Here is a 461,373-nt window from a genome sequence, read left to right as displayed (position 1 = left end):
CGCGTACCAGGAGCAGAAGGATCTCGCGAAGGGGAAGGTGCTGGCCCGGTTCATGAAATGGGCGATGCAGGACGGCCAGAAGTTCACCAACGATCTCCACTATGCGCCGCTGCCCGCGGCCGTCGTCGAGAAGGTCGACGCGAAGCTCGCCGCGCTGGTGGGCCCCGACGGCAAGCCGCTGCTCGCCCCGTAGTAACCCCGAAGGAAGGCCCGCGCGCGGCGCGAGCGGCGGTTCCGCCGGGCGTCGCCGCCGCGGTGCGCGCAGGTAGGTCATGAGCACGGTAGAAGTCCCGATGCAACAAGCTGCCTCGCCGGCGACAGGAGGCGACGCGGCGGGCGGGGCGCGCGGCGCAGACCGAGCGTTCCGCGCGATCTTGACGGTGTTCGGCCTGACGGTGCTCGCGGTGCCCCTGCTGATGGTGCTGGAGCTCGTCCGGTCATCGCGGCTCTCGATCGACAAGTTCGGCTTCGGGTTCCTCACCGGGATGGTGTGGGACCCCGCGCGCGAGCAGTTCGGCGCGCTCCCGTTCATCTACGGCACGGTCGTCACGTCGCTGATCGCCATCGCGCTCGCGGTCCCCGTCTCGCTCGGCCTCGCGATCTTCCTCTCGGATCTGGCGCCCCACCGGATCCGCAAGCCGCTCGGCTTCCTGGTCGAGCTGCTCGCGGCGATCCCGAGCGTCGTCTACGGGTTCTGGGGCATCGCGGTGCTCCGACCCTGGCTCCGGGACACCGTCGAGCCGGTCCTCATCAAGTACTTCGGCTACCTGCCCCTCTTCGAGGGCCCGCCGCTCGGCTTCGGCATGTTCGCCGCGGGCGTCATCCTCGCGATCATGATCGTCCCCACGATCACGTCGGTGTCACGGGAGGTGATGCAGGCGGTCCCGCCGCTCCACCGCGAGGCGGCGGTCGGCCTGGGCGCGTCCGCCTGGGATACCATCCGCTACGCGGTCCTGCCGTCCGCGCGCTCGGGCATCATCGGGGCCATCATCCTCGGGCTGAACCGGGCGCTCGGCGAGACGATGGCGGTCACGATGCTGATCGGCAACGTCCCGAAGGTGAGCGCCTCGATCTTCCACCCCGGGTACTCGATGTCGAGCGTCATCGCGAACGAGTTCGTCGAGGCGACCAGCGACATGTACGTGTCGGCGCTCTCCGAGATCGCGCTGCTCCTCTTCGGGGTCGCCCTCCTCCTCAACCTCTTCGCCCGGTGGCTGGTGAGCTCGACGAAGAGCAAGCTGGAGCGACGCGCATGAGCCGCACGACCCCTCCCCCCGTCGCCAGGCCGTCCAGCGCCCCCCGGCGCACGCTGCTCGCGCCGGCTCCCGGCGAGCGCCTGCGCCGCGCCCGCGGCTACTTCTTCGAAGGGCTCTGCGCCGCGAGCGCCGTCGTCGTCCTGGCCCCGCTGCTCCTCATCTTCCTTTACGTCGTCAGCAAGGGCCTCGGCGGGCTGTCCCTCGACTTCTTCACCCAGCTCCCGAAGCCGGTCGGCGACGAGCGGAGCGGCATGGGCAACGCGGTCGTGGGCACGCTCCTCCTGATCGCCATCGGCTCCTGCATCGGGCTCCCGACAGGCATCCTCGCCGGCATCTACCTGGCCGAGATCGGCCGGGGTAAGCTCGCGAGCGCCATCCGGTTCATCGCGGACGTGCTCGGCGGCGTCCCGTCGATCACCATCGGCGTGTTCATCTACGCGCTTGTCGTGGTCACGATGAAGCGCTTCTCCGCGCTCGCCGGCGGCATCGCGCTCGCGATCGTGATGCTCCCGACGGTGACCCGCACGACGGAGGAGCTGCTCAGGCTCGTGCCCGCGCACCTCCGCGAGGCGTCGCTCGCCCTCGGCGTCCCGGAGTGGCGCACGAGCCTCCTCGTCGTGCTCCGCACGGCCTCTCCCGGCATCGGCACCGGCGTGATGCTCGCCGTGGCCCGCATCGCCGGCGAGACAGCGCCGGTGCTCCTCACCGCGCTCGGCTCCCAGTACTGGAGCTTCGCCGTCGATCGCCCCATCGCCTCGCTGCCCGTGCAGATCTGGCGCAACGCGACATCGCCCTACGCGAAGTGGCAGCAGGAGGCCTGGACTGGCGCGCTCGTGCTGATCGCCATCGTGTTCTTCCTGAATCTGCTCGCCCGCATCGTCACGTCCCGGAGCGTCAAAGCGCGTTAAAGGCACTCGATGAGCTCGTTCGACTCGCCGCACAATGCACAGATCGGTCAGCGCCGCAGACGGCTCGACGCCAACGGGATCGACGGCCATTCCGTCGAGCCCGAGCCCCAGGCGCCGCCAGCGAAGATCAGCGTCACGCGGCTGAACGCCTATTTCCACAGATTCCACGCGATCCACGACATCACGTTGGACATCCCGGATCGCCACGTCACGGCGGTGATCGGGCCGTCCGGTTGTGGCAAGTCGACGTTCCTGCGCTGCCTCAACCGGATGCACGAGCAGGTGCCCGGGGCCACGGCGAAGGGCTCCGTCATGATCGACGGCGTGAACATCTACGACAAGGCAGTCGACCCGGTGCGGCTGCGGCGCCGCGTCGGCATGGTGTTCCAGAAGCCCAACCCGTTTCCCACCATGTCGATCCGCGAGAACGTCCTCGCCGGCCACAAGCTGAACGGCAACTCCGTGAAGGACCCTACAGGCCTCGTCGAGAAGTGCCTGCGCCAGGTCGCGCTCTGGGACGAGGTGAAGGACAAGCTCGACCAGTCCGGCCTCTCGCTCTCCGGCGGCCAGCAGCAGCGACTCTGCATCGCGCGCGTGCTCGCCGTCGAGCCCGAGGTCATCCTGCTCGACGAGCCGTGCTCAGCGCTCGACCCGATCGCGACCGCGCGCGTGGAAGAGCTCATCGACGAGCTGAAGCAGCGGTATACTTGCGTGCTCGTCACACACAACATGCAGCAGGCCGCGCGGTGCTCTGACTACACGGCTTTCTTCTACATGGGGGATCTGGTGGAGTTCGACAGGACGCAGACCATCTTCACCAACCCCAAGGAAAGCAAGACCGAAGATTACGTCACCGGTAAGTTCGGCTGAGGGGAGCGGGGAGATTCATGCCGACGTCGCACACGAGCAAGGTCTACGAGCACGAGCTACGGACGCTGCGAGAGAAGCTGCTGCTGATGGGCAGCCTGGTCGAGGAGATGATCCAGAAGGGCTCGACCGCGCTCGCGACGCGCGACACGGGCCTCGCCAAGGCGACGATCCGGCTCGACCGCCGGATCAACAGCCTGGAGTGCGAGGTCGACGAGCTGTGCATGAGGATCCTCGCGACGCGCCAGCCCGTCGCCTCCGACCTGCGCTTCGTCACCACGGCGCTCAAGATCGTCACCGACCTGGAGCGCATCGGCGACCTCGTGGTGAACGTCTGCGAGCGGGTGCAAGAGCTCAACGAGGAGCCGCCGCTCGCGCCGGCGGCGGAGCTGCAAGGCCTCTCGGACGAGGCGATCGAGGTGGTGCACGAGGCGCTCGACGCGCTGGTCGCCCGCGACTGCGATCGCGCGAAGGAGCTCCTCACGCGTGACGACGTGATCGACGAGCACTACGCCCGCATCTTCCAGGAGGTGCTCCACACGATGAGCCGCGACCCGAGCACCGTGTACCGGGCCACGCGCATCCAGTCGATCGCGAAGTACCTGGAGCGCATCGCCGATCACGCGATGAACATCGCGGAGTCGGTGGTGTTCCTCGTGAAGGGGACGGACATCCGGCACAACAACCGCCTGAAGGAGAACGATCCGCTCTCCACGCGGCCGCCGCCGCCAGGCCTGCGGATGCGCTAGGCGCCCGCGTCGCCCGGCGGCGCCGCGCCGCCGCCGTGGCCGTGCGCGTGCCCGTGGTGCTCCTCGTGCTCGCCGCCGCAGCGGGCGTCCTCCCAGCCGACCCAGTAAGGCCCGTCCGGGCCGTGCTCGCGCTTCCAGATCGGCAGGCGCGCCTTGATGCGATCGATGAGCAGGCGGCACCCGCGGAAGGCCTCGCCCCGGTGCGGCGCGCTCGCGGCGCAGGCCACGGCGGCGTCGCCGATCTGGAGCGCGCCGATCCGGTGCGTCGCGGCGACGCGCAGGCCGGGGATCTCCGCGGCGATCTCCGTAAGGATCCGCTCGAGCTCGGCCTCGGCCATCGCGCCGTAGGCCTCGTACTCGAGCAGCGTGACGGAGCGGCCGTCGTTCACGTCGCGAACGACGCCGAGGAACGTGGCGATGCCGCCCGCGCCGGGGTGGGACACGGCGGCGATCAGCTCGTCGAGGCGGAGCGGCTCGGTGCGGATCCGGCTCACGGCGCGCTCCTCTGGAAATGACCGGAGCGGCCCCCGCTCTTCTCGAGGAGCTTGATCTCCGAGATCACCATCTCGCGGTCGATGCCCTTCAGCATGTCGTAGATCGTCAGGCAGGCGGCGCTCACCGCGACCATCGCCTCCATCTCGACGCCGGTGCGATCGAGCGCCTCCGCGGCGGCGGTCACGCGGATCGCGGCGGAGGGCTCGTCCACGTCGAGCTGGACCGCGACGTGCGTGAGCGCGATGCCGTGGCAGAGCGGGATGAGCTCCGGCGTGCGCTTCGCCGCCATGATCCCCGCGATCCTCGCCGCGGCCAGCACGTCGCCCTTGGGCGCGTCGTCGCGCGCGACCCTCGCGATGGTCTCGGGGCGCATGCGCACGGCGCCCGACGCGACCGCGCGGCGGTGCGTGACGGGCTTGCCTTCGACAGGCACCATGCGGGCCTCGCCGCTCGGGGAGAGGTGGGTCGAGAGCGCCTGGCCCTCGCCGGGGTGTTCGGGGGTTCGCGACATCGATCCGGAATCTGACACGGCCAGCCGCGGGACCGGAAGCCGAACCGTGGCCCCGGAGCCGCGCCGGTCAGCCGGCGCGCCAGCCGCCGACTCAGCCGCCGCCTCAGCCGCCAATAGCGCGGATCGACACCGAGGACGCCGTCTCCTCGGTGCACCCCTTCCAGACCGTGCCGTCCGGCTTGAGGCGCCACGCCTCGTCGAGGCGCTGGCGGATCGCCTCCCGATCGCCGGCCCTCGCCTCGCGCGAGGCGTCGACCCCGTCGTCCGTGGCGAGGCACGGCCGGAGCACGCCCGTCGACGAGACGCGCAGGCGGTCGCAGCTCTCGCAGAACGTGTCGCTCGTGCCCGAGATGAACCCCACGCGGAGCGACGGGTCGCGGCGGGCCCGGACGTACCGCGCCGGGCCGAGCCCCGGATCGGTGACCGCCTCCTCCGGCAGGAGGTGCTCGGCCAGCCGCGCCCGCATCTCGGCCGCCGTGACGAGGTGCTCGCCGACGAGCCTGGCCCCCTCGGCGATCGGCATCACCTCGAGGAAGCGCGGGATCATCCGCCGCTCCCAGGCCCACAGCGCGAGGCGCTCGATCTCGTCGTCGTTCACCCCGCGGAGGACGACCGTGTTCAGCTTGATGGAGGAGAAGCCCGCCGCGACCGCCGCGTCGAGGCCCCCGAGCACGCGGGCGAGGTCACCGCCGCGGGTCACCTCGCGGAAACGCTGCGGATCGAGGGTGTCGATCGAGACGTTCAGGCGGTGCAGCCCGGCGTCGCGCAGCGGCCCGGCGAGCCGCGCGAGCTGCGACGCGTTCGTCGTGAGGGCCAGATCGTCGAAGCCGAGCGAGGCGAGGCACGCGACGATGGAGACGATGTCGGGGTGGAGCAGCGGCTCGCCGCCGGTCAGGCGGACCCGCCGGACGCCGGCGTCGCGCAGGGCCTCGAACATCGTGCGCCAGGCGGGCGTCATGAGCCGGCCGTCGGCGTAGCCGTCATGGCGCGACGGGCGGCAGTAGGTGCAGGCGAAGTCGCACCGGTCCGTGACGGAGACGCGCACGCTCCGCGGCGGGGGCGCCGCGCGAGCGCCGGGCGCCTCGACGGCGCCGTCGCGGTACGGGATCGTGGCGGCGCGGCGCCCCGCCTCGCCCCCGGCGAGGAGCGGCAGCGAGCGCCGCCTCAGGGCCGATGCGTCCGCTGATGTGGGCGCCGGATCGAGGCCAGTCGAAGAAGGCATGTCGTCCCTCGCGGGTCTCCCTAGCCGCCCGCCACAGGTGGGATGAGCGCCACCTCATCGCCGAAACCTACAGGATCGCTCGGCGTCGCATACACGCCGTTCACCGCGACCCGGATCGAGCCTTTGTAGGGGATGAGCCCGGGATATCGGGCGCAGACGTGGTCGAGGAGCTCCGCCGCCGTGCAGGGGCCGGCGAGCGGCAGCGCGACCTCTCCGGCGCCGAGGACATCTCTCGCGCCTGCGAACGCGAGCACGCGAACGGCGGCATCCATGGCCGGAAGCTAGCATCGCTGCGCTGCCGCGACACGACGAACTGGGGCCGAGCGCCCCCGGGCCACCCCGGCGAGATGAGCCTACCGGGCACGGCCGGCACGGCTATCATCGGACCGCTCTCCGCCATGTCCGAAGAAGGCTTTTTACCGGGCACCATCCTGGCCGGTCGCTATCAGGTCCGTCGCGAGCTGGGTCGCGGCGGCATGGGCGTCGTCTATCTCTGCCGCGATCTCGTGATCGACGAGCGCGTCGCGGTGAAGCTGCTCGATCGGCCGGGCACGGCCGCGCGGCCCGAGGACGCCTGGTGGTTCCAGGAAGAGGCCCGCGCGCTCGCCGGGCTCTCGCACCCGGCGCTCGTGAAGGCCCGCGACTTCGGGGCGCTCACCAACGGGACGCCGTACCTCGTGATGGACGCCGTCCCGGGGCGATCGCTCCACGAGTGGCTCTACCTCGCGCGGCTCGAGAACCCCCTGCCCTGGCCGATCATCTGGAGCGTCATCGACCAGGTCCTCGGCGCGCTGGCGCACGCGCACGCGCGCGGCGTGATCCACGGCGACCTGAAGCCGTCGAACGTCCTCGTCGACCTGCAGCACGGCGGCGAGCCGCCGATCGTGCACGTGCTCGACCTCGGGCTCGCCTGGCTCATCCAGGACCGGGTCGATCACCGGCTCGACGGCTCCCGGGAGAGCGAACCGACGGTGCGCTGGGGCGCCGGCACCCCGGGCTGGATGGCGCCCGAGCAGATCCGCTTCGCGGCGCCCCACGTCGGGCCGCCGACGGATCTGTACGCGCTCGGCTGCATCCTCTACGCGCTGCTCGCCGGCGGCGAGGTCTACGACGGCACGAACGAGGAGCTCCTCCAGCAGCACCGGAGCGCGCCGATCCCGGATCTGCCGCTGCCGCCCGAGGTGCCCGGCGACGTCGCGAAGTTCGCGAAGCGGCTGCTCGCGAAGCGGCCGTGGCACCGGTTCGATTTCGCGGGCGACGCGCGGCGGGTCTGGAAGCGGTTCGAGCCGCGCAGCGACGTGAACGCGACCGCCACGCCGCTGCCGATCGCGCTCCTGACGAGCGGCCGGCTGCCCCCGAGCCGCAAGGAGCTGCTCACGCCCGAGCTGATCGAGCCTCCAGACGACGATCCGCCGCCGTCCGTGACCACCACGGGCCTGCTCGCCCTCCGGCCGAGCCCGTTCGTGGCGCGCACCGGCGAGCGGGCGCGCCTCATGGAGGTCGTGGCCGAGATGGTCGACGCGCCGAAGGCGATGCACCGGTTCGTGCTGCTCGCGGGCGAGGCCGGCGTCGGCAAGAGCCGGCTGGCCGAGTGGCTCTGCGAGGAGGTCCACGAGCGCGCGCTCATGGTGCCGCTGCGCGCGCGCTACCGGCGGATCGCGGCGCCGCTCGACGGCGTGCTCGGCGCGGTGACCCAGCACTACCGGCTGGAGCGGGCGGAGCGGGAGATCGTCGAGAAGGTGCTGATGAACCTCTGGGAGGTCCCGCCCGAGGACGAGGTCGGCAAGACGTGGGTCGCCGCGACCGCCGAGTGGATCAAGCCGTCGCCTCCCGGCAGCGAGGCGGTCGGCCCGACGGGGAAGCGCTTCCGCCTGGATCGCCCGGAGCTCCGCTGGCTGATCATCCGCAAGACGCTGGAGCGGATCGGCCGCGATCGGCCGGTGCTGCTGTGGCTCGACGACCTGCACTACGCCTCGTCGACGACGTTCGAGGGGCTCCTCACGCTCCACCGCGACGCGCCGAACCTCGGCCTGCTCGTCGTGGCCACCGTCCGGAGCGAGGCGGTCGAGTGCGATCCGGCGGCGGCGCGGCGGCTGGAGGGCGCGCTCGCGGCGTACGGCGGGGAGCGGCTCGACGTCGCCCCGCTGAACCCGACGCAGACGCACGCGCTGCTCCGCGAGACGCTGCCGCTCGACGACGCGGCGGCCGAGGCGGCGACGGCGCGGAGCAAGGGCAACCCGCTCTTCGCGCTGCAGCTCCTGCACGCGTGGGCGGGCGGCGGCCACCTCCAGCTCCGCGCGGGCAAGTACTTCGTGCCGCGCGGGTCGATGGCGGTGCACGCGTCGACAACCGCCGACCTCTGGGAGGAGCGGCTCGCGGCGCTGCCCGCCGAGCTCCGGTGCGGCGCGCGCGCCGCGGCGGCGCTCGGCGGCGACATCCGGCGCGAGATCCTGCGCGCGCTGCTCGAGGCGCTCGACGTGCCCGCGGATCGCGCGATCGCGGCGATGCAGCGCGCGCAGATCCTCCTCGCCGTGGGCGACCGGCTGCGCTGGCCGCACGCGCTGCTCCAGGAGCACCTCCTCTCGCAGCTCTTCCTCGAGCCGGACGCGGCGCGCGTCTTCCGCGCGGCGGCCGACGCGCTCGGGGCGCACCCGGCGGCGTCGAGCCGCCGCATCCTCCGCCACCGGGTGGTCAACCTGCTGCGCGCCGGCGACACCGACGAGGCGGCGGACCTCATGCACGCGCACGTGGCGGCGCACTGGCAGAGCTCGCGCGACATCTCGGCCACGCTGCGTGATCTCGCCGTGCTCGACGGCAAGCTGCCGGGCAGCGACTCGCGCCCGGGGCTCCGGGGCGGCGCGGAGACGCGGCCCATCCTGACCGGGACGCGGCTCGGGACGCAGCTCCGCTTCCGGTCGGAGGCGCTGCGGCTGGCGGGCCGGCTCGACGAGGCGCGGCGCGACGCGGAGGAGGCGCGGCGCATCTTCGAGCACGCGGGCGACCGGGAGAACCAGGCGCACTGCCTGCGCCTGCTCGGGCACATCGCGTCGGACGTCGGCGCGGAGGCGCAGGGGCGGCGGCTCGTGGCGCGCGCGCACGCGATCTTCGACGAGATCGGCCACCGCCACGGGCAGGCGCAGTGCGAGGTGCTGCTCGGGGAGATCGACTACCAGCTCGGCGAGCACACCCGCGCGCGGGCGGTGCTCGCGTCGGGCGAGGCGCGGTTCCTGGAGGTCGGCGATCGGCTCGGCCGGGCGCAGTGCCTGCTCCTCCAGAGCATGGTCGAGCAGGCCGGGGCGCTGTCCGAGGCGGCGCGGGCGCTGCTCACGACGGCGCGCGCCGACTTCGACGCGATCGGCTACCGGCTCGGGCTCGCGCAGTGCGACCTGACGCTCGCGCACGTGGATCACCGCCTCGGCCGCTTCGAGGCGGCGCGCGCGGGCGCGCTCGCGGCGCGGCAGAGCTTCCGCGATCTCGCGAACCCGCGCGGCGAGGCGGGGTGCGAGCGGCTCCTCTCGATGGTGGCGCTCGACGCGGGCGCGCCGGAGCTCGCCGAGGACCACGCGCTCGCGGCCGGCAGGATCTACGAGACGCTGGCGGACCCGTGGGGGCTCGTCGAGGCGCGGCTGCTCTTCGCGCAGATCGCGCTGCACCGCGGGGACGCGGAGCAGGCGCGGGACCACCTCGTGGCGTGCGAGGCGGTGGCGCTCGCCGAGGCCGAGCCGCGGCAGCACCGGCACCTGACGCTCGCGTGGCTCGCGTACCACGAGGGGCGGTTCCACGAGGCCGCGCGGGAGCTCGACGCGGCGCGGGCGTCCTTCAAGGACAGCCGGACGGGGGACCACACGCCGCAGCTGCTGGAGCGGTTCGCGCGGATGGGGTGGCCCAAGCCGGCGGGGGCGCGGATCAACGGGTGGATGAGGACGCTGGCGCTGGCCTGAACCGGCTGGCGTGGCGCGGATGAGCTGTGCGCGGGCGCGCCTCGGCCGAGGGGCGAGGTCTACAGCGGTAGCCAGAAGTCGGGGCCGAAGAGGCGGCGCGCGGCCTCGATCGTGCGGAGGGCGCGGGGGAGGTCGAGCTTCGCCTGGTGCTCGGCGAGCTGGACGACGTAGGGGATCCAGAGCGGGCGGCAGACGACGAGCGCGGCGAGGTGGAACTCGGCCTCGTCGGTCTGACCGAGGCCGGTCGCGACACGCGCGAGGATGGTGTGCACCGGGACCGGCGAGCCGAGCGGCGCGATCGCCGTCGCGCAACGACGCACGCCCTCCGCAGCCTGCTCGCTGGGGTGACGGCGGAACTCCTGGAACGCCTCCTCGAGCTCGTGCTCGTCGCTCACCTGCTCCGGCAAGTGCTGCGCGACGAGCTTCTTCCAGTGCTCGACGAAAGGCAGCTGCGCGAGGGCGCTCGACCGGTCGGCGTGCGCGACGAGCAGATCGGCCTCCTTCCAGTCGCCAGCCTCGCGCGCGAACTCGAGCCCGGAGACGACGCGCGCCTCCTCGTGGAGCCCAGGCTCCTTCGTCAGGAGCCACCGCTGCCAGTACAGCGCGCCCCGGAAGGCCACGCGCGCGAGCGGCTCCTTGCCGTCGGCGCGCATCTGCAACGCGACGTCGATGAGCGCGCTCTTGTGCCGCTGCACGTCCTCGACCACGAGGCTCGCCGGCCACGCACAGAGGCCGCACGCCTCGGAGATCATCGCGCGCCCCTCACGCCGCGCGCTGGCCCCCCGCCAGCAGGCCGTGCAGAAGGAAACCTCCCCGACACACACCCACGCTACCACGGCGCGCGGCGTGAGGGGCGCGCGGGAAGAGAGATAGGAAGACAGACGGAAGGCCGACGAAAGACGGATGGCAGGCAGCCAACAGGGCGCGACGAGGCGCGCGGGCGAGCTGCGCGGCGCATCGATCTCGATCTCCAACGGGGGTTCCTGCACAATGAGCTGTTGCGGCAGCGACCGAGCGGTGGGGACGGCGGCCGCTCGAGGTGCCGATTGGCGATCGAGGTCGACAGGACAACCCAGCAGCGTGGCGCTCCTGACAGCGGGCGGCGCCGACCATGAGCCACCGTGATCTCCACCGCGCCGCGTTCGAGGCGGCCGAGGACGCGCTCCTGCTCCTCGAGGACGGCCGCGTGATCGACGCCAACCCGAGCGCGACGCGGCTGTTCTCGGGGCCCGCGCAGGGCCTCCTCGGGCGCGAGCTCGCGGACCTGTCACCGCTCCTCCAGCCGGATGGCCAGGCCTCCGCAGAAGGGCTGAAGCAGAAGATCGAGGCGGCGAGCCGCGGCGAGCCGCAGCGGTTCCGCTGGCTCTACCGGCGCCCGGGCGGTGGCTTCGTCCAGGCCGATACGCAGCTCGCGCGGCTCGCCCTCGCCGACGGCGCCGGGCCGGTCCTGCGCGCCGTCGTTCGCGAGGAGGACAAGGAGCAGCGGCGGCTCTACGCGCTCGCCGTCGACATGCTCGGCACGGCCACGCTCGACGGGCGCTTCAAGGAGCTCAGCCCCTCGTGGGAGCGCACGCTCGGCTTCAGCCGCCAGGAGCTGATGGGCCGGCCGTACGTCGACTTCATCCACCCCGAGGACAGGGCGCGCACCCTGTCCGAGACCGATACGTTCTCGACGGGCGCGCAGACGCTGACCTACGAGAACCGCTTCCGCTGCAAGGACGGCTCGTACCGGTGGCTCGAGTGGAACGCGATGCTCGCGCTCGACGAGGGGCTCGTCTACTTCGTCGCCCGCGACGTGACGCGGCGCAAGAGCGCCGAGCTGGCGCTCCGCGAGTCCGAGGAGAAGCTGCGCGCGCTGTACGAGGGCATCCCGCACATCCTGATCGTGGCCGACAAGGACGCGAGGATCGTCTCCGTGAACCGGCTGTATCCGGCGGTCCGGAAGGCGGAGGTCCTCGGCAGGAGCCTCTACGATTTCACGGCGCCGGAGTACCACGACACGGTGAGGCAGGCGCTCCAGACCGCGCTCCAGACCGGCGAGCGGGCGCGCTACGAGGTGGTCGGGCTCGGGGCGAACGGCGAGCGGGCGTGGTACGCGAACCACGTCAGCACGATCCCGGGCGCCGGCGACGCCACGAACCTGCTCATCGTCGCGGAGAACATCACCGATCGCCGGCGCGCCGAGGAGCAGCGACGGGAGAGCGAGGCGCGGTTCCACGCGGCCGTCGAGGCCAGCATGGACGCCTTCCTCACGATGATCTGCCGGCGCGACGGGCGCGAGGAGGTCGCCGATCTCGTGATCACGGGGCTCAACGCGCGCGCCGCGGCGATGCTCTCGATGCCGCGCGAGGAGCTCCTCGGCCAGCGCCTGTCGGAGCTCGGTCACTCGCCCGAGGCCGGCGTCCTCCTCGACAGGTGCCTGCGCGTCGTCCGGAAGGGGGCGCCGATCGAGGAGGAGGTCCTCCTGCCCGCGCCCCCCGGCCAGCCGTCGCGCCCGGGCGCCTGGGTGCACCACCAGATCGTGCCGATCCAGGACGGCGTGGCCGTGACGATGCGGGACACGACCGATCGCAAGCGGCTCGAGGACCAGCTCCGCCAGTCGATCGAGCGCCTCGAGGCGTACGCGGAGGAGCTCGAGGGCAAGAACCGGATGCTCGCCGAGGAGAACGCCGAGCGCGAGCGGACCGCGAGCGTCCTGCGCCAGCAGCAGGAGGCGATCCGCGCGCTCTCGACGCCGATCATCCAGGCGTGGGAGGGCGTCCTCGTGCTGCCGATCATCGGCGCGCTCGACAGCGGCCGGGCCACGCAGATCATGGAGAAGCTGCTCGGGGAGATCGTCCGCACGCAGGCCCACTTCGCCGTGCTCGATCTGACCGGCGTGGAGGACGTGGACGCGCCGACGGTCGACCACCTGCTCCAGGTCGCCCGCGCCGCGAGCCTGCTCGGCAGCCGCTGCCTCATCTCGGGCATCTCCCCGAGGGTCGCGCAGGCGATCGTCGAGCTCGGCAGCGACGCGCGGACGTTCGAGACCTTCGCCGAGCTGGAGGACGCCCTGCGCCACGCGCTGCTCGTGTCCGGCGCCCGGCTGCCGAGGCTGCGGCACGGCAAGCGCTGACGCGCGGAGCGCAGGGGCGCGCGCGGAGCGCGGGGGCGCGCGCGGAGCGCCGAGCATCGACGCTGCCCGGCGCTACGCCTCGTCGGCCTCGAACTCCTCGCGCAGCTCGCGGGCCCGCGCCGCGTGGCGGGTCGCCTCGGCGCCCTCGCCGATCGCGGCGGCGTACGTCGCGGCGCGGGTGTACGCGGCCGCCGCGGCCCGCAGATCACCGCCCCGATCGTAATGGTGGGCGAGCAGCGCGGCGCCCTCGTCGCCCGGCGCGCGGAGCTCCAGCCAGTCGGCGACGAGCAGGTGGATGCGCCGGCGGATCTTGAGGCTCAGCATCTCGTAGGCGACCTCGCACGTCGCCTGCTCCGCGAAGACGTACTCGCGCTCGCCCGGGAACGTCGCGGGGGAGCGCAGCCGGATGAGCTGGCGCTCGCACAGGCGCGCGAGCAGCTCGCCGGTGGACGCGCCGCCGCCGTGGCGCACCGAGAACGGCGGATCGAGATCCTGGAGCTCCGCGAGGATGCGCTCGCTCGACATCGGCGAGCGCGCCTGCGGGGCGTCGTTCCGGAGCCGCTCGACCGCGCCCTCCCAGAAGGTCCGACCGACGACCGCGGCCTGCGCGAGGAGCCCGCGCGCGTCGGCGTCGAGCCGGTCGAGGCGCGCCTGGACGACGCCGTGCACCGTCGGCGGCAAGCTCAGCGTGCCCAGCGCGTCCTCGCGCACGCGCCACGCGCCCCCCTCGGCCTCGATGGCGCCCGCGTCCACGAGGTGCTGGAGCATCTCCTCGACGGTGCGCGGGTTGCCCTCGGCGCGCTCGGCGAGCGCGCGCACGAGCTCGGGGCTCAGCTCGGAGACGCCGCGGAGCCGGTCGCGGATCATCTCCTCGGTGTGCCGCCGCGCGAGCGGGAGCGCGTCGACGCGGACGTAGGCCTCCTTCGCGATGCCCCAGTCCGGGCGGCGCTCGTAGAGCTCGGGGCGCGCGGCGCACACCACGCAGAGCGGCAGCCCCTCGGCGTGCGCCACGAGCTCCTCGAGCAGATCGAGCGTCGCGTCGTCGGCCCACTGGAGATCGTCGCAGACGATCACCATCGCCGTCCGCTCGAGCGCGAACGTGACCAGGTGCGCGAGCGCGGACGCGATCCGGCGCTTCGCCAGGACGCTGCCGCGCGCCGCGGTGTCGAGGAGCCCGGCGGGCGCTGGCCGCGCGCCGAGGATGGCCGCCAGCCGGGCGAGGATGTCCTCGAGATCGCTCGATCCGAGCGGCCTCGCCAGCGATGGAGACGGATCGAGCTCGTCGTCGTCCTCGTACTGCACGGCGCCGGCGCCCCTGCGCCCGCTCACGGTCGAGCTGATCGGCCCGCGCAGGGGGACGGACGTCGCGCGGGTGACGACGGGCGACGCGCCTCCGAGCGCGGCCCGGGCCCCCGCGCCGGCGGCCTCGCGCTCGGCGCGGGCGCGGGAGCGCGCGGCGCGCAGCCGCAGCCAGCGCAGACCGCGGCGCAGCTTCCGCAGGATGACCTGGGCCGGATCGGCCTCGTGGATCCCGAACCACCGGCGCAGCAGCGTGCCGGCCAGCCCGTAGCTCGTCTCCTGCGCGAGCGCCGAGCACTGCGCGGGCAGGACGAACGGCTCCCCGGGCAGCGCGGAGGCGAGGCCGTGCTCGGGGCTGGAGCCGCCGCGCGCTGCCCCGCCGCGCGCTGCCCCGCCGCGCGCTGCCCCGCCGCGCTCCGCCCCGCCGCGCTCCGCCCCGCCGCGCGGTGCCCCGCCCCCGAGTTCCGCGACGAGCTCGGCGAGCATCCGCGTCCGGCCCACGCCGGGCGCGCCGACCAGCGTGATGAGCCGCGGCCGCCGCTCGTGGAAGGCGGTCTCGACGAGATCGCACAGGCGCTGCATCTCCGCGCCGCGCCCGACGAGGCGCGTCGCGAGCCCGTGAAAATCGGGCGGCGCGAAGGCGTGGTGGAGCGGGCCCTCGCCGAGCACGCGGTACATCGGCGGCGCCGCGCCGCGCGCGGGGGGCTCGGGCGCGGCGCGGCCCGCGACGGCGATCCCCTCGAAGGGCTCCATCCGGAAGCGCCCGAGGACGAGGCGGTGGGTGTCGCGGCCGATCACGATCGCGCCGCGGGGCGCGAGCTGCTGGAGGCGCGCGGCGCCGTCGACCGCGTCGCCGACGACGGCGAGGTCCTGGCGCGCCGAGCCCCCGCTGCCGACGAAGGCCCGCCCGGTCGTGATCCCGATCCGCACCGAGAGGCGGACCGAGCGCGCCGCGCGCGGCAGCGTGAGCTTCGGGATCGCGGCCTGCGCCCCGAGCGCCGCGACGATCGCGCGCTCGGCGTCGTTGTCGGTCGAGCGGGGGACGCCGAAGACGGCCATGACGCGCCCGCCGATGGGCCGCTCGACGACGCCGTGCATCTGCTCGACGTGCTCCGCGAGCACCTGGTAGCAGCGGTCGACGACGTCCTTGACGTCCTCGGGATCGAGCCGCGACGAGAGCGCGGTCACCTCCGACAGATCGGCGAACAGGACGGTGCAGATCCGGTGCTCTCCGCCCTCGAACGGCACGACGGCCCGCCCCCTCGGCGCGCTGCGATCGTGGCTCACGGTCCCCCTCACCCCGCTGCTCTCCGGCGCCCACCGCGGCGGCGACGGCGGCGGCATCGACGGCGGCCGCCGCGACGACGGCGGCAGCGACAGCGACGGCGGCGGGGGCAGCGGCGGGACGTGGACGGCGGCGAAGTCGAGCAGCCCGTCGGGATCGTCGTCGCTCGCGCCCGGGCTGAAGGCGGGCGCGCGCAGGGTGTCGCGCGCGACAACCACGACGCTCGCGCGGTGGGCGGCCTCCAGGGCGGACCACATCTCGCCGAGGTTATGGAACCGCTGCGACGGGTGGATCGCGAGCGCGCGGCCGAGGACCGCCTCGACGTCGACGCTCGCGTTCACCCCGCGGGCGCGGAGGCTCGGCCGGATCGCCTCATCGCTCGACGCGACGAAGAGCTGGATGACGTCGGCGCCGCAGAGCGCAGGCTGACCGCTGGCGACCTCGATCAGGATGAGCGCCATCGCGTAGACGTCGGTCCAGGGCCCGGTGGCGCCGAACCGCGGGCTGAACTGCTCCGGCGCGCCGTACTGCGGCGTGAAGGCGCGGAACGTTCGTCCCGTCTGGACGAGCGCCTCGGCGAACTTCGGTGTCTCGGAGAAGACCTTGGCGAGCCCGAAGTCGAGCACCTTCATGCGATCGCCGAGCAGGAACAGGTTGGCCGGCTTGACGTCGCGGTGCGAGACGTTCCCGTCGTGCGCGACGGCGAGCGCGGAGGCGACCGGCGCGAGGAGCTTGATCGTCTCGCCGAGGCTCCGCGGCGGGACGTTCTCGGCGCGGCGGCGCTTGAGGTCCTGCTCGAGCGTCTCGCCCTCGAGCCACTCCATGACGATGTACGGGGTCCAGGGCCCCCTCGGCGCGGCGGCGGCGCCGATGTCGAGCGCCTGGACGATGCCCATCGTCCGGCGCGAGAGCTGGTGGAGCAGGCGCGCCTCCTCGCGGAACTTGGCGAGGAACCCGTCCTGCTGGTCGGGGCTCAGGCCCGTGGGGATCTTGAGGCATTTGACGGCGACGGGCGCGTCGAAGCCGAGGTGCCGGGCCCGGTAGACGACGCCGAAGGCTCCCTCGCCCGCCAGCGCCTCGACGGCGAACTGGCCGTCGATGATCGACCCTACCCAGCCGAACGGGTCGCTGGCCTGCATCGTTGCCTAGGCTACCTGTTGCGATGAACCACGAGCAAGGTGGCAGCGGCGGCCGCTCCAGGAGGGAACGGGGGGCGGTCGGCGCGAGCCGCTGGGCGGGATACGGCGCGGGCGGGGCGGTGAGCCGAGGAACGCGGACGGTGGGAAGATGAAGGGCGCTGTGGGCCCAGGTCGCGCCGGGTCAGCGGACGACCGGGCTCAGTTGACGACCGGGGTGAAGCAACCGATGGACGTGTCGATGCGGAAGTTCGACTCGATCGTGCGGCGCTCGGCGAAGAAGAAGTCGAGCGCGTACTTGTTGCCCGGCGTGATGCCGAGCTCCTGCGCGCGCGCGTCCAGGTCGATCGTCGCGCTCTCCGGCTTGTGAATACCGCCCAGATCGATCGCGAGGTGGCCGTTGATGAAGGTGAAGAGGTCGTCGTCGCCCGAGAAGGTGAACACCTCGCCACCCTTGTATTCAAACGTGGTGTGGAGCTCGAGCGTGAAGTGATAGTTGTGGCTCCGGTCCTCGTTGCCAAACCCCATGTCGTCGATCGGGAAGAAGTCGGAATTGTCGTACGTGGACGTGCCGTTCCCGTTGTCCGTGAGCGAGATGGATATCTGGATGGCGGTGTTCACGTCGGGCACGTCGCGGAACCACTGATCGAAGGCCTCCTTGCCGCTCGTGGTCAACGTGCCCTCGGTGCCGCCCGCATAGACCGGCTTGCCGTCCGCGCCGAGCTGAGCGTCCACGATGCCCCGGTCCTCCCCGGGCCGGCCCTCGAAATCCGGGTGCGTATCCTTGAAGTCGCGCACGATCGCGATGAGATCGCTGCCGCAGGCGTCGCCGTCCGGGCTCGGGCCACCGCCCGAGCTCGCGCTGCCCCCGATGTCGCCGATGGGGTCCTGCCCGATGTCGCCGCCGCTCGCCGTCCCGTCGCCGCCGCTCGTCGTCCCGTCGCCGCCGCTCGCCGTCCCTGCGCCGTCCGAGGCAGCGTCGCCGGTCCCCCCTGCACACGCGGTCGCCGCCACGAGGGCGACGAGCGCCGATACCGCCATCATGGTCCGTCGATAAGCCATCATGTCTTGCCCCTTTTCCCGAGCGGTAGAAGCCATCGAGTCCGCATGGAACGACGTCGGAGACACCGCGCCGCCATCTTCCGCCCCTGTGCGCGGGGGTGGGTGGAGCGGGTCAATTTTTTTTCAACAAAATGGCCGGTGTTCCCGGCCGTAAAAATACCGCTGGCTCACCCATCCCCGGTGAGCTGCTCGTCGGAGGCTCCTGCGATCGCCGAGCGCCCTCGGCGCCAGCTCATCGCGCCGGAACGCCGAAGAAGTAGTACCCCTTACCCAGGAGCGGGAAGCGGTAGGTGCCGTACTCCCACGTGAACGCGTCGCCGAGCGGGGCGACCATGTCGCGCAGCTCGGCCTCGGAGTAGACGCGCAGCGTGCTCACCACGCCGTCCCACACGCTGGCCGCGGCGGCGATCGGCGTCGCCCACGTGAGCCACGCCTTGGCGGCCCGGGAGCGGCGCGTGAGCAGCGGGTTCGCGGCGAGCGCCGCGACGCCGACCGGGACCATCGGCAAGAACCCCAGCGGGGTCCGCTCGAACCCCTCGGACAGGAAGATGCCGGACGAGCCGCGCACCGCGTCGGCCAGGATCGCCCGCGCGAGATCGGGAGAGAAGTGGTGGAAGGCGTTGATCATCAGCCGCGCGCGGCCCTCCGCGAGCGCCGGCGGGATGCGCGTCGCGTCGACCGGCGAGGGCTCGAAGGCGACGAACGACGGGTGCCGCGCGGCGGCGGCCGCCCACGCCTCCGGCTGCGGCAGGAGATCCGTGAGCACGAACCGCGGCGGCGTCGCGCCCGCGCGCAGGAGCTCGCCGATGAGCACCTCCGACGGCCCGGCCGCGCCCGCGCCGAGCTCGATCACCTCGGCCGCCCCCGAGGCGGCGAGGAAGCGCCGGAACGGCTCGATCAGGCCGCGCAGCATGCCGCCCCACCGGATCGTCCGGCTCAGCGACTCGATGATGAGCTCGCGCAGCGGACCGGGAGACCACGGCGAGTCGTTCCACTCGAACAGCGACAGGCGGGGGAGGGAGCGCGGCATCGGTTGACCTCAGGTACCGTCAGTCAGCGGCAGCTTACCGTCGACCGCCCCGCGCGGCGGCGCCATCCTGAACCCATGAATTTCCTGCTTCATCGCCACCTCGCGGCGCGCGACCTCGGATCGGTCGCCGCCGGCGCGGGGGCGATGCTCCCGGATCTCTGGCGCATGGCCGACCGGCGCGTGAGGCCCTCGCGGGCAGCCGAGCGCCCCGCCGCCCTGCCGCCGCGCCTCGCCGAGGTGCTGGCCGGCATCGATCATCACGTCGCCCTCGACCGCTGGTTCCACGCCGCGCCCGTCTTCGTCGAGGGAGAGCGCCGCCTCGCCGACGCGCTGCGCGGCGCCTCGCTCGGCGCGCCGCGGCTCGCGCTGTTCGCCCATGTGCTCTGGGAGATGTGCCTCGACGGCGCCCTCCTGCGCCGCACCGGGCTCGCGCCCGTCCTCGACCCCCTCCGCGCCGGACTCGCCGCCATCGACGGCCCCCCCGGCGAGGCCGCCGCCTCCATCCACCACTTCCTTCGGCGCGCCCCCTCCCCAGCCGCCGCGCCCCCCGGCGCCCCGTCCGTCGCCGACGCCCCCTCCCCGCCCGCCGCGCTCACGGACCGCGCCGCCTTCGAAGCGCGTCTCCGTCGCATCTGCGACGAGCTCGCCCGCGGCCCCTGGATAGCCGGCTACCAGGACGGCGCCGGCCTCGCGCTGCGCCTGTCCGGCGTGCGCTCGCGCTTCGGCATGCCCCCCTTCACGCCGGAGCAGCACGACCGCCTCGCCGCGCTGCTCGACGCCCTCGCCGCCGCCGCAGACGACGCGCTCGACGACGTCCTCCGCACGGCTCCACCTCGCGCCTTCTGAAGCGCCCCCCCTCTCTCTCCTCCAGACGGCGATCGCGGCGGTCGCCCGCACAGGAGACGGGCCCAGATCGGCGTTTTCGGCGCACAGGCGTACTCCTGTACGCCGAGCACCGAAAACGTCGAGATGGGCCCGTATCCGAAGCGGGCGACCGCCTCTCATTCACTCGTGGATGATGATCGTGGTGCCTTCGCCCATCTCGTCGCCCGTGTTGATGGCGTGCCATCCCGGCGGGACGCGGGGCTCGGTCCACAGGAACACCCGGTGGGCGTCGATCGGCGACATGTTGATGCAGCCGTGGCTGCGCGGCGTGCCGAAGACGTCGTGCCAGTACGCGGCGTGGAGCGCGTAGCCGCTCGCGAAGTACTGGATGTACGGCACGTCCTTCAGGGCGTACGTCCCCTCGCCGCGGCGCCGCGTGACGCCGTACTCCCCGTCGCCCTTGCGGGGGGCCTGCGCGCCCGCCTCGGGCTTCGCCGCCGCGCTCGCGCCCGGCTTCTTCGCGGCACGCTCCTTCGAGGAGCCGCCCTTGTCCGGCTTCGCGCCGCGCGAGGCCGAGGGCGCGTCCGCCGTCGTCTCCGCGCGGCCGCCGACGCTCGACGACTCGTTCGAGTCCATGGTCGCCGTGATGTGCTTGTTGCGGATCCGGAAGATGCCCCGCACCGTCGCGGTCGTGGTCTTCGGGTCCGCCACCCCCGCCTGGCCGGTCGACACCAGCGTGGCGTAGACCGGGCGCTTGCCCTCCCAGAGGACCAGCGTCTGGTGCTGGATCGAGACCTCGATCCACTTCTCGCCCTTCTCCGCGACCTCGGGCCACGACGACGGGGCGACCGCCAGCCCCACGTCGAGCTGGCTCACGTACCGCTGGTCCTTCGTGCGGTAGTACTTCATCCCCTCGATCCGGCGCATCCTCCCGCTCAGCGGGACGACGTCGCGGAAGGGCAGCTCCTTGCCCGGCGTCGCCTTGTCGCCCTGGATCTGCGCGTCGCGCGCGCCCCGCGCCCGGACGAAGGCGAGCGGCAGCGTGAGCTGATCGTTCAGCTCGACGCCGTGCCAGGGAGAGCCCGTGTCGGGCTTGATCTTCGTCGCAGGCGCGAGCCGCAGATCCGTGGTGATCGCGAACCGCCGGTTCAGCGCCTCCGGCCCGGTCGGGAACGAGCCGATCAGCGACAGGCCGGTGAAGCGCCGCGCCCGGTCCGCGAACACCGCGTACTCCGGGACCTTGAAGTCGCTGATGTTGCGGATGCCCCGCTTCCCGCCCTCCAGCCAGAACGGGATCGGGTCGTTCTCCCCTCCCCCGCCGAGCAGGGCGCCCTCGCCGAGCTCGAGCGAGTTCTTCGCGAGGCCGAGCTCGCCGAGCTGCTTCCCGGGCAGCGGCGCGCCGCGCTCGTCGATCGGCACGTCGTTCGCGCCGAGGACGACCCGCTGCACGGTCGCCTTGTTCTCCTCGAACCACGCGAGGTGCTCGTCGAGCTTGAACTCCGACTTGCGCTGCTCCTCGGCCGTGGGGACGCGCAGGTAGAGGGGCAGCACGGCGCGGACGAACGCATACCGGTACGGGAGCGCGGTCCTCAGGTTCGGCCCCGGGCCCGCGGCCTTGAGGATGGGGTCGTCGAGATCGAGCGTCGCGTCCTCGCCAACGCAGAGGAAGCCGCGGGGCTCGATCTCGTACCAGCCGCCCGGGCAGCCGGCGGTGCCGGCGGGCTCCGCGGAGCGCGGCACCCTCGATCCGACGCGCAGGTAGCCGAGCTTCTTCGACGTGTCGCGCGGCTCCTTGTAGACGGTCGCCACGAAGGCGGTCACGCCGAGCAGCGGCTTGCCGCTCGGCGGCTCCGCCGCGGCGCCTGTCGGCGCCTCCGGCTGCGCCGCGCCGGTCGCGAGCGCCGCGACGGTCGCCGCCCCGCCTGCGTCGTCGGCGACCGCCCCGGCGTCCGCCGGCGCGTCCGCGGGCTTCTGGCACGCGAACGCCCCGGAGGCCGCCGCGGAGAGCGCCGCGAGACGCGCGAGACGAAGGACCATGCGCGCTGCGCGCACCGAGCGCAGCGCACGACGAGGCTTCCCGGAGGACAGCAGGCCGCCCATGCGGGCGTACTTGCCAAAATCGGCGCGCGACGAAAAGCCCAAAACACCCGCGGCCAGCGCCTCCTGCTGCGCCGCGCCCGCCGCTCAGGCCAGGAGGCCCGGCAGCAGCCCCGTGCAGTACGCGGGGTTGCCGAAGCTCGACACCTCCACGCCCATCGCGTTGCACAGCGTGACGAGCAGGTTGTTGTGGGGGTCGCCGGCGTAGCGCAGGTACCTCCCGGTCCGCAGGGCCCCGCCGGCGCCCCCCGCGATCACGTAGGGCATGTCGCGCCGCGAGTGGCTCTGCCCCTCCGAGATGTCGGTGCACCAGAGCACGATCGTGTTGTCGAGGAGCGTGCCCGCGCCCTCCGGGACGGCGTCGAGCTTCCCGAGCAGGTACGCGAGCTGCTCCGCCTGCCAGCGGCCGATGTCGACGAGCTGCCGCTGCTTGTCCGCGTCGGCCAGGTTCGAGTGCGAGAGCGCGTGGTGCGTCTCCGACTGCCCCAGCCAGGTGAACACCTTCCCCGCCTGCGTCGCGCTCCACTGGATCGACGCGACCCGCGTGAGATCGCAGGCGAGCGCCGTCGCGAGCAGATCGATCTGCAGCCGCCCGATCGCGGGGAAGTTGTCGTTCGCGTACACGTCGAGCGGCTCGCCCAGCGCCGGCAGCGCGCACGCGCCGCCGAGGAGCCCCGGCGCCTCGAGGCGCGCCTCGATCTCGTTCAGGGCGTCCAGGTGGTGCTCCAGCTTCTGCCGGTCCTCGCCCCCGAGCTTCTGCGCCAGGGCGCCGTAGTCCTCCATGACGTCGCCGAGCACCCGCCGGCGCAGCGCGCGCCGCCGCGCGAGGTCCGCCGGATCGGCGCTGAGATCGGTGAAGAGCCGGTCGAACGCCGCGCGCGGATCGTCCTCGGGCGGGACGGGCTGGCCCGGGCCGAGGTACGAGACGCGCGACGAGACGTTGGCGTACTGGACCTGGACGCCGAGCTCGAGCGACGAGAGCTTCGTGCGCTGCCCGAGCCGCGCGGCGAGGAGCTGGTCGACGGAGATGCCCCCGCCCCAGCCGACCAGCGCGGCGGGGTTGCAGGCGTAGGGGAAGAGCGTCCCCTCCTGGAGCTCCGTGCCGGTGAGCGCCTGGCCGATGCCCTGCTGGTGGGCGTCGCCCGGCCCGTTGTAGGCGGACTCCATGTCGACGCCCTCGACGACGAGCAGCTTGTCCCGGTAGGGCGCGAGCGGCGCGAGGATCTCGCCGAGCTCGAACGACGCCTCGGTGCCGGTGGGCTGCCAGGCCGTCTTGACCGTGCCGAGCCCCGTGAAGAAGACGACGAAGCGCTTCGGGAACTCGACGGCGCTCGCCGAGCCGGACATGGCGTCGAGGAACGGGAGCGCGACGGCGAGCCCGCCGACGCCGCGCAGGAACGTGCGCCGATCGAGCCGCCGCCTCGACGGCCGGTGCCGCGCGGCGCCGCTCACGGCGCGCCCCCGGCGCCCGGCGCCCGCCGGTAGCGGAACGCGTCGGTCTGGGTGAGCGCCACGAGCAGCGCCTTGATGTTGTACCCGCTGTCGGCGAACGCCCGCTGGATCTGGCTCATGCTGCACTCGTCCTCCGCCTGCTCGGCGCGGCCGTAGCCGAAGCGGAACCACTGCGTCGCGACGCACTGGCGCACCTCGTCGCTCTCCGCGAGCAGGTGCGCGAGCTCCACCGCCCCGTCGAAGCGCCCGTCGGTGCCGCGGCTCCCGGCGATCTCGCCGCTCGCGTCGACCGGCACCCCCTGGTCGGTCGCGCGGTAGAGGCCGATGCCGTCGTAGTGCTCGAACCCGAACCCGATCGGATCCATCAGCCGGTGGCAACCCGCGCAGCCCGGGTCCTGCGCGTGCTGCTCGAACCGCCGGCGGGTCGGGATGCCCGACCGCACCGCGGGCGGCTGGATGTCCACGTCGGCCGGCGGGGGCGGCAGGGTCTGGCAGAGCAGCCGCTCGCGGACGAACTTGCCGCGGTGGATGGGCGAGGACTGGTCCGGCTTCGCGAGCACCGACAGGAGGCTCGCGTGCGTGAGGAAGCCCGCGCGCTCGGCCGGATCGAGCGGCACGACCGCGAGGTCGCCGGGCGCCGCCGCGCCGTCCGCCGGGGCCTCCTCCAGCCCGTAGAACGCGCGGAGCTCGGCGTTCATCAGCGAGTAGGACGCCGTCAGCAGGGTCGCCACGTCGCCGGCCTCGTCCTCGAACACGACGTGATCGAGGAACGCCTCGGTCTCGGCCCGGAGGAGCGCCGGGAGCCCGTCGTGGAAGCGCGGGTAGGCCGCCGTGTCCTTGGCGATCGTGTCGATGTTCGTGAGCTGCAGCCACTGCGCGTGGAAGTTTGCGACCGCGGCGCGGGCGCGCGGGTCCTCGAGGAGGCGCCGCGCGTGCGCCGCGATCTGCTCCGCGGTGCGGAGCTCGCCCGCGTCCGCCGCGGCGAACAGCGCGTCGTCCGGCATGGAGCTCCAGAGCAGGTACGAGAGCCGCGAGGCGATCTCGTGGTCCGACAGCGGCACCACGGCGTCCCCGGCGGGGTCCGGCATGCCCAGCTCGACGCGGTAGAGGAAGTGCGGCGACTGGAGCATCGCCTGGATCACCACCTCGACGCCGGTCGAGAGGCCGTGCTCGTCGTTCCCCCAGGCGAAGAGCCGCTCGAAGCGCGCGATCTCCTGCGGCGTGAGCGGCCGGCGGAACGCGCGCTTGCCGAGCCGCTCGATGAGCTCCGCGGCGCACGCGTCGGGCCCCTGCACCGCCGGGTCGCACCCCGCGAGCAGCCGCGCGGGATCCCGCGCGGCCCGCGCCGCGATCGCCTCGGCGGCCTTCATGAGCTGCTCGGCGAGCAGCGGCGTGACGCCGAGCGCCGCCGCCTGGTTGTTGAACCCGAGCGCCTCCTCCTCGACGACGAAGGCGTCGGCCGGCGCGCTCTCGTCGCCGAGCAGATCCCGGATCGTGTTGTCGTACTCGAAGCGCGTCATCCGCCGGAGCGGCGAGGCGCCCGGCTGGATCTCCGCGCAGCGCGGCGGCTCGTGCGTCGCGCCGTCGCCGGGCCTGCCGGAGCAGGCGGCCGCCGTCGCGAGGACCGCCGCGAGCCCGAGAGCGCCGCCGGGTCCGCGCTCCCCCCGGCGGCGCCGTCCTCTTGACCGATCCATAGGCCCTCTCTCCAGGACGTCATCGCCACGATGCATCGCGTTGTGGCGCCGGGCATCAGGCGACCCCATTTTGTACTCCACGGAAGACAGTTACGGAAGGAGCCGCGGCGGCGAGACCCCGTGAATCCGGCTGTATCGTAGTCTCCTAGCGACACTGCGTGTCGCGCGAAAGATCGCCCAGCGTGTCGAAAATACGCTGGATTCCGTGGGTTGGTCGCCTGTAGGCTCGCGCGCGTGCAAGCTCCGGTCGACGTCATTGCCGCTAGCGAGAGGCCCGTGCGCAAACCCACCAGGACCACAACGCTGTTCCTTTCTATGAGCCTCTGCGGGCGGATCCTGCTCGGGCTCTCGGCCGCGACCGCCGTGACGTTCGCGCTCGCTCCCGTCACGCTCGCCGCTCCCAAGGCGTCGAAGTCGATCGCGGTTCACATCGAGGGTCCCAACGCGGAGGCCATCCGCGAGGACATCCTCGCCTTGTTGCCGGAGACGCTGGGGGTCGTCGAGCCGGCTGCGTTCTCGAAGGCGCTGAAGGGCGCCGGCCAGACCAAGGCGGTCGGAGACGCGCTGGTGTCCAAGGCCCTGCGGAAGAAGCCCCTCGACCGCATCCGCAAGGCAGGCAAGGCCGCGAAGGCGGAAGGGGTCATCTACGGCGTCTCGCGCACGAACAAGAAGAAGAAGAAAGAGGTCCACCTCGTCTACGTCGACGACAACGCCGGCGACCTCGCCGTGGACAGCGCGGTGCCGCTGACCGGCTCGCGCGACGACCGCAAGAAGGCGCTGGAAGAGTTGCTCGGCCCGACGCTGGCGCAGATCGCGCCGCCGCCGGCCGACGACGACAAGGCGAGCAAGGGCGGCGAGGACGGCGAGGGCGACGGCGGCGAGGGTGACGGCGAGGGCGACGGCGGCGAGGGCGACGGCGGCGAGGGTGACGGCGGCGAGGGCGACGGCGAGGGCGCGCGCGACAGCGGCGGCAAGCGCAAGCGCAACGACGTCAACTCGGCGCTCTTCTCGGTCGAGCTCGGCGTCGAGTTCGTCGGCCGCTGGTTCGACTACTCCGATCCGCGCACGAACAACCTCCGGCCCTACGGCGTCTTCGGGCAGCCCGCGCTGTCGGTCGCGGGCGAGGTGTACCCGCTCGCGTCGACGGACATCGCGGTGCTCAAGGGCCTCGGGATCACCGCGAGCTACGCGCGGGCGCTCGGCCTCAACTCGGCGGTGGGCGACGGCGACCCGATCAGCACCACCTACCAGCGCATCAACCTGGGCCTCCGCGAGCGGCTGTCGATCGGCGAGGCGTCCCAGCTCGGGATCTCCGCCGGGCTCCGGTTCCTGACCTTCGAGATCGAGGCGCCGGCGGATCTCGCCAGGACGGTGCCCAACGTCTCCTACACCCTGTTCCGGGCCGGCCTCGACGGCCGCTTCCCGGTCGGCCCGGTCGCGCTGGCGCTGGGCGCCGAGTACCTCCTGCCGCTCTCGTCGGGCGCCGTCTACGAGCGGTTCACCGGGGCGAGCGTGCAGGGCATCGGCGCGATGGCCGGGGTGATGGTCCCCGTGGCGACCGGCATCGAGGCCCGCGTGCTCGTCGAGTACGCCCGGTTCTTCTCGTCGTTCCAGCCCGAGCAGGGCGACCCTTACATCGCGGGTGGGGCCATCGACCAATACCTGGGACTGCGGCTCGCCGGAGCCTATGTCTACTGAGAGAGAGAGGTACCACGTGACGTTCCTGACTTCGCTTGACGGGCGCATCGCGCTCACCGCAGCCGCCCTGCTGACGGGCAGCGCGCTCCTCATCAGCTGCGCGGGGACCCTCGACGAGGACGAGTTCCCCCCGGGCGGCCAGCAAGGCGCCGGCGGCGACACCCAGGGGTCCGGCACCACCTCCCCCGCGGTGACCACCGGCGCCGACTCCGCCACGACCGCGGCCACCGGCGGCGACACCGCCGCCACGACCGCGGCCACCGGCGGCGACACCGCCGCCACGACCGCGGCCACCGGCGGCGACACCGGCACCACCACCTCGACGGCCACCGGCCCCGCGCCGACGGGGTGCGCCGAGGCGCCGGCGATGATCACGATGAAGTGCGGCAACGCGGGCTGCCACGACGCGAACTCGAAGCAGGCGGGCCTCTCGCTGGCGTCGGGGTGGGAGAACAGCATCCGGGGCCAGGCGTCCGCATGCGGCGGCATGGTGCTCGTGCCCGGCGATCCGGACGCCAGCTCGGTCTACACGAAGGTCACGCCCGACCCGCCGTGCAACAACCGGATGCCGCTCGGCGCCACGCCGCTCAGCGACGCCGAGATAACGTGTCTCCACGACTTCATCGCGGCGCTCACCCCCTGAGGAAGTGAAAGAGCGTCTGGCCGCCACGTGCGGCGCGGGCGGGGCGATCGTCCCCTGGATGAGACCGCCTCGTTGGCGCCCCCGCGGCCAGACGCTACCCTCGCCGCGATGCTGCGCCGGCGCTCGTTCTGGATCGCCGCGGCCGCCGTCGCCTACACGGCCTTCGCCGCGCTCCGCGCGTCCGGCGGCCACGGGCCCGCGTGGCTCGCCCTGCTCGGGCTGCCGGCGCTCCTCGCGCTCGGCTTCCGCTGGGTCGAGCGGCCGCCCCGGGGCGAGGACCGGATCGAGCCGGCCGCCCGCCGCGCGGCCGCCGTCTGCCTCACCGGCGCCGCGATGCTCGCCGCCGCGCGCAGCGGCCCCACCGGCCTCGCGCTGATCGCGCTCGGCAACCTCGGCGCGGCGGCCGCCGCGATGGCCGCGCTGGTCGGCCTCGCGCGCATCGCGGGCCTCGGCGGCCTGCTCGAGCCCCCGCCGAGCACGCGGCGCCTCGACGCCGCGGCGTTCGCCTCGCTCTTCTGGACGGTGGCGGTCGCGCTGCCCGCAATCTCGGCGGTGGCGCCCGCGCGCGCGGCGGACCTCGATCCGCTGCTCGTGCACTACGCGACGTCCGCCGCGTCGCTCGGCTCGCTCACGGTGACGCTCGTCGCGCTCGCGCGCGTCCGCATCGCGCGGCGCCTCGAGCTCGGCGTCGCCGACCGAGTGGAGGCGGCGCTGCTGCTCTCGGCGACGGCGCTCGCGGCCTCCGTCGCGGCGGCGTTCGTCGGCGTCGCGAGCCCGGAGGCGATCCTGCCCGTCACGAGCGCGATCGCGGCGGTGTGCGTCGCGCTCTGCATCGTGGCCGCGGACGCCGCGAAGGTCTCGCGCGCGCTGCGCCTCACGCTCGCCATCGCGGCGCTCGCGACCCCGCCGGCGCTCCTCGCGGTCTACGCGGTGCACGAGGCGCCGCGCGGCGATCTCGGGCTCCGCGGCGCGCCGCAGTCCTCGATCGGCGTCGCCGTGTTCGGCGCGTGCGCGATCTGCGCGCTCGCGGGGCTCGCGGCGCCGGCCCTCGCGCGCCGGTTCGCGCCCGAGGGGGCGCGCTGGCTCGGCGCCTTCGACGCCGCGACGCGCGCGGCCATGAACCCGGAGCCGGAGGCGGCGCTGGAGACGGCGCTCTCCGCGCTGCGCGAGGCGTCGGACGCGGGCACGGCCGGGCAGGCGCCGCCGGCGCTGTACCTGCTCTCGCCGCCCGAGCGGGTGACGGTCGATCGCGCGGGGTACGCGCACAGCGAGCCGGCGCAGGTGCCGGCGCGCCTCATCGAGCTCGCCCAGGTCGAGCCGGAGCGCGTGCTGCGCGTCGAGGCCGCGGAGGCGGTCGAGGTCCGGCGGCCGGAGGTGCGCCCGCTGCTCGCCTGGCTCGCCGAGCGCGACGTCGGCGTGGTGGCCCTGGTGAACGACGCGGAGGGCCCGATCGGGGCGCTCGCGATCCCGCGGGGCCGGCGCGCGTCGCCGATGACGCTGGAGGAGGTGAGCGGCCTGCGCGCCGTGGCCGACCGGCTCGGGGCGGTGATCTCGGTGTCGGCGATGCTGTCCGGGTCGCGCGGCCGGGAGGTCGCCGCCCGGCGCGAGGCCGAGGAGCGCGCGCGCGAGGTGAGCCGGCTGGAGCGCGCCGTGGCGCAGAGCGCGGGCCGGTTCCGGGCGATCGCGGGGCTGCTCGCGCGGCCGGCGCGGGCGGCGGCCTACAGCCCCGCGGCGCGCGCGGCGCTCGAGCAGCTCGAGCGGCTCGGCGCGGGCGGCGGCCCGGTCACGCTGCTCACGGCGCCCGGGATCGACGCTGTCGCGTGGGGCGCGGTCGTGCACCTGAGCTCCGCGCGGGTGGCGGGGCCGCTGGCGATCGTCGACGGCGCGGCGCCCGCGCCCGAGGCGTTCGCGCAGGCGTTCGCGCGGACCCGGGGCGGCTCGCCCGAGCGCGACGGCGCGGCGCCGGCCGCTGGATCCGAGGACACGCCGCGCGCGCTCGCGCTCTGGCGCGATCCGGACAGCTCGCCGATCGAGGCGGCGCGGGGGGGCACGCTGCTCATCCTCGACGCCCAGGCGCTGTCGCCCGAGGTGCAGAGCTACCTCGGCGCGGCGCTGCCGGACGACGTCGGGCTCGTCGTGGCGGTGCCCCAGACGGTCGACGCGCTGGTGGCGACGGGCCAGATGAGCGAGCGGCTCGCGGACCGTCTCGGCGATCGGGCGGTCGCGCTGCCGTCGCTCGCGTCGCGCGCCGAGGATCTCCGGGCGCTCGCGCTGGACCACCTCGCGCGCATCGGCGTCCGCCTGCGCGGCCGGCCGTTCGGCCTCGATCTGCGGGCGCTGCAGGCCGTGCTCGACCACCCGTGGCCGGGCAACGACGCGGAGATGGGCGCGGTCCTGCTGCGCGCCGCGCTCATGACCGAGGGCGACGTGGTCGGCGAGAAGGAGCTCGCGGCGATCGGCTTCGCCCCGCAGGCGGCGCCCTCCGATCGGCCCGAGGCCGCGGGGAGCGAGGCGCGCCGCGGCCGCCGGCGGCGCGCGGGCAAGGCGGGGTAGCACCGCGGGGCAGAAGTCCTGCCAGGGATCTGCCGCGCGAGAGGAGAGATTCAACGCCAAGGCGCAAAGACGCGAAGACGCAAAAAGACAATGATTTCATGCCTTTTTGCGTCTTTGCGCCTTGGCGTTGAGATCTCCATCCGGATCCACGGCCGGACTCCTGGAGGGCGGAACTAGCCGGCGGCGCCGCGCCCGGTGGGGGACCGCCGCCGGCGTGCAGCCCACCGTGGGGGGAGGACCGCCGCCGGCGTGCAGCCCACCGTGGGGGGACCGCCGCCGGCGTGCAGCCCACCGTGGAGGGACCGCCGCCGGCGTGCAGCCCACCGTGGGGGGACCGCCGCCGGCGTGCAGCCCACCGTGGGGGGACCGCCGCCGGCGTGCAGCCCACCGTGGGGGGACCGCCGCGGTCAGTAGAAGCGGTAGCCGAGGCTCGCCGGCGCGACGAGCACGAAGCCGTCGAGCCCCTTCATGAACGTCGGCGAGACGGTCAGGAGGAGCGCGCCCGACGTCCAGCTCGAGCTCGGCAGGTCCGCGAGCACGAGCGACACGTCGACGCTCCCGCCGAACGCGAACGTCTCGACCAGCGCGGTCTCGGGCAAGCTGCCCTCGCGCGCGGTCACCTCGACCTCGGTCCGGCCGTAGTTGAGGTCGACCATTTCCGAGGGGATCTCTCCCCTCACGCCGGTGACCTTCGCGTTCTGACCCACCGCGCCGGCGAGCCCCGAGAGGCCGAGCCAGAGGCGCCCGAAGCGCATCGAGAGGGAAGGTCCGCCGACGGCGAGATAGCCGCCGCCGAACCGGTAGCCGCCGAGCGCGCGGACGCCGAGGTGCAGCTCCTCGGAGAGCGCGAGCCCGACGAAGGCCTGACCGCCGGCGAACGGCCCGATCGCCGGGTCGAAGCCCGCGTGGCAGACGTCCTCGTTGCAGGGCGCGATGAGCTCGCCCTCGGGAACGTTGTAGCTGTACGAATACGAGCTCAGGTTGCCGAAGCTGCCCGCGTCGATCAGCCCGATCAGCGCGCCGCCGGCCGCGCCGGCCTCGATCACGAAGGTCCCGGAATGCCGCGGCGATGCACCTGGCGTCGGCGCCGGCTCCTCGGCCGCGGCGGCCTCGGCGGAGCCTGCGGCCCCCTCCGGCCCCGCTGCGGCCGTCTCCGGCCCCTCCGCGCCCTTCCCGGGCCCCGTTGCCGCCGCGCCCTTCCCGGCCCCGCCTGCGCCCTTCCCGGCCCCGCCTGCTTCCTTCCCCGCCGCCGTCGCGGCCCTGTCTGGCGCCGCGGCGACCGGCGCCGCCGGCTCCTTCGCGGGCGCCTCCGCGGCCGGCGCCGGCTCCGGAGCGGCCGAGGCGTCCCTGGCCAGCGCCGGGACCGTGACGGCCTTCCGGTCGCCCCGCTTGATCGCAACCGTCTGCTCCCAGCGCTTCCTGCCGGGAGCGCTCGCGCTCACCTTGTGCTGGCCAGGGTCGATCGGCCTGGCCTGGCCCCACGCCGCGCTGTCGACGGGCGTCCCGTCGAGCGTCACCTCGAGCCCCTCGACAGCGGCGGCCCGCGGCACGTTCAGCGTGAGCCGCGGCAGCCGCAGCTCGAGCTTCGCTCCCCTCGCCTTCGCGTCGGCCTCGAGGCGCTTGTTGCCCTCCTTGCGCGCGGCGGCGCCGAGGTCGATGTACTCGACCCAGGCGGTCGCGATCTTGCCCTGCTTCTCGTGGCAGGTGGCGAGCGCGAGGAGCGTGGCCGACCTCGGGCTCAGCCGGTAGCTCTCCTCGATCTTGGGGCAAGCCTCCGCGAGCTTGCCCTTCTTCATGAGCTGCTTGCCCTCGTCCAGCAGCGCCTCCGCCTGCGCGAACGCGACCCCGGGGCTCACCGCCAGCGCGAGCGCGAGCGCGAGGCCCGCGGCGCGCGCGCTCGCGCGCACAAAGCGCCGGGCCGCGTCCTGGGAGCGACCGCCGAGACGGAAGGATCGCAAGGGGAAAGAGGGCGTCTTCTCGGCGTGTTCAGCGTCTTGCCGGTTCAAACGGTTCGTCGCTCCAGAGCGATGCTCGTGACGTGAAGTCGAAGGTACGGCGGGCGAGACGGCGGTCTCGCTCGATGGGGACGGAGCGTATCACGCCCCGTTTGCGCCGATCAAAGTCGCGCGGCGCGCGGCGCGCGGCACACCGGCCACCGGCCCACCGGCCCACCACCGGCGCGCGCGCGCGCTCACGCGGCGCCGGAGCGCTCGTCGAGCAGCTTGATCCCCGCGGCGACCTCGCTGGCGAACGACTCGGCGATCACCCTCGCCTGACCGAACCGGGGCGGGACCTCCCGGGCGGCGCGCGCGAGCGCGGCGACGGCGAGGTCGTGGGGCTGGCGCACGAGGAGGCGGTACGCGAGGCTCCGGCCAGGGGGGGTGGCGACGACCGCGAGCGTCGAGGCCGACCACGCGAACGGCGGGCTCTTCCGCGTGGCGGTCGCGAGATCCGTGAGCGGCGTGCGCGTCAGCCAGAGGGAGAGCGCGTCGGCGAAGTCCGGCGGCGCGAGCCCCGGGATGCCGTGGCCCATGTCGGCCAGCCCGACGCGCCGGGTCTCGACCTCGACGTTGCGGAGCTGCCGCCAGCGGAGCAGCCGCGCGGGCGGGCGCTGGCCACGGAAGCTCGCGCGGCCCGTCCACCAGGCGACGTGCGCGTCCGTGCGGAAGCAGTCGAGCACGCGCGCGAACGTCGCGTGCCGCGAGAGCGCCGTCGCGACGTCCGCCGGCGCGGGCACGAGCTCGCAGAGATCGCGCACGCTCGCGAGCAGGCGGGGGTACCGGCTGCGCGTCAGGGCGCCGGCGAGCTCGTGGTTCGTGAGCTGGAGCAGGTCGTTCAGCGCGGCGAGGAGCGCCCAGTCGGCGGCGACGAGCTCCGGGAGCGCGTCGATCGGCGCGACGAGGCGCGCGACGCGGACGCGCGCGAGGTCGATGCGCGAGCCAAGATCGCGGTCGCTCGCGCTCACGCCGTGGCCGAGGAGGAGCGCGAGCCGGACCCCGAAGGGGCGCACCAGGTGGAGGGGGCCGCCGAGGACGAGCGGGGCGAGCACGCTCGCCTGGAGCTCGACGACGCGCTCGGCGATGGCGTCGGGGTGGGTCATGCCCTGCCGGCGCCCGGCGGGAGCGCCTTCGGCTCGGCGGGCGCGTCGGGCGGCGCGAGGTCGCGCAGCGGCCGGATGCCGACGCCGCCGAGGACGACCTCGGGCAGCTCGGTGGCCAGCGCGGCCGTGAGGCCCGTGGACAGCGCGGCCACCGGCGACCACTGCTGCGCCTCGAGGAGCGCCGCCTCCAGCGGGACGAACGCCTCCTCGGGCACGCCGACCGCGCCCCCGTCGCGCCCGATGAACAGCGCCTGGCCGGCGGGGGCGCCGAGCGCGCGGAACAGCACGGCGGGCGCGACCGCGGGGACGGCGTCGTAGCCGGCCGGGATGTAGAGGCCCGGGTGGACCTCGCGGAAGAACTCGCCGACCGGGATGCCCTCGATGCCGGTCGGGTGGCGGAGGAACGCGCCGGCGGCGGTGAAGGCGATGCGGGCGCGGCGCAGGGTGTCGGGGCCGAGCGCGTAGGCGACGTGCCGGAGGAGCTGCATCTCCTCCGGCCGGATCCACGAGGCCGTGACCGACCGCCACGGCTCGGAGCTCGGGACGAGGCGGAGCGACAGCACGACCGACGCGGGGCGCTGGGCGTCCGCCGTCGCCCGCGCCACCGCGGGCTCGCGGCTGAGCTCGACGCGCGCGAACGCGGAGACGTCCCCCATCGCCGGCAGCTTCCCGATCTCCAGCGCCTCGCGGCCCCTGCCGCGGAAGAGCACGAGGCCCGCCTCGCTGAACACAGGGCAGGCGCGGAGGTTGACCGGGTGCCGGAAGCCGACCTCCACCGCGGCGCCGGGCGCGACCGGGACGAAGTAGCCGAGGCCCGGCGTGCCCGTGAGGAGCGGGACCATCCGGCCGGGGATCGCCGGCACGCGGAAGAGGTACCGGAGGACCGGGGCGTCGTCGAAGCTCGACTCCGGCGGCCACTCGCAGAGGCCCACCTCGGCCTCGACGCTGCTCCGGGAGAAGTAGCGGATCAGCGCCGGGCCGAGCCCCGACTCGGCGAGGATCCAGCGCGGGCCGGGCTCGCGCCCGGCGGCCGGATCGAGGTGCGGCTCGAGCCGGAGCAGCAGCCCGCGCACGTCGAGGCGCCGCTCGACCTCGTACGTCTGCGAGAAGGCGTTGTGGTAGAGCGAGAGCGCGGCGTCGCTCGGCAGGATCTGCGCGACGTCGTACCCGAACGGCGCGGCGGCGTCGCGGTACTGGACGAAGTGCCGGCTCGTCCCCGTGAAGCAGTAGCCGCCCGCCAGACGGGCGATCTCCGCCACGCGGTCGAGCCGGTCGCTGCTCTCCGCCGCGAACAGGAGGGTGACCTCCCGGGCGCCCAGCTTCGATCGGACGATCTCGACGACGAGCGACCGGAGGATGTCCCCGAGCGAGCCCTGCCTGGTGTAGAGCGCGAGGAAGGCGACGAGCCGATCGATCGACGGCAGCAGGACGAGCCCCTTCGCCCCGAGCGCGACGCCCTTGGCATCGAGCCCGAGGCCGGGCGTGCGCAGCCGGGTCTGGTGAACGGCGACGCGATCGAGCATCGAAATGGCTCCCGGCGTTAGCGCAGAGCGCGACCGTAAGAGGAGCCGCCGGATCCGTCAAGGGAAGCCCGGCGAGCTCGATCGACCGGCGACGCAGGGCGCGTCGCGCCACCGCGCCGCCGACCGCGCCGCCGACCGCGGGCGCGGGCGCGGCAAGACCAGAGGCGGGGCGCGGGTGTGTATGTCGCGACCGCGACACTGGAACTGCCATGAACGACGGCGTAGTCTCCTCTCCGATGCGCCCTGTCGGAACACCGCAGGCCCACCCGGCCCGGCGCCCCGAGATCGCCTGTCCGCCGCGCCCGAGCGCCCTCGACGCCCCTCCCGTGGCCCCCCTCGGCTAGCGCATGGACACCGTGCGCATCGAGCCAGCAAGACCGCTCGTCGCGGGCCGATTCCACATCGAGCGCGAGGTCGGCCGGGGCGGCGTCGGCACCGTGCACCGCGCGTTCGACGTGCAGACCGAGCGGTACGTCGCCCTGAAGATCATCACGATGCTCGGCGTCGACGCCGAGGGTCAGGCCCGGCTCTCGCGCGAGGGGCAGATCCTCTCCGAGCTCGATCATCCGGGGATCGTGCGGGTCGTGGCGTTCGGGACGGTGGAGTCGAGCGCGTCGGACGCGGAGGGGCGCCGCATCGAGGAGGGCGCGACGTTCATCGCGATGGAGTGGCTCGACGGGGAGGACCTGGCCACGCGCCAGCGGCGCTCCCCGCTCTCGCTGCGCGAGGGGCTCGAGGTCGGCCGGCAGGTGGCGAGCGCGCTCGCGGCCGCGCACGACGCGGGCGTCGTCCACCGCGACATCAAGCCGTCGAACATCCTCCTGCTGCGCGGGCCGCCGGAGGGGCCGATCCGCATCAAGCTCGTCGACTTCGGGGTGGCGGCGTCGAAGGAGGTCGTGCTCACGACCGACGCGGGCGGCCTCGTCGGCACGCCGGCGTACATCTCGCCGGAGCAGGCGCGCGGCGACGCGACGGTGGACGCGCGCAGCGACCTCTACTCGCTGGGCGCGACGCTGTTCGAGCTCGTCGCCGGCCGGCCGCCGCACATGGGGCCGACCTCGATCGCGACCCTCGTGCGCCTGGCGACGACGCCCGCGCCGCGCCTCTCGGAGTTCCTGCTCGACGTCGTCCCCGCGCTCGACGACCTGATCCACGCCCTGCTGCTCGCCGACCGGGAGCTCCGGCCGAGCTCGGCGCGCGAGGTGGCGGAGAGGCTCGCGGCGCTCGTCGACGAGCCGCACCTGCCCACCCCGTCGCCGCTGCGCGTGAGCGACAACCCGCCGGGGGTGATGGGCACGCGGCTCGTGACCACGATCGTGGCGCTGCACGTGGCCACCGGCGAGGAGCGGCAGCGGGAGCTCGAGGCGCTGCGGCGCCGCGGGGCCGACGCGCTGCCGCTCGGCGCCGACTCGATCGCCGCCCACCTCGGCGTGCGCCAGGCCCACGGCGACGAGGCGTCGCGCGCCCTCGAGCTCGGCCTCGCGCTCGGCGAGCGCGGCGGCCGCGTCGGCGTCGCCTCCGGCCGCATGCGCGTCGACAGGACGCGCTCGGCCGGCGAGGTCGTCGACCGCGCGGTCGCCCTGGCGCGCGAGGCGGGCCTCGGGCGGGTCCTCGCGGACGCGACCACGGTGGAGCTGTCCCGCGGGCGCTACCTGTGCGAGCCCCAGGAGGGCGGCGCCGTGCGGGTGCTCTCGCGCGCGCCGAAGCGGCCCGACGCGCAGACGCCGTTCGTGGGGCGGGACGCCGAGCTCATCACGACCGTCGCCGCGTTCGACCGCTGCGTGGAGGAGCGGACGCCGGTCGTGGTGAGCATCTCGGGGCCGCCGGGGATCGGCAAGAGCCGGCTCGCGCGGGAGTTCGTCGCCCGCATCTCGGATCGCGCCGATCCGCCGCGGCTCGTGCAGCTCCGCTGCGAGTCGTTCGGGCGGGCGCAGGCGCTCGGCGTCGCGACCGACGGGCTGCGTGTCCTCATGGGCCTGCCGAAGGGCGCGTCGCTGGAGCAGGCCGACGACGCGGTGCGCGCGCGGCGGCTGCACCACGGCGACGGCGGGCTCCTCGCGCGCCTGCTCGCGAACCAGCCGTTCCCCGACGGCATCGACCTGCGCGGCGCGCGCGACGCGCTGTACCTGTCGATGACCGACATCGCGGTCGGCGCGGCGTCGATCGAGCCGTGCGCGCTGCTCGTCGAGGACGCGCAGTGGGCCGACCCGGAGAGCGTCGCGTGGCTCGATCACCTCCTCGGGCGCGCCTCGGGCAGGCCGCTCTTCATCATGCTCATGGTGCGCCCGGCGTTCTGGCGCGACCAGGGTCAGCGCTTCACCGGCCGCGACCACGTGCGCGTGGAGCTGCGCCCGATCGCGCGCCGGGCCACGCGCGAGATCGCGCGCGCCGTCTTCAGCGCCTCGGCCGCCGCGCGGCCGGTCGACGACGCGACGCTCGACCGCGTCGCGCAGCAGGCGGCCGGCTCGCCGCTGTTCGCCGAGGAGCTCGCGCGGGTCATCGCCTCCGGCAAGGACGCGGCCACGGCGCCGACCATCGAGGCGGCGATCCAGGTGAGCCTCGACGCGCTCGACGACGGCACCCGCGAGGCGGTCGTGCGCATGAGCGTCTTCGGCCTGTCCGTGTGGGACGTGGGCCTCGCCGAGGTCGGCGTGATCGAGCCCAGGACGGCGCTGAAGAAGCTCATCGCCGCGGAGCTGCTCGTCGAGCAGCCCGCGTCGCGGTTCCCGGCCGCGCGCGAGTACCTGTTCAAGCACGCGCTCGTCCGCGACGTCGCGTACGCCTCGGCCGGCGAGGAGCTCCGCAAGGGGCTGCACGCCGCGGCCGCGCGCTGGCTCGATCGGATGGGCGAGGACAGCGCGACGGTGGCGCAGCACTTCGACCTCGGCGGCGAGCACGAGGAGGCCGCGATCCGCTGGGAGGCCGCCGCGCGGCGCGCGCTCGCGACGAACTCGCTCCGCGACGCGGTCACCATGGCCGATCGCGCGCTCGTGTTCGCGCCCGACAAGCCGACGGCGTTCGCGCGCGCGGTGCTCCTCGAGGACGCGTACTCGCGGCTCGACGCGCGCTCGCCCGAGCGCGACTCGGCGATCCGCGCGATGTGGGAGAACGTCTACGACGAGCCGAGCGAGCTCCGCACGCTCACCGCGCGCGCCCGCTACGACCAGGCGTGCGGCTCCGGGATGGACCTGGAGGAGCGCCTGACGGCGCTGCGCGACCGCGCGCGGGCGATCGATCTCGTCGAGGAGGAGGCGCAGTGCTCGGCCACGCTGGCGCAGGTCCACGCGTTCGCCGGGCAGCTCGCGATGGCCGAGCAGGAGGCGGCACACCTGCTCGATCTCGCGGCCAGGCGGGGGCTCGTGTGGGCGGCGGTCGACGCCTGGCAGACGCGCGCGGTCGCCCACCAGACGCGCGGCGAGCCCGCGGCGGCGCTGGAGGCGCGGCGGAACGCGGCGCGGGCCGCGCGCCGCGCGGGGCTGCAGGAGCGCGAGGCGATGCTGACGATGAACGTCGGCTTCGCGCTCACGACCATCGGCGCGCGGGCGGAGGCGCTCCAGGAGATCGAGGGGGGCATCGCCCGGGCGCAGGCGATCGGCAGCTCCGGGGCGGTGCGGCACGGGCAGATGATCCTGCTCTGCTGGGCGGCGACGTTCGGCCCCGAGCCGCGGCTCGACGCCGAGCTCGCGGAGCCGCGCGCGAGCGCGGACGAGGCCGCGGGGAGCATGTGGGTCGTGCGCGACCGGGTGACGCTCGGCATCCTGTTCTACCGGGGCTGCGAGCTCCTGCGCTTCGAGTCGTCGGGGCTCGCGCGGGCGCGCTCGCTGCTGAAGAAGGCGACGGAGGCCTACCGGGTGACGGAGAACCGCGACGTGCTGCCCGTGGCGCTCGGGTTCTGCGCCGAGGCGGAGCGCCGCTTCGGCGACGCCGAGCAGGCGCGCGAGATCGCGCGGGAGGCGGCGGCCCTCGTCGAGGCGGGCGCGCCGAGCCTGCTCAACGAGGCGCCGATCTACCTGGCGCTCCACGACGCGTGCGTGGACATGGGCGATCTGGAGGGCGCGCGGGCGGCGATGGAGCGCGCGATGCCCCCGCTCCTGCGCCGGCTGAAGGGCCTCGAGGGGACGCTCTACGCGAGTTCGTTCCTGCTCAACCTGCCGCAGAACTCGGCGCTGCTCGCCGCCGCCGAGGCGTACGGCTGCGTGCCGCCGCAGCTCGAGGCGATGCTGAACAGCAGGCCGTAGCGGCGCGGGCGGCGCGCCTGCCGGCCCGCAGCGCGCGGCGCGCTGGGCCGCCGCGCCCGCCGCCAGCGGCGCGCCTGGGGCCCCGCGGCGCGCGTCCGCAGCGGCCACGAGGGCCCGCGGCCCTGCCTGTCACTTCCGGGGCGAAGAGCCGCCCGACCTGGGCGTCGGCGCCTGCGCCACGGGGCGCAGGTTGATGGTCAGCACCTCGTCGCGCGTGAACACCACGAAGCGCGCCTCCGGCGTGTACCCGTCGGCCGCGACCCGGATGCGGTGCCCGGTGCCATCGCGGCTGAACCGCGCGAAGAACGGGTTGCTGGGGAGCTCGACGTCGTCGAGGTAGATCTTCGCGTCCAGCGGCGTGGCGATGATCCGGAGCTCGATGAGGTTGGCGACGGGAGGAGGCGTCGGGCCGGGTCCGGGGCCCGTGCCCGTCGTCTCGACCGGAGGAACCTGCTCCGGAGGAGGTCCCGGCGGCGTCCACTTCATCGTCATCACCGCCCACCCGGCCCCGCCGATCAGCAGGACCGAGAGCACCGCGATCCCGGCAGTCCACAGCGCCTTGCGCCGGGTCGACTGCGTGTTGGCCACCATGATCGTCGGGATCGTCTGGCGGTTCGAGATGCTGTCCTCGCGCGCGCCGTCGTCGCCCAGCGTGTGGTCCGGCACCTGATGGGCGTACTGTTGCGACATCTGCGACATCTGCGACATCTGCGACATCTGCGCGGCCATCTGCGACATCGGCATTCGCTGGGACCACGGCGCGGCGCCGCGCTCCTCGAGCACCGGCAGGACCTCGAACTCCTCCGGACCGTCGGCCGTGTCCGCGTGGAGCCGACCGAGCTGATCGCTGATCGCGGACCGCACCTCCGCGCGGCGGTTCGCGAACGTCTCCCCGATCAGGCGGCCGATCTCCGCCGACGACGGGCGCCGCCCCATGGTCGCGAGGTAGGCCTCGACGTCCTCGCGCATCTGGGCCGCGGTCGCGTACCGGTCCTCAGGCGCCATCGCGAGCGCGCGCGAGCAGATGCGATCGAGCGCCTCGGGCGCCGCCGGCCAGCGCTCGCGCAGCTGCGGGATCTCGCCGAACGTGAGCCGCTGGAGGATCTGCACGTCGGAGAGATCCCCCCAGAAGCGCTCGCCCACGACGAGCTCCCAGAAGATCAGGCCCATCGAGAAGACGTCCGCGCGGCGATCCACCATCGTCGCGAGGGCCTGCTCCGGGGCCATGTACCGGATCTTCCCCTTGACGACGCCGGTGCTGGTGTCCGCGTCGCGCGTCGCCCACTTCGCGATGCCGAAGTCGACGACCTTCGCCTGCCCGTCGTAGGTGACGAAGATGTTGTGGGGGCTGATGTCGCGATGGACCACGTGGAGCGGCTGCCCGTTGAAGTCCATGAGGTCGTGCGCGTAGTGCAGCCCGGCGAGCGCGTCGGAGAGGATCGCCAGGTAGATCGCGCGGTGCCGTGAGGGGTCGAGCTTCCGGCAGATCCGGTCGAGCGAGTGCCCCTCCAGGTACTCCATGACGATGTAGTACTGGTCGTCGATCTGGCCGCACTCGTACGTCTGCACGACGTTCGGGTGGTTCAGCCGCGCGGCGAGCCTCGCCTCGTCGAGGAACATCGCGTTGACCTCGGGCTCGGTCGCGATGCCCGGCTTCAGCCGCTTGATCACGACCAGCTTCTCGAACCCGAGCGGGCCGCGATGCGCAGCGAGGAAGACCTCGGCCATCCCACCCTGCCCCAGCTTTGCGATCAGCCTGTATCTCCCGAAGCCTCTCGCGGACTGCACGGGGAGCCGGACGATCATCGATGACGAGGTCACAGCACCCGATCGTTCGTAAGGATTGCTGACTCGTCAAGCAGACTCATGGAGATGTGCATCCCGACCGACACCCGGGGCCGAGAGCGCACGGCTCCCGGCCCCGGGTGCTCCGATGGTTGAGGAAAATTCCGCTACCTTGGGCCGTTCTCCGCGCGCGCTCAGCCCTCGCCGATGGCGATGCCGAGCGCCTGACGCAGCGCGAAATACTGATCGCTCGTCGAGAAGGTGATGAGCTCCTTGAGCTTGTCCTGGGGCGGGAGATCCCCGGGCTGCTGCGGCTCGGCGGCGATGATCTTCTTGGCGATCTCGAGATCGCCAGAGAGGAGCAGGCCCGCGCGCGCCGCCGTGATGTCGACGCACTGGACCCAGCGCTTGATGTTCGCCTTCGCGCCCTCCGCGAGGAACTTCTTGACCACCATCCGGAGCCCCTCGAGCTGCATGGGCTGCATGAACCCGCGGAGCGTCTGCGCGGTGGCCGTGATCTGCTTCTCGATGTCCTGCGGCACCGGCGTGTCGGGCGCGACGAGCTTGATCCCCGCGAAGAGGAGCACCGTCAGCTCGGTGACCGTCGGGAACAGCGTCTTGATGTAGTGCTCGCCGCGGTACATCGCGAGGTGCTTGCCCACGATGAACGTGAGCTCCTGCGGCGAGAACCCGGTCAAGACGGTCTGCCCCGCGACGGACGCCGGCTGCTCGTTCGCCACCGCCACGAGCGCGCCGGGCACGTCGCTGCGCACGTAGAGCCGCGGCGCCGTGATGCCGAGGACGTTGGCCGCCCAGCCGAACGTCCGGGCGAACGTCACCGTCGAGGTCGCCGGATCCTGCAGGAACCGCTGGTCGAGGACCGGCAGCTCCCTGCGCTGCTTCAGCGTCTCGATCTTCGCCCTGAGCGCGGCGCCCGCGATCATCTCGAAGATCTTGCCGACGTAGAGGTTCTCCTCCTCGTGGAACAGGTTCCTGATCCACTGCTCGTTGTCGAGCCGGCTCTTCGCCTGGATGAGCCCCTGCGGGCGGTAGTCCTCGAAGTACTGCTGCTCGTCCGGATCGGCCTTGCGGAGGAACGCCAGCGCCGCCGCCACGCACCAGGCCTGGTCGTACTGCTTGCCGTCCACGTACAGGCGGTAGAGCCGCTTGTACGGGTCGATCTTCATCGGATCGAGCTTGACCATCGCCTGGAACTCGCCGGTGGCCAGATCGAACTGCTCCGCCTGCTCGTAGAGCTCCGCCAGGATCAGGTGCTCCGTCGCGTCATCGGGCTTGAGCCGCGACGCCATGCGGAACGTCTCGACCGCGGCCGTCCTGTCGCCGAGCCGGTCGCGGTAGATGAGCCCGAGCGCGTGCCAGAGGCTGTACTCGAGGTCCGTGTTCCCCTTGCCGGCGACCCGGTGCAGCATCTTGCGGTACGCCCGCTCGAGCTGCTTCCACTCCTTCTGCGCCGTGAGGATCTTGTTGATGCGCTCGAAGGCCTCGAGGGAGTGCGGGTTCAGGTCCAGCGTGTCGTTGAACAGCTCCACCGCGCGCGCCGGGTCCTCCAGCTTGTCGCGGTAGATCTGCGCCATCGTGTAGAGGTAGCGGCTCTTGCGATCCGGCTGCGACTCGAGCTCGGCGATCTGCTGGAGGCACTCCACCATCCGCTCCCACTGCCCCGTGCGCTGGTAGAGCTGGAGCAGCTTGTGGAGCAGCACGTGGTTCTGCGGCTCCAGCTCGAGCGCCTCCTCGAGGGCCTCCACGCCCTTCGGGATGTTGTTCTCCTTCTCGACCCAGATGTCGCCGATCTCGTTCAACATCCTGAACCGCTCGAGGCCGTCCATGACGTTGTCGAGGATCTGCCGCTTGTACTGGCAGACCAGCTTCCAGTCCTTGAGCCCCTCGTAGACGGAGACCATCGCCTCGAGCGTCGGCCGGTGCGAGGGCTCGGCCCCGAGCGCCTTCTCGAAGTTGTTGACCGCCTGCTTCGACTGCCCCTGCGCCTGCTTGATGCAGCCGAGCTTGTAGTAGACCGTGGCGCGCTCCTCGGTCTCGGCCTCGTCCAGGCTGGTCAGCACCTTCTGGTAGTTCGTCAGCGCGCTCGCCCAGTCGCTGAGCTTGAAGCTGACGTCCGCCAGGCCCCGGATCGTCTCCTGGTCGGTCAGGTCGAGGTTGTGCGCGGCCGTGTAGGCCTTGAGCGCCGCCTCGTCCTTCCCGAGCCGCTCGAGGACCCGCCCGAAGGTCCGCTGCAGCCGGTGCTGCTCTGACCGGTCGCGCTTGCCGCTCTTCCGGACGAGCATCTCCGCGAGCGGCTCGGCCTGGGCCCACCGCTCCGTGGAGACGTACTCGCTCAGGAGCGGCATCGCGGCGTCCTCGTTGTCGGGGTCGCTCTGGAGCGCCATCTCGTACGCCTGCACCGCGAGCGCGTGCTCGCCGAGCATGTCGTCGCGGAGCTTGCCGAGCTCGACGAGCAACCGCGCCTTGGCGCGGGGCGCGTCGGTGTTCATCTGCTCCTGCTCGAGGTAGCGCGCCGCGCGATCCCAGTCGGCCGCGTCGATCGCGATGACCCGCAGCGCCGCCAGCGTCGGCACGTGGGACGGGTCGAGATCGAGGGCCATCTCGAACCGCTCCTGCGCCAGCACCCGCTCGCCGAGCTTCTCGTCGAGCTGCCGGCCGATGCGGTAGTACATCTCGACGCGCTGCTTGCCGTCGGCCGTGAGGTCGGCGACGCGCGTCATGTACTCGATGGCCTTCGACGAGTTGTCCTGCTTCTCGTAGAGCTTGGCCAGCGCCTCCAGGGCCGGGATGTGCGTGTCCTGGATGTCGACGATGTTCAGGTAGGCGTCGATCGCGCGGTCGAGATCCTCGATCTCCTCCGCGTAGACCTTCGCCGTCTGGGACCAGAGCTCGATCTTCTTCTGGCGATCCTCCGCGGCGTTGATGTGGCGGTCGTACGTGTTGATGAGATCATGCCACTGGCGGAGCCTGCGGTAGCAGCGCTCGAGGGCCTCGAGCGCCGGCTCGTGCGACGGGTCGATCTCGACCACCTGCTCGAGCCGCGCGGCCGACAGATCGGGCTTCAGGAACTGCTCCTCCTGGAGGTTCGCGATCTTCATCAGCACGTCGATGCGCTCGCGCTCCGTGGTGACCACGTCGAGCTGCATCTCGAGGACGCGCACGAGATCCGGCCACTGGTGCGTGCTCGTGTACACGCGCTCGAGCCCCCGCATGGCGAGGAGGTTCGAGGCGTCGATGTCCAGCACCTCGCGGTAGACCGCGCCGGCCTTGTCGATCAGGCCGAGCTTGGTCTCGTAGAGGCCGGCGGTGCGCAGCTTCACGGACGCGACCACGTCGGGCTCGGTGACGGCGCGCGCCTTGCGGAGCAGGACGTCGACGAGATCGTTCGACTGATCACGGTCCGTGTAGATCCGCTCCAGCGCCTCGAGGGCCGGCAGGTGGAGCGGATCGACGTCAAGGGCGCGCCGGTAGAAGCTGAGCCCCTGCTCGACCTCGCCCATGTGCTTCTCGAGCACCTCGCCGAGCTCGGTCAGGATCTCCTTCCGGTCGACGTCGGTGACCGCGACGTTGAGGGCGCTGGTCAGCATCTGGCCCTGCTGCTGCCACTGGCCGGTCTTCTTGAGGTAGTTGGCCATCTGGCGCAGCACGGCCACGTTGTTCGGGTCGTACGCGAGGATCTGCTGGTAGTACGGCTGGGCGTACTCGGGGTGGCCGAGGTCCTCCGCGTACCACTTGGCGAGCCGCAGGCAGAGCGTGATCTTCTGGAGCGGCGCCGTCTGCTGCTGCAGCCAGCCGTTCACCGTCTGCACGAGCTCGGGCCAGCGGTTCGTCGCCTGCGCCATGCGCTCGAGGTAGCGGACCGTGTCCATGTCGGAGAAGTCCATCTCGAACGCCGTGAGCAGCGCGTCGAAGGCCTGGGGCTTGTCCTCGAGCTGCTCCTCGAAGACGCGGGCCACCTTGCGGAGGATCTCGGTCTTCTCGTGCACCTCCTCGCGCGAGTCGAGCCGCGCGAGGTAGAGCTCGATGAGCGGCTCGCTGCGCCGGGCCGCGTCGTGGAGCTGCTCGAGCGCCGCGAAGGCCTGGTCGTGCGTCGGCTCGAGCTCCAGGACCTTCTCGTACGCGAGCGTGCCCTTGTCCCTCTCCTCGACCTGGTGCTCCCAGATCTGCGCCACCTCGAGGTACTCGCGCACCTTGTCGGCCGGCGACTCGTAGGCCGCCGCCCGGCCCATCTTGACGTCGATGACCTCGACCCAGCGCCCCTCCGCCCGGAGCAGGTTCTCCAGGGCGGCCATCGCCTCGAAGTCCTTCGGGTCGACCTCGAGCAGCTTCCGCCAGGCGTCGATCGCGTCGTACGACTGCCCGAGGACGTGCTGGTAGGTCGTCCCGAGCTCGCGGTAGAGCGCGATCACGTTCTCGGCCGGCAGGACGTCCCGCGCGCGATCCACCGTCTGGTGGAGCGCGCCCACGATCTGCTCGGGCTCGTTGCGCAGCCGCCAGATCGCCGCGATGGCGTAGAGCGCCTCGAGGTTCGCGTAGTCGATGTCGAGCACGCGCTGGTAGTCGTCGAGCGAGGAGTCGTCGCGGCCGAGCTGCTCGTGGAACAGCTTGGCGCGGCGGAGCAGCACCGCGACGCGCGACTCGTCGTCGATCGCGATGTCGTAGTGCCGCTCGAGGACGTCGCAGAGCTCGGCCCACTGCCCGACCCGCTCGTACAGGTTCGACAGCGCCGCGAGCGCCTCCGGATCCTCACCGCGGAGGTCGAGGACGCGCTTCCACGTCTCGACCGCGCCCTGGACGTCGTTCAGCCGATCGGCGAGCAGGTGCGCCATCTTGGCGCGGATGTCCGCCTCCTGGCTGTCGCCCATCGCGTTCTCGAGCTCGCGCTCCAGCACGACCTTGAGCTGGGTCCAGGCCCCCTTGGTCGTGTAGATGCGCTCGAGGGCGCTGATCGCCTGCTCGTTCGTCGTCTCGAGCTCGTCGAAGATCCGCCGGAAGGCGCGGATGGAGTCGTCGAGCTGGCCGAGCCGCTCCTCGTACGTCTGGCCGAGCCGGAGGTAGAGGTCGACGAGCTCCGGGCGGTCCTCGGTCGCGCGCACCCGCTGCTCGAGCACGCTCGCGAGCTCGGGGTACTGCTCGAGCTGCGTGTAGATCCGGTCGAGGTTGGAGAGCGCCTCCGCCTCGAGCGGCTCGATGCCGAGCACGTACCGGTACGTCTCCTCCGCCTTCGCGACGTCGCTGAGGTCAGTCTCGAAGACGCGCGCCAGCCGCTTGCCGATGCTGGTCTGCACCTCCTTGTCGGCGTGGATGCCCAGCACGTCGGCGTACGCGTTCGCGAGCAGCTCCCAGCCGCCGTCGACCGAGCCGGCGAGCCGCTCGACCTCCTCGAGCGTCTTCTCGTCGCGCGGGTACTCCTTGAGCGCCCGGATGTAGACGCTGAGGGCCCCGTCCACCGAGATGAGCCGCTCCTCGTGGAGCTCGCCCAGCCGGTAGTACATCGCCAGCCGGTCGGACTCCTGGGTGAGGTGCGCGAGCTCCGCCTCGAGGACGCCGCCGAGCTTCTCCCACTCGGCCGCGGCCTGGTAGAGCGGCTCCAGGATCGCGCCGATCTCGATCTGCTTGATCCCGGCCGCGAAGAGCCCCTCGAGGGCCTCCAGCGTGGGCGTGTGCTCGGGGGCCGCGGTGAGCACCTCACGGTACGCCGCGATGGCCGCCGGCAGGTCATTGAGCCGGGTCTGGTGCACCACGCCGAGCCGGTACTTGAACTCGAGGATCTCGTCCGGCGACTGCGCGATCTCCGCCTCGCGCGAGAGGATCTCCACGAGGTCGCTCCACCGCTCGGTCGCGGTGAAGAGGCGGTCGAGCGACGCGATCGCGGCCTGGTTCTCCGGATCGACCTCGAGCACGCGCCGGTAGCGCGCGACGGCGCTGTCGATGTCGTCGAGCTGCGTCTCGAAGATCTGCGCGAGCCTGAGCCCGAGCTCGACGAAGCGCGACGGCTCCTCGCCGAGCCGGCCGAGCTCCGTGTCGTAGAGCGCGGCGACCTGCGGCCAGCGGTTCACCATGATGGCGAGCCGCTCGAGGTTGGAGAGCGACTCCTCGTTGCCGATGTCGCACGTCACCGCCCGCGCGTACGTCTCGAAGGCGGAGAGGTGATCGCTCAGCATCTCCTCCGAGAGGCGCGCGATGCGGTGGAGCAGATCGACCTTCTCGTACGGGTCCTCGGCGACCCGGACCCGGACCTCGAGCACGCTGATCAGCTTCTGCCACTCGCCGGACGCGTCGTAGATCGGCTCGAGCACCAGGGCGGCGCCGAGCGCGTCCCGGCTCCCGTCCTTGATCTGCTCGAGCGCGCGGAGCGTCGGCTCGTGATCCGGCATCTGCTGCAGGAGGTCGCGGTAGAGCTCGATCGCGCGGGACACGTCGTCGAGGTGCTTCTCGTAGAGCTCCGCGATCCGGTACTGGTAGCTGATGCCCTCGGCCGGGTCCGAGGTGATCTCGGCCTCGTGCTGGAGCACGCTGAGCAGCTCGAGCCAGTTCTGCGAGGTCTGGTAGAGGACGTCGAGCCGACCGAGCGCCTGGAGGTCGTCCGGATCGATCTCGAGCACCCGCTGGTAGGTGTCGATGGCGCTCGCCACGTTGCCGAGCTCGCGCTCGTACACCGCGCCGATCTGGTAGTAGATGCGCTTCTTCTCGCCCGAATCGAGGACGAGATCGGCCTTCTTCGCGTAGACCGAGAGCAGCTCCTGCCAGCGCGAGAGGCTGAGATAGAGCTTGGTCAGCGCGTCGATCGCCCGCAGGTCCTCGGCGTCGAGCTCGAGCACCTTGCCGTAGACCGCGATGGCCTGGTCGTGCCGCTCGAGCACCTCCTCCTCGATGCTCGCCGCCTGGAACAGCGCGAGCTTCTTCTCGTTCAGGTCGTCGAGGATGTCCGCCTTCTGCTGGAGGATCTGCGACAGCTCGTTGTAGCGCTCCGACGTCCGGAACAGCCGCTCGAGCGACTCGGCCGCGTGCAGGTTGCGCGGATCGATCTCGAGCACGCGCCGGTAGTGCCCGACGGCGCTGTCCATGTCGCCGAGGTCGCTCTCGTAGATGCGCGCGCTCATCGTGTAGAGCGTGCTCGCGAGCTCCGCGTCGGTCTGCTGCGCCGCCAGCGTCTCGAAGACGCGCGCCAGGTCGGCGAAGCGACCGGTCGCGCGCGCGAGCCGATCGAGCCCCTCCTGCGTCGACTCCGAGGCCGGATCCTGGCTCAGCGCCCGGGCGTAGGTGTCGAAGGCCGAGCTGAGGTCGCCGCCCGCGTCCTCGTAGAGCACGGCGATCTGGTGGAGCAGCTCGACGCGACGGGTCACGTCGTCGCTGCGGCGCACCTGCACCTCGTGCACCCCGATGAGCTTCGTGTAGTCGCCCGACTGGCGGTACAGGGGCTCGAGGATCTCCGCGATCGCGACCTCGTGCTCGGGGAGCTTGCCGAGGCGCTCGAGGGCCTCGAGCGCCTCGACGTTCGTCGGCTCGCGCTCGAGCACCTGCCGGTAGATGTCGATCGCCGAGTCGACGAGCCGCATGCGCGACTCCCGGAGCGCGGCGAGCCGGAGCATCAGCCGGATCTGCGCCTCCTCCTCGACGGCGATGCTGAGCTGCGCCTCGAGGTTGTCCGCGAGCTCCTCCCACATGCCCTGGCGGCTGAAGAGCCCGTCGAGGGCGGACAGCGCGACCAGGCTCGTGTCGTCGATGGAGAGGACCTCGCGGTAGGCGGCGATCGCCTCCTCCGGCTGCCCGAGCCGCTGCTCGTAGACCTCGGCCATCTGCGCGTAGAGGCCCTCGCGCTCGGAGGGCTCGTGCACGAGCTCGATGCGGCGCCGGTAGACGCCGATGAGATCGCCCCAGCGCTCGGTGCGCCGGTAGAGCGCGTCCATCGCCTCGAGCGCCTCCGAGTCGGCCGGATCGATCGAGAGCACGCGGAGGTAGCCGTTCGCCGCGTCCTCGACCTTGCCGAGCCGCTCGTGGATGCTCGCGAGCCGCATCCAGTACTCGCGGCTCAGCCGGGCGTCGCTCAGCGAGTCCGCGATCTCGCTGAAGATCACATCGAGCCGATCCCAGGCGCCCGCCTGCGCGGCGAGCGACTCGAGCTCCGCCCGGGTCTCGGCGTGCGACGGGTCGTCCTTGAGCGCCCGCGACTGCGCGTCGAACGCGCGGCCCAGGTCGTTCAGGCTCTCGGCCGCCGTGCGCGCCACCTTCCGGAGCAGCGAGACGCGCGTCGCCGTGTCGCCCTCGGCCGCCGCGAGGATCTCGAGCGCCTGGATCAGCTTCTCCCAGTCGCCGCGCCCCTCGTAGATCTCCTGCAGGATCGCCGCCGCCTCGGCCCGCAGCGACTCGTTCGAGAGCAGCGCCTCGAGCGCGAGGCGCGCCGCGTCGTTGCCCGGATCGAGGATCAGGATTTCCTTGTAGTTCTCGAGCGCTCCGGCCGCATCGTTCAGGTGCTTCTCGAGGGTGCTCCCGAGCCGGAACTTGAGGTCGATGAGCGCCTGTTCGTCGAGCGGGGAGTCGATGCGCTTGCGGAGCACGTCGACGTACGACTCCCAGTCCCCTTGCTCGCGGTAGAGCTTGTCGAGCGCCGCGAGCGCCTGCGGGTCGGTCGGCTCGTCGTCGAGCACCTGGCGGTACGTCGCGATCGCCCGCGCCGCGTCGCGCAGCTCCCCTTCGTAGAGCTCCGCGATGGCGTAGAGGATCTGCTTTCTCTCCTCGGGCTCGGTGATGATGTCGAGCTTCTTCTCGTAGATGCCGAGCAGATCGCCGAACCGGCCCGTCTCGCGGTAGAGCCGCTCGAGCGCGCTGATCGCGGCCTGGTTCTCGCCGTCCGCCTCGTACACGGCGCGGAACTGCGCGAGCGCCTCGTCGATGCGCTTCACCTCGTCGAGCAGCACGCGCCCGAGCCGGAGCCGCAGATCGACGCCGAGCGCGATGTCCCCCTCGCCCTCGGCGCGCGAGATCGCCGTCGAGTACGCGTCGATGAGCGCGTCCCACCCCTCGGTGGCGCGCGCCGCCCGCTCGACGTCGTCGATGCACTGCTCGTCCTGCGGGGCGATCTGGAACGCGGAGAGGTAGCGCTCGAACGCGCGCTGCGGCTCCTTGAGCCGCGTCTCGTACAGCGCGGCCACCTGCCGGTAGAGGTCGAGCCGGGAGACGTCGTCCTGGTCGTGCGAGAGCTTCACCTCGATCGCGCCGGCGAGCCCCTTCGGGTTGTTCGCCTGCGTGTAGATCGGGATCAGCGCCTCGGCCGCGGCGAGGTGCGAGCCGTCGATCGAGAGCACCTTCTCGTAGGCGCGCGCCGCGCGATCGGCCTTCTGCTTCTGGTTCATCCAGAGCTCGGCGATCTTGACCAGCAGGCTGATCTTGGCGGCGTCGTCGGTCTCCTTCGCCTCCTGCGACTCGAGGACGCGGATGAACTCGTCCCACTTGCCGCTCTCGGCGTAGAACACCTCGAGGTCGTCCCAGCGCTGGAGCTGGAGGTACGCCTTCTTGAGCGCCTCCTGGGCCTTGCGGTCCTGGGGGTTCAGCGCGATCACCTCTTGCCACGCGCGGACGGCGGCCTCGTCGTCCTTGAGGCGCTCGCCGTAGAGCTGCGCGAGCTTGCTGAGGAGCGCGAGCTTCTGCGTGCTGTCGAAGGTCGTGTCGACCTGCTTCTGCAGCACCCGCGCGAACGCCTGGTAGTCCTTGTTCTTCTCGTAGAGCCCGGCCAGCGCGTTCAGCGCCTCGGGGTTCTCCGGGTCGTTCGCGAGGACCTCGTCCCAGAGCTCGATGCAGAAGTCGACCTTCTTCACGCGCTCGGACGCGAGCTTCGCGATCTCGAGGTACTTCGCGGCGCGCTCGCCGCCCTCCGGGAGCGCCGCGGCCTCGCGGCGGAGCAGCCCGATGAGCTTCTCCCAGTCGCGCCGCTTCTCGTAGCTCTGGCGGAGGAAGTCGATCGCCTGCGCGTGCTCGCCGTCGATCGCGAGGATCGCCTCGTAGCACTTCACCGCCTCGGCCGCGTTCGAGAACTTGCCCGAGTAGAGCTCGGCCGCCTTCGAGTAGTTCTCGATCTTCTCGGCGGGATCCGACACCGCCTCGGCGATCTCGATCAGCGTCTTGACGTACTCGTTGTACCGCTTGGCCTGCTCCTGCTTCTGGGCCTTGGCCTTGAGCTCCTCGACCCGACCCGCGGCCTCCGCGGCGGGCGGCGGCGGCGCCGTCGGGCGCCGGCCGACCTCGGAGTCGGCGGGCCTGCTCTCGGCGGGCGCGCGCGCCGGCGGCGCCGGCTCTGCCGCGACCACCGAGATCCTGGCGCCGCCGTCCTCGTCCGACGAGGCGTCGGCCGGAACGTCCGCGGGCGTGCTCGCCCTGCCGCTCACGGGCGCAGGCGCGCTGACCGGCGCAGGCGCGCTGACCGGCGCAGGCGCGCTGACCGGCGCAGGCGCGCTGACCGGCGCAGGCGCGCTGACCGGCGCAGGCGCGCTCACGGGAGCGCGCACGCTGACCGGCGGCGGCGCGCTCACGGGGATGGGCGTGGCGTCCGCAGCGCGATCGACAGGCGCGGGCGCGGGCGCCGCAGCCACGGGCGCCGCAGGCGTGACGGCCACGGGCGCGGGCGTGGGCGCGGCGGCCGTGAGGCGCTCGCCGATCTGCGCCTCGAACGCGCTCACGCTCGGGTGCGTCGGGGCGACCGCCGCGAGCCGCTCGAACCAGCTCCTCGCGCGAATGAGGTTTCCGAGCTGCCGCCAGGCGACGCCGCCCGCCTGCGCGATCATGTACGGGGAGCTGCCGTTCTGGTTAGCGGCGCTCTCCGCCAGCGCCGCGACGCGCTCCCAGTTGCCTTCCTTCGTCCCCCAGAGCTCGCGCAGGTAGGCGAACGCCGCCTCGTTCGACGGGTCGTACCGGAGCGCTTCTTCCAGGAGCTTCGAGCCGATCTCGACGTTCTGGTGCCGCGTGGCCCAGCGGACGCCGAACTTGAACGCCGCCTCGCCGCGCGACACGCCGGAGCGCGCGTCGAGGATGCGGCGCTGCGTCTCCACGATGGCCTGCGGCCGCTCCTCCTCGGCGAGCAGCCCCTCGAACATCGCCGCGGCCTGCTTGTCGGAGGGCGACACCTCGTACGCCCGCCGGAGCAGGTCCTCGAGCTGACCGCGATCGAAGCGCTTCGCGAGCCGCGCCGCGCGGAGCAGCAGCCTCTTGCGCTCGCTCGTGGTCGCGGCCGCGTCGGCCGCGTCGACCAGCTCCGTCATGTGCGCCGCCCACGACGACTGATCGACCTGCATGTCGCCGAGGCAGGCGCGCGCCTCCTCGCTCGTGCCGCCGGAGACGCCGAGCGCACGCGCGTACGTCGCCGTCGCCCGCTCGAAATCGCCCGCGTCGCACAGGACGTCGCCGAGCTCCACGAGGAGCTCGGCGGCCGCGGTCCCCTCCGGGGCGTTCCTCAGCTCGAGCTCCAGGAGCTTCTGGACCATGTTGGTCTTGCCGAGGTCCCAGTAGATGGAACGAGCCGACTCCAGCGCCTCGAGCAGCGCTGGATTCAGCTTGTACGCGTCCTGGAAGTGCTTCAGCGCCTTGACGGCCTGAAGGAACTTCTCCTCGAGCAGCCGCCCGAGCTTCAGGTGATATGCCGCCTTCCGGGTCGCGTCCCCTTCGGCCGCAATCCCCTTCTCGAGCTCCTCGACGAGCCCTTGCCAGTCATGAACCGACTCGAGATGATTGAGACGCTGCGCAAGATCCATTGATTATCGACCCTCGGCCCCGACCTTCGAACGGATTGAAACGCTCACGTGTCCCGCGCGGCGCGCGGCATCACGGCTACTGGCCACCGAGCCGCGCGACGAGCGTGTTCGCCGTCTCGCACTCGGTCTTGAAGCTCGCCGCCCTCGCCCCCTTGCAGGCGCGCGTTGTGAACCCCTTGAGCATCTGGATGGCCTCCTGCTTGCGAGGCGGATCCAGGGTCGCGTACGTGCTCCCAAGACTCCAGAGGATCTGTACGGACTCGGGACCATCCGCCGGCGCGGCCGCCCGGGCGGCCTCTAGCGCAGCCACCATCTCCGCCGTGGCCCCGCGCTCCTGGTAGACCGTCGCGAGCAGGCTGTGGATGCCGAAGAGGTACTTGTCCCCAGGCTTCGCGAACGACTTCGCCTCGTTGAGCACCTGCTCGGCCTCCTTCGTGTAGCCGAGGCGGGTGTAGAGGTCGGCGAGCGCCGCGTAGTAGCGGATCTCGTTCGGGTTGTGCTCGATCGCCTTGGTGAGGTTCTCGAGCGCCTTCTGCTCGTCGTCCGTCCAGAGGTAAACGTTCCCGAGCTGCGAGTAGCAGTCAGCGAAGTTGGGGTCGTTCTCGATACACTTCTGGTAGGGCTCTTTGGCCTCTTCGTAGGAGATCGTCTTCTTCTTCGCCTGCTGCTCCAGCGCCCAGCCCCGCTCGAACCAGTAGTTGGCGAACTTCGGAGCGATCTGCGTGGCGCGCGCCAGCGTCGATGCGACCTTGTCCCACTCCTCCTTCTTCTTGTACGCCATGGCGAGCTTGAAGAAGATGCGGTGGTTTGTGGAGTCGAGCTTGGTCGCTTGCTCGTACTTGTTGGCCGCCCCCTCGGGATTGACGGCGACCTCCTTGTCGGCCTGATTCGCCAGGATGACGGCCTCCTGCCGATGCCGGGAGCAGCCCAGCCCCGCCGCGCTCGCCGCGACCAGCCCAACCATCAAGAATGCCCGAAGCTTCATCTCCTCACCTTTCGAATGAAACCGGCGCCGCCGGCTCCCAAGTGATCGTGGGCGTCGCGTCGCCCCTCTCCAGCATCCCGGGAGCGGTTGCGCCGCTCCGTGTCAGCAACCCGGAGTCGGCTGCGCCGCTCCGTCCCCGCATCCCGGAGCCGGCTGCGCCGCTCCGTGGTGTGGCACCGTCACAAGCGTCCTGAGGTGGCGCGCGTTCAACCTCGCGCGGCGTCGCGAGAATAGGCGGATGCAACCGCGGAAGTCCAGGGCTTCAGATCCCGCTCCCGCGACGGTGTGGACGGCGTTCGGGCGCCGCCCGCCCCCTCCCCTTGCGGCGCGACGCGCGACGACCTGGGCCGCCTCGCCGCCCACGGACGCGCGATGGCCACGGACGCCGAGCGCGCCCGCGGCGTCGGTCGCGTCCGGCGCTCAAATGGCGAACGCCCCGCACGGTCCGTGCAGGGCGTTCGCAGACGCCACGCTCTCAGGCGAGCTCAGCCGCCGGGGCTGAGCATGATCGGGTAGACGACGGTCACGATACCGCCCTCGGGCTGCGGGAACGACAGGCCGTAGAAGGCCCTCACCACGCAGGAGACCACGCCGTTGTCCGGCAGGTCCGAGCCGCCGTTACCCACGTTCGACACCGCGCCGTCGCGCCCGATGACGAAGCGCACCGCGACGCGGCCCTGCAGGTTCGGGTTGTTCCTGAGGCCGTTTTCATAGCAGAGCCGGAAGCGACCGAAGTTCTGGCGCACGATACGCTGGATGACCTCGGGGGGCAGACGACCGCTGACGCTCGTCGCACCCATACGCACCTGCGGCGGCTTGGTGCGATGCGACCCGCCGAGGCGGCCGTGGCCGGAGCCGAAGCCCTGACCCGTGCCGGTGCCGGCGCCGTGGCCGATGGTCCCGATCGAGCCGAGGCCGATACCCTCGCCGCGACCGCCGCCGCCCTCGCCGATGCCGGAGAGGCCGAGGCCGCCGGCGCCGAACGAGTCGCCGATCTGGTCGCCCCACATGTTGCCGCGGGCGCTCAGCGCGTCGTTGCCGAGCGAGTCGTCGCGACCCCACGGCGCGGTCGGGGCGTTCGGATCGCCGCCGGCGCCGGCGTTGAGGAGACCGATCATGCCGAACTCAGCGGCGTCGCGCAGCGCCGCCTGGCGGGCGATGTGCGGATCGGGGTTGTCGGCCGGGCCCTGGACGCCGTAGCGGTTGCCGGTGGCCTTGGTGTTCGGGTTACCCATCGAACCCTCTTCACCCTTGGCGCGGGTACCGGTGCCGCCCTCCTTGTTGTCCGCCGCGTTCTCGGCGACCTGCTCGGTCTCCTTCTCCTCCATCTCCTTCTCGGCGGCGGCCGCGAGGTACTGCTGGATGAGGAACTGCTGATCCGCGGAGATCCCGTCCTCGCCCGTGTCGCCGAGCGGCGGCATGAAGAAGGCCATCGCCGCGAGCAGCCCGAGGTGCACCGCCATCGAGAGGCCGGTGTACAGCAGGCCCTGCGTGTCGAGCTGGAAGTGTCCGGCCACGACGCGGCCCGCGTTCACGGCGGACACCTGGAAGATGATGCCGTCGAGCTCGACCTTCGCCTTCGCGCCGGACGGCAGCGCCATCTGGTAGGCGCCCGAGAGCTCGGAGCACGGCTGCGCGCGACCCTGGTCGATCGCCTGCTGCACCGTCATCTTCGGCTGCCCGGGGAGCTCGATCGTCCCCGTCGCGCGGGGCAGGAGCACCACCGAGACCGAGCCGGTGCGGTCCGCGAGGACGATGGGCGCGCGCGTCGTGCCGAGCTTCTCCGACGGGATGAAGTAGTCGCACTTGAAGTTCTTGCCCTCCTCCTCACCAACGTAGAAGGAGCGCGGCGGGGTGAGGTGCTCGACGTGGAGCACGGCGGCATCCCACAGGATCATGATCTCGACGGACGCCGCCGGGACCTCGACCTCCTCGCTCGGCACGTCCGGCCCGTTCTTCACGAGCGTGTACGTGTAGGAGCCCTCCGGCGCGTCCGGCGGCACCTCGTCGACGGCGGGCGCCGACTGCGCGAACGGGTTGTTGTAGGCAAACGGATCTGCCCCCGCGGTCGCGGCGAACGGGTTCGCCGGCGCGCTAGCCGCGAACGGGTTCGCCGGCGCGCCAGCCGCGAACGGGTTCGAGGGCGCCGCCGCGAACGGGTTCGCCGGCACCGGCTTCGCGGGGCCCGCCGCGGCGGCGACCGCCACCGGCTCGGCGCGCTCCAGCATGATCTTCGTGCCGCCGATCTGGAGCTGATCGCCTGGGCTGATCTTGCACTTGTTGACGCGCGCCCCGTTCACCATCGTTCCCGGCTCGTTGCCGAGATCGATGAGCGTGATGTCCTGCGGGGAGGCGACCTCGATGACCGCGTGCATGCGCGAGGCAAGCTCGTCATCGACACGCAGATGGCTCTTCGCGTCCTTGCCTACCTTGACGATATCCTGCGTGATCGTCTCCCGACGGACGAGCGCCTCGTTTTGGTAGAGCGCAAATGTGAGAGCGACCCTTTGCTTGCCTTCCATCTCCGCCAGCCTTCCCTATGCGCCCCGCGGCGCACGCCCCCAGCATCTGGGGATAAATCGACAGGGCAGGTTCCAGCCTGCCCGGCACATCAGAGGTTCTCGACCGACTTGAGCATCTCCGGGACGAACGAGGTGCGGGGCCGGATCAGCGTCGTCCGGACCGGACCGGGGCGCACGCGGATGGTGGCGTCGTTGGGGCCGAACCCGCCGGCGTTCAGCGGATCGTCGGAGAACTCGTACCCGTAGCCCTCGTCCTTCTTCCCACCGCCGCCGCCCTGAGCCTCCTGCGCGAACGCCGATGAGGCGACCACGCTCATAAGAACGGCAGCCACGACTCCCGCACCCAATCGGGTCAACCCTCTCATTTCAGCCTCCTCAGAATGTTTCGACGCAGTTACAGTGCCATTGTACCGCCTATCGCGGCGGCCGGTCAACCAGCTTCGCAAGCCATCGAGGCGGCAGAGAGCACGACCCACACTCGCCTCGACAACCGATTCAACCCAAGGTTCCCAGAGCGATGCCACGAAAGTGACCAGCCCCCCTCTCCATCCGTGACGGCGAGCATGCAGCGAGCATGCGGCGAGAGAGGGGGGCTGGTCGGGTTGCCTGACGCGCTGCGGTACGGCCCGACGCACCGGTAGAGCTCGCCCGGAATACTGCCGTATTCCTCGCTCGCTCTGCCGGGCTCGGGCCGCTCACGACGTGCGTCAGACAGGGTTCAGGACAACGCTCCTGCTGCCTACGGGGCCGGCGTGGCCCCTTCTCCGCCCTCGCCCTCGGCTCCGGCAGCGGCCTCCTGCTCGGCTTCCTTCGTCTTCATGTCAGCCTCGGCCGCCTTGCGCTCGGCCTCGGTCTGCTTGTTGAAGGCGATGATCTGGTCGATCTCTTCCATGCGCTCCTTCGACCGCTTCACCGCGTCAGCGAACTCGGCGTTGGAGCCCGCCTTCTGGATGAACTGGCCGAACAGCCCCTTCGCCGACTGGAGGGCGCCCTCGGCGGACTTGCCGCCCGACTTCGCCTTGTACTCCTGGGTGAGGATCGCCTCGTTGTAGTAGGTCTCGGCGCGCTCGGGGGCGAGCTTCTTCGCGGCGTCGAGCTCCGCGCTGGCGGCCGCCACCATGTTGTCGAAGTTCGAGTCGTCGATCTGACCGCGCAGGGCGAGCGCGAGGCCCAGGTGAGCGTCGTAGTCGTTCGGACGCATCTTCAGGGCCGCGCGGTACGCCTCGTCCGCCTGCTGGAACCCGCGGAAGCTCAGGTTCACCGCCGCGTAGTTCATCTGCGCCTCGTAGAAGGTCGGGTCGAGCTTCCTCGCCAGGTTGAACTCCTGAACGGCGCCGTTCAGGTTCGCGAGCTCGACCTGGATCATCCCCGCGGTGTTGTGGATCGGCGCGTAGTTCGGGTTCTTGCGGATGGCCTGGGAGCAGACCAGCGCGGCGAGCTCCAGCGCCTGCGTGTCGACCTTCTTCTGCTTGCTGACGTTGGTCGCGACCGCCTTGCCCGACTTCCGGCCGGCCTTCTGCTTCGCCGTCTCCAGGTAGTAGATGGCGAGCTGATTGAACGCCGGCATGAAGGCGTCGTCGACCGCCAGCGCGCTCTGGATGTACCGCTTCGCGCGCTGGAAATCGTTGGGTCCGTCGCTGTCGGCGACCTGGTTGCCGCGCTTCATGTACAGGAGCGCGAGGTGCACGAGCGCCTCGACGTTCTTGTACTGGGCGTCGACGACGGCGGCCTGCCGCATCTCGCTGATCGCCGCGTCGATGTTCCGCTCGCCCGACTCGGCCAGGTTGTAGAGCGCCACCTGGACCCGCGCGGGGTGGAACTTCGCGTTCTTCTGGAGCGCCTGCTGGAAGTACTTCTTCGCCTCCGAGTCGTTCTTGCAACGCTGGTACGCGAGCCCTGCGTTGTAGATCGCCTCGGCGAACGTCGCGTCCCCCTGCTCGTCCGCCGCGTCGAGGAAGAGCTGGGCCGTCGAGCTGCAAGTCGCCGCGCTCCAATCGCCAGCCTTGTCGTGCTGGACCATGGTGTCCATGGCGGTCTTGAACTTGTTGGCCGCCTCGACCGACACGGCGTTGCCCTTGCTGTCCGTGATCGCCTTGCCGGTCGTGGGATCCTTCGCCGCGTGCGCCGTGCCGCCGGTGCTACCGCCGCCACAACCCGCCGCGCCCAGAAGGAACACCGCGACCGCTGCCAATGAGGTGATGCTTCTCATGTTTCGCTCCATCACTTCCTGGGTCGGGTTGTGGCCCGATCGAGCGGCGAGCCTTCCTTGGAGGCACCGGACCGCGCCGGCGCTTCCTTCGTCTTCTCGTCGCCCTCTTCCTTGCTGGCAGCCGGCTTGTCGGTGACCGTCAGCGCTTCACGGTACGGGGTCCCGTCGAGGTTCAGCGGCGCGGGACGATCGCTCAGGCCGGAGTTGACCCGCGACGGGGCGCCGCGGAATTCGTCGATGAGGTGGTACTCGGCGCCGTAGTTCTTCGACAGCCACACCTCGCAAGTGCGCGAGTAGTCGTCGAAGTACTGGTACTTCACGGACAGGTCGAGGCAGGTCTTGAACGCGCCCTTCGCCATCTGCTTCTGCGGCTCGCTCGCCTCGTCCAGGCGCGAGTAGTACTCGCCCCTGATCTCGTCGTACGAGACGTCGGTTCCCGGCACCATTCCGCGACCCTTCCACTCCTTCGGGATCGGCGCGGCGCGGAACTCGGCGACGAACTTGCCCCACATCTGACCGACGCGCGCGCCGGCGGCGATGACCCACTTCGGCGGAGGCGTCGGCTCCAGCTTGAGGATCTTCTGGTACTCCGCGTCGGCCGCCTCGATCGCCGGGCGCTTCTTCTTCACCCAGTCGGCGACCTTGGTGTTGATGTGCTTGAGGACGTCCTCGCGGTTCCCGGCGCCCTTGTACTCGGGGAACTTGATCTTATCGACCTCCTTCCGCTTCTGCTCGGCGAAGTGGAAGTAGGCCTCACCCACCGCGGTCAGCACCTTGCCGAGCCGGCGCAGCTTCTCCGGCTCCTCGCCGCCGATCGCGTCGAGCTTCTTCAGCGCGGCCGCCGGGTCCTTCCAGTAGCCCCGGACCTTGTTGTACTCGCCGTTCGCCGGGGTCACGCTCTTCGTCTGCAGGAGGACGCGCGCGTACATCGCGTGCGCCTGCACCTGGACGTCGAACGTCGCATTGCGGTCGATCTGCGGCATCGCCGTCGACAGCCGCCGGCGCGCCTGATCCCAGTCCTCGCGGTCGATGTAGTGCGCGCCGATCGCGAACGCGATCTGCGCCGTCTGCGCCGGCTTCGCCTTGCCGTAGTTCTTGTTGAAGAGGTCGGCGTCCTTGATCGCCTGGTCCTCCTGGCCGAGGCCGAGCCGCAGCACGACCGAGTCCTGGAGCGCCTCCGCGGCCTTCTCCCCCTTCGGGTTCTCGCGGGCGTAACGCTCGTACCAGTTGGCCGCCTCGTCATAGACCGCGATCGCCTGGTAGTTGCCGCCGATCTCGTAGATCGACGTCTTCGCCAGCTCGGTGTTGTGGAGGTTGTACCGCGGGTCGAGCAGGATCTTGCGCGCCGCGATCGACTTGGCGATGAGGCGAGCGGCCTGGAACGCCTTCGCGGCGTTGTAGAGGACCTCCTCGCTCTTCTCGCAGGCGGGCTGCTTGGCCTCGCACGCGGCCTCGCCGTACTTCTTCCACATGTCCATGTAGGCGAGCGCGGCCTTCTCGTAGTTCTTGAGGGCCTCGACGCCGCCGGACGCGTCCGCCGCCTCGACGAGCTTCTGGGCGCGCAGGCGCTCGATGTCGCGCTGGATGCGGATCAGGATGCCGCACTGCTCGGCGTTCTCCTTCTCCTTGCCGCCCTTGCAGTAGAGGTCGATGAACTTGGGCACGTCCGCGGCCATGTCGTCGTAACAAGACGGACGCGGCGGGTCCATGTTCGCGCCGAGGACGTTGAGCGACTCGAGGTAGAGCTGCGAGGCGTAGATGCCGACTTCCTTGTCGGCGTGGTTCAGCGCCACGTCGCGGAACGCGAGCGCGGCCTCCTCCCAGTGCTGCGCCTCGAAGTACGTGCGGCCACGCGCGTACTTCACCTCGACGTACTGCTCCTGCGCCTCCTTGTCGTTCGCGGCGGGCTTGATGTAGCAGACGTAGCGGTTGAAGGCGGTGATCATGCCCTTCTGGCTGTCGTTGAACTCCTTGGGCTGGAACTTCGCCTTGTCCGCCTTCTTGTCCTTCTCGCCCTTCTTGCCCGTCCCCGGGTCGGGGAGGTTGCCCCCGCCCTTCTTGTCGGAGCCGTCCTTGTGGGTCTCGGTGTAGATGTTCTGGTAGCAGAGCACCGACGCGTACGCGGCCTCGGCCGCCTGCGGGCCGTTCGGGTCCTCGGCCACGACCGAGTCGAACGCAGGGCCGCACTTGGCCCAGTCCTTCTGGAAGTACAGAAGGTCGGCCATCGCGTACTTGATCTTGAAGATGTTCGGCCAGTCCTCCTTCAGGATGCGGGGGAACTCGAACCTGGCGAACTGCTCCTGCTTGAAGTTGTTGACGACCTTGTCGTAGAGCTGCGCGGCGAGCTGCATCGTCTTCTTGTCGCCGGTGCCGCGCACGCCGCCCGAGCCCACCGCCTCGAGGTGCCAGGCCATCGCCGTCTCGGTCAGCAGCCCGGCGGTGATGTTCGAGCACTTCAGCTTGGCGTCCGCCGGGTGCCCCTCGGTCTCGAACTTCTTGTGGACGTCGAGCTGGCGCCCGAGCACCTCCATGATCTGGTCCTTGTTGCCAGACTTCATGGCGAGCGTCGCCTCGGCGATGTGCCCCTGGTACACGCAGTACTTCGGGCCCCGGTCGCGGGTCATCAGGTCGGTGTAGAGCTCGATGCCCTCCTTGTAATGACCGGTGTCGAGGTAGTTCTGCCCGAGATCGTCCATCATCTTGAACGTCTTCTCGGAGCTGCCGCTCGCGTCGCCGCTGAGCGGCCGGAGGAAGTCATGGGACTTCCGCGGGTCGCCGGCGAGCGCGTAGACCGGGATGATGTCGCGGCGCGCGGAGACGGCGAGCTGGGCCGCGTTCGGCATCTGCTGGTACTGCTGGCCGTACTCGATCGTCTTCTTGAACTCGCTGATCGCGCGGGCGAAGTCGCCCTTGTTCCAGTAGACGTACCCGAGCTTGTAGTGGGCGTAGCCCCACACCTTGTTCTCGGGCGGCGGGTACTGCGTGACCTTGACGTACGACTGCTCGGCGAGGTCCCACTTGGACGGGTCGCCCTGCGCCTCGTTGAAGAAGAGCTCACCGAACGCGAGGTACGCGTTCGGGATGTACTTCGAGTTCGGCCAGTTCTTGATGAGCTCGAAGTAGACCTTGCGGGCGTCCTCGAGCTGCTGCGCCTGCTCGTACTCGTAGGCGAGGTAGTAGAGGACCTCGTCCGTGCAGCCCGTGCTCTTCGCGGGGTCGGCCGCGTTGGTGCTCTGGCAGTACTTCGGGTACTGCGTCTTGAGGTTCGTGTAGTACTTGATCGCGCTCTTCCGCGCGGCGACGAGGATCTTGTCGGCCTTGGCGATCTCCGCCCGCAGGCCGGCGACCGCCTTCGGGTTCTTCCGCTTGGCCTCGTCGGCCTTGATCTGCCCCTCGGTCTTGTCGCGGAAGGCCGCCGACTCGAGCTCGACGTAGCCCTCGGCGAGGCGCCGCATCAGCTTCGGCCGATCCGGCGCGTTCTTCGGCGTCGAGGCGTACAGGCCCTCGAGGCCCTGGATCTCCGTGATCAGCAGGCTCCGCACCTTCGGGGCGAGCCGATTCCGCCGCTCGTCGCGCTGCGCCGACGCCTGTGAGGCGGTCGGGTTGGCGGGCTTCGTGAGGTCGTCACGCTTCTTCAGGTTGATCCCGGTGGGGGCCGACTTGAAGCTGACCTGCGGCTTCTTTCCGGCCGACACCTGGAGCTTGCCGCCCGGACAGGCGGCGATCGCGTCCTTCGCGGGCTGCGTGATGCATGCGTCGGCCGCGGACGCGGGGCTCGCCGTGACCGCGCACGCCGCGACGGCCAACGTGCCTGCCGCCGCGCGGAGCGCATGCAGTACACTGAACTTCGACTGCTTCATCTCCATCTCCGTCCCTCCGCCACGGACCCCCGTGAGGAAGCGCTGCCTGCCCCGCGGACCAAGGCCGCGGGGCCAACCATGATGAATCGTCTCACTTGCTGCATTTCGACGTCACGACCTGCCGGTAGAAGCCCAGCTCATCGCGCCAGTACTCGCCGTCGAACGGCCAGAGCACGTGCTCGTCGTCGGGCTTGACGACGCCGTACGTGAGCGCGTCCTCCTTCGAGAGCTGCCCGCTGACGACCTGCTGATCGAGCTTGTTCCGCTCGGCCGCGGTGATGTCGATGAGGATCTTCGACGAGTCGCGGAGGTGCTCGTTGAGCTCGTCGAGGTTGCGCTGGTAGCGCTCCCGTCCGAGCGTGCCGGCGTTCCGGATCGCGAGGCTCCGCGCGAACTCGAGGGCGTCGGTCACCTCGCTGCCCACCGGGGAGTTGCGGAAGTTCGCGGGCGCTTGCTTGAACCGCGCCGCCTCCTCGTCGAGCACGCGCACGTACTCCATGTTGCGGCGGAGCTGGCGATCCGAGAGCGCATTCTCGACGATCGGGCGGACGGTCGGGGACAGGTTGGCCTTGCCGGCGCCCACGTCCTTCAGGAACTGGAAGAAGCGCTCCTCGTTCCCCTCGCCCTGGAACCGGTTCAGGATCGCCTCGAGCTCCTTCTTGATCGGCTCGTACTTCTTCTTCATCTTCGCGACGGTGATGGTCGCGTCGCCGTACTGGCAGATCGTGAACGAGACGACGGCCTTCAGGATGTCGGCCTCGGGGTAGAACGAGTTCGGGAAGTAGGGCGACTCGATCGTGTGGATGTTGCCGAGGGCCTGCGGGTACAGCCCGGCCATGAAGTACGCCCAGGACTGCTCGAAGAGGCTGTCCAGCCAGTACTCGCTCGCGACGTCGACGCGGTTCCAGTACTTGACCGCCGCCGAGAGCTTCGCGGCGTCGATCGTCGGGACGTTGTTGTCGTCGAGGCGGACTGAGGCGGAGTAGTAGGTCCGCGCCATCGAGAGGAACGCGAGGTCGCGCATGCGCGCCTCGTCCTCGACGCCCTCGACGCCGTCGTCGATGGCCTGGACGATCCGCTGGAACGACTTGACCGCCGGCACCGACTTGCGGAGCTGCACGTACGAGATGCCGCTGAAGAACTGGGCCTGGACGTAGTACTTGCTGTTGGGGTCGACCTTGGCGAAGAGGCTGATGGCCTCCTCGTAGTTCCGGTTCCGGTACTTGTAGCGGCCGAGCAGGTAGTTGAGCTGCCAGTAGAGGTCGCGCTGCTGGGGGTTGTTGAACCGCGCGATCTGCTCGGTCTTGTACTTGCCGACGCGCTCGATGATGTCCGCCGGCTCGGGGAGCTGCGTCGCGAGCTTGGACAGCCAGAGCAGCGTCTCGTTGAACTTCAGGTGGTTCGGCTTGTCGGCGATCTGCGAGAAGATCGCGTAGCTCGCCTGGTAGAACTGCAGCCGGTACAGCGCGATCGCGAGGTGGTACTGCGCGATCTGCCGGTTGCCCTCGTCGTCGCCCGTGTCGCCGTCGACGACCCGCTTGAGCTGCAGCGCGGCGTCGCTCCACCGCTCGCTGTCGAACAGCCGCTTGCCCTGGGCCGCCTGCTCGGTCATCTGGCCCGCGGTCACGGGGCCAGCATCCTCGTCGAGGTTGATCTCCTTGTTGGGCTTCGTGCCGCCCTTGGCGTCCGCCTTTTCAGCCGCGACGGGCTTACCCTTGCCCTGCGCATGCCCCATGGCGGGGGTGAGCAACAGGGCAGAAGCTACAAGGCAGATACTCGCCACCCGGTTCCGCATCGTCGTTCCTCGCTTTCGGCGACGTAAAGATCGTGGCCCCTTCGCCCCGTTCGCGGCTCCACACACCGGAAGCGCGCGCCGTAGACCCCCGAGGCGACTCGGTCGAGAACCAAAAAGTTCAATGAGAATCAACGGATACTTGCGTGTGGCCGGGGATGGTAGGATTGTGGCGCGCGGCTTGTCAAGCGATGCCAACGGTCGGCCTGCTCTACATTCCCGCCCTCAGACACCAGGCCCCGCGTCGAGCTTGGGGTGGCGCACTGCGTAGCAGTCGAGGGTGGAATTATAGAACCGATGCGCGCTCGCTTCCTTGAAGGGCTCGACGCGCCGGCGCGTCACGGCGGGCCGGTGACCGGCCGCTGCCAAGGGAGCGACGGGGGGCGGGGTCGAACGGTCCGCGCGGGCGACGGCCCCCACGTCGGCGGTGGCGCGCTCCATCCGGCTGTTGACGCTCCAGGCGCCCTTCGTCTAGGGTCCAACCGCTGACGTTGTGCCTTTGAGCACCTCGACTTGAGCGTTTTCTTGCCTCCCGTCCGCGCGCCTCTGCCGAGGCGATGGCGCGCACCGCCGCCGAAGGAGCACGTTCTGATGACCCGTTCCATTCTGTCCGGCCTGCTCGGCCTGCTCAGCGTCGTCGCTATGGCGAGCCTGCCCTCCGCGTGTGAAAGCGGCGGCGTGGGCGACCCGTGCCTGCCTGAAGACGAGTACGATCCGCAGTTCGCTGGCTTCAAGGTGACGGAAGAGAACATCGAATCGCGGTCCTTCCAGTGCCAGACGCGGATCTGCCTCGTGAACCACTTCCAGGGGCGCGTGAGCTGCCCGCTCGGCCAGGAGGCGCCGCCGACCTGTAACCCCCAGCAGCCCGGGACGTGCGAAGATTGCAGGCCCTCGGGGACCTACGCGCCCGACTGCGACCCGACGAGGGACGATCGCGGCGTCGGGCAGTGCCTCAGCGGCATGTGCGATCCGGGCGGCGCCTTCTGCCGGTGCTCCGGCCCCCAGGACTGCCCGAGCGCGGACTGGACCTGCGGCGAGAACGGCGTCTGCACGCTGCACATCTGCCACGACAACATCACCGGCTGCCAGGACCCGACCAAGTCCGCGGCGGAGAACGCGGGCAAGGCGTGCTGCGTGCCGGGGACCACGGATCCCGTCGCGTCGCCGGTCTGCGGTCAGTGCGCCGCCGACTCGGACCGGAACGCGGAGCAGGCGGTGTACTGCTCCTGCCGGTGCGGCGTGGCCGAAGGCGAGGATCCCGACCCGAACTTCAACTTCTGCACGTGCCCGCAGGGCTTCGAGTGCGCCGAGATCCGCCCGAACGTCGGGCTCGGGGACCCGAACATCACCGGCAAGTACTGCATCAAGGAGGGCTCCGTGTTCGAGAAGGAGCAGGACTGCGGCCAGGTGCAGGGCCGCTACAACTCGGAACAGTGCGAAGGCACGCCGTAGGCACCGGGTGACGGGCGGCCGCCCCCCGCGCAGCCCTCGACGAGCGCCGGCCGATCAGGCCGGCAGCACCCTCCCCTCAGACGACGAATCCGATTCACACGAAGGCCGGCGCCCGGGGCGCGCGGCGCGAGCAGGAGCGCCGCGGCCTCCCGAGCGCGACGACGCGCGGAGGGCGCTCGGGGCGCGCGCGGAGGACGCCGTCGTCGCCTACCTCGCGGCGCAGGGGATCGAGGTCGTCGCGCGCAACGCGCGGGTCGGTCGGCTGGAGATCGACGTGATCGCGCGCGACGGCCCCGTCATCGCGATCATCGAGGTGCGGACGCGCGGCGCCGGCTCGTACGTGCGCGCGCTCGACAGCATCGACGCCGGCAAGCGCGCCCGCGTGCGGCGCGCGGGCGAGCAGCTCTGGCGTGCCCGCTTCTCGCGTGTGCGCGGCGTGGAGCGGATGCGCTTCGACGCCGCGTCGGTGACGTTCCTCCCCAACGGCGAGACGAAGATCGAGCACATCAAAGCCGCCTTCTAGCGCGGCGCGGCGGCGCTGGGGCCCGGAGGAATGTACGCAGCCAGCGATCGCTGCGGTGTCGATTTTCGGGTTGATTTCGGGGCGATTTCGATGCTGCTGCGCGGGCGCGCGCCGCGCGCGATCGCGGTCAGGCGTCGAGCTGCTCTTGCATCTCGGTGCGGAGGCGCTTGAGCTGCGCGAGGCCCTCGGGGTCGATCTCGCGTGAGGCCTTCTGGGCGGGCGCGTCCGCCTCGAGCTTCTCGAGGACCGCATCCATCGTGGCGATCTTGGCCTGCTGGCGCGCCCGCAGATCCTCGACCATCTTCTCGAACGCCTCGAAGAAGTGCTGAAGCTCGTCGCCCTTCCGCAGCCGCTCGCGCACGACCAGCTTGCCCTCGCCGACCTGGCGGAGCAGGCGCTTCATCTTGAAGATCGGGCCGGCGATCTTGTGCGTGAAGACGATGCCCGCCACGCCGACGCCGAGGACGAGCAACGACAGCAGCGCGACGATGAGGCGGAGCAGCATCTGCTGGTTCTGCGCGACCTCGGCGGCCTGCTGCCCGAGCGCCTCGGCGCGCTGCTGCAGCATCGCCGCGTCGCGCTCGAGCCGCGCCTGCTCGTCCTTCAGCTTGCTCTCGTCGCGCTGCGCGGCCTCGCCGAAGGTCTTCGCGAGCTCGGGGTCGTCCTTGTACTCCTTCGCGATGTTCATCGCGACGACCTCGCTGACCCGGCGGCTCTGGACGAGCACCTCCTGGCCACGCTTGACGGTCTCCTGACCCTGACGGACGGTCTCTTGCCCCTGCTGCACCGCGCTGCGGCTCTGCTCGATGATCTTCGAGCTGGCGGTCCACAGGAGGACCCCGAGCGCGACGGAGAGCGCAAGGCTGATCCCCACGAGGAACCCCGTGTATTTGAGCTGGAATCTCTGATCGAGCAGGTAGTTCCGCGCGCTCCGCTGGTAGCGCGCTCTGACCTCCGGCGCGGAGGTCTGCGGGGCCGTGCTGGAAGCGTCGCTCATGGGATCCTCGAAGCTGGCTGGAGATGACAGGGGTCGTGACGCACTGAAAAAGCCAATGTCGAGCAGCGATGATGCGTCAGAGCGACGCGGCGACCTTCTGGAAGGTCTCGACCGCGTTCTCGACGCACATCTTCATCAGGACGTTCTCGCTCTGGACGTCCTTCTTTGGGGTGCCGCTCTGCGTGAGCTTGGGCGCGAACTCACCCTGGAGCGACTTGGACGGATAGGTCCACATGCTGACGCGGACCACCTGGGTGAGGTTGCCGCCCTGGTACACGGCCGGCTCGACCGTGGCGAGCAGGTAGAAGCCCTTCAGCTTCTTGCCGTTCAGAATCTTCTTGCCTTGAGCCACCGTCTCGCCCTTGGGCGCGACGGCGTAGCCGGGCTTCGCGAGGATCTTCGATTGCATCGCGGCCCGGAGGAGCGGCTCGATCTCGGACTCGGGGCGGCCGCTCTTGTTCGTGATCTCGATCGCCACGTAGTACTTCGTGTCCGCGCCCGGCGGAGGCGGCGCCACCGCGCCGCCCGCGCCGCCCGACGAGAGTGTCGCGATCGACTTCTGGATCTGCGACTTGACGGCCGGCGTCTGCTCGCGGCCCTCGGCCCGCTGCAGGCACGCGAGCCCCGCGGGCTTGCCGAGCCTGCCGAGCGCCGCGGCCGCCGCGACCTTGACCGACGCGTTGGCGTCCGAGAGCGCGTCGCAGAGCGGCTTCGTCGCCGCGTCGTCCCCCGACGCGCCGAGCGCCAGCGCCGCCTGCGTGCGCACGCGGTAGTCGTCGTTGGCCTTGAGCTGCTCGGCGAGGTAGCTCGTGCGCTGTTCCGCGTAGAGCCTCGTGGGGATCAGCGAGAGTACGAGCGCCACAACCAGCAACACGAGCACAGGAGAGGGGCGACGCATTCCACGTCCGACGATACACGAGCGCATCGCCGCCGTGGCGATCGGATGATCGTGCCTGCCCTCGAAATCTGGTGCGCACACGCTCGCACTTTTGCCTTGCATTCGCTCGCTCCTCGCTGCCGCCGAACTGAACGGTTTGACGCGCCCTGCGCGCGGGGCTTCAAGGCGATGAGCCATGGTGGAGCAGGGCGAACACGACATCACCATCCACTTATCTATCAACCGTACGCACCGTACGCGCCGTGCCGACGCGTCGACATCTTCGACGTGCACCGTCCGCTCACGTCCGCTTACGTCCGCGCTCGCGCGCGCCGCCAGGGCGACGGCCAGGCGGGCAGGCTCGAGCTCAGAACCGCGACGTGGCCGCTTCTCCTTGCCCGGGCGCTGCCGGCGTGACGAATAATGCGCGATCATGACGAGGAGCTCGCCGGAGGCTTTCGGGAGATGGGCCGCGTGAGACGGAGGTGGCCGGGGGTGCTCCTCGCGACGACCGCGCTCGCCGCGGCGCCCCTGGCGCACGCGCAGACGCAAGGTGCGCCGCTCCGCATCCATGTGCGGGGGAGCGCGCAGATCGACGCGGTCGCGTGGACCGAGCCCGGCGGGTTCGTCGTGCGCGGCAGCGTCGTCGACGACGCGCGGAGCGCGATCGCGGAGGCGCCGCTCTCCATCGAGGCGATCTCCAGCGGCGGCGCGCCGGTGGACCTGCCGCCGGCCGAGGGGTGCGCGGCCGACGGCGCGGCCCGCGCGCGCGAGCACCGCGCGTCGCAGGGCGGGTACGTCATCGCGACCGACGATCGGGGCGCGTTCTGCTTGCGGGGGCGCGCGCCGCTCGCCGACGCGACGCTGCGCGTCCGCTTCGCGGGAGGGAAGCTCCACGAGCCGGCCGAGGCGAAGATCCCGATCGAGGCGCACGCGGCCCCGCTCGCGCCGGTGATCCTCCGGTTCGATCCGCCGGTGGACGCCGTCGACCTCGATCGCCCCACCCTCAACGTCACCGTCGCGCTCCGGATCGAGCGCAGCGGCGCGCTCGCGGTCGGCGCGCCGTTCGAGCGCGAGCGGCTCGCCGTAGCGCTCGAGGACGAGCGCGGCGCGAAGCTCGCCGAGGCGCCGACCGGCGGCGACGGCAGGGCGCGGTTCGAGCTCGCGACGGAGAGCCTCGGCGGCGCCGGGCAGGGCGTGCTGCGCGCGCGCTTCGAGGGGACCGACGTGCTCGCGAAGGCGAGCGTCAGCCAGGGGATCGTCCGGTACGCGCAGGTCACGCTCGCGCTCTCCCGCCCCGTCGAGCCGGCGCGCGCGGAGGACGGAGTGCCGATCGAGGTCGACGTGCGCTCGTCGCGCGGCCCGGTCGAGGGCGGCGTGGTCGAGGCGCTGCGCGCCGGCGAGCCCGTCGGCGCGGCCGCCGTCACCTCCGGCAAGGCGCGGGTCATCGCCGCGTTCACCGCCGAGCGCGAGGGCACCGAGCCGATCTCGCTCCGCTACGTGCCCGCCGCCCCGTGGTGGATCCCCGGCGCAGAGCTCGCGATCGACGTGCCCGTCACGGGCCCCGGCGTGTGGCGGCAGGTCGCGCTCGCCGCCGCCGTGCTCGCGATCGCGGGCTGGGTGCTCGGCGGCTGGCGGCGCGCCCCGAAGCGCGCGGCGGAGCGCGCCAGCGAGGAGAAGCCCGCCGCGCCGCCCGGCCGCGCGGGGGTGCGGATCATGGGGCCGATCGACGACGCGACCGGCTGGCGCGGCGTCGTCTCCGACGCCCATGACGGCGCGCCGATCGCGCAGGCGGAGCTCACGATCGTGGTGCCCGCGTTCGACGGCAGCGGCGTCGTCGCGCGCGCGGTGACCGACGACGGCGGCGAGTTCTCGATCGAGGCGCCGCACCGGAGCGACGCGAAGCTCGTCGTCCGCGCGTCGACGCACAGCAGCTACGAGCAGGCGCTCCCGCCGCCGAGCAAGCTGGGTATCGCGCTGGTCACGCGGCGCCGCGCCGTGCTCGACCGCCTCGTCCGCTGGGCGCGGCGGCAGGGCGCCCCGTTCGAGGGTCCGCCGGAGCCGACGCCCGGGCACGTGCGCCGCGCGGCGAGCAGGGCCCAGCAGCACGAGGTGGAGCTGTGGGCGACCCGGGTCGAGCACGCCGCCTTCGGCCCCGATCCCGTGGACGAGCGGGTCGAGCAGGACCTCGGCGCGTCGGAGCCGAAGCCGGGCGTCTCGCAGCTCGCTCCTCCGTGAGCCTGGCGGCGCGCGGCGGCGGCCCCGCCGCCGCGCCGACCTGCAGTTTCGTTGGCCGGATCGGGCGCCCCCCGCGAGCGCACGTTGACGTATGGGGAGCGTCCCATATAGTCGGCTCCCTCGCCGGAGAACGCCAACGTGGAAATCGCCCTAATTATCGTCGGCCTCGTCGTGGTGGCGGCGATCGTCTACTTCATCACGAAGAAGGCGGCGCCACCCGAGATCGAAGCGCCCCCCGAACCGAAGAAGCTCCCGGAGAAGGCGAAGCAGCCCGCCGCCAAGCCGACCGACAAGCCGCGCCCCCCGAAGGCGGCGGCGGCGGAAGAGCCTCGGGCCAAGGCGAAGGAGCCCTCGCCGCGGGAGGAGCCGCCCGTCGCGGCGCCCCTCCCCATCGAGGTGCCCCTCGTGCCGCCCGCCGCCGAGAAGGCGGCGCCCGAGGCCGCGGCGCCCGTGGTGGACGAGGCTCCCCCCGTGGTCGAGGCGCCGGTCGTCAAGCCGGCCGCGCGGCCCGCGCGGGAGACGACGCCCCCCGGCGCGCGCAAGCGGGACATCGAGGGGCTCCGCAGGGGCCTCACCAAGGTGCGCGAGAGCGAGGGGTTCTTCGGCCGGCTCAAGGCCCTGTTCGCCGGCAAGAAGGAGATCGATCCCAACGTCGTCGAGCAGATCGAAGAGGTGCTGCTGACCTCGGACGTCGGCGTGAAGACGACAGAGCTGCTCCTCGACGAGATCCGCTCGGCGCTCAGCAGGAACGAGCTCGCCGACACGGACAAGGTCTGGGACGCGCTGCGCGAGCACGCGAAGCGGATCCTCCGCGTCGGCGCTGGCGGCGGGCTCTCGCTGAAGACGCAGCCCACCGTCGTCATGGTCGTCGGCGTCAACGGCGTGGGCAAGACGACCACGATCGGCAAGCTCGCGACGCAGCTCAAGGCCGAGGGCAAGACGGTGGTGCTCGCCGCGGGCGACACGTTCCGCGCGGCGGCGGTGCAGCAGCTCAACGTCTGGGGCAAGCGCGTCGGCTGCGAGGTCGTGCGCGGCAAGGACGGAGCGAACCCGGGCGCGGTGATCTTCGACGCGATCCAGAAGGCGAAGGACACGGGCGCCGACGTGGTGCTCGCCGACACCGCGGGCAGGCTGCACACGAAGACGAACCTCATGGAGGAGCTGGCCCGGGTCGCGCGCACGATGAACAAGGCGCTCGAGGGGGCTCCCCACGAGACGCTGCTGGTGCTCGACGCCACGAACGGACAGAACGCCATGCAGCAGGCCGCGCTCTTCAAGGAGGCGCTGCCCATCACGGGCATCGTGCTGACGAAGCTCGACGGCACCGCCAAGGGCGGCGTCATCCTCGGCATCTGCGCCGAGCACGGGCTGCCGGTCCGCTACGTCGGCATCGGCGAGCGCGCGGAGGACCTCCGCGAGTTCGAGCCCGACGAGTTCGTCGAGGCGATGCTCGGCCGCGCGAGCGGCGCCGAGGACGCCGCCGCCTGACGAGCTCGCGCCGCTCCGCGCGGCGCGAGCGATCTTTGCGTCACCTCCCAATCACTTTTCTCGACAGCGGTCCAAGAAACGGGCGATGGTCCCGGTGGCCTCGGGCCGCCGCGCCCGCGCCGCTGACCCGACAGGAGCCGCCATCGTCATGTACCCCGGTCGCACGCACATGGGCGGATCCGAGCCCGCGGTGATGTTGCAGTCCATCCGCTGGTCGGCCCGAGTCGACCAGGCGGTCCGTCAGGCGGCCCGCCACGGTCGTCCGTGGCAAAAGGATTTGGTTGTTGATCCTTTGATTTTCGGCGTGATATAGTCCGTCGGGCTTGGCGGTTGACCGAATTAATTAATAAATTCGAGTAGTTAGGAAGCTGTACTACCTGGGCGATCGATCGCTCGCATCGCACGGACTTCGGAAGGGATGGCGATGAACCAGGCTCGCGTGGGGCTTCTCGTTGCGGCTGCGCTGGTCGCGGTGCCGCTCACGGCGTCGGCTCAGCCAAAAGAGCAACCCAAGGAAATCAACCTCGACGAGCCAGAGACTCCTGCCGAGGGCACGGAGCCGGCGGAGGCCCCCGAGGCCCCGGCCGAGGGGGAAGGCGATGAGGCGGGGCTCGGGGACATCTGCAAGATCGACCCGTCGGCGTGTCCCACGATCGACTTGAACAAGGAAGCCGCGAAGGACCTCAACAATGAGACCTACGCGGTGCAGCAGATCTACGCGCTGCGCTATCACCGCTTCGAGGTGAACCCGTACTTCGGCCTGACGATGAACGACCAGTTCGTCGGTCACAACGGCCCCGGGCTCGCGATCAACTGGTACCTGACCAACGTCCTCGCGATCGGGGTCAACGGCAACTGGTACGGCGGCCTCAACACCCCGTCGGACTTCAACTTCCAGACGAGCAGGGCGGCCCGTATCGGTGAGCCGGTCACCGAGTATCAGTGGAACGCGAATGCGAACTTCACGTACGTCCCCGCGTACGGCAAGTTCGCAGGATTCAGCGACTTCATCTTCCACTACGACTTCTACGTACTGGGCGGTGTCGGCGCGATCTCGACGCGGCCCATCGCCGTCGTCGATCCGGACAACCGCACCTTCGACTGGAAGCCGAAGCTCGCGTTCCACGTCGGCGGCGGGATCCGCATCTTCTTCAACCGCTGGTTCGCGGCGATGGCCGAGGTCAGCGACTACATCTTCTTCGACGAACTCGAGAACCCCAGCGTCGCTCAGGGTCGCGCCCAGGACAGGAGCACGTGGCTCGCCGAGGGGAACAGCTTCACCAACAACGTGCAGGCACAGGTCGGGTTCTCGGTCTTCCTGCCGTTCTCCTGGGAATACCGGCTGCCAAAGTGAGGCCTTTGGACGTGGGGACGCGCGGACGCCGAGCGCGTGACATGAGGATGATTCAGCCAAAGACGGGGACAGGCATGATGCGTCGATTCGTCCAGAGCCTCTGCACCATGGTGGCAGGGCTTACCGGCTGTGCACTTCTGATGACGGCTGCGCCCGCGGAGGCGCAGGAGATTCAGCTCACGGGCCCTCTGGCCGGTGCGCCCGCCGTGCGGAAGCTCCGGCTCCACCGCGACGGGCGGTTCGAGGTCGCTCCAGGCGCGTCGTTCACGCTGCTGGACGAGTACCGGCGGACGATCATGCCGGGCATGCGCCTCACCTACCATCTCACGGACTGGTTCGGCATCGGCGCCTGGGGCGGCTACGGGTTCCAGTACAACACCGGGCTGACGGACGAGCTCCAGCGCGTGGCGATCGACGCGCGCGACTGCACCAACCGGTCGTTCACGAAGGAGTGCCAGCTGACCCGGGTCAACCTGACGCGGGGCGATCTCACGAAGGATCAGCTCGCTCAGATCCAGTGGGTCGCGGCCCCGCAGCTCACGTTCGTGCCCTTCCGCGGCAAGCTGGCGCTGTTCGCCGAGCTCTTCGTGGACACGGACGTGAACTTCTTCGCGGGCTACGCGGCCGTCGGGGTGAAGGAGCGCAAGCAGTGCAGCGAGAACTGCGCGACCACCTTCGGGCTCGAGAGCCGCCTCGCCTTCGCGCCGACGTTCGGCCTCGGCCTGAACTTCTACCCGTCGGACTTCATCGGCTTCGGCGCGGAGTGGCGCGCCCTACCGTTCGCGTGGAATACTTCGGGCTTCGACAACCACGGGCTCGGCACGGACGAGGCGTTCCCCGACAACAAGGTGGACGACAAGGATCGCGAATTCCACTTCACCAGCATGGTGACCGTGAGTTTGAGTATTCAATTCCCCACCGCCATCAAGACGACGGAGTAGACGGCTGCGCCGGCTCGGCGTGACCGGGCCGGCTCGTCCGGCGCAAGCCGGGCGAGGATCGCACCTGCCGGGGCCGTAAAATCGGCCCTCGGCGGTGGATGCCGACAGCTACGCCGGGTAGATTGGACCGCGGCGGCGGGACAGCCACCAGAGGTCAGCGTTGGGTATTTTCGATTTTCTCTCCAAGAAGAGCAATCCCCCCGCCGGAGGCGCCTCCTCCGACAAGAAGGTGGCCGGTCTGGCCAAGGTCGTCGCGGACAAGCGGGCCCAGACGTACGACCGCCTCGACGCCATCCAGTCGCTCGCCGGGATGAAGAGCGCCGACGCGGCGGCGGCGCTCCTCCGGCGCTTCACGTTCTCGATCGATCCCTCGATCACGGATCAGGAAGAGAAGGATCTGGCGTTCCGGGGGATCGTGGACGCCGGCAAGGACGCGGTGCCGGCCGTGGTCGAGTTCTGCCTCAAGGCCGAGGCGCTCACCTGGCCGCTCAAGGTCCTGCGGGAGGTGCTCGATGAGGCGGATTACCGCGCCGAGCTCGTCCGACTGCTCGATCGGTTCGACACCGAGTACGCGCGCAACGTCGAGCCGAAGCAGCAGCTCATCGTCGCGCTGGGCGACATCAAGGGCGACGACGTGCGGATCGCGGTGGAGCGGTTCCTCGAGGACGTCAACGAGACGGTCCGGTTCCACGCCGTGCAAACCATCTTCTCCCAGGACAACGAGGCGAGCGTGCCGGCGCTGGTGAAGATGCTGCCCGCCGAGGAGTCGGTGCGGGTGAAGAACAAGGTGGCCGAGGGCCTGATGGGCCGGGGCTGGACGGTCCCGGCCGAGCTGCGGGGCAGCGCGAACCAGGCGCTCCAGGATTCGAACGGCTTCAGCGTCGGCCCGGACGGCAAGCTCCGGAAGGGCGCCGGCTACGGCTGACAGCGCGCTTTTGTGACAGGGCTGCTCGTCCTGCGATCCGGTTGACAGCATCGCCGCGCGTGGACGAAACTCCGCCTCATGCTTGTTCAGCCCTCGGCGGCTGCTGAGAGCGGAGGCCGCACACGCCGGCCCGCACCACAGGAAAGCGAGCGCAGAGTCCGTGATTGAGCACCGCTCGTCGATGGCGGAGCTCCCGTCACGACGCCCTGAGCCGCGCCATCGCTCCGGCGGGGCGCGGCCAGCAACGCCCCCACGAAGCGCGCGGTGCGTCTCGCTGCCGCGCGCGCTGGCCGCTGCCTGCCTGTTGCCCTGCGCGCTCGCGCCGCGCGGCGCGGCCGCAGCCGACTTCGAGGTCGAGTCGACCACGGGCGTCCAGGCCTACGAGGTCGCGAGCCCCTGGGGGAACACGAACATCGAGCGGCGGCGCCTCCTGCAGACGCTGGGGCTCGCCGTCTACAACCTCCAGGGCGACTCTGCTCCAGGGGAGGCCGACTACTCGGCGACCCTGCGGCTCCGGCTCGACGCCGACTTCGGGGTGAACGGCCACCTCGAAGGCCCCTATCAGGGCGGCGAGACCGACTACAGCGTCGCGGGCGGCTCTCGCTTCGTCCCGGGGCTCCAGGAGGCGCCGCTCGACCTGATGTACGCGTACTTCGAGGGCCGGAAGGTCGCCAGCGGCTGGCTCGGCTTCCGGGTCGGCCGGCAGTACGTGAGCGACGTGCTCGGCTGGTGGTCGTTCGACGGCGCGCTCCTCCGGGTGACGACGCCCTACTACGTCCAGCTCGAGGCGTACGGCGGCCTCGAGCAGCGCGGCGGACTGCCGCTCTCGACGTCGCGCTACGAGCGCCAGGGGATGTGGCGCGGCAGCCATCGCGGCTTCGGCAGCGACAAGACCCAGCCCGGCAGCGCGGCCGACTACCCGTCGTACCACGAGGCCGGCCTGGCCCCCGCCTTCGGCGTCGCGCTGGAGAGCGCCGGTCCGAGCTTCGTCCACGGCCGGCTCACCTACCGGCGCGTCTACAACCTGGGGACCACGGTCAGCCGGCAGTTCCAGGACCAGAGCGGGGCGGTCCGCACGGTCGATGGCTCGCGTGTCTCGCAGGATCGGCTCGGGTACGCCGCCGACATCAACAAGCCGGATCTCGGCGGGATCAAGGGCGGGGTCACCTACGACTTCTACAACCAGCTCGTCGGCTCGTTCTACGGCGGCCTCGAGGTCTACGCGGGCAGCCGGGTCACGCTGGGCGCGGACGTCGACTACTTCGTTCCGACGTTCGACGCCGACTCGATCTGGAACTGGTTCACCCACGATCCCATCACCACGATCACGGGGCGGGCGGCGATCGACATCACCCGGGAGGTGGACCTCGCGGCCTGGGGCGGCACGCGGATGTGGATCGCCGAGGGGAACCCGGAGGAGTTCGGCGCCGATCAGTGCGAGCTCAAGGGGCTTCAGCGAGATTGCCTCGGGACGACGGTGCTCGATCCGTCGAGCGACAGCGATCTCGAGGACTACGCGCGCGACGAGAACAACCGCGCCGCCACGATCACGACCGACGTGCTCGCGAACCTCGCGGGCCGCTACCGCACGCGCACGACGTCGGTCGAGCTCCGCGGGATGCTGCAGACCGGGGAGCGCGGGCGGCGGACGGGGGCCGATCTCTCGGGAGAGAAGCGGCTGCACGGGCAGCGCTACGCGCTCGGAGCGCGGGTGTCGCTGTACAACTGGGAGGACCCGCTCAGGCCGGACCGGGGCGCGACGTCGTTCGGGTATGTCCTCGGGGCCGGGTACCGGCCGGGTGAGGCCGCTGACTTCAAGCTCGAGTGGGAGCACGACATGAATCGGCTGGTGGGCCAGCGCTTCCGGGTCGTCGGCCTCGTGAACCTGCGGGTGGCGCCGTGAGCGAGGATCGGATGGACGCAGGACAGGACGGCCAGCGCGTGGACGCAGGGCAGGACGGCCGGCGCGGCGCGCGGCGGAGCGAGGCGAGGTTCGTCCCCGGGTGGGTCGCGATCGTCGCGTGCCTGGGCGCGCTGGCGCTCGCGATCGTGGGCCCCGAGGCGGCCGCCCAGCCGAAGCCGTCGGCGGCGGCGGAGGACGAGGGCGAGGAGGCCGCCGAGGGCGCGGACGACGCCGAGGAGGGGACCCAGGGCGAGGCGGGCGCGAAGCCGCCGCCCGGCGGGTACACGTCGGGCCTGCACCCGATGCCCGGCGACGCGGAGGTGCCGCTGGCGTGGATGCCGCCCGGGACGAGCGCGACGCCGATCCCGAGCGACGAGATCTACCCCCCGCAGACGCTGACGATCCGCTTCAACCACAAGAAGCACGTCAAGGGGCTCCGGCAGACGTGCAAGTCGTGCCACGCGGCGGCCTACACGAGCAACGCGGTGTCGGACCGGCTGCTGCCGAGGCCGGGCCAGACCTGCGACAACTGCCACGACGTCGATCACTCCGACCTCACCCAGGTGAAGGCCGGCACGAACGAGAACGGGCAGTGCGCTTACTGCCACATCGGCGAGGACGCTGGTAACGGCGGCAAGGTGGCGCCGCTCGTGCTGCCGCACGCGAACCTCCGCTTCCCGCACCAGAAGCACGTGGACCGCAACATGAAGTGCAGCCAGTGCCACGGCCGGGTCGACCAGCTCGAGCTCGCCACCCGGGAGCAACTGCCCCGCATGGCTGGCTGCTTCAGCTGCCACAACATGAGCGGCGCGGCCCAGGGCGACGCGAAGAGCGACTGCGATGTCTGCCACCTGACGCGCCCCGACGGGCGGCTCGTGACCGCGTTCGCCACGGGCGATCTGCTTCCGCCCCGGTGGCTCCACAACGCGGGGCACACGCCCGACTGGCTCGAGCGGCACAAGCAGATCGCCGCGAACGACAGCGCCTTCTGCGGGACGTGCCACACGGACAACTACTGCACCGACTGCCACGACGGGAAGGTCCGTCCGCGCAACGTCCACCCGAACGACTTCCTCTCGATGCACGCGCAGGCGGCCCGACAGGACAATCCGCGCTGCGTGAGCTGCCATCAGCAGCAGACGTTCTGTGCAGATTGCCACCGCCGGACGGGCGTGGCGCGCGACGCGCCGAGCGCCACCCGGCCCGCGGGGCGCCGCTTCCATCCGCCGCCGGCGGAGTGGACCAACGCGCCGCGGAGCGCGAAGCACCACGCCTGGGAAGCCGAGCGAAACCTGAATGCGTGCGTTTCCTGCCACACCGAGCGGGACTGCGCGACATGCCACGCGACCCGCGGAGCGTCAGGCGGGCAGGGGCTGAACCCGCATCCGCTCGGGTTCGAGAGCAAGTGCAAGACGGCGTTCTCGCGGAACCCGCGCCCGTGCCTCGTGTGCCATCAGTCGAGCGACACGTTCCTCCAGCGTTGCCAATGAAAAGTCAAAATCGGTCAGTATATTCCTTGCCCTGGCCTTCCGGCGACGGGTATAGCGAGGTGCGCGCGGCTTCCCTAACGATCGCCGCGAACGCCAAGGAGAACGGGCGTGAAGGAGCTGATCAAGTACCTGATCGACAACCTCTATCTCGATTTCCAAGGGGAAATCACGCTGGAGACAGTGCGGGGCTTCCTCCGCGAGGACGACGGACGGGAGGCGCGCCAACTTTTGTCGAAGCTCATCGAGGAGAAGGGGGTGGACGACATGCTGATCACGCTGGCCGACTGTCTCAAGGAGCACATCCAGAGCGGGGTGAACGAGAAGGTGGTGCGCGAGCAGCTCTCGCTCTACGCCGAAAGCTGAGCAGGCCCGCCCGCGCGGCGCGCCTCGCTCCCCTCCCCTTCTGCCTGCTCGCAGCCCTCCCGACGGCGGGCTGCGACGTCGGCGAGGCCTCGTACCAGCCGGTCGACGCCCCCCCTGTGCAGTTGATCGAGGCGCGGGCCACGACCAGCCTCGACCAGAACTACCAGCCCGTCCGTACCGCGCTCGACCCGACCGGCGCGACCCAGGTGCTGTCGACCGCGAGCATCGTGCTCAAGTTCGATCGCTTCCTGCTGCCGCGCGCCGTGGGCGGCGCGGCGCTCGCGGACTTCGTGTGCCTCTCGGGCGACCTGGCCACGCAGGTCACGACGCAGGCGGACTGCCTCAACCCGATCCCGCTCGCGGCGACGTACAACCCCGTGCAGCGCGAGGTCATCCTCCGCCAGGTCGAGGGCGTGCAGGGCCTCGTTCCGGGGAGCCGGTACGCGCTCACGGTCCTCAAGCCCGTCGACGACGACGCGCCGTCCGGCGTCCGCGCGTTCGACGGCGCGCCGCTCCGCGACAACGTGCGCGTCGAGTTCACCGTCGCGGCGACGAACCCGCCCCAGGCGATGCCGGAGTTCAGGATGCCGGGCGGCGACTTCTACTGCCAGCGGGACCTGGAGTGCGTGGCGGCCATGTGCCCCGACGATCCGCTGTGCGGCACCTGCGTGAAGGGGGCGGCGTATCTCCTCGCCACGTGCATAGGCTGCCACATCGAGGGGAACGCCTCGGCGGGGCTGAACCTGAGCGTGGGGGCGCCGCTGTTCAACAACGCCGCGCCGCTCCTCGAGACGGCGATCGGGCACGCCGCGCACCAGACCCAGATCGGCGAGCACGCGTACGTGGCCGAGAAGACCCCGGAGCGCTTCGGCAGGGCCATGCCGCTCATCGATCCGAACAACCCGGGGAACAGCTACCTGCTCTACAAGATCATCGTCGGGGAGAGCGCGATCGACCCCTCGTTGACCGGCGAGGCGGCCGAGCAGCTCCGCGAGGAGACCGAGCGGCTGCGCGCCGCGTTCGTCATGGGCATGCCGATGCCGCCCCCGGAGACGGGCCCGGTGTTCAGGTTCTTCCCCGAGCAGCCGGGCGATCCGACCCTCACGCCGTACGTGGACGGGATGGACATCCTCTCGGCGTGGATCCTCGCCGGTGCCGTGCCGCGCGACTGCTCCACGCCGGCCCCCTGACGGCCCGACGGCGCCCGCGCGCCGTCACATCACGCGATTCCGTCCGCCCTTCTTCGCGTGGTAGAGCCGCTCGTCGGCGCGGCGGTAGAGCTCCATCGGTGAGACCGGCGCGTCCGGCGTCACGGCGGCGACGCCGAAGCTCGCCGTGACGGCGATCTCGCCCTCCTCGAAGCGGAACGGCGTGCGCTCCACGATGGCGCGCAGCTTCTCGGCGACGACGCGCGCGCTGTCGAGCGGGATCTCCGGGACCAGCAGCGCGAACTCCTCCCCGCCGACGCGCGCGAGGACGTCGTCGCGGCGGACGTTCGCGGCGGCGAGCGCGGCCATCTGGCGCAGCACCGCGTCGCCCGTGAGGTGGCCGCGCGTGTCGTTGATGCTCTTGAAGTGATCGATGTCGAACATGATGAGCGAGAGGTGACGGTGGTAACGGCACGCCCGCGACACCTCCCGCTCGAGCGCGACCTCGAAGGAGCGCTTGTTGTGGACCTGCGTCAGCCCGTCGAAGGTCATCAGACGGTAGATCTCTTCGTGGTACGAGAGCTCGACGTTCCCACCCTGGATGAACTTGAAGATCGTCCGGCCGATCTTGACCTGGTCACCGTCCTTGAGCGCGCGCTCGTCGACGGAGATGTCGTTCACGTACGTGCCGTTGGTCGAGCCGAGATCGCGGACAACGTAGCTCATCCCCGTCCACGAGATGCGCGCGTGGCGCCGGCTCACCGCCTCGTCGTCGAGCGGGATATCGGTCTGTATCGAGCGCCCGCACTCGATCGCTCCGGTGCCGAGCGCGATGCGGCGACCGAGCTCCGTGCCGTAGATCACGACCAGGCACGCGGTGCCGGGCTCCACCGGGATCGCGGGCGGCGCGATCGAGGTACAGGTGACGAGCGTCTGCCGATGATCGTTCTCTTGCTTCGCCACGCTGGAGGACCCAAGTACACCAGAGCCGGCCTCGCAGGGCAACGCGCGTCGCGCGTCGGACATGGTAGCCTGCGGCCATGAAACGCAGCGGTTTCGCGAGGATGTATGGCGCTGTCGCGGCGGCGGCCGCCGCGGTCGCCGCCCCGTTGTCCGGGTGCGGCGAGAGCGCGCCCCCGGTCGCCCACCACGAGAGCGACGCGTCGACGCCGCCCGAGCCCGTCACCCTGTTCCCGGACGCCCCGCCGCTCCCGGGAGAGACCGAGTGCAAGGTGGTGATCCAGACGGGCATCCCCGTCCCGTCGGCGCAACACCTGCCGGCGTGCACGCCCGTCCAGTACGCGACGAACCCGCCGAGCGGCGGGGATCACTGGGGCTCGTGGGCCGCGTACAAGCGGTACGAGGCGGAGGTCCCGCGCGAGCTCTACGTGCACAACCTCGAGCACGGCGCGATCGTCCTCGCCTACCGGTGCCCCGCGTCCGGCTGCGCGGAGGTGACGGCGATGCTCGACGAGGTGCGGACCGAGGCCGCGTCCGATCCGAGGTGCCTCACCCTGCCCGGAGGGCCGGAGGCGCGCCTCGTCATGACGCCCGACGGCGCGCTGGACACGCCGATCGCCGCCGCGGCCTGGGGCGCCACGTACACGGCGACGTGCCTCGACAAGGCGTCGCTGTCGCGCTTCGTGGCGGACAACTACGCCAAGGGCCCGGAAGACACGTGCGGTGACGCGGCGGCGGTCGACGTGGATCGGCCGGACGGCGGCGCGCCGCGCTGCGACGGCGCGCTGCCCGACGCGGGCGCGCCCGACGCGTCGCCCGAGGAGACCCCCGGCGACGCGGCCGGCGGCGGCGCGCCGGGACCGTAACCAGGGTTGACAGGTGGCCCGCGCGCCCGGAGCATCCGTGGGATGCTCGATCCGTCAACCCTGTCACCTCGGTTGGCAGAGCGCTTCCTTTTGCTGGAGCTCGCGGGGTCCGGCGGGTCGGCCGAGGTCTGGAGGGCCGTCGATCAGGAGCGCGGCGGCGCGGTGGCGCTCAAGATCGAGCGGCGCGACCGCGGCGCGCCCCGGGAGCAGCGCGCGGCCGCGCGGCAGGCCCTCGCCCGCGAGGCGATGTGCGCCGCGCTGGCGCTCTCGCCGCGGCTGCCGGAGCTCGTCGACGTCGGCTGGCTCGCGGCGCGGGCCGGCGGCGCGCGCATCGTGGGCGCCCCCGGCGAGGACGGGCGCGCGTTCGTGGCGATGCGCTGGATGGAGGGGCAGTCCGTGGCCGACGCGGCGCGCGGCCTGCCTGCGGGCGAGCGCGCGGCGTTCGCGCTGGCCGTCGCGCGCGACGCGGGCGAGGCGCTCGGCGACCTGCACGGGATCGGCCTCGCCCACGGAGACCTCAAGCCGGAGAACCTGATCCTGACGCCGGAGGGGCGGATCGGGATGATCGACCTGGGGCTCGCGTGCTCTCTCCACCAGACCGCCGTGGAGGGGGCGACGCTCAGGTACATCGCGCGGGACGACGCGGAGCTCGGGGACGCGCGGGCGAGGGATCTGCTCGCGCTGGGGACGCTGCTCGCGGAGGTCGCCTTCCCCGGCGTGGCGGCCGCGCCGGACGCCATCGGGGCGGCGCGCGCCGCGGTGGCCACGGAGAGCGCGGCGGGGGCGCCGCTCGACGCGATCTGCAGGGCCCTGCTGTCGCCGAGCCCCGCGGCGCGCCCGTCGGCCGCGTGGGTCACCGAGTCGGCGCGCGCAGCGCTCGCCGGCGCGCAGCAGGCGCGCGGCCCGTCCGCCGGGCGGCCCGCGGGGCGCGCCGGCCTCGCTCCCGGGGCGGCGTGCGACGAGCGCGACCGGCAGGACCGCGACGCGCGCCGCGTGCGCGCCGCGTACCTGCGCCTGCGCCGGCACGAGCTCGAGACGGCGCTCGGGGTGCGCGACGACGTGGCCGCCTGGCTCGCGGACGCGTTCGTGATGGTGCAGCGAGCGCGCGCGCTCGCCGGCGCCGAGGGCGACGGCGCGGCGCGCGCGGGCTCACCCGAGGGCGAGGCGCAGTGGCTCGGGCGGCTCGGCCCGGACCGCGTCGCGCGGTGGCTCACCGCGCTCGTGGGGACGAGCGCCGCGGCGTGGCCGATGGGGGCCGTCGCGTCCGTCCCGGAGCGCGCGCTCGCGGAGGCGCTCGTGGCCCTGTCCCGGCAGATCCCGCCGCGGGCATGGACGCTCGCGGACGTCGAGGCGGCCGCGCTCGGGAACGGGGCGCGGCGGCGACGGACCGCGGTGGCGACGGAGCGCGGCGGCGACGCGGCAGCGGCAGCGGAGCGCATCGGCGCCGCGGAGGCGGCGGAGCTCGCGCTGGCGATCGCGCGGGTGCCGCCGGACCCGCTCGCGATCGAGGCGATCGAGCAGCGCGACGACGCGCCCGCCAACCTGGTCGTCGCCGCGGCCAACGCGCTCCGGCTGCACGGCGACCTCGGGCGCGCGCGGAGCCTCGTGCTGCGCGCGTGCGTGCGGGACGCCAGGGACGCCGCGCCGCTCGCCGCGGAGGTGCTGCGGCGCGCCGGGGACCGCGCCCTCGCGGAGGAGCGCGCCCGCGCCGCCATCGACGCCGACGCGGACCCCGAGGGGCGCGCGCGCGCGGCGCTCGCGCGCGTCGCGATCGACGCGGGGGCGCTGGGTACGGCCGAGGCGCTCGCCGGAGGCGAGCTCACCGCGCCGCTCTGCGAGGCGCGGGCGCTGATCGCCGTGCTGCGCGGCGACGCCGCGCGGGCGCTCGCCGAGGTGGCGCGCGGCGAGGCGCTCGCCAGCTCCGTCGAGGAGCTCGCGCGGATGGCCGCCGTGCGCGGCTACGCGTGGCACGCGAGCGATCCGGAGCGCGCGCACGCGTCGTTCAGCGCCGCGGTGGACTACGCCGTGCGCGCCGGCGCCGTGGTCGAGGAGGCGACCTACCGGACCGGCGAGGCGGCGGCCGCGGTGGACCTCGGCGACCTCGGCGGCGCGATCGCGACCTCGACGCGCGCGGCGCTGCTCTGGGAGCACCTCGGCCGGCCGGCGCAGGCGGCGCGCGCGCTGCTCGCGTGCGCGGCGGCCTACGCCACCGCGGGCCTCGCCCACGAGACATGTCGGATCGCCGAGGACGCGATCGCGCGGGCCCGCGACGCCGGGGACACGAAGGCGGAGGCCTACGCGCTCTGGGCGATCGCGGACGTGGCCGCCGCGCGCGGCGACGGCGTCGCGGGCTCGGAGCTCGGGTCACGCCTCGGCGCGCGCGCGGCGGCGGCGCGGGCCGCGGCGCTGCTCGCCGGCGGCCCCGCGGACGACGCGCTCCGGGCGGCGGCGCGGCTCCTGCGCCACGGCGAGGGCGAGCTCGACGGCGCCCGCGTCGCGGAGCTCGACGAGCTCGCGAGCAGCCCGGAGCTCGCCGCGGCGTCGCGGCTCGACTGGTGGGGCGCGCGCGCGGCGCGCGCGCTCGCCGCGGAGGACGGCGCCGCAGCGTCCGCCGCGGACGACATCGGCGCGACGTCCGCGGCAGGCGATGCGCCGGGCGCCGCGCGATCGCCAGGAGAGGGCCGCCTCTCCGACCGCGCCCTCGCGGCGCTCGCCGCGCTCGCGGGCGCCCGCGCGCCGATCGCGTCGCGCGGCCCGGCGCTCGCCGCGGCGCACGCGCTCGCGGTCCGGACCGGGCAGACGGACGTCGCGCACCGCGTGCTCGCCGCGCTCGCCGAGGCCGCGCGCGAGCTCTGCAGGCGCAACGCCGACGCGGGCTCGGCGGCGGCCTCCGCCGCCTCGCTCGGCGCGCCCGAGATCGCCGCCGCGGTCCGGTCGCTGCCGTGGGTCGCCCGCGCGCGAGCGCTGCCGGAGAGCGGGCTCCGGCCCGAGCAGGCGCGCGATCTGGAGGCGCTCGTCGGCGCGCTCGGCGAGCGCGAGCGGCTCGCGCCGCTGCTCGAGCGGGTCGTCGACGCGCTCGTGCTCTGGACGGGCGTCGAGCGGGGGCTCCTGCTCCTGCGCGCCCCGAACGGGCGGCTCGTCCCGCGGGCCGCGCGCAACCTGGCGCGCTCCCGCCTCGGCGCCGAGCAGCTCGAGCTGTCGCAGACGCTCGCGCGCCGCGCCCTGGAGGCGCGCGAGCCGGTGATCGCCGTCGACGCGGCGGGGGAGCTCCCGAGCGTGCACCGCAGCGTGCACGCGCTGAAGCTCCGGAGCGTGCTGGCGGTGCCGCTCATCGCGCGCGGCGAGGCGCTCGGGGTCGTCTACCTCGACGACCGCGTGCGCCGCGGCGCTTTCGGGGCGCAGGAGCTGCGGTGGGCGCGCACCATCGCCTCGGTCGCGGCGCTCGCGATCGCGGACGCGCGCGCGCAGGTGGAGCTGCGCCGCGCCGCTCGCCGCGCGGAGCGCGCCTCGTCGCGGCTCGCCGAGGAGCTCGCGCGGCGCGAGGCGGAGCTCGACGCGGCGGCGCTGGAGCTGGCCAGAGCGCGCGGCGGCCGGGACACGCGCTACAGGTACGACGCGATCGTCGGCGAGAGCGAGCCCGTACGCGCGATGCTGCGCCTCGTCGATCGCGTGACCGCCTCGGACGTGCCGGTGCTCGTCTCCGGCGAGTCCGGCAGCGGCAAGGAGCTCGTGGCGCGCGCCATCCACCAGAACGGGCCGCGCGCGGCGCACCCGTTCGTGACGGAGAACTGCGGCGCGATCCCGGAGGGGCTGCTCGAGTCGGCGCTCTTCGGCCACGTGCGCGGCGCGTTCACGGGCGCGGAGCGGCCGCGCGCCGGGCTCTTCGAGGTGGCGGATCGGGGCACGCTGTTCCTCGACGAGATCGGGGAGATGAGCCTCGGCATGCAGACGAAGCTGCTGCGCGTCCTCGAGGACGGCCTCGTGCGACCCCTCGGCTCGGAGCGGGCGCGCAAGGTCGATGTGCGCGTCATCGCCGCGACGCACCGTGATCTGGAGGCGCTCGTCCGCGCGCGCGCCTTCCGCGAGGATCTGCTCTACAGGCTGAACATCATCACGATCCGGGTGCCGCCGCTGCGCGAACGCGCGACGGACGTGCCGCTCATCGTCCAGCGCCTCATCGCCAAGCACAGCCGCGGCCCGGTCCGGGTCACGCGCGCGGCGATGGATCGGCTCTCGGCCCACGGGTGGCCCGGCAACGTGCGCCAGCTGGAGAACGAGATCCGGCGGGCGCTCGTGCTCTGCGACGGGACGATCGACCGGGAGCACCTGTCGCCGGAGATCGCGCACGGCGGCGCGGCGCCGCGCGAGCTCGGCCTCAACGTGCGTGCGCGCATCGACGCGCTGGAGACGGAGCTCGTGCGCGACGCGCTCGAGCGCACGCGCGGGAACCAGACGCAGGCCGCCAAGCTGCTGGGGCTGTCGCGGTTCGGCCTGCAGAAGATGATCAAGCGGCTCGCGATCGCGGTGTGAGGCGATCCCGGTCGATCGGCGCTACTTCACGAGGGCGCCGGCGTCGCGCAGGATCGCGGGGATCCCCTCGTCATTCGCCTCGTAGTAGCCGCGGATCACGCCCTCCTGGTCGACCAGCACCAGGCGCTCGCCGTGGAAGATGCTGAAGATGCCGGGGCTCGACTCCTTCTTGCCCATCGCGATCTTGAAGCCCTTGAGGATCGTCGACTCTATCTGATCGAGAGGGCCTGTCAGCAGCGTCCACCGATCGAGCGGGAGCCCCTGCGACGCAGCGTATTGCGCGAGCACCTCCGGCGTGTCGTTCTCCGGGTCGACGGTGAAGGTGACGAGGTGCAGCGCGCCGCCGAGATCGCGGCTCCGTTGCTCGATCTCCTTCATGCGCTGCGTGAGCTTGGGGCAGACGGTCGGGCAGGTCGTGAAGATGAAGTCCGCGATCCACACGCGGCCCCGGAGCTGCTCCAGGCCGAACCGCTGGCCCCGCTGATCCGTCAGCTCGAAGGCCGGAAGCGGGATGCGGATCGCGGGCGGCTCCGCGGCGTGGCTCCGGACCGCGCGGCTGACGAAGAAGAGCGCGACGAGCCCGGCGAGCGAGGTGAGCGCGATCCAGAGGAGCGGCCTGCCGCCGAGCGCCCCGCGCCGGGGCCGCTGTGCGTGACCGCGCTCCGACGGAAGCGGCTGGCTGGCCGGTTGCCCGGGCTCCGCGAGAGGAGGAGCGCCGTTGGCCTGGCGCGTCGGCTCCATGGACGCCATCCGGCGACGCTTAGGAGCCGGTACCCGGCGCGTCAAGCCGGCGGGCTCCGCTCAGGCGCCGATCATCATCGCGGCGAAGAGGAGCACCAGATACACCATCGAGGAGACGAAGACCCCGCGGGCCCAGCGGTTGCCGGTGCCGGCGCGGAGGCCATAGGCGCCGACGCCGAAGAAGGCGCCGCCGAGGACGATCGCGGCGCCGAGATAGACAGGACCTCCGACGCCGAGCGGCACGAGGAGCACCGAGGCGACGACGAGCAACGCGAGATAGCCCACCATGTGGAGCCGCGTTGTCCGATCTCCCTTCTCGACCGGCAGCACCTTGAGCCCCGCGCGCCGGTACTCGTCGCGACGGAACGTCGCGATGGCCAGGAAATGCGGGATTTGCCAGAGGAACATGACGGCAAAGAGCAGGAAGCCGGGCACGTCGATACGCCCGGTGACGCTCGTCCACCCGAGCAGCGGAGGGATGGCGCCCGGGATCGCGCCGATCGGCAGCGCGAGCGTCGTCCGGCGCTTGAGCGGGGTGTAGACGAGCACGTAGCTGAGCAGCGCCAGCGCGGCGAGCGCGGCCGTGGTCGCGTTCACCCACACGAACAGCAGCGGAATCGACGCGGCGGACAGCGCGATCCCGAACCAGAGCGCCACCTCGGGCGCGAGCCGCCGCGCCGGCAGCGGGCGGTTCCGCGTCCGCTCCATCAGCACGTCGGTGTCGCGCTCGATGTACATGTTGAGCACGTTGGCGCCCGACACGACGAGGACCGTCCCGAGCAACGCCAGCAAGAGCTGTGTCGTCGGGACCGACGCGCGCTCGATCGCGGCCTCTCCGGCCAGCCCGGAGCGCAGATAGCGGCTCGCGACCCACATGCCGCCGAGCATCGTGGCCACGACCATCCGCGTGATTCGCGGCTTGGTGAGGCTCACCAGATCGGCCGCTACCTTGAGCAGCGGGCGCGCGCTCGTGCGGAGCGCGCCGTCGTCATCGCCCGCGGAAGGCTCCGCCTGCCGGACGTAAGGCACCGGGGCCCGCTCCGTGACCTGTTCGGCGCTCATGGTCACGCGGACACCTCGCTGTCGTGCCCGGCGCCCGCGCCCGGCGGCAGCGCGACACCTCCGAAGATCCCTGGCTGAGGGATGGCCAGGCCGGAAAACCACTTCATCGCCGGAGCGAGGGTGACGGGGAAGAACAGCATCTGGGCCGGGAGACTAGCGCGCGCAACGCGCCTCGGGGAGTCGAGATCGTCAGTTGATCGCGCTCGACTCCGATAGGGAACGAACCGGCGTCCGGCAACGGTCGCGGCGCGCCGCAGCGGCTCCGTCGCGCCCAACACCCGTCTGCAGTCCGGCAGTTCCAGGCAGGGCCGATCGTCAGCCCCGCTCGCGCCGCGCTCGGTCAGCCGGGCGACCTCGGGCGCCGTTCGCGCCCCTCGCGCCGGGAGGCTCACCAGAGGCCCTTGAGCTCGTCCTTGTTCTCCGCCGGCTCGGGCTCGGTGCCCGCGTACGTGAACGTGACCTGGGCGGGCTTGTCGTCGACAACGGAGACATCGGCCGTCTTGAGGCCGTAGCGGGGGTGCCACGCCTCGAGCTTGTACTTGCCGGCAGGGACCTTCTCGATCGCGAAGGCGCCGTCATCGCCGCTCACGGCGAAGAACGGGTGATCCGTCACCACGACGAAGCCGCGCATCCACGGGTGGATGTCGCAGGTGAGCTTGATGATGCCGTCCTTCCACGTCTTCGTGAGCGGATCGGCGCCCCTCGGCTGCGCCTGGTTGAACAGCGTCTCAGCGCCCTTGTAGGTGTGCACGTTGTGCAGCGTCCGGTCGCTGTTCTTGATGTCGACCTGCTGATCGGAGACCACGCCCTGGATGCGCGGCTCATACATGCAGTCCTTCTGGTCGACCACCGCGTGCGCGTCGGGCGCCTTCCAGCTCCCCGGCACGCCCCCGACCGCGATGCGGACGAAGGTGTCCTTGAGCTTGCCGTCGTTGACGACGACCGCGTTGTACACGACCTCCTTGTCCTGGCAGACCGGGGCGTCCTTGCGCGCGGTCGGGACCTTCATCTCGACCGGCTTGCCTGTGAATTTGACGACGCCCTTGATCGTCCCCTTGCCCTCGGGCGCCGCCGGCGCCGCCGCCTGTGCGGTGGCCTGCGGCGCCTGAGACGCCGCGGGCGCCGCGCTCGGCTTCGCGGCCGGCGCCGTCGGCGCCGCCGCCGTCGCGGTGGTCGCGGCCACCCCGCCAGCGGGCCTCGACGGCTCGTCGGGGCACCCGACGCCGAGCGTCAACGCGGCGAGCGAGAGAGCGGAGAGCGAGACGAGATCGCGACGGTGCATGAGACTCTCCCGGGCCCTGGCGCGCTACCGCGAGCCTGGGTCGCGCCCCTCCGGGTCCGCGCGAGGCGAGGCCGGTGGGACCGGACGGCTCCCACGTCATCCCGGTGGCGAGCAGCAGGTGGAACGCCGCGCGCTGATCCTCGGCGCAGCGAGGGCGTCCTTAACGAGTGTCGTCGCTCGCGTCAACCTGAGGCGCCGCCGGTAGGGTCCGGTTTCCCGGCGCCCGGCAGGGCGCCCGGGGCGCGCTCGCGCTCGGTCGCGAGCATGGCCGCCCAGAACCCGCGCTCGTCGCGCGAGGCGAGGGCGACGCAGAGCGCGGCGATCACCAGCGACAGCGCGCCGAGCGGCACCTCGGGGGCGCTGCGCGCGACGAGCAGCAGCGCGAGCGCGCCGCCCAGCGCCGGCAGCCGCGGCGGGGCGATCAGCGCGAGCGCGACGACCACCACCGAGAGCGCGGCGGCGAAGAGCTGCATCGAGAGCGGAACGACCGGCGCGGGGCGCGTGAGCAGCCGGTCGAGCGCGCGGCGGAAGAGCGTCTCGACGATCGACGCGTCCTCCGCGGCGCCCGCGAGCGCCGCGCGCGTGGCCAGCAGCGCGGAGGCGAGCGCAGCGAGCGAGAGCGGGCTCACGAGGCGCGGCCCCGGCCGGGGCTGCTCGGCGTCGCGCGACCGCGCGTCGCGGCGGGCGCCGAGCGCGACGGTCGCGGTGAGGACGGCCAGCGCGTCGAGCGCGAACGCGGCGGTCGCGACGGAGCTCGTCGCGCCGGCGAGCGCCTTCGAGCCGCGCTCGTTCGCCCAGACCGCCAGGAGCACGCCGGTGAGCCGCACGAGCGCGGAGGCGCCGACGAGCCCGAGCGCGGCCGCGACCGGCCGCATGAACGGGACGCGGAGCGCCTCCCAGGCGCTGCCGAGCGCGAGGATCGCCGCGCTCACGCCGATGAGCGCGGCCGAGAGATCGGGCACGCGCTGCACCGTCGCGTGCAGGACGACGAGGATCACGAAGCTGCCCGCGACGATCGCCGCGATCCGCAGCGCGTACGGGACGCGGCTCCGGACGACCGCGCTGATCAGCGCCATCGCCGTCACGATGGCGCCGATCGCGAAGAGCTGCGAGGCGCCGGCGCCGGCGAGCTCGACCGCGTGCGCGGTGCGCTCGATGCCCACCGCCAGGCCGACCATCGCGGGCGCGAGCATGCGGCCGAGGACCATCGCGAGCAGGGCGAGCACGGCGAGCGGCCGGATCAGCGCGAGCACGGGCATGCCGGCGAGCGGAGGCCGTGAGGCGGCGGAGGGCCGTGGTTCGGCGGGCTCGGCGAGCTCGGCATGCCGGGCGTCGCCGCCCTCCTCGCGGCGCGGTGAGGCGGCGGGATCCGGCGCGGCGGAGGGAGGGGGGGCTTCGGGGGGAAGATCGATGTTGAGGAGCATGAATGAAGGGGGGCGCCCGTCGCTCAGCCCTTGTCCCAGGCGCGGGGGGCGGCGTCGAGATCGGTGAAGACCGCGGCGGTCGCGGAGGCGTCGATCAGGTCCTGCATCCGCTGACCGCCGGCCTCCTCGACGATGCGGTCGTCGTACTCGTCCGCGAGCACCGACAGGTCCCGGAGGGCGACCAGGATCTCGTCGGCGTCGAGCGTCTCGCCGCCGAGGAGCGTGTGGACGATGACGACACACGAGCCCTGCGCGACGTAACCGAACGCGCCGAAGCGGATGCGCGCGTTCAGGCGGAGCAGCTTCATCGCGAGATCCGGCGTCATCTCGACGCCGCGGGCGAGCTGCGCGACGAGCCGGACGAGCGCGCGATCCGGCGCCCACGGCAGCACATGCAGGTAAACGTACGCGGTCCCCTGGCGAACCACGTAGAACTGCGGCTCGACCCGGGTGAACGCCGGAGAATCCGCGAGCGCCGCCTCGATGCGCGCGTTGGTCACTTGAACGGCCGCGTCGGAATCCTTCGGCATGACGCCGAGGATACATCGCCGCGGTCCCGATGCAGAGCCGGGACCTATCGCCGGAGCGGAAGCAGCGGCCCGGAGGACGGCATTCTCTTCTCGTCGCCCGGGACGGGCCGCGGCGGCCTGCGCACCGCCGGCGGCTCGACCGGGGTGCCCTCGGACGGCGCCTTCAGCAGGAAGGGGCGGGCGTTGCGCGTGGAGCACGCGTCGTACGGATCCCGGTGGAACTCCCAGTGCAGGTACACGTTGCCGTCGGGCGACACGATCGCGTCCGGCGCTTTGCCGAACGGCGACGCCCGGTGCACCGAGCTCAGCGCGACGATGTCGAACGCGGTCATCCCGCTCGGCCGCGTGACGCCGAGGCGCACGACGCTGCCGCTGTCCTTGTTCAGCACGATCTCCAGGTGCGTCACCCGGTTCTGGTTGAACGCGTGCCCGGAGGGCAGGCTCTCGAGCGACGCGAGGAACTCCTCCGCGAAGATCGGGTGGAGCCGGTTGTGGATCATGTTGATGTACGTCGCGAACGGCACCCGCGCGGCGTTCAGGGACGTCTGGTTGCCGGGCTTGACCGAGGGGTCGTAGTTCTCGATCGCGGCGCGCCACTTCTTCCACTTGTCCGTCGTCTCCCACGAGCCCCGGTGCGCGCTCTTGCGGGAGGCGCCGTCCGCGGCCCGCTCCGCCTTGAGCTTCTCGTTGCCCACGGCCGCCTGCACGCCGGCCATGTTCAGGTTGAGGTTGGGCCCGCCGGGGAGCCCGGGCGCGCCGAGGCCGATCGAGCCGACGCGAACCGGGCTCTGGTAGGGCTGCGGCGTCGCCTTCTTGCCGGCGACGCGGCTCTTGCCGTCGCCGCCCGGGTTCGCCGGGTTGAGGGAGTAGCCCTCGCGCGCGCTGTCGACGACCTCGGGCGACGCCGGCCCCGCGCCGCCCGCAGCGCCCTTGTCCGGCGGCGGCACGGCGGCGGGCGGGGCCTGCGCGACGCGACCGCCGCCGCTCGCCCCCGGCACGCTCGGCGGCGGCGCTACCCGGGCGGCCTGGGCGGCCTGCGCCGGGGACGCCGGGCTGTGGTGCTCCGCGCTCTCGCTCTCGGGGTTCCTCTCGCCGGGCGCGTGCTTCTCGTTGCCGGCCCGCTCCTCGCTGTGGCCGCTGTGATCGTGATCGCTGTCGCCGACCTTGTCCTTCGGCCCCATCGGGCCCGACGGCGTCCCGGGCGTCGGCGTGGGATCGTCCTGATCCTTCGAGCGGATCTGCGCCATGGTCTCCTCGGCGACCTTGTTGGCGTCGTCCGCGATCCGGCTCGCCTCGGGGTTGTCCTCCTGGTCCTTCTCGACGTGCTGGCGGACGGCGATCCGCCCATCCGCCGGCGGCATCGGCGGCGGGGGCACCGGCTTGGCCGGCACCACCTCGACCACCTCTTCCTTCGGCGGCTCCGGCGTGGGCGGCGGGGGCGGCGGCGCCTTCTCGCGCGGCGGCTCTGGCCTGGGCGGCGGGGTCTGCGCCACCTTGGCCGGATCGGGCTTCTGCTGCGGATCGGGGGGCGTGTCCTTGTCCGGCTCGCCCTCCGCCGGGGCGTCCGACGGCCGCTCCGGCGGCGCGAGCGGGACGGGAGGCGGCGTGGCGGCCAGGCCGTCGGTCAGCACCTCGAACGTCATGTCGCCCGGCCGGAGGCCCTGCCGGACCGCGTGGACCATCTGGCGGAGCTGGGCCCGGTCCTCGATGACCTGCGCCACCTCGACCGCGCCGCCGCCGCCCGCCAGGTGCGCCACGATCGCCGCGCAGATCCACAGGGCGAGCGGGATGTGGGCGTCGCGCGACATGGAGCTCAGCGCCTCCGCGCTGCAGAGACGGCGCCGCGCGGTGACGCGCAGCCGTGACAGCAGCGAAAGACGGTCACCGGTGGCACCTCCAGACTCCGCGTGAACGACCTGCTCGAACAGTACGCCGATGCGCCAATCGCACCCAGGAAGCGGTTCGAACCTAGCATCCGGGGATCAGCACAGCAACGGTCGGCGCGCGCTCGCGTCTGCCGCGCCCGCTGCCCGCGCGTCGCCGCGCGCTGCCCGCCGCGCGCCGTCCCGCTCGCGCCCCGGAGTCCGCGGCGACGGCAGCCCTGGGCGGGCGCGCTCGCCCCGCGCGCCGGCCGACACCTCGGCGGGCCTCCAGCGCCGGCATGGCCATCAGAGCTTGTTGATGGCGTCCCAGTGATCGGCGATCTCCTGCGCCGTCCAGATACCGCCCTCGTCCTTGAACTTCCCGGGGCTCTGGACGACCTTGTAAATGTACATCTGCGCCCCGGCGACCGCGAGCACGTTGCCGGTGCGGTCGGCGCACAGGTCGGACGCGAGGAACAGCGCCGCGGGCGCGACGTGCGCCGGCGTGAGCGTGTCGCCGGCCGACTGGAACATGGGCAGATCCTCCGTCATGCGCGTCTTGGCGATGGGCGCGACCGCGTTGACCGTGATCCGCTGCTTCTGCAGCTCGATCGCGGCGGTGCGGGTGAGCCCGTAGATGCCGGCCTTGGCAGCGGCGTAGTTGGCCTGTCCGAAGTTGCCGAGCATCCCCGACACGCTCGTGGTGTTGACGACGCGCCCTCCCCCGCCCTGCGCGATCATCTGCTTCGCGGCGGCCTGCGTGCACAGGAAGGTCCCCTTCAGGTGAACGGCGACGACGGCGTCCCACATCCCCTCATCCATCTTGAGGAGCGTCTTGTCGCGGAGGATTCCCGCGTTGTTGACGAGGATGTCGACCCTGCCGAACGCGTCGACGGCCGTCTTCACGATCCTCGCGGCCCCCTCGGGGGTCGTCACGCTGTCGAAGCTCGGGGCGGCCTCCCCGCCCGCGGCCCGGATCTCCTCCGCGACCAGGGACGCCATCGCGTCGCTCGAGCCCGATCCGTCGCGCGCGCCGCCGAGATCGTTGACGACGACCTTCGCGCCCTCCCTGGCGAAGAGCAGCGCCTCCTCGCGGCCGATCCCGCCGCCGGCGCCCGTGATGATCGCGACCTTTCCGTCGAGCAAGCCCATCGCAGATTCCTCCTGATCCGCGCGCCGGCGCGGTGCGCCGGGCCGTTTTCGCGCGGAGCTTCGCACACCGAGCCTCGACCCGGGCGCACATTCGTGCGCGCGCACGCGCCCGCCCGCCGCTTCTTTGCCCGATCGCGGGCGGCGATGGTAACGCCGCGTTCGATGCAACTGCCCAGCCGCCTCTCCACGTCGACCCTGGGAGACCTGCTCGGCGCGCTGTACCGTGAGAAGACGACCGGGCTCCTCGAGCTCTGCGAGCTCCGGACGCCGAGCGGCTCCACGGTGCCCGGCCGGCAGCACCGGATCCAGCTCTTCTCCGGCCTCGTGACGGCCGTCGAGACGCCGCTCCGGGTGCCCCGCCTCGGCGAGATCCTCGCGCAGGACGGCTCCGCGCCCGGGCCGTCGATCCAGCGGCTCGCCTCGCTCGTCGCGGCGCACCGGGGGCGCCGGACCGGCGAGGTGCTCGTGGCCGCGGGGCTCATCCCGGAGAGCGCGGTCGAGCGCGCGCTCCGGATCCAGCTCCGCGCGCGCCTCGAGGCGCTCTTCGCGATCGAGGAGGCGACCATCTGCTTCCACACCGCGCGGCCGCTCGCCGCGGCGCTCCGGCAGACCGGCCCGCTCGCCCCGAGCGATTTCCTCCACGGCCGCCCGCGCGCGCGGGACCGCCACCGCCGCGTCGCGAGCGCTGGCGCCGCGCGCAACGCCTCGTCGAGCGCGCCGCGCGGCGCCCCGTCGAGCGCGCCGCGCGCCGCCCGCGTGGACGAGCCGCGTCGCCGGGCGCTCGAGGCGCTCGGCCTGCGCGAGGGCGCGACCGAGGTCGAGATCCGCCGCGCGTTCCGCCGCTTGGCCGCGGTGCTACACCCCGATCTCGGCGCCTCGCAGCCCGCCGAGCACGCCCGGCGCACGGCGCGGTTCGCCGAGCTCTCGGCCGCCTACCACCTGCTCGTCGCCTGACCGCTACGCCCTGCCCACGAGGCGCTCGACCAGGAACGACGCCACCGTGATCGGCTTCGTCCCCGGGCCGAAGCCGGCGTCGAAGCCGAGCTCGACGGCGAGGTTGTGATCGATGCGCGGGCCGCCGAGCAGCAGGATCACGCTGTCCCGGAAGCCCTGGCGCGTCGCCATCTCGACGAGCGCCGCCGCGTTCTCCTTGTGGCAGTTCCGCTGCGTGATCACCTGCGAGACCAGGATGGCGTCGGCGCCGAGCGCCTTCGCCTTCTCGCAGAGCTCGGCGTTCTCGACCTGCGCGCCGAGGTTGTGGGCGTCGAAGCACTTGAAGCTCTCGAGACCCTTCTCCCCGGCGAAGCCCTTGTAGTTCAGGATCGCGTCGATGCCGACGGTGTGCGCGTCGCTGCCGGTGCAGGCGCCCACGACCACGATCTTGCGGCCGAGCTTCTTCGCCTGCGCCTCGATCTGGTCGCGCGTGAGCGGCTGGGCGGCGAGCTCCTGAACCTCGATGTCCGAGATGTCGACCCCGTGCTGGGAATGGCCGTAAACGACGAAATACGTGTGTTCCCGGCTGGCCTGCTCCATGGCCGTGACCAGCGGCTCGCGCAGCCCGTGCGCCTCGGCGAAGCGCTTCGCCGCCTCGCGCGCGCGGTCGCCCGGCAGGACGCGGAGCGTGAACGACATCTGGACCATCCCGTCGCCCTCGCGATCGCCATACGCACGCAGGATGTTTCGCTGTGTCATGCTCACCTCCGTCTGCTGGGGCGGACTGCGCCGCTCCCTTGTTGAGAGTAGCGCCAGGCGGCCTCGCGCGGCCAGGGCGATCGCGCGGCCAGGAGCGAGCAAAGCGGGCGCGCCAGGTCAGGAAGCATGTCTTTCGAAGACTCGAGTGACATGGCGCTCAAGTGCGGTTCCCACCCGGCGCCTGGCATGGGCGCCGCTCTGGCGCGGCGCCCGGACGAGGAGGGATTGAGCCGCCAGGACGACAGAGACGCCAGGAAGAGAGATCCTGGTTTTCCGGGTGTCCCGGGCCCCCTGGAGGTTTCTTTTCCGTTCCCCTCGATCGGCCCGTCAGCGCTGGAAGCGGAGGGGCTCATGGCAGCGCGGGCATCGGCCCGACCAGTACCGCCCGTGGTGGCTCGGCTCGCTGGGGTCCGGCCGTCGGATCCGGCGCCCGCAGCGGGCGCAGTGGACCCGATCGACGAGCTCCTCGATGGAGGCGTGCGACGGGTGGGCGTCGGCCAGCTTGCGCAGCTCGGCGAACACCTCGGAGGAGGGAAGTTGCTCCGCGCGGCGCACGAGATCCTCCGCCGCGCGGCGCACGTCGTCTCTCCTGGGCTGCTCCCCCTTCGCCGGGGGCGCCGGCGCCGGGAGGTGAGCGACCTGAGCGCGGACGCGCGCGAGCTCTTCCCTGAGCTCGTCAAGCGCGCGCTGCTGTCTGTCGAGCGCCTGTCGCTGCTCCTCGACCCGGTCCTCCAGGACCTCGAGCCGCACCGCATCGGTCGCGCCGCCCCGGTAAGGTGAACCGCCCCGTCGTGTACCCTCAGGTGCCTTCCCGCTCACGCGCCCATGTTCGCAGATCCCGGCCCGGTCAGGGCAGGGAGCGCTACGACCGCTCCAGGACCTCGAGGATCGGATTGAGGTACTCCGGGTGCCGCGCCACGACCCCCGCGTACCCCTTCCCGCCGGTGCGCGTGCGCTTGACGTCGCCGAAGGCGCCGCGCCCGATCGCGTCCCAGAGGGTGTCCCGCTCGACCTCGCGCAGCAGCGCGTGCGCCTTGTCGAGGACCTCGCGGGCGCGCGACTCGACGATGCCGCCCGGCTTCCACTGGATCTCGTCGCCGAGGTGCCGCGCCGCCGTGAAGATGTAGCGGGCGCTCTTCAGCGAGAGATACCGGTCCATGAGGAGCGGCGTGTGGACGGCCTCGCTGAACATCCCGAGCAGCTCGATCGACTGGCCCGTCGTGATCCCGACCAGGTTGAACATCGCGTCGTGGACGTGGCTGTGGAAGATGTCGCCTGTCTTGAACTTGGTGGGCGGCATCCACTTGATCGGGTGCCGGTCGAAGATCTGCCGGACAAGCTGGGCCTGCGCGAGCTCGAGGAGGAGGCTGTCCTCGTGCCAGGGGTTGATCTCGAAGGCGTGACCGAGGCCCATCTGCTCCTCGGGGAGGCCCGCGCGCAGGGCGAACGCCTCGTTGATGAACTGCGACGCGAGCACCGTGTGGGCCTTCTCGACCGCGTCCGCTGTCGTGAGGTAGTTGTCCTCTCCCGTGTTGATGACGATCCCGCTCCTCGCGATGATCCGGCGGGAGAAGTACTGATCGATGAACGTCCGCTGCATGTTGATGTCACGGAACAGGATCCCGTACATCGCGTCGTTGAGCAGCATGTCGAGCCGCTCGACCGCCGCCATCCAGGCGATCTCGCTCATGCACAGGCCGGACGAGTAGTTCGTCTGCGCGAGGTAGGTGCCGGTGTCGCGGGTCGCCTCGTCGGTGGCGCGGCGGATGATCCTGAAGTTCTCCTGCGTCGCGTACGTGCCGCCGTATCCCTCGGTGGTCGGCCCCTCCGGCACGTAGTCGAGGAGCGACTGCGCGGTCGCGCGGATCACGGCGACGATGTCGGCCCCGGCGAAGCCGGCGGCCTTGGCCTGGACGGCGTCGTCGTAGATGTTGCCGGTCGCGACGATGACGTACTTGAGCGGCGCGGCGCCGACGCGGTGAGCGGCCTTGTTGGCCTCGCGCTCGTCGCGCGCCCGGTCGATCCGGGCGATCGCCTCCCGCGTCGCCGCCTCGAGCGCGCCGCGCGCCTCTGCCGCCGACGGGCCCTGGCCGAAGTCGGCCGCCTCGCTGAACGCCAGCATCTCCGCCGCCTCCTGCACCGAGGCGGCGCCCTCGCAGAGCGCCCGGCCGAGGTGGTACGCGACGCCGCGGCCGGCCTGCCCCGCCTTGTGGATGCGGTCGACGAGCGCGTTCACGAGCGGCGTCCCCTCGGCGTCGGCGCCGACAACACCGTAGGCGCGGGCCACGGTGCGCTCGACGCCGACCGTCGTGTGGCGGTCGATGAAGCGCTGCACGTCGTCGGCGATGTCGGCCGCAAATGCTCGGCACGCCTCCACCTTTTCCTGCTCCACGGGGACAGTCGTCATGGATTTCTCCGGGGCAGGCGGTCTTAGCGCACTCTCACCGCGGCCGGTACTCCGGCGCGGGATCCGCGGCGGAGCGGCCGACCGCGAGAGGCCCGGCGGCGCGCGGCTCGCGCGGCTCGCCAACAAACGCGGCCCTGGGCGCGCGGTTCGCCTCGGCGAGCGGGCTTGCTCCACGCCGCGTGCGCCGCGTGCGCCGCGTGCGCCGCGTGGCGGACGGCGCTAGACGGGGGGTCATGGGCAAGCTCATCCTGCTCTTCACGGTGGTCCCGATCGTGGAGCTCTGGCTGCTTCTCTCGATCGGGGACGTCATCGGCTTCTGGCCCACCGTCGCGCTCGCGCTCGGAACGGCGGTCCTCGGCGCGGCGCTGGGCAAGCGCGAGGGGCTCAAGGTGCTCGCCGCCTGGCGGGGTTCGATGACCGAGGGCCGCATCCCCGACGAGGGGCTCACGGGAGGGCTGCTCGTGCTCCTCGGCGCGGCGCTGCTCGTCACGCCGGGCGTGCTGACCGACGTGGCGGGGATCCTGCTCCTGCTCCCGCCCACGCGCCGCCGGATCGCGGCGCTGGTCCGCGAGCGGCTCGAGCGGCGGGTGGCGGCGAGCGCCGCTGGTTTCGGGGGAGCCGGCCCGGGCGCCGGCGCGTTCTTCAGCATGAGGGTCATCGACTTCGGCGGCGACGGGCGCCCCGACGGGCCGCGACGGGAGCCGGCGCCCGGGCAGGTCATCGACGTCGAGGCGGAGGTGACCGACGACGACGCGCGCGGCGAGCCGGCACAGCAGAGCCCGCGACGACTGCCCCGCTGACACCCCGGTGACACCGGCGCCCTGGCGAGCCCATGCGTGCTCGCCGGACCCCGGGCATCAACGCTCCTCGCACACCTCCTTGCACACCGCGCCTGGACGCCCGCGTCCGGAGCTCGCGAAACACGCAAGCAACAGCGCCATCAACAACGTAAGTTGATGATTCACGCGCGAGCTGCATGAATGAAACGACAAAGAAACAATGCCTGTTGTAGGCTTCTCAACGTCGTCGGAGCGGTCCGACAACTCAGGAGAAGTAACATGAAGATCTGAGCCTGTTCCACTGACGCGACAACGCACAACGAACCCAGCGCAACACCCTATGCTAGATCCAACTCGAACCGAGATCCCATCGACCGAGCCGCGCCGCTCGGGGAGCGGCACGACCAACGGCTCTGGAACGACGTCCAGGACCGAGCAGCAGCGACGCGCTCGCCTGGACGCGCGTCCCGCGGCGACGAGCCGGCGGTCCCACCTCACGCCGTCGAGGAGGGTGACCCGATGAGGCTCTTCAAGTCCGTGACCGACTGGCTGCTCGGGCACGTCGATCCCAGGGAACCGATCGGCAGCTCGCTCATCAACGCCATCTCGCGGCTCCCCATCCACCTCGCCGCGGACGCCGTGTGCCTCCGGAAGAACGCCGACTCGGGCGCCCTGGAGGTGCTCCTGACCCAGCGCGGAGCGTCGGAGTCGGAGCCGGGCGCGTGGGGCTGCCCCGGGAGCGTCCTCTCGCCGGGCGAGCAGCCCGAGCACGTCCTCGATCGGGTCGGGGTGGCGATCTCCGATTTCACGTTCATCGGCGACTACTTCTCGGCCGCCGCGCGCGGCTGGATGCTGTCCCGGGTCCATCAGGCGAAGCTCGCCGAGGTCCCGGCCACGGGCACCTGGTGGCCCGTGGAGCAGCTCCCGAACAACATGGTACCCAAGCACCGGGAGCAGGTCATCCCGATGGCCGTCAGGGCGTTCCACGCCCAGCGGACGAAGTTCTCGCAGAAGGCCAGCCCCACCCCCGCGTGAGCAGCGCGCCGCGGCCCCGCCCGGCGACCGGGGGACTGTAGAGCCCGCACACACGAAGGAAGGAAGCGTGGGAGTCCCGCCCAGGCCGGCCGCCCGCGCCACGCAAGGTCGGCCGCTGTCGCCCAGCCCGGCCGCCTGCGGCGCGGGCGGCCGCTATCGATCCAGCGCTGCTTCGGTTACGCTGCGCGGTACGGCTGTGGATCCCCGCGGCGGCGCTCTCTCCGCAGGCGATTCTGCAGGGACATGGAGCTCATGACGGTCGACAAGACAGCCCTCATCGTGGGAGGAACAGGCCTCGTCGGCGGCCATTGCTTGCGCCTCCTCGTGCAGCAGCCCGCGTACGCGCGGGTCGTCGCCCTGCTGCGCCGCCCCGCCCCGATCGAGGATCCGCGGCTCTCCCAGCGCATCGTCGACTTCGATCGGCTGGACGGCGCCGAGTTCGCCGGCGTCACCGACGTGTTCTGCGCCCTCGGGACCACGATCGCCAAGGCCGGCTCCGAAGAGGCCTTCTATCAGATCGACTATCGTTACCCGATCTCCGTCGCCAGGCTCGCCGAGAAGGCTGGGGTGAAGCAGCTCGTCCTCGTCTCCTCCGTCGGCGCCGATCCGCGCTCGACGAGCTTCTACCTGCGCGTGAAGGGAGAGCTGGAGCAGGAGCTCTCCGCCGCGAGCTTCGCGTCGGTGCACGTCATGCGCCCGAGCCTGCTGCTCGGGGAGCGGGGCGAGGTCAGGAAGGGCGAGGCCATCGGCGTCGCGGCGGCGCAGACGCTCCGGTTCACGATGAAGGGAGGCCTGCGCAGGTACCGCCCGATCGACGCGAGGACCGTCGCCGGCGCCATGATCGCCGCCGCGCTCCAGGGGAAGCCCGGCCGCCACATCTATCACTTCGACGACATGGAAGCGCTGGCCAAGGGCATCGGCGTCGTCCAGGCCTGATCGCCGCTCCCCCACCGACCCTGCCCACGCTCGCGCGCGGGACGATCCCGGGGCCGCCATGGCGCCGCCACCCCTGCCGCGACGCAAGCGCGCGGAAATGCTAGGGCTCGCGGCGGGCACGGCGCTCGCTGGAGGCCGCGGCCATGGTCTTCGCAGAGCCCCCCTTGTCCATCCTGACCGAGCGCCTCGCCCCCTCCCTGCTGCGCCCTCCCGAGGGCCCGCCGCCGTCGATCGACGCCGTGCTCGCGGAGCGGTTCGGCATCGCCTCGTTCCGGCCGTGGCAGCGCGAGGCGATCGACGCCCTGCTCGGGGGCGCGGGCCGCGTCCTCGTTGTCGCGCCGACCGGCGGCGGCAAGTCGCTCTGCTACCAGCTCCCGGCCGTCGCCCTGCCCGGCACGACGCTCGTCCTGAGCCCGCTCATCTCCCTGATGGAAGATCAGGTGCGCGCGCTCGAGGCGCGGGGCATCCCCGCCACGTTCGTCGCGTCCAGCCTCTCGCGCGAGGAGAACGGCCGCCGCCTCGGCGCCCTCCGCCGGGGCGAGTACAAGCTCGTCTACGCGGCGCCCGAGCGCCTCGCGCTCGACGGCTTCCTCGAGGCGCTCACCGCGAGCCGGCTCTCGCTCGTCGCGATCGACGAGGCGCACTGCATCGTGCAGTGGGGGCACGACTTCCGGCCCGACTACCTGCGCATCGGCGCCGCGCTCGCGCGCCTCCGCCCGCCCCGGGTGCTCGCCTGCACCGCGACCGCGACCCCCGATGCGCGCGACGAGATCATCCGCCGGCTCGGCTGGCCGCTGCGCTCCTCCGACGAGGACGGCGAGGTGGAGGAGGGGCGCGGGTCGCGTGGGTCGCGCGGATCCGAAGAGCTGCCGCCCAAGGTGATCCTGCGCGGGTTCGCCCGGCCCAACCTCCACCTGCAGGTCTCCGCGGTCGACGGCCCGCGCGAGGCCGGGCGCCGCACGGCGCGGGCGCTGTCCGACGCCCTCGGTGACCCCGGGCGACCCCGCGGCGCGGGCATCGTCTACGCCGCGACCCGCAAGGGCGCGGAGCGGCTCGCCGAGGCGCTCCGCGACGCCGGCTGGAACGCGGAGGCGTACCACGCCGGCCTCGCCCCCGAGTCGCGCGCGCGCCTGTCGGCCGGCTTCGCCGACCGCACGCTCTCCGTGGTGGTGGCCACGAACGCCTTCGGGATGGGCATCGACCGCCCCGACGTCCGCCTGGTCGTGCACGCCCAGCCGCCGTCGTCGATCGAGGCCTATTACCAGGAGGTCGGGCGCGCCGGGCGCGACGGCGATCCGGCGCGCGGCCTCCTGCTCTTCGCGCCCGCGGACATCGCGCTGCGCCGGCGGCTGTGCCAGCTCGGCGAGGGGGGCGTGGAGGCGAACGCGGACGACGCCGCGCGGGCCTGGGGGCTCTTCCGCGAGCTGCTCCGCTACGTCGACGCCGCGACCTGCCGGCACGACTTCATCCTCCGCTACTTCGGCGACGAGGCCGAGTCGCTCGGCGGCTGCGGCCACTGCGACGTCTGCCTCGAGGTCGACGCCCTGGAGGCGAGCGACCCGGCCGCGCTCGCCCGCGACAACGACCTCGTGCGCCGCGCGCTCGCCGGCGTCGCGCGGGTGAAGGGCGGCGCCGGGATGCAGGCGATCGCGTCGATGCTCGTCGGCGAGTCGAACGAGCGCGTCCGCCGCATGGGGCTCGACCGGCTCTCCACGTTCGGCGTCCTCGAGGGGAAGAGCCACGACGAGGCGATGTCGATCCTGCGCGTCCTGCTCGCCAACGCCTGGATCGATCTCACCACCGGCGAGTTCCCGGTCCCGCTCGTCACGCCGGCGGGCTGGCGCGTGATGCGCGGCGAGGTGCCCGCCCGGGTGCGGCTCCCGCTCCCCGCGGCGCGCCGCAAGCCGCTGCGCCGCGCGGCGCCGGGCCCCTCGCCCGCCGCGCGGGCGCCGGCGGCGACGGCCGCGGCGTCCGCGCCGGCGCGCGCGCGGCCGGCCGCGCCCCCGTCATCGGCGGAGGCGGCCCACGCCGGCGCGGCGCCCCCCGAGGCGGCCGCTGCCCTCGCCGCCTCGCGCGCGGCGGGCGACGGGCCCGGCGTCGAGCTCGAGGAGCAGGATGTCCCGCTGTTCGAGGCGCTCCGCGCCCACAGGGCGGCGCTCGCGAAGGAGAAGGCGCTGCCCGCGTACGTCATCGCGCACGACCGGACGCTCCGCGAGATCGCCCGGATCCGGCCCGCGTCGCTCGACGACCTCGCGCTCGCGCGCGGGATGGGGCAGGCGAAGATCTCGAGCTACGGGGAGGGAATCCTGCGCGTGGTGCGGGAGTTCTCGGGACCGTGACCGCTGGAGGGGCGCCCGGGCGCGGCGAGCGGCGGGGGCGGCGCGACGACACGCACAGAGAAGCGTGAGGGCGGGGTAAACGCTCGGGTCGTTCGCCCCGTCTCCATGCCTCTCTGTTCGAAGCGGCGTCGCCTCCGTTCAGGCGTGACCTGCGACGCGGAGCTCGGCGATGAGCTGGCCGTCCAGGCTGACGAACGTCGTGAGCCGGCCCTCGACGTTGATGAACACGTCGAGCATCACGCCGGCGCCGAGATCGACGACATGAAGGTCGTCCTTGAGGACCACCGTCGGGGCCTCGATTCCCCTGGGCGCCCGTCTGGAGCCTCGCTCCATGGTCTTCTTCGAGTTCATGTCCCCCTCCGCCCGTTGGCCCCTCCGCGCCCCGCCCTCCCGGATGCGGCTCCGCGCGGCGCGCTGTCGACCGGGGCGAGACCCCGCGCGCGGGACACCCTGCTTCCCGGCGGACACGACAAGCGTGTTCCATGCCGTGCTCGCACGGCTGAAGTGATCCTTCCCTTCACGCAGCCCCCTTTCGCTCCGCTCGCCGACCCGCGGTCCTCCATTTCACCGGATAGGTTTCGCGGGAAGGCATGAAGTTCAGGGGATGCCCGGAATTTTCTTCCCGGCTTCCCAACCTCCGGCTCGAACCCGGCAACCACGGTCGCCAGCTCACCGCTCACGCAGCCTCGGTCGGTTCACCTCCACCCCAACCTAGGTCGGCTCACCTCAACCTCGGTCGGCTGCTCCCTCAACCTCGGTTCACCTCAACCTCGGTCGGCTCCCCCAACCTCGGTCGGCTCCCTCAACCTCGGTCGGCTCCCCCAACCTCGGTCGGTCAGCTCCCCTGCGCCCAGGACGCAAGCGACGCTGCCGCGCTCACGGAGACCCTGCCCGAGGCGAGCACCTGGCCGAGCGCCGGGTGCGCCAGGAGCAGCGCCTCGACCCGCAGCAGCGCCGGCAGGTAGACGACCTCCCGCGCCAGGCCGCCGCCCCGGTGGACGCGCGCCGCGATGCGCAGGGCGTCCGCGGTGGAGCGCGCCCCGCGCGCCTCGAGCAGCCGCGCGGTCTCGACGAACCCCGCCCCGCGCTCGACGCTGCGCGCAGCCAGGTGGCGCAGCCCGAGCTCGCTCCGCCGCGCGCCGACCAGGTAGCCCGCCGCGCGCTCGCGCGCGAGCGCCCAGCCCTCCTGATCGTCGCCGCCGTTCGCCGTCCCGATCGCGAAGATCCCGAGCGGGAGCGCCGCGGCGCGCACGCCGGGCGCCGCGTGCCCCTCGATCTCGTGGAGCACCGTGCGCTCCACGTCGTCGCGCGTGAGCATGCGCCCGCGCGCCACCTGGATCACCCCGTCGCCCGTCGCGGCGAGCGGCGCGATGTCCGCGATCACCACCCGCAGCGGCAACCGGCGCGCCCCGATCTCGCGCCGCATCCGCGACACGAGCGACCCCGGCGCGCGCGCGTCGTCGCTCCGCACCCGCGCCTCCTCGCGCGCCGCCGCCCCCGCCTCCTCCTCGGCCCAGGCCGCGGCGAGCGCGTCCGCCTGCTCGTCGAACGCGTCGCGCGCCGCGTAGCGCAGGCGCGCGGCCGCCCAGCACCCCGCCCCGCCCGCGGCCTCGCAGATCGCGGCCTCCGCGGCGAGCTCGCGGGCGCGGCCGGCGTACACGGCGCCGAGCTCCCCCTGCTCCGCGAGCCGCTCGGCGGCCGTCTCCATCGCCCTCCGGACGTCGCTGTGGTCCTGCGCCGGCGCGTACGTGAAGCGCGGGACCTCGGCGCCGCTCCGCCCCCACGCCGCGGCGAGCCGCGCGAGCTCCTCCACCAGGTTCACCGGCGTGCTCGCGCCGACGACGCGGATCCGCCGCGCCGCCGCGCCGAGGAGCCGGTCCGCGTCCGGCACCCAGGCCGGCGGCGCGTTGTGCTCCGCCGCCCTAGCCCGAGGACGCCGCGCCACGACCCTCCGCTCCTTTCACGCTCGCCACGCTCGCCACGCTCGCCACGCTCGCCACGCTCGCCACGCTCGCCCCGCCCCCGCTCGCCCCGCGATCGCGCCGCGCGCCCGGTGCTGCCTGCCTCAGAGCAGGTTCGCCGCGAGCTCCGCGAGCTCGCTGCGCTCGCCCTTGGCGAGCACCACGTGCCCCGCGATGCGCTCGCGCTTGAACCGCTCCGCCACCACGAGCAGCCCGTTCGACGCGTGGTCCACGTACGGGTTGTCGATCTGCTGCGGATCGCCGGTCAGCACGATCTTCGTCCCCTCGCCGCACCGCGTGATGATCGTCTTCACCTCGTGCGGGGTGAGGTTCTGGGCCTCGTCCACGATGAGGTACTGGTGCGGCAGGCTGCGCCCGCGGATGTACGTCAGCGGCTCGACCTGGATCTGCCCGCTCTCGAGCAGCTCCACGAAGCCGCGCGCGTCGCGCCCCGGCTTCGTGCCGCCGTTCGAGAACAGGAACTCGAGGTTGTCGAAGATCGGCTGCATCCACGGGTTCAGCTTCTCGTCCACGTCGCCCGGAAGGAAGCCCAGATCGCGCCCGAGCGGCATGATCGGCCGGCTCACGAGCAGCCGGCTGTAGGCGTTGTCCTCCGTCGTGCGCTTGAGCGCCGCCGCGAGCGCCAGCAGCGTCTTGCCCGTCCCCGCCTTGCCGACCAGCGTGAGCAGCCGGACGGAATCGTCGAGGAGCAGGTCGAGCGCGAACGCCTGCTCCTTGTTGCGCGGCCGCACCCCCATCACCCCTTCCCGGCCGACGCGCAGCGCCACGATCTGCCCGCGCGCCGCGTCGAAGCGGCCGAGCGCCGTGTGGCTCGGCGCCCCCGCGTCGCGGAGGAGCACCGCCGCATTCGGCAACAGATCCGCGAGGTTGGCGCCCGCGAGGAAGCCGTTCTGGAAGAACGCGTCGACCTCGGCGCCGGGCACCTCGAGCTCGACCACCGACTGCTCGATCGACGGATCGTGCACCCGCTGGTTCTCGTACGTCTCCGCCGGGATCCCGAGCGCGTCGGCGCGGATCCGGAGGTTCGTGTCCATCGTCACGAAGATGGTCGGCCGGTCCTTGTGCCGGTCGCGGATGTCGATCGCCGTCTGCAGGATGGCGTTGTCCTGCGAGCCCGACTCCAGCCCCACGAGCAGCTCCGGCCGCCGCTCCGGGATGGCGATCCGCAGCGTCCCGCCGTTCTCGAGGAGCACGCCGGTCGCGAGCGTCCCGGCGCCGCGGACCTCGTCGAGCAGCCGCGCGATGGTCCTCGCGTTGCGCCCGCGCTCGGACCCCTCCCGCTTGAACTGATCGATCTCCTCGATCGCGTAGATCGGGATGATGACGTCGTTGTCCTCGAACTTGAAGATCGCGTGGGGGTCGTGGAGCAGGACGTTCGCGTCGAGAACGTAATTCTTCTTCATGGGTCGGGCGCGACGACGTACCCCCCTGGAGGGACGGGCGCAAGGGAGCTGTTGTGTGGCCCGCCCGAGGATGTCGTCACCCGTCCATCGGCGGGAGCCCCTCCCGGACATCCGGGGAAATAACGCCCTTCGACTCGGCCGGATCGCCGTGTTCCGGACGTCCCGTGGTGGTCAGAGATCGATCCGGTAGTCCTTGATCTTGTAGAGCAGCGCCCGGTGGCTGATCTCGAGCACCTCGGCCGCCTTGGTCCGGTTGCCCTTGGTCTTCTGGAGCGCCCGCCGGATGAGGATCTCCTCGATCACGCGCGACGTCTTCTTGATCGACAGCTCCCCGCTCGTGAGCTGCATCTGGATGGGGTCGCGCGCCTCGCGGATCCGGTCGGGCAGGTCGGCCTCGCCGATGCGCTCGCCCTCGCAGAGCACCATCGCGCGCTCGACGGTGTTCTCCAGCTCCCGGACGTTCCCCGGCCACCGGTACTCCAGGAGCAGCCGGCGCGCCTCGGGCTCGAAGCCGCGGATGTTCATGCCGAACCGCGCGTTGTTCCGCGCGAGGAAGTGATCGAGCAGGATCGGGATGTCCTCGCGCCGCTCGCGCAGCGGCGGGATCGCGATCGGGAGCACGTTGACCCGGTAGAACAGGTCCTCGCGGAACCGGCCCGCCTGGGTCTCGGCCGCGAGATCGCGGTGCGTCGCCGCCAGGATGCGGACATCGACCTTGATGTCCCGGTTGTCCCCCAGGCGGCGGATCGTCTCCTCCTGGAGCACCCGGAGCAGCTTCACCTGCAGCGAGAGCGGCAGCTCGCCGATCTCGTCGAGCAGCAGCGTGCCGTGGTTCGCCTGCTCGAACAGCCCCGCCCTGTCGTTCATCGCGTCGGTGAACGCCCCCCGCTTGTACCCGAAGAGCTCGCTCTCCAGCAGGTTCTCCGGGATCGCCCCGCAGTTGACCGCCACGAACGGCCCGCCGCGCCGGCTCGACCGCCGGTGGATCGCCCGGGCCACGAGCTCCTTGCCCACGCCGCTCTCGCCCGTGATGAGCGCCGTGGTCTTGTACTCGGCCACCTTCGCGATCGTCTTGAAGATCGCCTGCATCGGCGGGCTCTTCGCGAGGATCTCCTCGAAGAAGTTCTCCCGCCGGATCTCCTGGCGAAGGGCGCGGTTCTCGCGGCGGAGCGCCTCCCGCTCCTCGGCCTTGCGGAGCGTGAGCAGCACCTCCTCGGCCTTGAACGGCTTCTGGATGTAATCGTAGGCGCCCGCCTTCATCGCCTCGATCGCGAGGTCGATGTTGCCATACGCGCTCATCACGATGACCGTGGCCTCGTTGCCCTTGGCCTTGAGCGTCGCCAGCAGATCGAGCCCGCCCATCCGGGGCATCCGGACGTCGGTGAGGATCACGTCGGGCCCGAACGTCTCGACCATCGCGAGGGCCTCCTCGCCGCTCGAGACCGCCTCGACCTCATAGCCGTCCCGCTTGAGGAACGTGCGCACCACGAGGCGCAGGTTTTCTTCGTCGTCGACAACCAGGACACGGCGCATAGACCCTGAAAACTTTTCCTACACCGGCGCCCACCACTCCGCAACGAGTTGCACCTCGGCCCATGCCGCGGTGCGCCTATCTCCGGGGAGTTGCGCTCGGGTGCGGGGTCCGCCGCGCGGCGAGGCGGGCGGCCTCTGCGAAGGCGGCGGCGCACCGCGCGAAGCCCGCTGCGCGACGCGGAATGCGCCTGCGCGGCGTCCGCGCCGCGGGCGCCGGGCGACGGCAGGGCGGCGCGGTGGTGCCCAGTTGACGCACGTCGCGCAGGCTGCTTTAGCGGCGACGCGCACCGGGATCGAGCAGGGCCGCGCGCGGCCCCACGCGACACGCCGGCGCGGCTTTTGCGGGAAGGACCGCGTCCCTTAATTCGATCGCGTGAGGAGCCAGGGCATGAGCATGAAGGATCGTCTGGTCGACCAAGCAAAGAAGCTCGCCTCGTCGGGCAGGGTCGTCCGAGTCGTCAGCAACGATCGCGTGATGCGGCTCGCCACCGGGGTCATGGATGCGAAGAACCGCCTGCGCGCCGCCGGGGAGCGCGCCGCGGAGGCGTGGGACATCCTGCTGAACGGCCACGCGCTCCCGAACATCGATCCGGCGCTCGACGACGAGGCCGGCGTCCACGGGGCGACCCCGTCCCGCGCCGCGTCCGCCCGGCCGGCGGCCGGCGGCGCGGGGCTGTCGACCGTGGAGGAGACGGTGAGCGCCAGGGCCCCGGCCGCCGCCCGCTCGCACGTGAACGGCGTGGGCGCGAACGGCGCCGCCAACGGCGCGGGCACCTACGTCGCGGCGGCGGCCGAGCAGCAGCTCGCGACCCAGATGGCGGCGCGGACGTCGCTGTCGCGGATCGGCGGGCGCGACGTGTTCGAGAAGGCCTACAAGTTCATGACCGCGGACAACGCCCGCGCCATGGGCGTCTACCCCTTCTTCCGGCCGCTCGATTTCAACAACGGCCCCGAGGCGCAGCTCGAGGGGCGGACCGTGACCATGCTCGGCTCGAACAACTACCTCGGGCTGACGACCCACCCCAAGGTGCGAGAGGCCGCGAAGAAGGCGATCGACAAGTACGGCACGAGCATGACCGGCTCGCGGCTCGTGAACGGGTCGATGCGCCTCCACAACGAGCTGGAGGAGAAGCTCGCCGCCTACCACGGCAAGGAGGCGGGGCTCGTGTTCACGACCGGCTATCAGGTCAACATCGCCACCATCTCCGCGCTCCTCGCCAACAAGCGGAGCGTCGCCATGATCGACAAGGACGATCACGCGTCGATCTACGACGGCGTGCGGCTCGCGCAGGCGTCCGGCGCCCGGATGGTGCGGTACAAGCACAGCGACCCGGCGGCGCTCGACAGCGCGCTCTCCGAGATCGCGGACACCGAGGGGGCGCTCGTGATCACCGACGGCGTCTTCAGCGCCCAGGGCGAGATCGCGAACCTGCCCGGGATCGTCGAGGTGGTGAAGAAGCACAAGGCGCGGCTCCTGGTCGACGACGCGCACGCCCTCGGCGTCATCGGCCCCGGCGGCCGCGGCACCGCGGCGCACTTCGGCCTCGGCAAGGACGTCGACCTCATCGGCGGCACCTTCTCGAAGTCGCTCGCCTCGATCGGCGGCTGGCTCGTGGGTGAGCGCAAGGTGCTCGATTACATTCAGCATTTCGCCTACAGCTTCCTCTTCGCGGCGAGCGCGGCGCCCCCCTGCGTCGCCGCCGCCATGGCCGCGCTCGAGGTCATGCAGGAGGAGCCCTGGCGCCAGGAGAAGCTCCGCGAGAACTTCACCTACATGCGCGTGGAGCTGCAGCGGCTCGGCTTCGAGCTCGGCAAGACCGAGACGGCCGTGATCCCCATCTACATCCGCGACGACCTCAAGACCGTGATGATGTGGAAGTCGCTCCTCGACGACTACGCGCTCTACGTGAACCCGTTCATCACCCCCGGGGTCCCGCCCAAGCAGCAGGTCCTCCGCACGAGCTACATGGCGACCCACGAGCGCAAGCACCTCGACCACGCGCTCGAGGCGTTCGAGAAGGTCGGGAAGAAGTTCGGCGTCATCTAGGCGGCGCCGGTACAGCGGCGCTCGCCCGTGGTATCGACGAGCGATGACGATCGTCCTCCATCGCTTTCCGATCAGCCACTTCTCCGAGAAGGCCCGGGCGGCGCTCGACTTCAAGGGGCTCGAGTACCGGATCGTGGAGCACCAGCCCGGTCCCGAGCAGATCGCCATCTACCGCCTCTCCGGCCAGCGCAAGCTCCCCGTGCTCGAGCACGACGGCACGGTCGTCGCGGACTCCACCGAGATCGCCCTCTACCTCGAGCGCACCTTCCCCGATCGGCGGCGCCTCTTGCCGGAGGACCCCAGCGCGCGGCTCGAGGTGCTCGCCCTGGAGGCGCAGCTCGACGACACGCTCGGCAGGAGCGGGCCGCTCGTCTGGGTGCGCCACGCCGTCCGCGACGAGCGGTACCTCGAGGCGCTGGGCGCCGCGACAACGCCGCTCGTCAGCGCCGGGCTCCGCGCCATGGCCGCCGTCGTCCCGATCGCCGAGGCGCGGCTCGGGGCCGTCCACCGGCGGTTCGACGAGGCGGAAGGCATCCTGCGCGCCACCCTCGCCGACCTCTGCGCCCGGCTCGAGACGTCGAGGTACCTCGTCGGCGACGAGCCGTCGCTCGCCGACATCGCCGCCGTGACCCTCGTGCACCCCTTGAAATTCCCGCCGTCGCGACACCTCTTCAGGCCGACGCTCGCGGGCGCGTCCGTGCACAGCATCGCCGAGCACCCCGATCTCGCCCCCTTCTTCGACTTCCGGGACCGCTTCTACCGCGACCACCTCCAGTGAGCGGCGGCGCGGGGGCCCTCAGCCCTGCGCGCCCGCCTCGGCGATCAGGCCCTCGTCCGGGCCGAGCTCCGCGATCGGCTCCAGCCGCTCCCCTGCCCGGTCGAGGCCCGTGGACAGCAGGATGCGCCCGCCCGCGGCGCCGCCCGGGAGCTCCAGCCGGCGCGGCTGCGACGAGAGGTTGAGCGCGACGACGAGCCGCCGGCCGGCGTGCGCTCGCTCGTAGGCGAGGAGATCGTCGCCCGCGGCGAGCGGGGCGTAGCTGCCGACGGCGAGCGCCGGCTCGGCCCGCCGGAGGGCGATGAGGGCGCGGTAGAGCGACAGGATCGAGCGCGGATCGGCGCGCAGCGCCTCGACGTTGGTGCGATCCGCGTCCGCCGCGAGCGGCAGCCACGGCGCGCCGGTCGTGAAGCCGCTGTTGGGGCTGCCGTCCCACTGCATGGGCGTGCGCTCGGGATCGCGCCCGGCGCCGAGGCCGGGCACGTTCTTCTCGAACGGATCCTGCACCTGCCCGGGCGCGATCGGGACGTCGCTCATCCCGATCTCGTCGCCGTAATAGAGCGTCGGGGTGCCCCGGAGCGTGAGGAGCAGCATCGCCGCGACGCGCGCCTGGGCGGCGCCGATACGGCTCCTGATGCGGGGCTTGTCGTGGTTGCCGAGCACCCAGTTCGGCCACGCGCCCGGCGGCAGCGCCGCCTCGTACTCCCGGACGATCTCCGCGATCGCCCGCGCGCTCCAGGGCGCGCCGATCAGGTGGAAATTGAAGGGCAGGTGCATGCCGGACAGGTCCTGTCCGTAGTAGGCCATCAGCCGATCGAACGGCAGGTACGCCTCGCCGATCAGCACCCGATCGTCGTACGCGTCGAGCACGCGGCGCATGGCGGCCACGGCCTCGTGCACCTCCGGGCGGTCGGTCGTGTACAGCCGGAGCAGCTTCCGGTGCGGCGGCATGCCGGACTTCCAGTGAGGGTTCGGCGGGTTGTCCCGGAGCTCGCTGTCCTTGATGAGATGGTGAATGGTGTCGACGCGGAAACCATCCACGCCGCGGTCCAGCCAGAAGCGCAGCACATCGAGCATCGCGTCGCGCACGTCGGGGTTGCGCCAGTCGAGGTCCGGCTGCTCCTTCAGGTACGCGTGGTAGTAATACTGGCCCGTCGCGGCGTCCCACGCCCACGCAGGGCCCCCGAACTCGCTGAGCCAGTTGCTGGGCGGGCCGCCGTCCGGCGCCGGATCGCGCCAGATGTACCAGCCCCGCTTCGCGCTGGCGCGCGAGGCGCGGGACTCGAGGAACCAGGGGTGCCTGTCGGAGGTGTGGTTCGGCACGTAGTCGAGGATGACCTTGAGACCGGCGGCGTGCGCGTCGCGCACCAGCGCGTCGAACTCCTCCAGCGTGCCGAAGCGGGGATCGACGCCGCGGTAGTCCGACACGTCGTAACCGAAGTCGGCCATCGGCGATGTGTAGATGGGGGAGATCCAGATCGCGTCGACGCCGAGCCACGCGAGATGGCCGAGGCGGGACCGGATGCCCCGGAGATCGCCGATGCCGTCGCCGTTCGAGTCCATGAACGAGCGAGGGTAGATCTGATAGACGATCCCCCGCTGCCACCAGCGTGCATCGAGCATGTCGCGCGCTCCCTCTGAACCTGTCGCGGCGCGACCTTAGCACGCGACGCCGGCGCCACGGGGCGCGCCGCGCTGCAGCGCCCGCGAACGGCGAGCTCGACAAGGGGGCGCCTTGGCGCGCGTCCGGCGGCGCCCTCATGGGGCCGTGGGCGGCGGACGTCGCGCCCGCGGGCAGGCGCGCCGCCTGGACCGGCGCGCCAGTGGGCACGCGCGCCGCGCCGCCTCGATCACGGCGCGGGCGCGGGCGCGGCGTTGATCTCTCGCGCCCATGCACATGGGCTTTGCGTAGTGGCTCATCACTACGTTACTGTCTGCCCGCTGCCGTTACGTTGCATGTTGCTTTCACGTTTCATGTTGCTTTCACGCCATGTTGCGCAGAGGAGGCAGTTCAATGATCGAGAACGGTAAGGGGAAATATTGCTCGGCGCTCGCTTGCGTCGTGGGGTTGCTCGCGTCCCCGGCCGCCTGGGCCCAGGATCCCGCGCCGCCCCCCGCTGACCCGGGCGCCGCGGCGCCCCCGGCGGAGACGACCGCGCCGGCGCCCCCGGTGGAGCCGACCGCGATCGCGCCCGCGCCGGCGCCTTCCGGCGACGCAGCGACGGCGGGCACCACGGCGCCCGTCCCGCCGGCGCCGGGCACCGCCGAGCCGGTCGCCGAGCCGAACCCCGAGGCGAGCCCGATCGCGAGCTGGTTCCGGTTCGACGCGGACAACTACGGCCTCCAGGTCTGGGCCGGCGCCTCGCACAAGGTCGGCCCGCTCGACCTCGCCAGCGACATCTACCTCGCGACGAGCGGGTACGCGGAGTTCGACATCGGCCCTGCCTTTACCCTGGGTCCGGTCATCGTCAATCCGATGGTGGGTATCGGCTTCGACTTCATCAACCACCTGACGGCCACGCTGGTCGCGCCTCAGCTCTATCTGTACGTCGACGTGAAGCCCGTCTATTTCGAGTCGTGGAACATGATGCAGTTCAACAGCGTCTTCAACGAGGGCACTCAGAACTACTATTATTCACGGCATTTCCTCCTCTTCTATCCGGTGGACGACTTCGGCCTCGGCCCGCACCTCGAGCTCAACGTCGACCTCAACGAGATCCCGGGCGCAGCGGGCACGCCGGCGGACGACACCGGCCTCTCCAGCCTGCAGATCGGCGGCGTCGTCGGCCTGAACTACGGCACGGGGAACAAGCTCCTGATGTATCTCGGCTACGAGACGCAGGAGGAGGGCCGCTACAGCACCGTCACCTTCCAGCCGGTCACGGGCAAGCTCGCTGGCCGGTTCACGTTCGTCCACAACTTCTGAGGCGCGCGGACGCGCCGGGCTGCCCGTGAAGGCGCGCCGGCCCCCAGCCGGCAACACGCGTGCTGCCCTGGACGATCGGGGTCGAGCGTGTGACGCCTCCCGGGCCCCGCCCGCTCGCATCCGGCAGCCGCAGGATGCTTCCCAGCGCCCCTGCGCGCTGGTACCGAAGTGGCATGGCCCAAAGGTTCCTGTTCGCCACCGCGCTGTGCAGCCTCCTCGGACTCGGGTGCCAGGCCCGGAGCCACGTCCCGCCGCCCGCGCCGGACACCGGCACCGCCGCGTGCCAGCCTGCCGACTGCGGCCCGCTCGCGAAGATCGCCCGCATCTGTGACGATGGCTCGACGGCCGCCCCGCAGTGCGCGCGCGCCGAGGGCGGCGCGTGCCGCTGGGAGCACGTCTGCCCGGGTGCCGCGCCGGCCGCCGGCGCGGCGGCGCCCGCGCCGGGCCAGCCCGCCGCGCCCAACCCGCAGCCGCAGGGCGCGCAGCAGCCGGCGCCGGGCGCCTTTGCCGACGCGAACGCGGCGTTCGCGCAGCGGCTCTACGGCAAGCTCGCCGCCACGACGGGCAAGCTCTTCTTCTCGCCGGCGAGCGTCTCGACCGCGCTGGCCATGACCTACGCGGGCGCCCGGGGCGAGACGGCGGCGCAGATGGCGAAGACGCTCGAGTTCACCCTGCCGCCCGAGGCGCTGCACCCCGCGTTCGGCGGGCTCGTGAAGGAGCTCACGCAGGCGACAGGCCCCAAGGCGCCCGAGCTGCGGATCGCCAACCGCCTCTGGGGCCAGGCCGGGCTGACGATCGAGCCCGCGTTCCAGAGCACCACCGAGCAGCACTACGGCGCAGGGATCGAGCTCGTCGACTTCAAGCGCGCGCACGAGCAGGCGCGCGCGCGCATCAATCAATGGGTCGAGCAGCAGACGAACGCGAAGATCAAGGACCTGATGCCGCCGAACAGCGTCACCGCGCTCACCCGGCTCGTCCTCACGAACGCCATCTATTTCAAGGGAAAGTGGGCGACGCCCTTCGACAAGAAGGCGACAAAGAACGAGCCGTTCACGGTCAAGCCCGGCGCCGCGCCGGCGGTGCCGATGATGCGCAAGACGCTCCAGGCGAAGCTCGGGAAGACCGCCGACGCCGCGGTGCTGGAGCTCGCGTACGAGGCGCAGAACCCCGAGCGCCCCCTCGCGATGGTCGTCATCCTGCCCACGCAGGTGGACGGGCTGCCGCAGGTCGAGCAGCGCCTGTCGGCCGGGCAGCTCAAGGGATATGTCGACGCGCTCGAGCCGGCGCGGGTCGACGTGGCGCTCCCGCGCTTCAAGATGACCGCGGAGTTCGAGCTCTCGAAGGCCCTGATCGAGCTCGGAATGCCGCTCGCGTTCGACGATGTGAAGGCCGATTTCTCCGGGATCACGCGGGCGGAGCCGCTCTTCATCTCCCAGGTGCGACACAAGGCGTTCGTGGAGGTCAACGAGGAGGGGACCGAGGCCGCCGCGGCCACCGGCGTCGCCATGGCCACGCGGGCGGCCCCGGCGCCGCCAGAGGTGTTCCGCGCGGATCACCCGTTCGCGTTCCTGATCCGCGACGTGGCGACCGGCGCCGTGCTGTTCATGGGCCGCGTGACCGATCCGCGGGGATGAGCCGGCTTGCCGGCCTCGACACGTCCCGATACTCCTCGGTGTCGAGGAGCGAACGACGATGACGAACGAACACGCAGCGAAGGTGCTGCAAGCCGCCCGTGACCTGGCCCCCACGATCTCCTCCCGGAGCGCGGAGATCGAGGAGGCGCGGCGCCTCCCGGCGGACCTGCTCGAGCAGCTCAAGGCCGCGGGCTGCTTCCGCATGTTCCTGCCGAGGAGCCATGGCGGCTTCGAGGTCGACCTGCGCACGGGGATGGACGTCCTGGAGACGCTCGCCCGGGCGGACGGGGCCACCGGCTGGACGGTGATGCTCGGCTCGGAGAGCCCGCCCCTGTTCGCGCTCCTGCCGCGCGAGCGCTTCGACGCCGTCTACTCCGGCGGGCCGGACGTGATCATCGGCGGCGGCTTCAACGCGCAGGGCGAGGCCCACGCGACCGAGGGCGGCTACCGCGTCACCGGGCGCTGGAGCTTCGCGAGCGGCTGCGAGCACGCCGACTGGCTGTTCGGGAACTGCGTGCTCATGGACGGCGGCCGCCCGCGGATGGGGGCGGCGGGCGATGTTCGCGAAACGCGCGAAACGCGCGAAACGCCAGAGATGCGGGGCATGCTGTTCCCCGCGCGCGAGGTGCGCATCCTCGACACCTGGTCCGTGCTCGGCCTCCGCGGCACGGGCAGCCACGACATCGCTGTCGAAGGAGCGTTCTGCCCGGCGGAGCACAGCTTCGATATCTTCCAGGGCCAGCCGTCGGTGGCCTGTCCGGGCTTCGTCGCGCCCGTCCTGCACTTCGTGCTTCACATGGGCGCCGTCGCCGTCGGCATCGCCCAGGGCGCGCTCGACGAGACCGTGACGCTCGCGCGCTCGGGCAAGAAGCGGCTGTACGCGCGCGCCGGGCTCGCGGACTCGCCCGTCTTCCAGGTGCACCTCGGCCGCGCCGAGACGAGCGTGCGCGCCGCCCGCGCCCTGCTCCGCGACACGGGGGACGAGCTCTGGGACGCGTGCGTCAACAACCCCGCTGCCGCCGCGGCCATGGCGCCGCGGACCTCGGCCGCCCTGGCCTGGGTGACCGAGATCGCGGCCCGCGCCGTCGACGCCTGCTACCAGGCCGGCGGCGGCGGCGTCGCCCGGAACGCGTCGCCCGTGCAGCGGCGGTTCCGGGATATCCACACGTTCTCTCAGCACGCCGCCGCCGCGGAGGGGTGGTTCGGCCAGGCCGGCGGCGCGCTGCTCGGACACCCCACCGGCTTCTGGACCTGACCCGGCGCGCGGCTCCACGGCGCGAGCGGCCCGGGCGCGCGGTGCGGTGACGCGCCCCGGTCGCGCGCCCGCGCGCCGCCGCGGTATACGTCGTCTCGCCTTGCGCTCCGCTCCGCCCGCCACGCTCGCCCTCGCCGCCCTGTCGTTCGTCGCTTGCGCCGGAGCCCCGCGCGGGATCGCCACGCCCGCGCCGCCGGCCCGAGCGGGCGCCTGCCCTGCCCGCCCCGCCTGCGACGCGCCGCCGCCGCTCGCCCTACCGCGCGGGTTCCGGCACACGCGCTCGCGCCTCGTCGCGAGCGGGTGGCCGCGCCACCGCGGGCGCGACCTCTTCGTGCGCGCCGACGGGCACCAGTGGGCCATCGCCAAGTTCGCTTACGGACCGCTCGACGACGATCTCGAGGACGAGGACGTCGAGGCCTATCTACTCCGTGGCTGCAGCGGCGACTGGGAGCGGCTCGGCGCCTTCCGGACGAGCGACGACGACCACCCGCACCCGACCATCGAGGGGATCCGGGACACCGGCGGGCGCGTCTACCTCGATCTCACCGCGGGGGGGCGCCTCGAGGTCGGCCGGCACCGCGTCCACCTCGTCGTGGCCGGCGACGGCACGAGCGCGGATCTGTTCGTCGAGGTCCTCCCGCCGGACGCGCGGGTGGCGGTCACGGACGTCGACGGGACGCTCACCTCGAGCGAGGTGGCGATGGTCGGCGAGCTCGTCGGCGGCGGCCCGCCGGCCGCGCACCCCGGCGCCCCCGAGGCAATGCACGCCCTCGCGGCCAGCGGGGTCTACCTCTTCTATGTGACAGCGCGCCCCGAGTGGCTCGTGGCCAGCACGCGCGTCTGGCTGAAGGAGCGGGGCTTCCCGCCGGGCATCCTCCACACGACCGTGGGCGTCACGGGCGCCGCCGGCCGCGCGGCGGCCGCTTACAAGACCGTCGAGCTCGGATGGCTCAAGGCGCGCACGGGCGTCGTGCCCGCCTTCGGGTTCGGCAACATGCCGAGCGACGTGGCGGCCTACACGGCCGCCGGCATCGCCCCCTCGCGGTCCTATTATTACAAGCTCGGCGGCGATCTCCGCGGCGGCGTCGGCCACGACGATTACCGGCGCCTCGTCCCGGCGCTCTTCACCCCGCCCGCCGCGTGCGCTCGTTGAGCCAGGCGCAGCGGCGGGCGCCTCGCCGGCGCGCCGGCGCGGCCCGGTCGAGGGCGCGCCGGCGGGTGAACGCCTCCGCTCAGAGCGGGACCTCGATCACGTCCTCGCAGGTGAAGTCGACGCCCAGCGACACCTCGAACTGGGCCTGCACCGCGGCGCACGTGTCGCTGCAGAGCACGATGGCGGTCGGGTTCAACGGCTCGTCGTAGCGCCACGCGCTCTCGGTCGCGCAGCTCTGGTCATAGTCGAGGGTCGTCGGGGTGCTGGTCGCGGCGCTCGTGTACGACACGACGACCTTCTGCTTGTCGAACGTCCTCCCGTCGGGGGCCGGCGGGATCGGGATCGTGCACGAGACCGCGGCGCCGCGGATCTCCTCGATCGCCTCCGTGAACGCGGCCGACGTCGCAGCGGCGTTGCCGGTGTCGAGCATGAACGCCTCCGCCGTGCCGCCCGCCGCCGCGATCTGGTGCAGGTTGGTGAGGCTCGGCGGCGAGCCCTCCCCCGGCGGGCTGTCGACCCCGATCACGAAGGTCGAGATGTCGCTGGCGAGCGCCTCGCCGACGCGCTCCACGACGAGGTCGATCGAGTCCGCGTCGACCCCGCACTGCTCCGGATAGCCGTCGGTCACGAGCACGATCACGTATTTCCCGGGGTTCTGCTGCCGCTCCGCCTGGATGAACTCGAGCATGCCTTCCATCGCGTAGACCGTCGGCGTGCCGATGCGCCAGCTACGGTCGTCCGGGGGCGTGACGGCGTCGATCGCCTCGCCGAAGGTCGGCGAGGGCAGCACCGTCATCGGGACAGCCGGGGTCGTGTACGCCTCGCTCGCGCACATCTGCCGGCGCCCGCCCGGGCCCGGGAAGAACGTGAGCGACGCCTTGAACCCCTCGGACGCGGAATCCACGAAGAACTGCTTCGTCGCGGCGACGACGGGATCCCACTTGAGCGCCTTGCTGCGCCATTCCACGTCGTTCGCGCCCATGCTGGCCGACACGTCGAAGGCGAAGGCGAGATACACCTGCTGGAATCCGGCCTCGGACGTCTTCGTCGCGCACGCGTCACCGGCGCCCGTCGAGCCGCCGGCGCCCGCGCCGCTTGCAGCGGGATTACCGCCCGGATTCAGATTACCCCCCTGACCAAAACCATTGTCGGAAGACCCGCTTCCGCTGCCACTACCACTTCCGCTGCCACTACCGCTTCCGCTGCCACTACCGCTTCCGACCCCGCTCCCAGTGCTGCTCTGAGAGGCGTCGGCGCCGTCCTCGGCGCCTGAGTTCACGCTGCACGCCGCGCCGATCGCGGCGACCAGCGACAGAGCGATGGCCATCGTGGGCAATCTCATGTCCTGACTCCTCTCCAAGCGCGTACCAGCGCCCTGCGCTGGGTTACGAAAGCAACGCGACGCGTGAGGCTCCCGGGGGCCGGCCCCAAGCCGGCGCGTGGCGCGGGGACCCTCATGACCAGACCAGGGCGGAGTATAGGCGAGAATGCAGCCCAATGCTCCACATTGTCGCCGCAGACAACACGTTATCTCAGGTGCTCACATCGCAACTCACCCGCATGGACGAAATACCCACTGTGCGCACATGTGACCCACACCCTTACATCGGACGGCGCTGGTGCTAGGCTCCGCCGCACATGATCCGCGCGGTCTGTTTCGATCTGATGGATACAGTCCTCTACGACCCCTATCGCGAGGCGCTCGCCGCGGCGATCCGGGCCGTCACGCCGGCCGAGATCGCCAGGCACCGCGACCCGACGTGCTGGCCCGCGTTCGAGATGGGCGACATCGACGAAGCCGAGTTCGTCCGCCGGTTCTTTCGTGAGGGCGCCGAGGGCGTCTCGTTCGACATCGAGGCGTTCAACCGGGTGCGTCGCGCGGGATACCGCTTCTTGCCCGGCGTGCGGGAGATCGTGGAGGCGCTCGACGGCCGCGCGCTGCGGTTCGTGGCGAGCAATTACCCGGTGTGGGTCGAGGAGCTTCGCGAGACGTTCGCGCTCGACGTCCTGTTCGAGGGTGTCTATTCGAGCCATCACCTGCGCGTGCGCAAGCCGGCGCGCGAGTTCTTCGACAGGCTCGTGGGCCGCATCGGCGTGGGCGCGGGCGAGTGCCTGTTCGTCGACGATCGCGCGGAGAACTGCGACGCGGCGGCCGCGGTGGGGATGCGCGCGCACCGCTTCGACGGCGCCGCGGCGCTGCGCGAGCGGCTCGTCAGCGAGGGGCTGCTCGACCGCTGAGGCGCCCGGTCGAGCCGCGCCCGGGCGCGCGGGCCGCCGTCGGCGCCCTGCGCGTCAGAGCGCCGCGCAGAGCGGGCACGAGGCGCGCGCGTGGGGCGCGTCGCCGCGGTGCAGATCGAGGATGGCCCGCGAGATCTGCGCGAGCTCGCGCCGCACCTCGCGGCGCATGCCCTTCACGCGCGGGATGCTCATCGTGTCGTACGCCGTGGTCTGGTGCCGCATCCAGGCGATCACGGCCGACTCGGCGCGCCGCGCGACCGGGATCCGCTCCGTGCGGGCCACGGTGCCGCTGCCCACGGGGGTCGCGTGCTGCGTCACCTTCACCGCGAGCGCCTGCGCGAGCGCCGCGTAGCGCGGCGAGAACCGGAGGAACGCGGCGACCTCGGCCTCGAACTCGCGCACGTACTCCGCCTGATCGCGCTCCCGGCGCCGGGCGTCCGCCTCCCGCTTCTTCGCGTAGGCGGGCGTGCTCCGCTCGGCGTCGAGCGCCGCGCGGGCGGCGTCGATCGTGGCGGCCGGCGCCCAGAGGCCGCGGGAGAACGTCTTGTTCCCGCGCTTTTCGACCACCATCCAGGAGGGGCCCGCTAGCTTCACCCGCCGCGTGAGCCCCGCGTCGCCCGGCGGCAGGCACGCCCACCCTTCGGGCGGCGAGAGCAAGGCGCCGTCGGGCGCGCGGAATCGGCGGGGATCCGGGGTGGGGGCCAGGGTCAGGCACTCGGGCATGGCAGGCGGCCGGCTTGGTAGGCCAGGTCGTTCTGCGTGTCCAGCGGACGGCGCCGGGCGCTCCGCTGCCGTGGCCGCCGCGCGGGGGCTACGCTCGGCGCGCGTCCTCTGCCATCTTGGCCCGCATCGCCGGGTGTCGGGTGAGGCGCCGCGCGCCGCCCGGGCGAGCAGGAGGCCAGTGTGTCGGACGACGATCGCATCAAGTGGGACGCTCGTTACCGCGAGGGGGGCGCCGATCCGGGCGCGCCCTCGGCGGTGCTCACGGCGCTCGACCCGCTGCTCCCCCGGCGCGGGCGCGCGCTCGATCTGGCCGGCGGCGCGGGGCGGCACGCCCTCTGGCTGGCGCGGCGCGGGCTCGACGTGACCCTGGCCGACATCTCCGAGGTCGGGCTCGGCGTCGCGCGGAGCGCCGCGGCCAGGGAGGGGCTCGCGCTGCGCGCGATCGCGCTCGACGTGGAGCGCGACCCGCTGCCGGCGGGGCCCTGGGACCTGATCGTGATCTTCTACTTCCTCGAGCGCCGGCTCGCGGCCTGCGCCGCGGAGCTCGCCCCGGGCGGACACCTCGTCGTTGTGCATCCGACGCGGTCGAACCTGCAGCGGCACCCTCACCCGAGCGCGCGCTGGTTGCTCGAGGACGGCGAGCTCCCCGGCCTGCTCGGCGAGGCGCTCGAGGTGGTCCGCTACGACGAGGGGTGGCTCGAGGAAGGCCGCCACGAGGCCCGCGTCGTCGCGCGACGGCCGCGGTGACGGCGCCCGCGGCCCTGACGTCGTCCGCGACGTGACGGCGTCCGCGGCGCGACCGACGTCGCCCGCGGCGCGGCGGCGCGCGCGGGGCCCAGGCTTGCCGCGACGCGGAGATCGCGCTTTGCTCGCGCCATGCGCTTCGCCCGTATCGTGCCCCCGGAACAGGATCGCCCGGCCTTCTTCGCCCGCCTCGAGGGCGCGGCCGCGCTCGTCTACGACGAGCCGCCCTGGCTCGGCGGCAAGACCACGGGAGAGGCCGTGGCGTGGACGGAGGTCGACCTCGTCTGCCCCGTGCTCCCCACGAAGATCGTCTGCGTCGGGCGCAACTACGCGGCGCACGCGCAGGAGCTCGGGAACGACGTCCCGGTCGAGCCGATGCTCTTCCTCAAGCCGCCCTCGGCGCTCATCGGCCCCGGCGAGTCGATCGTGCTCCCGCCGGAGAGCAACCGGGTCGAGCACGAGGCCGAGCTCGGCGTGATCATCGGCCGCCGCTGCAAGGCCGTTCGACCGGAGGAGGCGCTCGATCACGTGTTCGGTTACACGTGCCTCGGCGACATCACCGCGCGGGATCTGCAGCGGAAGGACGTGCAGTTCACGCGGGGCAAGGGGTTCGACACGTTCTGCCCGGTGGGGCCGTGGATCGAGACGGAGCTCGACCCGGCGGCGCTCCGCGTGCGGGCGCTCGTGAACACGCAGGTGCGGCAGGACGGGATGACGGCGCAGATGCTCTGGGGCGTGCCCGCGCTGGTCGCCTACATCAGCCGGGTGATGACCCTGGAGCCCGGCGACCTCATCGCGACGGGGACGCCCCAGGGCGTGGGGCCGCTCGTGGCCGGCGACGAGCTCGTCATCGACATCGGCGGCGCCACGGACGCGACGCCGGGCATCGGCGCGCTGCGCGTCTCCGTCGCGGCGCCCGCGCCGGCGTCGGCGCAGGGCAACGGCCGCAGCGCGCCCTGAGGCGCCGCGCGCGCCGGAACCGGCGTCCCCCGGTGAGGCCTGAGCGCCTCACCCGCCCGCCCGCGCCTGCGGCGTCCTGACATCACGCCGGCGACGTCCCCGCCGCCTTCCTCGGCCCGATCCGTCGCTCCAGCGAGCCGGCGCGCCCGCTGCGCGGCGTGGCAGGCCCTGTGCACTGCTCCGCGGGCGAACGCATTCGCATCCCCCACCCATCGTTGCGGCGCCGCGGCGACCCGTCGCGGGGCGCGGCGCGCGCCGCAGCAGAGTTCGAGGTCACGATGACGTCTTCCGTGAGCTACCGTCGATGGCACCCCATGGCCCTGCTCGCCTTCGGCGCGGGCGCCGGCGCGACGGGGCGCGGCGCCGCCGCGCGGGACGCGAGCTCAGAGCGACGGCCCGTCCCGGAGCACGATGGTCACGTGCGACAGCCCGGTCCCGGCGAGGAGCATCGCCTTGACGAGGAACTCGACCATGGTGTCGAGGCACTCGGCGGGTGAGAAGCCCGCCCTCCCCGCCCCGAGCAGGGGCAGCGCCATGCTGCGGAGCTTCATCGTGTCCGCGTGGTAGAAGCACCCTTCGAGGAGCCGCAGGATGAGATCGCGCGTCGGGCGGTAGGTCGCCACGTGGTCCCAGTCGAGCGTGATCGCGTGGAACACGAACCGCGCGCTCAGCCGGCCGGCGGACGTGACCACCACCCCGCCGTGCCGCACGGGCACGTATTTGCGCGTCTCCATGTGGCAGACGCCGCCGCTCCCGTGGTTCAGGGCCAGCGCCACGCCGGCCGACATGGTGAGCTGCCCGTCGTCCGCGCTCACGAGCGCGTCGGCCGACATGCCCGCGATGTTCGCGCGCACGATCGCCAGCGTCCGGTCTCCGTGGAACTGGAACGCGGTCACCGGCCCGGGAGGGCCGCCCGCGAGGAGGACGGGGCGGACGCGCTGGTACTGCTCCAGGTAGGTGTGCAGCGTCAGATCGTGCGGATCCCCCCAGCGCGTGCTCTGCGCGCCCACGAGCGCGGCCTCGATCTCCTCGAACGACTGGAACCGGTCCTTCGGGTCCTTGGCCAGGCAGCGCTCCAGCACCGCCTGCACGTCCTCATCGAGCTCGGGCCGCAGCGCCCGCGGCCGGGCCGGGATGTCCTGACGGTGCGCGAGCAGCAACGGGAGCAGCTCCTGCTCCTCGAACGGCCGCTGCCCGGTGGCCGCGTGGTAGAAAGAAGCGCCGTAGCTGTAAATGTCCGCCCGCGTGTCGCTCTCCTGCGGGCTCCAGGCCTGCTCGGGAGCCATGTAGTACGGCGTGCCGAGCACGGTCCCCATGGCCGTGAGGGGCTGCTCGCGGAGGGCCGAAGGGCCCGTCGTGGCCGTCAGGCGCGCGAGGCCGAAGTCCGCGACCTTCAGCTCCCCGGACGGCGCGAGCAGCATGTTGGACGGCTTGAGGTCGCGGTGCATCACCCCGAGCTCCGTCGCGGCGGCCATCCCGCGCGCCGCGTGGAGCATGTAGCGCCGCAGGTCGTCGAGCGGCAGCGGCCCGCTCTGGAGCCGCGCGGCGAGCGACGGGCCGCCCACGTACTCCATGACCATGAACGGCGACCGGCTCGAGAGGAAGCCGAAGTCGTAGCAGCTCACCACGTGCGGCGACTTGATGAGCGCCGAGATGCGCGCCTCGCGCAGCATCCGCTCCCCCGCGTTGGGGTCCGCGTGCCCGGTGAGCACCTTGATCGCCACGACCCGCGCGAGCGCGAGGTGGCGCGCGCGGAAGACGGCGCCCATCGAGCCCACGCCGAGCAGCCCCTCCACGCTGTACCGGCCAGCGAGCTCCCTGCCCAGCGTCGGCACGTCGATCATGAACGAACCTTCCTGTCCACCATCGAGGATGTTCGGAACCCCGCGCGCCGCGGTCAAGGGGCACGGCGCGCCGCGCCCGAGAAGGGCGCGGCCGTGGTGGTCCCCGGCGTCCTCGATCGCCGCCGATCGCGCCTCGTCCGTCGTCCGCTCATCCCCCGCCGCGCGTCCTCGCCCGGCACGCCCGGACGAAGCCAAGCTCGCTCTGCCCCGCCTCGATCCGGTCGATCCAGTAGGCGAGCCCCGGGTACCTCGTCCGGATGAGCTCCGCCTGCTCCGCGAAGCGCGCCGCGTCTCCCCGCGCGGCGTGGAGCTCGGCGCGGAGCGCGTGCGCCTCCGGCGCGTAGACGCCGCCAAGGACGTCGAGCAGGGCCGGATCCACGTCGCAGAGCGGGTCCGGTCCGTACATCAGGGTGCGCAAGATCCGGTTGAAGCGCAGCGGATCGCCCGCCTCGACGCGGTCCGCGACCGGCGCGCCGCCGTCCGGGGGGAGGCTCGTCCAGCGGCCCCAGGAGCCGAAGCGGGCGATCTCGGGCGCGAGCCGCTGCAGCTCCTTCTGCTCTTCGGGGCTCGGCGCCGCGAGCTCGATCGGCGCCGGCGGGCTCTCCACGCGATCCGGCGGCGCCGCGTAGACGATCGCCAGCGCGTAGCTCTCGGGCTCGATCCCCGCGGGCAGGTACGACGACACATCGATGAGCATGCGCCGGCACGCGCCCGGATCGAGGGAGAACACCGGCGTGCCGAGCTCGCGGATCACGACCGGCGAGGGCTCGATCCTGACGACCTCCTCGCCGGTGCCCGCCCGCGCGAGGCGGACGCCGATCGCGCCGGCGTTGCCCGCCCAGCTCGCGCGCGGCAGCCGCCGGATGCAGGCCCCGGCTCGATCGGCGCACACGGTGATGGCCACGTGCAGCGGAAAGCCGAGCACGTAGCGGCGATCGTGATCGATCGAGCGCAGCACCAGGCCGGGCGGGCCGGCCGGCGTCGTCTCGTCCCGCGCGTGGTCATCCGACATGACAGCCTTTCACCTCCACCGGAGTCCCCTGTTGTTCTCCAGGCGCACGCGTCGGGTCTCCTTCACGTGGCGCCCGCACAGGTCGTTGCCGACCCGATCGGCGGTCCACGGGATGAGCTGCTGATCGGCGTCGATCATCCAGTGGGTTCGATAGTTCATGCAGCACGTGGTCCGGCGCGGCGTCCGGTAATCGAAGTAGCCGCACTTGTGCGGCATCCCGAACGCGTGCGTGAGCTCGTGAACGATGGTGTGGAGCGTGCGCTGCTCGAAGCCGGGCCGGGGCTCCGCGAGCCCCGGATCCCACCACGCCCGGTGCTGGGTGAAGACGATGGTCCTGCCGGCGAAGTACCTCGCCGGCCCGACGTCGATCGTGGGGCTCATGCCGGCGGCGTAGGCGGCGCCCGGGCCCCGCACGTCGACCTGGACGCGCGCGGGGATGCCGTAGCCCGGGGGCTCCCACGCCGCGCCCCTGCGGCGGGCGCGAGGGAAGAAGAAGACGCGGTTCCTGTACGCGTGCGCCACGGACCCGTCGCCCGCGGTGAACTGGCTCTGGATGTCGTGCGGCTCGAGCCAGAGCCGGGTCCGCGGCGGGTCCGCGAGGACGGTCGCGATCGCGACCGAGAAGCTCATCTGCTCGCCGTCCCAGCGGAACGTGACGAAGCTCGCGTCCTGGTGCTCTCCCGGGATCTCCACGTACTCCCTGCGCCGCTCTCCCTCGCCGCCGGCCCGGATCGTGACCATCCCGGTGAACAGCAGCGCGCCCCGGGCCTGGGGCACGGGGTGCGGCTCGAGCGCGGCGATCAGGCAGAACCAGCCCGGCTCCCCGGCGTGGGAGAAGACCTCGCTCACGAACCGGGAGGCCGTCTCGCCGAGCGTGCCCGCGTCGAGCGCGAGGTGCTGTAGATCCTGGATCACCCGCTCTTCGGTGAAGTCGAGCTGCGTGAAGATCGGCTCGAAGTGCGCCGGCACCTGCTCCACGGCGAGCGGGGTCGCGCTCTCCATCCGGATGTACTCGACGTCGATCCTGCGCCAGAGCGTCATGATCCCCGTCTCGTCTCCGGCCGACCCGACGAGGCCCTCGGCCTCGAGCTCGGCGCGGACGATCAGGTTGTCTCCGGCGATGTCGGTCATGTGGCGCCGGATCGTGCTCCTCATTCCCTCGATCGCCGTGCTCGCGCTGGTCTCCGTCGCGTCGAGCAGCGCATAGCCCTCCACCTCTTCCCAGCCAGGGCTCCTGTCCGGCGTCCCCTCGTTGTCGTCTTTGGCCGGCCCCACGTAGTTTTCCGCGGCGTCATAGTCGTTCTCATCGATCGTGGGAGCCCAGTCCGGGTGCACCTCCGGACGTTCGTTGAACGGGTCGTCCGGATCGCGCGCGCTCCAGCGGATCCGCGCGCCTTCCGGGAGCTCGCCCTCGGGGCTCGTCACCTCGACGGTGATCTCGATGAGCTGCGTATTCCTTGCCCACTGCCCGTCGAGATCTCGGTTGATGTAAACGCGTCCCTGGTCGTCGAGGCTCGTGTAGCCGGGGTTGTATCCAGCGGCCCGGGTCGCCCCCGGCGGCGCCGAGCTGTCCGGAAAGCCCGGCTGATACAGGCCCTTGACGTCGATGATCCGGACGGCGCTCATCGGAGCGAAGCATTGCAAATGCCACGCTCAGCCCGGCCGTCTCCGGACGCGTCATCCGCCGCGGCGAGACCTGGAATGAGCAGCGGAGTGAGCCCTGGAAGCGCCGGAGTCGCGCGCCAGGGCGGCGATCCGGGCGTCGAGCGCTCGCGCGCGTGGCGGGCTGTCGTCTCGCGCTCGACGCCGCGCGGCGCGCGCGGACGCGTCGCCCATGCACCCTTGCCGCTTTCTCCCCGCGCCCGTTCGTGCATAGACTCCGCGCCCTCATGAGCTTTGAGCCAGTTGCAGGGTTTCGATTCGGCGCCGTCAGCGCGGGGATCCGGAAAGACGGGCGCATCGACGTCGCGCTCGCGGTCGCCGATCAGCCGGCCGTGGTGGCCGGCATGTTCACGAGGAACCTGGTGCGCGCCGCGCCCGTGGACATCGCCATGCAGCGCGTCCGGTCCGGGCGCGCCCGCGCCGTCGTCGCCAACAGCGGATGCGCCAACGCCTGCACGGGCGAGGCCGGCTGGAAGGCGGCGCTCGACACCACGCGCGCGATCGCCCAGGCCATCGGCGCCTCGGAAGACGAGGTCCTCCCCGCCTCGACCGGCGTGATCGGCGCCGTCCTGCCGACGCACCGGATCGTCGAGCGGGTCCCCGAGCTCTCGGCGCGCCTGTCGCCCGAGGGCTACCTCGATTTCGCCCAGGCGATCTGCACGACCGACCGCTGGCCCAAGCTCTCGCAGCGCAAGCTCGGCGCGGGCGCCACGCTGCTCGGCATCGGCAAGGGCGCGGGCATGATCCACCCCGACGTGGGGCCTCCGCACGCGACGATGCTCGTCTTCCTGTTCACCGACGCCGTGATCGATCCCGGCGAGGCGAGCCTGGCGCTGTCCGCCTCGTGCGATGTGACGTTCAACGCGTGCAGCGTCGACGGGGACACCAGCACCAACGACACGGTGCTCCTCCTGTCCTCCGGCGCGTCCCAGCGCCGCGCCTCTCGCGACGAGCTCTCGGCGGCCCTCACCGAGGTCTGCGGCGAGCTCGCGCGCTCGATGGTGGCCGACGGCGAGGGGAGCACGCACGTCGCCGAGATCCGCGTCCGCGGGCTCTCGACGCGCGAGGCGGCGCGCGACGTGGCGCGCACGGTGGCCACGTCGATGCTCGTGAAGACCGCGCTGTTCGGCAAGGACGCGAACTGGGGCAGGCTGCTCGCCGCCGCGGGGCGCGCCGGCGTCCCGTTCGACCCCTCCCAGGCCCAGATCCTCGTCGGCGGCATCCCGATCGTGCGGAACGGCGGGCCCATCGGGGCGGACGCAGAGCGCCAGGCGAACGAGGTGCTCGCGCGTGACACCTACGTCATCGAGCTCGTGCTCGGCACCGGCCCAGGCGACTTCTCCTATCTCACGAGCGATCTCGGGCACGGCTACGTCGACGTGAACGCCGGGTACCGCTCGTGATCTCCGCGCTGCGGCCGGCCGGGCCGCTCGCAGCGAGCGCACACACGCCTTCGCCCTGACCGGAAGCGCCTGCTGCGCCCGGCAGCCGTGCCGGGCGCCTGCCGGGGCGAAGCGCCGGCCGGCTCTCTCCTCACGCTGCGCTTCCCCACACCCCGCAGACCAGTGAACCTCGCGCGACGAGCGCAGGTGAACGCAGGTTCACAGCGCGAACGGCCGGTCCGGCTTCCCGGCCATCCTCTCCCGCCGGCCCGTGGCACGCTGCGTGTTAGCGGTCGGCATGGTAGTCGTGCGGGAGGGCCGCGCCGGTGCCGGCCGCCGCTGGAGGACTTCGATGCTTCTTCATTCCCCCCTTGCGAAGATCCTGGGTCGAGGCGCGCTGTTCCTGAGTATCGCCGCGACCGCGGCGGGCTGCGGCGGCTGCGGAGACGCCTCGCTCCAGTGCGACAGCGACGGTGAGAACTGCTTTCTGTGCGACGGCTACGGCTGTCGCCCTGCGGTGCCCGACGTCACCGGCGGCGCGGGCCAGGGCGGCGCGGGCCAGGCCCCCACCGGCCAGGGCGGCGCGGGCCAGGGCGGCGCGGGCGGCGACGAGGCCGCCTGCGACGCGGAGCTCACCACGTGCCCCTGCGACGGCGACGAGGCGTGCGACGACGGCACGCGCTGCGTCGACGGGCTCTGCATCGCGGCGTGCGAGTTCAGCTATCAGTGCGGCGCCGGTCGGGTGTGCGTGAACGGCGAGTGCGCGGAGGGCTGCTCCGACAGCGTCCCCTGCGCCGAGCCCGGCACGCGCTGCGACCGCGGGGTCTGCGTGCCCGACCCCGAGAACCCCGAGTGCGGCGACGCGGCGCCGTGCGAGGGCGGCGCGATCTGCGTGGACGGCGCCTGCACCACCGGCTGCGCGACGCACGCGGACTGCGCGGACGGCGAGGTCTGCAATGCGGTGACCGGCGCGTGCATGCCCGACCCCTCGCCGCAGCCCGGCTGCGGCGGCACGGCCTGCGCGGCCCAGGGCCAGGAGTGCATGGAGGACGGCTACTGTCATTACCCGTGCGCCAGCGAACAGGCATGCCGGCTCATCGACAGCCGCTTCATCCGCTGCGAGGACGGCGTCTGCAAGACGCGGGAGGAGGTCGCGCCGGAGTGCACGCTCGACGCGCCCTGCCCCGACGGCAAAGACTGCATCTCCGGCGAGTGCCTCTGATCCACGGCCGCTGACCGTCGCCGCTCGCGCTGCTCGCCCGCCGCGACGCTCGCCGCACGAGGTGAGAGGGGCCGTCCTCGACGCCCCCTCCTCACCACCTTCCGCTTCCGTGGTCCTTGTCCCGCACACCTTGACCGTCCGTCACGCGGCGGGTAATCGCCTCGGATGCTCGCCCGCTCCCCTGTGCATCGGCCCGCGCTGCTCCTCGCCCGCATCGCCCGCGCCGCCGTCGTGTCGCTCGCCCTCGCCGCGCCGGGCGTCGCCGCCGCCGAGACCCGGATCGCCGTGGTCGACGTGCAGCACGCCGTGATGCAGACCGAGGACGGCATCCGCGCGCAGGCCACCCTGAAGAAGCTCTTCGACCGGCGCCAGCAGGAGCTCGACGCGAAGCAGACGGAGCTCCAGCGGGCGCGCGAGGACATCGAGAAGCAGTCGCGCGTGCTCTCGCGCGAGTCGCTGCAGAAGCGGATGGAGGACTGGCAGCGCCAGATGGTCGAGCTCCAGACCGTGTTCGTCGACTACAACAAGGAGCTGCAGAAGAAGCAGGGCGAGCTCACCGGGCCCATCATCAAGAAGATGATGATCATCGTCGCCCGGATCGCGAAGAAGACGGGCTACGAGGTCATCCTCGACAAGCAGGCGGCCCCCTACGTCCGCGCCGACCTCGATCTCACCGAGCAGATCATCCAGCTCTACAACACCGGCGGGGGCGAGGAAGAAGCGGGCGGGGACAAGGCCGAGAACAAGGACGCCCCGAAGTAGCGCGCCGCGCGCGCTCGACGCCGTGAAAGGAGTCGGCCTTGCCTGACCGAACCCAAGAGCCCGTCACGCTCGACATCCATCAGATCCTGTCGATCTTGCCGCACCGTTACCCGCTCGTGATGGTCGACCGGGTGACGCAGGTCACCGCCAACAAGAGCATCCGCGGCTACAAGTGCGTCGCCTACAACGAGCCCTGGTTCCAGGGGCACTTCCCCCAGCGGCCGATCATGCCCGGAGTGCTGATCCTGGAGTCGCTCACGCAGCTCGGCGGCATCCTCGCCTATGCGTCCGACCCGTTCGACGCGACGTCGAACCTCATGTTCTTCCTCGGCATCGACAAGGCGAAGTTCCGCCACACCGTGACGCCCGGCGACCGGCTCGACCTCTACGTCGAGGTGCTGCACCACCGCTCGAACGTCTGGAAGCTGCGCGGGGAGGCGAGCGTCGACGGGACGCTCTGCGCCGAGGGGGAGATGCTCGCGTCCATCGTCGATCGCGAGCCCTGACAGAGAGGAAGATCTCGCCATGAGCCGGAGCCCGTCACCGCCGTTCGCCCGCACCGCCGCCGTCCTTTGCGCCGCGCTCGCCATCGCGCCAGCGGCCGGCTGCGGGGGCGCCCCGCCTGCCGCCCCGGCGCCGGTCGTCGGCGGCGGCATGATCGGCGCCGCGGCGCCCGAGCTCGCCGCCGAGATCGTGAGCGGCGAAGGGCCCGCCACGCTCGGCGAGGCGCGCGGCAAGGTGGTGATCGTCGATTTCTGGGCGACCTACTGCCACCCGTGCCGGAAGTCGTTCCCCGCGTACCAGAAGATCGTCGATCGCTTCGGCGCCGACGTCGCCGTGATCGCCGTCGCGCTCGACGCCCCCGAGGACGTCTCGAAGGAGCAGCTCGTGGCGTTCGCGAACGAGGCCGAGGTCAGGTTCAGGATCCTCTGGGACAAGGACCAGAGCGCGGTGAAAAAGTACAACCCGCCGAGAATGCCGACCGCTTACATCGTCGATCGGGGCGGCGTCGTACGGCACGTCCACGCGGGCTACGAGGACGGCGAGGAGGAGACGGTCTCCCGCGAGATCGAGGCGCTGCTCGGCCCGGCCTCTTCTCCTTGAAGCCCGTGCGAAGGCGGCGGTCGTCCTCATGTCCCCTACCCTGATCCGGCGCGTCTCGGTCGAGGCGCTCGACATCCCGCTGCACGAGCCGTTCGGCATCGCCGGCGGCGCGCAGGAGCGCGCGGAGAACCTCCTCGTCACCGTGGAGCTCGCCGACGGGACGCTCGGCTTCGGCGAGGCGGCGCCGCTGCCGGCCTTCAACGGCGAGACGCAGGAGGCGTCGCGCGCCGCCGCCCTCTCGCTGCGCGGCGCCGCGGTGGGCGCCGACGCGCGCGCGTGGCGCGCGATCGCGGGCGCGCTCCGGGCGGCGGCGGGCGGCGGCGCGGGCGCCGCGCGCTGCGCGATCGAGACGGCGGTCCTCGACGCGCTCGCGCGGCGCGCGGGCATGCCGCTCTGGGCCTTCTTCGGCGGCGCCGGGACGGCGCTCACGACCGACATCACGATCACCACGGGCTCGCCGGAGCGCGCGGAGGAGGCCGCCCGGCGCGCGTCGGCCATGGGCTTCAGCGTCCTCAAGGTGAAGGTCGGCGGCCGCCTCGCCGCGTCGGACCCGGCGCGCATCGAGGCGATCCACGGGGCGGCGCCGCGCGCGTCGCTGATCCTCGACGGCAACGGCGGGCTCACGGCGGGCGAGGCGGTCGCGCTCGTCGCGCACGCGCGCGGGCTCGGCGCGGACGTCGCGCTCCTGGAGCAGCCGGTGCCGCGAGACGACTGGGAGGGCATGAAGGAGGTCACGCGGCGCGCCGGCGTCGACGTGGCCGCCGACGAGAGCGCCACGTGCGCGGAGGACGTCCTCCGCATCGCGGCGGAGCGCGCGGCGACCGTCGTCAACATCAAGCTGATGAAGGGCGGCATCGCCGAGGCGCTCGACATCGCGGCGGTCGCCCGCGCGGCGGGGCTGCGGCTCATGATCGGCGGGATGGTCGAGTCGGTGCTCGCGATGACGACGTCGGCGTGCTTCGCCGCCGGCCTGGGCGGGTTCTCGTTCGTCGATCTCGACACGCCGATGTTCCTCGCCGAGAACCCCTTCGACGGCGGCTTCACCCAGGCGGGGCCGGCGCTCTCGCTCGACGCGATCGGCGCGGGGCACGGCGTCGCCCCGAAGCGGCGCGCGCCCGGGGCTGGGTAGCGCGCCGAACCCGGGGCGCCCTCAGGCCGCCGGCGCCGCGCCGATCCACGCCGGCACGCCGAGCTGGTCGAACGGGCCGCGCAGGTCGTCGGGCAGCGGCGCGGCGAGGCGCAGCGGGGCGCCCGTCTCGGGGTGGGCGACGGCGAGCTCGGCCGCGTGGAGCGCGAGGCGGTGCAGCGCATAGCGCTCGCGGAAGAGGCGGTTGTGCTCGCCCTTGCCGTAGTTCACATCGCCGATGATCGGGTGGCTGATGTGCTTGAGGTGCCTGCGCACCTGGTGCAGGCGGCCCGTGCGCGGCCGCGCCTCGACGACGGCGTAGCGCTCGAGCGCGTGGAGGCGCTCGAACTCGGTGACGGCCGGCACGCGCGGGCCGCCCTCGCGCCGCGGGATCGGGTGATCGATGCACCCGCGCTCCGGGGGCACGCCGCGGACGAGCGCGAGGTAGCGCTTCCGCGCGAGGCCCTGCTCGAACTGCGCGCCGAGCAGCGCGGCGGCGGCGGCGTCGAGCGCGACGAGCAGCACGCCGCTCGTCGCCCGGTCGAGGCGGTGCACCGGGAAGACCTTCCGGCCGAGCGCGCGCTCGGCGAGATCGACGAAGACGACCGGCGCGTCGCCCCAGCCGCGGTGCACGAGCAGCCCGGACGGCTTCGCGAAGGCCGCGACGCGGTCGTCGAGGTGGAGCAGGGGGAGCTGCATCGCGGGCCGCGCTCAGCCGGTCCCGAGCGCGAGGTAGCGCGCGAGCCGCTGGTACAGGGCGGCCGCGAGCTCGGCGTCGTGCTCGCAGACCTCGGCGAAGTCGTCCTTGCGGATCCGGATGAGCCGCGTCCGCCCCGCCGCGACGGGCAGCTCGCCCTTGCGCCGCGCGCCCACGAGCGACTCGGGGAAGAGCAGCCCGGACGAGCCGATCCGCCGGCCGTCGGGCAGGTCCACGGCCCCGTCGAGCACCAGGTAAGCGACCAGATCGCTCGCGACGTCGCGCGGGATCCGATCGCCCGCGCCGAGCTCCACCTCGACGCCCGCCGCGAGCGCGCCCAGCACCGCGGCGGGGCTCATGCCGGCGAGCAGCGGGCACGCGGAGAGCACCGAGAGCTCGCGCGACGACGGCCCGGCGTCGTCCGCGCGCTTGACGAAGCGCTCCTTGATGTCGATGACGATCGCGCTCGCGTTGTCGAGCCCTCCCCGCTCGCGCGCGTGCTTGAGGAGGCCGGCCGCGACGTCCTCGGGGCCGCCCTTCGCGCAGAAGCGCGAGAGCGAGGCCTCGCTGTCGATCGCGTTGTGGACGCCGTCGGTGCAGAGGAGGATGCGGTCGCCCCGGGAGAGATCCACGAACAGCGTGTCGACGGAGACGGTGCCCGCGAGCCCGATCGCGTTCACGAGCGGGTTCCGTTGCGGCTTCCTGGCCGGGGTCGCGTTGCCGGCCGCGCGGAGCGTATCGTAGAGGGCGTGGTCCTGGGTGAGCTGGACGGTGGTCGTCGGGCGAACCAGGTAGGCGCGGCTGTCGCCGGCGTGGGCGAAGAACGCCCGGCTGTGCGCGAGCACCACGAAGTCGAGCGTGGTGCCCATCCCCTGGTAGCTCGGCTCCTTGCGGCGCGCCTCGAGGATGGCGGCGTGCGCGGCCTCGGCGACGCGGCGGAGCAGCGCGAACACCTCGCGGCGCGCCTCGATGTTCGGGTCGGCCACGTAGGCGTCGAGGATCGCGGCCGCGGGCGGGCGGAGCACCTCGTCGCGCACCGTGTCGATCGCGATCTGGGCGGCGACCTCGCCGGCGGCGTGGCCCCCCATCCCGTCCGCGATGGCGAAGAGGGCGAGCTCCGGGCAGCAGAGGAGCCGGTCCTCGTTGCTCGGGCGGACGAGGCCGACATCGGTCGATGCGGCGAACTCGATGCGGTAGTCGAAGCGCGGAAGGATCCGGGACACCGCGACCAGGATAGACACCGCGCGGGCGGCGTCAAAATCGCTCGGCTGCGGACGACCGCGCGACCGCGCGACCCCGCCACGCCCGCTCGCCTCCGCGCTCGCCCGCCCGCGGCCGCCTCGCGCTCGCCCCCTCCGGCGTGCGCTCCCTGCCGCCCGGAGCGCGGCGGCGCGCGCCGCGCGACGTTGCCGGGCGCACGCCGGCGCGAGCCCGGCGCGCCCTGCCGCCGGGCGGGGGCGCGGCCGTGCCCCCGGCGGACACACCAGCGTCCAACGCGCACGGATCCACGGTTGGCCCGAGTCTCGCGTGTTCGGGGGGCATGCAACTCATCGAGGTGGACGCCGGGCGCTTTCGGCTCGAATTCGGCGGTGGGCTCGGGCTGGAGGTCATCCTCCTGTTCAGCCGCTCGGTCGCCTTCTGGCGCTGGGGCGGCGAGCTCGTTGCGGAGGTCAGCGTCGGCGTGAGCTGAGCCGGACAACCGTCGTCTCGACCCGCGCCCAGCGCCGCAGCAGATTCGAGGCGTCAGCGAAAGAGCCCAAGACAAAAAATTCCGGTAGGATTCGGCTCGACCGCATGAGGCCTTGCTGCTGTCTGCACTCCACCACGCCCCTCCCTGCCGCGGATTCACCGCAGGCTCGCACAGCGATTCCGCCGTTCACGCCCGAGCTCGGCGGGCGGACGCGGCCGGCGCGATCGGCGCAGCGAGCGCTCTCGGGCGCGACATCGCGCAGAACGTGGAGCGCGCGATGAGCGTGCAACCGCGCATCGACGTCGCGACGATGCGGCGCGCCCTGTCGACCGCCGAGGCGGTGATGGCGCTGAACCCTCCCGAGTCGCCGATGGTCGAGGGGTACCGCCTGTTCCGCGTCTCGGGCGGCGACGTCGCGTGGCTGGATCTGCCGGCGAACAGCGGCGCGTACGCCGTCTTCGGCTCGCACCCGCGCTGCGACGTGAAGTTCGCGTCGGGCGACGATGTGTGCGTGCGCCACCTGGTCGCCACCTGCTGCAACCTCGGCGACGGCGGCTTCGGGCTGCGGCTCATGGATCTGCAGACCTCGATCCCGTTCTTCGTCGACGACGACGTCCCGCGGCGATCGATCGTGGTCAGCGGCCCGCTGCTCGTGCGCATCGGCAAGCACGTGGTCGGCGGCATCCCGGTCGGGCCGCGGGCCTCGTCGCGGGTGCTGCAGGTGAGCTCGTGCGGGATGAGCGAGCCGCCGCGCGGCCTCGAGAGCGTCTCCGAGAAGCCCGCGGTCGAGGGCGCCGCGCCCCAGGCGCCGACCGAGGGCATCACGACCAGCCACCGCTTCGCGCGCGGCGAGATCTCGCACATCACGTCGGTGCGCCCCGTCTCGCACATCGAGGAGATGGTGGCCCCGCGGGCGAAGACCGGGTACGTGCGGCTCACTCTGCAGTCGAGCGACCGCAGCGCCGCGGTCGAGCTGCCCGAGCAGGCGCTCGACGACGGCGTGCTGCTCGGGCGCGCCGACAACTGCCTGGATCGCGGGCTGCGCGCCGTCCTGAGCACGCACATCTCGCGGACGCACCTGCTGCTCCTGCGGGACGGCACCGAGATCATGGCGCTCGATCTCTGCTCGACGAACGGGACGAGGTACGCGGGCCAGAAGGTCCGCCGCGTGATGATCCCCGCCGAGGGCCTGGCGCTCACGCTGGGCCCCGAGCTGACGCTGATCTGGCACCCCCAACCCTGAAGCCGGACGCGAGACCGCCGCCCGGCTGAGGCGCCGAGCGAGGAGGCCCCGCTCGGCGTCCCTGCGCGCCAGGGCGATCGGCGCCCTACGACAGGAGCTGGCGCGCGATGACGATGCGCTGGATCTGGCTGGTGCCTTCGTAGATCTGGAGGACCTTCGCGTCGCGCATCATCTTCTCGACGGGGTACTCCTTCACGTAGCCGTTGCCGCCGAACACCTGGACGGCGTCGACGGCGGTCTGCATCGCGCTGTCGGCGCCGTAGGCCTTCGCGAAGCTCGAGACGATCGGGTCGCGCACGCCGTGATCGAGGTTCCACGCGGCCTTCTGGTAGAGCAGGCGCGTCCCCTCGACGCGGATCGCCATCTCCGCGAGCATCCACTGAATGAGCTGGTGGTTGCCGATCGGCTGGCCGAACGTCTTGCGCTCCTTGGCGTAGGCGACGCACTCGTCGACGCAGCGCCGCATCAGGCCGGTCGCGGCCGCGCCGATGTCGGGGCGGGTCTGGTTGAACGTCTCCATCGCGAGCTTGAAGCCTTGCCCCTCCGGCGCGAGGAGGTTCTGCTTCGGCACCTTCACGTCATCGAGGAACACCTGGGCCGTGTCGCTCGCGCGCTGGCCGAGCTTGTCCTCCTTCTTGCCGACGCGGAGGCCGGGCGTGTCGCGATCGACGATGAACGCCGCGATGCCCTTGTGCCGGAGCTCCGGGTTCGAGGTGGCGAAGATCACGTAGAAGCGCGCGAAGCTCGCGTTCGTGATCCAGCACTTCTGCCCGTTCAGCACGTAGTCGTCCCCGTGCTTCGTGAAGCGGGTCTTGAGGCCGGCGACGTCGCTGCCGGCGTCCGGCTCGCTCGTGCAGTAGCTCGCCATGATCGGCTCGGCGGTGAGCATGCCGAGGTACTTCTTCTTCTGCTCCTCGCTGCCCGCGAGCTTGATGGGCGTGAGCGCGAGCCCGTTGGCGAGGAAGCTCGTCTGGATCCCGGTGCAGCCGTAGGAGAGCTCCTCGGCGAGCAGGGCGTTCTCGAGCTCGCCCATCCCCGGGCCGCCGTACTCGGCCGGGCACGTCGGGTTGACGAGGCCGATGTTCCAGCCCTCCAGGAAGACGTCCATCGGGAAGTACGATTTCTGGTCGCACTCGGCCGCGATCGGGGTGATGCGCTCCTTCGTGAAGCGGCGCGCCGTATCGATGAGAGCCTTGTGCTCCTCGCTCACAGAGAAATCGACCACCTGGGACCTCCGGCTAGTGGGGCAGGCGCGGCGCTCGCAGCGCCCGCCGGCAACGCGGGACGAGGGCTCGCGCCCCCGTCACTCCTTCATTCTGCGCCTACGTCGCTCGAGCTCGGCGCGCACGGCGCGGCTGCCCAAGATGTAGCCGATGATGAGCCCCAGCATCAGCACCACGGGGATGTAGAGCGCGTGCTGCGGGGTCATCTCCCCGAGGTTAGGCATCAGCTCGTCCCCTGGCCCGAGCTGGCCCGCGCCCGCTGCACGGCGGCCTCGAGCGCGTCGATGCGGCGATCGATCTGCTTCTGCCGGCGCCAGGAGAGGAAGACCATCGCAAAGACGATGAGCCAGATCGCGGCGTAGGCCTCGACGAGCAGCTTCTCCCCGCTCTGGAGCTCGTTCCCCCCCTGCACGGGGCGGAACGACTGCGCTCGGTCGTCCGTGGTGGTGCCCGTCGGTTGCTGAAGGGCCGCGTGAGCGAACAAGGAATGAAGGGAATTCACGTTCTCAGTCCTCTCCGATGCCGACTTCGAGGGCCTCTTGCTCGAGCTCCGCGAGCCGCGCGGACGCGAGATCGACGCGGAGGCGCGCCCACAGGAGCGCGAGGGAGAGCAGCGTGAACGCGAGGAAGCCGAAGCCGAGCGCCAACTTCATGTCAGGGTGCCCGAGGCCGCCGCCTTTGCCCGTGATGACGGTGGGATGGTTACCGCCCCACATCTTTACCGAATAATGGATGATCGGCAGGTTGGCCGCGCCGAGGACGCCGAGGGCCGCGGCGAACTTGCGTTCGGCGTGGCTGTCGCCGGTGAAGGCGCGGAGCACGACATAGGCGATGTAGATAAGGACGCTGAGGAGCGAGGTGGTCAGGCGTGGATCCCACGTCCAGTACACGCCCCACGCCTTGGCCGCCCACAGCGGGCCGGTGATGAGGACGATCAGGCCCATCGCCACGGCGACCTGCGCGCCGGATTTCGCCAGCGAGTCCCACCACTGGGTGCCGCGCGCGAGGTAGCCGGCGGAGCCGATGAAGCAGGCGGTCGCGCCGAGGTACATCGCGTACCCGGCGGGGGCGTGGAAGTAGAAGATCTTCTGCACGACCCCCATCGAGGCCTCCGTCGGCACGACGTAGGCGACGAAGTGGAGAGTGCCGATGATGGCCGCGGCCGCCGCGGCGAGCAGGACCGAGAACGCGATGCTGGAGCCGTTCGAGGCGCCGCGCGCGCCGCGGCGCGCCGCGTCCCCGCTCGCTGCCACGGCCATTCTGTGCGGCGCCCGCCTGTCGTCAGCTCCCATGCTGGGGCGCACGGTAGTGCCAAGGACGGCCGCGTTCAAGCCGCGGTGCGCGCGGACGCCGGCCCGAGGGAGCGGCGGCGGCTCCCTGGCTCAGCGCGTCCGGTCTCATGGCTCAGGTGCCGTCTGGCGCGATCGCGTCCCAGCCGGTCGCCTTCGCGAGGCGCGACATCGCCATGTCGAGATCCATCGTCGCGTTGAGCTGATTGAAGCGGTTCGTCGCGTACGCCTTGGCCGGATCGATGAGGTCCTTCTCGGCCATCGTCCCGACGTCGATCCCTTGTTGCACCATCACGAGCCACCGCTTGCCGTACCTCGCCGCCTTGGCGTAGGCGTCGAGGCGCCGCTGGGCCTCCACGACCTCGGCGTAGGCGGTCTCGACCTCGGTGGCGACGCCGCCCATGGCGAGCCGCTGCGTCGCGGCCATCTCCTCGAGCTGCGCCTCGGCGAAGCGGACGCGGGCCGACTGCGGGAGAAGGTCGAGCTTCCACTGCAACACGAGCGCGGCGCCGTAGTGGAAGTAGTTGCCGGGGTCGCTGGTGAACGGGTTGAGCTGATCGGCGACCTCGGGCGCGGCGCTCACGCCGACCTGGAGGCCGAGGCCGATGTCGGGGAAGAGCTGCGCGCGCGCGAGCCGCACCTGCGCGGTCCGCGCGTCGAGGCCCGCGCGCGCCTGCGCGAGCTCCGGCCGGTACAGGCGCGCCGCGGTGAGGTAACGGCTGACGTGACCGAGCCGGTGCTTCGGCGGGCGGATCGGGACGTCGGGGATGTCGAGCTCCGGGACGCCCGTGTAGAAGCGCAGCCCCGCCAGCGCGACCGCGATGTACTTGTCGACCTCCGCCCCGCGCGCCTCGAGCTCGGCCCCGAAGGTCTGCAGCTTGAGGAGCTCGATGGGATCGCCCTCCTCGCGCTCGACCTGCTCCTCCAGGCGCCGGAGCGCCTTGTCCATCTCGCGCCGCACGTCCGTGAGCAGGCTCCGCGAGTCGCGGGCGAGCTGGAGGCCGAAGTAGGCCTTGCGGACGTCGAGCCGGACCGCGTCCCGCTCCTTCTCCACGTTCGCCTGGTTCACGCGGACGTTCGCCTCGGCGGCGTCCCAGAGGCTCGTGATCTTGCCGAAGGTCCAGAGCGGCACGACGCCGTCGATGTTCGCGCGCCAGGCGACGCCGAGGCTCGAGGTGAGCGAGACGTCGGTGTTCGGGCTGAAGACGTTGTTGCCGCGGACGGTCGGCGCGAGCGCGACGCCCCCGGTCAGCTTGAACTGCGAGAACGGGGCGTAGTGGGCCTCGTCGAGCTGCGCGCGGACCTGGTTGAGCCGCGCGCGGGCGGCGGCGACGTTCGGGTGATTGCGGTCGGCGAGCGCGAGGACGCGGGGGAGATCGTGGACCATCGCCGCTTGCCGCCGGGGCGCCTCGCCGGCGTCCGCGGCGGCGGCAGAGGACGGGGCGAGCCGGACCGCGAGGGAGACGGCGGCGGCGACAAGGGCACCTCGTGCAGCGCGTCGGGCCATTTTCGGCGCAACGTAGCACGAGCCGGCCGCGCGCTTGCGCGGCGTGGGGCGCGGCGCCCGTGGAGCACGTCAGCCCGCGTCGTCCCCGTCCGGCCCCGCCTCCGCGTCCGCCGCCAGCGTTCCCGGCTGCCTGTCCGCGTGCGCGTCTCGCGCCTCCTGCGCTTCTTGCGCCTCCAGCGCTTCCTGGGTCGATTCCTCGTCTCCCCTCGCCGCGATCTTCTTCTTGAGCCTCCGGAAATTCGAGCGATCCATGCCCGCCTGCCGCGCCGCCTCGCTCAGGTTGTTGCCCGTGCGCTGCAGCAGGCGCCGGACGTAGATCTGATCGAACGCGTCGACGGCGCGCTCCTTGGCCTCCGCATACGGGAGTTCGCAGAGCTGCGCGGGCAGGACGAGCGCGTCCCGGGGGGGACGCCGCTCCGGCCCCACGCGCCCCGACACCGACGGCGGGAGGTCCGCGGGCAGGATCGCCTCGCCGCGCGCGGAGATCACGGCGTGCTCGATCGCGCTCTCGAGCTCGCGGGCGTTGCCCGGCCAGGCGTGCTCGCGCAGGAGCCGCGCCGCCTCGGGGCCGATCCGCCGGACGTCGCGGTCGTGGGCGCGCGCGTACCGGTTCAGGTAGTGGCTCGCGAGCAGCGCGATGTCCTCCCGGCGCCGCCGGAGCGGCGGCAGCTCGATGAGGATGACGCCGAGGCGGTAGAGGAGGTCCTCGCGGAACTGGCCGGCAGCGGCGCGCTCCCTCAGGTCCACGCACGTCGACGCGATGACCCGCACGTCGACGCGCCGCGGCTCGCCCCCTGCCCTCGCGATCTCGCCGTGCGTGAGGACCCGGAGCAGCCTGGCCTGGGCCGCGGGCGACAGCGCCGAGACCTCTTCGAGGAAGAGCGTGCCCTTGTCCGCCGCCTCGACCAGGCCCGCGCTGGCGTGCCCGTCCGGCGCGGCGTCGCGATCGCCCTCGAAGAGCTCCTCCTCGGCGCGCGGCCCGGGGAGCGCGCCGCAGTCGACCGCGACGAAGCGCGCCCCGGCGCGCGGCCCGCGCCGGTGGACGGCGCGCGCAACGAGCTCCCTGCCCGTCCCGCGCTCGCCGATCAGCAGGATGGGCGCCGTGAGGGCCGCGACGCCGAGCGCCTTCCGGTGCGCCTCCTGCATCGCGGCCGAGCTCGTGATCACCTCGCCGAGCTGCTCGTGCTCGCCGACCCGCTCCTCGAGCGCCCTGGCGCGAGCGACGAGCCGCCGGCGCTCGATCGCGCGCTCGACGGCGATGGAGGCGGCCGCCTCCGGGTCGACGGGCTTCATCACGAACGCGTACGCGCCGGCGCGCACGGCCGCGACCGCCGCCTCGACCTCGCTGTGGCCGGCCATCACCACGACCTCGACGTCGGGGAACCTCGCCTTGATGTGCTCGAGCACCTCGGCGCCGCCCATGCGCGGCATGGTGAGGTCGAGCAGCACGGCCTCGACGCGGGTGGTCGCGAGCAGCCCGAGCGCGGCGGGGCCGTCCTCCGCGGTGAGGACGTCGAAGTCGCGCACGAGCGCGCGCGCCAGGCCGCGGCGCTGGGCCGGCTCGTCGTCGACCAGGAGGATGCGGGCGCGAGCGGCGGCGTTCACGACGTGAAGCGGCGGACTAGAGCGGCTTGCGCGGGAGGGGCGGGAGGTCCGTGCCCCGGCGCGTCTGCGGCTCCCTCGCGTCGTCCTGGGCCGCGACGAAGGCGGGATCGCTCGATCGCCGGAGCTTGCCCGGGGGCGGCGGCGCCGGCTGCTCGGAGCCCCCGGTCGGCGTGTAGATCTGGCCGTGCTGCTGGAAGACGCAGATCCGGTTGCCGCCCTCGCGCTTCGCCTGGTGGAGCGCGCTCTCCGCGGCGCGGATCAGCGCGTCCTTGGAGCGGACGTCGCGCGAGGGGTAGAGCGAGACGCCGATCGACACGCTGCAGGGCCGCGTCGCGCCGCCGAACTCGACCGGGTTGCCGGAGGCCTCGCGCCAGATCCGCTCGGCCACGGTCAACGACCCGGCGAAGTGCGTGCTCGGCAGCACGATGAGGAACTCCTCGCCGCCGTAGCGCGCGACGACGTCCACCTCGCGGACCGAGCGGCGGATCCCGTCAGCCACGCGCCGGATCACGGCGTCACCGAGCGTGCGCCCCCCGATCTCGTTCATCGCCTTGAGCCGATCGATGTCGACGAGCACGCAGGCGAACGGCTCGTGGTAGCGCTCCGCGCGCTTGAACTCCTCGTTGAGCCGCGTGAAGAGGTAACGGTAGTTGTAGAGCCCCGTCATCTCGTCGTGGATGGAGAGCTGCTCCAGGTAGGCGCGCTGCGCCGCCACCTGGTCGTGCAGCCGCTTGATCCGCAGCATCGCCCCGACGCGGGCGAGGAGCTCCTCCTCCTCGAACGGCTTGCAGACGTAGTCGTCGGCGCCGATCTTGAGCCCCTCGACCCGGCTCGCCGTGTCGGTCTTCACCGTCACGAGCACCACGGGGAGGAAGCTCTCGGAGGTCATGCTCTTGAGGAGCCTGCACGCCTCGAGGCCCGTGAGCCGGGGCATCACGATGTCGAGGAGCGCGAGATCGACCCCCCCGCGGCCGATGAGCTCGATCGCCTCCTGGCCGTCGTCGACCGCCTCGACCTGGAAGCCGGCCTTGTGGAGGATGCTCACGAGCATCTGGCGCGCGAGGCGGTCGTCGTCCGCGACCACGATCCTGGGCGGACGGCTGCTCAGGAGCTCGGCCGGCGGAGAGGGCGGAGCGCCCCGGATGTCCTCGCTGATCGGCACGGGCACATCCTCCCTTCGGCCGGGTCCGGGCGCAACGAGATCGCACGACGGCGCGGGCCGGCCTCGCGGGCCGGCCTCGCGGGCTGCCGTCGCGCTGGTTTCGCGGTAAGGACCCCCTCATGACTCAGGCGCGGTTCTGGAAGCTCGCGGCGCTCGCGCTGGCCTTCACGCTCGGCGTGATCCTGTGGGGCGCGTTCGTGCGCGCGACCGGCTCGGGGGCCGGCTGCGGCAGCCACTGGCCGACGTGCAACGGCGACGTCATCCCACGTTCACCGAGCGCGGCGACCTTCATCGAGTTCACGCACCGCGCCACCTCGGGCATCGCGTTCCTGCTCGTCGCGCTGCAGCTCGTCTGGGCGTTCGTCGCCTATCCGGCGGGCCACCCGGTGCGGGGCGGCGCGTCCGCGTCGATGCTGTTCATGATCACCGAGGCGGCGGTCGGCGCCGGGATCGTCCTGCTCGAGTACGTCGCCCACGACGCGTCCGCGGCCCGCGCGCTCTGGATGGCCGTGCACCTCATCAACACGTTCCTGCTCGTCGGCGCCATGACCTGCACGCTCTACTGGGCGCGCGGGGGACGGCGCGTGCGCTGGCGCGGCCAGGGCGCGACGGGCGCGCTGCTCGCCGTCGCGCTCGCGGGGGTCCTCGCGGTCGGCGTGACCGGGGCCATCGCCGCGCTCGGCGACACGCTCTTCGCGGCGAGCTCGCTCCGCGAGGGCATCGCGCAGGATTTCTCGCCCACGGCCCACTTCCTGCTGCCGCTGCGCACGTTGCACCCGGCCGTTGCGGTGGTCGTGAGCGCCTACCTGCTCTTCGCCCGCGGCGCCATCGCGGCCCGGCGCCCGTCGCCGCTCGTCGAGCGGCTGTCGATGGCGACCGGGGGGCTCGTGCTGCTGCAGATCGGCGCGGGGCTCCTCAACCTCCTGCTGCTCGCGCCGGTGTGGATGCAGCTCGTGCACCTCCTGCTCGCCGATCTCCTGTGGATGGTCCTCGTCACGCTCGCCGCGGCCGCGCTGGGCGAGCCGGCCCCGGCGGCCGACCCGGGCTCGCGCGGGGAGGACGACAAGGCGCGCTCCGAGGCCGTCGCCGCCTGAAGGCGATCACGGCGCCGGCAGGTCCTCGGGCGGGGCGCCGCTAGAACTCGGGCGAGCCCTCGTCGCTGCTCCCGGGCTCCTGCGGGATCGTGCGGCGGACCGCGCGCTTCCGCGCTCCCTCGGGCTGCGGCGCGGCGCGCTGATCGGGGACCGACGGGGGAAAGTCGACCTGGAGCACGACCCCCTGCTCGGTCTCGATCACGCGGTAGGTCGCGTCGGTCTGCGCGCGCAGGTCGATCACCATGTCGAGATCGTTGCCCTGGTCGACGAGCTGCACCTGGCTGACCGGGGTCGCGAAGAAGGCGGTCACGAGCGGGAAGCGGTTCGTCTGGATCGCCCCCGCGCCCTTCATTCGGTAGACGAGGCGCCCGGCGGCCTTCGACTCGGCGACGTCGACCTTGCCGCCGTGGATCTGCACGAACACGCGCGAGCCCCCGGTCGGGAGCATGCGGAAGCCCGGGAACGTGGCGACCGGCCGCCCGTCGAGGGCCGCGGCCTTCTGCTTCGGCTTGCGCGCGCGAGCGGCGCGCTGCCGGGTCGCCTGCGGCGCGCCGGCGGCACCCGCGCGCGGGGCGTCGGCCGCCGGCTTCCCCGGCGGGGCGGCCTTCGCGGGCGCCGGGGCGGCGTTCGGGGCCGCCGGGGCGCTCTGCGCGAGGGCGAGCGACGGGGCGAGGCCGAACGCCAGCGAGAAGATCACGGAGAGGTACCGGGGAGGTCGCACAGTAGCAGTACAGCACGACCGCCCGGCCCGGAGAAGCCGGCAGCGCGATAAGCTCCGCGCGTGCCGCCGCGCGCCCCCCGCCTGTCGCACGTCGTCGGCGTCGACGACGCCCCGTTCGCCCGCGAGCACCGCGGCGACGTGCCGGTCGTCGGGACGGTCTTCGCGGGCCTGCGCCTCGAGGGCGTGCTGTCCACCCGCGTCCGGCGCGACGGGCGGAACGCCACGCCGGCGATCGCCGCGATGATCGCCGGCTCCCGCTTCTATCCCCAGGTGCAGGTGGTCCTGCTGCAGGGCATCGCCGTGGCGGGCTTCAACGTGGTCGACATCGCGGCGCTGCGCGACGCCCTCGCCCTGCCCGTCGTGGTGGTCGCGCGGCGCCTCCCGAACCTCGACGCGATCCGCGACGCGCTGCTCTCGCGCGTCCGGGGAGGGCGCCGCAAGTGGGCGCTCATCGAGCGCGCCGGCAAGATGGAGCCCGTCGGGGGCGTGTACGTGCAGCGGGCCGGGATCTCGCTCGAGGACACGAGCGCGCTGATCGCGCGGCTCTCGGTGCACGGCCACCTCCCCGAGCCCCTGCGCGCCGCGCACCTCATCGCCGGCGGGCTGACCACGGGCGAGAGCCGCGGGCGCGCGTGACCGCACGTGACCGTGCGTGATCGTGCGTGACCGAGCGCCCGCCTCCGGGTCGCGCTCGCTAGAGCTCGCGCCGGCCCGCAGCGCTCGCCGTGGCCGGCTTCTCGGGCTTCTCGCCGCGGCCGGTCACCTTCGAGTAGATGACGTCGAGGTTCGCGGTGATGTCGAGATAGAACTGCGCCTCGGGGCTGTAGAAGAAGTTCCTGCGGCGGCCGTCGGGCCCGATCTGGCGGTCGGTGTTGTTGTACCCGAGCGTGAGATCGACGACCTCGTAGACCGGGTAGCTCAGGCTGACGTTGAACGCGGTCTGGGGGACGTAGGTCGTCCCCCCGGAGCCGTCGTACGGGGCGCAGCCGCCGAGGATCTCGACGCATCCCCCTTCGAACTCGTGCTTGAAGTCGCTGAGCAACCCGAAGCTCGTCGCCATGGAGAGGTCCTTGTAGAGCGGCAGGTTGAGCTCGAGGCTCGTGGTCAACCGATCCATGGCGAAGGACCACCCGGTGAGCTGCTCGTCGAGCGACACCTCACCGCTCGGGGCCTGCCGCGGTCGCCGGAGGGCGTCGTTCACCGGCGTGTACGACTCCGCGAACAGGTGGGAGTAGGTCACGCCGAGCGTCGCCGTGACATGGTTGAGGCCGTCGGCCTTCGACCCGAGCAGCTTGACCTTCTGGACGAGCTGCGGGCCGAGCCCGACCGTGAAGTACTTGCCGGAGTTCCAGCTCGCCGGCGACGTCGGCAGGGTCACGCGCAGGCGCATGGCGGCGTCCGTCTTGTACTCGCCGCGGTTCGCGCCGCCGCTCTCCCAGAGCTCGCGGCTGTACCGGGCGTTGAGGGCCACGTCCTTGAGCTGCGGCTCCCGGTAATCGGTCGTGATGTCGCTGTTCGTGAGCTCGACGACCCAGCCGATGTCGGCGGACACCGAGACCTTGTCCTTGGGACGGTCGAGCACGAAGTAGTTTGGCCGCAGCGTGAAGTCCCAGCCGTAGACCTGGATGGCAGGGGTGTACTCGCCGCCGACGCCGAGGAGCGTCGTGCTCCCGCCCTGGTTCCAGGTGAACGTCGTCCCGCGCCAGCGCAGGGTGGTCTCCTCTTCCTCCTCCAGCAGGTCGTCGGCCGCGGTGGCCTGGCTCCAGCGCACCGCCGGTGTGGTGACCGGCCCCACGTCGGGGCCCGGGGACTTCGTGGGAGGCGGCGCGGCCTGGGGCGTCGGCTCCGGGGGCGGCGGCGCCGGCTCCGCGGGCTGGGCTCCAACGGTCCCCGTGGGAACGGCCGGGCCAGCGGCGGCGGCGGGAGCAGCGAGGGCGCCAGGAGCGGCAGCGGGGGCACCGGCGGCGGCCGGCGCCGGGTCGGCCGGGGGAGCTTGCTCGGCGGGCGGCGCGGGATCGGCCGGCGGAGCCTTCGGCGGCTCGGGCGGCGTCTGCGCGGACGCCACCGAGATGCTGCCCAGGACACCGGCAGCCACAAGCAACGATCGGAACGTCATCTCCACTCCCTCTCCTGGCCCCTTCGGCCCCTCACCGCTCCACCGCGCGCTCGGCCAGACGTCCGCCCGCCTCGCCCGCCACCCGGCGCGCCAACGCGCCGGCAGATCTGCTCGGCGCCTCCTTTGCAGAAATCGTACCCTGCCAAAAAATCGTTACAAGCGTCGGGATTCATTGATAAAAAGCAGCCGCTTCAGCGGGCGCGTTACAGCGCTGACGCGCGGCCCCGTTGCGAATGTGACGATGCCTGAAGTAATCCAACGGGCGATGGAGCCGACGTCCTTCCCGGGCGACAGAGACTCGCCCCTCTCGCCGCGATCCTCCGGAGGCCCTCGCGGCGACGACGCGGGCGGCCACCGGCCCACCGAGATCAACGCCCTCCTCGGCCGCGGGACGCACTTCGAAGGCAAGCTCTTCTTCGAGGGGCGGGTGCGCATCGACGGCAGCTTCCGCGGGGAGATCCGCGGCGAGGACGTGCTCGTGATCGGCGAGGGAGCGCTCGTGATCGGTGAGATCCACGTGGTGACGTGCATCGTCACGGGCGGCGAGGTGCAGGCGAGCATCCGCGCGCGCGACGCCATCGAGCTCTACGCGCCCTCCAAGGTGACCGGCGCCCTGCACGCGCCCGCGATCTTCATCGATCGCGGCGTGCAGTTCGACGGTTCATGCAAGATGGCTCCCCTGGAAGATGAGCCCGGCGAGCGGTCGGTACGGCCGCCCGCCGCGTCCGTCGAGCCGGACGCCGATACCGCCGGACAGGGCGCGAGGGCCGCCGAGGACAGCGGCGGCGCCGCGCAGCGCGGCGCAAAGCGCTCCGACGCCGAGCGCTGAATTCCAGCCGCCTCCGACGAAGGCGCACTTTCTGTAGTGCGCAGGGGTGCGGCTGCCCGTTCAGCGAGTTACATGTACTGGGAGGCTTCGCTCTCGCCGCCCGAGGCGCACGCCCGCGACGTGGTTGGCAACCACACGACGACGGACGCTGCTCGCACAGGAGAGTCCATGAAGAAGTGGTGGTCCCTGTCCCTGTTTGCCTTCTCCATCGCCGTCCTTGCCCTCTCGCTTTCCCCACGCGCGGCCCGCGCCGCCGACGCCGAATCGGAGAAGCTCGCGTCGATCGGGAGAGCGCTGCGGTACACGCTGAAGACCACCGGGCCGGCCTCCGCGATCGACACCGGGGGCGCGGCGATCCTCGTGAAAGCGCCGCTGCCGACCGTCCGGAAGCTCGTCACCTCCTACGGGAGCTACAAGACGTTCATCAGCTCCTTTGACCAGAGCCGCGTGCTCGCGAAGCGCAAAGGCACGAGCGAGGTGTACCTCCAGGTGCCGATCCTGAACGGCGCCGCGCACATCTGGACCGTCGCCGACATGTCGCCGCCCACGAAGGACGGCGCCGACGAGGTGATCTCGTCGCGCTTCAAGCGCGGCAACGTCGCCGACTTTCGCGCTCGCTGGCGGCTCCGCGCCGTCGATGAGCACCACACGATCCTGAAGCTCGAGATATTCGTCGCCCCGAAGCTCCCGTTCCCGCCCTCGGTGGTGACGACGCAGCTCGTCAGGGCGGCTGACAGGGCGGTGACCGCGGTGCGCGATCGCGCCGAGGGCAAGCCGCCCGTCAGCGCGCAGGCGACCACCGCGCCCGGCGCACCGTCGCAGGCAGCCGCGAGCACCTCCGCCACCGCACAGACCGGCTCTGCCCCGGCTGGACAGGCGGCCGAGCAGAACAGCGGCGCGGCAGCCCCTGCCCCGTCGCCCACGACCGTGTCCAACCTCCCGCCGGCCGATGACACCAGCGTGCACCGCGCCAAGGACGTGGCGCGCCGGTAATTTGCCGTCCTCCACTGGGCGCCTCCGGACATAGCGCCTGACCGCTCCCTTCCCCACATCTGCTGTAGAGCTCGGCCAGGACTCGTGTCGTGAGGCCTGGTCGCCGCCCGGCGGCCCTCCAGGACCGCTGCGCCTGTTGAGCACTCCGAAGCGCCCCAGACGTGCCCGGGCTCGCTCCGCTGCTCGAAGTTCCGCGGGCTTACGAAGGATCGCGGCCCCGGCCGCCCGTGGTTCGCTCGGGGGTCTTCAACATGCCTTCCGAACTTCCCACAGGAATTCCCACCTTCTGCGGGAGTTAATCAACACCCCTCGCGCCCGACGGAGGTTGCGAGGGGACGGATGCATGAAGTAAAGCCTGTGCGGTGAGGTTCCCCTTGCCGGATGAGCAGTCAGGCGCACCGGCCCCCTCGCAGCATCCTCCTGCAGTGTGGGGCGACCGCGCTTTCCAGGAGCGGCGCCCGGCCGTCTGGCAGCGGTGATCAGGACATCGCTCCTCCTCGTCCCGACCGAGCGGCACGTCGAGCGCGAGCTCGCCGCGCTTGATGGACGCGAGGCGCGCGCCGCGGGCCTGGAAGTGCGCTCACGGTGGAGCTTCGTCTCCGAGGCGCTCGCGCTGCTCGCGCCGGACGTCGCCATCGCGAGCCCGCAGGCGACCCGCCTGGCCACGCGGATCGCCCTCGACGCGCTGCCGCCGGAGCGGCTGCGGCAGCCGGCCGAGCCCGCCGCGCGCGTCGCGCTCGCGCACGCCCTGGACCGCGCCCTCGGGAGCTTCCGGCGCGCCGGCACCACCCCGGCGGACCTGCGGGCGCTCGGTACACCGTACGCGATGGCCATCGGCGAGGTGCTCGAGCGGGCGGACGCTGCCCTGCGGGCGGCGCGCCTCGTGGACCCGCGCAGCGCGGGCTCCCTGCTCGCGCGGGCGCTCCGCGCCGGGGGTACGTCCGGCGCGCTCCCGCTGCCGCGCAAGGTCACGATCCGCGGCGCCGTCTCCTGGGAGCCCGACGATCTCGCCTGGGTCGAGGCGCTCCACGCCGCCGTCCGCGCCCGCGACGGCGCAGGGGTCACCGTCGAGCTGCCGGCCCTCCACGGCGACGGCGCGGCGCCCGTCGCCGATGCCCTCGAGCGGCGCTGGGCATCGCTCGAGGAAGCGCCGGAGATCGCGTGGGTGCCCGACGCGGGCGCGGAGCCGCTCGCCGCGATCAGCGCGAAGACTGCGGAGGGCGAGGCGCGCGCCGCCGCCGCCGAGGTGGCCGCGGCGCTCGGCCGCGGGACCCCGCCCGAGCGGATCGCCGTCGTCGTGCCAACGCTCGACGACGCGGCGCTGGAGCCGCTCCGGGCCGCGCTGGCCGACGCGGGCGTCCGCTTCTGGGAGCCGCGCGGCCGCGCCGCCGCGAGCTGCCCCGACGGGCGCGTGGCGCTCGCGCTGCTCCGCCTCGCCGTGGGCCCGGTCCGGCGCGAGCAGGCGATCGAGATCCTCCGCGCGCCCGGGGTCCACGCGGGCGCCTGGATGGACCGCACGTCCGCCGCCGAGGCCGAGAGGCGCTCGGCCGACCTCGCCCACCGGCTGCGCGACGTGCCGGTCGAGGTGGATCGCACGGGCCGGCTGCTCATCGAGAGCCTCATCTCCGTCGTGGCGGCGCGCCGCGCGGACCGCCGCGGCGCGCCGACGCGGGCCGCCGGCCGCGCGGCGCGGCTCGAGGAGGCGGAGCTCGACCTGGGCGCGGAGGTGCTGCGCCGCGCGGGCGACGTGCACGGCGATGACGAGGAGGCGTGGATGCCCCACGCGCTCGAGCGGCTGCTCGCCAGCGCCCGCTGGGTCGGAGAGGCGACGACGCGGCCCGAGATCGTGCGGCGGTTCCTGTCGCTCCTCGACAAGCTGGGCTTCGGCGAGCCCGGGGTCGAGGAGCTCCGCGCCGCGCTGCGCGGGGAGCGGCGGGGCGGCGGGGGGATCGCGCTCGAGGCGATGGGCCAGGGCGCCCGGGCCGCGCGCGCGATCCGCGAGCAGGCGGAGGCGCTCGCGCGGGCCGCGCGCGACCTCGGCTGCGAGGAGCGGAGCGCCACCGCGGCCGAGGTCTACGCGGAACTCGAGCGGGCCGCGGCCGAGCAGGGCGCCGGGCCGCGCGGGGACGCGGGCCGCGCCGGCGCCGTGCGCGTCGATGTCGCCGCCGGGTTCACGGCGCTCGAGCACGACGTCGTGGTGGTGACCGGGCTCGACGCGCGCGCCTACGGCGGGAGCCCCGGCGCGGACGAGACCCTGCTCGGCGAGCCGCTCCGCGCCAGGCTGCCCGCGCCGAGCCGCCCCGCGTCGGGGCGCGAGCGCCAGGCGGCCCAGCGCGCGGAGCTCGGCTGGGCGCTCGCCGGCGCGAGGAGCATCGCCGTCTGCTTCACGCGCGGGGACGACAGCGAGCCGAACGAGCCGCACCCGCTCTTCGAGGCGGCCGCCGCGGGCGGCGCTCGCCGGCGGACGGAGCCCGCCTCGCGCGTCGCGCCGGACGCGGCGACGCTCGGGCCGCGCGACGCGGAGCTCGTCGCCCTCGCGGGCGGCGGGAGGCCGGCGGCGGACATCGCGGAGCGCGTCCGGATCGAGCGCGCGCGCGCGGACTTCTTCCTCGATCCGCGGGCGCCGATCGACCTCCACACGGGGCGCGTCCGCCTCGACGAGGATCCCGCGCTGGTCGCGCAGCTCAGGGCGGCGATCGGCGGGGCGCACCCGGACAGGCCGATCGCGGTCACCCACATCGAGCGCGCCGTGGGCTGCGCCTTCGCGGGGTTCGCCCGCCGCGTGCTGAACGTGCGCCGCGCCGAGGATCTCGCCGAGTCGGCCGACGCGCGCGAGCGTGGCACGCTGATCCACCGCGCCCTGCAGGCCTCGTTCGAGGCGCTGCGCGAGCTCGGCCCGGACCGCGATCCGGCCGAGCAGCTCGCGGCCGCGCGCGCGGCGGCCGAGGCGGCGCTCGGCGTCTCGGCGCCCATGGCCCCGCTCCGCCGCGAGGCGGTCGAGAAGGCGATCGCGGACGTGCTGGAGGTCGTGGTCCGCGCCATCGACGGGGAGGAGTCGTCGCCGGAGCTCCGCTTCTTCCTGGCCGAGCGGCGCTTCGGCGCGGGAGAGGCGCCCCCGTGGCAGCCGCTCGAGCTGCCCCCGTCGGACGACGACGAGGAGGGCGCGGCCGGCGCGCCGAGCCTGTGGGTCGACGGCCAGATCGACCGCATCGATCGCTCGACCGACCAGCGCGTCGTGCGGGTCGTCGACTACAAGACCGGCAAGCTCCCCGACGCGAAGGAGCGGCGGCGCGCGCTCCAGCTCCCGCTCTACAGCGCCATCGCGGCGCGCGCGCTGGGCGCGGAGGAGGTGCGCGCCGTCTACATCGGCGTGCGCCAGCGCGGGATGATCGAGCTGTGGCCGCGCACGGCCGAGGAGCAGCGCGCGCTCGCGGAGGGGTGGGGCGAGGCCGCGCGGACGGCGCGGGCGGCCGTCGTCGCGCTCTGGCACGGCAGGGCCGCGCCGCGGCCGGCGCTGCCGACGCTGTGCGCGCGCTGCGACGCGCGCGACGTGTGCCGGCGCCCCGCGGTCGTGCCGACCGACGAGGCCGCGGAGGAGGTCGCGTGAGCGCCGCGCCGCGCGGGGCGGCGCTCGCCGAGGGCGACGCGCTCATCTACGCCTTCCGCCGCAACGTCGTCGTCGCCGCGAGCGCCGGCACCGGCAAGACGCACCGCCTCACGGCGCTCTACGTGCTGCTCACGCTCGGCCTCACCTCGCTCGGCCGGCCCGACGCCGCGTCCGCCGCGCCGCCGGTGCCGCCGGACCGCATCGTCGCGACGACGTTCTCGCGCGCCGCGGCGCGCGAGATCGCCCACCGCATCGAGCGCTCGCTGCGGGAGATCGCGCGCTGGGACGGCGAGGCGAGCATCCCCTTCGCCGACATCCTCCGCGCGCGGCAGGCGGCCGTCGGCGCGGGCGGCGAGGCGCCGTCCGTGGGCGAGCTGCGGAAGCGCGCGGAGGAGGCGCTCGCCCGGCTCCCCGCCGCGCGCATCGACACGCTCCACGGCGTGGCCAAGCAGATCGTGGACCGGCACGCGATCGCGATGGGGCTCTCGCCCGCCGCGCGCATCCTCGACGAGGAGGAGGCGCAGGCGCTCAGCGATCTCGCGGTCGACGAGGCGCTGAGCCGCGCGCTCGCGGAGGGGGGCGAGCGCGCCGAGGCCGCGCGCGCGCTCGTCGCCGCGACGGGCAGCGTGGAGGCCGCGCGGAGCGAGGTGACGCGCCTGCTCGACCGGCTCGACGAGGACGGCCTCACGCCGCGGCGGCTCGCCCTGTCCGACCACGCCGCAGAGGCCGGCGCGCTCGCGCGGGAGCTGTACCGGCTCGCCGCCGAGAGCGCAGCGCTCGGCAGCGCGGCGTTCCGCGAGCCGGCGGCCGCGCTCGCCGCGGCGCTCGGCCGCGAGGGCGGCGGCGGGCCGTTCCCGGCGGGCGCGGCGAGCGCCGCGCTGGTCGAGCTGCTCACGCAGCGCAGGCCGCACAAGAGCAAGTGCACGCCGGCCGACGAGGCGCTCCTCGCCTTCCGCGAGGCGCTCCCGGGCGAGACCCACCGCGACAAGGCGCAGCAGCTCCTCGGCTTCCTCCGCGAGGCGCCCGCGCTGGCGCGCCGCGAGGCGCGGATCGTCGACCTGCTGGAGGAGATCCGCGAGCGGCTCGCCGCCATCCGCCGCACCGAGGGCGGCCTCGGCTTCGGGGATCTCCTGCGCGCGGCCCGGGACGGGCTGCGCGACGACCCGGCGATCGGCGCGGCGGTGCGCGGGTCGGTCGACGTGCTGCTCGTCGACGAGTTCCAGGACACGAGCGCGGTGCAGCGCGATCTCGTGTACCTCCTGCGCGAGCGCGATGACGCCGCCCTGGCGCGCCCGGCCGGCGTCGCCCCGACGGCGGGCGGCCTGTCGGCGCACGGGCTGTTCCTGGTCGGCGATCGGAAGCAGTCGATCTACGGGTTCCGCGGCGCCGACGTCGCGATCTTCTGCCGCGTCTGCGCGGAGCTCGCAGGCGCCGCCGCGGGCCGCGCGCTCGAGCTCTCGCCCTCGCTCTGGTCGCCCGAGCCGAGCGCTGATTTCGTCGCCCTCCGGGAGAGCCGCCGGTCGACGCCCGAGCTGCTCGCGTTCATCAACGCGTTCTCGGCGCGCGATTTCTCCCAGGACCGCGCGGGCGAGGGCGGCGCGGGCGCGCCGCGCGAGTTCGAGATCGCCTACAGCGCGGCGGAGCACCTCGTCGCGGCGCCGGGCGGGGCCTCGCAGGGCTCGACGGAGGTCGCGCTCGTCCACGACGACGGCAGCGCCCCGGACGGGGTCGACGCGCTCGTCCGGGACGCGCGGGGGCAGCTCCGCGAGGCGCTGATCGCGGCCGCGTACATCGCGCGGCGCGTCCGCGGCGCGAGGGAGGCCGCGGGCGGCGACGGCGCCGCGGGCGAGGCCGCGGGCGGCGATCTGCGCTTCCGCGACGTCGCCGTGCTCGCGCGGCGCCGGAGCACGATCCCGCTCGTCGAGCTCGCCCTCGCGCGCCTCGAGATCCCGTACGTCGTCGCGGGCCGCGCGCTCTTCGACGCGGCGGAGGTCCGCGACGTGGCCGCGATCCTCCGCCTGCTGCTCGATCCGCAGGATCGCCTTGCCCTCGCGACCGTCCTGCGCGGCCCGATGGTGGCGCTCTCGGACACGGCGCTCGCGATCCTCGCGCCGCCCGGCCGAGGCCTCACCGTCCCGCTGCACGGCCGCTGGCCGAGCGCCGCCGCGGCGCAGGGGGGCCGGGCGCCCTCGCAGGACGACGCCGAGCCCGGGGACGCGCGTCCCCTCCCCGCGCTCGCGCGGCTGTCCGCGGCGGATCGCGAGCGGCTCGAGGCGTTCCGCGCCCGCTTCTCCGGGCTGCGCCGCGCGGCGCTCCGCTCGACGCCCGGGGAGGCGATCCGCGCCGCGGTCTCCGCCTTCGATCTCGACCGCGTCCTCGCCGCGCTCCCCCGCGCGCAGGCGCGGATCGGCAACGTCGACCGCCTGATCTCCATCGCCCGCCGCCGGGGGGGCTCGCTCGCGAGCTTCGTCCGCTGGCTCGACCGCCGCATCCGCGACGAGGCGGACGAGCCGGAGGCCGCCGTCTTCTCGCCCGACGACGACGCCGTGCGGCTCACGACGATCCACGCCAGCAAGGGGCTCGATTTCCCGGCCGTGGTGCTCCTGGATCTGAACGCGGAGCCCCGCGCGGACCAGCCCGGCCTGAGCTACATCCCCGCTGCCGCGGACCGCCCCGCCGCGCTGCTCGTGCGCCATCACGCGCGGCGCATCGACAGGCCGTCGCGGGCCGGCTCGCTCCACGACGCCGAGGCGTCGGCGCACGGGCCGTCGTGGCCCATCAGCACGCCGGCGCTCCAGGCGGCGCGCGCCGAGGTGCGGGCGCGGGAGCGCGCCGAGCGGCAGCGGCTGACCTACGTTGCGATCACCCGCGCCCGCCGCGAGCTCGTCCTCGTCGGCGCCGCGGCCAGGCCGCGGAGCGGCTCGGCGTGGCTCACGTTGACGGCGAACGCCGAGCCCCGCCCCGCGTCGGCCGACGGCGGCGCCGAGCTCCGCCCCGCGTCGGCCCCCGCCGTGGATCCCCAGGTGCCCGCGCTGCTCGCCGGCACGATCAGCGCCACGCTCGAGGCCCGCGCGCTGCTCGCCGAGGCGAAGCCGCCCGCCCCTGGCACCGACGCGTACGCGCGCGCCGCGCCGGTCCCTCCCGCGCCGGCGGCCGCGGAGCCCGCGCGCGCGCAGACGGTGCGGATCGCGACGGCATCGCTCGCGACGTTCCAGGGGTGCCCTCGCCGCTTCCGGCTGAGGCACCTCCTCGGCATCGGCGAGCCCGCCGGCGAGGGCCAGCTCGGCCTGTTCGACGTCGAGGGCCCGCCCGAGCTGCCCGGCGAGGAGCGCGTCGAGCTCGAGGACGGCGCGGACCCTCGCCCACCCGGACGCGCCGCGCACCGGGTGCTCCAGCGCTGGCCGCGCGCGCGGTGGGGCGAGCCGACGGACGCCGCGGACGTCGTCGCGCGGCTCACCTTCGAGGGGCTCACGCCGCACGGCCCCGACGCGCTGCGCACCGCCGAGGGCCTCGCCCGCTTCCTGGGAGGGCCTTACGCGCGGCAGGTGCGGGACGAAGAGGCAGCGCTCCTCCGGGAGGAGGCGTTCGTGCTCGACGTGGAGCCCCAGAGCGCCGGCGAGCGGCGCGGCGTCAGGCTCGCGCTGGCGCTCGCGATCGATCTCGCCGTGCTGCATCCGAGCGGGCTCGTCGATGTCATCGAATACAAGCGCGCGCGCCCCCGGCCAGATCTCGCGCCGTACGAGCTTCGCCTGCGGGCGAGCGCGCTCGCGCTGAGGAAGCGCCATCCGGATCGACCGATCCGCGCCGGCGTGCTCTTCCTCGGCGCCGCGGCGGAGCCCGCGTGGCTCAGCGCCTCGGGGACGATGGGGACGATCGCGGACGACGAACATGCGCGGTTCGAGCGTGAGCTCGCCCGGCTCGCTGAGCGCTTCTCCGAGGCGAGGGGCGAGGGCCGCTTCGACGCGGTGCCTGTCGAGACGTGCCGCCGGCTGCGCTGCGGGTTCGTGCGGGCGTGCCACGGCTAGGCCGCTCGCACGCCGCTCCATGGCGCCTCACCAGCGCGCGGCGGCCGTCGCGCCGCGCCGGCGCGCGGCGACCTGCGTTGGTCACCAGCTCGCGGGGGCCTTGTCGCGGAACACGCCGCCCTGCGGGCCGCCGCTCGGCAGCAGCGCGAGCCACACCGGCGTCTCGGCCCCCTCCTCCACGGACCGCGGCGCGCGCGCGCCGCCCATGTCCGTGCGCACCCAGCCTGGGCAGGCCGCGTTGCAGAGGATCCCGCGCCCGTCCCCCGCGAGCTCCCTCGCGAGGACGCCCGTGAGCGCGTTGAGCCCGATCTTCGAGACCGCGTAGGCCGACGACGGCCACCCCTCCGCGACATGGCGCCCCGCGCTCACGTCGCCGACGAACTTGCGCATCAGCCCGATGAGCTCGTCGCGCGTCATGTCGACCTTCCCGAGCTGCGCCTGCAGCGACGCGGAGACGCTGCGCCGGTCGCCGAGCCCGCTCGTCACCATGACGACCCTCCCCTCACGCCGCATCCACGGGAGCAGCGCGTCCGTCAGCCGGAGCGCACCGAAGAAGTTGACGTCGATGGTGGCGCGCGCGACCTCGGCGTCGAAGCCCTTCATCGCGATGCCCGCGTTGTTGACGACGATGTCGACGCCGCCGTGCTCCGTCGCGAGCGCGCGCGCGAGCTCCTCGACGCTCGCCTCGTCGGACACGTCGAGGCGCCGGGGCTCGACCGAGAGGCCCTGCTCCGCGAGCGCGGCCGCGGCGGCGCGCCCGCGATCTTCGTCCCGGCTCCCCAGCACGACGTGGATCGCGCGGCGCGCGAGCTGGCGGCAGATCTCGAGCCCGATCCCCCGGTTGCCGCCCGAGACCACCGCCACCCGCGTCATCGCGCGAGGCCCCTCACGCCCCCGCTTGCTCCTCGACCTCGTCCGCGGACGCGCTCTGCGATGAGGAGCGGCGCGGGGGCTCGAGGACGATCGGCAGGATCTCCTCCATCGACGACACCATCGTGATCTTGACCTGATCCTTCACGTCCTGCGGCACATCCTCGAGATCGCGCCGGTTCTTCGCGGGGATGAGCACGTGCCGGATGCCGGCGCGGTGCGCCGCCAGGAGCTTCTCCTTCACGCCGCCGACCGGCATCACCCGCCCGCGCAGCGAGATCTCCCCCGTCATCGCGATGTCGCTCCGCACCGGCGCGCCGAGGAGCAGCGACGCCACCGCGGCGAACATCGTCACCCCGGCGCTCGGCCCGTCCTTCGGCGTGCCGTGCTGCGGGATGTGCACGTGCAGATCGATCTCCTTGAGCCACTCCGGATCGAGGTGCAGCCGGTCGGCCTTGCTGCGCACGAAGCTCACCGCCGTGCTCGCCGACTCCTGCATCACGTTCCGCATGTTGCCGGTGAGCACCACGTTGCCCTTGCCCGGCATCTTCGTCGCCTCGATGAAGAGGATCTCGCCGCCCGCCGGCGTCCACGCGAGGCCGGTCGCGACCCCGGGCTGGAGCGCCCGCTCGGCCACCTCCGGCCGGTGCTTGTGCGGCCCGAGCACCTGCTCGACGTGCTCGGGCGTCGCCACCTCGCGCACGTCGTGGCCCTCGGCGACCTTCACCGCCGTCGCGCGGCACACCGCCGCGATCTGCCGCTCGAGGCCGCGCACGCCCGCCTCGCGCGTGTAGTGGTCGACGATCGCCGCGACGCCCGGCTCCGTGAACTCCAGGCGCTCGTCCGTGAGCCCGTGCGCCGAGAGCTGCTTGGGCACCAGGAACTCCCGCGCGATCCCGAGCTTGTCGGTCCGCGTGTAGCCGGGGACCTCGATGACCTCCATGCGATCGACGAGCGGCCCCGGGATGCCGTCCCAGTTGTTCGCCGTGGCGAGGAACATCACCTGCGACAGGTCGAACGGCAGGTCGAGGTAGTGGTCCTGGAACGTCGAGTTCTGCTCGGGATCGAGCACCTCGAGCAGCGCCGCCGCCGGGTCGCCGCGCAGATCGACGCCCATCTTGTCGACCTCGTCGAGCACGAGCACCGGGTTCCGCGTCCCCGCCTTCTTGAGCGCCTGCAGGATGCGCCCGGGCAGCGCGCCCACGTACGTGCGCCGGTGACCGCGGATCTCCGCCTCGTCGCGCACGCCGCCGAGCGCGATGCGCTCGTAGCGCCGCCCCATGCTGCGCGCGATCGACTTGCCGAGCGACGTCTTGCCGACGCCAGGCGGCCCGATGAAGAGCAGGATCGGCCCCTTCTTGTCCGTGCGGAGCTGCCGGATCGCCGAGTACTCGACGATCCGCTTCTTCACCTTCTCGAGGCCGAGGTGATCCTCGTCGAGGCAGCGGCGCACGCTCTCGACGCTGAGCTTGTCCACGGTCGTCTTGGACCACGGCAGATCCGCGATCCACTCGAGGTAGGTCTTCGTGACGTTGAACTCGGCCGACTGCTGCGCCATCGAGCGCAGCCGGCTGAGCTGCTTGCGCACGACCTTGTCGACCTCCGCCGGCACCTTCGCGCGCCGGATGCGCTCGCGGAGCTCCTCGATCTCGTCGTCGTCGCCGCCCTCGCCGAGCTCCTCCTTGATCGACTTCATCTGCTGCCGGAGGATGTACTCGCGCTGCGACTTGCCCATCTCCTCCTGCACCATGGAGGAGATCTCCTTCTTGACCCGCAGCACCTCGAGCTGCCGGCCGACCATCGCGAGCACGAGGCGGACGCGGGCCTTCACGTCGAACGCCTCGAGGATCTCCTGCTTGTCGCCGACCGACGCCTGAGCCTGCGGGAAGTTCGAGGCGATGAGATCGGCGAGCGCGCCGGGCTCGCGCACGTTGTCGAGGATGCCCGCGGTGTCGCGCGGCAGGTTCGGCATGAGGCCGAGCACCTCGCGCGTCGCCTCGCGCAGGCCGGCGCCGAGCGCCTCGAGCTCCACGTCGCGGACGAGCGACTCCGGGATGCGCTCGATCCGCGCGCGCATGTACGGCTCCAGCGAGAACGCCGCCTTCACCCGGAAGCGGCCGAGCCCGTTCAGCACGACCGAGTAGTTGTTCGGCCCGAGCCGGATGACCTTCACGACGCGCGCGACGGTCCCGACGGAGTAGAGCTCCTTGAACGTCGGCTCGTCGACGTCCGGCGACCGCTGGCTGATCACCCCGACGAGCGCGCGCTCGCGGCCGAGGAGATCCTCGACGAGGCGGACGCTCCGTGGCCGTCCGACGTTGATCGGCACGACCGACATCGGAAACAGCACCGAGTTGCGGAGCGGGAGGATCGGGACGCTGTCGGCGTCGGGCGAGGGGGGCGTTCGCGAAGAAGGATCGCCTGTCGGCATACAGACAACCCTAGTACAGCGCTCTTCTCGAAGCCATGTCGCGGGCGCGCCGCTAGAAGTCCTTGATCTTCCAGACCCCGTGCTCGCGGGTGAAAGCGACCGTGCCGCCAGCGCCGTAGGCCATCGACGCGCTGTCCCCGGTCTCCTCGATGGTCGCGGTCGGCAGCGCCGCCTTGATCGCCTGGACGACCCGGTTGATCTGCTCCCGCTGAGGCCCCTCCCAGGCGGCCTTCAGCTTCTCGGGCGTGAGCTGCGCCGCCCCCGACACGGCCCTGGCCGTCCCGGTCCGACCGCCGGGCTTCTGCGACGCGTCAGCGCCCGCGCTGCCCGCCGCGCCCGCGGGCCCAGCAGGCTGCGCCGCGCCCTCTCCGACGGCAGCGCTCGCTTCACCCGCGGCGGCGCCCGCCTCGCCGGGCGCGCCGCCCGCCGGCTCGCCGAGCCCTTCCTTCTCGGCGTCTGGAACGTAGCGCATGATGACGTCGTAGCGCCTGCGCTCGAAGGCGCGCAGGAACCCCACCAGCGCCTGCCGTGGCGTCGCCTGGCCGTACAGGTCGACCGCCGCCGCGTCGAGCCGCCAGCGGCCCCCCTCGAAGACGAGCAGGAGCTCCTCGCCGTTCGGCAGGGTGACCGTCGCCGTCACCACGGGATCCGCCGCGGGACGCGCGATGGCGCGGGCGATCTCGAGCGCGTCGTCGGGGTTGTCCCGGACCGCGCGCCGGAAGGCCTCGAGCGACATCGACCGCTTGGCCTCGTCCGAGAGCAGCCGGTAGGCCGCGTCGACGCGCCCCTCCTGGAGCGCCTGCGCGTAGGCCCGGAGCGTGTCGCTCGGGCCCTGCTGGGCGTAGCTCGATCCGCACGCGGGGAGCGCCAGCAGGAACAGGAGAAGGGCCGTTCGCTTCACAGGTCCGGCCATAGCACACGCGGCGCCGAGCGCGCAGGCGGCGCGCGGCGGGGGGGCGCGCGCCGCGTCTCGATGGGCGCGCCCTGGCTGGCCGCCGCGCGCGTCACTTCGGGAGCTTCAGGATCGCCCCGTCCTTCGTCGGCGCGCCGTCGTCCTGATCCGGAGAGCCTTCGTTGATCCAGTAGACGGCCGCCTCATCGACCGCGACGTCGCCCGGCCGCCGCTGCTGCGAGGCCAGCACCTCGGGCGCGTCGCCGTCCTTCGGCATGCGCACGACCGCGCCCTCATCGCGCCGCGTCCAGTAGACGTACGCCTCGTCGAGCGCGAGCCCGTTGAGCTGGCCCTGGCCCGACACGACCTCGCTGGCCTGGCCGATCGCGTCCTCGCCCAGCGCCGCACGGAAGATGCTGCCGCCCTCGAAGCTCGCCCAGTACACCGCCGCCGCGTTGCCCTGGTCGTCCACGTCGAGCGCGATCTCCCGCGGGGTGAGCTGCTCGGAGGCGACCAGCAGCGTGGCCCCTCCCCTGCTGCACGCCACCGCGCCGTCGGTCCTGCCCAGCGTGCCCTGGTAGGTCCAGCACACGGTGTCACCCGCGCTGGCCACGCGGTAAGGCGACGCGACCACCGCGTCGGGCGGCGCGAGCTCCTCGGGCGCGCCGAGCTCGACGTCCGCGCCAGCGCCGCTCAGCGTCGCCCGGAAGACGCCGCCGCCCCAGAGCTCGGTCCAGGTGAGCGCGCCGTCGGAGAGCGAGAGGCCCTCGGGCTGCCTGAGATCCTCGAGCAGCGCGCGCGGCTCGCCGCCCCCGAGCGGGGCCGCCATCAGCGTCCCGGCCTCCGCGTTCGTCCAGAAGACGACCTGCCGCTCCTCGTCGATCGCGAGATCCCGCGGCGACGCCTGCGCGGCGCCGAGGATCAGCGGCTCGCCGCCGTCGCGCGGCGCGACCTTCACCTCGCCGTCTTGCCTGGCCATGCCGGCCTCGTCGAAGGTCGTGCCGGAGATCCAGGCCACGCCGCCCGCGGTCACGCGCAGCGACACCGGGTGGACCTGCGCGACCGCGACCGGAATGGGCGCCGACGCGTCGGGCCCGGTGTACTGGCCCCCGCCCGACGCCGACCAGGGGCCGCACGTCGGCAGGTCCGTGCCCTTCTGGCGGCACATGCCCTCGCCCGCGGGCGCGATCGCGATCCCGGCGAGCTTGCCCTGCTGCGCCCGCCTGCACACCTCGACAGGCAGCCGGAGGACGTTGCCCGCCTCGACCCGGAACCCCGCGTCGCTGTCGGCGTCGAGCGGCACGAAGCACGCGCTCTCGCCGCAGATGCCGCCGCCTTGCGTGAGGAGCGCGACGTTGACGTCGCCGCCCGGCGCGGCGGCCAGGCAGACGGTGTCGTCGGCGGCGAACGCCTCGAGATCGACCGGCGCCGACGCGGCGGCGGCGAAGCAGCGGAGGGTGTCGAAGCAGAGCCCGTCGTTGTCGCCGTCCCCGCCGCCGAACACGGCCTCGACCACGTACTCGGGCAGGGCGCGCGAGTCGACCTCGCGCGGCACGCACGAGCCCGCGACGCAGCTCTGGCCCTCGGGACAGCTGTTCTTCACGCGCACGTTGCCCTGCTCGTCGCGCAGCGCGTTCCCCTCGGCGTCGCGCTCGACCTCGGCCGAGCCGTCGCACAGGAACTGGATGGGCATGTGGAGCGTCGCGGTCCGGCCCTCCGGCACGGTGGTCACCACCTCGCGCAGCAGGCGCACCCCGTCCTTCCCGCCGCGGCTCGCGATGACGCGCACCCGGAGCGCCCGCGTCGGGTCGTCGGGGGTGAGGAAGCCGAGCGTGGCCGGCAGGCGGATCGAGTCCTCGCCCCCGAGCCGCTCGAACGTCTGGTCGTAGACGACCGAGCCGTCGAGCGTCGCCTCCACCCGGATCGTGTCGATGTCCTTCGGCAGCGACATGTCCGTCTGGAAGACGACCATGAGCTGCCCCTTCTCGCCGCCGCAGGCCGGAGCCCCCGCCGCCGCCGCGAGGCCGAGGAAGCTCACCGCCGCGATCGAACCCGCCCTCGTCCGCTTCATGCGCATCACCGTCTCCCTCCAAACCCGAGCGGGACCGTGCCGAGGCTGCCCTGCTCCGCCGGCGTCCCCGGCTCGAAGAGCAGGGCGCCCGCGACGAGCGCGCCGGCGAAGATCGCCGCGCCTCCGCCGATCCACAGCCACCCGCTCGCGCCGCCCCGCTCCGGAGCGCGCTCCAGCGAGACGTCGATGCGGCGGAGCTCCTCGTCGCGCACCAGGATCGAGACCTCGTGCGGCGTCATCCCGGGCGCGGTCACGCGCAGCGCGTGGGTCCCGCTCGGCACCGATCCCTCCCAGCGGCCCTTGCCCACCACCTTGCCGTCGAGCGCGATGAGGTCGTCGTTCCCCGCGGCGATCGCGAGCCGCCCCCGGTGCACCGCCCTGTCGAGCCGCGCCACGAGGGCGATGCTGCCGCCGCCCACCACCTTCTCCTGGCGGACGAAGTCGACGAAGCCCGGCTTCGAGACGCGGATGCGGCGCTCGCCGATGTCGATCGGCACCGGCGCGGCGAGCGGCGTGGTGCCGACCGGCTCGTCGTCCACGGACACCGTCGCCCCCGCCTCGCTCGCGGTGATCTCGAGGTGGGACACGTACGCTCCGGCAGCCTGGATCAGGTCGGCGATGTCCTGCTTGTCGCGCGCCGAGAGCGCGGCGCCCGCGTCGATCTCCATCCGGCGCAGCGTCGCGAGCATCTTCGCGTAGCGCCGCAGGTTCTTCTGGCAGAGCGCGACGTTCCAGAGCAGGCGGTGATCGCGCGACAGCTCGTAGGCGCGCTCGAAGCGCGCGAGCGCGCCCGCGTAGTCGCCGTCCTTGAACAGCGCGGTGCCTGCCCCGTGCTCGGCCCTGGCCATCCCGGTCAGCGACTCGGAGAGCGGCTTCTCGTCCGCCGCGGGCGCCGGCCGGGCCGGCGCAGCGGGCGCGGTCGGCGCTGGCCGCGCCGGCGCAGCGGGCGCCGGTTGGGCCGCGGCGACGCCCGTCGCGAGCCCCACGCTGAGCGCGGCCGCGACGGCGCGCCACCCCTGGCCCAGGTGCTTCCCTCGCATCGAACCTCCTTGCTCTCGCGGAGACTCGCCTCGCAGGCCGAGCTCCGGTCACCGCGATGCTACCCGATGCGCGCGCCACGCGAGCAACAACGGGAATGTCGTGGACAAATCGTCTTTGCTCCGCCTGCGCTGGCGAGGATACCATCCGGCGCCCATGAGAGGCCTCATCACGGCGGGCGCGGCGCTCGCGGGCGCGCTCCTCGGCATCGCCCTGGGCTCGTCGCCCGCGCGCGCAGAGGGGCCTGGCGCCGTCGCGCTGAGCCGGATCGAGCCGACCCCCGCGGGCGATCCGCTGTTCGCCGTGCCGTCGCCGTTCATCGGCGGGCACCTGGTCCCACGCGGGCTGGTCGTGCTCGATCACGCGGAGGACCCGCTCACGCTCTCCGATGGCGCCGCGACCGAGCGCGTGATCGTCGGCAGCCAGTCGCTCCTGCACGTCGGCGGCTCGCTCTCGCTCTGGGATCGGCTGCTCGTCTCGGCCTCGCTGCCGCTGGCGCTCGCGCAGAGCGGCGCCGGCCCCGCCGCCGCGGCCGGCGTGGGCGCGCCCGAGGCACCGTCGTCCCCCGCGCTCGGCGACCTGCGCCTCGGCGTGCGCGTCCGGCTGCTCGGCGGCGAGGGCGACGCGCTGCAGATCGGCACGAGCGCGGCCCTGCACCTGCCCACGGGCGCCTCGGACGCGTACGTCGGCGAGGGCGCGGTCCGCGTCACGCCGCAGCTCCTGCTCGGCGGCCGCGCCTCGCGCCTGGCGTGGAGCGTCGCGGGCGGCGCGGTGATGCGGAGCTCCGGGAACCCGTCGACGCTCGCCTACGGCGGCGGCGCGGCCGTGCTCCTCTGGGACGAGCGGCTGCAGATCGGCACGGAGCTGTACGCCGAGACGATGCTGCAGGGCGGCTCGCTGTCGCTCACCGGGAGCGAGCGCGTCGCCGTGGAGCGGACCACGAGCGCCGAGCTCCTGCTGAGCGCCCGGCTCCGCCCCCTCGCGGGCCTCGTGCTCGGGGCGGCCGCCGGTCCGGGGCTCGGGGAGGCGATCGGCACGCCGTCGCTCCGCGCGATGGCGATGGTGGCGTGGGCTCCTCCCGCGCAGCCGCAGGAGGCGGCGGACCCGGATCCGGACGCGGACGGCATCGCCGGCCCCGCAGACATGTGCCCGTATGCGCACGGGCCGGCCAGCGCGGAGGCGCGACGAAACGGCTGTCCGGTGGAGGACCGGGACGAGGACGGCGTCGCCGATCCGGACGATCGGTGCCCTGACGAGGCCGCCGGCGGCGGGGGCGGCGATCCGGCGCGGCGCGGCTGCCCCGCGGATCAGGACGGCGACGGCCTGCCCGACGCGCTCGACGCGTGCCCCGCGGAGAAGGGCGACGGAGCGGGCGGCGCGACGCGCCCCGGCTGCCCCGCCGCGGCGCCGAGCAAGCCCGCGGATCAGGACGGCGACGGCCTGCTCGACGACGCCGACGCGTGCCCCGCGGAGAGGGGCCCGGCGAACGACGACCCGGCCGCGCGCGGCTGCCCGACGCGCGTGCGGGTGCAGGGCGCGCAGGTCGCGCTGCTGGAGCCGGTCGTGTTCCGCGTGCTGAAGAACGATCCGGCGCCGATCGACCCGAAGAGCGAGGCGGTGCTCGCCGAGGTGCGCGACGTGATCGAGCAGCACCCGGAGTGGGTGAAGATCGAGGTGTCGGCGCACACGGACAGCGCGGGCAACGCCAGGTTCAACGAGACGCTCTCGACGGCGCGCGCGGAGGCGGTGCGCAGGTGGCTCGTCGACAGGGGGATCGCGGCCGAGCGGCTCGTCGCGAAGGGGTACGGGTCGAGCCGGCCGATCGCGGACGAAAAGAGCGCGGCCGGGCGGGAGAAGAACCGGCGGATCGAGATCGTGGTCCTGGAGAAGAAGTAGCCATGGATCCACGAGGCGCGGCGCCGTGACGGCGACGGGCGTGGTCGGGCCGTGCGGCGCGGTCCGGGAAGCAAGAGAGAGATGATGAAGCGAACCGTCATGGCCACAGCCTTCGGCGTCACGCTGGCGATCGCGGCGGCGCCGCGGAGCGCGGCGGCGCAGTGCTCCTCCGCGGGGCCCCTCCAGGAGCTCATCGATGGCCTCGGCTTCCGGTGGGACGTCGGGACCGATGGGGTGATCAGCGACGGGAGCGCCGACGCCTTCGACACCGGCATGCGGCTGCGGGTCGACGGCGTCAGCTTCCCTGCCTCGGTCCGGGCAGCGGAGATGGACGGGCGGCAGCTCGTCCACGGGCCGACGCTCCTCGGCAGCCTCGAGATCACCCGGAAGGTGTATGTGCCCCGGGACGCAGGGTGGGCGCGCTTCCTGGAGATCCTCCACAACCCCACCGACGGCGCGATCAACGCGGTCGTGCGGATCGAGACGAACGTCGGGGCCGACGACGGCACCACCATCACGCAGACGCACAGCGGAGACCTGGAGTTCACGCCGGCCGACCGATGGCTCGCCACGGACGACATCGACATGGCGGGAGATCCGAGCCTGCATTTCAACTTCCACGGGCCCTCCGCGGTGATCGCGCCGGAGAGCGTCGGGCTGGTCGCCTTCGACTGCGCGGGCATCCAGGGCCCCTTCGCCGAGTTCGTCCTGCCGCTCGCGCCCGGGGGGACGCGGGTGCTCATGCACTTCGTCGGGCAGCGCGCGAGCCGGGCCGACGCGCACGCGAGCGCGGCCTCCCTCGATGCCCTCCCCGAGGGGACGCTGCTCGGGATGGCAGCGGCAGAGCGCGCCGGCGTCGTCAACTGGGACCTGGGCCACGACAGCGACGGCGATGGGGCGGACGACGTCAAGGACAACTGCCCGTCCGCGCCGAACCCCGATCAGACCGATACGGACGAGGACGGCGCGGGCGACGCCTGCGATCCCGACGACGACGGCGACGGCGCGACCGACGACCGGGACAATTGCCCGCTCGTGCCCAACGCCGATCAAGCGGACCTGGAGGGCGACGGCGCGGGCGACGCCTGCGATCCCGACGACGACGGTGACGGCGTGCCCGACGCCGGCGACAACTGCCCGTCGGCGCCCAACGCGGGGCAGGAGAACAACCCCGAGGAGTCGCCGCCGGACGACAGCGGGGACGCGTGCGACAGCGACGACGACAACGACGCGCTCACGGATGAGGTCGACAACTGTCCCCTCGTCCCCAACCCCGATCAGGCCGACGAGGACGGGGACGACCGGGGCGACGCGTGCGATCTGAACGCCAGGGACATGGATGACGACGGCGTGGAGGACGGCGTCGACAACTGCGGCGCCGCCCCGAACCCCGACCAGGCCGACCTCGACGGCGACGGCGACGGCGACGTCTGCGACGACGACGACGACGGCGACGGGGCCCCGGACGGCACGGACAGCTGCCCGGTGACGGCGAACCCGAGCCAGAACGACGCCGACGGTGACGGAGCGGGTGACCGCTGCGACGACGATGACGACGGCGACGGCGCGCCCGACGGCGACGACAACTGCCCGCTCCTGGCGAACAGCGCGCAGGAGGACGCGAACGGCGACGGCGTGGGCGACGCGTGCGCCTGCGACGCGCCACGGAAGCCCGACGGCGCGCCGTGCGACGACGGCGATCCCTGCACGCTGACCGACGCCTGCGAGGGCGGCGCCTGCAAGGGCGGCGATCCGCTGCAGTGCGCGCCCTCCGGCGATGTCTGCACCGCCGCGCGGTGCCACCCGAGGTACGGCGAGTGCGCCCTGTTCCCGAACGAGGGCGCCCGCTGCCCCGGCGGCACCTGCGTGGCCGGCGGCTGCGTGCCCGACGACGCAGGCGCTGGAGGCGGCGGCACGGGCGGCGAGGGCGCGGGCGGCGACGGCGGCGCGGGGGGCGACGGGGGCACCGGCGCAGGCGGCGGCGGTGGCGCGGGCGGCGATGACGGCGGCGCGGGCGGCAGCGGTGGTGCCGGCGGCGGCGGTGGTGGCGCTTCGCCGCCCGGGGACGGCACGCCGCGGGCCCACGGCAACGGGTGCGGGCTCGCGGCGCGCGCGGAGGGGGCACCGGCGCCCTCCGCCCTGTGGCTGCTCGCTGCGATCGCGGCGATCCTCGCCGGCCGCCGCCGGTGGCGAGGGGGGGACGCGCCCGCGGCCGGCAGGTAGCCCTCCCGGTCAGGGCTCCTTCGACCCCGACGCCGACCACGGCCCGCACGTCGGCAGGCCCGCGGTCTTCTGGGCGCACGCTGCCGTCGTCGGCGCCGTCAGCACGGCCGCGATCCTGTCCGCCATCCGCCCGCACACCGCCGACGGCAGCGTGATCCGCCCGTCTTCCTCGACCCGGAAGCCGGCGTCGCTCCCGGCGTCGAGCGCCACCAGGCATCGCCTGTCGTCGTCCTCGCCGTCGTCGCAGATGCCGTCGCCGGCCGCCGTCTGCAGCGCCACGTTCAGCGTGGCCCCGCGCTCGCCCGCGATGGAGCACGTCTCCGCGTCGACCTCCGCCGGCGCCCCGCCCTCGAAGCACCTGGTCACATCGAAGCAGTCCCCGCTCCCGTCGCCGGCGCCGCCGCCGTAGATATCCTTGGGCGAGTACGCGGGCAGCGCGCTCGCGTCGATCTGGCTCGACACGCACGCGCCCGCGACGCACGTCTGCCCCTCCTCGCAGAAGGTGCTCACGACGTCGCCGGTCTCGTCGCTGCGCCCCGAATCGTCGCAGAGGAAGTCGAGCGGCAGCGTCAGCAGCGCGACGCGATCCTTCGGGATCCTCGTGACCGCCTCGCGCAGGATGCGCACCGGGCCGAGCGCGTCGCCGACGCGGGCGCTGACCTTGATCCGGATCGATTCACCCCCGCCGTTCGCGGAGTAGAAGCCGATCGTCGCCGGCAACCGCGCGGCAGGATCGGCCTCGCCGAGCCGCTCGTAAGCCTGCTCGAACTTGCGGTCGCCGCCCTCGAACACCTGCACCTGGAGGACGTCGAAGTCCTTCGGCAGCGCGAGATCCGTCGAGATGGCGACGACGATCTCGTCCTGCGCGGAGCAGGCCCCGCACGCGAGCGCCACGATCGCTGCGGGCCAGACGAGCCAGCACCGGCGCCCGCGCGTCATCGGCCACCCCCGAAGGGGATCGTGAACGAGGCGCCGGCGCGCGCGGACAGGGCGACCGAGCCGGGCGACGTGTTGCCGTTGATCGGCGGGTCCCCGCCCAGGACCCCGAAGCCGAGGAGGAGCGCGCCCGCGACCACGGCCACGCCGCCGCCGATCCAGATCCAGGTCTCGATGTTGCTCCCCTTGGGCTGCGGAAGGAGCGAGACCTCCACGCGACGCGTCTGGTTGTCGAGGATCATGACCTCGGACTGGTGCGACACCATGCCGGACGCCGTGACGCGGAGCGCATGCCCGCCGCTCGGCACCGGGCCCTCCCAGGTGCCGCGGCCGACCACGCGGCCATCGAGGGAGATGACCGCATCCGGCGGCGCCGCGACGATGAGCCGGCCCTGGTGGACCTCTTTCTCCAGCGTGGCCTTGACCGTGACCACGCCGCCGCCCGCCACCTGCTCGGTGACCTCGACGTCCTTGAAGCCCTTCTTGGTCACCCGGATCCTGCGGGTGCCGATGTCGAGCAGCACGGGCTCGCCCAGCGGGGTCTGGCCGACCTCCTCGCCGTCGACGAGGACGGTCGCGCCCGCCTCGCTCGCCTGGAGATCGAGGCGGCTCACATAGGCCTTCGTCGCCTCGATGAGCTCCGCGGCGTCCTTGCGGTCCTGCTCGGTGAGCTGCGGGCCAGCGTCGCGGAGGAGCTGCTCGATCGTCGCGAGCAGGCGCGTGTAGCGCTTCAGGTTCTTCTGGCAGAGCGCGATGTTCCAGAGCAGCCGCGGGTCGCGGGAGAGCTCGTAGGCGCGCTCGAACTTGATGATCGCGTTGCGGTGGTCGCCGTCGTTGAAGAGGATCCGCGCGGCCTCGTACTCGGCCTTGGCCTCGCCCGAGAGCGTCTCGGACAGGGGCCGCTGAGACGCAGGGGCGCTCGCGCCAGGCGCGGGCTGGGCCGCGGCTGGCGCGGGCTGGGCCGCGGCTGGCCCGGCGCCGGCGCGCGGAGGCTGCGCAGCGGAAGGCGCGGGTTGGGCCGCGGGAGGTGCGGGCTGGGCCGCAGCAGGCGCGGGGCCGATCAGCGCGACGCCGCCGAGCGCGAGCGCGGCGGAGATGTGGAAACGCCCGCGGCTCCACCGCGGCCGTCGTTCATTTTCAGGCAAGCTCACTTGGGTGCTCTCTCGTTGAGCCGATCGAAGACGCTGGGATTCGCGTTCCCTTGCGATGCGGCGGTCGTGGTCGACGGCGCCGCCGAGGGTGGAGCTGTCGCGAGCGGTCGGGCCGAACCCGACCCCGCAGGGCCCGTCCGCCGGGGCGCCGTGGGGGCCGGCGTCGCGGTCGCCGGAGGCGCCGCCGATGCGGTCGCCGACGAAGACGGCGTCGGCGCGGTCGCCGTCTCCGCCGGCGCCGCCACGGTCGCGGCGGTCACGACCGGTGCGACCGGCGGAGGCGCTGAGGCGGGCGTGGACGGCTCGACAGCGGTGATCGCCGCCGTGGCCGACGGGTCAGCCGCAGGGGCGGCCGGGTCGCCGCGGAACGTGACGAAGCGCAGGACCCCGCCGAGCACCACCGCCGCGACGCCGGCCCCGACGAGCGCGAGCACCAGGCCGCCCCGCTTGCGACCGGCAGACCCCGAGCCCGCGGCCGCCCAGCCAGGCGCCGTGGCCGCCGGCCCCGCCGTGTGGCCGGCCGTCGCGGCCGCCGCCATGCCGGCCGTGGAGCCTGCGGGCGGCGCGACGCTGCCGCTCCCCCGCGCCTGCGCCGTCGCCGCGGGGACGCTGCTCGCCCGCTCCTGCGCCGTCGGCCAGGGAGGGACGCTCATCCGCTCGCGCGCGGCGCTCGCCCGGTCGCGCCAGGCGACCGCGGGCACGAGCCCCAGCGTCCGCTCGATGCGCTCCAGCGAGGCCAGCGCGAGCGGAGGACCGAAATCGACGATGGCCCCCGCGAGCTCGGCGACGGACCTGAAGCGCTTCGCGACGTCCTTCTCGAGGCAGCGCAAGATCGCCGCCTCCAGGCCCGGCGGCAGGTCGCGCCGGAAGAGGCTCGGAGACGGCGGCGCCTCGGTGTTGATCATCAGGATGAGCTCGGACAGCGAGGTCGCGTCGAACGGGACGCGCGCCGTGAGCAGCTGGTACAGGATGGCGCCGAGCGACCAGATGTCCGCGCGCGTGTCGACCGTGCGCGCCGAGCGCATCTGCTCCGGCGCCATGTAGAGCGGCGACCCGAGCACCATCGCCGTCTTCGTCAGCCCGAGCTCCGGCTCCGCCCCGGCCGCCGACGGATCGGCCAGCGCCTTCGAGATGCCGAAGTCGAGCACCTTCACCATGCCGCTGCCGTCGGCCCCGCGCGTGAGGAACAGGTTCGCCGGCTTCAGATCGCGGTGGATGATGCCGGCCGCGTGCGCCTCGGCGATGGCCTCGCACGCCTCGAGCACGTAGCCCACGGCCTCCTCCAGCTCGAGCGGGCCGCGCTGCCGCAGGGTCTGCTGCAGATCGCTCCCCTCGAGGTACTCCATCACCATGAACGGCGCGCCGGTCTCGAGCGTGCCGACGTCGAGCACGCGCGCGACGTGCTCGCTCTTCAGGCGCACCGCCGCGCGCGCCTCGCGCACGAAGCGCTCCACCATCTCCGCGTTGGCGCCGGGATGGAGCATCTTGATGGCGACCCGCTGGTGGAGCTGCTCGTGCAAGGCGGCGACGACGACGCCCATGCCCCCCTGCCCGAGGATGCGTTCGACCCGGTATTTCCCCGACAGAATTTGACCTTCGGCTACCGGTGCGCTCACGGACGCTCCTGCGTTGGGGCTGCCTTCAGGCGCCACCATCGCCACGTTATCCAGGGGGCCACCTTATTCCATCCGGCGCTTGCGTCCAAGGCCCGCCAGCCGGGCGCCGGAAACCCGACGTGGCCAGACGTCGCGGCGGAAGCGGAGGTGGACGGGGAGCCGAAGCAGCGGACGGGCGGCTCATCCGTGGCGCTCCCCATCGCCGTCGGGGGCGACTACCCTACGCGCCATGCCCCGCATCGCCAACGTCGAGCGCAAGACGCGCGAGACCGACATCCGCATCGAGATCGATCTCGACGGCCAGGGCCGCTCGTCGATCAAGACACCGCTCCCCTTCCTCACGCACATGCTCGATCAGATCGCCCGCCACGGCCTGTTCGACCTCACCATCCACGCCGAGGGCGACGTGGAGATCGACGGCCACCACACGACCGAGGACTGCGGCATCACCCTGGGCACGGCCGTGCAGCAGGCGCTCGGCGACAAGGCGGGCATCGCGCGCTACGGCGAGGCGACGCTCCCCATGGACGAGGCGATGGCGCAGTGCGCGCTGGACCTCTCCGGGAGGCCGTACTTCGTCTGGCGCGTGCCGCTGCCCAAGGCGAAGCTCGGCACGTGGGACGTCGAGCTCGCGCCCGTGTTCTTCGAGGGCTTCGCGCGCGGCGTGGGCGCCAACCTCCACGTCCGCCTCATCGAGGGGGACAACCTGCACCACATCGTCGAGATCTGCTTCAAATCCTTCGCCAAGGCGCTGATGAAGGCGACCCGGATCGAGCCGCGCGTCGCCGGGATCCCGTCCACCAAGGGGAGCCTCTGACCATGCAAGCGATCGCCCTCGTCGACTTCGGGATGGGCAACCTGCGCTCCGTCGAGCGTGCGCTCCTCCAGGCCGCCGGAGAGGCCGGCGCGCCGTGCGCCGTGACGCGCACGGGCGATCCGGAGCTCATCGCGCGGGCGGACAAGGTGGTGGTGCCGGGCCAGGGCGCCTTCCGCGACTGCTCGGCCGCGCTGGCGACGGGCCTCGGCGACGCGCTGCGCGAGCAGATCCGCAAGGGCACGCCGTACCTCGGCATCTGCCTCGGCATGCAGGCGCTCCTCGACGCGAGCGAGGAAGCCGAAGGCGCGCGAGGGCTCGGCGTCTTCCCGGGCATCGTCAAGCGCCTCACCCCGGTGCTCGACGGCGCCGAGGCAGGAGCGCCGGCGGGCGAGCCCTGGGCCGGGATCAAGATCCCCCACATGGGGTGGAACCGCATCGCGATCACCCGCGAGGTCGAGGGCCCGCTCCGCGCGTTCGCGGGCGAGAACCCGTTCGTCTACTTCGTCCACAGCTACCACGCCGTCCCTGACGATCCGGCGCTGATCGCGGCGACGACGCAGCACGGCCCGCACCGGATCACCGCGGCGCTCGAGCGGGACAACGTGACCGCGACGCAGTTCCACCCCGAGAAGAGCCAGGAGACCGGCCTGCGCCTGCTCGCCCGGTTCCTCGGCGGGTGAGCCGCGCCGCGGCCGCGTCGCGGGCGCCGGGTTCGGGGCAGAGCCCCGAGGAACCCAGCGCGGGCGCCTAGTGCGAGCGCTGCAAGCGGTGGTGCGCGAGCTTGAGGTGCGCGGCGCGCGGCAGCTCGGGCGCGCGCGGGGCGAGGCCGCGCCGTGACGTGAGGCGCCCCCTGCGCGCCGGGAGCCCGCGCTCCCTTGGCCGCGGCGCGAGGGGGAGGTCGACGATGAACGCCGCGCCGCGGCCGAGCTCGCTCTCCACGCGGATCGCGCCGCCGTGCGCGCGCGCCGCGGCGTGCGCGATGTAGAGGCCGAGCCCCAGGCCGCCGAAGCGCTCCACCGGGACCGCGCGCTCGAAGGGCGCGAAGATGCGCTCCTGGTCCTCGCGCGCGATCCCCATGCCGTGGTCGCGCACGATGAGCCGCGCCCACAGCCGCGTCGCGCGCACCTCGACCGAGATCGGCTTGTCCTCGCCGAACAGGATCGCGTTCTTGATCAGGTGGAAGGCCATGCGCTCGATCTGGGATCGATCCCACCTGCCGATCACCGCGCCCTCGACGGCGACCACGATGGCGCCGCGCGCGGCCGGCCGGTGCGCGACCGCGGCCGCGACCGCCTCGCGGACGAGCGCGGCGAGGTCGATCCGCTCTCGGGCCGGGGCGCGCTGGGGCGGCTCGGCGCGCCGCGCCTCGAACATGTCGTCGCACAGCCTGGCGAGCCGACCGAGCTGACGGTCGAAGACGGCCAGCATCGCCGCCGCCCACGCCGGGGTCTTCTCGGGCTCGCGCTCGGTCATCCGCTTCGTGAGCTGGAGCTGGAGGAGCAGCGAGGTGAGCGGCGTCCTGATCTCGTGCGCGGCGAGCACGAGGAAATCCTCCCGGAGCCGGGCGGCGTCGTCCCGGAACGAGAGGGCGGGGACGCGATCGTCGAGGTTGTCGCAGAGCGCGGTCATGGCAGAGCCTGAGGGCGGGGTTGAGGTGTGCCCCGCAATGAGCAGGATGTGTGCCGCCCAGGTGCCTTTGCCGACTGGCACTTCCGGCATGGAGAGCGCCGTTTCGGCCGAGCGGGCGCGCGTCGCGGCGTCGCATCCTGCCATCGTCCCGCCCGCCAACTGCGCAAATCCCCGCTGTCGGCGGGCTCCTGTGCAGCGGCGCCTCAGGGGGCGCCGGAGCGCCGTTGGGCCCCGACGCACGCCGGTCCGGGCGCGCCCTTGCTTGCGGGTCGGGGCCCGCGGACAAGCTTTGTGGTCATGCAACACCAGAGTGGAGAGCAACACCAGAGTGGAGAGCCAGGCGCCAGGGCGCAGGCCCGCGGGTCGATGGGTGAGCTGCGCGCGCTGCTCAGGGAGTTCGACACCGCCATGCTCGTCACGACGACCCCGGAGGGGCTGCTGCGAGGGCGGCCGATGGAGATCCAGGAGCCGGCCGAGCTGATGGATTGCGATCTCTGGTTCGTGACGCAGGAGGAGACGCCGAAGACCGGCGAGATCGCCCGCGAGCAGCAGGTCGCGGTCTGCTGCTACAGGCCGCGGGATCGGGCCTACATCTCGATCTCGGCGCGCGCGACGATCGACAGGAATGAGGAGAGGATCCGGAGCCTGTGGAAGCCGTCATGGAAGGCGTGGTTGCCGGACGGGCCCGACCACCCTCACGCCGCCCTCCTGAAGCTGAGCGTCGAGCGCGCCGAGTACTGGGAGCCCGAGGGCGGACGGCTCCGGATCCTGTACGAGAAGGCCAAGGCGCTCGTTCAGGGAAAGTCGGCGGACGAGAAGCTCAATCCGCCGAAGCACATCTGAGCGCCGCGCCGACCTGGCGCCCCGGCGCGCGGCGCGGTGGCCCTCCAGCGGCGGCGGGCCCGAGGGTCAGTAGACGTTGTCAGCCTGATCCGGGATGGCCGCGCCGGCCTCGTCGAGGCATGGGCCGGCGGTGCCGTCCGCGTCCACGCAGGCGGCGGTCGAGCAGGCGTAACCGGAGGCGAGCTGGCCCTTCGGCTGGATGAACATCGGATTGATCAACCTGTACGTCAGCTCGCCGTTTTCGGTCGCCACCTGCCGGATGCCGATGCCCCGGTCCGCCTCGGCGTGAGAGGCCGCCCGATCTAGCGCGACCGAGTCGCGCCGAAGATGCGCCCGATCGCGTCGGTGAGCGAGTCGTCGTCGTTGCTGCCGACGACCAGCTCGGCCACCTGCTTGAGCGATTGCGGGCTGTGCCCCATCGCGATGGGATAACCGCACGCCTTCAGCAGGGGGATGTCGTTCTCGCCGTCGCCGACCGCGACCAACTCCCGCGCGGACAGCCCTCGGGAGGCGGCGATGAACGCGAGCGCGCGCCCCTTGTCGATCTTGCTGCGCGTGATCTCGATATAGTTCGGCTTCGAGCGCGCGACGGCGACGTCGTCGTCGAGCGCCTCGAGCTCCTCCGCGAGCCATGCCCCGCCGGTTGCTTCGTCCGTTATCATCAGGATCTTGTCGGTGACGGGGCGGCTCGCGAAGCCGACATCGACCGTGGGCGCGAAGCCGATGATGTGCTCTTCGACGCGGACGCGAACGTCGACGGCTTGAACGATCCAGTCGAAGCCCGCGTAGAGGTTAAGGCTGACGCGTTCGTCGCGCCCGTAGCGCGCCAGGAGGCGCTCGACGGTCGCCTCCGGCAGCGGGGAGCGGTCGAGGCTCTCTCGGTCGGAGCCGAAGACGATGGCCCCGTTCAGCGCCGACCATGGGCCTTCCAGCCCCAGGCCACGGGCGATCTCCTCCACCGAGCGAGCGGGGCGCGAGCTGATCAGCGTCAGCAGGATCCCCTGCCGGATCAACGCCGAGCACAGCGAGCGCATCTCCGCGGAGACCGAATGGTCGGATCGCAGCAGGGTCCCGTCCAGATCGAAGGCGACGCCGCGAAGTGTTCCCGAGATCATGCGCGCTCCCCTGTCTTACCGCCCGCCTCTAGCACGACCGAGCCAGGGCGCGCGAAGGTCCGAGCGACCAGCGAGGAGCGCGCCGCACCGCGACCGCGAGGTCGGCGGCGACGCGCTCCCCCGTCGCCGCGAGACGCGCGCAGGTCGGCCAGAGGAGCTGAAGAGACAGCTCGGCGGAGCCGGCGGGGTGAGCGTCAGATCTTCTTCTTCGGCTCGAACTCGGTGACCGTGTGGAGCGTCTGGGCGACCCTCTCACCCCTCGCCGGCGGCGTGAGCCCTTCGCCGTGCACCTCGGCGACGATGGCCGTGATGTTGTCCTCGCCGCCGCGACCGTTCGCGAGCGCGACGAGCCGCTCGCACGTGGCCTCGATCGAGGGACCTTGCTCGACGGCGGCGAGCATGTCCGCGGCCGAGAGCTTGTTGGAGAGCCCGTCCGAGCAGAGCAGGAGGCGATCGTCACGCCGCAGATCGAGCCGGGCGACGCTGGCCTTGACCTCGGGGTCCAGGCCCATCGCCTGGAGCAGCATGCTCCTCATCGGATGGCGCTCCGCCTCCTCGGGCTGGATCATGCCCGCGTCGATGAGCGCTTGCACGAAGCTCTGATCGTGCGTGATCTGGAGGATCTGCCCGTTGCGGATCAGGTAGGCGCGCGAGTCGCCCACCTCGGCGACGTGCGCCTCCGTCCCGTGCACGCAGATCGCGGTGAGCGTCGCTCCCATCCCTTTATGGCCGGGCTGCTGCGAGGCCTGCCACACCTCGCGGTTTGCTCGCTCCACGGCGAGGATCGTCGCCTCATCCCAGTTGCCGCGCGCGGAGGCCATCGCGCGCCGCAGCGCCTCGACGACAAGGGCGCTCGCGACCTCGCCGGCGGCCGCGCCGCCCATGCCATCGGAGACGGCGAGCAAGACGGGATAGGACGCCTCGAAGGCGACCGCCTGGGCAGGCGGCGCGGTCTTGGCGACCGACGCGAGGTGCGCGATGAGGAGCGTGTCCTCGTTGTTCTTACGAACACGGCCAACGTCGGTGATACCACAGGCCCTCACCGTGATGTCCTCAGCTCGCAGTGTCGTCGATGTCATGTATTCTCTCCTGTTTCCTTGCTTTCACCCATGAACCGGCGATCCCCCGGTCAGCACGCACGTAAGCGTCCATACATAATCACTGCTGAGAGCCTGCCCGTGGGTCCGTGAAATGAACTCGCGCGCCGCTCCAAGGGAGCGCCTGAGGGCGGCGAGCTCGTGGGTCGAGGCCTCCTGCGCTTCCTGATGTGCATAGGGAGGAAGCGCAGAAATTGTCGCTTGATTCACACACACGGGCTGAAACGTTCGATCCGCCGTGGGTACGTTGCACATCGCCGCCATCGGTACGTCGTCTGGTGCGGCGGCGAGCTACGTCAAGGAGGGCCTCCCGACGTGACTGGCGGCGGCGACCTGCCCCGCATCAAGGGCCGTCGCGACCTGACCGGCGGCGGCTGCTGGCGGTGACGGCTTGGGTCGGAGTGATGGATCCGGCGACCCGTGAGGCGGGTTCGGTGGCGGGCGCCGGGCAGGAGCCTGACCCGGGTCAGGGCGCAGGGGCGTCTGGTCGTCTTACGTCGTCCATGGTCGGCGACCTCCGTCAGGTCGATCTCGTGCCGGGGTGACGACGATCACGTGTTGTCTTGGTCAACTCAAGGGATCGCTGCGGACGAGAACGGCATCGGGAAGATCTGCCCCTCTCTCCATGCCTCGGCGTGATCCGCAAAGTGGCACGTGCGCGGATCCCCGCTCATGCCGGTGCTCATCACCCCCAGCGAGCCGTCGATCGGCGAGAGGTTCCAGACGAGGCGCGTCGCGCTGAGCGCGTCCTGGTCGAGGGCGCCGCGCACCCCGCCTTCGTCCTCGAAATCACCAGGCGGAAGATCCAGGTTGCCGACCTTCGCGAACCACCCGCCGATGTTCACCGTCTCCACATCGCCGGTCGCGGGGAAGGTGCCGATGTTGAAGCGCTCGTCCTCGCCCGCGAGCGGGTGGTTGTAGGTCAGCGTGTGAATCCCGCCCCATGTCCACGCGCTCACGTCCGGTCCCAGCGCGTCGCGGAGCATCGCGTCCGCCTGGCCGAGCGCTGTGCGGACGGCCTGGTCGCGCAGGGCCACCGGGTCGACGCCCGCGGTGATGCCGAAGTACGGCGCGCGCGGGTTCTCGAGCACGTCCATCAAGCCGCTGAGCTGGTTGGTGAGGAACACGCTGGGCGCGAAGAGCGCATACTCCTCGGGCCCGATCACGTCCCTCACCGTGTTGCGGAGCAGGATCAACGTGAGCATCTCGTAGACGGCCGCGCCCTGGCTGCTCGCCGCAGCGTTCCCGTCCCACTGCTCGAGAGCGGCCACCGCGGCGGCCGCGCTCGGATCGTCCGCTGGCAGGCCGACGCGCCCGAGCGCAGCCAGGTAGGTGTCGCGCAGCGGCAACCCGATCGTGGTCTGCGTGTCGAGCTGGATCGACGCCATGTCCTGCGGCGTGAGCGGCGCCGTCGCCGTCGTGAGCCGCGTCATGATCCGCTGCGCGCGCCACGGCATATCCCAGTAGTTGGCGAGGTGGACCGGGCGCCCCTTCGGCGCGTAGTTCCGCGGGACCATCCGGTGATTCGCCGTCACCAGGACATGCGAAGGCGGATCGTAGACCGAGGGCAGCTCGGCGTTGGTCGCGTACCCGGTCCACTCGTGTCCACCCGTCCCCGGCACCGGGTAGAGCGCGTTCAGCGGGCTCTGGCGCTGCGGCGCGAGCCCCGAGTTCTGGTAGCCGATGTGGCCGTGGGTCCCCGTGTAGTCCGCGAAGATGAAGTTCCACCCGATGCTCTGCTTCAGCGCCGCCGTCCTGAACTGCGTCCAGTTCGTCGCCTCCGGCATCTCGAAGTAGCCATCGACCTTCCACTCCGGCTGACCCGAAGTGGACTTCAGCGCGAGGGTGCCGAACGTCTCCAGCCCATCGAGACCGTCGTTGAGGACGGGCCCGTGGGGCGTCGCGCGGAACGTCCGCTGCACGTCAGGCTGCCCCTTCACGCGGATCGTCTCCACGCGCGTGGTGACCGGCCTCCACTGGCCGTTGATGAGCGCCTCCTCGCCCCCTCCGCTCGCTCCGCGGAGCGTCTCCACGTACAGATCGACGCTGTCGAAGAGCGAGTAGGTCGGCACCCAGGCGATGCGGTCGGTGTGGCCGCTGATGAACCCGGGGAACCCGGGCACCATCCAGCCCGCGACGTTGTACATCCCGTTCACCTTGAGCTGCGCCACGTAGACGGCCGAGGGGGTCGAGTGAGGGAAGTGCGGATCGGTCGCCAGGAGCGGCTTGCCGGTGGAGGTGAGGTGCCCGTCGACCGCCCACGCGTTGCTGGCGCGCCCGCTCGCAGGCGCCATGCGCCGGAGCTGCTCCGCGAGCTCGCGCGGGCCCTCCAGGCAAGACGGCGGTGGCGGGTTGACGATGGTGGCCGACGGCGCGCTCGGACCGGACGGCACGAGGAACTGCGACACCGGGTTCAGCTTGCCCTGCGCGTCAAACATCGACACGCTGTCCGGGGCCTCCTTGATCAGCGTCGTCGAGACCTCCGTCCCTGCGATGGTCGCCACCGACGCGCGCTCGAGCTTGGTGAACCACGTCAGCGTGTCGAACGTGACGCCCACGTAGATGTAGGCGAGGACGCTGTCCTCGGGCGTCCACGGGTCCGGCTGATAACCCAGGGTCTGGAACTCGAGAGGCAAGCCGCTGCTCGAGGCCTTCGCTCTGGAGATGTACTGGTTCACGCCCGCGGCGCAGCCCTGCAGGACGCGCTTGGTGCGCGTGGCCGCCGCTGCGTAGCGCGCCGCCGCGAACGCGGGCAGGTTCTGTGCTCGCGCGAGGAGGTCCTGATTGAGGACGGTGTCTGCCTCTCCGGGACCGTAGATCTCCGCGAGGCGCCCCTGAGCGCTGCGGCGCAGCACGTCCATCTGAAAGAGCCGGTCCTGCGCCATCGCGTAGCACAGGCCGGCGTAACCGGTCTTCTCGTCCGACGCGGTCACGTGGGACATCCCCTGGTTGTCCACACGGATGTACGCCACGCCCAGCTCATCGATCGCAACGGCGGTTTGCTCTTCCAGCACCTCGCCATCCTGGGCGACGCTGCACGCAGCAGCAGACAACAGGAATGCCACGCCGGTCATTCGCCTGATCATACCGCTCTCCTTCTGCTGGCCTTCTCGCGAGGGCCGCAATTTACAGTTCACCTGCGTTACGCTCGCCCCGCGCCGCCGAGCGCTCTCCAATGCGCATGCGCGGAGGGCGACCAGCAGCGCAGTATCCTGCCCCGCACGCACACGACCGCGGTCGAAGCGGCTCCTGAGAGGCAATGGACAAGACGAACGGGCGAGCCTCCTACGTCGCCTTCACACACCCGAGATAAGCGGATAGGAACTAACCAATACGATGATAAAGTCAAGCTGCTCTTGGTATCCAGTCCTGTTCCGCCCTGATCCTGCTTCTCAGCCTTCTCAGCGTGCCATTGATACAGCCGGGCTGTATGTCGCCGCTCATGGACACCACCTGAAGCGAACTAAGGTCCAGGTTGCGTATGTACTATTCGCAAAACCTGCAATCTAGCACTCGTCTGGCAGGCGCGCCATGCCGGAACTGAGCTCTTCCGGACAGACGCCCGCATCGATCGACGCGCTTGCACACGGCACGTCCCGTGCCCGAACACACGGCACGTCCCGTGCCTGGGACGCGCAGCAAGGTGGTTCCCGCCGCGGCCGGGTCGTCCGCGGCATCACCCGAAGCAAGGAAGCGTCGCCGAGCCGCGAGGTCAAGCCATCAGACGGCGTTTGCTCGTGGCGCCCTCTGGCACGCGCCGCTGGCACGCCTGGCACGGCGCTGAGAAGCTGCGTTCGCCCATCAGGGCTCTCGAGGTAATGGCGAGGACATCACGAGGCTCCAGAAGGAGTCTCATCGAGGACATCGCCGCGACACGCAGCTCCGGCGGGAGCGCAGGGAGCGACCGAGGTGGCCTGACCCGCCATCTGCTCAGTGCCAGCGCTGCAGAGCAAGGAAGTCCCGTGCCAGGATCGCGGGCCGGATGAAGACGTGCCTTGACGAGGGCTCTATCGATGCTCGCGCGCGGCACGCTCATCGATGGGCCGCGCCGCGTCGTCGAGCGCCGCGCAGACCTCGGTGAAGCTGTCGAACGGCGTGCACGGCACCCCGTCGCGGGCGCAGAGCGCGTCGAGAGCGCTGTCCCGCACCGCGAAGATGCGGTCGCAGCACCGCGCGGCGGGATAGTCGAGGCGACCGTCGCCGATGTAGACGGTGGCGCTCTCGCCGGTCGCCGCCTTCAGCCGATCGATCACGCGGACCTTGAAGTCGTCCCCGGGACCGAGCGGCACCGCCTCGGGCAGCGTGACCCGCCAGCGCCCGTCGAAGACGGCATCGAAGCAGGAGAACGCCGTGCCGGGCGGCAGAAACTCGCGGATGTAGAACGGCAGCCCGTGGCTGACGACGTGGAAGACCCACCCCCGGCGGGCGCAGAGCGCCAGCAAGTCCTCGAAGCCGGGGCGCAGCGCGGCGTGGGGGCGCAGCTCCTCCAGCAGCTCCGCTGCCGAGCGTTCGACATCGGCGTAGCCGCGCTGGAGGAGCCCCAGCGGCGTGAGCTGGCCGTCAGCGACAGGCGTGAGCAGCGCTTGCCGCCAGTCATAGCGGAGGTGAGCGTCCCAGATCCGGTTCGTCAGGTCCGCGCAGGTGATCGTTCCGTCGAAGTCACTGAGGATGAGCACGACGCTGATTCTGCACGTCCGGGCACCGGACGCCACCGCCCGGTCGCCCGTCCGTGTCGCTCCCACCGAGTCGAACCTGACCGAGGTTGGGCGGCCGCGGCGCACGCCGGCCGCGGTCGCGGCGGCAGCCTCGCGCCGTCAGGTCGTGACGTTCAAACCGCGATCGAGCGTGCCGACCGCGCCGCGACAGGTCCTGACGATCAGACCGCGACAGGGAACGGATTGCGCTCGGCGAACCCGGTCTGATGAAAGTAGGGATACGCCAGCCTCGTCTTGCTCGCGGCGTCCAGCTTCGCGACCTGCTCGGCCGTCAAGTTCCACCCGACCGCGCCGAGGTTCTGTCGGAGCTGCTCCTCGTTCCGGGCGCCGATGATGACGTTCGCGACGCTCGGCCGCTGCAAGAGCCAGTTGATCGCGACCTGCGGGACGGTCTTGCCCGTCTCCTTCGCCACCTCGTCGAGCGCGTCGACCACGCGATAGAGATACTCGTCATCCATCTGCGGACCGCCCTCGGCAGCCAGCTTGTTCCGGAGCCGGCTGACCTCCGGCAGCGGCTGCCCGCGCCGGATCTTCCCGGTCAGCCGCCCCCAGCCCAGCGGGCTCCAGACCACCGCGCCGACCTTCTGATCGAGCGCCAGCGGCATCAGCTCCCACTCGTAGTCGCGCCCGATCAACGAGTAGTACGCCTGATGGGCCACGTAGCGAGAAAGACCGTACTTCTCCGAGACCGCCAGCGACTTCATCAGGTGCCAGCCGGAGAAATTCGAGCAGCCGAGATAGCGAATCTTCCCCGCTCGCACGAGATCGTCCAGCGTGCCGAGCGTCTCCTCGACCGGCGTGAGCGCGTCGAAGCCGTGGAGCTGGAAGAGATCGATGTAATCCGTCTGGAGCCGGCGCAAGCACCCCTCGACCGACCTCACCAGATGATGTCGCGAAGAGCCGACGTCGTTCGGGCCCGCGCCCATCCGGAAGGTCGCCTTCGTGGAGATGATGACCTGATCCCGCCGGCCCTTGATCGCCTGGCCGAGGATCTCCTCCGCCAGCCCATCGGAGTAGATATCGGCCGAGTCGAACATGTTCATCCCGGCCTCGAGCGAGATGTCCACGAGCCGGGTCGCCTCGGCCACGTCGCTCGCGCCCCACCCCTTGAAGAACTCGTTGCCTCCGCCGAACGTCCCCGTCCCGAGGCTCAGCACGGGAACCTTGAACCCTGAACCGCCAAGCAACCTGAACTCCATGGATCTCCTCCGCTCAGACTGGGGGTAACCTCGGGACGCAGGGGAGAGGAATGCCGGACTTCAGACTCTTGCTCCCTTGCCGCGGTCGAGGACGGTAGGAACTCCAATGCGATACGGAAGTCAAGCACCTCATGGTGGCACACTCGGTTTTCGGCGGTGCCGGAACGCAGGAGGCGCTTCATGTGTCGTTCGTGTCGGTGAATGTGGGAGTTCGGCGATGATGTGATCGCTGTGATCGCGCGCCGCGTCGGGCCGCGCAGCAGGTCGTCATGGCGTCTTCCGGGCGGCGCTCCTCGGAAGGACGCGTGTTCGCCTCATCGGACCACCAGCTCGCGGGTCCATGCGTCGTGCGAGGCGCGCGCGTCGCCCTGGATGGGCACCGGCGGCCCCAGGAACCGCGGCGCTCTGCCGATCCAGGTATCCAGCAACGTGAGCGCCGTGGCGAGGAGCTCGCGCCGCGCGTCGAGGTCGGCGTTCGCGTAGACGCGCCGGTCAGCGGCGTAGCCCACCGCGGGGAAGCCCGCCGCGCGCGCCAGGTACAGGGCGCGCGGCAGGTGAAATTCCTGGGTGCACACCACGGCGTCGCGCACGCCGAAGACGCGCGCGGCGCGCTGCATGGTGTCCAGCGTGCGCAGGCCCGCATGATCCATGAACACATCCCCGGAAGGCACGCCCCGCCTCACGAGCCAGGCGCGCATCGCGTTGGGCTCGTCGTAGCCGACGCGGCCGTGGTCCCCCGAGACCAGGATGCGCCGCACCTTGCCGGCGCGGTACAGATCGAGCGCCGCGGCGAGGCGATCCTCGAGGGCCGGCGATGGCGTTCCGTCTGACCACACGAGCGCGCCCGGGACGATGGCCACCTCGCCGCGCGGAACCGCGTCGAGCGCGCGGTAGATGCTCGCCGACCGGCGGACCCAGAGGCGCGCGCCGCCCAGGGCCGCACCGACGACGAGCAGCGACATCAGGGTCACGATGGCAAGGTAGGCGAGACGCCGAGGGCTCGGCAGGCGGAGGCGACGTCGGGTGAGGCGAGGCTGCGGGGGCACGTTCCGGTCAACGCGCCGTCCAGCACACGTATTCTTGCGCCGGGAGGGCGCGCGCATCACAGGCCGATATCGCTTCGGAAAACGCGCAGGGCCTCCGCGCTCGCCGAGCAGCGGAGACGCTCGTCACGGGGCATCTGCCCCAGCGTCCGCATGTCCCCGGCGGGGACGAACATCGGCTCCCAGTCCGTGCCGCATTCGCCCCGCCGCTCGCAGGCGATCTCCCCAGGGACGGTGCCCGTGTAGACGCGGAGCGTCCGGCCGTCGCAATAACACACCTTCTGCACGACGCGCGCGGCGCGCGAGAGCCCCGGGGGGATGAGAGAACAGATCCTGTCTTGCAGCCGCTCCCAGAACGGCTTCACGAGCGGGCCGGGAAAGCCGTTGAGGTGCTCGATGAAGAGCCCGCCGTGCTCCACGAACAGCGGCACGAGCGCCACGCGGTAAGCAGCGATGGCCTTCTCCCGTACGACCGTGTCGAGGTCCGAGGAGAGGACCTCGGGCACATCGAGGAGCAGCAGACGCAGCGGCGTCGGGCCGCCCTGCCAGGCGTGGACCATGTCCTCGAGCTTCCTCTCGTTCGACGAGACGAAATAGACCATCGGCGTCGCCCTCATCCGTCCAGCGCGTCGAGCAGATCCACAACGCTCTTCGTTTTGTCGTTCGGATCGAGCTCGATCACGTCGATGTGCCAGTCCTCGAGCAGCGCCGGCTGGACGAGCCCGGCGCCGAAGGTCGCCCAGTAGCCACGGCGGTTCGGCGCTCGCCTCGCGCCAGGAGAGCTGCCCTCGATGCGCATCTGCTCCATGCGGTACCAGATGTACCGGATGTCCACGTCGCTGAAGCTGTAGCCGAGGAAGAGGAAGCTGTTGCTGAGCAGATCCGCCCGCAGGCGCTGGTCGGGCGCCGCCTCGAGCCGGAGGCGGCTGAAGTACTGGGACTCGGTCAGCACCACCGTCTCGGGCCAGTCGAGATCTCCATGAAACTTGATGACCTGGCACACGCCCTGGGCCGGGCACCGCGCGAAATCGTCGAACTTGGAGAGGGGGACGACCGGCTTGCCCGCGTCGCGCAGCGCCTCCTCGATGTGGTGCTCGAAGTTCGTCGTGTAGATGGTCGTGAAGTCGCGGCGCGCCAGCGCCTTGTGCTGGGGCGAGCTCCTGCGGCGCTCGTCGACCTCGCGCGCGTGAAAGCGCGCGCGCATCTCGGCGATGAAGCTGTCGAGGCCGCCCTGACACTCCCGCGCGAAGAAGCCGGCGAGCTGCGGGGCGAGGCCGTGCAGCTCGAAGAGCGCGGGCTCGAAGCCGAGCGCCTCGCCCATCCACCCCATCAGCTCCTTCCACATCGGCAGCTGGAGCGGAGCAGAGAAGCCTGCGCCAAGAAAAGGAATGAGGCGGCCGTCCCGGTACGCCTGCCGGAGCGGGCGCGCCGCTTGCTCGAGCGTCAGCACAGCCATCGTCGGCGAGCGATGGTATCCGCCCGTCGACGTCGCGCAACCGACGCCTGCCCGGCCGGGCGCCGCCCGACACGGCCGGGCACCGCCCGAAACGGCCGGGCCCGCTCTCGCCGCGCTCGATCCCGCTAGGCGCGGGAGAGATCTTCCCTGCCGAGGCTGGCCAGGCTGGCGATCACATCGATGAGCGTGGCGGGATCGACAGGCTTGGCGATGTGTACCTGGTAGCCCTCCGAGAGCGTCTGCTCGCGCGCGTCCTGGCCGGCATGGGCGGTCAGCGCGACCGCGGGCGTCTTGCCGCCACGCTCGGCGGGCAGCGCGCGGACACGGCGGATCAGCGCGTGACCGTCCTCGCCGGGCAGGCCGATGTCGCTCACGATGACGTCCGGCCGCCACGGCTCGACCAGCTCGAAGCCCTCCCGCGCGACCCCGGCCACGCGGACCTCGGCGCCCGCCCCTGCGAGGAGGCGCGTCATCAGCTCCCGCATGTCGGGCTCGTCGTCGATCACCACGACGCGCATGCCGGCCAGGGCCCGCGTGGAGGCCCCCTCGCCGCCCCCCCTCGCGCCGGCGGTGCCCGGCGCAGCGGGCTGCTCGACCGCCGGCATGAGCGGGAGCTCGACCGTGAACGTCGCGCCCTGCCCCGGCCCATCGCTCTCGCCGCGAACCGTGCCGCCGTGCAGCTCCACGAGGTGCCGCACGATGGAGAGGCCGAGCCCGAGCCCGCCGCGCTCGCGCTGGATCGAGCTGTCCGCCTGGCGAAACCGCTCGAACAGGTGCGGCAGAAACGTCGCGCGGATCCCCTCCCCGGTGTCGCTGACGCGGATCCGCGCCACGCCGTCGACCTCCTCGAGCGACGCGGTGACGCGCCCGCCGGAGGGCGTGAATTTGATGGCGTTGCTCAGCAGGTTCCAGGCGACCTGCTGCAAGCGACCGCCGTCGCCCCAGACCCTCCCGACCGTCGGACTCGATGACATCGAGACGCCGACGCCCTTGGCCTCGGCGGCCAGCTTCAGCGTGTCGAGCGCCGCGCGGAGGACGGAGGCGAGGCAGACCGGACGCGCCTTCAAGGTCATCTTGCCGGTGACGATCGCGGAGACGTCGAGCAGATCCTCGATGATCTGCAGCTCGGCCCAGCCATTGCGCTCGATGGACTCGCAGCCGCGCCGCAGGGTGGCCGCGTCCACGACGCCGTTGCGCAGGAGCTGCGCCCAGCCGACGATCGAGGTGAGCGGCGTGCGCAGCTCGTGGCTGAGCGTCGCGAGGAACTCGTCCTTCAGGCGATCTGCGGCCTCGGCCTTCTCGCGCGCGGCCTGCTCGCGGGCGAGGAGCGCCTCCCGCTCCTCCTCCGCGCGCTTGCGCTCGGTGATGTCGGTCGAGATCCCGCAGACGGCGTACGGGCGGCCGGCGGCGTCGTACAGCGGGCACTTGACCGAGATGTACGTGCGCAGGCCGTCATCCTGCATCACGTGCTCCTCGGCCTGTTGCGGCGTCCGGGCCTCCAGCACCCGCCGATCGAGGGAGCGGAACGCGTCGGCTTGCGCGCGGGGGAACACATCGTGATCGGTCCTGCCCAGGACCGACGCCTCGGTCACGTGAAAGAGCTTCTCGTAGTGGCGGTTGATCAGCAGATACCGCCCCTCCGCGTCCTTCACGTAGACGATGGCCGTCGAGTTGTCGATGACCGCCCGGAGGAGCTCCTGGCTCTCGCGCAAGGCCACGAGCGCCCGCTTGCGCTCGGCGACCTCCTCCTGGAGCGTGGCATTCGCGGCGGCGAGCTCGTTCGTGCGCTCCCCGACCCGCTGCTCCAGGGCGTCATGGGCGAGCCGCAGCGCGGCCTCGAACTGCTCGCGCATGGCGATCTCGCGCTGGAGTTGCGCGTTCTGCGCCTCGATCTTCCTGCGCATCGCGTGCATGGTGAGGTGCGTCTTGACGCGCGCGACGACCTCGTCGGGCTGGAACGGCTTGGTGACATAATCGACCCCGCCGGCCTCGAAGCCGGCGACCTTGTCGGCGGTCTCCGCCAGGGCGGTCATGAAGATCACGGGGGTCTCTCGGGTGCTCGCGCGCGCCTTCAGGCGCCGGCACGTCTCCAGGCCGTTCATCCCGGGCATCAGCATGACGTCGAGCAGGATCAGATCCGGCCGCAGGAGCTCGGCCCGCTCCAGGGCCTCCTCGCCGTCCTGCGCGATCGCGATGTCGAACCCCTGGTCTTCCAGGTGAGCGATGGCGACCGCGAGGTTGGCGGGCACGTCGTCGACGATCAGGATGGTGTCCGATCGCCCTGCATCGGGCTCAACTGCTCCGTCGTGACCCGCTTGCCTCACGCCCGCTCGCTGCTCCTGGCCACGTCGAAATCGAGCCCGGCCACGACTCTACCAGGACCCCTCGGCGCTGCGCCACGCCGTTCGCGACGTGCGCCCGTCCCCACGCGCCGCGCGCTCAGAAGAACCGCTGGAGGCTCCCGGAGCAAGGTCGGAGCCGCGGAGTCCGCCCGGTGGCGGCCGGTTCTCGCGGTCGCTCGCGACTGGCCACGTTCGATCGCGTGCGGCGCCGTTCCGGTGAGGCCGTGTCGAGCGACGCTCGCGGCCAGAGCCCGCCACGAGGAGCGTGGGAGTCGCGACGCTCGTCTCGAGACCGCATCTGCCGGTCGACACGCGCCGAGGTAACGCGTGGCAGAGGGCGCTGAACTCGTACGCAGAGGACTACCCGCTCGAGCGCGATGACCGCGCCGCCGTCCCCCCGGACGCGAACCCCATGCTCGGGGGCGAGCTGGCGCAGCGAGGAGGCGGCCTTGCTCACCTCCGCCTTCCAGGAGCGCTCCCCGACAGGCGAATACGCCGGCGCCAGGCCGCGTGCGCGAGAGCGCGGTGCTCGGGGGCCGGGGCGCGCCGGCAGGGACGGGCGCGGCACGCTGGCCTCCGCCGGTCCTGGATCCTTGACGCGACCGCCGGCGCGCGCGACCCTCCCGCCGTGTCGGCCACGCTCGCGGACGGAACGGTCTTTGCGCACCGCTATCGCGTCGTGCGCCTCCTCGCCCTCGGCGCGATGGGGTCCGTCTACGAGGCGGTGCACCTCGAGACGAACCGACGCCGGGCGCTCAAGGTGATGCACGCGTACCTCTTCCAGAGCGAGGAGATGCGCAGCCGCTTCAAGCGCGAGGCGCAGATCACGGCCGACATCGAGAGCGAGTACATCGTCGACGTCTTCGACGCCGGCATCGACGAGGCGACCGGGATGCCGTTCCTCGTCATGGAGCTGCTGCGCGGCGAGGAGCTCGGCAAGCGCCTGAAGCGCCTCGGCAGGCTGCCGCCCGGCGAGGTCGCGACGATCCTCCAGCAGACAGCGTCCGCCCTCGACCGGACCCACGCCGCATCCATCATCCACCGGGACCTGAAGCCCGAGAACCTGTTCGTGACCCAGCGGGACGACGGGACGCCCCGCATGAAGATCCTCGATTTCGGCGTGGCGAAGCTGCTCGCCGAGGGCGGGACCGCGGCCGGCGTGACGCGGAGCCTCGGGACGCCCATCTACATGGCGCCCGAGCAGTTCCGCGTCGACACGAAGCTCACCAGCGCGGTGGACATCTACGCGCTCGGGATGATCGCGTACACGCTCCTCGTCGGGACGCCGTACTGGAGCCCGGAGGCGCTCAGCGCGGGCGACGTGATCGCGTTCGCGCTCGTGGTCGTCCACGGGCCGCAGGAGTCCCCGGTGAAGCGGGCGATGACGAATCGCGTGGTGCTGCCGCCGAGCTTCGACGCGTGGTTCGCCCGGGCCACGGCCGTCGATCCTGCGGCGCGGTTCCGCACCGCGAGCGAGGCGGCGCAGGCGCTCTCCGACGTGCTCGGCGTCGCCACGGCGAGCAGCGGGCCGGCGCCGCGCACGAGCGCGCCGCCCTGGTCGCTGGGGAGCTCCCCCACGCCGGTGCTCGCGACGCCGATGCCGACGACGCCCGGGACGACGGCGCTCGCGATGGGGATGCACGGGACGGCGGCGCCCGCGATGATGATGCCCGCGAGCGCGGCGCAGGCGACGACGGCGCCCGCGATGACGGGCGTCGCGCCGATGGGCCCTCCGGATCACCCGTCTCGCTCGGCGGGTGTGCCCCTCGCGGCGACCATGATGGAGACCTCGGTGACCTCCGTCACGGGGGGGGCGCTCGTGCCGGTGAGGCCGAGCCGGACGCCGATCGTCGCCGCAGCGGTCGTCCTGGGCCTCGGGGTGCTCGGCATGGGGAGCTGGCTCCTGCTCCGCGCCGGGAGCGAGCCCGAGGCGGCCGTGGCGGCATCGCCGGACGACGCGGCGCCCGACGCCGGCGTGGCCAGCGCCACGATCACGCCGGCGCCGACCGCGCCGCGGCCGGCGGAGCCCTCGACGGCGGCCCCCGACGCGGCGCCGGCGCCCGTCGCAGAGCCCGACCGGCCCGCGCCCAGCGCGAGCGCCAGCGTGGGCCCGCCCGCGCGCGCGACAGCGACCGCGCCGCCGAGGGCCACGCCGAAGCCGCCCCCGGGCGAGCGACGGCCCCCGCCGCCTCGCCCCAAGGTTCCCTTGCTCGGGCGGGATTGAGGTTCGATGTACGCCGCGACGTCGGCTCGACGCTCGAGCACGCCGGTTGACCCTTCGCCCTGTGGATGCGCCAGAACATGACACGTTGCCTGCGCCGGATCGCTCCTCTCGCCCTCGTCCTCTGCCCCCTCGCCGTCGCGACGCCCGCCGCGGCGCAGGAGAGCGCGGCGGAGGCCCTCTTCGACCGAGGCCTCGCCGACATGGAGGCTGGCAAGTACGAGACCGGCTGCGCGTCCATCGCCGAGAGCCATCGGCTCGAGCCGAAGCCGGGGGCGCTCTTCACGCTGGCGATCTGCGAGTCGAGGTGGGGCCACGTCGCGAGCGCGTTCACGCGCTTCGGGGACTACCTGGCGCAGTACGAGCAGATGACGCCGGAGCAGAAGAGCCGGCAAGGCGAGCGCGCGAAGGTGGCCCAGAAGGAGCGCGAGCGGCTGGGCCCGCTCGTGCCGGAGCTCTCGCTGTCCCTCCCGCCGGGAGCGCCCGCAGGGACGGTGGTGAAGCGCGACGGCCGCGTGGTGGACAGCGCCCTGCTCAGCAAGGGCGTGCCGGTGGAGCCGGGCGAGCACGTCGTGTCGACGCAGGCGCCGGGAGGGCCCGTCTGGGAGACGCGGATCCAGCTCGCCGAGGGCGAGAAGAAGCGCGTGGAGCTGCAGGTGAACGGCGCCTCGACGGCGGCGCCGTCCGGCGGCGTCTCGGGGCGGCGAGCGGCCGCCTTCGTGGCGGGCGGCGTGGGCGTGGCGGGGCTCGTGCTCGGCGGGGTGACGGGCGCGCTCACGCTCGGCAAGAAGAGCGTCGTCGAGAAGCACTGCGGCAGCGCGATCGGCGTGAGCGACGAGACGGCGTGCGACCCGACGGGGATCGACGCGGCGGAGAGCGCGAGCACCACGGGGCTCGTGAGCACGATCGGCTTCGGCGTGGGGCTGGCCGGGCTCGGGGCGGCGGCGGTGCTCTTCCTGACCGAGCCGAAGCAGGGCGAGGAGGCCGCCGGCGCGGCGTCAAGGCGGATCCGCGCCGGGGTGCTCACGGCAGGGCCGGACGGCGTGGTGATCGGCGCGCGCGGGGCGTGGTGACGCCGCGGCGCGGCGGGCGGGCGACGGGGCGGCGCGGCGAGCGTCGCCCGCCCCCGCCGCCTCTACCCGCGGGCGCAGAGGCGCGCTAGACCCGCCGCGTGCAGCTCATCCCCGCCATCGATCTCCTCGGAGGCCAGGCCGTGCGCCTCCACCAGGGACGCTACGATCAGGTCACCGTCTACGACCAGGACCCCGCGGCGCTCGCCGCCCGCCTCCGCCGCGCCTGCGATCGGCTCCACGTGGTCGATCTCGAAGGAGCCCGGGCCGGCATGCCCGTGCAAGCCGACGCGGTCCGCGCGATCATCGCGGCGTTCGGCGTGGACGGCGGCAGCGTGCAGGTGGGCGGCGGCATCCGCTCCGCCGCCGCGGCCGAGAGCTACCTCTCGCTCGGCGCCGACCGCATCGTGCTCGGGACCGCCGCGGTGAACGATCCGGCGCTCGTGCGCGACCTCGCCGGCCGCTTCCCGGGGCGCGTCGTGGTCGCCGTCGACGCGAAGGACGGGCGCGTGGCCGTGCAGGGCTGGGAGCAGGTCTCCTCGGTCACGGCGCTCGACGTCGCCCGCGCGCTCGCCGGCTCGCCGATCGCGGCGCTCCTCTACACCGACGTCTCCCGCGACGGAACGCAGGTCGGGCCGAACCTGGAGGCCACGCGTGAGCTCGCCGGCTCAAGCGGCTTCCCCGTGCTCGCCTCCGGCGGCGTCGGCTCGCTCGCCCACCTCCGCGCGCTCGCGCAGATCCCCGGGGTCAGCGGCGTGATCGTGGGCCGCGCGCTCTACGAGGGGGCGTTCACGCTCGCCGAGGCGATCGAGGCGGCGAGCGCCTGACGGCGCGTGTGCGTTTTCGTGTACGATCCAGCCGACGATGCCCGAGCGCGACGACCCCCGGCCTTCCACCCGCGAAGTCGCAGCGGAGGAGTTCCTGTTCCACCTGCACCGGGGCAGCGAGCTCCTGCAGGACAACCGGGTCCACGCCGCGAAGGCGGAGCTCGAGCGCGCCCTCTCGCTCCAGCCGAGCGATCCCAAGGGGCAGGATCTCCTCGGCATCGTCTACTTCCGGCTCGGGCTCTACCCGCGCGCGATCGCGATCTATGAGCGGCTGATCCAGGCCCACCCGGAGGCGGTCGAGCCGCGCATCAACCTCGCGCTCTCGTACCTCAAGACCGGGCAGCCGGCGCAGGCGCGGTCCGAGCTGGAGAGGGCGCTCGAGCAGAACCCGAAGCACCAGCGCGCCTGGGGCTACCTGGGGCTCGCGTTCCAGCGCATGGGCGACTACGAGCGCGCGAGCCACGCCTTCGCGGCGGGCGGCCACGACGCGATGGCGCGCCGCCTCCTCGACATGACGGGCGGCGCCACGGGCAGGTACCCGATCGAGCCGCCCGACACCGAGGATCAGCCGCCGGTCGAGGCCAAGGCCGAGGCGCGCGCCGAGGTGCAGCGCGCCGCCGGCGAGGCGGTGCAGGCGCTCGATCGCGCCGGCGCGGGCTTCAGGCACGACTCGGATCTGCCGCGCATCCCGTCCGGGACCTGGTCGGCGATCGAGCCTGGCCGCGAGACGATGGCGACCATCCCGGCACCGCCGTCGGTCCGGAGCCTCGGGGCAGACGGCCGCACGGGAGCCGCGGCGGGCGCGGCGAGCGTGGCGAGCGTGAGCCGAGCGCCCGGCCCGAGGGGCGGCGCGGCGCCGACGGTCCCGTCGATGCCGGCGGTGCAGGCGCCGCCCGCGGGCAGCGCGCAGCCGTCCGTGCGCCGCGGCTCGATCGCGCCCGACGAGCCCTCTCCCACGGGCCGCTTCGCGGTCTCGGTCCCGGCGACGAGCGAGGCGTCGCTGGCGAGCAGGAAGGCCGCCGCGAGGTCGTCGTCGCTGCCGCCTCCCACGGCGGCGCCCGCGACGCCGCAGCCGGCCACGGCGCCGCTCGTGTCGCAGCCGCCGGAGACGTTGCTGGGGCTCGTGCGCGAGCGGCTGCTGACCTTCCCGCGCGACGTCGCGATCGCGCGGCACGCGACCGGCGTCGTCCTCGTGCAGGCGGCGAAGGGCTTCGTGGCCCGGCTCGACGGGCTGCGCACGATGAGCGTGCACTCCGGGACGGCGACGCACGTGCTGAAGCGGCAGGCGCGCGGCCGCATCTTCGACGAGCCGCTCGGCGGGCCGAGCACGCCCTTCGTGGAGATCGGCGGGCGCTGCGAGCTCGTGCTCGGCGCGCCGGAGGGGCGGCGGCTCCACGCCGTGACGCTCGGGGAAGAGCCGATCTACCTGCGCGAGGACGTGCTCATCGGCTTCGAGCTGCCGATCGGCTACGAGAACGGCCGCCTGCCGGCCGGCGACGGCGAGGCGGTCGCGATGGTGCAGCTCCGCGGACGCGGCCACGTGGTGCTCTCGGTGCCCGAGCGCGCGGCCGCGCTGGAGATCACGCCGTCGCGGCCGACGTCGACGCGCGCGACCGCGGTGCTCGGGTGGATGGGGCGGCTCCTGCCGCGCACGCTGCCCGCGACCGAGGCGCCCGGAGGGATGCAGGGCTTCGTGACGTTCGGTGGAGAGGGGATGGTTCTCGTCGATGGCCGCTAGCGCGGACACGTCCCTGCGGGGCATCAAGGCGCAGCGGCGGAGGACGCTCTGGGAGGACGCAAAGAACCTCCCGAACCTGCTGACGTTCGCGCGGATCGTCATGATCCCGGCCGTCCTCCTGCTCCTCTCGAGGGGCGCGCCGCGCGACTGCTTCTGGGCCGCGTGCGTCTACTCGCTCGCGGCGCTCACGGACATGCTCGACGGCTACCTGGCGCGGCGGCAGGGCCTCGTGAGCGTGCTCGGCAAGTTCCTCGATCCGCTCGCCGACAAGCTCATCGTCGCGAGCACGCTGGTGTGGCTGGTCCCGATGGGCCGGATCCCGGCGTGGGCGGTGGTGCTGCTCATCTCGCGCGAGATCACGATCACGGCGCTCCGCTCGATCGCGTCGACGGAGGGGCTCGTCATCGCGGCGGGCGACGGCGGGAAGATCAAGACGGCGCTGCAGATGATCGGCATCGTCTGCCTGATCCTCGGCTACCCGTACCGGATTCACCTCGGCGTCGACTTCGGCGAGGTCGACGTGGTGCACGTGGGGCGGCTGCTCATCTATCTGTCGCTCATCTTCTCGATCACGAGCGCAGCGCAGTACATGGGCCTGTTCATCGACGCGATCGACGCCAAGAACCGGGCCGCTCCTCCGACGTAGATGCGCAATAGGCAAGCCCGCCTGGTTCTGCTAGACCAGCGCGCGTGAAAGCCCTGAAGACGTCGCGCGACGCCCTGCGCCCCGCGCTCCTCCTGGCCGCGCTCGCCGCGGCCGTCCTCGCCTCCGCCGCGAGCTGCAGCGACCAGCGCGAGGGCGAGCCCTGCGACATCGCGAACGGCAGCGAGGACTGCACGGCCGGCCTCGAGTGCACGGCCATCGGCCAGCAACAGCAACAATATCGCTGCTGCCGACCCGGCGTGATCACGCAGGCCTGCGACCCCTCGCTGGAGCCGTCGTCCGGCAACACCAGCACGACCACGACGACGAGCACCGCCACGGGCACCGGCGGTGCGGGCGGCGCGGGTGGCGCGGGCGGCGGCAACGGCGGTGCGGGCGGTACGGATGGCGCCGGCGGCGGCAACGGCGGTGCGGGCGGCGGCAACGGCGGTGCGGGCGGCGGCAACGGCGGCAACGGCGGCAACGGCGGCGCTGGCGGCTCCGGTGGCGGCTCCGGTGGCGCGGGCGGCGGCGCCGGCGGGCGTTAGCGCAGCGGAGACGGACTCCGCAGCAGTCCAGCAGAAGCCAGGCGCACGAGCGCTCAGCGCCGTGCGCTTGCAATCTCAGCTCACCTCATCAGAGACGATCCAGCTCCGTCGGGCCGCCGCGCCCGGAGCGCGGCAGCGCCACGGGCCGAGGGGCTCACCCACTCTGGCCGAGCGCCCACGCCCGCGGTGGAGCGCCCGCGCTCGCGGTGGAGGGCGCGCGCCGCGAGGCGCGACGCGTGACGCGCGCCGCGTGACGCGCCGCTCAGCCGCGAGCCCGGCGCGCGCGGGCGCGCCGCCTGAGCACCGCCGCTCCGGCGAGCGCGATCCCCGAGAGCGCCGCCCACGGGGCGGCGGGCGCGCTCGGCGCGGCGGCGCGGCACGCGCACCCCGCCGCCGGCGGATCCGCGGGCGGATACTTGGTCGGCCCCGGCGTCGCGCCGCCCGACGAGCCGGTCTCCGGCTCGGCAGGGTCCACCGGGTCGATCGGATCCACCGGATCCGGCGGCGGCTCGACCCCGAGATCCTCGCTCTCCGCCGTCACGATGCTGGGCGGACAGTTCCCGTGACCGAGCACCATGTAATACGTCTCCGCAGGGTCGAACGGCGGATCGGAGGTCTCGTCGATGACGATCTCACCGTAGGTGTCCGTGATCTTCTCCACGCTGTAATCGAAGCGCGTGGCCGCCGGCAGGAAGCCGGTCGACGTGAACCCGACATGACGGCCGGTCCTCACGTAGATGTTCCACTCGAGGTCGTCGCCGCCGGCGGGCTGGAGCTGCACGGTGAAGCGGATGCCCTTCGCTGTCGGATCCGGCGTGCTCTTGAAGTGGAAGAGGCTCTGGAGGCTGATCTGCGCGCGGGCCTCCGCGCACGACGCCCCGGAGCCCAGGATCAGCGAGTCGATGCCGAACATCTGCGTCCGCCGCGAGTTGCCGCCGCTCAGGTCGAGCACCTCGTCGCAGTCGTCCAGGCCGCGGCTCTTGATGAGCGCGTCCACGGCGCTGGCGTCCGCCGCCGAGAGCTCACCGGCGCTCACCAGGTCGGCGGCCGCCGTCTGGATCGCCCGGGCGAAGTCGTCGAGCGAGGCGTTGCGGGTGAGCAGCGTCATCGCGCTCCAGACCAGCCTGTCGCCCACCACCTGACCGAACCTGTCGCGCAAGGACCACGCGACGCTGCCGACCATCTCGCCGTCCTCGTGCACCTCGCCGACGAGGTCGTCAGGGCACGTCTTGGCGTCGTCCGTGAGCTCGCGCTGCATCCCGAAGAGCTCGAGCGTCGCCTCGCCGAGCGTGGAGTCGCCGTTCACCGTGCACGCGAAGTAGTCCGCGAGGCCCTCGTCGATGCTGCCGCCCCACGGCGAGAGCCCGTACTCGTTCATCGCGAACTGGCCCTCATTGTAGCCGACCGCGTTGGCCGAGATGTAGTGGGTGAACTCGTGGAGGAACACGTCGGAGTCGTCCGAGAAGTCGAAATAGGAGCCCTGGCCGATGGCGACGAGGTTCGGCGCGTTGAAGGGCGCTCCCACGCCCTCCGGCGAGAAGAACGCGTTGTCCATCGGCCGGCCCGACTCCAGCATGTTGGCGACCGCGACGAGCTTCCAGCTGGGCGCCGTCATGTCGAGCTGATGAGTCGACCTGAAGTAATCGCGCATCCGGGTGAGGTGGTAATAGATGCCGACCTGCGCGAACTGGTCGTGCGCGTCGTCGGCGCTCGCAGGGGGATTGTAGAGGAAGTCCTCGCCCGAGTTCGGCTCCACGCTCTGCTCCAGGGTGAGCGGGACGCCGGACAGGAGGTCGCCGTCCACGTAGTTCACCACCTTGAGGTTGCCGCTCCAGCCGCTCAAGGTCTGGGGATCCGCCGCGTCGAGGTCGGTCAGCTCGCGGTCCTCGACCCGCGGCGTGACCGCGGCGCTGATCGGATAGACGCGCCCGCGCGCGTCGACGGCGAGCGGACGCCGGTGGACGATGCGCCCGGTGTGCGCGTCGACGAGGTAGCGGTCCCCGCCGCGCTCGGACCGGACGTCGACCACCCAGACGAGCTTGCCGGCCGTCTCCGCCTCGGGGAACACAGCGAGCGCCGCGCTCGGCCGCTCCGCCAGCGTCACCCCGTACGTCGCCTCCACCGCCTTCCGCGCGGCCTCCTCCCGGTACTTCGGCGCCGTCGGCACCGACAGGTCCCGCGCCACGTCGAGCACCACGGTCGTCACGCGGCCGTCGGGGGCGACGCGGACCGCCGCGGCGGCGCCGAGCACGGGCAGCCCCAGGTGGACCTGCTCGAACCGGACAGTGCGGTGCTCCCCGGCCAGGAGCTCCCTTTGATAGCGCAGCGAGACGCCGTGAAGCCGGAGCTCGGAAGCGGCGTGCTTCAGATACACCTCTGCCGCCTGGCGCGCGCCCGCCGCGATGCGAGCGGACACGGCCGCTGCGGGCGAGCCCGGCGGTACCGTGTGCCAGTCGGACGCGGCGGCAGACCCCGCAGAGACGAGGGTCGCGAGCGCGGTCAACGGAAGCAAGAGGAGCTGTCGTCTCATGGGTCTTCTCTCCGGCTGGGTTTCTGCAAGCAGCGCTCGCGTGAGGCGCGGCGAGGCCGGACCGACGAGCGCGACCAACGTATCGAGTTACGTTGGGTCTTCAAGGAGGAGCGAGGCGGCGCCCTCTCGGAAACGTGAGGATCTGTGACCGTCGTTGGCTTCTTGCCTGACGTCTCTGGTGGACATGCGTGGTATGTCTCCGGGACTTCCGGCGCAGGTCCCCGTGGGTCGCTCTGAAACAAACATCTTGACCGGGTTCCCGGAGACGCTCGCCCCGAGCGACGTCGCCTCCGCCGGCGCGCCGCTGCCCGGCCGGGTGCGCGTCGGCGGCCGCGTGCTCGAGGTCGCGGAGGGCGCCGTCGTCCTCGGCGACGCGTTCGGCGCGGTGCGCGTCGCGCTGGACGGCGCGGGCGCGGCGCCGATGGAGGTCGGCGACCTCGCGGTCGTCGAGGGGGCGCCGGCCGGCGGCGCGCTCGCCTCCGCGCGGCTCGTCGAGCGGATCGCGCCGCGGAGGCCGCCGCGGGGGCGCGCGGCCGCCGCGGCGCCGCCGTCGAGCGAGACCGAGCGCGCGATCCACCGCGGGCGCGGGGCGGCGCTCGCGCGGCGCGCCGCGGCGCTCGCGGCGATCCGGGCGCTGTTCGCCGAGCGCCGGTTCCTCGAGGTCGAGACGCCGAGCATGGTCCCCTCCCCCGGGCTCGATCTCCACCTCGACGCGTTCGAGGTGCAGGCGGCGCGCCCGACCTTCCTGATCACGAGCCCGGAGTACCAGATGAAGCGGCTGCTCACGGGCGGCGTCCCGCGCTCCTTCCAGCTCGCGCGCTGCTTCCGCCGCGGGGAGCTCGGGGACAGGCACAACCCGGAGTTCACGATGCTCGAATGGTATCGCGCGTTCGCGGGTGTGGACGAGGTGATGTCCGACACGGAGGCGATCGTACAGCGCGTGGCGGACGCGCTCGGCGCCGGGGGCACGATCTCGGCGGCCGGCAGGCAGGTGAGCCTGGAGCGGCCGTTTCCGCACATCTCTGTCGGCGAGGCGTTCGCGCGCTGGGCGGGCGTGCCCGCGGACGACGCGATCGCGCTCGCGTCGCGCGACGAGGAGCGGTTCTTCCGCCTGCTGGTGGATCAGGTGGAGCCGGCGCTCGCGGCGCTGCCCCGCCCGGTGTTCCTCGTCGATTTTCCCGCGCCGTTCGCGTCGCTCGCGCGGCTGAAGCCCGGTGATCCGCGGGTGTGCGAGCGGTTCGAGCTGTATGTCGGCGGCGTCGAGCTCTGCAATGGATTCGGCGAGCTCACCGACCCGGTCGAGCAGCGGGCGCGGCTGCTCGCCGATCAGGCGGCGCGGGCGGCCCAGGGCAAGCCGGTCTACCCGATCGACGAGCGCTTCCTCGAGGCGCTCGAGGAGGGGATGCCGCCCGCGGCGGGCAACGCGCTCGGGGTCGATCGGCTCGTCGCGCTGTGCCTCGGCGCCTCGTCGATCGGCGACGTGCTCGCGTTCCCCCACGGCTGGCTGTGACGTCCGCGGCGAGCCCCGACGGCGGCGAGAGGCTCTCTCCGGAGGCGCTGTCGCGGCTCGACCGCAAGTACCGCACGATCGCGGAGCTCCGGCGCGCGCGGTCGGCCGGCGAGCCGATCCCGGGCAGGGAGGTGTTCCGCGCGCTCGCGGGCGAGTTCCCCGGCGCGCTGAACGAGCTCGACAACCTGCCCTTCGACGAGATCGAGCGGCGACGCGAGGCGCTCGCGCGGGCGCTCGCCGGGGGCCCGGAGGAGCGCTGGATGGCGTGGATCCACGGCTACCACGCGCTGATGCGGGCGGCGCTCTACGTGAAGATCCGCGTGGCGCGGCGCGAGGAGCTCTCGGGGCCGGAGGCGGCGGCGCTCGCCGAGCGGGCGGCGAGCCACGCCGGCACGCCGGTCGACGCCGCGTTCGTGATCGCGGTCAAGGCGCCGCCGGATGGCCGGCTGAACCGCCTCGTCCTCGGCCGCCTCGCGGCGGCGTTCGGCGCGTCGCCCGCCGAGATCCGGGGGACGATCTTCCCGCGACGGTCGGCGCAGGGCGGCTGAGGCGCGGTCCACGGAGGGACGACGGGCGACCGGCGACCGGCGCGGGCTGTCGACCGCGTCACGTCACGGGGATGTAGGGCTCGCTTCCGATCAGCGCCTTGAACTCGGGCTCGTCGAAGAACACCTGCAGATCGTCCTCGCCGGGCGTGCGCTGCGGGTGCTCCGGGTGCCACAGGAGCGAGAGCCAGTAGCGGCCCATCTCCGGGCTCTGGCCCAGGACCTTGCGGGCCGCCTCGAGCGCGCATCGCTTCGCCTCCTCGTACACCCTGGGCTCGCGGGCCGCGCGCTGGCCTTGCGCGGCCGCGTAGCGCAGCCAGAAGAGGAAGTTGTCCGGCTCTCCTTCGCGCGCGATGTGCTCCTCGGCGATGCGGATCGTGTCCGCGTACCCCATGAGCTCGGGGGGGTCGTAGAGCCGGTCCAGCATCCGCTTCAGCGTGCCCTCGAGCTGCTCGGCGCGCTGCTTCGCCTGGAGCAGGACCTGCTCGGCCCTGACCTGCGCGCGCTCGAAGGTCTCCGTGGCGGAGCGCTCGACCACGGCGGCCTCGGCGATCGCCTTGGTCACGGAGCGCTCGGCGATCGCCAGCCGGACCATGGCCTTGCGGAGCTGCTCGTCGGCGCGCCGGAACATCGGGCTCAGGACCACGCGCGTCCAGATGTAGCCGTAGAGAAAGCCGAAGACGGACGCGTAGGCGATGGCGCCGAGCGCGAACTTCCCCGCCTCCGGGTGCTCCGGCATGCCCGAGCCGAGCCAGACCGAGAAGCGCACCAGCGCGGAGGGGATGTCGTTGAGCTGCGTGAGCCCGACGCCGACGAGGATCTTGGAGAGCCAGTCGGAGATCTGCTCGAGGTTCGTGTTGGGCGAGTAGACGGCCACCACGCCGTCCGGGCGCGCGGACGTGCCGGTCCTCGCGGACGACGAGCCGCCCTCGTCGACCAGCGTGCGCGGGATCCCGAACAGAAACCCGAGCAGGATGCCCACCAGCGCCGCCGCGCCCGTGACGAGGATGCCCGCCGCGAACGCCTCGGCGAACGTCCGCCACGAGCCGAAGTGCGCCGCGTAGAGGGCCAGGCCGAGGACGCCGAGCGCCACCGCGGCCCGCACCTTCGTGCGCAACCCCTGGAGATCGCTCCCGTCCCTCGCGAGGAGCTCGCGCTCCCGCGCGGCGAGCGACTCGCCCGGCGCCGTGAGCTCCCGGTCCGCGCCCTGCTTTTCCTCCGGCTCGCTCGCCATGCCCACGGGCCTCCGCGGGGGCTCACCTGCGCTCCTCCCCCGAGCACCTCTACGAGACCGCACGGCCCGGACGCCGTCAACCCCGGGGCCCGGGCCGGAGGCGCGGCGATCGACGCGTCGTGCCCGGTGACGCGCCGTGGCCATGGGCTAAGCTCCGCGCCCGATGGAACGCCTGTTCTTCCTCCTCTCGGGCGCCTACGGCTTCCTCGCGGTGGCGCTCGGCGCCTTCGGCTCCCACGGCCTCAAGGCGCGGCTGGACGCGCTGCCGGACGGCGCGCTGCGCGCGTCCTGGTGGCAGACCGGCGCCCAGTACCACCTCGTCCACGCGCTCGCGCTCGCGCTCGCCGCGCACCTCGCCGCGCGCACGGGCGGGACGGCGGCGACCGTCGCCGGCTTCTCCTTCGCGGGCGGCGTGCTCCTCTTCTCCGGCAGCCTCTACGTGATGACCCTGACGGGCATCCGCAGCCTCGGCGGGGTCACGCCGCTCGGCGGGCTGCTGCTGCTCGTGGGCTGGGCCTCGGTGGTCGTGGCCGCGCTCGGCATCGCGAAGGGCTGACGAGCCCCGGCCCAGCGCCCGCCCCGCCTACGTCGTCCGCCGCACGCGCGCGGCGAGCCGGCCGACCTGCGCGACCGCCCGGTCGCGGAGCGAGCCCACGCGGGCCCCGACGCGGCCCCAGCGCTCGCTGTGCGCGAGATCGTCGAGCAGCGAGTACGAGACCGGCGTGACGATCAGCGTGAGCAGCAAGCTGAGCGACTGGCCGCCGATGACCACGACCGCGATGGTGTGGCGCTCCTCGGCGCCAGGGCCCGTGCCCAGCCAGAGCGGCAGCATGCCCGCGACCAGGGCCAGCGTCGTCATCAGGATGGGCCGCAGCCGGTCGCGGTTCGCCTGGAGGATCGCCTGCGCGCGCGGCATGCCCTCGGCGCGGAGCTTGTTCATGTGGTCGACCTGGAGGATCGAGTTCTTCTTCACCACGCCGAACAGCACGAGGAAGCCGAGCGCCGAATAGAGGTTGAGCGTGTTCCCGGTGGCCCAGAGGCTCAGCAGCGCGAACGGCACCGACAGCGGGAGCGAGAGCAGGATCGTGACCGGGTGCACGAGGCTCTCGAACTGCGACGCGAGGATCATGTACATGAGCACGATCGACAGGAGGAACGCCCAGATGAACTCGCCGAACGTGCGCTCCAGCTCCGCGCCGCGGCCGCGCACGCTGGTCGTGTACGCCGAGGGCATGTCCATCTCGCGCGCGGCGCCGCGCAGCGCCTCGAGCCGGTCGGCCAGCGCGTAGCCGGGCGCCACGCCGGCCCGCAGGCTCGAGACCCGCTGGCGATCGAGCCGGTCGATGCGCGACGGGCTCTTCGCCTCCTCGATGCGCACCAGGTTGTCGAGGCGCACCAGGTCGCCACGGAGCAGCGGCGCCCCGGCCGTGGGCGCCGCCGCGACGCCGGCGCCCCCCGGCTGCGGCGCCGGCAAGGCGCGCGCCGTCCGCGGCACGTACAGGCGGCGGACGGCCGCCAGATCGTCGCGATCCTCCTCGATCAGCCGGAGCTGCACGTCGTAGTTCTCGTTGGCCTCCTCGTCGCGGAAGCGCGAGACCTCCTGATCTCCGCCCACCATCAGGCGCAGCGCGCCCGCGATGTCCTCGGTCCGGACCCCGAGCGCCGCGGCGCGCTCGCGATCGATGAGCACCCGCAGCTCGGGCCGGTCGATCTTCAGCGTCACGTCCGCGTCCACGATGCCGCCGAGCTGCGCGGCGCGGTCCCGGAGCTCGTTCGCGTAGCGCTCGAGCGCCTCGATGTCCGGCCCCTGGATCGCGAAGTCGATCTCGAAATTTCCGCCGCCGATGTTGAACGACGGCACGTTGCGGACCGAGATCCGGAGGTCGGTGTACTTGCGCAGCTTGCGCCGCACCTCCTGCATCACCTCGTTCTGCGCGTAGTTGTCCTTGAACGCGCGGAGCGGGTTGCCGGAGAGCGTCTCCCGGAACAGCCGCGTCAGCGAGAACGTGCGCTCGTCGTGCGGGGCGATCCGGACGAACGCCTCGCCGGAGCTGACGCCGCCCACGAAGCCGCCGCCCGCCGTGGCGAGCACGCTGCGCACCCCGCGCACGCTGCGCACGTCGTCGCCGATCCGCCGCATGACGTCGTCCATCGCGCCGATGCTCGCGCTGAGCGGGGCCGTGACGCGGATCTCGAACTCCGCGTCGTCCGCCCCGGAGGGGATGTACTCCTGCTTCACGAGCCCGTAGAGCGGCACCGACGACGCCATCACCACGAGCGCGGAGACGGCGACCAGCGCGCGGTGCCGCATCGCGAACTCGAGGGCGCCCGTGTACCGGGCCTCGAGCCGGCCGTAGAAGCCGCGGCGCGTCTTCACCTCGCCGCCCGCCTCCCCCGCCTCGTGCGCGCGGCTCGCCTCCTTGCGGAGCAGGCGCGCGCTCATCATCGGGGTCAGCGAGAAGCTGACGAGCAGGCTCACGAGGATCGCGACCGTGGCCGTGATCCCGAACTGGAACAGGAACCGCCCCGAGATCGACGACATGAACGACACGGGGACGAAGATGACGACGAGCGACAGCGTCGTCGCCAGCACGGCGAGCCCGATCTCCTGCGTGGCGGCCCTCGCCGCCTCGAAGGAGTCCATCTTCTTCTCCTCGACGAAGCGGAAGATGTTCTCGAGGACGACGATGGCGTCGTCGATGACGATGCCCACCATCAGGACGAGCGCGAGCATCGTCACGCTGTTCAGCGTGAAGTCGAGCGCCCACATCATGCCGAACGTCGCGACGACCGACGTCGGGATGGCGACGCCCGCGATGATCGTGGACCGCCACGACCTCATGAACAGGAGGACCACCGCGCACGCGAGGAAGCTGCCGAGGACGAGGTGCACGTTGATCTCGTGCAGCGCCGTGTAGATGTAGCCCGACTGATCGCGGATCACCTCGAGCTTCACGTCCGCCGGGAGCTGGTCGGAGAGCTTCGCCACGTTCGCCTTCACGGCCTCGATCACCGCGACCGTGTTGGCGCCCGACTGCCGCACGACGTCGAGGACGACGGTGGGCTTGCCGTCGAGGCGCGCGAGCGACCGCTGCTCGTACGTGCCGTCCTCGGCGCGGCCGATGTCGCGCACCCGGACGGGCCTGCCCTCGACGCTGCCGACGACCAGGTTGCCGAAGTCGCCCGCGCTCTCGAGGCGGCCCATCGTGCGCAGCGTCCGCTCTTCTTCCTTCCCCGTGACGTTGCCCGCGGGGATGTTCGCGTTCTGCTGGACGATGGCCTCGCGGACGGCGGTGACCGGGAGGCCGTAGGCGGCGAGCCGATCGGCGTCGAGCCAGATCTTGATCGCGCGCTGCTGCCCGCCGACGACGCGCACCTCGCCGACGCCCGACGAGCGCTCGAGCTGCACGCGCACGACCTTGTCGGCGATCTCGGTGAGCTCACGGATCGAGCGATCGGCGGAGAGCGCGATCGTCATCACCGGGGTCGAGTCGTTGTCCTGCTTCGCGATGATGGGCGGATCGGTGCCCACGGGCAGGCTGCGCAGCGCCGCCTGCACGCGGTCGCGCACGTCCTGCGCCGCCGAGTCGACGTCGCGGTCGAGGTTGAAGGTGGCGATGACGACGGAGGTGCCGCTCGACGAGATCGAGCGGAGCTCGGTGATGCCCTCGACCGTGTTGACCGCCTCCTCGATCTCCTCGGTGATCTCCGCCTCGACGTCCTCGGGCGCGCCGCCGGGGAGCGTGGTGCGGACCGAGACGGTCGGCAGGTCCACGGCGGGGAAGCGATCCACGCCCAGCCGGAAGTACGCCACGGCGCCGACGACGATGAGGGCGAGCCCCAGCATCGCGGCGAACACGGGCCGCTGGATGCAGATCCTGGCGAGCGTTTGCATCTAGCTCCCCTCCACCACGCGCACCGGCTGACCTTGCTGGAGCGAGCCGGGGCGGGCGACGACCGACTCCCCCACCGCGATCCCGGAGACGATCTCGACGCGATCCCCCGCGGCCTTGCCGGTGACGACCTGCTTCTCCTTCGCCTTGCCGTCCTCGACCGTGATCACCTTCGAGAGGCCCGCGAACCGGACGATGGCTGTCGCGGGCACGGACGGCGCCGGCTTCGAGGTCACGACGATCTGCGCGGTGACGAGGCTGCCTGGCCGCAGGTGGCCGGGGTTCTTGATGTCGCTCTCCACGAGCAGCGTCCGGCTCTGCGGGTCGATCGCGGGCGCGAGGCGCGCGACCGTCCCGGCGTGGACGGCGGTGTCCCCCGGGACGGTGACGCGCACCTGCTGCCCGGCGCGCACGCCGGCCGCCTCGGTCTCCGGGATGGCCACGCGCAGCCGCAGCGGGTCGATGCGGACGATGTCCGCGATCGGCGCCCCCGCGGCCAGGAACTGGCCCACGCTCGCCCGCCGCATCTGCACGACGCCGTCGATCGGCGACCGCACCACGGCGTCGGCGAGCTGCTGCCGCGCCATCCGCAGCTCGGAGCGCCGCTGGCGCACCGTCGCCTCGCGGATGCGCACCTCCTCGCGGGCGGACTGCACGGCCGTCTCCGCGCGGACCGCCGCCGCCTCCGCCGCGTCGCGGTCCATGCCCGACATCAGCCCTTCCTTGGCGAGGTTCCGCGCGCGAACCTGGTTGGCCTGCGCCTCCTTCAACGTCGCGAGGGCCTCTCTCACGACGGCCGTGCTCTCGACGTCGAGCTCTGCGTCTGGCCCGTCCTGAGGCAAACCGAGCTGGGCGCGGCTCTGCGCCAGCGCGGCCGCGGCCTGCTCGATCCGCAGCTCGTAGTCCCTCGTCTCGAGCTGAGCGATGACCTGATCTCGCTGGACCGCGCTCGCGAGATCGACCGAGATCGACGCGAGCCGACCTGGCACCTTGGCACCGACCGTCACCTGCTCATCGGCGTCCAGGGTCCCCGAGATGTCGATGGTTTGTTCAACAACGAGCTCCGTCACCGGAGCCAGCGTCACCTCCTTGGCATCGGGCGCAGCCTTCTCCGCCTTGCCCCCGGACTCGGCCTTCGCACCGCCGGGCTCAGCCGATGCGCCCTTGCCGCACCCGAGACACTGCAGCACGGCCAGGAGCGCGGCCCACACCGTCCAGGGCACCTTCACGTGGTCTGAAGTGCGGATCGGGGTGCGGCGCTGGGATGCGGGGGGATTTCGAAGCGCGGGGCGGGCAGTCCACATGCTGGTGGCCTCGGATGACCAGGAACGCCCCCCCGAGCGCGTTGTTGGACGACGATATTGACGCATCAGCCCTGGGGCGCAATGTACGCTCGACGCTCACGGGCCGAGCTTGACCAGATAACCATCGGCCTCGCCGCGCGTGGCCATGGGCCCGCCGCCGAAGTCGACGGTGCCGCGGAACGAGCCGACGGCGAACACCTCGCCTCCGGGGCCGACGGCCACGCCCCCGGCCTCCTGCATGTCGGGATCGCCGGCGCGGAGGCTCCAGAGGTGCTTGCCGTCGGGCCCGAGCTTCGCGATGAAGACATCGCCCCCGGCGAGGTGTCCGTTCGCGTCCGGGGCCGCGCCCTGGCTCGAGAGGACGGCGCCGTCGAGATCGATGTTCCCGCGGAAGGTCCCCGTGATGACCGCGTTCCCCGCCGGATCGACCGCGATCGACGCGGCGTCCTGCACGTCGGAGTCGCCGAAGCCCCGGCTGTAGAGGGGAACCCCCGAGACGTTGAACTTGGCGACGAAGAAGTTCGGGTTCGTGCCGAGCGCGACGAGCGGGTCGCCGCCGAAGTCGACGCTCCCCTGGAACGCGCCGGCCAGAAGCACGTTCCCCTCCCCGTCGAACGCCACCTGAGAGGCCGAATCGTCAAGGCTGCCTCCGAACGCCTGCTGCCATCGCAGCGTGCGGTCCGGGTTGAGCATTGCGAAGAAGATATCCCGCCCTCCCTTGGAGGCCAAAGGCATCTTGGCGGGGTCTTCGGGGACGACGGTGAAGCTCTGCTCGAACGTGCCCGCGATCACGACGTTGCCCCGCGCGCTCACGGCCAGCCCGCCGGCCGCGAGCGAGGCCCTGCCATCGTCGATGTACTTCGTGAAGAAGTGCGTCCCCTCTCCATCCCACTTGGTGAGGTAAAAACCGTTGCCGACGAGCGTGTCGCCGATCGGTCCGCCGCCGAAGTCGGCCGTGCCCCGCATCGAGCCGGAGACGAAGAGCGATGACGCGGTGTCCAGGGCAACGTAGCTGAGGTCCTTCTCGTACTCATCGCCGAACCCCAGGCTCCAGAGGTGTTTGCCGGACCCGGAGTCGAGCATCGCGATCGCGACCCCGCCGTCGAGCTCGGGCAGCGGCCTGCCGCCGAAATCGAGGTTCCCGGAGTAGCTCCCTCCCACGTAGAGCCCGTTGCGGCGGTTGTGCGCGATGTGCTGGCCCCCGGAGAGGTTCAGGGGAAACGCCTTGCTCCAGAGGTGTTTGCCGTCTCGATCGAACTTCGCGAGGTACGACGCGGAGCCCCCCTGCGCCACGAGGGGGCCGCCGCCGAGATCGATCGTGCCGGAGAACCGCCCGATGACGATCGGGTTGCCCTCCGGATCCACCCGCCGAGGGCGCGCGGCGCCCGCGCCGGCTGGCGGCGTGACACGGCCTCTGTGGCGCTCACGATCCGTGTCGTCATCACGCCAGGAGCCAGACGAAGACTCCGCAGCTCCGCGGAAGCCTGGCGCGGCGCGGGTCACATCGCCGCGCCGGAGACGGCGGCCACGGCGCGCGGCCGCTCGCCCGGCGCCGCGGCGAGCGGCAGGAGCGGCACACCGTCCCGGTAGATGACCACGTTGCCGAGCACGGCCGGAATGCGCGGCCCCGGCGTCACGATGCCGACGAGGTTCAGCGGATCGCACGCGCAGAGCTGGACGATCTCGCCCGACGGCGGCTCGCGCCGGACGGCGCGGAGCGCGTCGAGCGCCTCGGGCAGCGCGAAGTGCTCGCCGACGAAGCCCGCGATGAGGTGGCCGCCCCGCAGCTCCCCGGACATCTCGAGCCGCCGGTAGACCCGGAGGAGATCGCGCCACGCGGGCGGCCGCGGCTCGCGCGCGAGCAGCTCGCGGCAGACGACGCCATAGCGGCGGAGGTACTGGTGCGCGAGCGCCTCGACCACGTCGAGGCCGTCGTTCGCCTCGCCTCCGGCGCCGCCGGCGAGGGACGCGGACGCCTCCGGGCGCGCCCGGAGGAGCGACCACCGGCCCGACGCGACCGGGCCCGCCCGGCGCCCTCCGCCCCGCAGCCGCCCGGCGCCCAGGGCCACGGCTGCGCCCCCGCCGCCGCCTAGCAGCGAGCGCAGGGCCGCGAAGCCGTCGCCGGTCACGAGGCCGGCCGCGACGAGCTCCCAGAGCGCCTCCTCGACCTCGGCGCGCGAGCGGCCCGCGCCCGCGACGATGTCGTCGAAGAACGACGCGCCCGCGCGCGACAGGAACGACAGCACGCCCTGCGCCGGCTCGGAGAGCGACGCCGGCGGCGGGTCGCCCTCGGGCTCGCGCGGCGCGAGGAGCCACGGCAGATCGCGGCGCAGCGCCAGCGTGATCGGCGCCGCGCGCGTGGGCGCCGCCGCCTCGCGCGGGACAACGCGGCCCCACGCGACCTCGCCGGACAGGCAGAGCGCGTCGAGCAGCCCCTCGTCGTAGCCGGCGACGCGCGCGGGCAGCACCTCCCGCTCCCACGCCCCGGCGGCGAGCTCGAAGCCCTGGAGCTGCTCGATCACGCGCCCGAGGCCCCCGGGCCCGCGCGCCTGGGTGCCCGGCCGCACGCCCTGCCACGCAAGGAGGAAACGGATGAGCTCCGCCGCGGTCGCCGGCTCGATCGCCTTGCGCAGCCCCGTGACCGTGCGGCGGTGGATGCGGGCGAGGAGGCGGCGGTCGCACCACTCGATCGACAGATCGCCCAGCTCGCCCGATCCCCCCGGCGCGCCGCCCGCGTCCCGCGCGCCCGGCGCGTCCACCTCGCCCGCGCCGGCGCGCGCCGACGCCGCCGGCGCGGTGGACCTGAAGCGCCCGCGCAGCGCCCCGCCCGCGAGCTCGATCCGCGCGAGCGCGGACAGCGCCTCGTGCGCGGGCACGTCGAGCCGGCGGGCGAGCTCCCCGGTCGAGACCGGCCCCGCGGCGCTCAGGAAGCCGCGCACGAGGGCCGTGATCGCCGCGCCGCGATCGACCCCGTCGGCCGCGCGCAGCGCGGGCGGCACGACGACGTCGGGCGCGAACACGGCCTCCGGCCAGATCGCCTCGACCAGCGGCCGCCGCTCCGTCGCGACCCAGCGCGGCGCGCGCGGCGAGCCGCCGTCCGCGCCGGCCGCGCCGGCCGCGCCGCCGACGCCCAGCGACGCGCGCGCCTCCGCCGCCCTCCCGGCCGCGCAGAGCGCCTCGAAGAGCCGCGCGTGGCCGCTCCGGATCCCCTCGTCCGCGGGGAGCGCCACCCGGTCGAGCAGCAGCTCGTGCAGCTCGTCCGCGTCGCGCACGTCGGGCCGCGCCTCGGCGACCACCTCGGCGATGACCTCCGGATCGAGCCCGCCCAGCCGCTCGGCGACCTCCGCCGGGAGCCCGCGGCGCACCCGGACGGCGCGGGCGCGCCGCTCCTCCAGCGGGGCGTCGTCGAGGAACGCGTAGGGGTTCGCGTTCAGGATCTCGTGCGAGAAGACGCTCGGCTCCGGCGTGTCGAGCGCGACGACCCGGATCGCGCCGCTCCGCAGGCCGACGAGCAGCGCCCGCAGGCCCTCGACGTCCATCAGCTCGACGAGGCAGTCGCGCAGCGCCTCGCGGACGAGCGGGTGGTCCGGGGGGTCGATGTACGCGAAGATCCCGTGGTTGTCCTGGCAGCCCTGCTGCTCGGGGAAGATCGAGAGCAAGAGGTCGTCGGCGCGCATGCGCTGGAGCGCCGGCGGGACCCGCCGCCCGCCCCGGAAGCGCAGCAGCGCGAGCGCGCGCGACGCGGCCCAGCGGAAGCGCGTGCGGAACATCGGGCCCTGGAGCGCCGCCTGGACGAGCACCTCCTCGAGGCCCTCGGGGCGGACGAGATCGAGCACCTCCTCGATCGGCAGCCCGTGCTCCGCCGAGAGCGAGAGCAGCACGCCGTCGTCGGTCGCCGCCGCCTGGAGCTCGAAGTCGAACGAGCGGCAGAAGCGCTTGCGGAGCGCGAGCCCGAGCGCGCGGTTCACGCGGCCGCCGAGCGGCGTGTGCACGACGATCTGCTGCCCCCCGGCCTCGTCGAAGAAGCGCTCGACCACGACGGTCGCGCCGCCGGGGACCACGCCGAGCGCCGCGCGCCCCGCCTCGATGTAGTCGCGCACGAGCAGCGCGCCGCGCGCGTCGAGCGCGCACGCCTCCATGAGCCACCGGGCCGCGATCGATCGCGCCGCGCGCGCCTCCTCGCCGCCGCCCTGGCCCCGCTGCGCGCCCTCGGCCCGCTCCTCCTCGAGCCGCGCGGCGACCTCGGCGCGGAGCGCGGCGACCTCGGCCGAGAGCTCCGGCGTGCGCGCCGGCGCCTCCCCCAGCCAGAACGGCACGGTGGGCGCGGCGCCGTGGGCGTCCTCGACCCACATCTGCCCGCCCTCCAGGCGGAGCACGCGCCACGAGGTGTTGCCCAGCAGGAACACGTCGCCCGCGGACGACTCGATCGCGAAGTCCTCGTCGAGCGTGCCGACCTTGGTGCCGTCGGGCTGGAGCACCACGTCCACGGCCGCGATGTCCGGGATCGCCCCGCCCGAGGTGAGCGCCGCGAGCCGCGCGCCGCGCCGCCCGCGCAGGCGGCGGCCGATCGCGTCGCGGTAGACGAGCGAGCCGGCCCGCTGCCGCGCGCCCCGCGCGGCGGAGGCGCCCTCCTCGGCGGCGGACGCGGCGCCGCCGCACACCATCGCCACGACCGCGTCGAACTCGCGGCGCGACAGGTCCGCGTACGGCGCGGCCCGGCGGACGAGGTCGTAGAGCCCGTCCTCGTCCCGCTCCTCGCACGCGCACGCGGCGATGATCTGCTGCGCGAGCACGTCGAGCGGCCCCTCGCGCGACGCCATCCGATCGAGCTCGCCGCGCCGCGCCGCGCGCACGATCGCCGCGCACTCGACGAGCTGGTCGCGCGTCAGCGGGAAGAGCCGCCCGCGCGGCGTCGCGGCGAGCGCGTGGCCCGAGCGGCCGATGCGCTGGAGCGCGACGTTGATCGACCGCGGCGAGCCCACGAGGCAGGCGAGGTCGACGGCGCCCACGTCGATGCCGAGCTCGAGCGACGCGGTCGCGACGACGACGCGGAGCTCCCCCGCCTTGAGCCGCCGCTCGGCCGAGAGCCGCCGGGCCCGCGAGAGGCTGCCGTGGTGGGCCGCCACGACGTCCTCGCCGAGCCGCTCGGCGAGCGCGTGCGCGACCCGCTCGACGAGGCGGCGCGTGTTGACGAACACCAGGGTCGACCGCGCCCCCTGCGCGAGCGCCGCGATGCGGTCGTAGATCTCGGCCCACTGCTCGTTCGTGCAGACGGCGCCGAGCTCGTCGCGGGGCACCTCGACGGCGAGGTCGAGGTCCCGCCGCTGCCCGACGTCGACGATCTCGGGCAGCTCGCGCGCGCCGGCGACGAGGCGCGCGGCGATCTCGATCGGGCGGACGGTGGCGCTGAGGCCGACGCGCTGCGGCCGGGCGCCGCCGCGGCTGACCACGAGGTCCTCGAGCCGCTCGAGCGAGAGGGCGAGGTGGGCGCCGCGCTTGTCGCCGGCGACGGCGTGGACCTCGTCGAGGATCACGGTGCGCACGCCCGAGAGCGCGCGCCGCCCCGACTCGCTCGTGAGCAGGATGAACGCCGACTCCGGCGTGGTGACGAGCACGTGCGGCGGCCGGGCCGCCATGGCGCGCCGCTCCTGCGCGGGGCTGTCGCCCGTCCGCACGACGGCGCGGATGCCCGGCGCGGGGAGGCCCGCCTCGGTCATGGCCGCGGAGATCTCCGCGATCGGCTGCTCCAGGTTGCGGTGGACGTCGTGGGAGAGCGCCTTCAGCGGCGAGATGTAGAGGACGTCCGTGCGGTCCTCGAGGGCGCCCCGCGCCGCGTCGCGCACGAGCCGGTCGAGGCAGAAGAGGAACGCCGCGAGCGTCTTGCCGGCGCCGGTGGGCGCGCTGATCAGGGCGTCTCGGCCGGCCGCGATGACCGGCCAGGCGCGCTCCTGCGCGGGCGCGGGGGCGCCGAAGCGTCCGCGGAACCACCGGTCCACGACGGGGTGAAACATCCTGCCGAGGGTAGCCGGCGCGGCCGTGGGGAGGAAGCGGGAGGCCGCCGGCGCCGGGAGGCCGCGGGACGGACGCAGGCGGCGGGGCGGCGCGCACCGGGAAGCCGGGGCGGCGTGCTACGCTTGGACACCATCGTGGTGAGGCAAAGCGCAATCGCGATCAGGCACAGCACCGCCGGCGAGGCGCCGGCCAGGCCGAGGCTCACCCTGGCCGACTGGACCGGCCTGCCGGAGGACGAGCCGGGCGAGCTCGTGGACGGCCTGCTCGCGGAGGAAGAGGTGCCGGACGCGGTTCACGAGGTCGTCGTGACCTGGATCATCGGGGTGCTCCGGAGCTGGCTCATCGCGCGAGGGGGGCTGGTGCTGGGGTCCGAGGCGAAGTTCGCGGTGACCTCTTCCTCCGGCAGGAAGCCGGACGCCTCCGCGTACCTGCCCGGGAGCCGCAAGCCGCCGCGCCGCGGCGTGATCCACGCGCCTCCCGACATCATGGTCGAGGTGATCTCTCCCTCGCCGCGCGACGCGCGCCGCGATCGCGTGGACAAGCTGCACGAGTACGCGCTCTTCGGGGTGCGCTGGTACTGGCTCATCGACCCGCAGGGGACGACGTTCGATCTCCTCGAGCTCGGGGCGGACGGCCGCTACGTGCACGCGCGCGCCGCGGCGGTCGGCGTGGTCTCCGGGGTGCCAGGCCTCGAGGGGCTCACGCTCGACCTCGACGCCCTCTGGAGCGAGGTCGAGCGGCTCGGCCCTGAGTCCGGCGAGGCGCCGCTCGTCGAGCAGCGCTGATCCGGCGAGGCGCCGCGCATCGAGCAGCGCCCCGAGGGGCGGCGCCGCGGCGCTCGAGCTCTGCCGTACCCGCGCATGCTCGTTGACCGCGTGCGGCGGCGCCGCTTCCATGGGCGCGAGGACCCCATGAGCAGCGACACCGCTTCACGACGCGTGGGGACCACGATCCGCAACAAGTGGACGCTGGAGCGGCTGCTCGGCGCGGGCGGCATGGCCGCCGTCTACGTCGGCGTCCACCGGATCGGGCGCCGCGACGCGCTCAAGATCCTGCACCCGCAGGCGGCGAAGTCGAAGGAGATCTGCGACCGGTTCGAGCGCGAGGCGCAGGCCGCGAACCGCTTCCGCCACCCCGGCGCCGTCGAGATCCGCGACATCGACGTCGCCGAGGACGGCGCGCCGTTCCTGGTCATGGAGCTGCTCGAGGGCGAGTCGCTCGCCGAGCGCGAGCGCCGCCTCGGCGGCGTCCCGCTGGCCGAGGTGCTCCGCTTCGCCGCGCAGGTGCTCGACACCCTCGGCGCGGCGCACGCGCAGGGGATCATCCACCGCGACATCAAGCCGGCCAACCTGTTCGTCGTCCGCGAGGACCCGGAGAGCACGCCCCTGCCCGGCGTCGGCCCGCGCATCAAGGTGCTCGATTTCGGGCTCGCGCGGATCCGCCAGGACTCCAGCCTCCAGGGCGAGCTCACGCGGATGGGCATCGTGCTCGGCACGACGCCGTACATGCCGCCGGAGCAGGCGAAGGGCCGCGACATCGACGCGCGCGCCGACCTGTTCGCGATCGGCGCCACGATGTTCCGCCTGATCGCCGGCCGCCACGTGCACGAGGCGAGCACCGATTTCGATCTCCTGCTGAAGATGGGCAAGGAGCCGGCGCCGCCCCTCGCGCAGCGCGCGCCGAGCACGCCGCGCGACGTGTGCCTCGTCGTCGACCGCGCGCTCGCGTTCGACCGCGACCAGCGCTACCCCGACGCGCGCCACATGCTCGAGGACGTGCGCGCCCTGCTGCGCAGGGAGCCGCCCCCGTACGCGTCGCGGTTCGCGCGCGCGATCGATCCGGACGCGATCACGCTGCACGGGCAGGAGTCGCCCGCCGGCCCCGACGAGGAGAGCGGGCCCGCCACGATCCGCGCGAGCCCGGCGAGCAGCCCGACCGTCGTCGACGTCGTCGCCGTCGAGTGGAGCGAGGAGCCGCCCGTGAGCGTGGACGCTGTCACGACCGAGTGGACGGGCCCGGCGAACGCGAACGATGACTCGATCGCTGTCGAATGGAGCGAGGAGCCGCCGGACGCGGGCGCGCCCGGCTCTCGCCCCGCCCGGCGCTGAGCGCCGCCGCGGCCGCCGATCAGGCGACCCCGCGGCGCCGCCGCCGCGCGCTCATCAGGGCCATGGCGAGGAGCGCGGCCAGCGGCGCCGCGGTCGTCGGCGCCGTCGCCGGGCCGCCGGCGACCTCGCAGCCGCAGCCGTCGTCGTCGCCGGACGGCGCGGGGTTGTCGGTCGGCACGTCGGCGCCGCCGCTGCCGCCGGCCCCGCCCTCGCCGCCAGCGGCCCCGCCGTCGCCGCCGGTGCCCTCGCCGCCGTCGCCGCCCACGCCGCCGCCCTCGCCGCCGACGCCGCCGCCCTCGCCACCGGCGCCGCCCTCGCCCACCGGCGGCTCACCGCACCCGGGCGCGTCGGGGACGAGCGCGCCGAACGGCTCGTTGGTGATGCCGCGGACCTCGATGTCGTCGATCTCCCAGCCGAAATCGCCCGCGTACGCGTCGGTGCCGATGCGGAAGCGGACCTTCACGGTCTTCTCGGCGAACGCCGTGCCGAGGTCCAGCGTCACCTGCTCCGGCGCCGGCCAGCCCTCGTTGGCTCCGACGAAGCCCTCGCGGCCGGCGAGCGGGTTCACCGACGGCTCGTCGACCGTGTTGCCGATCGGCCCGCCGTACCCTGGATCGGCGTACGTCGCGACGTCCTTCCACGTCGCGCCGTCGTCGTCGGTGATCTCGATGAGCCCGCCGTCCCAGTGGATCGCCGCCGCGGCATCGGTCGCCGGCGTGATCTCGAACGAGTGGCGGTGGCTGAAGGTGATCACGAGCGGCTCGGTCGCCCCGACCGTGAGCGGCGGCGAGACGAGCTGCGTGTCGGACAGGCTCGGGAAATCGATGCCGCGCCACGCGTGGTTCGTCAGGTCGGTCTTCTCGCGCGACCAGACGGAGTCCGCCTCCTCGCCGTTCTTCACCCACACGGGCACCTCGCTCTCGACCGACTCGACGGCCGACGTGCCCGGCGCGTCGTCGACGTTGAGGCGCGCCCCGGCGACGCCGATGATCTCCGTCTCGCACGCCCGGGGGGCGGCGACCTCCACGCGGAGCTCCAGCGTCTCGATCGCGGCCACGGCCTCGTCCACGTCGACCTGGATCTCGACGGTCCGCGTCCCGTACGGGGGGATCTCGGGCAGCACGACCGCGGTCCCGTCCGGGAACGACACGTGCTCGTTCGTCGAGGAGAGGGTCGCCCCCGCGCCGCGGAGCGGCACCGGGCCTGCGTTCCGCACCTCGAGCGTCACCGTGCCGCGCTCGCCGGCGTCGAGGAAGCCGTCGTCGTCGCACGAGCGCACGCCGTCGTTCGGCTGCCCCAGCGAGACCGCGCCCCGCGGCGTCAGGTCGAAGCCCTCGACCACGCCGACGAGATCGTCCGAGCTGCGCGGCGCGGACTCGGCGCACGTCCCCGCCCCGCGTCGCGCGAAGCCGGTCGCGAGGGCGAGCATGTCGCCCTCGCTGCGCGCGTACGCCGCCGCGAGCAGGGCGTCGCGCTGCTCGGTGTACGTCGCGTCCGTCGGCGCGAGCTTCAGCCCCGCCACCACGATGTCCGACATGAGCCGCCGCGCCTCGTCGTGCGAGTAGAGGCGGCTGCCGTCCTCCTCGCGCGTGAGCAGCCCGACGTAGGCCTCGAACAGCATGAGCGCCCAGATCTCGCCGGCGTTGTGGACCTCGGAGTTCTTCGGCCCGCCGCCCTCGATCATCGGGTGCTCCGGGAGGGCCACGCCATCGGAGATGTGCTTGAACGTGAGCCCGTTCTTCGCGAAGTCGACCGTGTACGGCGCCCGGCGGCCGCCGAAGTAGCCGCTGTCGCCGCTCTCTTCTGACGCGTAGATCGAGGTCGCGAAGGTGCCGCCGAGGTCGTCGCCGTCGCGGAGCGCCATGTGCAGGGCGAGGAAGTCGCCCCAGCCCTCGCTCTGCGCGCTGCACTGCGTGGTGCCGCACTGGGTCAGGCGCCGGTGGATGAAGTGCCCCCACTCGTGGGCGGTGACGGTGTTGTCGATCGTGCCGTCGCGCACGAGCCCGAGGACGCGCTCCATCGAGGCCCTGACCGGCCCCTCGAGGACCGCCGCCTTGAGGCTGCTCCCCTCCTCGAACGAGGTGGAGAGCACCGGGATGTTCACCACGGCGTCCTCGGGCGCGCCGTTCCCCAGCGCCGGAGCGGGCGCGCCGGGCGCGTTGTTGGCGATGAGGAGGGCGACCGCGCCCGCCGCCTCGGCGTTCACGGCCTTCTGCTTGAAGGTGCAGCCGCCCCGGTCCACGAGCAGGATCTTGCCCGCGACGTTGTAGAGCGGCGCCTCGCACCCGTCGCGCGTTCCATCCACCGCGTCGTCCGGGTTCGGGTCCGTGCCGTCGTCGACCAGGGCGACGTCGGCGGTGAGGTCGAAGTTGCCGGGCCCGAACGACGCCGTGGCGGTGTTCAGGCTGGCGCCGCCGGGCGCGATCGTCAGCGAGCGCCGGACATCCTGGCTGTTCCAGAGGTACATCTGCATCCGCGGCGAGGCGCCGTCGGACATCGCGTTCATGTTCGCGTTGTTGCGCGGCGACTCCGTCGTGAGGGCGCCGTCCTGCGCCTCGGCGAGCAACGGGTCGCCGCCGAGGCCGCCGCGGCCCATGTTGTCCTGCTGGGCGTTGCCGGCGGCCTCGGTGAAGCCGGAGTCGTAGTACCAGTCGTGCAGCCAGTTGTTCACGTAGAAGAGCTGGGTCACTGCGGCCATCGTCTGCGCCTCGCTCGACAGCGGCTCGAGCGAGGGGTCGTAGACGTGGTCGAACGTCCTGTCCGCGGTCGTGACCGCCCGGATGTCGCCGTTCGAGTAGCCGTCGGGATCCTTGTGGTCCGCGTACGCGTCCACGTTGTTTCCGCGGGTCTGGACGGCGCTCGGCGGCAGCCACGGATCGACGCCGCCGTCCGGGCTCCTGTTGAACCCTTCCATCGAGACGAGCGGCGCCGGGACAAACGGCGGCTGCGACCCGTCCGGCGCGCCGGTCGGGTGCGGCACGAAGTCGGCCTGGGGGCCGTCGAGGGGCCGGCTGTTCCCGGTGGTCTCGGCCCAGACGCGGTAGTTGAACGCGTCGTTCTCGACCAGGTTGCGGCGGTAGAGGACGCGGCCGTCGTCGGCCGCGATCACGTAGTCGTAGGCGTCCGAGGAGACGGACTTGACCTTTCCCGAGATGAACTCGACGAAGTACGCCGGCACAAGCCGGTCCGGCATGGGGAACTGGACCTTCTTCACGCGGGCCGGCTCGACCAGGTGGAGGTTCGCGGCCCGGAGCGCGCTCGTCGGCGCGAGGTCGAGGGCGTGGTAGTCGCCGGCGCGGCGCTGGGTGTCGACGACGCCGCCCGGCCCGGGGTGGATCCCGTAGAGGTCCTCGAGCGCGGTGGCGAGCGCCTCTGCCGGCGCGAGGCGGAACGCGCGGCGGATCGAGCTCGCCTTCGCCGGCACGGCGGCCGGGTGGAGGTTGCCGGAGATGGCGACGAGCTCGAGGTTCTGGCGCATGAGCACCTTCACGTCGGTCTGGAACACGTCGGCGCCGTCGACGCGCTGGCGCAGCGTGACGATGACGGGCCCCTGGCCGAGGTCGTGGACGTGGACCACCCGCGCCGTCTCCAGCGCGGCCCTGGACAGGCCGTACGCCCCCGCGAACCGGCTCAGGTGGAGCCGGGCGGCGGCCTCCGGCCTGACGCCCGCGGCGACGGCGGGCGCGCCCCCCTGCGCGGCCCAGAGGAAGCTCGGGACGCCGCGCTGCTCGTCGATGGCCGTGACGATCCCGCCGGCGCGCGCGGCGGCCGCGGCGCGCGGATCTGCCGGGGCGATCGCCGCCTTCGGCGCGAGCAGGTACGCGTTGACGTCGGGCCGCTCGCCGGGCTGCGCGTGCGCGAGCGGGCCTGCGAAGAGCGCCAGCGAGAGCGTGAGACCGCGAATGGAACGCTTCATCCGATCTTCTCCGTGCGCGACTGAACAGCGGGGATGCCGCCGGATTGCTTCGTTCCCGGGGGAACGGCTCAATGAATGAGGAACTGTGATAAACGTTCTCGTCACACGAGGGAAGCCGCTCGGCGGCTCGCGCCGTGGCCTCGCCTCAGGGCCAAAGCGGTCGCGACGGGAACGCGCAGCGACGGCGGACGAGCTCTGCGCTACCCTGGTGAAGCGCCGACGAAACACCTCTGTGCTGCGCGCGTCCCGCCGCGATGCCGATTCGAAGGGCGCAGCTCCACGGGAACAGCCCTGGTCCGCGCGGCGCCGCCGCGGCGCGGCGGCCACGTGCCCGGCAGGATTTCTCGCGCGCGGCGCGAGCGCGCGGCACTAGGATGCGCCCCGCATGCTCGGCGAAGCGAAGCAGATCTACCTGGCCACGCGGAAGAAGCACGATCAGCTCTTCAACACGTACCTGATGCGCCCGCTCGCCGGCGGCGTCGTCGCGCTGCTCGCGCGGACGGCGATCACGCCGAACCAGGTCACGCTGCTCAACCTCGCCGTGTTCGTGGTGGCGGCCGCGCTGCTCGTCGCGCTGCCCACGGCGGCGGGGGGCCTTGTCGCGATCGCCGTGCTCGAGCTGAGCTACCTGCTCGACTGCGCCGACGGGATGCTCGCGCGCCACAAGCAGCTCGCGTCGAAGGAGGGCCACCTCTTCGACTTCTTCACGGACGAGCTCAAGGCGGTGCTCCTCTCGGGCGCCCTCTCGATCCGCCTCTTCCACGGCGGCGGGCTCGGTCTCGACGCGGCGCTCTGGCCCGCCGGCGACCCGCGGTTCCTGCTCGCCGGCGTCGTCGGCGTCGCGGTGATCGCCTCGGCGATCTCGCTGACGAACTTCGTCCGCCGCCCGGAGATCAGCGGCAAGGAGACGTCGGTCTCCGCGTACTACGAGACCGCCACCGAGGAGCGCCCCCGGTCGCCCGTCGCCCGGGCGGCGGCGCTCGTGACGACGTTCCTGCGCTTCCTGAACCACTACCCGAGCCACATCTGGGCGTTCGCGCTCGCGGACCGGCTCGACGTGTTCTTCTGGATCTACGTGCTGATCAACCTCCTCTACCTGGCGAGGGGCTGGCTCGGGCTGCTGCTCAGGTTCGGGCGGCCCTAGCGCGGCGGCGCGCGCGTCGTGACTGGAGCGGTGTTCGATCGACAGCGCGGCTCCAGCCACGACGCGCGCGTCGCAGGAGCGAGCCGATGAGAGCCCGGAGGGGGGCGGGACGGCGGCGATGCCGATACGGCTCCTGGGTCAATATGCCAACGCGGAGACTGGGCTCTTCTACAACCGGTACCGCTACTGAGACCTTCCAGGAGAAAGGGGGCCCGCGCGTCGACCCCTGCGACTCCTCGGGCCAGAGGATCGCGGACCTCGAGATCGGCCACGCGGTGGTGGGCGCCAAGGGCAAGCGCGGGCAGTACGGCAAGTACCGGAAACCCAAGGGCTATTGAGCGACCTGGCGGGCGGCGCGGAGCGGGAGGCGACGATGGTGGATGGCTTCTTCGGGCGCAGTCAACGCGAAGCCTTCGACGCGATCTGCGCCTGGCATGGCGGAGATCGCGCCGGCGCCTGCGTCGTGTACGGGCCGGCCGGCGCCGGCAAGGCCACGGTGATCGACCGCTTCTTCGGCTCGCTCGATGGGTCCGGCGCGCAGCGCGTCCTCGTCCGCGCGGGCCGGGGTTCCGGCGCGCCCTTCGAGCACGACGTGCTGGCGCGGCTCGCGGCCGGCCTGTGGCCCGACGACGCGCCGCACGCCGAGGATCGCCAGGGGCTCTGCGAGCTCCTCGTGAACGAGCTCGCGAGCCGGGACACCGAGGAGGGCGAGCCGGCGCTCCTCGTCGGTCTGGTCGGGCCGGACGCGTGCGCCGACTGGCCCGAGGATCGCGAGCGGTCGGTGCTCGGCGAGCTCGGCCCTTCCGCGCGCGTGCTGGTCTCGGTCACCGGTCCCAGGGAAGAGGCCGAGCGGTGGGCAGAGCGGCTCGCCCTCGGCGCCGATAGCGCTGCCTGGGTGCCCGTGAGCGGCTTCCGGCTGGACGAGATCGACGCCCCTCTGCGCGATCGGCTCGCCTGGGCGGCGATCGACGGCCCGGGGCCGCGCGCGGCCGTGGAGGCGACGGCGGGCGCGCTCCGCGAGCGCGGGGCGGCCCGGCTGGAGGCGCTGCTGTCGACCGTCGCGCGCGCGTTCGCGCCGCTCGATCTCGGCGACGCGGCGGCGCTCCTCGGCGCGGACGAGACCGAGCTCGCCGCCGCGCTCGACGCGCACCGCGCCGTGATCGATCCGGTCATCGCGTGGGGCGAGCGGTGGAGCGCGCTCCGGTTCCGGCACGAGGCCCTGCGCGCGGCCTGGGTGGCCGCGAGCGAGGACGGCGCCGCCCTCTGCGAGCGGCGGTTCGTCGAGGCCGCCCGAGCGCTGCCGGGCGCGCGCGCCCGGGCGAGCGGTCGTCCCCCGGAGGGCCGCGCCGCCGCCTGTCTCCGCCGGTACGCCGGCGATCACCTGCGCGCGTCGCCGCGCGTGCCCCGCGCGGATCTCCTCGCGCTCTGCGCTCCGCGCTGGGCGTGGCCGTCCTCGCTCGAGGACCTCGCCGCGCGCCGGGCCGAGCTGCGGCGCCTCCGGCGCTCGGTCGCCGCGCCGCTCGAGGTCTCCGGCGCGAGCGAGGCCCTGGTCGAGCCGGTGCCTCCCCTCGTCCGCGTCGCGCTCGCGCAAGGCGCGCTCGGGACGCTGCGCCGCGCGTGGGATCCCGGCGACGCCGGCCCGGGCGACGTGGCGCGCGGCGACGCCGAGCGGGCGCTCGCCGTCGCGCTCCTCGCGCTCTCGGCGCGCGCCTCGGAGCGGCCCGGCGAGGAGATCGCCGCGAGGGCGCGCGCGCTCGTGCGGCAGCGCGGAGCCGCATGGCGCAACGAGCCGTGGCGCGACGCGCAGGCGCTGCTCGCGGCGGCGCGCGCCAGCGCGGGCGACGACGCGGCGAGCTTCGCGCGCTGGGCGGTGTCGGCCGCGTCGCGCGACGAGCAAGGTCCCAGTCTGCCCGTGTGGCTCACAGCGGCCCGGTTCCTCCCGCCGTCCGAGGCCGAGGCGCTTGTCGCGCAGGCCATCGAGCGCGCGCGCACGGATCCGCGCCCGGGCCACGCGCTCGCGCAGCTCGCCGCGGCGCCCGGGCTGGACGCCGGCCAGGCGCGCTCCCTCTTTCGCGCGGCGATGACGCTCCCCCCCGGATCGCGCGCCAACGCGCTGGCGCCGCTCGTGCGAGCGCTGCCCGGCGAGGAGCAGGCCCGCGGCGTGTCCGCGCTCTTCGGCGCGTTCGTCGACGGCGCGAGCGCGGACGGCGAGCCGCTCGACTACCCGTCATGCACCGAGGCGCTGGCCCCCTTCCTCGGGTTGTCCGAGCTCTTGAAGCTGCTGGACGACCCGATGACCGGCATGGGCGCAGCGCTCGCCGTGCGGCTCGCGGAGCTCGGCGAGACCGCGCGCGCGCTCGATGTCGTCGGACAGCTCTGCGGCGGCGGGGTCCATGGCGCGAGCCCGCTGCTGCGCGCCGCCGCCACCGAGGGCGGGCGTCCGCTCGCCGACGCGGCGCGCGAGGCGGTGGCGTCTCTCCGGCCGGCGTGGGTCGCCGCCGCGCTGGTGGCCGACCATGCGGCCCCGGCGATCGAGGTGCTGGGGCTCGACGCCTCGGTCGAGATCGCCGGGCGCGGAGGCTCGGGGCACGCGGGCATCGCGGCCCTCGCGGCGCTCTGCTGCGCTGCCCCCGCGCCGTCGCGGCCGTCGCTCGCCGCCCGCGCTGTCGCGGCGTACCGCGACAGCGGGGACACGGACGGGCTGGAGAGCGTGATCCGCTGCGCTGCCTGGATGTCGCCTCATGACGCAGCGTGGCTGCTCGCAAGGAGCCTCGGCGACGCCGCCGGCTCGGTCACGCTGGCGTCGACCCTGAGCGGCTGGGGAGGCGTGGAGATGCTCGCGCCGCTCGTGGCACGGATCGGCGGCGACGGCGCGCTCGTCGCCGCGGCGGACGCCCTGCGCGAGGCGAACGCGTGGCTCGCGTGGATGGAGTCCACCGGCGGGAGCTCCTGACGCGTCGCGCCCCGCGCGGCAGGTCGCGACCTGTCCTCGCCCCTCGCGAAGGGCGCGCGGACGATCCAGTCCCCTGCCGGAGGGCCTCCGGAGCCTGCCCGCGGGGAGCGCCTCGGGTGCTCAGCCAGACGCCGCCAGGGCCCGCCGAAAACTGGCCAGCCTCCCCCTCCTGTGCACTACGGTCGCCCCGCCATGGACACGCCGCCCCGAACGCGCGCCGCAGCCACGCTCGCGGCGAGCCGCCGTGCCTTCGCGCTCCTCGCCCTCGCCGCGCTCCTCCCGGGGTGCGGCCAGTCCGGGAGCGCCCCCGATTCGCCGAGCGAGCTCCCGGGCCCCGGCGATGGCCAGAAGCCCGCGGCCGCCGCGCCCTCCGCCGCCGCCTCGGCGTCCCCTGCCTCCCCTGCGCCCGCCGAGGACGAGCCCCCGCCCGGCCAGCCCGTGGGCCCGCCGATCGTCTCGCTGAGCGGCGTCGCCACCCCGCCCACGCCGCCCCCGGAGGGCAGCCCGCGGCTCGCCAGCATCGCGATGCTCACCCGCGTCTACGCCCGGCCCAGCACCGACGCGAAGCGCGTCGGCTTCCTCCGCGCCGGCGCGATCGTGGAGATCGACCCCGAGCCCGCCGGCACCGCCGGCTGCCCCGGCGGCTTCCGCAAGATCAAGCCGTTCGGCTACGTGTGCCTCGGCCCCGACGCGACCCTCGACCTCGACCACGAGATCGTCCGCGCCGCGTCGCGGCGCCCCGACGTCACCCACAAGCTCCCGTACATGTACGGCGTCGTGACGCGCGGCGGCCCCGCCTACGCGCGCATCCCCACCGAGGACGACGTCGCGCGCCACGAGCCGAGCCTCAAGAAGCACCTCGACCGCTGGGCCAAGGACGAGCAGAGCGGCGCCACCTACGGCCTCGACGTGTGGCTCAAGTGGCGCAGCGAGCCCGCCCCGCCCGCGCTCGACGCGCTCGCGCAGCGCATCACCGATCGCGACATCCCCTGGTTCCTGCGCGACGGCCGGCGCGCGCCCAACCTCTCCGGCCTCATCAAGACCGACGACGCCGTGAAGATCGACGAGGTCTCGCGGCGCAACGGCATGGCCTTCATCGAGTCGTTCCTCCACGAGGGCCGGCGCTACAACGTCACCACCGACCTGCGCGTCGTCCCCGCCGACCGCTTCCGCCCCATCCGCGGCTCCGACTTCCACGGCGTCGAGATCGGCAAGGACATCGACTTCCCGTTCGCGCTCGTGCGCCGCGCCGGCGGCAAGCGCTGGCGCGTCGAGGGCAAGAAGCTCGTCGAGGGCGGAGAGCTCGAGTGGCGCTCGGCCGTGCCCCTGACCGGCAAGCAGCAGTTCTTCGGCGGCAAGCTGCACTACGAGACGAAGGACGGCGACTGGGTCGACGACCGCCACGCCGGCCGCATCGACCCCGCCAAGAAGATGCCCGCGTGGGGCAAGAACGGCGAGAAGTGGCTCGACGTCAACCTCACGAAGCAGGTGCTCGTCGCCTACGAGGGCACGAAGCCCGTCTACGCCACGCTCATCTCGAGCGGCGAGGCGGGGCTCGAGGACCACGAGTCCTCCACCGCGACCAAGCGCGGGATATTCCGTATCCACACGAAGTACATCTCCATCACCATGGACTCGGACGCCGTCGGCGAGGAGTTCGAGCTGCGCGACGTCCCCTACGTGCAGTACTTCGAGGAAGGGTATGCGCTGCACGGCGCCTACTGGCACGACAAGTTCGGCCGGCCCAAGAGCCACGGTTGCATCAACCTGTCTCCGGAGGACGCGCGCCGGCTCTTCTTCTGGACCGAGCCCGCCGTCCCGCCGGGCTGGCACGGCGCGGCGCGCTCGCTCACCGGAACGGTGGTGTTCGTACACCCCTGATCCACCCGCCGCCGCCGCAGGCGTCGCGCGCCCGCGGCCACGCGGCGAGCGCGGCCGCGCGAGGGCGCACGCTGCAGGAGCGGGACGGAGCGATCGCAGGTCACACTTCGCGCGACTGCCCGCTCGAACAGCAGCAGAGTCGTGGTAGCGTCCCGCCCATGCAGCTTGCCGTCGTGGGAACAGGGTATGTCGGCCTGGTGGCCGGCGCGGGGTTCGCGGATTTCGGGAACGACGTGGCTTGCGTCGACGTGTCCGCCGCGAAGATCGAGATGCTGAAGCGCGGAGAGGTGCCGATCTACGAGCCCGGCCTCGACGTGCTGATCGCGAAGAACGCGCGCGACGGCAGGCTCCGCTTCTCGACCGACGTCGCCGGCGCCATCCGCGACGCGGAGATCGTCTTCATCGCCGTCGGGACGCCCCAGGCCGACGACGGCTCCGCGGACCTCTCCGCCGTCGAGGCCGTCGGCGAGACGATCGGCAAGAATCTCAACAATTTCAAGGTGATCGCCACCAAGAGCACGGTCCCGGTCGGGACGGCCGACCGGCTCCGGCAGATCATCGGCGCGCACACGTCGCAGGCGTTCGCCGTCGCGTCGAACCCGGAGTTCCTCAAGGAGGGCGACGCGGTGAACGACTTCATGAAGCCCGACCGCGTGATCATCGGGTCGGACGACCCGAAGGCCCGCGAGATCCTGCGCCACCTGTACAACCCGTTCGTCCGGGCGAGCGATCGCATCCAGCTCATGGACGCGCGCTCGGCCGAGCTCACCAAGTACGCCGCCAACGCCCTGCTCGCGTCGCGCATCTCGTTCATGAACGACCTGGCCTTGCTCGCGGAGAAGGTCGGCGCGGACATCGAGCTCGTGCGCAAGGGCGTCGGCGCCGACCCGCGCATCGGCACGAAGTTCCTCTTCGCCGGCCCGGGGTTCGGCGGGTCGTGCTTCCCCAAGGATCTCTCGGCGATCCTGTACACGGCGGGGTCGGTGGGGCACGACCTCGAGATCGTCCGGGCGACCGAGCGGATCAACGCGCGCCAGAAGCGGGTCCTCGCGAGCAAGGTGAGCGCCCACTTCGGGGGCGCGCTGAAGGGCAAGACGATCGCGGTCTGGGGGCTCGCGTTCAAGCCGCAGACCGACGACATCCGCGAGGCGCCCGCGCTCACGCTCATCGACGAGCTGCTCGAGGCGGGCGCGACGGTCCAGGCGCACGACCCGCAGGCGATGCCGAACGTGCGCGCGATCTACGGCAACCGCATCCTGCTGAGCGACGGCATGTACGGCGCGGCCGAGGGCGCGGACGCCCTGGTCGTCGTCACCGAGTGGCACGAGTACCGGCGCCCCGACTTCCACCGGCTGAAGCGCATCCTGAGCTCCCCGGCGCTCTTCGACGGGCGCAACGTCTGGGAGCCCGACGAGCTCCGCGGGATGGGGTTCCTCTACACGGGCATCGGCAGGAAGTAGCGCGCAGCGCGGCGTTGCGGGCGTGCGGCCGCGACGGCGCGCAGCGCAGCCGCGGCCACGGCGCTCGCGGCCACAGCACCCGCGGCCACGGCGCGCCCGCAGCGAAAGCGCGGCCGCTCAGGTGTCGCCCGGGTCCGACGGCAGCGTGAAGCGGCGGCTGCTCGGCGGCTCCTCGCCCCCGAAGTACCGCGACGCGTTCGCCGGCGTCAGCCGCCGGCTGCTCGGCGGCTCCTCCCCGAGGTACCGCGGCGCGTTCGCCGGCGTCAGCCGCCGGCTGCTCGGCGGCTCCTCCCCGGTGTGCCGGTCCCAGCGCCGCTCGAGCATCTTCCGGTCGACGCCGATGAGCCGCGCCGCGGCCGCCTTGTTGCCGCCGCAGCTCTCGATGGCGTGGTGCAGCACCGCCCGCTCGATCACCCGCAGCTTCGACCCGAGCCGCTCGGGCAGCGCGAGCAGCGCGCGCGCCAGCCGATCGATCTCCGCGGTCGCGTCGACCACCGGCCGCTCGCGCGCCAGCTCCTCGAGCGTGGGGACGTCGATGAGATCGTCGTCCGCGAGCAGCGCCAGCCGCTCGACGACGTTCCGGAGCTCCCGCACGTTGCCGGGCCACGGCCGCCGGACGAGCCACGCGATCGCGTCGTCGGTGTAGCGGAGCTTGCGCGGGAGCTCCGCGTTGAACGCGAGCAGGAGCTCGATGAGATCCGCGTCGCGCTCGGCCAGCGACGGCACGTGCACCGTGACGACGTTGAGCCGGTAGAAGAGGTCCTCCCGGAAGCGCCCCTCGTGGATGCGCTTCTCGAGGTCGACGTGCGTCGCGGCGAGGACGCGGGCGCGGAGCGGGATCTCCGACTCGGCGCCGAGCGGGCGGAAGCGGCGGTCCTCGAGGACGCGGAGCAGCTTCGCCTGGAGCTCGCCGGGCATCTCGGCGATCTCGTCGAGCAGGATGGTGCCCGCGCCCGCGAGCTCGAGCTGGCCGCGCATGCGCTTCTCGGCGCCGGTGAAGGCGCCGCGCTCGTGGCCGAAGATGAGCGACTCGATCAGCGTCCCCGGCAGCGCAGAGCAGTTGACCGCCACGAACGGCTCGCCGCGGCGCGAGCTCATCTCGTGCAGCGCGCGGGCCACCATCTCCTTGCCGCTGCCGGTCTCGCCGCGGATGAGCACCGTCTTGCTCGACTCCGCGACGCGCTCGATGATCCGGCGCACCCGATCCATCGCCGCGGACGAGCCGAGCAGCGCCTTCGTGCCGAACGTGCGATCGACGCGCTCGCGCAGCCGCACCACCTCGCCCTTGAGCAGCAGCCGCTCGCGCTGCCCCTCGACGATCGGCAGCAGCATCTCCGGGCAGAGCTCGTCCTTCAGGACGTAGTCCTGGGCGCCGAGCCGCATGGCCTCGCGGATCTCGGAGAGCTCGCTCACCGAGGTGACCATCACCGCGGGCGTGCTGCGCCCCGAGGCCCGAACCCGCCGCAGGATCTCCAGGCCCCCGCGGTCGCGCGGGTCGTCCGAGAGGCGCACGTCGAGCAGCAGGAGGTCCGGCGCGCTCCGCTCCACCGCCGCGATGGCGTCGTCCAGGCCCACCGCCTCCAGCACCTCGACCTCGTCGAGCGCGGTCAGGATCTGCCGCAGCGTGCGGCGGCCGCTCCGCTGATCATCGACGACCAGGATCTTCACGCGACCTCTTCCTCCGCGCTCTGGGACACGTCCGCGGCCGGGATGGAGATCACGAACCGCGTCCTGCCGTCGCGCCGCTCCGCGTCGATGGTCCACCCGTGGGCGCGGACGATGCGGTGCGTGATGGCGAGCCCGAGCCCCGTCCCGCCGGGCTTCGTGGTGTACCAGGGCGCGAAGATCCGCGCGGCGTCGCCCGAGATCCCGGGCCCCGTGTCCCACACGACGAGCTCGGCGCCGCCCTCCGTGGTCGCCCAGGTGACGCCGATGGTCCCCTTCTCGCCCGCCGCGTCGAGGGCGTTCGAGAGCAGGTTCACGAGCACCTGCGTCGCCTGATCGAGGTCGCAGCGGAGCCTCGGGGTCGCGCTCACCCGCGCCTCGATCCGCCGCTTGCCGAGCTGATCGCGCAGCAGCATCTCCGCCCGGCTCACGAGCTCCTCGACGGACAGGCGGCGGCGCTCGAGCTTCCGGTGCGTGACCCGCCGCAGCCCCATCACGAGGCGCTCGAGGCGCTCGACCTCCTCGCAGCCGATCTCGACCTCCTCGGCGTCCAGGCGCTGGTCGCTCGACCCGCGCTGGAACACCGAGCGGAAGAAGTTGATCGGGTAGCGCACCTCGTGGGTGATCTCGGCCGCGAGCGTCTCGATGAGCGCCGCGCGCTCGTCGCGCCACGCGGCCGCCTGCTCGCGCCGCCGCCGCTCCAGCTCGGCGTAGCTGTGCGCGTGCGCCAGGGCGAGCGCGGCCTGGTTGCCGATGGTGCGGAGCAGGTCGAGGTCCTCGCTCGTGAACAGGGCGCCGCCGCGCTTCCGGCCCACCTCGAGGACGCCGAGCAGCCGGCCGCGAAACATCACCGTCAGCGACAGCTCGCTCGCGCTCACCTCGGGCGGGCCGAGCCCGATGATCCGCTCGCCGCTCTGCTCGGCGGACGGCGGCCGTGCCTCGCCGTCGAGGTGGCCGGCGTCGACCACGTCGGCCGCGAAGGGGCGGAAGGTGACCCGCTCGCACGGCAGCCAGCGCGCCACGGTGCGCTCGACCGCGTCGGCGACCTCCTCGGGATCGGTGACGAGCGTCAGCTCCTCGCTGAGCTGCTCGACGGTGGGCTTGTACTCCGCGCGCGCCGGGAAGAGCTTCCGGTCGCCGGCGCCGAGCGCGAACACGACGAGCACGGCGCTGACGACGGCGGCCGGCACGGCGACCTTGAGCGCGCCGAGCAGCGGCAGGCCGGCGTACCCCGCGCAGGCGGAGCAGACGATCACCGTGAGCGCGACCATCATGCCGGCGATGATGACCCGCGTGAGCGGCCGCGAGAGGAGCGCGCGGCTCCCCCAGAGGTCGTAGCGGATGAACGCGACGACGCTCGAGACAGGCGTGAGGGCGAGCGCCGGGATCGCGAACCAGGCGAGCCGAGACGCCGAGACGCCGAGCATGGCCAGCATGAAGCCGAGCGCCATCACGACGTGCGGCGGCGCCATCGCGAGGAGCAGCACGCGCAGCGTGCGGCGGCGATCCCCCTCGGCCACGGCGAAGCGGGCGATCAGGGCGGTCGCGAAGAAGAAGAACGACGCGACCATGAGCGTCGCGCAGACCCCCCGGAGCCCGACGGTGGTCCACCCCACGGCGTGCGAGGCGAGCAGGCCGGCGGCGAGCAGGCCGCCGAGCGCCTCCGCGATCCACCCGAGGGCGGGGTAGCGCGCGAGCAGCGGGATGTCATCCGGCAGCCGGAGCGCCAGGGTGAAGAAGCTCATCGGGACGAGCGCGTAGGCGACGTGGAAGAACGGAACGAGGTCGCGCGCGCCGTGATAGTCGAAGATCGTGAACTGGAAGAGCGCGGTGAACAGCGCCGCGCTCGCGAAGGCGCGGGCGAGCTTGCCGTGCGGGCTCGCGCTCAGCGCGACGAGCGCGGCGCCCACGTAGAGCGAGGCGACGACCATCAGCCCGCCGGCGTAGAACCACCAGGCGAGCGGATCGAAGGGGACGAGGGTGAGCTCGACGTCGCGCAGCCCTTCCGCCGTCTCGACGCGGGCGCGCACCGAGCGCTGCCCCTCGCGCGCCGCCTGCTCGACCGCGGCGTCCCACACGCTGGCGCGGTAACGCCCCGCGGTGCTCTCGAGGCGCCAGCCGTTCACCTCGACGACGCGATCGGGGAACCGGAGGCCCTTCTGGAAGCCCTCCCAGGAGGGCAGGCCCAGGCTCGAGACAACGCCGTCGGGGTCGACGAGGACGCCAGGAAACGGGCGCTCGTACCAGCGCAGCGCGTTCCTGATCCCCAGGCCGCCCAGAACGAGCGCCGCGAGGACGACCGCCGCAAGGAGCCAACGCCGATTCTCGATAGCTCGCATCGGGAGACTCGACAGCGCGTAGATTGCGCCCCGAGCCACCCACGATACGCTGGAACCCCGGGTGAACCAACGGGGCTCACGCCCCGGGCGAGGCGCGGGGCCCCCGCCCCCGCGATCCCGGTCGCCCGGCGGCGCGGTCGCGCGAGGTTCATTACGTTCCAGGGCGGAGATGAGGGCGGGATCACTCCACCGGAGGGGCGGCGGAGCGCGCCCGGGCGGCGCTCTCGGGCGCGCTGCGCTCCGCGGCGCCGACGAACACGGCGGCCGCCAGCTCCCCGAAGCGCGCCTCGACGGCCCCGACGGCGTCGGCGTCGCTCGCGGCTCGCTCGAGCCAGTCGAGCAGGGCGGCGAGCTCCTCCCGCACGCGCGGCGAGCGCGCCGGCGCCGGGCGGCTCACGGCGAGGCCGCGGACGAGGAGCGAGAGGTGCCGCAGCACGACGCCCGCGCCGTGGGCGCGCTGGCGCCGGGGGTCTCCCGCGGTGAGGCGGGCGTGGCGCGCGAGGGCGCAGACGCCGTGGCAGAGGCCCGGGTCGGCGAGCAGCGCGCGGACGGCCCAGCGCGCGAGGCGGCGCGAGTACAGGCCGCGGGCGAGCGGGCGCGCCGCGCGCGCGTCGTGCCAGGCGCGCGCGGCGTCGTCCTCGCCGAGGAGCACCAGCGAAAGCGCGATCGGATCGCCGGCGGCGAGGCAGGCCCGGCCCGCGTCCATGCGGCCGTAGCCGTGCTTCGCGTTGTGGCCGTCGCGGTCGCGCGCCTCGGGGAGGAGGTCCCACCTGTCGGCCACCGGCTCGGCCGACGCGGGCGCCTCGGGGGGCACCGGGTCGAGCGTGCGCCGGACGAGGGCGTCGAGCTCGGGCACGCGGAGCGCGGGGTTCTGCGCCAGGACGAGGAGCAGGGCGCCCGCGGCGAGGGCCGACGCCCCGCTCGACTCCGCGTGGCAGAGCCGCTCGGCCGCGGGCTCCACGCCCGACGCGGGCGGGAGCGGGCACGTGAGATCGTCGCCGGGCGCGAGCCACCGCACCGCCGGGCCGCGGTTGGCGAAGGGGCGGCTGCGCCGCCGGCGATCCCGCCAGAGGAACCAGCCCTCGCCGCGGGCGGCCGGGCCGACGCAGAACACGCGCGGGTCGCTCGCGGGCTCGCCGAACCCGAGCGAGAAGCTCGCGTGGAGCGAGTCGGGGGGGCTCGACGCCTCGCGGCCGGTCGGGAACACGACCGGGCAGCCCCGCCCGCCGCGCCCGAGGCGGGCGGCGAACTCGAGCGCGTCGTCGAGCATCGGCGTCGTCGAGCCCTCGATGTACGCGGCGCAGACAACGACGTCGGCGCCGTCGCTGACCGCCTGGACGATCGCGACCGGCAGGGCGAGGACGCACCCGCCCGGCTTCGGGATCAGGTAGAGCCGCGGCGAGGCGTCCGGCGCGACGCCGCGGAAGCCGCCGGGGCGGCGGACCCCGACGGCCCACGCGACCATCAGCGCGCCGTGCGCCTGGCTGCGCGGCGGCTGCTCGACAAGGACCAGCACCTCGCGGTCGAGCCCGAGCTCGTCGGCCGCCTGGCCGTCATCGTCGATCACGCCGAGGCGCATCCCGGCGCCGGTCCCGCAGCGGCGGCGATCGACGGCGATCCCGCCCTCCTCGGCGCGGAGGAACCAGCGGCCTGGCGTGACGGGCTCGTCCTCGTCCGAGGCGCCGCGCGGGGCCCAGCCCTCGCCGGGGCGCGCCGGGTCGGCCGGGGCGGCGTCGAAGCGCGGCGCGACCGCGGCGCTCGTGCGCTGGGCCGACGCGACGTAGCGCACCGGGAGCCCCGCGGCCGCGAGCGCCGCGGCGACCTCGGCGCGCCGCCCGCGATCGGGCGACCGGACGCGCAGCCAGAAGATGGGCGCCCGCTCGACGATCCGCTCGACCTCGACCCCGGACCACCGCGCCGAGAGCGCCGCGATCACGGCGTCGGGCGCCACGGCGCGGCGCGCGGCGACGACCACATCGAGGGGACCGCCGTCGTCGTCGCACGCGGCCGTCGGCACCGGGGCATAGCCGAAGTCCCACGGCGGGCGCGGCGGGCGCTCCCTGCGCGAGGCGGCGGACGCCGGGGGCGGGGCGCTCGAGCGGCTGCGCTCCGGGCGGGCGGGTCCTTCCTCCGGGAAGCCCTCCCCTCCTGGGACGGCCGCGCCGCCCTCCGGACAGCCCGCGCCTCCTGGGGTGGCCGCGCCGCCCTCGAGGGGGGCCGCCCCCCCTGGCGTGGCCGCGCCGCCCGCCGGAGGCCCCCCTCCCTTTCGCGTGGCCGCGCTGCGGCCCCGGCTCATGCCAGCACGGCCTTGGCCCACGACTTGAGCGCATGGGCGCGGTTGGCGAAGCCCGGGCTCTCGGCCTCGCACCGCGCGAGCTCCTGCGCCTGCACCTCCCTCCCCTCCGCCCAGGCGGCGACGCGGCGCGCGCCGAGGACGGCCGCGCGCCGCCGGGCGGCGCGGAAGCACCGGCGCTCCCCGTCGAGCATCGCCCCGAGGACGCCGGCCTCGAGGACCATGCGCCGTACGGGGATCAGGGACGAGGGCGCGCTGGAGGCCGGCGGCTCGCTCTGCGCCTTCGGGGTCGCGGCGATGCCCCACGGCGGCGTGCCGAGCGGCCCGTACGCGACCGCGCCGCGGCGGTGCGCGCCGCCGCGGGCGCGGCCCTGGCCGCGCGCGGCGTCGTCATCCCCGTCGTCGGCGTCGTCGACGTCTGGTTCCCCGTGCGCGCGCGACCGGAGCTCCGAGGCCAGGACGACGGCCCACGCGCCGCCGCGCTGGTAGTCGTCCTGCCAGTCCATGACGTCGTCGTGGAGCTGCAGGCCCAGCCACACCGACGAGAGCATCCGCGAGAGCACCTCGCGCTGCGCGGCCGTCCAGCCCGCGGCGTGCGCCAGGGCGATCGACGCCGGGAAGCCGACGCTCTGCTTGGCGAGCGAGAGCGCGTAATAGCGGCTGAAGCCGGCGGGCTCGCCGCTGGCGAGGAGGGCGCGCTCCGCCCCGATGGCGAGCAGCGTGGCGTCGTCCGCGCGGGCGAAGTCGATGGCCGGGTCGTCGACGCCGGGGGCGACGCGGCGGAGCGCCTCGTCGCGCGCCCGCCGCGCGTGGGCCAGGATCGCCTCGAGCTGCCAGGTCGGGCGGACCTGCGCGTCGTGGATGCGGTCGGTGCCGAACGCCTCGATGACGGCGAGCACGTGCGCGAGGAGCGCGTCCTGCACCGTGGCCCCCCGGACCCCCGGCATCGCCTCCGCGAGCAGCGCGGGCGCGGCCAGGGTGAACTCGTTGCGGAACACCGCGCTCCAGGGCACGTCGCGCGACGGCGCCAGGCCGAGGGTGTGGGCCAGCCCCTGCGCCTCGGCGTGCAGCATGCCGGGGAGCGTCCGCCAGAACGCCTTGTAGAGCTCATCCACCCAGAGCGCCTCATCCATGAGCGGGCACCTCCGTCGCCAGGCGCGCCGCCCCGCCGGACCTGCGCCGCGCGCTCCGGGCGCCGGTGGACGGCCGCGCACCCGGGGCGCCGGTAGATGGCACCGGGGCGGAGCCGCGCCGCTGAGATGTACGTCGATGGCGGTGCAACCCCGCCTGTCGCCTGCGCCGCAGCATCAATAAATGTTCGACTCCTTCCAGGGCGACAGGCACACGTTGATGCGCTCCTCGACCACGATGGCCCGCCACTGGAGCACCTGAGCGGCGCTCAGCCCGTCGAAGAAGCCGCCGATCCAGGAGCGGATGCGCCCGTTGAGCTCCGCGCGGACGCTGGCCGCATCCGCCGGCTCCTCGTCGGACTCGGGCGCGACGACGTAGAGGGCGAGGAGCTGCTTGAACTCGTCGAAGTGCTCCTGGTTCCGGAGCAGGGAGATGTAGAGCGCGCGCAGCTGTGCGTGCGGATCGACCGAATTCACGGTTTGCATGGTCCTCCGTCACCGGCCCGCGCCGGCTTCGGCGGCACATTGCACGTCACGGGCCGCCGCCGACCAGCGTGTAAACCGTTGAAATCACTCGGCCGCCACGGACGGCCGGCCGCGAACGGTACCCGAAACCGACCATCGTCTGCCCGAATCCGACCGCTCCGCTCGCCGCGCGATCACCCTCGCTGCGGGGGGTGGACACAGGCATGTCCAGCCCTCGGCACCCCGACTCGGCACCAGCCGGATCGCGTCAGTCGCCGCGTCGCGACGCCGTTCGATTCAAGCCCAGCCGAATCGAGCAGTGAAGCTGGATCACTTTCCGCCGCCGAAGCTCGGGCTGCTCCCGCCGGTCGGAACGAAGATGACGCCCCCGCCGCCCCCGCCGCAGTCGCTGAGCGCGCTGAGGAGGATGAGGACGATGATCACGACGACGATGATGACGAGGATCGTGCCGGCGCTCATCCCCGTCCCGCCGCCGAGCGCGGGGCGCGGCGGGGGCGACAGGTGGAAGGCGGCGGCGAGCTCCTTGCCTGGGAGCGGCGAGCAGAACGACACGCTGACCTCGGTCGGGGCCTGCTCGATGCTGATCTTGCCGTCCGAGCCCTGGTACTCCGTCGCCTGGACCGACTCGCCGATCTCGACCTTCCAGTAGAACTCGCCGATGACGTACTCCACCTCGGCCTGGACGCTCTGCTTGAGCGAGTACGTCTGTCCCTTGTAGGTCGCGACCGAGCCCATGGGCTGGACCTCGCCGGGCGAGAGCGGCGCCACGAGCTGCCACGCGCCGTCCTCTTCCATGAGCCACAGGTAGCCGACGCTCGGCCCGCCATAGAGCAGGTACTCCCGCCAGCGGTAGCGCTCGCCCTCCACCGTGCAGCCCCGGATGACGAAGCCGATGCAGAGCACGCGCATGCCGCGGAGCTGGCCCTCGGCGCCGAGCGGGACGTACGGCTCCATGGGCGGCCGGGGGACCTGGCCGAGCGCGGTGAGGGCGCCCTTCGAGAGGTCGCTCGCGGTGCCGCAGTACCGGCAGACGATGCGCTCCGCGGTGCCGGGGGCGGCGAGCGGCAGGTTGCCGCCGCAGTTGGGGCACGCCACGGCGGTCACCTGCGCCGAGGGCATCTCCACGGGCGCGCCGGTGTCGAGCCGCATCACGGCCGGGTCGAACTGCCGGCCCAGGTAGAGCTTCGGCGGGATGCTCCGGCCGTCGCCGTAGTCGAGGGTCCCGAACTCGCCCTGCGGCCCCGCGATGTCGACGAAGACGGTCACCACGCCCGGCGGGGCGACGTAAGGCATCTCGCCTTCGGCCGAGATGACGCGCCGGCGTCCCACCTCGACGACGGTGAACATCCCGTGCCCCTCGAGGTGGACGCGCGCGCCGGGCTGGAGGGCGGTCCACGGCGGGAGGCCGTTCAGCGGGAGCGGCGCCTCGCTGGTCGCGTACCAGCGCCCCTGGGCGAAGGCGACCCACGTCCAGCGGCCGCTGTTCGGGAACGCGATGAAGATCTCCTGCCAGGGCGCGCCCGGCGCGCCGGCGCGGTCGAGCTGCACGCGGCCGTCGACCACGAACGGCTCGTTGCCCCAGCGCCCGGTGACCCCGACCTGCAGGGGCGTGGGGATCTCGACGAGGTCGGCGACGCGGCCGATGGCGCGCAGGTCCCGGTCGGTGCGGGCGATGACGAACTTGCAGTGCTTGCACACCTGGGCCATCGCGCCCGCGAAGCGAAACGTGATCGGCGCGCCGCAGGAGGGGCACGCGGCTGCTCGGTCGAAGGGCGTGCTCACGCGAGCACCATACTAGAAGCGGAGGCCAGCTGTGATCCAGCACGAGCGGTGCTAGGACCGCGCCGATGCCGGTCACCGAGGAGAGCTCGACGGGCGCCGCGCTGGCCCCTGCTGGAGACGCCCTGGCGGCGCAGCCGCTGCCCCGGCTCGTGCACCCGGCGCTCCTCGCGAGCGTGTTCGTCATCGCCACGTCGGGGCTCATCTACGAGCTCATCACCGGCACGCTCGCGAGCTACGTCCTCGGCGACTCGGTGACGCAGTTCAGCTTCGTCATCGGCCTTTACCTGTTCGCGATGGGGATCGGCTCGTACCTCTCGCAGTACATCGAGAGCCGCCTCCTCGAGCGCTTCGTCGAGATCGAGCTCGGCCTCGCGCTCGTGGGCGGGCTCTCCGCGCCGATGCTGTTCCGGGTCTACACCGCGCTCGGGGCGTTCCGCGCGCTGCTCTACTCGCTGGTGCTGCTCATCGGCGTGCTCGTGGGGCTCGAGATCCCGCTGCTCATCCGGCTGCTCAACTTCTCGCTCGATCTCAAGCGCCTCGTCGCGCGGGTGCTCACGCTCGACTACATCGGCGCCCTCGCCGCGAGCCTGCTCTTCCCCGCGATCTTCCTGCCGCGCCTCGGGATCCACCAGACGAGCCTCTTCTTCGGCCTGCTCAACGCGGCGGTCGCGCTCACGAGCACGTTCCTCTTCCCGCTCGAGCGCGCCGTCATCATCAAGCTGCGGGCGCTCTGCCTCGTCGTCATCGCGGGGCTCGGGGTCGCGTTCGCGCTCGTCTCGCGGTTCGTCGAGCGCTCGGAGGCGCTCTACTTCGGGGCGCCCATCGTCTACGCGGCGCAGTCGCCGTACCAGCGCATCGTCGTCACGAGGGGCCCGCGCACCACGCGCCTGTTCCTGAACGGCAACCTCCAGTTCTCGTCCGACGACGAGCACCGGTACCACGAGGTGCTCGTGCACCCGGCCGTCGCGGCGCTCGGGCGCGATCCGCGGCGCGCGCTGGTCCTCGGCGGCGGGGACGGGCTCGCCGCGCGCGAGCTGCTCCGGTACCCGTCGATCGAGCAGATCCTGCTCGTCGACCTCGACGCCGCGGTCACGGGCGCCTTCCGCGACCTGCCGCTCGCCGCGGACCTGAACGGTGGCGCGCTCCGCGATCCGCGCGTCGTCATCCGCAACCAGGACGCGTTCAAGTACCTCGAGGAGTCGACCGAGTCGTTCGATCTCGCGATCGTCGACTTCCCCGATCCGGGCAACTACGCGGTCGGCAAGCTGTACACGGACGCCTTCTACCACCTGCTCCGGCAGCGGATCTCCGTGCGCGGCCTCGCCGTGGTCCAGGCGACGTCGCCGCACTACGCGCGCGAGTCGTTCTGGTGCGTCGTGACGACGCTCGAGGCGGCCGGCTGGAAGACCGCGCCGCTGCACGTCTATGTGCCGAGCTTCGGCGAGTGGGGGTTCATCCTGGCCGGCGGCGAGGGGCTCGCCGCGCCCGGCGCCCTCCGCGTCGATCCGTCGAAGCTCCGCTACCTCGACTCGAGCGGCCTGCCGGAGCTCTTCCGGTTCCCGCGCGATCTCGGCCGCGTCGAGGCGCCGGTGAACCGGCTGAACGACCAGAAGCTCGTCTCCGTCTACACGCGCGAGTGGGCCGAGTGGTCGCGGTGATCCGGTGAACCGCCGCGGCTTCCTGAGCTCCGTCGCCGCGGGCTGGCTCGTGCACGCGGCCTCGCCGGGGCGACCGCCGCTCGCCGGCGAGATCGTCGGCGCGGCCCACGGCGCGGGTCACCTGCTCCGCGGCGGCACCGCGCGCGCGTCGACCCTGACGGCGTCAGGCCCGCCGGAGCGCGCGGACGTCGTGATCGTCGGCGGCGGGGTGAGCGGGCTGTCGGCCGCGTGGCGCCTCGCCGACGCCGGGCTCGATCTGCGCGTGCTCGAGCTCGAGCCGCGGCCCGGCGGCACGAGCGCGTGGGGCGAGGACGGCGTGGTGCCGTACCCGTGGGGCGCGCACTACCTCGCCGCGCCGAACGTGGAGGCGCGCGCGACGCTGCGGCTGCTCGATCAGATGGGCGTCGTCACCGGGTGGGACGCGGCGGGGCGCCCCGTGTTCGATCCGCGCAGGCTCTGCCACGCGCCGGGCGAGCGGCTGTTCTACGACGGCGCGTGGCACGCCGGCCTCGCGCCGGTCGACGCGCTGCCGGACGACGCGCTGGAGGAGCTCGAGCGGTTCCACGCGCTCGAGGAGGACCTCACGGAGCTCACCGGCAGGGACGGGCGCGCGGCGTTCCAGATCCCGCTCGCGCGCTCGTCGCGGGATCCCGAGCTCCTCGAGCTCGACCGGATCAGCATGGCGGCGTGGCTCGATCGCGAGGGGTACCGCACGCCGTTCCTGCGCTGGTACGTGCGCTACGCGATGCTCGACGACTTCGGCGGCGAGCCGGAGGAGATCTCGGCCTGGGCGGGGCTGCACTACTTCGCGGGGCGCAAGGTGCGCACGCCGGCGCTCGCGGGGAGCCACTACCTGATCTGGCCCGAGGGCAACGGCCGGCTCGTGAAGGCGCTGCTCGAGCGCGCGGCGCCGCGCGTGTCGCTCGGCGCGCTCGTCACGTCGGTGCGCCCGCTGCCGGCGGGGAGCGTCGAGGTCGGCTACATCGACGTGCAGCGCGGCGAGGCGCGCCGGGTCGAGGCGCGCGCCGCGATCCTCGCGGCGCCGGCGTTCGTCGCGCGCCGGATCTTCGCGGGGGGCGCGGCGGGCGAGCTGCCCGAGCGGACCACGTCGGCGTGGCTCGTGGCGAACCTGCACGTCGAGCGGCCCCTCGACCCGAACCACGCGTGGGATTCCGTCCTCTACGGCGCGGACGGGCTCGGCTACGTCGACGCGCGCCACCAGCTCACCGATCTCGCGGCGGCGACGACGCAGCGGTCGCGCCTCGCGACGCCGATGCAGCGCACCGTGCTGACCTACTACCGCGCTTACGGCGGGCCCGACGTCGCCGCCGCGCGCGCGGCGCTGCTCGGCGCGCCGTGGGCGTCGATCGCGGACGGCGTGCTGCGCGATCTCGCGCCGGCGCACCCGCATCTGCGCGACGACGTCGCGCGCATGGACGTCATGATCTGGGGCCACGCGATGCCGCGCCCGCGCCCGGGCTTCCTCGGCGCGCGGCCGTTCGATCCGCCCTGCGCGCTCTCGGAGCGCGTCGCCTGGGCGCACGTCGATCAGGCCGGGATGGCGCTCTTCGAGGAGGCGCAGGCGTGCGGCGTGCGCGCCGCCGAGACGATCGCCGCCGCGCTCGGGATCGCGATCGGCGAGACCTGGCTCTGAGCGGGCGCCCGCGCCCGCGCCGGAAGCGCGCCGCGCGCGCTCGTGCGGGCGTACGCGGCATGCGCGGCGGGGAAATCCACGTCCCTCCTCATCTTTCAAGAGCAAAGTGCGCGCGGCGAGCGGGCGCCTCCGGGAGGGTCCGTCGCCCCCGCGACCGGCCGCTTCTTGCGGCCGCAGAGCGGCCCCTGTGGGAGATCCGGCCCAGGATTTCAGGTTTGCCCTCGCCTTGAACTTGCGCTGCCCCCCTGCTCCGCGTCTACTCTCTGCCCATGTTGCGGACCCGGTTTGCCGGGATGACGGATACCGGGCTCCTCCGGGACCACAATGAGGACAACCTCCTCGTCAGCGAGGAGTACCGTGTCGTGGCCGTGGCGGATGGCATGGGCGGACACCGCTCGGGCGACGTCGCGAGCCAGCTCGCCGTGAGCACCCTCTCGGACTTCCTGTCCGTGACGGTCGGGAGGGACGCGACGTGGCCGTTCCCTGCCGATCCGAACCTCACGGAGGAAGAGAACTACGTCGTCACCGGCCTCAGGCTGGCGAACCGGCGCATCTTCGATCGCTCGCTGAAGACGCTCGCCGACTTCGGCATGGGCACGACGATCGTGGCGGCGATGTTCTCCAAGGACGCCGAGCACGTGACGGTCGGCCACGTGGGCGACAGCCGCTGCTATCGCCTGCGCGACAGCCAGATCACGCAGCTCACGCGCGACCACTCGCTCGTCAGCGACGCCGCGCACATGGCGCCGTGGATGACCGAGGAGGAGGTCCGGCAGCTCCCGGCCAACGTCATCACGCGCGCGCTCGGCATCCGCGAGGACGTCCTCGTCGATCTCGTGACGGACGAGACGCGCCACGGCGACGTGTACCTCCTCTGCTCGGACGGCCTCTCCGGGCTCGTGAGCGACGATCAGATCCTCGAGCTCGTGATGTCCAGCGGCTCGCTGGACGCGGCGTGCAAGGCGCTCATCGACCGGGCGAACTACTTCGGCGGCACCGACAACATCACGGTCGTCCTTGCCCGCGTCGAGGAAGTCCCCGACGGCAAGCGCACCTTCAACGACGAGCCCACCCAGGAGAGCCGCTAGCGGCGCGTCGCCGCGCCCCCTCCGGCAGCGCCGGAGGAGCGAGGGTGCGGGCGAGCCCGGCGGGGTCCCCCCGCGGCGCGACGAGCAGGGTCTCCTCGGGCCGGGCAGCCCGGCCGCCTGCCGACCCGCGGGTTGGCTGGTTACAGGACGAAGTGGTCCATGAGCTGGAGGACCTCCAGGTTCAGCCCCTTCAGCGCGGCGCACTCCCGCTCCACCTCGGCCTGGAAGACCGGCTTGATGTGGTAGAGCATCGTCGGCAGGTCCTTCGGCGCGCGGTACTTCTGGAGCTCGACGGCGAGCGTCTGCGGCGTGTGGTGGCCGCTCACCGTGGCGAGGCGCTGCTCCCGGTCGGGGAAGCTGACCTCCATGAGCAGCGCGCGGAGGTCCTGCTGCTGGTTCAGCACCTCCCACAGCCGGTCGGTCGGCCCGGTGTCGCCGCTGTACGCGATGGCGCCGCCGCTCCCCTCGATCACGAACGCCGAGGCGTCGATCGTGTGCGTCACCTGGACCGCGCGCACGAGCCGCCCGGCCACCATCGTGGGGCGCTCCGGCTTGAGCTCGAGGTACTGGATGGTCGGCTGCGCGGGCGTCGGGATCACCGCGAAATCGGGCCACAGCACGTTGTTGAAGAAGTGCTTCTTCAGCGTCCGCAGCGTCTCGCGCGTGCCCGCGATCACGAGCGGCGGGCACCCGAGCTGGCAGCGGTTGTCCGCGATGGTGGCCAGGTCGCGGATGTGATCGAGGTGCGCGTGGCTCACGAGGCACGCCTCGATCCGCGCTTGCTCCTTGATCTCGAGCCCGCTCGTCAGCGAGCCCGCGTCGATCGCAAGGACGTCGTCCACGACGAACGCGCACGTGCGATGCCTGGGGGTCTCCCCGCCGTGGCAGCCGATGACGCGCAGCTCCACCGGCTCAGCTCTCTCCGCCGAGCTTCTGGGGCATCCTCGGGAGCTCGATGAAATCGCTCGATCGCCGCATGTCGGTCACCATGATCGCCGCCCCGGCGTGGGAATCGCCCCCGTGAAAGGGCACGTCGCCCGGCACGTACTCGCGGCCACGGGGGGCGAACGACGATTCCGACATTGCCCGAGAGTCTAGCGCCCTGCGCGACCGCGGGTCAAAAACCCAGGCAAGAGCGCTCGGCCTCACAAAGCGCGAGGGGCCCTCCAAGCATGCTTTGGAGGACCCCTCGGCCCGCTGCATCGGGAGCGGCGCGCTCGGCGGTCAGCGCCGGCGTGGAGGCCGGCGCCGGGACCGAGCGCGGCGCGGACAGGCGATCAACCCATGTCGAAGTCGCCCATGCCGCCCATGCCGCCCATGCCCCCCATGCCGCCCATGCCGCCCATACCCCCCATGCCGCCCATGCCGCCGGGGGCCCCGCCGCCCGCGGCCTTCTCCTTCTTGGGCTTCTCGGCGATGAGGGCCTCGGTCGTGAGCATCAGCGAGGAGACGCTGGCCGCGTTGGTGAGCGCGTGGCGCACGACCTTGGCCGGGTCGATGACCCCGCCAGCGAGCAGGTCCTCGTACGAGTCCGTCGCGGCGTTGTAGCCGAACGTGGGCGCGCCCGACCGGATCTTCTCCGCGACCACCGTCCCGTCGACACCAGCGTTCTGGGCGATCTGGCGGACCGGCGCCTCGAGGGCGCGGCGGACGAGCCGCACGCCGGCGTCGCGCCCGTCGTTGAACTTGAGCGCGTCGAGCGTGGCGGCCGCCCGGAGCAGGGCCACGCCGCCGCCGACCACGATGCCCTCCTCGACGGCGGCGCGGGTCGCGTGCAGCGCGTCCTCGACGCGCGCCTTCTTCTCCTTCATCTCCGTCTCGGTCGCCGCGCCGACCTTCACCACCGCGACGCCGCCGGCGAGCTTCGCGAGCCGCTCCTGGAGCTTCTCGCGATCGTAGTCGCTGGTCGTGTCCGCGATCTGCTTGCGGATCGCCTCGATGCGGCCCTTGATGGCCGTCTTGTCGCCCTGGCCGTCGACGATGACGGTGTTGTCCTTGTCGATCTCGACCCGCTTGGCGGTCCCGAGGTCGCGCACGGTGGCGCTCTCGAGCTTCTGCCCGAGGTCCTCCATGAACGGGGTCGCGCCGGTGAGGATGGCGATGTCCTTCAGCATCTCCTTGCGGCGATCGCCGAAGCCGGGCGCCTTCACGGCGGCCACCTTGATGGTGCCGCGCAGCTTGTTCACGACGAGCGTGGCGAGCGCCTCACCCTCGATGTCCTCGGAGAGGATGAGCAGCTCGCGCCCCTGCTTCACGACCTGCTCGAGCAGCGGCAGGAGGTCGGCCATCGCCGAGATCTTCTTCTCGTGGACGAGGATGAGCGGGTTCGTGAGCACCGCCGTCATCTTCTCGGCGTCGGTCACGAAGTAGGGCGAGAGGTAGCCGCGGTCGAACTGCATGCCGTCGACGGTCTCGAGCTCCGTCGTCATGCGCTTGTTCTCCTCGACCGTGATCACGCCCTCCTTGCCGACCTTCTCCATGGCGTCGGCGAGGATCTGGCCGATCTCCTTGTCGCCGTTGGCGCTGACCGTGGCGACCTGGGCGATCTGGTCCTTGTCCTTGGTGGGCTTGGCGGCCTGCTGCACCGCCTCGATGACCTTCGCGACCGCCGCGTCGATGCCGCGCTTCAGGTCCATCGGGTTGTGGCCGGCCTCGACGAGCTTGAGGCCCTCGCCGAAGAGCGCCTGCGCCAGCACCGTCGCCGTCGTCGTGCCGTCGCCCGCCTTGTCGCTCGTCTTCGAGGCGACCTCGCGCACCATCTGGGCGCCCATGTTCTCGAGCTTGCCGGCGAGCTCGACCTCCTTCGCCACCGTGACGCCGTCCTTCGTGACGACCGGCGCGCCCCAGCTCTTCTCGATGACGACGTTCCGGCCCTTGGGCCCGAGGGTCACCTTGACCGCATCGGCGAGCGTGTTCACGCCCTTCAGGATCGCGGCGCGGGCGCCGCGGCTATAAACGATCTGCTTCGCAGCCATCTCTCAATCCCCTCGCGGCCGCGCGGCCGCATCTGCAACGCTTGCGTTCGGTTGCCTGATCCGGATCACGTCGCGGCGGAGGCGGACTCCGTGACGGCGAGCACGTCGTCCTCGCGGAGGAGCACGTGCTCCTCGCCGTCGAGCTTCACCTCGGTGCCGCTGTACTTGCCGAACAGCACCTTGTCGCCGACCTTCACCTCGAGCGGGCGGACCTTGCCGTCCTTCAGGACCTTGCCGTTGCCCACGGCGACGACGCGCCCCTCGATCGGCTTCTCCTTCGCGGCGTCGGGGATGATGATGCCCCCCTTGGTCTTCGTCTCGCTCTCGACACGCTTGACGACAATCCGATCCTGCAGCGGCCTGATTCTCATGGTGGCTCCTCGTCCTCGGCTGGTTGACTGACCATCGGCCTCGCCGTAGGTCCCGCTCGCCCCCACCGCCGGGGCCTTCCGCCCACACGACGAGAGCTAAGTGCCCGGGATCACAGTTGCTTGGCACTCTCCTAGGCCGGTGGCTAAAACCGCGCCGAAAGTAAATCAGGCTCCCGGCGCGTCAAGGGCGCTCGGCAGACAGTCGCGACTTTTCGGCCGGCGCTGCGCCTCGAAAACAAAAACGGCAATTTCTGGAGGAACCGGGAAGCCGAAACTGAGGGCGCAACGTCGGTGGTGAAGCGGGCGGTGGCCAGGGGGGGCACCGTCGGGGTGGACGGACCCGGCGCCCGAGGGGCCGGCGCGCGCCAGGGTGGATCCGGCGGGGTGACGCTCGGCGGAAAAGGCGCGAAATGCAGCGGATTTTCGGCGCCGAGGAGCTTTCTTCGCCGGGCTCGATTTTCATCGCTTGACATACCGGGCAGCCCGAGTAGATTCCGCGGCCCGTGGCGCTGATGCAGAGCGCTCACCCCTTGGGGGATCGTCTAACGGCAGGACGCAAGATTCTGGCTCTTGCTATCAAGGTTCGAATCCTTGTCCCCCAGCCAGGCCGATCAGCTCTGCTGTAGGCCATCTCGACAGAACAAGGTCCCATCGTCTAGCGGTTAGGACATCGGCCTCTCACGCCGGTAACGCGGGTTCGATTCCCGCTGGGATCGCCACTCTGGCTTTTCTTTCCCTGCCAGCCCTCGCGCTGTCGCCGTTCGAACGTTCCGAACGACGCCGCCGGTCTGGCCTCCTCGGCACAGCAGCGCACCGTGTCGCCCCTTCGCGCCGGTAGCGACGCTGCCTGATCCGTTCGGGAGACTGCCGCCTGCGGCGCGATGAGCGCCCAGGGCGGCGCTGCGCGTCGCGCCTCTTCCTGATGAAGTACGGCTTCGTCGAGGAACACACGAGGCAGCCGGAACCACCGAACTCGTTGGGGTAGCAAGGGACGGCGCGCCGCTCGAGGTGCGGTACCCTCGACGCATGGCGGCGCAGGACGGGGACGAGCCCTTCGATGTCTTCGATCGCAGCGGCAAGCCGCTCGGCGTGCGCAAGGCGCGCAGGCTCGTCCACCGCGACGGCGACTGGCACCGGAGCGTCCACGTCTGGGTGCTCCTCGAGCGGGAGCCCGGCGCCTCCCGGGGCGACGCGGAGCCCTGGGTGCTGTTCCAGCAGCGCAGCCCGGAGAAGGACACGTGGCCCGGCGCCTTCGAGGTCGCCGTGTCCGGGCACTACCGCGCCGGCGAGGGCCTCGCGGAGGCGCTGCGCGAGGCGGAGGAGGAGATCGGCCTGCCGCTCGCGCCGGGCGACGTGATCCGGATCGGCACGCGCCGCAGCGTGGACGATCACGCGCCCGGCATCGTCGACCGCGAGCTGCAGGACGTGCTCGTCGCGACGACCCACCGCACGCTCGCGGCGTTCCGTCCGCATCCGGAGGAGGTCACCGCGCTGCTGTCGCTCCCGCTCAGCGCGGCGGTGCGCCTCGTCCGGGGTGAGGCGCAGAGCGTGACCGGCCTGCTGCGGGACGCGCCGGACGCCGCGGGCGCGGTGAAGATCGCGCCGCGCGACGTGCGGCTCGACGAGTTCGTGGCGGCGCGCGACGGCTACTACGAGCGCGCGCTCGACTCCATCCGCCGCCGCCTCGCGGGCGAGACGCCGGCGCTGTGGTCCATCGGCTAGCTGCGCCGATCGGCCACCGGCGACCTGCGCCGATCGGCCACCGGCGACCTGCGCCGATCGGCCACCGGTGACCTGCGCCGATCGGCCACCCGCGACGGGAGCTCCGGCGCGCGGAGCCAGGGCGTCGCGCCGCGATCGGCCGCCGATTTCTTGGGCATCCGCGGCGGTCGGAGCAGAGTCGCGGCCGGAGGCACCCCGATGAAGCAGCAGATGACGCCGAGCGATGTCCCTCAAGATGCCGTGGAGCGCTGCCTGGTGGAGGCGATGCAGGGGAGCGGCGCGCGCGCCGTGGCCCTCGCCGGCGAGGAAGGCCTGCTGCTCGCCGGGGCGCGCGGCGCTGGCGGCGCGGGGAGCGACGACGAGCTCGCGCTGCTCGCCGCGCTGGGCGCCGGCTGCGCCGACAAGGTCACCGGGTACGCCGAGCTCGACGAGTTCGTCGACGCGGTGGCCGGCGGCGACGACTTCTACGCGACGCGGCTCACGGTGTGCGACCGGACGCTCTACCTCGCGTCGATCGGCGCGCGCGTCCCGCAGCAGAAGAAGATCGCCGCGGAGCTCGGCAAGATCCTCGCGCCCGTGCTGTCAGCCTGAGCCGCGGCGCGCCTCGGCCGGGCGCCGGGGCCGCTCCGACGGGCCCGCCGAGGCGAGGAGGAACCCCTCGGCCCGGTGCGGGGCGAGGCCGCAGCGCGCGTTCATGCGCTTCGCGATCTCGTCGCCGGCCCTGACGAGCGCGTAGAACCACCGGATCCCGAAGAGCTCGTGCCCCTCCCGGAGCGCCGCGGCCTGGAGCGGCGCCCCGAGCCCGCGGCCGCGGTACTCGTCGCGCAGGCAGGTGCAGATCGGCATGCCGGTCCAGGAAGGCGCCTCGCCCACGTCGGAGATCCAGAGCGGCGGGGCGCCCAGCAGCCCGAGCTGCGAGCGCGCCTCGCGCCCGCCCTCGGCAGGCGCCGGCCGCGTCAGGACGCACAGGGTCGTGCAGCCGACCAGCGCGCCTCGGCCGTCGCGCAGCGCGAGGGTCAAGGAGCGCCCGTCGCCGCCGCGCAGGGTCCACCCCGGGAGCGGCGCGTGGCCGCTCTCGGCCTGGAGCTCCTGGATCGCGCGGATCGCGTCGTCGTCGTCGTCCGGCGACACCCTGGACAGGTGGAGGCCCGCCGGGAACGAGCGGAACCGGCCGAGGCCCTGCACCGCGGCCCATACCTCGCCGGCCGGGGCGCCCATCACGGAGAGCCCCTCGTCGACGGAGAGCCCCGCCTGGCGCAGCGACGCGGCGAGCGCAGGGAGCTCCGGCCGGGGGGCGTGCAGGAGCACACGCTCGAAGCAGCGCACAAGCGTCTCGCGGCGGTCCGGCGGCGTCCTCTGGGCGTGCAGCAGCAGGAGCGACCGACCGTCGGTGGTCATGCCGTCCTGCTCCGCGATCCAGCCGCGCGCGGCGTAGAGGATCCGCTGAGCCCGGTAATCCGCAGCCTCGCCGAAGCAGCCAGGTCCGTCCGCCGGAGCGGGGCGGCGCTGCTGCGGGGCGTCGTCGCGATCGAGGTCGAAGGCAAGCATCATGGCGGCATTCCTCCTGTCGAGAGGGAACGGCGGCTTCGACAAAAGCCGCCACACGGCGCGGGGCGCCCGCGCGCTGCGCCCGGGCGAGCCCCTGCCGCGCCGCCCAGGGCCGGCGGCGAGACGGCCCGAGGCGGCGGTGCGTGAATGCGGGAGAGCTCCGCCCCATCGAGCGGCTGCTCGGCCCGCGTGACGAGACTTCAACTTATCCCTGCTCCGCTGCCGCGCAAGCGACGACATCCCATGATCCGGGCGGTGGACAGACGCGGTCATTCGCGCTCACGCTTGCTTGCAACTATCCGTAATTGCTCATCAAATGAATCAACACCCGCCCTCGGCGACAAGGCACATCACCGTCCGTGGGGGTCGGGTTGTGGACATAGAACGTCCTAGCCCGGAGCGACGCGTGGCGCGCCTCATGGTGCCCCGGCGGTCGCGCGCCGGGGGCGGACCGGCGAGGCGCTCTGGACGGTGAGCTGGCTCGCGGTGAGCCGCGGCGGTTGAGGACGATCGCGCGCCCTGGTAGGTTGGCGTCCAGTATTGCGCGATGACCACCGCACTTGTCACCGAACCCGACAGCGCCGCGCCCCCGCTGCCACGCCCGTTCCTCAAGTGGGCCGGCGGCAAGGGCCAGCTCCTCCGGCAGTTCCAGCCGCTGCTGCCCGCGTCGTACGGGCGCTACTTCGAGCCGTTCGTGGGAGGAGCAGCGCTGTTCTTCTGCCTGCAGCCGAAGCGCGCGGCCCTGACGGACGTCAACGCCGAGCTCATCGACTGCTACCGGGCGGTGCGCGATCGGGTCGAGGACGTCATCGCCGCGCTGGGCAGCCACGCCTACGATCAGGCGCATTACTACAGGGTTCGCGATCTCGACCCGACCACGCTCTCGCTGCCGGAGCGCGCCGCGCGGACCATCTTCCTGAACCGGACCGGCTTCAACGGGCTGTACCGCGTCAACAGCGCCGGCCGCTTCAACGTGCCTTTCGGCCGCTACGTGAACCCGTCGATCTGCAACCCGCCCCAGCTCCGGGCCTGCTCGGCGGCGCTCCAGGGCGTCGAGCTCGAGGTCCGCGACTTCGAGCGCGTGCTCGACCACGCCGAGGAGGGCGACTTCGTCTACCTGGACCCGCCGTACTCGCCCGTCTCGTCGACCGCGAACTTCACGTCCTACAGCGCGGGCGGCTTCAGCTTCCGCGACCAGGAGCGCCTCGCGGCCCTGTTCGCCGCGCTCGACGAGCGAGGCGTCAAGGTGATGCTCTCGAACTCCGATGTTCCGGAGATCCCGCCGCTCTACAAGCGGTTCAAGATCGACCGCGTGGCGGCGCTCCGGAGCATCAACGCGAAGAGCGACGCCCGGGGCCGCGTGGGAGAGATCGTGATCAGGAATTACGGGAGCAAGCGCGGACGCAAGGCCGCGGTGGCGGAGAAGACGGGCTGAGCCCCGCGCGCTGCGCGCCGCTCAGCGCGCCCCTCAGTCGATGGTCTTCGACTCGTGCTTCTCGGGATCGGGGGCCACGCACTCCTCGGCGTGGGCCATGGCCACCTCGATCTCCTCGTGGATCTCGCGCGAGGTGATCTTCTTTCCCGACGGATCGACGGCCTCCCACACGAAGCCGCGTTGCTCGCCGGGACGCTCGGGAATCCAGCGGACCCGCAAGGTCCAGCCGCGCACCTCGGCCTGATAACCGCCTTCCTCGTGATCGCGCTGCCATGCGGAGACGGTGGGGTGCTTCAGCATCGCAAGGTCTCCGGATCAGCGGGTCGTGAGGACAAAAGAACTGTTCCCGAATGGCCGCGCTCCCCCCCCGAGCAACGCCGCCGTCCGGGAACACGGGGAAGATAGCAGGCGCCTGGCGCGGGGCGATCAGGCAGGCGTGTGTTCCTCATGAGGATGCACCTTACTCCAGTCCCAGCGCGCGCCGAAAGGTCCTCGCTGCTCCGCTGGGCTGTCGGCAAGAGCGGCATGAACAGCACTGGCATCATCGCGCGGACGGGCGACGCCGTCGGCGCAGGCCCTATGCTACGAAGTCCTCATGGGGGCAGGGATCCTCGTTTTTTTCGGGCTCGCGCTCGTCGCCTATCTCCTGGTCGCCCCCCTCGTGGCGTTCGTGTTCGCCGTCCGGGCCAACCGGCGCAATGAGGACCTCCTGCTGCAGGTCCACGCCCTGGAGCGCCGCGTGGCCGAGCTCTCCGGGCAGCGCGGACGCGCCGGGCTGATCGCGCCGGCGCAGAGCCCGCGCAGCACGAGCGCCCCGGAGCCGGAGCAAGCCGCGCAGGCCGCGGTCACGCCCACGGCGGTCGCGCCGGTGGCCACCGCCCGAGCGGCGGTCGCGCCCTCCATGGCGGCCGTCGAGGCTTCAGGCGCGGCTCCCGCGATCGCGGCCGACGCTTCGGGCGCCACCCCCGCGGTGGCCGCCGGCGCCGCAGGCGCGCCTTCGGAGATCGCGTTTCCGGCGGCCGCCGGACCCGCCGTTGCGCTGACGACGGTCGTGCCCGCGGCGTTGGCCGCCGGCGAGGAAAGCGCGCTCCCGGCGGCAGCGCCGGCCGTGTTCTCCGCCGGCGAGGGCGGCGCGTTCCCGGCGGTCGCGCCGATGACGGTCGCTGCTGGCGACGGAGGCGTGTTCCCGGCGGCAGCGCCGGCTGCCGGCGAGGGCGGCGCGCTCCCGGCGGCAGCGCCGGCCGTGTTCTCCGCCGGCGAGCGCGGCGCGTTCCCGGCGGCAGCGCCGGCCGCGTTCGCCGCCCCCACGGGACCTCGCCCGCCGGGGGCGCTCCACGACGGCGCCCTCGGCGCCGGCGGCCCCGCGCACCGCGGCGCCCCGGAGAGGCCCTCCATCGAGGAGACGCTCGGCCTCACGTGGCTCACCCGCGCAGGCGCGGCCACCTTCCTGCTCGGCGCGCTCTTCTTCTTCAAGTACGCCTCGGACAACGCCTGGATCGGGCCCACCGGGCGCGTCGCGATCGGCGCGGCGACGGGCGCCGCGCTCCTCGCGATCGCCGAGGCGATCCGCGGGAGAACGCAGCGTCGCTTCGTCCACGCGCTCCTCGGCCTCGGGCTCGCGGTGCTCGTCGCGTCGGTGTGGGCGAGCGCGGTGCTGTACGAGCTCATCCCGTTCTCCGCCGCGTTCGCGGCGGAGACGGCGCTGCTCCTGCTCGGCGCCGCGCTCGCGCTCCGCCACCGCGGCGAGGCGATCCTCGTGCTCTCGCTGGTCGCCGGCTTCCTCAACCCCGTCGTGCTGTCGACCGGGCAGGACCGGCCGCTCCTGCTGTTCGGCTACCTCCTGCTCATGACGAGCGTCGTCCACGCGGTGGCGGCGAAGCTCGGCTTCCGCGTCGCGCCGTGGCTCGCGCTCGCCGGCCACGCAGCGCTGTTCTCGGGCTGGTACGACCGGTACTTCGACGCGAGCGCCGCTCCGGCCCTCGGCGACGCGGGCGCGGCCCCCTGGCCCGACCAGCCGGCCGAGGCGCTCCCGGGGCCGTACCTCCCGCTCGCCGCGCGCGCGGTGCCCCTCGCGTTCGTCGCGCTCGCCGCGTCGCAGGGCGTCCTGCGCGCGCTGTGGGCGCGCCGCGCGCTGGCCCGGAGCGCCGCCGCTGCCGCGAGCGCGGCCCCGCCCCGCGGCCCCGCGCCGGCCGGCGCCTTCCCCGGCGCCGCGCCCGCGGACGCCGTCGCGCTCGGCGTCGCCGCGCTCGTGCTCGCGCACGCCGGCGCGGGCGCGCTGCTCCTCGACGCCCCGCGCGCGCTCGCCGCCGCCGCGATCGCGATCGCGATCGCGGCGGTCGCGGCGCTGCGCGCGCTCGGCGCCGCCGGCTGGCTCCTGGCGCCGATGGGCGCCGGCTTCCTCGCCTTCGCCGCGGCGTTCGCGGACGCGCCGGCGCCGGGCCGGACGACGCTCGTCGCGCTGGTCGCGGTCTGGACCGTCGTCTACCTCGCGGGCTGGCTCCGCGACGCCGGGCTCGCGCGCCGCCTCGACCGGAGGACCGCCGTCGAGTGCTCCGCGGGCGCGTCGCTCTTCGCCTGCGCCGCGGGCATGCTGCTGTTCGGGACCGAGGCGGCGCTGTTCGCGCTCGCGCTGGCCGGCGCCGCCGCCTTCGTCGCGTGGATGGCCGCGCGCGCCGAGCTCCCCGCCCTGCTCCTCGCCGCGGCGCTCGTCTCGGCCGGCGCGCTCGCGGCGGCGGCCCCCGGCGCGCTCGCGGAGGCCGAGGTGGACGCGGCGGCCGCGCCGGCGGCCGTGGACGCGGGCTTCCTCGTCGCCTCCGCGCTGGTCATGCTGGTGTTCCTCGGCGCCGTGGGCGCCTCGGCGCGGCGCCCGCGCGAGCCCGCGCTCTCCTGGTCCGCCGCGCTCGCCGCGAGCGTGGGGACGCTCGGGTTCGTCGCGGCCGCGCTGGGCGCGACGCCGGAGGACGCGCCGACCCTGCGCGCGCTGCTCACCGCGACGGCCGGCGCCCTGGACCTCGCGCTCGGCGCGGCGCTCCTGCGCGCCGGCGCCGCGCCCATTCACGCCGGCACGGCGCCCATTCACGCCGCCGCGGCGCCCTGGCACCCCGGCGCCGCGCCGCCGCTCACCGGCGCGGCGCCCCCGCGCGCCGGCGCGCCCCCCGCAGATCGCATCGCCCTGCTGCTCGGGCAGGCGCTCGCCCTCTTCGCCGCGGCCGTCGCCTTCGGGCTCGGCGGGGCGACGGTCACCGTGGTGTGGGGCATCCTCGCGGCGGTCGCGGCCGCGATCGCGGCGCGCACCGGCGAGCGCGCCTGGCTCGCCGTCACCCTGCTGCTCTTCGTCGCCGCCCTCACCCGGGCGCTCGTCGTCGATCGGGCCGAGGCCGAGGCGCTCGTGACGACCTGGTTCGAGACGCGCGGGCGCGACGGGGCCATGGCCGCCCCCGTCCTGCTCAACGCGAGGGCCTGGGCGTTCGCGGGCGTGAGCGCGGCCCTGCTCGCCGCGGGGCGCATGCTCGCGCGATCGTGGTCCTCACCGCGCGCGCCCTCGATCCGCGCCGCGGGGCTCGCGGCGCTCGGCTCCGGCTACGCCCTGCTCATCGCGACCGTCGTCATCGAGGTGCGCAGCGCGATCACCGAGCTCCCCGCCGCGCCCCCCGCCCCGCTCGACGAGGCGGAGTTCGCCGAGCTCGTCGTGCAGCACCGCGCCGCCCTCGAGGCCCAGCAGGGGAGCCTCGCGATGGCGACCACGCTCGTCCTCGCCCTCGCGGCGATCGCGCTGCTCACGGCGGGGTTCGCCGCGCGCGACGCCTTCCATCGGTACGCCGGGCTCGCGCTGTTCGCCGTCACGATCGCGAAGCTCGTCGCCTGGGACGTGTGGCACGTCGAGCGCATCTACCAGATCGCGCTCTTCACCGGCGTCGGCGCGCTGCTCGTCGGCGGCGGCTTCCTCTACGCCCGCTTCGGCCGGCGCCTCGTGACGCTGCTGCGCGCCGGCCCGAGGGGCGCGGCCGGGCTGCTCGCCCTGCTCGCGGCGACGGGCCTCGCGCGGCCCTCGGAGGCCCAGACCGCCGCGGCGCTGTCGCCCGCCGCGGCGCAGGCCGCCGCGGCCCTGTCGATCGAGAAGCACGCGCTCGTCCGGCCGATCGAGGGCGTCGACGCCGCCGGCGACCACCGCGTCGACGTCGATCTCGAGCTCTACCGCGAGAGCCGCGCCGAGGAGCTGCTCGCCGACGTCCGCATCGCCGGCCCCGACGGCGCCGAGGTGCCGTACGTGATCCGCGAGGCGGGCGCCGCGCCCTCCCCCGGCCGGATCGCCGCCACGATGCTGGACCCGGGGGTCGACGCCGCCGGCGTGACGCACGCGACCTGGGCGCTCGACGCGCCTGGCACGCGCCACTGCCGGATCGAGCTCAGCGTGCTCGGCAGCAGCTTCCTCCGCGAGGCGCGGGTCGACACCGGCGCGGACCCGAGGTCGCTCAGCGAGGTGGCGCGCGGCGCCCACGTGTACCGGATCCCCCAGGGCTCCGAGACCGTCGAGCACCTGGCCGTCTCGTATCCGCTCTCTCGCGCCGCCCTGGTCCGCGTCCGCCTCGTCCCCGAGGTCGCCCCGGCGCGCGGCGCGGCCGCGGACGTCCGGATCACGGGCGGCGCCGTCTCGTGCGAGCCGCCGGCCGACGCCGGCACGACCGCGCTGCTGCCGCTCGCGATCGTCGAGACGCAGCGGGACAGCGAGGCGAAGATGACCCTCGTCACCCTCGACGCCGGCGCCGACGGCGCGCCGCTGCAGGCCGTGCTCCTCGACGTCGCCACGCCGGAGTTCAGCCGCCGGGTCGAGGTCGCCTCGACCACCTACCGCGCGGTCTGGCCTCCGGTGGGCAGCGGCCTCGTCTACCGGGTCCGCCCCCGCGGCGAGGCCGGGGCCGCGCTCGCGCTGACGCGGATCCCGCTGAGCCCCACCCGCAAGCGCTACCTCCGCCTCACGGTCCACGACGGCGACTCGGCGCCGCTCTCCCTGTCGGCCGCGCAAGCCGAGGTGCGGGCCCGCGAGATCGTGTTCCGCGCCGCCCAGCCGGGCCCGCACCGGCTGTACGTCGGCGACCCGCTCGGCGCGCGCCCCCGCTACGACCTGGCAGACGTCCTCGATCGCGGCGAGCGCGAGCTGCCGCCCGCGCCGGCGAGGCTCGGCGCCGCGCAGGCCAACCCGGCCCTCGGCGCCGCCCGCGACACGCGAGACCTCCCCTTCACCGAGCGACACCGCGCGCCGATCGGGGCCGCGCTGGCCGCCTCGCTGCTGGCGCTCTCGCTGTGGGCCGCGCGGCTCCTGCGGCGAGCAGCGCCGCACGACGGGCCCGCGCCGCGGCGCCCGTGACGGCCGACGAGGAGCTTTCGTGACGAGGATTGTACTGGCCAGCGATACAATGCGGCCATGCTGCTCCCCTCGTTGGAGAACCTCGCCTGCTTCGAGGCCGCGGCGCGGACGCTGAACTTCCGGACCGCGGCGCGCGCCGTCGCGCTCAGCCCCGCCGCCTTCGGCCAGCGCATCAAGCAGATCGAGGAGCAGGTGGGCGCGCCGCTGTTCGAGCGCACCACCCGCCGGGTGCAGCTCACGCCGCTCGGCCTCGCCATGCTGCCGCGCGCTCGACAGTGCCTGGCGCTCGCCGAGGACTGCCTGCGCAGCGCGATGAGCCCCGCGCCCGCGCCCGTCGAGCTGACGCTCGGCACGCGCTTCGAGCTCGGGATGTCCTGGCTCGTCCCCCAGCTCGGCAAGCTGACGCGGCGGCGCCCCGAGGTGACGCTCCACCTCTACTTCGGCGCCTCCGACGATCTGCTGCGCCGCCTCCACGACCGCAGCGTCGACTGCGTGGTCACGAGCGCCCGCTGGAGCGCCGCGAGCCTCGCGGCGGAGACGCTGCACGAGGAGCGCTACGCGTTCGTGGCCTCCCCGAAGCTGCTCCAGCGCGCGGAGTTCTCCCGCCCCGACCACGCCGCGCGGCATTGCCTGCTCGACATCGACCCGACCATGCCGCTGTTCCGGTACCTCGCCGACCAGATGGGCGGCGTCGGCCGCTTCGCGTTCGCCCGCCATCGCTGGGTGGGGCTCGGCGCCGCCATGAAGGCGCTGGTGCTCGCGGGCGAGGGCGTGGCCGTGCTGCCGCTCCACATGGTCGCCGCCGAGCTCCGCAGCGGCAAGCTGAAGCGGCTCCTCCGGTCCGCGGTCCTCGCGCGCGACGACTTCCGCCTCGTCTACCGGCGCGACGACCCGCGGAGCGCGCTCTACGCGAAGCTCGCCGGGTCGCTGCGGGCCGCGCCGATCCAGTGACGCGCGCCGGGCGCCCCGTGGCGTAGACTCGCGCGAGGAACCATGACCGAGCTCCCCCACGGCGACGCGCGCTGCCGCAGGATCCCCGTCACGGCGCGGGACATCAACGGCGGGCCGGACCCGGACCGCCGCGCCCCGTTCGTCATCACGGCGCCCGGCCAGTACGCCCTGGTGGAGGACGTCGACTGGGTGGCGAGCGACGCCGACGCGCGGGCGATCACGATCGCGAGCGACGACGTGACGCTCGACCTGTGCGGCAGGACGCTGCGGCAGGTGCACCCCCCGGCGCCCAGGACCGCCGCCGATCCGGGCGCGCGGCCGTGCCGGGGCGAGGTCGTCTCCGGGAACGTGGGTGTCCACGTCGAGGGGCGGCGGCGGATCGTCATCAAGAACGGCAGCGTGGTCGGGATCCAGGGGGTCGGGATCGTCGCCAGGGACTGCCGCCAGGTGGATCTGCGCGACCTCTCGGTCAGCCGGTGCGGCGGCGACGGGGTGATCGACACGAGCTTCCTCTGCCGCAACGGCGGGATCTTCGTGATGGGCACGCAGCACACGCAGGACGCGAGCAACGACATCACCTTTGCCTCCGACATCCGGCTGCTCAACTGCGTGTGCTCGGAGAACACGAGCCGGCTCGACGGCGTGGTGACGCTGGGGGCGCTCGTCCTCTTCTGCGACAACGTGGAGGTCAAGCAGTGCGTGTTCAACCGCAACGCGAACACGAGCGCCCAGCCGAGCGGCGTGCAGTTCAACGTCGTGGGCGTCGACTTCGTCGTCTGCCGCAACGTGCTCGTGGAGGACTGCGAGGCGCACGACAACACGTCGGGCGGGGAGCCGGCCGGGTTCTTCGCCTGGGGGGAGAACTACAAGTTCCTGCGCTGCCGGGCGAACCGGAATCACACGCTGACGGGCAACCGCGCGTGCGGATTCAACATCTCGACCACGAGCAACCTCGAGATGATCGCGTGCGAGGCGGACGGGAACTACAACGCGAACCCGGGCGCGTCCGCCGATGGGGTCAGGGATTTCTCCGCCCTGGGCTTCCGCATCGGCAGGGCGGTGTACCGCGCGCTGATCGAGGACTGCCGCGCGATCGGCAACCACAGCGTGGGCGTGAACGCGCCCGCCGGCGGCTTCGCGCTCCACTCGACCCGCCAGGTGGTGCTGCGGCGCTGCGCGGCCGTGGGGAACCGGAACGCGAGCGGGACCGCCGAGGACGACGGGCTCGCGGCCGGGTTCATCGCGTCGGCGCCGCTCGCCGATCCGGAGGGCGGCTTCGTGGGAGGCGAGGACAACGCCTTCATCGACTGCATCGCCGACGGCAACACGGTCCACCGCGCCCCGCAGTTCGTGCAGCGGCCGGCCCCGCCGGTGGACGCGGGCCCGTCGCGCGGCGATCCGCGCAAGGGCGCGGGGTTCCTGCTCGAGGGCCAGAAGGACGCGCGGATCATCGGGTGCCAGGCCGCCAACAACGACGGCAAAGGCATCTGGCTGAGGGCCTGCGCGCGCGCGCTCGTCGAGGGGAACACGCTGTCGCGGAACACGCTGTACGGCATCCAGAACGAGGCCCCCGCCGGGCTCAGCGCCTTCACGGGGAACCGGGCGCACCTGAACGGCGCGCGCCACCGCCACAACTACGTTGGCCTGCCGGCCGGGACGCCGGTGCGCAAGTGGACGCTCGGATCCAGTCCCCTCCCCGGCCCTTCGGGGGCGATGGACAACCTCAGCATCCGGCTGCCCTGACGCGATCGCCGGCCGCCGGCGCGCGTCAGCGGCTCCCGTCCTGCGCCTGCTCGATGCGCGCCCGGATGGCGGCGACGGCGCGCGCCGAGCCGTCGAGGTTCTCCGAGTTGAGGAGGCTCTTCGGCAGCGGCAGCTTCGGCCGGAGGAAGACCTCGAGGGACAGGCGCGTCGTCTGGTCGTCGATCTTCTCCAGCTGCCAGGTGGCCTGGAGGTCTTGCACGTTGCCGGAGACGAAGCGGGACGAGTAGGTCTCGACTCCATCCACGGGCGCCGGCTTCTGGATCTCGAGGCGCGCCCACATCGTGACCGCGCCGTTCAGGGCCGAGACTTCCATGTAGACATCCCACCCGCCCGAAGGGGTGCGCCCGAGCACGCGGCACTTCTTGTAGTACGGCATGAACTCCGGATAGCGCTCGAACGAGAGCACCGCGGCGCGCACGCGCTCGACCGGGGCCTTGACGACGGCCGTCGACCGCCCGCGCGCGAAGCCGGTGCTGCCGATCGGGACTGCCACGCTCTTGATCCCGGCCCGCTCGGGCGCCGGCTGCGCGCGCTCGGCCCTCGAGTCGTCGCCCGCGGCGGCCAGGAGGACGTCGCGGCTGTCGCGCTGCGGCGCGGCGAGGCGCTGTGAATCCAGGTTGTTCCCCCCCTCACCCGCGCCGCACGCGGCGGCCGCCGCGGCGAGCCATCCGGAGAGCACGGGCCGAATCAGGGCGCGATGGACGATTGCGGTCGAACGAGCTGTCCCCATGGCCGCCGAGCTTGCCAGCAACGTGCCGGCCGCAACCGCGGCCCCCTGACACCGCGCAACACATCCACGCTCGGGCCGCGCCCCACCCCACCATCATGGACGGATCGAACGCCCCGCGCGTAACGCGCGTGTGCGCGCAAATAGCCAAGCTCGGCACATCGCTCCGGCATCGAGAAAAACGCCATGACGCCGAGGACGCCAGGAGAACCGAGAAATCTCCTGTTCTCGGCGTCCTTGACGCCTTGGCGGCCAATCTCCCTCTCGTTGCGCGGGTGTTCCCTTACGACTCTCCAGACAGATAAGCGGTAAGGCTTGGAATCGGGACGCCGGTGGGGCGGCCGAACTGCCAGTCCACGGACTCGACCCCGACGCCGCCGATGTCGAGGTGGATGAACGGCAGCGTGCCTCCCTTGAGCCCCGACGCGATGTCGAGGAACGCGAACGGGAACTGGTGCCCGCGCGGCGTGTTCACCGAGGCGAGGCGGTTCGAGGAGACCACGTCCTCGGCGCACGATCGGGGCGCGACGAACGCGTAGTCCTCGCGCCGCGGCCGCACGCGCTCCATCGGCTCGCCCCAGCGCTCCGCGAGGACGTCGAGCCGGTCGAGCTCGGGCCGCGCGGCGGAGTTGCAGATCGCGCCCGTGTACGGCCCGTGGGCGCGGTAGACGTGCCCCGTCAGCGTCGCGACCGAGAACAGGATCGGATCGGCCGCGCCGCTCATGGCGAGCTCCCGCGCGAGCGCGAGCAGGTCGGCCTGGATCAGGCGCCCCTCGGCGTCGGTGTTGCCGATCCGCACGCGCACGCCGGCGCGGCTGCGGATGATCTCGTCGCTCACATAGGACTCCTCGCCGATGCTGTTGCGCACCAGCCCGAGCAGCCCGACGATGCGCACCCCCTCCAGGCCGAGCGCCACGGCCGCGCGCACCAGCCCGGCGACCGCGCCGGCGCCGCCCTTGTCGCGCGACATCCCGGCCATGTTCCCGTCCGTCTTCAGGTCGACGCCGCCGGTGTCGTAGGTGACGCCCTTGCCCGCGAGCATCACCGTGCGGCGGATCTCGCCGCGAGGCCGGTAATCGAGCCGCACGACGCACGGCCGGTGGCGCTCGACGACCCGCGACGCCCGCGAGACCGCGCTGATCAGCGGGTAGTCGTCGACGTTGCGCTCGATCTTGACGAGCACGCCCGTCCTGGCGAACGCCGCCTCGCACATCTCGGCCACGCGGCGGGGCGCCATGCGCTCCGGCTCGGTGCCGGTGATGTCGCGGCAGAGCGCGCGGCCGACCTCGATGGCCGCGATCTCGCGGGCGCGCGCCTCCGACAGGCCGAGCACCGCGACCGACTCGGCCGTGCGCGGGGCCATCTCCGCCTCGCGCGCCTCGAGCGGCGTCCACTGGCTCCCGAGCGCGGCGAGCGCCCCCACCTCGATCGCCCGCGCGAACCGCGGCCCGGCCGGCGCGCGCACGACAAGGAGCGGCCGGCTCGCCCCCGCCTCCACCGCCCGCGCGAAGCCGGCCGACGCCGCCTCCGCCACGGAGCGCACGTCGTCGATCTCCTCCGAGAGCGTCCCCATCGGCGCGAGCACCAGGCGCCCGCCAGGCACCCCGGGCGCCGGCAGGACGATCGGAGCACACCTGCCCTCCAGCGCGCAGTCCGCCCGCGCGGCCGCCTCGACCAGCGCGCCCACCGCGGGCCCGAGCCCCCCAACGTGCTTCGCGATCGGCGAGGGCGCGACGAGGACGACAGCATCGCAGGCGGCGGTCGCCGCGTTCGCCTCGGCGAGGGCGTTGGCGGGCAGCCCCGCCAGGGAGGTGACATGAACCATGGCAGTGGATGATGTCACAGAGGGCAGCATTTTTGCAGCACCCGTCGCCGCTGCCATGACACCGACATCTCCCCCGAGGAGCGGCCGCGCACGACGCCGCGCAGGCAGCGCCCGAGCGCGTCCGCCCCGGCGGTCACAGCGCGACCGACGGGCAGGCAGAGCCGCGCGCCCCCGCGCCGTTCAGCTCAGGAGAAGAGCACGACGCTGCGGATCGACTCGCCCTCGTGCATGAGATCGAAGGAATGGTTGATGTCGTCGAGCGGCATCGTGTGGGTGATGAGCTCGTCGATCTTGATCTTCCCCTCCATGTACCAGTCGACGATCCTGGGCACGTCGGTGCGCCCCCGCGCGCCGCCGAACGCGGTGCCCTTCCAGACGCGCCCGGTGACGAGCTGGAAGGGGCGCGTGGAGATCTCCTCGCCCGCCCCGGCGACGCCGATGATGATGCTCGTCCCCCAGCCCTTGTGGCAGCACTCGAGCGCCTGGCGCATCACCTTCACGCTGCCGATGCACTCGAAGCTGTAATCGGCGCCGCCCCGGGTGAGATCGACCAGGTAGGGCACCAGATCTCCCTGCACCTCGTTCGGGTTGACGAAATGGGTCATCCCGAACTTCTCGGCCAGCTCCCGGCGCTTCGGGTTGATGTCGACGCCGACGATGAGATCGGCGCCGGCCATCCGCGCGCCCTGGATCACGTTCAGCCCGATGCCGCCGAGGCCGAAGACAACGACGTTGTCGCCGGGCTTCACCTGGGCGGTGTTGATCACCGCGCCGATACCCGTCGTCACGCCGCAGCCGATGTAGCAGACCTTGTCGAACGGCGCGTCCTCGCGGATCTTCGCGACCGCGATCTCGGGGAGCACGGTGAAGCTCGAGAACGTCGACGTGCCCATGTAATGGTGAATCCGCTCGTTACCGATCGAGAAGCGGCTCGTTCCGTCCGGCATCAGCCCGCGGCCCTGCGTGGCGCGGATGGCCTGGCAGAGGTTGGTCTTTCCGCTCGTGCAGTAAGAGCACTGCCGGCACTCGGGCGTGTACAGGGGAATGACGTGATCGCCCTTCTTGAGGCTCCTCACGGAGGGGCCGACGTCGACGACGACGCCGGCGCCCTCGTGCCCGAGGATCGCGGGGAAGAGGCCCTCGGGATCCTTGCCCGAGAGGGTGTAAGCGTCGGTGTGACAGACGCCGGTGGCCTTGATCTCGATGAGCACCTCGCCTTCGCGAGGGCCCTCCACCTGGACGTCCTCGACCGTGAGCTTCTCGCCGGCCTTGTGGGCCACGGCTGCGCGCGCTTTCATGATCGGTGGTTCTCCTCCCGCTAGCGGGGCGTTCGGGGCCCGAGCGGCCCGAGCCCCTCCATTAGCTGGCCGAGGAAGCAGGTTTCAAGGGGAACGCGGGGAGCGCCGGCCGAGGTCGCCGCCCGGTCTGCCTGCCCGCGCGCCCGCGCCCGCCGACAGGGCCCGCCCGCCGTCGGTCAGCGACAGCGCGACCACGCGACCGCCCCGCCTGCACCGCGCGCGGACCACTCCCACTCCACCTTACAGACGAGCTGGGCTGGTCGTGGGGCAGATAACCGCTCTCGCCAGGGCCATTGCACGAGCAGCGCGCGCGGCGTCGCGAAAGGTGCTCTCGGTGAGCGCATGAATGAATCCGGATGGCGCCCGTGAACGGGCGCGCGTAGCATCGCACCATTGACACCATGAACCGCCCTGCAAATGCACTGGGTCGCAGCGCTCTCATCACGGCAGCCGCCCTGGCGCTCGGCGCCTGCGGTTTGGCCGGCTCACTCGACAGCGAGGTGGAAGGCGAACAGGCCGGCGGCGCGCCGCCGGAGCGCGCGCACGGCGGACAGGGAGGCGGCGAGGGAGGCCAGGGTGGCGGCGGTGACGGCGGAGAGGCCAGCACCGTGGCGTGTGTCGACGAGTGCCCCGCGAACGGCGGGGGTATCACCCTCGGCTGCGAGACACGCTTCCTGTTCGGGATGAACTATGCGTGGCACAACTTCGCCGGCGATTTCGGCGGTATCGCCGCGTGGGACAAGCGCGGCGTCACGGCCGAGGCGGAAACGCACGCAAAGCACCTCGCCGGCATGCGCGAGAGCGGGGCGAGCGTCGCGCGGTGGTGGATGCTGCCGGAGATCCGGGGCGAGAGCGTCGTCTTCGACGAGAACGGCGATCCGGTCGGCCTCGGCGCGACGACGCGGAGCGACGTCCAGAAGGCCCTGGAGCTCGCCGAGCAGGCGGACATCAACCTCATGTTCTGCCTCTTCTCCTTCGACAACTTCCACCCGAGCCGGGTCGACGGGGACGTGAAGACCGTGGGCATCTCCCCCCTCGTGACGGACGCGGCGCGGCGCGCGGCGCTGATAGAGAACGTCGTCAGGCCGATCGCGCAGGCGGTCGAACAGAGCCCTTACCGGCACCGGATGGTCGCCTGGGACGTGATCAACGAGCCCGAGCTGGCCATGACCGGACCGAGCCCGTATGGCGACCCGGATTACGACCCGGACCCCGAGGTGGAGCCGATCGCGCACGAGCAGATGGAGGCGTTTCTCCGCGACACGATCCAGGCGCTCCGCGCGGACAGTCAAGCGCTCATCACGATCGGCTCGGCCTCGATGAAGTGGTCGCTGGCCTGGACGACCACGGACATCGATTTCTACACCTTCCACATGAACGACCGGGTCAACCGGTACTGGCCCTACAACCAGTCGCCCGCGGACTACGGCATCACCGACAAGCCGGTCGTCATGAGCGATTTCCCCACCGCCGGCCTCGCGACGGCGAATGTGTCGAAGCTCCTGGAGAGCTGGTACAGCCAGGGATACGCAGGCGCGATCAGCTGGGCCTACCGGGACGCGGGCCCGAACGAGCTCGCGTCGATGAAGGCCTTCGTCGACGCGAAGGGCTGCGGCGTCCGCTTCTGAGCCGCCGGCCGGCGGCTCACCCCACCTCCGCAGGCCCGCTCAGGGGAGCCAGTAGTCGACGAGCGACGCGCCGGTCACGTCGTGGGAGACGCCGCTCGCGATCGCCCACTGGGCCAGCGCACGGCCGAGCGCCGCCATCGTGGGGAAGCGATCCTCCGGGGCCTTGGACAGGCCCCGCGCGACGATCTCCCAGAGCCGCGGGTGCGCCTCGAACGCGTCCGGGCGCGGCGGATCGACGCGCAGCACGTCGTGCACGATGGAGATGCTGCCAGGGCCGCCGAACGGGCGGCGGCCGCTCACGAGCTCGTGGAGCACCACGCAGACGCTCCACACGTCGGAGCGCGCGTCGGACTCCTGCCCGCCGCGCACCTGCTCGGGCGCCATGTAGGCCGGGCTCCCGACCAGCGCTTCCCGCCGCGCGTCGCCGACGGCGCGGGTCGCCGTGAAGGCGATCCCGAAGTCGATCAGCTTGGGGATCATCCTGCGGCCGTCGCGCACGAGCACGACGTTCGCCGGCTTCACGTCGCGGTGGACGACCCCCGCGCCGTGCGCGGCGCTGAGCGCGCCGATCACGGGCAGCAGGAGCTGGACGCTGGAGATGGGCGACATCGGCCCCGAGTCGGCGAGCACCTGCGCGAGCGACCTGCCGTGGAGGAACTCCATCACCACGAACGGCTCGCCCTCCTCCGTGACGCTGAGGTCGAAGATCCGCACCGCGGCGCGGTGTGACACGCGCGCCGTGGCCTGCGCCTCCCGGAGCAGCCGCGAGGCGGCCTCCGGAACGGGGCAATCGCGACGGATGAGCTTCAGCGCGACATCGAGGTTCAGGGCGACATTCCGGGCTTTCCACACGGCGCCCATGCTCCCCTCTCCGATGAGCTCCATGAGGCGATAGCGCCCCGCGAGGACGTCGCCTGGGGCGTAGCGCCGCAGCGCGGCGGCCAGCTCGCCCACCGCAGCAGACGGCAGATCCGCGACGGCCGGCGCAGCGGCGGCCTGGGAAAGGCCGGCGAGGCCGGTCCGCAGCGTGGCCGGCGGCGCGCTCGCCGGGGCGTCCGCCGCCGGGTCCAGGGGCGCGACATCCGCGCCAGGACACCAGACCGATCCAGACGGCCTCGACAGCTTGCCGGAAGTCCGGAGGTCGACGGGCTCGAACGGAGGACGGTGCGCCACCGACCAGCGCGGAGATCGCGGTGAGCGATACGCGCGCGGTGAAGCTCTGCCCCCACTCGCGGGGCGCGATCGATTCGACGTGGGTTCCATCGATGCGCCATGTGGCGTCGTGGAGCTGTCAGTTCGTTGGCTGTCCATGACCTTGTGCATGGAGTATGTGCAAGGAACAGGCCGACACAAACCGCAGTGAAAGCGCCTCTTTCGCGCCCGCCGGGGCGCCGGGTGCGGGCCCGAGGCCTCAGATCCGGCGCCGGGTGACGGTCGTTCCCCTCAACTCAGCGGCGCGCCGGCTCTCGGGCGGGCGCGGACGTCGCGCGGCCAGATCCGCCGGCGCAACGATCGGGCGGCGGCGCATTCCCTGCGCTGACACACGGGCGGACACAGCGGCCGCCGGTGTCAGCTCCCCTCGCCCCCGGCGTCGTATCCGGGGCCGACCAGCACGCTGAGCGCGCGGTGCTCGACCGAGAACGAGATGGGGGCGTTGCTCAGGAGCTCGCCATCCACATTGAACCACATCCCCGGCTTCGCGGCGATCCGCACGCGGGAGGCGCGCCGGTGCATCACCTCGGCGCTGTCGAGGTAGCTGCCCGCGACGAGGCGCGCCGCCACCGCGGCGAGATCGAGCAGCGAGGCATACCGGACGATCACCACGTCGAGCAGCCCGTCCTCCATGCTCGCCCCGGAGGCCACCTTCATCCCGCCCGCGCAGGTCCTGCCGTTGGCGACGATCACGTTGAGCGCCTCGACGCGCTCGAACTCCTGATCATTCCAGGCGATCGTCGTCTCGTAGCCGGTGAGATCCGGCAGCACCTTCATGGCGCCGCGCACGTAGGCGAGCGGCCCCCACGCGGCCTTCATCTCGTCGGTCAGCGCCTCGTCCACCTGGCCGCTGAAGCCGCCGGCGGCGACGTTCAGACAATACCGGGTCTGCCCCGCGCTCTCGACGTGGACGAGATCCACCTTGCGCGTGAGCGCCTCGACGCGCCCCGCGTCGAGCAGCGCGAACGCCTCGACCGGGTCGAACGGGATCCCGAGCGTGCGCGCCAGATCGTTGCCGGTGCCGAGCGGCATGAGGCCGAGCCGCGCGCGGTCGCGGTACGGACCGAGCCCCTGGACGACCTCGTTGATCGTGCCGTCCCCCCCGGCCGCGACCACGATCTCCGAGCCCTCCTCGACGGCGGCCCCGGCGAGCTCGCGGGCGTGGCCCGGGCCCTCGGTCTGGATCAGCCGCACGTCGGGGCGCGCCGCCGCCAGCTCGTGGAGCCGCGCCGACTGGGCGGCGTTGCCGGCAGCGGGATTGACGATGATCGAGGTGCGCAAGGTGCCGCGGATGCTAGCGCCCGGGGCGCATGCTGTCCCGCGCCGACGTCGCGGCCGCCCGGCCGCTCAGCGGGCCGAGCCGGGCGCGACGCGCCCCCGGAACGCGATCGGCACCTCGAGCGCCTCGGCCGCCTCGACGAGCAGCGCGTGCTCGCTCTCGTGGATCACGCCGTCGGCGGCGACGAGCCGGACCGCCAGCTCGATCGCGGCCTCGCGCATCCGCACGTCGGGCAGGCGGGCGCGGAGCGCCGCGAACCGGCCGCGCCGGCCCTCCTCGCGCACCGACCGCTCGATGATCGCGATGAGCGTCTCGACGACGTCAGCCCCGATGCGGCCCACGCTCATCGCCGCCACGTGCCCCGCGAGCTCGTCGCGCTCGGCCTCGTTGATGGACCCGTCGGCGTAGGCGGCGAGGAACATGATCTCGACCATCGCCTCGAGCTTGCTGATCTCGAGGTGAGGAAAGGAAAGCTGCGTCTCGTCCATCATGAGGTTCGCGCTGCAGCGTATCACGATCGCTCGGAGCGCGGCGCGCGGCGCGCGGCGCGCGGCGCGCCGACCTCGCCCGGCGCCGCGCCCGGGTCCGCCCGGCCAAACTTCTCGTCGAGCGCGGCGCCGGTTGGTGCTCAACTCCTCCGACCATGAGCGTCACCACCCCGACCGACCTCTTCCTGTCGCTGACCCCGCACAAGGTGATCGAGGCCGTCGAAGCCGCGGGCCTCCTGTGCAACCGCGTCTGCTACCCGCTGAACTCGTTCGAGAACCGCGTCTACGAGGTCGAGCTCGAGGACCGCACCCGCATCATCGCGAAGTTCTACCGCCCGGGGCGCTGGACGCGCGAGCAGATCCTGGAGGAGCACCGGTTCCTCGCGGAGCTCGCGGAGGCCGAGATCCCCGTCTGCCCGACGCGCCCGTTCCCCGACGGCGAGACGCTCCAGCAGATCGATCACATCCAGTATTGCCTCTTCGAGCGCATGGGCGGCCGCGCGCCCGACGAGCTCGGAGACGAGCTGTTCACGCGCCTCGGCCGGCTCGCCGCCCGCATCCACAACGTGGGCGCGGCGAGGACCGCCGAGCACCGGGTCCGGCTCTCCGCCGACACGTACGCGCGCGAGGATCTCGGCTGGCTCGCCGAGCGCAAGATCATCCCCGCGGCCGTCGAGCGGCGGTACCTCGCGGCCGCGCGCGCCGTCGCCGACGCGGCCGAGGAGCGCCTGCGCGGCGTCGAGGCGCACCGCATCCACGGCGATCTGCACCCGGGCAACCTGCTGCTCCGCGACGGCGCGCTCCGCGTGCTCGACTTCGACGACATGGTCGTCGGCCCCGCGGTGCAGGACCTCTGGCTCCTCCTGCCCGGCCGCGACGCGACCGCGCGGCGGCAGCGCGAGCTCTTCCTCGACGCCTACGAGGAGCTCCGCCGCTTCGACAGGTCGACCCTCGGCCTGATCGAGCCGCTGCGCGGGCTCCGCATGATCCACTACGCCGCCTGGATCGCGCGGCGGTGGCACGATCCGATTTTCCCCAGGACTTTCCCGCACTTCGGGACGGAAGCGTACTGGCGCGACGAGGCGGGCTCGCTCGAAGAAGTAATTCAACTCACGAATTCAGAGGGCGCTGTCGGCTCCGATGGGGACGCCGACGCGCCGCCGCCGAGCGGGGGCAAGTACTTCTGGGATCTGAACTGACGGCGCCGCGCGCGGCGATCGCGCGGACAGCGCCGCTCTCGCTCAGACAGCGCCGCTCGACGGCGGGGCGCCCTGCGCGAGCTGGCGCGCGATGTGCGGCGCGAGGCGGTACTCGGCGAGCACGGCCGGCGGTAGCTCGGAGGCGCCCGCGATCCGGCGGAGGCAGCGGGCGCTCCCGCAGCGGCACTCGAACGGAGAGGACATGGCCCACTCCGTGGAAGGATAGAAGAACGCGATCTCGTCGCCGGGCGCGATCGGCCGGAGCGCGACGAGCGCGCGCAGCTCGACGTCGAAGTAGGCGTTCGGATCGCAGCTGTGGTTGATGAACGCCAGGAACCCCGGCTCGAGATCGATGTGCTGGTGCTGGGAGAGCTGGAGCGTCATCCGGTCCGGCCGGTCGTGCACGACCGCGGCGCCGAACGGCTGGAGCACGTCGCCCGCGGCGAACGCCGCGAGGCTGCGGACGCACCGCTGGCCGAACCGGTCGGGGGCCGTCACCTCGAAGTGAGGGTCCTGGGCGATGGAGGCGCTGCCCTGCGACGCAGGGTCAGCGGGCGGGAGAGCGGGAGCCGCGGCGAGGTCGGAGCGAGAGGCGGCGGTCATGTGCGGTGCTCCTGGGGCGGCCCCCCGCCCCTGCGCAACCCAGCCCGCTGCTGGCTCGCGCCGGGAGAGGAGCGCTCTCCAGGCGCCCGCGGGGGATCAGGCGGCTTCCTGGGCGGCGCGCCGGCGTCGGTCGGCCGGGAAGCAGGCCTCGATCTCGTCGCTGCCGAGCGTCTCCTTCTTGAGGAGCGCCTGGACGAGGACCTCGATCTCGCCTCGCCGGGACTTCACGATGTCGACGGCGCGCGCGAGCTGCGAGTCCGTGAGCGCCCGCGCCGTCTCGTCGACGCGGTCGAGCAGGGCCGGGCTGCGCGAGGGGTGCCCGTCGCCGACGCAGATCGGGCCGAGGTGGCTCATGCCGAGCTCGGCGACCATCTTCCACGCGATCGTCGCGGCGCGCTGGATGTCGTCCGAGGCGCCGGCCGTCATCGTCCCGAGGATGACCATCTCGGCGGCGCGGCCGCCCATCAGCATGCAGATCTGATCTTCGAGGTACTCTTTCCGGTACATCAGCCGATCCTTCTCGGGCATCGCCTGGGTCACGCCGAGCGCGCGGCCGCGCGGCAGGATCGACACCTTGTGCACCGGATCGCAGTTCTTCGCGAGGAGCCCGACCGCGACGTGGCCGGCCTCGTGCACCGCCGTCGCGTAGCGCTCGTCCTCGTCGATCAGCACGCCCTTGCGCTCCAGGCCCATGAGCACCCGGTCGCGCGCGCGGTCGATGTGCGTGAAGTCCACCGCCTCGGCGCCCTCGCGGGCCGCGAGGATGGCCGCCTCGTTCAGCAGGTTCGCCAGATCGGCGCCCGAGAAGCCCGGGGTGCTGCGGGCGATGGTGCCGAGATCGACCTCGCCCTGGAGCGGGATCGGCCCGGCGTGGACGTTGAGGATCTCCTCGCGGCCGCGCACGTCGGGGAGCGGCACGGTGATCTTGCGATCGAAGCGGCCCGGCCGGAGCAGCGCGGGATCGAGCATGTCGACGCGGTTGGTCGACGCGATGACCACGATGCCGGTCGCGTGATCGAACCCGTCCATCTCGACGAGGAGCTGGTTCAGCGTCTGGTCGTGCTCCGCAGAGGCGGAGTCGCCCTGCCCCTTCGCGCGGGCCCGGCCCACGGCGTCGATCTCGTCGATGAACACGATGCACGGGGCGGCCTTGCGCGCCTCGGCGAAGAGCGCGCGGACGCGGGAGGCCCCGACGCCGACGAACATCTCCTGGAAGCTCGACCCCGACGCCGAGAGGAACCGCACGCCCGCCTCGGAGGCGACGGCGCGCGCGAGCAGCGTCTTGCCGGTCCCGGGCTCGCCCGTCAGCAGCACGCCGCGCGGGGGGCGGCCGCCGAGGCGCGCGAAGCGCTCGGGGCTCTTCAGGAACTCGACCGTCTCGGCGAGCTCCTGCTTGACCTCCTGCATGCCCGCGACGTCGGCGAAGCGGACGGGCGACCGCGTCGCCCCGGCCTTGGCCTCGGTGAAGACCTTCGGGCTGCGGCGCCGGCTCACCGAGTAGAGCGCGAAGCCGACGGCGGCGAGGACCACCACCGGGAGCACCGCGGCGGCCGCGCGCGACTTCTCCTCGCGAGAGGCGAAGTCGACCGAGGCGCCGGCGCTCGCGAACCGGGAGACGAGCTCCTGCCGGAGCGTCGGCTCATCGACGACGGCGGTGACGGCGACGCCGCCCGCCTGGCGGACGAAGAAGCGATCTCCGCTCACCTCGACCGCGGTCGCCTGCCCCGTCTGCGCGATCTGGAGGAGCTCCGTGTACGTCGCAGCACGCTCGCTGGGCGCCGCGCGGAGCGCGAACCCGAGAGTCACCGCGAGCACCACCCCCATGATCCCGAGTGCCCAAAGCCGACGCCCCGCGGGCCCCAGCCGCCTACCCACCTGCAAGAACCAGGAATTCACTGCTGCGCCACCTCACTACCCCGACGTCGGGCCGGAGCGGATCTCAGGTGTAGCAAGGATACGAACCTCAGGAAGTTCCTTCTGCGATCATTCTGAGCGGCCTGAGCACAGAATACTGCGAAAGGATGGTGGTAGCGCAAAGCCGAAGTCGGAGAACGAGCATCGGTGTAACGAAACTCGCGAATACCACGGACGAGCTCGCATGTTCAACTGACGAGCCCGCTTTGATTGCCGAGCTCGCCAAGCGGGCAGTCGGCTGCATGCTCTCCGCGCAGGAGCCCGTCGCGGGGCGGCTACGTCTCGGCGGCGCGCGCGGACCCCCGCGCGAACGGCACGGTGACGTGGAATGTCGTCGTGGCCCCGGGGGTGCTCTCGACGGAGATGCTCCCGCCGTGGGCCTCCACGAGCCCCCGCGTGATGTAGAGGCCGAGGCCGGCCCCGCGGACGCGGCGCGGCCCGCGCTCGGGCGCGCGCCAGAAGCGCTTGAAGAGGTGCGGGAGCATCGCCTCCGCGATGCCCGGGCCCTGGTTGCTGACGGCGATGTGCGCGCCGGCCGCCCCGGCGCGGATGGCGACGACGATGTCGCGCCCCGGCTCACCGTACCTGGCGGCGTTCGAGAGCAGGTTGGTCACGATCTGCTCGAGCCGCCCCGGGTCCGCCCGGACGGCGGGCACGTCGCCCTGCACGTCCAGGCGCACGGCGTGGCCCTCGGTCGCCCCGGCCGACCGCTCGACGATCTCCCCGAGGAGCGCGCGGAGATCCACCGGGCGGCAATCCAGCGTGAGCTGCCGCGCCTCGATGCGCGAGGCGTCGAGGAGGTCGTCGATCATGCGGCGCAGCCGGTCGACCGAGTCGGAGATCCTCCCGATCTGCTTCTCGCTGTCCGCGGCGGGCAGCGCGCCGAGCCGGCGGCGCAGGAGATGGCTCGCGGTCGCGATGACCTGGATGGGCTGGCGGAGGTCGTGCGCGATGATGCCTGTCCACTCCTGGCGCTGCCGCTCCATCTCCTTGAGCGCCGTGATGTCCTGAAAGACCGTGACGGCGCCCTGGATCTCGCCGTCGTCCGAGCGCACCGGCGCGGCGTTGACCAGCACAGGGACGAACGCGCGCTCGGCGGCGCTCCAGAGCAGCCCCTCGGCGCCCGTCACGACCTCGCCCCGGCAGAGGGCCCGGGTCAGCGGGCGATCGGGCCAGTCCACGGGCTCTCCCGACGGGGATCGGAGGTCGAAGAGCGCCGCGTTGTCCCAGGGGTCGCGCTCGCCCTCGCGGCGGACCGCGTACTTCATCGCGAGCCTGTTGCACGTGATGAGCCGCCCCTCCGCGTCGGCCAGGAGCGCCGCCTCGGGCATCTGCTCGACGACCGCCTGGAGCCGCCGGCGCTCGCTCGCCTCGGAGCGGTAGAGCCGCGCCGTCTCGATCGCGGCGCACGTCCGCTCGGCGAGCAGCGCGACGGCCCGCTCGTCGTCCTCGTCGAACGGCGGGCGACCGGGGCGCCTGGCGAGGTAGAGGTTGCCCACGGTCCGGTCCTGGAAGCGGAACGGCACGCCCAGGAAGGCGTGAATCGGCGGGTGGTGCGGCGGCAGCCCGATGAAGTCGGGGTGCGCTCGGACGTCGTCGAGGCGGACCGGGCGCTCGCCGCGGGCCACCGCGCCGAGGACGCCGACGGGCCGCGGCGGCGTGCGGAGCTGCGCGGCCTCCTCGGCGGCGACGCCGCACGGGACCCACGGGTCGAACGGCCGCCGGTCGTCCTCCGAGATGCCGATCGCCGCGTAGTCGGCGCCCGAGATCCCCTTCGCGTGGAGCGCGATCACCTCCAGCACGGAGGGCAGGTCGGAGCGCGACAGGCTCGCGAGGGCCTCGGTCACCGCCGCGCTCGCGGCGCCGATGGCCTCGAGCTGCGATCGCAGGCGCCGCTCCGCCGCGTGGGCGCGCTCGACGGCGGCCTCCATCGCCTTGCGGCGCCCGATGTCGCGGCAGATCGAGGAGAAGCCGGTCATGCGCCCGTCCTCGTCCGCGATGGTCGACACGGTGACCTCGACGTCGATGGTCCTCCCGTCCCTGGTCCGGCCGGCGGTCTCGAAGTGCTCGAAGCGCTCGCCGCGGCGCAGGCGCTCGAGGTGCGCCTCGGCCTCGGCGGCGAGCTCGGGCGGGTACAGGGCGAGCACCTTGCGCCCGATCACCTCCCCGGCGCTGTGGCCGTAGAGGCGCGCCGCGGCGGGGTTCCAGCTCAGGATGGTCCCGTCGAGGTCGGCGCCGATCACGGCGTCGTCCGAGGAGTGCGCGAGGGCCGCGAGGAAGGCGCGCGCCTCCTCGGCCCGGCGCCGCGCTTGGTCGACGAGGTTCAGGTGCGCCGCGCCGATCCAGAGCACGGTCGCGAGGAAGAGCGTCGTGACGGCCGAGGCGAGCGCGAACGACGCGGCGATCGGGTAAGCCCCTCGATCCGCGCCGATCAGGAAGAGGCGGCCGAGGACGATCGGGACGAGGACGACGAAGGGCAGGAGGCGCCGCAGCAGGGCGCCTCCGGGCGCGCTGGACGTGAGCACGGCGAACGCGCCGCAATCGGGCCGCGCCGCGAGGATCCCGGCGGACAGCGCGAGCAGGGCGATCGAGGTGTGGAGCGCCATGCCCGTGAACGGGAACAGCGGCGGCAGCCCGTAGAAATAGCCGACGCCGAGCAGGTAGCCGCTGAGCGCCGTCAGCGCGAGCGCCGCGGCCGCCAGCACGCAGACCACCGCGCGGCGGCAGGCGCGCGGCGTCTTCACGGGCAGCGAGAGGAGCGCCGCGCCGATCAGGGCGCAGCAGAGCGCGGTGTTCGGCGACGGCCTGCCGGGGAACCTGCTCGGGAAGTCCACGCGCGCCGGGAACAGCAGGCGATCGACGCCGAGATCCCACCCGAAGACGTACTCCGCGAGGGGGGCGAGGGCGAGGGCCGCGACGGCGGCGGCGCTCGCCTGCCCGAGCTGGCGGAGCGGCGCCGAGCGCCCCTCGCGGCCGAGCAGCCCGAGCGACAGGCCGGCCAGGATGAGGGTGACCGCGGTGTTGGGCACCATGCTCGGCCAGCCGCGCGCGATCGAGGTGAGCGCGGTCTCCCGCGTCCACCAGCCCAGCAGGGCCGCGCACCCCGCGAGGACCGAGCAGGCCGCGCCGACGACGACGCCGAGCGGCGCGCGGCCCGATCGCTCGGTCGACCCCCCCTCCCCCATCAGCGTCCCCTCCCGCTCGGGGTGTATAGCGCCGGGACAGGGCGCCGTGCTCGGTGCGCGGCGGGAAACGAGGAGCGCGCGGCGCGGCCCTACCGCCGCGATGGTCGGGCGCGCTCCGGGGCGCCAGACGCCGAGCGCGCCCCTCCACGCGGGCGGGTCACGCCGCGCGGGCGCTCAGCTCAGCTCTTTCGCCCGAAGATCGCCGCGTCGGCGGAGAACCGCCCCGGGCCGACGAGGAGCAGCACGAGGGCGATGCAGAGGTAGACCGCCGCCACCTCGTACGAGCCGCTGCCCATCGCGAAGAACGGGTCGCCCCGCGTCACGTGCGAGAGGACCGCGACGGCCATGGTGGCGGCGATGCCGAGCGACGCGAGCGGCGTGAGGAGGCCGAGGATCCAGGCGAGGCCGCCGCCGACCTCGGAGAGCGCGGCGAGCGCCTGCAAGAACCCCGGAACGGGGGCGTCGGGCCCCATCCAGCCGAAGGGGTTCTGGATCTTCCCCCAGCCGTGAAAGATGAAGGCGATGCCGGTGACGACGCGAAGCGCGAGCAGCGCGGCCGAGGCCGGGGGCGGCAAGTCGGTCACCCGCAGGAATCTCTTGAGCATGGGGATCACTCCTCTCGGCTCGGTAGTAAGGAAAAGCGCATGGAACATCAAGCGGATACGCGATCCCGCTCACGCGCCGCGGGCGTCGTGGTGATCGCGCGCTCATCGCTCAGCGCCTCGAGGCACCGCCGCTTGATCGCGGCGAACTCGCTCGAGCCCACGATCGCGGCGCTCCGCGGCCTCCCGAACGGCACCGCGATCTCGGCGCCGACGCGGCAGGGGCGGCGGGTCATGAGGGCGATGCGGTCGGACAGGAAGATGGCCTCGTCGATGTCGTGCGTGACGAACAGCACCGTGGTGCGCACCTGGCGGAACACGTCGAGGAGCAGCTCGTGCATCGAGAGCCTGGTCTGGGCGTCCAGCGCGCTGAACGGCTCGTCCATCAGCACGACCCGCGGCTCGTTGATCAGGACGCGCGCGATCTCGACCCGCTGCTGCATGCCGCCCGAGAGCTGCGACGGGTACGCGTCCTCGAACCCGGAGAGCCCCACGAGGTCGAGCAGGCGCCGGGACGCCTCCGCGCGCTCGCGGGCCGGGACGCCGCGCATCTTGAGGCCGAAGCCGACGTTGTTCAGCACCGTCTTCCAGGGGAGCAACGAGCACTGCTGGAACACCATGCCGCGCTCCGGCCCGGGCTCCTCGACCCGCTCGCCGCCGACGACGATGCTGCCGCGCTCCGGCGTCACGTACCCGGCGACGGCGTTCAGGATCGTCGACTTGCCGCACCCGGACGGGCCGAGCAGGCTCACGAGCTCGCCGCCCTCGACGGTCAGATCGAGATCCCGCACCGCCTCGACGCGGCGGGGGCCCGCCCCGAGGGCGACGGACAGGCCGCGGATCTCCACGGTACCCCCGGGGATCCCGGGGCGCGCTGCGGGCGTCATCGTGCGTTCTCCTCGGGTCGGTGCCAGGGGGTGAGCCAGACGCCGGCCCGCTTGACCAGCGCGCTGCTCAGCATGCCGAGGAGGCCGATGAGCAGCATGCCGAGGACGATGTCCGGGTAGCGCTGCAGGTTGTAGGACTCCCAGGTGAAGTAGCCGATGCCGTACTGGCCGCCGATCATCTCGGCGGTCACGAGGCAGAACCAGGACGTGCCCATGCCGATGCTCATCCCGGTGATGATGCTGGGCAGCGCGCCCGGCAGGACGACCTCGAGGAAGAGGCGGAACGGGCGCGCGCCGAGGCTGCGGGAGCTCGCGATGAGCCGCGGGTCGAGGGCGCCCACGCCGTGGATCGTCGCGAGCAGGATCGGGAACAGCGCGCCGATGTACGTGATGAAGATCATGCTCAGCTCGGCCGACGGGAACATCAGGATCGCGAGCGGGAGCCAGGCGACGCCGGGGATGGGGCGCAGGACCTCGAGCGGCGGCAGGAGGGTGTCCTCGGCGAGCCGCGACCTGCCGATGACGAGCCCGAGCGCGACGCCCGTGACGCCCGCGGCCGCGAAGCCGGCGAGCACGCGGAGCACGCTGCTCCAGAGGTGCAGCCAGAGCTTCGGCGAGCCGAGGAGGTCCCGCGCCGCGACGAGGATCTCGGTCGGCGCGGGCACGTTGGTGAACGTGACGACGCCGAGATCCGCGCGCGACGCGGACGCCCACTGCCAGAGGGCGACGCACGCGGCCACGGACAGGGCGCGCAGCCACGCGCGGCGCAGGTGGAGCCGCGGGCGCTTCGCCTGCTGGAGCGCGCCCGCCGCCGCCGGAGGCGCGCTCCGCGGGGCCGCGGTCCCCCGGGGCGGCGCGAAGCCCGCGCGGCCGCCGAGGCCCACCCGGGGCGGCGCTGTGTGCTCGGAGATCATCGTCACGGCGCCACCGCCGTGAGCTTCGCGGCCTCGCCCCGCAAGGTCGCGAAGTCGACGACCGCCGCGGCGTTCTCGGCGGCCCACCGCGCGGCGTCCTCCTTCGCCAGGAACGCGGAGACGCTCCCGTCGGGGCGCCGCGCGTACCACGCGCGATCGGCCAGGAGCTTCACCCCGCTCTCGCGATCGTGGACGAAGACGACGCGGATCTCCTTGCCCTCGGCCGTGAGCTGCGCGAGCGCGGCGAGCGCGGAGGCCGGGCTCCGGTACGCGCGCACCTTCGGCTCGCCCGCGACCCAGATCTGCGCGGCGAGCGTCGGCTCGGCGATCGGCTCGCCGGACGCGGCGTCGCCGCCGGTCAGCGGGAGCTTCGCGTAGCTCGCGAGCCGCGCCTCGTAGTCGAGCCCGAGCTCCTCGGCCGCGCGCCGGATGAAGCGGTCGTCGACGAACTGGCCCACGTCGAGGGTCGTGTCCGTGCGCTTGAGCAGCGTGAGCGTGTCCACGGCGACCTGGAGGGCGCGGCGGACCTCGGGCTTGATCGTGAAGTCGCGCGTCTGGATGCCGAGCGGGCCGTGGAACATGTAGGCGACCTCCGCGTCCACGCCGGTCACCTTCTCGATGAGCTCGCTGTGCTTCTCGGGCTCCTCCGCGAACAGGCGGTCCGCCTCGAGCGCCGCCTTGAGGAACGCCACGACGATCTCCGGGTGCTTCTCGGCGTAGGCCGCGCGCACGAGCACGCCGTGCGCGGTCGGCACCTTCACGCTGGATCCGTCGTAGATCTTCCGGGCGAAGCCGCGGAACGGGAACAGCTCCGCGAAGGGGACGAAGTCGGCGTGCGCGTCGATCTTCCCCGCCTTGAGCGAGGAGCCGCCGACCTCGGGCGACTGCGAGACGAGCGTGACGTCCCTGTCCGGATCCCAGCCGAGATCGCGGATCGCCCGGAGCAGCATGCCGTGCGCGGACGAGCCGAACGGGACGGAGATCTGCTTGCCCTTGAGGTCCTTCAGGCCCTGCGCCGGCGAGTCGATCGGCACGACCACGCCGTTGCCGCTGCCCAGCGCGCTGCCGGAGAGCGTGGCGATGTAGAGGCTGCGGCTGCCCTGCTTCTGGTGCGCCACGCCGTTCAGCACGCCGGGGAAATCGGCCATCGCGCCGATGTCGAGCTTCTCGGCCACCATCTCGGTCGTCAGCGGCGGCCCGGAGGTGAAGTCCTTCCACTCGATCTCGTAGGTGACGTCCTTGTATTTGCCGTCCCTCGGCAGGTGCTTCTCGAGCAGCTTGAGCTCCCGGATCAGGAGCCCGCCGGTCGCGCAGTTGATGGTCGTGTCCTGCGTCCCGATGGCGATGCGGATCGTCTGCTTCGCGTCCGGCTTGCACGACAGGCCGACGAGGACCGCCGCGAGGAGCAGGAGCGCGCGAATACCGTGGATCATCGATTCAGTCCCTCGCGAAGGTCTCATGTCGTCCGGCGACCGCCCGGATGGCGTCGAGCGCGCGGGTCGCCGCCTTGCGCACCTCGACGTCGGTGTCGCCGAGCAGCCGGTGCAGCGGCGCCTCGGCGACCGCCGCCTTGAGCTCGCCGAGCGCCTGGGCGGCGGCGCGGCGGAGATCCGGGAGGTCGCTCCCGAGCAGCCGGACCAGGTCCGGCACGGCCGGCGCGGCCCGGAGCCGCCCGAGCGCGAGCGCCGACTCCTTCCGGACCTGCCAGGCGCCGTCGTCGAGCGCGCTCCTGAGGTGCGGCACGGCGAGGCCGTGCCCCGAGCGGCCGAGCACGATGGCGGCCTCGACGCGGACCCGCCAGTCGGGGTCCGAGAGCAGCGCGATGAAATCCTGGACGAGCGCGGGGGCGCCGGCCGGATCGAGCGCGTCGATCGCGCCGACGGCGACCTGCCGCACCTGCGCGTCGGGATCCCGCAGGCGCGCCCGGAGCGCGGGCGCCGCCTCGGGCCGCCGCAGGTAGGCCAGGGTGAGGACCGCCTCGCGCCGCACCTCGGGCGCGGGGTCCTCGAGCGCGCCCTCGAGGGGCGCGAGCGCCCGCGGATCGCGGAGCTCGCGGAGCGCCACGATGACCGAGACCCGCGCGAACGGCGGCCCATGACGCATTGCGTCAATCAGGTGGGTGGCGGCGTCGGCCCCGCGGAACTCGCGGAGCGCCGCGGCGGCCGCCTCGCGCACGTGGGTCTCCTCGTCCTCGAGCGCCCTGATGACGGCCGGCACCGCGCGGGGGTCGCCGAGGTCCTCGAGGTGCCCGAGCGCGAGGGCGCGCACGGTGGGGTCCTCGTCGCGGACGGCCTCGATGAGCGGGCGCACGATCTCCGGATCCGAGAGGTCCTCGAGCTGGGTCAGCGCGAGCTGGCGCGCGCCGGGGTCGGGATCGCGCAGGACGCTCTCCAGCTCCTGCGCAAGGGACGGATGGGTCATGTCGTCTCCGGCTCCGTCATCAACGAATGAGAAAGGGGATCTTCACGGTGATGGCCTCTTTGGGGCAATCGATCTCGCACGCGAGGCAATACCAGCACTCGTCGTAGGCCATGTGCGCCTTGCCCGTCTCCGGGTTCACGGCGATGCAGTCGACAGGGCACGAGTCGATGCAGATGCGGCAGCCCTTGATGCAGGACGCCTCGTCGACCACGACCGGCAGATCGAACCGGACGACGGCCTCGGCGTTGCCCGCGGTCCGCGCGCGCTGGGCCTTGACGGACTCTCTGTTGGGAAGGTGACCCATGGATTGACCTCTCGGCGCGTCAGAGCGACGCGCGCTGCTCCTCGGCGGGGATGCGCAGCTGCTGGTATGTCTTGCGCTCGCCGTCGTCGATCGGGAAGAGATAGGGCTCCACCGGGCGCTTGAATGCGACCATCTCGCCGCCCTCGTCCTTCTTCAGGTTCACGTGCGCGAACCAGCGGCGATCGTCCATCTCGGGGAAGTCGAGCCGATAGTGGTAGAGGCCCCAGCGGCTCTCGGTCCTGAACAGCGAGGCGCGCGCGGCCATCTCCGCGCAGTCGCGGATGAAATGGCACTCCATCACCCGCATGAGCTCGTGCGGGCTCGCGGCGGTGACCTCCTCGAGCTCGTCCTTCGCCCGCAGGAAGTACTCGAGCCCGAGCGTCATCCGGTTGCCGGTCTTGGGCGGCTGGAGGTAATCGTTCACGAGGCGACGCACCTTGTATTCGTACTGGTGAGGCGCCACCCCGCTCTTGCGGGACAGCGGGGCGAGGATGCGCTCTCGCTCGGCGTCGACCGCGGAGGCGAGCGGCTCGATCGCGGGCGTGCGATCGAGGTAATCGAGCGCGTTCTGGGCGCAGATCTTCCCGTAGGTGAGCGCGCCGAGCAGGTAGTTGTGCGGCACGCACGCCATGTCGCCGGCGGCGTAGAGCCCGGGCACGGTGGTCTCGCCCCTCTCGTTGACCCACACCCCCGACGCGCTGTGCCCGCTGCACAGGCCGATCTCGGAGATGTGCATCTCGACGAGATCGTTCGCGTAGCTGTGCCCCCTCCCCTCGTGGAAGCGCCCGCGGCTCGGGCGCTCCGTCTGGTGGAGGACCCGCTCGACCTCGGTGATCGTCTCCTGCGCGAGGTGGGTGAGCTTCAGGTACACAGGGCCGTTCGCGGAGTGGAGCTCCCGGTAGAACTCGAGCATCATCTGCCCGCTCCAGTAATCGCTCTCGATGAAGCGGTGCCCCTTCGCGTTGACCGTGTGTCCGCCGAGCGGGCCGGTCACGTAGGCGCACGCCGGACCGTTGTAGTCCTTGATCAGCGGGTTGATCTGGAAGCACTCGATGCCGGTGAGCTCGGCGCCCGCGTGGTACGCCATCGAGTAGCCGTCTCCGGCGTTCGAGGGGTTCTCGTACGTCCCGTGGAGATAGCCTGACGCCGGCAGCCCGAGCCGCCCGGAGGCGCCGCAGCAGAGGATCACCGCCCGCGCCTTGATCACCTCGATGTGGCCCTCCCGCGTGTCGAAGCCCATCACCCCGGCGACCTGCCCGTCCGACACGAGGATCCGCGTCGCCATGACGCGGTTGACGACGCGCACCCCGGCGCGCTTGACCATGCGGGTGAGGATCTTCTTGAGATCGTAGCCCTCCGGCATCGGGAGCACGTAGCTCCCGTTGTGGTGGACCTTCTTGACGTCGAAATCGCCCGAGCGCGTCTTCTGGAACTTCACGCCCCACGAGTCGAGCTCCTGGATCATCGCGAAGCTGTTCCGCGCATATTCGTAGATGGCGCGCTGGTTCACGATGCCATCGTTGGCCACCGTGATCTCCTTCACGTACTGCTCCGGCGTCGAGTGACCGGGGATGATCGCGTTGTTCAGGCCATCCATGCCGATCGCGATCGCGCCGCTCCGCTTGATATGCGCCTTCTCGAGGAGGACGACCCTCCCCCGAGGCAACCGCTGTTGCGCCTCCACCGCCGCGGTGGAGCCTGCGCTGCCGCCGCCCACGACGACGACGTCCGCCTCTGTCACGCGAATGTCCATTACGAGTCCTCTTGTTTTTCAGGCGCGCGCGCACGCAAGCACGCACGCGACCCCACCACCGAAGGTGCCAGTGGCCCAGGGTCGGACGCCCGGCGTCTCACATCACAGACGCGGCATCCGTTTTAACAGACGACAGCTTTCCCGGCAATCGGTTTTGTCTCCCGGGCAGCAGTCGGTGCCTCTCGGGCAGCAGCGGGTGTCTCTGGGGCAGCAGCCCGCGGCGCTCGGCGGCGGCAGCAGGCAGGCGTTTGCACGTCTGCAAGCGCCGCGCCGGGGCGCCTTGCAAGCGAAAACTCAGGGCCGGTGGTGGACGGCGGCGCGACCGTGGCGGCGCGGCGCCCAGACAGGCTCACCCCCGGTGCGGATCCCCGACCCGCCCAGAAAGATTCGCCTTTCCACCATGGTTGTCTCCCCGAAGACGCGGGCGGGACGCTACCATGCGGGTGAACCCGTAGTCCTCCCACGGATCGGGGGACCGCGCGCGGTCCTTCACCTCCTCGGTCACCCTGATCCACCGCGCCCGGCGCCTCCCAGCCGCGGCGCCCGCGCGCCGCTTCGCTGCATGGCCAAGCCCCCGTCCCAGCTCGCCGACCTAGAGATCCAGCGCCGCCTCGGCGCTGGCGGCATGGCGGAGGTCTTCCTCGCCAAGAAGCGCGGCGCCGAGGGGACGTACAAGCTCCTCGTCGTCAAGCGGATCCTCCCCGCGCACGGGTCGTCGCGGCGCTTCCGCGCGATGTTCGTCGAGGAGGCGCACCTCGCGACGCGCCTGAACCACCCGAACATCGTCCAGGTCTACGAGTTCTCCGACCACGGCGAGGACGGGCTGCTCCTCTCGATGGAGTACGTCGAGGGCTTCGACCTCGGCAAGCTGATGCGGGCCGCCCAGCAGAAGGAGTCGCGGATCCCGCCGCTCGTGTCGGCGTTCATCATGTCCGAGGCGGCCAAGGGGCTGCACTACGCCCACGAGCGCAAGGACGAGGGCGGCATGCCGCTCGCGATCGTCCACCGCGACGTCTCGCCGCAGAACATCCTGATCTCGTTCGAGGGGGTCGTGAAGATCGCCGACTTCGGCATCGCCAGCGCGAACCTCTTCCGCGAGGAGCCCGGCGTGCTGAAGGGCAAGTTCGGGTACATGTCGCCCGAGCAGGCGCGCGGCGAGCGCGTCGACCGGCGGAGCGACATCTACGCGCTCGGCGTCGTGCTCTACGAGCTGCTCGCCATGCGCTCGCCGTACGGCAAGCTCGACGACGAGGCGCTGCTCCAGGCCGTCAAGGAGGGCCTCTTCGAGCCCCCGTCCGCGCACGCGCCCGACATCCCCGCGGAGCTCGAGGCGATCGTGATGCGCGCCATGGCGGGCGCGCCCGAGGACCGCTTCCAGACGGCGCGCGACCTCGCGGGGGCGATCGCGCGCGTGCTGCTCGCGAAGCAGGAGCTCGTCGACAACGCCTCGGTCGAGCAGACCGTGGGCCACCTGCTCGGCCGCGAGCGCGAGCAGGAGGCGCGCGCGCACGCCGCCGGGGGCGCCAAGGAAGAGGAGCAGGACGCGGGCTCCGAGGCGCAGCCGCAGACGCTCGCGGCGGTGCCGGCCGCGCGCACGGGCGGCGACGTCGAGGGCACCGGCGCGCCGCGCGTCGTGCGCGAGGTGCGCCACGTGGCCGTGGTGACGATGCGCATCGAGGGCGTCGACGCGCTGCTCGGGGCGCAGGGGCGGCTCGCGGGCAGGCGCAGCGGGCGCTCGATCCGCACGACGCTCGACGCGATCGCCTTCAAGCACGGGGCGATCTGGTCGTGGGAGTCGCACGCGAGCGCGCGCGCCGTTGTCGGCCTGCTCGCCAACCCGTCGCGCGCCGCGGCCGACGCCGCGTCGCTCGCGGTCGACGTGCACGAGGCGCTCGCGGGCGCGTCGGAGGACCTGCCCGTCGAGCTGCGCGCCGCGATCGGCATCGTCCGCGGCATCGCGTACGGCGAGCGCGACGAGCAGGGGCACCTCATCAACCACGCGCTCAAGGAGCCCGCGAACTTCCTCGCCGAGCGCCTCGGCAGCCGCACCCCGTTCGGCAAGACGTGGGTCGCGGGCGGCGTCTACCGCCTCGTCCGGCGCGACTTCCGCTGGGGCGACGCGCCGTCGCTCGACCTCGACGACGCGCAGGCCTACCCGGTCCCGCACCAGATGCGGCTCTACGCGCTGCAGCGCCCGCTGACGCGCGAGGAGCGCATGGCCGAGATCGCGCTCTCGCCGAACGATCTCGTGGGGCGCGACGCCGAGCGCGCCGACCTGCACGCGGCCTACCACAAGGCGGTCTCGCCGCCCGTGAAGGCGCTCAGTGAGCCCACGCAGCCCCCGCCGCGCTTCGGCGAGAGCGACCCGCCGCCGAGCATGTCGGGCAAGCCGCCCAGCCCGCTGGGCGGCGCGCTCCGCGGCACGTCGGTGGCGCGCGTCATCGTCGGCGAGATGGGCATCGGCAAGAGCGCGCTCATCTCGACGTTCCTCTCGGAGCTGCCGGGCGAGGCGCGCGTGCTGCACGTCGAGTGCTCGCCGGTGAAGAGCGAGCTGCCGCTCGCCACGGTGTGCGACGTGCTCCGCGACGTGACCGGGATGGGGCTCGACCACGCGATCGACGACGCGGCGCACGTCATCCGCGCGCTGCTCGGGCCGATCGCGCGCTCGCCGCTCGGGGCGCGCCTCGTCACGCGCCTCGCCGAGCTCGTCACGGGCAAGCAGGTCGAGCACCCCGAGGAGGACGCGACCGCCTACGGCCGCGACATGGTGGCGCGCGGGGTGAAGTACCTGCTCGGCTCGCTGGCGCGCCACCAGCCGCTCGTCGTGGTCATCGACGGCCTCCAGTGGGCCGATCGGCCGAGCCTGGAGCTCATCTCGGAGCTCTTGAAGCAGCGCTCGGAGCGGCTCCCGGTCCTCGTCCTGCTCCTCACCCGCCCCGAGGAGCGCGTGACCCCGTTCATCGAGGGGCTCGTGCGGATCGAGCTCCGCGGGCTCAGCGCCGAGGAGCAGATGCGCCTCGTGGAGGCCCGCCTCGGCGTGCGCGAGGGCGTGGCCGCCGTCTGCGGCGAGCTCGTGCCCCGCGTCGCCGGCAACCCGTTCTTCCTGCTCGAGATGGTCGACGCGCTGCTGGAGCGGGGCACGCTCGAGATCGTCGAGCACCCGGGCGGGCGGCACGAGCTCGTCCGCCACGACCGGACCGGCGACCGCGGCGAGCCGCTCCCGTCGACGCTGGAGCAGCTCATCGGCGACCGCCTGCGCGAGCTGCCGCCCGCGGAGCACGACGTCGTGAACTGGCTCGCGGTCGCCGGGGGCCCGCTGCTCAAGGACGACATCCTGAACCTGACCCGGCTCGCGGACGACGAGGCGGTGACGCGCCTCTGCGCGCGCGGCCTGTGCGATCGCCGCGCCGGGGCGGTGGACTTCCGGCACCCGCTCGTGCGCGACGTCGCCTACCTCGCGCTCGACAGCTCGAGCCGCGTGCGCATGCACCGGCGGCTCGGCGAGCACCTGTCGACGACGCCGCTGGCGCAGGGGCTCTCGGCCGCGATCGTGGCGCAGCACCTCGCGCGCGGCGAGGCGCCCGGGCCGGCGGCCGAGCTCTACCTCGACGCGGCGCGGGCCGCGCGCGCGGGGCACCAGGCGCAGCTCTCGCGCCGGTACTACGAGCGGGCGCTGTCGCTGCTGCCGACCGGCGACACCCGCCGGATGATCGCGCACGAGGCGCTGGAGGCGATCTTCCGCCACCTCGGCCGCCGCCGCGAGCGGCGCAAGCACCTCGCGTCGCTGCGCCAGCTCGCGAAGGAGAGCGGGCAGGCGCGCTGGGCGGCGCTCGCGCTCGTGCGCACGGCGCGGCTCGACCTCGACGACGGCCACCTCGCGCGCGGCCTGCCGGTGGCCCAGCGCGCCGCCGAGATCGCGCGCATCGCGCGCCGCCCCGCGCTCGAGGTCGAGGCGCTGACGATCCTGTCCGAGGTGCTGCGCGAGCTCGGCGACGTCCAGGGCGCCATCAGCGCGGCCGACCGGGCGCTGCGCGTGACGCACACGGGCGGGCTGACGCCGCGGGCGCGCGCGGAGGTGCTGCGCACGAAGGGGGTGCTGCTGCGCCGGGTCGGCCGCGTGCAGGAGGCGGTGGAGGCCTACGCCGAGGCGATCGCGGTGTTCCGCGCGGTGGGGGCGCGGCGCAGCGAGGCGCGCGCGAAGAACTCGCTCGCGGTGGCGATGTTCGTGCTGGAGCGCTTCGAGGACGCGATCGCGGTCGGGCTCTCGTCGATCTCCATCGATCTCGCGATCGGGGGGCGGTTCCAGATCGCGAAGACGCTGAGCAACATCGGCCACGCGTATGCAAAGCTCGGCGATCTGCAGCGTAGCCTCGCGTACATGAAGCGGGCGCGGGAGGCGCACGAGCGCTATGACGACCAGGATGCGCGGGCCGACACGCTCCTCTGCTCGGCGGGGATCCTGCTCGAGGCGGGCGACGTCGACGCCGCGCACGCGCTCTGCGCCGACGCGAGCGCGCTCATCGCGATGACCGGCAGCGTCTATGACATGATCCACGAGCGCAACGTGCGCGGCCTGCTCGCGAGGGCGCGCGGGGACATCCAGGGGGCGCTCGCGAACGCGTCCGAGGCGCGGCAGCTCGCCGAGTCGCAGGGGCTGATGAGCTACCACGCCCACGCGACGGCGATCGAGGCGGCGTCCCGGGTGGACGCGGGCGAGGTGCACACCGGGGTGCTGCTCGCGCGGACGGCGCTCGGCGCGGTCGAGGCGAGCAGCTCCGAGTACGGCATCGAGGTGCGCGACCTCTGCTGCGCGGCGCTGCAGAAGGGGGCGCCGGCGAGCGCGGGGGACGCCTACCACCGCGCCGGGATGCACGTGCGCCAGGTGGCGGGCTACATCCGCGACGCGCGGCTCCGGGCGCTGTTCCTGGAGCGCACCGTGGTGCGGCGCATCCTCGCCGCGGAGGCCGAGGGTCCGGCGGCGGGGCACGACCCGCTCCGCCGCGGGGAGATGGCATGACGGGTACCGGCGGAAGGACAGGGACGAAGCCGCGGCGCAAGGTCGCGGTGATCCTCTCGGGCGGCGGGGCGCGGGGCGCCTACGAGGTCGGCGTGCTGTCGTACGTGCTCGACGCGTTCGCCCGCCTCCGCGGGGCGCCGCCGCGCATCGACATCCTGTGCGGGACGTCGGTCGGCGCGGTGAACGCGTGCTACCTCGCGGCGCACCTCGACGACGCGACGCTGGGCATCCGGCGGCTCGTGAACCTCTGGACGCAGCTCAAGCTGGAGACGGTGCTCGGCTTCGGGGTGCGGCAGGCGATCTCGCTGCCGAAGCTCCTGTTCGGCGGCGGGTCGCAGGGCGTGGGGCTGTTCGACGTCTCGCCGATGCAGCGGCTCGTCGAGCGGGAGATCCCGTGGCGGGCGATCGCGCGCACGCTGCGCCACGGGTACCTGTCGGCGGTGAGCGTGTCCGCGACGGAGATCGGGACGGGGCGCACGGTGATCTTCATGCAGACGGGCCCGGACGGCGCGCTGCCGACGACGGCGCCGCCGCGCACGATCATCCGGGGCGCGCTGATCGGCCCGCCGCACGCGCTCGCGTCGGCGGCGATCCCGATCCTGTTCCCGCCGGTGCGCATCGGGCGCGATCTGTACATGGACGGCGGCGTGCGGCAGAACACGCCGATCGCGCCGGCGCTGCGGCTCGGGGCGACGCACGTGCTGGCGATCGGGCTGTCGCGGGAGGTGCGGAGCATCGACGCGGGCGACAGCGGCAAGCCGCCGGGGATGGCGCTGGTGCTCGGCAAGGTGCTGAACGCGTTCCTGCTCGACCACATCCAGACCGATTTCGAGGTGCTGACGCGGGTGAACCACATGATCGAGGACGGCGAGCGGGCGTTCGGCCCGGATTTCCTGCCCTCGATCAACGCGGCCGCGGCGCAGCGCGGGGCGCTGCCGTACCGGCGCGTGGAGACGCTGGTGGTGCGGCCGAGCGTGGATCTCGGGCGCCTGGCGGCGGAGCACGTGAAGGCGGGCAAGGTGCAGGGCGGGCCGGCGATGATGCGGCGGCTCCTGTCGCTGGTCGACGTGGGGGCGGAGAACGACGCGGATCTCGCGAGCTACCTCCTGTTCGACGGGTCGTTCACGCGGAAGCTCATCGAGCTCGGGCGGGCGGACGCGGAGGCGCGGCGGCACGACGTCGCGGATTTCTTCGGGAGCGCGGCGGAGGAGGCGGAGCCCACGCTGTCGGACAGCGCGGAGTGGTCGATTCCGCCGCCGGTGGGGCCGGGGGGATCCATCTAGAGCGGCCCGGCCCTCGGAGGGGGTGTTCGTCGCGCGGTGTGGGGCCCCGCCGAACTCGCCTGGAGCCTTGTCCCTCCGGCAGAGCCGGAGGAACAAGGCTCCAGGCTCAGACATCGGCCCATCCCCACACCGCGCGACGAACACCCCCTCCGAGGGCCTACGGCCTCGCGGCCCCCTCGGAGAGGCCGCGGTCCCGTGTGACAGGGCTGCTGCGGGAGCAACAGCGGGGGCGATGAGCTGCTCGGATCGGTGCAGCGCTGCGACGGAAGGAGCGCTGGAGCCGAGCGCCGGCGCGCGATGCGAGGAGGGATTCCGGAGCGCAGGGCGGCGGCACATGGGTTGCTGTCACGGCCGCCGGCACGGCGCGGCGCCGGCTCCTCCATCCCTCGAACGAGACGAGAACCATCATGCCGACACGAGCGACTCGTGGTGAGACGGCCCCTCTCCAGGGCTCCCCGGAGGCGCCGGCGCGCGGGCGTTCCGCGCCGGGCGCGCTGACGCTCCTCTCGGCGCTCCTCGCCCTCATCGCAGGCGCCTGCAGCAAGGCCGAACCCGCGCGGGCGTGGCACGACGGCCGCGAGATCGAGACGCTGGAGCTCCGGTATCAGGGCTCGCCGGGAGCGGTGTCGCCGCCCGAGCTGGCGGAGGACCTCGGGTACCTCGCGCCCATCCGCCTGGTGCACGTGGGGGACGTGCTCGGCGGCCCGCAGAGCATCCAGGCCGTCGTCACCGGCGACACGGATTTCGGGAGCGCGTTCAACGGCGCCATCATCAAGCTGATCGCCGCCAAGGCGCCCCTCCGCTCGGTCCTCGGCTCGTACGGCGTGAACGAGCAGTTCTGGAGCGGGTTCTACGTGCTCGACGACAGCCCGATCCGCGGGGCGCAGGACCTCATCGGCAAGAAGATCTCCATGAACACGCTCGGCGCCCACAGCGAGTTCATGACGAAGGAATACCTCTTCCGCAGCGGGCTCGGCGCGGAGGCGCGGCAGGTCACCCTGGTCGTCATCCCGCCGGTCAACGGCGAACAGGCGCTCCGACAGAAGCAGGTCGAGGTCGCCATCCTCGGGAACGTCTACCGCGACCGGGCCCTCGAGCGCGGCGGCATCCGGGCGATCGCCACCGATCATGAGCTGTTCGGCGCGTTCACCGCCGGGAGCTACGTCATGAGCACGAGGTTCATCGAGGCGCACCCGAACGCCACGCGCAAGTTCGTCGAGGCCACGGCGAAGGCGATCGCCTGGACGCAGAGCACGCCGCGGGAGGAGGTCCTCGCGCGCTTCGCCTCGATCCTCCGCAAGCGGAACCGCAATGAGGACGACAGCATCCTCAAGTACTGGCGCAGCTACGGCGTCGCAGGAAAGGGCGGCGTGCTGGACGACAGGGACTTTCAGATCTGGATCGACTGGCTGATCCGAGACGGAGAGCTGCGCCCGGGTCAGGTGAACGCCCGCGACCTGTACACGAACGACCTCAACCCCTACGCCCCCGGCAAGCCGACCGACGGACAGCCTCACGATCGAGGCCCGACGCCCGCGGCCACGCCTTGATGTGGCGGCCTCGCTCCTGACAGGCACGATCCCGAGCACGCGAGCATCGGGCGCCACGGGCGCGCGCCGTGACGCAAACGACACAGCCGCGAGGCGTTCCTTCGAACGCTCCGCGGCTGGATAGCGAGCGATGCTCCGAGCGGCGCTGCGCGAGCGCCTAGCGCGTCGCCCTCAGCGCGCCTTGTCCTTCTTGTCGCTCCCCTTGTCGCCCTTCTTCTTCTTGTCGTCGTCCTTCTTGGACTTCGACTTGGACGCGACCTTCTTCGGCTCGTCGCGGCCCAGCGAGATCTCCAGTCGATCGCCGCGCGCCTTCGCCTTGTAGGCGGGCACGCCGTCCTTGAACTGCAGGGTGATCTCCGCGCCGTGCGGCGTGTTGACCACGCGCACCGACGCGATGCGCTTGTCCTTGCGGGCGAGGCCGCTGCCCGAGGACAGCGCGCGCCGATCGGGGAGCGACACCGTGAAGCCCATCGCGCCGGCGGCGCCGTTCAGGTCGTCGATGGGGCCGTCCATCTTCAGCTTGAGCACGACGGGGTTCCTCACGGTCCCCTGGCCCCACTCGCGCGGGCTCTCCTGCTCGTCGTCGTCCGCCTCCGCGTCATCGTCGTCGCCGGGACCGCCAGGGACCGCCGCGGCCTGCTGCGCGAGCGGGTCGCCGGCCAGCGCGCTCGGATCGGCCGGCGGCGTCGGCGGCACCGGCTCGGTCGTCGACAGCGGCGTCGCGCCGAACAGCGGGACGTTCGCGGTCAGCACGCCGCCCGGCGCGGCCGCCGGCGCGGCGGCCGCCGGCAGGGCAGGCGCGCCCGACGACGCCGGCAGCGCCGGCGCGCCCTCGGCGGACGCAGGGGCCCCGGCGGTCGGCGCGTCGCCGCCGCCCAGGCCGCCGATCAGGCGCGCCGCGCCGAACACCACGAGCACCGCCGCCAGCCCAAGGAAGCTCCCGACCGCGGCGGCCTTCTTGTTGAAGCGCGGCGGCTCCGACGCCTCGCTCCCCGCCTCCTCGGCCTCCTCGCGCACCACCCGGCGCCTGCCGGTCTTCAGCGCGCCGGCCGGCGGCGGCGCCGTCTTGCGGCGCGGGCCGTCCTTCGTCGACCCGTCCTCCTCGCCCGCCGCGCGCGCCTCGCGCCGCGCCTTGATCCTCGCCACCATGCCGGCCATCGCCGTGGCCGCGCGCGCCCCGGCGCCGGCGAGCGCGGGCGCGATCTTGCCCGCCACCGCCCTGCCCGCCCTGGCGGCCTTGTCGCCGACGTCGCGCAGCCGGCTCGGCTCCGCGCCGGACGTCGGCGCCGCGCCCGCCTCCTCCGAGGCGTCCGCCGCGGAGGCCGGCGCCGCGTCCTGCGAGGGCGGCGCCGCGTCCGCCGCGCGCGCCTCGCTCGCCGAGGGCGCCGGCGAGATGTCGCCGTCGTGATCGTCGTCGCCCGCCGCGCCGCCGCCCGCGCCCGCCTGCACGCGCTCGCCCTTGTCGCGCGAAGGCGCTGGCGCCGACGACGGCCGCGCCTGGGCGCGCTCGCCCTGCGGCGGCGCCGAGGACGGCCGGGCCTCGGCGCGCTCGCCCTTGTCGCGCGAAGGCGCTGGCGCCGACGACGCCCGCGCGGGCGCGCCCTCGCCCTGCGGCGGCACCGACGCCGACGGCGCCCGCGCGGGCGCGCCGGCCTCGAGCGCCGCGGGCCTCGCCGGGGGCAGGCTCTCCGACGACGCCCGCGGCCGCGACGCCCTGGCGGCGCGGGGGGCCTCGTAGCGCAGCGTGACGACGAGCTGCGGCACGCTCGTCGCCGGGTCGACCTCGACCTTCACGTGGTCGATGTACGCCTCGCGGCGCGTGCCCTGCTCGACCTCCTCCAGCTCGAGGGAGCGGCCCACCTTGAGGAACTCCAGGTTCGATCCGACCTCGAGGTCGTCGGGGCCGCCGGCGCGCACGCGCGCCTTCATGGGCGAGCCCAGGCCGTCGATGTGGAGCCGCACGCGCGCGCCCCGCTGCGCCGTCTCCATCGCGGCCGGCGCCGCGACGGCGGTGAGCGTCGGCGCGGCGCCCGCGTCCATCGACGAGCACATCGCGCGCACGGCCTCCTCGGCCTCGGCGTCGAGGCCGGTGAAACGGAGGCCGAACTCGCCGCCGCGGGCCTGCTCGGCGCGCCAGCAGACCTCGCCCTCGACGACCAGCTCCTTGCCGAGCCCGTCGAACCGGCAGATCAGCGCGTCTCCGACCCGCGGCAGGTAGGCCGTCCGCAGGCGCATCCCCTCCGGGGACATGTCGATCGACTCGGCCTCGAAGCCGCCGCCCGACGTCTCGCCGACCGCGACGAGCGCCTCGATGCGGACCCGCTGCCCGGCGCCGGCGCGCCGCTCCGCTCCGGACTCGCGATCTCTCTCCAAGGATTCCGGCGCCTTGCGAACGCCATCTCCCTCTGCGCCTCGAACGTTCATACGCCCATTCCTCCGCCTTGGCCGCGAAGCCGCGTCCGCGATCGCGGGACCTCCGCGGTGCAGAGGGCCCACTGGCCGTCAGTACGGCTCAAGTCCCGCGCTGGCCAAATTTGGAGCGCGCGGCGGGGGCGACGGCGCGCGGCGCGGCACGGCGAACCACGCGGCGGCGACGAGGCGCGGCGAGGCGCGGCGAGACACCCGGCGACACGCGGGCGCGGCGTGGATCGACCGCTCGCTTCGCCTGGCGCGCCAGGGGGCAAACGTGGGAAGCTTTCGGGGATGGGCAAGGACGAGCCGCCGCAGAAACACGACACGCCCGCGCCGGCCGCGACCCAGGACGTCGTCTTCATCCACAGCCCCGTCGAGCAGGGAGAGGGCTTCCGGGTCATCCGGAGCCGCGAGGACCGGATCGAGATCGGCGAGTTGCGGCCCACCGAGCACGGGCGCCCGCTGACCGGAGAGCTCGTGAAGCTGACGCAGCGCTCCGAGCACGCCCGGCTCTTCGACGTGGAGGTGCTCCTCCCGGCGCAGCGCGGGTCCGAGGCGGCGCGCTCGGGCCCCGCGCAGGTCGCGACCGACACCTACCGCTCCAACTGGGAAGCGATCTTCGGCCCGCGCGAGGAAAACAAGCTCGCCAACTGAACCGCTCTCGTCGACGGCCGACGGCCGCCGCGCTGGCGAGCCGCGACGCCGCGACGCCGCGCTGGCGAGCCGCGACGCGTCGCACCGCAAGCCGAGCCGCGCTCAGCGCGGCTTGTCGCGGGATGCCGCGCCCGTCAGCCGCGGCGCCTCGCCGGTTCTCCGGATCGCGTAGGCGATCCCGCGCTGGAGCGTCCCCTGGACGACGGTCCCGCCGAGATCGATCCCGAGGCCGACCAGCGTCTGCGAGACGCGGGGGCCGATCCCGGTGATCACCGCCTCGGCGCCGAGCAGGCGCAGCGCCGTCGCGGTGCGCAGGAGCGTCGCGGCGACGCCGCTGTCCACGCCCCGCACGCCCGTGATGTCCAGGATGACGACCCGGGCCCCCGTCTCCGAGACGCCGCGGAGCGCCGCGGCGAGCGCCTCGTCCGCGCGCTGCGCGTCCACGGTCCCGATGAGCGGCATGACCATGATCCGGTCGGTGATCGGGATGAGCGGCGTCGACAGCTCCGCGAGCCGCTCGCGCTGCATGCGGATGAGGTCCTCCTGCAGGCCGGCGCGCTCCTGCTCGGCGCGCGCCCGCTCGGCGAGCTCCTCCTCGAGCTGCGCCTTCGCCGAGGAGAGCTCCGCGGTGCGGGCGGCGACGGCCGCCTCGAGCGCGTCGTTGGCGCGGCGGAGCTCGTCGCTCGCCGCCTGGACGCGCGCGTAGAGCAGCGCGTTCTTCACGGCGATGGCGGCCTGCGCGGCGACGAGCTCGAGCACGTCGAGGCGGGCGGGCGAGAACACGTCGGGCGCGGCGTTGTTCTCCAGGTAGAGGATGCCCGAGACCTCCCCCTGGCTCACCATGGGCAGCGCGAGCACCGAGCGCGGCGTGCGCGCCGCGACGTAGGGGTCGCCATCGAGCCGCGCGTCCTGCGCGGCGTCCGCCACGACGACGGCGCCCCCGGTGCTCATCGCGAGCTCGATCACCCGGGCTGCCGCGGCGCCGCTCTCGCGCACGGGCGTGGACGGGCCGACGCGCACCTCGCCGTCGTCCTCGACGACGGCCTCCACGCGCGGCCCGCCCTCGTGGTCCAGGATCAGCGCGCCCCGCTGGGCGCCGACGCTCTCGATGGCGAGCCGGAGCAGCCGCGTCATCACGCGGCCGAGATCGATCTCGCGCGCCACCGCCTGCGCGGCGCGGATCAGCGCCGCCGCGTCGAGCAGCGCCACGCGCCGCGCGACCATCTCGGTCGTCGACGAGGCGACCGAGGTCAGGTTCGACAGGACGCTCGCGGACGCGGGCTGGCCCGCCGCCGCGCGGGGGAGCAGCTCGACGTACGCCTCCTCCATCTGCCGCAGCTTGGCTGTGGCGCCCCAGCGCGCGTAGGCCTGGTAGGCCTCGACGAGGCACGACCGCGCGAGCGACGGCATGCGCCTCGCGGCGAGGAACCTGCCGCAGAGCTCGCTGACGAGCGCGCGGTAGCGCACGTACCCCGCCCGCTCCGCCGCGTCGCTCGCCTGCTGGTAGAGCTCGAGGATCGGCTCCAGCGCCTCCCCGGCGACGCGCGCGCGCTCCGCCCGGACGAGCAGCTCCAGGTGCCGGAGCTCGGGGCAGTCCCGCGCGAGGACGGCGAGCTTGTCGTGGCTCGACGCGAGCAGCTCGGCCAGCGCGCCGCCCTCCTCCTCGCTCGCCCGAGGGCCGAGCGCGAGGATGGTGAGGCAGGTGTAGAGCGGCAGATCGACGATGCCGATGTACTGGCCCGTCAGGGCGCGGGCCCGCTCGTGCGCGCGGCGCGCCATCCGGAGCGCGCCCTCGTGATCGCCGTAGAGGTACGCGAGCGCGAGCTTGTTCGTGTAGTAGAAGCCGGCGACGATCGAGAAGCCCACCGCCCCGAGCTTCGGCACGAGGGCGTCCTCGTCGAAGCCGGCGTCGCTCAGCGTGCCGCGGTCCCGCGTGCTCCCCTCGAGGTTCTGGATCACCTGCCGCGCGACGGTCTGGACCGCCGTCGACAGCGCGTCCTTCGTGCGGGAGGTGAAGCGCAGGAACCCGCCGACGTCCTCGCGCACGCGCCGGAGCTCGCCTTCCAGGCTGAGCTTCATCTGGGCGAGGATGTTGGAGGACGCCGACGCGAACATGAAGTCGCCGGTCTCCATCCCGGCGACCCGCGCCCGCTGGAGGACCTCGAGCGCCTCGCGCTGCGGCCTCGAGTGGTTCATGACGACCCCGTAGTTGAAGTCGAGCTTCGCCCGGATGGCGTCGACCCGGTACCTGTCGTTCAGGGCGACGCCCATCCGCACGATCCTGTAGCCCTCGTGCGGCTGGCCCCAGAACGCGGCCAGGTAAAAGCCGTGGTACGAGTACGCCACGCTGGCCATCGGCGAGCTCCCGTGCCGGAGCGACAGGTTCGTCATCCTGACGGCGAGGAGCTGGGCCAGCGGCGGGTTGAGGAAATACGCCGATGGCGAGCCGTAGCCGAGCATCTCCACCACGGCCCTGACGCGCGGATCGGCGAGCTCCGGGCCCGCGCCGACGTCCTCGCCCCGCCGGGCCGCGAAGCCGCGCTCGGCCTCGGCGAGCTCCGCGCGGAGCGCGGCGGCGAGCGCCTCGCCCTCGGTGGGCACCTCCATGCCCAAGAGGCGCAGGCCCTGGAGCGCCACCGCGAGCGAGTCCGCCCAGCGGTGCTGCGCGTTGTAGAGGACCATCCGCGTGCAGTAAACGCGCGCGCGCTGGACGTCCGAGGCGGCGCGCTCGAGGAGGGCGTCGAAGAGCGCCTCCGCCTCGTCGCAGCGGCCGCTCAGGTGCGCGCACTCGGCCTTCGCGGCATGGATGTCGAAGACGTCGAAGACGTCGGAGGCGAGGCCCGGCTCGCTGGCCCATGGATCCGGGCCGAGCGCGGACACCGCGGCGCTCAGGTAGCCGAACGCGGCGTCGTACGCGGTCGCCGCCTGCGCGCGCCGCCCCGCGGCCACGTTGAGCCGCACGAACTCGCCGCGCTCCGCCGCGCCCTCGATCAGGGCCGCCGCGACGCTCAGGTGGCCGACGACGACGAACAGCTCCTCGTCGCTCGGGTCCTCGCCGAGGCTCGCCGCGAGCAGCCGGCCGATGCGGTGGTGCAGCCGCTTCCGCTCCGGCTCGTCGATGAGCGCGTACGCCGCCTGCTGGACGCGATCGTGCAGGAACCGGTACGAGACGCGGAACGAGGGGTCCTCAAGCAGCCTGCCCGCGACCGCCGCGTCGCCGGCGTGGACGAAGCGGTACTCGGCGTCGAGGGGCACGACGAGGCCCTGCCGCAGGGCCTGCCAGAGGGCCGCGGCCACCTCGCCCGGGGGCTGCTCGGCGGCGAGCGCGAGCGTCCGGAGGTCGAAGCGGTGGCCCACGCAGGCGGCGAGCCGGAGGGCGCGCTGCGCGCCGGGCGCGAGCCGCCGTATCTTCGCGGCCATCAGCTCGACGACGCCCTCCGCGCCCTCCGCGCTCCGGGCGCGCTCGAGGCTCCACGCCCACGCCCCCGCGGCCGGATCGAAGCGCACGATCCCCTCGCCGGCGAGGGCGTGCAGGAGCTGGTGGATGAAGAACGGGTTGCCCGCGGTCCTCTCCAGGATCAGCGCCGCGAAGGCGTCCGTGTCCTCGAGGCGACAGCGCAGGGCGTCGGCGAGGAGCCGGCGGATGTCCTCGAGCTCGAGCGGCCCGAGCCACACCTCGGCGGCGGGCGCGCCAGCCGCCCGCAGGTCGCGGACGAGCCTCGCCAGCGGGTGGGCGTCGTCGACTTCCTGGTCGCGGTAGGCGCCGATCACGACCATCCGGCGGCCGTCGGGATCGGTCATCAGGAGCTCGAGGAGCTTCAGCGAGGCCGGGTCGGCCCACTGGAGGTCGTCGATGAAGAGCACGAGGAGGTGCTCCTCCGTGACGGCGCGGACGAAGGTCTGGAACGCCAGGCTGAAGCGGTTCTTCGACTCGTTCGGCCCAAGCGGCTGCGCGGCGGGCTGGGGTCCGACGACGCGCTCGAGCTCGGGGATCACGTCGACGACGACCTGCCCGATCGCGCCGAGCGCGGCGCTCAGCCGGGCCTTCCAGCGCGCCACGGACTCCTCGCCCTCCGACAGGATGCGCTCGCACAGCTCGCCGAACGCCTGCGCGATGGCCGCGTAGGGGGTGCGCTGCTTGAGCTGGCCGAACTTCCCCGAGACGAAGTACCCGGGCCGCCCCGCGAGCACCTTGTAGACCTCGCGGACCAGGGCGGACTTGCCGACGCCGGCGTGGCCGGAGATGAGGAACAGCTCGACGGCGCCGGCCGCCGCGCGCTCGCACGCGGCCACGACCGCCTGCGTCGCGGCCTCGCGCCCGTAGAGCTTCTCCGGCAGCCAGAGCCGGCCGCCCGCGTCGCGCTCGCCGAGCGGGAAAGGATCGACGCGGCCGTCGGCCTCGTACCTCCGGAGGCACTCCTCGAGATCGGCGCGCAGCGCCTCGGCGCACGGATACCGATCCTCGGCGGCCTTGGAGAGGAGCTTCATGACGAGATCGGAGACGACGCGCGGGATCTCGGCCGACGCGGCGTGCGGCGGCGTCGGCGTCCTGGCCAGGTGGCAGTGCACGAGCTCCATGGCGCTCGGCGCTGTGAACGGGGGAGCGCCCGTGAGCATCTCGTAGAGGGTGACGCCCAGGGAGTAGAGGTCCGTCCGGCAGTCGAGGCTGCGGTTCATCCAGCCCGTCTGCTCGGGTGACATGTACGCCAGGGTCCCCTCCGCGGCGCCCGGGTTCTCGGCCCTCGGCGCCTCCTGCGACAGGCGCGTCGCGATCCCGAAGTCGGAGAGCTTGACCACCAGCGGATCGAGGCGGACGAGGATGTTGTGCGGCTTGACGTCCTTGTGGATGATGCCCGCGTGGTGCAGCGACGCGAGGGCGTCCGCGACGTGGATGCCGATCCGCAGGGTCGTGGCCAGGCTGAGCCTCTCGCCCCGCAGGACGATGTCGAGCGACGCGCCGCCGAAGTCCTCCAGGACGAGCACGGGCCCCCCGTCGCTCTCGTCGACGTCGAGGACGCGGAGGACGCCTGGGTGCGCGATCTCGCGCGTGATCACCTGCTCGTGGCGGAGCCTCGCGATCGCGCGGGGCGACGCCCGCCCGGGGCTCGGCCCCTTCAGCACGACCGGCTGCCCGTCCGACGCGCGGCGCGCGCGGCGCACGGTGATCAGGGTCCCCTCGTGGAGGATGGCGTCCGCGGCGTAGCCCTGCAGCGGGCTCTCGGATCCGACGGACTCAACCGCGCCGGGTGTCGTCATGCCTACATGGTACAACCGATACGAAACCCCCCGTGACGGCGTTTGACGGCGCGTCGGGAGCCGCCGTGGCCGAAATCTGTAGTCTAGCGCACATCCCATCGATGTTCCGCTTTGTGCCCTGTCTCGAGCTCCTCCGGTGCTCGGGCGTGCCGAATCTTGAGCCGCGGCGGACCTCTGGAGAACACTGCTGGGCGTGATCCGAGGCCGTCGGTCGACCGTCCCGCCCTTGACAGCGGTCGCGCCCTCCGCGCACGGGGGGAGCGTGCAAGCGATGCCGCTGTCCGCGACCGACGACGAGACGCTGGCGCGCGCCGCGGCGCAGGGGCACCCGGGCGCCGCGCCGATCGTGTGGCAGCGGTTCGCGCCGCTCGTGCGCCGCATCCTGAAGCGCACCCTCGGGCCCGGCGACGAGGTCGACGACCACGTGCAGGACACCTTCCTGCGCTTCTTCCGGGTGGCGAAGGATCTGCGGGATCCGTCGCTGCTCTCGAGCTTCATCGTCGGCATCGCGGTGCGCGTCGCGCGCGGCGAGCTGCGGCGCCGGCGCCTGCGGCGCTGGCTCACGCTCTCGTCCTCGGGCGAGCTCCCGGAGGTCGGCGGCGCGCAGCAGGACCCGCAGGGGCGCGCGGCGCTCGGGCGGCTCTATCTCATCCTCGACCAGGTGGACGACCGGTCCCGGACGCTCTTCGTCCTCCGGTTCATCGAGGGGCTCGAGCTCACCGAGATCGCCGCCGCGCTCGGGTGCTCCCTGGCCACGACGAAGCGCCACCTGGCGCGCGCGTCGCACCGGATCCTCACCGCCGCGCAGCGCGATCCCGCGCTCTCTGCCTACCTCACGAAGGCCCCGCAAGCGCTCGATCTGCCAGGAGTTCACGATGAATGAAGCGGAGAAGTTGAGCCGTCTCGCCGACCTCGCGCGCGAGGGCGTCCCCGAGGACGTCGACGCGGCGCACGACGCCGCCGAGCGGGCCCGCTTCGTGGAGGCCGTGAGCCGCGGGGCAGCCCTGCGCGGCGGCGGAGCGCTGGGCCGCCTCGGGGCGTGGCTGCGGGCTGTCGGGCTCTGGCCCGCGTCGGGGGAGCGGCCGCGGTGGGGGTTCGCCCTCGCCGGCGCCGTGGCGCTCGCTGTCGCGCTCGTGGCGCTCTGGCCGGCGCGGCGGCTCGACTACGCTGTCGAGGGCGTGGCCGGCGCCGCGGGCGGGTACATCGCCGCGGCGGCGGGCGAGGAGGCCCGGCTCCGCTTCACGGACGGCACCACGGTCGCGCTCGCGCCGGGCAGCGCGCTCCGCGTGGCGGAGGTCGACGCGACCGGGGCGCGCATGCTGCTCGAGGACGGCCGCGCGTCGCTGCGCGTCACGCCGCGGCCGAAGGCGCGCTGGTCGGTCGAGGCCGGGCCGTTCGCGGTGCTGGTCACCGGCACGGAGTTCGACGTGACCTGGACGCGCGGGGACGGCACGCTGCGCGTCGATCTGCGCGAGGGGAGCGTGACGGTGCGCGGGCCGCTCGCGCCCGACGGGCTGCCGCTCCGCGCGGGTCAGCGGCTCGTGGCGCGGCTGCGCGAGGGCGCCGTGCAGATCTCGAGCCTCGACGCCCCGGGCGCGGAGGGGCCGGCGGAGGGAGGGCCGTCGTCCGCGACGGCGGCGGCGCCGGACGCGGAGGAGAAGGCGATCGGGCCGGGCGGCGCGACCGCGGCCGGAGCGGGAGGGGAATCGGAGGAGGACGCCGGGGCCGCGCGGCCGGAGGGCTCCCGGGCCGACGGGGCGCCGGCGGACGGCGCGGCCGCGGGGCCGAGCTGGGCGAAGCGCGTGGCGGCAGGCGATTTCGGGTCGGTCCTGGCCGAGGCGGAGCAGCGCGGCCTCGGCGGGGTGCTCGAGCGGGGCTCGCTCGACGACCTCGTGGCGCTGGCGGACGCGGCGCGGTACGCGCGGCGCGGCGACGTCGCGCAGCGCGCGCTCACCGCGACACGCAAGCGGTTCCCCGGGACGAGCCACGGCAAGGCAGCGGCCTTCCTGCTCGGCCGCATGGTCGACGACGGCGGCTCGCCCGGCGCGGCCGTGCCCTGGTACGACACGTACCTCGCCGAGTCGCCCGGCGGCCCGTTCGCGGCCGAGGCGCTCGGCCGCAAGATGGTCGCGGTCGAGCGCACCGGCGGCCGGGCGGCGGCGCGGCCGATCGCCGAGCTTTACCTGAAGCGCCACCCGCGCGGCGCGCACGCCTCCGTGGCGGGCGATCTCCTGAAGCCGTGACGCCGGCCGGTCGACGCCGAGGCGGCCGTCGCGGCGCACGCTGCGATCTCGCGGGGACGCCGGATGCCTGGCTGGTCTACGGTCGCGGCCGCAGGCATCTGGATTGAAGGCCGCAGGCATCTGGATCGAAGGAGGAGACCCCGATGGTCATCGAGCTGACCCCGAGCTTCGAGGTGATCGACCCGCGCTTCCGCAAGCTCGCGCTCCCGCACGTGCACGTCGACAAGCTGTACACGGGCTGCCGCTGGGCGGAGGGGCCGGCGTGGTTCGCGGCGGGGCGCTACCTCGTCTGGTCGGACATCCCGAACGACCGCATGCTGCGCTGGGACGACACCGACGGCTCGGTCTCGGTGTTCCGCCAGCCCGCGCTGAACACCAACGGCCACACGGTCGACCTGCAGGGCCGTCTCGTCTCGTGCGAGCACCGCGGCCGCTGCGTCTCGCGCACCGAGCACGACGGCTCGCGCACGGTCCTCGCGTCGCACTTCGAGGGCAAGCGGCTGAACTCGCCGAACGACGTTGTCGTGAAGTCCGACGGCAGCATCTGGTTCACGGACCCGAGCTACGGCATCGACAGCGACTACGAAGGCGACGCGTCGCCGAGCGAGCAGGGCGCGCAGCGCGTCTACCGCCTCGACCCGGTCTCCGGTGCGCTGACGGCCGTCGCGGACGACTTCGTGCAGCCCAACGGCCTCGCCTTCTCGCCGGACGAGTCGCTGCTGTACATCGCCGACACCGGCGCGACGCACGTGAAGGACGGCCCGCACCACGTGCGCAAGTTCCGCGTCAGCGCGAAGGACACGCTGACCGGCGGCGAGGTGTTCGCGACCTGCCCGGTGGGCGTGTACGACGGCTTCCGCGTCGACGTGCACGGCAACCTGTGGCTGTCCGCCGGCGACGGCGTGCACTGCCACGCGAGCGACGGCGCGCTGCTCGGCAAGGTGCGGATCCCCGAGACCGTGTCCAACGTCTGCTTCGGCGGCGCCAAGCGCAACCGCCTGTTCATCTGCGCCACGACCTCGCTGTACGCGGTCTACCTGAACACACGCGGCGCAGGGCGCTAGTGTCCTGTGCCTGAAGAGCGGGAACCAGGTCCTCTCGTCGTGCGCATCGAGCCGCCACCGGTAACGGGCATGTGCCCAGTGACTCTCATGGGTCATGCATTCCAGGTGACCGGGAGGCTCTTCACTCCGAAGATGTCCGCGGTTTCGGGGCGCAGGTCGACGTCCTCGGCCGCTACGTCCAGGCGGAGGGTCGGGAAGCGCTTCACCAGCGCGGGCAAGGCGACCCGCATCTCGATACGGGCCAGTTGCTGGCCAAGGCACACGTGGACGCCGTGGCCGAAGGCCAGGTGCCCGATGGCCTGCCGCTGGATGTCGAGAGTGTCGGGGTCGGCGAAGCGCTCCGGGTCGCGGTTGGCGGTGTTGTACGACAGGATGACCGTCGTGCCGGCCTTGATGGTCTGGCCGCCCAGCTCGACGTCCTCCAGCGCCGTCCGCTGGAAGGTCTTGGCGACAGACAGGTACCGCAGCAGTTCCTCCACGGCCAGGTCGGCGATCTCGGGTCGGGCACGCAGCGTGGCCCACTGCGCGGGATTGCTCAGCAGGGCGAAGGTGCCCAGTGCCAGCATGTTCGCGGTGGTGTCGAGCCCGGCTGCCAGCAGCAGGAGGCCGACACCCATCAGTTCTTCGTCGGTCAGGTCGGTGCCGGTGAGGTCGCTGAGCACGTCGTCGGTGGGATTGGCGCGCTTGGCCGCCACCAACTGTGCGATGTACCGCTGGGTCGCGACGTAGCCGGCCATCTGGTCATGCTCGCTCACCCCGGAGACGATGGCATCGACATGCTCCTGGAAAGAGTCTCGGGTCTCGTACGGCACCCCGAGTAGGTCGCAGATCATGATCGTGGGGATGGGCCTGGCGAACGCGGTCACCAGGTCCACCGGCGGGCCGGCCTTTGCCATGGCATCCAGGTGTTCGGTGGTGACCTGCTCGACGCGCTCGGTGAGCAGTTGCATCCGCCGGCCGGTGAACTTGCCCGTCAGCAACTTCCGGTAGCGGCCGTGCTCCGGCTCGTCCATCAGGAGGAACTCGCCGGGCGGCGCCGGAGGGATTTTCATGTCGCCCAGGTCGATCAACGGGTGGCGCATGAGCTCCTTGCGGGAGCTGAATCGTGAGTCGGCCAGCACCGACCGGACCAGGTCGTAGCCGGTGATCAGCCAACCCTCGTGTCCGCCGGGGAAGGGGTACCGGCTGATGGGGCCGTGCTCACGCGCCTGACGCAGCTCCTTCGGCGGGTCGAAGGGACAGCCAGGCTCACGCGCCGTCGGCAGTAGGCCGACGGTATGTACGGACGCCGTCATGTTCATTCCTCTTCTCCGCCGATCTTCGCCGAAGTGCGTTGTGTTGAAACCGCGAAGCGTTCGCGAGGAATCAAAGGCTACGTTGCATTCACAAAATCGTCAAGCTCTCTGGGAGAAGATCAACGAGATTGGTATAGCCATGGATCACGTTGCAATGGGCTTCGGGACGAATGCAACGCGGACCATCCAATGGTTGCAATGACCTGACAACGAATGCATACTCCTCGACGCTCGCTACACATGGGAGGCGCCCGCCGTGCCAGGAGACCGACTCACCCAGGACGACCGTCGGCGCATCGCCGCGTGGCTCACCGAGGGCCTGACGTATACTGAGATCGCCCGGCGGCTGAACCGTCCCAAGTCAACGATCACCCGAGAGGTGGCCCGTAACGGCGGGCCCGAGGACTACCGCGCCGACCATGCGCACCAGCTGACCCGGCTGCGTGCCCGCCGCCGCAAGCCGATACCGCTGCCCGCGACTCCGGCCACCGCCGCCGCCTACGGACGCGACCCCAAGGCGGTGTTCGCGTTCGAGCAGCGGCTCGCCGAGCAGATGATCGCCACCGGATGCCCGCGCATGGTGGCGAGGATCCTGTCGTGCCTGTTCACCACCGACTCCGGCGATCTCACGTCCGCCGAGCTGGTGCGGCGGCTCCATGTCAGCCCGGCCGCCGTCTCCACAGCCACCCGATGGGCCGAGGAGCAGGGCCTGATCGTCCGCGAACGCGGAGCCCGGGGCAAGCAGAGGTACACATTAGAGAGAGAGGTCGGGCACTGTTCCATTCTCGCCAGCGTCCGTTCCAATGAGCTGCTGGCCGAGCTCAGCCGCCAGGGGGCCGGAATCCTCGGTCGCACAACGCCCGCGGGTGCCCGACTGGACAAAGCGGGCTCCCTCCTGCACCTGATCTCGCAGGACCTGGCCGACTCGGTCGAACGCCGGGTGCGCGAAGTCTTCGGCGCCTGAGTCGTGCCTCAAGACCGGAAGGAGCGGGCGAGGAACGGTACGTACCGAGTCCTCCGCCTTCGTTGGCCCCGAGAAACGAAGCTCTTGTGATTCCGGCAGGGGTGCCCTGAGGCGGGCGAGCGAAACCTGAGAGCCTCCGCCAGTACGGTGCGGTCACCGTCCCCACGGCCTCGGTGGGCGATCAGGAGCTCCGCTCCGCCGCGATGGCGCGACCGAGGAGCCCGATGATGCGTTCGGCATCATAGACGCACCCACCCCAGCTTCCGCCGCTGGCATCCTGAAGCGCAGCCCACAACCGCGTATCCGCGTTCACTCGGCCGTCGGGTTGAAGGGCTGGATTGGGCAGGCGGGCGGCAAGATCGCCGGCATTCACGCCCACGACGTCCACCGTCCCCTCCAGCCTGCGCGTGTCGATCCGGAGCCTGACGCGGTCGCCGTCGCGCACGCGGCCGATGGGTCCACCCGCCCACGCCTCCGGGCTGACGTGGCCGATGCACGCCCCGGTGGAGACGCCGGAGAAACGACCGTCCGTGATCAGGGGGATACGGTACCCGTCCTTCACGTGCTTGAGGGCGGACGTGATCTGGTACGTCTCCGGCATCCCGATACCGGGACCGATGCCGATCAGCACCATCACGTCCCCCGGCTGCACGGCGCCAGTCTTGATCGCCTCGATCGCCGCGTCCTCGCTGCCGAACACGCGCGCAGGTCCCTCGTGCAGATAAACGCCGTCCGGTCCGATCACCTGGGGAGCGATGGCGGTGCTCTTCACCAGCGCTCCCTCGGGCGCGAGGTTGCCGCGCAAGAAGGTCACCGTGCTGGTGAGGCCGCGCTCGCGCGCCTTCCCGGCGGGCATGATCACGTCGTCCGGGTCGATGCCGTCCAGCTGTCGTAGCTTGTCGCGCAGGCGCAGGCGCCGCTCGCTGCGTTCCCACCACTCGAGGTTCTCGCCCAGGGTCCGGCCGCTGACGGTGCGCGCACCGAGCCGCAGCAGGCCAAGCTCGCGCAGATGGAGCATGATCTCCGGGACGCCTCCCGCGAGGAAGACCTGAACCGTGGCAAAGTGTCGCGGCCCGTTCGGCAACACGTCTACCAGGCGCGGAACGAGGGCGTTGATGCGCGCCCAGTCGTCCACCGTGGGGCGTCGAAGTCCGGCCGCGTGGGCGATCGCCGGCACATGGAGCACCAGGTTGGTCGACCCGCCGACGGCGGCATGCAGCACCATCGCGTTGTGAACAGCGTCGTCGGTGACGATATCCCGCGTGGTCACGCCGCGTCGCTCGAGGGCCATGAGCGCGTGCGCGGAGCGGCGGGCGAGGTCGCGCCAGATCTCGGCGCCCGACGGGCTGAGCGCGCCGTGCGGGAGGGCGAGGCCGAGCGCCTCGGCGACCACCTGGCTCGTCGCGGCCGTCCCCATGAACTGGCAGCCGCCGCCGGGGGAACCGCAGGCGCGGCAGCCCATCTCGGCGGCGTGGTCGAGGCTCACCTCCCCGCGCGCGAAGCGCGCCGCGAGGGTCTGGACCTTGGCTGTATCCTCCGCCTCCTCCGCGAGGAGCGTGACGCCTCCCGGCACGAGCACCGTGGCGAGGTCGAGGGAGCCGGCGAGCGCCATCAACATGGCCGGCAGCCCCTTGTCGCAGGTGGCGACGCCGAGCACGCCCCGGCGGGTGGGCAGCGAACGTATCAGTCTTCGAAATACGATGGCGGCGTCATTGCGGTAAGCGAGGCTGTCGAGCATGCCGACGGTGCCATTGGTCCGCCCGTCGCACGGATCGCTGACATAGCCGGCGAACGGAATGGCGCCGCCGGCCGTGAACGTGCGGGCGGCCTCCTCCATGAGCAGCCCCACCTCCCAGTGTCCCGTGTGGTACCCGAGCGCGATCGGCGTGCCGTCGGGCGCGCGGATACCCCCCTGCGTGCTGAGCACGAGAAACTGCTTCCCGCGCAGGCGCGCAGGATCCCACCCCATCCCGGCATTCTGCGTCCAGCCGAACAGCTCGCCGCTGGACATGGCGCGCAGCTGCTCGGCCTCGAGCGGGAGGCGCCCCGACGGTCCGGGCGCGGTGGTGCGCAGGGTGTAGATCGCCTCGCTGCCGGACTCGAACACCGGGTCGTGGTTCATGCGCGGGGCGCGAGGGGGTCGCGGGTGGCCTGGCCGTCGACGAGACGCGATATCCCGAGCGGATTCTCGTCGCGCAGCTCCGGCGGGAGCAGCGCGGGCGGACACGACTGGTAGCAAACGGGACGTGCGAAGCGGAGGATGGCCGCGCTCCCAACCGAGGTGAAGCGCGCGTCGCTGCTCGCTGGATACGGCCCGCCGTGGTGCATGGCGTGCGACACCTCCACGCCCGTCGGGTAGCCATTGAAGACAAGGCGGCCCGCGACGCGGCCGAGGACATCGACAAGGTCCTGGGCGGCGGCGAGATCGTCGTCGGTCCCGTGAAGCGTGGCGGTGAGCTGGCCTTCGAGCCCGCCGAGGAGGTCGAGCAAATCACCGCGGCTCGAGGCGGTGACGAGCAGCGTGTACGGCCCGAAGATCTCGTGCGCGAGGTGCGGCTGCCGTGCGAAGTCGGCGGCGGAGACGCGAGCGACGCGCGCGCCGGTGTCGGTCAGCCACTCCGCTCCTTTCAGCTCCCGCACGGAGCGGTCGAACGACTCCTGGATACCGGCGTGCAGCATCACACCGGGCGTGAGGGCGCGGGCTCGGTCGGCGACCGACCGCGCAAACGCATCCCATTCAGGGGAGGCCAACCCGAGGACGAGGCCCGGCTTGGTGCAGAACTGGCCGACGCCGAGCGTGCTTGAGTTGACCAGCCCCTCGGCGATCGCGTCGCGGCGATCGCGCAGCGCGCCGGGCAGCACGACCAGCGGGTTGATGCTGCTCATCTCGGCGAAGACGGGGATGGGCCGCGGGCGGGCGGCGGCGGCGTCGCAGAGGGCGCGGCCGGCGCGGGTGGACCCGGTGAAGCCCACCGCCTGGATGGCCTCGTGGCGCACCAGCGCGAGCGAGACCTCGGGCGAGGCACCGTGCACCATGCCGAACACGCCCGCGGGCAGGCTCGCCTTCTGGACGGCCGCGCGCAGGGCCGAGGCCACGAGGTCGGAGGTACCGGGATGCGCCGGGTGGGCCTTGACCACGACCGGGTTGCCCGCGGCGAGGGCGGAGGCGGTGTCGCCGCCGGCGACGGAGAACGCGAGGGGGAAATTGCTCGCGCCGAAGACGGCGACCGGCCCGATCGGTCGCAGCACGCGGCGCACGTCGGGGCGCGGGAGCGGCTTGCGGTCCGGCAGCGCGGGATCGATCCGGGCATCGACCCAGGAGCCCTCGCGCACGACCGCGGCGAAGAGGCGGAGCTGGCCGGTGGTGCGGCCGCGCTCGCCTTCGAGGCGGGCGACGGGCAGCCCGGTTTCCCGGTGTGCGGTCTGGATCAGCGGTTCTCCGAGCGCCGTGATCTCGTCGGCGACGCTCTCGAGGAATCGCGCGCGCATCTCCGGCGCGAGGTCGGCGATGGCCCGCGCTGCCCCGACGGCGGCGCGCGCGGCGGCGTCGATCTCGGCGGGTGTGGCGTCGCGGAAGGCGCCGAGTTTTTCCCCGGTGGCGGCGTTGTGAGCGAAGAATTCCATGGGTTACCCCTGAGATACCGGGTTTGCCAGCGTGCCGGCGCCGGGGATCGTGATCTCCACGAGGTCGCCAGGCTCGAGGGTGAACGAGTCTGGCGGCACGATGCCGGTCCCGGTCATGAGGACGACGCCTGCGGGGAAGCTCAGCTCGCGCGTGAGGTAGGCGACGAGCTCCTCGGGCGCGCGCCGCATCCTCTCGGTCGAGGTCTCCGCCGCGAACACCGCCTCGCCCCTGCGCCGGATCGCGAGCTGGATGGAGAGCGCGCGCAGGTCCAGCCCGGGCTCGTCCGCGAGCGCGATGGCGGGGCCGAGCGCGCAGCAGCCGTCGTAGATCTTCGCCTGCGGCAGGTAGAGGGGATTGTCGCCCTCGATGGACCGCGATGAGACGTCGTTGCCGGCCGTGTAGCCGACGATGCGGCCCGCAGCGGACACGACGAGCGTGAGCTCTGGCTCGGGCACGTTCCAGCTCGAGTCGCGACGAATCCGCACCGGCGCGCCCGGGCCGGCGACCAGGCGGGGCGTTGCCTTGAAGAACAGCTCCGGGCGCTCGGCTTCGTACACGCGGTCGTAGAAGTCGCCGCCGCCGGCGCTCTCTTCCTTGCGCGCGCTGCGCGAGCGGTCGTAGGTGACGCCCGCCGCCCAGACTTCCTGCCCGTCGATCGGGGCGAGCAGCGGGACGTCGGGCGGCAGGGGGTGGGCTGCGGCGCGCGCGCGCGCGTCACGCACCGCGCCGAGGGGGTCGGGCAAGGCGAGCCACGAGGCGACGGACGCGAACGCCTCCGGGGACGCCGCCGTCAGATCGTGGCGCGCTCCCCGCTCGTCCTCGATCCCGAGACGCGGCCCGCCATTGCCCGCAAACCGAAACAGCTTCATGTCCGCGCCTTTCTGAGCACGACGGCGGAGTTCTTGCCGTCCATCCTGAGCTGGTAGCGGCTCTCTCGCTCGCCGCACGCGCGACGCTTCGGCCGGCCGCGACGGAGCCGGTGAACGAGGACCCGTCCACCTCGACCGTGGGTGCAGTGTTGAAGTCCACCCCCACACGGTCGTGTAACGTCGGTCGCATGATCCACCATTTACGCGCCCTGTAAAGCCACTTCTTCGCTCTCGCCGCTGCTGCTCTCGTGCGCGTCGCGCGCGTCGTACGCGCCGGCCCCGTCCGCGCCGCGCCCACGATCTGATAAAGCCCTGGCGAGTGCGCTCCTTCGCCTTTCTGACCTGTCTCCTGCTCGCGCCCGCGCTCGTCCCCGCGCGGGCTGCCGCGGCGCCCCCTGCGCCCCCGCAGGAGGCCGCGGCGGCCGCGTCGCGCGTCGCCATCCTCGAGGCCGACGCGGACGACGCGCTGGTCCGCGAGGCGGCGACGCGGCTCAAGGCCGAGCTCGGCGCCGCGGGGTTCGAGGTGGTGATCGTGCCGCTCGAGCGCGAGGGCGACGTGCGGGCTGCGCTCGAGCGCGCCGCGCAGGACGAGGGCGCGTTCGCGGCCGCGGCGATCTTCCGCTCCCGGGCGGGCGCCACCGCGGACCTCTGGATCGTCGACCGGGTGACGCAGAAGACGGTGGTGCGCACCGTGGAGGTCGCCGGCGCCGCGGCGCCCTCGGTCATGGCGGTGCGCGCCGTCGAGCTCCTCCAGGCGAGCCTCCTGGAGGCGAACCTGCTCGCGTCGCGCGCGCGGCCCGGGGGCGCGGCGGACGGCGTCGCGGCCCCGGACGACGTGCAGCGCTGGATGGCGCCGGTGCGCCGGCAGGCCGCGGAGGACCCGGCGGCGGAGCGGCCCGGGATGTTCGCGGGCCTCGGCGTGGAGGCCGGGATCGCGGCGCTCCAGAGCACCGGCGGCGTCGGGCCGTCCCTGGGGCCGGCGCTGCGGCTGTCGTACGGCGGCGGCCCCGCCGGGAGCGGCGCGCTGCCCGCGGGGCTCGCGGCGCGGCTGACGTTCGCGGGGCCGACGCTCGGGCCGGCGCTCGAGGGCGCGCTCGGCACGGTGTCGGTCCGGCAGGAGATGGCGTTCCTCGAGGCGGTGTGGGCGATCGAGACGGGCGGCGCGGTGTCACCCGTGCTCTCGGCGGGCCTCGGCGGGTTTCACCTGTTCATCAGCGGCGACCCCCTGCCCCCGCTCCGGAGCGCGACCGGCGAGGTCTGGTCCGTGGCCGCGACCCTCGGCGGGGGCGCCGGGCTGCGCCTCACCGAGCGCGCGGCGCTCTTGCTGGACGTGCATGCGATCCTCGCCGAGCCGCGCGCCGTCGTGACGCTCGGCGGCGAGCGGCTCGGGACCGCGGGGCGGCCGACGTTCGCGGGGTTCCTGGGCCTGCTGGTGCGGCTCTGAGGCGGGCGGCGCCCGCGCGGCCCCCCGCGGGCGCACGGGAGCTGCCTGCTGCATGAGGTCGCTTGTCCGCGTGGAGCGGCGCCGATTCCGGTACGGTGCGGAGACGCAGACAGCGCGCGCCTGATGTGGGCGGCGGCTCCTGGCCAGGGAGGCATCGATGAGCATTCGAGGATTTTCGGCGACCTTGCTCGCCACGTTCGCTTTCTCCACGGCGTTCCTTGGTTGCTCTGACGACGCGAGCGACGACCCCGGAGGGAGCTCGACGGGCACGGGCTCGGCCTCCGGGAGCGCCGGCTCGGGCGCGGGCGGCGACGGCGGCTCAAGCGCCGCGGGCGGCGACGGCGGCTCCAGCGCCGCGGGCGGCGACGGCGGCTCCAGCGCCGCGGGCGGCGACGGCGGCGCCGCAGGCGGCTCCAGCGCCGCAGGCGGCGACGGCGGCTCCAGCGCCGCGGGCGGCGACGGCGGCTCCGGCGCCACAGGCGGCGGTCCCGGCGGCGAGGCGCGCGTCGCCGCCCGGTGCGAGGCCGACGCGGACTGCGGTCCTTCCGGCGTGTGCATCCCCGAGTCGGACGTCGAGTTCTTCGGCGGAGGCCCCGCGGGCGGGTACTGCACGGCGGCGTGCAGCGAGGACAGCGACTGTGCCGGCGAGGGCAGCGTGTGCATCGGCGGCGCGTGCCTCCTCGGCTGCACGATGGGAGTGCCTCCGCTCGAGAGCCTGGCGACGGAGCTCGATCCGGGGAAGTGCCAGGGTCGCGAGGATCTGCGCTGCGATGCGCTCGACGACGCGTCGATCTGCGTGCCGAGCTGCGGCTCGGATGGCCAGTGCACCGGCGGCCGCGTGTGCGACCCCCGGTGGAACCTCTGCGTCGACGAGCCGACGACCGGGCTTCCCGATGGGTCCCCGTGCGAGCTCGGCCGGGACGGCGAGGACCCCTGCGCGTCGTGGTGCATCGATTTCGGCGGGGAGTCCGGTGTCTGCGCCGGGCTCTGCGTCCTCGGCGGCGACATCGCCAACGACGACTGCGGAGGGCTGGAGAGCGGGCTCTGCCTCTACAGCCTCGCGGCCGATTCCGGCGCTGGCGACGTCGGTGTCTGTGCCAACGCGTGCACGAGTCACAGCGACTGCCTGTTGCCGGACGCTTCCTGCGTGTCCGCGGGGCTCGAGGCCAACGGGTACTGCCTCTTCGGCGTGACGCCATGTCCGAGGGGCCAGAGGCAGTGCGCACGAGGCGAGGTGTGCACCCGGACGCCCGAGGGCTCGTTGTGCCTCGACGAGACGTATCCGCTGGACGACTCCGGGGCAGGCGGCGGGGGCGGTGCCGGCGGTGCGGGCGGCGCCACCGGCACCGGCGGTGACGGCGGCGCGGGCGGCGCGACGGGTACCGGCGGCGAGGGCGGTGTCGGCGGCGCCACCGGCACCGGCGGTGACGGCGGCGCGGGGGGCGCGACGGGTACCGGCGGTGACGGCGGCGCGGGGGGCGCGACGGGTACCGGCGGCGAGGGCGGCGCCGGCGGCGTCGGCGCCGCGGCTGGCGCCGGCGGTACGGGCGGTACTGGCGAGGGCGGAGCCGGCGGCGCTGGCGCCGTCGGCGGCTCGGACGGCGCTGGTGGCGCCGGGGGTGCGGGCGGCTCGGCCGGTGCAGGAGGCGCGGGCTGACACGGGCGGCGGGCTGGCACAACCGGCTCAGGCGGGCTCGGCGGTGCTTGATCCGCTGGCGCGGCGTGGAGGATCTTCTCCCGGCCGGGAGGCGGTATGCTCCTGGCCATGGGTGACCCGGCTTCCGCGATTCCCTCCTTCGAGGAGCTCTACGCGCAGATCCAGGCCCTACCCGAGCACTTGACTGGCGAGATCCTCCAACCCGGCGTCCTCCGGACGATGTCGCGGCCGGGCAGGCGCCACCGCCGCGCCGCGAAGCTCTGCCAGCAGAGCCTCGGTCCGTTCGACCTCGACGCCGGCGGCACCGGCTGGTGGATCGAGGCGGAGGCAGAGATCCGCTTTCCCGACGGCCGGCTCTTCGTCCCGGACCTCAGCGGCTTTCGGGTCGAGCGTGTCCCGGAGCTGCCCGAGGACAACCCGCTCGCGATACTGCCCGACTGGTGCTGCGAGGTGCTGTCGCCCAGGACCGCGAGCGACGACCTCGCGATCAAGCTGCCGTTCTACGCGCGCAGCGGCGTGGCCTGGGTGTGGATCGTGGATCCCACGCACCGGCTGGTCGAGGTCTTCGAGACCGTCGGCGGCCGGCCGACGCTCGCCGCGATCGCGCGAGACCAGGACCGCATCGCGCTGCCGCCGTTCGATGGCGAGATCAGCGTGGGCCCCTGGTGGCTGCCCGGGCCGGAAGAGTAGCCGAGGCCGCGGTACAGGCGCTCTTCCGCTCGCGATCTACGTCACCGGGTCGCAGATCTTCTGCGTGCAGAGGTCGCCCTTGCGCGCGCAGACCGGAGGAATCCCCTCATCTGGCAGCTATGTTCAGTGAAAATTGAACAGGGAGGCGGGGAGACAGGGAGTATCTTGAAGATTTCCTCCCCGTCTCCCCGCCTCCCTGTGAGTCTCTTCCGAAGAATCCGAGGGGATATCTCAGCGCGCAGATCCCAACAGCAGCCGGATCACTCGCACGTCGAGAACTGGGCCGACGCGGACTGCTCGGCCGTGCTGACCTGGACCGTTGTCTCGATCTTCTCGCCGAGGACGTCGGTCACGCGCACGCGCCACGGCCCCGCCGGCATGCTGCCGCTGCCGACGCGCCAGTAGTTGTAGACTTGCCGCGTCGCCTCTTGCCAGGTTCCGTTGATCTGGACCTCGAGCTTGTCGATCGGGGTGCGATGGCCCTGCACGCGGAACTCGTTCCAGTAGGAGTTCTGCTCCTTCAGCGAGATGGAGAGATCCCCCTCGACCGGACAGGGCACGTACTTCCACGAGATCCTCCCCCTGGCCCCGCCGTTGCCGGTGCCCAGATATCCCTCGTCGATCGACCCGATCTGCTGGAAGGCCTCCTGGCTCAGATCGATGTGCCCGGGCGTGCACTTCGGGTTGCCGTTCGAGGGGCACTGATCGACGACCGTCGCCACGACCTTGCGCCCGTCGTCGCGGCTCACCTCCACGCACGCCCCGCACGCGGCCGCCGTGTCGTAATCGGCCGTGTTCATGGCCGCGAAATACCGCCCGCCGCCGGTCGCGACGTGCGCGATCCTGTCCGGGCTCGTCCCGAGGACCGGGAAGCTGCAGTTCACGACCCCCCCGGAGCCCTGGCCGAGCGTGTACCACGTCACCGACCCGTCGCCGTCCTCGTAGCTCGGCAGCGGGATCGAGCAGGTCCCGCCGTCCCCGCCGCCGGTCGTGGTGCCCTCGGAGCTGCCGCCGGTGCCGCCGCTCGCGCTGCTCGTCGAGCCCGTCGCGCCCCCGCCGCTCCCCCCTGCCCCGCCGGCGCCCGTCGTCGCGCCCGATCCGGTGGTTCCGCCCGATCCGGTCGACCCGTTCTGGGTCATGGACACCATCACCGGCTGGTAGTCGCTCCCGGTCGCGCCCGCGCAGAAGCCGAACTTCACCGCGCCTCCCACCGGGATCGCCGGACGGTTGGCCTGCGGGGTCACCGTCAGGATCGAGCCGCTCCGGCTCGACTCGGCCTCCCAGAGGCTGATCAGGCTGGACTGCCGGAGATCGATCACCACGGTCCACGACGTCACCGGCGCGGTCCCCTCGTTGGCGACGTTCACCTCGGCGCAGTAGCCGCTGCCCCAGTCGACCGACCTCGTCAGCGCCGCGACCCCGAGCCCATCGCTCGTGATCACGGCGCTGGTGAGGTCGCCCGCGCCATCGTCGCCCTCATCGCCCTGCACCGGAGCGGTGCACGCGGCAAGCAAGCCAAAGCCAAGCAAAGGTAGCACAGCAAAAGATCGAGAAGCCAAGGATCGCATCGCACTCTCCACAAGGTGGGCGCGCCGAGAGGGCGCAGCCGATGACGTCTTCAATAATGCAGATTGAAGAGCCCGCCATCACTCGATGTCACAGAAGATCATTTTGATACCCAACAACTCTGGAATGATCCCTCCTGAACGAAGAAGACCCGCGGATCCGTCGAACATTTCACCTCGGGCAAACGCACCTGCGCCGGCGCCGATTACCCACATCGAGCCCCACGAGCGCCCACGCCACCACCGTTCCCCCTCGAACACGCGATCTCCGTCGATACAAGCTTGTCTTTCGATCGGTGACTCCCCCTCTGCGCGCCCCGGCGAGGCGCTCGCGCCTGGCGCGCGCCCGGCAGCCGCGATTGTCGCGAGTCGCCCCGCTCCCGTAGACTGCGGCCCCCGATGCTCCTCACGCTCACCACCACGCACCGGCCGGCGACCGACCTCGGCTACCTGCTCGTCAAGAACCCGGCGCACACGCAGTCGTTCTCGCTCTCGTTCGGCAAGGCGCACGTGTTCTATCCCGAGGCGACCGAGGAGCGGTGCACCGCGGCGCTCCTGCTCGACGTCGACCCCGTGGACCTCGTGCGCGGGCGCGGCGTGGGCGAGCCGGGCACGCTCGCGCAGTACGTGAACGACCGGCCCTACGTCGCCTCGTCGTTCCTCTCCGTCGCGATCGCGCAGGTCTTCGGCTCGGCGCTCGGCGGCAAGTGCCGCGACCGCCCGGAGCTCGCCGACGCGCCGCTCCCCCTCTCGGCGACGATCGAGGCGCTGCCGTGCCGCGGCGGCGAGGCGCTGCTCCGGCGGCTCTTCGAGCCGCTCGGCTACGAGGTCGCGGCCGAGCGGCTCCCGCTCGACGAGGCGTTCCCGGAGTGGGGCCAGGGCTCGACCCTGCGCGTCTCGCTCGCGAGGACGTGCCGGCTCCGGGAGCTGCTCGCGCACCTCTACGTGCTCGTGCCCGTTCTCGACGACAAGAAGCACTATTACGTGGGCGACGCCGAGGTCGACAACCTCCTCGCCAAGGGCGAGGGCTGGCTCGCGGAGCACCCCGAGCGCGAGGCGATCGCGCTCCGCTACCTCAAGCACAGCCGCCCGCTCTTCCGCGCGGCGCTCGCGCGGCTCGTCGCCGACGACGACCCGAGCCCCGAGGAGACCGAGGACGAGAAGGCCGCGCCCGAGGACAGGGCCGAGGCGCGGATGAGCCTCGACGAGGAGCGCCGCGCGGCCGTCGTCGCCGCGCTCCGCCGGGCCGAGGCGCGGAGCGTGCTCGATCTCGGCTGCGGCGAGGGCAAGCTGCTGAAGCGCCTCGTCGACGAGCGCGTCTTCGAGCGCGTCGCCGGGGCCGACGTCTCGGTGCGCAGCCTCGAGATCGCGAAGAACCGGCTTCGCCTCGACGACCTGCCCGACAAGCAGCGGCGGCGCATCCAGCTCTTCCAGGCGTCCGTCACCTACCGGGACGCGCGCTTCTCTGGCTACGACGCCGTGACCCTGGTCGAGGTCATCGAGCACGTGGACCTCTCGCGCCTCGGCGCGCTCGCGCGCAGCGTCTTCGAGCACGCGCGCCCGCGCGTCGTCGTCGTGACCACGCCGAACGCCGAGTACAACGAGCGGTTCGAGGGCCTGCCGCGCGGCGCGCTCCGCCACGGCGATCACCGCTTCGAGTGGACGCGCGCCGAGTTCCACGCCTTCTGCGAGAAGGTCGCGGGCGCGCACGGCTACACGGTCGAGCACCTGCCCGTCGGCCCGATGGATCCCGCGCTCGGCGCGCCCACGCAGATGGCGGTCTTCCTGCGCGCGGAGGTGTCGCCGTGAGCGAGCAGAAGCCCCTCGCCGTCCCCGACCTCTCCCTCGTCGTGCTCGTCGGTGCGTCCGGCTCCGGCAAGAGCACGTTCGCGCGGGCGCACTTCAAGCCGACCGAGATCCTCTCGTCCGACCACTACCGCGGCGTCGTGTCCGACGACGAGAACGACCAGGCCGCCAGCGCGGACGCCTTCGAGGTGCTGCGCTTCATCGCGGGCAAGCGGCTCGCGGCCGGGCGGCTCACCGTCATCGACGCGACCAACGTGCAGGCGGACGCGCGCAGGCCGCTCGTCGCGCTCGCGCGCGAGCACCACGTGCTGCCGGTGGCCATCGTGCTCGACATGCCCGAGAAGCTCTGCCACGCGCGCAACGCCGGCCGGCCCGACCGGCAGTTCGGCCCGCACGTGGTGCGGGGCCAGAGCCGCGAGCTGCGCCGCTCGCTCAGGGACCTCCGGCGCGAGGGCTTCCGCTACGTGCACGTGCTCTCGTCGCCCGAGGAGGCCGCGGCGGCCACGATCGAGCGGCAGCGCCTCTGGACCGACCGCCGCGACGACCACGGGCCGTTCGACATCATCGGCGACGTCCACGGCTGCTTCGACGAGCTCGTCGAGCTGCTCGAGGCGCTCGGCTACCGCCTGGAGGGGCTGCCGCACGCGCCGCGCGCGGCGCACCCCGAGGGCCGGCGCGCGCTCTTCCTCGGCGACCTCGTGGACCGAGGGCCGCGCTCGCCCGACGTGCTGCGCCTCGCGATGGCCATGGTCGCGTCGGGCGCGGCGCTGTGCGTGCCGGGCAACCACGACGTCAAGCTGCTCAAGAAGCTGCGCGGCCGCGACGTGAAGCCGACCCACGGCCTGGAGCTGACGCTCGCGCAGCTCGAGGTCGAGACGGACGAGTTCAAGGCGAAGGCGGCGGACTTCATCGACGGGCTCGTCAGCCACTACGTGCTCGACGACGGCAACCTCGCTGTCGCGCACGCGGGGGTCAAGGAGGCGTTCCAGGGCCGCGGATCGGGCGCGGTGCGCGAGTTCTGCCTGTACGGCGAGACAACGGGCGAGACCGACGAGTACGGCCTGCCGGTGCGGTACAACTGGGCGTCCGAGTACCGCGGCAAGGCGATGGTGGTCTACGGCCACACGCCGACGACCGTGGCCGAGTGGGAGAACCGCACGATCTGCATCGACACGGGGTGCGTGTTCGGCGGCGCGCTCACGGCGCTGCGCTACCCGGAGCGCGAGCTCGTCGAGGTCAAGGCGCGCCGCGTGTACTACGAGCCGAAGAAGCCGCTCGCGCCGCTCGCGGGCGACTCGAGGGCCGGATCGCGCGGGCAGGACGACGCCGACGTGCTCGACATCGACGACGTGAAGGGGCGGCGCGCGATCCGCACGCGGATCCACGGCATGGTGACGATCCGCGAGGAGAACGCGGCGGCGGCGCTCGAGGCGATGAGCCGCTTCGCCGTGGATCCGCGGTGGCTCATCTACCTGCCGCCGACGATGTCGCCGACCGAGACGGCGAAGGACGGGGGCGTGCTCGAGCACCCGCGCGAGGCGTTCGCGTACTTCCGGCAGAACGGCGTGGGCCGCGTCGTGTGCGAGGAGAAGCACATGGGGTCGCGCGCGGTGCTGGTCGTGTGCCGCGACGAGGCCGCGCGGCGGCGGAGGTTCCGCCTCGACGAGGGGCCGCTCGGCGTGTGCACGACGCGCACGGGCAGGCCGTTCTTCGCGGACGAGGCGCGGAGCCGGGAGCTCATCGACCGGGTGCGCGCGGCGATGGACAGCGCCGACCTGTGGACCGAGCTCCGCACCGACTGGGTCTGCCTCGACGCCGAGCTCCTGCCCTGGTCCGCGAAGGCGCAGGACCTCCTGCGCGGGCAGTACGCGGCCGTGGGCTCGTCCGGCCGCGCGTCGCTCGGCGCGGCGGTCCGGGCGCTGGAGCTCGCGGCCGCGCGGGACGAGAGCGCGCGGCCGCTGCTCGAGCGGCACGCGGCGCGGAGGGCGGCGATGGACGGGTACGTGGCGGCCTACCGTCGCTACTGCTGGCCGGTGCGCTCGCTCGCCGACATGAGGCTCGCCCCGTTCCACCTGCTCGCGAGCGAGGGCGCGGTGCACGCCGCGCGGGATCACGGCTTCCACCTGCGGACGCTGGCGCGCCTCTGCGAGGTCGATCCGGCGTTCTTCGTCCCCACGCCGCACTGCGTGGTCGACCTCTCCGACCCGCAGAGCGAGGCCGCGGCGGTGGCCTTCTGGACGGAGATGGTCGAGCGCGGCGGCGAGGGGATGGTGGTCAAGTCGTGGGAGTGGGTGGTGCGCGGCCCGCGCGGGCTCGTCCAGCCGGCGATCAAGTGCCGCGGGCCGGAGTACCTGCGCATCATCTACGGCCCGGAGTACCTGATGCCGCAGCACCTCGCGCGGCTGCGGCACCGCAGCGTCTCGTCGAAGCGCGCGCTCGCGCTCCGGGAGTACGCGCTCGGCCTGGAGGCGCTCCACCGCTTCGTCGAGGGCGAGCCGCTCTACCGCGTGCACGAGTGTGTTTTCGGCGTGCTCGCGCTGGAGAGCGAGCCGATCGATCCGAGGCTGTGACGGGGACAGGCGAAAGCCGCGGCGACGAGCGCTGAGATCGCCGTGGCCAGACGTCTGGCTGTCCGTGGCCAGACGTCTGGCTGTCCGTGGCCAGACGTCTGGCCACGGCGCTCCACCGCGACGGCGCGGCTCCACGCGCCTCGCCGGCGAGGCTCAGGGTACCGGCATCTCGAACGCCACCGCGTAGTTCGGCTGCGCGACGCGCGTCATCGAGCCGACGAACGGATCCGAGTCGCGGAGCTGGCCCGAGCGCCACGTCCGGCCGGCGAACGCGGTGCCGTCGCTGGTCATCGCGTAGCCGACGAAGACGCCCGTCGCCGGGAGATCGCTGCCGACCGTGATGCGCACCGAGCTGCCCGAGATCTCGACGGAGCTGATCCGGATCCGGGAGCTCCCCGTGCGCACCTCGAAGCCCTTCCCCTGCGACCACTCGGTGAGCGCGCCCTGGTGCGGCGCGGGGAGCGTGTTGTCCCAGGCGAGCGGCGGCACGGGCACGTGGAAGTGCACCGTGATCACGCGGCCGCTGCGCTCGACGCGGGTCGGCTCCAGCGGCCGCCAGTCGCGGCCCTGCACCACCTTCTCGTGGTAGATCTGCCCGAGCTTCTCCCCGAGCCGCTCATAGCCATCCACCGTCATGTGGATGTTGTCGCTCGCGTACGGATACTGATACTTCGGCCCGGAGCAGATGATCTCGCCCGGGCGGTCCACACCGACCTGCCACTGCGCGAGCGTGGAGGCCGACCGCTGGTTCGAGCCGGTCGGATAGGCGTGCTGCTGGGACACGAACATCGGGATCGCCTGGGTCTGCCCCGTCAGCGGCTTGACATCGGTGTTGTAGTCGGTCCAGAGCCGGACGAGATCGTTCTTGTAGCTCGAGCTGCCGGCGTCGGACTCTCCGTGGGTGATCACGATCGCGCCGACGCCGAACTTCTTGCCCTGCGCGCCGGCGAGGCGGGCGATCGCCGAGGTCTCGAACAGCGACGCCGCGTAGGCCCGACCCGTGGAGCCGGTGTCGCTGGCGCCCTTGCGGATGACCGACATGGCCTGTCCGCTCTCGCCGACGACCGTGTGCACGCTGATGTAATCGCGGCCCGTCGAGGCCTGCGCCAGCGTGGTGATCTGGTCGCCCATGGCCGTGTGCGGCGACTCGCCGTACATGTTGCGCGGATACGCGCTCGGATAGCCGGTGGCGAGCGGGCGGATGGGCTCGACCAGCGGCACCATCGAGAGCCCGCCGGCGCTCGGATTGAACGGAGGCACGCTGACGCTGCCCAGCGAGAGCTTGAGGTTGTGATAGCGCTGAGTGGTCGCTCTCACCGGCGTCGCCTGCGCGCCGACCGACAGGCTTTGCCCGGTGCCGATGATCCCGGCCCAGTCCCATCCAGGCCCCGTGGTGCCCCCACCGCCGCCGCCGGAGCCGCCTGCGCCACCGGAGCCGCCGGCGCCACCCGCGCCGCCCGCGCCGCCAGCGCCGCCCCCTCCGGAGCTCACGGAGCTGCTGCTGGAGCTGATCGAGCTGCTCGAGCTGCTGGAGCTGCTGGAGCTGCTCGACGCGCTGCTGCTGGAGCTCGCCGAGGTCGAGCCGCTGACCCCGCCGCCGTTGATCGACGCGATCGTGGGCAGGCCGGCGCCGCTCCCGCAGAAGCCCCAGCTCGTCGAGGCGCCCCTGGCCAGCGCCGCGTTCCAGCTCAGGGGAGCGACGGAGAACTGGCCGCTCGACGGCGTGGTGGTCACGTTCCACGCGCTGTCCAGCCTGGAGCCGTTGAGCGCGATGGCCATGCTCCACGTGGAGATCGGGGCGGAGCCCACGTTCTTCAAGGACACGTTCGCGCAGTACCCCGACGCCCACTGCGACTGGACGGAGAGGACCGCCTCTATCGACCCGTCCGCGCTGACGACGCCGCCCTCCAGGGACGCGATCTCTTCGTCGTCCGTCGATGCGCCGATGCAGGCGACCAGGGAGCACGCGATCGAGGCCGAGCAGAGGCCCAGCAAGCCAATAAAGCGCATGAAGTTTTTCTCCTTGAAGTGATGAAGCGAGCCGCGAATCATTTCATCCAGGCGCACCACGCGGGCGCGGTGCGCGCAAAGCAGGGGACACGGCGCGCTCAGGCCACATTCCCGATCGACGGTTGTGTGATCACGACACGTCGCAAATAGAGCATGAGCGTCATTTCTCAGCTCGATAGCGACTCAAGAGCGATGGTCGCATGATGTAACGAAGAGTCCCAGCGCAAGCGCACGATGGCCTCGGGCGATGAGCGGGAGGCGGTCACGGCAGGAGAAAGACGGTGGATGACAGGCGAACACGGCAGTCGATCGCGCGTCTTCGCCTGTCTGGCGGGTTGACGTCGGGGGTCCGGGGCATCCCCTAGAATACCGATCACGTTAAAACCCGGAGAATTTTCACAGGGAGGCGGGGAGGCGGGGAGGAAGAAAAAAAATGAAGTTCTTTCTCTTGCCGTCTCTCGCTCCCCGCCTCCCCGCCTCCCTGTTCAATTTCTCTTCTGAAAAGGGCTGCGACAAGACGGGATTCCTCAGCTCGGGGGTGGCTGAGCCTCTCTCACCGACACGCCCGCAGCCCAGGCCGGTGGGCTGCTGCTGGACGAGCAGCGGGATGGTCTCCGTCTGCCCGGCGAGCGTCTCGAGGTCGGCGTCGTTCCCCGTCGAGGAACCAGGGACGAGCTCCGGCGACGCCGTGCTCGTCGAGGTGGTCAGTTACGGAAGGTCGATTCGTGTTCGCGAGAGGCGAGCGGCGCTGGATGAGCCGCTCGCCCTCGTCGAAGCTGTTCGCGCCGTCTCACCGGATCCCCCGGGGGAGCCCGGCGCGCTGCAGGCTGGCCGCAGCGACGGCGCGGCGGCGTCCGAGCGACCGCCTCGCAGCCGTCAGGACTCGCGCGGGCGCTCGAGCTCGTCCCAGAGGCGCACGTCGCTCTTCTCCTTCAGATAGATGCCGCCGACCACCACGGTGATGAGCGCCACCGTGATCGGGTAGAGCAGGCCCGCGTAGATGTTGCCGGTCGCGACCGTCACCGAGGAGGCGATGAGCGGCAGCAGCCCGCCGAACACGCCGTTGCCGACGTGGTACGGGATCGACAGCGACGTGTAACGCACCTTGGCGGGGAAGGCCTCGACAAGGTAGGCCGCGATCGGGCCGTAGACCATCGTGACGAAGAGCACGAGCACGAACACGAGCGCGGTGAGCACCACCGGGCTGTCCGCGTTCTGCTTCATCGCCCAGAACACGGGGAAGAAGCCGATCGCGCCGAGCAGGTTGCCCGCGAGCATGATCTTCTTCCGGCCGATGCGATCGGACAGCGAGCCGAAGAAGACGAAGAACGGCATGCCGAGGGCGAGCGCGGCGGCGACCACGATCGTGGCCGTGATGAAGGGGACCTTCAGCGTGTTCTGCAGGAAGTAGAGGGCATAGAACTGGCCCGTGTACCAGACCACGCCCTGACCGGCCGTCGCGCCGAAGAGGGCGATCAGGATGACCTTCCAGTTGCGCTTGTTGCCGAGGCTGTCCTTGATGGGCGCGGCCGACGTCTTCCCCTGGGCCTTCAGCTTGGAGAAGATCGGCGACTCCTTGAGGCGGGTACGCACGTAGAAGGACACGGCGACGAGGATGACCGAGAGGAGGAACGGGACGCGCCAGCCCCACTCCTTGAAGTCCTCCTCGCCGAGCAGGAGGCGGGTCCCGAGGATCACCGCCAGCGAGACGAACAGGCCGAGCGTCGCCGTGATCTGGATGAACGAGGTGTAAAAGCCGCGCTTCTCGTCGGGCGCGTGCTCGGCGACGTACACCGCCGCGCCCCCGTACTCGCCGCCGAGCGCGAGGCCCTGCACGAGGCGGATCAGGACGAGCGCGAGCGGGGCGGCGAGCCCGATCGTCTCGTACGTCGGCAAGAAGCCGATGACCGCCGTCGCGCCGCCCATGAGCAGCAGCGTCACGAGGAACGCGTACTTCCGGCCCACGATGTCGCCGATCCGCCCGAACACGAGCGCGCCGAAGGGGCGGACGACGAAGCCCGTGGCGAAGGTGCCCAGCGTCAGCAGGAAGCCCGCTGTCGGGTTGTCCTTCGGAAAGAAATGGGTGGAGATGATCGCCGCGAGGCTCCCGAAAATATAGAAGTCGTACCACTCGATCATCGTGCCGCCCGCAGAGGCGAAGATGACCTTCCAGAGCGTCGCGCTGTCGACGACCTCGCGCTGGCCCCCGCCGTCGGCGAGGCTCGTGGGGTTCACTGCGAGGGTTTGGGGAGACGTCTGTGCCATAAGAGCAGTTCCTCGGAGTCCATGATCGGAATACCACGCATGGGACCGAAGGGAATACCCGTTCCGCCATCGGGGGAACACGCGCGCGCGCTCGCCCCGCGACGCCGCGTTACGATCGGTAACACGCGACGGCGCCGCGCCGGCAGGGAGTTACGAACAGCCTGCATCGTTCTTGCCGCCGCGGTCAGGACGCGCGGGCCGCGCCGCGTCGCGCCGCGGGATCAGGTGCGCGGCCGGGGGATCCCGAGCCGCTGTCGCCGCTCCCAGAGGGCCTTGCGGCTGATCCCGAGTCGGCGGGCGATCTCGGTCTCCGTCATCTCGTGCTGGTGCTCGAGGACGAAGCGGCGGAAGTAATCCTCGAGCGAGTCGGACGGGGGCGCGCCGTCACGCGCGGCGGCGCGCGGCGCGGGCGGCGGCGGCCGCGGAGGGGCGTCGAGGCCGAGCAGCGCGACGCCGATGTCGCTCGCGTCGGCGAGGACGATGGCGCGGTGAACGGCGTTCTCCAGCTCGCGGACGTTGCCGGGCCACGGGGCCGCCGCGATGGCGGCGCGCGCCTCGGGCGACAGCGCGAGCGGCGCCCGGTCCGCCGTCCCCGCGCGCCGCGCGAGCAGCGACTCCGCGATGCGCACCGCGTCCCCCGGCCGCTCGCGCAGCGGCGGCAGGCGGATCTCGTGGAGCCGCAGCCGGAAGTAGAGATCGCTCCGGAACGACCCGTCGCGCACCCTCTCCGCGAGATCCCGGTGCGTGGTCGCGATGAGGCGCACGTCGACGCGCCGGGCGCGGCTCGCGCCCACGCGCCGCACCTCGCCGGTCTGGAGGAAGCGCAGGAGCCGCGCCTGGATCCTCACCGACAGCTCGCCGATCTCGTCGAGCAGGAGCGTCCCGCCGTCCGCTGCCTCGCAGAGCCCTGCGCGCGGCGACAGCGCGCCGGGGAAGGCGCCGCGCTCGTGGCCGAAGAGCTCGCCCTCGATGAGCCCCTCGGGGATCGCCGCGCAGCGGACGGGCACGAACGGGAGCTGCCGCCGCGGGCTGAGCCGGTGCACGGCGCGGGCGAGCGTCTCCTTGCCGGTGCCGCTCTCGCCGAGGATGAGCAGCGTCGCCTCGCTGGGCGCGACCTTGCGCACCTGCGCGAACACCTCCCGCATCGCCGCCGAGCCGCCGACCAGCCCCTCGAGCTCGTCGTCGACCATGGACGACGCGGGCGGCGCGGGCGGCGTGACGCCCGGCGCGACGACGGCGGGGGCGCTCCGCGCGCCGGCGAGGTGGTGCTCGACGAGGGCGAGGAGCTCGTCGTGATCGAACGGCTTCGAGAGGTAGTCCGCGGCGCCGCGCTTCACGGCCTCGACCGCCGCCTTCACCGTGGCGTAGCTCGTCATGAGCAAGACCGGCGCGGCGCCGCACCGGCCGACGAGCTCCGTGCCCGGCTCGCCGGGCAGGCGCACGTCGGCCAGCACCAGATCGAACGCGCCCAGATCGCAGCCCGCCGCGGCCTCGGCGATCGACCCCGCCTCGACAACGTCGTGGCCGTGGCGGGCGAGCAGCCGCCGGAGCTCCGCCCGGATGACGACCTCGTCCTCCACCAGCAGGATCCGGCTCATGCCTCCGCCTCCGGCGCGCGCCGCGCCCCGGCCGCGCCCGCGAGCGGGAGCCGCACGACGACCGTCGTCCCCTGCCCCACCGCGCTCCGCAGCGCGAGCGTCCCGCCGTGATCCTGGACGATCGAGCGCGAGAGCGGCAGGCCGAGCCCGGTGCCGCTCGGGTCGCGCTTCGTCGTCACGAACGGCTCGAGCACCTCGCCGAGGAGCTCCTCCGGGATGCCGCTGCCGTGGTCCTCGACCTCGACGACGATCTCCCCCGCCTCGATCCGCCCCCGCACCGCGATGGTCGCGCCGGGCTCGGAGGCGTCGCGGGCGTTCGCGAGCAGGTTGACGAAGACCTGGACGAGCTCGCGCCGGTCGCCGATGACGACGAGCGACTCCGGGCAGGTCTGCTCCACCTGGACGCGCGGCGCCGCGCGGTCGAGCCGGATCAGCCGCTCGGCCTCGGCGACCACCTCGGCGAGCGCGACGCGCCCGACCCGCGCGCGCCGGATCTCGCCGGGCGACTGCACGGCGCCGGTGCGGGCGTGGTCGAGCAAGGATCGCAGGATCGCCTCGATGCGCGCCGCCTCGCCGAGGATGAGGCTCGCGCGCGCGCGGAGCTCGTCGTTCTCGGCCTCGGCGCGGAGGTTCTGCGCGAGGCAGGCGATGCCGGTGAGCGGGTTGCCGACCTCGTGGGCCACGCCCGCGGCCAGGCGGCCGAGCTGGGCGAGGCGATCGCGGTGGGCGAGCTGCGCCTCGAGCGCGCGCTGCTCGGTGCGGTCCTCCACGAGCAGGACCACGCCCCCGGAGGCCGCGCGCGCGTCGAGCGGGTCGAGCGCGGCGCGGTGCACGCGCAGCGCGCGCGCGCGCCCGGCCACGCGCACCTCGACCTCGTCGGCGCCCGCGCCGGCCTCGCCCGCGGAGGCCGCGCGGGAGGCGCGGGAGAACAGCTCCGCGAACGGGGCCGGCAGCCGGTCGAGCGGCGCCCCGACGAGGTCGCGCTCCTCGACGCCGACGAGCGCCTCGAGGCGGCGGTTGACGAGGCTGATCGCGCCGTCGGAGCCCACGGCGCAGACCCCGAGGGGGAGCTGCGCGAGCACGGAGCGGAGCCACCGCCGCAGGAGGTCGAGCTCCCTGGCGGCGCCGACGAGCCGCGTCTCCCCGCGGGCGAGGCGCCGCTCCAGCCACCGGAGCTGCTCGGTGAGCGCGCCGCTCGCGCCGCCGGCGGCGGGGGCGTCCGCCTCCGCGACCGTCCTCGCGAGCACGGGGCCGACCAGCGGCGACAGGTTGCGGTGCAGCCGCTCCTGCAGGGCGTGGAGCTCGGTGGGCCGCGTCTCGTCGCGCGGGATGTCGAGCTCGATGCGCGCGCGCGTGACCTCGATGCCGGCGGCCTCGCGGCCGAGCAGCCGGGCGAGCCGCTCCTCCAGCGCGTCCACGCTCGCGGGCACGGTCGCGCGCTCCACCGACGGGCCGATCTCGCGCCGCCGGCACAGGCGCGCCGCCTCGCGCTCCTCGTCGGCCGGCGGGCGCAGGAGCGAGACGAGCCCGAGCGTCGCGCTGTTGACGGCGAGCGACACCAGCGTCGGCAGCGACCAGGAGTCGGCGTGGCCCGCGCGGCCCGCGCCCGCGCGCAGGTGGTCGAGCCACGACGGGTCGACCCCGGTCGTCTCGGGCAGGAGCGGCGCGAGGCACGTGGCCGTCCAGGTCGCGATGCCGGCCGCGAGCCCGGCGATGAACCCCGCGCGCGTCGCGCGCTCCCAGAAGAGCACGGCGAAGAGCCCCGGCAGGAACTGCGCGAAGGCGACGAACGACACGATGCCGCTCTCGACGAGCAGCCCGCGGTTCGGCTGCGCGCGGTGGAAGAGCCAGCCGCCCACGAGGATGGCGGTGAGGAGGCCGCGCCGCATCCACAGCACGCGCGCGTAGACGTTGCGGCGCAGCGTCCTCCTGGCGAGCGGCAGGAGCAGGTGCGTCGCGCTGTCGTTCGCGAGGGCGACGGCCGTGACCATGACCATGGCGCTCGCCGCGGAGATGCCGCCGATGAACGCGGCGAGCGCGAGCCAGCGCTGGTCGAGGAGCTGCGGCACGAGCAGCACGTAGCTGTCGGCCGGCTCGGCGGGGGCGAGGCGGGTGCCGGCCCAGAGCACGGGCAGGACGGGCAGGTTGAGCGCGAGCAGGAACAGCGGGAAGGCCCACGCCGCCGTGGCGAGCGCGCGATCGCCGGCGCCGCTGGCGAACGCCATGTGCCACTGCCGCGGCAGCAGGAAGGCCGCGGCGAAGCTGATGACGAGCATCGAGGTCCAGCCGCCGTCCTCGCGCACGGGGCGGCCGAGCGCCTCGATATCGGCGGCGTGCTCACCGAGCCAGTCCGCGAGCCCGCCCGCGCCGCCGAACGCCCCGAGCACGGCGATGAGGCCTACGGCCGCGAGCACGGCGAGCTTCGCCGCCGACTCGAACGCGACCGCCGCGGCGAGGCCGTCCTCGCGGCCGCGCTCGGCGGGCGGGCGGGCGCCGAAGAACGCCGTGAACAGCGCGAGCAGCGCGCAGAAGACGGCGCCGACGGCCTCCTCGTGCCCCGGCCCCGAGAGCACGCGGACCGACTGCTCGGTCGCGCGGAACTGCTGCGCGACGTACGGCACGCTGGCGACGAGGGAGAAGGCGGCGGCGAGCGCGCCCGCGGCGGGGCTCTGGAAGCGGAACGCGAGGAGGTCGGCGAGCGAGGAGAGGCGCTGCTCGCGCGTGATGCGCAGGACGCGCGACCAGAGCAGCGGGGTGGCGATGCACGCGAGCGTCGGGCCCAGGTAGACCGCGAGGAAGACGAGCCCGTGGCGCTGCGCGAAGCCGACGCCGCCGTAGTACGTCCACGACGAGGCGTAGACGCCGAGCGAGAGGGCGAGCACGAGCGGGTGCCGCGCGAGCGCGCGGGGGATCCGCTCGCGCTGCGCGGCGAGGGCGATCGCGGCGAGCACGACGAGCCAGGCGCCGGTGGCGAAGAGGAGGACGCCGACGTTGATCACGGCGGCGGCCCTCGATCGCCGCGGAGGGCGTCGGCGCGGCCGGCGTCGGCGCGGCCCTCGTCGGCGCGGTCGGCGCGCGTCGCGAGCGCGGCGAACGCGATCAGCGCGATCCACACCGCGAAGACGGCGGCGACGGCGAGCAGGCCGCGGGCCCAGAGCAGGCGCGCTGGAGAGAGCAGGAGGAACGTTCCCAGCAGCACGAGCACGAGCGCGCGATCCGCCGCGCCGGCCTCCGCGTCGTGTCCTCCGCTCATCGAGAAGAGGCTACCCAGCGCCGCCGTCTCTGAATACGCACCGCAGCACGACGCAACGCATCATGGCGGAGCAACGGAGCGGGTGCGCGCGTCCACCTCGAGATCCTGGCCGGTCAAGGCGCGGCGCGGCGCGCTTCGTAGATGTCGGTCCCGCCGCTCCGCGCCGACGAGAAGAACAGGGTGGACCCGTCCGGCGACAGGTAGGGATCGTTCTCGCGCGCCGCCGGATCGTTCAGATCGTCGAGCGGCTCCGGCTCCCCGAACGGCGCGTCGGTCGCCGGCCGTCGGGCCCAGAACAGGTCGTCCCCCGACCGGAACAGGATCTGCCGGCCGTCGTCGAACAGGAACGGGGCGAGCTGTTCGCCCTCGTCGTTCAGCTCGTCGAGCGGGGCGAACGCGCCCCATTCGTCTTCGGGGCTCTCGCGGGAGGCGATCGCGAGATCCCAGCCCTGGGTCTCGGGCCCGTTCAGGCCGACCACGACGCGGAGCTCGGGCAGGTCGACGTGAGCGTTCATCGCCTGCGTGCCGCCCTCGCGTCCCGGGTTGAGCGCCTCGACGTAGGAAGGGTCGCCCCACGGGTCGCTGCGGCTCGCGCGCTCGGACATCCAGATGCCTGTCTGCTGCGCGCTGTTGCGGAAGAACCACATCCTGAGCCCGTCGTTCGAGATGGCGGGCGTGTCGTCGTCGTCCGCGCTGTTGAGCTTCTCTGCGAGCTCGACGGTCGGTGTCTCCCAGGGCGAGTCGAGGTCCGCCCGCCGCGAGATCCAGATGTCCTGACTCGCGCCGCGCTCGGACATGAAGTGGATCTCGAGCAGGTCGCCCGTGAGCGTCGGGTCCTCGTCCCTGGCCGCGTCGTCGTTGAGCGCGGCCACCTTCTCCGGCGCCGTGAACCGCGGCCGCTCCGGAACGAACACGCCGATCACGACCTGCTGGTCCGCGCACGCCGCCCCCCCGAGCGCGAGCCCCAGCCCGCAGGACCCCGCGAGCCAGCGGGATCGCCGTGCCCGGAAGGTCCCGTCGAGCCGATCGGCGGAGGGGACATCCCGAGCAGATTTTTGTACCAACATGAAAACCGAGGCCTCCAGGCTCGATGAGCGAGGGACGTCTGCCCGCTCGGGGCGACCAGGATCTTACCTCTGCCGGAGCCGCGGTTATACCCGCGCCCGGCGCCCCCTCGGCGCGCGCGATACGGCGGGCGGCGCGCGCGACGTACGCCTCGTCGCGCGCGCCTCCAGTCACCCGCGCTTCACGCGCTCTCGGCCGCGAGGCCGGCGAGCATGCTGCGCGCGTGCTCGATCACGCCCTCGTTGCCCGAGTCGACGCCCCACTTCGCCGCCAGCGCGGGCCACGCCGCCCAGCGCTCGGCGGCGTGGGCCGCGAGGCCGGGCCACGTCGTGCCGCCGGCCGCCTCGAAGCGCGCGATGCACGCGTCGAGCACCCCCTTGCCGAAGGCGCCGGCGAAGAGCGCGAAGTCGATCGACGGGTCGCCGAGGTGAGCCTCGGTCCAGTCGAGGATCCCGGTGAGCCGGCCGCCCTCGTCGAGGAGCATGTGCCCGGGGTGCAGGTCGCCGTGCACGAGGGCCAGGTAGCGCGGCCAGATCGCGTCGTTCGCGAGCCAGCGCTGCCAGCGCGCCCACAGGGCGTCCGGCGGCGCCAGCAGGGCGCGCGTCTCCTCCATGGCCCGCGCGTGGGCCTGGCGCGTGTCGTCGATCGACTTCACGGGGACGCCCGCCGCCTCGATCTCCGCCGCGCCGATGCGCTGCAGCGCCGCGAGGGCCTCGGCCATCGACGCGATGAACGCCGCCGAGGGCGCCGCCGGATCGAGGCGGTTCCAGCGCACGCCCGCCTCGGGATCGATGGAGATCGCGGGCACGTCGACGAGCCGCGGGTAGGCGATCACCTGATCGGTGTGCACGCGCCAGTCGGGCACGGAGACCGGCAGGTGCTTGCGCACGAGGGCCAGCACGCGCGCCTCCACGCGGGCCGACGCGACAACCGCGGGCCGGCGCGGCGTGCGCACGACCCACGGCACGCCGTCCTCGTCCTGGGCGTGCACGACGAGGAAGTCGAGCCCGGACTGGTCGAAGTCGGCGTGGTTCGTGGCGAGCCGGAGCCCCTCGCGGCGCGCCGCATCGAGGAGCGCGTCGACGGACTCGATCGGCGCGAAGGGAGAAGAACCGGTGGACGAGGTGTCTTTACGTTCGGTCATGATCGCGAGCCTCTGAGCGCGCCGCCGACAGGGCGGCGGCGCGCGTGAAAAGGGGGGGAAGACTCGCGGCGCGAGCTCACGACCGATGCGCGTGGCGTGCTCCATCCAGGCTGCCGGGCGTGAGTCGACGCGCCCCGGTCTTCCACGTTTCGAGCGAACTCGGAGGAAGACAGGGCACGGACAGGCACCCGCGCGCTCGCCGCATGGCCCCGGCGGGCCGGGGCTACGGGGAGGACGAGGATGCCGGACTCAGCGGAACCGGATGGAATGCACGGACGGAGCATCTCACGCGGCGCCCCGGGCCGCAACGGCGCTGAGGGCGCTCGGCCCGACGCCGCGGTCGCTGGTGCCCCAGACGGCCCGTCATCTCACGGCCAGCCCACGCAGCTCCGCAGCGCAAGGCCGAGCCCTACGCTCAGCGCGTTCGCGCAGAGCGCCCAGCGGAGCGCGCGGCGTAGGCCGAAGAGGCCGAGGTAGCAGCCTTCGGCCACGACGGCGAACGCCTCGGCCGCCGCGAACAGGGTCCAGTAGCCCTGGCGCGACAGGAGGCGCGGGAAGACGAACCAGACGATCGGGTGTGTGAGCGCGCTCGCGCCGAACGCGGCGCAGAAGCGCACCGCGCGCCGTTCGTCGAAGCGCTGTCGGCGCATCGCGGCGAGGTACACGGGCACCTCGACGACCTGCGTGAAGGCGAAGGCAACCGCCCAGCGCATCATGCGCACGACGGCGCGAGCGCCATGCATCGAGGGCTCGGCGAGCCCCGCTGCTGCCCCGGATCGCCGGCGCCGGCCATCCAGCGCCGCTCGATGAAGAGCCATGTTGCGGCCGCGAGCTCGAGGTGCCCGTGGAAGACAGCGAATCGAAGGTAGCCGGCGCGCGCAGCCAGGAGATCGAAGCAGGCCCATGCGATCAACGCGAGCGCGGCGGCCGCCGTGAGCCAGAGGAGCGGGCGCCCGAGATCGTCCGCGAGCGCTCTCCAGCTGCTCACGAACCCGCGCGGAGCGGGGCGGGGGCGATCGTCCTCCGGCACGAGCCTCAGCCAGACCGCATAATGCACCGACTGCGCGAAGGCGTAGAGCAGCACGAGGCGGACGCCGAGGTCGCCCGGCGCGCGCGGCGCGATGTCGCGCACGTGGGCGTGGATCGGCGCTCCGAGCCCGGGCAGCGCCGCGGCCGCGGCGCGCCAGAGCGGATCGAGGAGGCCTGTCGCGAGCGCGGCCGACGACCCGAGAAACAGCGCGAGGGGCACGAGGTGCCAGCGTGTCCGCCGCGGCCGCCAGGCGCACCATAGCCCGACGGCGATCGCATTGTGGGCGTGCGCGAACACCAGCTCGGACAAGCCGCGGAAGGCCATGGCGACGCAGACGAGCGGCGCCAGGCAGGCAATCGCAACGGCGCGGCGGCGGCGCGTGCCCCTCGCGACGAAGGCCGCGGCCACCGCCGCCAGGAGCCCGCACGCGAGGCGGCTCGTCACCGCGCCCGCGGCGAGCGGCGCGGCCACGGCGAGCGCCGCGAGCCCGCGCCGATGGAGGCCCGGGCGCGCGACGAGGTAACGGACGTCCGCGAGCACGTGAGGGACGCCGAGCACGATGGGACCGAGCGCCAGCAGCCATGTCGGCGCCAGCAGCGCGCCTGAGAGCGCCGTCACGACGGCGATGGTCCCCAGCACCGACACGCGGACGTCCCGGCGAGCGACCCAGGTGCCCACGTGGCGGCCCAGGAGGCGAAAGCAGGCGCGCCGCAGGCGGTCGAGCGGCGCGAGGATGACGTCCATCATGACGGGCGCTCGCGCTGCTTCACTCGAGGGCTTCGCGATGCCGCCGCCGGAGCGCGAGGGGCAACCCCACGAGTCCGGCGATGGCCAGGAAGCTCATCACGACAGCGGCCACCGGCGTCGCCAGGGCGGCGGGACCCCCTCCGCCGTCGGCGGGGGGAATCACGTCCGCGTACGCCAGGCTGGTAGCGCCGAGCGATCCGGATACCGCGGCCGCCGCCGCGATGAGACGATGTGCAGAACTCATGGTGTTCAGTCCTTCAGCTTCGGGTTGTTGCTTGTTGCAGTCGAGCCAAGAAGCGCCTTCTCTGGCCCAGCAACGATTCGTTGCTTACCTGGCCACATGCAGCGGTGGTGCCATGAAAGGCGCGCGTGGGAGAAGGGATCTCGGCGCGCTCTCCGGGCCGCGGAGCGACCATCAAGGCGCTCGCGCAGCTCGGTCGGCTGCGCCGCGGCGTAACCCCTGCAGCCTGCCTGTCCGATGCACGGATGCTTCACGTCGGGCCAGCGAGAATGCACTGCTCATGCCCCGCTGTGCCCCCTGCGTTTACTTGATGGGAGCTCGCCGGCTCTGGCTCGCTCGCGCAAGACGTTGCGTCAACAAGCAAGGCCGCGGTGCTTGTGCCGTTCGGGCTCGTCGTCGACCGTGAAGCCCCTGCACCGGAGAGGACGCGCGCTCTCCGGCAGCGCGCCCGCTGGCTCGCTGCGGCGGGCGCTCGTCATCCCGGGAATCCCGGAAAACCCGCGCCGTGGGCCTCTCCCGCGAGATCGAGCAGGCGCGCAAGGACGACCTCGAGCCAGCCCAGCGTGCGCCCGGCCCGCCCGCTCCCGCGCGGCGCTGGTTCCGTGGGTTCCCCGGGCAGGAGCGCCCGCGCCCCGTTCGCGATGCCGCCCGGCCGCCGCCGCAGGTGCCGCGCGCAGAGGTCGCGCAGGTCGAGGGAGGGCGGGCGCCCGAGGCCCTCCTGCGCGAGCAGGTCGGCCGTGAAGGCGCCCCAGGCGCCGAGCACGCCGCCCGGGCCCACGAACGCGCGGAACCGGGCCAGGGCCGCGCGCGCGTCCTCGCCGTCGAGCAGGCGGCGCTCGGGCACCTCGAGCTGGTGCGCGACGCTCGGCCCCAGCGGCCGCCGCGGGCGGAGGAACGCCTCGAAGCGCTCGCCCGACGCGCGGCTGGCCACGAGGTGCACGAGCTCGGACCTGGGCCCGGCCGCGCCGGCGTCGGCCGGCCACCCGGAGTTGGCCCCGCCGTCGACGAGCACCACCCGCTCCGGCGCGGCGAGGTAGGGGCGCAGCGGATCGAGCGGCGAGGCGGCCGGCCCGCGCGACCGCCGTCGCGGACCGTCGCTGCGCGCCTGGTGCTCGATCTGCCGGTCGACCATGAACTCGAAGGCCCGGAGCATCTCGTCGAACCGCGCGGGCTCGCCCTCGAGCGCGGCCAGCGCGCTGGCCACCGCCTCGACCGTGGCGAGGCACTCCGGGCGCGGCTCCCTGCGGATGCGGTAGTTGCCCGGCGCCCTGGGCGTCACGCCGATGCGGCGCACCGCGGCGAGGCGCGGGTTCAGGGCGAGCATCTTCCTCGCCTGCCACCAGGTGCCGTCGACCACGATGAGCGACAGCACCGGCGGTCCTGCGGCGGGGTCGGGGTCGCCCCCGGGGAAGAGCACGGCCGTCGCCGGATCGGCGGCGAGGGCCATGATCCGGGGATCCTCCTCGAAGACCACCCCCTCGTGCAGCTCGGAGTTGGGCAGCGACAGGTGGGTCATGCGCGCCGTGCCGATGCCCACCCGGCGCTCGCGCGGGTGCTGGAGGAGCACGACCCGCGTCGTCGTCGGCAAGGAGGGCAGGAGCGCGCAGTAGCAGACCGGGCGGGGGCGCCGGCAGCGCCAGCAGACGTCGCGCATCGGCGGCACCCTAGAGCCTCCGGTTTGAATTGCAATTCTCCCGGAGCCCCCCGGCGGCCGACTCAGAATTTGCCCCCCAGCGCGACACGGACCGTCGCCAGCTTGCCCTGCTCCAGACCGAACCCGAGGGGCTCGTCCAGCGCCACGAGCAGCCCGGCCCGGAAGTACATGCCCGACGTGGGCGGCTCGACGCCGAGGAAGGGCTCGGCCGCGAGCTGCACCTTGTCGGTCTGCGTGAGCGGGAACGCGGCCTGGAGCCGCGCGCCGACCCCGAACCCGCCCACGCTGCGCAGCTCCGCCTCGCTGGCGTGCTCGATGAAGAGCTCCGTCTCTCCGTCGCCGGTGGGGATGGCGAACATCGCCGCGAGATCGCTCCGCACATAGAACGCCTCGATCGGGCGCAGCTCGACGCCGCCGCGGGCTCGCAGCGGGACGTGCTCCAGGAGCGCCCGCTGCGAGTCGAAGTACCCGCGCACGGCCAGCGCCGCCGCTGCAGCCGCCTCCGTGTCGTCGGACGGATCCTGCGTGACGGGGATGGAGGCCGAGAGCCCGCCGATGAGCACCAGCGTGGGGAAGACGCTCGCGACGTAGTGGAGCCCGATCGAGGGATTGCCGAAGAAGAACCCCTCGAGCTCCGGCGCGACGGTCGCCGCATCGCCCTCCGCCGGGCCGGGCGGGCGCGCCTGGCTGCTCCCGTACGCAAAGGGCAGCTCGGCGTCCAGGTGGAGCCCCGCGAAGAGCGGGATCTGAGCGACCACCGCGAAGGACGCCGCGAAGGAGCTCTCCTCCACGCCTGCGCTCGTCGCGTCGCCGCTCGCCGCGTCCCGGCCGGGGAGGTTCGCCTCGAGGGTGCGGGCGAGCACGTCCGCCTCCGCGCCGAGACGGAAGCCGTAGGACTTCGCCCACTGCTCTTCCTTGACGGTCTCCCCGGCGAGCACCGGCGCGGCCGCCGTGAGCAGGAGAGAGAAGGCGGCGAAGGATAGTCCAAGCTGGCGCATGCGGACATCTTAGCGAGTTCTCCGGACCGGGGCCCTCCGGCAGAAGAAGAAACGCCAAGGCGCAAAGATGCAAAGACGCAAGAAGCAGGGATGAGGGCTATCTCTCCCCCCTTGCGCCTTTGCGCCTTTGCGCCTTGGCGTTCCTTCTCCCTCTCGAGCTCTCGGAGCGCTCGCCTCCTCAGCCCTTCCTCGCCGTCCCCCAGGCCTCCAGCAGCTCGCGCGCGGCGCGCAGCGGGCTGAGCGCGCCGGCCTCGACGAGGCCCTCCATCCCGGGCATCCGCTCGCGCACGGCCGCGCTGCGCAGGAAGGCCTCCCGGAGGTGCCCCTCGATCAGCTCGAACAGCCACCGGCGCGCCTGCGCCGCCCGGCGGCGCTGCAGCCAGCCGCCGGCCTGCATGTGCGCGCGGTGGCGCAGCACGAGCTCCCACGCCTCGCGGACGCCGCGGTTCTCCTGGGCCGAGCAGACCCCGACGACGGGCGTCCAGCCGTGCGGCGCCGGCGGGAACAGGTGCAGCGCGCTCTCGTAGTCGCGCCGCGCCCGCGCCGCCCGGCCTTCGTTGCCGCCGTCGGCCTTGTTGATGATCACGAGGTCGACGAGCTCCATGATCCCCCGCTTCACGCCCTGCAGCTCGTCCCCTGCCCCCGGCAGCATCAAGAGCAGGAAGCAATCCGTCATGTCGGCGACGGCGACCTCGGACTGGCCGACACCGACGGTCTCGACGAGGATGTTGCGGTATCCGGCCGCCTCGCAGAGCACGATCGCCTGGCGCGTGGCCCGCGCCACCCCGCCGAGCGAGCCGCCCGACGGCGACGGGCGGATGAACGCCCGCGGATCGCTGGCCAGCCGCGGCATCCGCGTCTTGTCGCCGAGGATGCTCCCGCCGTGGACAGGGCTGCTGGGGTCGACAGCGAGCACCGCGACCGTCTCGTCGCGCTCGCGCACGAGGTGCGCGCCGAGGGCGTCGACGAACGTGCTCTTGCCGACGCCCGGCACGCCGGTGATGCCGAGCCGCGCGGCGCCGCCGCTGTGCGGCAAGCAGAGCTCCAGGACCTCCTCGGCGAGCTCCTGGTGCCGCGGGAGCGCGCTCTCGGCCAGCGTGATGGCGCGGGCGAGCGCCGCGCGATCGCCCGCGAGGAGGCCGTCGACGAGCTGCCCCGGGCTCGGCCTCAACCCGGGCGCGCCTCCTGCGCGCCGAGCCGCTCGATGAGCGTGCGGACGATCCGCGCCGCGGCGTCGGGGATGACCGTCCCCGGGCCGAAGACGCCGGCGACGCCGCGCTCCTCCAGATACCGGTAGTCCTGCGGCGGGATCACGCCGCCGGCGACGACGAGGATGTCCCCGCGGCCCGCCTCCCCGAGCGCCTCGATGAGCTGGGGAACCAGGGTCTTATGGCCGCCCGCGAGCGACGAGATGCCGACCACGTGGACGTCGTTCTCGACCGCGTGGCGAGCGACCTCCTCCGGGGTCTGGAACAGGGGGCCGATATCGACGTCGAACCCGAGATCGGCAAAGGCGGTGGCGATGACCTTCATCCCCCGGTCGTGGCCGTCCTGGCCCATCTTGGCGACAAGGATGCGCGGGCGGCGGCCCTCGAGGCCGGCGAACTCGTGGACCAGCGCCTCCACGTCGCGGCCGGCCCCCGCCTCGCGGATCTCCGCGCCATACACGCCGCTGACCGTGCGCACCGGGGCCTCGTAGCGGCCGAAGACGCGCTCGAGCGCGCCCGAGATCTCGCCGAGCGTCGCGCGCCGGCGCGCGGCCTCGACGGCGAACGCGAGCAGGTTCCCCTCGCCCGTCTCGGCGCAGCGGGTGAGCGCGGCCAGCGACGCGTCCACGGCGGCCCCGGCGCGGGCGGCCTTCACCTCCCGGAGCCGCGCGACCTGCTTCTCGCGCACCGCGGAGTTGTCCACCTCGCGCAGCTCGAGCGGCTCCTCCCGCTCCAGCCGGTACGCGTTGACGCCGACGATGACGTCGCGGCCCGCGTCGATCCGGGCCTGCTTGCGGGCCGCCGCCTCCTCGATGCGCAGCTTGGGCAGGCCGTTCTCGATGGCCTTGACCATGCCGCCCAGCGACTCGACCTCCTGGATGAACTGCCACGCTTCCCGCGCCAGCCTGTCCGTGAGGCGCTCCACGTGGTGGGAGCCGCCCCACGGGTCGACGACCCGGCAGACGTCGGTCTCCTTCTGCAAGAAGAGCTGCGTGTCGCGCGCGACCTTGGCCGAGAAGTCCGAGGGGAGCGCCAGCGCCTCGTCCAGGGCGTTCGTGTGCAGCGACTGGGTGCCGCCGAGCACGGCCGCGAGCGCCTCGATGGCCGTGCGCGTGATGTTGTTGAACGGGTCCTGCTCGGTGAGGCTCCAGCCCGAGGTCTGGCAGTGGGTCCGCAGCGCCATCGTCTTCGGGTTCTTCGGCTGGAACCCCTTCACGATCTTCGCCCACAGGAGCCGCGCGGCCCGCAGCTTGGCGATCTCGGTGAAATGGTCCATGCCGATGCCGAAGAAGAACGAGAACCGCCCGGCGAAATCGTCGATATCCATGCCCGCCGCGATCCCGGCGCGCAGGTACTCGAGGCCGTCGGCGAGCGTGTACGCGAGCTCCAGCTCGGCGGTCGCGCCGGCCTCCTGCATGTGATAGCCGCTGATGCTGATCGAGTTGAATCGGGGAGTCTTCTCGGCCGTGTAACGGAAGATGTCGGCGACGATCCTCATCGAGGGTGCGGGCGGGTAGATATAGGTGTTCCGGACCATGAACTCCTTGAGGATGTCGTTCTGGATGGTCCCTGAGAGGAGCTCGGGGCGCACGCCCTGCTCCTCGGCCGCGACGATGTAGAACGCCATGATCGGCAGCACCGCGCCGTTCATGGTCATCGACACGCTCATCCTGTCGAGCGGGATCTGGTCGAAGAGGATCTTCATGTCCTCCACGGTGTCGATCGCCACGCCGGCCTTGCCCACGTCGCCGACCACGCGCGGGTGGTCCGAGTCGTAGCCGCGGTGGGTCGCCAGATCGAAGGCGACCGAGAGCCCTGTCTGCCCCGCGGCCAGGTTGCGCCGGTAAAACGCGTTCGACTCCTCGGCCGTGGAATACCCGGCGTACTGGCGGATGGTCCACGGGCGGACCACGTACATGCTGGTGTACGGCCCGCGCAGGAACGGCGCGATGCCGGCCGAGAAGCCGAGGTGCTCGGGAAGCTGCTCGGGAGGCGCGGTGTCCGCGGGCGCCGTGGCCAGCGCGGGCAGATCGGCGGCCGCGTCGATCTGCCGCAGCGCCGAGCGCGCGAGGCTGCGCGCGAGCTGCTCGATGAGCCAGCAGCCGGCCGCGGGGCTCTCGGCGGCGTTGAAGCGAGCCTCCTCGCGGAGGATGACGCGGGCGTTGCCGAGCAGGCGCTCGGGCGGCGCGACGACGACCTCGTCCGCGCCGCCGGCGAGCGCCGCCATCATCGCGACGATGCCGCGGAGGAGGTTCTTGTGCGGCTCGTCGCCCGGCACGGCCGCCGACGGGACCACGGCGGTGATCGTCGCGCCCGGCCGCAGGCGCTCGGCCAGGAGGCGGGCGGCGCGGAGGCGGGCGATCTCGAAGAAGTAGCTGGTGCCGATCGTGAAGCGCAGCTCCGGCGCGCCGCTCCGGAGCTCGGCCACGAGCGACGCCACGAGCGGGCCGCCGGCGGCCGCGGGCAGCTCCGGGCTGTCCGGCGCGACGATCGGCGGCACGAGGAGGCCCTCGGCGCTCGCCCAGGCGAGATCGTCCGCGGTCTTCCCCTTGAGATCCCGGTGGACCGCCTGCTTCCACGTCTCGAGCGCGACCGGCGCAAACTCGGCGAAGAGCCGCTCACTCATGTTCATGGGCCTGCACCACCTCGATGAGCGTGCCGAACGGCGCTTCCTCGCGCGATCTCGGGTGCACGAAGAAGATCGTCGTCCCGCGGGAGCCGGGCCGGGGCGCCGCGTCGATGATGCGGAACCCCTTCTCCTTGAGCGCGTCGAAGGCGACCTGAGCGTCGCGGACCCGGTAGGCGACGTGGGCGAAGCCCCCGCGGCCGCCGTTCTTCTCGAGGAGCTTCTGGACGGGAGACGCGGAGGACAGCGGCTCGAGGAGCTGGATGAGGTTGTCGCTGTCGCCGACGCGGAGCATCACCTCGCGGACCTGATCCGTGCCCAGGACCTCCTCGCGGTGCACCTCGCGGAAGCCGAGCAGCTCGTACGCCTTCACCTGCGCGTCGAGCTGCCCGGCAGGGACGGCGATGGCGATGTGGTCGATGAACAGAAAACCGGGGATCTGGTCCTTCATGCGCTCTCCTGGCTCCTGAGCGGATCGCCTGTGTTGAAAAAGCAGAACGCTCCCGAAATGCCAAGCGTCCCCGCGCTCACCGGACCCGCCACGCCGGGTGCTCGTCCCCGACCGCGGGCGCCTCCACCAGGCCGTTCTCGACGGCTCCATCGTCGCTCTCGGGCTCGCACAGGTACACGGCGATCGCGCCGAGCGGCTGATCGGTGCCGACCCGGGACCACCCCTCGGGGGCCCGCCGGGCCTCCTCGCGCCACGTCACGGCGACCTCGCCGACCCGGGCCGCCTCCAGGATGGCGCGGCCCCCCTCGGCGCCGAGCGACGCCACCCGCGCGACCTCGACGTCGTGGACGCCCTCGGCCGGCGCCACGCGGAGCCCGTGCCGGCGCAGCGCCTCGGCGATCGCCGGCGGCACCAGGTAGGCCCGCGGCCGGTCCACCACGGTCGTCCCGACGAACCGCGCGTGGTGCGGGATCCGCAGCGTGACGGGCGCCCCCTCGAACGTCCGTGGGCTGCGCGTGAGGACGTCGACAGGCGTCCCGGTCGGCTCGAGCCGGTACCGGACCGCGACGCGCGCCGGGGGCCGGGCGCTCGCGGCGACCACCTCGCGGATGGCGTCGGCGTGCGCGGCCGCCCAGGTGAGCGTCTCGATTTGCCACGCCGAGGCAGTCTGCACCCGCTCCTCGAACGGCAGGTAGCTGTAGCACTCGAGCAGCAGATCGAGCCGGTTCGTGAGGCCGCGGTAATTGGAACCGAACCGCGGGTGGTGTGGGTAGGTCATCCACCCGAGGCCCACGGGCGCGGTCGGGTCGACGTCGCCGTTCGCGTCGAGCGCGCGCTCGTCCTCGACGAAGTTGCCGTACCAGCCGCTCTCGAAGCCGCGCTTCCGGACCGCGGCGATCACGTCGGGGACGAGGCGATCGCGCACCATCGCGATCGGCTCGGCGCGGCCGGACTCGATGGTGTGCGGCACGTCGACCGTCATGTGGAACCGGTGCACCGAGCCGTTGGTCGCGTGGTTGTCGATCGTGAGATCGGGCGCCCAGGGGACGCACACGTGCTGCTGGAGCAGGCGCATCTCGGGCGCGGCCTGGCGGAGATAGTCGCGGTTCAGGTTGATGCCCTGGCTCTGGGTGCGCGTGCCGACGACGGGACCCGGCTGGCCGGTGAGCTTCTTCAGGTCGAGCCGGCGGTTCTGCGGATCGAGCGCGTCGTTGCCGTCCGGGTTGAACAGCGGCGCGACGAGGAGCACGAGCGAATCGAGCCAGTCGGGGTGACGGCCGTCGAGCAGGTCGCGGACGAGCGCGAGGCTCGCCTCCTTGCCCTCCACCTCGCCGGGGTGGATCCCGTCGAGCATCAGCACCACGGGGCGCCCGGCGCGGCGCGCCTCGTCCGGGGAGCGCACGCCGTCCCGCGACAGCACGAGCAGCGGCAGCTCGCGCCCGCCGGGGCTGGTCCCGAAGCTGGTCACGTGGAGGCGCGGGTCGTCGCGGGCCGCGAGCGCGCGGACGAACCGCATCACGTCCGCGTGCAGGGAGGTCTCACGGAATCCGGTGGCTTCGGCGCGGGTGAGCAGCATGCGCCCGACTTTTACCGCGCGGCCCGCGCAGCGGACAGCGATCGACGCCGGAGCCGCGCCGGACGCGCGGCCGGGCGAGGGCGGCTCGGCGCGCGCGGCCGGCTCGACGCGCGCGGCCGGCTCGACGCGCGCGGCCGGCTCGACGCGCCCGGGCGATCGGGCGCGGGGGCTTGACGCGGCCGGGGTGCGCGGCGGACCGGGCTCGACGGCTCACGTCGTGATTGCGGGATTCGCGGGAAGAGCGCGCGCGCGTGCTCGTTTCACGAGCTAGGCTGAAGGCGTGGGCTCCTCGTGCACGCACGTCACGGTTCACGGGGCCCGCGAGGGATCAGGATGAGCACCACCGAAACCAGGACGATCACCCGTGAGCTCAAGCTCCATGCGACGCTGCTCGGAGGCTTCGTCGCGCTCCTCTGGGCCATCGAGATCATCGACTTCCTGATCTTCCGCGGATCGCTCGACGCGCTCGGAATCCGTCCTCGCACGGTCCCGGGCCTCGCCGGCATCGCGCTCGCGCCGCTGCTCCACGGCGGCTTCGCCCACCTCGCGGCGAACACGCTCCCGTTCCTCGGGCTCGGCTGGCTGATCATGCTCCGCAAGACGAGCGACCTCGGCCTCGTGACGCTCCTCGCGGCCCTCGTGGGTGGGCTCGGCGTCTGGCTCATCGGGTCGCCCTCCTCGGTGCACATCGGCGCGAGCGGCGTCATCTTCGGCTATTTCGGCTTCCTGCTCCTCCGCGGCTGGTTCGAGCGGAGCGCCGTCTCGATCGCGCTCTCGCTGGGGGTCGGCCTCTTCTACGGCGGGATGCTCTGGGGCGTGCTGCCCACGCGCATGGGCATCTCGTGGGAGGGCCACCTGTTCGGCTTCCTCGGCGGCGTCCTCGCCGCGCGCCTCCTCGCGGGCCGCCTGCGCGCGCGCTCCGCCGCCGCCGTCGGACGCCCGCTCGCCGGCCGCCGGCCGCGCGGATGAGCGTGCCCGCGCCGCCTCGCCCGGGCGCTGATTTCCCGTCAATTCACGCTGGTTCGATGAGCGTCCCCGCGGTTCGCCTTTCTGTCATGACCCCGGAGGAGCGGCTCGCCGCGGTGCATCGCGACCTCGAGGCGTGCCGCGCCTGCCCGAAGATGATCGGCCCGGCCGTCCACGGCCCGGCCGTTCCCAGCCGGATCTTGCTCATCGGCCAGGCGCCCGGCGCGCGCGAGGGCAGCTTCGGCCGGCCGTTCGCGTGGACGGCGGGCCGCACCCTGTTCCGCTGGTTCGAGGGGGCGCTCGGCGTGGGCGAGGAGGAGTTCAGGCGGCGGGTCTACATGTCGGCCGTCGCGCGCTGCTTCCCGGGAAAGGCCAGGGGCGGCGGCGATCGGCGGCCGGATCCCGAGGAGATCCTGCGCTGCCGGGCGCACCTCGCGCGGGAGGTGGGGATCCTGGAGCCGCGGCTGATCCTGCCGGTGGGCGGCCTCGCGGTGGAGCAGGTGCTCGGCCACAGGGGGCCGCTCGCGGGCGTGATCGGCGAGCTGCGCCGCGCGCGCTATCACGGCGTGGACGCCGACGTGATCTGCCTGCCGCACCCGAGCGGCGCGTCGAGCTGGCACAAGACCGAGCCCGGGATCTCGCTCCTGCGCCGCGCGCTCCGCCTCATCGCGGAGCACCCGGAGGCCGCGCGCACGTTCGCCGGCGCCTCGCCCGCGCGCGCCCACGGCGCTTGAGCCACGCGGCGCCGCACGAGCCGCGCTGTCGACGCTGAAGAGGTGTCTCCGCACCTGGGATGAACCGACAACATCGTCCGTGTCGGGCATGGCGTCATGACGGGGTTCGCGGACATCGCCTGCGGCTCGCCAGCCACGCCGGACGCGCGCTGCGCTCCGCACACCCTGGTCTCGGGGCACACCGGAATCGAGCGCCCGGCGCAAGACGGATTGTCATTCTGGCAAGATGCGCCAATCTCCAGGTGGCCGGCGTGTCCACTTTGGCAGAGCGGCACCAGGAACCGCCGCGGTTCCTGCGATCATCCAGCGGATGGCTGCTGGCATGACGCTCGCATTCCCCAGAGAGGTCACGAAGAGGCTGGCGGCTCCGGACATGACCGGATGCGCGCGGCGAGCGGTCGCTGGACCACGAGGCAGGGTGCACCATGATGCAGAAACTCCGGAAGTTGAACCAAGGCAGCCTCCTCCAGCGCACACTGCTGCATGTTGTCTTGTTCGTCCTCGGCTCGGCGAGCGTCGTCACGCTGGCGAGCGTGCTGCTCGTGTCGACCGCGAAGGCGGTGTTGCCGCCTCACGACGCGACGGAGACCGACGCCGACAAGGCGGATCAGGAGCAGGGGGAAGGGTCGGACGCCGACTCGAGCGCGCCCGAGGCGGCGGCCGGCGCCGCCGGCACACAGAGCAAGACGAAGACGCTCGCGCGCCTCGGGAATCGCCGCGAGAGCGCCGTCGCGCGCTGACCGGGTCGCCGCGGCGATGGCGCCGGCGTTCCAGCGCCGGCGGCTCGCCCGCTGGACGAGCGCGACGCGCGCGTGATAGCAGCCTTGCGGGATGACCCAGCCTCCGAGCCCCCTCGCCACCCCCGTCGCCTGGGACATGGTCGCCGCCGATTACGCGGTCGACACAGTCCCCCACTTCGAGAAATACGCCGCTGACGCGCTCCGGCTCGCGGGCGTCGGGCCGGGCGCGCGCGTGCTCGACGTGGCTGCCGGGCCGGGCACCCTGTCCCTCCTGGCCGCCGGGGAGGCGCGCGTGACCGCCGTCGATTTCGCCCCGGCGATGGTCGAGCAGCTGCGCGAGCGCGCCGCGCGCGCGGGGCTCGCGGTGGACGCCCGCGTCGGCGACGGCATGGCGCTTCCCTTCGAGGACGGCTCGTTCGACGCCGCGTTCTCGATGTTCGGGCTGATCTTCTTCCCCGACCGCGACCGCGGCTTCCGTGAGCTCTTCCGGGTGCTGCGTCCCGGCGGCCGCGCCGTCGTCGGGAGCTGGGCGCCGATGGACAGGGCGCCGATCGCGGCCGAGCTCTTCTCGGCGATCCGCGCCGAGCTGCCCGACCTGCCCTTCGGCGAGGGCAAGGCGCCGCTCGGCGATCCGGGCGAGTTCCGCGCCGAGATGGAGGCCGCTGGCTTCCGGGACGTCTCGGTGCGCGAGGTCGAGCACCCGATGGAGGCCTCCTCGACCGAGGAGCTCTGGGGCTGGATGCGCCGGGGCAACGCGCCGCTGGTCCTGCTGCGGGACAAGCTCGGCGCGGCGCGCTGGGAGGAGCTCGGCCAGGCGATCTTCGCCCGGCTGCGCGCGCGCTTCGGCGACGGTCCCCAGCGCCTCTCGATGGTCGCCAACCTGGGCGCCGGCACGCGGTAGCACCGCGTCCGCGGCCCTCGTCTCACGTGACGTGAGATGAGAGATTTGAACCACAGAGGCACAGAGGGCACAGAGGAAAGAGACACAGAGAACAAAGAATCAAGGTCTTTTTCTCTCTCCCCTCTGTGCCCTCTGTGCCTCTGTGGTTCAATTTCTCTCACGAGAGCAGAGACGACCTCGCGCTGTCAGAAGTAATGGCCGAGGCTCTCCCTCGTGAAATGCTTGAGCTCCCGAGCCACGGCGACCGCGAGCCCGTGAAGCTGACGGGGTGAGCCCGATCACGCGGTGCGCTCCACCGGATCGCCCCTCGCGTCGCAGGGGTGATCCCGCGGATCGCCTCCCGCCGGGGAGGGGCGATCCCGCAGATCGCCCCGGTGCTCCCTGGATCTCCGCGAAACGTCGCGAAAACCTCCGTAGCCCGGGCGTGCGACACGGACTGCCCACGTGGAACGCCGCCTGCAATCGCCCCTCGACAAGCGGGTGCACCGGGATGGAGGGGGCACCGCAACGACGAGGAGGAGATCATGGCTCGCAAAGTTGCCCTGGGTGGTCTGTCGCTGGCGCTCGGGTGGACCCTGCTGCTGGGGGGGTGTCTGATCGCCGAGGACGAGATGGCGTCGACCGAGGTCAGCGTCGACGACTCGGATGCGGTCATCGTCTCGAGCATCACCGAGGGGGAGTACGTCATCCGCTCGGTCGCCACCAACAAGTGCCTCGACGTGCCCTCGTCCAGCGCCGCCGACGGGACGCGGATGCAGCAGTGGACCTGCAACGGGACCAACGCGCAGAGGTTCCGCATCTCCCCGACCAGCGACGGCTACTGGAAGATCGTCAACGTGAGCAGCAACAAGGCCCTCGACGTGCGCGACGTGAGCACCGCGCCGAACGCGGTCATCCATCAATGGAGTTATGTCGGCGGCGCCAACCAGCAGTGGAAGCTCGTCAACCGCGGGGGCGACCAGTTCAGCATCCACGCGCGCCACTCCGATCAGGTGGTCGACCTGGCGTGGGGCCGCGCCGCCGACGGGACGGACATCCTCCAGTACCCCTACCAGGGCACCACCAACCAGCGCTGGACCCTCGACAAGGTGAGCGGCGGTTCCTCGCCCGGCGGCGCCCGCACGCTGAAGATCATCAACAACTGCGCGGCGCCCATCTGGGTCGCCCACTCCACCAACGTGGAGGGCCCGCAGAACGTCAAGCTCACCCGGGGGGCCGCGTACACGTACAACGTGCCCGAAGGCGGCATCAGCGCGACGCGCTTCTGGCCGAAGACCGGCTGCGACGAGAGCGGGTATAACTGCACCACGGGCGACAGCGTCGCCCCCTGCCCGGCCGGCGGCTGCCAGCCGCCCTTCGAGTCGAAGTTCGAGGCCACCTTCGCGGCCAAGGGGGGCGCGGCCCAGACCTGGTACAACCTCAGCCAGGTGGACGGCTACACCCTGCCCTTCAAGGTCGTGCCCAAGGGCGTCGGCGCCGAACAGGGGAGCTGTATCACCTCGGACTGCTCCGGGCTGTCGCTGGAGCAGTGCCCCGGCGATGAGGATCTCGGCAACGGCCAGTTCCCCGCATACGCGCACCAGGATCTCCGGGTGCGCGACAGGAACGGCAACGTGATCGCCTGCATGGCGCCCTGCAAGAAATGGAATTACCCGGCGCCCTGGGGACTGGGCCAGCCGGAGAGCGCCGATCCCGGGCTCCACCTCTGCTGCCCGACGCCCATCGATCCGGCCACGGGCCAGTGCACGGCCGCCAACGCCTGCATGACGTCGGACGCGTGCCGTGACACCGCGGACCCGCGGAGCGTGGAGCACACGGACTACGTGCGCCGGATGCACGAGATGTGTCCCACGGCGTACAGCTACGCTTACGACGACGCCGCCGGCCTCCACGCCTGCTCGTCGGAGACGAGCTTCGAGGTTACCTTCTGCCCCTGATCTGCGCCTGATCGAGGCTACGGCGCGACGCGGAGCGTCCGCGACGCGACGAGCGCCCGGCACAGGGCGATCCGGTCCTCCAGATCGAGCCCGGGGAGCTCGCGCACGTAGAAGATGCCGTGTCGGGCGATGAAGCGCAGCGCGGCCTCACCCCGGGCGTCGACGCGGACGAGCACCGCGTCGCCGTCGACGAGCTCCGCCTTGCCTTCCCTCAGCCGGACCGACACCTCGCGATCCCGGATCACGCGCCGCGGGCCGCAGACGGAGGCCGCGTCGTTCCACACCTCGGGCGGCGGCTCGCCGTAAAGGGCCCTGTACGCGGCCGCGAACTCATCCCACGTCGCCTCGCGGGCCGCGTGCGTGGCCGGCGCGTTGCTCGGCGCGTGGTGCAGGAAGCGACCGAAGAAGCGCTCGCAGAAGTCGGCGTACTCGATGGTGAAGAGGACGAACTGGTGCCAGGCCTCGTCGACGCGCAGCGAGAACATCGGATAGGCGCGGGTGCGGTCGGACTCGACGAGCCATAGATAGCGCGCGAGCTCCCGGAACAGCGCCTCTGCCTCGCGCTCGGTGGCCACGGTCTTGTTCATGAGCAGCTTGTCGATCACGAAGGGCGCCCGGTAGGCGAAGGGATCGGGCCGTCGGCGGGCGCTCGACGTGGACGGTTCCGTCTGCATGGGTTCCATGGGTCAGTTCTCCTGGGCTTCGAGGGGCTGAAACGTCCCCCAGTCGACGAGCGCGCGGGCGAGCGCGAGCTGCTCCGCCTCGGCGAGACCGGGGATGTCGCGGGGGCGGAGCTCGACGGCGGACGCGAGGGCGCGGAGCGCGGGCGCGGCCCACGCCTCCACGCGGAGCAGGGGCTGCGCGCGCTCGCCGCAGCGCGCGAGGAGCTCGGCGCGGCCCGCGCTCGACGCGACCTCGAGGTCCACGCCGGGCCACCGGCGCGCGAGGACGGTGCGCGCGTCGAGGTCCTCGGCCCGGCCGAGCGCGCGGGCGGCGCGCCGCCGGGTCCCGGCGTCGCCGCGGGCGTGGAGGCGCGCGAGCAGCGCGGCGGCCGGTGTGCCCCGCCGCGCGAGGGCGTCGATCTGCGCCCGGCGCACGCACTCCCGCTCGTGCGCGGCGAGCGCCGACGACAGCGCGTCTTCCTCAGCCTGCGGCGCTGGCCCGGCCTGCGGCGCTGGCTCGGCGGCCCGCGGCGCCGGGGAGCTCAGCCCCTCGATGGGGCCCACCTGCTCCTCGATCACGGGGCCGTCGTGCGGCCCGAACAGGTGCAGCGAGATGGACCACCGCGGGGTCGGGTTCCGCGGATCGTGGATGCACGGCCCGTGGATGTGGCCGACGCGCCCGGCCTCCGCCGAGAACAGGCGCTTTGGCACGAGCCGCCGCGCGCGCGCCGTCGCGTCCCAGTCGAAGGTCGCGACGTCGAGCGCGTTATGGAAGACCGCCGTGACCGTCCAGTCCGAGTGCTCGTGAGGGCCCGCCGCGCGCCCCGGGCGCCAGTACGCGAACGCGACGCGCACGCCGAGCTCGGGGACGACGTGGAACGGCGCGAGGTCCGGCGCGCCGTCCCGGCGCTCAATCTCGAGCGCGAGGAGCTCCAGCGGGAGCTCATCGTCCGAGAGCCCGGCGCGCAGGGCGCCCTCGAGCGCGCGGACGTGGTCGCGCGGGGGCCGCCGGCGGTCGCCGGGAAACGGGAAGTCGAGCTGCCCGAGGAGGTCTGTGAGCGCGGCGAGCCTCATGGTGCGATCCGGAGGATTTCGCCCTTCACGAGCGGACGGCAGAGCGCCACGCGCTCGGCGTCCCCGAGGCCGGGGAGCTCGCGGACATAGAAGTGATCGCAGTCGACGAGGAACTGCAGCGCGTCCCTGGCCCACGCGTCGACGCGCAGGAGGACGCGCGGCGGCTCCAGCGACCACACGAGCTCGGCGTGGTCCTGCTCGACGCGCACGAAGATCGGGCGGCCGAACTTGACCCGGATGACGCGCGTGTCGGGCGTCACGGCGAGCTCGTCCCGCCAGGCGTCCGAGATGGGCCCGAACAGCGGCTCGTACCGGGCACGGAACTGCTCGAAGCGCAGCGCGGGGCGCCGGTCGAGCTGCGCGCGCGGGGCGGTGTTCGCGGCGTGGTGGACGAGCTCACCGAAGAAGCGCCGGCCGAAGGACTCGTATTCCTCGGTGAAGAGGATGAGCTGATGCCAGATCTCGTCGAGCCTCCGCGAGAACATGGGGATCTGCGCCTCCGCGTCGGCCTCGACGAGGAAGAGGTATTTCTTGACCTCGTCGAAGAGCAGCGCGGCCTCCTCGCGAGATGCGACCATTCGCTCCTTGACGAGCTTCTCTTCGAGCCAGGGGGCACGGAACGACAAGAGATCGGGGATGATCGAGGGTTCCATCGAAGAGCAGCTCTTGCGAGCGGCGTGCCGTGTCCGTGAGAGGTCGCGCGGAAGGCCTCACCGAGCCGCCCCGGCGTGGCGCTCGGGAACCTTGATTCCCGACGCGTTTCACCAATTGGGAAGGGAGCTGCTCAACGGCCCCCGATCTCGCGCCGAAATCGCGATGGAACGGCGGCTGCAATATCCCTCGTCGCGCGCCGTCGAGCGCGTCGATGGAATCAACCAGCCCATCATCACGGAGCAATCAACATGAACGAGCAGAACAAGGTTGAGGTCGAGGTCGAGAACAAGCAGGAGAAGCTCGAGGAGCGCCCGGCGCGCCTGACCGTGGAGGTCCCCACGGAGCTCCAGGCCGGCGCCTTCCCGGTTTGCACTTGCCCGCCCGGGTGCTGCGGCGTGCACAAGTGAGCTTCCCGCCGAGGTTCCGGGGCCGCGGCACGCGGCCTCGGATCCCGGCCACGCGCAGGCGCTGAGCGACCGCAGGCTGAAAAGCCCTCGAGAAGAGCAGCGCTTCGAGCCACCAAGGCGTCAAGGACTCCGAGGACAGGACACTGTCTCGGCGTCCTTGGCGTCTTGGCGCCTTGACAATCCATCTCTCCCTCGATCGATGTGCTCGGCTCCCTGCCCACGTTGCTCCACGCGACGCGGGCCTCTCGTCGTTTGTCGGCCGGGGGCGAGCCTGCTCTTACCCGCCCGGGTAAACCTTCTTCTACCCGGGCGAACCTGCTCTCCCGCCCGGGCGAACCTGCGCTGGTGCCTCAGGGGTGCGCGATGACCACGAGCGCGGGGGCCCGCTCGAGCACGGCGTCCACGCACGCGCGGGCGGTGAGCGGATCGAGCGCGCCGAAGCTCTCGTCGAGGATCACCACGTCCGAGCGCTGCAACAGCGCGCGCGCGAGGAACAGCCGGCTCCGCTCGCCATGCGAGAGCTGCCACCCCGTCTCCCCCACGACCTGATCGAGCCCCGAGGGCATCCGATCGAGCAGCGGCCCGAGGCCGAGCTTGCGGCAGACGAGCTCCGCCTCCCGCCGGTCCTCGGGCGACGCGGGCCACGCGCGCCCCATGAGCAGGTTGAACGCCAGCGTCCCCGACAGCACGTGGTTGTCGTGGAACTGCGGCGCGCTCGCGACGCGGCTGCGCCACGCCGCGCCGCCCAGCGTCCGCCGATCGAGGCCGCGGAGGAGCACGAGGCCCGACGCCGGCGCGTGGAGGCCGCTGAGCACCGCCGCGAGCGTCGACTTGCCGCCGCCCGAGCGCCCCTCGAGCAGCAGCCGATCGCCCTTCGACAGGACCAGGCCGCAGTCGCGCAGGACCGGCTCGCCGCGCTCGCCGGAATACCGGAACGTGACGCCCCGCGCCTCCAGGATCACGTCCGACGTCGCGGGGCGCCCGAGCACCGCCTGCGGGATCCCCGGGGGCTCGCGCTCGGCGGCCGCCGTGAAGAGCCGCGCGATCGACCGCCACGAGACGGCCGCGGAGAGGAGCGCGCCGAGGCTCGTCGCCAGCGCCGCGAACGCCGCCTGCGCCTGGAGGATGCCGCCCGTCGCGACCACCAGCGGGCCGACGCTCACCCCGCCGAGGACCGCGGGGACGAGGCCGAGCAGCCCGAGCGCGAGCCACCCGCGCGCCGGCAGCGACGAGAGGAGATCGCCCACCCGGTCCATCGCGCGCGAGGCCGCGTGGTAGCGCTCGAGCACCGCGTCCTCCTCCACGTGGTGCAGGTGCGGGGCCTCCTGCGCGACGCGCGTCCGGTGCCCGACGACGTTCTCCACGAAGCCGCTCGTGATCGCGAACCGCTCGCGCGTCCACGCCGCCCGCCGCCGGGCGAAGCGGCGGGCGAGCAGCGCCACGGCGAGCGCCCACCCGACGAGCAGCGCGACGTGGAGGCCGCCGCCGGCGCCGGCGGACAGCACCGCCGCCGCGCTCGCGAGCTGCACGAGCCCGACGACCGCCCCGAGCGCGCCGCCGAGCCCCGCCGTCTCGACCGCCTCGGACTCGGACACCATCGCGAGGAGCTCGCCCGAGCCGCGCGTCCGGATCGCGGCCGGATCCAGGCGGAGCGCGCCGCAGAGCAGGCGCTGCTTGAGGAGCGCGGCCACGTCGATCGTGAGCAGCCCCCCCGCCCAGGAGGCGAAGAGCTGCACGAAGATCGCCGACAGCGACAGCAGCACCCACGCGAAGAGCCACCCCGGCTCCACCGCGCCGTCGAGCGCGCCCGCGCCGATCAGCCACCAGGCGAGCACGCCGAGCGCGATCTGCGCCGTGGCCGCGGCGAGGAAGACCGCGCCCCGGCGCAGCACGCCGCGGAGCGCGAGGAGGCGCCGGAAGCTCGACCCGGGGTCGGGGCGGAGCAGCCACATGCCGCTGATCGGGCGATCCGCGACGAGCTGCGCGAGGAGTTCGGCGCGCGCCCGCGCCGCGCGCCGCGGGGGGATGCGCGCGGCCGCGAGCCACTTGTCCACGTGCGACGCGGGGCGGTCCTCGAGGTGGGCGGAGAGCGCCCGGCGCACGGTCTCCAGCGGGATCCGCGCCGGCGTGAGCGCCGGCGTCAGGACCGAGAGGCCCCGCCGGCCCGCGGACATCACCGCGAGGTAGCCCTGCTCGACGCGGACGATCGAGGGGCCGAGCGACGCGATCGCGCGCGGCAGATCCGCGAAGCTGCTCTCGACCGCCTCCGCCTCGACGCCCATGCAGCCCGCGTAGGCCTCGATCCACGCGGTGGGGTCGCCGTCCGGCGGCGCGCCGGGCGACGGCGCCGCGCCGCTCGCGAGCCCGCACGCGGCCGTGAGCGCGCTCATCGCGTGCCCGAGCGCCGAGGGCTCCCACGCGACAGCGGCCAGCGCCGCCGCGCGCTCGGTGTCGTCCGCCTTCGCCCCGGCGTCTTCCGCCTTCATACAGCCTCCACGATGAGCCGGCCGCCCTCCATCGTCGCGCTCCGGAAGCGCCCCTTCGACCAGACCTCATCCCGCGCGCGCGCGTCCGCGTCCGCGAGCGCGCGGTAGCGGCTCCGCGCGTCGTCGAGGAGCTCGCGCGGCGCGCCGTCCTCCACCACCTTGCCGCCCTCGATCACGAGCACGCGATCGAAGCCGATCGTGTCCATCACGTCGTGGCTCACGAAGACCAGCGTCGCGCCCCGCCAGTGCTCGCGCGCGCGGGCGAGGAGCGCCCGGCGCCGCTCGCGCTCCAGCCCCCGGAACGGCTCGTCGAGGAGCACGAGGCGCGCGTCGGCCTTCATCAGCGCCCGCGCGAGGCGCACGCGCTGCCCCTGGCCCCCGGACAGCCTCGCGCCGCCCTCGCCGATCGCCGCCTGCAGCCCGTCGGGCAGGCCCTCGAGCACGTCGGTGAGCTCGGCCTGGCCCATCGAGCGCGGCACGCGCGCGAGCGCGTCGCCGGCGTGGCCGAACGTGATGTTCTCGAGGAGCGTGCGGTTCCAGAGCTGGATGGCCGGGTCGACCCACGCCGTCCCGCGGCGGAGGCGCGCGAGCGCCGCGCCGTCGAAGGGCCGCCCGTCGACCAAGACCTCGCCCCGCGACGCCCGGAGCCACCCGAGGAGCAGCGACAGCAGCGACGACTTCCCCGCCCCGGAGCTGCCCACGATCGCGACGTGCGCCCCGGCCGGGAGGCTCAGCGAGACGTCGGACAGGAGCGTGTGCCCCCCGGCCTGCACGCTGACGCCCCGCAGGTCGATCGACGCACCGCCCGCGCCGCACGCGCCGCACGCGCCGCCCGCGCCGCCCGGCGCGGCGTCCTCGACGGGGGCGCGCGGGAGGTCGATCTCCGGCGCCGCGAGCGGCGCGAAGAGGCGCACCGACGCGTTGCGCACGTTCTTCCAGCCGAGCAGCGCGGCGACGAGCTCCTGCGCCACCACGGGCAGGCGCAGCGACCAGAACACGAGCAGGAGCAGCGCCGCCGGGGGGCCGCCCGCGGCGACGTAGCCCCCGACGATCGCGACCGCGACCGCGGTGCTCGCGAGCCCCTGGACGGCCTGCATCGCGGTGGACTGCGCGTGCACGAGCCGGCCGGTCCGCGCCCACTCGACGAGGAGCGCCTCGTGCTCGCGCCGCACCGCCCGCTCCGCGCCGTGGACGCGGATCGGCACCACGCCGAGCAGCGCGTCCAGGTAGAACCGCTCGAGCGACGCGGCGTGCGTCCGCAGGCGCATGAGGCTCTCGACGAGCGGCCGCCGCGCGAGGTACGGCGCCGCGAGCGCGACCGCCGCCGCGACGAGCGAGAGCCACGCCCCGCCCGGGTAGAGCCAGAGCACGCCGAGGAGCGTCGCCGCGAACGACAGCGCCGCGCGCGCGATGCGCGAGAAGAGCGCCGGCGCCTCGCGCATCAGGTGCATCGCGTGGCCGCGCGCGGTCATGTCCGAGGTCGGCCGGCTGCGCAGGTAGCGGTCCTCGAGCCGCGGCAGCTTCTCCAGGAAGGCCGCGCGGAAGCGCACCTCGAGGGCGCGCCCGAGGCGCGAGACGGCGTGGGCCACGAAGAGCTCGAGCAGGAGGCCCCCCGCGGCGAAGGCGACCAGCGCGAGCAGCCCGAGCGCGCGCTGGTACTCGACCGTGATGTGCTTCACCGCGTCGAACAGCCCGCGCAGGACGACGACGTCGATCGCGGCGATCGCCGCGCTGGCCGCGAGCGCCACGCCGACGAGCGCGAGCGCGCGGCCCGCGTCGGCGCGCAGCATCCAGAAGAAGAGGCGGGACGGCGACGGCGACGGCAGCTCGAGCTCCCGGCGGACGGGGGCCGGGAGCACCGCGGTCGCGACCGCGCGCGGCGCCTGCTCCGCGGGCGCGACGGAGGGCATCGCGCTGCCGCGGTAGCTCGGCGGGGGCGGCGTCGCCGGGCGCTCCAGCGACGCGGCAGCGCTGGCAGCGCGCGCGCCGGCCTCGCCGCGCGCGGCGAAGTGGACGATGACGGCGCCGTGCACGAGGAGCTTGCCCGGCGCCTTGCCCTCGGTCGCCCAGAAGAACCCCTTCGGGATGGCGCCCGGCTCGCCGGCGAGCGCGCGGTCGACGACGCCCTCAAGCACGCGCTGCGCCTCGGCGCCGCGCGAGATCGCGCCGCCGCGCACCAGGCGCGCCGCCATCCGCACGGCCGCGTCGAGCGCCGCGAACGACCGCCACCCCGGGTCGGCGTCCGCCCGGCCGATGAGCGCCTCCCCCTGCGCGCCCAGCGCGCGGAGCTTCGCGCGGAGCGGCCCGAGCGAGTCCTCGGACGACACCCACCGCCGCCACCTCTCGATCGAGATCGGGATCGGGAAGTGCGGCATGTCCTCCATGAACCGCTCGCAGCGCACCCAGCGCCGCCCGCTGCCGGGGTCGAGGATCTGCACGAACGGCCCGAGCCTGCGCCAGACGACGACGAAGTGGAGCGAGTCGCCCGCGCCGCGCTTGACCACGATCGCCGGCAGGCAGTCGGCCTCGGGCAGGAGGAAGCTGTCGTGGGGGACCACCATCTCGGCGGTCTCGAGCCCGAGCTCCTGCCCGAGCGCGGCGAGCGCGTCGATCGACGTCCCGTCGACGTCCGTCTGACAGCGGTCGCGGAGCCACTCGTAGTGGACGTCGATCCCGAACCCCTGGAGCACGGCCTTGAGCGCGGCCGGCCCGCAGTCCATGAGCGACGTCTGCAGCACCTCGGGGACGAGGAACGCGCGCTTCATCGCGGGCCTCCCGGCGCGACGGCGCGCAGCAGCAGCGTCCAGGGGGACACGCGCTCCACCTCGACCTCGGTCGTCCCCGGCATGCCGTGCTGCACCGGGATCGACGCCGCGCTGTCCGGCCGCACGGCGAGCTCGACGCGGATCGCGCCGTCGAACGGCTCGCTCGCCACGTGGGAGACCTCCCCCTCGAGCATGCCGAACTGCGTCCACGCGAACCCGTCGAGGCGCATGCGCGCCCTCTGGCCGGGGACGACGCGCCCGACCGCGTCGGACGGCGCGAAGAGCGCGACCGCGTGCACGTCCTCCCCCGGGACGACGGTCGCCACGACGTCGCCCGCCTGGAGGACGTCGCCCACCTGGAGCGCGGCGATGTTCCCGAGCTTGCCCGCGATGGGCGCGCGGATCTTGCGCCGCTCGATCTGCGCGAGCGCCGTGTGCACCGCCGCCTCGGCCGCCCGCTGCTCGGCCGCGAGGTCGCCCAGCGATCGCTCGAGCTCGGCGAGGTGCGCCGCCGTTTGCCGCTCGTCGTGGCGCCGCGCCACCGAGAGCCGGTGGAGATCGGCGCGCGCCCCCTCGGCCTTGAGCAGCTCGTCGGCGGCGCGGGTCTTCGCCTGGAGGTGATCGGCCGTCGAGGCGAGCTGCTCGCGGTGCAGCTTCTCGGAGATGGCGCGGAGCTCCTCGCCCTGCGCGGCCGAGAGGTCGCGCTGGCGCAGGTCGATCCTGGCGCGGGCGATCGACGCGTCGGAGAGCTTCTCCTGCCACGCGCGCACCTCGTCCTCGACCGCGATCTGGCGCCGCAGCGCCTCGAGCTTCGGCGCGAGCACGGCCACCTTGGTGCGCTCCTCCTCGAGGCGCTTCTCCTCGACCGCGGCGTCCAGCTCGACGAGCACCTCGCCCTGCTCGACGTGGCGGCCGAGCTCCACCCGCACGACCGACACGCGCCCGGGCTCCGCGGCGGCCACGCGGTGGGCCATCCGGCTGACCTCCAGGCGCGCCTTCGCGGTCGTCGCGTACACGGATACGCGCGCCGCGTGCATCCAGGCCGCCCAGGCGCCGAGCACGGCGAGGATCACCGCGAGGCGGATCCAGGTCCTCGGCCCGCGCTCGATCTCGAGCGACCGCATGGTGCGGAGGAACGGCGAGGCCACGTCAGCACTCCTCCAGCGCGACCTTCTTGCGGGGTCGCGCGATGCCGTACGCGTTGAGCTTGTTGGTGAGGGTGCGCCGCGACACGCCGAGCAGCTCCGCGGCGCGCGTCTGGTTGTGGCTGGTCCTGTCGAGCGCGGCGAGGATGCGGTCGCGCTCGAACGACCGCACGTCGCCCCGGATCCCGGCGTCGGCCTGCGCGCGCGGCGCGACGAGCATCAGGTGGTCCGCCTGGATCGGCCCTCCCTTGGCCATGACCACGGCGCGCTCGATCACGTGGCGCAGCTCCCGGATGTTCCCCGGCCAGGGGTGCGCGAGGAGCGCGGAGGTCGCCGCGGGCGTGAGCCGCGGCGCCGGGCGCTCGAGCCTGCGCGACAGGCGCGCCGCGAACAGCTCCGCGAGCGGGAGGATCTCGCACGTGCGGGCCCGGAGCGGCGGGATCCGCAGCGTGACCGCGTTGAGGCGGAAGTAGAGGTCCTGCCGGAACTCTCCCTCGGCCACCATCTGCTCGAGATCGCGGTGGGTCGCCGCGATCACGCGCACGTCCACGCGCCGCGGGCGCGTGCTCCCCACGCGGACGATCTCGCCGTACTCCAGCGTGCGGAGCAGCTTCGCCTGCGTGCGCGGGGACAGCTCCCCGACCTCGTCGAGGAACAGGGTGCCCTCGTGGGCCGCCTCGAACAGCCCTTCGCGCGGCGCCACCGCCCCGGTGAACGCGCCCCGCTCGTGCCCGAAGAGCTCGCTCTCGACGAGCGTCTCCGAGAGGCTCGCGCAGTTGACCTTCACGAAGCGATCGCGCGCGTGCCGCGACATGCCGGCGATCCACTCCGCCACGACCTCTTTCCCGGTCCCCGTCTCGCCGAGGATCAGGACCGGCAGCGGCGTCGGGGCCACGGTCTCGAGCGCCTCGCGGAGGCGACGCATCTCCGGATCGAGCGCGAGAAACCCGCTATGACAGTCATCCATCATGAACGCTCTCCATCACGACGAAGGCGCGTGATTCAGGTCATGTTCCGTCGCGGCCAGCGCCGTACGACCGCGCCTCTCCGGGGCACGACGGAACTCTCAGATATCGATCTCTCTTCTCATCCGCTGACAGACACACATGGCTTCGACGGGAGGCGCCGGCCCCGACGGATCGCGCGCAGTCGACCGCCCTCCGGACGACTCCGCACGTGCCCCCGCGCGCGCTGCCGGTCCTCGTCCGTTGCTGCGAAGTGCCTTGTGCGCCGTCGCGCGTGGCGCGCGCGGCGTTCGAGCCTCGCGGCCGTGGCCGAGGGCAGGAGCGATCAACGATCGGCGATCTCAAGCAAGTCGGTGGCCAACGCCTCGGCCCGCTGGCGCGCGCTGGGCGCCGGGGAGCCCGCGGGCGCGTCGGGTCGGGGCCGTACGGCGGATCATGCAGGACCTGCGCAACCTGTCGCAAAGCCGCGCGACCCGCGCTGCTCCGGAGGACGTCGCTCCGGGGCGCGGACGGGCCGCGGTCGCGCCGCCGCTCGGACGCCGTGGGGTGGCGCGGCGCGGCGCCGCCGAGGTGAGCGTGGCTCGCGTGAGATGTCCCCGGCGGCGGCCGCGCGTCGCGCGGTCATCGAGGGGCCTGGAGGCTCGAGCCTCCACCTGATGGCGGCGGCCTCCACCTGACGGCGCCGGCCGCCACCATCCGAGGCCGCGGGACGCCTGGGGTCAGGGGCTGCGGCGCGCGTCGCCGGGGGTCAGGGGCTGCGGCGCGCGTCGCGGTTCACGCTCATCGCATGACGCCGAGGGCGGCCTCGATCTGATGGCGGAAGATGACGCCGTGGTCGTCGACCGAGTAGTCGTCTGCTTCGAGCCGGAACGTGCGCGTCGCCGTGACGTCCGCGCGGCCGCTGAAGCGGTACGGGATGACCTGAGAGGAGAACGACTCGCGCAGGAGCTGGAAACCCAGGTCGACGGGGATGCTGACCGGGACGCGGACCTGGGTCGTGCGGTCGGAGGGGAGCCAGACGCCCTCGCCGTCGGCGCGGAAGTCGACGGGCATCGTGTAGCGGCCGGCGAGCATGACCTGACCGCGGACGGCGCGCACCGCGACGTCGTACGAGTTCGGGTTGTGGACGTTGACGACCACGGTCATGAGGACGCCGAGGCTCGGCGGGAAGCCGATGCGGATCCCGGTGATCTCGGCGTGGTCGAGCTGCATCGTCGGCTTGGTGACGCAGGCGGCGCCGGCGATCGCGGTCAGCGCGACGAGCGCGATCGCGGGCAGGCGGCGCAGGGGGGTGGTCTTCCGGGGGCTCGGCACGGCGAGAGCTTACCCGCGCCCGGCCGCCCCGTCACCTCGCAGCGCCGCGGGCGGCGGGCGGGGCGAGCGCGGCGGCCAGCGGCGCGCTTCCCGGCGTCGGCAGGCGGAGATCAGGACGAGCGCCCGGCGGCGTGAGAGGAGAGCGCCCCGGCCGCGGGGCGAACATCGTAATCAGCGCTTACGCGCGCTCGGGCCGATGCGTTTGGAACTCGGTGCATCGCTGCCGCCGAGTGCCGGATCACACCGTGGCCAGACGTCTGGCCACGCACAGCCAGACGTCTGACCACGCGCGGCAACGTGGCGCCCACAGCGCTCAGCGAGCACGGGTCAGTCGAGGATCAGGACGACCCCCCGGCAGTGCCGGCGGCAACGGCGTCGTGCACCTCCTCGCGCGTCCCGGTGCCGGCGAGCAGCAGCCAGGCGTGGAGCGTCGGCAGGTCGTGCATGGCTTCCACGTCGGAGCGCAGCGCTGTAGGCATCGGGCCGAACCGGGCCTCGTACAGCTCGATCGTCGCCCGGGCCATCTGTGCCATCCCCTGCGCCAGCCCCTGCTTGCGTCCTTGCTCGATGAACTGCTCGACGAGCTCCTGCGTGGTCATCACGATCTCCTCTTCCTCCGGCGTCGCCGGCCCGACCTCGGCGATCGCCGCCCGGCAGCGTGGCAGAGGACCCAGCCCGATGGCGCGCTCCGGCGCATCCAGCGGCAGCCGCCGGAAATCCTCGATCGCCTCGCGCAACACGCGCCCTCCGCCCATCAGCCGGATCAGCAGGGTCGAGCGCTCGCGCGGCAGCTCGCTCAGCACGACCAGCGCCGTGCGCAGCAGGCCGGGCCCCTCGTACACGCCCCCGGGCCAGCCGGGCATCCGCGCGGTGCACAGGCCGTCGAGCACGGCCGCCGGACGGCCGGTCGACAGCATCCACAGGAACAGGGCTTCCGCCGCGCGGTCCCTGGCTGCGCGGTCTCGCCACACCGCCAGGTGCTTCTCCACGCACGCGCGCGCCTCCTCGGTGCTCGGCGTGTCGCTGTACGCCTCGATGGTGCACGCCGTTTCCGCGAGGCGGCCGAGCAGCCCGAGGCGCTCCCGCTCCGACGCGCGCGCCGGGTCGGGCTCGTACCACACGTCCGCGTGCTGCGTCTCCCCGGCGACCTCCGCGTTGGTCACGACCTTGCCGGTCGTCGTGAGCCCCTCTTGCGCGACGTCCTTTGCCAGCCGATCGAATCGGTTTCGCATGGCAGGCGCAACCTGACACGCGGCGCAGAAGAGATGAAGAAATAGCACGCTTCGACCGCGCTACGGACACCGCACGATCGCTTACGCGCGCGCTGTCTGATCCGTTTGAAATTCGACACATCGCCCGCCGCCATTCCCTGTCGCGCCGTGGCCAGACGTCTGGCCACGCACAGCCAGACGTCTGGCCATGCGCGGCAACGCGGCGTCGACGGGCCGAGCGAGCACGGGTATGCGATGGATCTCCGGCGGCGGGGCGTCGCCGGTTCACGAGATCACGATGACCTTCGTCGACATGTGTGTAGGAGCTCGGCGCCTGGTGGGAGCTCGGCGCCTGGAGGACGGGCCCCCCGACGGGTTGGCGCCGCGCACGGGTGGCCGAGCGTGCCGTGGATGGCGTATGCGCCATGCACGGCACGCTCGCCGGCCCTCTGCGACGTCAGTCGATGATCACGACGAGCGCCCGGCGGCCGTGCCGGCGGCGATGGCGTCGTGCACCTCCTCGCGTGTCCCGGTGCCGGCCAGGAGGTGCCATTTCTCGAGCGTCGGCAGGTCGCGAATGCCCTCGACGGCGGAGCGCAACGCTGGCGGCATCGGGCCGAACCGCGCCTCGTACAGCGTGATGGTGGCCCGGGCCATCGCCTGCGCCATCCCCTGCGTGCGTCCCTGCTCGATGAACTGCTCGACGAGCTCCTGCGTGGTCATCACGATCTCCTCTTCCTCCGGCGTCGCCGGCCCGACCTCGGCGATCGCCGCCCGGAAGCGTAGCAGAGGACCCAGCCCGATGGCGCGCTCCGGCGCATCCAGCGGCAGCCGCCGGAAATCCTCGATCGCCTCGCGCAACACGCGCCCTCCGCCCATCAGCCGGATCAGCAGGGTCGAGCGCTCGCGCGGAAGCTCGCTCAGCACGACCAGCGCCGTGCGCAGCAGGCCCGGGCCCTCGTACACGCCCGCGGGCCAGCCGGCCATCCGCTCGGTGCACAGGCCGTCGAGCACGGCCGCCGGACGGCCGGTCGACAGCATCCACAGGAACGGGGCTTCCGCCGCGCGGTCCCTCGCTGCGCGGCCTCGCCACACCGCCAGGTGCTTCTCCACGCACGCGCGCGCCTCCTCGGCGCTCGGCGTGTCGCTGTACGCCTCGATGGTGCACGCCGTTTCCGCGAGGCGGCCGAGCAGCCCGAGGCGCTCCCGCTCCGACGCGCGCGCCGGGTCGGGCTCGTACCACACGTCCGCGTGCTGCGTCTCCCCGGCGACCTCCGCGTTGGTCACGACCTTGCCGGTCGTCGTGAGCCCCTCTTGCGCGACGTCCTTTGCCAGCCGATCGAATCGGTTTCGCATGGGAGGCGCAACCTGACACGCGGCGCTGAAGAGATGAAGAAAATAACACGCTTCGACCGCGCTACGGATACCGCACGATCGCTTACGCGCGCGCTGTCCGATCCGTTTGAAATTCGACACATCGCCTGCCGCCGTCGCCTGTCGCGCCGCGGCCAGACGTCTGGCCACGCACAGCCAGACGCCTGACCACAGCGTCGCTCTTCCAGGAGGGAGCATCACGCGGCGGTCGCGGTTCGCTCCAACAAACGATCATACCACTGGAAATAGTCGCGCAGCGCCTTGCGCAACCTCGCGCGGTTCTGCCGGATGGACGCGCTGCTATCCTTGATCTGCCGCCGCGCACTCGCATCCAGCTCGCCCACCGTGATCGAAGAGAACGCGCGCCGCGCGTTCTGAAACTCCCCCTCGATCGTCCGCACCAGCCGCAGGATCTCGTCAAAGCGAGCAGACGCTTCGGCCCATGCGTCTCGCAGCGCGTGAGGGGCATGCGCCGGGAAGATCTCCCTGTGGCCCATACAGTACGTCCTGTTGCCGACCAGGTACCCCACGAAGAAGCGATCGTTCACCGTGAGGCTCCGGCTGGCCGCCGCCGCATAACCATGGACCGTCACGAGCAAATCCACCAACGACCCTAGCTGGAGCTCAACTCCAATCTCAACGTCTCTCACGAGCGCGCGGGACAAGAATTTCGCGCCAGTGCCAACAGCGCCAAACGCGCTACGTTGCCCGAATCGCCGAAAGACGGAAGGCATGTATTGACTGACCATCATGCGTCCCGGATTCGGGGTAACGACCAGGAGCTCCATGCGTCGCGCAACATCCGGCTGGACCTCGGCCTCCAGGTAGCTCCGGATCACCGATTCTACATTGGACGCGCTCAGATACACCCCCGCCTCCGACACGAGGAGGCTCAGGCGGTCGAACATCTCGCCGGCAACGACGGCAAGACCGGCAACCCCGACGAGAAAGTCCGGTCCACAGAATTGCTTCTCGAATCCTGAAAACTCTTCGTCCTCGCTCGCGATCGATGCCTGACTATCAGAGAACATGATTCCGCCGGCTGCGGAGGACATCGCGACATGAACTGTCATGGTCAGCTCCTGGCTTGGGCGCCTTGGCGCCCTGGTCGTCCAACGGCCTGGAGTCATGCATCCACCTGGCCACGTTCTCTCCTCGAAACTGGAAGGAGAGGTGCCACTTCACCCTCTTTGCCTTCCTGAGAAGCGCTGGCCTGCTCTTGTGAACGCTCTCCAGGAAGCCGCTGAAGAACGCCGAAATCAGGAGACCTGGGGACAGGCAGCTCGCGTCTATCTCGAGATGAAACGGACCCTGCGCAGGCCGTCCTGGGAGATCTGCTCCACGACGACCTCGTCGCCGGACGCGACCCATTGCACGACGCCCCCGTCGTCCGAGAGCGCGACCGCGCCCGCCGGATCGCCGTCGTCCCATCGCTCGTACGGGGCGCCGGCGGGCATCTCGGGCGCCGGCTCGCTGCTGCGCTCCTCGCCGTGCGACCCGGCGACACGCACGCTCAGGCCGACGTCGGGGAACCCCTTGCGCACGGCCGCGACGAGCGCGCGGACGCTCGCGATCTCGCTCGCCACCGCGGTGCACGGCGCCACGCTCATCTCGGCGAACGCAGGCGGCGACCAGATCGCGAGATCGCCTTTCTGGAACACCGCCTGATACGCATCGCTCAGCTCGTCCACGCGCTCGGCGCCGACCGCCGCGGCGAGCTCGGCCGCGGCATCGACCGTCATCTCCACGGCCATCCGACCAGGCCAGTCGAACGCGCACACCGGGTACTCCTGCCCGATCGCGAACCGCTCGAAGAGGCGCCGCGCATCCTCGGCCAGGACGAAAGGATCGACCACCCCGTCGTCGACGACGACCTGGCCGCGCGCGTCCATCCAGTACGTCCCGTGGGGGAAGTCGCCCATCGGCGCGCGACCCTTCCGCGGGCGCACGCCTCTCTCGATCTGGAGCCCGACCCCGAACCAGAGCGCCTCTCCCTCCGCCGACGGCACGCAGAGGCCGCCGAAGACCTCCTCGAACCGCAGCAGCGCTCCCACCTCCGTCAGCCCCAGCCGCGCGAGCTGCTCGCGGAGGGCCTCCGGCGGCGTCGCGCGGCCGGGATCCCGCGCAGCGCCCCGCTGCCTGAGCCACGCCGTCGCCCGCGGCGACAGGACGCCCGCCAGCGACCCCGCCGCCCCGCCGCCTTCCTTTCCGCTGCTCACACCCATCCTCCTTCGCTCGACCCGCCGTCAGAGAGCCCCTGGAGCGCCGGCGCGGCCGCGTCCATCGCGCGACGGTCCACGTCGAGGAGCCCCGCGTCCATCAGCCCGCCCCGCCGCCCTGCCGCACCGCCCGCCGCGCGTCACCGGCGCGACGACCCCCTCGGGCGCCAGTTCGGCGGCGGCCGGACGGCCATGTTGCCGGGCGCGTTCGGGTTCTGCATCGCCTCCACGGCGGTGCGCTGCGGGTTGCCCGCCGCCACGCCGTCCCGGTAGCGCTGGCTGGGCTCGTCGATCCCGGGGGTGACGCGGTTCACGAGATCGACGGGCGGCTCGCCCTCGGGGCGACCCTGGTTCGCCTGGTTCTGGAGGTTGCGGATCAGCACCCCGCAGTTCGGGCACGCGTTGCGCGTCCCTCCGTCGTCCTGGGTCGACTCGATGGAATCGACCTCCCGGAGCGCCGCCCGCAGGTGGTTGTTGTTCGGATCGTTCGTCGACCCGCACGTGCCCCTCGGAAGCTGATTCCGCTCCTCGTAGTCGAACAGGTGCTGGCTGAGCGCGGCGGGCTCGGAGCAGTTGGCCGGATGGCGCGTCGCCTGCGGGAACTCCCAGTTGGTCGTCCCGTTCGGCGACTGCACCTGGACCTGGTTCGCCATGTTGTTCCAGACCGTCGGGTGCACCTCGGCGGGGTTGTTCCGATCGCGCCCCGCCGCGCTCCGGCCCGTGGCGCCGGAAGGCCGGATGGTCGTCGTCATCGGCTGGAGCCCGTCCAGATCGACGACGTTCGGGGGCGAGTTCTCCGCATACCCGTACAGCCGCGGGCTGCGCGATATCTCGATCGGATCAGCGCTGATGTACGCGCCGACCTCGGGATCGTAATAGCGAAAGCGGTTGTAGTAGAGCCCCGTCTCGCCGTCCGCGTACTGCCCCGGGAAGCGCAGCGGCGTCGCGCCCGCGCCGCCGCCCTCGAGCGCGCCGAACGCGCGATGCTGCTGCGCGGCCTCGATCGCGCCGGAACCGGAGATCACGAGCTCGGGAAAGCCGTTCGGCGCGTGGACGTAGAACCGCCGCCTGCCCGACGTGTCGATCTCGCCGAGGGGCACCGGGCTGCCGTCGAGGAAGCAGTACGTGCGCACCTCCGCGCCGGGCGCTTCCCCCGCCGGCGCCCCGCGCGTCAGCTCATGGAGGATCTGCTCGCCGTCCCACACGAACTGCACCCGACGCGCGCTCCCGTCACCGGCGCGCACGCGCTTCTCGACACGCCTGTACAGCGCATCGTAGTCGAACTCGGTGACCTGACCGGCGGGATCGCGCACCGATCTCAGGAGACCACGGGCGTCGTAGGCATACGTCCATCGCCCGCCTCCAGGCACGTCCTTCGCGACGAGGCGGCCGCCCTTGTCGTGGTGGTACGCCTGGCCTCCGAGCCGGACCGTCCTCCCGCCGGGGCCGTGCTCGTGCTCCTCGCTGCCCAGCCGGAGATTCCCCGCGGCGTCGTGGCGGAACAGCTCGCCGGCGGCCTCCGCAGGCAGCCGCGCCACGAGCTGGCCCACCGGGTCGTACTGATACCGCGTGACGCCGAGCAGGACATCGGTCTCCTGCTCGAGCAGCCCCACGGGCGACCAGGCATACGACACATCGGACACGACGCCGCGCGGCAGGCGGCCCACCCACTGCGGCTCTCCCTGCGGCACGACGGCCGCGACGGCCGCGTCGGCCTCCGTCACCGTGCGGCGCGCGAGGCGGCCCAGCCCGTCGTACGCGTAGGCGACGCGCCCGCCGCCCGGGAGCACGACCTGCTGCTCGCGGCGCAGCGCGTCCCGGAAAATGTCGAGCGCCTCGTTGCCCCAGTCGACGCGCACGACGTCGCTCATCGCGTCCCGGGTCAGCCGCTCGAGGTACCCGAGCGACGTCGACCGCTCGACGCGCTTTCCCATCACGTCGTGCTTGCTCCTGATCTCGTACGTCTCGCCGCCGATCGCGAGGACCTCGTGGACCAGGCAGCCCCGCGCGTCGTAGGTGCGCCTGCACTCGCTGCTCGCGTTGCGCGCGACGGCCAGCCTGCCCGCCAGGTCATATTCGAACTCGTCGGCGGTGTCGTCGGCATACACGCGCCGCACGAGCTGGCCAGCGGCGTCGTATTCGTACTCCACGCTGTCGCCGCTCGAGCTCCGCCAGGAGATGAGCCGGCCGCAGAGATCCCGCCGCAGCGCGTGGACGCGGCCGTCGAGCGTCTCCTCCTCGACGACATGGCCTGCGCCGTTCCGCCGGTATCGGTGGACACGCCCCTCCTCGTTGATGAGCTCGAGGAAGCGTCCATCCCTGTCGTACCGGTAGCCGATCCGCGTCCCGTCGGGCCGCTCCACCTCGCAGAGCGCGTTGATGCCGCCCCAGGTGAGCTTCCCCGTGCGTCCCGCCGCGTCCGTGATCCTGACGAGCCGCTTCCGGCCGTCGTGATCGTAGCTTGTCCTGGCGCCGGTGGGGTCCTCCAGGAACCGGAGCAATCCGCGCGCGTCGTACGCATACCGCGTCATCCCGCCGGCCGCGTTGGTCATGGCGACGGGGCGGCCCAGGTCGTCGTAGGCGATGCGCTTCGTGGCCCCGCTCGGCTCGGTGACGGCGGTGCAGTTGCCATGCGCGTCGTACTCGAACGCCGTCGCGCCGCCGTTCGGGAGGAGGGCGCGCCGGACGAGGCCGCGTTCGTCGTATTCGTAGCCGACCACGAGCCCGAGACGGTCGGAGATGAAGGTCACGTTGCCCCGCGCGTCGCGCTCGAACCTGATCTCCTGGCCGTCGGGCCGGACCATCGCTGTCACGGCGCCCAGCGCGTCGTAGGCGTACTCGGTGCGCCGGTTGAGCGGATCGATCACGGCCTTCGCCCTGCCGGCCTCGTCGCGCTCGACGCGCGTGACCGCGCCGACGGGATCCGTGTACGAGACCCAGTTTCCGAGCTCGTCGTATTCGTGGGACAGCACGCCTGGTCCCCACGCCACCTTCTCCGCCTGTCCGTTGGCGTTGCCGATGACGCGCTTGAGCTGGGACGCGTCGATGACCTCGGTATACCCGTCGTCCAGGTACGCGAGCCGGGTGTGAAAGAGGCCTTTCGCCTCGGTCTTCCCGTCCGCCAGCACCTCGGGGACGCCGTCGGCGAGGCTCGGGTCGCGCCCCTCGGCGCGCGCTCCCCACGTCTCGACGCAGCGCCCCTGTCGATCGTAGCGGTGGTGGACGACAAGCCCGTCGGGCAGGCGCTGCTCGACGAGCAGGTGCTCGCTGTAGACGAACCGCGTCGCGTGGCCCTCGGCGTCGACGACGGCGACGAGATCGCCGGCAGCGTCGTACTCGTATCGGTGGAACGCGTGCCAGCCGTTCGGCGCCGTGGAGGTCTTGACCTCGAATCGCGCGATACGCCTCGACGCGTCGCGCACGCAACGGACGACGCGGCCGGCGGAGTCCGTGACGGTGAGGAGCTCCGGGCCGTCGTACGCGAGTCGGATCTCATTGCCGTTGCGGTCGACCATCGCGCTCAGCCGGTACACGTCGTCGAGGGCGTCCTGCTCGTGGAAGAGCAGGGTCACGCCGCTCTCGAGGGACAGCGCGAACCCCGAGCGCGCGGCGCGCAGCGACACGCCGCCGAAGAGCCGGCGCGACTCGCCGACGGCCGGGAGGGGCGCCTCGAGGACGGTGCCGTCGTCCTGGAGGATGTCGACGCGCCGGCGGGATGGAATGATCATCCATGCGAGGGAGTGCGACCAGCCGAAGCCGAGCCCCACGTCGCGCTCGCGGGCGGTCGAGGAGTACTGGCGTTGCAGCACGAGGGGCAGCGGGCCTGGCAGCCCGAGATCGATGGCGGGCACCGTGAAGACGCGCCCCGTCACGACGTCGACGGGATCACCCGCGGACGTGCCGCCGTTGCCGCCGTGGCGTGGATTCGTGCAGGCGGCGGCGCCCGTGCCCTGGCCGCACGCATTACCGCCCTTCCCTCCCCCGTCGGCGTTCTGGCCGCCGTTGTTGCCCCCGGCGCCCTGCCCGTCGCCGTTCCCGTTGCCCCCGCGCCCGCCTTTGCCTCCGCCGGCGCCGCCGCCTCCCATCACGAAGACGCCCGGGTTCATGCCGGGAATGGCGGGGATGTTCGGCACCGGTGCTGTTCGAGCCATGGCGGGGATCTTTCCCGCGCGCGGGGCGCGAAGCAAGGGGCGGATGTGTGGGTGGATCTTTGAAGTCGCGCGTCCGCAGGGGCGGGCCGCGGCGCGCGCGCGTCGCGCCCGCCGGCGTGGCCAGACGTCTGGCTGTGCGTGGCCAGACGTCTGGCTGTGCGTGGCCAGACGTCTGGCCACGACCGCGCGGCGCTCCGCTTTCGCTTCCACGTGCCGGGATCGCGCGATAGCCTCGCTGCTTCGACGCGCAGACAAGGGGGCATCGAATGGCGGGGAAGACGGGGAAAACCTCGGCTGTACAGGGCAAGCGCAGGCCTGCGAGCGGCAGGGCGGCGAGCGCGGGCGGCAGGGCGGCAGCGGCGGGCGACAAGGCGGCAGCGGCGGGCGCCGCGCTCGCGCGGGTCCGGGCCGAGGCGGTGAAGGGCGGAGGCGCGGCCGAGAGGCGGGCGCAGGCGCTGCTGGAGCTCATCGAGCGCCGCAAGGCCCGGATCGCGGAGGACTTCTACGAGATCGGCGAGGCGCTGCGGGAGCTCCAGCGGAAGAAGCTGTATCTCGCGCTGGGGCACGCCACGTTCGGGGAGATGCTCAAGGCGCGCGGCATCATGGGGCTGAGCCAGGCCAAGAAGCTCATCGGGGTCGTCGCCGCGCTGCCGCGCGACAAGGCCCTGACGCTCGGGCCGGAGAAGGCCTATGCCCTCACGCGGTACACGGCCGCGACGCCCGAGGTCGATACGCCGGCGTGGCTCCTCGATCAGGGGGCCACGATCGCGGGGAAGCGCGTCGAGGAGATCTCCGTCCGCGAGCTGACCGCCGAGGCCGGCAAGGTGCGCGACAAGGCCACGGGGCCGAAGCGGCGCGACCCCGAGGAGCAGCGCGCCAGGGCGGCGGCCCGGACGGCGCAGGCGGCGCTGCGGAAGCGCGGGGCCAGAGGAGCGACCGTGGAGGCGCGCCGCGAGAAGGGCGGCTACTGGCTGCGCGTCGAGGTGCCGCTGGAGGCGGCCGCGGCGCTGCTGGGCGAGTAGCGGGCGGCGGCGGACTGCGGAGAGCAGCGAGCGAGAGCGAGCGAATGCAGAAGGCGGCGGGGTCGTTCAAGTACACGCGGGTTGCCGTCGTACAGCTCGCGTATCACCCGGCGATCGTCGTGGATCGTAGATCGCCGCTCGAGGATCCGCTGTTCGACCCGAGGGGGGCGTCGGACTCGCTGCTCCCGCCGTCGGGCGAGGTCCCGGAGGCGCTCAAGCCGAAGCTCGACGCGCTCCGGCGGCGCATCCGGGACACGTACGATGCGCAATTGCTCGCGAAGATCCGGGCAGTGCTCGCCGCGTGCCGGGAGTACGGGGCGAGGATCGCCGTGTTTCCCGAGTACAGCATCCCGTGGGAAATCCTCGAGGGCGTCGCCGAGGCCGCGGGGGATATGGTCGTCGTGGCGGGGACGCATACGGTGGATCGGGCGGCGCGGCACTCAGGCGTGTACGAGCGGCTCGGCGCGGCCGTGATCCCGGCGATCGGACAGGCGGTGTGCCCGGTGCTCCACGGCGGCAGGCTGATCGGCTTGCAAGCGAAGCTGAACCCGGCGACCCGGGAGCGGAGCTCGATGCGGCCGGGCGACGCATGGGCGCCCATCGAGATGCCAGGCGGCATCCCGGGGCCCATGGGCGTGCTGGTCTGTCTCGACTTCCTGTTCCGGGAGAGCGAGCCACATCGAGCGCGCGTCGCGGAGCGGCTCGGGGCATGCCGCTTCCTGGCCGTGCCGAGTTTGACGCCGCACGACACGCTGCCGGAATTTGCGGGCAAAGCCTGGGAGGAGGCGCGCCGGTACGGGCGGCCGGTGCTCTACTGCGACGGCGCGGAGGGAGGCGGGACGTCGGTCTACGTCGACGAGGGACAGGTGGGTGACGTGCGGCGGTTTCCGGATCGCGCGGGATATCTCGAGGCGGGTGATGAAGGGGTGATCGTGGCGGATGTGGACCTCGGGTACGAGCGGGCCCGGAGGTCGACGCGGTATGCATCGCCGCGGCCGGTGGTGCCGGTCGCCGAGGCGACGCTCGTGTACCGGGCGCATCCGGCCGGCGAGGGGTATGCGCGATGGCTCGACGGGGCGCGGGAGCTGCTGGAGCGCGACGACGACGAGGCGCTGGAGGCGCTCGTGGCGCGGCTCGAGGAGGCGCGCGATGCGCTGCTGAACGCGGGGGCCCTGTCCGGGGCCGCGGCGCGCGGGAGGCGGCTCAGACGGCTTTATGACGAGCTCGACAGGATGACGAGCGTGGAAGAGATACGGCAGTTTACGCGGGAGGTGGTGGTTCCGGCGGACGTGCTGCCGCTCGACGAGCTGCGGACGGCGATGGCGGGAGCGGCCGCGTACGTGGTGTTCGCGTGGATGACGGAGCGGGAGGCGCGGGAAGCGGGATTCGCCGAGGTGGAGGCGCGGCTCCGGAAGGCGGTGGACGCGAGGCGGGGGGCGGGCGAGTGGACGAGCGAGGGGGCAGCAGCGCTCGGGGCCCTGGCGCAGGCGGTGCGCGGAGCGCCGGAGGCCGACGCGAGCACACGGGACGAGGAGAAGCTGCCGGACGTGCGGGTCGTGCTGCCGGGAGGGCTCGACCCGGCGGTGCTCGGAACGAGAAGGGTTCGGGGGTGGGTGCTCGCGTTTGTCAGGCGCCCAGCCGATTTGGCAGATGTCGTCAAGGAATCCCTCCGGCGCGCCACCGTGGCTGCCCCTGGAATGCGACCACCTGCCGAGGAGCCGGACGACCATGAACTCGTCGCGCGGTTTTCCGACCACCAGATCAACGCGGCAGAAGCACTTTTCTTGCTCGCAACGGCGGAGGCGAGGCAGGTTGTCGCCACCATCGGCATCTCGTCCGAAGACCAGACTGTTCCGCCTGCGATCCTGATCGCTTCGTCCCAAAACGAAAGCTGGTTTCTGTGGACCGACGGCGGCGACATCTTGATGAACAGTTGCTCGGAAGCAATACTCGCCGCCCTCGCCGAGGTCGGGCTCTCAGATGCCGCGTGCGAGATCGTGCCGCCCGATGTGCTGCAGGAGCGGGCTGCGAGCCTCTTGCCCCGCTTCAGCGGCGCACGCGCCAATATCGCAGCACTCCGCGGTCAGCGGTTGCATGAGGTCGATGGAAAGTTCGTGGAACCGGACGCGCGGGTCGACGGAGACGAGCCCACGCCCATGCTCGGCGCCCTCGATGCGTGGCTGTCTTCGGGCGAGCAGACCGCCCTCGTGCTTGGCGAGTTTGGTCTGGGAAAGTCCACCGCGCTCGCCGTATGGGCGGACAGGCGCTGGAATTCCGGCGACGAGCCGCTGCCTCTCCTCGTAAACCTCGCCGGAGCGTCTCCGTCCACGAGAACGGAGCAGCTCCTGCTGCAGGCAGCCGGGCTCAAAGATATCTCCGAGCACCGCGCCGCCCTACAGCTCCTGATCCGACATCGCCGGATTGTCCCCTGCTTTGACGGCTTCGACGAGATGGCGACTCGCCTCGAGGCCACGGAGCTCGCCGGCCGGCTCTCCGCGCTGCTCGAGGTCGCCGAAGGCGGTGGAAAGGTGATCGTCTCCTCGCGAGACAACTACTTCCCCAGCGAGGCGCACCTCACGACCACAACCGTGAACGCGCTGGCGCAGGCGCTCGGCGCATCGGCGGGGATCCGACGCCTGGTGATCCAGCCGTTCACCGACGAGCAGGTGCGCGACCTCGTACGACAGATCCGCGGGGATGGCGGCGCTCGGGCGGCGCTCAGCCGCATCGCCCGGATTTACGACCTCAAGGACCTGGTGCACCGGCCTCTGCTGCTCGGGATGGTGCTGGCCACGCTGGAAGATCTCGCCTCCGGCTCGCAGCTTGGACGGGCGGACCTTTATGAGGCGTACCTGAAGCGATGGCTCGACAACACGCGAAAGGACGACCCGGAGTGCTTCACGGACGAGCAAAAAAAAGAGTTCGCCGAGGCGCTCGCCGAGCAGCTCTGGCGGTCCGGAAAGCCGACATGTACGTGGCAGGAGCTTCAAAGCTCGGTGCGCGCTCGCCTCTTCCCTTTGCTGCCTGAAGGCATGCCACCGGGCGCAGCATTCCTGGAGATCCAAGGGGGCGCGTTCTTCGTTCACGAGGGCGAGGACAGGTATCGCTTCGCACACAGGTCCTTCCTCGAGTATTTCCTTGCCCGCGCGCTGGTCGCGACGCTACCGGAGCGGCCGGAGGAGGCGCTGCGGACGAAGCCCATCACGTACGAGGTGGCCGCCTTCGTCGGAGAGATCCTGAAGAGCTCAGGCGAGCCAAGCCGCGCGCGAGCGGTGCGCGCAGTACAGTCGTTGCTGGCGGTGAAACGGCGGCCGATGAAGCGAGCAAAGCAGGCTACCGAAAACGCCCTGCGGCTGCTACTCGGCCTCTCTCGATGGGCAGAAGACGGAGCCGACTGGATCCCGGGTGGTGCGGATCTCCGTGGGGCGCAGCTCGCCGGCGAGAACTTGCAAGGAGCACCACTCATCGGCGCCAGGCTGGAGAACGCGAACCTCGCGGGAGCCGATCTTTCTCGAGCGGACATGACGGGTGCTGTGCTGCGCGGGGCCACTCTGTCGGGAGCGAAGCTCAATGGTACGATCCTCCGGAGAGCGTTCGCCCATGAAGCCGACTTCCTGCAATCCGAGGCCAAATGTGCTGTGCTCGAGGATGCAAAACTCGCGGGAGCCAATTTTCGACAATCCACCTGGACTGGATGTCTCTGGAACGGTGCGCAGTCTGAACGCGCCGATGTGAGCGCCTGGATAGCTGTCGGAAACAGCAATATCCTTGAGCGCGCCAGCACGCTGGCAGCTATGCCACCGCAAGTACGGGCCGAGCTCGTCTCCGGACATACCGACTATATCAAACAGCTTGCCTGGTCGCCTGATGGCAAGCGCCTGGCCAGCGCCGGATACGACAATGCGGTACGCCTCTGGGACACCCGCACCGGCAAGGAACTCGCTCGCATCGATGGCTATCGGGACTGGGTCATCGACGTGGCCTGGCACCCCGATAGCAAGCGCTTGGTTGGCGCCGGAGACGATAATCAAGTACGCATCTGGGACGCTGACACTGGCAAGGAGATCGCTCGAATCGAACACTCTAACCGGGTGAACGCCGTGGCTTGCCACCCCGATGGCAAGCTCCTGGCCAGCGCCGGTTACAGCAAAGTGATACTACTCTGGGACATCGACACCGGCAAGGAGCTCGCTCACCTGAAGGGACACTCCAACGGAGTCACGGCCGTTGCCTGGCACCCCAACGGCAAGCTCCTGGCCAGCGCCGGCAGCGATAAAACGGTGCGCCTCTGGGACGCCGACGCAGGCAACGAGCTGGCTCGCTTCGTGGGACATTCAGACTGGGTTATGACGGTCGCCTGGCACCCCAACGGCAAGCTCCTGGCCAGCGCCGGCAGCGATAAAATAGTGCGTCTCTGGGACGCCGACACAGGCAACGAGCTGGCTCGTCTCGTGGGACATACAGCCCGGGTCATGACCGTAGCATGGCACCCGGCCGGCGCGATCCTGGTAAGCGCCGGAGACGATAACACGATGCGGCTCTGGGACGTCGGCACAGGCAACGAGATCACTCGCATCGAAGGACACTCCAATACCGCCACGGCCGTGGCCTGGCACCCCAACGGCAAGCTCTTGGCCAGCGCCGGAGATGGCAACACGATGCGGCTCTGGGACGCCGACACGGGCAACGAGATCACTCGCATCGAAGGACACGCCAACGCCGTCATGGCGGTGGCCTGGCATCCAAATGGCAAGCTCCTGGCTAGCGCCGGAGACGACAACAAGGTGCGCATCTGGGACGCCGACTCGGGCAAGCAGCTCGCTCGTCTCGAGGGACATTGGAGCCGGGTCTTGGCCTTGGCCTGGCACCCCGATGGCAAACGCCTGGCGAGCGCCGGAAACGACAATACAGTACGCCTCTGGGATGCCGACTCAGGAAAGCAACTAACTCGCTTCGACGGACATTCCAATCGGGTCTTGGCCTTGGCCTGGCACCCTGACGGCAAACGCCTGGCGAGCGTTGGAGACGACCACACCGTGCGTCTCTGGGACGCCGACACAGGCGAGCCACTTGCTCGTCTCGACGGCCATTCAAGCTGGATCATAGCCGTCGCCTGGCACCCAGATGGCAAGCTCCTAGCTAGCGCCGGAAACGACAATACCGTCCGCGTCTGGGACGCCAACACATGCACGCAGCTCATGCACCTCGGAGGACACTCGGATGCGGTCGTGGCTGTGGCCTGGCGCCCCGATGGCAAAGTCTTGGCCAGCGCCGGACACGACAAAACGGTCCGCCTTTGGGACGTCGACTCAGCCAGCGAGCTTGCTCGCCTGGAGGGGCACTCGAACTGGACCATGACGGTGGCTTGGCACACGGACGGCAAGCTTTTAGCAAGCGCTGGATATGATAACACGGTGCGTCTTTGGGATTCCGACACCGGCCAGCAACTTGCGCAGCTTGAGGGATGTTCTAGCGGGGTCATGGCCGTGGCTTGGCACCCCAACGGCAAACTCCTGGCCAGCGCCGGACTTGATGGCTCGGTGCAGATCTGGAGCTCCTCTGAGCGTAAGCTTCTCATCTCGCTCGAGTCTGCAGGCCCGGCCACCCTAGCCCGCACCGCCGGTGGCTTCTGTCTGTTCGATGACAACCAGCCCGACCGCGCTCGCCTCGCCCTTCGCCGTCCCGATTCTACGACCACACTTTACCTCCCGCTCGCCGGTTTCCGCGACGTCCTCCACCGCCCCGACAAGGTGAAGGCCGCCCTTGCCGGCGATCTCAGCGGTGACAACCTCGAGGAGGAGCTTGCCAAGCATGGCTATGCGGGGGGATTGCCCTGGGATGGCGAGGAGCACTTCATCGACGCCGCCGCAGACACTCCCCTCGCGTCTCCCACTCCCCGTTCCGCGCTCGCCACAAGCCGCGCGCTCGCCCCGGTGCCGCGCACGCTCTCCCTCCCCGCCGGCCCCCTCCCCAATCCCTTCCGCCCCGGCCCCGCCCTCACCGACGCCTCCTCGCTTCTCCCCGGCCGCGCCCCCGTCCTCGCCGAGCTCCTCGCCCTCATCGAGAGCCGCAGCCCCGCGGTCCTCCGCGGCCCGCGCCGCTCGGGCAAGACGTCGATCCTGCACCACCTCGCCGCGCGCCTCTCCCCCACCCGCGCCGTCCACCACCGCACCCTCGAGGGCCGCGCCTCGCCCCTACGCACCGCCGACGAGCTCGCCGTCTTCCTCGACCCTTCTCTCCAGTCCGACGCCACCCCCGCGCTCACGCTGCGCGACCGCCTCTCCGCCGCCGGCAACGCCGTTCTCCTCCTCGACGAGGTCGCCAACCTCCACCAGGCCGACGCCACCGTCTTTGCCTGGCTGCGCGCCGTCGGGCAGGAGCAGACAAGCGTCGTCCTCGTCGGCTCGCACTGGGACTGGGTCACCGTCGTCGAGCACGCCTTCGCCGCGGCCCCGGGCTCGTCGTTCGGCAACGACGTCACCCCGGTCAACCTCGGTCCGCTCGCCGAGGCGGACGCGATTCGCTTCCTCGTCGACACAGCGCCTCCCGACGTCCCGCTGGAGGCCGAGCGCACCGCGCGCTGGATCGTCGAGCTCTGCGGGCCGTGGCCGTTCTATCTGCAAGTCATGGGCTACGCCCTCGTCCAGGCCGTGCGCGCCGGCCAGCGCCGCGCCCTCGTCGAGCGCGCGGGCGTGCGCGACCTCTACGAGCAACGCCTGCTCCTCGACCGCGACGCCGCCTTCTTCAGGGCGCGCTGGGCCGAGCTCCCGGAGCGCGCGCGGGGCGTCCTCGGCGCGCTCCGCGGCGCGCCGGACGCCGCGCTGCCCGAGGTGCGCCGGCTGCCCTCCGAGGACGTCGCCGTCCTCTGCGACGCGGGGCTCTGCGATGCGCTCGGGACATGGCTCGCCGATCCGCCGTTCTTCGACTGGATAAGGCGGGTGGCCAGGGAGCCAGGGAGAACATCGTGATGCGCGCGTTCGACGTGAGGAGACCCTACTCGCCGGAGCGCGACGTCCGCGACCACGGGCAGCTCCTCGATCTCCTGCTGTCCCTGCCCGCGAACGGCGTCGTCTGGCCGCTCGTCGGGGCGCGCAGGGCCGGAAAGACGTGGACGCTCAAGGCGCTCGAGCACCACCTCGGCAGCGCCGGCGGGATGAACGTGCGCTACATGGACCTCCGCAAGGCCGGCCCGACACTGCCCGTCGTGCCGCCGGGGACGACGCTCCTCCTCGATGAACCTCAGCTCGCCGGCAAGGGCGGCAGCCCGCGCGACGCGACCGCCTTCCTGAGGTGGTGCGGCGACCTCTATGGCAGCAGCACGCGCGTGCTCCTCGCCATGAGCCCCGCCGAGTGGATCGCGCTCGAGCGCGCCGCGGACGGAGACGCCGGGCTCCTGTCCTCGCGCGACATGCGCTTCCTCGATCCCCTCACGCCCGCGGAGACGCTCAAGCTTGCCCGCACCGAGGCGTCGCGCGCGCTCCTCCCGGATCTGCCCGCCATCTGGCGCCGGAATCCCTTCCTCCTCGAGTTCGTGTTCGAGGTCGCCGAGCAGTCGCCCGATCTGGCGAAGGAGCCGTGGACGCTGCTCTGGACTGCGCGCGTGCGCAGCGAGCTCCGGGAGTTCGCCTACCACCGGGCCGTGTTCGACGACGGCCTGACCGACGCGCAGCGGGGCGCGCTCCGCGACATCGCGCGCGGCGCGGCGCCCCGCGACGAGAACGTCGATCTGCTCGAGCGATGCGGCCTCGTGCAGCGGCGCGGCGGGCGCTCGGTGCTCGCCGATCCGATCCTCGAGGCGAACCTGTGCCCGCTGCGGATCCACCACGTCTCCGACATCCATTTCGGCCCGAAGGCCGCCGAGCGCGTCGACGTGAAGGAGAGAGGCAAGCACAGCGACACCATGGCTCCGGGGCTGGGCGCCCCGCGCGTGTGCGATCACTACGTCGACCACGTCGCCGAGCTCGCCGCCGCCGGCCGCGCGCCGCACCTGCTCGTCATCTCGGGCGACGTCGCCGAGTGGGCCGACGACGCCCAGTACGCCGAGGCGCGCGTGTGGCTCGAGAGGATCTGCAGGCACCTCGCGGATCACCCGCGCTTGCCGCCCGACGAGCCCAACGTGCTCCTCGTCGGCGGCAACCACGACGTCGACTGGCGGCAGGCCGCGGGGCCGGCCCAGGCCGCGACGCAGGCGCGCCACGTCCCTTTCGCGAGGGCGTTCGACGACCACCCGCGCTGCGCGCGGCCGCAGCTCGACGAGCCGCCCGAGACACGGGCGCTCGCGGTGGCGCGGTACGCGGACCTCGGCGTCGAGTTCGCGCTGCTCGGATCGGCGGAGTTCGGCGGGCAGCAGGAGGCAGACCCGGTGCGGGACGAGCTCCTGTCGCTGATCGGCCGCCTGCGCCAGGGCGCCATGGACGAGCCGGACGCCGAGCGGGCCGCGGTCCTGCGCGACAACGTGGCGCGCATCGATCCCGGCCTGGTCCACGACGCGGACCTCCAGCGGGTGCGCCGGGCGCAATGGCACGCGCCGATCAAGATCGCAGTGCTGCACCACCCGGTGTCCCCGCTCCCGGCCACCGAGCTCGCCCGCTTCGGCGGCCTGATCAACGCCGGCGAGGTGAAGGACGCGCTCGTCCACAAGGAGTTCTGCCTGGTGCTCCACGGCCACTGCCACACAGGCTGGTTCGGCAAGGAGCAATGGCCCGAGCGGCACGAGGACTGGACGATCCGGATCGCCGCGGCGCCGTCGCTGTCCAGCCGCGAGGTGCAGGAGCACAACGGCTACAACGAGATCGAGATCGCGCGCGATGGCGTCGGCGGCGACGTGAGCTATCGAATCCACGTTCACCGCGTCGTGCGCGAGGGCGGGACGTGGGCCCGGAGGGTATCGATGGGGCCGTTCGCGCCGGGGAAGTAGCGAACGGCCAGACGTCTGGCTCTCCGTGGCCAGACGTCTGGCTCGTGGCGCTGCCGTGCGGCGCATTGTGGCACAGCCTGGTCTGATGGGTCGGCTGTACATGGCACGTTCCAGGACGTGGCGACGTGATTTCTGCAGGGAGCTGCGCTGGCACGCAGCCTGCTGATACCCGGCGTCATGCGAACGGCGACTTGGTTGATGGCCATGGGGTTGTCAGCCCTGGTGGGGTGCAGCTCGGGCCAGGGCGGGAGCGCGGGAGGGGGCGGCCAGGGCGGGGGCGGCTCGGTCGAGGCCCCCGTCGAGTGCTTCGAGGTGAAGCCCGGCTGCGTTGTGCCCTCGGACGTGACGCGGATCGAGAATCCGGACGTCTCGGCGGAGGACCGGGCGTCGCTCGCACACCACAACGCGAGCTTCGCGCTCGACATCGGCCGCGCGCTCCACAGCGCGACAGAGAACGTCGTCTACGCGCCTCTCAGCATCTCGACGGCGCTCGCGATGACCTACGCGGGCGCGCGGACAACGACGGAGCAGGCGATGGCCGCGGCGATGCGCTTCGAGCTCCCCCAGGAGCGGTTGCATCCGGCGTTCAACGACGTGGAGCTCCAGATCCAGAAACACGCCCAGGACGGCGGCTTCCGGCTCCGCACGGCCAACACGATCTGGGCGCAGATCGATCTCCCGATCGAGAAGCCGTTCCTGAACGTGCTCGGCGAGCACTATGGCGCGCACGTGCGGCTCGCGGATTTCCTCACCGCCACGAAAGAGGCCGAGGGGCTCATCAACGCGTGGGTGAGCGACCGGACGGAGGGCAAGATCCCGAAGCTCCTCGATGACGACGTGACGCCGGAGACGGTGGCCGTGCTCGTCAACGCCATCTACTTCAGCGCCGCGTGGAAGACGGCGTTCGAGAAGGACGCGACGCAGCCGGGGGCGTTCCAGCGCGACGACGGTTCGAGCGTCACCGCCCAGATGATGCGCGGCATGCATCAGGGGAGCTACGGCGCCGGCGACGGCTGGGAGGCGGTGGGGATCCCGTATGCGGGGTCCGCCGTCTCGATGTTCGTCGTGCTGCCCGCCAAGGGGACCGCGGACGCGTTCGAGGAGTCGCTCGACGGCGCGGCGCTCGAGGCGATCATCGACTCGACCTACGAGCAGCCTGTCGTTATCACGATGCCGAAGTTCTCGTTCGGCACGTCCGCCTCTCTCAACGAAGCGCTCAAGGCGCTTGGCATGGGGGTCGCCTTCGGCAGCGAGGCCGACTTCACGGGCATCGTCGTGAACCCCAGCATCTGGATCCACAAGGTCATCCACGCGGCGAGGATCGACGTGGACGAGGCCGGGACCGAGGCATCAGGGTCGACCGCGGTCATCCTCAATTCCACGGGCTCGGGTCTCCCGGCTCCGCCTGCGGCGATCGTCCTGGACCGCCCGTTCTTCTTCTTCATCCGCGACGTGTCGACGCAGGCGATCCTCTTCGCAGGACGCGTCAACGACCCGACGGCGCGCTGAGGATCGGGCCCCGCCCGGCGCGGGGGCGGGCCGGCGCCTGCCAGACGGGGGCGCCTGAAACAGGTGAGGCCCGGGACTCTGGCCTGATCCCGGGCCTCGGTTTGCCGCCCTCTGCGCACACCCACACGTTCAAGGTCAGAGGTCAGTCCTTACACCGCCGTGTTCTGCCATTGAACTACCGGCCACCGTGTTCCGCGCGCCGGGGCGGGAGCGCCCCGGCGCGAGCTTCTGCTCTTCGGCCGTCTGGTTGTTCGCCTCCTCGCGGACGAACTTGACCGCGCGCGCCCTGCTACAGTGCGGCCATCGTGCACGCCACAACGAAGCTGATGCTCATCCGGCACGGGGAGACCGACGACAACCGCGCGCAGGTCTTCCAGGGACAGGCGGGGCGCGGGCTCAACGCGCGCGGGCGCGAGCAGGCCGAGCGGCTCGCGGGGCGGTTCGCCGGCGGGCGGATCCGGCTCTCGGCGGTCTACTGCTCCGACCTCGAGCGCGCCGCGGAGACGGCGGAGCGCGTGGCCTCGGCGCTTGGCCTCGAGGCCGTCGCGGACGCTGCGCTGCGGGAGGTGAGCCTCGGCGCCTGGCAGGGGCTCAGCCGCGCCGACGTGCAGGCGCGCTTCCCCGAGGAGTGGGCCGCGTGGCGGCGCGGCGTCGATGTCCGGCGCGGCGGCGGCGAGACGTACGCGGAGCTCGGCGATCGCATGATGCGCGCGCTCGACCGGATCGCGGAGCGGCACGCGGGCGAGGCGGTCGGGGTGGTGTCCCACGGCGCGGCGATCAAGACGGCTGTCGGGCGGATACTCCAGATGGACGCCGGCGGGCTGAAGGCGCTGCAGGTGCCGGCCAACACGGGCGTCTCCCTGATCGAGCACGACCCGAGCAACGGCTACCGCGTCGTCGTCTGGAACGACGCCGCTCACCTCGGCGACGCGCTCGCCGAGGCGCTCTCCGCCCCGCCGGCGTGAGGCGCGACGCCGTGGCCAGACGTCTGGCCACGGACAGCCAGACGTCTGGCCACGGACAGTCGGACGTCGGATAGTGGTCAATTTTGACCAACCGTCCCAGGGCGACCTTGACGGCTGATGACCGCGGCTTGTTGAGCCGTATGCGTACCGCAGGGCGTCCTGAGTACCCTGCGGTTCACAAGGTAGGCTCTCTCCAGTTTTCGAGCACGAGCGGGTACCCCGCATCTTGGATCTTGACGAAATGGCGCGTGTTTCCGGTTGCGATGGGAAGCCCATGACGGATCGCCGTCGCTGCAATCAGGGTATCCTCGATCGTCAATTTGCTCCCCAGGCGTTCGAGATCGGCTCGGATCCGGCCCGCGAGCTCGGCCACCGTGGTGGTCGAGCCACAAGACGTCTGCTCGCGCCAGCAGCGACAAAAATTGTTGAATCCGATCGTCACGACCCACGCGTGAATAGCCGTAAACCACCTCCATCACGGTGATCACGGAGAGCGTATAGCGCCCCAGGTGTGCGTGATACGCGCGCGCCCGCTTTGCGACGATCGGATCCTTCGCCATGAGGATCTCGGACCAGATGTCCGTATCAAGAATGGTTCTCGTCGCCATTGAAATCCTCGCGCCCCTGGTGGCGCGACGTGACCGCGACCTGGTGGATCTCGTCGGCGAGCTCCGGTTCATCGGCGAGCAGTCCCAGGAACGGATCGTCCGGTGGGGCCGCCAGCCCAGCCGGCACGCTCGGGGTGCCGCCCAGCTCCCGAACGATGCGTTCGATGAGCGTGCGCTGCGCATCGGTCGGAAGACGACGGATCTCCTGGAGAATTTGCTCGGCGTCCATCATGCCCGACCTCCACTTTCGCCGCTGTCCAGTCTACCACGCCGCGCCGTTCCCGTCGCTGCAGCCGCTCCAGAGACGCGGGCAGCGCTGGAGGCCGGGCCCCCGTCAAGGGGCAGCCTCGCGGAGCGAACATGGCACAGGGATCGCAGGAGCAGAGGCTGCAGCCGCGCCCGACTGCACCCCACCCCTGCCCGGTCGAGCGCGATCCCTGGCGAACGGAGCGCCGTCGTACCGAGCACCGTCGTCATGAGGCCCGCGCATCCTGGCCGTGAAAGCGGGTCCCGATCGAGAGCGGCGCAGGCGCCGGTGGATTGCGCTCCCGCTGCTCACGTGTTCACGGCTGTCGTTTATCGGACCTGGGAGACCGCGGTCACGCAGGTCCACCCGCACAGCATGGCGCCCGGCGGCCCGACTTCCTGCCGGTCTGCCGCGGCGCGCAGCGCCGTCGGCAGCAGCGGCTTGTTGGGCGGGAGACAGAGAAAGAGAGAGTACACAGGGAGGCGGGGAGGCGGGGAGGCGAGAGAGAGAGTACAGACAAGGGTGGGAGGCGAGAGATGGGGACCATTCGTTCGAGCCCGCTCGGGGCCGGCTGACGTTGTCGTCGAGGAGAAGCTCGTGCTGGAGCTCAAGGCCGTCGATCACCTGCTGCCAGTCCATGAAGCTCAGGTGCTCACGTACCTGAAGCTGACGGACCTGGACGTCGGATTGCTCGTCAACTTGAACACGCCGGGGCTCCGAATCAACGGCGGTCGATCCGGTCCTCGGAGCTCAGCCGATTCAACCGGCTGGCTGCACGACAGGAGCACCGATCGATTCGAGCACCTCCCTGGCAAACGCCTCTTCGATAGACCTCGGAGCGCATTTTTGCAAAAACTGCTGCACGACCTCACGGACCTCGGTCGGCCGCGTCTTTCCTACCTGCCTCAGCGATATCAAATAGAGGATCGCCTTGCCCCGATGGTCCTCTTTGAGCAATCGCGACGTATTAAAATGGCAGACGTCCGCATCCTGCCCCTCGACAAATAGTCGCAGTGTACTCACGAGCTCCGCCTCATGACTCTTCACGAACTCCAGATGATGCTCGGCCGGCTCCTCCTGGTGCGACAAGATCGCAAAAATCAGAAATATCTTTGACTGATTTTCACGACAGAGCTTGTACGCGGTCTGCAGCGCCGGCAAAGATCTATTGAATACGGCTCGTCGAAGCAGATGGCTCGCAAATACGCGCGTTTCGTCTGTCCCATCGGGATCGAGCAAGAGGCTACGCAGGTAAATCTCTTCGGTCCGGTCGACGGCCTCGCGCAGAAGGTCAAGGAGGCCCAGCCGGCAGAACGTCACCTGCAAGCTCTCCCTCGAGTCGTTTACCGCCGTATCGAGGTGTGCCGCGACGTAGCGGGCGATGAAGTAGTCGAGAAACATGCGATATGCCCAGGTAATATCGCCGTTCTCCCTGCGAAAGAGGGGCGCAACCAGGATCTGCTGCAGGTAATGAGCTTTCCTTCCGTCGTCTACGCCTGCCTCGCGGAGCGCCTCCTTGAACCAATCGATATTGAACGTCAGATTCGTGTTGTTCACGTGAGGCTCGCCGCTCGAACGAGCTAGCTGGCAGGCGTATAGCCACGTTCGATATGCTACACGCTCGAGGGCCGCTCGCACCTTCGGCTCCTCCACGCACTGCAGCCTTTTCGCATAGCCGTTCCACACATGCTCGAACACGCCGAACAGTGTGTGGCTCTTGATCTCCATGCCGCTGACCTCGGTACTGCTAGTGAGCAGGCTATGACCCAGGAGGTACAGGACAAGCGGTCGGCTGCACAGTTCCAAGAGCTTCTCGTTCTCGCGGAGCAGGCGCTGAATATTCGCGACGTCTCTCGGCCGGTCACTATGCCTGGAGGCGATGAAGCTCATCACCTGTTCCTTCGTGAGCAGATGAAGCATAATAAGCTTCGGATCGGCAGTCTCCTGGTCCAAGATCAGCCACTTTTTCGGCACACGCAGGGTGAGATCATCATAGATCGCCCTGAAATGCTCGCGGAGCATATTGACCCTTCCAGAGATAACGAACTGGACAGACCGTTCGCCGCCCATGCTGGCAAAATCGGCGATCGTGATAGCTCGCGCCATAAGGCTACGAGCGATTCGTGGATCGGTAATTTCGTCGAGCCCCTCGAGGACGATAAGGAGTGGGTACTCATGGATGGACAGATCCTTCAACTGCCTCGCGGTGCTACCTAAAGAATCAATGTTGAACACTGCCAGAAGCTCTCGCGCCGCCTCCGCCTGCCTCGGAACGAGGCGATCCAGAGCGCCCCCGTCCAGAGTGACACGCGCCAAATCCACATGAGCGACAATCCGGGGCTTGATCGGACTCGGCGACGTGCAGAGCTTTCGAACGAGATTCAAGCAAAATGCTGTCTTTCCGGTCCCGAACTCCCCGCTTACATATGTCACCGGTTCTGATGAGGCGAGCCACGCGTCCACGTCAAACGGCTTCCCTTGGAGTCTGACGAAATCGCCCTCGACGTAACCTTCGCAAAGAGGCTCGACATCGAGGCGGAGATCGTTCAAGTACTTCTGAACCTTGGGAATGAAGTTCTCTTGCACCCCGTTCGGGAAATAGATCTCAAGCGCGCCCTTCCGGCCGTGGTGCCGCTCGTGGATTCTCCGGCAACGCACGAGCCTGACCCTGCGCGCGTCGAGGATCTCCTGCGTCTCCTCGAGCACAGCCTGCCCATCGGCGACGACCAAGGTTTTCACCAGGCGAGGCCAGCACGCAGCGACGGATCGGACTCCTTCGTGCAGGAGCGCCGCGTTCACCGGCGCGAGCTTGCCCGTATAGTTCACCTCCGCCATGCCCACGACGGCAGGCGACAGCGCGCGGGTGTACAGATGAGAGATCGTGGCCATGGCCACGCTCAGGCCGATGGATCTGCCCGCGGTGCGTAGATCCGCCGCGTCCTCCAGCACCGGATACGAGAGCGCATCGGTCAGGTGGTGCGGATTCCGCGTCGCTCCCATTGCGTTGACCTCGCATAGGGCGCCGCTCTTGGCAGCATCGATCGCTGCAGCGGTCTCGGCGTCCGTGCGCGCGCTCTCGATGCCGGCATCGTCGACTCTCAGACGCACCGTCTGGGTCGGCAGGAGGACGAACGCCTCACCGGGAACAAAGGTCGGCTCCCGCCACGCAGGCAGCGGCTCCAGCGGTTCACCCAGCGACGTCATCGAATCCACAAGGGAGGCGATGCGCGCGTGCTCGCGCTCGTCCAGGCAAGCACCCCATCGGAGGTCTCGCGCGATGCGGTGGGCGGCGCGCGTGGCCACCGCGGTCGCCTCTCCACCGTTTATATGCTTGCTCTCCGTCGCGATCCGTCCGAGCGCCCGCTGCACGAGTAGCGTGCTCCTCACTGCTTCACCTCCACGTCGACCAGCCTCACCTCGAAGCTTTCGTACAGACGAGCGTCCATCTCCGGCTTTTGCTTGACATCAATCGATCCCTGGCTCGATGTGCTCTCGCGAGGTGGGCCGCTGCGAGCCCATGAGATGAGCGCGTCCACATCGGTCGCACGACCTTGCACGACGAATTCAACCTTGTCGCTCTCCTCCAGGTTTCGCACCCACCCGGTGAGCCCCAGCTGTCGAGCACGCTGCCGGAGGGAAGCTCGATAATGAACCCCTTGCACGCTTCCAGTGGCAACAGCTCGCACCGTGATCTCGCCTGACCCGCGGACGACCACGTCCCCGGTCCACCTTTTCCCGCTGGCGGGAACGATGGCAAGGAGCAGCGTATCCGCCTTGACAAGCGGAGGTATGGTCACATTCCAGGCGCCGCCCAGGCGCATACCGATGCGTCCGGCGAAGCTCACGGAGCGGGGCGCCACGTCCGCGAACAGGAACAGATCAATCGAGCGATCCGTATAGATGACAAGGTCAGCTTTGCACTTGAGACGAGGTGGCAGATCCAGTTCTATCTCACGGTAAATCGCCCGGTCTCGATCGCCCTCCCGTGCAGCCACAGCACCCGTTTGCGCGACATTCATGCCTCTGTCGTGCACATAGTTCCTGTCTACGATCGGCCCCGGCTCAGCGCGGCGCGCAGAACTCCAGAGGAACCGCCCACTAACACGGAGGTTTTTGACTATTGTTCGCACACCCTGAGCCACGCTCGTAAATGCCTCATCCTGACTGGGCCAGCTCGTAATTGGCCTGGAGTCAATCGGCAGCACACTGAGAGCTGCGATTGGCGTTTGTGACCAATCGCAAGGCCGCAGGAGGACGGGAAGGACACGTGCTTCGCCCTTGCGCTCTCGTTCGAGGGCACGCCTCATTTCTTTATCGTAGCAAGCATCTGAGCCCAGAAAGCTGGCGCTAACGAGAATCATAATCAACTCTGCGTTGTCGAGGTGCTCGTCGATGGTGCACTCGATCGGGTCTCCTGCACTGATATTATCGTCATGCCAGATCTTGATCTCCTTCTCCCTCTCCAGTGCACTCATTGCTTCTCTGAGCCTCTCCATCAGCTCGCGATCAGCCCGCGCATACGAGAGGAATACGTTCAACGGCTCACGCGTCGAGCCGCCCCGAGCGTCTGCGCCTCCTGGCTGCGCGGTACCCGTCGTCGGCGGCCAGTCGGGTAGCGCTACTGATAGCTTTTGATCCGACATCGAGGGGGGTGACACAGGCATGACAGCGTTTCCCATTCTTGAAAAGCAGGCCGTGGGTCAAAACATCCACGCCCGCGCCAGCAGGCGCTGCGCTGGAGATCGGGTTGGGTTCACAATATATCGCGCGATTCCCGGGTGACGCTGGATCCGCTCATCCACGCGGCGAATCGAGGCAGGCTCGCGAGCAAGGCATCGGGACGAGCTCGGACATGAGCCAGTGATTCGCCTTGGGCATCGGATCTCGTTGCGCGAAGAGAGAGCGTTCGACGAGCTTGCGGACGGGCCTTATGCATACGCCTACGCATGAAGGTTACGTTATACGCCGCTCCGAATGCCCGCAAGTGGTAGCGTTCGCGAGTTCCGTCCATCATGGACACCGGGTGAGGCCTCATCAGCCGATTCCGAGTTCTGGCCCGAGAGGGAGGTGCGGCAGCGCCCCGACATGTGGCGACCGCCCTTGTATGGCGATAGCCCGTTCGTCATACGATCGAGATCGAGCCGTGTGCCGTGCGCTGCCGTGGTGTCGGTCGCCATGTCTGAAGTGAAGGCGCTCATACCACTGCATAATTCGCGTCGCGCGCCGGTGCCCCGACGCGTAGAATGGCGCCATGATCCCCGGCTCTCCAGGGAGGAGATCCTCCACGAGCTGCTCGTCGCTCCCCGCGACGGGCTCGTGCCGCTCGCCGACACGCATATCATCGTCCGCTTTCCCGAGTGAGCCGCCCTGGCGCCCCACGTCCACTCAGACGTCTGACGGACAGCCAGACGTCTGGCCACGGACGGCCAGACGTCTGGCCACGCTCAGCGGGGCGCGTCGCGCTGGGCTCCCCGGCCACGAGAGGCCATCTCCGCGAGGCGGGGGCCCTCGCCGGTCCGCTGCAGCGCATGGCCGATGCCGCGCTGGAGCGTGGAGTGGATCACGAGCCCTCCCAGATCGATATCGAGGCTCACCAGGGCGCGAGACACCTGCGGGCGAACCCCGGTGATCACCACCTCGGCGCCGAGCAACCGCAGCGCGGCCGCGGTCCGCAACAGCGTCGCCGCGACGGCGCTGTCCACGACGCTCACGCCGGTGATGTCCAGGATGACCACCTGCGCCCCGGTGTCCGACACGCCGCGCAGCGCCGTCTCCAGCGCCTGATTCGCGCGCTCCGTGTCGATGCTCCCGATCAGCGGCATGGCCATGATGCGGTCGGTGATCGGGATGAGCGGACACGCCATCTCCGCGAGCCGGTCGCGCTGGATACGGATGAGATCGTCCTGGAGCTCGGCCCGCGCCCGCTCGACGCGCGCCCGCTCGGCGAGCTCCTCCTCCAGCCGCGCCTTCGCCGCGGAGAGCTCGGCGGTGCGCCCGGCGACGGCCGCCTCGAGCGCGTCCTTGTCGCGGCGGATGACGTCGCTCGTCGCCTGGACGCGCCCGTAGAGCAGCGCGTTCTCCAGCGCGACGGCGGCCTGCGAGGCGATGAGCTCGAGCAGATCGAGGCGGGCGGGAGAGAAGATGTCGGGCGCGGCGTTGTTCTCGAGATAGAGGATCCCCGTCAGGCGCCCCTGGCTCACCATCGGCAGGCCGAGCACGGACCGCGGCCTCCGCGACGCGACATAGCCGTCTCCAGCGAGCCGCGCGTCCTGCGCGGCGTCCCCCACGAGGACCGAGCTCCTCGTCCCCGTGACGATGTCGATCACGCGAGGGGCGACCGCGCCGCTCTCGCGGACGAACGCCGGCGGGCCCACGCGCACCTCGGCGCCGTCCTCGGCGACAGCCTCGACGCGCAGCCCCTCGCCGCGCTCCAGGATCAGCGCGCCCCGCTGCGCGCCCGAGCTCTCGACGGCGAGGCGCAGGAGCCGCACCACGACGCGCTCGAGGTCGGTCTCGCGGGCGATCGCCTGCGCGGACCGGATGATCGCGGCCGCGTCGAGCAGCGCCGTGCGCCGCGCGCCCGTGATCGTGCTCGAGGCCACCGAGGTCAGATCCGAGAGCGCGCCCCCCGCCGCCTGCGGACGCCGCGCGGTCGCGCGGCTGAGCAGCCGGGGGTGGGCCTCCTGCATCTGCCGCACCTTGGCCACGGCACCCCAGCGCGCGTACGCGTCGTGCGCCTCGACAAGGAACGGCTGCGCGAGCCGCTCCCCGCCGCTCCCGGCCAGGAACCGGCCGCAGAGCTCGTACGCGAGCGCCGTGTAACGCACGTACCCCGCGCGCTGCGCGGCGTCGATCGCCTGATCGTACGCCGCGAGGACGCGATCGGTCGCCTCGCCGGCGAGGCGCGCCCGCTCCGCCGCGACGAGCAGGTCCATGTGGCGAAACTCCGGGCAGTCCCGCGCGATCGCGACGAGCTTGTCGTGGCTCGAGGCGAGCATCGCGGCGAGCCTGTCGCTCTCCTCCCGGCTCGACCGGGGGCCGAGCGCCGTGATGGTGAGGCAGGTGTAGAGCGGCAGATCGGCGATCGCGAAGTACTGACCGACCCCGCCCGCGAGCCGCTCGTGCGCGCGGAGCGCCATCTGGAGCGCGCCCTCGTGATCGCCGTAAAGGAACGCGAGCGCGAGCCTGGCCGTGTAGTACCAGCAGGCAGGGGTCGCGAGCCCCGGCGCGTCCAGCGTCGGGGCGAACGCCGCCTCGTCGAAGCTGGCGTCGCTCAGCGAGGCGCGGCCGAAGGTGCGCCCCGCGAGGTTCTCGATGACCTGCCGCGCGACCGTCTGCATCGCCGTGCACACCGGATCCCTGGTGCGGCGGGCGAAGCGCAGGAACCGCTCGACCTCCTCCCGCACGCCGAGGACGTCGTCGGCCAGGCTGAGCTTGATGACGGCGATGTGGTTGGAGGCGAACCTCCCGAACAGGAAATCGCCCGTCTCCATCGCGGCGTCGAGGGCCCGCTGGTAAGCGTCGAGGGCCTCGCGGTGCGGCCGGGAGAGCATCATCGTGGCCGCGAAGAGGAACCAGGTCTTCGCCTTCAGCTCGGCCATGCTGTGACGGTCGTCCAGGGCGACGCCCGCCCGCGCGATCTCGTAGCCCTCGCGCACGCGGCCCAGGAACGCCGCCACCATGAAGCCGTACGTCACGTAGACCCAGCTCGACAGCGCCGAGTTGCCGTGCCGGAGCGACAGGCTCGCCATCCTGGCGACGACGAGCTGGTAGAGGCGCGGATCCATCAGGTAGGCCGGCGTCTCCAGGCACGCGAGCAGCTTGAGCACCGCGAGCCGGTCCGGGTCGGCGAGCTCCGGGCCCGCGCCGATGCCCTCGATCCCGCGGTCGCCGAGGCACCTCGCGATCTCGGCGAGCTCCGCCTGGACGGCCGCGTCGAGCGCGGCGGCGTCGCCGGGCAGATCGACGTCGAACAGGCGCAGGCCGCGGCGCCCCTCGGCGACCGCCTCGGGGAAGCGGCCCTGCGCCACGTGGAGGGTCGCGCGCAGGCCGTGCACGCGCGCGCGCTCCAGGTCCGAGGCGGCGCCCTCGAGGACGGCGGCGAGGAGCGCCTCGGCGTCCTCGTGGCGGCCGCTCAGGTACGCGCCCTCGGCGCGCTCGGCGAGGACGTCGAAGGCCAGGCCGCGCTCGCCGCCCGAGAGCTCCGGATCGAGCGCGGAGGCCGCGGCGCTCAGGTAGCCGAAGGCGGCGTCGAACGCCGTCGCGGCCCTGGCGCGACGGCCCGCCGCGAGGTTCCACCGGACGAAGTCGCGGCGCTCCGCCGCGTCCTCGATGAGCGCGGCGCCGGCGTTGAGGTGGCTCACGATCCGGAACAGGTCCTCGTCGCTGATCGCGGGGTCCGCGCCGGCCGCGGCCGCGCCCTCCGCGCCGTCCGCGGCCGCGCCGGGGGCGCCGGCGACGCGCGCGGACAGGAGCCGGCCGATGCGGCGGTGCAGCCGCTCGCGCTCCGCCCCGTCGAGGAGCGCGTAGGCGGCCTGCTGGATGCGGTCGTGCAGGAAGCGGTACGAGACGCGCAAGGACGGCGCGTCGAGGAGCTCGCCGGCGACCGCCGCGTCGCCGGAGTGGACGAAGCGGTAGTCGGCGGAGAGGGGCACGAGCAGGCCGTCCCGCAGCGCGTCCCAGAGCGCCGCGGCCACCTCGGCCGGGGGCCTGTCGCCCACGAGCGCGAGCGTCTGGATGTCGAACTCGTGGCCCACGCAGGCGGCGAGCTGGAGCGTCCGCTGCGCGTCGGGCGCGAGCCGCCGGATCTTCGCGGCCATCAGCTCGATGACGCTCTCGCCCGCCGCGCGCCGCGCCCGTTCGATGTCCCAGGTCCAGGCGCCGGCGGCCGGATCGAAGCGCGCGATGCCCTCGTCGGCGAGCGCGCGGAGGTACTGCGTGATGAAGAACGGGTTGCCCGCGGTCTTCTGCAGGACGAGCCGCGCGAAGGGCTCCGCCCGCTCGACGCCGCAGTGGAAGGTCTCGGCGACGAGCCGGCGGACGTCGTCGAGCCCGAGCGGCCGGAGCCCGAGCTCGCGGACGGGCGCGTTCGCGGCGCGCAGCTCGTTGAGGAGCTTCGTGACCGGGTGGTCGTCGTCGACCTCGTCGTCGCGGTAGGCGCCGATCACGAGGAGTCCCCTGCCCTCCGGCTCGGTGAGCAGGAGCTCGAGGAGCTTGAGCGAGGCAGGATCGGCCCACTGCAGGTCGTCGATGAAGACGGCGAGGAGCTGCTCGTCCGTGACCGCGCGGACGAAGCTCTGGAACGCGAGGTTGAAGCGGTTCTGCGACTCGCCCGGCCCGAGCGGCTGGAGCGGGGGCTGCGGGCCGATGATGCGCGCGAGCTCGGGGACGACGTTGACGACGACCTGCCCGTTGGACCCGAGCGCGGCCGCGATGCGGGCCCTCCACGCCGACAGGCGCTCTTCTCGCTCGGACAGGATGTGGTTGCAGAGCTCGCCGAACGCCTGGGCGATGGCCGCGTACGGGGCGCGCTGCGCGAGCTGGCCGAACTTCCCGGAGACGAAGTCGCCGCGCCGGTGCGCGAGGGCCTTGTAGACCTCGTGGACGAGGGCCGATTTGCCGACGCCGGCGTGCCCGGCGACGAGGAGCAGCTCGGTGGCGCCGGCCGCCGCGCGCCCGCACGCGGCCACGAGCGCCTCGGTCTCGGCCTCGCGGCCATAGAGCTTCTCCGGGATGCTGAGCGCCCCGCCCGCGTCGCGCGCGGCGAGCGGGAAGGGATCGATACGGCCGTCGGCCTCGTACCGCCGGAGGCACTCCTCGAGATCGGCCTGGAGCGCCTCCGCATGCTGATAGCGATCCTCCGCGGCCTTGGAGAGGAGCTTCATGACGATATCGGAGAGCACGCCGGGGACGTGCGGTGACACGGAGAGCGGCGGCGCGGGCGACCTGGCGAGGTGGCAGTGCACGAGCTCCATGGCCGAGGAGGCGTCGAACGGGAGGGAGCCCGTGATCATCTGGTAGAGCGTGACGCCGAGCGAGTAGAGGTCGGTCCGGCAGTCGAGGCTGCGGTTCATCCAGCCGGTCTGCTCGGGGGACATGTACGCGAGGGTCCCCTCGGCGACGTCCGGGTTCTCGGCCCTGGGGACCTCGTGGGAGAGGCGCGTGGCGATCCCGAAGTCGGTGAGCTTGACCTCGAGCGGATCGAGGCGGACGAGGACGTTGTGCGGCTTGATGTCCTTGTGGATGACGCCGGCGCGGTGCAGCGCGGCGAGGGTGCCCGCGACGCGGCTGCCGATGCGCAAGGTGGTCGGCAGGTCGAGCGCGTCGCTCCGGAGGACGGCGTCGAGCGACGTGGCGCCGAAGTCCTCCAGGACGAGGACGGGCGCCCCTTCGCGCTCCTCGACGCCGAGGACGCGGACGACGCCAGGGTGACTGAGCTCCTTCGCGATCGCCTGCTCGTGGCGGAGCCGCGCGACCTCGCGGGGCGTGGCGCGCTCCGGCCTCAGCGCCTTCAGGACGACCGGCAGCCCGTCGCCGGCGCGGCGCGCCCGGCAGACGACGACGTGAGGCCCCTGATGCAGAATGTCGTCGGCCTGGTACCCGGAGAGCGGCGCCTCGGGTGAGCCGCCAGCAGCGTTGTCCATCCCCATGCGGCGGAGCATACAGGCAGGACCTGGGTCGGCGGCTAGCACCAAACGCCTTGTCGCCGCTGACTGACACTCACGCACAGGCTCCCCACGAGGGGGCCACTGCAGAGGTCGGCTAATGCAGAGTTCGCTTGTACGCGGCGCCGCGAGCTCACTTCCTCCGGTTCATCGGCCGAGGTGCTCGTCACCTCGCCGAGCGATGAGCGCGTGCGCCGCGCCCCGTCGCCGCCGGGCGCCGCCCTCTCCCTGATCAGGAAAGAGGTGTTGTTGCGCGACGACGAGCTCTCCCCGACCAGGGAACGCGGCGCAGTACCTGTAGCCAGGAACGGAGAGCACCGGAAGGACGTCACCCCGCTCGAGCCGCTCGATGTGCCCGAACAGCGACAGCCCCGGATACCTCTCCTTGCCATCGAGGGTGACCTGGAGGTCGACCAGCGTGACCGGCGTCCGCCAGCGACCTCGGCCCATGTACGAGTGTCTCACCTTGTCCACGGTCGCGTCGACGAACGTGCCATCGCGAAACAACCGCCGCGCAGAGCGTATCCGGCGCCAGACCCAGATCGGAAAGACCATGTACGCGAGGACGAAGAGAGCGAGCGGAAGCACCATGGATCCTGTCGAGCTCAGCACCGAGCCAACGGCCCTCGCCGCAAACACGGCGACCGCGACGGAGACATAGATCCACAGGAATCCATAGAGAAGGAACCCGCCGACGGGGTCCAGCCTGCGCGCCAGGCGGCGCGCACCACGGGGATCCCGCGGCGGGACCTGCGCGCTCAGCATGTCGTATTCCGTCATTGGCGGGGTCCCTGCTCTCCGCTACCGCCCCGCGGGACCGAACCGGCGCTCGTCGGCCGGCGTCTCCGGGGGCGGCGCCTCCGGGACGAGCGCGCCGCCGTGGGTCAGCACGTGCCAGCGCTCGTCGCGCGGCCCGGACAGCGAGAGCCAGCGCTTGCCCAGGAGCTCCGGCGCGGGCTTCGGGAGCACGCGGAACCGCACGCGACCGCCCTGCACCTCGACCTTCGTCAGGTTCTGGGACACCTCGACCGCGCGCGCGAGGACGAGCGCCGGGTGACCTGGGCGATCCAGCGACACATCGAGCCGCCCGCCCGCCGAGTCCGCGGGCGAGCTCACGAGGAGCGCCGCGCCGCCGGGGGCCGGCAGCGCCGCGACCCCGTCCGGCACCACGACGCGCCGCCACGCCTGCGGCGCGCCCAGCGGCAGCGGGCTGCGCACGAGCAGCGGCAGCGGCTCGCGCCGCGGAGCGCTCGCGGGCGGCGTCGGACCGACAAGGAGCAGCGTGCCGTCCGGCGCCGCGGCGAGGTGCTCCACGGCGTCGGCCGGGATCGCGTGAGACCCCTCGGCGCGCCACGGGCCCTGCGCGCCGCGCACGAACAGCGCCGCGACCCCGCCGCCGCCCCGGCAGACGAGCAGGCCGACGCCGGCCGCGTTGCGCAGGGCGACCGGCTGCGCGCACCCCTCCGGCGCCGCGACGGGCGTCACGGCGCCCGCGCGCTGGTCGACGACCGCGAACGTGGGCGGCCGCGCGAGGTGCGCGGCGCAGGCGGCGCCGGGCGGCACGCGCGCCGGATCGCAGAGGCCATCGCCGAAGGCCGCGAGCCAGGTGCGCGTCGGCGGCGGCCGCGGCGGGAGGCCCGCGAGCAGGCACAGCGCCCCCTCGCAGGAGACGCCGTAGCCGCCCATGAGGCCGCCGATGACGCCGCCCGCGCCCGCGTCGTCGTCCTTGCACGGCGGCTCCCGCCCGACCGCCGCGGCGCCGCGCGGCGGCGGCTCGGGCGCTGGCGGGACGAGGGCCGAGCGGAGGGCGCCGGCCTCGCGGGCCCGGATCGCGTCGGAGAGGTGCAGCGCGGCGCCGAAGGTCGGAAGGCCGTGCAGCAGGTCGGCGCGGGCGGCCCGGGTCCACGCGCGGCCGTCGCGGCTCAGCACGGCGGGGCAGACCGGGTCGCCGTTCCAGATCCAGGAGCCCGCGCGCTCGACCGCGCGCGGCTGGAACGTGGAGCGCGCCCAGGTCTGGCCGCGATCCGACGAGATGAACGTGTCCGGCGCGGCGGGGCGCGCCGGGGGCGCCGCGCGCGCCGGAGACGCCGGGCGGCCGCGCGCGGGGGCCTCGGCGGCGGCCACGAGCGCCACGAGCGCGCCGTCGGGGCGCACGAGGACCGCGCGCACCGGCTTGCCCGGCGCGACGACGGCCGAGGTGAAGGTGCGGCCCTCGTCCGCGGAGACGCTGACGCGCTCCCCCGCCGCGGCGGCGATGAGGCCGCCGGCGGCGTCCCAGGCCGTCGCGCCGGCGACGCTGCCGCGCCGCTCGAAGCCGTCGGGCCGGAGCGCGGCGCGGACGTCGGCGGCGCGGTGGAGCGCGCCGTCGGGCGTCGCGACGTGCACGGCGTCGTCCCGCTGGCCGGCGAGGCCGACCCAGGTGAAGCCCGCGGGCAGCTTCAAGGGGCCGACGACGCCGAGGTCCTCGTGGACGGCGAAGGCGCCGACAGCGGCTGCGCCCGGGGCGCCGACTGCGCCCGGGGCGCCGACTGCGCCCGGGGCGCCGACTGCGCCCGGGGCGCCGACTGCGCCCGGGGCGCCGGCTGCGCCCGAGGCGCCGGCTGCGCCCGAGGCGCCGGCTGCGCCCGCGGCGCCGGCGCCGTCTCCAGGCGCGGCGAAGACCGCGACGCGCGCGCCGAGGGCGATCTCGCGGTGCTCGCTGAACGGGTTCCGCTCGGCCCGCGCGCGCTCCTGCTCCCCGAGGGGCGGCTCGACCCAGGGCGCAGGCGGCATCGCGGCGGCCGGCAACGCCAGCGGGGTCGACGGGTCGACGGGAGGGCCGGCGGGCTCGGCGCGCACCGGCGCCTCCGGCGGGGCCGGAGGGATGGCGATCGAGGCCGGCGCGAGCGCCGCGGGGGCCGGCCCGGCGGCGGGACCACAGGAGATCGCGAGGAGCGCCAGCGGGAAGGGCGAGAGCCGCCGAGGGTTCTTCAGGGAGAGCCTCCTGCTCCACCTCTACCAGGCCTCCCCGACCGGATCACCAGGCCGCGCCGCGCCCTCGCGGCGTCGATGTCGGCGCGCCCGATGGCTCACCCGGGCTGGAGCTTGCTGCGTATATAGCGATATTCCTGCGTGAGCCCGCCGTAGCCATAGGCGTCTGCGCGGACGTCGTGCACGTGGATGTAGCTCTCGTCGTGCAGCTCGCCGAGCAGCTGCGCGAACGCCTCGAAGGCCGCGGCGACGTAGGCCGCCTTCTCGTCCTTGGTGTTGGTGCCGTCGACGATCTTGATATCGAAGTAGAAGCTCCGCTTGCCCTGCTCGGCGAGCGTCCTGCCGCCCACCACCCAGTGCTCGGGGCGCACGAAGTCGAAGGTGATGGCGGTCAATTCGCGCTTCTTGTGCAGGATGCGCGTGGTGAGGTCGAGCAAGGTCTCGGTCACCTGACGGACGAGCTCCGGGCTGGGCTGAGCGCTGATCTTGACGTTGAGGATGGGCATGGTCGTTCTCCCTTCGTTGTCCTTGTCCGGTCGCAATCGATTAGCAAGCTAACCATCAGGCCGAGCCGGCGGGGCCGGGGCGCGCGGCGGCTATCCGATGGCGGCGCGGATGCCGCGAAGCTGCCCGACGGCCTGCTCGAACACCTGCTTTCCGAGCACCTGCTTGAGCTTCTTCGTGACCTCGCCGCTGGCCGCGTCGAGCGCGTCCGCGATCTGCTCGGCGGCGCGGGTCGGGTGGATGTGCTGCTCGCGCGCGTCGGCCTCGCCGGTCCGGCGCTCGACCAGCCCGCGGCCGACCAGCCCGTCCAGGATGCGCGTGGCGGTCGGCCGCGCGATCGTCATGATCTCGGCGAGCTCGCGCTGCGACAGCCCCGGGCGCCTGAGCACCACGCGCAGCAGGAAGCCCTGCGGCGGCGTGAGCTCGAACGGCGCGAACGCCGCGCTCCACGCGCGCTCGAGCAGCCGGGCGAGCGACGTCGTGTTGAAGTACAGGCAGTGGTCGAACACCCGGCAACTCTACCGCGAGATGATTAGCCATGCAACCAATTTTCGCGGGCGCCGCCTCGCCCGGGTCACGACGGGCCGAGCGCGCACGCCTGACAGCCCGAAGGTGCCATTTCGGGGAGACGTGGGCAGTCGCCGTGGTCGACGCGCATCCGGCGCACATCGATCGACCACGTCACCCGCCCCGCCCCCCGCCGTGTGATAGGCTCGCGCCCCGCGAGGCCACACGCGCGTGAATGCACTTACACGAAGCGGGGCAGCGCTCGCCTCGGCCGCAGCGCGGCGAGGAGCCGGTGAGCCGATGTCAGAGGAGCCATCATGGTCATATCGTTCTACGTTCCCCGGGACGAGTACGGCTGCTTCTCGAACTTCTCTCTCCACGGCTTCGCGGTGGATGGCCGGTACTGGCCGACCGTCGAGCATTACTTCCAGGCCCAGAAGTTCGCCGGCACCGATCACGAGGAGCGCGTACGCCTCGCCGCGACGCCCAGGCTCGCGAAAGAGATGGGCCGGGATCGACGGCTCCCGCTCCGCCCGGACTGGGAGAGCGTCAAGGATGATGTGATGAGGCGCGCGGTGCTGCGCAAATTCGAGACCCACGCCGACATCCGGGAGATCTTGCTGGCGACCGGCGACGAGGAGATCGTCGAGAGCTCCCCCTCGGATTACTACTGGGGATGTGGCGCCGAGGGCGTCGGCAGGAACATGCTCGGAAAGATCCTGATGGAGACGCGCGCGCTCCTGCGGAGCCGCGGATAGACCTGCCGGCGAGGCCCGCCCGCGGCGAGCGTCGAATGACCCGCCTGCGATCCGTCAGGAGCGCGGCCGAGGTATCCCGAGCCGCTGTCGACGCTCCCACAGGGTCTTGCGGCTGATCCCGAGTCGGCGGGCGATCTCGGTCTCCGTCAGCGCGGCCTGGTGCTCCAGGACGAAGCGGCGGAAATAGCCCTCGAGCGAGTCGGAAGGGGACTCTGCCTCGAGGGCGTGCACGTACGGAGCGGGGGGCGGGGCGGCGTCGAGCCCGAGGTGGGCCAGCTCGATCTCGCTGCGCCCGGCGAGGACCATGGCGCGGTGAACGGCGTTCTCGAGCTCGCGGACGTTGCCAGGCCACGGGGCCGCCGCGATGGCGGCGCGCGCCTCCGGCGACAGCGCGAGCGGCGTCTGCGCCGTCGCCCACGCGCGCCGCCTGAGCAGCGACTCGGCGATGCGCACCGCGTCCCCCGGCCGCTCGCGCAGCGGCGGCAGGCGGATCTCGTGGAGCCGCAGCCGGAAGTAGAGGTCGCTCAGGAACGACCCGTCGCGCACCATCTGCACGAGATCCCGGTGCGTCGTGGCGATGAGGCGCACGTCGACGCGCCGGGCGCGGCTCGCGCCCACGCGCCGCACCTCGCCGGTCTGGAGGAAGCGCAGGAGCCGCGCCTGGACCCTCGCGGACAGCTCGGCGATGTCGTCGAGCAGGAGCGTCCCGCCCTCCGCGGCCTCGCAGAGCCCGGCGCGCGCGGCGTGCGCGCCGGGGAAGGCGCCGCGCTCGTGGCCGAACAGCTCGCCTTCCATCATCGCCTCGGGGATGGCCGCGCAGTAGACCGGGACGAACGGGAGCTGCCGCCGCGGGCTGAGCCGGTGCACGGCGCGGGCGAGCGTCTCCTTGCCGGTGCCGCTCTCGCCGAGGATGAGCAGCGTCGCCTCGCTCGGCGCGACCTTGCGCGCCAGCGCGAACACGTCCCGCATGGCCGCCGAGCCGCCGACCAGCCCCTCGAGCTCGTCGTCGGCCGGCGTGGGCGGCGCGGAAGGCGCGGAAGGCGCGGAAGGCGCGGAAGGCGCGGAAGACGCGGGCGGCGCGGAAGGCGCGGAAGGCGCGGCGCCCGGCGCGACCTCGACGGGCGCAGCGCCCTGACCGGACCGCGCGACGGCGAGGTGGTGATCGACCCAGGAGACGAGCTCGTCGTGGTCGAACGGCTTCGAGAGGTAATCCGCGGCGCCGCGCTTCACGGCCTCGACCGCCGCCTTCACCGTGGCGTAGCTCGTCATGAGCAAGACCGGCGCGGCGCCGCACCGGCCGACGAGCTCCGTGCCCGGCTCGCCGGGCAGGCGCACGTCGGCCAGCACCAGATCGAACGCGCCCAGATCGCGGCCCGCCGCAGCCTCGGCGATCGACCCCGCCTCGACAACGTCGTGGCCGTGGCGGGCGAGCAGCCGCCGGAGCTCCGTCCGGATGACGACCTCGTCCTCCACCAGCAGGATCCGGCTCATGCCTCCGCCTCCAGCCGAGGCGACTCAGGACCGCAACGGCTGACCACGTGCGGACGCACAACGCAACGCGTGAACATGCGGCAGATCGGGCGTTTACGTGTTCGATTATCGATCGAGGCGCCGGGCACCGCTTGTCACCGGGCGCAGCGCCGCGCGATGGGCGGGGTCACCCCCCGCTCCCAACCGGGGGAGCGGGTGGTCTTCGCCGGGCGCGCACGAGCTCCACGCGCCCGGCCGTGCTCCCCGGAGCTACCTCGACGTCACTCGGTGAACAGCGAGAGGTCGACGGCCTTCGCCATCGTCTCGAGGCCAGTCGGGTTCAGGTGCAGCCAATCGTCGAAGTCGAGGCTATCCTGCAGCTTCGAAGGATCGTTGGGGTCGCGGACCGCCGCGTCCAGATCGATGACCGCGTCGTACTCGCCGCTCGTGCGGATCCACTCGTTGACCTCCTGACGGGCGGCCTCGCGCTCGGTGGTGTAGTAGTCGTGGCCGTTGAACGGAAGGATGGGCACGCCGTAAACGAGCATCCCCTTGTCGTGGGCCTTGTCGATGAACTCGCCGAAGGCCGAGATCAAGCCGTCCGCGACGGTCGGGCCGGAGCCGGCGGCGGAGGTCCCGATGTCGTTCACGCCCTCGAAGATGACCAGCCAGCGCGCGCCGCGCTGCTCCAGGACGTCGCGCTGGAAGCGGGCCTTGGCTGTCGGCCCGAGCCCGCCGGACAGCACGTTGTTCCCGCCGATACCGAGGTTCAGCACGGCCACGTTCTCGGTCCCCATGTTGGTCCGCAGCCGTCGCGACAGGAAGTCCGGCCAGCGGTTGTTCCCGTTCGTTGTCGATCCGCGGCCGTCCGTGATCGAGTCGCCCAGGATGACGATCGCCGCGGCCGTGGGGTCGGCCATCACGTCGAGCCCGGTGATGTAGTACCAGTGATCGGTCTTCACCGGAGAGGCCAGCGTCGCCGACGAGACCCCATCGCCGGTCTGGATATACGAGGTGGTCCGCGAGCCCGGATGCCCGGTGATCCCGGCCGGGACGTTGCCGAACCGGATGGTCACCGCGAGCTTGCTGACGGGCTTGAGGCTGTAATCGATCGGATCGGAGAAGACGGCCTGGCCCACCGGGATGGTCACCGACTCCGCGCCCGAGAAGGTCAGGGCCTGATCGGTGCTCGCATCGATGCCGTCGTCGGTCGTCGAGTCCGCGATGTGCACGGACTGCATCGTCACCGGCCCGTCGCCGAACTCGTTCGAGAGCAGCAGGCGCACGTTGCTGCCGCCGATCGAGGTATACACGACCTGACGCAGGGTGTTGTTGGCGAGGCCCGGCGCCGGCGGGTTGTTTTGGGTCTCGGTGAGCTGCGGGCCGGTCGTCCAGGTGCCGACCCAGCGCCGGTCACCGGGGGTGCCGCCGCCGCCGCCCTCGCCCGGCGCTCCGCCGGTGCCTGTCGCGCCGCCGGCGCCGCCGGTGCCGGAGACGCCGCCTTCCCCGCCCCCACCGTGCCCGGTGCTGCCCGGGCCGGTGGTGCCGCTGGACGTCGTCGGCGCGCCGGTGGAGCCGGACGCGGCCGTCGAGCCGGAGCTGCTGGTCGAAGCCGAGGATCCGGAGGAGTCATCGCCGCAAGCGGCGACCGATAGAAACAGAAGAGCCCAGAGAATTTTCCGCATGGTCATCAACCCTCGAAAGGTTGCTCCGTTCGTGATCGCCCGAGTTCCCCCGCGGCGCAGCGCCCCAGCCCTCTGCCCCTTCAGCCCATCCGGCGCAAGATCGGCAGATCCAGACGGATCCCTGCCCTGCGTGATGCGGCAACCGGGCCGGTCAAAGAGTTCAATCAGATGGCAGCGTTGCCCGCCGTCGGTGTCGGGCGGCGCGCGCGAGAGCGCGAGTCGATGCCATTGCTCCTCACACGCGCGCTCTGCTGTACCACACGAGGATTGGAGGGCCTACACGTTTCACCGGCGGAAGACGCGCGAGTGGGCTCGTTCGGCGAGGCCGCGTTACGATCGGTAACACCTCGGCGGGACCGCGTACGGGCGGTGACATCCGGCCCTTCGACAGGCCCAGACCGATGCCGCTCTATGGAGGTGGGCCTGTTCACTGCCGACCGCGGGTCAGATCATCGATGAGCAAAGGAGCGCCGCGTCGCATCAGGTCGAGAGCGTGACGGGTGCCTTGCGCGGCTGCGCCACGGCGAGACGCGAGCCGTGCTCGGGGTTCACGGGTCCAGACCAGCGTTGCGACGCAGCTCGCGGATCATCGCCGCCTCGGGCAACCGAAGATGCTCGGCATCGCGGCCGGCAGAACGGAGGAGATCGGCGGCGGCTTCGCGGTCGCCGGGGGCGCCACGCTCGTGGTGAACGATGGCCATGTTGGTCTGGCAGACAAGCTTGCCTCGGGTATCGCCGAGGCGCTCGAATACAGGCAGCACTTCGTGCTCGAGGAGGTGGAGGGCCTCATCCAGTTTGCCTCGAGCCTGGAGCACGCCAGCGATCTTGCTCAGCGTGACGGCGCGGGAGCGGGCATCGCCAAGGCGCTCATAGACTGGTAGCGCCTCCTGGCGAATGCGAAGCGCTTCGTCGAGCTGGCCTCGATATTCAAGGGTATCTGCGATATCACCGAGTGCAATGGCGCGTCCACGGGCGTCGCCCAGCTTCTCGTACAGGCCGATGGCCTCGCGCAGGAGCCCTTCAGCCTCTTCCGGCCGGCCCAGGAACGCCACAGCCCGCCCGAGCCTGCACAGGTCGGCCGCGGTCTTGGCTGGTTCAGCGGCCTCACGATGGAGCGCGAGAGCCCGTCGCAGGGCCTGCTCCCATGCCTCCGCAGGCCCTGTCTGCTCGATCACCTGCGCCTCGAGCGCCAGCGCGTCGCCGACACCGCTCGTGTAACCGACGCCCTCGGCGAGCCTCCGCGCCTCTTCAGCAGCCGCCCTGGCTTCGCCCAGCTCTGCCGCGTCGAAGAACGCATGGCCGAGCCGGATCCAGGCATCGGCGAGCGAGCCGGCCGGGATCTCGTCGTCAGCGAACGCCCGCAACCGGGCTGCCTCGGCCTGGAGCTCTGCCTGTGACCGCGCCTGCGGCCTGTCTCGCGTCTCCGCGGAATCCAGCGCGAACGTCGGAGCAGGATCGCCGGGCACCGACGCGATCTCCAGCGTCGCTGCCCGCACGTCGAAGAGATCCGGCGCCATCCCCGACAGCTCCGCCGCGCGGTCCGCCGCGATCACCAGCACGAGCGGCCCGCGAATGAGCTTGCCCAGGACATCGCGCGCCATGTTGAGCGACGCGACCACGGCGCTGCCTCCGGTCTCGACCAGAGCAACGCCGTCAGGGATCACCGCGCCTGCGAGCGGGTGGGTTCGATCCGAGACGGCGAGGAACCGCGCGACCTCCTCCGCCCCATTTGCCCCCTCCGCGAAGAAGCGCAGCTCCGGCACACCCCCCGAGCCGCTCCACGCGCGGAGACGACGCAACACCTCGGCCCGCGCAGCGTCCGCGGCCAAGACGACGTAGAAAGCAAAGCTCGCCGCCCGGCGCAGGCCGCGCCGGAGCACGTCGAGGTGATGCTCCGAATCTGGCGTGAGGAGCGCGAGCGACTTCTGCCCCTCCGGGATCACGCCCTGGTTTCCATGCTGCTCATGGCGACGGCGTGCAGGCTACCACACTCCCCGCCCTCAGCCTCCGCCGGCCTCCCCTCCCCGCGCCCCCCGCGCCTCCCAGATCCACAGCAGCGCCAGCGCCGTCGCCGACATGCCCCCGCCCACCGCGCAGACCCCGGTCCAACCCCAGCGCGTCCAGGCCGCGGTGCCGAGCCACGCGCCGGCCGCGCCGCCCACGAAGTACGTGGTCATGTAGATCGTGTTCATCCGGCTGCGCGCCTCGGGACGCAGCGAGTACACGCGCGCCTGATTCGATATCTGATTGGCCTGCGCCCCCAGATCGAGCAGCACCACGCCGAGCGCGATGCCCCACAAGGACCCTCCGAGCAGCCACAGCACCCCGAAGGACGCGAGCAGCACCGCGATCGCGAGCGCGTTGATCCGCCGATCGCCGCGCAGGTCCGCGTAGCGGCCCACGAGCGGCGCCGCGGCGGCGCCGGCCACGCCGACGAGGCCGAAGAGGCCGGCCGTCTGCGGGCCGTGACGCTCGGGCAGGCTCTGGAGGTACAGCGCGAGCGTCGCCCAGAACGCGCTGAACGCGCCGAACGTGAGCGCGCCGAGCGCGGAGTGCAGCCGGAGCACAGGCTCGTCGCGGGCGAGGCGGCCCAGCGAGCGCAGGAGCTCGGTATAGGACATCGGCGCGACAGGCGGCTGCGACGGCAAGGCCAGGCGCAGCACCGGGCCGAGCGCGAGCATCAGCCCCGCCGCGAGCCAGAACACCGCCCGCCAGCCGAGCTGCGTGCCGACGAAGCCGGCCACCGTGCGCGACAGGAGTATGCCGATGAGCAGGCCGCTCATCACCATCCCGACCACGCGCCCGCGCTGCGCGTCCGGCGCGAGCTGCGCCGCGAACGGCAAGAGGAGCTGAGGCACCACGCTCGTGATGCCGACCGCGAAGCTCGCCACGACCAGCCACGACAACCCCGGGGCGAGCGCCGCGCCGAGCAGGGCGACGCTCGCCAGCGCCGCCATCACCACGATGAGCCGCCGCCGCTCGTGGCTGTCGCCGAGCGGCACCAGCAGCAGCATCCCCGCCGCATACCCCACCTGCGTCATCGTGGGCACCAGCCCGAGCAGGCCGCCCGAACCGCCGAGATCACGGGCGATGTCCCCGAGCAACGGCTGGTTGTAATAGAGGTTGGCCACCGTGGCGCCCGAGGCCGCCGCCATCAGCCAGACCAGCCCGAGGCGCAGCGACCCAGGCGAGGACGCGCCGGACGACGGCGCGGCAGACGAGGACGCGCCAGGCGAGGACGCGCCCGGCGAGGACGCGGAGGAGGTCTGCAGGGGAGACATGGGAAAGGAGGGCAGCGCAGGCATACGCCGCGCGCCCTCCCGCATCAATCGCACATGCGCGTGCGGCTTCTCCTGATCAGGGAGAATCAGGGAGAAGGAGAGAGCAGCGGGAGCCGCCGAGTCGACGTCACGAGGGGCGCGACCCGGCCGGCTCCCGCGGCGCTAGCTCACCGGCGGCACTCGCCGCGCGAGACCACCGAGACGCCCGCCGCGTTCGCGGCGCACGCGTTGCCGTACGTCCTGTCGTCGCAGCCGCACACCGGGTTGTACTCCTCCGTGCAGGCCTCGGGGATGGGGTCGCAGACGCCCGTCATATCGCCCGCGCCGCACATCGCCTCGAGGCTGTAGTTGCAGAAGAGCCCGGCGTCGCACTCGAGGCCCAGCAGGCCGCCGCAGAGCTTCTCCGGGGGAGGAGCGCACTCGCCGCTCGACGCCACCGAGACGCCCGCCGCGTTCGCGGCGCACGCGTTGCCGTACGTCTTGCCGTCGCAGCCGCAGACCGGGTCGTACTGGAACGTGCACGCCTCCGGGATCGGCGCGCAGGCGCCCGGCAGGTCGAACGAGCCGCAGTCGGCCCGGGGCGGGAAGTCGCAGAAGAGCCCGGGGGCGCACTCGGCGGCGCCGCGCGTGCCGCACGCGTCGCCCGCACCACCGCCGCCCGGCGCAGGCGCGCACGCGCCGCTCGACGCCACCGACACGCCCGCCGCGTTCGCCATGCACGCGTTGCCGTAGGTGTTGCCGTCGCAGCCGCAGACCGGGGCGTACTCCTTCGTGCACCCCTCCGGCGTGGGCACGCAGACGCCCGTCTGATCGGCCGCGCCGCACATCGCGTCGGGCGCGAAGTCGCAGAACGACCCCTCGTCGCACGCGAGGCCCAGCAGGCCGCCGCACTCCTGCCGCGGAGGCGCCTCGCACTCGCCGCGCGCCGAGACCGAGACGCCCGCCGCGTTCGCCTCGCACTCGTTGCCGTACGTCTTGCCGTCACAGCCGCAGACCGGGTTGTACTCCCGCGTGCACACCTCGGGGATGCGCTCGCAGGTGCCCGTCTGGTCGAACGCGCCGCACATGGCCTCGACCTCGTAGTCGCAGAAGAACCCACGCCGACAGCTGAGCCCCAGGAGGCCGCCGCATGCGCGACCGTGCCCGCCGCCGCCCCTCACCTCCTCCGCGTCGGAGTCGATGGTGCTGCCGTCGCTCACGTCCACCTGACAGCCCACGGTGAACGGGGCCATCGAGAGCGCGAGCCAGAGAACGGAACCGAGACGGCTATTCTTGAGACGATTCTGGACGTTCATGATGTTCCTCCAACAAGGCCCCGCCGCGGACGGCGAGGCGAAAGACATGAGAGAGCCCCTCCCCTCCCGAGGAGGGGCCCAGGACGCCGCGCGCAGGCGCGGCGCGTGATCCGGTGTCGTCTTCCCGAACGCTCCCCGACCGCTCAGTCGGGGAGCGTGAGCGTCAGCGCGCGTCGCCCAGGCTCGGGCGACGTGACGTCGAGGAAGAGCACGTCCTCGCGCTCCACCCCGCCGCCGTCCGCGCGCACGGTGACAAGGCCCGTCTCGCCCGCCGGCACCACGAAGGCCGCCGCCGGGCTGACGCTGAACGGCGCGGCGCCCCGCCGCAGGCGCGGCGCCTCGATGGCGACGTCCTCGGCGCACGTGTTGCGGACGACCACGTCGCGGGCGCCGGCGCCGCCCGCGAACGAGACCCACGTGTCGATCACGAGGCAAGGCAGGTGGTCGAGCGCCCGGTGCGTGCCGCTGATGGGCGACCCCGCGAGCACGACGTCCACCGGCGCCGATCGGCGCTCGCCCTGCTTCGCCTGGAGCCGCAGGACCTGCTGCTCCGAGGCCGTCACGGTGACCAGGAAGCTCCCGTCGTCGGCCACCTCCGCGAGCACCGGGGCGTCGAGGCTGTCGAGGTTCGTCACGAGGACGACGCCCTCGGCCGGCTCGACCGCCCCCGGCTGGCCCTGGAGCGAGATCGGGTCCTGCTGCACGAAGCTCTCGGGCACCCCGACGAGCCCCCCGTCCAGGAACGGCTCGTGGACCGGCGGGCTCGGTTGCGGGCTCACGACGCAGCCGCCAAGGAGCACCGCGAGCAGGGCCACGACCGCGCCCCGCCGGTCTCCGTGTCTGGCTGTCGTCCGCATCGCCATGCCGAGCCTTGGAGCAAGGGCAATGCCGAACGAAAAGGGAGGGAAACCAGCGTGAAAACCAAGGCACAAGTGTCTCATAAGATGTCTCACTGTCTCATATGGCACAGCGATGATACACTGTGCGCGTGATCCCGGCCGAAGGAACGCTCGTCGCCCGCCGTTACCGCCTGATCCGGCCCCTGGGGCGCGGGGGGCTCGCCACGGCGTGGCTCGCGCGGGACGAGGCGCTCGGCCGCGATATCTGTCTGAAGCTGCTCGGGCGCGCGCGCACGGCGGAGCGGGCGGCGTTCCGCGGCGAGTTCAGGATGCTGGCGGGCCTCTTCCACCCCCACCTCGTCCGGGTGCACGACTTCGGCATGCTCCGGGAAACCGGGGCTGGCGAGCCGCGGTTCTACTTCACGTCGGAGGCGGTGCTCGGCGCGCCCCTCGACGAGTACGTGACAGGCCGGCGCTTCGAGGAGGTGCGGGCCGCGTTCGTGGACGTGCTCGACGCGCTGCGCTTCCTCCACCGCGCGCGCATCCGGCACGGCGACGTGAAGCCGGCCAACATCCTCGTCGGCGCGTCGGGGCGCGCGGTGCTGATCGATCTGTCGTGCGCGGCGCGGCTCGGCGCGAGGCCCGACGGCGGCGTCTCCGGGACCCAGGGCTACCTCGCGCCGGAGGTGATCCGCGGCGAGCCGGCCGACGGCCGCGCGGACCTCTTCTCGCTCGGCCGCACCCTCGCCGCCGTGGCCCCGCTCCTCGCGGAGCCGCTGCCGGAGGCGGTGGGCGCGCTGGTCGAGCGGCTCGTGCGGCCCGAGGCGCGCGACCGGCCGGCCGACGCGGGCGAGGTGCTCGACTGGGTCGGGGCGTCGCCGCGCGCGCTGGCCCCGCCGCCGCCGGAGCCGCCTCACCTCCTCGGCCGCGACGAGGAGATGCGCGCCATCGCCGAGGCGCTCGCGGCGCTCCAGCGCGGGGAGCGCGGGCCGCGCCTGTGCGTGATCGCCGGGGAGCCGGGGTGCGGGAAGAGCCGCGTGCTGCGCGAGGCGAAGTGGAACGCCGAGCTCGGGATGGAGGCCGTGGAGGGGTTCGCGCGGACCGCGGCGCCGGTCGCCTCGATGCTCCGCCGCGCGACCGGCGAGGAGGCGCTCCCCGCCGGCGCGCTCGGCGCCCTGCGCGCGCACGAGCGCCTGACGCGGGGGCGGTCGGGGGCGGAGGCCGAGCCGCTGGTGCTCGTGCTCGACGACGCCGACGAGGTGACCGGGGCGGACAGGGAGATGCTCGAGGCGCTGGTCCGGCTGCTCGGGCCCGAGGATCCGGTGCTGCTCCTCGCGGCCGAGCGCGCGCCGCACGGGGGCGGCCGGGCGCCGCTCGCCGTCGTGGCCGCGGAGGCGGGGCGGGCCGCGCGCGAGGTGGCGCTGCCGCCGCTCGGGGGCGAGGCGGTGCAGCGCTGGATGGACGACATCGGCCTGGGCGACGCGGCCGAGGTGGTGCGGCGCGCGAGCGCGGGGTGGCCCGCGGACCTCGTGGTGACCGCGGGGCGGCTCGGGGAGAGCGGGGACATCGCCGGGCTCGACGCGACAACGCCGGGGGCGAGCGCGCGCTACGCGCTGCGGCTGCGGGGGCTGCGGGGGTCGCTGCGCGACGCGGTGGCGACGCTGGCCGTGCAGGGCGGCGCGGTCGCGGACGAGGAGTTGCCGGCGCTCGGGCTGCCTGTCGCGCACCTGGCCGAGCTGGCGGCACGGGGCGTCGCGGCGCGGGCGGCGGGGGGGTGGACGCTGACGCGCGCCGGGCCGATCGCCGCGCTGCTGGAGGCGCTCGGGGGCGAGGCGGTCCGGGCGGCGCACGCGCGGGTGGCGGGGGCGTACCCGGCGCGGGTGGAGCAGCAGGTGCTGCACCTCGCGCTGTCGGGCGACGCGGCGGCCGCGGAGCGGCTGTTCCTGGCGCGGCGGGCCGAGCGCGAGGCGGACCCGCGGGCGTGGGCGGCGGCCGCGGAGGCGCTGCTCGAGGCGGCGACGGCGGCGGTGACGCGGCTCGAGATCGCGTCGACCCTCCAGTGCGGCGGGCGCGCGGGGCGGGCGCGCGAGGTGCTGGAGCAGCTCCTGGAGGGGGAGCAGGCGGCGGGGCTGGGGGCGCGGCGGGGGCAGGCGCTGGCGCGGCTCGGGGCGTGCTTGCTCGAGCTGGGGGACCCGACGGCGGCGCTGGCGCGGCTGGAGGAGGCCGAGCGGGCCGGCGGGGAGGCGGGGGCGCCGACGCCGCGCGAGCGCGCGGGGCTCGCGGACCTGGCCAGCCGGGCGCTGCTGCGGCTCGGATCGCACGCGGAGGCGCGGGCGCGCGCGGAGCCGGCGCTCGGCTGGTGCGACGACCCGGAGGTGCTCGCGAGCCTGCACGAGGACGTGGGCGTGGCGGCGAGCTACCTCGGCGAGCGGCGGCTGGCGGGGCTGCACCTGGGGCTGGCGGCCGGGCTGCACCGCGACCGGCGGGCGCCGCGGGCGCTGGTGCGGGCGCTGTCGTACCAGGCGATCGACGCGTTCCGCGCGGGGGAGCTGGAGACGGCGCTCGCAGGGTACCGGCAGGCGCTCGCGACGGCGGAGGAGCACGGGCTGGGCGACCTCGTGGCGCGGTGCAGCCTCAACGTGGGGACGGCGTGCCACCAGTCGGGCGAGCTGGGGGAGGCGCTGGCCGCGTACGAGCGGGGGGCGCGGCTCGCGTCGGCCCTGGGGCAGGCGGACCTGGTGCTGGTCCTCGACTTCGACCTGGCGAAGCTGTGGGCGGACGTCGGGGCGTTCGAGCGCGCCGGGCGCGTGGCGTCGCGCGTGGAGGCGGAGGCGGCGCGGCGGGGGGCGCCGTTCTTCGCGGCGGCGGCGGCGTCGGTCCTCGGGGACTGCGCGCTCGCGGCCGGCGACGCCGAGGAGGCGGCGCGCTGCTTCGAGCGGTCGCGGGGCGGCTTCGAGGCGCAGGGGGCGCAGCGCGAGGTGGTCGAGGAGGAGCTCGAGCTGTGCCGGGCGCACCTGGCGCGCGGGGCGCTGGACGAGGCCCGCGCGGCGCTCGGCCGGGCGCGCGGGCACGGGGCCGTGCGGGAGGCGCCCGACCTGGGGGCGCGCGCCGCGCTGCTCGAGGGGCGGCTCGCGCTGCTGGAGGGGGACGGCGACCGCAACCACGTTGAGGCCAACCTCAACCTCGGTCAGCCCAACCTCAACCCCGGTCAGCCCAACCTCAACCCCGGTCAGCCCAACCTCAACCCCGGTCAGCCCAACCTCAACCTCGGTCAGCCCAACCTCGGTCAGCCTAACCCCGGTCAGCCCAACCTCAACCTCGGTCAGCCCAACCTCGGTCAGCCCGACCCCGCCGCCGCCAGGGAGATCCTCGAGCGCGCCCTCGCCCTCGCCGAGCGCGCCGCGCAGCCCGACCTCGTCGCCGACGTCCGCCTCGCCCTCGCCGACGCCGCGGAGCTCGCCGGCGAGCCCGAGGCCGCCGCGGCGCAGCGGGGGCGCGCGGCGGCCGCCTGGACCGCCATGGCGCGCTCGCTCCCGGAAGCCCTCCAGCACGCCTTCTGGATGCACCCCCGCCGCCGCGCCGCCCGGCCCGCGCCGCCCGCCGAGGCAGCCGCGACGCCCGGCGCCGCCGAGGCGCCGCCCGCGTCAGGGCGCGCGGCCAAGCTCGAGCGGCTCCTCGAGGTGTTCCGCAAGCTCAACTCCTCCGTCGAGACCGCCGACATCCTCGCCATGGCCATGGACGCCGCGATCGACCTCACCGCCGCCGAGCGCGGGTTCCTGCTCCTCGAGCAGCCGGGCGGCGAGCTCCGCGTGGCCGTCGCCCGCAACGTCGACCGGGAGAAGGTCGGCAGGAGCCACCTCAAGTTCAGCTACAGCATCGCCGAGCGCGCCATCGCCACGCAGGAGCCCGTGGTCACCGTCGACGCCCAGGAAGACGAGCGCTTCCGCGAGCACGCGTCGGTCCACGCCATGCGGCTCCGGTCCGTCATCGCCGTGCCGATCCGCTCGCCGGACGGCGTGCTCGGCGCCCTCTACCTCGACAACCGCTTCCGGCGCGCGCGCTTCGCCCCCGAGGACGTCGACCTGCTCCTCGCCTTCGCCGACCAGGTCGCGCTCGCCCTGCGCAACGCGCGCCTCGTCGAGGACCTGCGCCGCCGCACCACGGAGCTCGAGGCCGAGCGGCGCCGCGTCGAGGAGCTCCTGCGCGGCCAGGCCGCCGAGATCGACCGCCTCCAGGAGGAGGTGCTCGTCCGCCAGCAGGCCCTCGAGCACCGCTACGACTACGGCGCCATCGTGGGGCGCGGCCCCGCCCTCCGCGCGGTGTTCGCCACGCTCGACCGCGTGGTCGACGCGCCGGTCAGCGTGCTCGTGACCGGCGAGAGCGGCACCGGCAAGGAGCTCGTCGCGCGCGCCATCCACTTCGCCGGCCCCCGGAAGAGCGGCCCGTTCATGGGGATCAACTGCGCCGCGCTCCCCGCCGCCCTGCTCGAGTCCGAGCTCTTCGGCCACGTGCGCGGCGCGTTCACCGGGGCCGACCGGGACCGCACCGGCCTCGTCGTCGCGGCGCGCGGCGGGACGCTGTTCCTCGACGAGCTCGGCGAGATGCCGCTCGAGGTGCAGGCGAAGCTGCTCCGCGTGCTCCAGGAGCGCGAGGTGCGCCCCGTGGGCAGCGCCGAGGCCGTGCGCGTCGACTTCCGCCTCGTCTGCGCCACGAACCGCGACCTGCTCGCCGAGACCGCGCGCGGGCGCTTCCGCGAGGACCTCTACTACCGCGTCGCCGTGGTGCAGATCCGCCTGCCGCCGCTGCGCGACCGGCTCGAGGACCTGCCCGAGCTCGCGATCCACTTCGTGCGCCGCGCCGCCGAGCAGCTCGGCCGCCCGGCCCCGCAGCTCTCGCGCGAGGCGCTGCGGCGGCTCGGCCAGCACGGCTGGCCCGGCAACGTGCGCGAGCTGGAGAACGTGATCACGAAGGCGGTCGTCCTGTGCGACGGCCGCAAGATCGGCCCCGACGACGTCGACCTGCCCCGGCCGCGGGACGGCGGCCGCGGGGCGCCGAGGTCCCTGCGCGACGAGCGCGCCGCGCTGCTCGCCGCGCTCGAGCGCACCGGCTGGAACGCCCTGCAGGCGGCGCGCGAGGCGGGCATGTCCAGGGCGACGTTCTACCGGAAGCTGCGGCGGCTCGGGATCGAGCGCCCGACGGGCGCCCGCGAGGACTGACCTCACGACTCCGTCACAGGCGCACACCGGATCGGTGCATTTTCGTCCGGGATGACAGGTTCTCCCGGTTCTGCTGGCGGCTGCACGGGGCACTTCGCCTCACCTGGGGCGCTCCGCCATGAAGTCGAGACCTGAGCCCGGCTACCGCCCCGCGTCGCGGCCGGACGCGCGGATGAGTCCTCCGCGATGCAGCGCGAAAAAGCCATCTCATCACGCGAGGTGAGCGCGATGAGGATCCGCCCCGGTCACAGGAGCAGGCCGACAGGCGCTCTCTTCGCGCGATGGCCCGCGGCTTGCGAGGGCGCCCGGGCATGAACACAGCGAAACTCTTCCTCATGATGTCTCTCTCGATCGCGGCCGCGGCCTGCGATCGAGCGGAAGGCACGCCTCGCTCGGACAACAACACCGCGACCGTGCCGGGTGAGGTCGCCCAGCGGGCGAACAACCCCACGCCGGCGGCGGCCGACAACACGGACAAGAACGATCGCGACCGCGATCCCGCCGCGCTGACCCCCGGGGATCAGGGCGAGAACGAGGCCGATCGCACGATCACGCAGAAGATCCGGCAGGCGGTGGTGGCGAACGATACGCTGTCGATGAACGCCAAGAACGTCAAGATCATCACGAACGGGCAGGTCGTCACGCTGCGCGGCCCGGTGAAGAGCGACAAGGAGAAGGCTGACATCGCCGCGATCGCACAAGGGATCGCGGGCGTGCAGCGCGTCGACAACCAGCTCGAAGTGGACGTGGACTGAAACAGTCCAAACTGAACCAGACTGAACCAGTCCGAAAGGGATGACACCATGGCAACGAAGAAAGCGGTCCTTGGCCTCGTGAGCACGCTCGCTCAGGCAGACATCATCGTCGGCGAGCTACAGCGCGCCGGCTTCCTGACCAGCGACATCTCGGCGCTCTTCCCGGACAAGCACGGGACGCGGGACTTCGCGCACGAGAAGAACACGAAGGCGCCCGAGGGCGCGACGGCCGGCGCGAGCGCCGGCGGCGCGATCGGCGGGACCATCGGCCTGCTCGCCGGCATCGGCGCGCTCGCCATCCCGGGGCTCGGGCCGTTCATCGCGGCCGGCCCGATCATGGCCGCGCTGAGCGGCGCGGCGGCCGGCGCCGCGGTCGGCGGCGTGACCGGCGCGCTCATCGGGCTCGGCATCCCCGAGGTGGAGGCCAAGCAGTACGAGGGCAAGATCAAGGGCGGCAACATCCTGATCTCGGTCCACGTCGAGAACAGCAACGAGCGCTCGCTGGCCAAGCAGGTCCTCGAGCGCGGCGGCGCGACCGACATCGCGGTCCTCAGCGAAGAGGGCATCTCGACGAAGGACAGGGCGCTCGCCTGAGCGTGACCCGCACCCCTTGACCAAGAGCGGCTACCCGCCCGGCGCCCGGCCCCCCTGGCGACGTCAGGCGGGTAGCCGCTCGAGGTCGATCTCGTCGGACGACCGGATATCGGCCTTGAGGAAGCGCTGCATCTGGCGCAACGCATAGGCGTTGTCGTCCTCGCCCTCCGAAGCCACGCAGTCCGAGGGGACGACCAGCCGGTAATCCCGCATGTAGGCGTCGTTCGCCGTGAACAGGACGCAGATGTTCCCCGCCATGCCGGTGAGGACGAGCGTCTGCACGCCGAGGGACTCGAGCAGGATCTCGAGCGTGGTGCCGTAGAAGCCCGAGTGCTTGGGCTTCAAGACGAAATAATCCTCCTCCGCAGGCCGCAGCAGCGCCGCGATCTCCCGGCCGCGGACGCCGTCCGCCAGGCAGTGCTCGATCTGCCGGTGGAAGTTCGACTGCCAGCGACCGAAGTTGTCGTTCACGTAGACCGCGGGGATGCCGGCGTCGCGACACCGCTGCTTCAGCGCCCGGATGCGGTGCGCCATCGGGAGCGCGTGGGCGAGCAGCCGGTCGCCTTCCGGGAAGTCCAGGTCGTTGATGACGTCGATGAGGAGCAGCGCCGTCCGGCTGTCGTCCGGCGCAGCTCCGTGCAGGTCGTGGGTACGCCGCGGCATGTTGCCTGTTCGTATACAACGAACCCGGTCGAGCGGGGCAGCAATCGTCACGCCGCCCAGCCCGCTGTGGCGAAACGCGACGTCGCTCCAGGACGCACGGCTGAAACGGCTGGATCGGGCCGTCGGCCGCCGGCTTGCATTGCTCTCTGGCGACACACCTCGAACGGACCTCTGGGTGGGACCAGGGTGGAAGGAGAGCGCATGCCGCGCAGCATCTGGAAAGGGAGTATCAGCTTCGGGCTCGTGCAGATCCCGGTGGCCCTCTACCCCGCAGAGGAGCCCAACGAGCTCCACTTCACGCAGCTCGACAAGCGGAACATGACCCCGATCCGCTACGAACGCGTGAACCGGGAGACGGGCGAGCCGGTGAGCTGGGACGATATCGTCCGTGGCTATCCGTACGAGAAGGGCGAGTATGTCGTGATGTCCGACGAGGACCTGCGCCGCGCGAACGTCGAGGCGACGCAGACCGTGGACATCCTCGATTTCGTGGACGAGGCCGACATCGACCCGATGTACTACGACAAGCCGTATTACCTCGCCCCGGCGTCACAGAACAGCAAGAAGAAATCCCCCGTGACGGCGTACGTGCTCCTGCGCGAGGCGCTGCGGAAGACGGGGAAGGTCGGGATCGCCAAGGTCGTGATCCGGACGCGCGAGCACCTCGCCGCGGTGAGGCCGCGCGGCCGCGCGCTCGTGCTGAACCTGCTCCGGTTCGCGCACGAGCTCCGCACCGACGAGGAGCTCGATCTGCCCGAGATGGACGCCGAGGGGAAGGGCCTCGGCAAGCGGGAGCTCGAGATGGCGGAGCGGCTCGTGGCCGAGATGTCGACCGGGTGGAAGCCGGAGAAATACAAGGATGAGTACCGCGACGACGTGATGAAGCTCATCGAGAAGAAGGTGAAATCCGGCCAGACCACGACCCCCGCGGAGGCCTCGGAGGACGAGGAGCGCCCCCGCGACACCGGCACGGTCGACCTCATCGCGCTGCTCAAGAAGAGCCTCGGCGAGAAGGGCGGCAAGGCCGCGAACGACGACAAGAAGTCGAGCGACGCCAGCCCGAAGGTGCGCAAGACGGACACCCCGAAGAAGAAGAGCGGCTCGCGCCGGGCCGCGTAACGCCGCGCGCCTCGCGGCGCCCCGGGTCGGCGCGGCGGCCGGCCGAGCTGACCCGGGTCGCTCAGGATGGTATATCGAGCTCATGCGCCCCAAGTATCCTGCGGATGTCACCGCTGCGTTTCTGGAGCTGGAGGGGCAATCGCAGCTCGCGGGGCACCCGATCGTCTTGAGGCCCAGGGCCGCCGCCGGCGCGCCGAACCTCTCCGAGGCCGTCCTCACGCAGCTCATCGAGACGATGTTCTTCGCGTCCATGGCGACCGAGGAGGGGCGCCTGAACCCGGTCGGGCTCGTCTTCGCCGGGAGCCCGATCGAGTTCGAGTCCGAGGGGCCCGCGTGGGATCTCGTGCGGTTCGGGTCCACGGTGCCGTTCGACGTGGAGCACGTCGCCAACCTGGCCTCGGCGTGCGCGTGGCCGCGCTCCTTCCTCTCCGTGGTGCCGCACGACGGGTCGCTCGTGATCGCCGGCATCGCGACGCCGCACAGCCGCCAGTCGTTCGACATCGACCAGCTCGTGCGCGTCGTGGTCCCGAAGCCCGGCGTCGTGGCCGTGTACCGCGGCGAATGGGAGGTCGTCCGCTACGAGCGCGGCGCCGTGCGCACGTGGATGCCCAAGCACCGCCCGCAGCTCGACTCGATCGAGAGGACCGTCTTCGGCGAGCACGCGAGGCCGATCGTCCGCCACGTGCGCAACTACCTCCTGCGCATGGTCGAGGCGATGGTCGAGCTCGGGCGCGGAGGGCTCCTCGCCATCCTGGGGCCCGGAGAGGGCCTGCCGCAGCTCTTCGGCGAGGAGGGGAATCCGTTCGACACCGAGGTCAAGCGGCTGGATCCCGCCCTGTGCCTCGGGACCGCCATCCTGGAGATCGCCGACGCTCACCGGAGCTATCCGCCGGACGAGCCGCGGCAGGCGCCCGGGAAGTCGCCGGCGGCGCGCGCCCCGGACCGGCCGTTGCCGGGCCCCGACCGCGTCCACCGCCTGCTCGACCTGATCGTCCGGCTGACGACCGTCGACGGAGCGGTGGTGATGAGCCACACGCTCGACGTGCTCGCGTTCGGCGCGAAGCTGCCCCCGTCGAAGGGGATCATCTCCGAGATCTTCGCCGCGACGCCCGACCAGCGGATGGACGCGAGCTGGTCGCTCGACGCGCGGGGCACCCGCCACCGCGCGGCCGCGGCGTTCGTGGCGGGGTACCCGGAGCGGATCGCCTTCATCGTCTCCCAGGACGGGCTCGCGGCCACGTTCCAGGAGATCGAGGGCAAGGTCGTTTACTGGCCGCTGTGACGGAGCTTCGGGGCCTCGCGCTGCGGCGCGGGGCGCGCCTCCCGCGCCATCTTCTGGATGCAGTGCTGGAGGCCCGAGCGAAGGTTCGTGTGAACCGGGACCTCGGAGAGATCCACGCCGAGCGAGACGACGGTCTGGGCGACAGTCGCGCGGATGCCGGTGATGACGGCCTCGGCGCCGAGGAGGCGGATGGCCCGGACGAGGTTGATGAGGTAGGCCGCAGTCTGCGTGTCGACGGTGTCGACGCCGGTGAGATCGATGATGGCGTACCGCGAGCCCGAGCGGCTCACCTCGCCGAGCAGGTCATCCATGAGCACGGACGCGCGCTCGCAGTCGACGACGCCGACGAGGGGGATGGTCAGCACGCCGTCCCAGACCTGGATGATCGGCGTGGAGAGCTGCTGGATGAGCCGCTGCTGCCGCTGGATCAGCTCGAGCCTCGTGCGCAGCTCCGTCTCGGCGCGCTTCGGCTCCGTGACGTCGAGCGTCACCACGATGACGGCCCGGACCTCGCCGCGCTCGTCCACATCGGGGAGACACCAGCTCTCCCAGGTGTGGTCCATGGCCGTCGCGAAGGCGTGGGTGCTCTGCTTCTCGTTCAGGGCCGCCGTGACCTGAGCCAGCGTCTCCCGCGCGCCCTCGTGGCTGCCCCAGAGCTCCCAGAGGTTCAGGCCGAGCCACGATCGGCGCGGCACGCCCGCGACATCGACCCCGCGGCCGTCGTGGAAGATGTACGTGCCGTCCCTGTCGACAGCCCAGATCGCGATGGGGAGCGTGTCGAGGACCACGCCGAGGACGCGCTCGTCGACCGTGGGCTCGCGGGCGCTCGGGCCCGGGACCGGCAGCCCCATGCAGATCCACGAGCCCGGCCGGCCGTGCTCGCCGGCGACAGCCTGGTTGCGCCACTCGCACGCAAGCGCGCCGCCGCCCTTCTTGATACAGTCGAGTACCCGCGGCTCATCCCCTTCCGACAGGGCACGACGCCACGCCTCGGCCGCGTCTCCAGAGAAGAGGAGCTCGGCGATGTTCCGGCCGAGCGCCTCGTCCCCGCCATATCCGAAGCACCGCGCAGCCCCCTCGTTCCAGCCGGTGATGACGAGATCGGCGTCGTGGCGGATGACCGCGAAGGGCGCCCGGTCGAGGAGCTCGACCGACGCAGCCGCGACCCTCTCGCCCTCGGTGGTCCTGATCCGGGTCTCGGATGATGGTAGTCCCATGATGATCCGACCATCGTAAGAGGGGAAGAGGCGCGTGAGCAAGGGCTCGTGCGCGCGCGTCAAAAGGCGGCGAGTCCTTCAACATCGCACATCGCACCTCCACGCCTCGACGATGTCACCGCCGTTACCGCGCGGGGGCGCGAGAGCAGCCTGCCCGGCGCGCCGCGCAGATCAGAGGTGGCGCAGGATCAGCGCCGCCATCTCGTCGATGGGCGCCTCGGCCACGGCGAGCCCGGCCTCCTGGACGCGGCGAGGCATGCCATAGACGACACAGGACGACTCGGCCTCTGCGAGGACCCTCCCGCCCACCTTGTGGATCTCGCGGGAGCCCTCCAGGCCGTCGTCCCCCATGCCCGTCAGCACGACGGCGAGGACACCGGAGCCGAACTCGGCCGCGGCGCTCGCGAAGAGCAGATCCACCGAGGGGCAATAAAGGGACGTGGTGGAGGCCCGCGCGAAGCGCACGCTGGCGCGCTCTAGCTGCCGCCGGATCTCGAGGTGCTGCCCCCCGCGCGCGATGACCGCGACCCCGGGCCGGAGCTGGAGATCGTCCGAGGCCTCGACGACCGAGATCGCGCTCGCCTCGTCCAGGCGGCGCGCCAGCGACTCGGTGTAGCCAGCGGGGATGTGCAGCGCGACGACGGCGGGGACCGGGAGATCGGCCGGCAGCGCCGTGAGGAGCCGCGTCAGCGCCTGAGGCCCGCCGGTCGACGCGCCGACAACGAGGATCCGCGTGCGCGCCGGCACGGAGATCACGGAGGGCGGAGGGGGCGCCGGCTGCGGGCCAGGCCCCGCGGCGAGGCGCTTCGCCCCGGCCGCGGCGAGCACCTTGCGGACCAGCTCGCCCGAGAGATCGAACAGGCGATCTGTCGCGAGCGACGTCGGCTTCTCGACGAGCTCGACCGCGCCCTGCTGGAGCGCCGTGACGCCGAGCTCGCTGTCCGCCTCGGCGTTGCTGACCACGACCACCCGCGGCGCGCCCTCGCCCCGCAGGGACCCGAGCACGCCGATGCCGTCGAGGTTCGGCATCACCAGATCCAGGGTGATGACGTCCGGCTTGTAGCGCTCGATCTTCTCCAGCGCGTCCAGGCCGTCCATGGCCGTATCGACGACCTCGATCGAGGGGCTCGCGCCGAGGACCTGCCGCAGGACCTTGCGCACGAAGGCTGAGTCGTCGACCACGAGCACGCGGACAGGTGGGATCTTCATCGCTCCGTCTTCCGGTACATGAACACGCCGCCCCGCTCCTCGCACGAGAGCGCGGTGCCGAGGCGCAGCAGCGACTCGGAGACCCCGACCAGGAGGACCCCGCCCGCGGCGAGCGCCCCCGAGAGGTTGCTGACCACCCACCGCGCCGTGTTGTCGTGGAAGTAGATCAGCACATTGCGGCAGGCGATCACGTCGAACCGCCCGAGCGACGCGACCTCGGCCGCGTCGAGCAGGTTGATCCGCCGCCAGTCGACCGCCCGCTGGAGCTCGGCGCTCACGGTGACGCGATCGGGCGCCACACGGAGCCAGCGGGCGGCGAACGCGGGCGGCGGGGCGTTGCTCCGGATCGAGCGCGGCCCGAACACGCCGCCCCGGGCCCGCGCGAGCGCCCGCGCGCTGACGTCGCTCGCGACGAGCTCGACCTTGTCGAGCAGGCCCCGCTCCGCCAGGAGCATCGCGATCGTGAGCGGCTCCTCGCCCGTCGCGCAGGCCGCCGACCAGATCCGCGGCCGCCCCCCCGCCGCCACCCGCGGCGCGACGAGCTCCGCGATCGCGACCTCGAGCTGCGGGAGCTCGCGGAAGAAATACGTCTCGCTGACGACGAGCGCCTCGATCAGCGCGTCGATCTCGGCCGCGCCCGCCGGGTCGTAGCGGAGGTAGTAGTAGTAATCGAGCAGCGAGTCGAACCCGGCCTCGATGGCCCGCACCGAGACCTTGTCGCCGAGCAGCTCGCGATCGCCGGCCTCGTAGTGGATCCCGATCTTCTCGGCGATGAGCGCGCAGAAGATCGCGAAGACCTGCGGGGAGATGGGGAGGCGGCTCGTCATGACCACGGCCTCATGCCCACTGGGAGAGGACGGAGGCGGACACGCGCCGCACCTCGGGATCCGGATCGGTCCGCGAGGCGAGCTCGACCGCCGCGAACGCCTCCCGCGTGGCCACGGCGGCGAGCGTCGTGGCCGCCGCCTTGCGCGCCGGGGCGCGCGGCAGCCTGAGCGCCTCGAGGAGCGCGGCGTGCGCCTCGGGCAGCCGCATCCGCGCGAGCGCCGCGGTCAGCAGGGGCGAGAGCTCGTCGTCCGCCGTCGCGAGCGCCTCGAGGATCCCCTCGACGCGGCCGGGCACGGGCGTGGACAGCGCGGCGAGCAGCGGGGCCGGCGCCCGCGTCGCCACGATCAGCGCGATGAGGCTCCTCGTCGCCTCGATCCCGGGCCGCCCCGCGATGAAGCTGGTCGCCGTCGCGCGCACGCTCTCGTCGACGTCGGCGGCGGCGCGCACGAGCGCGGGCAGGACCTCGGGCGACGAGAAGCCGGAGATGGCCGAGACGCCGACGAGCCGGGTCGCCACGTCCGGCGACGCGAGCGCGCCGAGCAGCGTCGGCAGCGACTCCTCCCGCCCGGCGATGCCGAGCCCGATCAGCGCCGAGCGCCGCATGTCCGTGTCGCTCTCGCGGGCGGCCTCCTCGAGCGCGGCGAGCGCCAGGTCGCCCTTGATGCCCGACAGCGCCTCGACCGCCGCCACGCGCACCTGGCCGCTCTCGTCCCGGAGCCGCTCGGCGATCGCCCCGGCCGCCGCCTCCCACCCGAGCTTCCCCAGCGACTGGCAGGCGTAGTAGCGGACCCAGGCGTCCTCGTCGCGGAGCCCGCGGAGGAGCGCCTCGATCACGCGCGCGTCGCGCCGCGATGATTGCCCGATCGCCCGCATCGCCACGGCGCGGACCCGCGCGGAGGGGTCGGCCGCCACGCCGACGAGCGCCTCGATCGCCGCGGGCTCCGTGAAGCAGGCGAGGCCGTGGATCGCCCGCTCGCGCAGCCGCATGTCGGGATCGCGGAGGCCGTCGACGAAGAGCGGCAGCGCCGACGCGGGCGCGAAGTAGGCGAGGATCCGGAGCGCCGCGCGCCGCGCGGCGGGCGATCCGTCGCGCGCCGCCGAGAGCGCGAGCGCCTCGACCTCCGCGCCGCCGAGGCACTGGATCGCCGCCATCGCGGCGTGGGCCACGCGGGGGTTCGGGTCGTCGAGGAGCGGGAACAGCGCGGACGCCGCGCGCGGATCCGCGATGCGCCCGAGCGCGTCGCACGCCGCCGCGCGGACCTCGGGGTCCGGATCGGCGAGGCAGCGCGCGACGTCGTCCGCGGCCGCGGCGCCGCGCACGAGCGGCAGGAGCAGGAGCCTCCGCGCGCTGTCGCCGTCGCGCAGCGCGGCGAGCACCCGGGAGTCCGCGCTGCGGGAGAGCCGGCAGAGCGCGTCGGCCGCGGCGCTCGCCACGGGGGCCTCGGCGTCGAGCAGGCGGGTCAGATCGAGCAGGACGTCATCGCCCCCGATCGCGCCGAGCACGCCGCAGATCATCGCCTGCTCGCCCGCGTCCGCCCCGGCGAGGCTGTGCGAGAGCCGCCGCGCCGCGCCGGGCGCCGGGACCTCGCCCCGGAGCGCCTCGTCGATCGGCTCGACCGTCCCGTAGTGCTCGCGGTACCGCTCGCGCAGCTCGGCGAGCGCCACCGCGGCGACGCGCGCGACCGCGTCGCTCGGGCGCGCGAGGAGGCGCATCAGCGGCGACACAGCGCTCCGGCTGCCGGTGCGGCCGAGCGCCCGCGCCGCCTCGAGCACGTACCGCGGATCGTCGAGCAGGGCCGACAGCGGCTCGATCGCGCGCGGATCGCCGCTCCGGCCCAGCACGTCGATCGCCGGGAAGACACGGAAGAAATTTCCGCTGGTGACGGCGTCCACGAGCGAGTCGACAGCGGCCCTGCCGCCGACGCGGCCGAGCGCCTCGATCGCGGCGACCGCGACGTTGTCGTCCTCGTGCGACGTGAGCTCCGCGAGGCGGGAGACGGCCCTGGCGCTGGCGCGGCGCCCGAGGATCTGCGCCGCGTCGGCGACGATGGCCGGGTTAGGATCCCGGGTCAGCTCGAGCACGGGCCCGTCGACGTCGCCGAGCGACGCGACGAGCGCGTCGACGGCGGCGGCGATGCGCGCCTCGCTCTCGCGCCGCGCGCTCAGGCAGCCGCAGAGCGGCTGCGCCGCCGCGTCGCCGAGCGCGGCGAGCGACGCGATGACGGCCCGCCGCACGGTCCAGCTCGGATCGGCCAGCATCTCGATGAGCGCGGGCACCCCCGCGCCCCCGGACGCGGCGAGGCGATCGACCTGCTCGACGCGCTGCCGCTCCGGCTCCGAGATGGCGAGCGGGGACCGCCGCGGGCTCACGCGGTCTCCGGCGGCGGCGCGTGGGGCTGCTTCCCGTTCGCCCTGAGGTGCGCGATCGCGGCGGAGACGCCCGCGATGGCGTCGACGTGCTCGCTGTTCGCGTGCCGGATCTTGCCGACCTGCTCCAGCACGTAGCCGGCGTCCGTGGCGACCGCCCCGGAGTCCCTCGCGTGCTTGGCCACGGCGGCGACCAGCTCGCGCATCGGGTCGCGCAGCCGGGCGATCGAGGCGGCGTGCTGCTCGCTCCGGGCCGCCTGCTCCGAGGCCGCCCTGGCGATGTCCCGCAGCGCCGACGCGTGGCGGCCCGCGCCCGAGCCGAGCGCGGCGACGGACTCCACCTGGTCGGTCACCGCCCGCGCTGTCTGCTTGGCGATGCGGCGCACCGCCTCCCCTTCCTTCACGAGCGCCGACGTCGCCTTGCTCTGGTCCGCCGCCGCGGCGGTCACCGACGCCGCGAGCCGCGCCACCTGGCGGGCCGAGGCCTCGAGCTGCTTCGCGGCCCGCGCCTGCTCGCCGATCCCCCGCGCGGACTGGGCCGACATCTTGCGGACGTCATCCATCGTGCGCGCCACCTCGGCCGCGCCGCCCGCCTGCTCCGCGAGGCCCGCGACCATCCGCTGCGCCGCGCTGGCGGCGTCCTGCGTGAGCGCCGTGATGCTCGTCAGGGCGCGCATCTGCTCGGCCATGGCGCTGCTGGTCTGGCTGGTCAGCGCGCGCATCTGCGCCGCGACCTTCGCGAGCTGGGACGCCCCCGTCGCCTGCTCGTCCATCGCCCGCGACACCCGCTCGGCGCTCTGGGTGAGCTGCGCGTTGACCTTCACGGCGTCGCGCAGGGCGTGCGCCTGCTCGGCGGTCGCCTCCTTGGTCTGCCGGGCCATGCGGCGCATCTCGGCGCTGCCCTGCGCGAGCGCCTGGATCGCCCTGGTCTGCTCGGCCGCGGAGCGCGCGATCGCCTTGCCCTCGTCGCTCATGCGCGCCGCGGTCTGGGTAAGGGAGCCCACCGCCTGCACCTGCTCGGCGTTCGCCCGGTCGACGTCGCGGATCGATCGGCCGAGCTCCTCGACGCCCTGCAGGATCGTCGCGAGCGCTCGCTCGGCGTCGCCCGCGAGCCGGGTGCCCTCGTCCGCGACCTTCACGCCGTCGGTCGACGCGGCGACCGCCTCCCGGGCGCTCGTCTGGAGCGCGCGGACGATCTTGGCGATCTCGGCGCTCGAGACGGCGGCCCGGTCCGCCAGGTTCCGGATCTCCTCGGCCACGACGGCGAAGCCGCGGCCGTGCTCCCCCGCGCGCGCGGCCTCGATGCTGGCGTTGAGCGACAGGAGGTTCGTGCGATCGGCGATCAGGTTGATGGTCTGGACGATGTCGCCGATCTCCTCGGCGCGCTTGCCCATCTCCTTCATGACGGACGCGGAGTCGACCATCGCCTGCCGGATGCTCCCGAGGCCGGCGATGGACCGGCCCACCGTCGACGCGCCCTCGCGGGCGGTCGCGACGCCCTGCTCCGCGGTCGTGCGCGCGGTCTCGACGATCGCGACGATCCGCCGCGTGGAGGCATCGACCTGCGACGACGCCGCGGCGTTGCTGGCGGCGAGGCCGTTGATCTGCTCGGCGCTCTGCGTGACCTGCTGCGCGGTCCGCGCGAGCTCCTCGGCGGCGACCGCGTTCGCCTCGATGGTCGCCGCGTTCTTCTCGGCCGTGGCCGCGACCTCCTCGACCGAGCTCGCGATCTGCGTGATCGTGCCCGCGGTCGCCGAGGCGCTCGCGTCGAGGGCCCGCGCGCTCTCCGCCACCCCGCGGATCGACCGCGCCATCTGCTCGGCGGTCGCGGCGGTCTCCTCGACCGCGCTCGCCATCTCGGTGGTGTCCTTCGCGACGCGGTTGAGGGAGCCCGTCACGCCCGTGGCGGCGCCGGCGATGGTCGTGATCTGCCCGCCCACGTCCCTGGCGTCGGTCGAGAGGCGGCTGATGCCCTTCGACATCTCCTCGATCGTGGCCGCGATCTCCTCGAGCGACGCGGCGCTGCTCGCGCCGCGGGTCGCCGCCTCCTCGGCGGCCGCGCTCGTGACCGAGACCGAGGCGAGGAGCTCCTCGCTGGAGGACGCGAGCTCCTCCGCGCTGGCGCTCACCGCCTTCACCGAGCGGGCGATCTCCTCGAGCGCCGCCGCGGTGGTCTCCGTGGACTCGGCGAGCGCGTCGGCGTCGCCCTTCACGGCGGAGAGCGCGGGCGAGAGCGCGCCGAGCCCGCTCGTCGTCGCCTCGATGCCCTGCGCGACCTCCGCGACCGAGTCGCTGATCCGCTGCCCCGACCGGGCGAGCGCCTGCGCCGCCGCCGCCCCCTCCTCGAGCTCGCCCGCGAGCGCCCCGACCGCGGCCCCCCGCTCCTTGCCGGCGGCGGCGTGCTCGGCGCCCAGGGCGGCAATCCGCGCGGCCGCCTGCTCGACGCCGGCCGCGGTCGTCGCCGCCTGGCGCAGCGAGCGCTCGGCCTGCTCCGCCTGCGCGAGCGCCCCGTCGATGTCCGCGATTGCCTCACCTGCCATGATCTTGCTCCTCACCGATGACCTTGCCGACGTCGACGAGCATGACGAGCCGCTTGCCGAGCTTCGCGACCGCCCTCACGAAGCCGGCGCTCTCCTCCGTCATCACCTCGGGCGGCGGGCGGAGCTCGTCGGCGGCGATGTTGACGACCTCGCGGGCGCTGTCGACCAGCAGGCCCACGGTGCGGCCTCCGCTCTGGACGACGATGACGCGCGAGTCCAGCGTGGGCTCGATCGTCGGCAGCCCGAAGCGCGCGCGCAGATCGACGACGGGCACGACGCGGCCGCGGATCTGGATGAGGCCGCCGACGTAGGGGCGCGTCCCCGGCACGCGCGTCGCCCCGGTGAACGACTCCATGTGGAGCACGTCCGCCGCGGCGATGGCGTACTCGGTGTCCGCCACCTTGAGGACCACGTGCAGGCCGCTCATGAGGCCACCCGCGCGAGGGCCGCCTGGCCGACGTGGCCCGAAGAGACGCGGCCGCTGAGCGTCACGAGGTCGAGGACGAGCGTGGGGCGGCCGTCGCCGAGATCCGTCGAGCCGCTCACGCCCGGCACCTTGACGAGCGGGTCCTCGAGCGGCCGCACGACGACCTCCTGCTGGCCGAGCACGCGGGTCACGCCGAACGCGAACGGCGCGCCGCTGCGCCGCACGACGAGCGCCCTGCTCGCGCCGAGCGGCCCGAGGTCGAAGAGGACGCCGAGGTCGATGAGCGGCACGACCTCGCCGCGACGCTCGATCAACTCGGTACCGCCCCGGGCGCGGCCCGGGGCTGGCAATTCAGTACCGCCCCTCGCGCGGCCCGGGGCTGGCAGCTCCGCACCGCCCCGGGCGCGGCCCGGGGCCGGGCCGCGGAAGAGCCGGGCAGGGTCGATCTCCATGACCTCCTCGACGGCAGCGACCGGCGTCACGAACGGCTGGTCACCGCACAGGAACGAGAAGGCGTCGATGATGGTGAGCGTGAGCGGGATCCTCAGGGTGAAGGTGGTGCCGGCGCTGCGCGCCGTGCTCACCGTGAGCTCGCCGCCGAGCTGCTCCACGGCGATTCGCCGGACGATGTCCATCCCGAGCCCGCGGCCGCTGGTCTTCGTCGCCTGGTCGAGCGTCGACAGCCCGGGCAGCGTGATGAGGTCGAGCAGCGCCGCGTCGGTCTCGGGCGCGGGGCGGCCCGCGCGCCGCGCCACCAGCGCGCGGTCGATGCCGCGGCCGTCATCGGCGACGCTGAGCTCGAGCTGGTTGTTCGAGCGCTCGAAGCAGGAGACCCGGATCACGCCCTCCTCGGGCTTGCCGAGCCGCCGCCGCTCGGCCGGCGGCTCGATCGCGTGATCGACCGCGTTGCGGAGCAGGTGCACGATCGCCGGGAAGATGCGCTCCGCCACGGCCTTGTCGAGCTCCGCCTTGCCGGCGTCGATCTCGATCCGGACCTCCTTGCCCGTGGTGCGCCCGAGGCCGCGCACGACCAGCGGCACGCGCTCGAGGAGCTCGGTCACCGAGATCATGCGCGCGCGCATGATGGCGCCGCGCAGGTCGCGGAGCTGGCGGTCGTGCTCGCGGAGGATCTCCGCGAGATCGCGGACGTCCACCCCGCGGGCGCGCAGATCCGAGGCCGCGCGGGCGAGCCGGAACCGCGTGACGACGAGCGCCGACAGCTTGTCGAGGGCGTCGTCGAGGCGCGCGACCTCGACGCGCACGACGCCGCGGAGCTGGGGCTCCCGCTCCGCCGGCTCGTCGAGCTCCTGCTCGATCGGGTCGGCGACGGCGAGCGGGGCCGGCGCCGTCACGGTGAGCGGGCGGATGACGTCGGCGGCCGCCGCCCGCGCGAGCTCCTCGTCCGGGGCGCTCGTGAGCACGAGCAGCGCGAACGCGATGCCGCCCGGCGCGCTGTCGCTCGCCGGCACCGAGAGCGGGATGACCTTGACGATCTCGGCGATCTTGCCCACGCGCTCGCGGACGCTCGTGATGTTGATCCCCTCGGCCGTGCGCGCCGGCGACGGGACGAAGTCGACCCGCAGCGCGCGCCGCCCGCCCGCCACGCCCTGCGCGAGCTGCATCCGCTCGCTCGGCCCGAGCTTCGCCAGGATCTCGGGCTCCGCGCTGATCGTCGGCGGGGGCGGCGGCGGCGCGGCGGCGACGTCGAGCGAGGAGAGCGCGTCGAGGAGCGCGGGCGCGGCCGGCGGCACCGGCTGCTTGTTGGCGAGCGCCCGGGTCCGCTCCTCGATGGCCCTGAGCCCGCGGACCAGCACCTCGATCGACGCGGCGGACAGCCGCCCCGCGGCCCGGTCCGCCGCCCGGAGCACGGTCTCCATGCCGTGGGCGATGTCGACGATCGGCTCCACGCCGACCATGGCGGAGAGGCCCTTGATCGTGTGGAGAGAGCGGAACAGCTCGCGGATCGCCTTCGGGTTCGACTCGCCGGTCCGGACGGCGGCCTCGGCGGCGAGGAGGTTCGCGGTCGACGCGGAGAGGTGCTCTTCCACCTCGACGAGGTAGCCGGCCACGAACTCGTTGACGTCGAGCGCGTCGCTCATCCTGCGTTCGCGGCGCCGTTCTCCAGCAAGGACCGCACGCTCGCCAGGATGGCGTCGGGCGTGAACGGCTTCGTCATGAACTCGGAGGCCCCCGCGCCGAGCGCCCGGGCGCGGGACTCCTCATCGCCCCGGGTGGTCACCACCAGAATGGGCAGGCTCCGCAGCTTGTCCTGACCCCGGATGAACTCGATGACCTCGATTCCCCCGATGTCGGGCATATTCAGATCGAGGACCACGAGATCGAACGGCCGCAGCGAGAGCGTCTCTATCGCCTCGAGCCCGCTCGCCGCGTGCGCGAACGTGTACTGATCGGCCCGCAGGCAGGCCACCACCATCTCGCGCATCACTCTGCTGTCGTCGACGACGAGGATCTCTGCCACAGCGGTGCTCGACCGAGGGAATAACCGGCCAGCACGCGAGGTGTCAATTGAGCGCCGGAGCGTCCTTCAAAGAATCAGGGATCTCCCGTCGGACGCGTCCCGAAAACCGGGTTTGGTGCTCGCGCGGCGATGCCCGGCGCGGTGCTGGCTACGCGCTGCGCTGCGTTGCGCGGTGCACGCTGATCACGGACGCACGCGTCGATCGACGCATTCGGCGGGCGTCGCGCTTGCGTCGCCGCGACATGTCGATCAGATGAGACTGGGCGTTAACGACTCGCGAGGACCCAACGCCGCTACGCGCCTCGGTCCATCCTGGAGAGCGGCCCCTCCGGGGGGCGGAGTCTCACGGCCCCTGCTGCTCCTGGAGAACCATGAACCGGCCAACGACGATGGATTTCCTGATCGCCGACGCGCTGCGAGACGCGAACGCCGCGCGGCGCCCCACGGCCACGGCGGGGCCAGGCGCCGCGCAAGGGGTCTCGCAGCCTCCGCCGAGCGAGCGAGCGGCGCGCGCGATCGTCTGGATCGTCGACGATTCGCCGCTGGAGGCGGAGATGGCGGCGCGCGCCCTCGCCGCGCGGTACGAGGTCCAGGTCTTCACGGACGGCGCGGTGATGCTCGAGCGCATGTGGGGGAGCGATCTCCCGGACGTCCTCGTGCTCGACCAGGTGATGCCGGGGATGTCCGGCACCGAGATCTGCACGCTCCTCCGGTCGTGCGCGGCCACGATCGGGCTCCCGATCCTCATCCTGACCGTGGCCGGGCAGGAGCAGGACCTCGTCGAGGGCCTCACCGCGGGGGCCGACGATTACGTGGTGAAGCCGTGCCCCTCGGCCGCCCTCTCGGCGCGCGTCGGGGCGCTCGTCCGCTCGAAGCGGCTCCGCGAGCGCGCCGAGCGGGCCGAGCAGGTCGCGGCGGTGGAGCGCGATCTGCTGCGCGCGCTCATCGAGCAGAGCGGCGACGGCATCATGGCGATGGACGAGCGCGGGGTGATCCGCATCTGCAACCAGGAGGCCCAGCGGCAGCACGGCGTGGCCGAGCGCGACGCCGTCGTCGGCGCGGTCTCGATCAACGCGTACGAGCTGCTGGCGCTGGACGGGCGGCCGCTGCCCTTCGACGAGCGCCCGCTGCGCCGCGCGCTCCGGGGCGAGAAGGTCGAGAACGCGCGCTGGCTGGTGGAGCGCCCGGACGGCTCGCTCCGCGCGCTCGCCGGGACGGCGTCGCCGCTGCGGAGACCCGACGGATCGGCGGCGGGCGCCGTGCTGATCACGCGCGACGAGACCGACGCGCTCGAGGCGGAGCGGGCGCTCCGGGCCAGCGAGGAGCGCTACCGCGGGATCATCAGCGCGCTCGAGGAGGGCATCACGGTCCAGGACGAGCGCGGGGTCATCCGCACCGCGAACGCGAGCGCCGAGCGGATCCTCGGGCGATCCGCCGCGCAGATCGTCGGGTCGAGGACGCTGGGCGGCTCGAGCAGGGCCGTCCGCGAGGACGGCACGCCGATCCTCCTCGAGATGTATCCGTCGGAGATCGCGCTCCGGACCGGCGAGCCTCAGTCGGGCGTCGTGCTCGGCGTCGAGCGGCCTGGCGGCTCGGTCCTGTGGCTCTCGGTGAACGCGCAGCCGCTCCGCGGCCTGGACGGGTCGATCGCCGGCGTCGTCTCGTCGTTCTTCGACATCACCGCGCAGAGGCGGGCCGAAGAGGAGCGGAGGGCCCTGCTCGCCGCGGCGCAGGCGGCCCGCCGCGAGGCCGAGACCGCGAGCCACATGAAGGACGAGTTCCTGGCGACGATGAGCCACGAGCTCCGCACGCCGCTCACGGCCGTCCTCGGCTGGGTCCGGATGCTGCGCACGGGCAAGCTCGCCGAGGATCGGCGCGAGAGGGCGCTGGAGACGGTGGAGCGCAACGCGCAGGCGCAGGCGCAGCTCGTCGACGATCTGCTCGACATCTCGCGCATCATGGCGGGCAAGCTCCGGCTCGACGTGCAGCCGGTCGAGCTCGTGGCCGTGATCGACGCCGCGCTCGAGGTGGTGCGGCCGGCCGCCGACGCGAAGGGGGTGAGGCTGGAGCCGCTCCTCGACCCCGGCGTGGGCCCGGTGGCAGGCGATTCGGGGCGGCTGCAGCAGGTCGTCTGGAACCTCCTCAGCAACGCGGTGAAGTTCACGTCGCGGGGCGGGGTCGTGCGCGTCCGGCTCGAGCGCGCCGAAGGGTCGGTGGAGATCGTGGTGTCCGACACCGGTCAGGGCATCGATCCCTCGTTCTTGCCCTACGTGTTCGAGCAGTTCCGGCAGGCCGAGAGCGGCACGACCCGCAAGCACGGGGGGCTCGGCCTCGGGCTGACGATCGTGAAGAGCCTGGTGGAGATGCACGGCGGCACGGCGCAGGCGCTGAGCGACGGGGAGGGCCGGGGCGCGACGTTCATCGTGCGGCTGCCGCTCGCGGCGCAGCCGGATCGCGCGGGCGACCGCCGGAGGCCGGGGCTCGGCGGGCTGTCGGGCGAGAGCGACCGTCCGCCGGAGCTCAGGGACCTCAACGTGCTCGTGGTGGACGACGAGGACGACACGCGCGAGCTGCTCGTCACGATGCTCGAGCAGTGCGGCGCGCGCGTGACGGCCGTGTCGTCCACGGCCGAGGCGCTGCTCGCGCTGAGGGCGCTGCAGCCTGACGTGCTCGTGTCCGACATCGCGATGCCCGGGGAGGACGGCTATGCGCTCATCCGCAAGATCCGCGCGCTCCCGGCGAAGAGCGGCGGGCGGACGCCGGCGGTCGCGCTCACGGCGTACGCGCGCACGGAGGACCGCACGCGGGCGTTGCGGGCCGGGTTCAACACGCATGTTCCGAAGCCGATCGAGCAGGCGGAGCTGCTCGCGGTGCTCGCGAGCTTCTCCGGGGCGAGAGAAGAGACGTAGGTGGTGCCGGGCAGCCCGGCGCGCGGAGAGGGTCCTCGTGGCGCCGCACGACCCGCGCATGCACGCATTGCTGCCATCAGCGGACGATAGGAGAGCCCGATGACGATCGATCCCAGTTCCCCGATCAAGATCACCGCGTTCAAATGGGTGCCCGAATTTGCGCAGGGTCAGGTGCGGGACCTTCGCGTGCGCTGGGCGCTCGAGGAGGTCGGCCAGCGCTACGAAGTGCAGTACCTCGTGCTCGGCGAGCACAAGGAGCCGCCGCATCGCGCGCGTCACCCGTTCGGCCAGGTGCCGACCTACCAGGACACCGAGGTCACGCTGTTCGAATCGGGCGCGATCGTGCTGCATATCGCGGAACGGTTCGAAGGACTGTTGCCCGGCAATCGCGCGGCACGGGCGCGCGCGATCCAGTGGATGTTCTCCGCGCTCAACACGATCGAGCCGCCGCTCATGGACTATGCGATCGTCACCCTCTTCGAGGCCGGCAAGCCGTGGTCCGAGCCGCGCCGCCCCACGGTCGAGGCGCGGATTCACGAGCGGCTCAGCGAACTGTCACGACGGCTCGGCGATCGGCGATGGCTCGACGGCGACGGCTTCACGGCGGGCGATCTGCTGATGGTCTCGGTGCTGCGCATCGTCGAGGGCAAGGGGCTGGTCGAGCAGTACGAGAACCTCGCCGCTTACATGGCGCGCGGCATCGCACGCCCGGGCTTCAAGAAGGCTCTGGCCGACCAGCTGTCGGGGTTTGCCCGGACACCGCCGCCAGAAGCGTCGGAATGGATGGAGAAGCAGCAACAAGCAGAGTGACGATGAAGAAGAACACGATCTGTCTGTGGTACGACCGTGACGCGGAGGGCGGCGGGGCCCCGCAATCTCCGGGCTGACGGCGCATCGCCGACAACTCACCCCCTCCGGCAGCTCCGCTCGATGCTGTCCATCAGCTTGATGAGGTCGAACGGCTTGCTGATGATCGCGTCGGCGTCGATGGCGGCGCGATCCGTACCGCCGCGCGCGGTCATGACCACGATGGGCATGGAGGCGAGCGCCGGGTCGCGCTTCTGCTCGGCCCGGAACTGGAAGCCATCCATCACCGGCATCATCAGGTCGAGCAGGACCAGCGCGATCGACGAGGGATCCCCGCGAAGGTAAGCGAGGGCCTCGAGCCCGTTCGCGACGGACGCGACCGAGTAGCCTTCCTCCTCCAGAAGCTCGCTCAACGTCCGGCGAATCGCGGCGTCGTCATCGACGATCAAGATGCGCTTGCAAGGGGGGCTCATCGTCATGCGGAGTCGCTCCGTTCGGAGACGAGAGGGGCGGGGCGGCGCCGGGCGGGAGCCCGCAGCGCACACCGCGCCCGCGCGCCTCAGGCCGACAGGCCGCGTCGGCTCGAGGCGCCTGGGCCGGCGAGCGGAAGGGTGACCTTGAAGGTCGAGCCCTCGCCGAGGACAGAGCTCGCCTCGATCAAGCCGTCCAGCGCCTCGACGACCTGCCTGGAAATGTAGAGCCCCATGCCGAGACCACCATAGTTCCGCGCGGATACCGCGCGCTCGAAGCGGCCGAAGATCCGGCCGATGTGCTCCGGCGCGATCCCGATACCGTGGTCCGCGATCGTCAGCGTGGCCGTCGAGGACGTCGAGGTCACCGCGATGTCGATGGGCTTCCCCTGGCCATACTTGAGCGCGTTCGAGACGAGGTTGTCGACGACCTGCTCGAGCCGCGTCCGATCCCACTGCCCGGCGGCGTCGTCGTCCGCGCGCACCGTGATGCGGGAGCCCGACTCGACGAGCTCGCCGCCCTCGTGGCAGCGAGATACCACCTGCCGGACGATGTCCGACAGCCGGACCGGCTCCAGATCGAGGGCGAGGCGACCCGCGGAGATGCGGGAGACGTCGAGGAGGTTGTCGACGAGCCGGCGCAAGCGCTCGCTTTGCCGGCGAACGAGCCCGAGCCGGCTCGTGAGCCACGAGAGGTGCTCCCGGTCGCAGCAGAGCTCCGGCGCGCGGCGCATCAGGATCTGGATCTGCAGCGACAGCGGGGTGAGCGGCGTCTTCAGCTCGTGAGAGGCGATCGACAGGAACTCGTCCCGGAGGGCGATCGCGCGCTGGGCATCGTTGTAGAGGCGCGCGTTGTCGACGGCGAGCGCGCAGCGGCGCGCCAGCTCCTCCGCGGCCGCGAGATCCGTCGGGCCGTACCGGCGCCCGGGCCGCGAGGCGATGAAGCTGAGCGTCCCGAAGGCCCGCTCCCGCGTCGCGAGCGGCACGCACATGAACGAGCGACCCCCCATCTCCCGCATCACCCGGAGGTGATCCTCGTCCTGCGCGATCGCGCGCATGTGCGCCTCGGTGAACGGCTCGATGAGCTCCGACCTCCGCTCCAGGAGCACCCTGGACTGCGCGCTGTCGCGCGAGCCGTCGAGCACGGGCGGGAAGCGCTTCGCCTCCTCGGCCAGGGCCGCCTGCGCGGGGTCCGCGCAGCCAACGCCCACCCGCCGGAAGCCGCCGCCCTCCTCGTCGTCCTGCTTCAGGTCGACGAGGCAGAAGTCGGCGAGGACGGACACCGCGAGCTGCGCCACCCGCGAGAGGGTCGTGGGATAATCCAGGGAATCGGCGAGCATCACGCTCGCCGCGTCCAGCAGGCGGGGCAGCTCCTGCGCGCGCTCCCGCTCCGCGGCCTCGGCCGCCGCCCGCCGCATCCGCGCCATCTCGAGCTGCGTCCGGACGCGGGCCAGGAGCTCGCGCGCGGAGAACGGCTTCACCACGTAATCGTCCGCCCGCGCCTCGATCGCCTCGACGACCGCGTCCTCCCCGGTGCGCGCAGACACGAGCACCACGGGGATCATGCTCGTCCTCGGGTGCGCCCGGAGCTCCCGGAGGAGCGAGACGCCGTCGAGCCCGGGCATCATCACGTCGCTCACCACGAGGTCCGGCGGGCGCGCGAGCGCCGACGCGAGCGCCGAGCTCCCGTCGGCGGCCGCCTCCACGCTCCACCGCCGCGCGAGGAGGTGGACGAGGTACTCGCGCATGTCCGCGTTGTCGTCGGCGACGAGGATCCGGAGCTCGCCCTCCCGCGGGCACGCCTCCGGCTCCTCCCCCGCCTTCGCCCCCGGCTCTTCCCCGGCCCGCGCGGGCAGGCCCCCCTCCTGCGCGCCGTCGCCGCGCGCGCCGCGCGCGCGCGCCGGCCACCGGGACGGCTCGATCGCGTGCAGGCGCGCGCTCGACGTCGCCGTCGCCGTCGCGCAGCTCCCCGCCGCGGCGACGCGCTCCGGCGGCAGGTGCGCGCGGCCCCACGGGATCGACACGGTGAACGTGCTCCCCTGCCCCGGCTCGCTCGCGGCCCGCAGGGCGCCCCCGTGCACCTTGACGAGCTCCTGCACCAGCGCGAGCCCGATCCCGGTGCCCTCGATGCTCCGGCAACGCAGGCCCTGCACGCGGTGGAACCGCTCGAAGATGCGCGGCAGCTCGTCCGCCGGGATCCCGGCGCCCGTGTCGCGCACGGACAGCTCGAGGCGGTCCCGGTGCGGGCGCAGCGAGATCGCGATCTGCCCCTCGAGCGTGAACTTGAAGGCGTTCGACAGCAGGTTCGAGACGATCTTCTCCCACTGCGCCCTGTCCACATAGACGGGCTCCGGCAGCGGCGGGCAGTCCACGACGAGCGTCAGGCCCGCGGCCTCCACCAGCGCGCGGAACGAGCTCGCGAGCTCCTCGGTGAGCTGCGCGAGATCGGTCGGCTCGAACGAGGTATCGAGGCACCCCGCCTCGATGCGGGAGAAGTCGAGCAGCGTGTTCACGAGCCGGAGGAGCCGCAGGGCGCTCCGCCGCGCCGCCGCGAGGCCCTCGCCGGCGAGCGCCCTCGCCGGGCGGGACAGCGCGTCCTCGATGTGCCCGAGGATGAGGGTGAGCGGGGTGCGGAACTCGTGGCTCACGTTGGCCACGAACTCCGTCTTGAGCCGGTCGAGCGTCGCGAGCTCGTCCCGGTGCCGCGCGACCTCCCGCTCGAGCCGCCGCTGCTCGGTGACGTCCCGCCCCTCGGCGATCATGAAGACGACGTTGCCCTGCCGGTCCTTGACGGGGTTGATGTTGAAATCGATCGTGATGCGCTCCTTGCCCTCTTTGCCCCCGATGATCTCCGCGTCATACCGGACGAACTCGCCGCGCGCCGCGCGCCGCACGGCGTCCTTCAGCCGCTCCTGGCCCTCCGGCGAGCCCCGCCACCAGGGGCAATCCCAGAATGGCACTCCGTGCACGTCTCTCCGCGACACGCCCGCGCCGTGGACCGACGGATAGTTCGACTCCCAGTTTGTCCCGTGAGCGTCGAGCAGGCCCCAGAACTGAAAGGCGCTGTTCATCGCGACCCGCGCCGCGAGGAGCCGCATCAGCCCCGACTCGCGGCCAGGGCTCGCGCGCGCGATCTCCTGCTTCAGGAGCTCCGTGTCGCGGAGGAGGTGGTCCTCGGAGTCGTCCACCGGTCCAACACAGGCGAGATCTTCCAGACCCTGGAGGAATTCGCGGCCTTCTGACCGTTCCTCGCTCGACCGCTGTTTCATCCGTCCGCTCATCACGCCTTGCGGCTCCGCTCGACGCGGGAGACAGCTCATCCCGAGCGCTTAGTGAAGATCGTTGATCGCGCAAGGTCTGATCGGCCCGCCGCGGGGCACGCGAGGCTTCGTGGAGGGCGGGGCAGCGGCGCTGATGCGGGCAGGCGGGGCGAGGGGCGAGGAGCGGGCCCCGGCCGGCCGGCGGCCTGCCCGGCGGGCGGACACCATCGACCCGACAGGCTGCGCGAGGTGATGAGGCGGTACGGGAGGCTCAGGGAGCCGGAGCGAGAGGCGCGCTGAGCGGGACGTGATCGTCGCGCGGCGCCTCGCGGCCGCCCTGCGCGCTCCCGCACCTCCCCGCCGGGCTAGCGCTTGCCGGCAGCAGCAGCAGACGCCGCGGGCTGCGCAGGCGGCGCGATGACGCGGAACTTTCCGCTCAGGTGCAGCAGGGACATCGTGTACAGCATGCCGTCATAATATCGCCACTTGCCGGTAGGCGCCTGGCGTTGATACACGTCCTCGACGAAGCGCCAGGCCCGCGGATGGGTGGCAGCCAGCGCCGCGACGCCGTTCATCGACACGAGCCCGAGCGAGTCGTGTTCGACGATCGGCTTGCCTTCGAGGGTGAAGTTCGCCTTGTACTTGGGGCCCTGCGCCTCGAAGAACGCGAGGAGCCGATCGCTCAGCTCGGTCTCCCGCGGATCCTTCGCCCACCACGCCGCGTCCACCGACCAGTTCATCGCGGTGCGGAACGCGTCGTAACGGAAGTTGGCGGTCCCTGCGTCCCAGGAAGCAGCCTTCGGGGTACCATCGAAGTTGGCGTAATCCGGAGCGAGCCCGGTCTTCGGGTGGGTCGTCTTGACGAAGAAATCGCGGCTCGCCTTGGCCGCCTCCGCCCAGAACGCGCGATCCGCCTCGGGGCCCCAGAGGGCCCAGAGCTCGTAGAACGCAGGCAGGTGATACGATGGATCGGTGTGGTCGCCGTTCTTCGAGAAGTTGTCCGTGTCAGGCGTGAACCGCACCATCTTGTGCTCGGGATTGAAGAGCGAGGCCAGCGTCGTCTTGCGCTTGTCCGCGTTCACCGCTCCGGTGATGGACTTGCGGTTCTTCATCACGTCGAGCAGGCCCATGGCCTCCTTCCGGTAGTCGTAAATGCCTTTGCCGTTCCCCCAGCGATGGGACGCGAACAGCAGCGCCGTCGCGAAATACTCCTCCGCGTCGGGTGCAGGGTTCTCATCGATGGCCGTGCCATCCGGGCGCATCTGCCAGGAGAAATAGCCGAAGCCGGGGTGACGCGGCTCCGCGTGATACATGTGAGACTTCGCCCAGTTCCACAGGGCATCGAAGTCATCTTTTCGATCGACCTGCACGGCGATCATCATGCCATAGGACATCCCTTCGGAGCGGACGTCACCATTGCCGATGTCCATGATGTACGCCTTGGGGCCGTTCGCGTTCTTGCCCGCCGCGAACATGACGGCTTCTTCCTTGGGATCGCCGTGGAACAGCTGCGTGTAGGCCTTGGCGATCTTGGCGTCGATCTCGGCAGGCTTGTGCCCCAGCTCGGCAAACAGGTTGCGATACTCGCCCGTGAAGTACGCTCCTTTGGCAGCAGGCCGGAGCGGCGGCCCGAGGGGCGCAGGCTCCGCCGGGGACGCCTGCGCCGTCGCCGGGGACGCCTGCGCCGTACCGCTCTGGTTCGAGCTGCCGCCCGGAGCCGCGCTGCTGGTTTGATCGGTGGCGCTCGTCTGACCGGGGGATTCAACCTGGCTGCCCTGGTTGCTGGGCGCGCAGGCGATCACCGTGAGCGCGAACCATGACGATGCGACCGGAAACTTTATCATTCGCAAGTTCATCGCTTTCCTCATTGCCGAGCTCGGCATCCTATAGGAAGCGTGCTCGGTGTCAACATCGTTGCCGAGACCACGTCTGTCATGCTCGCAAGTCGAGCACTTCGGACCACCCCCGCGAGCGCCTCCGCGGAGGCTGCCAAGGTGTCTCGAAACGGCATCTATCCGTCTGTCGCATCGCGCGCTGTCGGCGAGCGCGGACGTCAGTTGACGCGGCGGACCCGGATGCCGTGACCGTCGGCGCGCTGAACGCCGCCCGCGTCGATGTTGCTGATCGGAGCGAGCCCGCGCACCGCCATGTCCCGCCCGTGGTGCAGCAGCTCGATGACGAGCAGCCCCGGCGTGGAGCCGGTCGAGGCGTGCGGGTCGCCCGAGAGCGGGTTCGGGCCGCGCAGCGAGAGGTACACGTATTTGCCGTCGGGGGCTTCACCGGCCAGATCGGGCGTGGGGTCGCTCGAGAAGGGCGAGACCAGGCTCTCGGTCTTCACGTACGCGCCGGTGGCCGCCCGGTAGATCTCGACCACGTTGGCGGCGCGATCGAAGAAGTACACGTACTTCTCCTGACCGGAGCGGGCCACGCCGTGAGCGTCGCGAGGTCCGCTCGTGTCGTGCGAGAGGATGAGCGGCTCGGGTGTGTTGACCGGATTCAAGGGGTCGTATACGTCGGGCCCGGCCTCCGGCAAGCGCCAGAGGAACCACCCGTCCGGGTTCGCGGGGTTACCGCCGCCGCCGTTGCCGAACACGAAGCCCTTGGCCTCCATGAAGCCGCAGCCGTCCCGCGGGATGTGCTCGGCGTCGTATTCGGCGACGATGCTCATGGGCGTGGTGAACGGATCGATGGCGAACATGCCGCCGCCGCGCAGCGACACGTACGCGGGGTAGCCGCTCTGCGGCACGAACGGGCAGATCGGCGCGTTGTCGGGGCGCAGCAGCGCGTCTTGACAGGGCAGCCCGTTCGGCGTCGTGCAGGTGGCCAGGTTCAGGGTCGCGGCCGGGTCCTGCGTGAAGGTGTCGGTGGCGAAGTCCGTGTCGATGCGCTCGAACTTCTTGCCGTTCTGATTGGCGACGAGCACGTAGCTGTCGTCCGGCGCCGGCCAGACGGCGTGGGCCTGGCGCGCGCCGCCCGCGCCGACCTCGGTGCGGAAGCAGGCGAGCGGGGCGCGGGTCGCCGCGTCGAAGAACACGACATGGCCCGACGCCACGAAGGACAGCACCGCGTGGGAGTCTTCGTTGTTGAAGACCAGCATGTGCGGGCGCACGGGGTTCGCGCCTGTCTGGGCCATGCACAGGCTGGCGGTCGCACCGGCCAGGTCGATCACCTCGGGCACGGCCGTCGCGGCGTCGCGCCGGACCTGTTCGTCGTCGTAGATGAAGATCCGGCCGCCGAAGCTCGTGCCAGGGCTGTCCGACTGATCGACGAGCCACACCTCGTGCGCGAAGGCCTTGGCCACCTTCCAGTACTTGCCGTGCTGCGGGGGCACGGGCTCCGGCGCGGGCGGCACATAAACGCCGCCACTTCCACCGGGTGTGCCGTGGTCAGCCCCCGCGATCGACACCGCCATCGCGGTCGCCGCGAGAGTCCCCAGCAGCGCGAACCAATGCTTATTTTTTCCCACTACAATCCTCCTCGCGTGGGGTGATTTGCGACACGGTAGCAGCCACCCTGCTGCGCGCAATGAGTCACGACGCAGCACCGCGGCGCGAGCGATGCCCGTGATGATGACGATTCATGGCGAGGGCGGCGCGCCGCGATCGGGCGGAACGGCGTGGCTTATCCACGGCTTGAACGCCGTGGCTCAGCGAGCTTCGTGGCTTTCGAGGCTTGAAAGGACGCTGAGGTCCTCGGGTCCACCGAAGACCGGCGCAGGCACGCCGAGGATCCCGAGCTCGAGCAATTCCTCGAACGACCTCGCCGAGATCGCGAAGTAGCCGACGCACCGGGAAGCCTTCAGCTCGGGCCTCGCGCAAGTCAGCGCGTCCAGCCCGCGCACGCGCTCGCCCAGGATCGCGCCGACCTCCCGCGGACGCGAGGCATGTTCGGTGAGCGCCGCGTAACCGATGCGGAGCCGTGGGTCGTCCTTCGACAGCTTCGCGAAGGCGTCCCGGGCCTCCTTCTTAAAACGCTCGGGCACGATGCAGAGCCCCGCGTGGTCCGGGATCAGCCAGCCTTTCGACAGCGAGGCGAGGAGAATGGCGCTCTCGTCGTCGACCAGCGCCCGTGCCTGCTCCGTCGGCGGCGTCGCGTAGGCCGAGTCGAGGATCAGCGTTCGCCGCTCGTCCGCGCGCGCCCAGCGCCGGAGCTGAGCCGCCTCGCGCGGCGACAGATGCGAGCCCCACGGCTTCAAGGGCTCGCAGATCAACACGGCGTCGAGGCCGTCGAGGACAGGTAACCCGAGGCGCGCATTCCACGGGACGAGGGTCGCTCCCGCCTCGGCCGCGAGCTTCTGATAGACGGGGTAGACGTCGGCGGGGACGCCGACGCGCGCGCTCCGCTTTGCGAGGAGCTCGAACAACGCGCGGAGCGAACGACGGATACCGTGGCTGACCAGCGCGCGTGGCTTGAATGCCTGCGGGAGCTCGAGGTGCGCGAGGAATCGCTCCGCGAGGTGACAACGATAAGGCGCCTCCGGGTGGGTCGAGGGCGCGATGGCCGGGAAGAGACGCGCGAGGCTCCGGTAGACGTTGAGCTCCGAGAGATCGACGAGCGCGGGACGTGCGGCCCTGAGCTCCGCGCGGCGCGCGAGGAACGCTTCGTGCTTCATAACGTGGAGCTCGGATCTTCCAGCGAGGCGAGGCAGGACCCATCGGCCATCACGTTCCACGAGCGGACGAGACCATGCGTCCGTTCCCAGCCGACCGATGGCTCCGTGTATGCGGCCACGCGGAGCACCCGGGAACCGATTCTTCCTTCGAAGACCGGGCTCCCCCAGGGGAGCTCCGCGCATTTCTCGAAGCCGAGCTCCGCGAGCGTGTGGAGCACGAGCGAGAGAGGCACCTGGTTCGCCTCGCAATACTGGTTGGCCGTGCTGGGCGCCCACGGGTTCTCCGAGAGGCTCGAGATGTAGAGCTCCTTGAAGCACACCTCCTGAAACCCCTCTCCGGCGCTCCGCTCGAGGTATGCGCGTGTCTTGGCGGCGTCATCGACCCCGCCCCGCTGGAGCACGCAGATGGCCCGCGTGCGAAGGCCACGCGCGCTTCCCAGCACCCCGGAGTCGACCTCTAGACCCATGATGCGCGCATCGTCGTTGCGCGTCACGCCGTGCCGGCTCACGGCGAGGGTGGTGAGCCCCGCGTCCCGGAGTCTCTCGACCTGCGCGAGGTCGAGGCGCGCGCCGTTCGTGATGAGGAGGACCTTCGGGAGCAGCTCGGAGAGGCCACGAACGAGCGCGCGGAGCCGCTCGGGTTCGAGCAACGTCGGCTCACCGCCGCCGGTGATGACGGCGCGCTCGGCGCCGCGCTCCTTCGCTCGCTTCGCCCAGTCGAGGTAGCGCTCCAGCGTGGCGGTCCGCTGGCGCGCGAGATCGGACACGCTCGCGTTCGAGAAGCAGAATGCACAGCGCGCCTGGCAGGCCTTCGCGACGGGCAGCACCGAGATGCTCCGCGGCCGGCATCTCGCCCAGTCGACGAGCCCGGCGTCATCGAGGCGAAAGGCCTCCGCGGTGATCTCCTCGTGCCGGGTGGGCACGAGGGCGCCCTGCGCATCGACCCACGCCACGCCGCTCAAGGGAATCTCGCTCGACGGCCAGCGCCAGCCGATGCCGGTGCCCGTCACGTCGTTCGGGCGCATCGCTTCGGGCCCTACGGGGAGCCGCGCCCGCAGCGCTACCACGCGATCCTTCGGCCGCCCGAGCCTCGCCACGAGCCTCCGCGCCTTGTCGAGCCCGGGCGCAAAGGGCTCGCCGTCCTTCAGCATGTAGAAGGCGTCGCGGAAGGTCGATTCGTGGATCAACGCCTTCGAATAGCGCATCGCGTAGCGATCGAAGCCCCGCAGCCAGTTCGACAGCGGAATGAAGGCAACGAAGGACTCCATCGACGACATGGTCGAGGACTCACCAGATCAAGTCAACCGGACTCGAGGGAGGCCGAAGCGAGGTCCACGGCGCGCGGGCACGCGCCCGGGAGCGTCCATCGCCAGGCGCCAGGCTCTTGCGAGGACGAAGCGATCCGCGGGAGTGTTGACGAGCCTCATGCCAACGTTCCGCCCTCCTCGCCCGGCCCTTCCGCTCTCCCGGCCCCTTTGCACGCTCCCTGCCCAGCGCCGCCGCGCGCCTCCCCGCCTCCGTCGCCGCCACCTCCGGCTCGCCGCGCTCGCTGTCCGCCGGGGCTCCCGCCAACGCCCCCCAGGCGACCCCCCTCCCCGCGCTGCGCGACGAACCGGGCTCAACGCCATGACCATGGACCGCGGGAGACACCTCCAGCCATGATGCCTGTCGCCACCTCCCTTCGCCGCCCGCGCCTCGGCTGCTCGGCCGCGCTCCTCGCCGCCGGGAGCGCGCTGCTCGCCGCGTGCGCGCCGCTGCCCGCGCCGCGCCGGTTCGCGGGCAGCCTCGATGTGCCGCTGCGGCCCACGAGCGGCCGCATCGCCGTCATCGCCGATCTGCAGCGCACCTCGGCCCTGGAGTTCTGGCGCGAGTCGAACGATCCCGAGCGCGCCGCGCTGGTGCAGGCGCTCGCCGCCGCTCGCCCCGACGCCGTGTTCGTGGTCGGCGACCTGGTGTTCGACGGCGGCTCGGCGCGGCACTGGGCCGATCTCGACGCCCTGATGGCGCCGGTGCGCGACGCCGGGATCCCGGTGTTCGCCGCGTTCGGCAACCACGAGTACTGGTGCGGCGGAGGCGGTGAGCGCCACCTCTTCGCGCGCTTCCCGCACCTCGGCGGGCGGCGCTGGTACGAGGTCGCCCATGGATCCATCCGCGTCGTGGTCCTCGACAGCAACATCGACGAGCTCACCCCCGCGGCGTGGGACGCCCAGATCCGCTGGTACGAGGGCGCGCTCCGCCGCCTCGACGCCGATCCTTCAGCGCGCGCGGCGCTGGTGCTCGCGCACCACCCGCCCTACACGAACAGCACGGTCACGGGCGATGAGCCCCACGTCCAGCGCCACATCGTCCCGCCCCTCCTCCGCTCCCGGAAGGCGCTGGCGCTGATCAGCGGCCACGTGCACAACCACGAGCGCTTCCAGCGCGGCGGAAAGCTCTTCATCGTGGCCGGCGGCGGCGGCGGCCCCCGGGCAGCGCTGGCCCAGGGCGCCGCCCGCCGCCACCCCGACGATCTCGCCCGCGGCGCGGCGCTCCGCCCCTTTCATTTTCTGCTGATCTCGCCCGCCCCCGAGGGCCTCGCGGTCGAGGTCCGGGGGCTCCCCAAGGGCGGCAGCGAGGCCGCCGCCCTCGACCACTTCACGATTCCCTGGCCGGCGCCCTGAGGAGCGGCCGCGCCCGCCCGAGCGGCGCCCGCGGCGATTCGATGACCTGGACGCGGCCGACAGCGTAGTCGCCGGCGAAGACGCGCTGGGCGAGGGCGAAGAGGGTGGAAGGTGCGATGAAAGCCGCGATGACCTTGTAGATGCCGCTCCTGCCGTCGCCTGGGTTCGTCGCTCATCCAGCCCGCGCGCCTCGCGAGCAGGCCAGAGAGGAGCCGCTGGCCGACGTGCGGACAGGGCCCTGGGCGGACGCGCGGGTGACCGGGAGGGGACAAGTGGCGCTGTAATCGTTCAGGGTGATAGGCGTAATTTCTCGCGACGAATGCCACGGGAATTGCCAGCGGCGCCAGGGTCGCATATGCGTGCCGCATGCTCTTGATGCGAAATACCCAGATCCGTATGCTCACGACCACCGCCGCGCTGCTCGTCGGTCTCGCGGCCTGCGGCGACGACGACTCGAACTCTAGCTCGGCGAACACCAGCACGAGCACCAGCACCAGCACCAGCACCAGCACGAGCGGCACGGGCACGGGCGGCGGTGACGGCGGCGCCGGCGCCGGCGGCAGCGACGGCGGCGCCGGCGGCACGGGCGGTGGTGACGGCGGCGCCGGCGGCACGGTCGGCGGCGACGGCGGCGCGGGCGGCACGGTCGGCGGTGACGGCGGCAGCGGCGGCGAGGGCGGCGCGCCCGCGGACGCCGCGGCGTGGGCCGACGTGGAGCCCATCCTCACGGCGCGCTGCGCGCCCTGCCACACCTCGGGTGCGATGCCTGCCGGCGATTTCAAGATCGACTACGAGTCCTCGCAGCTCGACGCAGACTTCAGGGCATGCGAGGGAGAGGGTCTCTCCAAGGGCGCGTGCTCTCTCAAGCGCGTGCTCGACGGCTCCATGCCGGCCGGCATGGCCGGGTGCACCGGCGACCCGGCGCGGGACGCCGGCAACGCCAAGTGCCTGACCGCCGCCGAGCACGAGACGCTCCGAAGCTGGGTCGAGGGCGGCGAGCTCCCTTGATCAGCCGAGGCGCGGCCTCGCCGCGCCACCGGGGGGCTCCGAGGTGACCTTTCGTCACGGCCGAGCCGCGCCCGCCATCACGTCACCCTCCGCACGCCATGCACGGAGGTCCAGATACCTCCGCTGGTGCCGGAGCCCTCGTTCTTCCATCCCACGGTCCTGATCGGGAGGTCTGCCGTCGCGGGTTATCCCGTCCGGAACAGCCCGTGGTTGCTCGCGCATCGAAAGAGCGCCCCGGCCTTGATCAGGCAGTCCGTCGATCCCCCGTCAGCGCATCGCCCAATCCTCTCGCTGGGCCGCCGGAACCCTCCACCCGCCGCGAGCGCAGCGCCCGCTTGCGACATGACTGTAACATTACAGACCCATGGGTTTGAGGTGCCGCACGTCCAATGCCGGATGACCGGGATTCGCTTCGACGCGTGAGGTAACGAAAGCGCACGAAATCGCGCGCGTTCACGACACGCGCCGACACACGCCCGTCGTCGCCGGCCGGCGAGGACAGGCGAATGCGCGATGCCGGCGCGCCGCGGCCACGGAGCCGCGCCATCATCGACCGCGCGCGGCCATCGTGCATTCGCAGGACGTGCTTTTCATGCGCGAGCGTCTCTGATACGAAGTCATCATGAGACACTTGCGACAATTCTTCGTGTGCTCGATGCTGGCGGCTCTCACGATCCCGGTGGGCTGTGGAGCGGAGGCGCCGGACAGCGCCGAGCAGGCGTCCGATGTCGGCTCGATCAGCCTCGCCCTCGTCGGGACCAGCGCCACGGGCGCGACGTACCGCCTGTCCAACGCGTGGTTTGATCTCTACGGTCCGACGAACCGGGTCCTCCGTGGAGACGGCGACACCACGGTGCTCACGGAGGTGCTGCCGGTCGGTCGCTATGACGTGTATCTGGAGCCCGGCTGGTTCCTCGAGCGGTGGACCGGCTCCGGTTACCAGGTCGTTCCGGCGGCCCTGACGTCGGCGAATCCGACGCCGGTCTTCATCAACGACGGCGCGACGTCGACGGTCGCGTTCCAGTTCCGGGCGGACGACGATAACGTCTCCCTCGGTTATGGGACGCTCGACATCGTCATCGGGGTCGACGACACGACGCCGCTGGGCGAGGACACCGACGTGGCCTGCAGCAACGGCTACGACGACGACGGCGACGGCTACGCCGATTGCAGCGACCCCGATTGCCAGTGGCAGCCCTTCTGCGCGCCGCGCGAGGACACGGACGTGGCCTGCAGCAACGGCTACGACGACGACGGCGACGGCTACGCCGATTGCAGCGACCCCGATTGCTCGTGGCAGCCCTACTGCGCACAGTGGCGCGAGGACACCGACGCGGCCTGCAGCAACGGCTACGACGACGACGCCGACGGCCTCGCCGATTGCAGCGACCCCGAATGCCAGTGGCAGCCCTACTGCATGTGGTGGCCAGAGGACACCGACTTGGCCTGCAGCAACGGCTACGACGACGACGGTGACGGCCTCGCCGATTGCAGCGACCCCGGATGCTCGTGGCAGCCCTTCTGCGCGCCGTATCGCGAGGACACCGACGTGGCCTGCAGCAACGGCTACGACGACGATGGCGACGGCTACGCGGATTGCAGCGATCCCGAATGCCAGTGGCAGCCCTACTGCATACCGGTGCGCGAGGACAACGACGCGGCGTGCAGCAACGGCTACGACGACGACGCGGACGGGTACGCGGATTGCAGCGATCCGGAATGCGCGTGGCAGCCCTCCTGCACATGGTCGCCAGAGGACACCGACGTGGCCTGCAGCAACGGCTACGACGACGACGCGGACGGCCTCGCCGATTGCAGCGATCCGGACTGCCAGTGGCAGCCCTTCTGCGCGATGTAGGGCTTCCATGACGGCGATCTCTCCGCCCACCCGCCGCACGCCCGCAGCTTCCCGCCGTTGACCGGCGCCGAGCGGCGCGATCCGCTGCGCACGCCGGCAGCCCGCCACGACCGGCACGGACGATCGCACCGGCGCGGCCTCCCGCGGCGCCGAGCCTGTCCTGCGCGCGCCGCAGCAGCCGATCACCACCCGGCTGCTGCTGAGGCAGCAACGGAGCCCCCCGCCGCGCGTCCACGCTGACAACCCCCCTGGCCCGATTGGTGCTTGGGCCCGCCGCGGCGGATCCCCGATGAGCACCCCTGCAACGCTGTCTCCTCCCCTCGCCTCCCGGACCGACGACCTCGCCGACGTGCTGGTGATCGGCGGCGGCCCCGCCGGCGCGTGGGCCGCGCTCGGGGCTGTCGCGAGCGGCGCGCGCAGCGTCGTGCTGGTCGACAAGGGGTATTGCGGCACCTCCGGCGCCACGGCCCCCGCGAACACCGGCGCCTGGTACGTGGCGCCCGACGGCGCCGCGCGCGAGCGCGCGATCGAGGCGAGGTTCGCGCGGAGCGGCGGGCTCGCCCACCGCGAGTGGATGGCGCGCGTCCTCGACGCGACCTGGGAGCAGATCAACCAGCTCGCCGCGTGGGGCTATCCCTTCCCGCTGGACGACAGCGGCCTTCAATACCGCGCCAACCTGCGCGGCCCCGATTACATGTACTTCCTGCGCCGGCAGCTCCGGCGCGCCGGCGTCCGCATCCTCGACCACTCCCCTGCCCTCGAGCTGCTCGTGAGCGACGGAGTCGTCGCCGGCGCGCAGGGCTACTCCCGCCAGCAGGACGCCGCCTGGAGCGTCCGCGCCGGCGCCGTGGTGCTGGCCAGCGGCGGCTGCGCGTTCCTGAGCAAGGCGCTCGGCTGCGACGTCAACACGGGAGACGGCTACCTGATGGCCACCGAGGTGGGCGCCGAGCTCTCCGGCATGGAGTTCTCCGCGCAGTACGGGATCAGCCCGGCGTACGCCTCGGTCACCAAGGGACTCCCCTATTTCTGGGCGACCTTCACCGCCGAGTCGGGCGAGCCGATCGACACCCGCGGCAATCGCATGCTCGCGGTGGCCAGGGCGCTCCGCCGCGGGCCGGTCTATGCGGTGCTCGATCGCGCCGGCCCCGAGATCCAGCGCTGGCTGCGCGACGGGCAGCCGAACTGCTTTCTGCCGCACGACCGGCTCGGCATCAATCCGTTCAAGCAGCGATTCCCGATCACGCTGCGCTCGGAGGGCACCGTGCGCGGCAGCGGCGGGATCCGCGTCGTCGACGACGGGTGCGCCACGAGCGTCCCAGGGCTCTACGCCGCGGGCGACGCGGCCTCGCGCGAGCTCATCGTCGGGGCCTCCAGCGGAGGCGGCAGCCCCAACGCGGCCTGGGCGATCTCGAGCGGCACCTGGGCGGGCCGCGCCGCGGCGCGCTTCGCGGAGCGCCTCGGCGACCGCGCCGAGACGAGGGCCGCGCGCGCCGCCGGGACCGTCGGCCTCCGGCCGACCGGCACAGCGGGCGGCCTCGGCCCGAGGGAGGTCATCGGCCTCGTCCAGGAGGAGGCGCTGCCGCTCGACAAGAACCTCTTCCGCCGCGGCGACCGGCTGGCGGCGTCGGTCGAGCGGCTCGACGGCGCGTGGCGCGACGCGAGCGCGCACCTCCACGCCGCCGGCGTCGCGCAGATCCGGGCGCGCGAGGCGGCCGCGCTGCTCGCCACCGCGCGGTTCTGCTACCGCAGCGCGCTCGCGCGCGCCGAGTCGCGCGGCCTGCACCAGCGCACCGACCTGCCGGACACCGATCCCGGCCAGGCGCATTGCCTCATCACCGGCGGACTCTCGTCCATATGGGTCGAGCCGCGCCGGCCCCCTCACCCGCCGCACCCTGGAGGAGATCTCGCATGATCGAGCTCTTGAGCGACGCCCGCTGCATCGACTGCAACCTCTGCGTCAAGGTCTGCCCCACGAACGTCTTCGAGGCGAGGCCCGGCGAGGCGCCCTTCATCGCGCGCCAGGACGACTGCCAGACCTGCTTCATGTGCGAGCTCTACTGCCCGACCGACGCGCTCTACGTGAGCCCCCTGGCCGAGCGCCACGAGGCCGTCGCGGAGGAGCGGCTCGAGCGCGACGGCCGCCTGGGGAGCTACGCGCACCACCTCGGGTGGCGCGCCGCGCGGCCGGGCGGCACGGACCGCGACCCCACGTTCCGGTTCCGCGCCGTGACGGCCGGGTAATGAACATCGCGTGACGCTCCCGCGCCGGCGCCCTCCCCTGCGCGGGGCGAAGGCCGCTGGAGGGCAACGACCCGTCGGCTCATGAGGGCGCGCTCGGCGCCCAGGAAATACGGTGGAAATCAAGACCTCGCTGCAACGCGCCCCGGGCGCGCCGTCGCTCCCGGACACGCCGCTCCGCTTCATCGTCCACTTCGTCGGTCGTTACCGCGCGTGGTATCTGGCGATGTTCGTCTTCGAGTCGGCCCACGCGTCGTTCGGGATCATGATCCCTTACGCCGTCGGGCAGGTCATCAAGGGGGTGACGCAGGAGTCGAGCGCCGGCCGGGCCGCGCTGACGGGCGAGCTCCGCGGCGCCCTGACGCTGTTCGTCGCGCTCATCGTGGGCGAGTTCCTGTTCAGCCGCGTCGCCGGGCTCTGCCAGATCCTGGTCGGGCCGTGGCAGCGCCAGAACGTGACCCGCAATCTCTACGCGTACCTCCAGCACCACTCCCACCGGTACCTCAGCAACAACTTCGCCGGCGCGCTCGCCCACCGGATCAGCGAGACGTCGATGGGCGTCTCGCAGACGCTGTGGGCCGTCCTGTTCGACTTCTGGCCGATCGCCATCGTCTTCTCGGTCTCGATCGGCCTGCTCTACCGCGCGCACCCGGAGCTCGCGGCGCTCGTGTCGATCTGGGCGGTCCTGTTCGTCGGCGTCTCGTACTGGCTCGCGACCCGCTGCCAGCCGCACGCTGTGCGCGCCGCGGCCGCGCGGAGCGAGACCACGGGCAAGCTCGTCGACTCGGTCACGAACCTCACGAGCGCGCGGCTCTTCGCCCGGTTCGGCTTCGAGCGCGAGTACCTGGACGAGCAGCTCGCCCGGGAGCTCCGGGCCGTGCGCCGGTCGAACTGGTACTCCGAGCGCGTGCGGTGGTTCCAGTTCGCGTCGGCCGCGCTGCTCAAGGTGGGCACGCTGTACCAGGCGCTCCGGCTCTGGCAGCGCGGCGACATCGGCGTCGCCGAGTTCGTCATGGCGACGAGCCTGTCGCTCCTCATCATCAACGAGGCGCGCAACCTCAGCCGTCGTTTCCTCGAGTTCTTCGAGTTCGTCGGCAACGTGGCGAACGGGGTGAACACCATCGTCCGCTCCCACGAGCTCGTCGACCGCGCCGAGGCCGTCGCGCCGCAGATCGAGCGCGGCCACATCGAGCTCCGGAGCGTGTCCTTCGGCTACACGCCCGATCAGCCGATCTTCGAGCGGCTCGACGTCACGATCCCGCGCGGCCAGCGCGTCGGGCTGGTCGGCTTCTCCGGCTCCGGCAAATCGACCTTCGTCAGCCTCCTGCTCCGCCTCTACGAGATCGACGCCGGCCAGATCGTGATCGACGGCGTGGACATCCGCGACATGACGCAGGACGCGCTCCACGCGCAGATCAGCCTGATCCCGCAGGATCCGAGCCTGTTCCACCGGACGCTCCTCGAGAACATCCGCTACGGCCGCCTCGACGCGACCGACGAGGAGGTCGTCGAGGCCGCGCGCAAGGCGCACGCGCACGGGTTCATCGCGCAGATGAAGGAGGGGTATCGCTCGATGGTCGGCGAGCGCGGCGTCAAGCTCTCCGGCGGCCAGCGCCAGCGCATCGCCATCGCGCGGGTCATCCTGAAGGACGCGCCGATCCTCCTCCTCGACGAGGCGACGTCGAGCCTCGACTCGATCACCGAGAAGGCCATTCAGGACACGCTGGATGGGGTCATGAAGGGCAAGACGGTGCTCGTCGTGGCCCACCGCCTCTCGACGGTCGTCCACCTCGACCGCATCCTTGTGTTCGACAACGGCCGGATCATCGAGGACGGCACCCACGCCGAGCTGCTCGCCCGGGGCGGCGCGTACAAGCGGCTCTGGAGCAAGCAGTCGGACGGCTTCCTGCCGGAGAGCGCCGCCGACGAGCCGGCGGCGGTCGAGGCGCCGCCGGTCCGCTTTCATGAAGCGCCCCGGCCGCAGCCGGCGGTTGATGGCGCGGACGGGCGCGCCGACGGCCGGCCGCTGGCCGCGCCGCTGAAGGCGTGGGAGGCCCCGCTCGCCTGAGGCCCTGGCAGCGTCGGCCCGCGTGCTCGCGGAGCCAGGCCGAGGCCGGCTCCGTGAGGTCAGCGCTCCCGGCGCCTGGCGCGCGGGGGCAGAGCGCGCCGGCACGGGGTGGTGCGCGCTACTTGAAGCTCCACGGCTGCGGCAGGTCCATGCGCTCGCGGACGCCTTCCTCCCAGCGGACGAGCCGCGGCGTGAGCCACGCGACGCCCGTGGCCAGCGCGACGCCGGCGACAACGTCCACCGCGTAGTGCCAGCGGAGGAGCATGGTGGAGATGATGATGTTGAACGAGAAGAACGCCGCCACCACGGCCAGCCAGAACAGGCGCCGGTCGGTGCGGGCGCGGAGGAACGCGTACAGGGCGAACCAGAGCGGCCCCGCCGTGTGCAGCGAGGGGAAGACGTCCTTCATCGCGCCGCCGGCCTGAACGACGCTGCTCACGGCGCCCCAGAAGAAGCCGCCGTCGAGCGGCCCCTGATAGAGGTGCTGCAGCGCCTTGATGGGACCATAGGCGGGGACCGCCATGTAGACGAGCTGTCCAATGCAGTAGACGAGCGAGGTGCCGACCGCGTACTCGCTCGTTCCGCGGCCGGGGCGGGCGACCCAGACCGCCAGCAGCATCGAGAGGAAGCAGATGAAGAAGTAGCTGAAGTAGAAGAACGAGAACCACTCCACGATGGGGCGCGTATTGAAGCGCTCCATCCAGAGCGCCGGCTCCATGCGGAAGAGCAGGAAGTCGAGCTGGAGCAGCTCCGCGTCGAGGTTGTCGCTCCGCACCGTCGGCAGGATGGTCCGGAGCGACAGGTAGTTGAGGAGGAAGGCGCCGACGAGCGAGAGCCGGTAAACGATGCTCCGGAGGAGGGGGGCCACGAAGGTCGCGCGCCGCGCGAACACGCAGAGGGACACCATGCCGGCGATGCCGGCCAGATTGCGGTGAACGCACTGGGCTTGCACCTCGCTCGGCGGCGCGAAGAGCAGGCAGATCGTCGTCGCGACGAGATAGCCGATGAGGATCAGGTCGTGGAGGGAGAACACGGCGACCAGGCCGCGCACCGCGTCCCTCCAGAGCGCGCCCGCGCGCTCCACGTCGAACAAGCCGCGGGGGCCGGCCACCTTACCACAATCCGTTGTAAGCCTCTCGTGCATGGGGGAATGTTCCAGGGATGGCGTGGTGCGCGCGTTGGCAGCTCGAGCCCCGCCGCTCTGTACCACGTGTGGCGTTCCCTTGACATCACAGCAACTCGGAGGCCACGCGCACGTCGAGTTTTTGACGGGCTTCTGCGCGCAAGTTGACAGCCGCGGGACGCGCCCGCGATCGGGATCGGCCCCCTCGCGAGACGGCGCCCCGCGGGCATGCCGAGCGCGGGCGCGAGGCGAGGCCCCTCCGCGCGGCCCGCGCGCCTGCGAACCCGGCGACGCAGCGGCGCAGACGCTACGCGTCCCCCTGCGCTTCCGCGTTCCGACGCCGCGCCGCCGCGCCCCGCGGACGCGCAGAATCTGCGCGCTCGCCGGGTCGCATCCCTGGGTGCCTCTGCCGTACCTACCGACCGCGCCAGTCCGCGTTCAACGCGTGGAGAGCACGAACGGCGTGTCGTCAAGCGTGTTGATACGGGAGCTGGGGTATTCGCTCTCGACGGGTCGACGCCGGGGTCGCGCGAGCGGCTCCTCGAGGGCCCCCGCTGACGATGGCGTCCCGCCGACGATGGCGCCTGGCTCACGGTGACGTCCGGCGCCCGCGAGAACGCAGGCCGGGGACGCGGCGGAGCGCACACGGTCCAGCCCGTCAAGGGGCTTGACACGACGTCGCGCGGAGCGGCCCGCCGGCACGTCGACGCCACCGAGACCGTTGGAGGTCAGACGAATGAGCGCTCGATGTCCTGAGCCGGATCGCGTCCGCTCTCCGCGGATCAGGGCTGCTCCCGCGGGCGACGGGGCGCGATGGTGCGTGCGCTCATCCGTGGTGGGGCAGTCTGCCGCGCGGCGGATCCAGGCCTGGAAAATCGGTATCGGCCAGGCTGAGCAGCGCGCTCCCGCGGAGCCGCCGCCCCCCCCCTGCGCCGGAGCGCGCCCGCGCGCGCCGGGAGTTCTTGCGGATCGACGCGCCATTTGCGCGTCCCGGACGACGGCGAGCTCCCGGCGGAAATCCAGGGTCGCCGCGCCGGATCCGAGGAGAAGAGGCCTCTGTCCATGGCTTCTTCTCCATGGCATCCACGTTGCAGTTACCCGGGTTGCCGACATCGTTCAGCGGAGATCGCGGGGAGCTGCGCGTGGGTTGCCCTGGGAGCGTGCTGAACGATGCGCCCAGACACCAAGGAGACATGTCATGGCACAGCAACAGAACCAGAGCAGCAGTCGTGGGTTCGCGGCGATGGACGAGAAGCAGCAGCGCGCCATCGCGAGCATGGGCGGCAAGGCCGCGCATCAGAAGGGCACGGCCCACGAGTTCAGCTCCGAGGAGGCCCGCGCGGCCGGCCGCAAGGGCGGCGCGGCCGTGAGCCAGAACCGCGAGCACATGGCCGCCATCGGCCGCAAGGGCGGCGCGGCCGTGAGCCAGAACCGCAGCCACATGGCCCAGATCGGCCGCAAGGGCGGCGAGGCCCGGGGCGACGGCTCGAACAACCCCCAGAACGAGCCGGAGCGCGAGGACGAGCAACGCGAGCGCAGCAGCAGCCACGAGCAGCACGCGAACGCTGGCCAGCAGAGCCACTGAGCCGCCGAGGCCGCGCTGATGTCAGCGCCCCTCACCTGAGGCGCCGGGGACGCAGGGGAATCGACCCCTGCGGTCTCCTGGCGCCCTTGGCGTTCTGGGGGTCGGGTGGTCCGGGTGGCCCGCCCGGGCGCGGCCGCGCGCCGCGCTGGCCGGGGCGCTACGGGGACACGGTCACGACGAAGACGTCGCCGTTGTCGAGGTCCCGGGCGGGCGCGCTGTGCTCGATGGCGGAGAGGCCGCCGCCGAGCTCGATCCGCTCGCCGAAGAAGAGGCCGGCAACGACGGTGTTGCCGCTGGCCGTGACGGCCTGGGCCGTGATGAACGAGTAGAACTGATCCCGGTAGACGTCGGCCCACAGCGGCTCGGAGAAGTCCGGGGTGAGCTTGGCGACGAACGCGTCGCCCGACGCAGGCGCGCCGACAGCGATCGGCTCCCCGCCGAGCGCCAGCGACCCGGTGAAGTAGCCGCTCAGCACGTGGTTGCCCCAGGGATCCTGGGAGAGGCCCCACACGAACTCGTCGCCCGTGGACGGCAGCCCGCGCGCGGCGAGCGGCGCGCCCGACTCGGCGTCGAGCCGGGCGAGGTAGAGGTCGTACTCCCCCGGCGCGGAGAGCTCGATGTCCGTGGTCCCGACCCGGAACGCCGCCCCGTAGTTGCCGACCACGACGGGGTTGCCGTCGATGCCGAGGCTCACGAGCTTCGCGAACTGCTCGCCCGCGCCGCCGAGCGGGCTGGCCCAGACGAGGCCGCCCGAGGCGAGGTCGAGCCGGAGGACCAGTCCGTCGATGCCGTAAATCGGCTCACCGCCGCCGCCGCCCGCGCCGGAGGCCTCGCCCTCGGTGGAGCTCTCCACGACCGCGCCGTCGATCTCGAGGATGCCGCCGAAGGCGCCGGTCGCGTAGAGGGCCGAGTCGCTGACAGCGATGCTGCGGAAGCGCTGCCAGCTGTCGATCGATCCGAAGCGCTTGCTCCAGAGGTGACCGCCGTCGGCGTCGAGCTTGGCGACGACGGCGTTGGAGTCGCCGGTGCCCGTGAGCGCGGCCCCGGCGTCCTCGCTGAAGTCGATGCTGCCGTTCGCGACGCCGAGGATCACGATCTCGTCGTCGCCCGTGACGGCGACGGCGGTGGCGTACTGATCGAGCGCGTCGCCGAAGCGCTTGCTGAAGAGGTGATTGCCCTCGGCGTCGAGCTTGGCGACGAAGAGATCCCGCCCGCCGGCGCTCACGAGCGCGGTGCTCGGGTCCTCGCCGAAGTTGAGGGTCCCCTGGAACTCGCCGGCAACAACGATGTTGCCGCTCGAGTCGGTCGCCACCGCGAACGGGTACTGATCGGCTCCATCGCCGAAACGCCTGCTCCAGAGGTGGCCGCCCGCCGCGTCGAGCTTCACGACGAAGACATCGTGGCGGCCCTCGCTCACCAGGCCATCGCCCTCTCCACCGAAGTTGACCGCCTTCTCGAAGCCGCCGACGAGAACGATGTTCTCGTCCTGATCCGACGCGATCGCCTCGACGCGGTCGTTCTCCTGGTCGCCGGCGCCGATCCCCCAGAGGGCCTCTCCGAGGAACGCGGGCGGCTCGCCGCCGCCGCTGCCGCCCGTGCCGCCAGCCCCGCCTTCGCCGCTTCCCCCGGCGCCCCCGACGCCAGCTTGCCCGCCGGTGCCCGCGAATCCGCCTTGACCGCCAGCGCCGCCTTCGCCGCTGCCGCCGGCGCCTCCGGCTCCGCCTTGCCCGCCGGCGCCTCCGGCTCCGCCTTGCCCACCGGCGCCTCCGGCTCCGCCTTGCCCACCGGCGCCTCCGGCTCCGCCTTGTCCGCCAGCGCCGCCTTCGTTGCTGCCGCCGGCGCCTCCGGCTCCGCCTTGCCCGCCGGCGCCTCCGGCTCCGCCTTGCCCGCCCGCGCCGCCTTCGCCGCCCTCCCCGCCGGCGCCTCCGGCGCTGCTCGAGGACGCCGTGGTGCCGCCCCCAGGGTCCGAGTCGCAGCCGTCGCAGCCCAGGGGCAGCCCCATGCTCGTCAGGAGAGCGAGCTGGGCCACTTTCGTCACGAAGTGCTCTTTCATTCTTCCTCCATGCATCGACGAGGAGCCCCCGCCGCGGGGGGTTCGGTGGAGCCAGGGTTCGCTGCCCGCCGCTGTGGGCTTTCGAACCTCCTCATCCGCCGTGCCGCAAAGGCTGGAGTACGCGTGTGCGCGGATCGAATCAAGCTGGTGCCTGGGCAATTTTGAGCGACATCCTGCTACCTTTCGCGTCCGCCCCGAGCGCGCGCCGCGACAGCGGCGATCGCCCTTACCCCGCTGCGCGCTCCGGCCTCGCGCGAGCGTCGCGCCTGCGCGCAGCGCCGCTGGCTCGCGGCCGCGCGTCGACCTCGCACGCCCACGCGCAGTGCAGGCCTGCCCCATCGTGGCGGAATGCCTCACCCCGATTGTCCCTGCCGCGCGGCGACTCCTCGCCGATTGCGCCCCGCCTCGCTTGAAATGAAGCGAGGTACGCCACCTGCATAGTCCAGCAGCCTGATGCGGAAGGCCTTGCTTCGGAGCGCAACGCTCCTCTGCGCGCTCGCGCTCCTCGCCTGCGGCGGCGACAAGGGCCGCGCGCGGGAGAGCGCCGGCGCGCCGGAGGGCGGCGCCCCGCCGCAGGCCGCGGCGCCGGAGGGCGCGGCGCGCGAGGGCGTCGGGCCGAAGCCAGCGACGCCATTTCGCGTGGCCACCTACAACGGCGGGCTCGCGATGGGCGTGCTGAAGTACGTGGACGAGCGCGCGGAGCCGCTGATCCGCGCGCTCGCCGAGCAGCCCGTCGACCTGCTCTGCGTGCAGGAGTTCTGGCTCGAGGAGCACTGGCAGAAGCTCGTCGCCGCGACGTCCAGCACCCTGCCCGGCACGTTCCGGCTGCCCCCTGGCCACGAGGACGGAGGGTGCTCGAGGCAGGAGACCGATCCGCTCGTGGCGTGCGCGGCGCAGCGCTGCGCCGGCCTGACCCAGCACGCGTTGCTGCCGTGCCTCCTCCAGAGCTGCTCGGCGAGGCTCACCAGCCTGTCGCCCGATTGCTTCAATTGCCTCGCCGCGAACCCGCGGAAGGGGCCTGACGAGCTTGCGCAAGCGTGCGTTCGCACGCAACCGAAGAGCGCCGCCGGCGTGCGTCCCCCCGCGCGCGCCGGCGGCGCGACGGCCCCGGAGGCCTACTCCGGGGCCTCGGGCACGGCCGTCCTGACGAACGCCGAGATCCTCGAGCGCGACTCGCTCGTGCTCCCGTCCGCGATCGATCGCCGCGCCGTGCTCTATACCCGGCTCTCACCCCCGTCGATCGGCGAGCTCCACGTCTTCTGCACCCACCTCACGGCGAGCCTGGAGGGCGTCCCGCACCCCCGCAACACGTCATGGCAGAAGGACCAGTCGGCGCAGATCGACGCGCTCCTCGCCTACGTGGACCGGAAGACGGGCGGCCGCGGCGCGACGCTCCTCCTCGGCGATCTCAACACCGGCCCCGCGATAGCGCCCTCGATCTCGGCGCGCCTGCCCGCCCATTACGATCGGCTGCTCGCGCGCGGGTTCGTGAACCACTACGCGTCCCAGGAGGACGCGAAGTGCACGTATTGCTTCGACAATCCCCTCGACGGCGGCAAGGGCACCCGCGGGCTCCTCATCGATCACGTCCTCCTGCGCGGCTTCGAGGGCCAGGTGTCCGGGACCCAGATCATGCGCTCGAGCCTCACGATCGAGGCCGGCAAGAAGAAGGTGAAGAGCGGCTTCTCCGACCATTACGGGTTGCTGGTCACGCTGTCGAGGCGCGACTCGTGACGCGCGGGGTTGTCTCTCCTTCACGACGCCTCTCCGGAGGCGATTGACACGATCGCGACGACCGACACCACCACCGACGGACACGACGGATACGATCGATCACCGATGAACCGGCGCCGGGGTGCAGCCCTCGGCGTCCACCCGTGGAGACATTATGACGGAGCGAGCTTACGACAAGAACACCGTCTGGACCCACGCTGTCATCTCACCGATGGCCCCCCTCGCGGCCGATCACACGGCGGACGTGTGCGTGGTGGGCGCCGGGATCGCCGGGCTGACGACGGCGTATCTCCTCGCGAAGGCGGGCAAGCGCGTCGTCGTCCTGGACAACGGGGCGGTCGGCGGCGGCGAGTCGGGGCTCACCACCGCGCACATCACCCACGCGCTCGACAGGCGCTGGGCGTCGCTCGCGAAGCTCCACAGCGCGGGCCACCTGCGCCGCGCGGCGCGGGGCCACACGGCGGCGATCGACACCATCGAGCGGATCGTCAAGGAGGAGGAGATCGACTGCGATTTCCGGCGCGTGCACGGCTATCTCTACACGGCCCCGGGGTCGCCCCCGAGCACGCTCCGCGACGAGATCGAGGCGGCGCACCGCGCCGGGCTCGGCTCGGTCCATTACGTCGACCGGGCGCCGCTGCTCGATTTCGACACCGGGCCCGCGGTCTGCTTCCCCGATCAGGCGCAGTTCCATATCCGCCGGTACCTCGCGGGGCTCGCGCGGGCGATCGAGCGCGACGGCGGCAAGCTCTACACCCTGGCGCACGTGACCGACGTCGACGAGGACGCGGAGCCTCACAAGGTCGTCGTCAAGACGGCCCGCGGGCGCCAGATCGTCGCGAGCGAGGCCGTGCTCGCCACGAACTCGCCGTTCATCCCCCGCATCAGCGTGCACATGAAGCAGGCCGGCTACCGGACGTACGTCATCGGCCTGCGCATGCCCCGAGGCGCCGTCCCGCCGGGCCTCTACTGGGACACGGCCGATCCGTTCCATTACGTGCGCCTGGCCAACGTCGACGGCGCCGACGGCCCCGACGAGGTGCTCATCGTGGGCGGCGAGGACCACAAGACGGGCCAGGCCAGCGACGCGGACCAGCGCCACGCGCGCCTCGAGGCCTGGGCGAGGGAGCGCTTCACGCAGGCCGGCGAGGTGCTGCACCGCTGGTCCGGCGAGGTGATGGAGACGGTCGACGGGCTCGCCTACATCGGCCGGGTCAAGAGCGGCTCGCGCATCCTGATCTCGACGGGCGACTGCGGCAACGGGATGACCCACGGGACGATCGCCGGGCTCGTGATCTCGGATCTCGTGCAGGGCCGCGACAACCCGCTGGCGTCGGTCTTCGATCCCACGCGCGTGAACCTCAGCCTGGCCGCGGTCTCCGAGTACGTGAAGGAGAACCTCAACGTCGCGTGCCAGTACGCCTCGTGGCTCGGCAAGGGCGATGTCGACGACGCGGCGCACATCGCGCCGGGCTCCGGCGCGGTCGTGCGCAGGGGCCTGAAGAAGCTCGCCGTCTACCGCGATCCGCAGGGGCAGCTCCACGCGATGTCGGCCATGTGCTCTCACCTCGGCGGCGTCGTGTCGTGGAATCCCGCGGAGCGGAGCTGGGACTGCCGCTGTCACGGCGCGCGCTTCGATGCGATGGGCCGGGTGCTCCGCGGCCCCGCGACGGCCGATCTCGCGCCGGCCGAGCCGGTCGAGGCGCCCGCGGGCGCTGGCGATTCCGTGACGCCGCCGCGGGCGCCGGAGGTCGTCCCCGTCCCTGTATCGGCCGTGTCCGTGCCTCAGAATCGCCCGGCCACCTGATTGACCCCCGCGCGAGCGGCGTGCGAGCATGACCGGGTGGTCCGGGGCGGTCCCGGCAGCTTGGTGATGACATGCGTTTGCTCCGCCCTCGCGCCTCCCGCGCCGCAGGCATAGCCCTGGCTGTCCTCTCGGTGGCCGGGGCGCTCCCGGCGCGGGCCGAGCCCACGGCGGCCGATCGTCAGACAGCGCGGACGCTCCTCATCGAGGGGCGCAAGAAGCGCGACGCCGGGGACGTCGCCGGCGCCCGCGAGGACTTCCAGGCGGCCCACGCGCTCGTGCGCGTCCCCACGACGGGGCTCGACCTGGCGCGCGCCGACGAGGCGCTCGGCCGGCTGATCGAGGCCCGGGAGACGGCGTACGAGGTCGTCCACCTGCCCCTCGGCAAGGAGGAGCCCGCGGCGTTCACGCAGGCGCGGGCGGCGGCCGCGGCGCTCGTCGAGCAGCTCGAGGCGCGCATCCCGTCGCTCGTGCTGCGCGTCGAGGGCGCGTCGCTCGACCGGATCGAGGCGCGGGTCGACGGCCAGCCGATCCCGCGCGCGGCGCTGCCCTACCCCCGCAAGCTCAACCCGGGTCGCCACGAGGTGGTGGTGACGGCGCCCGGCTTCCGGACCGAGCGGCAGGAGGTGACGCTGAAGGAGGCGGAGCGCGCGCCGGTGGAGGTCCGCATCGCCCTCGTCCCGGGGAGCGCCACGGAGCCCGCGCCCGGCGGCGTGGAGCCCCCGCCCGCGGGCGCGCCGGCGGAGCCCCGCGCGCCGGTGCCGCTGTGGGCGTGGGCGGCGGGCGGCGTGGGGCTCGCGGCGCTCGGGGGCAGCGTGGCGTTCGCGATCGACCACGCGGCCGCGCGCGACAGGGTCGAGAAGGACTGCCCCGGCTCCGTGTGCGACCGGCGCGTCCACGACTTCGAGAGCATGGAGGCGCTCCGGGCGCGCTGGAACCGGAGCCTGGGCCTGTCGCTGACCCTCGGCGCCGTGGGGCTCGCCGGCGTCGGCGCGGCCGTGGGCGGCATCCTCCTGCGGCCCGGGGCGGGCGCCGCGGGCGCCGAGCGGGCCGCGTCGCTCGTGCCGCTCGTCACCCCCACCACGCGCGGCGTGATCTGGCAGGGAGTTTTCTGATGTGGGCACAAAAATCTCGCCTGACTGCGGCCGGCGCGGCGTTCGGCTGGGCGGCGCTCGGGTGCGCGCCGGAGCTCAGCCTGCCGGGTCCCGAGGGCGCCGGCGGCGCGGGGGGCGGCGCGCCGCCGTCGGGCGGTGAGGTGCAGTGGGCGCGCGCGCTCGGGGGCGACGGGGAGCTGGCGGGGGCGAGCGTGGCCGTGGCCGACGACCGCGCCGCGGCGCTCCTCGGCAGGCTCACCGCGGCGGAGGGCGTGGCGCTCGACGACCGGAGCGTGACCCCGATCGGCGTGGAGAACGTCTTCTGGGCGCGGCTCGCGGCCGACGACGGGGCGGGGCTCGATCTGAAGCGCTTCGGGGCGTTCGACCCGCAGATCGTGAACGCGCTCGCGACGGACGGGAACGAGGGCCTGCTGGTCGCGGGGGAGTTCTCCGGAACGCTGGCGTTCGGCGGCGCGCCGCGGACGAGCGCCGGCGGGCGGGACGGCTACGTCGCGCGGCTCGACGCCGAGGGGCGGGAGCTGTGGCTGCAGCCGCTCGGCGGCCGGGGCTTCCAGGCGGCGACGGGGGTGGCGGCGACCGCGACGGGGCGCATCGTCGTGGCGGGTCGCTTCTCGGGCGTGCTGACGATCGGCGGGGATCGGCTCGAGAGCGCCGGCGGCAGCGACGTGTTCGTGGCGAGCTTCGACGCCGACGGGGCGCCGCTCTGGAGCCGGCGGTTCGGCGACGGCTTCGATCAGCAGGCGCGCGCCGTGGCGGTGGACGAGAACGGCAACGCGGTCGTCGTCGGCGACTTCGGCGGGACGCTCGACCTCGGCGGCGAGCCGCTGGAGAGCGCCGGGGATCTCGACGTGTTCGTGGCGAGCCTCGACGCGCTCGGCGAGCACCGCTGGAGCCAGCGCTTCGGCGACGCGGGGCTGCAGCGGGCGCGGGCCGTGGCGGTGGACGGGGCGGGCGACGTGATCGTGGGCGGCGAGTTCGGCGGCACGATCGATCTCGGCGGGGGCCCCCGGACGGCCGAGGCGCGGGAGGCGGTGTTCGTGGCCAAGCTCGGTCCGCGGGGCGAGCACCGCTACAGCCGGGTCATCGGCGAGCGGGGCGCGTCGCTGGGTCAGCTCCTCGTCGACGGGACGGGCGACGTGCTCGTCGTCGGCGGGTTCCGCGGGGAGGCCGCGCTCGCGGGCGGGCCGGTGGAGAGCGCGGGCGACGACGACGTGTTCGTGGCCAAGCTCGATCCCGAGGGCGGCTACCGGTGGAGCCACCGCTTCGGCGGGTCGGGCGCGGACCGGGCGACCGGCGTGGCGGTCGACCGGGAGCGGCAGGTGTTCGTGACCGGCGCGTTCACCGGGAACGTGCGGTTCGGCGAGAAGCAGCTCGAGGGCGGCGAGGGCACGGACGTGTTCGTGACGAAGCTGTCGCCATGAAGGACGGAGGCGCGATGAAGCGTGCGGGGACATGGGGCGTGAGGTCGCGCGGTCGGCGGTGGAGGGTGGGGCTCACGGCAGGCCTGATGGCGCTGCTCGTGCCGGCGACGGTGTGGGCGGAGGACGACACCGATCTCGACGGGGTCGCCGATCCGAACGACAACTGCCCTGTCGTGGCCAATCCGGACCAGCGGGACTCGGACGAAGACGGCCTCGGCGACGACTGCGACAACTGTCCTGTCGCGGTGAACCCGGACCAGCGGGACACGGAGGGGGACGGCGTCGGCGACACCTGCGACGAGGATGACGACGACGACGGCGTCATCGATGCCGACGACAACTGTCCTGTCGCGTCGAACGATGACCAGGCCGACGCCGATGGCGACGGCATCGGCGACCTGTGCGACGACAACGCGACCGGAGCGGACGACGACGACGACGGGCTCGCCAACGACGTCGACAACTGCCCCGCTGTGGCGAACCCGCTCCAGCAGGACGCGGACGACGACAAGCACGGTGACGCCTGCGACAACTGCCCCACCACGCGCAATCCGAACCAGGAGGACGGCGACGCCGACGGCATCGGCGACTTCTGCGAGCCGGACATCGACGCTGACGGCGACGGGCTGCTCAACGCGGAGGACAACTGCCCGGCGGATCCGAACCCGGACCAGGAGGACACGGACGGCGATGGCATCGGGACCGCCTGCGATCCGGACAGCGACGACGACGGCATTGTCGACTGGGAAGACAACTGCGCTGTCGTGCCCAACCTGTTCCAGGAGAACACGGACGGCGACGAGCTCGGCGACGCGTGCGACGACGACGACGACAACGACGGCGCGCCGGACGCGGAGGACAACTGCCAGCACGTGTCGAACCAGGACCAGGCCGACGGCGACGACGACGGCCGCGGCGACGCGTGCGACCTCGCCGCCGACGTCGACCGCGACGGCGACGGCATCGCGGACGACGCGGACAACTGCCCGGACGCGCCGAACCCCGATCAGACGGACTCCGATGACGACCAGGTGGGGAATGCCTGCGACGACGCGGACGGCGACGGCCTGACCGACGCGGCGGACAACTGCGACGAGGAGCCCAACCCCGATCAGGCCGACAGCGACGGCGACGGGCAGGGGGACGCGTGCGACGACGACGACGACGGCGACGGCGTGCTGGACGCGTCGGACAACTGCGCCGCGGTCGCGAACCCCGATCAGGCCGACGGCGACGACGACGATCAGGGGGACGCGTGCGACGTCGATGACGAGGACGACGACGACGACGGCGTGCCGGACGGCGACGACAACTGCCCGCGCGTCGCCAACGCGGATCAGGCCGACGGCGACGCCGACGGGACGGGCGACGCCTGCGACGGGAGCGGCGCGGGCGGCGCCGACCCGACGGAGCCGGAGGTCTCATCCGGCCTTGTGTGCGCGTTCCAGCGCGGCGGCGGCAGCGGCGCGCCCGTCGGCCTCGCGGCGCTCCTCGCGGCCGCGCTGGGCCTCGTCCGGCGTTCCGGGTGGGCGTCCCGACGAAGGTGAAGGAAACCGCCACGACACCAGAGACGACACGGGAGAGGGAAAGATAGAGAGATAGCCCTCTCCGTGGCTCCCTGAAACACACGGTGGGTTGTCGCCCCACGGCCAGCTCCGGATGCGGGCGGGCTCTGCCGACTCACCGTCGTGCATTTTCGTGAGCCGTGGCGTTGCGGCGGTGTAACTGCTCTGGCTGAACGCGCCGGAACGCCGCTCCGCAGCCCGCGCTGGGGATGGGAGCGCCGGCGCCACATCCGGAGACATCATGCGCCCTGCTCTGCCGCTCTCTTTTTCACTCCTGACCACCCTGTTCGGATTCACCCTCGGCGCCGGCTGCAGCGACAGCGCCGTGGATGGCGCCGCCCCGTCCGGCGGCGCGGGCGCCGGGGACAGCGCGAGCGGCGGCGGCAGCGCCAGCGGCGGCGGCAGCGCCAGCGGCGGCGGCAGCGCCAGCGGCGGCGGCAGCGCGAGTGGCGGTGGGGGGGCTGGAGCCGGCACCGGCACGGCGGGCGGCGGCGTGATCCCGACCCCGACGACCATCGTCATGTGCCAGGGCAAGACGTACCAGTGCGGGGATCTCATCGACAACGACGACGACGGGCTCCTCGACTCGCAGGATCCGGACTGCCTCGGCGCGTGCGACAACACCGAGGACAGCTACTACGGCGGGATCCCCGGCCAGGCCGGGCCGGCGTGCACCGTCGACTGCTACTTCGACCAGGACTCCGGATCGGGCAACGACGACTGTCACTGGAACCACCAGTGCGATCCGAACGAGGTCGCGCCCGGCTATCACCCCGAGTCCATCAACGGGACGATGTGCGCCTACAACGCGGCGGCCTCGACACCCGGCGCCCAGGGCAGGAGCTGTAGCGAGCTCGACATGGAGCAGTCCGACGTCTGCCACGACACCTGCGGTCCGCTCACGCCGAACGGCTGCGACTGCTTCGGTTGCTGCGAGCTGCCCGCCGGCAGCGGCCTCTATGTCTGGCTCGGGTCGGACGCCGACGGTACCGGCGAAGGCTCGTGCTCACGCGACGGCATCTCCGACCCGAGCCGCTGCGAGCCCTGCACCCCCGTCGACGCCTGCCTCAACCACTGCGGCCGCTGCGAGCTGTGCCTCGGCAAGGACACGCTCCCCGCCGACTGCTTCGAGACGGGCACCGGCGCTGGCGGCAGCGGCGCCGGCGGCGACGGCGCCGGCGCTGGCGGCGGCGAAGCCGGCGGCGCGCCCGGGACCGGCGGCAGCGGGTCCGGCGGCGACTCCGGGGGCCAGTGCGCGCCGGGGGTCCAGCCGTGCGGGCTCGCTGGCCAGGATCCCTGTGCGTCGGACCACTACTGTATCACCGGCTGCTGCCAGCCCGTTGTGAACTGACGTTTCATCCGTCGTTTTCTCCCTGGATTCGGGGGCGGGGAGCGAACCACGAGGAACGCAGGAGACATGAGGAGCTGTGATCACGCTCCTCTGTGCTCGCTGTGTGCCTGTGGTGTATTGCCTCCGAGCGAGTCGGGGATGAGCCCGGGGCCGCGGCGCCGATGGCCCGCGAGCCGACGAGCTGACCTGCGGCGAGAGAGAGTTTGAAAGGAGACCAGTCCATGGTGATGCGCTCGATGGCTGCTGGGGTGCTTTGCGCCTTGATCGGGGTGGGGTGTGGCGGAGACGACGAGGGTCAGCCGAAGAGCTGCTCGGTGTCCGAACAGACAGGGTGCGCCGCGCCTCAGGTGTGCGAGGAGGTGGAGGGGGCCGAGCCCGCGTGCTTCGCGCCGGTGACGCTGAAGGGTCGGGTCTACAACTCGCTCGACGACAAGGCGATCGCGGGCGCGCGGGTGCTGGCGCGCGACGCGAACGACGCCGTGATCTCCCGGGTGGCGGTCACGAAGGAAGACGGGACCTACGAGCTCGCCGTGCCGGCCCGGCGCGACGCGAACGGCGCACCGGTCAAGACCGATGTCACGCTGCGCGCCGACGCGCTCGCGTACGAGACCTTCCCGAAGGCGCCGCGGGTCGCGCTGCCGATCGATCTCTCGACCGCGGCGGGTACGCCGCTCTCCGTCGCGTCGGCGGCCACCGAGATCGCGCTGTTGCCGCTCGCGGAGAGCGATGGGCTCGGCTCGGTCTCCGGCGTCGTCCACGCCGACGAGCCGGGCGGGACGCTGCTCGTCGCGGGCGGCGCCACGGGCGCGGCCGATCTCGACGGCAGCTACACGATCTTCAACGTGGCCGCGGGCGAGGTCACGGTGAGGGGCTATGGCGCCGGGCTCGCGCTCGACACGGCGAGCGCGACCGTCAGCGCGGGCAAGGAGACGACGGGCGTGGACCTGCACGCCACCGGGGAGGCCACGGCGGTCGTGAGCGGCAAGGTCGAGATCGTGAATGCGCCGGACGGGGACGCGACCTCGGTCATCCTCGTCGTGGCCGATACGTTCGATGAGGCGACCGCGCGCGGCGAGACCCCGAGGGGGCTCCGGCAAGGCAACGTCACCGGGGAGTTCTCGATCGCCGGGGTGCCCGACGGCGAGTACGTGATCCTCGCCGCGTTCGAGAACGACGCGCTCGTGCGGGATCCGGACACGTCGATCGGCGGCACCGAGATCGTGCGCATCACGGTCGCGGGCGGCGATCAGCCTGTCCAGGAGTCGTTCAAGGTGACGGGCGCGCTCGCCGTCGTCTCGCCCGGCGCGAGCAGGATGGACGAGGTGAGCGGGACGCCGACGTTCGTCTTCGAGGACGACTCCAGCGAGGACATGTATGAGGTGAGCCTGTTCGACGCGCTCGGGGAGAAGATCTGGGAGGACCTGGAGGTGCCCAGGGTGTCCGGGAGCGAGAACGTCACCGTCGAGTATGGCGGTCCGGAGCTGGTCTCGGGGATGATCTATCAGTTCCGGGCCACATCGAAGAAGGACGGCACACCCATCTCGCAGACCGAGGACCTGAAGGGGGTTTTCCTCTACAAGTGATCTCGGGGGACGGCGCGCGCGGACGCGGCCGTCAGCGCTGGCGGCGGCGGGCGCGACGCGCGATGCCGAGCGCGAGGAGGAGGCCGAGCAGCGCGGGGTTGCGGGCCGCGCCCGGCGCGTGGCCGGTCGGGCCGCCCATCGCGGCGTAGCTGCAGCGGAAGCTGAGGCAGCAGCACGGCTCGGAGGGCGCGCCGCCCTCGGCGTGGCCCGCCTCCCCTTCCCCGCCCGCCGCATCTCCGCCTCCGCCGGCGCCGCCGCTGCCGTCGGCGCCGCACTCCCCGCCGGCGCCCGGGGCCGAGCCTCCCGCGCCCGGGGCCGAGCCTCCCGCGCCCGAGCCTCCCGCGCCCGGGGCCGAGCCTCCCGCATTGCCGCCGCTCGTGTCGCGGCCGCCCCCGGCGCCGCCGCCGCCTTCCGCCATCCCTCCCGCGGCGCCATCCCCTGCGCCGCCGCCGCCGACCGGATCTTCCGCGGGCCCTCCTCCGTGGCCGCTGCCCGCGCTGCCCCCTGCGCCGTCAACGGGTGTGGAGGTCGGCGTGTTGCGGCAGCCGAAGAAATAATGACATTCGTCCGTGGTCGTCGGATCCCCATCATCGCAGTCGAGAGGGACGTCGCTCACACAAGAGCCCTCGAAGCAACGCTCGATGCCGTTACAGATGTCGAAGTCACCGCAGAACGCGCCGTCCGGCAGGAGCACGTTGTCCGCGCAGCGCCCCGCGCCATCGCAGTACTCCCCCGGATCGCAGAGCGAGCCGGAGGGGCGGCAGAGCACCGTCGGCGGCTCCGGGGCGCACAGCGCCGAGCAGCAATCGCCGTTCATCGCGTTCCCGTCGTCGCACGCCTCGCCCCGTCCGAGCACGCCGTCTCCGCAAATGGCGGGCACCACGGTGAACACCGTCGGATCGGCGGAGCCGGCGAACAGGGGCTCGTCCGTGGACACGGTCGACTCGTTGATGCCATCCGAGTCAGCGTCAAAGGAGAGGGCGCCTTGGTTCACCACGACGAGCCCCTCGGTGAGCGGCCTGATCCGCGCGTCGATCGTGATGACCACCCACTCCCCGGGCTCGACCGTCCCGTTCCATCCGACGGTGTTGGTGGAGGGGTCGGACGAGACCGCGCCCTTCTCCACGAACGCGCCGTTCAGCGCGAGCTCCGGCGGGAGCACGTCGACGAACTCGAACCCCGGGTTGTCGGGTTGCTGCCGCCCCCCGCCGTTGTGGATGAGCACGGAATACACCGCGTTGTCCCTGGCCTCGCGGTCGGTGAGGACGGTCATGAACCCGGTCAGACGGGCCGGTATCGAGACGACGGTCTCCTCCTTGTCCTCGTTGTCCGCCGGGTCGGAATCGTGCTCGCGCGCGGTGACCTCCGCCGTGGTCTCGACCTCGGCGGCGACCGCGGGCGGCGCGAGCGCGGGCGCAACCACGGTGACCGCGATCGACGCGCTCGCCCCGGCGGCGAGCGACGCGCGCCGGCACACGAGCCCGTCGTCACCCAGGTTGCACGTCCAGTCGGCCCCGGAGGCGCTGACGAAGCTCGCCCCTGCCGGCAGGACGGACGTGACCTCAACGTCGGTCGCGTCGCCGGGCCCCTCGTTGGCGACGGTGATCGTCGTGGTGAGCTGCGCGCCGGGCGACACCGGATCCGGCGCGTCCGTCAGCGTAATCGCCAGATCCGCCCCACAGGCCCCGGAAGCGACCGGCACCGCCGCGAGCACGACGTTGTCGATCGCGACGCCGCACGGGCCGGTGCGCCCCACGTCCGTGCAGATCTGGCTGTCGTCCTGCGTGTAGTCGAAGCGGAGCTGGACGGTCCGCCCGCGCATCCCCTCGCCGGGGAAGCGGATCGACACCCGCTTGCTCCCGCCGGAGCTGCCGGACCAGACCGACTGATCCGAGAGGTAGTCGGGGTCGTCCAGGGCCGGGAGGTGCTTGGGAAAGTGGTGGCGCGCGCCCGTCACGATCTGCTCGGCGAACGCCTCCGCGAGGACCGCCCGCGGCGCGGCGCCGGCCGTGAGGTCCTCGACGCGCAACGTCAGTCCGTCGAACGCCTGGACGAGCTTCTGCGGATCGTCCTCCAGCTCGTAGGTGAGGTCGAAATCGAGCGTGACACTGGAATTTCCGGAGCTCTCCGGGATCGTCACGGCGGGCGACACGAGGGCGACGTGCGCCGTGGTTGGCTCTTCGTCGTGGAAGGCCGCGTTGTTGCCGGGCGTCAGGGTCTGCGCAACGACCCAGGTTGAGGTGGAGGCCGGCCCGCCGGCGCGCTCCGACCGCCAGCCGGAGGGCAGCGCGGGCGCGCTCGCGGCGTCGAAATCCTGGCGGAGGAGGACGTCCGGGGTCCCCGGGCCGCCGGTCTCGAGCTGGATGGACAGCGCGATCGTGCCCTGATCGGAGCTCACCGTGAGCGTCAGGTCGATCGGGGCTCCGGGGGTGAAGTCCCGGTCCGTGCGGAGGAGGAAGGGCGCGTCGCTCGCGGCGACGCGGAGCGGCTCGATCTCGGGGTAGGTGGCGCTCGGCCGCACGACGGTCACGGAGGGCGTCTCGGTGGCGAGGGTGGCCGTGACCCCGGAGACGGTCGTCCTGCCGGAGACCGGGTTGGCGAGGTAGTTCTCCAGGTAGACGCCGACCTCGACGAGCTCCCCCGGGTCGATGCGCTCGTTCGCGAGGGCGCCGCAACCCGGGTCCGCGATCCGGGTGCCCGCGGCGCGCAGCGGGGGGACGCGCGCGAACTCGTCGAGGGTGTCGAGATAGACGTTCGGCGCAATCAGGGAGGCCGACGCCGGCTGCCCCTCATCGAACCTGGGTGCGTCGCCCGCCCTGCTGAACACGCTGTAGAGCTCGCCGGCGAGCGCGACGCCTCCGATGCGCTCTCCCAGGTTCGGCCGGCTGGCGTCGTTGCCGTGGCCCGCGTGGAAGGGGCGGTCCGAGATCGGCGCGGGCGGGCTCCAGGCGGCGCCTTGATCGACCGACGCCGTGTGCACAACCTCGGTCAGGTCGCCGGAGGTCGCGACACCCTGGTCGTAGAAGACGACGTGCGCGGTGCCGGTCGACCGATCGACGGCGACGAAGGGGAAGACCTGGGCCCGATCGCGCCCTGGATCGCTGTTGAGGAGGACGGGGGGGCCGGAGGCGCACTGGCCCGTGAAGGTGCGCAGGGCGATGTCCCCCGTGCCCTGGTCGCCGGACCGCTGGTAGACGACGTAGACCTGCTGCGTGGCGGGGTCGACGTCGATCGACGGGGAGCTCCTGGCGTGGTCGACGCCGGGGATCAGGTCTTCGGGGGGGTAGCCGGTGTCGTCGAGGAGGACGGTCGGTCCCCAGGTGACGCCGCCGTCGGTGGAGCGGCGGCAGCCGATGTTGCGGAGGGAGGTGCCGGGCTCGATGGCGCGCCAGACGGCGTAGACGATCGCGTCGCCGTCGGTCGTCCCCGGGAGGACGCGCGCGCTCGGGCCGTCGAGATCGCCGCCGGCCGGCGCCTGCGCGAGCGCCACGGCGGCCGACCAGGTCTGGCCGAGGTCGTCGGAGTGGCTGTAGAGGATCCGGGGAGCGCCCGCGCCGCGCGCGCCGCGCTGGACCCAGGTTGCGGAGAGCCGCCCGGTCGCCGCGTTGACGTCGATGGAGGCCTGCTCCGCGATCTCCCCCGCGACGAACGCGGGCGTCACCTCGACGGGCGCGGACCAGGAGGTCCCGGCGGCGCTGCCGGCGCTGGAGGCGTGGAGGCAGAGGCCCTGCAGGCCGTCGGCCGGGCGAACGTAGGTGGACGAGCTGACGAACACGTCGCGGCGCGGATCGTGGACGACGCGGGGCGCGCCGAGCACCTGGCCGCCGGTGGCCGAGGGCAGCGCTGCCTCGCCGTTCGGGCCGAGCACCTCGGAGAAGGTCCGTCCTCCGTCGGCGGAGCGCGCGACGCCGGACAGGCTGATCGGGCTGGCGAGCGCGCCGCGCGGATCGGTGTACGCGGCGACGAGGATGCTGGCGTCGGCGTTGGCGGCGATGGCCGCGTCGTGCTGGGGTCCGAGCGCGTCGGGCGCGTGCACGGCGCGGTCCGCGCCCGCGGCGACCGCGAGGCGAGCGGCGCCAAGCACCTCCGGTTCGTCGCTGGCACACCCCGCGCCGGCGGTGAGCAGCCCCCCGCTGAGCAACCAAGCGACCCTGCGTCGCGCGCGCATAAGCACCTCCGAACAGAGATAGATGCCGCGAGCTCGCAGGACGTGCCGATTTCCCCCACATCCATGAGGCCCGTCCAGCGGCTAGCCGCGATGCGCTGCGGTCGTTTTGCGGGCGACTTCGGCGCGCGGCGCGCTTCGGCGGGAGATGCGCCCGGCGTGGAGGCTCCGCCTCGACAGGGTTTCCCGATCTTCCGGGCAGCGGACCGGGCGCCGTGTTCGTCGGGCGCGGATGGGCCGGAGGCGGCGCCGACTCAGGTGCGGCGCCGTCGAAGAGGCGGCTCACGGCGACGGGCGGGGAGCACGAGATCGGCGAGGCGGCGCGCGGCGGCGAAGGCAGCTGCCTCGGCGGCGAGGGCCTCACCCGGGTTGGCGCCGGCGGCGAGGGCCTCACCCGGGTTGGCGCCGGCGGCGGCGAGGGCCTCACCCGGGTTGGCGCCGGCGGCGGGGATCTCCCCCGCGGGGGCCTCACCCAGGTTGGCGTCGGCGGGGACTTCACCCAGGTTGCGGTCCTCGCGGTCCTCGACGAGGGCCTCACCCGCGGGATCCTCGCCCAGGTTGGGGTCCTCGCCCAGGTTGGGATCCTCGCCCAGGTTGGGGTCCTCGCCCAGGTTGGGGTCCTCGCCCAGGTTGGCGCGTCCGCTCAGGGTGAGCATCGCGATACCGTGGAGGCCCGCGAAGAGGACGTGCGTATCCTCCGCCGGCCGCGTGCTGCCGTAATGGCGCAGCAGCTCCACGAAGCTGCTCCACAGAGGGCGCGCGAGCCGCAGGCGCCCCTGCTCCCGCAGGCCGGCCCGGTCGAAGCGGCGCTCGGCCATGAGCCAGTACAGGTCCGGATGGCGCAGCGCAAACTCGACGTAGCCGACAGCAAGCGCCCGCGCATCGGCGCCAGCGCGCGCCCGCGCTTCCAGGAGCTCCGCGAGCCGCCGCCA

The 461,373-nt window shown here is 72.6% G+C and carries 312 protein-coding genes, 2 tRNA genes and 3 pseudogenes (2 of these 317 only partly in view); 135 read left to right on the top strand and 182 right to left on the bottom strand.

Going from position 1 to position 461,373, the window contains the following annotated elements:
- The 5 genes from pstS to phoU form a co-directional block, all read left to right on the top strand.
- Positions 1-193, top strand: the final stretch of a protein-coding gene (gene pstS, locus WME76_RS11005; protein WP_437960093.1) for a phosphate ABC transporter substrate-binding protein PstS. 917 nt of this gene lie to the left of the window's left edge; 193 of the gene's 1,110 nt are visible here — the last part of the coding sequence; its start codon lies beyond the left edge, outside the window; it ends in the stop codon at positions 191-193.
- A 100-nt stretch (positions 194-293) separates the two neighbouring features.
- A complete protein-coding gene (gene pstC, locus WME76_RS11000) occupies positions 294-1,256 on the top strand; it encodes a phosphate ABC transporter permease subunit PstC (protein WP_437960092.1) in 963 nt (320 codons plus the stop codon).
- Positions 1,253-2,164 carry a phosphate ABC transporter permease PstA gene (gene pstA / locus WME76_RS10995; protein WP_437960091.1) on the top strand — a complete coding sequence of 304 codons (912 nt, stop codon included), beginning with the start codon at positions 1,253-1,255 and terminating at the stop codon, positions 2,162-2,164. Before pstC ends, pstA begins: the two co-directional genes overlap by 4 nt.
- Positions 2,165-2,173: 9 nt before the next feature.
- On the top strand, positions 2,174-3,034 hold the full coding sequence (gene pstB, locus WME76_RS10990; RefSeq protein WP_437960090.1) for a phosphate ABC transporter ATP-binding protein PstB: 861 nt from the start codon (positions 2,174-2,176) through the stop codon (positions 3,032-3,034).
- 17 nt (positions 3,035-3,051) lie between these two features.
- Entirely contained in the window at positions 3,052-3,780 is a 729-nt protein-coding gene (phoU, locus tag WME76_RS10985; RefSeq protein WP_061614694.1) for a phosphate signaling complex protein PhoU, read from the top strand.
- On the opposite strand, the gene WME76_RS10980 is transcribed toward phoU, so the two are convergent.
- From WME76_RS10980 to WME76_RS10965, 4 genes are all read right to left on the bottom strand, one after another.
- Positions 3,777-4,274 carry a molybdenum cofactor biosynthesis protein MoaE gene (locus WME76_RS10980; RefSeq protein WP_061614695.1) on the bottom strand — a complete coding sequence of 166 codons (498 nt, stop codon included), beginning with the start codon at positions 4,272-4,274 and terminating at the stop codon, positions 3,777-3,779. The two genes, phoU and WME76_RS10980, sit on opposite strands and share 4 nt — an antisense overlap.
- Positions 4,271-4,786 carry a cyclic pyranopterin monophosphate synthase MoaC gene (gene moaC, locus WME76_RS10975; protein WP_061614696.1) on the bottom strand — a complete coding sequence of 172 codons (516 nt, stop codon included), beginning with the start codon at positions 4,784-4,786 and terminating at the stop codon, positions 4,271-4,273. The genes WME76_RS10980 and moaC overlap by 4 nt, the downstream gene beginning before the upstream one ends.
- Positions 4,787-4,889: 103 nt before the next feature.
- Positions 4,890-6,008, bottom strand: a complete 1,119-nt coding sequence (moaA, locus tag WME76_RS10970) for a GTP 3',8-cyclase MoaA (RefSeq protein WP_061614697.1) — start codon at positions 6,006-6,008, stop codon at positions 4,890-4,892.
- Between the two features lie 20 nt (positions 6,009-6,028).
- The gene (locus WME76_RS10965; protein ID WP_061614698.1) at positions 6,029-6,280 is read right to left on the bottom strand and encodes a MoaD/ThiS family protein; all 252 of its coding nucleotides are present in this window, start codon (positions 6,278-6,280) and stop codon (positions 6,029-6,031) included.
- Positions 6,281-6,355: 75 nt separating this feature from the next.
- Here WME76_RS10965 and WME76_RS10960 point away from each other — a divergent pair, with 75 nt between their 5' ends.
- Positions 6,356-9,949 (top strand): protein kinase domain-containing protein, encoded by a 3,594-nt coding sequence (locus tag WME76_RS10960; protein ID WP_437960089.1) that lies wholly within the window; start codon positions 6,356-6,358, stop codon positions 9,947-9,949.
- A 59-nt stretch (positions 9,950-10,008) separates the two neighbouring features.
- On the opposite strand, the gene WME76_RS10955 is transcribed toward WME76_RS10960, so the two are convergent.
- The gene (locus WME76_RS10955; protein WP_061614700.1) at positions 10,009-10,701 is read right to left on the bottom strand and encodes a hypothetical protein; all 693 of its coding nucleotides are present in this window, start codon (positions 10,699-10,701) and stop codon (positions 10,009-10,011) included.
- A gap of 359 nt (positions 10,702-11,060) precedes the next feature.
- Here WME76_RS10955 and WME76_RS10950 point away from each other — a divergent pair, with 359 nt between their 5' ends.
- The gene (locus WME76_RS10950; protein ID WP_437960088.1) at positions 11,061-13,064 is read left to right on the top strand and encodes a PAS domain S-box protein; all 2,004 of its coding nucleotides are present in this window, start codon (positions 11,061-11,063) and stop codon (positions 13,062-13,064) included.
- A 72-nt stretch (positions 13,065-13,136) separates the two neighbouring features.
- On the opposite strand, the gene WME76_RS10945 is transcribed toward WME76_RS10950, so the two are convergent.
- From WME76_RS10945 to WME76_RS10935, 3 genes are all read right to left on the bottom strand, one after another.
- Positions 13,137-16,787: a protein kinase domain-containing protein gene (locus tag WME76_RS10945; RefSeq protein ID WP_437960087.1), complete on the bottom strand. Its 3,651-nt coding sequence runs from the start codon at positions 16,785-16,787 to the stop codon at positions 13,137-13,139.
- Positions 16,788-16,985: 198 nt separating this feature from the next.
- Positions 16,986-17,849 carry a fibro-slime domain-containing protein gene (locus WME76_RS10940; protein WP_437960086.1) on the bottom strand — a complete coding sequence of 288 codons (864 nt, stop codon included), beginning with the start codon at positions 17,847-17,849 and terminating at the stop codon, positions 16,986-16,988.
- Between the two features lie 229 nt (positions 17,850-18,078).
- Positions 18,079-18,876, bottom strand: a complete 798-nt coding sequence (locus WME76_RS10935; protein ID WP_437960085.1) for a hypothetical protein — start codon at positions 18,874-18,876, stop codon at positions 18,079-18,081.
- 75 nt (positions 18,877-18,951) lie between these two features.
- Here WME76_RS10935 and WME76_RS10930 point away from each other — a divergent pair, with 75 nt between their 5' ends.
- On the top strand, positions 18,952-19,722 hold the full coding sequence (locus tag WME76_RS10930) for a hypothetical protein (protein WP_437960084.1): 771 nt from the start codon (positions 18,952-18,954) through the stop codon (positions 19,720-19,722).
- A gap of 159 nt (positions 19,723-19,881) precedes the next feature.
- Here WME76_RS10930 and WME76_RS10925 read toward each other — a convergent pair whose 3' ends face one another.
- The 3 genes from WME76_RS10925 to WME76_RS10915 all read right to left on the bottom strand — a co-directional run bounded on the left by WME76_RS10925 (position 19,882) and on the right by WME76_RS10915 (position 24,944).
- Positions 19,882-21,738 carry a L,D-transpeptidase gene (locus WME76_RS10925; RefSeq protein WP_437960083.1) on the bottom strand — a complete coding sequence of 619 codons (1,857 nt, stop codon included), beginning with the start codon at positions 21,736-21,738 and terminating at the stop codon, positions 19,882-19,884.
- Positions 21,739-21,885: 147 nt separating this feature from the next.
- The gene (locus WME76_RS10920; RefSeq protein WP_437960082.1) at positions 21,886-23,250 is read right to left on the bottom strand and encodes a DUF1552 domain-containing protein; all 1,365 of its coding nucleotides are present in this window, start codon (positions 23,248-23,250) and stop codon (positions 21,886-21,888) included.
- A complete protein-coding gene (locus WME76_RS10915; RefSeq protein ID WP_437960081.1) occupies positions 23,247-24,944 on the bottom strand; it encodes a DUF1592 domain-containing protein in 1,698 nt (565 codons plus the stop codon). The genes WME76_RS10920 and WME76_RS10915 overlap by 4 nt, the downstream gene beginning before the upstream one ends.
- A 315-nt stretch (positions 24,945-25,259) precedes the next feature.
- Here WME76_RS10915 and WME76_RS10910 point away from each other — a divergent pair, with 315 nt between their 5' ends.
- The 3 genes from WME76_RS10910 to WME76_RS10900 all read left to right on the top strand — a co-directional run bounded on the left by WME76_RS10910 (position 25,260) and on the right by WME76_RS10900 (position 29,838).
- Positions 25,260-26,642, top strand: a complete 1,383-nt coding sequence (locus WME76_RS10910) for a hypothetical protein (protein ID WP_437960080.1) — start codon at positions 25,260-25,262, stop codon at positions 26,640-26,642.
- 16 nt (positions 26,643-26,658) lie between these two features.
- Positions 26,659-27,285: a c-type cytochrome domain-containing protein gene (locus WME76_RS10905; RefSeq protein WP_437960079.1), complete on the top strand. Its 627-nt coding sequence runs from the start codon at positions 26,659-26,661 to the stop codon at positions 27,283-27,285.
- A 108-nt stretch (positions 27,286-27,393) separates the two neighbouring features.
- Positions 27,394-29,838, top strand: coding sequence for a hypothetical protein (locus WME76_RS10900; RefSeq protein WP_437960078.1), 2,445 nt, complete (start codon positions 27,394-27,396; stop codon positions 29,836-29,838).
- Between the two features lie 407 nt (positions 29,839-30,245).
- Here WME76_RS10900 and WME76_RS10895 read toward each other — a convergent pair whose 3' ends face one another.
- From WME76_RS10895 to WME76_RS10885, 3 genes are all read right to left on the bottom strand, one after another.
- Complete coding sequence (locus WME76_RS10895) at positions 30,246-31,796, bottom strand: hypothetical protein (protein ID WP_437960077.1); 1,551 nt, start codon at positions 31,794-31,796, stop codon at positions 30,246-30,248.
- A gap of 233 nt (positions 31,797-32,029) precedes the next feature.
- Complete coding sequence (locus WME76_RS10890) at positions 32,030-32,938, bottom strand: hypothetical protein (RefSeq protein ID WP_437960076.1); 909 nt, start codon at positions 32,936-32,938, stop codon at positions 32,030-32,032.
- Positions 32,935-34,461: a hypothetical protein gene (locus WME76_RS10885; protein WP_437960075.1), complete on the bottom strand. Its 1,527-nt coding sequence runs from the start codon at positions 34,459-34,461 to the stop codon at positions 32,935-32,937. The genes WME76_RS10890 and WME76_RS10885 overlap by 4 nt, the downstream gene beginning before the upstream one ends.
- 347 nt (positions 34,462-34,808) lie before the next feature.
- On the opposite strand from WME76_RS10885, the gene WME76_RS10880 reads away from it, so the two are divergent.
- On the top strand, positions 34,809-38,699 hold the full coding sequence (locus tag WME76_RS10880; RefSeq protein ID WP_437960074.1) for a serine/threonine-protein kinase: 3,891 nt from the start codon (positions 34,809-34,811) through the stop codon (positions 38,697-38,699).
- A gap of 129 nt (positions 38,700-38,828) precedes the next feature.
- Here the strand turns inward: WME76_RS10880 and WME76_RS10875 are convergent, their stop codons facing one another.
- From WME76_RS10875 to WME76_RS10840, 8 genes are all read right to left on the bottom strand, one after another.
- Positions 38,829-40,487, bottom strand: coding sequence for a serine/threonine protein kinase (locus WME76_RS10875; RefSeq protein WP_437960073.1), 1,659 nt, complete (start codon positions 40,485-40,487; stop codon positions 38,829-38,831).
- 191 nt (positions 40,488-40,678) lie between these two features.
- Positions 40,679-52,246 (bottom strand): tetratricopeptide repeat protein, encoded by an 11,568-nt coding sequence (locus WME76_RS10870; protein ID WP_437960072.1) that lies wholly within the window; start codon positions 52,244-52,246, stop codon positions 40,679-40,681.
- 76 nt (positions 52,247-52,322) lie between these two features.
- A complete protein-coding gene (locus WME76_RS10865) occupies positions 52,323-53,231 on the bottom strand; it encodes a tetratricopeptide repeat protein (RefSeq protein ID WP_437960071.1) in 909 nt (302 codons plus the stop codon).
- Between the two features lie 485 nt (positions 53,232-53,716).
- Entirely contained in the window at positions 53,717-55,753 is a 2,037-nt protein-coding gene (locus WME76_RS10860; protein WP_437960070.1) for an AgmX/PglI C-terminal domain-containing protein, read from the bottom strand.
- Positions 55,754-55,842: 89 nt separating this feature from the next.
- Positions 55,843-56,085 (bottom strand): hypothetical protein, encoded by a 243-nt coding sequence (locus tag WME76_RS10855; RefSeq protein ID WP_434047331.1) that lies wholly within the window; start codon positions 56,083-56,085, stop codon positions 55,843-55,845.
- 407 nt (positions 56,086-56,492) lie between these two features.
- A complete protein-coding gene (locus WME76_RS10850) occupies positions 56,493-57,962 on the bottom strand; it encodes a tetratricopeptide repeat protein (RefSeq protein ID WP_437960069.1) in 1,470 nt (489 codons plus the stop codon).
- Between the two features lie 11 nt (positions 57,963-57,973).
- On the bottom strand, positions 57,974-61,768 hold the full coding sequence (locus tag WME76_RS10845; protein WP_437960068.1) for a hypothetical protein: 3,795 nt from the start codon (positions 61,766-61,768) through the stop codon (positions 57,974-57,976).
- Between the two features lie 145 nt (positions 61,769-61,913).
- On the bottom strand, positions 61,914-63,572 hold the full coding sequence (locus tag WME76_RS10840) for a tetratricopeptide repeat protein (RefSeq protein WP_437290730.1): 1,659 nt from the start codon (positions 63,570-63,572) through the stop codon (positions 61,914-61,916).
- A gap of 633 nt (positions 63,573-64,205) precedes the next feature.
- Here WME76_RS10840 and WME76_RS10835 point away from each other — a divergent pair.
- Both WME76_RS10835 and WME76_RS10830 read left to right on the top strand, forming a co-directional pair.
- Complete coding sequence (locus WME76_RS10835; protein ID WP_437960067.1) at positions 64,206-65,066, top strand: hypothetical protein; 861 nt, start codon at positions 64,206-64,208, stop codon at positions 65,064-65,066.
- 7 nt (positions 65,067-65,073) lie between these two features.
- On the top strand, positions 65,074-65,589 hold the full coding sequence (locus WME76_RS10830; protein ID WP_437960066.1) for a YraN family protein: 516 nt from the start codon (positions 65,074-65,076) through the stop codon (positions 65,587-65,589).
- 127 nt (positions 65,590-65,716) lie between these two features.
- Here the strand turns inward: WME76_RS10830 and WME76_RS10825 are convergent, their stop codons facing one another.
- A complete protein-coding gene (locus WME76_RS10825) occupies positions 65,717-66,586 on the bottom strand; it encodes a HAMP domain-containing protein (RefSeq protein ID WP_437960065.1) in 870 nt (289 codons plus the stop codon).
- Positions 66,587-66,662: 76 nt separating this feature from the next.
- Complete coding sequence (locus WME76_RS10820; protein WP_437960064.1) at positions 66,663-67,460, bottom strand: HEAT repeat domain-containing protein; 798 nt, start codon at positions 67,458-67,460, stop codon at positions 66,663-66,665.
- 468 nt (positions 67,461-67,928) lie between these two features.
- On the opposite strand from WME76_RS10820, the gene WME76_RS10815 reads away from it, so the two are divergent.
- From WME76_RS10815 to WME76_RS10770, 10 genes are all read left to right on the top strand, one after another.
- Positions 67,929-69,701 (top strand): carboxypeptidase regulatory-like domain-containing protein, encoded by a 1,773-nt coding sequence (locus tag WME76_RS10815; protein WP_437960063.1) that lies wholly within the window; start codon positions 67,929-67,931, stop codon positions 69,699-69,701.
- Positions 69,702-69,839: 138 nt separating this feature from the next.
- Positions 69,840-71,189: a signal recognition particle-docking protein FtsY gene (ftsY, locus tag WME76_RS10810; protein ID WP_437960062.1), complete on the top strand. Its 1,350-nt coding sequence runs from the start codon at positions 69,840-69,842 to the stop codon at positions 71,187-71,189.
- An 85-nt stretch (positions 71,190-71,274) separates the two neighbouring features.
- The gene (locus WME76_RS10805; RefSeq protein WP_437960061.1) at positions 71,275-71,502 is read left to right on the top strand and encodes a hypothetical protein; all 228 of its coding nucleotides are present in this window, start codon (positions 71,275-71,277) and stop codon (positions 71,500-71,502) included.
- Positions 71,503-71,628: 126 nt separating this feature from the next.
- Positions 71,629-72,543: an outer membrane beta-barrel domain-containing protein gene (locus WME76_RS10800; protein WP_437960060.1), complete on the top strand. Its 915-nt coding sequence runs from the start codon at positions 71,629-71,631 to the stop codon at positions 72,541-72,543.
- A gap of 74 nt (positions 72,544-72,617) precedes the next feature.
- Positions 72,618-73,484: a hypothetical protein gene (locus WME76_RS10795; protein ID WP_437960059.1), complete on the top strand. Its 867-nt coding sequence runs from the start codon at positions 72,618-72,620 to the stop codon at positions 73,482-73,484.
- A 160-nt stretch (positions 73,485-73,644) separates the two neighbouring features.
- Entirely contained in the window at positions 73,645-74,409 is a 765-nt protein-coding gene (locus WME76_RS10790; protein ID WP_437960058.1) for a HEAT repeat domain-containing protein, read from the top strand.
- 304 nt (positions 74,410-74,713) lie between these two features.
- Complete coding sequence (locus WME76_RS10785; RefSeq protein ID WP_437960057.1) at positions 74,714-76,312, top strand: hypothetical protein; 1,599 nt, start codon at positions 74,714-74,716, stop codon at positions 76,310-76,312.
- A gap of 11 nt (positions 76,313-76,323) precedes the next feature.
- Positions 76,324-77,802 (top strand): cytochrome c3 family protein, encoded by a 1,479-nt coding sequence (locus WME76_RS10780; RefSeq protein ID WP_437960056.1) that lies wholly within the window; start codon positions 76,324-76,326, stop codon positions 77,800-77,802.
- A gap of 108 nt (positions 77,803-77,910) precedes the next feature.
- Positions 77,911-78,165 carry a hypothetical protein gene (locus WME76_RS10775; RefSeq protein WP_020735484.1) on the top strand — a complete coding sequence of 85 codons (255 nt, stop codon included), beginning with the start codon at positions 77,911-77,913 and terminating at the stop codon, positions 78,163-78,165.
- Between the two features lie 116 nt (positions 78,166-78,281).
- Entirely contained in the window at positions 78,282-79,355 is a 1,074-nt protein-coding gene (locus tag WME76_RS10770; RefSeq protein WP_437960055.1) for a hypothetical protein, read from the top strand.
- Positions 79,356-79,379: 24 nt separating this feature from the next.
- On the opposite strand, the gene WME76_RS10765 is transcribed toward WME76_RS10770, so the two are convergent.
- Positions 79,380-80,276 carry a diguanylate cyclase gene (locus tag WME76_RS10765; RefSeq protein ID WP_433936055.1) on the bottom strand — a complete coding sequence of 299 codons (897 nt, stop codon included), beginning with the start codon at positions 80,274-80,276 and terminating at the stop codon, positions 79,380-79,382.
- Between the two features lie 77 nt (positions 80,277-80,353).
- On the opposite strand from WME76_RS10765, the gene WME76_RS10760 reads away from it, so the two are divergent.
- Together WME76_RS10760 and WME76_RS10755 are read left to right on the top strand one after the other, a co-directional pair.
- Positions 80,354-81,139 (top strand): DUF3105 domain-containing protein, encoded by a 786-nt coding sequence (locus WME76_RS10760; RefSeq protein ID WP_437960054.1) that lies wholly within the window; start codon positions 80,354-80,356, stop codon positions 81,137-81,139.
- Positions 81,140-81,181: 42 nt separating this feature from the next.
- Positions 81,182-85,669, top strand: a complete 4,488-nt coding sequence (locus tag WME76_RS10755; protein WP_437960053.1) for a sigma 54-interacting transcriptional regulator — start codon at positions 81,182-81,184, stop codon at positions 85,667-85,669.
- A gap of 21 nt (positions 85,670-85,690) precedes the next feature.
- Here WME76_RS10755 and WME76_RS10750 read toward each other — a convergent pair whose 3' ends face one another.
- The 7 genes from WME76_RS10750 to WME76_RS10720 all read right to left on the bottom strand — a co-directional run bounded on the left by WME76_RS10750 (position 85,691) and on the right by WME76_RS10720 (position 93,722).
- Positions 85,691-86,410: an SCO family protein gene (locus tag WME76_RS10750; protein ID WP_437960052.1), complete on the bottom strand. Its 720-nt coding sequence runs from the start codon at positions 86,408-86,410 to the stop codon at positions 85,691-85,693.
- A 60-nt stretch (positions 86,411-86,470) separates the two neighbouring features.
- Entirely contained in the window at positions 86,471-87,472 is a 1,002-nt protein-coding gene (cyoE, locus tag WME76_RS10745) for a heme o synthase (protein WP_437290714.1), read from the bottom strand.
- Between the two features lie 388 nt (positions 87,473-87,860).
- On the bottom strand, positions 87,861-88,754 hold the full coding sequence (locus WME76_RS10740) for a carboxypeptidase regulatory-like domain-containing protein (RefSeq protein WP_437960051.1): 894 nt from the start codon (positions 88,752-88,754) through the stop codon (positions 87,861-87,863).
- A 182-nt stretch (positions 88,755-88,936) separates the two neighbouring features.
- Complete coding sequence (locus WME76_RS10735; protein WP_437960050.1) at positions 88,937-90,013, bottom strand: hypothetical protein; 1,077 nt, start codon at positions 90,011-90,013, stop codon at positions 88,937-88,939.
- 188 nt (positions 90,014-90,201) lie between these two features.
- Positions 90,202-90,708 (bottom strand): T3SS (YopN, CesT) and YbjN peptide-binding chaperone 1, encoded by a 507-nt coding sequence (locus WME76_RS10730; protein WP_061618555.1) that lies wholly within the window; start codon positions 90,706-90,708, stop codon positions 90,202-90,204.
- 44 nt (positions 90,709-90,752) lie between these two features.
- The gene (locus WME76_RS10725; RefSeq protein WP_437960049.1) at positions 90,753-92,516 is read right to left on the bottom strand and encodes a hypothetical protein; all 1,764 of its coding nucleotides are present in this window, start codon (positions 92,514-92,516) and stop codon (positions 90,753-90,755) included.
- 360 nt (positions 92,517-92,876) lie between these two features.
- Positions 92,877-93,722, bottom strand: a complete 846-nt coding sequence (locus tag WME76_RS10720; RefSeq protein ID WP_437960048.1) for an SDR family NAD(P)-dependent oxidoreductase — start codon at positions 93,720-93,722, stop codon at positions 92,877-92,879.
- Between the two features lie 162 nt (positions 93,723-93,884).
- On the opposite strand from WME76_RS10720, the gene WME76_RS10715 reads away from it, so the two are divergent.
- Entirely contained in the window at positions 93,885-94,676 is a 792-nt protein-coding gene (locus WME76_RS10715; protein WP_437960047.1) for a DnaJ domain-containing protein, read from the top strand.
- 3 nt (positions 94,677-94,679) lie between these two features.
- Here WME76_RS10715 and WME76_RS10710 read toward each other — a convergent pair whose 3' ends face one another.
- The 3 genes from WME76_RS10710 to WME76_RS10700 all read right to left on the bottom strand — a co-directional run bounded on the left by WME76_RS10710 (position 94,680) and on the right by WME76_RS10700 (position 97,821).
- Positions 94,680-95,414 (bottom strand): OAM dimerization domain-containing protein, encoded by a 735-nt coding sequence (locus WME76_RS10710; RefSeq protein WP_437960046.1) that lies wholly within the window; start codon positions 95,412-95,414, stop codon positions 94,680-94,682.
- Between the two features lie 327 nt (positions 95,415-95,741).
- The gene (locus tag WME76_RS10705) at positions 95,742-96,164 is read right to left on the bottom strand and encodes a hypothetical protein (protein WP_437960045.1); all 423 of its coding nucleotides are present in this window, start codon (positions 96,162-96,164) and stop codon (positions 95,742-95,744) included.
- Between the two features lie 112 nt (positions 96,165-96,276).
- Positions 96,277-97,821 (bottom strand): lysine 5,6-aminomutase subunit alpha, encoded by a 1,545-nt coding sequence (locus WME76_RS10700; RefSeq protein WP_437960044.1) that lies wholly within the window; start codon positions 97,819-97,821, stop codon positions 96,277-96,279.
- Between the two features lie 233 nt (positions 97,822-98,054).
- Here WME76_RS10700 and WME76_RS10695 point away from each other — a divergent pair, with 233 nt between their 5' ends.
- The 4 genes from WME76_RS10695 to WME76_RS10680 all read left to right on the top strand — a co-directional run bounded on the left by WME76_RS10695 (position 98,055) and on the right by WME76_RS10680 (position 102,910).
- A complete protein-coding gene (locus WME76_RS10695; protein ID WP_437960043.1) occupies positions 98,055-98,621 on the top strand; it encodes an FxsA family protein in 567 nt (188 codons plus the stop codon).
- Positions 98,622-99,119: 498 nt separating this feature from the next.
- Positions 99,120-99,635, top strand: coding sequence for an NUDIX hydrolase (locus WME76_RS10690; protein WP_437960042.1), 516 nt, complete (start codon positions 99,120-99,122; stop codon positions 99,633-99,635).
- 243 nt (positions 99,636-99,878) lie between these two features.
- Positions 99,879-100,571, top strand: a complete 693-nt coding sequence (locus tag WME76_RS10685; protein ID WP_437960041.1) for an oxidoreductase — start codon at positions 99,879-99,881, stop codon at positions 100,569-100,571.
- A gap of 143 nt (positions 100,572-100,714) precedes the next feature.
- Positions 100,715-102,910 carry a RecQ family ATP-dependent DNA helicase gene (locus tag WME76_RS10680; protein ID WP_437960040.1) on the top strand — a complete coding sequence of 732 codons (2,196 nt, stop codon included), beginning with the start codon at positions 100,715-100,717 and terminating at the stop codon, positions 102,908-102,910.
- A gap of 138 nt (positions 102,911-103,048) precedes the next feature.
- Here WME76_RS10680 and WME76_RS10675 read toward each other — a convergent pair whose 3' ends face one another.
- From WME76_RS10675 to WME76_RS10660, 4 genes are all read right to left on the bottom strand, one after another.
- Positions 103,049-103,261 (bottom strand): hypothetical protein, encoded by a 213-nt coding sequence (locus WME76_RS10675; protein ID WP_061613018.1) that lies wholly within the window; start codon positions 103,259-103,261, stop codon positions 103,049-103,051.
- Positions 103,262-103,745: 484 nt separating this feature from the next.
- Positions 103,746-104,855: a tyrosine/phenylalanine carboxypeptidase domain-containing protein gene (locus tag WME76_RS10670; RefSeq protein ID WP_437960039.1), complete on the bottom strand. Its 1,110-nt coding sequence runs from the start codon at positions 104,853-104,855 to the stop codon at positions 103,746-103,748.
- Positions 104,856-104,975: 120 nt separating this feature from the next.
- A complete protein-coding gene (locus WME76_RS10665) occupies positions 104,976-106,295 on the bottom strand; it encodes a PhoH family protein (protein WP_437290698.1) in 1,320 nt (439 codons plus the stop codon).
- A gap of 171 nt (positions 106,296-106,466) precedes the next feature.
- Complete coding sequence (locus WME76_RS10660; protein WP_061613881.1) at positions 106,467-107,828, bottom strand: sigma-54-dependent transcriptional regulator; 1,362 nt, start codon at positions 107,826-107,828, stop codon at positions 106,467-106,469.
- A 388-nt stretch (positions 107,829-108,216) separates the two neighbouring features.
- Here WME76_RS10660 and WME76_RS10655 point away from each other — a divergent pair, with 388 nt between their 5' ends.
- Positions 108,217-109,875, top strand: a complete 1,659-nt coding sequence (locus tag WME76_RS10655; RefSeq protein WP_437960038.1) for an aminotransferase class I/II-fold pyridoxal phosphate-dependent enzyme — start codon at positions 108,217-108,219, stop codon at positions 109,873-109,875.
- Positions 109,876-109,918: 43 nt separating this feature from the next.
- Entirely contained in the window at positions 109,919-110,653 is a 735-nt protein-coding gene (locus WME76_RS10650) for a glutathione S-transferase family protein (protein ID WP_437960037.1), read from the top strand.
- Positions 110,654-110,671: 18 nt separating this feature from the next.
- Here the strand turns inward: WME76_RS10650 and WME76_RS10645 are convergent, their stop codons facing one another.
- Positions 110,672-112,273, bottom strand: a complete 1,602-nt coding sequence (locus tag WME76_RS10645; protein WP_437960036.1) for an alpha-amylase family glycosyl hydrolase — start codon at positions 112,271-112,273, stop codon at positions 110,672-110,674.
- Between the two features lie 391 nt (positions 112,274-112,664).
- Between WME76_RS10645 and WME76_RS10640 the strand changes: the two genes are divergently transcribed.
- The 4 genes from WME76_RS10640 to WME76_RS10625 all read left to right on the top strand — a co-directional run bounded on the left by WME76_RS10640 (position 112,665) and on the right by WME76_RS10625 (position 117,618).
- The gene (locus WME76_RS10640; protein WP_437960035.1) at positions 112,665-113,576 is read left to right on the top strand and encodes a hypothetical protein; all 912 of its coding nucleotides are present in this window, start codon (positions 112,665-112,667) and stop codon (positions 113,574-113,576) included.
- Between the two features lie 173 nt (positions 113,577-113,749).
- Positions 113,750-115,210, top strand: coding sequence for a serpin family protein (locus WME76_RS10635; protein ID WP_437960034.1), 1,461 nt, complete (start codon positions 113,750-113,752; stop codon positions 115,208-115,210).
- A 58-nt stretch (positions 115,211-115,268) separates the two neighbouring features.
- The gene (locus tag WME76_RS10630) at positions 115,269-116,465 is read left to right on the top strand and encodes an acyl-CoA dehydrogenase family protein (RefSeq protein ID WP_437960033.1); all 1,197 of its coding nucleotides are present in this window, start codon (positions 115,269-115,271) and stop codon (positions 116,463-116,465) included.
- A 100-nt stretch (positions 116,466-116,565) separates the two neighbouring features.
- Positions 116,566-117,618 (top strand): LNS2 domain-containing protein, encoded by a 1,053-nt coding sequence (locus tag WME76_RS10625; RefSeq protein ID WP_437960032.1) that lies wholly within the window; start codon positions 116,566-116,568, stop codon positions 117,616-117,618.
- A gap of 79 nt (positions 117,619-117,697) precedes the next feature.
- Here the strand turns inward: WME76_RS10625 and WME76_RS10620 are convergent, their stop codons facing one another.
- On the bottom strand, positions 117,698-118,960 hold the full coding sequence (locus WME76_RS10620; RefSeq protein ID WP_437960031.1) for a vWA domain-containing protein: 1,263 nt from the start codon (positions 118,958-118,960) through the stop codon (positions 117,698-117,700).
- A 296-nt stretch (positions 118,961-119,256) separates the two neighbouring features.
- On the opposite strand from WME76_RS10620, the gene WME76_RS10615 reads away from it, so the two are divergent.
- Positions 119,257-119,856: an HAD family hydrolase gene (locus WME76_RS10615; protein WP_437960030.1), complete on the top strand. Its 600-nt coding sequence runs from the start codon at positions 119,257-119,259 to the stop codon at positions 119,854-119,856.
- A 54-nt stretch (positions 119,857-119,910) separates the two neighbouring features.
- Here the strand turns inward: WME76_RS10615 and WME76_RS10610 are convergent, their stop codons facing one another.
- Positions 119,911-120,579 (bottom strand): DUF2293 domain-containing protein, encoded by a 669-nt coding sequence (locus WME76_RS10610; RefSeq protein WP_061616679.1) that lies wholly within the window; start codon positions 120,577-120,579, stop codon positions 119,911-119,913.
- A 180-nt stretch (positions 120,580-120,759) separates the two neighbouring features.
- Between WME76_RS10610 and WME76_RS10605 the strand changes: the two genes are divergently transcribed.
- Both WME76_RS10605 and WME76_RS10600 read left to right on the top strand, forming a co-directional pair.
- Positions 120,760-121,326 carry a class I SAM-dependent methyltransferase gene (locus WME76_RS10605; protein WP_437960029.1) on the top strand — a complete coding sequence of 189 codons (567 nt, stop codon included), beginning with the start codon at positions 120,760-120,762 and terminating at the stop codon, positions 121,324-121,326.
- Between the two features lie 129 nt (positions 121,327-121,455).
- Positions 121,456-122,283, top strand: coding sequence for a fumarylacetoacetate hydrolase family protein (locus WME76_RS10600; RefSeq protein WP_437960028.1), 828 nt, complete (start codon positions 121,456-121,458; stop codon positions 122,281-122,283).
- Positions 122,284-122,666: 383 nt separating this feature from the next.
- Here WME76_RS10600 and WME76_RS10595 read toward each other — a convergent pair whose 3' ends face one another.
- From WME76_RS10595 to WME76_RS10585, 3 genes are all read right to left on the bottom strand, one after another.
- Positions 122,667-124,127 (bottom strand): serine/threonine-protein kinase, encoded by a 1,461-nt coding sequence (locus WME76_RS10595; protein WP_437960027.1) that lies wholly within the window; start codon positions 124,125-124,127, stop codon positions 122,667-122,669.
- Between the two features lie 148 nt (positions 124,128-124,275).
- A complete protein-coding gene (locus tag WME76_RS10590; protein ID WP_437960026.1) occupies positions 124,276-125,139 on the bottom strand; it encodes a hypothetical protein in 864 nt (287 codons plus the stop codon).
- Positions 125,140-125,148: 9 nt separating this feature from the next.
- On the bottom strand, positions 125,149-126,765 hold the full coding sequence (locus tag WME76_RS10585; RefSeq protein WP_437960025.1) for a hypothetical protein: 1,617 nt from the start codon (positions 126,763-126,765) through the stop codon (positions 125,149-125,151).
- 263 nt (positions 126,766-127,028) lie between these two features.
- Here WME76_RS10585 and argJ point away from each other — a divergent pair, with 263 nt between their 5' ends.
- The 6 genes from argJ to WME76_RS10555 all read left to right on the top strand — a co-directional run bounded on the left by argJ (position 127,029) and on the right by WME76_RS10555 (position 132,400).
- Positions 127,029-128,204 carry a bifunctional glutamate N-acetyltransferase/amino-acid acetyltransferase ArgJ gene (gene argJ, locus WME76_RS10580; RefSeq protein WP_437960024.1) on the top strand — a complete coding sequence of 392 codons (1,176 nt, stop codon included), beginning with the start codon at positions 127,029-127,031 and terminating at the stop codon, positions 128,202-128,204.
- 331 nt (positions 128,205-128,535) lie between these two features.
- Complete coding sequence (locus WME76_RS10575; protein ID WP_437960023.1) at positions 128,536-129,405, top strand: hypothetical protein; 870 nt, start codon at positions 128,536-128,538, stop codon at positions 129,403-129,405.
- A 183-nt stretch (positions 129,406-129,588) separates the two neighbouring features.
- Positions 129,589-130,167 (top strand): OmpH family outer membrane protein, encoded by a 579-nt coding sequence (locus tag WME76_RS10570; RefSeq protein WP_437960022.1) that lies wholly within the window; start codon positions 129,589-129,591, stop codon positions 130,165-130,167.
- Positions 130,168-130,205: 38 nt separating this feature from the next.
- Positions 130,206-130,673, top strand: coding sequence for a 3-hydroxyacyl-ACP dehydratase FabZ (gene fabZ, locus WME76_RS10565; RefSeq protein WP_433936017.1), 468 nt, complete (start codon positions 130,206-130,208; stop codon positions 130,671-130,673).
- 19 nt (positions 130,674-130,692) lie between these two features.
- Positions 130,693-131,271, top strand: a complete 579-nt coding sequence (locus tag WME76_RS10560) for a TlpA family protein disulfide reductase (protein WP_437960021.1) — start codon at positions 130,693-130,695, stop codon at positions 131,269-131,271.
- A gap of 28 nt (positions 131,272-131,299) precedes the next feature.
- Positions 131,300-132,400 (top strand): dipeptide epimerase, encoded by a 1,101-nt coding sequence (locus WME76_RS10555; RefSeq protein WP_437960020.1) that lies wholly within the window; start codon positions 131,300-131,302, stop codon positions 132,398-132,400.
- A 21-nt stretch (positions 132,401-132,421) separates the two neighbouring features.
- Here WME76_RS10555 and WME76_RS10550 read toward each other — a convergent pair whose 3' ends face one another.
- Entirely contained in the window at positions 132,422-133,096 is a 675-nt protein-coding gene (locus WME76_RS10550; protein ID WP_433937763.1) for a pseudouridine synthase, read from the bottom strand.
- Between the two features lie 12 nt (positions 133,097-133,108).
- On the bottom strand, positions 133,109-134,317 hold the full coding sequence (locus WME76_RS10545; protein ID WP_437960019.1) for a protein phosphatase 2C domain-containing protein: 1,209 nt from the start codon (positions 134,315-134,317) through the stop codon (positions 133,109-133,111).
- 317 nt (positions 134,318-134,634) lie between these two features.
- Between WME76_RS10545 and WME76_RS10540 the strand changes: the two genes are divergently transcribed.
- Together WME76_RS10540 and WME76_RS10535 are read left to right on the top strand one after the other, a co-directional pair.
- On the top strand, positions 134,635-134,784 hold the full coding sequence (locus tag WME76_RS10540; protein WP_155799138.1) for a hypothetical protein: 150 nt from the start codon (positions 134,635-134,637) through the stop codon (positions 134,782-134,784).
- A gap of 277 nt (positions 134,785-135,061) precedes the next feature.
- Complete coding sequence (locus WME76_RS10535) at positions 135,062-136,027, top strand: FHA domain-containing protein (RefSeq protein ID WP_433936013.1); 966 nt, start codon at positions 135,062-135,064, stop codon at positions 136,025-136,027.
- 85 nt (positions 136,028-136,112) lie between these two features.
- Here WME76_RS10535 and WME76_RS10530 read toward each other — a convergent pair whose 3' ends face one another.
- The 7 genes from WME76_RS10530 to WME76_RS10500 form a co-directional block, all read right to left on the bottom strand.
- Positions 136,113-137,252 (bottom strand): acyl-CoA dehydrogenase family protein, encoded by a 1,140-nt coding sequence (locus tag WME76_RS10530; RefSeq protein WP_437960018.1) that lies wholly within the window; start codon positions 137,250-137,252, stop codon positions 136,113-136,115.
- Positions 137,253-137,330: 78 nt separating this feature from the next.
- Positions 137,331-137,474, bottom strand: coding sequence for a hypothetical protein (locus tag WME76_RS10525; RefSeq protein ID WP_433936012.1), 144 nt, complete (start codon positions 137,472-137,474; stop codon positions 137,331-137,333).
- Complete coding sequence (locus tag WME76_RS10520) at positions 137,474-137,752, bottom strand: CcmD family protein (RefSeq protein ID WP_061618993.1); 279 nt, start codon at positions 137,750-137,752, stop codon at positions 137,474-137,476. Before WME76_RS10520 ends, WME76_RS10525 begins: the two co-directional genes overlap by 1 nt.
- Positions 137,753-137,756: 4 nt before the next feature.
- Positions 137,757-138,509 (bottom strand): cytochrome c biogenesis protein CcsA, encoded by a 753-nt coding sequence (gene ccsA / locus WME76_RS10515; protein WP_437960017.1) that lies wholly within the window; start codon positions 138,507-138,509, stop codon positions 137,757-137,759.
- 145 nt (positions 138,510-138,654) lie between these two features.
- Positions 138,655-140,046, bottom strand: a complete 1,392-nt coding sequence (locus WME76_RS10510; RefSeq protein WP_437960016.1) for a TolC family protein — start codon at positions 140,044-140,046, stop codon at positions 138,655-138,657.
- 69 nt (positions 140,047-140,115) lie between these two features.
- Entirely contained in the window at positions 140,116-141,651 is a 1,536-nt protein-coding gene (locus WME76_RS10505) for a sigma-54-dependent transcriptional regulator (protein WP_437960015.1), read from the bottom strand.
- A gap of 16 nt (positions 141,652-141,667) precedes the next feature.
- Positions 141,668-142,813, bottom strand: a complete 1,146-nt coding sequence (locus WME76_RS10500) for a GGDEF domain-containing response regulator (protein ID WP_437960014.1) — start codon at positions 142,811-142,813, stop codon at positions 141,668-141,670.
- A gap of 119 nt (positions 142,814-142,932) precedes the next feature.
- Between WME76_RS10500 and WME76_RS10495 the strand changes: the two genes are divergently transcribed.
- A complete protein-coding gene (locus WME76_RS10495) occupies positions 142,933-143,907 on the top strand; it encodes a COX15/CtaA family protein (RefSeq protein WP_437960013.1) in 975 nt (324 codons plus the stop codon).
- 40 nt (positions 143,908-143,947) lie between these two features.
- On the opposite strand, the gene WME76_RS10490 is transcribed toward WME76_RS10495, so the two are convergent.
- Positions 143,948-144,604 carry a hypothetical protein gene (locus WME76_RS10490; RefSeq protein WP_437960012.1) on the bottom strand — a complete coding sequence of 219 codons (657 nt, stop codon included), beginning with the start codon at positions 144,602-144,604 and terminating at the stop codon, positions 143,948-143,950.
- Positions 144,605-144,688: 84 nt separating this feature from the next.
- Between WME76_RS10490 and WME76_RS10485 the strand changes: the two genes are divergently transcribed.
- Positions 144,689-145,264 (top strand): DUF99 family protein, encoded by a 576-nt coding sequence (locus WME76_RS10485; RefSeq protein WP_061613768.1) that lies wholly within the window; start codon positions 144,689-144,691, stop codon positions 145,262-145,264.
- Between the two features lie 58 nt (positions 145,265-145,322).
- Here WME76_RS10485 and WME76_RS10480 read toward each other — a convergent pair whose 3' ends face one another.
- Complete coding sequence (locus WME76_RS10480) at positions 145,323-146,744, bottom strand: hypothetical protein (protein ID WP_437960011.1); 1,422 nt, start codon at positions 146,742-146,744, stop codon at positions 145,323-145,325.
- A gap of 241 nt (positions 146,745-146,985) precedes the next feature.
- Between WME76_RS10480 and WME76_RS10475 the strand changes: the two genes are divergently transcribed.
- The 4 genes from WME76_RS10475 (at position 146,986) to WME76_RS10460 (ending at position 156,198) form a co-directional block, all read left to right on the top strand.
- A complete protein-coding gene (locus WME76_RS10475; RefSeq protein WP_437960010.1) occupies positions 146,986-147,573 on the top strand; it encodes a bactofilin family protein in 588 nt (195 codons plus the stop codon).
- A gap of 168 nt (positions 147,574-147,741) precedes the next feature.
- Positions 147,742-148,566, top strand: coding sequence for an SRPBCC family protein (locus WME76_RS10470; protein ID WP_437960009.1), 825 nt, complete (start codon positions 147,742-147,744; stop codon positions 148,564-148,566).
- 475 nt (positions 148,567-149,041) lie between these two features.
- Positions 149,042-152,173 (top strand): PD-(D/E)XK nuclease family protein, encoded by a 3,132-nt coding sequence (locus WME76_RS10465; RefSeq protein ID WP_437960008.1) that lies wholly within the window; start codon positions 149,042-149,044, stop codon positions 152,171-152,173.
- Positions 152,170-156,198, top strand: a complete 4,029-nt coding sequence (locus WME76_RS10460) for a UvrD-helicase domain-containing protein (protein WP_437960007.1) — start codon at positions 152,170-152,172, stop codon at positions 156,196-156,198. The genes WME76_RS10465 and WME76_RS10460 overlap by 4 nt, the downstream gene beginning before the upstream one ends.
- 81 nt (positions 156,199-156,279) lie before the next feature.
- Here WME76_RS10460 and WME76_RS10455 read toward each other — a convergent pair whose 3' ends face one another.
- The 5 genes from WME76_RS10455 to WME76_RS10435 form a co-directional block, all read right to left on the bottom strand.
- A complete protein-coding gene (locus WME76_RS10455) occupies positions 156,280-157,071 on the bottom strand; it encodes an SDR family oxidoreductase (protein WP_437960006.1) in 792 nt (263 codons plus the stop codon).
- 13 nt (positions 157,072-157,084) lie between these two features.
- Positions 157,085-159,499: an endopeptidase La gene (gene lon, locus WME76_RS10450; RefSeq protein WP_437960005.1), complete on the bottom strand. Its 2,415-nt coding sequence runs from the start codon at positions 159,497-159,499 to the stop codon at positions 157,085-157,087.
- A gap of 52 nt (positions 159,500-159,551) precedes the next feature.
- The gene (locus WME76_RS10445) at positions 159,552-160,400 is read right to left on the bottom strand and encodes a hypothetical protein (RefSeq protein WP_437960004.1); all 849 of its coding nucleotides are present in this window, start codon (positions 160,398-160,400) and stop codon (positions 159,552-159,554) included.
- Positions 160,401-160,503: 103 nt separating this feature from the next.
- A complete protein-coding gene (locus WME76_RS10440; protein WP_437960003.1) occupies positions 160,504-162,462 on the bottom strand; it encodes a hypothetical protein in 1,959 nt (652 codons plus the stop codon).
- A gap of 5 nt (positions 162,463-162,467) precedes the next feature.
- Positions 162,468-163,502: a PEGA domain-containing protein gene (locus WME76_RS10435; RefSeq protein WP_437960002.1), complete on the bottom strand. Its 1,035-nt coding sequence runs from the start codon at positions 163,500-163,502 to the stop codon at positions 162,468-162,470.
- A gap of 154 nt (positions 163,503-163,656) precedes the next feature.
- On the opposite strand from WME76_RS10435, the gene WME76_RS10430 reads away from it, so the two are divergent.
- Both WME76_RS10430 and WME76_RS10425 read left to right on the top strand, forming a co-directional pair.
- Positions 163,657-165,396 (top strand): OmpA family protein, encoded by a 1,740-nt coding sequence (locus WME76_RS10430; RefSeq protein WP_437960001.1) that lies wholly within the window; start codon positions 163,657-163,659, stop codon positions 165,394-165,396.
- Positions 165,397-165,477: 81 nt separating this feature from the next.
- Positions 165,478-167,619 (top strand): thrombospondin type 3 repeat-containing protein, encoded by a 2,142-nt coding sequence (locus tag WME76_RS10425; RefSeq protein ID WP_437960000.1) that lies wholly within the window; start codon positions 165,478-165,480, stop codon positions 167,617-167,619.
- Between the two features lie 9 nt (positions 167,620-167,628).
- On the opposite strand, the gene WME76_RS10420 is transcribed toward WME76_RS10425, so the two are convergent.
- Genes WME76_RS10420 through WME76_RS10410 form a run of 3 tightly spaced genes read right to left on the bottom strand, consistent with a single transcriptional unit; the run spans position 167,629 to position 171,322 of the window.
- Entirely contained in the window at positions 167,629-168,558 is a 930-nt protein-coding gene (locus tag WME76_RS10420) for a hypothetical protein (protein ID WP_437959999.1), read from the bottom strand.
- Positions 168,555-169,706: a PEGA domain-containing protein gene (locus WME76_RS10415; RefSeq protein WP_437959998.1), complete on the bottom strand. Its 1,152-nt coding sequence runs from the start codon at positions 169,704-169,706 to the stop codon at positions 168,555-168,557. The genes WME76_RS10420 and WME76_RS10415 overlap by 4 nt, the downstream gene beginning before the upstream one ends.
- On the bottom strand, positions 169,703-171,322 hold the full coding sequence (locus tag WME76_RS10410) for a serine/threonine-protein kinase (protein ID WP_437959997.1): 1,620 nt from the start codon (positions 171,320-171,322) through the stop codon (positions 169,703-169,705). Before WME76_RS10410 ends, WME76_RS10415 begins: the two co-directional genes overlap by 4 nt.
- Before the next feature lie 229 nt (positions 171,323-171,551).
- On the opposite strand from WME76_RS10410, the gene hisB reads away from it, so the two are divergent.
- Both hisB and hisH read left to right on the top strand, forming a co-directional pair.
- Positions 171,552-172,139, top strand: coding sequence for an imidazoleglycerol-phosphate dehydratase HisB (gene hisB / locus WME76_RS10405; RefSeq protein ID WP_061607680.1), 588 nt, complete (start codon positions 171,552-171,554; stop codon positions 172,137-172,139).
- 2 nt (positions 172,140-172,141) lie between these two features.
- Positions 172,142-172,819, top strand: coding sequence for an imidazole glycerol phosphate synthase subunit HisH (gene hisH, locus WME76_RS10400; RefSeq protein WP_437959996.1), 678 nt, complete (start codon positions 172,142-172,144; stop codon positions 172,817-172,819).
- 67 nt (positions 172,820-172,886) lie between these two features.
- Here the strand turns inward: hisH and WME76_RS10395 are convergent, their stop codons facing one another.
- The gene (locus WME76_RS10395) at positions 172,887-173,768 is read right to left on the bottom strand and encodes a sensor histidine kinase (protein ID WP_437959995.1); all 882 of its coding nucleotides are present in this window, start codon (positions 173,766-173,768) and stop codon (positions 172,887-172,889) included.
- A gap of 297 nt (positions 173,769-174,065) precedes the next feature.
- On the opposite strand from WME76_RS10395, the gene WME76_RS10390 reads away from it, so the two are divergent.
- Positions 174,066-174,611, top strand: a complete 546-nt coding sequence (locus WME76_RS10390) for a pyridoxamine 5'-phosphate oxidase family protein (protein WP_437959994.1) — start codon at positions 174,066-174,068, stop codon at positions 174,609-174,611.
- Between the two features lie 66 nt (positions 174,612-174,677).
- On the opposite strand, the gene WME76_RS10385 is transcribed toward WME76_RS10390, so the two are convergent.
- From WME76_RS10385 to WME76_RS10340, 10 genes are all read right to left on the bottom strand, one after another.
- On the bottom strand, positions 174,678-174,863 hold the full coding sequence (locus WME76_RS10385) for a hypothetical protein (protein WP_437959993.1): 186 nt from the start codon (positions 174,861-174,863) through the stop codon (positions 174,678-174,680).
- A gap of 50 nt (positions 174,864-174,913) precedes the next feature.
- Positions 174,914-175,726, bottom strand: a complete 813-nt coding sequence (locus WME76_RS10380) for a Cof-type HAD-IIB family hydrolase (RefSeq protein WP_437959992.1) — start codon at positions 175,724-175,726, stop codon at positions 174,914-174,916.
- 194 nt (positions 175,727-175,920) lie between these two features.
- Positions 175,921-176,805: a PP2C family protein-serine/threonine phosphatase gene (locus WME76_RS10375; RefSeq protein WP_437959991.1), complete on the bottom strand. Its 885-nt coding sequence runs from the start codon at positions 176,803-176,805 to the stop codon at positions 175,921-175,923.
- Positions 176,806-177,395: 590 nt separating this feature from the next.
- The gene (locus tag WME76_RS10370) at positions 177,396-179,897 is read right to left on the bottom strand and encodes a penicillin acylase family protein (protein WP_437959990.1); all 2,502 of its coding nucleotides are present in this window, start codon (positions 179,895-179,897) and stop codon (positions 177,396-177,398) included.
- Between the two features lie 933 nt (positions 179,898-180,830).
- Positions 180,831-181,499, bottom strand: coding sequence for an HAD-IB family phosphatase (locus WME76_RS10365; protein WP_437959989.1), 669 nt, complete (start codon positions 181,497-181,499; stop codon positions 180,831-180,833).
- Positions 181,500-181,699: 200 nt separating this feature from the next.
- Positions 181,700-182,737, bottom strand: a complete 1,038-nt coding sequence (locus WME76_RS10360; protein WP_437959988.1) for an aldo/keto reductase — start codon at positions 182,735-182,737, stop codon at positions 181,700-181,702.
- A gap of 314 nt (positions 182,738-183,051) precedes the next feature.
- Positions 183,052-183,699, bottom strand: a complete 648-nt coding sequence (locus WME76_RS10355; protein WP_437962101.1) for a SanA/YdcF family protein — start codon at positions 183,697-183,699, stop codon at positions 183,052-183,054.
- Positions 183,700-183,839: 140 nt separating this feature from the next.
- A complete protein-coding gene (locus tag WME76_RS10350; RefSeq protein ID WP_437959987.1) occupies positions 183,840-184,397 on the bottom strand; it encodes a non-canonical purine NTP pyrophosphatase in 558 nt (185 codons plus the stop codon).
- Positions 184,394-185,236, bottom strand: a complete 843-nt coding sequence (locus WME76_RS10345; protein ID WP_437959986.1) for an SIR2 family NAD-dependent protein deacylase — start codon at positions 185,234-185,236, stop codon at positions 184,394-184,396. Before WME76_RS10345 ends, WME76_RS10350 begins: the two co-directional genes overlap by 4 nt.
- 125 nt (positions 185,237-185,361) lie before the next feature.
- On the bottom strand, positions 185,362-187,560 hold the full coding sequence (locus tag WME76_RS10340) for a response regulator (protein ID WP_437959985.1): 2,199 nt from the start codon (positions 187,558-187,560) through the stop codon (positions 185,362-185,364).
- A gap of 646 nt (positions 187,561-188,206) precedes the next feature.
- Between WME76_RS10340 and WME76_RS10335 the strand changes: the two genes are divergently transcribed.
- The 6 genes from WME76_RS10335 to WME76_RS10310 all read left to right on the top strand — a co-directional run bounded on the left by WME76_RS10335 (position 188,207) and on the right by WME76_RS10310 (position 194,625).
- On the top strand, positions 188,207-189,802 hold the full coding sequence (locus WME76_RS10335; protein WP_437959984.1) for a protein kinase domain-containing protein: 1,596 nt from the start codon (positions 188,207-188,209) through the stop codon (positions 189,800-189,802).
- Positions 189,803-189,879: 77 nt separating this feature from the next.
- Complete coding sequence (locus tag WME76_RS10330; RefSeq protein ID WP_437959983.1) at positions 189,880-190,872, top strand: hypothetical protein; 993 nt, start codon at positions 189,880-189,882, stop codon at positions 190,870-190,872.
- Positions 190,873-190,970: 98 nt separating this feature from the next.
- Positions 190,971-191,696 carry a 1-(5-phosphoribosyl)-5-[(5-phosphoribosylamino)methylideneamino]imidazole-4-carboxamide isomerase gene (gene hisA, locus WME76_RS10325; RefSeq protein WP_437959982.1) on the top strand — a complete coding sequence of 242 codons (726 nt, stop codon included), beginning with the start codon at positions 190,971-190,973 and terminating at the stop codon, positions 191,694-191,696.
- Positions 191,697-191,733: 37 nt separating this feature from the next.
- A complete protein-coding gene (locus WME76_RS10320; RefSeq protein WP_437959981.1) occupies positions 191,734-193,434 on the top strand; it encodes a tetratricopeptide repeat protein in 1,701 nt (566 codons plus the stop codon).
- The gene (pgsA, locus tag WME76_RS10315) at positions 193,424-194,080 is read left to right on the top strand and encodes a CDP-diacylglycerol--glycerol-3-phosphate 3-phosphatidyltransferase (protein WP_437959980.1); all 657 of its coding nucleotides are present in this window, start codon (positions 193,424-193,426) and stop codon (positions 194,078-194,080) included. Before WME76_RS10320 ends, pgsA begins: the two co-directional genes overlap by 11 nt.
- A 44-nt stretch (positions 194,081-194,124) precedes the next feature.
- The gene (locus WME76_RS10310; protein WP_437959979.1) at positions 194,125-194,625 is read left to right on the top strand and encodes a hypothetical protein; all 501 of its coding nucleotides are present in this window, start codon (positions 194,125-194,127) and stop codon (positions 194,623-194,625) included.
- A gap of 262 nt (positions 194,626-194,887) precedes the next feature.
- On the opposite strand, the gene WME76_RS10305 is transcribed toward WME76_RS10310, so the two are convergent.
- The gene (locus tag WME76_RS10305; RefSeq protein ID WP_437959978.1) at positions 194,888-197,155 is read right to left on the bottom strand and encodes a hypothetical protein; all 2,268 of its coding nucleotides are present in this window, start codon (positions 197,153-197,155) and stop codon (positions 194,888-194,890) included.
- 247 nt (positions 197,156-197,402) lie between these two features.
- On the opposite strand from WME76_RS10305, the gene epmA reads away from it, so the two are divergent.
- Together epmA and WME76_RS10295 are read left to right on the top strand one after the other, a co-directional pair.
- A complete protein-coding gene (epmA, locus tag WME76_RS10300) occupies positions 197,403-198,665 on the top strand; it encodes an EF-P lysine aminoacylase EpmA (protein ID WP_437959977.1) in 1,263 nt (420 codons plus the stop codon).
- Complete coding sequence (locus WME76_RS10295) at positions 198,662-199,213, top strand: hypothetical protein (RefSeq protein WP_437959976.1); 552 nt, start codon at positions 198,662-198,664, stop codon at positions 199,211-199,213. Before epmA ends, WME76_RS10295 begins: the two co-directional genes overlap by 4 nt.
- 58 nt (positions 199,214-199,271) lie before the next feature.
- Here the strand turns inward: WME76_RS10295 and WME76_RS10290 are convergent, their stop codons facing one another.
- Positions 199,272-200,444, bottom strand: a complete 1,173-nt coding sequence (locus WME76_RS10290; RefSeq protein WP_437959975.1) for a hypothetical protein — start codon at positions 200,442-200,444, stop codon at positions 199,272-199,274.
- Between the two features lie 163 nt (positions 200,445-200,607).
- On the opposite strand from WME76_RS10290, the gene WME76_RS10285 reads away from it, so the two are divergent.
- Complete coding sequence (locus WME76_RS10285; RefSeq protein WP_437959974.1) at positions 200,608-201,000, top strand: DUF423 domain-containing protein; 393 nt, start codon at positions 200,608-200,610, stop codon at positions 200,998-201,000.
- 27 nt (positions 201,001-201,027) lie between these two features.
- On the opposite strand, the gene WME76_RS10280 is transcribed toward WME76_RS10285, so the two are convergent.
- From WME76_RS10280 to WME76_RS10265, 4 genes are all read right to left on the bottom strand, one after another.
- On the bottom strand, positions 201,028-204,339 hold the full coding sequence (locus WME76_RS10280; RefSeq protein WP_437959973.1) for an efflux RND transporter permease subunit: 3,312 nt from the start codon (positions 204,337-204,339) through the stop codon (positions 201,028-201,030).
- Complete coding sequence (locus WME76_RS10275; RefSeq protein ID WP_437959972.1) at positions 204,340-205,566, bottom strand: efflux RND transporter periplasmic adaptor subunit; 1,227 nt, start codon at positions 205,564-205,566, stop codon at positions 204,340-204,342. It abuts the gene before it with no gap.
- Positions 205,567-205,737: 171 nt separating this feature from the next.
- Complete coding sequence (locus WME76_RS10270; RefSeq protein WP_437959971.1) at positions 205,738-207,006, bottom strand: hypothetical protein; 1,269 nt, start codon at positions 207,004-207,006, stop codon at positions 205,738-205,740.
- A 134-nt stretch (positions 207,007-207,140) separates the two neighbouring features.
- Positions 207,141-211,652, bottom strand: a complete 4,512-nt coding sequence (locus WME76_RS10265) for a DEAD/DEAH box helicase (protein WP_437959970.1) — start codon at positions 211,650-211,652, stop codon at positions 207,141-207,143.
- Positions 211,653-211,790: 138 nt separating this feature from the next.
- Here WME76_RS10265 and WME76_RS10260 point away from each other — a divergent pair, with 138 nt between their 5' ends.
- Both WME76_RS10260 and WME76_RS10255 read left to right on the top strand, forming a co-directional pair.
- Positions 211,791-212,438 (top strand): Uma2 family endonuclease, encoded by a 648-nt coding sequence (locus WME76_RS10260; protein WP_437959969.1) that lies wholly within the window; start codon positions 211,791-211,793, stop codon positions 212,436-212,438.
- A 126-nt stretch (positions 212,439-212,564) separates the two neighbouring features.
- Positions 212,565-213,761, top strand: a complete 1,197-nt coding sequence (locus WME76_RS10255) for a serine/threonine-protein kinase (RefSeq protein ID WP_437959968.1) — start codon at positions 212,565-212,567, stop codon at positions 213,759-213,761.
- A 19-nt stretch (positions 213,762-213,780) separates the two neighbouring features.
- Here the strand turns inward: WME76_RS10255 and WME76_RS10250 are convergent, their stop codons facing one another.
- The gene (locus tag WME76_RS10250; protein WP_437959967.1) at positions 213,781-217,677 is read right to left on the bottom strand and encodes a M36 family metallopeptidase; all 3,897 of its coding nucleotides are present in this window, start codon (positions 217,675-217,677) and stop codon (positions 213,781-213,783) included.
- 385 nt (positions 217,678-218,062) lie between these two features.
- Here WME76_RS10250 and WME76_RS10245 point away from each other — a divergent pair, with 385 nt between their 5' ends.
- From WME76_RS10245 to WME76_RS10230, 4 genes are all read left to right on the top strand, one after another.
- A complete protein-coding gene (locus WME76_RS10245; protein WP_437959966.1) occupies positions 218,063-218,821 on the top strand; it encodes a CDP-alcohol phosphatidyltransferase family protein in 759 nt (252 codons plus the stop codon).
- 334 nt (positions 218,822-219,155) lie between these two features.
- On the top strand, positions 219,156-221,774 hold the full coding sequence (locus WME76_RS10240) for a hypothetical protein (RefSeq protein ID WP_437959965.1): 2,619 nt from the start codon (positions 219,156-219,158) through the stop codon (positions 221,772-221,774).
- Positions 221,775-221,966: 192 nt separating this feature from the next.
- On the top strand, positions 221,967-223,655 hold the full coding sequence (locus tag WME76_RS10235; protein WP_437959964.1) for a L,D-transpeptidase: 1,689 nt from the start codon (positions 221,967-221,969) through the stop codon (positions 223,653-223,655).
- Positions 223,656-223,813: 158 nt separating this feature from the next.
- The gene (locus WME76_RS10230) at positions 223,814-225,115 is read left to right on the top strand and encodes a UDP-glucose dehydrogenase family protein (protein ID WP_061617356.1); all 1,302 of its coding nucleotides are present in this window, start codon (positions 223,814-223,816) and stop codon (positions 225,113-225,115) included.
- Between the two features lie 117 nt (positions 225,116-225,232).
- Here the strand turns inward: WME76_RS10230 and WME76_RS10225 are convergent, their stop codons facing one another.
- The 6 genes from WME76_RS10225 to WME76_RS10200 form a co-directional block, all read right to left on the bottom strand.
- Positions 225,233-226,783, bottom strand: coding sequence for a sigma-54-dependent transcriptional regulator (locus tag WME76_RS10225; protein ID WP_437959963.1), 1,551 nt, complete (start codon positions 226,781-226,783; stop codon positions 225,233-225,235).
- A complete protein-coding gene (locus WME76_RS10220) occupies positions 226,780-229,119 on the bottom strand; it encodes an ATP-binding protein (protein ID WP_437959962.1) in 2,340 nt (779 codons plus the stop codon). The genes WME76_RS10225 and WME76_RS10220 overlap by 4 nt, the downstream gene beginning before the upstream one ends.
- Positions 229,120-229,300: 181 nt before the next feature.
- Positions 229,301-231,415, bottom strand: coding sequence for a hypothetical protein (locus WME76_RS10215; protein WP_437959961.1), 2,115 nt, complete (start codon positions 231,413-231,415; stop codon positions 229,301-229,303).
- Positions 231,412-232,545, bottom strand: a complete 1,134-nt coding sequence (locus WME76_RS10210) for a hypothetical protein (protein ID WP_437959960.1) — start codon at positions 232,543-232,545, stop codon at positions 231,412-231,414. Before WME76_RS10210 ends, WME76_RS10215 begins: the two co-directional genes overlap by 4 nt.
- Positions 232,546-232,719: 174 nt before the next feature.
- Entirely contained in the window at positions 232,720-233,028 is a 309-nt protein-coding gene (locus WME76_RS10205) for a hypothetical protein (RefSeq protein WP_061618292.1), read from the bottom strand.
- Positions 233,029-233,337: 309 nt separating this feature from the next.
- On the bottom strand, positions 233,338-234,810 hold the full coding sequence (locus tag WME76_RS10200; RefSeq protein WP_437959959.1) for a DUF4178 domain-containing protein: 1,473 nt from the start codon (positions 234,808-234,810) through the stop codon (positions 233,338-233,340).
- 65 nt (positions 234,811-234,875) lie between these two features.
- On the opposite strand from WME76_RS10200, the gene WME76_RS10195 reads away from it, so the two are divergent.
- From WME76_RS10195 to WME76_RS10185, 3 genes are all read left to right on the top strand, one after another.
- On the top strand, positions 234,876-236,468 hold the full coding sequence (locus WME76_RS10195) for a polyamine aminopropyltransferase (protein ID WP_437959958.1): 1,593 nt from the start codon (positions 234,876-234,878) through the stop codon (positions 236,466-236,468).
- Between the two features lie 4 nt (positions 236,469-236,472).
- Positions 236,473-238,122, top strand: a complete 1,650-nt coding sequence (locus WME76_RS10190) for an FAD-dependent oxidoreductase (RefSeq protein ID WP_437959957.1) — start codon at positions 236,473-236,475, stop codon at positions 238,120-238,122.
- A 269-nt stretch (positions 238,123-238,391) separates the two neighbouring features.
- The gene (locus tag WME76_RS10185) at positions 238,392-239,210 is read left to right on the top strand and encodes a PP2C family protein-serine/threonine phosphatase (protein ID WP_061620634.1); all 819 of its coding nucleotides are present in this window, start codon (positions 238,392-238,394) and stop codon (positions 239,208-239,210) included.
- A 140-nt stretch (positions 239,211-239,350) separates the two neighbouring features.
- On the opposite strand, the gene WME76_RS10180 is transcribed toward WME76_RS10185, so the two are convergent.
- The 4 genes from WME76_RS10180 to groES form a co-directional block, all read right to left on the bottom strand.
- Positions 239,351-240,118, bottom strand: a complete 768-nt coding sequence (locus tag WME76_RS10180; RefSeq protein ID WP_061620633.1) for an MBL fold metallo-hydrolase — start codon at positions 240,116-240,118, stop codon at positions 239,351-239,353.
- A gap of 4 nt (positions 240,119-240,122) precedes the next feature.
- Entirely contained in the window at positions 240,123-240,293 is a 171-nt protein-coding gene (locus tag WME76_RS10175; RefSeq protein ID WP_437959956.1) for a hypothetical protein, read from the bottom strand.
- Between the two features lie 194 nt (positions 240,294-240,487).
- The gene (gene groL / locus WME76_RS10170; protein WP_437959955.1) at positions 240,488-242,185 is read right to left on the bottom strand and encodes a chaperonin GroEL; all 1,698 of its coding nucleotides are present in this window, start codon (positions 242,183-242,185) and stop codon (positions 240,488-240,490) included.
- Between the two features lie 65 nt (positions 242,186-242,250).
- A complete protein-coding gene (gene groES / locus WME76_RS10165) occupies positions 242,251-242,556 on the bottom strand; it encodes a co-chaperone GroES (RefSeq protein ID WP_061607224.1) in 306 nt (101 codons plus the stop codon).
- 531 nt (positions 242,557-243,087) lie between these two features.
- Here groES and WME76_RS10160 point away from each other — a divergent pair.
- The 4 genes from WME76_RS10160 to WME76_RS10145 all read left to right on the top strand — a co-directional run bounded on the left by WME76_RS10160 (position 243,088) and on the right by WME76_RS10145 (position 244,869).
- Positions 243,088-243,161 (top strand) — tRNA-Gln (locus tag WME76_RS10160).
- A gap of 39 nt (positions 243,162-243,200) precedes the next feature.
- A tRNA-Glu gene (locus WME76_RS10155) sits at positions 243,201-243,275 on the top strand.
- 307 nt (positions 243,276-243,582) lie between these two features.
- A complete protein-coding gene (locus WME76_RS10150; protein ID WP_437959954.1) occupies positions 243,583-244,278 on the top strand; it encodes an NUDIX hydrolase in 696 nt (231 codons plus the stop codon).
- Between the two features lie 198 nt (positions 244,279-244,476).
- Positions 244,477-244,869, top strand: a complete 393-nt coding sequence (locus tag WME76_RS10145) for a hypothetical protein (protein ID WP_433935943.1) — start codon at positions 244,477-244,479, stop codon at positions 244,867-244,869.
- Here WME76_RS10145 and WME76_RS10140 read toward each other — a convergent pair.
- On the bottom strand, positions 244,861-245,829 hold the full coding sequence (locus WME76_RS10140; RefSeq protein WP_437959953.1) for a hypothetical protein: 969 nt from the start codon (positions 245,827-245,829) through the stop codon (positions 244,861-244,863). The two genes, WME76_RS10145 and WME76_RS10140, sit on opposite strands and share 9 nt — an antisense overlap.
- A gap of 544 nt (positions 245,830-246,373) precedes the next feature.
- Here WME76_RS10140 and WME76_RS10135 point away from each other — a divergent pair.
- Positions 246,374-247,261 (top strand): DNA adenine methylase, encoded by an 888-nt coding sequence (locus WME76_RS10135; protein WP_437959952.1) that lies wholly within the window; start codon positions 246,374-246,376, stop codon positions 247,259-247,261.
- Positions 247,262-247,294: 33 nt separating this feature from the next.
- Here the strand turns inward: WME76_RS10135 and WME76_RS10130 are convergent, their stop codons facing one another.
- Positions 247,295-247,561: a hypothetical protein gene (locus WME76_RS10130; RefSeq protein WP_437290609.1), complete on the bottom strand. Its 267-nt coding sequence runs from the start codon at positions 247,559-247,561 to the stop codon at positions 247,295-247,297.
- A gap of 295 nt (positions 247,562-247,856) precedes the next feature.
- Between WME76_RS10130 and WME76_RS10125 the strand changes: the two genes are divergently transcribed.
- Genes WME76_RS10125 through WME76_RS10115 form a run of 3 tightly spaced genes read left to right on the top strand, consistent with a single transcriptional unit; the run spans position 247,857 to position 255,320 of the window.
- Positions 247,857-252,626: a DUF2339 domain-containing protein gene (locus tag WME76_RS10125; RefSeq protein ID WP_437959951.1), complete on the top strand. Its 4,770-nt coding sequence runs from the start codon at positions 247,857-247,859 to the stop codon at positions 252,624-252,626.
- Between the two features lie 57 nt (positions 252,627-252,683).
- Complete coding sequence (locus WME76_RS10120) at positions 252,684-253,577, top strand: LysR family transcriptional regulator (protein WP_437959950.1); 894 nt, start codon at positions 252,684-252,686, stop codon at positions 253,575-253,577.
- A 42-nt stretch (positions 253,578-253,619) separates the two neighbouring features.
- On the top strand, positions 253,620-255,320 hold the full coding sequence (locus WME76_RS10115; protein WP_437959949.1) for a right-handed parallel beta-helix repeat-containing protein: 1,701 nt from the start codon (positions 253,620-253,622) through the stop codon (positions 255,318-255,320).
- A gap of 25 nt (positions 255,321-255,345) precedes the next feature.
- Here WME76_RS10115 and WME76_RS10110 read toward each other — a convergent pair whose 3' ends face one another.
- The 3 genes from WME76_RS10110 to WME76_RS10100 all read right to left on the bottom strand — a co-directional run bounded on the left by WME76_RS10110 (position 255,346) and on the right by WME76_RS10100 (position 259,191).
- On the bottom strand, positions 255,346-256,020 hold the full coding sequence (locus tag WME76_RS10110) for a type II toxin-antitoxin system RatA family toxin (protein ID WP_437959948.1): 675 nt from the start codon (positions 256,018-256,020) through the stop codon (positions 255,346-255,348).
- 331 nt (positions 256,021-256,351) lie between these two features.
- Positions 256,352-257,893, bottom strand: a complete 1,542-nt coding sequence (locus tag WME76_RS10105) for an aminopeptidase (RefSeq protein WP_437959947.1) — start codon at positions 257,891-257,893, stop codon at positions 256,352-256,354.
- 185 nt (positions 257,894-258,078) lie between these two features.
- On the bottom strand, positions 258,079-259,191 hold the full coding sequence (locus tag WME76_RS10100; protein ID WP_437959946.1) for an S-(hydroxymethyl)glutathione dehydrogenase/class III alcohol dehydrogenase: 1,113 nt from the start codon (positions 259,189-259,191) through the stop codon (positions 258,079-258,081).
- 476 nt (positions 259,192-259,667) lie between these two features.
- Here WME76_RS10100 and WME76_RS10095 point away from each other — a divergent pair, with 476 nt between their 5' ends.
- The gene (locus WME76_RS10095) at positions 259,668-260,819 is read left to right on the top strand and encodes a hypothetical protein (RefSeq protein ID WP_437959945.1); all 1,152 of its coding nucleotides are present in this window, start codon (positions 259,668-259,670) and stop codon (positions 260,817-260,819) included.
- 39 nt (positions 260,820-260,858) lie between these two features.
- Here the strand turns inward: WME76_RS10095 and WME76_RS10090 are convergent, their stop codons facing one another.
- The 3 genes from WME76_RS10090 to WME76_RS10080 form a co-directional block, all read right to left on the bottom strand.
- Positions 260,859-261,992, bottom strand: coding sequence for a serine/threonine-protein kinase (locus WME76_RS10090; protein WP_437959944.1), 1,134 nt, complete (start codon positions 261,990-261,992; stop codon positions 260,859-260,861).
- Between the two features lie 396 nt (positions 261,993-262,388).
- Complete coding sequence (locus WME76_RS10085) at positions 262,389-263,312, bottom strand: diacylglycerol/lipid kinase family protein (protein ID WP_437959943.1); 924 nt, start codon at positions 263,310-263,312, stop codon at positions 262,389-262,391.
- Between the two features lie 66 nt (positions 263,313-263,378).
- Positions 263,379-263,825, bottom strand: a complete 447-nt coding sequence (locus WME76_RS10080; RefSeq protein ID WP_437959942.1) for a TerB family tellurite resistance protein — start codon at positions 263,823-263,825, stop codon at positions 263,379-263,381.
- 128 nt (positions 263,826-263,953) lie between these two features.
- On the opposite strand from WME76_RS10080, the gene WME76_RS10075 reads away from it, so the two are divergent.
- Positions 263,954-264,997, top strand: coding sequence for a serine/threonine protein kinase (locus WME76_RS10075; RefSeq protein WP_437959941.1), 1,044 nt, complete (start codon positions 263,954-263,956; stop codon positions 264,995-264,997).
- Between the two features lie 42 nt (positions 264,998-265,039).
- On the opposite strand, the gene WME76_RS10070 is transcribed toward WME76_RS10075, so the two are convergent.
- The 10 genes from WME76_RS10070 to WME76_RS10025 form a co-directional block, all read right to left on the bottom strand.
- Positions 265,040-265,600 (bottom strand): SET domain-containing protein-lysine N-methyltransferase, encoded by a 561-nt coding sequence (locus tag WME76_RS10070; RefSeq protein ID WP_437959940.1) that lies wholly within the window; start codon positions 265,598-265,600, stop codon positions 265,040-265,042.
- A 96-nt stretch (positions 265,601-265,696) separates the two neighbouring features.
- Positions 265,697-267,424, bottom strand: a complete 1,728-nt coding sequence (ftsH, locus tag WME76_RS10065) for an ATP-dependent zinc metalloprotease FtsH (RefSeq protein WP_437959939.1) — start codon at positions 267,422-267,424, stop codon at positions 265,697-265,699.
- 365 nt (positions 267,425-267,789) lie between these two features.
- A complete protein-coding gene (locus tag WME76_RS10060) occupies positions 267,790-270,699 on the bottom strand; it encodes a PAS domain S-box protein (RefSeq protein ID WP_437959938.1) in 2,910 nt (969 codons plus the stop codon).
- A gap of 179 nt (positions 270,700-270,878) precedes the next feature.
- Complete coding sequence (locus WME76_RS10055; protein WP_437959937.1) at positions 270,879-271,304, bottom strand: DoxX family protein; 426 nt, start codon at positions 271,302-271,304, stop codon at positions 270,879-270,881.
- A 47-nt stretch (positions 271,305-271,351) separates the two neighbouring features.
- Entirely contained in the window at positions 271,352-272,188 is an 837-nt protein-coding gene (locus tag WME76_RS10050) for an ABC transporter ATP-binding protein (protein WP_437959936.1), read from the bottom strand.
- Positions 272,185-273,108 (bottom strand): ABC transporter permease, encoded by a 924-nt coding sequence (locus tag WME76_RS10045; RefSeq protein ID WP_437959935.1) that lies wholly within the window; start codon positions 273,106-273,108, stop codon positions 272,185-272,187. The genes WME76_RS10050 and WME76_RS10045 overlap by 4 nt, the downstream gene beginning before the upstream one ends.
- Positions 273,105-274,535 (bottom strand): ABC transporter substrate-binding protein, encoded by a 1,431-nt coding sequence (locus WME76_RS10040; protein ID WP_437959934.1) that lies wholly within the window; start codon positions 274,533-274,535, stop codon positions 273,105-273,107. The genes WME76_RS10045 and WME76_RS10040 overlap by 4 nt, the downstream gene beginning before the upstream one ends.
- Positions 274,536-274,539: 4 nt before the next feature.
- Positions 274,540-275,523 (bottom strand): HEAT repeat domain-containing protein, encoded by a 984-nt coding sequence (locus tag WME76_RS10035; RefSeq protein ID WP_437959933.1) that lies wholly within the window; start codon positions 275,521-275,523, stop codon positions 274,540-274,542.
- A 19-nt stretch (positions 275,524-275,542) separates the two neighbouring features.
- Positions 275,543-275,827, bottom strand: coding sequence for a 4Fe-4S dicluster domain-containing protein (locus WME76_RS10030; RefSeq protein WP_433935921.1), 285 nt, complete (start codon positions 275,825-275,827; stop codon positions 275,543-275,545).
- A gap of 19 nt (positions 275,828-275,846) precedes the next feature.
- Complete coding sequence (locus tag WME76_RS10025) at positions 275,847-277,580, bottom strand: fumarate reductase/succinate dehydrogenase flavoprotein subunit (protein ID WP_437959932.1); 1,734 nt, start codon at positions 277,578-277,580, stop codon at positions 275,847-275,849.
- A gap of 562 nt (positions 277,581-278,142) precedes the next feature.
- Here WME76_RS10025 and WME76_RS10020 point away from each other — a divergent pair.
- From WME76_RS10020 to WME76_RS10010, 3 genes are all read left to right on the top strand, one after another.
- On the top strand, positions 278,143-282,597 hold the full coding sequence (locus WME76_RS10020; protein ID WP_437959931.1) for a serine/threonine-protein kinase: 4,455 nt from the start codon (positions 278,143-278,145) through the stop codon (positions 282,595-282,597).
- The gene (locus tag WME76_RS10015; protein ID WP_437290591.1) at positions 282,594-283,880 is read left to right on the top strand and encodes a patatin-like phospholipase family protein; all 1,287 of its coding nucleotides are present in this window, start codon (positions 282,594-282,596) and stop codon (positions 283,878-283,880) included. The genes WME76_RS10020 and WME76_RS10015 overlap by 4 nt, the downstream gene beginning before the upstream one ends.
- A gap of 407 nt (positions 283,881-284,287) precedes the next feature.
- A complete protein-coding gene (locus WME76_RS10010) occupies positions 284,288-285,430 on the top strand; it encodes an ABC transporter substrate-binding protein (RefSeq protein WP_437959930.1) in 1,143 nt (380 codons plus the stop codon).
- Between the two features lie 171 nt (positions 285,431-285,601).
- On the opposite strand, the gene WME76_RS10005 is transcribed toward WME76_RS10010, so the two are convergent.
- Positions 285,602-287,803 carry a PilZ domain-containing protein gene (locus tag WME76_RS10005; RefSeq protein ID WP_437959929.1) on the bottom strand — a complete coding sequence of 734 codons (2,202 nt, stop codon included), beginning with the start codon at positions 287,801-287,803 and terminating at the stop codon, positions 285,602-285,604.
- A 330-nt stretch (positions 287,804-288,133) separates the two neighbouring features.
- On the opposite strand from WME76_RS10005, the gene WME76_RS10000 reads away from it, so the two are divergent.
- Positions 288,134-288,496: a hypothetical protein gene (locus tag WME76_RS10000; protein WP_437959928.1), complete on the top strand. Its 363-nt coding sequence runs from the start codon at positions 288,134-288,136 to the stop codon at positions 288,494-288,496.
- A gap of 102 nt (positions 288,497-288,598) precedes the next feature.
- Here WME76_RS10000 and WME76_RS09995 read toward each other — a convergent pair whose 3' ends face one another.
- Complete coding sequence (locus WME76_RS09995) at positions 288,599-293,752, bottom strand: AAA family ATPase (protein ID WP_437959927.1); 5,154 nt, start codon at positions 293,750-293,752, stop codon at positions 288,599-288,601.
- A 271-nt stretch (positions 293,753-294,023) separates the two neighbouring features.
- Between WME76_RS09995 and WME76_RS09990 the strand changes: the two genes are divergently transcribed.
- From WME76_RS09990 to WME76_RS09980, 3 genes are all read left to right on the top strand, one after another.
- Complete coding sequence (locus tag WME76_RS09990; protein ID WP_437959926.1) at positions 294,024-294,635, top strand: RNA polymerase sigma factor; 612 nt, start codon at positions 294,024-294,026, stop codon at positions 294,633-294,635.
- On the top strand, positions 294,628-295,995 hold the full coding sequence (locus tag WME76_RS09985) for a FecR domain-containing protein (RefSeq protein WP_437959925.1): 1,368 nt from the start codon (positions 294,628-294,630) through the stop codon (positions 295,993-295,995). Before WME76_RS09990 ends, WME76_RS09985 begins: the two co-directional genes overlap by 8 nt.
- A gap of 143 nt (positions 295,996-296,138) precedes the next feature.
- On the top strand, positions 296,139-297,059 hold the full coding sequence (locus tag WME76_RS09980) for an SMP-30/gluconolactonase/LRE family protein (RefSeq protein ID WP_437959924.1): 921 nt from the start codon (positions 296,139-296,141) through the stop codon (positions 297,057-297,059).
- Between the two features lie 92 nt (positions 297,060-297,151).
- Here the strand turns inward: WME76_RS09980 and WME76_RS09975 are convergent, their stop codons facing one another.
- Entirely contained in the window at positions 297,152-298,354 is a 1,203-nt protein-coding gene (locus WME76_RS09975; protein ID WP_437959923.1) for a cytochrome P450, read from the bottom strand.
- A 256-nt stretch (positions 298,355-298,610) separates the two neighbouring features.
- On the opposite strand from WME76_RS09975, the gene WME76_RS09970 reads away from it, so the two are divergent.
- The gene (locus tag WME76_RS09970) at positions 298,611-299,318 is read left to right on the top strand and encodes a helix-turn-helix domain-containing protein (protein WP_437959922.1); all 708 of its coding nucleotides are present in this window, start codon (positions 298,611-298,613) and stop codon (positions 299,316-299,318) included.
- Positions 299,319-299,499: 181 nt separating this feature from the next.
- On the opposite strand, the gene WME76_RS09965 is transcribed toward WME76_RS09970, so the two are convergent.
- The 3 genes from WME76_RS09965 to WME76_RS09955 are packed head-to-tail and all read right to left on the bottom strand — an operon-like array spanning position 299,500 to position 303,812.
- Positions 299,500-301,440, bottom strand: coding sequence for a YjhG/YagF family D-xylonate dehydratase (locus WME76_RS09965; protein WP_437959921.1), 1,941 nt, complete (start codon positions 301,438-301,440; stop codon positions 299,500-299,502).
- Entirely contained in the window at positions 301,437-302,942 is a 1,506-nt protein-coding gene (locus tag WME76_RS09960) for an aldehyde dehydrogenase (NADP(+)) (RefSeq protein WP_437959920.1), read from the bottom strand. The genes WME76_RS09965 and WME76_RS09960 overlap by 4 nt, the downstream gene beginning before the upstream one ends.
- Before the next feature lie 3 nt (positions 302,943-302,945).
- A complete protein-coding gene (locus WME76_RS09955; protein ID WP_437959919.1) occupies positions 302,946-303,812 on the bottom strand; it encodes a fumarylacetoacetate hydrolase family protein in 867 nt (288 codons plus the stop codon).
- A 319-nt stretch (positions 303,813-304,131) separates the two neighbouring features.
- On the opposite strand from WME76_RS09955, the gene WME76_RS09950 reads away from it, so the two are divergent.
- The 3 genes from WME76_RS09950 to WME76_RS09940 all read left to right on the top strand — a co-directional run bounded on the left by WME76_RS09950 (position 304,132) and on the right by WME76_RS09940 (position 307,603).
- Complete coding sequence (locus WME76_RS09950) at positions 304,132-305,256, top strand: hypothetical protein (protein ID WP_437959918.1); 1,125 nt, start codon at positions 304,132-304,134, stop codon at positions 305,254-305,256.
- A gap of 157 nt (positions 305,257-305,413) precedes the next feature.
- Positions 305,414-306,913, top strand: a complete 1,500-nt coding sequence (locus tag WME76_RS09945; RefSeq protein WP_437959917.1) for a hypothetical protein — start codon at positions 305,414-305,416, stop codon at positions 306,911-306,913.
- Positions 306,914-307,021: 108 nt separating this feature from the next.
- Positions 307,022-307,603: a Uma2 family endonuclease gene (locus WME76_RS09940; protein ID WP_437959916.1), complete on the top strand. Its 582-nt coding sequence runs from the start codon at positions 307,022-307,024 to the stop codon at positions 307,601-307,603.
- A gap of 260 nt (positions 307,604-307,863) precedes the next feature.
- Here WME76_RS09940 and WME76_RS09935 read toward each other — a convergent pair whose 3' ends face one another.
- Positions 307,864-309,117: an expansin EXLX1 family cellulose-binding protein gene (locus WME76_RS09935; protein ID WP_437959915.1), complete on the bottom strand. Its 1,254-nt coding sequence runs from the start codon at positions 309,115-309,117 to the stop codon at positions 307,864-307,866.
- A 450-nt stretch (positions 309,118-309,567) separates the two neighbouring features.
- Here WME76_RS09935 and WME76_RS09930 point away from each other — a divergent pair, with 450 nt between their 5' ends.
- Positions 309,568-310,977 (top strand): 3' terminal RNA ribose 2'-O-methyltransferase Hen1, encoded by a 1,410-nt coding sequence (locus WME76_RS09930; protein ID WP_437959914.1) that lies wholly within the window; start codon positions 309,568-309,570, stop codon positions 310,975-310,977.
- Positions 310,974-313,544 (top strand): polynucleotide kinase-phosphatase, encoded by a 2,571-nt coding sequence (locus WME76_RS09925; RefSeq protein WP_437959913.1) that lies wholly within the window; start codon positions 310,974-310,976, stop codon positions 313,542-313,544. The genes WME76_RS09930 and WME76_RS09925 overlap by 4 nt, the downstream gene beginning before the upstream one ends.
- A gap of 153 nt (positions 313,545-313,697) precedes the next feature.
- Here the strand turns inward: WME76_RS09925 and WME76_RS09920 are convergent, their stop codons facing one another.
- From WME76_RS09920 to WME76_RS09840, 17 genes and pseudogenes are all read right to left on the bottom strand, one after another.
- Positions 313,698-315,035 (bottom strand): dockerin, encoded by a 1,338-nt coding sequence (locus WME76_RS09920; protein ID WP_437962100.1) that lies wholly within the window; start codon positions 315,033-315,035, stop codon positions 313,698-313,700.
- Positions 315,036-315,200: 165 nt separating this feature from the next.
- Positions 315,201-315,554 (bottom strand): annotated as a pseudogene (locus WME76_RS09915) (cellulose binding domain-containing protein); the annotation flags it as partial.
- Positions 315,555-316,430: 876 nt separating this feature from the next.
- The gene (locus WME76_RS09910) at positions 316,431-317,819 is read right to left on the bottom strand and encodes an MFS transporter (RefSeq protein WP_437959912.1); all 1,389 of its coding nucleotides are present in this window, start codon (positions 317,817-317,819) and stop codon (positions 316,431-316,433) included.
- Positions 317,820-318,040: 221 nt separating this feature from the next.
- Positions 318,041-319,417 carry a sigma-54-dependent transcriptional regulator gene (locus tag WME76_RS09905; RefSeq protein ID WP_437959911.1) on the bottom strand — a complete coding sequence of 459 codons (1,377 nt, stop codon included), beginning with the start codon at positions 319,415-319,417 and terminating at the stop codon, positions 318,041-318,043.
- Positions 319,414-322,416, bottom strand: coding sequence for an ATP-binding protein (locus WME76_RS09900; protein ID WP_437959910.1), 3,003 nt, complete (start codon positions 322,414-322,416; stop codon positions 319,414-319,416). Before WME76_RS09900 ends, WME76_RS09905 begins: the two co-directional genes overlap by 4 nt.
- Positions 322,413-322,670, bottom strand: a complete 258-nt coding sequence (locus WME76_RS09895) for a hypothetical protein (RefSeq protein WP_437959909.1) — start codon at positions 322,668-322,670, stop codon at positions 322,413-322,415. The genes WME76_RS09900 and WME76_RS09895 overlap by 4 nt, the downstream gene beginning before the upstream one ends.
- Positions 322,671-322,783: 113 nt before the next feature.
- Positions 322,784-323,737, bottom strand: coding sequence for a TolB family protein (locus tag WME76_RS09890; protein WP_437959908.1), 954 nt, complete (start codon positions 323,735-323,737; stop codon positions 322,784-322,786).
- Between the two features lie 179 nt (positions 323,738-323,916).
- Positions 323,917-324,879: a macrolide 2'-phosphotransferase gene (locus tag WME76_RS09885; protein ID WP_437959907.1), complete on the bottom strand. Its 963-nt coding sequence runs from the start codon at positions 324,877-324,879 to the stop codon at positions 323,917-323,919.
- Between the two features lie 368 nt (positions 324,880-325,247).
- Positions 325,248-325,622: a hypothetical protein gene (locus WME76_RS09880; RefSeq protein WP_437959906.1), complete on the bottom strand. Its 375-nt coding sequence runs from the start codon at positions 325,620-325,622 to the stop codon at positions 325,248-325,250.
- Entirely contained in the window at positions 325,592-326,656 is a 1,065-nt protein-coding gene (locus WME76_RS09875) for a hypothetical protein (protein ID WP_437959905.1), read from the bottom strand. The genes WME76_RS09880 and WME76_RS09875 overlap by 31 nt, the downstream gene beginning before the upstream one ends.
- Before the next feature lie 19 nt (positions 326,657-326,675).
- The gene (locus WME76_RS09870) at positions 326,676-326,900 is read right to left on the bottom strand and encodes a hypothetical protein (protein WP_437959904.1); all 225 of its coding nucleotides are present in this window, start codon (positions 326,898-326,900) and stop codon (positions 326,676-326,678) included.
- 472 nt (positions 326,901-327,372) lie between these two features.
- Positions 327,373-328,551, bottom strand: coding sequence for a DTW domain-containing protein (locus tag WME76_RS09865; protein WP_437959903.1), 1,179 nt, complete (start codon positions 328,549-328,551; stop codon positions 327,373-327,375).
- 62 nt (positions 328,552-328,613) lie between these two features.
- Positions 328,614-329,549, bottom strand: coding sequence for a hypothetical protein (locus WME76_RS09860; protein ID WP_437959902.1), 936 nt, complete (start codon positions 329,547-329,549; stop codon positions 328,614-328,616).
- Between the two features lie 178 nt (positions 329,550-329,727).
- Positions 329,728-330,720, bottom strand: a complete 993-nt coding sequence (meaB, locus tag WME76_RS09855; RefSeq protein WP_437959901.1) for a methylmalonyl Co-A mutase-associated GTPase MeaB — start codon at positions 330,718-330,720, stop codon at positions 329,728-329,730.
- Positions 330,717-333,383 (bottom strand): methylmalonyl-CoA mutase, encoded by a 2,667-nt coding sequence (scpA, locus tag WME76_RS09850; protein ID WP_437962099.1) that lies wholly within the window; start codon positions 333,381-333,383, stop codon positions 330,717-330,719. The genes meaB and scpA overlap by 4 nt, the downstream gene beginning before the upstream one ends.
- A complete protein-coding gene (locus tag WME76_RS09845) occupies positions 333,376-333,834 on the bottom strand; it encodes a VOC family protein (RefSeq protein WP_437959900.1) in 459 nt (152 codons plus the stop codon). Before WME76_RS09845 ends, scpA begins: the two co-directional genes overlap by 8 nt.
- Before the next feature lie 76 nt (positions 333,835-333,910).
- On the bottom strand, positions 333,911-335,410 hold the full coding sequence (locus WME76_RS09840; protein ID WP_437959899.1) for a M14 family metallopeptidase: 1,500 nt from the start codon (positions 335,408-335,410) through the stop codon (positions 333,911-333,913).
- Between the two features lie 333 nt (positions 335,411-335,743).
- On the opposite strand from WME76_RS09840, the gene WME76_RS09835 reads away from it, so the two are divergent.
- The 5 genes from WME76_RS09835 to WME76_RS09815 all read left to right on the top strand — a co-directional run bounded on the left by WME76_RS09835 (position 335,744) and on the right by WME76_RS09815 (position 340,688).
- Positions 335,744-336,379 (top strand): rhomboid family intramembrane serine protease, encoded by a 636-nt coding sequence (locus WME76_RS09835; protein ID WP_437959898.1) that lies wholly within the window; start codon positions 335,744-335,746, stop codon positions 336,377-336,379.
- Between the two features lie 86 nt (positions 336,380-336,465).
- The gene (locus tag WME76_RS09830; protein WP_437959897.1) at positions 336,466-337,110 is read left to right on the top strand and encodes a uracil-DNA glycosylase family protein; all 645 of its coding nucleotides are present in this window, start codon (positions 336,466-336,468) and stop codon (positions 337,108-337,110) included.
- A 425-nt stretch (positions 337,111-337,535) separates the two neighbouring features.
- The gene (locus tag WME76_RS09825) at positions 337,536-337,850 is read left to right on the top strand and encodes a hypothetical protein (protein ID WP_437959896.1); all 315 of its coding nucleotides are present in this window, start codon (positions 337,536-337,538) and stop codon (positions 337,848-337,850) included.
- A 91-nt stretch (positions 337,851-337,941) separates the two neighbouring features.
- On the top strand, positions 337,942-338,751 hold the full coding sequence (locus tag WME76_RS09820) for a class I SAM-dependent methyltransferase (protein ID WP_437959895.1): 810 nt from the start codon (positions 337,942-337,944) through the stop codon (positions 338,749-338,751).
- A 524-nt stretch (positions 338,752-339,275) separates the two neighbouring features.
- Positions 339,276-340,688, top strand: a complete 1,413-nt coding sequence (locus WME76_RS09815; protein ID WP_437959894.1) for an RICIN domain-containing protein — start codon at positions 339,276-339,278, stop codon at positions 340,686-340,688.
- Between the two features lie 17 nt (positions 340,689-340,705).
- On the opposite strand, the gene WME76_RS09810 is transcribed toward WME76_RS09815, so the two are convergent.
- Genes WME76_RS09810 through WME76_RS09800 form a run of 3 tightly spaced genes read right to left on the bottom strand, consistent with a single transcriptional unit; the run spans position 340,706 to position 343,077 of the window.
- Complete coding sequence (locus WME76_RS09810; protein ID WP_437959893.1) at positions 340,706-341,371, bottom strand: glycine-rich domain-containing protein; 666 nt, start codon at positions 341,369-341,371, stop codon at positions 340,706-340,708.
- Between the two features lie 3 nt (positions 341,372-341,374).
- Positions 341,375-342,424 carry a hypothetical protein gene (locus WME76_RS09805; protein ID WP_437959892.1) on the bottom strand — a complete coding sequence of 350 codons (1,050 nt, stop codon included), beginning with the start codon at positions 342,422-342,424 and terminating at the stop codon, positions 341,375-341,377.
- A complete protein-coding gene (locus WME76_RS09800) occupies positions 342,421-343,077 on the bottom strand; it encodes a hypothetical protein (protein WP_437959891.1) in 657 nt (218 codons plus the stop codon). Before WME76_RS09800 ends, WME76_RS09805 begins: the two co-directional genes overlap by 4 nt.
- 249 nt (positions 343,078-343,326) lie before the next feature.
- On the opposite strand from WME76_RS09800, the gene WME76_RS09795 reads away from it, so the two are divergent.
- Positions 343,327-343,485 carry a hypothetical protein gene (locus WME76_RS09795; protein WP_437959890.1) on the top strand — a complete coding sequence of 53 codons (159 nt, stop codon included), beginning with the start codon at positions 343,327-343,329 and terminating at the stop codon, positions 343,483-343,485.
- Between the two features lie 350 nt (positions 343,486-343,835).
- Here the strand turns inward: WME76_RS09795 and WME76_RS09790 are convergent, their stop codons facing one another.
- From WME76_RS09790 to WME76_RS09745, 10 genes are all read right to left on the bottom strand, one after another.
- Entirely contained in the window at positions 343,836-345,971 is a 2,136-nt protein-coding gene (locus WME76_RS09790) for an ATP-binding cassette domain-containing protein (RefSeq protein ID WP_437959889.1), read from the bottom strand.
- On the bottom strand, positions 345,968-348,736 hold the full coding sequence (locus tag WME76_RS09785) for an ATP-binding cassette domain-containing protein (protein ID WP_437959888.1): 2,769 nt from the start codon (positions 348,734-348,736) through the stop codon (positions 345,968-345,970). Before WME76_RS09785 ends, WME76_RS09790 begins: the two co-directional genes overlap by 4 nt.
- Complete coding sequence (locus WME76_RS09780) at positions 348,733-349,884, bottom strand: HlyD family secretion protein (protein WP_437959887.1); 1,152 nt, start codon at positions 349,882-349,884, stop codon at positions 348,733-348,735. The genes WME76_RS09785 and WME76_RS09780 overlap by 4 nt, the downstream gene beginning before the upstream one ends.
- A 1-nt stretch (position 349,885) precedes the next feature.
- Entirely contained in the window at positions 349,886-350,851 is a 966-nt protein-coding gene (locus WME76_RS09775) for a sigma-54 interaction domain-containing protein (RefSeq protein ID WP_437290550.1), read from the bottom strand.
- Between the two features lie 775 nt (positions 350,852-351,626).
- Entirely contained in the window at positions 351,627-352,160 is a 534-nt protein-coding gene (locus WME76_RS09770; protein ID WP_433935869.1) for an LEA type 2 family protein, read from the bottom strand.
- A gap of 338 nt (positions 352,161-352,498) precedes the next feature.
- Positions 352,499-353,392, bottom strand: coding sequence for a hypothetical protein (locus WME76_RS09765; protein ID WP_437959886.1), 894 nt, complete (start codon positions 353,390-353,392; stop codon positions 352,499-352,501).
- Positions 353,393-353,839: 447 nt separating this feature from the next.
- A complete protein-coding gene (locus tag WME76_RS09760) occupies positions 353,840-354,727 on the bottom strand; it encodes a hypothetical protein (protein WP_437959885.1) in 888 nt (295 codons plus the stop codon).
- Between the two features lie 215 nt (positions 354,728-354,942).
- On the bottom strand, positions 354,943-355,818 hold the full coding sequence (locus WME76_RS09755; protein WP_437959884.1) for a hypothetical protein: 876 nt from the start codon (positions 355,816-355,818) through the stop codon (positions 354,943-354,945).
- 216 nt (positions 355,819-356,034) lie between these two features.
- Complete coding sequence (locus WME76_RS09750) at positions 356,035-356,964, bottom strand: hypothetical protein (RefSeq protein WP_437959883.1); 930 nt, start codon at positions 356,962-356,964, stop codon at positions 356,035-356,037.
- 140 nt (positions 356,965-357,104) lie between these two features.
- Positions 357,105-361,115 (bottom strand): RHS repeat-associated core domain-containing protein, encoded by a 4,011-nt coding sequence (locus WME76_RS09745; RefSeq protein WP_437959882.1) that lies wholly within the window; start codon positions 361,113-361,115, stop codon positions 357,105-357,107.
- Between the two features lie 266 nt (positions 361,116-361,381).
- On the opposite strand from WME76_RS09745, the gene WME76_RS09740 reads away from it, so the two are divergent.
- The 5 genes from WME76_RS09740 (at position 361,382) to WME76_RS09720 (ending at position 373,528) form a co-directional block, all read left to right on the top strand.
- Positions 361,382-362,137 carry a hypothetical protein gene (locus WME76_RS09740; protein ID WP_437959881.1) on the top strand — a complete coding sequence of 252 codons (756 nt, stop codon included), beginning with the start codon at positions 361,382-361,384 and terminating at the stop codon, positions 362,135-362,137.
- A 44-nt stretch (positions 362,138-362,181) separates the two neighbouring features.
- On the top strand, positions 362,182-369,105 hold the full coding sequence (locus tag WME76_RS09735; protein WP_437959880.1) for an eIF2A-related protein: 6,924 nt from the start codon (positions 362,182-362,184) through the stop codon (positions 369,103-369,105).
- Entirely contained in the window at positions 369,105-371,054 is a 1,950-nt protein-coding gene (locus WME76_RS09730; RefSeq protein WP_437959879.1) for a metallophosphoesterase family protein, read from the top strand. Before WME76_RS09735 ends, WME76_RS09730 begins: the two co-directional genes overlap by 1 nt.
- Before the next feature lie 204 nt (positions 371,055-371,258).
- Entirely contained in the window at positions 371,259-372,563 is a 1,305-nt protein-coding gene (locus WME76_RS09725) for a serpin family protein (RefSeq protein WP_437959878.1), read from the top strand.
- 305 nt (positions 372,564-372,868) lie between these two features.
- Positions 372,869-373,528 carry a histidine phosphatase family protein gene (locus WME76_RS09720; protein WP_437959877.1) on the top strand — a complete coding sequence of 220 codons (660 nt, stop codon included), beginning with the start codon at positions 372,869-372,871 and terminating at the stop codon, positions 373,526-373,528.
- A gap of 175 nt (positions 373,529-373,703) precedes the next feature.
- Here the strand turns inward: WME76_RS09720 and WME76_RS09715 are convergent, their stop codons facing one another.
- From WME76_RS09715 to WME76_RS09705, 3 genes and pseudogenes are all read right to left on the bottom strand, one after another.
- On the bottom strand, positions 373,704-373,964 hold the full coding sequence (locus WME76_RS09715; protein ID WP_437962098.1) for a PIN domain-containing protein: 261 nt from the start codon (positions 373,962-373,964) through the stop codon (positions 373,704-373,706).
- A 4-nt stretch (positions 373,965-373,968) separates the two neighbouring features.
- Positions 373,969-374,088, bottom strand: a pseudogene (locus WME76_RS09710) (type II toxin-antitoxin system VapC family toxin); the annotation flags it as partial.
- A gap of 25 nt (positions 374,089-374,113) precedes the next feature.
- The gene (locus WME76_RS09705; protein ID WP_437959876.1) at positions 374,114-374,368 is read right to left on the bottom strand and encodes a hypothetical protein; all 255 of its coding nucleotides are present in this window, start codon (positions 374,366-374,368) and stop codon (positions 374,114-374,116) included.
- A 243-nt stretch (positions 374,369-374,611) separates the two neighbouring features.
- On the opposite strand from WME76_RS09705, the pseudogene WME76_RS09700 reads away from it, so the two are divergent.
- Positions 374,612-375,094: pseudogene (locus WME76_RS09700) on the top strand (GxxExxY protein); the annotation flags it as partial.
- A 48-nt stretch (positions 375,095-375,142) separates the two neighbouring features.
- Here WME76_RS09700 and WME76_RS09695 read toward each other — a convergent pair.
- Positions 375,143-377,752 carry an NACHT domain-containing protein gene (locus WME76_RS09695; RefSeq protein WP_437959875.1) on the bottom strand — a complete coding sequence of 870 codons (2,610 nt, stop codon included), beginning with the start codon at positions 377,750-377,752 and terminating at the stop codon, positions 375,143-375,145.
- A gap of 14 nt (positions 377,753-377,766) precedes the next feature.
- Positions 377,767-378,921, bottom strand: a complete 1,155-nt coding sequence (locus WME76_RS09690; RefSeq protein WP_437959874.1) for an acylphosphatase — start codon at positions 378,919-378,921, stop codon at positions 377,767-377,769.
- A gap of 637 nt (positions 378,922-379,558) precedes the next feature.
- On the opposite strand from WME76_RS09690, the gene WME76_RS09685 reads away from it, so the two are divergent.
- Positions 379,559-379,744 carry a hypothetical protein gene (locus tag WME76_RS09685; protein ID WP_437959873.1) on the top strand — a complete coding sequence of 62 codons (186 nt, stop codon included), beginning with the start codon at positions 379,559-379,561 and terminating at the stop codon, positions 379,742-379,744.
- Positions 379,745-379,827: 83 nt separating this feature from the next.
- Here the strand turns inward: WME76_RS09685 and WME76_RS09680 are convergent, their stop codons facing one another.
- From WME76_RS09680 to WME76_RS09660, 5 genes are all read right to left on the bottom strand, one after another.
- Positions 379,828-385,032 carry an AAA family ATPase gene (locus tag WME76_RS09680; protein WP_437959872.1) on the bottom strand — a complete coding sequence of 1,735 codons (5,205 nt, stop codon included), beginning with the start codon at positions 385,030-385,032 and terminating at the stop codon, positions 379,828-379,830.
- A gap of 162 nt (positions 385,033-385,194) precedes the next feature.
- Positions 385,195-385,827: a hypothetical protein gene (locus WME76_RS09675; RefSeq protein WP_437959871.1), complete on the bottom strand. Its 633-nt coding sequence runs from the start codon at positions 385,825-385,827 to the stop codon at positions 385,195-385,197.
- A gap of 21 nt (positions 385,828-385,848) precedes the next feature.
- A complete protein-coding gene (locus WME76_RS09670) occupies positions 385,849-387,885 on the bottom strand; it encodes a hypothetical protein (RefSeq protein ID WP_437959870.1) in 2,037 nt (678 codons plus the stop codon).
- A 230-nt stretch (positions 387,886-388,115) separates the two neighbouring features.
- A complete protein-coding gene (locus WME76_RS09665) occupies positions 388,116-388,523 on the bottom strand; it encodes a tautomerase family protein (RefSeq protein ID WP_437959869.1) in 408 nt (135 codons plus the stop codon).
- A gap of 90 nt (positions 388,524-388,613) precedes the next feature.
- Complete coding sequence (locus WME76_RS09660) at positions 388,614-389,030, bottom strand: MarR family winged helix-turn-helix transcriptional regulator (RefSeq protein WP_437959868.1); 417 nt, start codon at positions 389,028-389,030, stop codon at positions 388,614-388,616.
- Positions 389,031-389,345: 315 nt separating this feature from the next.
- Here WME76_RS09660 and WME76_RS09655 point away from each other — a divergent pair, with 315 nt between their 5' ends.
- Positions 389,346-389,786, top strand: coding sequence for an NADAR family protein (locus WME76_RS09655; protein ID WP_437959867.1), 441 nt, complete (start codon positions 389,346-389,348; stop codon positions 389,784-389,786).
- Positions 389,787-389,840: 54 nt separating this feature from the next.
- Here WME76_RS09655 and WME76_RS09650 read toward each other — a convergent pair whose 3' ends face one another.
- The 6 genes from WME76_RS09650 to WME76_RS09625 form a co-directional block, all read right to left on the bottom strand.
- Positions 389,841-391,277 carry a sigma-54-dependent transcriptional regulator gene (locus tag WME76_RS09650; protein WP_437959866.1) on the bottom strand — a complete coding sequence of 479 codons (1,437 nt, stop codon included), beginning with the start codon at positions 391,275-391,277 and terminating at the stop codon, positions 389,841-389,843.
- Between the two features lie 260 nt (positions 391,278-391,537).
- A complete protein-coding gene (locus WME76_RS09645; RefSeq protein ID WP_437959865.1) occupies positions 391,538-392,941 on the bottom strand; it encodes an SGNH/GDSL hydrolase family protein in 1,404 nt (467 codons plus the stop codon).
- 548 nt (positions 392,942-393,489) lie between these two features.
- A complete protein-coding gene (locus WME76_RS09640) occupies positions 393,490-394,884 on the bottom strand; it encodes a tetratricopeptide repeat protein (protein ID WP_437959864.1) in 1,395 nt (464 codons plus the stop codon).
- Between the two features lie 57 nt (positions 394,885-394,941).
- The gene (locus WME76_RS09635) at positions 394,942-396,096 is read right to left on the bottom strand and encodes an MFS transporter (protein ID WP_437962097.1); all 1,155 of its coding nucleotides are present in this window, start codon (positions 396,094-396,096) and stop codon (positions 394,942-394,944) included.
- Between the two features lie 293 nt (positions 396,097-396,389).
- Positions 396,390-397,517, bottom strand: coding sequence for a Kazal-type serine protease inhibitor family protein (locus WME76_RS09630; protein ID WP_437959863.1), 1,128 nt, complete (start codon positions 397,515-397,517; stop codon positions 396,390-396,392).
- 143 nt (positions 397,518-397,660) lie between these two features.
- Entirely contained in the window at positions 397,661-398,374 is a 714-nt protein-coding gene (locus WME76_RS09625) for a hypothetical protein (RefSeq protein ID WP_437959862.1), read from the bottom strand.
- A gap of 131 nt (positions 398,375-398,505) precedes the next feature.
- On the opposite strand from WME76_RS09625, the gene WME76_RS09620 reads away from it, so the two are divergent.
- The 3 genes from WME76_RS09620 (at position 398,506) to WME76_RS09610 (ending at position 404,921) form a co-directional block, all read left to right on the top strand.
- Positions 398,506-403,572 carry a sigma 54-interacting transcriptional regulator gene (locus tag WME76_RS09620; RefSeq protein ID WP_437959861.1) on the top strand — a complete coding sequence of 1,689 codons (5,067 nt, stop codon included), beginning with the start codon at positions 398,506-398,508 and terminating at the stop codon, positions 403,570-403,572.
- Between the two features lie 311 nt (positions 403,573-403,883).
- Complete coding sequence (locus WME76_RS09615; protein ID WP_437959860.1) at positions 403,884-404,327, top strand: BON domain-containing protein; 444 nt, start codon at positions 403,884-403,886, stop codon at positions 404,325-404,327.
- A 48-nt stretch (positions 404,328-404,375) separates the two neighbouring features.
- A complete protein-coding gene (locus WME76_RS09610; protein ID WP_061619887.1) occupies positions 404,376-404,921 on the top strand; it encodes a hypothetical protein in 546 nt (181 codons plus the stop codon).
- Positions 404,922-404,984: 63 nt separating this feature from the next.
- Here the strand turns inward: WME76_RS09610 and WME76_RS09605 are convergent, their stop codons facing one another.
- Positions 404,985-405,584, bottom strand: a complete 600-nt coding sequence (locus WME76_RS09605; RefSeq protein WP_437959859.1) for a cysteine hydrolase family protein — start codon at positions 405,582-405,584, stop codon at positions 404,985-404,987.
- Positions 405,585-405,785: 201 nt separating this feature from the next.
- On the opposite strand from WME76_RS09605, the gene WME76_RS09600 reads away from it, so the two are divergent.
- Together WME76_RS09600 and WME76_RS09595 are read left to right on the top strand one after the other, a co-directional pair.
- Positions 405,786-406,703 carry a Ku protein gene (locus tag WME76_RS09600; RefSeq protein ID WP_437959858.1) on the top strand — a complete coding sequence of 306 codons (918 nt, stop codon included), beginning with the start codon at positions 405,786-405,788 and terminating at the stop codon, positions 406,701-406,703.
- A gap of 82 nt (positions 406,704-406,785) precedes the next feature.
- Positions 406,786-407,985, top strand: a complete 1,200-nt coding sequence (locus tag WME76_RS09595; protein ID WP_437959857.1) for a putative sensor domain DACNV-containing protein — start codon at positions 406,786-406,788, stop codon at positions 407,983-407,985.
- On the opposite strand, the gene WME76_RS09590 is transcribed toward WME76_RS09595, so the two are convergent.
- The 8 genes from WME76_RS09590 to WME76_RS09555 form a co-directional block, all read right to left on the bottom strand.
- Positions 407,970-409,202: a PAS domain-containing protein gene (locus tag WME76_RS09590; RefSeq protein ID WP_437959856.1), complete on the bottom strand. Its 1,233-nt coding sequence runs from the start codon at positions 409,200-409,202 to the stop codon at positions 407,970-407,972. The genes WME76_RS09595 and WME76_RS09590 overlap by 16 nt on opposite strands.
- A gap of 171 nt (positions 409,203-409,373) precedes the next feature.
- Positions 409,374-410,411, bottom strand: coding sequence for a chemotaxis-specific protein-glutamate methyltransferase CheB (gene cheB, locus WME76_RS09585; protein WP_437959855.1), 1,038 nt, complete (start codon positions 410,409-410,411; stop codon positions 409,374-409,376).
- Positions 410,408-411,238 carry a CheR family methyltransferase gene (locus WME76_RS09580; RefSeq protein WP_437959854.1) on the bottom strand — a complete coding sequence of 277 codons (831 nt, stop codon included), beginning with the start codon at positions 411,236-411,238 and terminating at the stop codon, positions 410,408-410,410. Before WME76_RS09580 ends, cheB begins: the two co-directional genes overlap by 4 nt.
- A 10-nt stretch (positions 411,239-411,248) precedes the next feature.
- Positions 411,249-413,609, bottom strand: a complete 2,361-nt coding sequence (locus WME76_RS09575; RefSeq protein WP_437959853.1) for a HEAT repeat domain-containing protein — start codon at positions 413,607-413,609, stop codon at positions 411,249-411,251.
- Positions 413,606-416,146, bottom strand: coding sequence for a methyl-accepting chemotaxis protein (locus tag WME76_RS09570; protein ID WP_437959852.1), 2,541 nt, complete (start codon positions 416,144-416,146; stop codon positions 413,606-413,608). The genes WME76_RS09575 and WME76_RS09570 overlap by 4 nt, the downstream gene beginning before the upstream one ends.
- Entirely contained in the window at positions 416,136-416,573 is a 438-nt protein-coding gene (locus WME76_RS09565; protein WP_437959851.1) for a chemotaxis protein CheW, read from the bottom strand. Before WME76_RS09565 ends, WME76_RS09570 begins: the two co-directional genes overlap by 11 nt.
- Positions 416,570-418,672 (bottom strand): chemotaxis protein CheA, encoded by a 2,103-nt coding sequence (locus WME76_RS09560; RefSeq protein ID WP_437959850.1) that lies wholly within the window; start codon positions 418,670-418,672, stop codon positions 416,570-416,572. The genes WME76_RS09565 and WME76_RS09560 overlap by 4 nt, the downstream gene beginning before the upstream one ends.
- Complete coding sequence (locus tag WME76_RS09555; protein WP_433937758.1) at positions 418,669-419,052, bottom strand: response regulator; 384 nt, start codon at positions 419,050-419,052, stop codon at positions 418,669-418,671. Before WME76_RS09555 ends, WME76_RS09560 begins: the two co-directional genes overlap by 4 nt.
- Positions 419,053-419,423: 371 nt before the next feature.
- Between WME76_RS09555 and WME76_RS09550 the strand changes: the two genes are divergently transcribed.
- Together WME76_RS09550 and WME76_RS09545 are read left to right on the top strand one after the other, a co-directional pair.
- A complete protein-coding gene (locus tag WME76_RS09550; protein WP_437959849.1) occupies positions 419,424-421,961 on the top strand; it encodes a hybrid sensor histidine kinase/response regulator in 2,538 nt (845 codons plus the stop codon).
- 99 nt (positions 421,962-422,060) lie between these two features.
- Positions 422,061-422,771 (top strand): glutathione S-transferase family protein, encoded by a 711-nt coding sequence (locus WME76_RS09545; RefSeq protein ID WP_437959848.1) that lies wholly within the window; start codon positions 422,061-422,063, stop codon positions 422,769-422,771.
- A gap of 95 nt (positions 422,772-422,866) precedes the next feature.
- On the opposite strand, the gene WME76_RS09540 is transcribed toward WME76_RS09545, so the two are convergent.
- The 6 genes from WME76_RS09540 to WME76_RS09515 form a co-directional block, all read right to left on the bottom strand.
- A complete protein-coding gene (locus WME76_RS09540; RefSeq protein ID WP_437959847.1) occupies positions 422,867-423,247 on the bottom strand; it encodes a response regulator in 381 nt (126 codons plus the stop codon).
- Between the two features lie 80 nt (positions 423,248-423,327).
- The gene (locus WME76_RS09535) at positions 423,328-426,426 is read right to left on the bottom strand and encodes an ATP-binding protein (RefSeq protein WP_437959846.1); all 3,099 of its coding nucleotides are present in this window, start codon (positions 426,424-426,426) and stop codon (positions 423,328-423,330) included.
- A gap of 437 nt (positions 426,427-426,863) precedes the next feature.
- Positions 426,864-428,366: a glycosyl hydrolase family 8 gene (locus tag WME76_RS09530; RefSeq protein ID WP_437959845.1), complete on the bottom strand. Its 1,503-nt coding sequence runs from the start codon at positions 428,364-428,366 to the stop codon at positions 426,864-426,866.
- Between the two features lie 185 nt (positions 428,367-428,551).
- Positions 428,552-429,910 carry a hypothetical protein gene (locus tag WME76_RS09525; protein WP_437959844.1) on the bottom strand — a complete coding sequence of 453 codons (1,359 nt, stop codon included), beginning with the start codon at positions 429,908-429,910 and terminating at the stop codon, positions 428,552-428,554.
- 234 nt (positions 429,911-430,144) lie between these two features.
- Entirely contained in the window at positions 430,145-431,110 is a 966-nt protein-coding gene (locus WME76_RS09520) for a hypothetical protein (RefSeq protein ID WP_437959843.1), read from the bottom strand.
- Positions 431,107-432,378, bottom strand: coding sequence for a radical SAM protein (locus tag WME76_RS09515; protein WP_437959842.1), 1,272 nt, complete (start codon positions 432,376-432,378; stop codon positions 431,107-431,109). The genes WME76_RS09520 and WME76_RS09515 overlap by 4 nt, the downstream gene beginning before the upstream one ends.
- A gap of 390 nt (positions 432,379-432,768) precedes the next feature.
- Between WME76_RS09515 and WME76_RS09510 the strand changes: the two genes are divergently transcribed.
- From WME76_RS09510 to WME76_RS09485, 6 genes are all read left to right on the top strand, one after another.
- Positions 432,769-433,770 (top strand): metallophosphoesterase family protein, encoded by a 1,002-nt coding sequence (locus WME76_RS09510; protein WP_437959841.1) that lies wholly within the window; start codon positions 432,769-432,771, stop codon positions 433,768-433,770.
- Between the two features lie 366 nt (positions 433,771-434,136).
- Positions 434,137-434,778, top strand: coding sequence for a hypothetical protein (locus WME76_RS09505; RefSeq protein WP_437959840.1), 642 nt, complete (start codon positions 434,137-434,139; stop codon positions 434,776-434,778).
- Between the two features lie 622 nt (positions 434,779-435,400).
- The gene (locus WME76_RS09500) at positions 435,401-436,636 is read left to right on the top strand and encodes a hypothetical protein (RefSeq protein WP_437959839.1); all 1,236 of its coding nucleotides are present in this window, start codon (positions 435,401-435,403) and stop codon (positions 436,634-436,636) included.
- Positions 436,637-436,925: 289 nt separating this feature from the next.
- Positions 436,926-438,548 carry an FAD-binding protein gene (locus WME76_RS09495; protein ID WP_437959838.1) on the top strand — a complete coding sequence of 541 codons (1,623 nt, stop codon included), beginning with the start codon at positions 436,926-436,928 and terminating at the stop codon, positions 438,546-438,548.
- The gene (locus WME76_RS09490; RefSeq protein WP_437959837.1) at positions 438,545-438,877 is read left to right on the top strand and encodes a 4Fe-4S binding protein; all 333 of its coding nucleotides are present in this window, start codon (positions 438,545-438,547) and stop codon (positions 438,875-438,877) included. Before WME76_RS09495 ends, WME76_RS09490 begins: the two co-directional genes overlap by 4 nt.
- A gap of 112 nt (positions 438,878-438,989) precedes the next feature.
- Positions 438,990-440,942 (top strand): ABC transporter ATP-binding protein, encoded by a 1,953-nt coding sequence (locus WME76_RS09485; RefSeq protein WP_437959836.1) that lies wholly within the window; start codon positions 438,990-438,992, stop codon positions 440,940-440,942.
- A gap of 118 nt (positions 440,943-441,060) precedes the next feature.
- Here the strand turns inward: WME76_RS09485 and WME76_RS09480 are convergent, their stop codons facing one another.
- Positions 441,061-442,086: a phosphatase PAP2 family protein gene (locus WME76_RS09480; RefSeq protein ID WP_437959835.1), complete on the bottom strand. Its 1,026-nt coding sequence runs from the start codon at positions 442,084-442,086 to the stop codon at positions 441,061-441,063.
- A 1,177-nt stretch (positions 442,087-443,263) separates the two neighbouring features.
- On the opposite strand from WME76_RS09480, the gene WME76_RS09475 reads away from it, so the two are divergent.
- The gene (locus WME76_RS09475) at positions 443,264-443,650 is read left to right on the top strand and encodes a KGG domain-containing protein (protein WP_437959834.1); all 387 of its coding nucleotides are present in this window, start codon (positions 443,264-443,266) and stop codon (positions 443,648-443,650) included.
- 157 nt (positions 443,651-443,807) lie between these two features.
- Here WME76_RS09475 and WME76_RS09470 read toward each other — a convergent pair whose 3' ends face one another.
- The gene (locus WME76_RS09470; RefSeq protein WP_437959833.1) at positions 443,808-445,688 is read right to left on the bottom strand and encodes a PE-PGRS family protein; all 1,881 of its coding nucleotides are present in this window, start codon (positions 445,686-445,688) and stop codon (positions 443,808-443,810) included.
- 480 nt (positions 445,689-446,168) lie between these two features.
- Here WME76_RS09470 and WME76_RS09465 point away from each other — a divergent pair, with 480 nt between their 5' ends.
- The 7 genes from WME76_RS09465 (at position 446,169) to WME76_RS09435 (ending at position 456,276) form a co-directional block, all read left to right on the top strand.
- The gene (locus WME76_RS09465) at positions 446,169-447,437 is read left to right on the top strand and encodes an endonuclease/exonuclease/phosphatase family protein (protein WP_437959832.1); all 1,269 of its coding nucleotides are present in this window, start codon (positions 446,169-446,171) and stop codon (positions 447,435-447,437) included.
- A gap of 154 nt (positions 447,438-447,591) precedes the next feature.
- Positions 447,592-449,244 (top strand): FAD-dependent oxidoreductase, encoded by a 1,653-nt coding sequence (locus tag WME76_RS09460; RefSeq protein ID WP_437959831.1) that lies wholly within the window; start codon positions 447,592-447,594, stop codon positions 449,242-449,244.
- A gap of 71 nt (positions 449,245-449,315) precedes the next feature.
- Positions 449,316-450,356, top strand: coding sequence for a hypothetical protein (locus WME76_RS09455; RefSeq protein ID WP_437959830.1), 1,041 nt, complete (start codon positions 449,316-449,318; stop codon positions 450,354-450,356).
- Positions 450,356-451,777: a hypothetical protein gene (locus WME76_RS09450; protein ID WP_437959829.1), complete on the top strand. Its 1,422-nt coding sequence runs from the start codon at positions 450,356-450,358 to the stop codon at positions 451,775-451,777. The genes WME76_RS09455 and WME76_RS09450 overlap by 1 nt, the downstream gene beginning before the upstream one ends.
- A gap of 65 nt (positions 451,778-451,842) precedes the next feature.
- Positions 451,843-453,324: a thrombospondin type 3 repeat-containing protein gene (locus WME76_RS09445; protein ID WP_437959828.1), complete on the top strand. Its 1,482-nt coding sequence runs from the start codon at positions 451,843-451,845 to the stop codon at positions 453,322-453,324.
- A gap of 259 nt (positions 453,325-453,583) precedes the next feature.
- A complete protein-coding gene (locus WME76_RS09440; RefSeq protein ID WP_437959827.1) occupies positions 453,584-454,693 on the top strand; it encodes a hypothetical protein in 1,110 nt (369 codons plus the stop codon).
- Between the two features lie 314 nt (positions 454,694-455,007).
- Positions 455,008-456,276 carry a hypothetical protein gene (locus tag WME76_RS09435; RefSeq protein WP_437959826.1) on the top strand — a complete coding sequence of 423 codons (1,269 nt, stop codon included), beginning with the start codon at positions 455,008-455,010 and terminating at the stop codon, positions 456,274-456,276.
- 31 nt (positions 456,277-456,307) lie between these two features.
- On the opposite strand, the gene WME76_RS09430 is transcribed toward WME76_RS09435, so the two are convergent.
- Both WME76_RS09430 and WME76_RS09425 read right to left on the bottom strand, forming a co-directional pair.
- Complete coding sequence (locus tag WME76_RS09430; protein ID WP_437959825.1) at positions 456,308-460,360, bottom strand: hypothetical protein; 4,053 nt, start codon at positions 460,358-460,360, stop codon at positions 456,308-456,310.
- Between the two features lie 335 nt (positions 460,361-460,695).
- A protein-coding gene (locus WME76_RS09425) for a TetR-like C-terminal domain-containing protein (protein WP_437959824.1) crosses the window boundary here: on the bottom strand, positions 460,696-461,373 show its 3' portion. Its footprint extends 183 nt past the window's final position; 678 of the gene's 861 nt are visible here — the last part of the coding sequence; the start codon falls outside the window, past its right edge; its stop codon occupies positions 460,696-460,698.

The sequence above is a fragment of the Sorangium sp. So ce119 genome, from assembly GCF_051524405.1.
Lineage (GTDB): Bacteria > Myxococcota_A > Polyangia > Polyangiales > Polyangiaceae > Sorangium > Sorangium cellulosum_G.
The sequence above is the reverse complement of the archived record's forward strand: the minus strand, read 5'-3'. Positions and strand labels throughout refer to the sequence as shown.

Excerpts from the sequence above, each read along its gene's own strand:
- WME76_RS09560 (WP_437959850.1), bottom strand. The coding sequence starts at position 418,672 with ATGAGCGACGCGCTCGACGTCAACGAGTTCGTGGCCGGCTACCTCGTC.
- WME76_RS09980 (WP_437959924.1), top strand. The coding sequence starts at position 296,139 with ATGGTCATCGAGCTGACCCCGAGCTTCGAGGTGATCGACCCGCGCTTC.
- WME76_RS10630 (WP_437960033.1), top strand. The coding sequence starts at position 115,269 with ATGACGAACGAACACGCAGCGAAGGTGCTGCAAGCCGCCCGTGACCTG.
- WME76_RS10350 (WP_437959987.1), bottom strand. The coding sequence starts at position 184,397 with ATGAGGGCGACGCCGATGGTCTATTTCGTCTCGTCGAACGAGAGGAAG.
- WME76_RS10250 (WP_437959967.1), bottom strand. The coding sequence starts at position 217,677 with ATGAAGCGTTCCATTCGCGGTCTCACGCTCTCGCTGGCGCTCTTCGCA.
- WME76_RS10535 (WP_433936013.1), top strand. The coding sequence starts at position 135,062 with ATGAGCGTGCAACCGCGCATCGACGTCGCGACGATGCGGCGCGCCCTG.
- WME76_RS10120 (WP_437959950.1), top strand. The coding sequence starts at position 252,684 with ATGCTGCTCCCCTCGTTGGAGAACCTCGCCTGCTTCGAGGCCGCGGCG.
- WME76_RS10740 (WP_437960051.1), bottom strand. The coding sequence starts at position 88,754 with ATGCACCGTCGCGATCTCGTCTCGCTCTCCGCTCTCTCGCTCGCCGCG.
- WME76_RS10595 (WP_437960027.1), bottom strand. The coding sequence starts at position 124,127 with ATGATCGACGTGCCGACGCTGGGCAGGGAGCTCGCTGGCCGGTACAGC.
- WME76_RS10060 (WP_437959938.1), bottom strand. The coding sequence starts at position 270,699 with ATGGGGGAGGGGGGGTCGACCGAGCGATCGGGCCGCGCGCCGCTCGGC.
- WME76_RS10795 (WP_437960059.1), top strand. The coding sequence starts at position 72,618 with ATGATGCGTCGATTCGTCCAGAGCCTCTGCACCATGGTGGCAGGGCTT.
- WME76_RS10755 (WP_437960053.1), top strand. The coding sequence starts at position 81,182 with ATGCTCGATCCGTCAACCCTGTCACCTCGGTTGGCAGAGCGCTTCCTT.
- WME76_RS09755 (WP_437959884.1), bottom strand. The coding sequence starts at position 355,818 with ATGACAGTTCATGTCGCGATGTCCTCCGCAGCCGGCGGAATCATGTTC.
- WME76_RS10330 (WP_437959983.1), top strand. The coding sequence starts at position 189,880 with ATGACACGTTGCCTGCGCCGGATCGCTCCTCTCGCCCTCGTCCTCTGC.
- WME76_RS09860 (WP_437959902.1), bottom strand. The coding sequence starts at position 329,549 with ATGCGCCAGCTTGGACTATCCTTCGCCGCCTTCTCTCTCCTGCTCACG.
- WME76_RS09765 (WP_437959886.1), bottom strand. The coding sequence starts at position 353,392 with ATGCGAAACCGATTCGATCGGCTGGCAAAGGACGTCGCGCAAGAGGGG.
- ccsA (WP_437960017.1), bottom strand. The coding sequence starts at position 138,509 with ATGGCCGTGGCAGCGAGCGGGGACGCGGCGCGCCGCGGCGCGCGCGGC.
- WME76_RS09960 (WP_437959920.1), bottom strand. The coding sequence starts at position 302,942 with ATGGAATTCTTCGCTCACAACGCCGCCACCGGGGAAAAACTCGGCGCC.
- WME76_RS09805 (WP_437959892.1), bottom strand. The coding sequence starts at position 342,424 with ATGAGGCTCGCCGCGCTCACAGACCTCCTCGGGCAGCTCGACTTCCCG.
- WME76_RS10930 (WP_437960084.1), top strand. The coding sequence starts at position 18,952 with ATGAATTTCCTGCTTCATCGCCACCTCGCGGCGCGCGACCTCGGATCG.
- WME76_RS10475 (WP_437960010.1), top strand. The coding sequence starts at position 146,986 with ATGCCTGAAGTAATCCAACGGGCGATGGAGCCGACGTCCTTCCCGGGC.
- WME76_RS10470 (WP_437960009.1), top strand. The coding sequence starts at position 147,742 with ATGAAGAAGTGGTGGTCCCTGTCCCTGTTTGCCTTCTCCATCGCCGTC.
- WME76_RS10430 (WP_437960001.1), top strand. The coding sequence starts at position 163,657 with ATGAGAGGCCTCATCACGGCGGGCGCGGCGCTCGCGGGCGCGCTCCTC.
- WME76_RS10285 (WP_437959974.1), top strand. The coding sequence starts at position 200,608 with ATGGAACGCCTGTTCTTCCTCCTCTCGGGCGCCTACGGCTTCCTCGCG.
- WME76_RS09495 (WP_437959838.1), top strand. The coding sequence starts at position 436,926 with ATGAGCACCCCTGCAACGCTGTCTCCTCCCCTCGCCTCCCGGACCGAC.
- WME76_RS10690 (WP_437960042.1), top strand. The coding sequence starts at position 99,120 with ATGAGGCTCTTCAAGTCCGTGACCGACTGGCTGCTCGGGCACGTCGAT.
- WME76_RS09775 (WP_437290550.1), bottom strand. The coding sequence starts at position 350,851 with ATGATGGATGACTGTCATAGCGGGTTTCTCGCGCTCGATCCGGAGATG.
- WME76_RS09510 (WP_437959841.1), top strand. The coding sequence starts at position 432,769 with ATGATGCCTGTCGCCACCTCCCTTCGCCGCCCGCGCCTCGGCTGCTCG.
- WME76_RS09830 (WP_437959897.1), top strand. The coding sequence starts at position 336,466 with ATGACCCCGGAGGAGCGGCTCGCCGCGGTGCATCGCGACCTCGAGGCG.
- moaC (WP_061614696.1), bottom strand. The coding sequence starts at position 4,786 with ATGTCGCGAACCCCCGAACACCCCGGCGAGGGCCAGGCGCTCTCGACC.
- WME76_RS10140 (WP_437959953.1), bottom strand. The coding sequence starts at position 245,829 with ATGATGCTTGCCTTCGACCTCGATCGCGACGACGCCCCGCAGCAGCGC.
- WME76_RS09940 (WP_437959916.1), top strand. The coding sequence starts at position 307,022 with ATGGGTGACCCGGCTTCCGCGATTCCCTCCTTCGAGGAGCTCTACGCG.
- WME76_RS10345 (WP_437959986.1), bottom strand. The coding sequence starts at position 185,236 with ATGGCTGTGCTGACGCTCGAGCAAGCGGCGCGCCCGCTCCGGCAGGCG.
- WME76_RS10805 (WP_437960061.1), top strand. The coding sequence starts at position 71,275 with ATGGTCCCGGTGGCCTCGGGCCGCCGCGCCCGCGCCGCTGACCCGACA.
- WME76_RS10720 (WP_437960048.1), bottom strand. The coding sequence starts at position 93,722 with ATGGGCTTGCTCGACGGAAAGGTCGCGATCATCACGGGCGCCGGCGGC.
- WME76_RS09630 (WP_437959863.1), bottom strand. The coding sequence starts at position 397,517 with ATGAACGTCCAGAATCGTCTCAAGAATAGCCGTCTCGGTTCCGTTCTC.
- WME76_RS09740 (WP_437959881.1), top strand. The coding sequence starts at position 361,382 with ATGGCGGGGAAGACGGGGAAAACCTCGGCTGTACAGGGCAAGCGCAGG.
- WME76_RS10015 (WP_437290591.1), top strand. The coding sequence starts at position 282,594 with ATGACGGGTACCGGCGGAAGGACAGGGACGAAGCCGCGGCGCAAGGTC.
- WME76_RS10860 (WP_437960070.1), bottom strand. The coding sequence starts at position 55,753 with ATGGAAGGCAAGCAAAGGGTCGCTCTCACATTTGCGCTCTACCAAAAC.
- WME76_RS10360 (WP_437959988.1), bottom strand. The coding sequence starts at position 182,737 with ATGGAGTTCAGGTTGCTTGGCGGTTCAGGGTTCAAGGTTCCCGTGCTG.
- WME76_RS09985 (WP_437959925.1), top strand. The coding sequence starts at position 294,628 with ATGAATGAAGCGGAGAAGTTGAGCCGTCTCGCCGACCTCGCGCGCGAG.
- WME76_RS09650 (WP_437959866.1), bottom strand. The coding sequence starts at position 391,277 with ATGAGCCGGATCCTGCTGGTGGAGGACGAGGTCGTCATCCGGACGGAG.
- WME76_RS10420 (WP_437959999.1), bottom strand. The coding sequence starts at position 168,558 with ATGACGCGCGGGCGCCGGTGCTGGCTCGTCTGGCCCGCAGCGATCGTG.
- WME76_RS10210 (WP_437959960.1), bottom strand. The coding sequence starts at position 232,545 with ATGGATGAGGCGCTCTGGGTGGATGAGCTCTACAAGGCGTTCTGGCGG.
- groL (WP_437959955.1), bottom strand. The coding sequence starts at position 242,185 with ATGGCTGCGAAGCAGATCGTTTATAGCCGCGGCGCCCGCGCCGCGATC.
- WME76_RS09615 (WP_437959860.1), top strand. The coding sequence starts at position 403,884 with ATGAACACAGCGAAACTCTTCCTCATGATGTCTCTCTCGATCGCGGCC.
- WME76_RS10075 (WP_437959941.1), top strand. The coding sequence starts at position 263,954 with ATGAGCGTCACCACCCCGACCGACCTCTTCCTGTCGCTGACCCCGCAC.
- WME76_RS09475 (WP_437959834.1), top strand. The coding sequence starts at position 443,264 with ATGGCACAGCAACAGAACCAGAGCAGCAGTCGTGGGTTCGCGGCGATG.
- WME76_RS10000 (WP_437959928.1), top strand. The coding sequence starts at position 288,134 with ATGGGCAAGGACGAGCCGCCGCAGAAACACGACACGCCCGCGCCGGCC.
- WME76_RS10115 (WP_437959949.1), top strand. The coding sequence starts at position 253,620 with ATGACCGAGCTCCCCCACGGCGACGCGCGCTGCCGCAGGATCCCCGTC.
- WME76_RS09530 (WP_437959845.1), bottom strand. The coding sequence starts at position 428,366 with ATGAGGAAAGCGATGAACTTGCGAATGATAAAGTTTCCGGTCGCATCG.
- WME76_RS10245 (WP_437959966.1), top strand. The coding sequence starts at position 218,063 with ATGCTCGGCGAAGCGAAGCAGATCTACCTGGCCACGCGGAAGAAGCAC.
- WME76_RS10055 (WP_437959937.1), bottom strand. The coding sequence starts at position 271,304 with ATGCTCAAGAGATTCCTGCGGGTGACCGACTTGCCGCCCCCGGCCTCG.
- moaA (WP_061614697.1), bottom strand. The coding sequence starts at position 6,008 with ATGCCTTCTTCGACTGGCCTCGATCCGGCGCCCACATCAGCGGACGCA.
- WME76_RS10915 (WP_437960081.1), bottom strand. The coding sequence starts at position 24,944 with ATGGATCGGTCAAGAGGACGGCGCCGCCGGGGGGAGCGCGGACCCGGC.
- WME76_RS10480 (WP_437960011.1), bottom strand. The coding sequence starts at position 146,744 with ATGACGTTCCGATCGTTGCTTGTGGCTGCCGGTGTCCTGGGCAGCATC.
- WME76_RS09890 (WP_437959908.1), bottom strand. The coding sequence starts at position 323,737 with ATGTTGGTACAAAAATCTGCTCGGGATGTCCCCTCCGCCGATCGGCTC.
- WME76_RS09590 (WP_437959856.1), bottom strand. The coding sequence starts at position 409,202 with ATGGGACTACCATCATCCGAGACCCGGATCAGGACCACCGAGGGCGAG.
- WME76_RS09835 (WP_437959898.1), top strand. The coding sequence starts at position 335,744 with ATGAGCACCACCGAAACCAGGACGATCACCCGTGAGCTCAAGCTCCAT.
- WME76_RS10640 (WP_437960035.1), top strand. The coding sequence starts at position 112,665 with ATGATCGAGAACGGTAAGGGGAAATATTGCTCGGCGCTCGCTTGCGTC.
- WME76_RS09440 (WP_437959827.1), top strand. The coding sequence starts at position 453,584 with ATGCGCCCTGCTCTGCCGCTCTCTTTTTCACTCCTGACCACCCTGTTC.
- WME76_RS09965 (WP_437959921.1), bottom strand. The coding sequence starts at position 301,440 with ATGAACCACGACCCGGTGTTCGAGTCCGGCAGCGAGGCGATCTACACC.
- WME76_RS10220 (WP_437959962.1), bottom strand. The coding sequence starts at position 229,119 with ATGCGAGCTATCGAGAATCGGCGTTGGCTCCTTGCGGCGGTCGTCCTC.
- WME76_RS10495 (WP_437960013.1), top strand. The coding sequence starts at position 142,933 with ATGACTCAGGCGCGGTTCTGGAAGCTCGCGGCGCTCGCGCTGGCCTTC.
- cyoE (WP_437290714.1), bottom strand. The coding sequence starts at position 87,472 with ATGAGCGCCGAACAGGTCACGGAGCGGGCCCCGGTGCCTTACGTCCGG.
- WME76_RS09800 (WP_437959891.1), bottom strand. The coding sequence starts at position 343,077 with ATGGAACCCTCGATCATCCCCGATCTCTTGTCGTTCCGTGCCCCCTGG.
- WME76_RS10900 (WP_437960078.1), top strand. The coding sequence starts at position 27,394 with ATGCTGCGCCGGCGCTCGTTCTGGATCGCCGCGGCCGCCGTCGCCTAC.
- WME76_RS10935 (WP_437960085.1), bottom strand. The coding sequence starts at position 18,876 with ATGCCGCGCTCCCTCCCCCGCCTGTCGCTGTTCGAGTGGAACGACTCG.
- WME76_RS09595 (WP_437959857.1), top strand. The coding sequence starts at position 406,786 with ATGCGCCCCAAGTATCCTGCGGATGTCACCGCTGCGTTTCTGGAGCTG.
- WME76_RS10375 (WP_437959991.1), bottom strand. The coding sequence starts at position 176,805 with ATGACATCGACGACACTGCGAGCTGAGGACATCACGGTGAGGGCCTGT.
- WME76_RS10370 (WP_437959990.1), bottom strand. The coding sequence starts at position 179,897 with ATGACCGGCGTGGCATTCCTGTTGTCTGCTGCTGCGTGCAGCGTCGCC.
- WME76_RS10265 (WP_437959970.1), bottom strand. The coding sequence starts at position 211,652 with ATGTTTCACCCCGTCGTGGACCGGTGGTTCCGCGGACGCTTCGGCGCC.
- WME76_RS10715 (WP_437960047.1), top strand. The coding sequence starts at position 93,885 with ATGCAACTGCCCAGCCGCCTCTCCACGTCGACCCTGGGAGACCTGCTC.
- WME76_RS10610 (WP_061616679.1), bottom strand. The coding sequence starts at position 120,579 with ATGCCCGAGTGCCTGACCCTGGCCCCCACCCCGGATCCCCGCCGATTC.
- WME76_RS10960 (WP_437960089.1), top strand. The coding sequence starts at position 6,356 with ATGAGCCTACCGGGCACGGCCGGCACGGCTATCATCGGACCGCTCTCC.
- WME76_RS10150 (WP_437959954.1), top strand. The coding sequence starts at position 243,583 with ATGGCGGCGCAGGACGGGGACGAGCCCTTCGATGTCTTCGATCGCAGC.
- WME76_RS09785 (WP_437959888.1), bottom strand. The coding sequence starts at position 348,736 with ATGAAGCGCGCGTTCCTCGTCCCCGAGGTGCTGCAGACGTCGCTCATG.
- WME76_RS09820 (WP_437959895.1), top strand. The coding sequence starts at position 337,942 with ATGACCCAGCCTCCGAGCCCCCTCGCCACCCCCGTCGCCTGGGACATG.
- pstB (WP_437960090.1), top strand. The coding sequence starts at position 2,174 with ATGAGCTCGTTCGACTCGCCGCACAATGCACAGATCGGTCAGCGCCGC.
- WME76_RS10660 (WP_061613881.1), bottom strand. The coding sequence starts at position 107,828 with ATGCGCCGTGTCCTGGTTGTCGACGACGAAGAAAACCTGCGCCTCGTG.
- WME76_RS09840 (WP_437959899.1), bottom strand. The coding sequence starts at position 335,410 with ATGCTGCTCACCCGCGCCGAAGCCACCGGATTCCGTGAGACCTCCCTG.
- WME76_RS10235 (WP_437959964.1), top strand. The coding sequence starts at position 221,967 with ATGGACACGCCGCCCCGAACGCGCGCCGCAGCCACGCTCGCGGCGAGC.
- WME76_RS09815 (WP_437959894.1), top strand. The coding sequence starts at position 339,276 with ATGGCTCGCAAAGTTGCCCTGGGTGGTCTGTCGCTGGCGCTCGGGTGG.
- WME76_RS09685 (WP_437959873.1), top strand. The coding sequence starts at position 379,559 with ATGTCTGAAGTGAAGGCGCTCATACCACTGCATAATTCGCGTCGCGCG.
- pstA (WP_437960091.1), top strand. The coding sequence starts at position 1,253 with ATGAGCCGCACGACCCCTCCCCCCGTCGCCAGGCCGTCCAGCGCCCCC.
- WME76_RS10850 (WP_437960069.1), bottom strand. The coding sequence starts at position 57,962 with ATGAGAAGCATCACCTCATTGGCAGCGGTCGCGGTGTTCCTTCTGGGC.
- WME76_RS10305 (WP_437959978.1), bottom strand. The coding sequence starts at position 197,155 with ATGAGACGACAGCTCCTCTTGCTTCCGTTGACCGCGCTCGCGACCCTC.
- WME76_RS09500 (WP_437959839.1), top strand. The coding sequence starts at position 435,401 with ATGAGACACTTGCGACAATTCTTCGTGTGCTCGATGCTGGCGGCTCTC.
- WME76_RS10390 (WP_437959994.1), top strand. The coding sequence starts at position 174,066 with ATGCAACACCAGAGTGGAGAGCAACACCAGAGTGGAGAGCCAGGCGCC.
- hisH (WP_437959996.1), top strand. The coding sequence starts at position 172,142 with ATGCAAGCGATCGCCCTCGTCGACTTCGGGATGGGCAACCTGCGCTCC.
- WME76_RS10675 (WP_061613018.1), bottom strand. The coding sequence starts at position 103,261 with ATGAACTCGAAGAAGACCATGGAGCGAGGCTCCAGACGGGCGCCCAGG.
- WME76_RS10780 (WP_437960056.1), top strand. The coding sequence starts at position 76,324 with ATGGACGCAGGACAGGACGGCCAGCGCGTGGACGCAGGGCAGGACGGC.
- WME76_RS10635 (WP_437960034.1), top strand. The coding sequence starts at position 113,750 with ATGGCCCAAAGGTTCCTGTTCGCCACCGCGCTGTGCAGCCTCCTCGGA.
- WME76_RS10010 (WP_437959930.1), top strand. The coding sequence starts at position 284,288 with ATGCCGACACGAGCGACTCGTGGTGAGACGGCCCCTCTCCAGGGCTCC.
- WME76_RS09550 (WP_437959849.1), top strand. The coding sequence starts at position 419,424 with ATGAACCGGCCAACGACGATGGATTTCCTGATCGCCGACGCGCTGCGA.
- WME76_RS09580 (WP_437959854.1), bottom strand. The coding sequence starts at position 411,238 with ATGACGAGCCGCCTCCCCATCTCCCCGCAGGTCTTCGCGATCTTCTGC.
- WME76_RS10035 (WP_437959933.1), bottom strand. The coding sequence starts at position 275,523 with ATGACCCATCCGTCCCTTGCGCAGGAGCTGGAGAGCGTCCTGCGCGAT.
- WME76_RS10700 (WP_437960044.1), bottom strand. The coding sequence starts at position 97,821 with ATGACGACTGTCCCCGTGGAGCAGGAAAAGGTGGAGGCGTGCCGAGCA.
- WME76_RS09790 (WP_437959889.1), bottom strand. The coding sequence starts at position 345,971 with ATGAAGGCGGAAGACGCCGGGGCGAAGGCGGACGACACCGAGCGCGCG.
- WME76_RS10600 (WP_437960028.1), top strand. The coding sequence starts at position 121,456 with ATGCGCTTCGCCCGTATCGTGCCCCCGGAACAGGATCGCCCGGCCTTC.
- WME76_RS09825 (WP_437959896.1), top strand. The coding sequence starts at position 337,536 with ATGATGCAGAAACTCCGGAAGTTGAACCAAGGCAGCCTCCTCCAGCGC.
- WME76_RS09730 (WP_437959879.1), top strand. The coding sequence starts at position 369,105 with ATGCGCGCGTTCGACGTGAGGAGACCCTACTCGCCGGAGCGCGACGTC.
- WME76_RS10280 (WP_437959973.1), bottom strand. The coding sequence starts at position 204,339 with ATGCAAACGCTCGCCAGGATCTGCATCCAGCGGCCCGTGTTCGCCGCG.
- WME76_RS10865 (WP_437960071.1), bottom strand. The coding sequence starts at position 53,231 with ATGAAGCTTCGGGCATTCTTGATGGTTGGGCTGGTCGCGGCGAGCGCG.
- WME76_RS10835 (WP_437960067.1), top strand. The coding sequence starts at position 64,206 with ATGACCCGTTCCATTCTGTCCGGCCTGCTCGGCCTGCTCAGCGTCGTC.
- WME76_RS10195 (WP_437959958.1), top strand. The coding sequence starts at position 234,876 with ATGCCGGTCACCGAGGAGAGCTCGACGGGCGCCGCGCTGGCCCCTGCT.
- pstC (WP_437960092.1), top strand. The coding sequence starts at position 294 with ATGCAACAAGCTGCCTCGCCGGCGACAGGAGGCGACGCGGCGGGCGGG.
- WME76_RS09505 (WP_437959840.1), top strand. The coding sequence starts at position 434,137 with ATGCTCTTGATGCGAAATACCCAGATCCGTATGCTCACGACCACCGCC.
- WME76_RS09735 (WP_437959880.1), top strand. The coding sequence starts at position 362,182 with ATGCAGAAGGCGGCGGGGTCGTTCAAGTACACGCGGGTTGCCGTCGTA.
- WME76_RS10910 (WP_437960080.1), top strand. The coding sequence starts at position 25,260 with ATGAGCCTCTGCGGGCGGATCCTGCTCGGGCTCTCGGCCGCGACCGCC.
- WME76_RS09845 (WP_437959900.1), bottom strand. The coding sequence starts at position 333,834 with ATGAAGGACCAGATCCCCGGTTTTCTGTTCATCGACCACATCGCCATC.
- WME76_RS10130 (WP_437290609.1), bottom strand. The coding sequence starts at position 247,561 with ATGCTGAAGCACCCCACCGTCTCCGCATGGCAGCGCGATCACGAGGAA.
- WME76_RS10020 (WP_437959931.1), top strand. The coding sequence starts at position 278,143 with ATGGCCAAGCCCCCGTCCCAGCTCGCCGACCTAGAGATCCAGCGCCGC.
- WME76_RS10575 (WP_437960023.1), top strand. The coding sequence starts at position 128,536 with ATGCTTCTTCATTCCCCCCTTGCGAAGATCCTGGGTCGAGGCGCGCTG.
- WME76_RS09870 (WP_437959904.1), bottom strand. The coding sequence starts at position 326,900 with ATGAGTTCTGCACATCGTCTCATCGCGGCGGCGGCCGCGGTATCCGGA.
- cheB (WP_437959855.1), bottom strand. The coding sequence starts at position 410,411 with ATGAAGATCCCACCTGTCCGCGTGCTCGTGGTCGACGACTCAGCCTTC.
- WME76_RS09725 (WP_437959878.1), top strand. The coding sequence starts at position 371,259 with ATGGGGTTGTCAGCCCTGGTGGGGTGCAGCTCGGGCCAGGGCGGGAGC.
- pgsA (WP_437959980.1), top strand. The coding sequence starts at position 193,424 with ATGGCCGCTAGCGCGGACACGTCCCTGCGGGGCATCAAGGCGCAGCGG.
- WME76_RS10125 (WP_437959951.1), top strand. The coding sequence starts at position 247,857 with ATGGGGGCAGGGATCCTCGTTTTTTTCGGGCTCGCGCTCGTCGCCTAT.
- WME76_RS09540 (WP_437959847.1), bottom strand. The coding sequence starts at position 423,247 with ATGACGATGAGCCCCCCTTGCAAGCGCATCTTGATCGTCGATGACGAC.
- WME76_RS10435 (WP_437960002.1), bottom strand. The coding sequence starts at position 163,502 with ATGCGAGGGAAGCACCTGGGCCAGGGGTGGCGCGCCGTCGCGGCCGCG.
- WME76_RS10525 (WP_433936012.1), bottom strand. The coding sequence starts at position 137,474 with ATGCCTAACCTCGGGGAGATGACCCCGCAGCACGCGCTCTACATCCCC.
- WME76_RS09625 (WP_437959862.1), bottom strand. The coding sequence starts at position 398,374 with ATGCGGACGACAGCCAGACACGGAGACCGGCGGGGCGCGGTCGTGGCC.
- WME76_RS10255 (WP_437959968.1), top strand. The coding sequence starts at position 212,565 with ATGAGCAGCGACACCGCTTCACGACGCGTGGGGACCACGATCCGCAAC.
- WME76_RS09795 (WP_437959890.1), top strand. The coding sequence starts at position 343,327 with ATGAACGAGCAGAACAAGGTTGAGGTCGAGGTCGAGAACAAGCAGGAG.
- WME76_RS10965 (WP_061614698.1), bottom strand. The coding sequence starts at position 6,280 with ATGGATGCCGCCGTTCGCGTGCTCGCGTTCGCAGGCGCGAGAGATGTC.
- WME76_RS10425 (WP_437960000.1), top strand. The coding sequence starts at position 165,478 with ATGATGAAGCGAACCGTCATGGCCACAGCCTTCGGCGTCACGCTGGCG.
- WME76_RS10040 (WP_437959934.1), bottom strand. The coding sequence starts at position 274,535 with ATGATCCACGGTATTCGCGCGCTCCTGCTCCTCGCGGCGGTCCTCGTC.
- WME76_RS10215 (WP_437959961.1), bottom strand. The coding sequence starts at position 231,415 with ATGAGCCGGGGCCGCAGCGCGGCCACGCGAAAGGGAGGGGGGCCTCCG.
- WME76_RS09975 (WP_437959923.1), bottom strand. The coding sequence starts at position 298,354 with ATGACGGCGTCCGTACATACCGTCGGCCTACTGCCGACGGCGCGTGAG.
- WME76_RS10615 (WP_437960030.1), top strand. The coding sequence starts at position 119,257 with ATGATCCGCGCGGTCTGTTTCGATCTGATGGATACAGTCCTCTACGAC.
- WME76_RS09525 (WP_437959844.1), bottom strand. The coding sequence starts at position 429,910 with ATGGCGGTGTCGATCGCGGGGGCTGACCACGGCACACCCGGTGGAAGT.
- WME76_RS09955 (WP_437959919.1), bottom strand. The coding sequence starts at position 303,812 with ATGAAGCTGTTTCGGTTTGCGGGCAATGGCGGGCCGCGTCTCGGGATC.
- WME76_RS10925 (WP_437960083.1), bottom strand. The coding sequence starts at position 21,738 with ATGGTCCTTCGTCTCGCGCGTCTCGCGGCGCTCTCCGCGGCGGCCTCC.
- WME76_RS10760 (WP_437960054.1), top strand. The coding sequence starts at position 80,354 with ATGAAACGCAGCGGTTTCGCGAGGATGTATGGCGCTGTCGCGGCGGCG.
- WME76_RS10105 (WP_437959947.1), bottom strand. The coding sequence starts at position 257,893 with ATGGTTCATGTCACCTCCCTGGCGGGGCTGCCCGCCAACGCCCTCGCC.
- WME76_RS10735 (WP_437960050.1), bottom strand. The coding sequence starts at position 90,013 with ATGCCCGTGCTCGCGCTGATCCGGCCGCTCGCCGTGCTCGCCCTGCTC.
- WME76_RS10585 (WP_437960025.1), bottom strand. The coding sequence starts at position 126,765 with ATGAGCGCCGTCCGGATCATCGACGTCAAGGGCCTGTATCAGCCGGGC.
- WME76_RS10890 (WP_437960076.1), bottom strand. The coding sequence starts at position 32,938 with ATGACCCACCCCGACGCCATCGCCGAGCGCGTCGTCGAGCTCCAGGCG.
- WME76_RS09480 (WP_437959835.1), bottom strand. The coding sequence starts at position 442,086 with ATGCACGAGAGGCTTACAACGGATTGTGGTAAGGTGGCCGGCCCCCGC.
- WME76_RS09810 (WP_437959893.1), bottom strand. The coding sequence starts at position 341,371 with ATGGAACCCATGCAGACGGAACCGTCCACGTCGAGCGCCCGCCGACGG.
- WME76_RS09910 (WP_437959912.1), bottom strand. The coding sequence starts at position 317,819 with ATGGCACAGACGTCTCCCCAAACCCTCGCAGTGAACCCCACGAGCCTC.
- WME76_RS10950 (WP_437960088.1), top strand. The coding sequence starts at position 11,061 with ATGAGCCACCGTGATCTCCACCGCGCCGCGTTCGAGGCGGCCGAGGAC.
- WME76_RS10175 (WP_437959956.1), bottom strand. The coding sequence starts at position 240,293 with ATGTCGGAATCGTCGTTCGCCCCCCGTGGCCGCGAGTACGTGCCGGGC.
- ftsH (WP_437959939.1), bottom strand. The coding sequence starts at position 267,424 with ATGGGGGTGGTGCTCGCGGTGACTCTCGGGTTCGCGCTCCGCGCGGCG.
- WME76_RS10320 (WP_437959981.1), top strand. The coding sequence starts at position 191,734 with ATGCCCGAGCGCGACGACCCCCGGCCTTCCACCCGCGAAGTCGCAGCG.
- WME76_RS09675 (WP_437959871.1), bottom strand. The coding sequence starts at position 385,827 with ATGACGGAATACGACATGCTGAGCGCGCAGGTCCCGCCGCGGGATCCC.
- WME76_RS09490 (WP_437959837.1), top strand. The coding sequence starts at position 438,545 with ATGATCGAGCTCTTGAGCGACGCCCGCTGCATCGACTGCAACCTCTGC.
- groES (WP_061607224.1), bottom strand. The coding sequence starts at position 242,556 with ATGAGAATCAGGCCGCTGCAGGATCGGATTGTCGTCAAGCGTGTCGAG.
- hisB (WP_061607680.1), top strand. The coding sequence starts at position 171,552 with ATGCCCCGCATCGCCAACGTCGAGCGCAAGACGCGCGAGACCGACATC.
- WME76_RS09875 (WP_437959905.1), bottom strand. The coding sequence starts at position 326,656 with ATGATGGACGTCATCCTCGCGCCGCTCGACCGCCTGCGGCGCGCCTGC.
- WME76_RS10185 (WP_061620634.1), top strand. The coding sequence starts at position 238,392 with ATGTTGCGGACCCGGTTTGCCGGGATGACGGATACCGGGCTCCTCCGG.
- WME76_RS09460 (WP_437959831.1), top strand. The coding sequence starts at position 447,592 with ATGACGGAGCGAGCTTACGACAAGAACACCGTCTGGACCCACGCTGTC.
- WME76_RS09635 (WP_437962097.1), bottom strand. The coding sequence starts at position 396,096 with ATGGCGGCGGCCTCGGGCGCCACGGTGGCCAACCTCTATTACAACCAG.
- WME76_RS09545 (WP_437959848.1), top strand. The coding sequence starts at position 422,061 with ATGACGATCGATCCCAGTTCCCCGATCAAGATCACCGCGTTCAAATGG.
- lon (WP_437960005.1), bottom strand. The coding sequence starts at position 159,499 with ATGCCGACAGGCGATCCTTCTTCGCGAACGCCCCCCTCGCCCGACGCC.
- WME76_RS09610 (WP_061619887.1), top strand. The coding sequence starts at position 404,376 with ATGGCAACGAAGAAAGCGGTCCTTGGCCTCGTGAGCACGCTCGCTCAG.
- WME76_RS09745 (WP_437959882.1), bottom strand. The coding sequence starts at position 361,115 with ATGGCTCGAACAGCACCGGTGCCGAACATCCCCGCCATTCCCGGCATG.
- WME76_RS10945 (WP_437960087.1), bottom strand. The coding sequence starts at position 16,787 with ATGCAGGCCAGCGACCCGTTCGGCTGGGTAGGGTCGATCATCGACGGC.
- WME76_RS09760 (WP_437959885.1), bottom strand. The coding sequence starts at position 354,727 with ATGCGAAACCGATTCGATCGGCTGGCAAAGGACGTCGCGCAAGAGGGG.
- WME76_RS09885 (WP_437959907.1), bottom strand. The coding sequence starts at position 324,879 with ATGACCGAACGTAAAGACACCTCGTCCACCGGTTCTTCTCCCTTCGCG.
- WME76_RS09705 (WP_437959876.1), bottom strand. The coding sequence starts at position 374,368 with ATGATGGACGCCGAGCAAATTCTCCAGGAGATCCGTCGTCTTCCGACC.
- WME76_RS10070 (WP_437959940.1), bottom strand. The coding sequence starts at position 265,600 with ATGACCGCCGCCTCTCGCTCCGACCTCGCCGCGGCTCCCGCTCTCCCG.
- WME76_RS10030 (WP_433935921.1), bottom strand. The coding sequence starts at position 275,827 with ATGGGTCACCTTCCCAACAGAGAGTCCGTCAAGGCCCAGCGCGCGCGG.
- WME76_RS10100 (WP_437959946.1), bottom strand. The coding sequence starts at position 259,191 with ATGAAAGCGCGCGCAGCCGTGGCCCACAAGGCCGGCGAGAAGCTCACG.
- WME76_RS10730 (WP_061618555.1), bottom strand. The coding sequence starts at position 90,708 with ATGCCGAAGGATTCCGACGCGGCCGTTCAAGTGACCAACGCGCGCATC.
- WME76_RS10230 (WP_061617356.1), top strand. The coding sequence starts at position 223,814 with ATGCAGCTTGCCGTCGTGGGAACAGGGTATGTCGGCCTGGTGGCCGGC.
- phoU (WP_061614694.1), top strand. The coding sequence starts at position 3,052 with ATGCCGACGTCGCACACGAGCAAGGTCTACGAGCACGAGCTACGGACG.
- WME76_RS09880 (WP_437959906.1), bottom strand. The coding sequence starts at position 325,622 with ATGCATGGCGCTCGCGCCGTCGTGCGCATGATGCGCTGGGCGGTTGCC.
- WME76_RS10655 (WP_437960038.1), top strand. The coding sequence starts at position 108,217 with ATGAGCATGAAGGATCGTCTGGTCGACCAAGCAAAGAAGCTCGCCTCG.
- WME76_RS09455 (WP_437959830.1), top strand. The coding sequence starts at position 449,316 with ATGCGTTTGCTCCGCCCTCGCGCCTCCCGCGCCGCAGGCATAGCCCTG.
- WME76_RS09570 (WP_437959852.1), bottom strand. The coding sequence starts at position 416,146 with ATGGCAGGTGAGGCAATCGCGGACATCGACGGGGCGCTCGCGCAGGCG.
- WME76_RS09600 (WP_437959858.1), top strand. The coding sequence starts at position 405,786 with ATGCCGCGCAGCATCTGGAAAGGGAGTATCAGCTTCGGGCTCGTGCAG.
- WME76_RS09990 (WP_437959926.1), top strand. The coding sequence starts at position 294,024 with ATGCCGCTGTCCGCGACCGACGACGAGACGCTGGCGCGCGCCGCGGCG.
- WME76_RS10815 (WP_437960063.1), top strand. The coding sequence starts at position 67,929 with ATGGGCCGCGTGAGACGGAGGTGGCCGGGGGTGCTCCTCGCGACGACC.
- WME76_RS09905 (WP_437959911.1), bottom strand. The coding sequence starts at position 319,417 with ATGAGCCGGATCCTGCTGGTGGAGGACGAGGTCGTCATCCGGGCGGAG.
- WME76_RS10685 (WP_437960041.1), top strand. The coding sequence starts at position 99,879 with ATGGAGCTCATGACGGTCGACAAGACAGCCCTCATCGTGGGAGGAACA.
- argJ (WP_437960024.1), top strand. The coding sequence starts at position 127,029 with ATGAGCTTTGAGCCAGTTGCAGGGTTTCGATTCGGCGCCGTCAGCGCG.
- WME76_RS10145 (WP_433935943.1), top strand. The coding sequence starts at position 244,477 with ATGAAGCAGCAGATGACGCCGAGCGATGTCCCTCAAGATGCCGTGGAG.
- WME76_RS10870 (WP_437960072.1), bottom strand. The coding sequence starts at position 52,246 with ATGGATCTTGCGCAGCGTCTCAATCATCTCGAGTCGGTTCATGACTGG.
- WME76_RS10560 (WP_437960021.1), top strand. The coding sequence starts at position 130,693 with ATGAGCCGGAGCCCGTCACCGCCGTTCGCCCGCACCGCCGCCGTCCTT.
- WME76_RS10050 (WP_437959936.1), bottom strand. The coding sequence starts at position 272,188 with ATGACGCCCGCAGCGCGCCCCGGGATCCCCGGGGGTACCGTGGAGATC.
- WME76_RS10650 (WP_437960037.1), top strand. The coding sequence starts at position 109,919 with ATGACGATCGTCCTCCATCGCTTTCCGATCAGCCACTTCTCCGAGAAG.
- WME76_RS10355 (WP_437962101.1), bottom strand. The coding sequence starts at position 183,699 with ATGTCGCTGCTCGTCGTCGGTGCGGCCCTGGGCGGCGCGCGCCTCTGG.
- WME76_RS10380 (WP_437959992.1), bottom strand. The coding sequence starts at position 175,726 with ATGATCTCGGGAACACTTCGCGGCGTCGCCTTCGATCTGGACGGGACC.
- WME76_RS10725 (WP_437960049.1), bottom strand. The coding sequence starts at position 92,516 with ATGTCGCGCGACGCCCACATCCCGCTCGCCCTGTGGATCTGCGCGGCG.
- WME76_RS10680 (WP_437960040.1), top strand. The coding sequence starts at position 100,715 with ATGGTCTTCGCAGAGCCCCCCTTGTCCATCCTGACCGAGCGCCTCGCC.
- WME76_RS10025 (WP_437959932.1), bottom strand. The coding sequence starts at position 277,580 with ATGGACATTCGCGTGACAGAGGCGGACGTCGTCGTCGTGGGCGGCGGC.
- WME76_RS09515 (WP_437959842.1), bottom strand. The coding sequence starts at position 432,378 with ATGGAGTCCTTCGTTGCCTTCATTCCGCTGTCGAACTGGCTGCGGGGC.
- WME76_RS10695 (WP_437960043.1), top strand. The coding sequence starts at position 98,055 with ATGGGCAAGCTCATCCTGCTCTTCACGGTGGTCCCGATCGTGGAGCTC.
- WME76_RS10645 (WP_437960036.1), bottom strand. The coding sequence starts at position 112,273 with ATGCTCGATGCACGCTGGTGGCAGCGGGGGATCGTCTATCAGATCTAC.
- WME76_RS10885 (WP_437960075.1), bottom strand. The coding sequence starts at position 34,461 with ATGCTCGATCGCGTCGCCGTTCACCAGACCCGGCTGCGCACGCCCGGC.
- WME76_RS09945 (WP_437959917.1), top strand. The coding sequence starts at position 305,414 with ATGAGCATTCGAGGATTTTCGGCGACCTTGCTCGCCACGTTCGCTTTC.
- WME76_RS09895 (WP_437959909.1), bottom strand. The coding sequence starts at position 322,670 with ATGAGCGGAGGACACGACGCGGAGGCCGGCGCGGCGGATCGCGCGCTC.
- WME76_RS09605 (WP_437959859.1), bottom strand. The coding sequence starts at position 405,584 with ATGCCGCGGCGTACCCACGACCTGCACGGAGCTGCGCCGGACGACAGC.
- WME76_RS09665 (WP_437959869.1), bottom strand. The coding sequence starts at position 388,523 with ATGCCCATCCTCAACGTCAAGATCAGCGCTCAGCCCAGCCCGGAGCTC.
- WME76_RS10710 (WP_437960046.1), bottom strand. The coding sequence starts at position 95,414 with ATGACACAGCGAAACATCCTGCGTGCGTATGGCGATCGCGAGGGCGAC.
- WME76_RS10750 (WP_437960052.1), bottom strand. The coding sequence starts at position 86,410 with ATGGAGCCGACGCGCCAGGCCAACGGCGCTCCTCCTCTCGCGGAGCCC.
- WME76_RS10620 (WP_437960031.1), bottom strand. The coding sequence starts at position 118,960 with ATGAGATTGCCCACGATGGCCATCGCTCTGTCGCTGGTCGCCGCGATC.
- WME76_RS09520 (WP_437959843.1), bottom strand. The coding sequence starts at position 431,110 with ATGAAGCACGAAGCGTTCCTCGCGCGCCGCGCGGAGCTCAGGGCCGCA.
- WME76_RS09680 (WP_437959872.1), bottom strand. The coding sequence starts at position 385,032 with ATGGGGATGGACAACGCTGCTGGCGGCTCACCCGAGGCGCCGCTCTCC.
- WME76_RS09930 (WP_437959914.1), top strand. The coding sequence starts at position 309,568 with ATGCTCCTCACGCTCACCACCACGCACCGGCCGGCGACCGACCTCGGC.
- WME76_RS10440 (WP_437960003.1), bottom strand. The coding sequence starts at position 162,462 with ATGAAGCGGACGAGGGCGGGTTCGATCGCGGCGGTGAGCTTCCTCGGC.
- WME76_RS09565 (WP_437959851.1), bottom strand. The coding sequence starts at position 416,573 with ATGAGCGGCCTGCACGTGGTCCTCAAGGTGGCGGACACCGAGTACGCC.
- WME76_RS09995 (WP_437959927.1), bottom strand. The coding sequence starts at position 293,752 with ATGACGACACCCGGCGCGGTTGAGTCCGTCGGATCCGAGAGCCCGCTG.
- WME76_RS10555 (WP_437960020.1), top strand. The coding sequence starts at position 131,300 with ATGTCCCCTACCCTGATCCGGCGCGTCTCGGTCGAGGCGCTCGACATC.
- WME76_RS10290 (WP_437959975.1), bottom strand. The coding sequence starts at position 200,444 with ATGGCGAGCGAGCCGGAGGAAAAGCAGGGCGCGGACCGGGAGCTCACG.
- WME76_RS10205 (WP_061618292.1), bottom strand. The coding sequence starts at position 233,028 with ATGCAAACCGTGAATTCGGTCGATCCGCACGCACAGCTGCGCGCGCTC.
- WME76_RS09865 (WP_437959903.1), bottom strand. The coding sequence starts at position 328,551 with ATGCGCGACGTCTGCTGGCGCTGCCGGCGCCCCCGCCCGGTCTGCTAC.
- WME76_RS10955 (WP_061614700.1), bottom strand. The coding sequence starts at position 10,701 with ATGATCTCCGAGGCGTGCGGCCTCTGTGCGTGGCCGGCGAGCCTCGTG.
- WME76_RS10455 (WP_437960006.1), bottom strand. The coding sequence starts at position 157,071 with ATGACGCGGGTGGCGGTGGTCTCGGGCGGCAACCGGGGGATCGGGCTC.
- WME76_RS10135 (WP_437959952.1), top strand. The coding sequence starts at position 246,374 with ATGACCACCGCACTTGTCACCGAACCCGACAGCGCCGCGCCCCCGCTG.
- WME76_RS10550 (WP_433937763.1), bottom strand. The coding sequence starts at position 133,096 with ATGCAGCTCCCCCTGCTCCACCTCGACGACCGCGTCGCGGCCTTCGCG.
- WME76_RS10880 (WP_437960074.1), top strand. The coding sequence starts at position 34,809 with ATGGACACCGTGCGCATCGAGCCAGCAAGACCGCTCGTCGCGGGCCGA.
- WME76_RS10665 (WP_437290698.1), bottom strand. The coding sequence starts at position 106,295 with ATGAAGAAGAATTACGTTCTCGACGCGAACGTCCTGCTCCACGACCCC.
- WME76_RS09655 (WP_437959867.1), top strand. The coding sequence starts at position 389,346 with ATGGTCATATCGTTCTACGTTCCCCGGGACGAGTACGGCTGCTTCTCG.
- WME76_RS10510 (WP_437960016.1), bottom strand. The coding sequence starts at position 140,046 with ATGGCCCGACGCGCTGCACGAGGTGCCCTTGTCGCCGCCGCCGTCTCC.
- WME76_RS09645 (WP_437959865.1), bottom strand. The coding sequence starts at position 392,941 with ATGCGGAAAATTCTCTGGGCTCTTCTGTTTCTATCGGTCGCCGCTTGC.
- WME76_RS10395 (WP_437959995.1), bottom strand. The coding sequence starts at position 173,768 with ATGACCGCGCTCTGCGACAACCTCGACGATCGCGTCCCCGCCCTCTCG.
- scpA (WP_437962099.1), bottom strand. The coding sequence starts at position 333,383 with ATGAGTGAGCGGCTCTTCGCCGAGTTTGCGCCGGTCGCGCTCGAGACG.
- WME76_RS10540 (WP_155799138.1), top strand. The coding sequence starts at position 134,635 with ATGCAACTCATCGAGGTGGACGCCGGGCGCTTTCGGCTCGAATTCGGC.
- WME76_RS09450 (WP_437959829.1), top strand. The coding sequence starts at position 450,356 with ATGTGGGCACAAAAATCTCGCCTGACTGCGGCCGGCGCGGCGTTCGGC.
- WME76_RS10940 (WP_437960086.1), bottom strand. The coding sequence starts at position 17,849 with ATGATGGCTTATCGACGGACCATGATGGCGGTATCGGCGCTCGTCGCC.
- WME76_RS10825 (WP_437960065.1), bottom strand. The coding sequence starts at position 66,586 with ATGAGCGACGCTTCCAGCACGGCCCCGCAGACCTCCGCGCCGGAGGTC.
- WME76_RS10590 (WP_437960026.1), bottom strand. The coding sequence starts at position 125,139 with ATGTCGGATGACCACGCGCGGGACGAGACGACGCCGGCCGGCCCGCCC.